Source organism: Alcaligenes faecalis (genome assembly GCF_009497775.1).
Lineage (GTDB): Bacteria > Pseudomonadota > Gammaproteobacteria > Burkholderiales > Burkholderiaceae_B > Alcaligenes > Alcaligenes faecalis_D.
Genome location: NZ_CP031012.1, coordinates 1,943,497 through 2,403,756 on the forward strand (window position 1 = coordinate 1,943,497; position 460,260 = coordinate 2,403,756).

Sequence of the window (460,260 nt, forward strand, 5' to 3'; positions counted from 1 at the left end):
GCCCAGCGCCACACTAAGCTTTCGAGGGGACAGAAAGTGAGGGTCATCCCATTTTTCAATCAATCGAAAGGTTTCTTCCAGCTTGTTCCTCGCTTTTTCCTCGGCGGCTCCAGCGAGCCTATTTTTTGACTGCTTATAGCTAATGTAGGTTGCAAGTATGACACCTGCCGCAGCCAATGTTGCTGCTCCAATTTCGGCCATCTTGACTAGGCGGCTCCCATCAGGCTGGCTTTTCCAAGCCGAAAATTGGCCTAAAGCAATCATGGAAAAAATAGCTAAAATTAATAGCCAGAAGAACCAGTCTTTATTCGAGGATCTTTGATGACTCATCGTGTTTTATAAGAAAATAGACTTATATTCTAAATTTCGACATCTTTACTAGTTTTGACCTGGTAATTTTTTTATATGCCGAAACGGATTTTTATGATCAATTGCATGCTCTAAAGTACTCAGAGGCCATCCTCACCTGTTCTCGAGTCTCGAATGACTGGATGTGATGCGACTACAACGAAAGCCCTGATATTGGGGCGTTTTTTTAAGCAGCGTAAGCTGGTGAATCTATGTGTGATGACAGCGGTCATTTTAGTAATGCAGAATTGTATGGAATTTAAATTAGCCTAATACAATGAATAGGCTGCTTAATCCCACTTACTTTCCTAGTAAACGGATTTGAGTGGTGGCGGCTGCATCAGGTTGCAGCGGGATGGTCCGTATTTGGCGCTTGGTATTTCACGTTGCTCATTTGACGCGTGACTGGGTGCCACTGAAACGCCGTCTCAGGCCGCGCAGTGCTCAGCAGCTCTAGCGCTGTCTCGATGCCGGTTTCCGAGGAGGTCCATTCCCGTGCCGCTCCGGGCGTCAGCACGACCGGCCGCCGGTCACGCATCAGCCGGCGCCAGACGTAAAAAAGCCCGCCACAAGGGCGGGCGATTGTCAGGTAGATAGTCCTCGACTCACCCATGTTGATGGGCCGGCAGACACCCTGCAAAAGCATTCTCATTTTTGGGGGCATAGATGGGGGTATGAGGCCCGTTCTTAAAAGAGGAAGCCTAGACATAACAACAGCCTAGCCAAACACCCCCGTTCCAGTACTGCCTACCAGAATACATACACACAGCTCCAGGCTGTGCCAAGAAAAGCCCCAAAGATCAATGCTTTGGGGCTTTTTTGTTGCTCAGCGTTCCAAGTTGCGCCAAGCCCCGCCAAGGTATTTTGGGGGCATGAATGGGGGCACGGACGAAACGAATGGGGGCATGGCTATTTTGGCGCTTTCCCCAGCTGTTCATCCAAGTAGTCCGACCACCACTGCATCAGATCATGACGCTCTGCCATATATTGAGCATGGTTGTATGCACGGCGTACCTTGTTGCGATCACGGTGTGCCAGCTGACGCTCAATCACCTCTGAGCGAAAGCCGCTTTGCTCGTTCATTATGGTGGAGGCCAGGCCACGAAAGCCATGGCCCGTCTGCAGGCTGCCAAATCCCATAATTTTCAATGCCCGGTTCATCGTCTCGCTGCTGATAGGCGTAGAGCGAGGGTTGTGCACGCCGGGGTTAGCGTCACTTATTTTGATACCCGCGTAACAAGCTGCATATTCGTCTATGTGATTGGCATGGTTAAATACAGATACACGCATTGATTTTAGGACTGCTTTACTTGCTGTTCTTTACGCGAATACCAAGCAAGCATGGTGGCAATACGGTGTATGACTTTACACCGCACCATGATGCACCTCGGGGTGATAAACGTGGGATAACGTTGGGGCAGGCGATGAGGGAGTGGACTTAATGTAATATCTCTGCACTATTTGATAGGGAAGAGGTATGCATAAATTTTGGAAAGCACTGGGCTTGGCTCTTGGGCTCACTGTGGCTATAGGGTCCGTTTCTGCTCAGGAGGACATTACAGCAGCGAGTGAGGCAGATATTGAGGGGGTTCGACTGGCGATGGAGCAAAAGCTAAAAGATGCCAGCAGCGCTCGTTTCGTGGATATGATCTTGATTCCTGGAGAAAGCACTATGAGCACTATCTGTGGAAAAGTAAATTCTAAGAATTCTTATGGTGCTTATGATGGGTATGTGCCTTTTTATGGGATGCGGCTTTTTAGAGATAGTGGTCAGCATCTTTACGTTATTCTGCGCATTGACCCTACCAGTGAGGAAGTTTGTAAAGATAAGATGAAAACGTTCAAAGCTCAGCAATAAAAAATCTTCACTGGATTTAAGTTAGTTTGAGACCTCGTCGATTTGACGGGGTTTTTTATAGGTGATCAGAATGGCATCGTAAAGTCGTAGCGCACTGATTGTCGTTGTATGAGCAGCTTCTGGCGCGATGGCATTGTTGGGGGGGCTGTGGGACTGGTAACCCTCGTCGCTTCTGTATTAGTGTACTGTGTGATTTATGTAGATGATTCAATTGAGTAAACTAGTAAGCTAAGTAGTTTCGTCGATGTTCTTAACCAATTATTCGAAGGGTTTGCAAAGAGCCAAGCCGCAGCATTGCTGAAAATCAATGATGAGTTCGCCAAGGAAAAGCTAAAAGTTGTTGATGCTGGCACCGCTGTATAAAGAGAGTACAGGCTTACAGATTTGGCATAAATGTATCTTTATATGATATTGTTTTATAAAAAATCAGGGGAGTTACTGTATGTTTAGCGCATTTCGAAAAGCGGTTTCTTTGGCCTCAGAGCAAGCAACGGATATTGCTGGGAAAGCCAAATCGACATTGGGTTCGGTTGCGACTGAAGTTTCTGAGAGAGCTGGGGCTGTGTCTTCATACGGGGCCGAGCAGGTATCCGCTGTAAGTGAACGGGCATCCGGCCTAATGGAAGAATATAGACCTACGGTGGAGCGAGTGGTCGTGGATGGCTTGCTGACGATAGCGTTAGATAGCCTTAGGGATGACGCGAAGGTGCGTGGCGTGATGGAGTCTGCTTATGAACTACTGCCTGCTCCGGTTCGGCTGGTGTTGTCGAGGGAGCGGTATCTAAAGTTTGTTTTGGACAACCGGGATGGGCTCGTCTTAAAAGCATCGACATATCAGGTTGAACGAACTGAGGCTTTACGGATCTCCATGATTGCAGATACTTCGGTAGGTGGCGACGTTGCACAGCCTAGTGAGGATCACAAGTAGGAAGAAGAGATCTAATGATTTTCCATATGAACACGTCATGATGCTGGATAAATTGGTAATTCAGATTGATTAAGTGAAGCACCTTAGGGTGCTTTTTTTGTACTCGTACGATTTCTTTGGCCTGGATTTTCTGTTTATTTCATAAACAATGCTGTGTGAGCTCATTTATACAGCAGGCGGCGTAGCGAGACGGTATTCAGGGGGGCGTTGCTGCAATCTGTTAGCATCCAAATTTCGCTTGTTACATGTGGAGAAGGGATGAAAAGGCTATTTGTTCTTGCTGCATCTATTGCTGTACTGTCGGGCTGCGGTGATTCGGCAGAAAGGGATGCGCTTCGAGTCGAACTGGATGAATTAAAAGGGCAGTTGCAGAAAGCCACTACAGAGATTTCTGATCAAAAGCACCAGCTTAGTCTTTTGGAAACTGAGAGAGACGAGCTAAAGCTCAAGGTAGAGGATCTGTCTCAAACTGCCTCGGTGATTTATGCGGAAGTACAAGCTTTGATCAAGGACGCTCGGTTGGCTGATGCAAGCAGTAAGCTTAAGATTTTGCGGGAAAAATTCCCTTTATCTCCAGAATTAGCAAAGGCCCAAAAAGAAGTTGCCGAGCTTGAAAGCAGCATCAAAAAACAGGAAGAAGAGAAAAGGAGATTAGCTACGCTTGGCTTTTTGGGCTTGCCTGCACCGGGAAGCGTAAAGAACGGCGAAATTAATGTCTCTTTAGGGCCAGTGAGTACTCAAAAACAGTTTGTTTTTGACCGTTATGACAATTCATACCATTACTTTGACGCTGATCGGGATAGTAAGTATGTGGTACTGACTATGAGCGTGACCGCCTCAAAAGGTGTGACAGATCCCAAGCTATTGGGGATTGCCGCTTACGTGGCAGATGGGGATGTCCTGGAGAAGCTGGCAAATGTTGACGTTCGGCTGGCTCGGTGGAGTGATTATGCAAGCTACTTGGGGAATTACTCTGACTCTAGAAATGATTTTGCCAAGACTAGCAAGGTTAATTTCAATTTAGGTGTCCAAATAAGTGACGAGGATTTGAAACGTCGACCTATTTTCTTCGTAGCTCAAACGACTGGATGTTTGCAAAGAAATTTCGATAGATTTGGCAATCCGCCTGTAAGTTACAGCGGCTATTGTGAGCACTTGAGGTCAAAACTGAAACTGGAAGATTTTTTGGGTGACTCTCCAAGTGTTGCATTAGTCCGTCGGTTTGGCTGACAGCATTAGGGCTTTAGCAGTCAACAAGTATTTGTTCTGGATTGAGTCTGTGCCTGGCAGCCCATCTACTTGTTGACCCCTTGTTTACAAGGATGCGAGGCCAAGTATTTCCTGCCCCATAAGCAGACAAGAGCCAGGCATCTGCGCATAAATCATACGCATGCGATATTCGCCTTTATAGACATAGCCCATCACCTCAAGCACATCGAAGCGTTGTTTAGCATTGGCGGGATTCTTGAGTGACGGTAAGACTTTTACCTGGCTGTCTATTTCAGAGCGGTCATCATTGTCGGTATGCAGTAGCAGAAGCTGTAATGCATGTTCTTTGGCGTCAGCAGCGCAAGGGTGATCAGCTGCTTGTGCAGCACCGGATACGGCGAGGATTGAAAGGGCCAGGATAGTAGAACGCAAGGACATCGGACTCTCCAATTAGCTAAGGTGGTCGTGGATGAGAATGTCAGATGTTACATGCGAGACGGGCGTTGTGGAGGATCGCAAATTGCACTATTGTCTGCCCATCGCATGGTCAAGCAATAGTGCTTGGCTTTACATAACGACATACCGCGATATAGCCAGAAAATGCGTTGCACTGCCAGCCAGCACAAATAAATGCCAAATACCGTGCCAATGCCGGAAGCGCTCGTCAAACACAAAGAAAACAATCCCGGCGGTATAAATCGCGCCACCTGCCGCCAACCAGGAAAATCCTTGCGAGCCCAGACTGGATTCCAATGGTCCCAGCGCCAGCAACACAATCCAGCCCATAACGGCATAAATCACCAGCGACAATATGCGTGCAGGCGAACGCGGGCGGATATCCTGAAGAATGCCAATCAGCGCCAGGCCCCAGACCACACCGAACAGACTCCATCCCCACGGACCTCGCAGCGTTACCAGGCAGAAGGGCGTATAGCTGCCAGCAATCAACAGGTAGATGGAAAAGTGATCCAGCTTGCGGAATACGTTTTTCGCCCGTCCCTTGAAACAGTGGTACAAGGTGGAAATGAGGTAAAGCAGGATAAGTGTGGCGCCATAGATCGCTGTGCTGGTGATGCGCCAGGGATCTCCGGTAAAGCTTGCCATGACAATCAGCCAGGAAACGCCACCTACCGCCAGAACTGCACCAAGCAGATGTGACCAGGCATTGAATCGTTCACCGTAATACATGAATCTCTCTTTCCTCTGAACATGCGGCATGCAGATTACAAGCCTGTTGCCGTGATCGGGAAAGCTTAGCGTATAAGTCAAGATTCGGTATTGATAGGGATCTATCATTGCAATACGTTAGTCTGCCATCCTGGCTGACAAATGCTGGCCTAATTGCCCAAGAATGGCCCTTGTGAATCGACCTCTACTAGTTGCTCGAGTTCATGCCATCTGTGCATGTGTATAGCACTAGGAACAGTTATGTTCCATTGCAATACACCCACCACCTATGCCATCTGTATACCTGCCACGTAAACCCCAATACCTGCTAACCCGCTCCAGTTTTAGGATACGGTTTGCGCGACGTGCGCTCATACCTAAAGAGGGTCATCATGAAATTTGTGCTTTACAAGGACAAAGGTGGTGAATGGCGGTGGCGATTCAAGGCCGCGAATGGGAACATTATCTGCGTCAGCTCGGAAGGGTACTCAAGCAAGCAGAACGCGCAACATAGCATCGAGTCTGTGAAAAAAGGGATGGCGGATGCTCCGGTGGTCGAGGAGTAAGCAGAGGCTTTCCACAAGCCTTTACGCGTAGCTCTTAGCCCCGTGAGTTAAAAAACTCCCTGGCAAAAGGGAGTTCAAAGACCTCGCCAAGCTCCGAGGTCTTTTTTATCAGCGTGCTCTGCGCGGGAGGAGGCTTAGTAGTTGGCGATCAATCCAGCATCGCCTCAGCCTCAATCTCAATCAACCACTCGGGTTTGGCCAATCCACTAATCAAGATCCAGGAAGAAGGTGGTGGATTGACGGGAAATCGTTTCAGCAGCGCAGCGGCTATTTCGTCCTGCTCTTGCGGCGAGCTTGCATCTTCCCGGATAAAAATCCGCAGCATGATTACTTGGTCTATCTTGCCACCAACCTCGGCCAGGACCAGTTCAATGTTGTCCAAGGCGGTTTCCGTTTGCTCGCGCATACCGCCAGCTACGGTTTGCTCCTGGGCGTTGACACCTACTTGGCCGGACAGCATCACGCGGCGATGGCCGGTGACCACCACACCTTGGCTGAAACCGTATTGCAGGGAATTGAATACGGTAGAGGGATTAATAGCGCTTTTTGTCATTTTGATAAATACATGGAAAGTTGAGGGGTGTGTTTGCACACCATCGTCCTATCTTGGGGTTCTGCGCCGGAAAGCAAGGGCTGGTCTTGCAAGTGATCTTTCCAGGGCTTGATAAGAGGGCGTTAAAAGCTGCCTCTCATTACAAGAGACGGAGAAAATTCTTCAAAATTTGTTAAGTTTTATTTAAAGTGTCCATCGTCTGGCTTCATGGTTTTTTGTTCGGAATACGCTCTATCTCCCTGCTATACTCGCCGCTTATTTTTATTGGTAATAAAGGAAGCGGAAAATGAAGAAGATCGTATTTATAGCAGCCATGTCATTGGGCCTGGCTGGATGTGAAACGATGAACTCCATGACTAAAGGCATTGATGATGCGTTTGCCAGTGTTAATGAAGCGATGGGCGCGGGTCCGATTGCTGATACTCCGGCACAAATTTGTTCAGAGATGCGTTCTAACCATGCGCGTGCTGTGAACAAATACAGTGGGAAAACCGTTGAAGTGACTGGCAAATTGGTGGCCATGGAGCAAAACACACTTGCCGAGGCCATGAGTGGCATGAACTCGAAAGTATGGGGCAGTGCCAAGCAGTTTGATGTTCGAGTCAGTAGCGGGCCCATCGTCTTTTCCTCCTTGATCAACCGTCGCACCGAGCAGCTTAATGTGTTCAATATGGGTGACACGGTGACAATTAAAGGCCGTATTGGAACGATTGGGAAAGGGAAGTCTTGCACCATTAGCCTTGAAGAGAATATGAGCATCAAGCAGAAGTAAATGTAAGAGTCCGTTATGGCGGACGGCATAGATAAGCCCGCTTTATAGCGGGCAATGTTGTTTCTGGGAGTTTGAATTTGTGCCGGGCCTGGCTTGAGTAGAGCCGATATCAAGTTTCCATCATGGGACGATTCAGCCGTTAGAATTGTTTATCCAACTACTTACAGAGGCTTTTATGACGAACGACAAATCCACGATTCGCGGGAACTGCCTGTGCGCTGCGGTCTCGATCAGTTTTCAGCAGCACAAGCCTTCGATCAGCGCTTGCCATTGCGGTATCTGCCGCAATTGGTCCGGTGGCCCATTCTTGTCGCTGGAGTCCCATGAAGCCCCGGTGATCGAAGGTGAGGAACACGTACGTTCCTATGCGTCCTCGGAATGGGCGGAGCGCAGTTTTTGTGGTGTATGCGGTACGCACTTGTTCTACAAGCTCAAGGCAGGTGGCTTCCATGCCATTTCTGCTGGCTTGTTCAAAGACAGCGGGAGCTGGCCGTTCGAGCTGCAGGTCTTTATTGATGACAAGCCTGATAACTATACGTTCGCTAACAAAACGCGAGAGATGACAGGCGAAGAGGTAGTTAAGCTGTTTTCCTGATCCTGGTTCACGTACAAGGAGAGCCCTATGATGAAAAGAATTCTTTTCCTGTCGCTGTCTGCGTTATTAGCCGCTTGCGCCTCTTCCAACGCTGACTTGGCGACTCAGGAAGATGTAGACCTGAACAAATACATGGGCACCTGGTACGAGCAGGCGCGCTTGCCCAATAGCTTCCAGCGTGAATGTGCCGGGGATGTGCAAGCCAATTACGTGATGGAAGCGGACAAGACGATCACCGTCACCAATCGCTGTCAGGGTACGGACGGGGAAGTGAAGGAAGCCATCGGCCAGGGTCGCTTGTCCAGTAGTGTGGGGCCTGCTGATCCGGCGATATTGGAAGTGCGTTTTGCTCCGAAGTGGTTGTCCTGGTTCCCCATGGTGTGGGGCGATTACTGGATCATGAAGCTGGAAGGGGACTACCAGTATTCTTTGGTCGGTACCCCGGACCGGAAGTACCTCTGGGTCCTGTCCCGGGAAAAGCAGGCTGATCCACAAGTCGTCAGCGACTTGCTGGATTACGCTGCGGCACAAGGCTTTTCTGTTCAAAAAGTGGTATCGACCAAGCAGTAGCACGCATTCGGTAATCGCTTGATCAGCACCTGCACAAATCAGAACATCCCCTTAGCGTTTTTAGTAATAAGCATGGGGAAATTAGATCGTTTTGAATAGGTTGCGGCTGTGGTCGAATGGCACGACGGTATGTATCGGACGTGCCATTTTTTATCGGAATGTTTTTATCATGAAGTCGTTTTTAAGCATTGCCGCGACCCTTACCCTGGCGTTGGTGGCTGGAGTGGCCCAGGCTGATCGTCTGGATGACATCAAGAAAACGGGTGTCTTGAAAGTAGCGTCTTTCGACAGCAATCCACCGTTTGGTTTTGTGGATCAGAAGTCCCGCCAGATTACTGGTCTGGATGTGGATTTTGCTCAGGCTCTGGCTGACAAGCTGGGCGTGAAGCTGGAAGTCTTGCCAACCAACCCGGCCAATCGTGTGCCGCTGTTGACGTCCAATAAAGTGGACCTGGTTCTGGCCAACTTCACCATCACGGAAGAGCGCGCCAAGCAGGTTGATTTCAGCATTCCGTACTTTGCATCGGGCCAGCAGTTCCTGGCTAAAAAAGGCGTCTTGTCCTCGCCCGAGCAGTTGAGCTCGCTGCGTATTGGCGTGGATAAAGGTACGGTCAATGAGATCGTCCTGCGTGAGAAATACCCCCAGGCCAAGCTGGTGGCCTATGACGATACGCCCTTCGCCTTTACCGCTTTGCGTAACGGCAATGTGCAGGCCATCACTCAGGATGGCCCCAAGCTGATCGGTCTGCTGGCCAATGTGCCGGACAAGGAAAACTATGAAATCCCGGCCTTCAGCATTTCCGAGGACTTGATCGGTATTGGTATCCCCAAAGGCGAGAAAGCACTGAAGTCCTTTGTGGATGAAACCTTGCTGGAGCTTGAAGCCCAGGGCAAGGCACAAGCCATTTACGACGTGTGGTTTGGCCCTCAGTCCAAGACACCGCTGGAGCGCTTGTACCGCATCGGTCAGCAACAGTAAGTCATCACTTGCTTGCAGGCCAGCCTTGAATGTTCAGGCTGGCCTTTTCCTGTTTGTGTTTTTAACAGCGGGATCGCTTGATCCTGCTTTTTGGTGTTTGCTATGCCGTCTTCTGATTTCTGGCTGGCACCCCACTATGTGGGCTGGTTGCTGCAAGGGTTCTGGGTCACGATCCAGCTCTCTTTAGTCGTCTCCTTCGCTGCAACTGTTTTGGGTTTTCTGGTATGTATTGCCAGGTTGTCGCCCTTTGCCTGGTTGGCTTGGCCGGTGCGTGCTTACCTGAGTCTGTTCCGTAATACGCCCCTATTGGTGCAATTGTTCTTCTGGTATTTCGGGGCCTCGGCCTTGATGCCGCCGGAGCTGGTTCAATGGTTGAATACCCAGCATGTCTTGCAATTGGTCTTGTTCGATGTGCATTGGCCCAGTTTCGAGATGTTGGCCGCTTTTGTGGGTTTGACGATCTACACCACGGCGTTTGTGGCTGAAGAGTTCCGCTCCGGCGTGCGGGCAGTGCGCACAGGTCAATGGGCCGCCGCTGCTTCCTTGGGCATGTCTTCCATGGAGGTCTGGCGCTATGTGGTGATGCCGCAGGCTTTGCGCAATACTTTCCCCTCGCTGATCGGGCAGTACATGAATGTCATCAAGAACACCTCGCTGACCATGGCTATTGGCTTGGCAGAGCTGTCTTATGCCTCGCGTCAGGTGGAAACTGAAACCTTCAAGACCTTCCAGTCCTTCGGGATTGCAACGCTGTTGTATGTCTTGCTGGTCATGCTGGTCGAGGTAGGTGGGCAGTGGTTGCAGCGTCATCGTCTGCAAGTGCGAGGCGGGCTGCAATGAACTTCGACGTAATTCATGACAACCTGCTGTACTTCCTGGTGGGGGCGTATCCGCACGGCCCTTTAGGTGGAGCGGCGCTGACGCTTTTGTTAAGCGTGCTATCGGCTAGCTTGTCGGCCGTTCTGGGGCTGGTTTTTGGGGTGGCTCTGGTTTTGACACGCGGCGTGGCGCATACCGCATTGCTGCTGTTTCTGGGCTTTTTCCGTGCTATCCCCGTGATCATGCTGATTTTCTGGGTGTATTTTCTGCTGCCCATTCTGTTCAAGGTGGATGTGCCGGGCTTGTTTACCGTGGTCTGCGCCTTGTCCTTGATTGGTGGCGCGTATCTGGCGCACTCGGTGTTTGCGGGTATCAGCAGCTTGCCGGCGGGGCAATGGCAAGCGGGCAAGGCCCTGGGCCTGAAAACCGCTCAAATCATGAAGTCCATCATCCTGCCGCAAGCTTTGCCGGTGATGCTGCCTTCTTTTATTAATCAGTGGGTTGCCTTGATCAAGGACACCTCGCTGGCCTATGTCATTGGCGTGGCGGAATTGTCTTTTGTTGCGACTCAGGTCAGCAACCGGGTCATGGTGCACCCCACTGAAATCTTCTTGTTTGTCGGGCTGATGTACTACGTGATTTGCGCAACGCTGGAGCTGATCGCGAACCGGGTGGCCCGACGTTATGACAAACATCTGCGACTGGATGGCAAATGATCCGTATCGATAGTGTTTCCAAGTGGTATGGCACGTTTCAGGTGCTCAAGGACTGCACGGCCCAGGTGGACCGTCAGGAAGTGGTGGTGGTGTGCGGGCCTTCGGGCTCCGGAAAGTCCACCTTGTTGAAAACCGTTAATGGTCTGGAGCCATTCCAGAAAGGCACGATTGTTGTAGATGGTATTTCTGTCGGTGATCCGGCAACGAATCTGCCCGACTTGCGTAGCCGGGTCGGAATGGTTTTTCAGAACTTCGAGCTGTTTCCGCATTTGAATGTCCTGGCCAATCTGACTTTGGCGCAGCGTAAAGTGCTGGGCAGGGATCGTGACGAAGCGAATGAGCGCGCCTTGCTGTACCTGGATAGGGTGGGTCTGAAGGCGCTGGCGGATCGTTATCCGGCCAGTTTGTCGGGCGGGCAGCAACAGCGTGTCGCCATTGCACGAGCCTTGTGTATGGATCCGGTCTGCATGCTGTTTGACGAGCCCACTTCGGCCTTGGATCCTGAAATGGTCAACGAGGTGCTGGACGTGATGGTCAGCTTGGCGGAAGAGGGCATGACCATGATGTGTGTCACCCATGAGATGGGCTTTGCTCGCAAGGTGGCGGATCGGATGGTTTTCATGGACCAAGGCCAGATTCTGGAGGACGTGCCCACCGATGTATTCTTTGGTGATCTGGAAGGCCGGCCACAGCGCGTGCAAACCTTTTTGTCCAAGGAACTGCGTCTGTAGCTTGTGTCGTTGCACAGCAATTGATTTGATGATTGCCAAGCCAAGCCAAGCCAAGCCAAGCCAAGCCAAGCCAAGCTGTGCGTAGCAGACGCTGGAGTCCACATCCATAAAAAAAGCCCGCCTGTTGAAAAATGGGCGGGCTTTTTTATGAGCGAGCAAACCAGGCTTGATGAAACAGGGCCAATGACATGCTGGCCCGGCCTGGAGAGTGTCGCTATGTGCTCAGGATGACTGAGCGGGTGTGTCGAACGATTGCAGCAGAGATTCTGATGCCAGTACGGCACGGCGTGCCTGTTCGTGCTGATCATGCAGGGCCAGGTAGCGTGCTTCGGCCTCATCGCCTCGCGCTACATCCCCTTTGTATGACTGCTCTACGTAGTTTGCGTACCAGATGGACTCGGCTACGGTCATACCTACAAACACTTCATTGTCGTCCTGATCTTGAGACAGGGCACGGATACCAGATAAATACGCCCGTTCACGGGGCTGAAATTCCAACATAAGACTCCTTAGATAAGCCTCCATTGTAGTAGGTGGGGGCAATCAGGCCAGAGCCAGGGTGAAATATCAGGACAAAGCCGCAAAAAACAGGGTGTTGAGGTGAGCAAAGGGCAGGGTATTCGATGCGGCTATTTCGGTGTTTTTGGCAGCCAGGTGGCTGTTTTATTACCGAGTTATTTTTATTTTAATATCACCAAAAAAATAGCGATCAAGATTCTCTTTTGAACTGATATTAAATTGATGACTTCAGCTTAATGACAGCTTGGTGGTCGGAGATTAAAAAAAAATGCCTGATGGTTTTATCAGGCATTTGCAGTGAGAAATAAATCCACTCTCTGGCTGAAAAAAGGCACCAGCGCTTAGGTGCCAGATATTTTCAGAAAACCTGCTGTTTTACAGGCTGTTGATGCCAACCACCTTGGTATGGCTCATGCAGTGAGCACTGATCTTGTAGGTAAACACCAGGTAGCCAATACCCAGGGTGACGATACTGATAAGTACCCACAAAAGGATGTTGCCGATGATGCTGGCCAAGTCAATGGTGCAGATCAGGCGGCCAACCCGTTGTCCTTGCTCGTTGTAGGCATAGGTTTTGCTGATAATAAAGCGCTGCATGTAGTAAGGAAATACAAAAAGCGCCAGACCCAATGTGACGATTGCCAGCAAAACCCAAATGATGACATGGCCAATAACCTCCATGAAACCAAGCTCGGACTTCAACTGATAGTTATTAAACGTAGTGCTCATGTGTATGCTTAAGTAGATGTGAAAAAATGTATTTTATACAAACTTTATGGAAATGGAAGCGGCTTTGTTTTTTTAAGCTGTTTTCATTGTTTTTTTCGAAAAATATAATTTTTTTTAGTAGTTTTTTATTTGATATTTAACTTGATATTTTTTGCAATAGAGCTAAATGTTTCTTGTTATTGAAAAAGAACGTTCGCTTTTTTGATGAAATAGGAGAGGTTGCTGTTCAAGATGTTTAGGCGCTGGCCATTGACAGCTTGCCCAGGGCGGGCGAAGACAGGATTTCGATTTTCGGGGCGTTATGCAGGGGTACCAGGCTAAGGCTGTGGAGGCTTTGGTACAGAGCTAATGCCCGACATTCAGGATATGATTACAAAAAAAATTACCAAGGAGGGAGTATGAAAACGAACTGGATGACGACGCTGCCTACAGCAGCATTGTTGCTGCTTTCCTCGCCAGCAGTAGTGGGGCAAGGTACATCGGCTCGTGAGCAGGCATTGGCTCAGTGTCAGCAGGACTATCCCTATGCGCAAGAGGTCATGCGGGTTTGGCAATTAGGCGCCTCGAAAGAGGATTTGCTTAAATGGGCAAATAATGACGAGGAGCGTGTCTTTATGGTCGAGTCTGCATTTCAGCAGCCACGGTTTACTTCCGGGCAGTCTCAATTGCAGGCGATTAGCGATTTTGGTGACTGGTACCTTAGTCAATGCAAGGTGTTGGCAAACAGCAAGTAAGCCCTTGAGGGGTTTACTTGCTGGCTATTGATTACTAAGCAGGCATTGCTACCTTCTTCAGCCTGTATGCCAAAGCAGGCCGAGTCAGTCCTAACCTCCGGGCTGCTTCTGAAATATTCCCGTTCGTTTTCTTCAGTGTTAATTGAATGATTTGCTCTTCCAAGTCATCCAGATTGAAGGGCGTTTCCAGCAGATGTTCCAGATACTGCGTCTGGTTCGCGGTGAAACAGGGCTCTTTCGCCATAAAGCCTTGCGTATTCAAACTGCTCAGATACTGCAAGGCGCTTTTCTGTTGCGGGAACAGATGGTGGGTTTCGATTTCGTGATTGTGCTCGGTCAGGATGACGCCACGCTCGATCATGTTCTCGAACTCGCGGATATTGCCCGGCCAGTCGTATTGCATCAGCAATTCCCGGCTGCGGTCGCTCACTCCCAGTACGTGCTTTTTGTACATGCTGGAGTATTTGTTCAGAAAGTATTCGGTCAGCAGTGGAATGTCTTCCTTGCGCTCTCGCAGCGGCGGAATGTGGATGGGAAAAACATTCAAGCGGTAGTACAGGTCGGCACGGAAGGTGCCTTTTTGTACGGCCTCGGCCAGATCCTCGTTGGTGGCGGCCACGACGCGCACGTCGATATGGCGGATGTTCTCGTCACCCACGCGCTCCAGCTCCTGTTCCTGCAGGACGCGGAGCAGGGCGGCCTGGGACCGTGGTGACAGCTCCACGATTTCATCCAGGAAGATGGTGCCGCACTGGGCACGCTCAAAACGACCGAGGCGAGATTTATGTGCGCCGGTATAAGCGCCTTTCTCCACGCCAAACAGCTCTGATTCAATCAGCTCCGGGGGAATGGACGCACAGTTCACCGCAATAAAAGGCTGATCTGCCCGGTCGCTGGCGGCGTGCAGACCGCGTGCGAAAGCCTCTTTCCCTACGCCGGTTTCCCCCAGCAGCAGCACGGAGACTTTGCTTTGTGCCGCTTTTTCCAGCAGATGACAGGCGGCCTGGTAGGCGGCGGACTGGCCAATGGAGTTGGGCAAGGTGAAGTTGGCGCTGGAGCGTTTGAACTCCTGTTCGCGCAACTTCACCAGCTCACATCGCAAGGCAAACAGTTCGTCCTGAACCGGATCGGGTAGCATGAAGCGGTCTATCTCGGGGTCATCATCCTCCCATTCCTCGGCAGGCTTGCCCACGATCTTGCAGTGGCTGTGGCCCATGGCGCCGCACTGGGTTTCTTTGTAGATGATGCTTTTGCCCATATAGAAGCTGGTGTAGCCACTGGCATAGCCCAGCAGGCTCCAACAGACGGGCTCGCTGGATTGGCCGTGCTCTTTCTGGTGATTGCTGACTTCGTAGGAATCAAACCAGTCAAATTCGCCGTAATACTGGCCCGCATCACGGTCAAAGGTCAGGGCGGTGGGCACCACTTTGACCATGCCGCGGATGGTGTGCATTTGCGGGCCGGCCAGAAAAGTCTCTTTCAGTGACAGGTCCGGGCGCACTTTTTGTGACACCTCGGCGTCCTTCATGCCCGCGTGGTAGCCAAAGCGCATCAGAAAGTACTTGGCGCGTTCGCTGCCCAAAGAGGCAATCAGTTCCTTGCGCAGCTGGCCAAAACCGCTGGCGTGCAGCAAGAGCATGCGCTGCTCGCCAAACCAGATTTTTCCTTCCCGTGCATCAAAGCGAATAGCGTCGATCAGGTCCTGACTTAATGGCAGTGTGAGTTCAGTAGCCCCCATGGCTGTCTCCATCTGTTGTTTCTTATTGTGGTTTTGGGTGTTTTAAAAATCAGTATGCCGCCTGTCTTTCGGGTGACTCAAGGAAAACAGAATAGTGTCCAGAGGACGGATAAAACGGGTTTTTCTAGGGCTTTACCCTAACTCAGCATTTGATGAAAACAGCGCTAAGCACTTGATCAAATGATCAATTTTCCTTTGGAGCAGCGCGCCAACAGCGCATACCGTCTGGCCTTGGTGCTTCCTATCTCTTTAATCCTAAAGGGTTAAATCCTTCAAATTTAAAGTTGGCACGCCGTTTGCTATGAACAGGCTGTGGACACTCATGCAACAGCTTGATCAGGAGGAGAACCGATGTCAGACACGAGCTTGCCCACTTTGACAAAGTACGTACGTGTACGCAGTCCGGCCAACGCCCGTTTTGTGGAATTTGATTTTGCCATTGGCCAGCCGGACCTGTTCGTGGAACTGGTCATGCCGCCGGCAGCGTTTGAGCAGTTTTGCCTGCACAACAATGTCCAGCCCATGAGCGAAGAGCAAATGCGGGTCAATGACGAGAACGAAGAAAAATGGCGTTTTGGTTATGACACTTTGGTCGGTAACAGTCGCCAGGCTGAAGCCCAGTAGGTTTTATTCAGGAGAACAAGAGGATGACATTAGAAATTAAAACGGCCAGTTTGCAGCCCGTGCGGCAAACCTTCGCCAACGTGGCCCGCCGCTTTGGTGAAAAGCCGGCTACCCGCTACCAGGAAGCAACATACGACGCCCAGGCGACTGCCAACTTCCATTACCGGCCTCTGTGGATGCCGGACAAGACCCTGAACGATCCCACACACACCGCCATTCAGATGAAGGACTGGTATGTGTTTCGTGATCCCCGCCAGTTCTACTACGGCGCTTACGTGCAAAACCGTGCCCGCATGCAGGAATCGGCTGAAACCAATTACGGCTTTTTTGAAAAGCGCGAGCTGGCCCAGTACCTGAGCGAGGACGTCAAAGCCAAGGTCACCCGCTTGCTGCTGCCTTTGCGTCACATCGAGCAAACTGCCAACCTGAATTTCATGTCCGGCTCGGCCTACGGTTATGGCACCACCATTACCCAAGCCTGTCTCTATGCCGGGATGGACTCGCTGGGTATGGCGCAATACGTCTCCCGTATTGGCCTGTTGATTGATGGCAATAGTGCCGATTCCCTGAGCCAAGCCAAAGAGGCCTGGATGCAGGATAAGGCCTGGCAAGGTCTGCGCGCCTTGTGCGAAAAAACGCTGGTCCAGAAAGACTGGTTTGAATTGCTGCTGGTGCAGTCTTTGTTGATCAACACCGTGGTGCATCAAGTGGTGTATCAGGGCCTGGTGGCGGATCTGGCCAAGGAAGGCGGCCGTGATCTGGATATGCTGCTGGAGTTCATGCTGGAGTGCCATAAAGACCTGTCCAACTGGAGCGATAGCGTCTTCAAGATTGCCGTTGCCGAAAGCGAGGAAAACAAGCAGCAACTGCAAAACTGGCTGAATCAGTGGATGCCGCAAGTGCAAGCCGCCTTCATGCCTTACATCCAGGCTGCCTTTGCTGACCAGGCTGATCAGGTCTGGGCACAAGTGCAGGAAACCATTGCTAAACGCGTCACGAAAGCAGGCCTGAGCCTGGGTGGAGAAGCCTGATGACATCCAAGGTTTATATCGGTCTGCAAGATAACGACATGTCGCGCTACATCGTCGAGGCCATTGAGGAAGACAACCCGGACGCTACGGTCATTTACCAACCCGCCATGGTGCGCATCGAATGTGCCGGTCAGTTGGTGGTCAAGCGCGAGACCGTAGAAGAAAAGTATGGGCAGCAGTGGGACATGCAGGAACTGCATCTGAATCTGATCACCTTGGGTGGCAACGTGGATGAAGATGAAGACCGCTTGTTGTTGCACTGGAACAGCTAAATCAGAAAAGGGGGCACTATGGCCACGAAAAAACTAAATATCAAAGACAAATATCGCTATCTGACTCGTGATCTGGACTGGGAATTCAGCTACCAGGATCGCAAGGACGCCTTCCCCTACGAGGAGTTCGAGGGCATCAAGATTACTGATTGGTCCAAATGGGAAGATCCATTCCGTCTGACAATGGACGCGTACTGGAAGTACCAGGCCGAAAAAGAAAAGAAGCTGTACGCCATTTTTGATGCCTTCGCGCAGAACAATGGCCAGATGAATATTTCCGATCCGCGTTACCTGAACGCGATCAAGGTGTTCCTGACTGCGGTGACCCCGCTGGAATACCAGGCTTACCAGGGCTACTCCCATGTGGGACGTCAATTCAGCGGCATCGGCGCACGGATTGCGTGCCAGATGCAGTCGATTGACGAGCTGCGTCACGTCCAGACGCAGGTTCACGCCATGAGCCACTACAACAAGTTTTTCAATGGCTTCCAGGACTGGAGCCATATGCACGACCGTGTCTGGTACCTGTCCGTGCCCAAGTCCTTCTTTGAAGATGCCCGCGCTGCTGGCCCCTTCGAGTTCCTGCTGGCGATCAGCTTCTCCTTCGAGTACGTGCTGACCAACCTGCTGTTCGTGCCCTTCATGTCGGGCGCGGCTTACAATGGCGATATGGCCACGGTGACCTTCGGTTTCAGCTCGCAGTCTGACGAAGCACGCCACATGACGCTGGGCCTGGAAGTGATCAAGTTCCTGCTGGAGCAGCACGAAGACAACGTGCCTATCGTTCAGCAGTGGATCGACAAATGGTTCTGGCGCGGTACCCGTCTGCTGTCCGTGGTGGGCATGATGATGGACTACATGCTGCCCAACAAGGTCATGTCCTGGAAAGAGGCCTGGGAGGTCTATTTCGAGCAGGCCGGTGGCGCTCTGTTCAAGGATCTGGCCCGCTACGGCATTCGCATGCCCAAGTACAGCGAAGTGATCGAGAAAGAGAAAGAGCACATCTCGCACCAGGCCTGGTGGATTTTCTACAACTTCGGTCACGCTGCCGGTTTCCACACCTGGATCCCCAGCGACGAGGAACTGGATTGGCTCAGCGCCAAGTACCCCGACACCTTCGACAAGTACTACCGCCCACGCTGGGAAATGGCCAAGAAGATGGAAGCCGAAGGCAAGCGCTTCTATTCCAGCGGTCTGCCACAGCTGTGCCAGGTATGTCAGGTGCCCATGACCTTTACCGACATGGAAAAACCCGACGAAATTACCTATCGCCAAAGCCAGTACAAGGGCGAGCGCTACCACACTTGCTCGGACGGTTGCCGCGACATTTTCGAGCATGAGCCTGAAAAGTACATCCAGGCCTGGCTGCCGGTGAACCAGATCCTGCAAGGCGGCTGCGGTGGTCCTGATCTGGAGAAGATCCTGAGCGACTACTACCAGCTGAACGTGGGTGTCGACAATATGGACTTCAAGGGTTCGGTGGACGAAGCGCGCTGGAACGAATGGAAAGGAGTGACGGCCTAGTCACACGAGAAAAAGGGTAGCGCTCCCGGTGGGCGCTGCCACTACCTATAAAAATTGGAGATCAATATGGCAGTTACTGCAATTACCCCGGACTACCAAGGCTATGCGCGCGACCAGAAGTCGCACTATGGCGAGAGCATGCTGTTGTACATCGGTTGGGATGAGCACTTGTTGTTCTGCTCGGCCAAAGCCTTTCTGGTTCAGCCCGACATGACTGTGTCGCAACTGATCCAGCAACTGATGCCCGCCGGCTTTGCCCAGCACCCTGACTTCGAGCAGATCGAATGGAGCAAGGTGCAATGGAATCTGAATGGCGAGGCGGTTGAACTGAACCCGGACGACACCTTGGGTGCCAAGGGTTTTGATCACAAATCCTTGTTGCGTTTCAAGACCCCTGGCCTGAATGGCTACAAGGGTACGGGCGTATAAGAGGCGGAGGCAGCAATGACGTATCAGGTAACCGTAGAACCCACAGGTGATGTGGTAGAGGTGGAAGATGGACAAACCTTGTTGGACGCTGCGTTGCGACAAGGGGTTTGGTTGCCTTTTGCCTGTGGACATGGCACGTGTGGCACCTGCAAGGTGCAGGTGCTGGAAGGCTATGCAGACGCAGGCGATGCGTCCAGCTTTGCCCTGATGGATTCGGAGCGGGACGAAGGCAAGCTGCTGGCTTGCTGCTGCCTGCCCGAATCCGATATGGTCATCGAGGCCGATGTGGATGTGGACCCGGATTTCCAGGGCCTGCCCGTCGAGGACTATCAGGGCAAGGTCGTCCTGATTGAAGACTTGTCGCCCACGATCAAGCACATCCGTCTGGAACTGGATCGCCCGATGGCGTTCCAGGCTGGGCAGTACATCAACCTGCATGTGCCGTCCATTGACAGCACCCGCGCTTTCTCCATTGCGAATCCGCCCTCCATGAGCGGCATTATCGATTTGCACGTGCGCAAGGTAGAAGGCGGTGCAGGCACCACCTGGCTTCATGATGAACTGGAAGTGGGGCAGTCTCTGGACGTGTCCGGCCCTTATGGTCAGTTCTTTGTGCGCAAGTCTGACCCCCAGGGCGCGATTTTTATCGCCGGTGGTTCGGGCCTGTCCAGCCCCGAATCCATGATTATGGATTTGCTGGAAGAGGGCGATACCCGTCCTATTTATCTGTTCCAGGGTGCACGCAATAAAGCCGAGTTGTATCACGCGGATCATTTCTATCAACTGGCCGAAAAGCACGACAATTTCCACTACATTCCGGCCTTGAATGCGCCTTTGCCGGATGATGCCTGGGAAGGCTTTGTGGGCTTTGTGCATGAAGCCGTGGGGCAGTTCTTTGAGCAGCGTTGCTCGGGCAATAAGGCCTATTTGTGTGGCCCGCCCCCCATGATTGAAGCGGCGATCTCCACCCTGATGCAAAGCCGCCTCTTCGAGCGCGACATTCACATGGAGCAGTTCCTGACAGCAGCGGATGGCGCCACTGGCAAGGTACGTTCGGCGCTGTTCAAACGTATCTAAGCGGTTTTAACTGACGGCTGGCCAGACCTTTTTGCAATGAAAACGTCTGCTGCTGGTCACTGTGAACGCCGTACCTTTCTGGCCTTGCAAGAAGCGTTAACGACGCTTTGCAGGGCCTTTTTGTATTAGGTGGTGGCGGCTTTAGCGGCTAATCGTGCTAACGCAGATAGTTGCAGAATAAGGTTTCGCTGCAAGCCAGAGCAGGCGGGTTGCTCATAGGCTTGCAGCCATCAACAGGGTGGTGGCCCGTTACTCAGGGCACTGTGCCCCGGAATCAACCAGGGCGGGTTCTCCGCATACATTTCCTCAATAAAGGCATGCATCTGGGCGATGTACCAGGAGTTGTCGTTTTTCCTGTGACTGAAAATAATGGGCGAGGTCACTTTCTCGTCGTCAATCAGCCGGTAGACCAGATCACTGCGTATCTGTGCGGCTGAAGGAATCAGGCACAAGCCCACGCCGCCCGCGACCAGTCCCATAGCCGTCTGCAACTCCAGCACTTCATGCACTTCGGTGGGGAAGATGGCGTTGTCGTGCAGAATATTCAGCACATGATCGGCAAAGCTGGGGCGCGGCGATTTGGGATACACAATAAAGGCGTGATCAGCGATGACTTGCAAGGACACCGGCCCCCGGTCTTTGGCCAAATCAATCTTGGGCGGGATCGCCAGCACCAGGCGTTCTTCACGCAAGACAGTGCGGCATACCGCGCTGTCATGGATGCGCACACGCCCAAAAGCGATATCAATGCGTCCGGCGCGCAAGGCAGCAATTTGCTGGCTGGAGGTCAGTTCCAGAAAGTGAAAGCGGATATCCGGGTAGGCGTGGCGGAACTTCTGAATCAGGATGGGCAGGCCACCGTACAAGGTGGAGGCCACAAAGCCAATCGACAATTGCGGGCGCTGGTGCAGCCCGACTTCGGTGGTCGCCGCTTTCATCACTTCCACACGATTGAGCAATTGCAGTGACTGCTCGTAAAAGATGCGGCCCGCTTCGGTCAGTTGCAGAGGGCGGCTTTCTCGTGACAGCAGCAGGACATTGAGTTCTTGTTCCAGCAACTGGATCTGTCTGCTGAGGGCAGGTTGGGCTATGTGCAACTGCTCGGCAGCGCGAGTGAAATTGCGCTCTTTGGCGACCGCAACAAAGTAGCGGATTTGTTTCAAGTCCATATGCTTTGCCCGTGGTCCAGGTCCAGAAAATCCGGATCAATATATCACCTATCTCGACCATCCAAGCTTCAAGCATATACCCGACAAGCTCTAGGGTTAACGATAGGTTTTGCTTTTATGATGATTCAAGTGACTGATTTTATTATTAAAAAAACAAACTATAGCATTTTGCTATGGAGCGGGACCGATATGGTATTGGAAGTCTGACCCTCCAAAGACTGTAATGAAAGCCATGCAGAACAGCCCCGGATTTTTCGATAAAACGGGCTGGGCAAAATCAGCCCGATGCTGTCCCTGTCGGGCTTGAATCAGGCTCAAGGCCAAGCCAGCAACACGCTGCCACGAGCCAGTCCGGCCTCAATCCGGAGCGATTTTTCTTTTCTATCACACGTACTTGCTATGCCTTCAAGAGCATGGGCAGGGACGGCTGCAACTCTCATAAAGGCCACATCATGTCAGTCCTTATGGATAAAACCAACGATATCAGGCACTTGCTTGATACTGCCCTGGAAGAAAACCAAGAAACAGGCGTGTATCGCTGCCGTCGTGACATCTTCACGAATCCGGATCTGTTTGAACTGGAGATGAAGCATATTTTTGAAGGCAATTGGGTCTATCTGGCGCATGAAAGCCAGCTGCCCAATGTGAATGATTACTTCACTACCTATATTGGCCGCCAGCCCGTTTTTCTGACACGCGGCAAAGACGGCGGCCTGAATGCCTTTATCAATGCCTGTGCTCACCGGGGGGCCATGCTGTGCCGTCGCAAACATGGCAATAAAGGCAGTTTTACTTGTCCTTTTCATGGCTGGACCTTCAATAACGCGGGAAAGCTGCTAAAGGTCAAGGACGAGAAAAATACCCAGTATCCCGAGCAGTTCAATACCGAAGGCTCGCACGACTTGAAGCGTGTTGCGCGCTTTGAGAATTATCGCGGCTTTCTGTTTGGCAGCCTGAACCCGGATGTGGTGTCTCTGGACGAATATCTGGGTGAAACCAAAGTCATCATCGATCAGATCGTGGATCAAGCCCCTGAAGGCCTGGAAGTGCTGCGCGGCAATTCTTCCTATATCTACGACGGCAACTGGAAGCTGCAGATGGAAAACGGGGCCGACGGCTACCACGTCAGCAGCGTGCATTGGAATTACTCCGCCACCATGGGCCGCCGCAAAGAGGGCGGCACGCAAGCGGTGGATGCGAACGGCTGGAGCAAAAGCCTGGGCGGTGTCTATGGCTTTGACTATGGCCATATCTTGCTCTGGACAAAGACCATGAATCCAACCGTGCGGCCGGTCTACGAGCATCGCGAGGAGCTGAAGCAGCGTCTGGGCGAGGAACGTGCCGAGTTCATCGTCAACCAGACCCGCAATCTGTGCCTGTACCCGAACGTGTATTTGATGGACCAGTTCTCTACCCAGATTCGGGTAACGCGTCCTATCAGCGTGGACAAGACAGAAGTCACGATTTACTGCTTTGGCCCCAAGGGTGAAAGCGCCGAGCAGCGCGCCATCCGTATCCGTCAGTACGAAGACTTTTTCAACGTGTCTGGCATGGGAACGGCAGACGATCTGGAAGAGTTCCGTGCTTGTCAGGAAGGCTATGCCGGTATTGCCGCCCCCTGGAATGACTTGAGCCGAGGTGCCCCCCTGTGGGTGCAAGGCCCGGACGAGAATGCCACTGCCATGGGTATGAAGCCCTTGATCAGTGGGGGGCGTAGTGAGGACGAAGGCTTGTTTGTCTGCCAGCACGAGTACTGGGCCAAGACCATGAGCCAGGCGCTGAAAGCAGAAAACGGGGAGGCATAAGCCATGAACGCAACGTATCACTCTATTTGTGCTTTCCTGTATCGCGAAGCCCGTTTGCTGGACGACCGTCAGTGGGATGAATGGCTGGAATGCTATAGCCTCAACGCTCAGTATTGGATGCCTTGCTGGGACGATGATGATCAACTGACCGAGGATCCGCATAGCGAGATTTCCTTGATCTTTTATCCCAACCGCAACGGTCTGGAAGATCGGGTGTTCCGCATCAAGACCGAGCGCTCCGGTGCCTCCACGCCCGAGCCACGTACCGCTCACATGCTCAGCAATATCGAGATTCTGGCCGAGCGCGATGGGCAGGTGGATGTTCGCTATAACTTTCTGACGCTGAACCATCGCTACCGGGTGACGGATCAGTTCTTCGGCACGATTTACCTGACCTTGTCACCTCAGAAGCAGGGCTGGTTGATCGAGCAAAAGAAGGTGGTGCTCAAGAACGACTACATCCGTCAAGTGATTGATGTGTATCACATTTAAAGCGGAGATCCAGTCGTGAACAGCTATCGTATTGCGCTGAATTTTGAGGACGGCGTCACCCGTTTCGTGGATTGTGGGGAACACGAAAAAGTGCTGGATGCCGCGTATCGCCATCAGATCAATCTGCCTATGGATTGCTCGGACGGGGTGTGCGGCACTTGTAAATGTCAGGCCGAAAGTGGTCAGTATGAGCAGGGCGATGACTATATCGAGGATGCCCTGACGCAAGAGGAAGCGGACAAGGGTTTGGTTCTGACCTGCCAGATGATCCCCAAGTCGGACTGCGTGATTGCCGTGCCGATTTCATCGGGTGTGTGCAAGACCGCCGTGGCCAAGTGGCAGGGGCAGGTGTCGGAATGCCGTCAGTATGAGGATGCAGCTTACGAGCTGAAGATTGATGCGGCCGATGAGGCCTTGCCTTTCCTGCCTGGGCAGTACGTGAATATCACGGTGCCCGGCGGGCAGGCGCATCGCTCCTATTCCTTCAGCTCTGCGCCGGGCGAGTCGCGTTTGAGCTTCCTGATCAAGCAGGTTCCGGGTGGCCTGATGAGTTCCTGGCTGGCGGCGCAGCCGCTAGGGCAGCAGGTGGAAATGACCGGGCCTTTGGGTAGTTTTTATCTGCGTCAGGTAACGCGCCCCTTGTTGTTTCTGGCCGGTGGTACGGGCTTGGCGCCGTTCTTGTCCATGCTGGAAGTGCTGGTCAAGCAAGGCTGTACGCAGCCTGTGCATCTGGTTTATGGCGTCACGCGTGATCAGGATCTGGTGATGCTGGCTGAGCTGGATTCCTACACCCAGCGTTTGCCCGGATTCAGCTACACCACCTGCGTGGTGGACCCGGAATCCAGCCATGAACGCAAGGGCTACGTCACCCAGCATCTGGATTTGGCGCATTGGCATGAGGGGCAGGTGGATGTGTATCTGTGCGGGCCGCCGCCCATGGTGGATGCGGTCAGCCTGTTCATTGATGCGCAAGCCCATGCCCCCGCGAATTTCTACTACGAAAAATTCATCACCAGCCAATAAGTGCATTCAAGCAACGCCCCTTTGTGGGGCGTCCTGTGCTGGATGACTCCTACAAGGAAAGATCATGACTGCACCTCTGCGTTTTCATCAAAAAGTGGCTATTGTGACGGGCGCGGCCCAAGGCATTGGCCGTCGTGTTGCCGAGCGCTTGCAGGCCGAAGGGGCCTGGGTGTTGGCGGTAGACCGCTCTGAACTGGTGCGGGAACTGGCCAGTGATACGGTCCTGACGCTGGAAGTGGATCTGGAAACCGTTGAAGGCGCTCAGACTGCAGCCCAGGCGGCGCTGGATAAGTGGGCTCGTATTGATATTTTGATCAATAACGTCGGGGGCACGATCTGGACACGTCCTTACGAGCACTACACGCCGACGCAGATCGAGGCCGAGATACGCCGCTCCCTGTTCCCCACCCTGTGGTCCTGTCATGCCGTGTTGCCCAGCATGCAGGAGCAGGGCAGCGGGGCCATTGTGAATGTGTCCTCGATTGCTACCCGCAGCATCAACCGCGTGCCTTATGCCGCGGCCAAAGGCGGCGTCAATGCCTTGACCGCCTCCTTGGCTTTTGAGAATGCCCAGCGCGGCATTCGGGTCAATGCCGTCTCGCCAGGCGGGACCGAGGCACCGCCACGGCGCATTCCTCGCAATACCCAGAACCAGGAAGATCCTCAGGAAGCGATCTGGTATCAGCAGATTGTGGATCAGACCGTGGCCAGCAGTTTGATGAAGCGTTACGGCAGCCTAGATGAACAGGCCGCCAGCATTTTGTTTTTGGCCTCGGACGAGGCTTCGTATATCACCGGCACTGTCTTGCCAGTAGGAGGCGGCGACCAGGGCTGATCAAGCGATGCGCGCGGCTGGTAGAGCGAAGGGCATCAAGACAAAAAAACTCCATTTGGGGGAGACAAATCATGAAAACACTAGAAGTTAATGAAGTGATTGAGCAGGCGCGCTTCGGGCGCTTTCACTGGATGGTGATGAGCCTGTGTGCCTTGTTGCTGATATTCGATGGCTATGACCTGTTCATTTACGGTGTGGTCTTGCCGGTGCTGATGGACGAGTGGAACTTGACGCCGGTGCAAGCCGGGGCCTTGGGGAGTTACGCCCTGTTTGGCATGATGTTTGGTGCTTTTGTGTTCGGGCCGCTGGCAGACAAGATTGGCCGCAAAAAAGGCGTGACGATCTGTTTTGCCTTGTTCAGCCTGGCCACGTTCCTGAATGGCTTTGCAAGTTCACCGACCGAGTTTGGTGTGTATCGCTTTCTGGCCGGCTTGGGCTGTGGTGGCCTGATGCCCAACGCCGTGGCCTTGATGAATGAGTATTCGCCCAAGCGCTCGCGCAGCACTTTGGTGGCGATCATGTTCAGTGGCTATTCATTGGGCGGTTTGCTGTCGGCGGCGATCGGCATCTACATGCTGCCGCGCTTTGGCTGGCAGTCCATGTTTTTCTGTGCGGCCATTCCGTTGTTGCTGCTGCCTTTTATTGTATGGAAACTGCCCGAGTCGCTGGCGTTTCTGATGCGCCAGGGGCAAGAGGAAAAAGCACGCCGCATTGTGCAGACCTTGGCCCCAGAAATGGGCGTGTCCCACGATACCGTCTTGACCTTGCATGAGCAGAAAAAGACGGGGGTGCCCATGCTGGATCTGGTCAAGGAAGGGCGCTTGCTGGGCACCTTGATGATCTGGGTGGCGTTTTTCTGCTGCCTTTTGATGGTCTATGCCCTGGGTTCCTGGCTGCCTAAACTGATGGCCAATGCGGGCTATAGCCTGGGTTCCAGCTTGTCCTTCCTGGTGGCCTTGAACTTGGGCGGCATGTTCGGTGCGATTCTGGGCGGTTGGCTGGGGGATCGTTTCAGCTTGCCCAAGGTGGTCGCCTGGTTCTTCCTGGTATCAGCCGTGTCCATTACCTTGCTGGGTTTCAAGAGCCCGACTCTGGTGCTGTATGTGTTGATCGTGATTGCCGGTGCCACCACCATTGGTACGCAGATCCTGCTGTATGCCAACACGGCACAGTTTTACCCCTTGTCCATGCGTTCCTCGGGCTTGGGCTGGGCGTCAGGCGTGGGGCGCATCGGTGCCATTGCCGGACCTTTCCTGGGCGGTACTCTGATGGCGGCGAAGTTGCCCTTGCAGATAAATTTCATGGCTTTTGCTGTGCCGGGTGTGATTGCCATGCTCGCATTTCTGGTGTTTTTGGCATCCTCGCGCTCATCTCCCAAAGTAGCGCTTAATGCGGTGGTCGGTTGAGAGCGCTGAAAACGATAGAGCAGGTGGCGCAGTGTTCATGCCACGCTCACGTCAATCTTGAGTCGTTCCTATAGATTCTGGATACTTACACTTGTTCTTCCCGCTAGCTTCTTGATTTTGAAGCTACTCGGAGTAAAGTGCGTATACACCGTTTTCAATCGACGCATGCCAGCCTTTCAGACTGAATGGCTGGCATTGTCTATGGAGCCAAGCAGAATCATGACCGCTAGTAGCCTGTTGTTGTTTTTACCCGCCTGTTTTGCCCTGAATATGGCCTTTGGACCCAATAATCTGCTGTCCATGACGGTAGGGGCCAAGCAAGGGGTATCGACTGCCCTGGTGGCCGCCATGGGGCGTCTGGTCGCTTTTGCCATCATGATTGTGGTGGCGGCTTTGGGGATGGGAACCTTGTTGATGGTCTCGGAAACGGCCTTTACCGTGGTCAAGCTCGCGGGGGCGGCATATCTGATCTGGCTGGGCATCAAGGTGTTGCGTGCCAGTGGCAAAACATCAGCAGAGCAAACTGAGGTGAGCAAAAAAGATATCTGGGGTCTGGTGCGTCAGGAGTTCTTCGTGGCTATCGGTAATCCCAAGGCCATTCTGATTTTCACCGCCTTCTTCCCGCAGTTTGTAGATATGAATAATTATTGGGCCAGCTTCATGACGCAGGGTGTGATTTTCCTGCTGCTGGAAGTGATTGCGATTGCGGCGTACGCCTATGTGGGGACCAGACTGTCAGGCGTGATGCAAAATGCGCGTGGTCTGCGCTGGGTGAACCGCATTAGCGGCAGCATGATGATCGGCTTTGGTGTGATCCTGGCCATGGCGCGACGTTCCTGATGTGAAGTCTGATCTGGCAGTTCAAGCCAGGCAGTAAAAAGCTCTCCTTGCGAGAGCTTTTTTTATGCCTGTCACAGGCCTGGCAAGGGCAAGTCTCATGTTTTTATTGGTGTTTTTAAGTTCAATACAAAGAACTTAGAAAATCCCATGTTGTTGTGTGAAGTACCCGTTTTGTTTGTGTTTCTATTTGTTCAGGGTAAACACTGAATATGCTGTTTAATGCTTGAAGTTTGTAATTTTTTTGTTAGGATAAAAATTCGTTCTAGGCTTTCTTGATTAAATAAACAGCAGGAGGTTTGGATATGAATGACACGCCCATGAACTGGCCCAGTGATTTTCCGAGCAAACACGATTCAATATAAAATTTCCAAGAAAGACGGAGACCATTAACCAGCCTGGCCGCCCTATGGGCGGCTTTTTCATTGCTGCCTTATTGTTCTTGTTTTTATATCAATATGCTTTGAGACTGACTCGCTCGTTTATTTATAAGATTCAAATTCTGAATCTCCCAAGACTGGAAAGTTTCACTGGGCTACCTTAAATTAGGTTTTATTGCATTTTAATGCCTTGGGTGGCTTGGAAAAAGACGGAGCAGAAAAAGAATGAATTGCATCAAGGCCTTGTTTGTTTTGTGTTTTCCCCTGCTGCTTGGCGCTTGCTCCAGTATTGCCGTTACTTATCATAGTGATCCCGAAGGAGCCACTGTCGTTTGCAATGGCAGTGTCTATGGCGAGACGCCACTGACCATTAACTACAAGCTTAGGGATGTGGATAAGCGCCTGGGCATTCTTTATACAGACCCTTGTTATGCCCAGTGGCTCAGTGGATACCGGGTCTCGTATACCAATCGGGTGCATCTGCCCCCGATCCCGGTTTTCGGTTATCAAATGGCCAAACGGCCCCTGGGTGACGGCTATGCGCAGGACGCAGATTACGGCTTGCGTGTGCAGACCCTGCGCCAGATGCGGGAACAGCAGGAAGAAAGCCGCAGATTGATGCAAGCCCAACTGCGAGAGCAACGTAAAACCAATTGCCTGCTGGAGGGGAAGTCAAAATGTTAGTGTCCCCTTGGGCAAGTATTAACTTGTAATATGGCCCCTGACCGAGATTGACCAAGCATCTCGGTCATGACTTCTGATTTTTAAAGGCAGGCAGGTTCCTTAATGAGTAACTCAAGGCAGGTAGATCTGGGCAGCCTTATAGGTGTCGCTTTTTGGATGACGCTTCTGGGCGCTTTGTTTGTAGGCTTTGTCTACCTCTTGTCCTTTCCATGGGCCTGGGTTTTGAAGGCAGCAATTGGCCTGGAAATTGTGCTGTTGCTCATGGCCTTGATGATGGAAGTTTCCGCCAAGGACGTGGATGGAGCGGGAGGCTGGGCAACGTTCGGGTTCATGTTGGGACATGCCTGGATATTTGCTGCCGCGCTGGTCTTGCGCGGCATTGTGCTGGTGGGGCAGTGGATTTTTGGCTGATGTTGGCGGATTCACCGCCTTGTTCCGCGTAAACAAGCCCTCCGGGCTATGCTATTTTCTTCTCTTTCCCTTTTCTGATTGATCCAGCCTTGCCACGTTCTTCTGCTACTCCCTCTCGTCGTATCACCATCCGCGATGTCGCCAAAGCGGCAGGGGTGTCTTTGACTACGGTTTCACACGCCTTGAATGATAGAGGCGTGGTGGACCCTTTGACGCGAGCCAAGGTGAAGCAGGTCGCTGCTGATATGGGCTACCGGCCCAATGTACGAGCGCAGCGTCTGCGCTCCGGTGCGGCCAATAGCATTGCGCTGGTATCGTCCATGCCTTTTGCCGTGTCCGGCGGTGTTTCGCGTCTGGGTTTCATGATGGAAGTGGCGGGTATTGCGGCCGAGGCTGCCATGCGGCGCGGCCTGGCTCTGGTGTTTGTGCCCCCCTTGGAAAATGCCCAGGCCTTTCTGGAAGGTCTGGATATTGATGGGGCAATTCTGCTGGAGCCCATGACGGATGATCCCAACGTGCGCTTGTTGCAGGAGCGCGGCGTGGCTTTGGTGTCGATTGGGCGTCAGGGTGGAGGGGGGGACAGCATCCCTTTTATTGATCTGCAATCCACAGCGACCGCGCATCTGCTATTGAATCACTTGTGGGAGCAAGGTCGGCGACGTATCGCCCTGGTGCAAAGCAGTGCCGCGCGTGACTCTTACGCCAGCCATAAGAAGGTCTACGAGAACTTCGCCGCAGCGCATGCCATGCCGGTGCGCTATATGCAGGTAGAAGAAAGCTTGGGCGAGGCTGGCGGGCATGATGCCTGCACCCGGCTTCTGGCGCAGTATCCCGATACTGATGCCCTATGTGTGCCCGTGGATGCCTTTGCGGTGGGCGCTTTGGCCGCTGTTCAGCAAGCTGGTTTGCGTGTCCCGCAGGATGTGATGATTGCGACCCGCTACGATGGCCTGCGTGCTCGTACTGCAGAACCGGCTCTGACCGCAGTGGATTTGCATCTGGAACAAGTGGCAACCCTGGCCGTCGAGCTGCTGTTCGAACATTTGTCGGGCGATAAAAGCCGTTTGTCGGCGTTGGGCCCAAAGCCGGAGCTTCGGGCCCGTGCCTCTACATTGCTGGACGATTAAGTCAGCATGACGGCAAGACCGGAGACGGTCGCAAATACCAGAACCCCCATACGTAGACGGCGTTGGTCCAGCCTGTGATGAACCAGGCTGCTTAATCCCATGCCCAATAACAAGGCGGGCAGGCACAAAACGGCATAGCTCAGGTGAGACCACTTCAGTGCGCCGGAGATACCCAGCACGACCAGCGAAATTACTTCTCCCACCAGAAAGCACAAGGCGACGGTTGAGCGCAGGGTGGCGACGGGGGCGTGCTGGTACACCAGAGCCAAAGGCGGACCGCCGATACCAGTTGCGGTTTCAGTGATGCCGGTGACCAGACCTGTGGCAATAAACGCCTTTTTACCGGGTGTGAAGCTGGGTGCCAGCACCGATGCCAGCACAGCCAGCAAGGTGCTGATACCGACGAACTGGTTGAGCCAGTAAGTCGATAGCACCAGCAAAATCCCCAGACCGGCAAATGTCCCCGCAAAACGTCCGACAGTGATCCAGCCCGCACCCCTGCGGTCAATCGCCCCGCGTTCACGCCAGGCCACATAGGCGTTTAGTGGCAGCATCAGGAACAGCAGTGCTCCTGGTATGGCCTCGGGATGAACCAAAGCCAGTACCGGAACCACGATCAAGGCAAAACCCATACCGCTGGCACCCTGGATAAAGGCACCAGCCAGCACGGCGGCAAAAGCAATTAGCAAACCAGCGGTCATGCCAAGGCCTTTTCTTGCTCTGCGTGACGAGCCAGGTGCTCGGTAGACGGTGCATGCAGCTTGCGGATATCCGATTGCGCGACGGCATGACGAGCCAGCTCACGCACTTCTTCCAGCAAGGGCAGAGGGTCCCAATCCACGGGTTGGCCTTCCCAGAGACGCAGCTTGCCTTGGACCACCACAGCCCGGATCTGATCGCGGGCGGCAATCCGAACCAGCTCCCAAGGCAGATCCCAGGAAGGAGTCATCTCGGGCACTTGCAGGTCAACGACCAGGAAGTCGGCTTGAGCACCCACCCGGATCTGCCCGGTTTGAGTACCCAGGCCCACGACCTCGGCACCGCCTCGGGTTGCCATGTCCAGCCAGGTCCAACCTGCACCGCAAGAGGAGTCGCCCACCATCATGCCGAAGGCAAAACGTTGTGCGGCCTCACCATAATCCATCATGCGGAAAGCATCGCTGCGAGTGCCGTCGGTGCCCATACCCAGGCGTATGCCTTGAACGCGCATGGCTTCGGCTGGAGCGACCGCATTGCCTTTCCAGGCGCTGGCAACCGGGTTGTAGGAAACGGCGGCATTCAAATCGGCCAGCAGACGGATTTCGCTGGGGGTGACCAGGGTGGCATGGGCCAGCAAGGAGGCCGAGCCCAGGGCACCAATATGGGCCAGATGTTCGATCGGGCGGCGGCCATGGGCATTCAAGGAACGCTCCACCGCCACCAGATGCTCGTTGGCGTGGGTCTGGAACACACGGCCAGCTTCTTCGCTCATGGAATAGATACGATGCAACATTGCATCACTGGCGGCTTCGGGAATAGAGATAGCCAGTGAAGGGCTGATCAAGGCATGGTGCTCCCATTGCTGGAGGTGGGCCTGGGCGCGAGCCACAATAGGCTCGGCGTCCAATAGTACCGCGCTGTGCTTGTCATTGCAGATCAGGCCCAGAACGCAGCGTATGCCTACGTCCGTGGTGGCTTGCACAATCGCGTCCAGATCTTCGGACGATCGGGTGCCCGCGTCGCAAACCGTAGTGAAACCACCCCGCAAGGCTTCCAGCGCTGACAGCTTGCTGGAGGCATACAGATGGCGGGCATTCAAGGTGCTTTCCAGCGGCACCCAGACCCGGCGGAAAATCTCCGAGGGTTCGCCATACACCAGCGATTTCCCATAAGACTGGGTGACGTGATGGTGTGCATCCACAAAGCCGGGCATCAGCAAATGGCCGAGCAAGCTCAGGCGCGGCAGTCCTGGGTGACGGGCGGCAATTTCCTCTACCGTGCCAATATCGCTGAAGCGACCTTCTTCAATCAGTACAGCGTGTCCGCTGACGGGTCCTTGCGGCAGCAAGAGGTGTTCAGGTTCCAGAATGCGGGCCTGAGCCAGGTCGTGGGATTGGAATAAAGAAGCGTGATTCATGGCACAGCTCATTAAGAATGTTGAAGGGGGACGGCTTTGGGGGAGCGCTGGCCGACGTGAATGAACAGGTAGTTCAGGACAGCCGCTGTCAGCGCGCCCATGGCAACGCCGTTGGACAAGAGCAAACGCAGTTGGGAAGGAAGTTGGTCGTAAATGCCGGGCACGACGATGGGCAACAAGCCGACTGCCAGAGCCGTGGCAACGACATACATGGCGGAATGACCGCGCAGGTCTACCTTGCGCAACATGTCTATGCCCATGGTGCCCACGATGGCAAAGACCACCAGGCCAGTAGCGCCAATGACAGAGGCAGGAATGACGCTGATCAAGGCGGACAGGGGCGAAAATACGCCAAACATAATCAGGAACAGTCCACCGACGGCTGTGACATAACGGGACCGCACTTGCGTGGCGCGGATGATGCCAATGTTCTCGCCGCTGGTAATGATCAGCGAGGTTCCGAAAATACCGCCCAGCAAGGAAGCCAGTCCGTCACCACGGATCGTATTGGGGACTTGTGCCTGCTGCTCGGCCTCGTCTTCCTTGCCCAGAACCTCATTCAGGGCAATGGTCTGGCCAGTGGCTTCCACCATGGAAATCAAGGTGAACAGCAGCAGCGGCAAAGCGGCAATCAGATCAAAGTTGGGCGGGCCAAAGGGGAAGGGGGACGGTAGGGCCAGCAGCGGGCCACTGCCCACGCCGCTCAAGCTGATGTCGCCCATCAAGGCAGCGGACAAGGCACCCACAACCAAGCCTAGCAAAATAGCCAACTGACGGCACATGCCCTTGAGCAAACGGGCAAACAGCACGGTAGATGCAATGGTGATCAGGGCCAGCAGCAAATTGTCGGTATTGCCGAAATTGGCCGAGCCGGGTGTGCCGGCAATCAGCTTGCCGGAGATCTGCGCCAGGTTGATGGCAACCAGCAGCAGCATGATGCCGATCACCAGCGAGGGGAAGTAACGCAAGAAGCGTTTGAAGATGGGGACGATCAGAAAGTACAGCAGGGCGGACAGGATCACCGCACCGGAGGCTGTGGGTAGATCGGTTTGTTGCGCGATCAGAATGAACAAGATAATGGGGGCGCCACCGGGCAACATCACAAAAGGCAGCTTGGCGCCTATACCGGCCGGGCCGAAGGATTGGATTAAGGTACCTATGCCACAGACCAGAAAAGTGGCGCTAAGCAACTGAGTGGTCAGGGCAGCGTCAAAACCCAGGGCCTTGCTCATCAAGAACACAGCCGCGATGGGTGAGGCGGCCATGACCAGTACGTGTTGCAGCCCGAAGGCAATCATGCGCTGCGGGGAATACAGCTCATCCACCTGCGCAGTGGGTGTGTCTTTCATCAGTGTCTCCTGTGCTGCGTTGTCAGGTTCGCAAGAGCCTGCCGCAGTCCTTTAGGTTTTTATCGAATTTATGAGTAAAACGATTTGGTTTTGATTTTATGCTCAACCAAAACGTTTTGGTAGTGTATTTATGCTTTGCTCAAAAGTCGATGTGGAAATCAAATAAGGATTATTTCTTTAGGCTGAAATAGCCTGTTGGAGGCAGAGGAGGCAGAGGAGGCAGAGGAGGCAGAGGAGGCAGAGGAGGCAGTCAGGCGACCGCTGGAAAGTATCGACGGCAAGAACAGACGTCGGAAAAGGGCGTGCAGCATTTTTCACCCCTCAGGCAGCCAGTCCCGACCGCCTAAAGGGTGTTTTTACGTAACAGGCTTTAATCCACGATGTAGAGCTTGGCGCCCGTCTGGGTGGAGGAGCGATGCGGCTCGGCATTGTCGGCCACATGGTAGGACTGTCCTGGTTCCAGGGTGAAACGGCGTCCGTCTTCCAGTTCGGTATCCAGCTTGCCTTCCAGGCACAGCAACATATGGCCTTTTACACACCAGTGGTCGGCCAGATAGCCGGGGCTGTATTCCACCATGCGTACGCGAATGGGACCAAAGTGCTGGGTGCGCCACAGGGCCATGCCTGTTTCGCCTTTGTGTTCAGTGGGGGTAATGTTGGACCAGTTGACGGTGCAAAAGGGTAAGTTCTGAATATCCATGCTTGCGGCTCGTGAGAAGGAATGATGCCCATAGTAGGCCTGTTTCCAGGGCCTGGTTTGCCCCCTTACCAATTTTTCCTGATACAGGCGATTTCAATTTAGAAATTTGCTGACGTCACAAACGCAGAGAGATCAGGAATACTCGCGCTCAACAGGGGCTCGTCATGGCACTTGTACTGACAAAAAGGGGAAGCGCATGAGTCTGTCTCAATCATTATTATTCGCACGGCACCGTGGACGGTGGAGCGTGCTGGCCGCAGCCTTGTTGCTGGCAGCTTGCAGCAGTGTGCCTCAACAATTGGCACAGCGTGAGGCGGTCTCGGCGGCTGCCCCGCAAACGGCCTCGACCTTGGGCACGCAATGGGGAGAAGGGCGCGAATCACGGGCCTATTCTGTCCAGGCTCAGCGTGTCGAGCCGCAGCGCGACGAGCTGCAATTGGCCTATTCCGATGAACGCAGTATTCGCCAGGCTTTGGGCCAAAACCTGGATGCCCAGCGCAGCATCTTGCTGGATCAAGGCAAGGTGGAGTTGTCTGTGCATGATGGGCGCGACACGCCTTTGACGATTTTCAGCAGTATCGGGCAGAAAAACTATCAGTTGGCGGGCAAGTCAGGCGAGCGTTATGTCCTGGTCTATACCAATCGCAGCGCGACGCCTTATGAAATCATCACCACGGTAGATGGTCTGGATGTCTTGTCGGGCAAGCCGGGCAGCCGCAGCCATAATGGCTATCTCTTGCAGGCTGGGGCTGTCTTGCGTATTGAAGGCTTTCGTAAAAGTGCCGACGAAGTGGCTGCTTTCCGTTTCTCCGGCAAGGACCGGGCTTACGCTGCAAACAGCCTGGCGGGTGACAAACGCAATATCGGTGTAATCGGGACGGTGCTTTACGAAGTGCGCCCGGTGACGCCGGCTCAACCTGCCGTGCAGTCACCCAATCCTTTTCCTGCTGATAAAGGCAATGGGCAATACGCGCCTCCGCCGCGGTACTAAGGCTTGATCGCTCCCTTCGTCAAAAGAGCAGTCGAATGTTGATGAAGGGACAAAAGACAATAGCCCAAACGCCAGGGCTCTTAGCGGGAAATTACGTGCTTGGAGCCCTGCAATGACTCTGTTAAGGTGTGCCAGGATTAGCCACTTTGCAAGGACAGCCCGTGCCGCCAGAGTTGATCCATCCAGAGCATTTTGTCCACGTACGCATCATCATCGGCATGGTGCTGGGGATCAGCATTTCCAGACTGATCGTAGGCGTCTCTGAATTCATCCAACATCCCAAAGCCAAGCGTATCTATCCCATTCATCTGGGATGGGTGCTGTACCTGTTCCTGACGATTATCCATTTTTGGTGGTACGAGTTCAGTCTGGTGAAAGTGCAGGTCTGGTCCTTTCAGCTGTATTTTTTCCTGATTCTGTATACCTGTGTTTTTGCCATCATGGCGTCCTTGCTGTTTCCGTCCAATATGGAGGAATACCGAGGGTTCGAGGATTATTTTCAGACCCGGCGGCGTTCGCTTTACGGCTTTTTTGTGCTGATTCAGGTCATGGATCTGATCGATACCGCCATTAAGGGAAAAGAGTACTTCTTGAAGCTGGGTGTGGAATACCCCGTGCAGCAAGCCGTATTCATTGTCATGGGCCTGACTGCCATGGTGGTGCCCAGCAAGCGCTATCAGGCGGCCTTGGTGGCGCTGACGATCGTTTATAAAGGGCTGTGGATTTTCCGTTTGTACGACATTTTGAATTGAATCAGCGGCTCCTGTTTCTGGGTTCTATCTGTCTTTAAAGGTGCAACGGTGTTCTCCGGCTGCGCCTCTCTTTATTTAGCTTGTATGTGTTCATCTTTAGCGCCTACCCGGTCGATCGGTGCATGGATAGGCTATAGGGCGGCCAAACATCCGCTTTAGCAGATCTGTCATTGAGGCTGGGCTAGAATCGCTTTTTTAGTTGTGTTCTTGGAGATGGTGACGACATGAGTGGCTCCTTTACTTTTGTGGTGATGTTGGCGTTTTTGGCCGTGGTCGTGGTGATGGCTGGGGTCAAAGTTGTGCCTCAGGGCCAGCAATGGACGGTCGAGCGCTTTGGTCGCTATACCCGCACCCTGACGCCGGGCTTGTCCTTGCTGGTGCCTTTTATGGACCGCGTGGGCCGCAAGCTCAAAATGATGGAATCCGTGCTGGATGTTCCCTCGCAAAATGTGATTTCCCGCGACAACGTGGCCGTGACGGCTGACGGTGTGGTGTTTTATCGCATTGACAATGCTGCCCAGGCGGCCTATGAAATTGATCACCTGGAAATGGCCATTGTGAACCTGACCACCACCAACCTGCGTTCGGTGCTGGGTTCGATGGAACTGGACCACATGCTGTCCAATCGCGAAGTGATTAACGATCGCTTGTTGGCGGCGGTGGATGCAGCAACGACACCCTGGGGTGTGAAAGTTACCCGCGTGGAAATCCGTGATTTGAATATGGCGCCTGAGTTGCAGGAAGCCATGAATCTGCAAATGACGGCAGAGCGTCATCGTCGTGCTGCTGTGACCAAGGCCAGCGGCCAGAAAGAAGCGGAAGTGCTGCAAGCCGAAGGTGAAAAACAGGCGGCCGTGTTGCGTGCCGAGGGTGAAAAACAATCCGCTATCTTGCGTGCCGAAGCGCGTGAGCGTGAAGCCGAGGCCGAAGCCCGTGCAACCCGCGAAGTGTCCGACGCTATCAAGAGCGGTGACATTCAGGCCTTGCAATACTTTGTGGGCCTGAAGTATGTCGAAGCCCTGCGTGATGTGGGTACTGGCCCCAATAGCAAGCTGGTGCTGATGCCTTTGGAAGCCAGCGGCATTACCGGTGCAGTGGCTGGTGTGACCGAGCTGCTCAAGACCACCGGCAGCAAGCTGGGACAAGGCTAAGCGGACGGCTGGAGGTGTTGATCTTGTCATTCATTTTCGATTCCTTTTGGTACTGGCTGGTGTCGGGCGTCGTGCTGATCGCGGCCGAGGTCGTCATCTCCGGCGTCTATCTGCTGTGGCTGGGCCTGGGCGCCTTGACGGTGGGCTTGTTTGCCGCCGCCTGGCCGGACGCTCCCTCCTGGTTGCAATGGCTGATTCTGGCTGTAGCCATGCTGGGCTGGGTGGTTGTCGGTGTGCGTTGGCAACGACGCAGCCGGGCCAATCAGCCTGACATTCTGAATACCGGCTTGAGCGCCTATGTGGGGGCCCGTGCGCAGGTCAGTGAAAGTTTTGTGAATGGCCGTGGACGTATTCGGCTTAACGATAGTTATTACAGTGCCACAGCGACCCAGAATCTGGAGCAGGGCGCTGCGGTTGTGGTCTTGGCGGTGGAAGGCGCCGAAATGCGTGTTCAGGCTGTTGAGTAAGACAAATAGCAGGGTGTAGAACAATGATGAACAATCGCTACGGCAAGCTGGCTTCTTTGGTGTATCACCTGGACAAGCCAGTAGGACGCTCTTTCGGGGATGTGGAGTACTACCTGGAGCGCTTGCAGGGCACAAACGGACCGGTTCTGGAGCCCGCAGTAGGCACAGGGCGCATTCTGATTCCCTTGTTGCAGGCGGGGCTGGATATCAGCGGCTTCGATCTGTCTCAGGAAATGCTGGATTACTGCCAGCGTGAATTGGGGTTGCGGTCTTTGAAGACGAAGCTTCAACTGGCGGGTTTTACGGATTTCACGGCAGATCGTCCTTTGGAGGCGATTGTGGTGCCGGCCGGTTCTTTTCAACTGCTGGATTCGTTTGAGCAAGGCATTGCCGCGCTCAGTCGTTTTCACGCCAGCCTGAAACCAGGTGGGCGGTTGTTGCTGGATCTGGACCCGGTAGCGGCGATTGTGAATGTGCAGCCAGGTATGCGGACCTGGTCGGCTCCTCCGCACGGGCTGATTACCCTTAATGCCACTGCCCTGGGAAAAGATTATTGCGCCCAGGTGACTCGCGAAATGCATCGCTACGAGTTGTGGGAGCACGGTGTCTTGCTGGAAACCCAGCTGGAACAGTTCTCGCTGCGTTGGTGGGGCGTTCAGGAGCTGCGGATGGCACTGGAACAGCTGGGTTTTGGCGAGATCGTCATCTCCGGCGGGTATCGGTATGGCAAGACACCGCAGGACACTGACGGAATTATTTCGTTTGAAGCGCGCAAGCTGTAAGACTCCGGCCAGCACTATTACTGGCACTGGGCTTGGTGCTAGTAATAGTCTTAGTATGGTGGTTTAGGTGGAAACTGTGCGCGATATGAGCAATGGCATAGGTTCGTGCGTGGATACTGGTACGGCAACGGCAACGGCAACGGCAACGGCAACGGCAACGGCAACGGCAACGGCAACGGCAACGGCCACGGCCAGGGCAACAACAGCAACTGCAACAACAGTCACAGCGACAACAACAGCCACAGCCACAGCCACAGCAATAGCAATGACAGCGCTGCAAGCTGGGCTTCGATCCAGGCGTCGAATTATTTCAACCCTGTCCGCTTTGATACTGGCGCTATTGCCTGTATTCATCCCCGTCGCACAAGGGCAAAGCCTGATACAGGATGAACAAGGCTGGGTGTATGTGGATGAAAAGGGCAAAGCGGTTCTGCGCCCTTTCATTTACGACAATGGTCCTGATTATTTTGAAGAAGGTCTGGCCCGTTTCGTTGCCAAGGGGAAGATGGGCTTTCACGACCAATCCCTGAAAATCTGGATTCCAGCCCGTTACGATTTCGCCTTTCCTTTTGTGGATGGCAAAGCCAAGGTCGGCATGGATTGCAAGTTCATTCCGCAGGGTGAACACCGTTCGGTTCATTGTCAGCATTGGGAAAATATTTCCAATCCTTTGACAGCGTCAAAAGATCGGCCCGAAAACTAGTTCGCACACAGTACACTGCAGTACAGAACTTATCCGGAGAACACGATGAAGAAATGGGGAATCCTGGGATTGGTCGGCGTCTTGTCTGCTTGTGCCAATCAGCCCTCGACACAGCCACCCGTGGGTATTGCCAATCCGGCCTCGGCTTATTGCGTGGAGAAGGGCGGGCGTTTGGACATCGTAAATACACCGACAGGGCAGGTGGGCATGTGCACCTTGCCGGATGGCACGGTGATTGAAGAGTGGGAGCTGATGCGTCGTGACCACCCTTCGGCAAAGTCCTGATGCCAGATAATAAAAGCCAGCTATTTGCTGGCTTTTATATTAGCGTTCGATACGGACTTCAAAGTAGGCTTCGGACTCGCCCAGATCACGAAAGCCATCGCTCATGGCGCGCGTGGCGGCGGCAATCCATTTCTTGGCCAGGGCAATGTCCTCCCCGGACAATTCTGTCTCTGCCGTCTCTTCAGCCAGTTGCCACGCTCGATAGGCCTGGACCACGGCCTCCGGGCCTTGCATGACTTTTTCTAAGCTGCGGCGAAAACGCTCCTCAGCCTCGCGGCGGCCGCGTTCGGTGATATCGGAAGGAGCGTCGTGCAAAGTGATGGTATAGGACATGATGCTTCTTTTTGCTGTATGGATGAACAGTAATTTAGCACGTCTTTTTATCTTGAGCCAGATTTTTGTGATGTCTGTTGCGTCAACTATTAGCTGGCTTCTCTTACGTCCCCAAACAGGCTGAAAACTTGCGCGCTGTTGTACGGCTTTGCACGACTCGCCCAGCCCTGATTTTCCACCATAGACTATCTGCTCCAGCCCGTGGGTATACTGCTCCAAGCAGATTCACGCTCTCTTTTTTCATGGCCGAGGTTCAGGGTGCAGCTTGTAGCAATTGGCAGTATTACCGTTGATATTGTGGTCTCAGGCATGCCAGCCGAGCTGGCGCGTGGCGACAAGCAGGAAGTGGGCTCGATCGATTTGTACCCAGGCGGTGGTGCGCTTAATGCGACGGCCAGCTTTATGGAGCAAGGCGAATCGGTTCGGCTTCTGGGGGCGTTGGGTCGAGACGGCCTGGGTGAGCGTTTGCGCGCGCATATCGAGCAACTGGGGATTGATGTCAGCAGCATGCAGATCTGTCCCGATCAACCTACAGGTAAAGCCATCGTCCTGGTTGAGCCGTCCGGAAGTGCTTCGGTATTGGCCCGACGCGGCGCCAATGCCTGCCTGCGTGTTCAGGCTCAAGACCTGCAAGCAGACCTGATTTATGTGGCCCCCTTGGCCTTGCAGCCTATGGAAAGTTTGGCGCAAGCCTTGGCGGAAAGAAGTGATACCTCGGCCTGCCTGGTGGTAAATCCCAGTGTGGCGTGTCTGCAGCATCAAGGTCAGGGATTCAAGCAGGTTTACGCACAAGCCGATGTGCTGGGCTTGAATGCGGTAGAGGCCCAAATGCTGGCAGGTGTTCAGGATGCCGATATTCAGCTGGAATTATCGATTCAGGAAGCGTGCGAGCTGGCTGCGCGTCTGCAGCATCACCCTCAACAAGCCTTGTTGATTACCCTGGGTGTGCAGGGGGCAGTGTTGGCTTTCAATGGTCAGCAGTATGCGGAACCTGCGTGCAAGGTGGCGGTGTGCTCAACGGTGGGGGCAGGGGATGCGTTTCTGTCCAGCTTTGCCCTGGCCTGGAAAAGGGGCCTGGAGCCGTCAGACGCTTTGAAGCTGGCCAGCCAGGCAGCGGCGGCACGATTAGGACAGTGGGCGGCCAATACTTTTCCGCCCATGTTCGGGCAAGATGCGGCTGAAGTCCTGACGTTGTAAATACAAAAAGCGCAGCAAAACAAATCGCAAGGGGGGAGAGGATATGGCAGCCACTATCATTATTGTGGGCTTGTATCTGCTGGTGACGGTTCTGCTGGGAGTCACACTCTGTTATACCCGTCCAAGGACGTGGAAGCGCGATACGGCTTTATTAATGATTACTCCCCTGGCTGTCCCTGTGGTTTACGCCATTTTTACGATGCTCAATGGATAAGGCTCCGGCACAAAACGCATTTTCCAGGTCTTTTATTACGTGTTATGAGCTTTTGCAAAGATTTCTGCCGCAAAAGTAAGCTCATGTAGCCCAATCCTAGTCTTTGTGTCGCCTCTGTGTCGGATCTTGACAATCGTTGACTTCATGTTCTGAATGTGGCCCGTTACCATAGTCTCAAGCTTGTTTTAGTTGGGACTTTGGGATGTACGCCATGATTAATGCCTCGAATCTGATCGATTATGTGCCTATGGTATTAATGCTGGCTGGCTGCGGTATTTTGGGCTTTATTTTGTTGTCTTTCTGGCTGCATCGCTCTTGATCTACGCCTAGCCTTGTTGTGCTTTGCAATAAAGCACCTGTATTTACGCTTGATTTCAGTGCCATCTTTTACCTGACGTGTTGCTTTTGCTGCACGCTTGCCTTCGCACACTTTTCATATCAAACAAGTGTAGTAAGCTATTTCCACGATCTGTTTCGCGACCAGCGCTTGATGGTTTTTTCAACCTTGCGCTAACAGCAGACGCGGCCTGGACAGTCTTCATCTCGAATGATTTGTCAGGCATCAGCAAACATCAGGTCAAGGAGAAGGAAATCATGTTTTTCCGCTTAGTTTCTGCCTGCGCAGGTTCTTTGATGTTGTCGGCCTGCGCCAGCTCCACCCAAACCGCCACCAAACCCGTGGGGCAGGCCAATCTGGCTTCCACGTTTTGTCAGCGCATGGGCGGGCAAACCATTGTTCATGAAAGTGGGCGTGGCGCTTACGGAACCTGCTTGATGAAAGATGGCTCGGAGTCCGAAGAATGGGCCTTTTACCGTAGCTGGTATCCCCGGATGGACTGAATTCTTTGCCAAATGTGGTTTTTGTGGCGATACAACGCCGCGATAGCGGGCGAAGGTGATAAACTTATCCAATCAAATGTGTTATTTGGGAAGCAGAATCTTATGAACTCAACGCGAACTACCCGTCGGCAAATCTAGCCGTGGCCGCGTAGCGTTTCGTTTGCTTTTCAAGAACGTTCAATTCAAAAGCGCGGCTTTTTCAAGGCCGCGTTTTTTATTTCAGGAAGTGTTATGGTCCGAATCACACTGCCCGATGGCTCCCAGCGAGAGTTTCAGGGCCCGGTTTCCGTCAGCGAAGTGGCGAACTCGATTGGTACTGGCCTGGGCCGCGCAGCCCTGGCAGGCCGTGTCGGCACGCCCGGTACCGAGTCGCGTCTGGTGGACACCTCGTATGTGATCGACCAGGACAGCAATTTGGCCATCATTACTGCCAAAGACGCTGACGGTCTGGATTTGATTCGTCACTCCACCGCCCACTTGCTGGCTTATGCGGTCAAGAGCTTGTTCCCGGATGCCCAGGTCACTATTGGCCCGGTTATCGACAACGGCTTTTACTACGACTTTTCCTACAAGCGCGCCTTTACGCCTGAGGATCTGGAAGCCATTGAAAAGAAAATGGCTGAACTGGCCAAGAAAGATGAAGTTGTGACTCGTGAAGAGTGGCTGCGTGACGATGCGGTCAAGTTCTTCAAGAGCATTGGCGAGGACTACAAGGCAGAAATCATTGCCTCCATTCCGTCCAACGAGCCGATCAGTCTGTACCGCGAAGGCGATTTCATCGACTTGTGCCGTGGCCCTCACGTGCCATCCACCGGCAAGCTGAAAGTGTTCAAGCTGATGAAAGTGGCCGGCGCTTACTGGCGTGGCGACAGCAATAACGAAATGCTGCAACGCATTTACGGCACTGCCTGGGCGACCAAGGAAGATCAGCAAGCTTATCTGACCATGCTGGAAGAGGCCGAGCGCCGCGACCACCGCAAGCTGGGTCGTGAGCTGGATCTGTTCCACTTCCAGGAAGAAGCTCCCGGTCTGATTTTCTGGCACCCCAAAGGCTGGGTGATCTGGCAACAGGTCGAGCAATACATTCGCCGTGTCTATCAGGATAACGGCTATCAGGAAGTGAAAGCACCGCAAATTCTGGATTTGTCGCTGTGGAAGAAAACTGGCCACTGGGATAACTACGCTGAAAACATGTTCACGACCGAGTCGGAGAACCGTGTTTACGGCTTGAAGCCCATGAACTGCCCCGGCCACGTGCAAATTTTCAATTCCGGTCTGCATTCCTACCGTGAATTGCCTATTCGTTACGGCGAGTTCGGTCAGTGCCATCGCAATGAACCCTCGGGTGCCTTGCACGGCATGATGCGTGTGCGCGGCTTTACACAAGACGACGGTCACATCTTCTGTACCGAAGACCAGTTGCAAGACGAATGCGCGGCCTTTACGGCTCAGCTGCAAGCCGTGTATGCAGACTTCGGCTTTACAGAGATTCTGTACAAGGTTGCCACTCGCCCTGAAAAGCGTATCGGTGACGACGCCGTTTGGGACAAGGCTGAACAAGCCCTGATCGAAAGCTTGCGCCGTACTGGCTGCGAGTTCGAGATATCCGAAGGCGAGGGCGCTTTCTACGGTCCGAAGATTGAATACACACTGAAAGACGCCATTGGTCGTCATTGGCAGTGTGGCACCATCCAGGTGGACTTCTCCATGCCGGCCCGTTTGGGCGCCGAGTATGTGGATGCCCAGGATCAGCGTCGTGTGCCGGTCATGTTGCACCGTGCTATTTTGGGTTCCTTCGAGCGCTTTATCGGCATGCTGATTGAAAACCACGCCGGTGCCTTGCCTGCCTGGTTGGCTCCGGAGCACGTGGTGGTATGCTGCATTTCCGAAAGTTCAGCCGATTACGCCCAATCCGTGGCGCAAAACCTGAAGAAAATGGGATTCCGTGCCTCCTCTGATTTGCGTGGTGAAAAAATCACTCGTAAAATCCGTGAGCACAGTATGCAAAAAGTGCCCTATATTCTGGTCGTGGGCGAAAAAGAGCGTGAAAACGGCGCAGTTGCCGTACGTGCGCGTGGTGGCGTGGACTTGGGCGTCATGCCAGTAGCCGATTTTTCAGCACGATTGAAGCAAGAGATCGATAGCCGTCAGTAAAACAGGAACGCTATCGTTTTTATCGACATTTTTAGGAGTTTTCGACATCGCAACCGAGAAAAAACATCGCATCAATGGTGAAATTCGTATTCCAGAGGTGCGACTCATTGGAGTCGAGGGTGAGCAGCTAGGTATCGTCAAGGTGCCTGACGCCTTGGCAATGGCAGAACAGCATGATGTGGATCTGGTGGAAATCGCCCCTGCGGCTGTGCCACCGGTGTGCCGTTTGATGGATTACGGCAAATTCCGCTATCAGGAACAGAAACGCCAACAAGAAGCCAAGGCCAAGCAGAAAATCATTCAGATCAAGGAAGTCAAATTCCGTCCCGGTACGGACGAAGGCGACTACCAGGTCAAGCTGCGTAATGTGAAGCGTTTCATCGATGATGGCGACAAGGTCAAAGTGACTTTGCGATTCCGTGGTCGTGAAATGGCTCACCAGGAATTGGGGATGCGCGTGCTGGAACGGATTCGCGACGAAGTCAGCGAAATCTGTCAGGTTGAAGCCATGCCCAAGCTGGAAGGCCGTCAAATGGTCATGGTCTTGGCGCCTCGCAAGAAAGCGTCCTGATACTCTTGCACGATACTGCCTGGATCCGCCCAGGAGCATTATGCGTCGCTCGATTCGCTCCCAAGTAGCGAGTCGGGCACAATCGCCTTTGCAGCCCGTCTGCAAAGGCGTTTTTCTCTAGGTGTCATATGCACGTTTTATTCATCATTGATCCCTTGCCCAGCCTGTCGGCTTACAAGGATTCCTCCGTTGCCATGATGCGTGCATTCCTGGCGCGTGGTCATCGCGTCAGCGTGACCTTGCAGTCTGATTTGTACATTTCCCAAAGCCGGGTTCGTACGCGCAGTCAGGCTGTCAGCATTGCCGCTGATGCCGATTTGCGTGCGCCTTCGTGGTGGACACATCCCGAAGCTGCTACCGAGCAGGAATTGAATGTCTTTGACGCGGTCATCATGCGCAAAGACCCGCCTTTTGATATGGAATATTCCTATTCCACACACTTGCTCAGCTTCGCGCAGGAGCAGGGGGCCAAGGTATTCAATTCGGGCGCGGCCATTCGCAATCACCCCGAAAAACTCGCTATTACCGAATTTCCGGAATTTACTCCCCCCACCTTGGTCACCCGTGACATGGCCCGCTTGCGCGCCTTTCACCAGGAACACAAGGATGTGATCGTCAAGCCGCTGGACGGCATGGGTGGCATGGGTATTTTCCGCCTGCAAGATCCCGAGCCCAATCTGGGCGCGATCCTGGAAACGCTGACGGCCAATGGGACGCAAACCATTATGGCGCAGCGCTACATCCCGGAAATCGTCAAGGGTGACAAGCGCATTCTGATTATTGACGGTGAACCTGTGCCTTATGCCTTGGCTCGTATTCCCCTGGCGGGCGAGACACGCGGCAATCTGGCCGCCGGTGGTCGCGGGGTTGCCCAACCCTTGTCCGAACACGACTGGCACATTGCCCGTACCTTGGGCCCTGTGCTGGCCGCGCGTGGTTTGCTGCTGATTGGTCTGGATGTGATTGGTGACTACGTCACGGAAATCAATGTGACCAGCCCAACCTGTTTCGTTGAAATTACTGACCAGACAGGCTTTGATGTTGCGCAGCGTTTTGCCGAGGCCGTCGAACAAGCGACGGGACGTGCGTGATACGCCTTGCCTTGATCATGCACGAGCCCTTGGCCAGTGCGTTTGCCAGCTGTGCCGAGCACGTCCTGGGCGAAAAGCCCGATCTGTTTGTCTTTGATATTCAGGCCGACGAATGCACGGATACGGCGGTGGACCGCTTGCTGGGGCAGTTGCAAACGCAAGCGCCGGACTCGCCTGCCACACTGATATTGTGTGATCTTTACGGTGCCACTCCCTTTAACGTGGCCCGTCGAGTCCAGCAAGCTTTGCAAGATCAAGGGCAGGGCGCTTATTTATTGACCGGCACCAATATGTGCATGGTGTTGAAAGCCTTGACCGAGCGACGTGACAATCCCGAGCAGTTCGCTCAGGATGTCATGGCAGGCGCATTGCGTGGCATTGTTCACGCCGACTGCCATTGCTAATTTGAATTTTCACTTTCATTTTTCCAGTTGCCCTTATGCCTAGCGTATCCATCACGATCAGTAATAAATTAGGTCTTCATGCACGGGCAGCAGCCAAGCTTACCCAGTTGGCCGGCCGTTATAGCAGTGAGATTTTTATCGCGCGTGGTTCTCAGCGCGTGAATGCAAAAAGTATTATGGGTGTCATGATGCTGGCCGCCGGAATGGGGGTCACCGTGGTTGTTGACGCCCAGGGCGATGATGCCGATCAGGCCCTCAATGATATTCAGGCGTTGTTTGACGCCAAGTTTGGTGAAAACGAATAAGGAAGAAATCTGGTCATGAATAGTGCTGCAGCTCGAACCCCGGCGTCTGATTTGTCCGCGATGTTTACCGCTCAAGGCCAGGCAGTCGGTAAGGGGTATGCCATTGCCAAAGCCGTGGTAATGAGCGCAGCAGCACTGGAAGTTCCTCATTACCGGATTGCCGCCGAAGACGTCGACTCTGAAAGCCAGCGCTTGTTAAGTGCCATGGCCAGTACCCGCGACGAACTTCGTGCCATGGTCGACCAGTTGCCTGTGGATGCACCACGCGAGCTTGCACCTATCTTGACGGTGCACAGCCTGCTTCTGGACGATCCCATGCTGACGCAGCAAACCTGCGCCATCATTGCCGAGCGTCATTACAACGCGGAGTGGGCCCTGACTTCACAAGGTCAGATGCTGGTTGAGCAGTTCTCTCAAATGGAAGACGAATACCTGCGTGAGCGTGGTGCCGATGTGCGCCAGGTTATCGAACGGGTATTGCGAGTTTTGGCAGGCAAGCCTGCTTTGCTGCCCGGTTTTTCGGCTGCTCAGGAAGAGCCGCTGATTGTGGTGGCGCGTGATATTTCTCCGGCAGATATGCTGCGCTTGCGCGGTGGTCATTTCGCTGGTTTTCTGACAGATTTGGGTGGACCTACCTCGCACACGGCCATTGTGGCTCGCAGCTTGAGTGTGCCTGCCGTAGTGGGTTTGGGTAGTTTCCGCAGTCTGATTCGCGATGGCGACTTTCTGATTGTGGATGGCTTCTCGGGTGCGGTGATTGTGAATCCGTCCGAGCAAGTACTGGCTGAATATCGAGAGCGTCAGGAAGCCTACCGCCGCGAACGTGCTGAACTGGAAGAATTGCTGGATGCACCAGCAATGACTCTGGATGGCATCAACGTCAAACTTGAAGCCAATATCGAGCTACCCGAAGAGGCTGAGCTGGCCTTGAAAGCCGGTGCTGATGGCATTGGCCTGTTCCGCAGCGAATTTCTGTTCATGGGACGCACGGACCTGCCTTCCGAGCAGGAACAATACGAGGCCTATTCCCGTGTGGTGAAGGCCATGAAGGGCAAGGTCGTCACGATCCGCACACTGGATATTGGGGCCGATAAAACCCTGGATGGTGATGCCACGGTAGCGACCAACCCCGCTTTGGGCTTGCGTGCCATTCGCTACTGCCTGGACAAGCCCGAGATGTTTGCCACTCAGCTGCGTGCCTTGTTGCGCGCCAGCCTGCATGGGCAAATCCGTATTCTGATCCCCATGATTTCCTCCATGAACGAGGTGCATGCCAGCCGCCAGGCTATTGAGTCGGCTGCTCGGGAGCTGGAGAAGTCCGGTACTCCGTTTGCACGCAACTACTTATTGGGGGCCATGGTGGAAGTGCCCGCCATCGCCATTGCCATTGAACCTTTTGTGCAGGAACTGGACTTCCTGTCCATCGGCACCAATGACTTGATCCAATATGTTCTGGCCGTAGACCGGGGCGATGCCGAAGTGGCCAGCCTGTACGACCCCATGCACCCAGCCGTTTTGCGTTTGATTGCACACACGATCAACGCCGCTGACCGTGCCGGTAAACCCGTGGCGGTCTGTGGGGAAATGGCAGGGGATGCTTCGGTGACTCGTATGTTGCTGGGGTTGGGCCTGAAAGAATTCTCCATGCATCCGCAGCAATTGCTGGATGTGAAAAAAGAAGTGCGCCTATCGCATTCCAACGCCTTGCGCGTGAAAGTTGCCAGTGCCTTGAACCGTGCCGAGCGCATCGATTTGGCCACCTTAGCTGCCTAAGTAGTTGAAAATAGGCCAATTTAATTTGGCAAATATGTAACAAACCCCGGCTGTAGCCCTATGAGCGATTCTGTTTGTAACAGAGGCTCGCAAGCGGGCTGCCCGCTAGGTGCTTGTTGTTAAAGGGTTTGTCACAAACCTTGAGCTATATCGTCAGAATAATTGAAATCAGGATTTACACTAATAGATTGGTCTGTGTGCCCAGCACCGATAGAATGGCTTTTAGGGGAGTTGTAACAGACCCAAGGCCGAGCTGGAAGTCGCACCAGGAATCGGCCCCATTCTATCTAGCGACCTTGGAATAGTAGGAAGGAAATCTTATGAAACTGACTCGTGCTCATTTTGCTGTCATGGCCGCTGCTGCTTCGATGACTCTTTTGGCTGCGTGTTCCAAAGAGGACGACAAAGCCGCTACGAGCGCGCCACCAGCTCCTGTCACCGCTCCACAATCGACAGCTCCTGCCACTCCACCAGCACCAGAGGCCGACAAGACCCTGGAGCAAAAAACGGAAGAACTGAAGCAGGACGCCGCCAAAGTCGCTGACGACGTCAAAAAAGAAGCAGAGGAACAGAAAGAACACGCCAAGGAAAATGCCAACACCTTGAAGGAAGATGCCAAGGCTGCTGGCGATAAAGTCGCTGAAAAAGCCGGTGAAGCCAAGGATGCTGTAGCCGATGCCGCCAGCCGCACGGGCGATGCCATTAAAGACGGCGCTGCCAAGGCTGACAAGGCCATCCAGGACAAGCTGGGTAATGGTGTTGATTCCTCGCCATCTTCCGTTCCCTCGGAACAAGCCAAACCTTAAGGCTTGAATAATTCGGCTGATTGTCTGGCCAAATGCAAAAAGCGGGTGCCTTTGGCACCCGCTTTTTCTATACTGCTGGTAGTGTCAATATTTTCAGGAGAGGACCATGATTAATCGTAGCGAGTGGCTGGAAGATCTGCAAAAAAACGTCTCGGAGCTGATCGCCAAAAGTCCGGCTGCCGATATTGAGCGTAATGTAAAAGCCTTTATGGGTCAGGCCTTCAATCGTATGGATCTGGTAACCCGTGAAGAGTTCGATACCTACAAGCTGATGCTGGAACGCGCACTGGCTCGTGTGGCGGCTCTGGAAACACGTTTGCAAGCTTTGGAAGGACGTCAGACTCCTGTTCCTCAAGATGGTGATACCTCTGCTCAAGAGGGCAGCCAAGGCTGATCACTTCATTTGAATACGGTCACCAGGCCTGGGGGCAAACAATCGGCCAGCCCCTTTTTCATTGCTGTTTTCCTTGTCTTGACCGGGGTGTGCGCTGCACTGCATGTGTGGAAAGTACCCCCGGCTTTGCCTTTCATGCAGCGGGAATTGGGCATGGACCTGGTGCAGTCCGGGTTCTTGCTGGCCAGCGTGCAAATGGCCGGGATGTTGCTGGGGCTATGCATAGGCCTGGTTTCCGAGAAAATCGGCCTGCGTCGCTGTATTTTGACGGGGCTGGGCATTTTGAGCCTGGCGTCGCTGATCGGCTCGCTGTTTGAACATAGCACACTGGTGTTGCTGGGTCGCATGATAGAAGGCTGTGGCTTTCTGATGGTGGTGCTGCCCATTCCGGCCTTGATCAAACGCATTACTGACACGGCCCGGTTGAGCCGAGTCATGGGGTTGTGGGGCTGTTATATGCCCGCCGGGGCGGTCTTGATGCTGTGGGCTGGCGCTGCCTGGTTGGCAGTTGGCTCCTGGCGTACCTTGTGGGTGGTTCTGGGTATCTTGACGGCCATCTTCATGGTCCTGGCCTTTCTTCTGGTGCCGCCGGACTCTCAGACTCAAACCAGGAGTGCAGCTGAACATACCTCCGCTCACCGTTGGTCCAGTCTGTTGCGCACCACCTTAAGTTCCGGCCGGGTTTGGTTGCTGGCTTTGGCCTTTGGTGTATACGCGGCGCAATGGGCGGCGGTCGTAGGCTTTATGCCCACTATTTACAATCAGGCGGAGATAGCAGTCGGTACGGCCGGTTTGCTGACGGCCTTGATTGCGGCCGGGAATGTCGTGGGTAATCTGGGAGCAGGGCGTTGTCTGCATGCGGGTATCCCGCCTCATCGACTGCTGCAAGCAGGCTACCTGGGCATGATTGCGTGTGCGGTTCTTGCCTTCGGACTGACACAAAGTCTGGTGGTTCAGTTTGTCGCCATTCTGCTGTTCTCGATTGTGGGCGGTTTGATTCCTGCTACCTTGTTCTTCCTGTCAGTTACGGCAGCGCCGTCGCCAGAGACCACCTCAACCTCCGTGGGCTGGGTGCAGCAATGTTCTTCACTGGGGCAGTTTGTGGGACCACCCGTTGTGGCTTCGGTCGTGCATGCGTTGGGTGGATGGCAGTGGGCTTGGGTGGCGACGGTTAGTTTTGCCGTTTTGGGTTTGATTATTGCCTGGCGCTTGTCACGATTGGTTCTGCCCAATGGTCGTTAAGCTTTGCTCTGATCCGTGCCGGATCGTCTGAAGCAGATAATGAAGGAGCCAGCTCAGCAATGCTGGCTCTGTTTTTTTGAAGGGAAAGCAGCAGCATGCTAGTCAGTAATGTCCAGATTACAAGAGATGAATTGATTGATCTTTTGGCCGCCTCCCATGAGTCTTTAAGCTTCGAGAACTGCGCCTTTGATGGCGAGGATCTATCGGGTCTGGAACTGGAGGGCTTGCAGTTTTCAGCTTGCAGTTTTCTGGATACCCGCTTTACACGGGCGCATCTGCAAGACACGGTCTGGCAACGTTGCAAGCTGGGGCAAGTGGATTTCAGTCTGGCTGATTTAAGCTCGGCCCGCTTTCGGGTTTGTGATCTGCACTTGAGCAAGTGGGTGCGTGCCCAGATTGCTTCCTTGCAGATCGAGGACTCCAAACTAAGCGGGGCCATCTTCAACGAAACCCGTGGTTTGGATTTGAGTCTGCGTGAATGCAAGCTGGTCGGTGCCACCTTGCGTGCGATTAACTTCCGTAAACAAAATCTGGTGCAACTGGATTTCTCCGATGCCGACCTGGGCGGCTGTAATTTTCAGGATGCCGTATTTGAAGGCGGCAGCTTGAGGGGCGCCAGCTTGCGAGGGGTGAACTTCAAAGGGACGGACCTGCGCAGCGTGGAGCTGGGCAGCATCACCTTGTACGACTTGAATAACTCTTTCCAAGGTGCATGTTTGTCCGTAGAGCAGGCAGTCCAGTTAGTCAGCTCCATGGGCGTGCAGGTTCAGTAAGACCTGCATGCCGTACAAGTACTCAGTGATGTTTTAAGGCAGGTATCTGGAGCTTCTTTTCCCTGACAGGCAGACTGAATGTTTGCCTTGGAAAGGGAGAAGGGCATATGTCCTTGGCCGTTTTAAATAGCTGTACTTTGTCTGGCCTGGATTTTATCGACGTGCGTGTCGAGGCGCATGTCGCTCCAGGATTACCTGCCTTTCATATTGTTGGTTTACCCGATGCCGGTATTCGCGAAAGCCGGGAGCGCATACGGGCCGCCTTACAAGCCAGTGGTTTTGATTTTCCCGCTGCCCGACTGACCATCAATCTGGCTCCTGCTGATTTGCCCAAGGATTCGGGGCGTTTTGATTTGCCCGTGGCTTTGGCAATCTTGCTGGCTAGCGGCCAACTCAGTCGTCCAGACGACAAACAACGTGAGCAGGCCATCACCGGTCTGGATCGTTATGTCATGGCCGGGGAACTGTCTTTGACCGGGGCTGTGGTTCCGGTTCAAAGCGCCTTGACGATAGCCTTGGGTATGGCGCGTCGGCATCCAGAGCTTTGTTTGCTTCTGCCTGCGCAGAGCGCAGAAGTTGCCGCCCATGTCCCTGATCTACAGGTCTGTGGGGTTGCTAGTCTGGCCGAGGCAGCGGGGTATCTGCGAGGGGACAAGGAACTGGAACCTGCGTTGGCCAAGCCCTGGCCAGAGTTGAATGAGGGCCAGCAGCTTTGTCTGTCGGACGTGCTGGGACAGCCTTTGGCTTGCCGTGCTTTAGAGGTGGCGGCTGCAGGTGGCCATAGCCTGTTGTTGAATGGCTCGCCGGGTGTAGGCAAAACCATGCTGGCTCAACGTCTGCCGGGTTTATTGCCAGATCTGGATCGATACGCTCAGCTGGAAGTGGCCGCCTTGTATTCCTTTGTGCAAGAACAGGACTTTTTCAGCAGGCGACCGCCTTTTCGCGCTCCGCATCATAGTATTTCGACTCCTGCCTTGATTGGTGGGGGAAGCCGACCTCGGCCAGGAGAGGTATCCTTGGCTCACCGTGGTGTATTGTTTTTGGATGAGTTGCCAGAGTTTAACCGCCGAGCATTGGAGGCCTTGCGTGAACCCTTGGAGCAGGCTTGTGTACGCATTTCACGTACTCAAAAACAAGCGGTCTTCCCGGCTCAGTTCCAGTTTGTTGCGGCGATGAATCCTTGTCCTTGCGGTTGGGCTGCTAGCCGGCATCGGGTGTGTCGTTGTTCGCCGTCGCAGCGGGAGCTCTATAGACAACGTTTGTCAGGTCCTATGTTGGACAGAATCGACTTATTAGTCACGATGACAGAAGTCGATTCGGAGCGTGCTCAAGCAGCAGAACCGTCGAGCCATATAAAAGAACGCGTTCAGAAAGCAATTGAACGACAGTTGCTGCGTCAGCGTTCAAGAAATGCACATTTGACGGTATCTGGTTTTAAAAAGTATGGCTTGTTATCTGGGGAGGCGGCGCAGTTGTTGACTAATGCTCGGCAACGTTGGCAATGGTCTGAAAGAGGGCAGGGTAGATTGCTGCGTGTTGCGCTTACGATTGCGGACTTGGCAGGAAGCAAGGAAATTACACGTTCCCATCTTGCAGAAGCCTTGCAGTTCCGTGCTGATTTAATGGCTACTGTGTGGTAGATGGCACTGTGGTCATAGAAACTATGACCAAGCTGCCGGGCGGTCAGAGGTCTTTTTCTCGTATAAATGTACGGGCTGCCGAGAGGGTGGGACCGGTGGGAGACTCGCCTTCTTCTGAGACAAGCAGAATATTATTCTGGATGTTCTCTTCTCCTAGTTTTTGAATGATGGCTTGCCTAATATTTGTATATAAGCTTTCTATTATTTCTGCCTCATAGGAGTTTGTTTTGATTTCTCCTATTAAATCTTTTGTTAGAAATCTTTGTTCAAATATTTTCCCACTGCTCTTTTGGTCTGTTTTGAATATTATGTTAAATACATAAATTTTATTATTTTCATCTATGTTTGTTATTTGAAGGTTTATTATCGTTTCTGTTTTTTGGGGTTTTGTTTTTTTTATTTTTGTTTCTTTTATTGTTTCTTTTTTATAAAGCTGTGATGCATTGTTGTCTTTTTCTAAAAGATCAAAATTTTCTATGCTTTCAATAATTGATTTTTTTTGAATTTCTTCTAGGTTTTTTAACAGGAATTCTTCTAGTATTTCCTGTATTGAGAAATCATATTTTCCTTTTTGGAATTTTATTGTTCCATTTGATTGTGCTATAAAGTTCCAAAAAATTATTCCCAGTGATTCTGTGTAGTATTTCATCCATATTTCGGGGTTGTTAAATCTATTTTCGTATTCATTATCAGCCACTAGCTGAATGAAGAGATTGCTATGGATGGCATCTTTGTAGGTGTTTAAGTCTGTGTTTTTCTGGGTTGTTGAAAATAGATTCCCTGATACAACATAGTCATTGTTTGTTGAGATTTCCATTTTTTTGCTCCTTGCTATGTTAAAAGCCCGGGGTGCCCCGGGCTAGTTATGTTATTTCTTTTTAAGTACCAGGCCGTTGATAAAATCATCGGCGTTTTTACCTAATTTCTTCAGAACCGCAGAGCGAACCTGCGCATATACCTGCTCATTAAGCACGCTTTGTTGTGCTGCGCGGAACATGACAGAGTTTTTTGTTGACCATTTCCAAAATAGGAAACAACCATGTTGTTCTGTTGTTGTTGCATCCACTGAGGTCAATAACATGATTGTGTTGCCATCCCTGTCTTGTAGGGTTGGCAAAATCTGAAATGTACCAGTTTGACCAACGGTGCTTGTCATGCTGAATAAATCGACTGCATCCTTGTTTTTAGGATCGTTTTCCATCGAATCGAATGTTCGTTTTGTCAGCAAGTACGCTTCACTTGTTGGGCTAATGATCGCCCCGATTATTTCCAGAATAATCTGACTAATAGTGGCATTGGTGTTCTTTGGGTTGTATTTTTGATAGACATCGCTAAATCGCCCCCAGCCTAAATTGGCAAGCCCGCTTGTATAAAAATTAAACCAATCCTCTCGTTCTGTCCTGGGGTTGAACTGGGCATCAGCAGCAAGCTGCATTAGTAATGTGCTGTTTTGTACATCCTCTCTTGCTTGCTTAGGTAGTCCAGTAACAAAGCATGCGACGCTACCGCCTACGACATCGGCTGAGTCTTCTTTGTCTTCTACATTGAATCTTTGTTGCCTTGCTTTGATTCTAAGAAGGGCTTCTTCAGGGATTTTTAGAGATTCGATCCAGTCGTGGCGTTCTTTTTCATTTGAGATGGTGCTCATTTTTATTCCTTAAAATAAAAATAAATAATTTGAAGGCTGACTTTTTCAATCTAAAATGGAATTTTATTTTTTCCATTTGTTTCATTTCATATTTTTTTCTTCTCTGAGTCCAATATCGTTCAGATATATTGCTCGTCTTTTTCTGTGTTTTTGGTTATTCGTGGCCATTTAGTTAGTTTGTTTTTAGTTGTTTTTCTTTGTTTTTTTCTTTTTTTTCCTTTTTATCTGCCTGTTTATTATTTCCTTGCGGATTGTATTTGAGCTAACTTGACGATTCTTGTGGGGATATATAGTTGTGGATAGTGGGCCGGTAGCTTGGTTCAGCCACTGACGTCAAACAGGTTGTGCCACTCGTGGTAGCTTGAGTGGTGTTGCTAGATAGCATCTGTGTGGGCAGAAGGGGGAGGCGGAAGGGGTTCTATCAAGGACAGCACCAGCGGCTTTGATATCTAGCTATGGGGAATTGATAAAAGGTGATGAAAATCTGGACAATTTTCCAAGAATCACCCTATAATCAAGAGCTTTTCCCCTGTTTGGATCTGTTCTGGCAGCGGGCAAAGAAAAAAATAAGTGCCTGTTTTGGGTCATACAAGTGTCAGCCAGCTTCCTAGGCGACCACCCGCAGACACAAATTAGTCGAGTAATTTCATGCCTAAAATGAAAACCAAAAAAAGCGCCTCCAAGCGCTTTGTGGTTCGTGGTAGCGGTTCCATCAAGCGGGGCCAAGCGTTCAAGCGTCACATTCTGACCAAGAAGACGACCAAGAACAAACGTCAGTTGCGCGGTGCCGTCGAGGTTCATAAAGCCGACGTCGCTTCCGTAAAAGCAATGATGCCTTTCGCTTGATTAGGGAGAATCGAACATGTCACGAGTAAAACGCGGTGTTAACGCACGCGCACGCCACAAGAAAGTAATTGCCCAGGCCAAAGGTTTTCGCGGCCGTCGCGGTAATGTATTCCGTATAGCCAAACAGGCTGTCATGAAGGCAGGTCAGTACGCCTACCGTGACCGCCGTAACAAGAAACGCGTATTCCGCTCGCTGTGGATTACCCGTATCAACGCAGCTTGCCGCGAACTGGACATGAGCTACAGCCAGTTTATCGCCGGCCTGAACAAAGCCTCCATCGCTTTGGACCGTAAGGTTCTGGCTGACTTGGCTGTTAAAGACAAGGCAGGTTTTGCTGCTGTTGTTGCACAGGCTAAGAACGCTCTGGCTGCTTAAGCGGTATCTGACTGTATAGTTCACAAACGGGGCCTTTGGGGCTCCGTTTGTTTTTGGAAAGTAACACGCCATGACTTCCTCCCACGACGATCTGATTGCCCAGGCTCGGGCCTTATTTGAGCAGTCTCAGGACGCCGCCTCGCTGGAAAACGCTAAAGCTCGATTTTTGGGCAAACAAGGTGCCATCACAGCCTTGATGAAAGGCCTTGCCCAGATGGAGCCGGAGCAGAAAAAAGCAGCAGGTGCCAGCATCAACGTGCTCAAGCGCGAAATTGAAGATTTGCTGAACGATCGTCGTGCTGCCCTGGCGGCAGAACAATTGAACCAGCGACTGGCTCAAGAACAAATTGATGTGACCTTGCCCGGTCGTGGTCGTGGCACCGGCGGTATTCACCCGGTGATCCAGACCTGGCAGCGCGTCGAAGCCATTTTCCGCTCGATCGGTTTTGAAGTGGCTGACGGCCCCGAAATCGAAAACGACTGGACCAACTTCACGGCGTTGAACAGCCCTGAAAACCATCCCGCCCGTTCCATGCACGATACGTTCTATGTAGACATGCAGGACGAGACTGGCGAACCCTATTTGCTGCGCACGCACACCAGCCCCATGCAGGTGCGTTACGCCCGCATGAATCAGGCGCCGATCAAAGTGATTGCCCCCGGCCGCACCTATCGTGTCGATAGTGATGCCACCCACTCGCCCATGTTCCACCAGGTGGAAGGGCTGTGGATTGCCGAGGATATTTCCTTTGCCGATCTGAAAGGCGTGTACACGAACTTTCTGCGTGCCTTCTTTGAAAGCGACGATCTGGTCGTACGCTTTCGACCTTCTTTCTTCCCCTTTACCGAGCCATCCGCCGAAATTGACATGATGTTCTCCTCCGGTCCCAACAAGGGCCGTTGGCTGGAAATCTCCGGTTCCGGGCAGGTTCACCCGCAAGTGGTGCGCAATTTCGGTTTGGACCCAGAGCGTTACATCGGTTTCGCCTTTGGTTCCGGACTGGAGCGCCTGACTATGTTGCGCTATGGTGTTAACGATTTGCGCCAGTTCTTTGAAGGCGATCTGCGCTTTCTGAAGCAGTTCAATCGTTGATTCCTACTTCGCGCCGCTGGGCCTCTTAGGCCCGGTCGGTTCCGGTATACGCCGTTTTACGTCTCCATCTTTGCATCATGTTATTTTCCGAATCGTGGCTGCGCCGCTTTGTGAATCCCAAACTGGGAACTGAAGAACTGGGTCATCAACTGACGATGGCTGGTCTGGAGGTTGAAGAAATTCAAGCCGCCGCGCCAGCGTTCGAGAATGTTGTCGTTGGCTTCATCGCTGAAATTGCCCCTCATCCCGACGCTGACCGCCTGCGTGTATGCCAGGTCGATGACGGCTCGGGCAAGCTGCTGCAGATTGTGTGCGGTGCGCCCAATGCGGCTCAAGGCATCAAGATCCCGGTTGCCCGTGTTGGTGCAGAACTGCCCGGTGGCATGAAAATTGGCCCGGTCAAAATGCGTGGCGTGGAATCCGCCGGCATGTTGTGCTCGGGTCGCGAGCTGGGTCTGTCGCAAGATCACGATGGTTTGCTGGTACTGGATGCAGATGCACCAGTGGGCCAGAGCCTGCGTGAACTGCTGGATCTGGACGACCAGATTATTGAATTGAAATTGACGCCTAACCGTGCGGACTGCCTGTCCGTGCTGGGCGTGGCGCGTGAAGTGGCCGCCCTGACTGGCGAACCACTGACACTGCCAGACTTCACTCCGGTTCCTGTCACGATTGAAGATCGCGTTTCCGTTACCGTGAAAGACGCAGATCTGTGCGGCCGTTTTGCCGGTCGTGTGATTCGTGGCGTCAATGCGCGTGCGAAAACCCCGGACTGGATGAAAACTCGTCTGGAGCGTAGTGGTCAGCGTTCGATCTCCGCTTTGGTGGACATCTCCAATTACGTCATGCTGGAACTGGGCCGTCCTACGCACGTGTTCGATTTGCAGCACGTGCAAGCCGGTCTGGAAGTGCGTTGGGCACGTAAAGGCGAGCAACTGGAGCTGCTGAGCGGTTTGAACGTCGAGCTGGATACCGATGTTGGCGTGATCGCGGTTAACGATGTACCGCAAAGCATGGCCGGTATCATGGGCGGCGAACAAAGTGCCGTCACACTGGATACGACGGATGTGTATCTGGAAGGCGCTTTCTGGTGGCCAGAAGCCATCATGGGCCGTGCTCGTCGCTACAAGTTTTCTTCCGATGCCAGCCACCGCTTCGAGCGTGGCGTGGACTTCGACTCCATTACTCCGCATCTGGAACGCACTACAGCGCTGATTCTGGAAATCTGCGGTGGCCAGGCCGGTCCCATGGATGATCAGGTTGTGGCCTTGCCCGAGCGCAAGCCAGTAGCCATGCGTCTGGATCGCTGCCGCCGTGTTCTGGGTATTCCTTTGGATCAAAAGCAGGTTGAGAGCATCTTTACCTTGCTGGGCCTGGAGTTCTCGGTGGCTGACGGTGTCTTTACGGTCAACCCTCCCAGCTTCCGTTTCGATTTGACGATCGAAGAAGACCTGATCGAGGAAGTTGCCCGTATTTACGGTTTTGAAAATATTCCTGATTTGCCTCCGGTCGCTGCTGCACAAATGCGTGTGCCCGTTGAGTCCTTGCGCGGCCCGCACGCCTTGCGCGCTGTGCTGGCTGCCCAGGACTACCAGGAAGTGATCAACTTCTCCTTTGTGCAGGAATCCTGGGAAAAAGATATTAACGGGCAGGCTGATCCTATCCGTTTGCTGAACCCCATTGCCAGCCAGTTGGCGGTGATGCGTACCAGCCTGATTCCTGGTCTGCTGGCCAATATTGAACGCAACGCCAACCGTCGTCAGTCGCGCGTGCGCGTGTTCGAGTTCGGCCGCGTTTTCATGCGCGATGCTTCCCAGGAAAATGGTCCTTTGACCGTGGCCGGTATCCATCAGCCCAACCGCATTGCGGCCGCTGCCTGGGGCCCGGTTGTGACCGAGCAGTGGGGCCAGCCTGATCGCCCGGTTGACTTCTTTGACGTCAAGCGCGATCTGGAAACCTTGCTGGGTCAACGTGCCGCTCAAGTTCGTTTCGAGCCTGAAGCTCACCCCGCCTTGCACCCAGGCCGTAGCGCCAGTGTGAAGCTGGATGGTAAAACCATAGGCTGGATTGGTGAAATCCATCCCCAGTGGTTGAGCGAATTTGGCCTGAACCAGGCGCCTGTGGTCTTTGAAGTGGATGTAGATGCCATTTCTCACGACGAAGTGGTGCATGCTCAGGAAGTATCCAAGCAGCCCGTGGTGCAACGAGATCTGGCGGTTTGGCTCGATAAGGACGTATCCTATCAAGCTGTGCTGGATACACTGAACCAGGTGCGCAGCACGGCAGCACAAGCGGCCATCGTCAAGGATATTCAGTTGTTTGACGTCTGGCGCGACAAGAACGATGCATCGGAAAAGAGTCTGGCGATTCGTTTCTGGCTGCAAGACAGCGCAAGCACGCTGGATGATGAACGCGTCGAGCAATGCCTGGAGGTATTGTTGGCGGCACTGGTATCCGCGCATGGCGCACGGGCAAGGGCATAAGGAGACACAATGAACGTAGAGCGTACTTTGACCAAGGCGGATTTGGCCGAACTCTTGTTTGAACGTGTTGGCTTGAATAAACGCGAAGCCAAAGATATTGTGGATACCTTCTTTGCCGAGATCCGCGATTCCCTGGCTGAAGGTGTAGAGGTCAAGCTGTCCGGTTTCGGCAATTTCCAGGTGCGGGACAAACCCCCGCGTCCTGGCCGTAACCCCAAGACTGGCGAAGTGATCCCTATCTCGGCCCGCCGAGTGGTGACTTTCCATGCCAGTCAGAAGCTCAAAAGTGTAGTCGAAGGGGCGCCAGTGGCGCCTGAGGATGACCAGGACTGAGCCCTGGTACGTTTGCGTACAGTTTTGCCTGACTGAACGTGTAAAATCACTCCTATTGTCGATGAGCATCAGTGGCCATGAGCACAAACGAAAAGACGGCGACCTTGCCACCTATCCCTGCCAAACGTTATTTCACAATCGGTGAAGTCAGCGAGCTTTGCTTGGTCAAGCCCCACGTCCTGCGTTATTGGGAGCAGGAGTTTACGCAGTTAAAGCCCGTCAAGCGACGCGGTAACCGACGTTATTACCAGCACCATGAAGTGCTGCTGATTCGTCGGATTCGCGGTTTGCTGTACGACGAAGGCTTTACGATCAGTGGCGCGCGCAATCGTCTGGGCGATGGCCCGGATATGCCTTTTGATCAGGAAGCCGCTGTGCGCCTGACCGGTCAGGAGATGCAGGCCTTGCGCACCAATCTGGGTCAGATCCAGGCAATGCTGGATCAAGCCTTGGCAATGACGGATCCGGGCTCGGCCCAGTAATCCGGGATTGCCCAGCAGGAATGAAGGTCGGCCTTGGTGCCGGCCTTTTTTCATGGAAGGGATGAGCAGTGAACTTACGTAGTCAGGCTTTAAAGGCTTTGTTAGTGCAAGAGCCGGCTGCCAAGCTGGCAGCGGTACGAGCGATTGCACATGGCTTGCCCGTAGGGGCGGATGAACATTTGGAAGAGCCGCCGGGCGTACCGGGACGGCCCGAGGGTTTGCGTTTTGTGAGTCCTCAGCATGTACCCAAGCGTTCCGTGCGGACTATCCCTGGGCGAGCAGCCTTATTGCATTCCCTGGCGCACATTGAATTCAATGCCATCAATCTGGCCTTGGATGTGCTGTGGCGCTATCCCGGTTTGCCTGACGCATTTTATGCGGGCTGGTTGCAAGTGGCGGTGGAGGAGGCTTTGCATTTTGAGCTGCTGAGCAATCACCTTCAAACGCTGGGTGTCAGCTATGGGGATTTGCCAGTCCATGACGGCTTGTGGGATATGGCAGAGCGAACGCGCTTTGATCTGCTGGCACGTATGGCTTTGGTGCCCCGTACTCTGGAAGCGAGAGGCCTGGATGCGTGCCCTCTGGTGTATCGGAAGTTGCTGGATGCCGGGGATGAAAAAGCCGCTGCGATTATTGCCATCATCTTGCGCGATGAAGTCGGGCACGTGGCTTTGGGAAATTACTGGTATCGCAAAGTCTGCCAGGAACAAGGTTTGCCTGACTTTGATACCTATTGTGAGCTGGCACAGCGCTATCGCGCACCGCGTTTGCGTGGCCCCTTTAATCGCGAAGCCCGCCTGGAGGCGGGCTTCACTGTCGAGGAAATCGACGAGCTGGAACGGCTGGATGCCGCTTTTAAGAGCGGGTTGCCGACGAGCTAGCGTCAGTATTCGGCTTGGGCAGATTATCCAGCTGCCCGAAGCTGACGATGCGGCCAATATACAGAACGGGGCCTTCCGGCGCGCCGCTATTGGAGCCGCCTTCCGTTTCCAGCGTCATCTCAAAAATCTGCTCATCTTCCACGGTGCCGATCAAAGCCGCAGGCACGGTGATGGGGCGGTTGGGATCAATCAAACCCAATGAACGAATTTGTGTACTGCGTGGGGTGTGTGTCCACAACTGTACCGACTGAGTTGCTTTGACTTCGGTGCTGACCTTGGGCACCAGCAGGACATTGCCTTGTGGGTCCACCGTTGCAATCCAGGCCGGAGTAGAGGATTGGCCAGGGGCTTGCAGGATGGCCGCCTGACGTGGCTTCATCTCAATGACGTTGACGGGTGGCTCCGAGTTCATGTTCATGAGCAAGGCAATCACCAGACCCAGAATCACGACCGCTGCCAAGCCACCCAACAAAATAGGCATGGGCATGGCAAAACCACGAGACTGGCGTTCACCTTCCACAGCTTCGGGTTTGCGTTTCTTCTCTACCGCGACAGGCTCAGGCTCGCTTTTAGCGGGCTTTTTCTTGTCGACCACTTTGGGTGGGGCGGTCGGTGCTGGCTCGGGGGTGACAGCAGCCGTTTTGGTGGCTGGGTCAGAATCTGCACGCAACAAGGTGGGGAAGGGCGGCGTATGATCGTCGGCCTTGTCGTTCGAGCTGTTGGCGGACCAGCGAGGTTCCGTGCGGGTGGCCGCTTCCGTTTTAGCGGCGTCGTCTGCAGGAGCGCTGGTCTTGATGCTGGGTTCCTGGCGTTCTGCTTTGCTGACTGGGGTGCTCGTATTGGCGTTGCTGGAGCTCTCTGGTTTGGATGCTTCGGCGGCAGGACTGCTTGTGCTGCCAGCCTGACGACGTGCGGCAGGTGGTGGCAAGCCCAAGGTGTGGTGAATGTGAGCCAGGCTGGTTGGGGCAGGCACTGTTGGGGTCAGGCAGTCCACCAGCTCCAGCCAGGCTTGCTCCCAAGCCAGCGCCAGACGCGCTGCCTGATCATTTTGCTGCATCAGGGTATGGGCTTGGGCCAGTTCATGCTGGCTGAGCAGACCCAGGGTGTACTCGCCAATCATCACCGCATGGCGTGGATCGTTGGCATTGCCTTCATTGATCAGGGGAGTGAGCTGTTGCAAACCATGCTGAACCACCGCGCGCAATTGAGCGGGGGAGCGGTTCAGTTGAGGGCCCAACTGCTCGTAACTATTGCCATGCAGATAGGCATGGATCATGGCGCGTTGACTGGTGCCATCCAGCTTGCCCATGGCAGGGATGAAACGCTGACCGGCTAGTGGTTTGATGGCTGGCAGGGCGTAATTATTGTCGCCGCTTTGCGTGCGTTGACGCAGGCGGGCGAGCAGCCTGAAACGCAGAATGCTGTAAATCCAGGCGCGTCCCTCGCCCAAATCCGGGTCATAGCCGGCGGCATTCTTCCACAGCAGGACAAAGCTATCGCGCAGAACCTCTTCGGCATCAATGCGGCGGCCCAATACGGCCTGGCCCAACGCCAGCATCAAGGGTGCTTCCTGGTCGTACAGCACATCCAGCGCCTGGCTGTCCTGTGCGGCTAACTGGTCCAGGGAAGAAGAATACGAAAAAGAAGAAGACGGCATGGATGGATTTTGCGCAGTAAAGGGATTCATGAGCCAGATGTCCGGTATCAGGCGCTATTTTCACTCTGTCTGCGCCTGTTTCAGACAAGCAGGTATTGTATGCCTTTCGCTGAAGGCTTGAAGGTAACAAAGTGCTGGATTGCCAGCATTTTCTTTGCAGTGACAAGCCGTGAATTTCCCGATTTTCAGCGCTCGAAGCCTGGCGCTCTGGTCCATTGCTTTCGCGACTGTGGTTTGCAGGCCAATAATCAGCCAAACAAGCACGCCGACGACAGGGTCTTGGCAGGGATAGGCAGTGCACAAGGCTATACTTATTAGTTATGTGCTGCCTGGCCGTTTTTGATTATTGCTCAGGCAAAGAGCCTCATTTCTATATTCGCATCAAGGACATAGCAGGGACCTGCCTGCCAGTGGAAAGCATAGTCTGTTTGTCCTGCCTTGATTTCAGCGTTGTGCTGCAACTTATTTTTAAGCTGTCCGCGGTTCTTCGGCTTTGTGCTGTTGGACACGGACCTATTGCGTGTGCCTCCTCGTCCTGAAGTGCTTGATGGTGTCTCCGGTGGTCTGAGCACCCTGAAATCCTTATTTCCTTATGTTTGGCGATTCAAGACTCGCGTGGTCTTGGCTTTGTCCTGTTTGCTGCTGGCGAAAGTCGCCACAGTAATGATGCCGATCTACCTGAAGCAGGTAATCGATGCCCTGAGCCTGCCCGCGACCGCGCTGATGCTGCCGGTGGCGGCCTTGTTGGGCTATGGCGCCGTACGTCTGGCCTCCAGCGCTTTTGGTGAAATACGGGATGCCTTGTTTGCGCGAGTCACGCAAGGTTCAGTGCGCCTGATTGCGAATCACGTCTTTCGCCACTTGCTGGATCTGTCCTTGCGCTTTCATACCGAACGCCAGACGGGTGGTTTGAGTCGGGATATAGAGCGGGGCACCAAAGGGATCAGCTTCCTGCTGAACTTCCTGGTCTTCAATATTCTGCCTACCCTGCTGGAAATTGCTCTGGTCTGTGGCATCTTGCTCTGGCGCTACGACTGGACCTTTGCGGCGGTGACGCTGGGGACGATTGCTGCCTATATTGTGTTCACCTTGCTGGTGACCGAGCGGCGCATGCGTTATCGACGTGCCATGAATGATCTGGACAGCCGCGCCAATTCCCGTGCGATTGATGCCTTGCTCAATTACGAGACGGTCAAATACTTCGGTAACGAGGATTACGAGATCAATCGCTACGACCAGAATATGGGCCAATGGGTCCAGGCAGCCGTGCGTAATCAGGTGTCCTTGAATCTGCTCAATATTGGTCAGGCCTCGATTATCAGTGTTGGAGTGACGGCCTTGCTGTTCATGTCGGCGCAAGGTGTGCTGGCCGGGACCATGACAGTGGGTGATGTGGTGCTGGTGTCCGCCTTCCTGACCCAGCTTTATGCACCTTTGAACTTCCTGGGCTTTGTTTACCGCGAGATCAAGAATTCCCTGGCCGATATGGAGCGCCTGTTCTCCTTGCTGCGTCGCAAGCAAGAGGTGAAAGATGCGCCGAATGCCCAGGTCTTGTCCTGTGAGCAGGCGGGTGTGCGTTTCGAGAACGTCAGCTTTGCTTACGACAGCCGTCGCAAAGTCATTCAGAACCTGAGTTTCGAGATCCCTGCGGGCAAGACAGTTGCCGTGGTGGGCTCTTCGGGCGCGGGTAAATCTACTTTGTCGCGTCTTTTGTTCCGTTTCTACGATGTGACAGAAGGCCGCATCCTGTTCAATGGCCGTGAGTTGCGCGAATGGACGCAGGAAAGCTTGCGTCGTCATATCGGTATCGTTCCCCAGGACACGGTCCTGTTCAACGATACGATTTTGCACAATATTGCCTATGGCCGTCCCGAGGCCAGCAAAGAGCAAATCGTGGCTGCGGCCAGTGCAGCCAGTATTCATGACTTCATCGAAAGCCTGCCCGATGGTTACGAGACCATCGTGGGCGAACGTGGTTTGAAATTGTCCGGGGGCGAAAAGCAGCGCGTGGCCATTGCCCGTACCTTGCTGAAGAACCCGCCGGTGCTGATTCTGGATGAAGCCACCAGTGCGCTGGATACGCGCACGGAACGGGCGATTCAAGCGGAGTTGAACGAGATTGCCCGCGACCGTACTACCTTGATCATTGCTCACCGTCTTTCCACGATTACCGACGCGGATTTGATTCTGGTTCTGGAGCGCGGACAGATCGTGGAGCAGGGCACACACAGCGAGCTTTTAGCCCTGGATGGCGCCTATGCCCGTATGTGGAATATCCAGCAAAGTCTGGAGGGATAATTTGACCATATAGTACCAAAGCGGTACTATATGGCTCTACGACCTGTTCAGAGAGAAGGAATGCTGCGAATCAGTAAAATCATTGATTACGGCACTTTGGTGCTGACACACATGGCTGGCGATCCAGACCGTGTGTTCAGTGCGTCTGACTTGGCTGCCATCCTGGGTTTGGGCCAACCAACTGTCAGCAAGGTGCTTAAACTGCTGGGCCAGCACGAGCTGGTGATCAGTAGCCGAGGCGCACGCGGAGGGTATGTGTTGGGCCGCCCCGCCAAACAGATAAGTGTAGCGCAGATTATTGATGCACTGGAAGATCAACCCTTTGGTTTGACTGAATGTGTAGCGACTCCTGGAGCCTGTTCCGTGGAGTCAGATTGCCATATACGCAGCAATTGGCAGCGTATCAACGATATTGTCCGGCGCACCCTGGAAGAGGTCAGTGTTGCAGACATGATACGCGTGCCCGTTAACGAATTTCCCCTGACACACAAGCCGGGTCCCGAATTGAAAAACAGAAACAAGGCGAACACCTCCAACGTGGAGTTAACCGAATGAGTACCGTCAACGAACATCTGGACACCTTCCTCGATCGTGATTACGAGGCAGGCTTTGTCACCGACATCGAGTCTGAAACCATACCGAAAGGTCTGAACGAAGACGTCATCCGTTTCCTGTCCGCGAAAAAACGCGAACCGGAGTTCATGCTGGAATGGCGCCTGGCTGCTTACCGCCAGTGGCTGACCATGAAATATCCCAAGTGGTCGATTGTGGAATATCCACCCATCGACTTCCAGGACATCAGCTACTACTCCGCGCCCAAGAGCAAGGCCGACGGCCCCAAGAGCCTGGACGAAGTGGATCCCGAATTGCTGCGCACCTATGAAAAACTGGGTGTGCCCTTGCACGAACGCGCTCGTCTGGCCGGTGTGGCCGTTGACGCCGTGTTTGACTCGGTCTCGGTGGCTACCACCTTCCGCAAAGAGCTGGAAGAAGTGGGCGTGATCTTCTGTTCCTTTTCCGAAGCGGTGCGTGAATACCCGGAACTGGTCAAAAAGTACCTGGGTACGGTTGTCCCTCCTAGCGACAACTTCTACGCCGCACTGAACTCGGCCGTGTTCTCCGATGGCTCCTTTGTGTTCATCCCCAAAGGCGTACGCTGCCCGATGGAGCTGTCCACGTACTTCCGTATCAATGCCCGCGACACCGGCCAGTTCGAGCGCACCTTGATCATTGCGGAAGAAGGCGCTTCGGTCAGTTACCTGGAAGGCTGTACGGCGCCGATGCGCGATGAAAACCAATTGCACGCAGCGGTCGTGGAACTGGTCGCGTTGGACGACGCCAAGATCAAGTACTCCACCGTACAAAACTGGTACCCCGGTGACAAGGACGGTGTAGGCGGTATTTACAACTTCGTCACCAAGCGTGGCGAATGCCGTGGTGCACGTTCGCACATCTCCTGGACGCAGGTTGAAACCGGCTCGGCCATCACCTGGAAATACCCCAGCGTGGTGCTGCGCGGCGATGACTCCCAAGGCGAGTTCTACTCGGTCGCCCTGAGCAACCACCGCCAGCAGGCCGATACCGGCACCAAGATGATTCATATGGGTCGCAATACCCGCAGCACGATTATCTCCAAGGGGATTTCGGCGGGCCAGGGTATCAATACCTATCGCGGCCTGGTTCGTATTACCCCCAAGGCAGAAAACGCCCGCAATTACACCCAGTGTGACTCGCTGCTGATTGGCAAGCGCTGCGCTGCACACACATTCCCGACGATGGAAGTGCAGAACCCCAGCGCCAGTGTGGAACACGAAGCAACCGCTTCGCGCATTGGCGAGGACCAGCTCTTTTATGCCATGCAGCGCGGTCTGACTGCCGAAGATGCCGTCTCCATGATCGTGAACGGCTTTTGTAAAGAAGTGATTAAAGAATTGCCCATGGAGTTTGCGGTCGAAGCACAGAATTTGCTCGGCGTCAGCTTGGAAGGCAGTGTAGGTTAAGGAGAATAATGAAATGCTGACGATTAAAGATTTGCGCGCTTCGGTTGAAGATAAACCTATCCTTAAAGGCCTGAACCTGGAAATCAAACCCGGTGAAGTTCACGCCATCATGGGCCCGAACGGCTCGGGCAAGAGCACTTTGTCCCAGGTTCTGGCTGGTCGTGAAGACTACACCGTGGAAGGTGGTTCGGTTGATTGGCTGGGTCAAGACCTGCTGGAAATGAAGATTGAAGACCGCGCCCGTTCCGGTCTGTTCCTGGCATTCCAGTACCCCATCGAAATTCCCGGTGTGTCCAACGCCTACTTCCTGCGTGCTTCCGTGAACGCCGTGCGTCGTCATCAGGGCTTGCCCGAGCTGGACGCCATGGACTTCCTCAAGCGCGTGAAAGAGGAAATGAAGATTGTTGGAATGCGCGAAGAGTTTTTGTACCGCTCTGTGAACGAAGGTTTTTCCGGCGGCGAAAAGAAACGCAACGAAGTTCTGCAAATGAGCCTGTTGGAGCCCAAGCTGGCCATTCTGGACGAAACCGACTCCGGTCTGGATATTGACGCTTTGCGTGTGGTTGCCGACGGCGTGAACCGTCTGCGTTCCCCCGAGCGTTCCTTGCTGGTGATCACTCACTACCAACGTCTGCTGGACTACATCGTGCCTGACTTTGTGCACGTATTGGCCGGTGGCAAGATCATTCGTTCCGGTGGCCGTGAATTGGCTCTGGAACTGGAAGAACGTGGCTACGGCTGGGTGCTGGAACAAGCAGCCGCCGAACAAAAAGCCAAGGGAGCTGCGGTATGAGTCTGCCAGATTGGGTCAACAGCTTTGCCGCTCAGGCTGCACAAGCACCTGGGGCCGGTCTGCCATGGCTAAGCGCTATGCGTCAGCGCGCGCTGGATCGTTTCGCACAAGAAGGCTGGCCAAACACGCGTATTGAAGCCTGGCATCACACCTCTTTGGCTTTGCTGGAACAACAAAGCTTTGCGCCTCAGAAGTCGGCTTCGGCTGCGGAACTGGTGGCATCGGTGCGCCAGCAAGAAGACGGGTACTTCCTGGTCTTTGTGGATGGTCACTACGATGCGGCCTTGTCGCACCTGAATGAATTGCCAGCGGGCGTGCGTTTGGCCTCGCTCAGTGCCTGTCTGGAACAGGATGCAGATTGGTTGCAGCAGGCTTATGGGGACGAGTCCCGGGGCGCTTCGACCGCTGCCCTGAACCTGGCTTTGGCTCAGGATGGCGCTGCCTTGCATATCGCTGCTGGCAAGCACCTGGAACAGCCTGTTCATCTGGTTTTTGTACGCACTCAAGGCGGCAGCGCCAGCTTCACGCGTAACCTGATTTCTCTGGAGTCCGGTGCCAGCGCAACCGTGGTTGAACACTATGTAGGTCAGGAAGGAACGGATGCTTCCTTGAGCAGCGTCGTGACTCGTCTGAACGTGGCGCCTGATGCCAACCTGACGCACATGAAGTTGCAGCAGGAAGCGCTGCAAGACTTCCACCTGGCTGCAATTGATGTGCAGCAAGGTCGTGGCTCGGTATTCAATTCGCACTCCCTGTCTTTCGGTGCCCGTATTGCCCGTAACGACATTGCTACCGTCTTCAATGGCGAGCGCTGCGAAACTTTGTTCAATGGTTTGTACTTTGTAGACGGTCGCCGTCACGTCGACCACAACACCGTCATTGATCACGCTCAGCCCAACTGCCAAAGCCGTGAGTTCTACCGCGGTATTCTGGCCGACACCGCCCGCGGTGTATTCAGCGGTCGTGTATTGGTCGGCAAGGGCGCGGATGGTACGGATTCGGTACAGCGTTCGGACAGCTTGCTCTTGTCCAAGATGGCTCGTGCAGACTCCCGCCCCGAGCTGGAAATCTACGCTGACGACGTCAAGTGTGCACACGGTGCCACGGTGGGTCAGCTGGATGCAGACAGCCTGTTCTACCTGCGCTCGCGCGGTATGACCATGGAAGATGCACGCAATATGCTGATCTACGCATTTGCCGCCCAGTCCCTGGAGCGCATTGCGTCCGAGAGCCTGCGTAGCCGTGCCACAGTCGGTATTAATGCTTTGTTGCCTGGCGGTCTTGCCCTTGGAGATCTTGCATGAATGCGCCTATGCCCGTAACTGCTGCTGGTTTGCTGAATCATCGCGAGGATTTTCCTATCCTGGCTCGCCCCATCCGGGGCCAACGCCTGTCCTATCTGGACAACGGGGCGACGACGCAAAAGCCGCGCTCGGTCATTGAAGCCGAGGCGCGATTCTATGAGCAGTCCAATGCCAACATCCACCGTGGTGTGCATTGGCTGTCTCAGCATGCTACTGAGCTGTACGATCAGGCCAGAAGTACAGTGCGGGCATTTCTGAATGCCGCGCGCGATGAAGAAATTGTATTTACGCGTGGCACCACAGAATCCATCAACCTGGTGGCCTATAGCTGGGGCATGGACAACCTGAAGGCAGGGGATGAAATCCTGCTGACAGGTCTGGAGCATCACTCCAACATCGTACCTTGGCAGCTTGTGGCTCAACGCACGGGCGCGGTCATCCGCGTGGTGCCTGTGCTGGACAATGGCGAGCTGGATCAGGAAGCGTTCAAGCAGCTGCTTAACGAGAAAACTCGTTTGCTGGGCTTGGTCCATGTATCCAATGCCCTGGGCACGATCAACCCCGTTGCTGAAATGATCCGTCAGGCTCATGCCGTCGGCGCCAAGGTGCTGGTAGACGGGGCCCAATCCGTTCCCCACGGTGTGGTGGACGTGCAGGCTCTGGATGCTGACTTCTACACCTTCTCGGCGCACAAGCTGTACGGCCCCACAGGTATGGGTGCCTTGTACGTGCGTTACGAGATTCTGGACAGCATGTCGCCCTGGATGGGCGGCGGGGACATGATCACCACGGTCAGTTTCGAGCAAAGCAATTACGCGCCCGTGCCACAGCGTTTTGAGGCTGGTACGCCCAATATCGCCGGTGCCATTACCATGGCTGCCGCCATCGATTATGTGATGGGCATAGGCATGCAGCGTGTTGCTGATCACGAAGCGTTGCTGCTGGATTACGCCACTGAAGCCTTGCTGGCCATGCCTGGCATTCGCATTATCGGTACGGCCGCACATAAGGCGGGCATTGTGTCCTTCCTGGTCGATGGCATTCACCCGCACGATCTGGGGACCATTCTGGACATGGACGGCGTTGCCGTGCGTGCCGGTCACCACTGTGCCATGCCCTTGATGACGCGCTTTGGCATTCCCGGTACGGCTCGTGCCTCCTTTGCCTTGTACAACGATTATGCTGATATTGACGCTTTGCTGGGCAGCCTGCGCAAAGCTCAAAAACTATTTGGAGTTGGCTAAATGAGCCAGGATTTCAACGGGCTGCGCGAGCTCTACCAAGAGGTCATTTTTGACCACAACCGTAGCCCGCGTAACTTTGAAGTAATAGAAAACGCCAGCCATTTTGCCAATGGCCACAACCCTCTGTGCGGGGATCAACTGGCTGTGTACGCCGTAGTTGAAGACGGTATTGTGCAGAAAGTCAGCTTTGTGGGGCATGGCTGCGCTATTTCCAAAGCGTCGGCATCCTTGATGACCGAAGCCGTGAAGGGCCTGAGTCTGGCCGAGTTTGAGTCTCTCTTTCAAGATATGCACGCCATGCTGACAGAGGCCCATCCCGATCGAGATCTGGGCAAGCTGGAAGTGTTATCTGGTGTGCGTGAATTCCCCGCACGGGTTAAATGTGCCACTCTGGCCTGGCATACCCTGCACAACGCCATCAATCAGGCCAAAGAAACCGCGCAAACCGAATAAAGGCGCAAACAAGCCATGAGCTACTTTGAACGACATGATGTGCTGGTCAGCCGAGATTGTCCGGCTGTCAGTATCCCTTACGGTGCTCCCGTTACGATCGAGGCGGGTTGTACAGCAACGATTACCCAGAAGCTGGGTGGCAGCTATACCGTGATGGTAGAGGGCAACCTGTACCGGATTGAAGGTGTCGATGCCGATGCGCTGGGTTTTGAGTCCCAGGACAAGCCCGAGGTCTTTGTACCCGAGCTGCCCCTGAGCGAAAAAACCATTGAAGACGCTGCCTGGATTGTGCTCTCCAGCGTTTACGACCCGGAAATTCCGGTGGATATCGTTAACCTGGGCCTGGTGTACGCCTGTCACGTGAACCAGACTGGGCCGGAAGCTTTCTCCATCACCATGGAAATGACGCTGACGGCTCCTGGTTGCGGTATGGGCACCATGATTGCCGATGAGGCCCGCTACAAGCTGGAGACGATCCAGGGCGTGGAGAAGGCCGTTGTGGACCTGGTTTGGGATCCGCCATGGAGCCGGGAACGCATGAGTGAATCAGCCCGCTTGCAACTAGGGATGCTGTAATAGAAAAAGCCTGCAGAATATGCGGGCTTTTTTGTATCTGGCGATAGGAAGCGCAACGTGTGCAAGGTGGCTCCAGGACGGTGAGTAATCCGTTTGCGAGGCCGCTTCCCAGCTCGTAGGAAGCCCGTGGTTCAGCTTCTCTATGCCTTGTAGATAGTGGGGAAGGTAAGGCGTCCTGGCAAGCACGAAACGCTCAAAAAAATGACTGGATATCTATTCGATGTCCATAAATAGAAATAATGGCCAAAGCGTTTAAAACCCGGTTTTCATTAAGTCTTGTTTCTTCTTTTTTAATGCGCCAAAACCTGCATTGCAGAGCTTTCTTCCTCCTATATCAAGCCAGGGCTTATAACTTTTCCTAGGGTTTTTGCCTATCTCCGACTAGAGAGATTTGTATGAATTTCGCTTGAACCCTGAACTTCAAGCCTGAATTCTTGATTCATGTCTGAACGCTTCAAACTTATATGAATAAGGGTTTACCTAAAGAGGGAAAGAATAAAATTCGATACAAATAAAACATAAAGATCTTTTTTGAGACAGCACTGTTGCTGGACGAGCAGATTAAACGCTCGCCAGCACAGGGAGACTTAAGGCTTGATCAATCGAACGCGAATAGCAGCAGGCTTATCCGAGTTTATGCTTAGGTGCCTTACTTCATGCGCATAGGTTTACTGAGGGGCAAGGCGTTCAATCAAGCTATCCAGGCTAGCGTCATCCATTTGACGGCCTTGATGCAGATAGAACTCGTACACAAGCCGAATCGCCTGAGCCTCTGCACGAGAACGCAGGCTGAGCTGTTGCTGCACAAACAGTCGCCTGATCTTCAGGATGATCTCTTCCAGAGAATCCATGTCTGCCACGTTGGGCTTTGATGGAGCAGGAGCCTGTTTATCAAGCCTTTCTTCCCCGCAGGCCAACCACTGAATAGGCAGTTTGGACGCCTTGGCCAGCTTGATCAAGGCAAGGCGAGAGGGCTCTGTCTTTCCTGATTGCCACCCTTGCAGAATCAATAGGGACACACCCACTTTTTCCGCCAGTTTCTGTGCCCCTCCGGCCTGCTCGATCGCCAGTTTGATTCGCTCCGGGAAGTTTCGGAAACCTTCCTCCAGGGTATTTTGACCGGCCTGGCTTAATCGCTTTACTGAGTGTTTGAAATACATTGCCACCTCCAGAGATTGCATGTTCTTGTCGTTATTGGTTATTTGGTCAAGATAGTGCTTGATGGTGATATATACTTGCCTTATTATTCAATTTGAACAGAAAACCAAGTTAACTACACAAGAATTTGCACAAAAAATGTAAATGATGTGGTTTTCTTACTTTTGTTTTAAGAACTTGACTGTTTTGGCAAGATTTTGTGTTTATGCTAGAGAGAGGGCATCACGGGAAGGATGCGCATCGGGCCCTGGAAGGACCCAGGAGCAGAAAGACAGAGTGGCCTTGCTAACAGATCGGCTGTAGGCGCGCCAGGTCTTGAGTGAGTAAGAAACACAATAAAGACGATGGTGAGCGCCAGGCAAAGCCGCTTGAACGCGTGCAGGCCTACAAGGCAATGATAGCCACGGTTTTGGGGAGAGGGAGGCTTGGTACTGTTGAGAACAGAGAGAATCGTGCTGTTGTTCGATAACGGCGATCTGATACAAAAGCTGATCGATGATTTGGCCCTGTGGGGAATACCTGTGCAAGTGCTGCAAGCACATAGCGCGGTGTCATTCGCACAAGACGAACAGGCCGAGGCGGGTGAGCTGATCATGATGCATTCCCCGAATGAGGATCTGCTCAGTGATGTGGGGCGCTTGCGGGCGCAGTCAGCGGCAATGGGCCTGGTGGTCTTGCGCTTTGATGGAACGCTCACGCCCGAACATGGCAGTCTCTTGCTGCTGGCTGGCGCAGATATCTGTTTTGACGAACGAACTCATAGCATGGAAGTGCTGGCCAGTATTCAGGCCCTGCGCAGGCGGGAGCTGGCGCTGCGAGCCAAGTATTCGGATGGAAAGGACAAGGCTTTCTCGGCTGCTCACTCGGAGATCCGAGTTAATGGAGACAGTCAGGAGCCCTTGTTTGGTTGGGATTTGCTGGAAGACGGTTGGCGTTTGATGACGCCGCAGCGACATGCCATCACCCTGACGGGGGCGGAGCGACGTGTATTGCGTGTTCTGCTGGCCGAGAGTCCTGAACCCGTTGCCCGCGAAAAGCTGTTTAGCGATAAGGAAGGGGATCAACCGCCCAGTCGCTACATTGATGTGGTGATTAGCCGTTTGAAACGCAAGGTGGCACAGCACGGCGAGCGTTTGCCCATTCGTTCTGTGTGGGGCGTGGGTTATGTGTTTTCAGCCCATTAGCCCTGGTTTGGCTTTTTGATTCGTGAACAAGCCCTGATTCTTTTTAATAGGGCTGGGATTAATAACAGGCTGGGCTATCGCCGGGGAAAAGAGCTGCCTGTGACTTTCGCATTCAAGCGATGCCACATTAGATGCAGCTCTTGTTCCTGATTTGAATATTGCGGACGGCTTTTATCGAAATGAAGCCAGTTCAATCAGATTATTCAAACTGGCTTCATCCATTTGTTGCCCTTGGCGTAAGTAGAACTCATAGACCAGGCGGATGATGCGTGCCTCGGCTTCTGGTTTCAGGTTCACGCTTTGACCTTGGAATAGTTGTTGAGTCTTGGCAATGATTTCTTCCAGGATATCTAGATCAACCAAGGCTGAAGAGGGTTCGGAAGGGGAAGGGTTGCCTTCTCCCGAGGCCAGCCAACTGACAGACAGATTGGTGGCCTGAGCCATTTTGACCAGGCTGGAGCGGGATGGGTCGGAGTTCCCTGAGCGCCAGCTGCGCAGTACAGAAGTGGACATTCCCATTTTGTCCGCCAAGTTCTTGGCTCCGCCTGCACGGGCGATGGCTAGATTTATCCGGTCCGAGAAGTCTTTAAATTCATTTTCCATATGCGTGTGGTCTGGTCTGCCCAAAGGTTGTGGTGGTGAGGGGCCCCAACGGTCTTAATTACAATCCCGCGTCTTTTTCTTCATGTTCTTGTCAATTATTTTCAATTGCGCCAAGTAATCGCTTGATAGCGACAAGATCTTGTCGTAATATTCTTCCTGAACAGAAAACTAACCGGAAATACGCTTTTTTACACAAAAACGCCAATTTCATGCGATAGATTATTCTTTTGTCACAAAAATCGATTCTCTCGATAAGAACGTGTTGTGCTGCGTCTGCTTCTTTGTGTGAGGCGTGTCGGAGGTAGCGCGCAATCCAGGTGAATGACAGTTTTGCATTGCTTGCTTTTTGGATTAAGCAGGTGGCTTTTTTGCGCCCTGCGTCCGGTGATTCTACCTCTTGAGAGTACGTTTGTGTTGAATGTGCGGCTTTTTGTCCCCGCTGTTGAGGATACAAAAAGTCACTTGCTTGGGTGCTTTATGACTAGAACAAAAACAGTGGGGATCGTGTTGGCTCTGGCTGTTCTTGCCACATCGAGCAAGGCACAAACCATGCTTGAGCGGCTTCAGGAAAATGCCGTTCTGGAGCAAGCCGATCATGACGGACCCTTAAGCATTCAGTACGTTGTGGATCGCGTCCTTGCGCGTCACCCTGGGCGAGAAAGTGCCATGGGTTACGAAGCAAGCGCACGGGAGATGATCGATGTTGCCAAGGCGCATTACTACCCGCAAGTCAGCGGAGGTGTTTCAAGTAGCTATGAAAAGTACCGTTCCGGTCGCTATGACGAAAAGGCTCTGCAAAGCCTGGACTTGAACGTGCAGCAACTGCTGTACGACTTCGGCAAAACCGCCAATTCCGTCAAAAAAGCCGAGTTCGGGGATCTGAAAGCCCAGGCCAGAACTGATCTGGTTGTGGAGCAACTGGTTCGCGAAGCGTCCAACTCGGTGCTGGAAGCGGTGCGTTATCAGGGTTTTCTGAATCTGGCCCAAGCACACGTTCAGGAAGTGGAGCAGCTAACCCGTTTGGTCGAGCAGCGCCACGAGAAAGGCGCCAGCAACTTGTCCGACGTTTTGCAAGCGCGTTCCCGCCTGGATTCCGTTCAGGCGCTGGTATTGAACGTTGATGCGGAGTATCGCAAATGGTTGCAGGAAATTGCACTACTTGCACAACTTCCTGACGTTAGCGCCGTGTCCTTGGCGCAGTTCCCACCTGAACTGAATCAAAGCTGCACGATCTCCCGCATCAATTGGGAGCGCATTCCTGAAGTGGTGATGGTTGATATGGCGGCCGAAGAAGCGGTGGCTGATGTTGATCTGGCCAGCTCAGAAGAATGGCCAACCCTCTCTTTGCAAGCTAATGCCTCCCGTGCTCTGAATGCGACCCCGCTTTATGGCAGCCGTGTCGAGACGGGCATACGCCTGAATTTCTCCATGCCCTTTTATCAAGGGGGCGGCCTGTCGGCGCGTAAACGCGCAGCCTCGGGCGCCTTGCGCGCTGCCAGCGCTGAAAAGTCTCAAGTCCGCTTGCAGGTGGAGCAGCGCCTGGCGGACCAGGTCAATCGTTATCAAGGGCTGGAGCGTCGCAAGACGCTGCTGGCCAATCGTGTCGTGAACATTAGCGGCACGAAAGATTTGTACAGAAAACAGTATTTGGATTTAGGAACGCGTTCACTGGTCGACTTATTGAATGCCGAACAGGAATACCACCAGGCCCGTGTCGAGGTGTTGAACAGTGAGTTGGATTTGAAAGCTTCGCAGATTGAGTGCGCTTACTCCCAGGGATTGTTGAGCGCTGGATTCAATGTGCCTGCCTTGAATTAACCGTTGTGAAGAGGGGCCTTGTGGCCATTTTTATTATTAAAAGGTTGGGCTATTCATGAAAATGATCCTAGCAGAACGATCGGGAGCGGGAAAGCCAGTACTGGAGACGCAATTAGCGGATCAAGTGCTGGCCACCCCTCATCTCGTCAAATTGAACGCGAGTCCTGGCGATATTGTCAGTATTACCCGCCAAGGAAATAACCTTGTCCTGGTGATGGCCAATGGTCAACAGGTCACCTTGAAAGGTTTCTTTAACGAAAACCCAGACGGCGAACATAGCGAGCTGGTTCTGGAAGATTCAGCCTGCCAACTGTGGTGGCTCAATAGCAGCGGAGAGCTGGTAGAAATCTCCGCCCAGGATGCCGTATTTGCGAATACGGCACCTGTCGTTTCCGAAACTGTGTGCGCTGCTGCCGCTGGCACCAGCACACCTCCACCGTGGGTCCTCGGCCTGCTGCTGGCTGGCTTGACGGGCGTTGCAATGGCATCTGGCCATTCCTCCGGCGGCTCGGGCGGTAAAGACGATGGCGATGGTGATGCAGACGCCGACGCCGATGCTGATGCTGATGCAGATGCTGACGCTGACGCTGACGCAGATGCCGATGCCGATGCTGACGCAGATGGCGATGCTGACGCAGATGCCGATGCTGACGCAGATGCCGATGCTGACGCAGATGCCGATGCTGATGCTGATGCCGACGCAGATGCCGATGCTGATGCTGATGCCGACGCAGATGCTGACGCCGATGCAGACGCTGATGCCGACGCAGACGCCGACGCTGATGCCGACGCCGATGCTGATGCAGATGCAGACGCTGATGCTGACGCAGACGCAGACGCAGACGCCGATGCTGACGCCGACGCCGATGCTGACGCCGACGCCGATGCTGACGCTGATGCCGACGCTGATGCTGACGCCGACGCCGACGCCGATGCTGATGCTGATGCCGACGCCGATGCTGACGCCGACGCAGATGCAGACGCTGATGCTGACGCCGACGCTGATGCAGATGCTGATGCTGATGCCGACGCCGATGCAGACGCAGATGCAGATGCTGACGCCGACGCCGATGCTGATGCTGATGCTGATGCTGACGCCGACGCAGATGCTGACGCTGATGCCGACGCAGACGCCGACGCTGATGCCGACGCCGATGCTGATGCCGATGCAGATGCAGATGCAGACGCTGATGCTGACGCAGACGCAGACGCCGATGCTGACGCCGATGCTGATGCTGATGCCGACGCCGATGCTGATGCCGATGCAGATGCAGACGCTGATGCTGACGCAGACGCCGATGCTGATGCTGATGCTGACGCCGACGCAGACGCTGATGCCGACGCCGATGCAGACGCAGATGCAGACGCTGACGCTGATGCAGACGCAGATGCAGATGCAGATGCTGATGCTGACGCCGACGCAGATGCAGATGCCGACGCTGATGCCGACGCAGACGCCGATGCAGATGCTGACGCAGACGCAGACGCTGATGCTGACGCAGACGCCGATGCTGACGCAGACGCAGATGCAGATGCAGATGCCGATGCTGACGCAGACGCCGACGCCGATGCTGACGCCGACGCCGATGCTGATGCCGACGCCGATGCAGACGCCGACGCCGACGCAGATGCAGACGCTGATGCAGATGCTGACGCTGATGCAGATGCTGACGCTGACGCTGACGCTGATGCAGATGCTGATGCCGATGCTGATGCCGACGCCGATGCAGACGCCGATGCTGATGCTGACGCCGACGCCGACGCCGATGCAGATGCCGACGCAGACGCCGATGCCGATGCTGACGCAGACGCCGATGCAGATGCTGACGCCGACGCTGATGCAGATGCTGATGCCGACGCAGATGCTGACGCCGACGCCGATGCAGACGCTGATGCCGACGCCGACGCCGACGCAGACGCCGATGCTGATGCCGACGCCGACGCCGATGCTGATGCCGACGCAGATGCCGACGCTGACGCCGATGCTGACGCAGACGCAGACGCAGACGCCGACGCTGATGCCGACGCTGACGCCGATGCAGATGCAGACGCTGATGCTGACGCCGACGCAGACGCTGATGCAGACGCAGACGCAGATGCTGACGCTGACGCTGACGCTGATGCTGATGCTGATGCTGATGCTGATGCTGATGCTGATGCTGATGCTGATGCTGATGCTGATGCTGACGCCGATGCCGACGCTGACGCCGATGCAGACGCTGATGCTGATGCCGACGCCGACGCCGACGCTGATGCAGACGCCGACGCAGACGCCGATGCTGATGCTGATGCTGATGCCGACGCCGATGCTGACGCTGACGCTGACGCAGACGCAGACGCAGACGCCGATGCTGATGCCGACGCCGATGCAGACGCAGATGCAGATGCTGACGCCGACGCCGACGCCGACGCCGACGCCGATGCTGATGCAGATGCCGATGCCGATGCTGACGCAGACGCCGATGCAGATGCTGACGCCGACGCTGATGCAGATGCTGATGCCGACGCAGATGCTGACGCCGACGCCGATGCAGACGCTGATGCCGACGCCGACGCAGACGCCGATGCTGATGCAGACGCAGATGCCGACGCTGACGCCGATGCTGACGCAGACGCAGACGCCGACGCTGATGCCGACGCTGACGCCGATGCAGATGCAGACGCTGATGCTGACGCCGACGCAGACGCTGATGCAGACGCAGACGCTGATGCAGACGCAGACGCAGATGCTGACGCTGACGCTGATGCTGATGCTGATGCTGATGCTGACGCCGATGCCGACGCTGACGCCGATGCAGACGCTGATGCTGATGCCGACGCTGATGCAGACGCCGACGCAGACGCCGACGCAGACGCCGACGCAGACGCCGATGCTGACGCCGATGCTGATGCCGACGCCGATGCTGACGCTGACGCTGACGCTGACGCTGACGCTGACGCAGACGCAGACGCCGATGCTGATGCAGACGCCGACGCCGACGCCGATGCTGACGCAGATGCAGACGCTGACGCTGATGCAGACGCCGATGCCGACGCAGATGCTGACGCCGACGCCGACGCCGACGCCGACGCTGATGCTGACGCCGACGCAGACGCTGATGCCGACGCCGATGCCGACGCAGATGCTGACGCCGATGCCGATGCAGACGCTGATGCAGACGCTGATGCCGATGCAGACGCTGATGCCGACGCTGATGCCGACGCAGACGCCGATGCAGATGCAGACGCCGATGCCGACGCAGATGCTGACGCCGACGCTGATGCTGATGCCGATGCAGACGCAGATGCAGATGCTGACGCCGACGCAGACGCAGATGCAGATGCTGACGCCGACGCAGATGCAGATGCAGACGCTGATGCTGACGCCGATGCAGACGCTGATGCCGACGCTGATGCCGACGCTGATGCCGACGCAGACGCCGATGCAGATGCTGACGCAGACGCAGACGCTGATGCAGACGCAGATGCTGATGCAGATGCTGATGCCGACGCCGACGCCGATGCTGACGCAGACGCTGATGCTGATGCAGACGCTGATGCCGACGCCGATGCTGATGCAGACGCCGACGCCGATGCTGACGCAGATGCAGACGCTGATGCTGATGCTGACGCTGATGCCGATGCCGACGCTGATGCCGACGCAGACGCCGATGCAGATGCTGACGCAGACGCTGATGCAGACGCAGACGCAGATGCTGACGCTGATGCTGATGCTGATGCCGACGCTGACGCCGATGCAGACGCTGATGCAGATGCCGATGCAGACGCTGACGCTGATGCCGACGCTGACGCAGATGCTGATGCTGATGCTGATGCCGATGCCGATGCCGATGCAGACGCTGATGCTGATGCAGACGCTGATGCCGACGCCGACGCCGACGCCGACGCTGACGCCGATTCCGACGTCTCCGACGACTACTTCACGGCCAAGCTGGATATCGAACCCACCGAACTGGAGACTAAAGTTCAGTCCGACAGCCGTCTGTCGATTATCGACATCGGTGGTTTGTGGGATGCCTTCTTTGACGGCGCACCACGCTTCAGCTTCAAGGTAGGCGAGGGCGAAACAGCGACTAGCGAGATCAGCGTGTCTTCGGGCTCTGCGATCAGCTTGCTTGATAACGTCAAGGTTCAGTTGCGCGTCAAGGATGAAAATGGCAACTGGAAGGTGCTTGAGGAATCGGGCTCCGGCGGCTTGATCGACATCATTGGCATCTTCGGTGGCAAGGCCAAGTTCACCATTAATGACTTGCCTCCAGGCGAGTACCAGGTGATCGCGGCTGTGCGTGGCCTGAGCGTGTTGAGCACCACCAAGGTGGAAGGTTCGACCACGTTCTATGACCACACCGAGGCAGGCTCCTACACGGCAACACCGGTAAGCGGCAATGTGCTCGATAACGACGCGGCTGGCGAAGGCGCCAAAGTGACCCATATCAATGGGGAACAAGTGGGTGCCAACGGTACAACGACGTTTGAAGGTGAATACGGCACGCTGACCATTGGTGCAGATGGCGAGTTTACTTACACGCCAAACAACACCGATGGTTCCGGTATTGGCCAGGTAGAAACCTTCGAGTACACGATCAAGGCCGCTGACGGTTCCAGCAGCACTGCCACGATCCATGTTCGTATCGACAGTGACGGCCAAGGCCTGATCTGGCCCGAAGATCCGTCTCAGCCAGCTGAAGTTGACCTGGTTGCCAACAGCAACACGGGTGAAGCTGTTATCGACAGTGACTACCGTGTGACCCAAGGTGGACCTAGCGAGAAAGCTCCTAGCCAGACTATTGGCGGAATCTTTGCTGGAGCGGTCACCAAGACCACATCGGTCAGCTTTACGGTTGATCCAAACAGCAAGGCTAACGTCAAGATCACGGCCTCTTCACCTGACGAGCTTCTCGTTACCGATAGTTTGACGGTGACGGTGACCGGTCCTGGTGGATATTCCAAGACTTACACCGGTTCGGGCGGTCTGCTCAGCAACCTGAGTGTTCAGGAAATGCTGCAAGGGCTTGAGGCTGGAAACTACACCGTTACGGCAACGTATCAGCGTAGTGGTACAGGCACGGGCGGCAAGCTGGAGTTGGGTTACGAGACTCAGTCGGTCACGCACCTGGATGAATATGTCATCAAGAACATTCACGGCGCAAGCGGCAATGTCCTGGCTGACGATCATCTGGCCTCGACCTACACCAAGTTCCTGATCAAGGATGCCCACGGCAACTTTGTGGAAGTCAGCAATGGAACGACGGTGGAAGGTCAGCATGGCACGTTGACGATCAACACCAACGGCAGCTACTCCTACCAGCCTAAACCTGGTCTGGAAGAGACTGGCAATGAGGACGTCTTTGAGTACCGTCTGGAGCATCCAAACGGCACGACGGCAGACGCCACCCTGACGGTAGGCGTTGAGCACGGTGAAGGTCCTTATGTTCCTGAAGCGTTCGCCTTCAGCGCTGACTTTGACGAGATGGGTGCAGATGAATCCGTCTTGTCCCTGGACAGCGTTGAGGACCATACGCCAGAGACAACAGAAGAGACTCCGGTTCTTGAAGAGAGCATTGAGCTTCAGGGTACCGAGGAAACGGACGTTGATCTGGGCGCATTGGAGGATGAACAGGAGCAGTCTGGCCAAGCCGCTGGCGAGCCAACCTCGTTTGAAGGCATCAGCGAAGAAGAACTGCTGGTACCGGAAGTCGAAGTTGACCCCGTCATTGACGAGCTGGATGAGCACAGCCTTGTAGGCTAATTCATCACCGGGAGCACTGGGCTGCAAAGCCCAGTGCTTTTCTGTCTGCGCTGCCTATGCAGCGATTGTCTATTTGCAGACCTTTTGTCACTGCCCTGTACGCAGGTCACTGACAAGACGTTTGATAGTTGTATTTCACAAGGATGAATGCATGCCATTGCAGGAAGCCGTATCTGCTGCCTCAGCCTCCGAGGCCAGGCCCCAGGATTTGTACAAACCCTGGATTGACGCTGTTCTGTCCATTGCCAGGCATTACCGCCTGGATGTCTCGCCCCAGAATCTGGAGCTGACAGCCAACTGGTTGAAGACGCGGGACATTGCCTATGTGCTGCGCCGCCTTGCGAAAGAAGCGGGCCTGTACGTCAAGCCCGTCACCTTAAGTGAAAGCGATCTGAATATCTGGCGTCTGCCCTTGCTGGTGCAACTGAAAAACGGCCAGGTCGGGGTGGTGGAACAGATCAATGAAGGTGGTTTGCTGGGTATCCGTTATAGCGGTGATGAAGGTTTGCTTAGTGAAGTGGCGGTTGCTGATCTGCTGAGCAATGTCCGGGCGGCGTTTGTGATGCGGCCCATTCACGCTGTGGCTGATGCCCGCGTGGATGATTACGTCAAACCTTTTGAAAAGCACTGGCTCAAGCAAATTGTCTTTAGTGACTGGCGTCCGTACTCCCATTTGTTTGTGGCGTCCTTCTTGATCAATGTGTTGGGGCTGTCCGGGATTCTGTTTACCCGACAGGTCTATGACCGGGTGATTCCGGCCGAGTCCTATCCCACCTTGTATGTGCTGTTCAGCGGGGTGATGGTGGCCCTGGTGTTTTCTTTTACCTTCAGAATTGCCCGCAGCAAGGTCATCAATATGCTGGGTAAGCGGGCAGACTTGCGTATTTCCGACCGGGTATATGGTCGTGTGCTGCGTATCCGTAATAGCGATCGGCCACAGTCAACCGGCAGCTTGATTGCCCAGGTGCGCGAACTGGACAGCATCCGTGAAATGCTGACTTCGGCAACGGTAACCTCCCTGGTCGATATCCCGTTCTTTTTGCTGTTTTGCCTGGTGTTCTGGTACTTGGCGGGCAGTCTGGTTTGGGTGCCTTTGGTGGCCGTGGTGCTGATGATTGTGCCTAATTTGCTGGCGCAACCACGCTTGCGCCAATACGCCAGCCAGTCTGCGCGCGAGGCCAGTTTGCGCAATGCAATTCTGGTGGAAGCCGTGCAAGGCTATGAGGACATCAAGACCACGCAGTCCGAGCTGCGTTTCCAGAATCAGTGGAATAACTTCAACGCGGCCAGCGCGGACGTGGCCTTGAAGCTGCGTTCCTTAAATAGCTGGCTGGGCAGTTGGACCAGTGCGGTACAGGGTTCGGTCTTTGCTGTCATTGTGATGTTCGGTGCTTTCAAGGTAATTGATGGTGAGCTGAGTACAGGCTCGGTGATTGCCGCTTCTATTTTGGGGACGCGCATGTTGGGGCCGATGGCCAAGCTGACTGGCGTTCTGTCCCGTTGGCAGCAAACCAAAGTTGCCATTGGTGCGATCGACAAGCTGATGAGCTTGCCTACCGACGATGACACCGCGGAAGAAGGGCGCATTCATGTTGCCAATGTTCGCGGCAACTATGTGTTCAAGGATTGCCAGGTCAGCTACCGCGCCGACAATCCCACTCCGGCCTTGTCCATTAAAGATCTGCAGATTCGTGCGGGTGAAAAAATTGGCATTTTGGGGCGCAACGGCGCGGGGAAATCGACCTTGCTGCAAGTGCTGTCGGGCTTGCTGATTCCGTCTGAAGGCATTGCCACGATAGAGGGCGTCAGTCTGGCGCATATCGATACGGCAGATTTGCGGCGCGATACGGGCCTGCTCAGTCAGAGTGCGTCTTTGTTCTACGGAACCATACGCGACAACATTACCCTGGGTGCACCGCTGGCCAGCGATCAGGACATTCTGAAAGCCTTGACCATGACAGGCGCGATCGAGTTCATTCCACGTCTGCCCACCGGCCTGGATCATGTGTTGACCGAGGGTGGGAAAGGTTTGTCGGGCGGGCAGCGGCAGGCTTTGCTTTTGTCCCGCCTGATTCTGGCCAATCCGGATGTGGTGTTGCTGGACGAGCCCACTTCGGCCATGGATGACGCCAGCGAGCGGCACTTCATTCGCCATCTTCAGCACTGGGCACAAGACAAGACCCTGGTTATGGCCACGCACAAGCTGCGCATGCTGGAATTGGTGGACCGGATTCTGGTGGTCAGCAACGGCAAGATCGTGATGGATGACAAGAAACAAGTCGTGCTGGACAAGCTGGCTCAAGGCACAAAGAAGAAGCAGGAGCCCGCCAATGACAACTAAGAACTCAAACAATTCCAAGAACGCGGATAAGTCGGATCAAAGTCTGGACGCGGTTTTGCTTTTTGATCCCAATCGGGACCAGCACCAATATCAGGATGATGTGAGTGAAGCGCAGATTGTGCGCTCCAACCGCATTATCTGGTTCTTTGGTTTGTTCCTGGTGGTGTTGATTGCCTGGGCATACTTTGCGGAGTTGACGGAGGTTTCCTCTGGAACCGGCAAGATCATTCCCAATTCGCGTGAGCAGGTTATCCAGTCCCTGGAGGGTGGGATTATTTCCCATCTCTATGTGCGCGAGGGCGATATTGTGGAGCCGCAGCAGATTCTGGCGCAGCTGGATCTGACTAAAACAGAAGCGAACGTTGGTGAAAGTGCGGCCAAACACAGGGCGGCAGTGGCCAGCGTGGCACGACTGGAAGCCGAAGTGAACGGCACCAAGTTGAGCTTCCCGGAGTCCTTGAACGAGTTCCCCTTGTTGATCCAGGCCGAAACGCGCTTGTACAACACGCGGCAGGCTGGCTTGAACGAATCCATATCAGGTTTGAGGCAGTCCTTGGGCATTGTCAGCGAAGAGCTGAGCTTGACCCAGTCGCTTGCCAAAGCCGGGGCAGCCAGCCATGTGGACGTGCTCAAGCTGCAACGCCAGGTGTCGGAGATTCGCTTGAAGATTACCGAGCGGCAGGCCGAGTACATGGTGAAAGCACGCGAAGAACTGGCCCGCGCCAAGGCCGAGGCAGACTCGTTGGAGGAAGTCATCCGTGGACGCTCGGACTCTCTGTCCCGCCTGACTTTGCGATCACCCGTGCGCGGTGTAGTCAAAGACATCGAAGTGACCACGCAAGGCGGTGTGATTCCGCCCAATGGTCGCTTGATGGTGATTGTGCCCATGGAAGATCAGTTGCTGGTGGAGGCCCGTATCTCGCCACGCGACATTGCCTTTATCCGTCCTGGTCTGGAAGCCAAGGTCAAAGTCACGGCTTATGACTACTCCATTTATGGTGCCTTGAATGGCGAAGTGGTGACCGTTTCGCCCGACACGATTCAGGACGAAATCAAACCCGAAGTTTTTTATTACCGCGCCTTTATCCGTACCACTGACGATGCCCTGGTGAACGAGAAAAGCGGCATTCGTTACCCCATTGTGCCGGGGATGATTGCTACGGTAGACATCAAGACAGGCGAAAAAACGGTATTTGAATACCTGATCAAGCCTATTAATCGTGCGCAGGAAGCGTTGCGGGAGCGTTGAGATGAGCCTGACTACTTTATTGAATCAATGTAAGCCGCTGCTGGCGCAGAAACTGGCTTCCGAGCCAGTGAGCGACTTGCCCGAAGGCGTGCCTGCTTGCGTATTGTTTTTCAGTGTTTGCAATGGCCAGGAGCGTGCCCATGTGCAGATTGCCCAAGGGCCAGGTTTTGAGCAAGCGTGGGAGCAGGGCAGTCAGGCCTTGAATGCCTGGATGACCGAGCAGGACAAGCCTGCATTATGGCTGCGTGTGGATCTGGTGAATCGGGTGGAGGCGTATAGCTGGGCCGATCAACAAGAACGGATGAGCCTGTCCAAGCGCAATTATTTTCGTTTTGGTCTGTCCTTCAAGGCGGATTTTTCAGTCGCGTTTTTGGAGCAGGAACTGGCCGCCAATGCGATTCTGTATGACGGCAAGCTGGGCGAAGCTACCCCCAATGCCGTGAATCTGGCGCATTACTCCCGCCTGCGTTTTGGTCAGGCGCTGGATTGGCCGCAAAACCCCGAGGAAACAGTCTGGCGCTTCAAGACGATGGCCGTGTTCAGCGATGGCCAGGACTTGCATGAGATAGAAGATCAGGGCCGTCACAGTGGCTACCGCAAGGTGCTGGACTGGGGGCCGGGGCGCGTGCGTCATACCATTGATGCCAGCACCCAGTATCTGGCCGAGCAAGTCAAACAAACGGGTCAGTATCACTACGGCTGGTTCCCATGTTTTGACCGTGCCATTCCCACCTACAACGCCTTGCGCCATGCCAGCTCCACCTATGCCTTGCTGGAAGGTTGGGAGGTCACGGGTTTGGATAATCAGAAGCAGGCGATTGAACGCGCCTTGCAGTATCTGACCCAAAGCCTGATCAAGGTGATGAGCCTGCCCGATGGCTCTACCGCGGCTTTTCTGGTGGATACGGGCGATGAGATCAAGCTGGGCGGAAATGCCGTCTGCCTGCTGGCCCTGGTGAAATACACGGAGCTGACGGGGGATCAACAGTACCTGCCTTTGCTGGAACAATTGGCGCTGGGCATTGTGTTCATGCAAGACCCTGAAGCCGGGTCCTTCGTGCATGTGTTGAACTATCCCGATCTGTCCTTGAAGGACGAGCACCGGATTATTTATTACGACGGTGAAGCCGCCTTTGGCCTGATGCGCCTGTATGGCTTGACCCGCGATGCCCGCTGGTTGTCCACGGTTGAAAAAGCTTTTGATTTCTTCATCAAGGCCGAGCACTGGAACGCGCACGACCATTGGTTGAGCTATTGCGTCAATGAATTGACCTTGTACAAACCGGAGCCACGCTACTACCAGTTTGGCCTGGACAATGTGCACGGTTATCTGGATTTTGTACAAAATCGTATCACCACATTTCCTACCTTGCTGGAATTGATGATGGCGGCCCAGCGCATGATTGTGCGCATGCAGTCTGACGCCAATCCGCAGATCCAGGCCATGCTGGACGGCTTCCCGCTGGAGACCTTTTATCAGGCACTGGAAATACGCGCCCGCAGCTTGCTGGATGGTTTCTTTTGGCCTGAGCTGGCCATGTACTTCAAGAATCCGGCCCGTATCGTGAATGGCTTCTTTATCCGTCACCACAGCTTCCGTGTGCGGATTGACGATATTGAGCACTATTTGTCGGGTTATGTGGCGTATTTGAAGTATTTGCAGATCTCAGCACCGGACACTCCGAGTGGTCAGGAGCCTTCTTCTTCGGAACCCGCTTCCGCGACGCAAACAAGCTCTCCGGCATTGTCGAAACCCTTGCTGAAGCCAGTTTCAGATCAAGCTGTCATCGGCTTGCTGAGCTATCCCAAAAGCCCCCGTCGTTTTATGGAGGTCAAGGCGTTGGCCCAGGCAGCCTGGGCCAAAGGGCTGGCAGTTTTCTACCTGTCTTATCAGGGTTTTGAAGAGCAGGGCGGGCATGTGAAAGGCTATTTGTTTGATGGCCAGCGATGGGAGCAGGGCTATGCGGCCTTGCCACTCGTGATCGACAACGCCCCGGCTAACACGGGAGCACAGCGCCAGATTCTGGAGTCCTTGAAAGACCGTACTCGCTTGCTGTGCCGTCGTTTGGGTGGCAAGGCTGTGACTTTGGACATTTTGCAAAAAGATCGCCAAACAGCCGGGCTGATGATCGAGGCCGCTAATTTGAGCGTGGAGGATCTGCGCCGCATGCTTGATGCTTATGGCAGCGTGGTCCTGAAACCGTATCGCTCCAATCGGGGCAAGCAGGTGTACCGCTTGAGCAAGCTGGACGCGGGCGTGTATCAGTTGGGAAGTGATACGGACAGCCAGGTCTTGTCTTCGGAGGAGCTGGAAGGTTTTTGCCGTGGCAAGTCGGCGCAGGCCTGGATGATTCAACGCTATATCTCCAGTCGCTCCAAGGAGCAAAAGCCTTTTGATGTTCGTGTGCCTGTATTCCGAGTAGCATCCGGACAGTGGGCCGTTGCCCGAAAATATGCTCGTGTGGGTGTAGGCGCTTTGACCTCCAATTTGGCGACGGGGGGTTCGTCCTATGAAGCCGTGGATTTTCTGACGGATATTTATGGTTCAAAGACAGCGAAAAGCCTGGAGAAGAAACTGGCCAAAGCTGCTTTGGATATTGCTCAGGTGCTGCAGAAACACTATGGCTTTGAGATTGATGCCCTGGGCTGTGACTTTGGTATTCAGGACGGCAAGTTGTTTCTGTTCGAGGTGAACTCTTACCCTGGTCTGAAGGGGTGCCTGGATAGCGCTGTGGCCTTGAAAGCTGATTTTTATGCTCATGCCTTGAGTCAGGCCCAGGCAGTCGCCCCAAAAAAGCCCATCCTGATTCAGGCGGCCAGCCCGGAGAATCAGGCTTTGCTACGACGGGTAATGTCGGGCGGCGAAAATGATTATTCTTCATCCCGCTATTTGCGCAAAGGCATTGCCAATCCCGTCTATCACATGATTCGGGATCAGGCCAAAGCTCGTGATTGCAGCGCCAAGGTACGCAAAAATATTTGCCTGGAGATATACGAATCGGCTCGCCTGGTCTCGGTGTTCTCGCCCAACTCCCCGGATCTATCCTTGGCGACACGGCGCATTGCCAACAATAAAGAGCTGAGCAAATTTTTTTTGCAAAAAGCCGGTATTGCGGTTCCTCAAGGACGGGTGTTTCAGTCTTTTGAGGCGGCGCGACGCTACTTCCGGTCGCGCAGCTTGCCGCAGGTAGTCAAGCCCCGCACGGGAACGGGCGGCAAAGGAGTAACGGCCCATATTCAGGACGAACGCCTGTTTCAGCAAGCCTGGGCGAAAGCCGGTGGTGGCGTCAGCAATATCATTGTGGAGGATTTCATCGAAGGGGATGAGGTCCGTGTCTTTGTGTTGAACGGCAAGGTCACCGCAGCGGTATGTCGTGTGCCGGCTTATGTGGTGGGAGATGGCCGCAGCACGATTGCGCAACTGGTGGACAAGAAGAACGAGGATCGCAAGCGCAATCCTTTGCTGAAGGTGTATCCGATCAAGAGTTTTGATTATCTGACGCAAGTGCTGGGCAAGGATTTGCACTATGTGCCACCTGTTCACGAGTATGTGCGCCTGGCTATGGTATCCAATGTGGCCCTGGGCGGAGAAAGTGTTGGTGTGCTGGAGTTCCTGCACCCCTCTATTTGCCAGATGGCCGAGCAAGTCTGGCATGCCATTCCGCACGCCACGCAATTGGGTCTGGATATTATTGCCAGAGACTTTCAGGCACTGGCTAAAGACAATGCCTATGTCATTGAAATCAATGCCGATCCGGCGGTAGCGACTCCAGCATTTTCGGCTTATGGCCAGAGCTTTCAGGACTTGCCGGAGCAATTGATACGCTATGCCCTGGAAAATCGGCATCATGCGTCGCGTTTCCGTGGCAAGCCTGTACTGGCACCTGCGGCACCCTATAGCCCCTCCTGCCAAGGGGATTCTTTTGTTCTGAATAGCGCCGCCATTCAAACCCGCTTGCTGCGTCAGGCGGCATATCGCCGCAATCTGGACGTGGATATGGTGGATAGCTCGCTGACCCTGATTCGGGATTCGGCCCAGCAGATCGCTTTTGTAAATGGCATGTGCGGTTTGACTCGCGCCGCGACGACGCAGGCCACCACCAATAAGCAATGGACCAAAAAGCTGTTAAGTCAGGCGGGTTTGAATACGCCCCGTGGGCGTAGCTTTGCCATTGATGCCATGGATCAGGCCTGGGAGTTTGCCAGCAGCCTGGAAACGCCGATTGTCTTGAAGCCCCTGGCCGGTTCCGGTGGGGCGGGTATCAGTACGGATATACAGAGCCGGGCCCATTTTGAGGCGGCCTGGGCGGTGATTAAAGATATGCGCGGCAAAACGGTGATCTGCGAAGAACAGATCAAGGGCAAGGACTATCGCCTGATTGTGATTGGCCAGCGCTTGTGCGCGGTCACCGAGCGTGTGCCAGCCTTTGTGATTGGCGACGGGAAGCACAGTATTGAGGAGCTGGTGGCGCTTAAAAACCAGCAACGTCAGCAGAACCCGTATCTGCGCTCCAAGCTGATTGCCCTGACACCGACGGTTATTACGTACCTGGAGAAGAGTGGTTTGCGCCGCACATCGATTCCATCGAAAGATCAGCGTGTCCAGCTCCATGAAGTTGCCAATATTGGTTCTGGCGGTGAGGGACATGATCTGACTGCCCAGGTTCACCCGGAGTGGGCCGAGGTTGCGGTGCGTGCTCGTATGGCCTTGTATGACGCTGTTCATGTAGGGGTGGACTTGCTGGCCGAGGACATGCGCAAGCCACCGCGCAAGCAGCAGTGGGCGATTATCGAGATCAATAGCAATCCGGAGTTTGGTCAGCATTTCATTCAGCATGGGCAGGCACGAGATGTGGCAGGCCTGTTGATCGAACAATTGTTCCCGGTGCAAAAGCGGGTGCCGATCAGTACTCAACGGATAGTGCTCAGCGGCAAGGTGCAAGGGGTTGGCTTCCGTAAATGGCTGTGGAGTCTGGCGCACTTGCATGGGGTGCAAGGGACTGTCTGCAATCGGGCGGATGGCACGGTAGAGGCTGTCTTGTCTGGACCTGCTCGTTCCGTGGCTCAGTTGGTCGACAAGTGCCAGATTGGCCCCAAAGCAGCGCGTGTCCAGTCTTGCGAGGTGTTTCAGGAAGAAGCCGTTGATGGTCTTGCCTGCTTTGAAATTCTGAATGAAAGCCTGGCGGAAGCCGTTTGAAGTGATGGGGACACGGACTCAAGGAGGGCTTATGTCAGGGATACTGAAAGCCGTTTGTCTGTTTGCGGCGCTCTTGTTTGGGAGTCTGGCCCATGCACAGGAGACTCAATGCGCTCGCCAGGTTTTCAAGAGTATGGAGCAGTTGTCCCATACCGTGGTGCAGGGTGAATTCAAGCTGTGGTACGCCACGCAGGGTAAACATGCTTTGGCCGATACGCAGGACTTGAATGGTAATGGCGTGCCAGACCGGATTGATGATCTCTTGCTGCAGTTGCAAGCAGCACGAGACTTCTATTCAGATGTTTTGCATTTGACACCGCCGTTACGCCAGCCACGCTACGCCCAGGCACACACCATCAATGTCTATGTACTGGCCATGCGTAAAGGCAACGGTCTGGCGTTCCATGAGCCAGTCCAAAGCCGTCCTTCCCGCAAGGCGGATTCGGAGCCCTGTGGCTTGCGTATCTACGTGAATAATCAGCTGGATCCCAGCCGTAACCTGACACCGGCCCACGAGCTATTCCATCTGTATCAATACGGCTATGCCATGTTCAAACGCCCCTGGTATCTGGAGGGGATGGCTCGTTTGATGGAAACCGCTTTTGCCGGGCCAGAGCGTTTGCAACGCTATCAGCAAGCTTCTTCCGGCCCTGTTTCTTGTCAGGACGTAATCGGGGAGTCCTATTCGGCTGTACGCTTCTGGTGGGAGCAGCAAGACGCACAAGCTATTGAAATTCCTGCCTCTTTGAGCCGTCTACGTTATATCGATGGCACTCCCGTCTTTACGAATCAACGCTTCAAGCATGGCGAGATGGTCAAACGGGTGCTGGAGGAACTGGGGGATTTAAGTCGCAATACGGCGCAAAGTATGGACTTGCCTAGTTATCGTTGGCCAGTCCGTGAGCAAGGCTCCAAAGATTTTGATGCGCCTATGTGTCAGGCCTTGGCTAAGATTTTGCATTGAGTCTGCTGATGCGCAGCGTCAAGCATTTCCTGGCTGTTTACCAGTCTTTAGCCCGCCACACCGCAGGCAGCCTGCTTCTGATCGTCCTTCTGGTCCTGTGCTCTTTAGCTTCCCTGCTGATCAGCCTGGTTTTGCCCTGGCAGTTATTGACCGCCATTGATGGCCGCAGCTCGGTGCGCTGGCATTGGTTGATTGCTGACCAGCCGGTGATGGCGATTGGTCTGATCGTCCTGGTGGCCTTTGTGGTGCACGTTATCTGTGAGTGGGCCATTGGGCTGGTTGGAAAACATGGTGCACAGAAGCTGTTGGATGAGTATGCCAAGATCGGCTTGCCCAGCGGTTATCAGGGCAAGACACGCAAGTACTTCATGATTCTGGCTCGCTTGTTGTCGTCCAGTATTTTGTTGTTGGCGGTATTGCTTTTGCTGCTGTGGGTGTACCCCTCGCTGGCCTTGGGAATGGCTGTGTATTTGCTGGTGTGGCTGCTATTGGCTGTGCTCGCGTGGTATTACCCCTCGTTTCGAGTGCTGGTGCAGGCAGAGAGCCTGTCCAAATACGGTTGGCATTTGGGTTTCATCTTTGTACTGGCCTGGATTGTCTTTACCTATCCCTACGTGCAGGCCCCGGCGGTGGTATGGATTGTGATCTGCGTGATTGCCTGCAGGCAGATGCTGATTCAGCTATTTACCTCCTTGCTGCGTGTGCAACTGCTTTGGAAGAATCAGGAGCAGGTGTTTCTACTGTTCCTGCCTGATCGTGTGCAAAGCGCTAAAGCTATTCAAGAACCCTTGAGTTTGCAGAAGTACATTCAGGATATGTCTGTGCCCTATACCGGTTTGACGGAGTTGACGACGCTTCTGGGTCTGAAAGGTCAGATCAGGCAGGCCTCCTGTTTTCTGGTGGAAAAGGGGCATGCCGCGTATGTGTCCTTGCTTCAGGAACCGGCAGGGGATCACAGCAGTACCAGCCTGCTCAAGCTTTACGATGCCAGCCGGCAGACGGTGGGCGAGCATGAGCGCACCTTGCTGGAACAGGCGTTGCCGCATTGGCCGGTGCCACCTTTGCTGGCCGTGCATCAGGACAAGGATTTACAGGCCTTGATCTGGCCGTGGGAAGCGCAGGCGCAGTGGTTAAGTGAATCGGAAAAACGCAAATGCGGGACATCCTTACGGACACGTTTGCTGGCCTGTTCGATTTCCGAGGACTTGCAGGCGCGCTACGAACGTGCGAATGCCCCTTTGCATGAGCGCTGGTTCAAGGAACTGGATTGGCAAGCATGTCTCCTGATGGCCGAGGACGAAGCGGCAAGAGAGCGCCTGGATAGTTTCCGGGACAAGCAGCTTGTGATTTCAGAGCGCTTGGAAGCCTTGCCAAGGCAACTGGTCTTGCCCAGCCTGTTGGGCAGACGAGTAGCCCGCAGTCCCGCGGGCCAGCATTGGTTGATGAGTTGGAGCCGCTGGCAATGGATGCCTGCGGGGGCGGGGTGGCCGTCAGCAACATCGCCCGCCGTGATGCGACAAGCCTTGCAAGAGGCCTCCGCGTATCGGCGTGAGCTGTTGGCGGTTGATATTGAGGATGCCATGCTGGCTTGCCAGATTTATGCGCTCTGGTCCCGAAGTGTGGCCAGGAATCTGTCCATGGCCGATATTCTGATTACGCGCTGTTTGTCTTTACTGCCAGCCGAATAGGCCCACTGAACAGGTGTTTTGTGGCTTTTGCAGGCAGCTCCTGTACTGAAATTTCTCTTACCAGAGCCCACGATGAAATTTAAATTTCATCGTGGGCTTTGTGCTTTCATCGTCAGGATGCAGAAATTTATTCAAGCAAGGGTTTATCCCTTGTTTTCCTCTGAAGGCCTTATTTAAAGCCGTTTTTGATCAAGGCTGGCCCGTCTGTTTTTTCCTTTTTTTTCATCCCCAAGGGTAAATACGGAGCCAAATCATCACATCCATAATTGAAATTAAAATTTTATTAAGTATTATATGAAAAACAAATTTCAATTTTAGGTTGTGTCATGGTCATCAAAGATTCGATCCTGGATATTCTCGATGTCCTGCCCAGTGCGGAGCGGCGTTTGGCCGATGTGGTCCTGTCTCATATGGGGCAGTTGGCTACTTATTCCGCCCAGGAACTGGCCGAGAAAGCAGGTGTATCGGCGGCTACCGCGGTGCGCTTTTTCCGGCGTTTGGGTTTTAACGGTTTTAACGAGTTCCGGGTCACGGCCCGTGAGCAAATGGGTGACGGCGCTCCCTTCAAGCGTCTGCACTCCATGTCCAGCAGTGGTATTCAGGCTGATATGACGCCGTTTATCAATGCAGATGTGCAGAACATTTCCACCACCTTCCAGAGCATCACTGAACAGCATCTGGATAACTTCACCCAAGCGGCTCTGAAAGCACGACGCATCTGGGTGTTTGGTTTCCGCAATGGCCAGATCCTGGCGTGCTATGCCCACTCTTTATTGCAGCAGTTGCGCCCGGATGTGCATCTGGCGGTGGGCACGGTGGCTCATCTGACCGAGCAACTGGCTGATGTAGAAGCAGGGGATCTGGCTCTGGTGATGGACTTTCGTCGCCGCTCGGTGCTCTTGCCTTCCTTGGTGGAGCATCTGCGGGGCGAGTCGGTACAGATGGCTTTTTTGACGGATGGTCTGGAAAGCTCCTTGCTGCGTTCGCAAGACATCGCGTTCACGGTGGCGACACGCGGGGAGTACTTGTTTGACTCGCATACCGGCACGCTCAGCCTGATCAATTACCTGGTCAGCCGGGTAGCCCTGCAGGCCGAGACGCAGGTTGCGCGCAAGTTACAGAAGATTGAATCCATCCATCGCAGTTTTCAGGACTTGAAGTCCAATAATTAAACCCATAAAAGTGGAGCAGACATGAACAAACATGCCGTTCGGGAGCAAGGCGCGGTGCAACTGTATCTGAACCCTCGTTGCGTTCAGGACAGCCAGGAATACGACGCCTCCTTGCAATCGATTTTGTCGGTAGCCGCCTACGAGCAGGCTCAGGCCAGCATTGTGCAGTGGCCCGGTTACGCGCCTACCCCTTTGCGTCATTTGCCCGGTCTGGCCGCGCAGATGAAGGTGGGCGGGGTGTACTACAAGGATGAGGCCGGTCGTTTTGGTTTGGGCAGCTTCAAGGCCTTGGGCGGTGCTTATGCCGTCAACCGTTTGCTACTGCGCCAGCTGCAAGCCCATACCGGCAATTCCAACTTGACGCTGGATGATCTGAAAAAACCTGCCTACAAGGACTTTATTGCTGGCTTGACCGTGACCTGCGCGACCGATGGCAATCATGGCCGTTCGGTGGCCTGGGGGGCGAAGAATGCCGGTTGCCAGTGCGTGATCTATATCCATGAGCACGTCAGTTCCGGTCGTGAACAGGCGATTGCGTTCTATGGGGCCAAGGTGGTGCGCGTGCCCGGCAATTACGATGACTCGGTGCGCCAGGCCGCTGAAGATGCCAAAGAGCATGGTTATTTTGTGGTGTCCGATACGTCTTACCCCGGCTATATGGATGTGCCCAAGGATGTGATGCAGGGTTACACCGTCATGGTGCAGGAAGCCCTGGACCAGATCGGTTCGGGCAAACCTGTCAGCCACGTCTTTATTCAAGGTGGTGTGGGTGGTTTGGCGGCAGCCGTGTGCGCTCATATGTGGGAGCGCCTGGGTGCCCAGCGTCCTCGTCTGATTGTGGTTGAGCCGAACAAGGCTGATTGCCTGTTCCAAAGTGCTGTGCAAGGTAAGCCCGTCACGGTCACCGGCGATTTGAATACGGTGATGGCCGGTCTGGCTTGCGGCGAAATCTCCTTGCTGGCCTGGGAAATTCTGGACCCCGGTACCTATGCCTATATGACGCTGGAAGATGATGCCGCCTTGCAAACCATGCGCCGTCTGGCCCGTGCTGATAAAGGTGATGCGCCGATTGTGGCGGGTGAGTCTGCTGTGGCCGGTGTGGCCGCTTGCATGGCTGCGTGCGAGCAAGCGGATTGGCGTCAGGCCTTGGGCATTGATGAAAACAGCCAAATTATGTTTTTTGCCAGCGAAGGCGATACCGATGCAGAGCTGTATCAGCGCATTGTCGGTATGAGCGCCAAAGAAGTGCTGGCTCAGGAGCCGGTATGAACAGCCCAGCCAGCACTTGTTTAGCCATTAATGGCGAACGCCTGCTGCAGCGTATTGCGCAGTTGGCGCAGATTGGTGCGATCGACGGGGGCGGTGTGTGCCGCCTGGCCCTGACGGACGAGGACAAGGCGGGCCGCGATCAGGTGGTCAGTTGGATGCGTGATCTTGGTATGAGTGTGGAGATCGATCAGATCGGCAACATTATCGGGACACGTGCTGGCCGTCTGGATGTGGCGCCGGTCATGACGGGTTCGCACATTGATACCGTGCGTACCGGCGGACGCTACGACGGCAATCTGGGTGTGCTGGCTGGACTGGAAGTGGTGGCCAGCTTGAATGATGCCGATGTGCAGCTGGATCGTCCCTTGCAAGTGGTGGCCTTTACCAATGAAGAGGGCGCGCGCTTTGCACCGGACATGATGGGCAGTCTGGTGTTTCAAGGTGGCTTGTCCTTGCAAGAGGCACTGGACACCGTGGGCATTGATGGCAGCACCGTGCGCGAGAACCTGGAGCGTATTGGCTACGCCGGTTCCGTGCCTTGCGGCCAACCCGATGTACATGCCTATATGGAACTGCATATTGAACAGGGCCCGGTTCTGGAGCATGAAAGCATTGATATCGGTGCAGTGACGGGCGTGCAAGGGATTTGCTGGTTGGAATTTGAAGTGCAGGGTGTATCCAACCACGCAGGCACCACTCCCATGCACCTGCGCCATGATGCCGGTGTGGTGGCTCAGCAGATTGGCAGCTTTGTGCGCCAGCTGACTGAACGCTATGGCCCGCCGCAATTGGGCACGGTAGGGCGCTGCGAGCTGTTTCCGAATCTGGTCAATGTGATCCCCAGCAAAGCCGTGTTTACCGTGGATTTGCGCAATGTGGACAAGGCCAGCCTGGACCAGGCCGAGCAGGAAGTGCTGGATTTCGCCCGGCAAGCGGCCGAGCGCGAGGGTGTGCAGATCAAGCATCGCCATCTGGCCCGCTTTGATCCTGTGCAGTTTGATGAACGCTTGATCAGCAAGGTCGAGCAACACGCCAAGGATCTGGGCTGCTCGGTCAAGCGCATGCCCAGCGGTGCCGGACACGATGCGCAGATGCTGGCACGTTCCTGCCCCACAGGTATGATTTTTGTACCGAGTGTGCGTGGCCTGAGCCACAACCCGGCAGAGTTTACCCACGACAAAGACTTGATAGCGGGATGTTCGATTCTGCTATCGACCTTGGTGGAGTTGGCCCGTGAATAAGCAGTAAACCCCTGATGACGGGACCGCCGCCACAAGAGCAAAGGCGGACCGCTTTTAACTACCTGGAGAGACAAAACATGAGCAACCTGCTTAAGGACCGCTTGCGTCCTGCCAAATCGTTAGCCGCCGTCTGGGCTGCCCTTGCCATCACCGCTATTGCCCCCGTGGCTGTCAGTGCTCAAACCACGCTGACCGCCGTGATGGAAGCGCCTTTGCGCTCCCTGGACCCGGTCATTACCACCTCCTACATCGTGCGCAACTACGGCTATATGGTGTACGACACCTTGCTGGCAGAAGATGCGCAGGGACAGGTCAAACCCCAGATGCTGGAAGGCTGGAAAGTGTCCGAGGACGGCCAGACCTACACCATGACTTTGCGTGAGAACCTGCGCTGGCATGATGGCTCGCCCGTCACGGCTGAAGATGCGGTCGAGTCCATCAAGCGCTGGATTCAGCTGGACAAGATGGGCCAGATCATGACGGAGTTCCTGACCAAGATGGAGGTCGTGGATGATCGCTCCTTTGTGATGCAGTTCTCCTTCCCGACCGATATTGCCCTGCGCGCCATGGGCAAGCCCAGCTCCTTGCCTTTGTTCGTCATGCCCAAGGATGTGGCACGCACGCCCGTCAGCCAGGCGATTACTTCTACCGTGGGATCGGGACCATTCCGATTTGTGGAGAAGGAATACCGCCCAGGCGTGCAGGCGGTGTTCGAGAAAAACCCGGACTACGTACCCCGTAATGAGCCAGCCAGCGGTTTGGCCGGTGGCAAGCAGGTCAAGGTAGACCGTGTGCGTTGGGTCGCCATGCCGGATGCCATGACCGGGGTGAACGCGCTGCGCAGTGGCGAGATTGATGTGATCGACCAGGTTCAGCTGGACCTCTTGCCCTTGCTGCAAAACGAGTCGGATATTGTTCTGAATGCGTCCACGGCTCGGGGTGCGCAGACCGAGATGCGCTTTAACTTCCTGCAGCCGCCATTCAACAACAAGCAAGTACGTCAGGCCGCCATGATGGCGCTGAACCAGAAGCCCTTGATGCAGGCGCAGGTCGGCAACCCGGAATACTTTGAAACGTGTGGGGCGGTGTTTGGCTGCCACAGCGTATTCCCGTCACAAGCCGGTTCTGAAGCCTACTTCAAGGGTGATGCCGCCGGTGCGAAAAAACTGCTGGAGCAGGCCGGTTACAAGGGCGAGCCCGTGGTCTTGCTGCATCCCACTGACTTCCTGACCTCGCCCGTGGTGCCGGTGATTGCCCAGCAACTGCGCAATGCCGGTTTCACCGTCAACGTGGAAGCCATGGACTGGCAAACCGTGCAGACACGTCGCACCTCCAAGCGTCCCGTGCAAGAGGGTGGCTGGAGCATCATCACCACCTATTCGGGTCTGGTGGACGTGAGCAATCCGCTGAGCTTCATGGCGGTAGCCTCTAACGGGGACAAGGCCTGGTTTGGCTGGCCGGATGTTCCTGCCATTGAAAAGACACGCATGGAATTTGCCCGCGCCAGCGGCGAGTCCGAGCTGGGTCGTTTGGCCACGGACCTGCAAAAACACATCATGGATGAAGGTGTGATCGTCCCCCTGGGTGAGTTCAAGATGGTTAGTGCCGTGCGCAAGAACCTGAATGGCTTTCTGCAAACCCCGGTTCCGGTCTTCTGGAATGTGGAGAAGCGATGATTGGGCTTATTTTCAAGCGCGTACTGGCCACCATCCCGGTATTGCTGATTGTGGCGCTGGTGATCTTTGTGGTCCTGCGCATGACACATGGCGATGCCGCGGTGCTGGTGGCGGGGGATAACGCGACAGATGCACAGATCGCGGAAATCCGTCACCAGATGGGGCTGGACCAGCCCGTGCCGGTGCAGTTCGTGCAGTGGCTGGGCAGCATGGTGCAAGGGGACTTTGGCACGTCCCTGATCTCCAGCCGTCCGGTCAAGGATCTGGTGCTGGATCGTCTGGGACCTACGGTTTCGCTGACCTTGTTGACGTTGGCCTACACCCTGGCTATTTCGATTCCGCTGGGGGTGTGCTCGGCCTGGTACAGAGGCAAGTCTCTGGATCGCTTTGTGATGGCCGGGTCGGTTGCCGGGTTCTCTGTGCCGGTATTCATCGTGGCTTACTTGTTGATTCTGCTGTTCTCGCTGGAGCTGCGCTGGTTGCCGGTACAGGGCTACAAGCCCCTGAGTGAAGGTCTTTGGGAGCACTTGCGGCATTTGATTCTGCCTGCGGTATCCCTGGGTACGGTGTATATCGCCCTGATTACCCGCATTGTGCGCACCAGTGTGATCGATACCTTGAACGAGGACTACATCCGCACTGCCCGTGCCAAAGGCCTGAACGAGCGTCGTGTCCTGACACGTCACGCCCTGGGCAATGCGGCGGTTCCCATCCTGACGATTATCGGCATCAGCATCACCATGCTGATCGGCGGGGTGGTGGTAACGGAATCGGTCTTCAACATTCCGGGGCTGGGACGGTTGGTGCTGGATGCGGTGCTGTCCCGCGACTTTACGGTGATTCAGAGCCTGATCGTGCTGTTTTCGCTGGTGTATGTAGGGGTGAATCTGCTGATTGATATCTCCTACATGCTGGTCGATCCCCGTATCGATTATTGAGCCCTCGCTTTTTACAGGTAGAACAATATGCAAAAGCTCAACAAATTGAAGAAAGTGGTCGCCAGCAATTCGGCCCGTGCCGCCTTGCTGTTCCTGATCCTGATGGCTGCCATGGCGATTTTTGCTCCCTTTCTGGGAACGCAAGATCCCACTCAACTGGACCCCAGCGTGCGTTTGCAACCGCCTTCCGAGCAGTTCTGGCTGGGGACGGATGCGCTGGGCCGGGATCTGTATTCCCGTGTGGTGTACGGGGCGCAAGTGTCCTTCATGGTGGGTTTCGGTGTCCTGGCCATCAGCGTGTTCTTTGGCGTGATTCTGGGTTCGCTGGCGGGTTATTTCCGTCGTCTGGACGCGGTCATCATGCGAGTGATGGATGGGGTGATGGCTATCCCTGGCATCTTGCTGGCCATTGCGCTGGTGTCGGTGTCCGGTGCCAGCCTGACCACGGTACTGATCGCCATAGCCATCCCGGAGATCCCTCGCATGACGCGGCTGGTACGGGGCGTGATTCTTAGCGTGCGTTCCGAGCCGTATGTGGAAGCGGCCATGACGGTGGGGACCTCGGCCTACGTGATTTTGTCGCGCCATATGTTCCCCAACACCTTCGCACCCTTGATTGTGCAGGGCACTTATGTGTTTGCTTCGGCGGTGCTGCTGGAAGCGATCCTGAGTTTCCTGGGGGCGGGCATCCCTCCCGAGATGGCCTCCTGGGGCAACATCATCGCTGAAGGTCGCCTGTACTTTCAGCTGATTCCCGGCATCGTGCTGTACCCCGGCATTGTGCTGTCCATCACCATTCTCAGTATCAACGTCCTGGGCGACGCCTTGCGCGATGCTCTGGATCCCAAGCTGGTCACACGGCTGTAAGTGACGAGGGCAGGAGACATAACAATGAATACCTCTACGACCAAGCCCCAATGTGTTTTGTCGGTGAAGGACTTGTGTATTGAAACCAAAGCGGCTAATCCCCGCCAATTGGTGAACAAGCTCAGCTTCGACGTGTATGCAGGCGAGACCCTGTGTATTGTGGGCGAATCCGGCTCGGGCAAATCCTTGAGTTCCTTTGCCATCATGGGCTTGCTGCCGCCCGATACCTTGCGTGTCAGCCAGGGCAGTATCGAGTTGATGGGCGAGAACCTGCTGACCATGAACAAGGAGCATTTGCTGTCCTTGCGCGCTTCGGCCATGTCCATGGTGTTTCAGGAGCCCATGACAGCCCTGAATCCAGTGCAGCGGGTGGGTGAACAGATCGACGAAGTGATCCGTATCCACGAGAAGAACAGCTCCCGGCAGGAGCGTCGCCAACGTGTGATCAATATGCTGGAGCGTGTGCGTTTGCCGGAGCCGGAAAAGCTCTTCATGGCCTATCCGCATGAGCTGTCTGGTGGTCAGCGCCAGCGCATCATGATTGCCATGGCCTTGATCTTGCAACCACGTTTGTTGATTGCGGATGAACCCACCACGGCACTGGACGTGACCACGCAGAAGCAGATTTTGAGTCTGATCAAGGAACTGCAAAGCGAATGCGGTACCTCGGTGATCTTCGTGACGCACGACTTTGGAGTGGTGGCGGATATTGCCGACCGGATTCTGGTGATGAAGCGTGGCGATAGTGTGGAGATGGGCACGTGTCAGCAGATTCTGTCCAACCCCAAAGAAGCCTATACCCGCTCCCTGATTGCTTCCGTGCCCAATGTGCATCCGCCTGCAAAAGAGGAAGTGCAAAACGAGGTCGTGCTGAGCGCCCGTGGTTTGGGCAAGGTCTATGGCTCGGACTGCTGGTTCTCCAAGGGGCGCAAGATGCACGCGCTCAGCGACATCAATCTGGATATACGCCGTGATGAAGTGCTGGGTGTCGTGGGGGAGTCCGGCTCGGGCAAGTCCACTTTGGCGCGCTGCATTATTGGCCTGGTTGAGGCCAGCTCGGGGCAAATCACCCTGAATGGTGAAACCTTGCCCGCCGCCTGCAAGGACCGCAGCCTGGCGCAGCGGCGCAAAGTGCAGATCGTGTTTCAGGACCCGTATCGCTCGCTGAATCCTCGCGTGACGATTGGCCAGTCTTTGACAGAAGGCATGCACAACATCGGCGTCGATCCCAAAGTCGCTATTGAACGCGTGACCGAAGTTTTGTCCATTGTGGGCCTGGACGCCGATGTGCTGGAGCGCTATCCGCATCAGTTCTCGGGTGGTCAGCGGCAACGGCTTTGTCTGGCCCGCGCCATTGTGATGGAGCCGGATGTGCTGATTGCGGACGAATCCGTGTCGGCGCTGGATGTGCTGGTGCAAGAGCAGGTGCTCAAGTTGCTGGTCGATATCAAGCGCAAAACCGGCGTGGCCATCCTGTTCATTACCCATGACTTGCGTGTTGCCGCGCAGATTTCTGACCGCATCGTGGTGATGCAAAAGGGTCGGATTGTGGAGGCCGGAGACCCAGGGCGTGTCATTAGCCAGCCTAGCCAGGCTTACACCCGTGAACTGGTGGAATCCGCACCCGGTGTGCATTGGGATTTTCAGAATTTTTGTGCTTATGCCTGATTAACACGGCTGTTGAGGCTGTGTTGATCGTGCAGGGCTAAATCCCGCTTCTGGAAAGAGGCAGGGCGTACCGAATCCCGCCTAGGGCGGATCTTAATTGTTGATGGAGTTCAAATCTCATGTCCAGGTTTGTCAATGTAGCAGCGGCTCAGTTGGGCCCTATCGCACGCAACGAAACTAAAAAACAGGTGGTTGACCGCTTGCTGGCCCATTTGCATCAGGCCAAGAAAATGGATGTTGATGTGGTGGTGTTTCCCGAGCTGGCACTGACCACGTTTTTCCCGCGCTGGTTCAGCGAGGATATTTCCGATTTTGATTGTTTTTATGAAACCCAGATGCCGGGGCCGGACACTCAGCCCTTGTTTGATGCCGCTGCCAAATTGCAGATTGGTTTCTACCTGGGCTATGCCGAGCTGGTCATCGAGAACGGTGTGAAGCGTCGCTTCAACGTGTCCATTCTGGTCGATAAAACCGGCACGATTGTGGGCAAGTATCGCAAGGTGCATTTGCCCGGTCACGGCCAGGATGAGCCCTGGCGTGCATTTCAGCATCTGGAGAAATACTACTTCGAGCCCGGTCACGAGTTCGGTGTGTGGTCGGCTTTCGGGGGCGTGATGGGCATGGCCTTGTGCAACGACCGCCGCTGGTCGGAAACCTACCGTGTCATGGGTTTGAAGGGCGTGGAAATGGTCATGCTGGGCTACAACACGCCGGTTCATAATCCGCCCGCACCGGAGCACGACGATCTGTCCATGTTCCATAACCATCTGGTGATGCAGGCCGGGGCCTATCAGAACGGCACCTGGGTGGTGGGGGTGGCCAAGGCGGGGAGTGAAGAGGGCATCGAGATGATTGGTGGCAGCGCCATCATTGCGCCGTCTGGCGAGATTGTTGCGGCTTGCTCGACCAAGGGTGATGAGCTGGCGGTTGCCCGCTGCGATCTGGATCTGTGCCAGTCCTACAAGAGCACAACCTTCAACTTTGAGCGTCATCGTCGGCCAGAAGCGTATGGCCTGATCAGCTCGCAACGTGGAGCGGTGGTGCCATGGGCGTGAACGAACATAAAAAAATGGACCTGGCCTGGGATGCGGTCAGTCTGACGCAAGCCTTTGTGCGTATCCCTAGCCTGTCCGGGCAAGAGCAGGCCATGGCGGACTTTGTGCAGCAAGTCATGCGGGAGTTGGGCTTTGACCAGATCAGCGTGGACGACAAGGGGTCGGTGTTGGGCTTTGTAGGCCCGGCCCAGGCTCCGCTGGCCCTGTTGTTTGATGCCCATATGGATGTGGTGCCTATCGCCGGAACCTGGACGGTTGAGCCTTTTGGGGCGCAGATCAAGGATGGCCGCATGTATGGGCGCGGCACCAGTGATATGAAGGCAGGCTTGGCCGCCGCCCTGTGTGGCGCGGCGGCAGCGGCTCGTAGTGGTGCCTTGAAGCAGCGTATTGCTGTGTCTGCCAGTGTGATGGAGGAAGTGATTGAAGGCTATGCCTTGTCACACGCTCTGGAGCAATGCACGCCGGCTGCTGTGGTGATTTGTGAGCCATCGCGTTTGCGCATCATGGTGGGCCAGAAAGGGCGGCAAGAGATTCTGTTGCGCTTGCAAGGCCGTCCAGCCCATGCGGCCTTGCCTCATCTGGGGGTGAATCCGATTCAGGCGGCAGCCAAGGCTATTTCTGCTTTGCAAACGCTGGATTTGCCCAAAGATGCACAAGTGGGCCAAGCTTTGCTGGTGCCTACTGACATCATTTCCGACCCGCATCCTTCCATTTCCCTGATACCTTCGTCCGTTACGGTGCGTTTTGATCGTCGCACTTTGGTCGGAGAAAGCAGCGAATCGGTGCTGAAACAAATGGAGCAATGCTTGCAGGATGCCGGTGTGGAGGGCTTTTCGCTGGAACTGGTGGACAGTCAGGTACAAACCTATACAGGTCAGCAGGCCAGCCCGGAGCGGGACTTGCCCGCCTGGCGGCTGGATGAGTCGGCACCTTTGGCTCAAGCCATGGTGCAAGCGGTTCAGCAAGCCGGGCGTGTGGTGGAAATGGATACCTGGTGGTTTTGCACCAATGGTTCCGAATCTGCCGGGCGGCGTGGTATTCCTACTATCGGTCTGGGGCCGGGCGAGGAGGCACAGGCACATACGGCTGATGAATCGGTAGCGATCGACGATGTTCTGGGGGCCGAGGACATTTACGAACAGCTGTGTATCCAACTGGCGGGACAAGCGTAAGAGCAATCGGAGACAAGTGATGCGTATTGCAGTAGCGGGTTTTCAGCACGAGACCAATACCTTTGGCCCGGCCATGGCAACGATGGCGGACTTTGAGCATGGGGGCGGCTGGCCAGGTATGTGCCGGGCCGAGGCCATTGAGCCCGCCTTGCGTGGGGCCAATATTCCGGCAGCCGGGTTTATGGCTGCTGCTGCACAGGCCGGGGTCGAGTGCGTCCCGCTACTGTGGGCCGCTGCCAGTCCTTCTGCGCCCGTCGAGGCCATGACTTACGAGGCAATCGTGGCGGAGATTCTGTACCGCCTGGAGCAAGTGTTGCCGGTCGATGCGGTGTATCTGGACTTGCATGGCGCCATGGTGGCTGAGCACCGCGATGATGGGGAAGGGCATTTGCTGGTTCTGGTGCGCGAGATGGTGGGGCCGGATGTGCCAGTGGTCGCCAGTCTGGACTTGCACGCCAATGTCAGCGACACCATGCTGGCGCAGGCCGACATGCTGGTGGCTTACAAAACCTACCCGCATGTGGATATGGGGCAAACGGGCGAGCGTACTTTTCAGGCGCTGATGCGCTGTCTGCAAAGCGGTCGTCGCCCCAAGCTGGCCTGGCATCGATTGCCTTTCTTGATCCCGGCGATCTGGCAAAGCACCGAGATGGAACCGGCGGCCAGCCTGTACCGCCACTTGTCATCGCTGGAAGAAATAGAAGGCGAGGGGAGCGTGTCGTTCGCCATGGGCTTTCCTGCTGCGGACGTGCCCGAATGCGGAGCGGTCTTGTGGGCCTATGCCCAGACGCAGGAAGAAGCCGATAGCCGTTTGGCAACCTTTCTGGACGAGGTGCTTGATAAAGCCCAAGGCTTCCAAGGCAAGCTGTACGAACCGGACGAAGCCGTGCAATGGGCGCTGAGTCACCCTGGTAAAGGCCCGGTGATCATTGCCGATGCACATGACAATCCCGGCGGGGGTGCCAGCTCCGATACCTGTGGGCTCTTGCGCGCTTTGCTGAAGGCCAAGGTATCTGATGCCGCTTTAGGCTTGATCGTGGACCCGGAAAGCGCCACTCTGGTGCACCAGGCAGGGGCCGGTAAAACCATCGAACTGTCTCTGGGCGGTAAATCCGGTGTCCCCGGTGATATGCCCTTGCATGCACGCTTTTATATCGAGTCCGTATCCGATGGCCAGTTCCGCGCCACCGGCCCGTACTACGCAGGCTGTGCCATGAACCTGGGCCCCAGCGCCTGTTTGCGCATAGAAGGCGTGCGTATCGTGCTGGCCTCCTACAAGTCGCAGATGGCGGATCAAAGCATGTTCCGTTTTGTTGGAATAGAGCCGGAGCAGTTGAAGGTACTGGTCCTGAAAAGCGCCGTGCACTTCAGGGCGGACTTTGGCAGCATCAGCGACCGCATCATTGTCGGAGCAGCACCGGGAGGAGTTTCCATGCGCACAACAGACTTGCCGTGGGAGCGTTTACCGGCAGAGCGCCTGCTGTATCCCGGTGGCCCCAGCCTGTCCCAATGGCGAATCATGCAATCAGAAGGACGGGCCTGTTCACAATAGCTTTGCATTTTTTACCCAAGTAGGTATACTCCTGCCTTCACGGTTTTGATGCAGATTAGCTCGGTAAAACGAGCTTTGAAAATCAGACCGCCTGTTCAGAGAAGTGTGGATTTCGATCGGTGCCGGGATTAACTATCAATAATCTCAAATCGAAAGAAAAAATCTAAAAAACACTTGCAAGAAAGGAAGAACAGGGTTATAGTTTAATTCTTTCGGGGCGTAGCGCAGCCTGGTAGCGCACTTGCATGGGGTGCAAGGGGTCGAAGGTTCAAATCCTTCCGTTCCGACCAAATTTAAAAAGGCCTACAGCATTTTTGCTGTAGGCCTTTTTTCATTGCTGCGGGGAATTCTGTTTCCACGAGCTTCTCCCTCTTCTCGCCTGTGTGCTTGTGAGCGTGTTCTGCCGGCAGTTCTAGTTCTGTTTCTGGTATGAGCAGAGTACTTACTAAAATAAAAAGTGAGTGCACATTTAAAAGCTATTTTCATGGCATATCGGCCTCGCTTACCTTTCGGTTCTTTTCTGCTCTGATACAAGAATGAACGGAATAGCGCTCTTCGTTTATTCCCACAATTTTCCTCAATAGATTCTGCAGCACTTATTTTTGAGCTTTGTCTCTCTTTAATCTGCTAGCATGCGATTTTAATTATTGTTCTGGAGAGCAGTAGTGGACAGCGTGGATGTAGAGTTAATCAAGCGATTGAGACCGTTAGCTCGAAAAAAAGCCGAAGAGTTTTCTGATGCGCTATCCGAGGGATTGGCGCAGGATCGTAATATCCATCAATTGAGCCTGGATTTACAAGATGAGGTCCAAGCCTATCTTTTGTCGCTTCCAGAAGAAGATAGAGCAACCTTTGAGGCGCTTTACATTGAAGAGTTAAATGCACAGACAGCCATGGCTAACCAAAGTGCAACTGAAAAACTTGCCCAGGCAGAGGCTATTGAAGCCGAAGGTGCTAAATCGCAGCAAGTGATGTCTGGCATTATTGTCCTGATCGCGATATTAGTTCTTGTGTTTTTCTTGGCAAGATAGGGCACATGCTGCCTGTGCGACATCCTGTGAAGAATTAAGTGGGAACACTGTCCAAGCCGTGAGGCGGGCGTTCAACTAATTACAAGAAACTGAGGAGCCGTGAGATGCGTGTTGTAAACGTTGGGGCGATTGCGTTGCTAGCATTGCTGGCCGCATGTAAAACGAATATCAGTACTGAAATCAAACTTAGCGAGCTTGAGGGTGGTGCAGGCAAGATGCTGCCCGGTGAACTGACGGTCGAGGTTAGTGCTTGCAATCATTATGAAGATTCTCGCAAGCCCTCTAATTCCCTGCTGGAAGCTCAGCAAGCTATTCCTGGCATATTCAAAGATGCAAAGTATGTGGAATGCTATCAGCAGCGAATGAATTCTTATGCCCGATTTGAGTTGCCTGTTGCCTTGGATGCCGCTGGTAGCGATAAGCTGTTTTCTGAGGAACATATCAATTTTCGCTCCCATGAGAATATGTTGCTCGGCTTGGTTATCCCTACTCAAATTAAAGAGCGTATTAAGTCCGCCACGAAAGGGAAGGTCGCCGCAAGTGCTTTGGTGATGAGTTTTTCGATTAAGGTCACGAATGACCTTAATCAGGATCAGCCTTTGGTAGCTTACTCTGTGTTTGCTGATGGGAAAGCGTTTGTTGCTGATAGGCTGTCGCTTCATAAAGGCAAACATATGACACTCCAGTTGTCTGATGTGTCAGTTCAAGCTGCGGTGCAAGGTAGTTATGCAATTGTGCTCGGTAGGGTTGCGCAATAGAAACGCAGGCGAGGTAAGGCTGTAAAAAAGCCCGCAATGCGGGCTTTTTATTTGACTAGATCCTGAGTGGTTTAATTACCAACCCCAGCAAGTCCCCGCCGCAGGCTTGCCGCAATTGCGGTAGTTCACCGCAAACCACAGCTTGCCAGCACCCCGTGGGCTGCCGTCGGATTTAACGTCATCGCGTGGCAGTTCTTCCAAGGTGTCGCGAGCTGTTTTAGTGACGGAGTCACTGGCAGCGTCAGCTTCCAGGACGATACGGCCTAAGGCTGCCGCATCGCGGTCTTCAAAGACCAGATCCGAGTCTTTCAGCGCCGTCATTTTCAGAGAGGCATCACGCACGGCAGCCGCGTAACTGTCGTCCGAGCCACCGGGTTTCAAGGCCTTGTTCAAAGTGCTGACAGCCAGAATCTGGGCCGGTGTGGCGGGTGGGGCCATCAGGTATTCGTCCAGCTTGGCCAGTTGGCCCTCTGAAGCCTGGCGACGCAGCCAGTCGCCCCACAGAAATTCCGCGTATTCAGGCAGATTGCCGTTGTTATAAGCAACGTCGCGGGTGAAATACGCCAGGGAGCGATAGCGGTCTTCCTGCATGCCACCGGCTTCTTTTTCGCTGGCCAGGCCAACACGGGTGGGCAGTTGTTCGACGGTAATAGCCTGGTTTTCACCATCACGCAGCCAGACCAGTTTTTCTTTGCTCATGCGCTCCCAGAAGGCAGAGGCCTCGCGGATATCGCTGTAGTTGGCGCTGACTTTAACCCAGACGGGCAGTTTGGGGCCGCCGTCAGGGATCTCGCGCAGAGAGGAGAAAGTGTGGTGGCCATCGGTCAGGTACAGATTGCCGTCCCAGCCTACGACCACGGTTTTAAGGTTTTCTGTTTGCGAGCCCAACGGGTCTTTACACAGATAGGTGGTGGGCTGGTCCAGGCGGGCAGCTTGAACCTCAGCAATGGTCAGAAATTTCTGGGCGCGCTCGGTGCCGCCCATATCCTCGCAGTAGTCGTCAAACTTCTTGCCGATGGTGCGATTCAGGTAGTCCAGTTGCTGCTTGGAGTTGTTAGCCCAGGTAGGGCGATCCAGATCGCCTTGCCAGCGGCCGAGCTTGTAGTAGACCTGATCGTAGCCAATGGCAGCCTGGGTGGGATGCAGTTCTTCGATGCGGACTTTGATGACATCGCCTGCTTTGCTGTCCAGATAGGCGGTGTTGCGAGGGGGTTCCGGCTCTTCAGTGACGGGTGGCGTAACGACAGGGGCTTCGGGTGAGTTATTGCCGCCTGTGCTGGAACCGCTGTCGCAGGCTGCCAAGGCCAAGGGCAGCAGGGCGATACCCAGGACACGCAGAAGCTGTTGTCGGGCGGGGACAAGAGAGTGCAAAGAAGCGAGGTTCATGGTCCGTTAGGGGATTTTGTTGGAAGATCCTAGATCATGAAGGATGGGTATTGCCAGAACATTGCATTCAGAAACATTCATCGCTTGTGCCGGATAGATGGCTGCTTGTTATGATCTGGGGCGAAATTGTGACCAGCTTGCTCAGTCCCCTCCAAGGCGGACTGAATCCCGTAAACTAGCCACGCTTGAATTAAATCGATAAGTCACTTCCAGGCTGTGGGAGCTGATTCTAAAAGGTCATTGATGTCGCTCTACAAAAAAGCCTGGCTGTTTACCCTGTTCAATGTTGTGCTCCTGGTCGCCTTGTATTTTGGGCTGCCGATACTGGACCGCGTCTTGGGTACGTTCGGGTTTTTGGTGTTTGGCTTCTACATTCTGGGTCAGGGCCTGGTGGCGATGACGGTTTTTAGTTGCCCGACCTGTGGCTTGTCGCCGTTCATGGGCAGCCAGAGCTTGTTCACCAGCTATTCGCCGTTTCCGCGCAAGAAGTGTGGTCAGTGCGGGCATGACCACACTCGGACTGAGTAGAGCAAGCTGCGGCCCGGCGATCCGGCGATCCGGTAGCCAGGCACAGTGATTCCTTGCTGACTCAGTCTTTGCGCAGCGGGTTTCCCTGTCTGGATTAGTCCGGGTGATGGTTGTGATCCACCACCATATTGTCTCCAAAGGTGGAGAATTTGGCGGTCACCTCGGCGGGCAGTTTGGCTTCTGCTTCGCTGGTGTTCTTGACCAGGCGCTCTGCTGCTTCAGCGCTCATGCCGGCCATGGTCAGGGTCTCTACATCGTTCAAGCCATCGCCGCCGCACATATGAACACTCCATTCCCCATGGCGACTCTTCAATAGCGCACGACCACCACGCGTCAGTTGCGTCCAGCCGGCCAGGGCGTAGTCACCCTCGATCACGATAGGCTCCACCACCAGAGGCGCTTCGGGGCTGTCCCAAATCGCTTTCATGGCGTGGGAGATACGATCGGCCTCTGGAGGCGCTGCACGAGCCACGCCTGTGAGCATGGCGAACAAGACGAGCAAAGCCACGGCGAAGAAAAGGCCATGGAGTGTCACCTTGAAGGTCCGGTGATGTTGTGAAGCTATTTTCATGAAAACTCCTTGTTTCTCAAGCTAATAAAGGACAGGGTGGGGCTTTCGCCCCGAGCAGAGTGCTCATCTGACTGCTTGGCAGCCTGGGGGCCGTGATCCGACATGCAAGGATCAGCAGCTGTGATGTGACGTGCATGGCAAAGCCCTTGAAAAGATAAAAAAGCGGAATCAATACTGGATCTGCACACCGGCAAAGACAGATCGCCCTGTACCTGGCTCGAACAAGGGCGAGGAGGCGGTGGCGTAGTCCGTAATACTGGCACTGGCGATGTATCGACGATCTGTCAGGTTGCGGCCGTCTATATAGAAGGAGTAGGGGCCGCGCTCCCAGCCAGCTCGCACGCCAAGCAAGGCATAGGAACTGGTTTTGGTGGTGTTGGCGTTGTCTACGTAGTAAGCCTGCGGCACCCATTCCACATTGGGACCAATGTGAAAGCCCGAAGGGTGCTTGTAAATAATCTCTGCGCGCAGATAGTGCTTGGGCACACCGGGCATTTGATTGTTGTTCCAGTCCTGATCGTTGTCGAACTTGAAGTTGCTGTAGGTGTAGGCGCCTTTGATGTCCAGACTGTCACTTTGCAGACCTTGCACCAACAAACCACGGGCGGCTGTCCATTGCACACCCAGCTCTATGCCCTGGTGAGTGCTGCGATCCGCGTTAACGGTCTTGTCGCAAATGTTCCAGGGCGCGCTGATGCATTGGAGCTCATTTTTGACGCGCGCATGATACAGCGAGACATCCCAGGCCACGTCCCCGCTTTCTCCTCGGGTGCCAATTTCGAAGGTGGTGGCGCGTTGAGCTTGCAGGCGATCCAGATCATTGCTGGTCGAGAACGTCATGTCGTCAAACGTAGGCGGTTCGGCGCTGCGGGAAATATTGCCGTAGATTTGCCACTGCGGACCTGCATCCCACAATAGCCCTAATTTGGGGTTAAAGAAGTTGTAGCTCTTGTCCCCGGATCGGGTAGTGGGCAGGCCGCCGTTGTACAGATCCTGGCGTTTGCGTTGAGCATGCAAGTATTGCAGGCCGGTGATCAGGGATAAGTCCGAGCCTAGACTCCAGGCGTTTTCGGCATAGGCGCTCAGGTTGTTGGATCTGTCTTTGCTGGCAGACAGTTTCTCCAGCCGTTTGCCCCCCACGTTTACCGAGTTTTTGGCATCAATTTTGCCTGCCGACCAGGTCAGGCCCAACGTGAAGCGATTGTCTCTGCCCGCAAGCGGGCTGGTGCTGACCAACCTGCCGTAAGCGCCGTAGCTGCTCGTGTCCCTATCAACAAACTGATAAATAGGGTGTCGCAACGAGCTTTGTTCAAACCAGCCGCCCAGCTCGTACTGCGTCTCTCCCATGATCAGCACTGTGCGGTTGGCAATGCGGCCACCGTCCAGGTTGAGCTGCCAGTCGTGCTCCTTGTTTTCCTTGGCGGCTTGCCGTGGATTATTCAGAGCCTGATCGCGGCTGACGGAGCCGGGAATATCCTGGTGAATCTGATAACCGCTCAGGTAAAAACGGGTTTCTGCTTGGTCTGACAAACGCCAGCCCAGGTTTGCATTTGCCCGCAGGGAGTGACCTGCACTTTGTTCTCTATAACCATCCTGGGTTTGCCAGGAGCCGGAAATCACGCCATCCAGTTTCTCGCCTGCAAAGCCGCTGCTCAGCTGCACGCGTCGCCAACCAAAACTACCCGCATCCAGGCGCCCCTGAAAGACGTCGGCATCATGGCCGGTAGGGGTCACGAAGTTGATGGCTCCGCCCAAGGTGGCGGCTCCGTATTGCAAGGCATTGGCACCTTTATAGACTTCGGTATAACGGTAGGCCGTAGGGTCGATACGATGAAAATTGCTGCTGCCGTCCGGGTCGTTCAGTGGAATGCCATCTTGGTACAGGCTGATGCCGCGCAGATGGTAATAACGTGACAGGCCCGAGCCACGTATGGACAGGCGCGCATCATCACCCCATTTGGGTTGCGCAAATACCCCCGGTGTGTAGTCGAGCATGTCTTTGACGGTAGCGGCTTTGGTATCACGCCAAGCGCTTTCGGGCACCAGAGCGACACCGCCCGCGGTTTGCTCAATGGTTTTTTGAGCAGTTTGCAGGTCCGGGACAGTCAGGCTTTTGCCACGCTCCGGAGTGACGACGACGGGGGCCAGCGTTGGCGTCTGTGCATGGGCAAGGCTGGCCCAGGAACTGGAAAACAGCAAGGCCAAAGTCAGGACGCTGAGTCGTGCGCGTGCTGATCCTTGGGCCAATGGGACAGAGGGCAGAAAGGGGGCGGCCTGCACGGCGCATGCCTGTGCAGAAACAGAAAAGATGGACATAAAAAAACCTTGAATGACTTCGCTGAAAAGCGACTGCACAGACGGCAGTCGGCTACGAGAGATCAAACAAGGTTGGCAGGGGGAGCGCGTGACCCTAGCGGCGGCCCCAGGGCGGGCAGGGGCGGCAAGCTTTGATTACGGTGTACCAAGAGCAAAGGCTGGTGAACCACCGGAGCATCCAGGCTTGCCATATCGGCGCTGGGCAAGGCTACCTGGGACAGAACCAGTGCGTAAGGGCACTTCTGAATGTCCGCATGCTCATTGGATTGCGGCGGGTCGGCCTGTTCCGTCAGGCTCATCCAGATCGTGCTGGGCGTTCCACCGGGGGCACACAGCGTGACGGAAAAGAAGCCGTCCTGCTTGCCCGAGCTATCCGGCATGTATCCCGCCGGGATCAGCGAACGGCACAGAAATGACAGGATCGCCAGGCAAAAAAGAATTTGCCAGGCTACGCCATTCTTTGCGAGAGAGCAGTGCCGTTGGACAGACATGGCGCGATTGTATTCCAACTGCTTCTCAATTGGATTTGATTTACCTAATGTCCGGACTCAGTAATTAGTGATGGATCACGATTTTGCCAAAGCGATGGCGCTGTTGCAGATAGCGGTAGGCCTCATGGGCGTTTTTAAAATCGAAGACCTGATCGATCACGGGATGAATTCGGTGCTGGCTAATGACTCGATTCATGGCTTCCAGATCGCTGCGGCTACCCACGCCGATGGCTTTGTAGCTGGCCTGGCTAAAGACCAGATCCATCACGTCCAGCGATTCCGCAGATTTTCCTAAGGAGCCGACCAGGGACACCTGCCCACCCGCAGCAACCGCCTTGATGGATTGTGCAATCGTCACCGGACCACCAACATCAACAATACGATTGGCACCTTCGCCATGCGTGTAGTCTCGTACAAGTTCGGACCATTCTGGCGTGTCTTTGTAGTTGAAGACCTTGTCAGCCCCTAGTTGCAGCAGCTTGTCGAACTTGTCGTCGGAAGAGGTGCTGGAAATCACGTGGGCTCCCATTGCCTTGGCCAGTTGAATGGCAAAAGTCGAGACACCACCCCCTCCTTGTGTCAGCACCGTATCACCCGCATTAATGCCTTCCAGTGCTGACCAGGCGGTCAAGGCTGCACAAGGCAGGGTTGCCGCTTCCTCAAAACTCAGGTGGGTGGGCATAAGTGACAAGGCCTCTGCCGAAACGACTTTGTATTGAGTGAGCCAGCCATCATGCTCAATGCCATATTGTTCTCGGCCTGCATGGGCCGGTCCACCGAACCAGTTTGGGAAGAAGCTGTTGATGACAGGGTCCCCCAACTTGAAGCGTTGCACACCGGGGCCAAGGGCATCAATGGCGCCTGCCGCATCTGATAACGGTATCGCCCCTGGTGTGCTGGGATAGCGCAACGTATCTTTCATGACCAGCAGGTCTCTGAAGTTCAAGGATGAGGCCATGATCTGAACCCGCACTTGTCCAGGACCGGGTTCAGGAATCGGTTCCTGGCGTAGTTCCAGATAGTCCAGACTGCCATATTGCGTAAAACGATAGCTGTTCATGTTTGCTCCTGTTGATGCTTGCATGGAGCATGCTAGGCTTGGCGCTTCAGACGATCTATAGTTAAAAGTCTGATTTTCCTGTCCTATCGTCTGATCGTCATGAATCCCTTCGATGAAATTCTGGATGGCATGCGCTTGCGGCATGCTTTGTATGCGTGCTTTCAACTGCGCGCGCCGTGGAGTGTCAGTTTTGACACCGGCGAGTATGCGCGGCTGCTGATTGTCAGCAAAGGGGCGTGCTATTTGCAGGGGGAGCAGCGGGCAGAGCCCGTGCTGCTGGAAGCGGATACCTGCTTGCTTATTCAACCTGGGGTGCAGTTCTCGCTGTACGACGGTGGGGGGAGTCTGTTGATTTCCTGTGACACCTTGGCTCGGTATCCGCATGGCGAGCCCATCACCCATGGTGGCGACGGTGCTTTGACTGAAATCGTGACGGCCCGCTTTGCTTTCAATAAGCTGGCTGCCGAACCCCTGTTCAATGCGCTTGGTCCCTTGGTGCATACTCGCTTGAAGGCGGAAGATGCCTACGCCATAAAAAATATCCTGCATGTACTACAGACCGAAGCGCAACATCGGGATTACGGAACTCAGCTGATTAACGCCCGCTTGATTGATGTGTTGTTTATTCAGGTGCTGCGAGCTTTATCGCGCTGTGCCTTTTTGGGAGCGGGGCTGCTGGCGGGTATTCGAGACCCCAGGATGGCCTCGGTCTTGCAAGCTGTGCATCAGCAGATTGCGTATCCATGGACGGTGGAGGAAATGGGGGCACTGATTGGACTGTCCCGGTCTACCTTTTCTGCTCTGTTCAAGGCAGCGCTGGGGCAAGCACCGTTGGCGTACCTGACCGCTTGGCGTATCTATAAAGCCAAGCTTTTGCTGGCATCCGGTTCGCAGACCATAGGGGACATTGCTGCGCAGGTGGGTTATGACAATGAGTCCAGCCTGAGCCGCGCTTTTAGTCGTTTGGAAGGAGTCTCGCCCGGTGTGTGGCGTCAGAGACAAAGAGCCGAGACTTGATTGATGGATGGATGGCCAGATGGAACAGGCTCCGTTTTGCATAAGAGCCTGTCCTGTCTATTCCCGATTACAGACTACGTCCCTTATCCAGATAGGCTTGAAACTCCACCTCGGGCACCATGCTGCCGCCGGTTCCCCAGACCAGATGGGTAGCGTTCTCCAGCTGAGCCAGTGTAAAGCCCATGCGCTGCAAATACTCTGGCGAGTTCAATACCTTTGCCATACCGGGTACACCAGCCAGGGCGGAGGGCTCCAGTTTGACCTGGTCTTTTTCGTAGGCAATGACCATCAAGCGGTACAGTTCTTCGTCCGTTACGGTGTAATAGCCGTCGATCAGACGCTGCATGGCCTTGCCCACAAACCCTGAAGGGCGCCCTACGGCCAGGCCATCGGCGGCGGTGACATTATCAATGCCGAAATCCTGCACGCTGATCTCATCATGCAAGCCGGTATACACGCCCAGCAGCATGCACGGGGAGTGTGTCGGCTCGGCAAAGAGGCAATGCACGGCATCGCCAAAAATCAGTTTCAGGCCAAAGGCCACGCCACCGGGGCCACCACCTACGCCGCAGGGCAGATAGACGAATAAGGGGTGGTCTGTATTCACCACAATGCCCGCTTGCTTAAATTGCGCGGCCAATCGTTCGGCCGCCACGGCATAGCCCAGGAAAAGATCCGGGGAGTTTTCATCATCGACAAAGTAGCAACGTGGGTCTTGGGAGGCTTGTTCACGGCCTTGCTCCACCGCCACGCTGTAGTCGGACTGGTGTTCGACCACATTCACGCCGTTGGCTCGCAGCTTGTCTTTTTTCCATTGGCGGGCATCGGCCGACATATGGACGCTGACGTTAAAGCCCAGCTTGGCGCTCATGATGCCAATCGACATGCCCAGATTGCCGGTCGAACCGACGGCGATGGAATATTGACTGAAGAAGGCGCGGGCCTGTTCGCTGTCCAGCTGGCTGTAGTCGTCCGTCAGCGTGATCAGACCGGCTTCCAGTGCCAGGTCCTCTGCATGTTTCAGGACTTCATGGATGCCGCCACGGGCTTTGATGGAACCGGAAATGGGAAGTTCGCTATCAGCCTTCAGCCACAAGGCCCCTACATGCGCCAGCGCGTTTTCTTGAATCAGCGTTTGGCGTAGTTGATTCAAAGGTTTGAGAGGGGATTCGATGATGCCGTTGCTGGCTGCTGTATCAGGAAAGACGGCTTTCAGATACGGTGCAAAGCGCTGCAAACGAGCACTGGCCGCCTGCACATCTTGCGCGTTCAGTCCTACATCCGCCAAGGCTTCAGAAGCGGGGGCGATGGCCGGATTGAACCAGGTGCTTTCTTTCAAGGCGATCAGATCGCGGATAAGTGGGTGGCTGGTTTGCCAGGCCTCTAGGGTTTTTCCATGGATCATGTGTGCACCTGATTAATAACTGAGCTTCAAGGGTCGAGAGAGGAAAGATGCTACACGATTGTGCACGAAGAGAGAGGCAGGAACGTCAGTGAAATTCAAGGGAAGGTTTCCGGCCAGTCACAGGAGGTCATCTTGAGCTTATCAAGAAGAGATGCGCAGACCTTGAGCCCCGTCTTTTCCCGAGAAAAAAAAGAAACAGCCCTCATGAAGAGGGCCGTTTCATTCGCTTGGGGGAAGGCCGATCCTGAGATCTAACTGCAATCCTTCAGACTGGCTTTAAACAGGTCTTGATACAAAGACCTTAATAACGGGCGTCCTTGGGCTTTTTACCATTCGGCCAGTCGTTCACCTTGCCGGCAAAGTCAGGTCGTGGCATATGCGTAAAGTACTCGGCAATGTCCACAGCGTCCTGATCGTTCAGCACACCACCCTGGCCCCAGCCTCCGTGGGAGGCCACGCTCATGGGCATGTTGTATTTGATGAACACTGCGGCCTTGAAAGTACGCGCCATGCCCGCGCCGATATTGAAGGACTCGTCACCCCACAATGGCGGGAACACGATATTGCCGCGTTCGTCTTTCAGACCCTGGCCTTCTTCGCCGTGACAGCTGGCACATTGAACTGCATAGAGTGCTTTACCGCGTTCAGGATTGGGGATCAGCTCATGATCCAGCGGGCCATCAATAGGCACTTGGACTTTCTGACCGGGTTGAACCCCTTGCGCCAACCACTTCATATAGGCCAGCATGCCTTGCATTTCGGGCGAATCCACCGGCACGGCCTTGCCGTTCATGGAACGCATGAAACAGCCATTGATGCGGCCCGCCAGGTCCACCATCTTGCCCGAGCGGGGCATGACTTTGGGGTAGCTGACAAAGCTGTTGATGTAGTGCGCGCCACGCGGGGCCTTGCCCTGGTCAATATGACAGCTATTGCAGTTCATGGCAGCGCCCACATTGTCGGGCAGCAGACGGCGCGTTTCGTTCAGGAGGCGTTTGCCGTACAAAATCGCTTCGGCATCCGGGGCTTTCTCGATCAGCAGGTCCGAAGGAATGGTGTACTGGCCCACGACCTCTTTGCTTTCCACATTAATAATGGGATAAGTGGCGGGAGTCGGGCCTGTCAGGGCGGGGCTGGCCGCAAAGGCATACCAGCTTGCCGCTGCGACACCGGCAATGGCCACAGCCAGAACGGACAGGGTTTTGGCTTTACTCATGGCTGGCTCCTTGAGGCTGGATATTGGGCGATTTATTGGCTACAAACTGGCGGATGTGGGCAACGTCGGCCGCCTGCACGGTGGGGGCTTGGTTGGTCCAGCTGGTGCGAATGTAGTTAACAAGATCGGCAATGTCCTGGTCGCCCAAATGGCGGAAGGCAGGCATGGTGAAGGTCATTTTGTCGACGCTGTTTTCAGGCATGCGTCCACCTTCCAAAGTCACTTGAATGACCGATTGCGGGTTGTTGGCAAAAACAGCCGAGTTGCCAGCCAGTGCCGGGAAAATACGGGGTACGCCTTTTCCGTCGGCACGGTGACAGGTCACACAGTGGGTGGCATACAACCAGGCGCCGGGCGAGGTGTATTGGCCATCCAGCTGTTTCTGTGTGGTGGTGTCAGCTTGATGCGGGATCTCGGGATTGCGGCCTTTGACGGGCGGCAAGGATTTCAGATACTGCACCATGGCCTTTTGGTCCTGAGGGCTCATGTACTGGGTGCTGTGTTCGACCACATCGGTCATGGCACCAAAGGCCGCCACTTTATCGGTACGGCCGGTAGCAAAGAAATCCAGCAGTTCTTCTTCAGACCAGCTGGCCAGACCACGACCTTCGCCGCGCAGGCTCTTGGCGCGCCAACCGTCAATCACGGCACCGGACAGGTAGTCGTCGCCGTCTTTCAGGTTCAGCGCCAGCTCCTGATACGCCAAGCCGCGCGGCGTGTGACAGGCGCCACAGTGGCCGGGGCCCTGCACCAGGTAAGCACCCCGGTTTTTCAGATCATCCAGGCCTTCGTCAGCCACAAAAGTCTGATCGGTGGGCGCAAACATCCATTGCCAGAAAGCAATGGTCCAGCGCATCTGGAAGAGCTTGGGCAAGGTGGGGTCGGCATTTTGCTGCTTGACCGCCGGAACGCCGTTCATGAAGTAGGCGTACAAGGCATTCATGTCCTCGTCGCTCATGACCGAGTAGGATGGGTAGGGCATGGCGGGGTAGAGCGCGGCGCCATCCTTGCGTACCCCATGCTGGACGGCGGTTTTGAACTCGTCCAGGGTGTAGTTGCCTATGCCCGTTTCCTTGTCAGGCGTGATGTTGGTGGAGTAGATCGCTCCCAGCGGAGTTTGCATGGCCAGGCCGCCTGCATACTTTTGACCGCCAGGAACGGTATGACAGGCCACACAGTCGCCAGTGCGGGAGACGTAAGCTCCCTGCTTGATCAGGGCGTCATCATCCAGCTTGATGGTGTTTGCCGAGGAGGAGACGATGCTGCGTTGCGACAAAATAAGCTGAGATCCGCCATAGGCAGCCCCCAGCCCCACTAGTGCAAGGATCAGGGTCTTAGATAAGACGTTCATAGACATTACCCATAATTATTAAATAAATGTGTCAAATAACTTCAAGTCACACTCAGTACGCATGGTATAGAGAGCCCAAGGGGCAAGAAACCCTTGTCCGGAGCAAAATTGATCTAACTCAAGGGTTATATATATAAGCTTATAACGGGGTTGCGATTGTAAGCTTAAAGGGCCAGTTATATGGCGGCTGAATAGCAGACTGAGAACTAAAAGGGATGAGGGGCCAGAACAGACGATGGCGGCCAGCTGCCGGGTTTTTCGTATAGGAGGATGTGGGTCTGGTGGAGAACTTTGGAGCAGATGGAAAAGCGACGGATTGCCGCAGATTTATTGATGTTTGAATTGAGTCGGGCGGACAAAATCAGACTGTGAGCGGGGATGGAGGTGCCCCCAAAGAGGACCTTGAAAATGCTGTTTTATATCGGAAATTTTTTACCTCCTGGCCGTAAAAGCAAAAATTATGCCAATTTTCAAGATGGCACACCAACTTTTCTGAAAACCTGTTTTGTTTGTTATTCAAATAAGGCCACGCTGCTCTTTTTGGAGGTTTTCGGAAGTCGTGTTTGAAATCCGCATCGAGTAATGTCCGATTTCTTCCAAATGTACTGCTGAGCACGGGCAGACGCTTTTTTGCCTTCTGACTCGTCTGGGTCAGAAGGTTTTTTTTATCCTTTTTTCGGGGAGGCAACCGCTTATGGATAGGCGAGGTTTAAAAGAGAATCCATGACGTTTGAATAATTTGGTGGCGCGATAGCCGGTTTTTGACCGTTCTTCGTGCAGTCCGATTGCATTGGCTAAAACAGCCTCCAAGCGCTTGTTTTGACATCGAAATGACTTCGGAACTGGCGTTCCATAAGGCCTGCAAGGCAGCCGGAAGTGTCCGCCTAGTAAAAACCCTCTTGGATGTTTTTTCGGGAAAGACCTACTATTAGCCCTCAATTATCGGATATGAGAATTTTATGGTGTATGACTACGTAATTGTTGGAGCCGGGATGGCTGGCGTGTCTTTGGCCTACCGTTTGCCCGAAAGTGCCCAAGTGCTGGTTCTGGAAAGAGAGTCCCATGCTGCGTATCACTCCACGGGACGCTCGGCCGCGATGTTTGTTGAAACTTACGGTACTGAAACGATTCGTGCCTTGACGGTGGCGGGCAACGATTTTTTCAGCCATCCGCCTGCGGGCTTTAGCGATCAGCCGATTTTGCTGCCGCGCGGTGTGCTGTATGTGGGGACCGCCGAGCAACAGGGTTTGCTGGACAGCCAGTATCAGGATTGGCATGGGCAAGGCTTGGATGTCAGCCGCTTGAGTGCTGAAGAAGCCCTGGCCATGGTGCCATGTCTGGACCCGGCGCAATTGGCCGGTGCCTTGTATGACGGCCAGGGTCAGGACATGGATGTGCATGCCTTGCACCAGGGTTTTCTGAAAGGCGCGCAAGCCAAGGGCGTGAAGTTGCGTCTGGACACGGAAGTGCTGTCGGCCAAGTGGGATGGCGAATGCTGGGAAGTGCAACTTACCTCCGAACCCACGACCTTGCGCACTCGCGTTCTGGTCAATGCTGCGGGTGCCTGGGCTGATACTTTGGCCGAGCGCTGTGGCGTGCAGGCGTTGGGCATTCAACCCAAGCGTCGTTCCGCATTCCTGTTTTCGCCGCCTGAAGGTGTGGACCATCGTGAATGGCCCGCCGTCATTGATATTGGCGAAGAGTTCTACTTCAAGCCTGATGCCGGCATGTTGCTGGGTTCGCCAGCTAATGCCGACGACGTGGATGCCCATGATGTAGTGGCCGAAGAGCTGGATGTGGCCACCGGCATTTACCGGATTGAAGAACGCACCCAACTTCGCATTCGCCGTCCTAGCCACACCTGGGCGGGTCTGCGCAGCTTTGCTCCCGATGGTGAGCTGGTGATTGGTCAGGACGCGCAATGTCCGGGCTTTTTCTGGCTGGCTGGCCAAGGTGGCTACGGGATTCAAACCGCAGCCGGTGCGTCCTTGCTGGCGGCCAGCTTGTTGCAAAAGCAGGATCTGCCCGAGTCCTTGAAGGCCTTGAAGATTGATCCGGCTGTGGTGTCACCCGCTCGTTTCAGAACATAAAAACAGCAGCACTTTGATCTCCCGGAGGAGAAAGCATGTCGAATATAAAAAATATCCTGGGCATTGCGATGGCCTTTGTCGGTGTGGTGGTGGGGGCCGGCTTTGCATCAGGACAAGAGATATTGCAGTTTTTCAGCAGCTTTGGGTATTGGGGGCTGCTGGGAGGGGTGGTCAGTGGTCTGTGCTTCACGATACTGGGCATGGCGGTGGGGGAGCTTAGCCAGGTTTCGGTATCGCATTCCTTCAAGGAAGGTTTGTATCTGATTTGTGGGCCACGCATGGGCGTGGTGGTCGACATCATGATTACCTTCTTCATGTACGCCATTGCCGTGGTGATGTTTGCGGGCGGCGGCTCGCTGATGGAGCAGCAATGGGGCATACCAGCTGAATACGGCAGTATTGCGGTCATGCTGGTAACGGTGCTGATTGTGTTCCTGCGCGTGGATCGGGTGATGGCCTTTATTGGCAGTGTTACGCCCATCCTGGTACTGATGGTGATTTTCCTGTGTATTTACAGCTGGAATACGCGGGATCTGCCTTTGGAGGAACTGGATGTGATTGCGCATACCAAACCACAAGGTGCGGGTCATTGGCTGGTCGGCTCTTTGCTGTACGTGTCTTACAACATGGTGGTGGGAGCGCCGTTCCTGATGATTGCGGGTGCGCAAGCCACCTCGCGTCGCAATGCCTTGTTGGGTGGTCTGGTGGGTGGCTTGTTGCTGGGCTTTTTGATCGTGCTGATCAGTGCCGGTGTGTTTGGCCGTATCGACACCATTGGCTCGGCCGCCTTGCCCATGCTGATGCTGGCTACCGAACAGTCCAAACTGCTGGGAACCATCATGTCCGTGGTGATTTTTGCCATGATTCTGACCACCTCGGTGGGCGTGCTGTATTCCTTCTCGGCCCGGATTTTCCCGCCCAATACCCGTAAATTCAATATTGGCACGGCGGTTGCCGGGGTGTTGGGACTGGTCGGCGCCAAGATCGGTTTCATCAATTTGGTGGGCACGGTATATCCGTTTTTCGGCTACCTGGGCTTTGTTTTGATGGCCTGGATTCTGATTGCCTGGTTCCGTTTGCGCCGCTTACAATCCAGGGATGCTACGTAATGAACTGCTCAGCAAGGAACAGGTAGGAACCCGCCTGCGCCAAGCCCGACATAATCAAAAACAGACACTCAAGCAGTTGTCTGAAAAAACCGGCTTGGCGCTTTCTACCATTTCCAAAGCAGAACTGGGGCAGGTCACCTTGAGCTATGAAAAGTTTGTGGTCCTGGCCCGTGCCCTGAATATAGAAGTTGGCTCGCTGTTTGCCGTTCCCGATCAGGAAACCGAGCAGCCTTTGCCCACCACTGAAGTGGGCATTTCCAGCCACAAATCCACCGCCACCCCTGGCTACGCCACCCGTAATTACGAATACGGCCTCTTGTTTGGCGAGCTGAGCGGCAAGCACATGAACCCGATTCTGGCCGTGATTGACTCACGCGATGCCAGCGAGTTTGACGACTATATCCGTCACGCCGGACAGGAGTTTGTGATTGTGCTGTCCGGCTCTATTGCCATCCAGTTTGAAACCGGCGAAACCCTGTTTCTGGACGCCCACGAGTCGGCGTATTTTGACAGCGGCATCGGACATATTTATCTGTCCACCAGCGAAGACGACGCCAAGGTCGTCGCCGTCTGTACCAGTGGATTGCCGCCGGGGATTGTTTGAACCTGGCCGTGTCAGAAAGTGTCAGGCTGCTGATGCCTGTTGGGTAGAAACGCTTGAAAGATGCTTGTATCCGCCTGCAATGGTGAGCAAAGCGGCGACACCACCCCCAACGGCAACCCAGAAACCGCTGGATGGGCCATAGGCATCCACAACCCAACCCGTTGCCGTAGAACCAAAGGCAAAGCCAAGCAGCAGCCCGGTCTGCGCATAGGTGATGCCTTCGGTTAGCTGGCTTGAAGGAACCGTGTGTTCGATCAGACCAAAGCCGGAGATGAAGGTGGGCGACAAGGATGCGCCGGAGAGAAAGTAGAGGAAGGCCAGCAAACCGAGCGAGTTGGTAAACGGTAGTGGCAAGGTCATCAAGGTGGCGATGAGCGCTGCGTACAAGAGGCGTTGCGTCAGCGAGGATTTGAAGCTCATCGTGCCAAAAACAATACCGACCAGGAACGAGCCCACGGCATTGGCGGACAGGATGTAGGTTGCCGCTCCTTTTTGGGCCTGCGCTTCTGTCAGCGCGACAACAGCGACTTCTGCCGTACCAACGATACAGCCCATGCCTGCAAACATGAGGGCAACAATCCACACGGCTGGATAGTTCAAGACGGAACTGGTGATAAGGCCGCTCTGGTTTTTGGTGGGCGGCTCCGTGGCTTTTTGCGATGACAGCCAAAAAGAGCCGATTGCCAGGAAGAACGCCGAACTTAATACGCCTGCTTCGGGAAACAGGCTGACGCTAAGCCCAATGCCAAAGACGGGTCCGCAAATATAGGCAATCTCATCCACAATCGATTCAAAGGAAAAGGCAGTATGCAATTGAGGCTTGCCGCGAAACATCTCGGCCCAACGGGCACGAGATAAGGCCGCCATGCTGGGCATCACACCCGCCAGAAGTGCGCATACAAAGAAAGTCCAGATCGGCCAGTCCTGGTGGGCCGCTGCGGCCAGTCCCAACAGAGCAAGAAGGGTGACCAGTGTGGCGGGTCGCAGGACGGCTGCCTGTCCTTTCGCATCCACCCATTTCGAGATCCTGGGGGCAATGAAGGCATTGGCAATGGCGAACAAGGCAGAGACCGCACCTGCCAACCAGTACTGTCCATGTGTTTGCGACAGCATGGCAACAATGCCAATCGTTGTCATGGGGAGCGCCAGTCTAGCCAGGGTAGAAGCGGCCATGAAGCTTTTCGCCCCAGGTGGATGAAAGATTTCTGCATACGCGTTTGACATGGGTAGTCCTTGTTGGGTGGGGGTGAAGCTTGTAGCATTCAAATACGCTACGTATGCAGTAACATACGTAGCGTATGCGAAATAATATACGCCTCGTATGTTGATACTTGTGAATGACATACGCGGCGTATGGATTTTGGGTCAGGACTGGGAGATAGGCGCATTCATGGTGAGAAAACGCGATGAGATGATCAAGGAAACACGACAACGCTTATTGGAGGCAGGCAGGCTTGCCTTCGCCACAAAGGGTTATGCGGATTCCTCGATGGATGACTTTACGGCGAATGTCGGGCTGACACGCGGGGCGCTTTATCACCACTTTGGCGATAAAAAGGGCTTGCTGGAGGCGGTGATTGCGCAGATAGATCAGGAAATGTCGGCGCGCTTGCGGGTGGTTGTCAGTCAGGCTGAATCGACCTGGCAAGGCTTTATCAACGAAAGCATCGCCTATATGGAGATGGCCTTGGAGCCCGAGATTCAACGGATCGTGCTGCTGGATGGCCCGGCTGTGCTCGGTAATCCCGCGCAGTGGTCAAACCAGAATGCGTGTATTCAAAGTACAAAAAAATGTTTGGAACAACTGCAAGGTGAGGGCGTGATCAAGGCGATCGAAGCGGAGGCGATGTCCAGACTGTTAAGTGGAGCCACGCTGAATGCCGCTTTGTGGATTGCTGCAGCCGAGCAGCCTGCCGTTGAATTGGAAAAGGCCAAACAAGCATTTGTTGAACTGGCCACGGGTTTGCTGAAGAACGGATAGCTCAGGGCTTGTCCGTCACATCATCAAAAGCCGGCGGCAGGATGGTGTTTTGTGTGGCCGATACAGGTGGCGTGCCGTTGCTTTTCAAGGGGGCCACACAACGCGCGGTGGCGTTTTGAAAATACACGGTGCCTACCGGGCGGCCTTTCAGGCGGGCCAGTTCGGGTTTGGCTTCAATGGCTGCTTCCGACAATGGAAAGACTATGCCGCGTGTGGGGATGGTGTTGCGTGTGTTGGCACCCTCATTGCTGCCGCCTTTGAAAATCCGTACGTGGGCTGGATCACGGGTGGGGTCGGAGATGACCCATTCATGCAATCCGTTGGCCATATCCTGGATGCCCAGCGGATTGGGCGGAAAGGCGCCAGTCTTGTCTGCTTCGCTGCCTTGCTCGGGCAGATTGCGGCCTGCCTGCCATTGACCATTATCGGTGGCCCAGGGAAAGGGCTGGCCACGGCTGCGGGCGGCGTATTCCCATTCGGCTTCGGTAGGCAGGCGCATGTCCAGGCCATTGCCTTGTCCTAACCAGGCGCAAAAGGCTTCGGCTTCGTCGTAAGGCATATTGGCGGCTTGTTCGCCATCGCCTTTTACCGGCTGCCAGCGGGCAGGGCGTTTAGTTTGCTTCAGAAAGCGGTCATACAGGGCGTTACTCGCCTCTTTTTTCATGATGGAAAAGGCGTTGACCTCGACCGGATACGGGTCCAGAGCACCCTGATCCGGTTGCGCTACCCATTGCACGGATAACTCGCCGTCGGGGGCGCGCATGGGCACCTGGAAATTGCCGGCCATAAAAGAGCCGCCTTCTACCTGGATCAGTTCAGGGCCGGGTTCGGGGCCCGAGGGCAGTGACCTCAGCACCAGCAAGAGCAAGACGCTGGCAACGATGAGGGTGGCGCTGATCCGGACGGGGGTATGACGCAATCTTGTTTCCTTGCTCTCGACAACAGGCGAAGTGAGAGCTTTGTCGATTAATTTCGCTTATATGGCCCCGTATTATTCCATGCCTGTTTATAAGACGGGTTTGTCTGTGCGCAGAGTTTAATGATTTATTGGAATGGAGGGGGCGTCAATTATGCTTATTCAGCGTTTTTGAGTGATTTTTCCGGAACAACTGACAAGGGAATGCGGATAGCCTGGCCTTCCTGAATCACAAAACCCCAGCGACTGGCATCAAACAAGACTGGGCTGATTTCAAATACAGCGACATCCGAAACGCTTACCAAGGGGTTGATCTTGTCCGGGCCAACGGTATCCAGATCATGGGCGTAGCGATAATCCTGTGTCGCTCGTTGATTGGGCGCTACTTTCTGGCCCGAAGGATCCATCAGAAACAGGCGTGGCCGGTGGATTTGCGGGTTCAAGGGACGTGGGCTGGTGTTGGTATAGCGGTAATGCAAGACGATAAACAGATTGTCCTGGCGCGCCGGAGTGGCCAGTTCCCCGGAGTCCAGCTGGGTCTGGCTGTGCCATTCATCCAGATAGATATGCAGGCGAACACCCTGATAGTCGGGCGTGAACAGGACTGTCCCGTAGTTCAGAACGGGAGCTGCAGGCGGGATAGGGGGGATGCTGGGAAGGGTGCCAGGCTGCTTTTGCGTAGACAGAACCCGATCGTTTTGACTGTAGGCAGTGGCAGAACACAAGGCTAAAGCGGCGCACAGCCAAAAACGGGGCAGGGTGACAATCATGGGTGTGAACAGGGCCGCTTCAAAAGGGGTGGGAAGGTGTTGGTGGGATGCTTTAATCGCAGGCAAAAAATAAACGGCTCATGAGCCGTTTTTCTTAACTACTTTTTTCAGATCGTCCAACTCTTTGCGCAGGGCGACAACCTCGTCACTGAGCAAACCAATAACGGCCATTTGACTTTGATACATCTCGACCAGAGGGTGGTAGCTGATACCACGGCTGGTCAGTTCTCGACAAAGCGCGCTAAGACCGGTGCCAGCGCGCTTGGTTAAAGTAGCCATCTTCCTGTGATCCATAAGCCTGCGTCCTGATCAGTAGTTGTTCGATGTTTACATCCGTTAACCATACCAAAAATCGATGACAATAGTCGTTTTTCTTAAAACTTCTTGTATATCTGTGGTTTAGCGACAGGCTTAGCCCACCTGGAAGTTGCCTTCCGGATAGCGGATGCGGCTGCGTTTACGCGTGGCCAGCGAGTAAATCAGGGTCAGCGGCCCAAGTCGGCCTGCAAACATCAGCACCATGATCAGAACCTGGCTGGGCGTGGATAGCTTGTGGGTAATGCCGTGGCTCATGCCGGTGGTGCTCAAGGCCGAAGCGGCTTCAAACAGCAGGCTGGTGATGGGCATGTCCTCAAACAAGGTCAGCAGCAGGACGCTGATGAAGTACAGCGCGCCGGTAATCAGAAACAGGGCCAGGGCTTTTTGGACGGTTTCCGGAGTCACGCTGCGCTCCATCAGGACCACTTCTTCGCGTTGGCGGATGTAGGAACGTACCGCCGCCAGCAACACAATCAGGGTGCCGATTTTGATACCGCTGGCGGTACTGAGCGAGCCGCCACCAATCAGCATCAGCACAATCATGGTCAGTTGGGTGCTATCGCGCAGGCTGGCGATGTCCATGGTGGTGAAACCGGCTGTTCGCGTCGCGGCGTTTTGCATCCAGGCGGCTAGTGCCTGATCTCCCAGGCCCAGCATGCCCAGCGTGTTTGGATTCGTGAATTCCAGTGCCCAGAGGCTGAAAAAGCCAATCAGATTCAGGACAAGCGTGCCGATCAGGATTAGCTTTGTGTATGGCAAGAGTGTTTGCCAGCGTTTTTTCTGGCCTACGTCGGCCAGTACTGTAAAGCCTATCCCTCCCAGAATAATCAGGCCGGACAAGGTCATGACCGACACAAAATCTCCGGAAATGGGGATCAAAGAGTCATGAAATAGCGAGAAGCCTGCATTATTGAAAGCCGTGACCGCATGGAACAGCGCACGATACAGGGCTGTGGTCCACGGTAAATCAATAGTCCAGCGTAGAAACAGGATGGCAGCGGCGACCAGCTCAATCAGGGCCGCAATCTTGAACACCTGAAATGCCGTACTGCGGATGCGCGATACGCTGGTTTGGTTAAAGGCTTCCAGCGCCAGCGCTTGCTGGCTGACACTGATGCGCTTGTGCATGGTGATGGCGGCAATGACGGCAAAGGTCACAAAGCCCATACCGCCAATTTGTACCAGCAGCGCCAGAACAATTTGCCCAAAGTGCGTCAAGTCAGTTGCCGGATCAATGACTGCCAGACCCGTAACGGTGACGGCCGAGGTGGCCATGAACAGCGCCTGGAAAATCCCCAGCCGGTGCTGGGCCGCTTGCGGCAGGCTCAGCAAAATGGCGCCCAGAATAATCAGGGCCATAAAGCCCAGAGCCAGCACCAGCGGTGGGCTGGCGCTCAAGGTGCGGGTATGAGGATTGACCTCAAGACGGCGAGTCAGACTATTGGGCAGCCAGTTGCGCATACATCAAACCAGTTTGGGGGCGGCGGTACGAAGTGCTTGCAGTTGTCCAAGCAGGATCAGCAGATCCTTGGCATGCAGGGCAAAATCAGCATCGGGCTGGATGGTGGTTTGGCCACGACGTTTGACCAGCAGGACCTGCACATCGGCCATTTGCTCGCGCAGCACGTCCTTGATGGTCTGGCCATTCATATTGTCGCTGGCGGTCACTTCTACAATGTAATCGCCATTCCCCAGGGAAATGTAATCGTTGACCATGGGGTAGCTGAGCATTTGAGCGACCCGTATACCCATCTCTTCTTCGGGGTGAATAATTCGGTTCACGCCGATCTTGGCCAGAATCAAATGCTGGGTGTGGGAAATGGCTTTGGCCCAGATTGTCGGAACGCCAAAACTTTTCAGGTGAACCACGCAAACCAGACAGGATTCAATATCTGCCCCAATCGCAACCAGAACTACGTCATAATTGTCCAGCCCCAGCTCTTCCAGAGCCTGGCGGTCAGTGACATCGGCAATGACGGCACGGTTTAATTGGTCCGCATATTTGTTGACCAGTTTCGGATTGGTATCCACTCCCAGTACGGAGTGTCCCATTTTCATGAGTTCCAGGGCGCAGGCCGAACCGAAGCGGCCTAATCCTATGACGGCGAACTGTGCCATAGCTTATTTGATCCGTTTGATGCTTGAAACAATTTCAAGCCAAATTAAGCGTTGATGGTATAAAGACATATCTGGTAAAAACCCTTATCGGGTATTCCCTTGGGCGCGTGTCGTTCAGGCCCTGGCGGAAACATCAATAGTGGACAGTGTAAAACAATGGTTAGTTTGTTTGATCCAATCAAACTGGGTGATATTGAGCTCATGAACCGCATCATCATGGCGCCCATGACACGCGCGCGCGCCTCGGAGGGCCGTATGCCCAATGATTTGATGCGTATGTACTATTGTCAGCGGGCCAGTGCGGGGCTGATTGTAGCCGAAGCCACTTCGGTATCGCCGCAAGGCGTGGGCTATGCCCACACGCCGGGCATCTGGAGTAGTGCACAGGTGGACGCATGGCGCACGATTACCGAGGCGGTACATGCCAAGGGTGGCCGTATTGTGTTGCAGTTGTGGCATGTGGGGCGTGTGTCTGACCCGGAGTTTCTGAATGGCCAAATGCCGGTTGCGCCCAGTGCGATTGCCTGTGAGGGCACGGTCAGCCATTTGAGCCCGGAGCGTCCCTTTGTCGTGCCACGTGCCCTGCGTAGCGAAGAAATTGCCGATATTGTGGATGACTTTGCGGTTGCCGCTCAAAACGCGCTGAGCGCCGGTTTTGACGGGGTGGAGATACACGGTGCCAATGGCTACCTGATCGACCAGTTCCTGCATGACGGCTCCAATACTCGCACCGATGCGTATGGTGGTTCGATTGAAAACCGGGCCCGCTTCCTGTTGGAAATTGTGGACGCCTGTGTCGCCATTTGGGGTGCTGGCCGAGTCGGCGTGCATTTGTCCCCGCGCGGTGGTTTGCACGGTATGAAGGATTCCGATCCGGCCCGTTTGTTCTCTTATGTGGCTTGCGAACTGGATCGACGTGATATTGCCTTCTTGTTCCTGCGTGAAAGCCCGGCTTCGGACAGCTTGTTGCCCATGATCAAATGCCAGTTTGGCGGCGCGATTATCGCCAACGAACATTTTGATTTGCCCACGGCACAGACCACTTTATCCAAAGGCATGGCAGATGCCGTGTCGTTCGGTAAGGCTTTTTTGTCCAACCCGGACTTGCCCCTGCGTTTGCAGTTGCGTGCGCCCTTGAATGGCTGGGATTGCAGCTCTTTCTATACACAAGGGCCCAAAGGCTATACGGACTATCCGTTTTTGAAGTCCAGCCCGGAATGGGATCAGCCTGTAGGTGAGGATTTGCAGGCGCATTAGTCGTGTCTGTGATGAAGTAGCCAGAAATAAAAAAGCCCGTATCAAACGGGCTTTTTTAATGCGCTTTGTTTTAGACCGTAGCAGCTTGGAACAGCGTGTCGTCTTTTCTTGGGATCGCTTGGTTTGCTGATGGCTGATTAGCCTGCATCAATGATGTTCTGACAGTCCAGTCTTGCCAAAGCACATTGGATCATCGCGTTTAGCTACCTCGTACGACCCGAAAAGTGGCGGCAGCTTTAACCAGCAAGCGTTCCTTTTCGTCATACCCGCCACCTTCGCAGTAAGCGGTATCGCCTTCCAGATACAGGCATTGAGCCTTGAACCAGACATCGCCACGCGCGGGCAGCAGGAACTGGGAATTCATGTCTATGGTGGCCATGCCCGAGCCAGGGCGTTGTGCCCGTGCGGCGGCGCTAAGGGTGAAGTCCAGAATCGCCATCAAGGTGCCCCCGTGCACATCGGCACGGGAGTTGGCATTACAGGCTTGCCAGGGCAGGAAGGTGACGACTTCCTGCTCGGTGCTGCTAACAGTTTGCAGGCCCAGGTGCTGCATCAGGGGGATATGAGTGCCGAAAAAATCCTGTTTGGGCTGCGCCAGTTCGGCCTGCAAATGCTTCATGGATTCAGCTTTTGCTTCACTTGAGCGGAAACCTGGGACATATCAGCACGGCCTGCCAGTTTGGCTTTGACCAAGCCCATGACCTTGCCCATCAGTGCGGGGCCTTGAGCGCCTTCAGCCTGAGCCTGGGTAATCGCGTCGGCAATGGCAGCATCAATTTCAGCGCTGTCGGCTTGCTGAGGCAGGTATTCCTGCAGAATCAGCAATTCGGATTTTTCTTTCTCGGCGCTTTCGGTGCGGCCAGCAGACTCAAAAGCCTGAATGGATTCGCGGCGTTGCTTGACTTGTTTTTCAATGATGCTGGTTACTTCAGCATCGCCCAGCTCGGTACGTTCGTCCACTTCGCGTTGTTTGATCGCGGCTTGCAGAAAACGCAAGGTCTCCAGGCGTCCGCTATCGCGAGCGCGCATCGCCGTTTTGATATCTTCAGCTAAACGGGTTTTGAGTGTTTGACTCATGGTGGTTCCTGGTTGAACGGGCAAAGCCATAGTTTAACGCAGGGCGGGGTGGGGAAAAATCCGATTATTGAAAATCTCGGCTGCGTGCGACCAGATCACCAATCAGATGATTCATGGATACCAGACGGCGGGCAATCAAATGACAAACACTGCCATCGCGTTGCCAGACACCATACACACCCAGCAGGCGAGATTGAAGCAAGGCCTGGGATTGCTCCTGTGCCAGCTCTTCACGCACGATCACATTCACACTGCCGGTTTCATCTTCCAGTGTCACAAATACAGTGCCTTTTGCAGTGCCGGGGCGTTGGCGAGTGGTCACCAGACCGCAGGCCCGTGCCAGTCGCCTATCCGGGCAGGCCTGGTTGAGCTGTTCTGCGGTTGAGAATCGCAAGGGGGTCAACTGTGTGCGTAGCAAGGACAAGGGGTGACGGTTCAGGCTCAAACCCACGGCCTGATAATCACTTAATACCTCCAGCCCCACACTGGCACGCGGCAGATCCGGCGTGTGTTCCGGTGTTTCAGCATGGCTAAGCAGTCCTGCCTGACTGGGGCGTCGGGCATCCCACACACTATGACGGCGTTGGCTATAAGCACTGCGCAAGGCATGTGCTTGGGCCAGCGCTTGTTGATCGTGGGCTGACAGAGCCAGCTCCTGACGCAGGCAGGCCAGATTAAGCGTACGTTCCGGGTGGTTTTGCCGGTAATTCACGATGGCATGTGCCCCTTGCTCGCTCAAACCCTTGACCATGTGCAAGCCCAGACGTACCTGACGCGGGCTGCCCGGCTCGGAGCATACATGGCTGTCAAACAGGCTGTATTGCACATCAACAGGCAGTATCTGTACGCCATGACGACGCGCATCCTGGACCAACTGGCTGGGACCGTAAAAGCCCATGGGTTGGGAGTTCAGCAAGGCGGCCAGAAAATGATCCGGGTAACGGGCTTTCAGATAAGCGCTGAACCAGGCCAGTTTGGCGAAGCTGGCGGAATGACTTTCAGGAAAACCGTACTCCCCAAAACCACTGATCTGGTCGAACAGGCGCTGGGCAAATTCCGGGGCATAGCCTTTGGCAGCCATGCCATCCAGCAGCTCCTGTTCAAATGGCCCCAAACCACCACGACGACGCCAGGCGGCCATGGCTCGCCGCAAGGCATCTGCTTTGTCGGCTGAAAACCCCGCTGCTTCCATGGCCAGCTCCATGGCTTGTTCCTGAAAAATAGGTACGCCCAGGGTGCGTTCCAGCACATGGCGGATTTCGGGGGCGGGGTAGTCGACTTTGCTGTGGTCGCGACGACGTTCCAGATAAGGATGCACCATACCCCCTTGAATAGGGCCGGGCCGCACAATGGCCACTTGCACCACCAGGTCGTAAAAACACTTGGGCCGTAGGCGCGGCAACATGCTCATCTGAGCGCGGGACTCGATCTGGAATACGCCTGTGGTGTCAGCGCGCCGTATCATGCGAAAGGTTTTGGCGCTTTGCAAAGGGATGTCCTGCAAGCGGAATGGTTTTCCTTTTTGCTGACTGATACTGTCCAGACAACGACGCAAGGCGCTCAACATGCCCAAGGCCAGAATGTCGACTTTCAGAAGGCCCAACACATCCAGATCATCCTTGTCCCATTGCACAACACTGCGTCCCGGCATGGCGGCGTTTTGAATGGGCACCAGCCTGTGCAAGGGTGTTTGTGAAATCACAAAACCGCCTGGGTGTTGTGACAGATGACGTGGGAAACCCATTAGCTGGCGGGTCAAGGACAGCCATTGATGCGCTTGCTCGGGCGGGCACTCAGGAAAACGCGCCAAGACTTCATCCTGAATGTGGGTGTCTTTAAGCCAGGCACGATCGCATTGGATCAAGGCCTCGATCAAGGCTTGAGGAATGCTCAGCGCCTTGCCGGTATCCCGCAAGGCGCTACGGCGTCTATAAGTGGTGATCACCGCGGTTAAGGCCGCTCGTTGACGGCCATATTTGCGGTAAATGTATTGAATGACCTCTTCGCGGCGCTGGTGCTCGAAGTCCACATCAATATCGGGTGGCTCCGCTCGTGCTCGGCTGATGAAGCGCGCAAACAAGGTATGGCTGCTGGCAGGGTCAACCTCGGTAATGCCCAGGCAATAGCATACGGCCGAGTTGGCGGCGGAGCCTCGACCCTGACACAAAATCCCCTGACTGCGTGCGTAGCTGACGATGTCATGCAAGGTCAAAAAGTAGGACTCGTATTGAAGATCTGCAATCAGGCTGAGTTCATCTTCCAGGCGAGTCCGCAAGCTGTCGCTGATCCCTTTCGGGTAGCGCCTTTGCGCACCACGTTCGGTTTCCTGCCGCAGATATTCAATGCCACTAAGTCCGGGTGGAACAATCTCGACCGGGTATTCGTACTTGATTTCGCTTAAGCAAAACTGGCACAACTCCTGAATGTGATCGCTAGTCTCACGCAGTTCCGCCGGGTAGAGGTTGGCCAGTTGGAAGCGACTGCGTAAGTGATGTTCTGCATTGCTGGCCAGGGACCAGCCGCATTCTTGTACAGGTGTTTTCAGGCGTATGGCGGCCAAAGTATCGTGCAAAGGCTGGCGAGAGCGCACATGCATATGGACGCCGCCCAAAGCGGCACAGCGCAAGCCACAGGCTTGTGCTGCCAGCCGGACGGCGCGTAAATGCTGCATGTCCTGATCGTGTCTATGCAGACTGATGCCTAAAAACAGGCGGCCTGCAAACAGCTCCAGCAGACGCTGCGTTTGATGATGAATGTGTTCGCTATCCAGGCCATATGCTGGCTTGTAGATGACCAGACAGTCCGGCAAAACCTCTTGTTGGGAACCTTGGCGGGCTTGCTGCAAAAAAGACCAGTCAATCGAAGCCTCCTGCTTCAAGTCCAGCGACTGATGTACGTGTGAGATGAACTGGCAGAGATTGCCGTAGCCTTCCTTGTTACGCGGCAGAATCAGCAGTTCATGGGCCTGTGCAGCCTCGCTGGCCCTTGTTTTATGGGTGGTTATTTCTGGGTTCGGACTGTTCCAAGCGCCCGTAAAGCGAAATCGGCTCCCGACCAGCAGCCGGATCTCCGGATGCAGCCTGGCCTGCGCATAAGCACGCACCACACCGGCCATGGAGGCGTAATCGCACAAGGCCAGCGCCTTGTAGCCCAATTCGGCGGCGCGGCTGATCAGCTCCTCGGGGTGAGACGCACCATTCAAGAAGCTGTAATTGGACAGGCAGTCCAGCTCGGAATACAGCAGGTCTATAGGGGGTTTCATCCAAAGACTCCGTGCAGATACCAGGCATGTTCCTGGCTCAAGTCCCGATAAACCCAATACAAGCGTCCTTGCGGACACAAACCAATAAAGTAGTCGCGTTGCTGATGCCCGGAGCCGCTCCACCAACCTGTCTGTACCCGTTCCGGGCCTTGAACCAGGCGTAGGCGCTGATTATCCAGAAGCGGGGATTGCTGATCGTGTTGTAAAGGCTGAGCCGGGTCCAGCATCCAGCAGGGGCGTTGCAAAGCCGGACGGGTGGTATCGACAGGCTGATTGCTGGATAGGGGCAGCCATTGATTGGCTTGTTCCGGCAAATAGCTGGCCTGGGCGGCAGGCGTCAAAATCTGTTCAGCCCCCAGCCTGGCCTGTAAGCGCTCCAACAGTTGTTGATCTTGCTCTTGCCAATGACGCGCATCGGGAAACAGGCTGCTGGCATGGGTTTGACGCGGGTGTAGTTGCTGGGCTTGCAGCACCATGCTCTGTACGGCGGCATGCAATTGCAGCTGCTGGAACTGTTCTTGCCACACAGGCAGAAAGTCCTGGCTGCGCCAGCAGGACCGGGCCATCTGCAACTCCAGACGGGTGGCGGTGGGGTAGTCCTTGTATCTTTCCGTGCGCAGGACCAGCTCCAGGCGTCCACAGGCCAACTGGTACTGATTCAGCCAGGTCTCCAGCTTGATCAGCAGGCGATTTAACGCCCGCAAGACCGTGGGCTTGTTATTGGACGGGGTGTCCATCTCCAGCTTGTGCGTAAATTGCGGGGCGGCATGCACCCATTCCAGCGTCCAGCTTTGTGTGCCGTAGGCTTGGTCCAATTGCAGCAGCAGGGCGCGCAGCCCGCGTTGGGACAGGCCATCGCGGGGGAGCTGATGCAACTGGCCCAGGGTATGGCAGCCCAGGCTATGCAACCACTGCAACTGGTCGGCAGGTGGTGCCAATAAGTGGATGGGTAGCGGGTTCAGGCAGGCCTGCAAACGCCGTGCGCAACGGCGCTGCTTGCGCTGGGATAAAGCCAGCAAGCAGGCCGCACGGGCGGTGGGCGCCAGGGCCAGACAGGGCTGGGGAATCAGGGTTTGCAAGTCAGCCCGAAGCTGTTGGTACAGACGACGCAAACCACCAAACAGCCGAATGCTGGCGCTGATATTCAGTACCCATAAATCCGCTTGAACCTTTGCCAGTTGGGGGCTGTAGCGCAGCAAAACAGCCTGAATCCCATCCTGCTGCTCGGGGCTGGCCTCAGGCGTAAGCAGGCTCTGGGGCAGTCGCAGGCACAGGTACATGGGACGGAATGGCCGCTGGCGGCATCAAGGTGTGGTGAGGGGCCAAGGCAATGCTGTTCTTGCAAGGAGGCCCCCGTCGTTTGCGGATATGAACATCCAGCCAAGGCTGCCCCTGCTGGTCTTGCCGAGTCTGAAGCTCCAGACGTAAAAGGGCCGGGCTGTTGGCCTGACTGTGCGCCGGACGCAAACAAAAAAACAGGCTGTCGCTATGGCTGGCCAATAGCTGCAACTGACGCAAGGCCGCTAATGGCACGTGGGCAGGCAACCAGCTCAGTACGGCAGCGCAGTGGCCGTGACGCAAGGCCTGGGCGCTGGCCCACAAAGTGTCATTCAGGTGCTGGCTGCGTATCCAGATCATGCGGGCGGGCAACGCGTTCTCTGATGAGGTGCCTTGCCGAGTTGCAGCAGGGGTGCCGCGCCACCGTTCTTGCATGGGTTGATAGGGCGGGGCGACTAAAACACGCAAGCGTTCTGCTTGCAGAGCGTTCAAGGCAGGCAATAACAAGGACAAGGCGCTGCTGTCTTGTGGTGCAAGCAGCTCGATCAGACTGCCCACAGGCCAGCCGCCTCCCGGCAATTCAGCATCCAGGGCATCAAACCCGCTGGGCAGGCAAGCGCCTGCGGCATGCGCATAATGCTTGCCCGTCCACAGGGAAGGATGAAGATCTAAAAGGGAACGAAGTGCGCTTACCATAGGTGTACTCCTGATTGCTGTATAAATATACAGTAAATCTGTTTGTCAGCAAACCAGGCATCTGTTTCAAAGCAGAACTTTTATATACTGTGGCCTTCTGTTTGGCGCTCTCGCATGAATTCTTCCCCTTCCTCCCGTCCAGGCCGCTGTGCACAGTGCCAGCGGCCTTTGGCTCGTTGCTTGTGTCCCTTGATTCCTTCGATAGAAGCGGCGTGTCCTGTTCTGATTTTGCAGCATCATTCCGAAGCCCGGCATGCGCTCAATACCGCACGTCTGGCGTATTTGGGATTGAAGGGGACGGAGCTATGGGTGGGGGAGCAATTTGATGAGCTGGAGGCCCGCTTGGCACAGGCGCATCGCCCTGTCTTGCTGTTTCCGGGGCCGCAGGCCAAGGTGGCGGGTTCAACAGGCCTGGAAGAGAAACCGGATTTGATCGTGGTGCCGGATGGCACCTGGCGCAAGGCACGCCTGATTTTGCACAGCAATCCGGTTTTGCAAACTCTGCCGTATTGGGTGCTTCCAGAGGGAGGGGAGTCGCGCTACAGACTGCGCAAAGCGCCCGACCCTCAAGCGGTGTCTACCTTGGAAGCCATTGTCCGGCTGATGCAGATTATGGAGCCGGAGCGGGATTTCAGCCCTTTGCTACGGCCTTTCGAGCATTTGATCGAAGAACAGATCCAGGCCATGGGCCTGGATACGTATCAGCGCAACTATCCTACTTCCAGGTGAAGTTCAGTTCGCGGGACTGGCCTTCAACAATGCTGGCCTGACGCTCCTGGGTTTGACCCTGATAAGTGGCAAAGACCTTGTAATTGCCGGGGCCAAGACGGATCAGGCAGTAAGGGCCGTCGATCAGGCTGTTCAGCACGGTTTGGTCGCCACTGTTGCGGATGACCAGTTGCACATCGGAGATATAGCCGACGCGCTCGCCCTGGTTGGCTGAAAAGTTCACGGACAAGGGAAAGGTGTTGCGCACCATGCGAAACAGTTGGGCTTCATCGCTGCCTATGCCGCCGCTGATGTATTCGGTTGAACCGTAGTACTGGCTGGCAGGCAGTTCCTGGGCGTGCACAATGGGGCTGCTCAATAAGGCCAGCGACATGGCAATGCCGATCAAAGAAAGACGAGGACTCATGAGGTTTCCTTGCTTGAAGTAGGGTGGCTAAGCGGGCCATCAATGGCCCTGTTGCTGTTATGAAAGCTGGGCCACAAAAGGGGCCAGTCATGCTGACGGGTCGGTTCTGCTTGCGGATTGAAACTGCGCTCACGCAGCATGCCGTGCCCGTGCTGATTAATGGTGATGACGGTGGTGCAACGGGTGCCGTAATCGGGGCTGACAATAAACGGGCTGCTTAACAGGCGTTCGTGTTCAAGACTTAAGCCGGTCTGGGGCAAGTCGGCATCGGCAGCGACTTCCTGATTGCGCAAACTCTGAAACAAGCCTTCTACCGCTTGCGGCGAGCCATCAAAATGCTGTGCCTGCAGGGTTTCTTTCAGGAACAGGCTTTTGGGCCAAGGCGTATTGAGCCAGGCATTACTCAGGACATGCACACCCGGTTCCAGCATGTGCGGGCTGCCATTGGGGTGACGATTGCTGTAATAGCCCAGGCGCAAAGGCTGTTGCTTGTCAGGCCATTCCAGCACAAAAAGATTGAAGCCGGCGTAATCGGCCCCTTCCTGGGCCAACTGTTCCAGATAGTCGGCGGGACTGCGCTCATCCTTTAGAAACTGTGGAATCAACTCGCCGCGTGAGCGCTGCTTGCTGTTTTTGCTGCTGGGGGCTTCGCGGTAATTGGTCAACAGGGCCAGCCGACCACGGCCTTGCGTCAGGCCCAACCAGGTGCCTCCGGCTTGCAGGTCCCGACCCGCCAGAATCTTGGGCTCGTCCCGCCAGGGCTGAGCGGCCTGACTGGGGCGAGCATGATATTCGTCGCGATTGGCGGCAATAATCAGCGGCCAATCTGCATTAACTCCGACGGCGATATAAGCGATGCACATGTGCCGATTGTAGGATGGCTATGCAGGCTTTGGTAGCCAAAGTACCGCCAAGTTCCGCTTTTTTTCTCAGTATTGAGAATGCCGTTTCAGGTTTGGGGTTCAGGGCGTGAATCCCAGGCTCACGGTCTATGGAAGGGTGTCGTAGTCTTGTGCCAGGCGCACGACGGTGACACCGGGCCGTAGCTGGCGCAGGGAAGGCATCACCAGGGTGCAGTTATCGTAAGGCGTCAGCAAGGGCTGGCCATCGGCTTGCCCGATTGTCGTACCTGCATCGGCCAAGGTTTCCAGACCTTGCCAGTTCTGGCTGAAACTGACTTGCATGGAAGGCGCTACCAATGCATGGGTGACTTGCAGAATGCGCTGCGTATCGGGCGAGGCTCGCCGCCAGTCCGGGGGCAAATCCTCTTCCTCCACAATCTCGGAGGCGATCAGAAAGCGGGCAATCAGATCCAGTGCGATCGCCGGCGTATCAGGATCGCCATGAAAACCGCATTCCAATAACAAGGAGCGCGCCTCATTGGCATCTGGATCAGAGAATCGGCCGTAATCGCGCATGCGCACGCCGTCCTTATGGCCGCTATCCACAATCACATGCTCGGGGGCGCCCAGGGTTCGGGCCAGCTCGATATTGCGCGCCAGGGTGCCGGTCAATAACAAGGGGGCGCTGGGTTCATGCATGGAGTGCAGGTCCAGCAACCAGTCGGCTTGTTCCAGCCAAGGCAAGATGGCGCGTGCGCGACGCTGTTCTTGTGTCTGTGTTTGAGACAGCTTCTGCTCGCTCCAGACACGGTTCATGTCTTCGTCCACATAGCGGCTGGCATCGTGCTGTTCAGGGTCAAAGCGATCAAAGGCGTCCAGATTGCAAAAGGCCAGAATCAGTTTGCCGCGACGGGGCTGCAAGCCGCTGGCCAGCACGGCTTTCAAGGCCCAGGCCCCGCACAGTTCGTTGCCATGAATCAGGGCGCTGATCATGACGGTACGGCCTGCTTTACCCGAGTCCAGACACCAGAGGCCAGGAACGCCGGTATTGCCCTGACGCTCTTCGTGAATGTCAGGGAAGGAAAGAGAAAATTGCATGGAAGGACTCCAGCGCCCCAGCAGCCAGCCAGGGCGCATGTGTTTTATTCGGCTTGCAGCTTGGCCAGTTCGACCAGACGGGCGTATTTGTCGACCTCTTTGGCCTGGAACTCTGCCGCGTTCATGCCAGGGGCGTAGAGCGTAGCCCCATTGGATTGCATCTTTTCTTGCAGGGTGGCGGATTGCAGACTGTTGTCCAAAGCCTGACGCAAGGCGTTGGTGACGGACTCAGGCAGATCCTTGGGGCCATACAAGCCAAACCAGACGTTGATATCGACCTTTTCAAAGCCGGGGGTATCGGCCAGTGGCGGGATTTCCGGGGCAGCCGGAGAGGCATGGGTTTCAGTAATGCCCAAAGGCACAATCGCCCCTGCGCGGGCTTGTGACAGACCCGAGGACAGCACAAGGTAAGCCGTATCCAGCTGACCGCTCATTAGGTCCGAAACCAGAGGGGGAACACCGCGGTAGGGCACGTGCATGGCAGTGGTGCCGGTCGAGGCGTTCACCATTTCACCGGCCAGGTGCAAGGTGGTGCCTACACCCGAGGAACCAAAGCTGAAGGCTTCCGGTTTGGCAGCACGCAGCTTTTGCGCATAGTCTGCGGCAGAGCGAATGCCGGACTCTTTGGAGGCCGCCAGCAACAAGGGCTGGGAGGCAATCATGCCAATAGGCGTGAAGTCTTTTTGCCCGTCATAGCGTACGGCCTTGTTGATCATGCCGGCGATGATCATTTCGTTGGTCGAACCCAGCAGCAAGGTATAGCCGTCGGCTGCCGCACGCTGCACGCGTTGAGCACCAATGGTGCCCCCTGCTCCGCCTGCATTTTCGACAACGACGCTTTGGCCCAAACGGCTGCTGAGTTCTTCAGCCAGCAGGCGGGCCGTCAAATCCACGCTGCCTCCAGCGGGGTAACCCACGACCAGAGTCAGGCTGCGTGAAGGGTAGGTATCGGCGTGGCTGATCGAGGCTTGCAAGAGGCTACAGGCGCCCAGAATGCCAAGGACCAAGCTGCGCTTGGAGAAAGAAAAAGACATGATGTGCTCCCCGTTCGATGGATAGGTTTCCAGGCAGCGGCCAGTGCGCGCGCTGTGGACCTGTTTATCCTTAGTTATGAAAGGGTATTGTGTCCGCTACGGCTATTTGCGTTGTGCCGTTACAGCACATGGTCGTGCTTTTTCAGTTGGGTCTGATGTTAGCGGCCTTGCTGGGTGAAGGCCCAGACAGACTCCGCCAGGTCCGAGAGTGGGGCTCGGGAGCGATACAGACGAACTTCAAAGGCAATTTCATCGCCTTTGCCGCCCAATTGCACCAGCGTGCCGCGACGGCATTCATTGGCAATCATGGACAGGGGCAACCAGGCTACACCCATGCCTTTCAAGACTGAGCCCATGGCCGTATCCAGTGAATCGCAACGCACGGTGCTGACCAGGGGATAGGGGAAATGATGCAGCTTGTCGCCCAGGATGCGGGCCATGGCCAAGCCGCCCGAATATGAAATCAAAGGAATGCTGCGCCCGCTATCGGCATTGAGTTCATACAAGGGTGTGCCATTCTTGCGGCGCTGACAGGTGGGCACCAGCTTGTCCGTGGCAATGGTCATGTATGTCACTTGCTCGGCCAGCAGTTCAATCGACAAGGCCGGGTGTTCATAACAGCATAGAAAGTCGGTTTTGCCCTGGGCCAGCAACTTGGCCATATCGGCCATCATGCCGGTGTTGATGTCGATAGGTACATGGGCCGACAAAGGGGCATGGCTACCTTTTTGCAGACGGCTAACCCAGTCCGTGACCAGAGTGCGTGCCAGGCTGCGGCCAGTGGCAATGCGCAAGTTGCCTTGCCCGGCCTGATCCGAGGCCTGTAATTGCCGACGAACACGGTTCAATTGCTCCAGCACTTGATTGGCCGTGTTGTAGAACACCTGTCCCTCTGGCGTCAGCGTGATGGGCAAACTGCTGCGTTCTACCAAGGGCGTTCCTACCCAGGCTTCCAAGGCCCGAATGCGACGTCCAAATGCCGGATGTGTGACGTGGCGTTGCTCTGCTGCCCGAACAAAACTGCCTGCACGAGCCAGGGTCACAAAGTCTTCAAGCAGTTTGAGCTGGGACACAGAGGGGGCGCTCCTTACAAAAGGGAAGGCAGGTCAGAAACCGAAGCAGGGCGTCAAAGCATGAACAATAACAAAGCACCATAAAAACGCCCCAAAACTGGCTGGGAAGCCAAGGTTTGGGGCGTTAGGTACTGCCAGGACTGATGCGATGTTCAGGCTCGATGGACGCCTTAAAGCATGGCCAGGCCGTTGGATTTTTCAACCAGATCGCGAATGCGCACGGCGTCACCAATACGCGAGTAACGACCCGAGGAATTGAGCAGCACAATCGCCACTTCACGATCCTCGATCTTGGTCAGCATGACCAGGCATTCTCCCGCTTCGTTGATGAAGCCGGTTTTGGAAACCTGAATATCCCAGTTGGCGTTCTTCACCAAACGATTGGTGTTGTTGAACACGAGTTGGCGACCGCGTACAGGCTGCACGGAATACTGATCGTTGGTGGTGTATTGCTGGATACGGGCATGCTGGCTGGTGGCGGTCAGCAGCTTGACCAGATCACGCGGGCTGGCCACGTTGTCGCTGGACAAGCCGGTAGGCTCCACAAAACGCGTATTGCGCATACCCAAGGCACGAGCCTTGTCATTCATGGCGCGCACAAAGGCAGGCAGGCCACCGGGATAGCTGCGACCCAAGGCATGGGCAGCCCGGTTTTCCGAAGACATCAGCGCCAGGTGCATCATGTCGGCACGGCTCAGTTTGGAGCCAACGCTAAGACGCGAACTGGAGTATTTGACGCGGTCCACATCTTCGTCGATGATCTCCAGCATTTCATCCATGGGCAGGCCGGATTCAGCCACGACAAGGGCGGTCATCAGCTTGGAGATGGAGGCAATGGGGCGAACCGCGTCGCTGTTTTTCTGGTACAGCACGGTGGACGATTCCAGATCCTGCACAAAGGCAATTTCCGAACGCAGGGCCGCGTGCTGGATCAGGGCGTCGTGTTTCAGGGCATTAAGTGCGCGACGGCTATCGTTTTCGCTATAGCTGATAGGCTGCAGGTTTTTTTCGAAAACCAGATGCGGCACGTTGTAGCTGATGGCGGCTGTGGCTTCATCCAGTGTGGATGGCTCGGCCAGCGCCAGTGTCTGCGCAAAGGACGAAATCGAAAAAGGCGCTAAAAATAAAACACATAGCGCACGTCGAATGAATTTATTTGTTCTGGTCTGAGGCATTTTTCAGTTCCCGGTAGGCGAGAAACAGAAGGGCGAATAGAATTTATGCGCTTATGCTACCAGAAAAAATCCTCTTTATATTAGTATCTTACGGCCCAAAGTTAAAAAAAATTTAAGATGTCTGCGCGGTATCATTAAGAAACTTATTTTTATCTGTATAAAAACACAGCTTATGTTTTTTTCGAAATTCCAAAATAATAAAAAACCTGTTTTTATAAACAGTTTTTTGAATCGATTTCTTGTTCCCTTTGCCCTGGTTTTGACACCGCTGGCAAGTCACGGGGCTTCCTTGGCCTGGGATGGGGAACAGCTAAGCAATGCCATCACCACCAGCTCGCCCAGCACCCAGCAAAGCTTCCTGCCTGCCGAGGCTGTGCGTGCGCAGGCGGCAAGCATAGGCAAGGTGGAAGTCAGCTATCACCACAATGGGCGCGCCGTTCTGAAAAGCCGCTTGTGCTTGCAAGGCGGCTCCTGCGTGGACATGAATGGTTCGGTATTAAGTACCAGAGCCTTTGTCGGTCAGGATGCGCGTCTTGGCTTTGTGTTGGTGCATGAGGTGTGGAGCTGGGCGGGCAGTACCGAACCTGTGCGTGTGCAGGCCTCGATCCGGGTGAATTACCAGCGTTAGTCTGTGATTGATGAGGCAGCTTTCCAATAGACGATTTAATTCGTTTTGTACTTGATCCACCTCAAGGTCTAAGCCTAAAGAAACCCGCCGCACTGCCGATATGTAGTCCTGATGCCCATCGGGCCCATTACCAGGACTTGTGCATGAACCCCTCTACTCTGATCGGCATCGTAGCCAGTGTGCTGCTGTTTGCCGTGATCTTGTTTTTTACGGCAGAAAACCCCGCCTTGTTTGTGGACCTGCCCAGTCTGGCTGTGGTGCTGGTGGGTACCTTGGCAGCGACGTTTATCAGTTATCCCCTAAGCGAAGTTGTCCGTATTTTTGGCCTGATCGGCACCGTGCTGCGCAACGAACGTCTGTACACCCAACAGGATATGGATGAGCTGATCAATATCTCTCGTCTGTGGATGATGGGGGATATTCGTGCAGTGGAAGAGGCTTTGGAAAAAGTGGCCAACCCGTTTCTGAAAACCGGCGTTCAGCTGGTGATTGACCGGGCACCGCAGGAAGATATTGAAGACCTTTTGCAATGGCGTATCAGCCGTTTGCGTGCTCGTGAACATGCAGAGGCACAACTGTTCCGTTTGATGGCCAGCTTCGCGCCCGCCTTCGGTATGGTCGGTACGCTGATCGGTCTGGTCAATCTGATGTTCTTGCTGGGTGATGGCGACATTACGTCTATCGGTCAGCAAATGGCTCTGGCCCTGATGACGACTTTCTACGGCGTGTTGCTGTCCAATCTGGTCTTCAAACCTGTGGCGGTGAAGCTGGAGCGTCGTACCGAACAGCGTGTGGTCTTGATGAACATGATCATGCAAGGGGTGTCCATGATGAGCCAGCGCCGTGGTCCGGCCCTGATGCGTGAGACGCTGAACTCCTTCATGGCCCAGTACCAGGACGAGATCAATGACCGAGGCGGCCGCGACGATGATGCGGACCCGGCTCCGGAACGAGGTTGATCCCATGGCAAACACGGAGCAGGACCTGACCTTGGGCGAGCTGGCCGATCGCCAGAAAGCCTTGCAAAAGGAACTGGAGCAAGCCCGAGGAGCCAAGATCGAGCAACAACTGGCCAGCAACCTGGGCAGTCGCCGTCGCAGCCGTCCCTGGAATGATCCGGGGCTGGCGGTGCCCGAGGAAGAAGAAGCCTGGCTGACCACGTATCTGGACATGATGACCTTGCTGCTGGTTCTGATGATTGTGATGCTGTCCTTTGCGGGCAAGCGGGCACAAACAGCGGCGCAGGGGCAAGGACAGGGAGGGGCTACGGTCGTTGCGCAAGCGGGCAAAGACGGAGCTGGTTTGCTACCTGCCGGAGCAGGCCTTTTCCCGGATTCCGGCCAGGGTGAAGGGCAAGGCCAAGGCAATCACGGTCTGAATCTGGACGGCTTGGGCGACAACATTGATGTGGTCATGAACGATCAATCCGTAAGCTTCCGCATCAATAGCGAGATTCTGTTCAATTCGGGCGGTGCGGATCTGGGGCTGGAAGGTTTGGCGGTACTACGTCAATTGGCCGCGGTACTGCAAAAATCCACCCACCCGATTGTGATTGAAGGCCATACGGACTCGGTGCCGATTCGTAGCTATCGCTATCCCTCCAACTGGGAGCTATCCGGTGCGCGTGCAGGCAGTGTGGTGCGTTATATGGAAGCCAACGGGATTGGCAGCCAGCGCCTGAGTGCTGTCGGTTACGCCGATACGCGGCCTTTGGGGGATAACGGCACCTCGCAAGGTCGCGCAACGAATCGACGGGTTGAAATCATTGTGCAGACTCCCCAAGCACAGCCTGAAAGCCCCGTGGAATAAGCCCTTAAAACAAAACCCCGGTTTGCGACATACAAATCGGGGTTTTTGTTGTGAGCCTGAATCCAGCGCGTTCGGGTTTAGTCCAGCAGGCGTGTGGAGGAAGCCAAAGTCCCCAAATCGAACTTGGGCAGATGACGGCGTAAAGGCATGATCAGAACGCTGATGACGACCGGCACAATCGCGGCCAGCAGGAAGGATTCCAGCAGGTAATCCATAGGGCCATTGGGGCGTGGGAATACGGCCAGACCGGCCACCAAACCACCGATCGTGCTGATCGTCGCCGTAAAGCCATCATAGCGGCGGCTGTACAGACCAAAGAACACTGGGAAGGCCGCAGCGGAGCACAGCAAGTCTGCCAGCAGGAACAGATACAACACGCTAAAGCCTTGCGAGGATGCATACAGCACCGGGATGGAGCAGAACCAGATCAGGGAACGCGCCAAACTCATCATTTGAGCGGTGTTGCGATGAGGCATGATGCGGCTCAAATCCACGGCAATCAGACTGGAGACCGCGCTGATCGCAGTATCGGCGCTGCTCATGACCAGGGACAGGCCCAAGGGAATCAGCAGCACCAGGAACCAGACCGGCACGTGCGGCAAAATCACATTGAACAAGGCCACGGAGCTGTCACCGGGCGAGCCCAGGCCGACAAAGGCCAGGCCAAACAAGCCCATCAGGAAGATGAAGGGCGCCACAAACAAGCCGCCTAGCAGGAAGCCACGACGCATGGATTTGATGTCTTTGGCGGCATAGATACGCTGCCAGTTGCCCTGGTGAAACAGGCCGGTCAGCAAGATGGCGACAAAGAACGTCAGGCCGGCTTTCACGCCCACGGGATCGCTCAGTTCGATCAGTCGTGGGGCTTCCAGCTTCACGCTGTCAAACAACTGCACCGGGCCGCCTACGGCTTGCCAGCCAAACATTACGATCAGGAACAGCATGGGCAGGATGACAAACATCTGCACCTTGTCGGTAAAGATGGAGGCGCGCAGCCCGCCGTAGGAGGTGTAGATCAGCGTGGCCAGCAACACAATGCTGGCGGTGACCCACAGAGGAATAGGGGCAATCAGGGTGATCATCTTGGACATGGCGGTGATTTCAGCCGTCATGGAGATGAACATGTAAAACAGCATGATGACCAGGGTCAGCGCATACATGGGGCGACCGTAGCGGGCAATCACAAACTCGCTCAGGCTGTGGCCGCGTGGCAGCAATTCGCGCATGCGTTTGCCCAGCGGAATCATGGCCAGACGGGGCGACATGGAGCCAATGGCATAGCCGATCACGGCGCTCAAACCGCCCCAACTGGCCGCTTGTGCCGGCGAGAACAGAATCCAGGCGCCCAGCGAGGAGGCCAGTAAAGTCAGAATGGTAGCGACCGAGCTTTGGCTGTTGCGAGCCACCACAAAGTCCTCCAAGGAGCTGTTGTAGTGGCGGGCGTACAGTACCCCGGCCAAGGCAAAAGCGGCAGAAAAAACGATCAGCCACAAGAGGGTGGCGGTTTGGTCCAGCATGAGATCTCCCCAAAAGCCTGTTTGAACAGGCACAAACCGGCCAAGCTGGCAGGGTGCCAGAACAGGGCGCAGAAAAATGGAGGGATTGAAATGGGGCGTGTGAGCTTGTGAATGCGCCGCACAGACAAGAGCGCGCAGGCTGCCAGGCCGCGTTTCCTTTCCCTTCGCCGGCATGATCCGGATCAGGTTCTAAGGGTTACCGCATGAATGCGGAGTCTCAGCCCGTTAAGGACTCCCCCAGGAACAGGCTAGAAGAGTAGGAGAGCTTCTTTCAAATGTCAATAATACGGTTCACTGCAATTTATGCTATGGTCTGGCTGCGGCACGGGGTGTCCTTCTTGGAAAGGGCTGAGATAAAACCCGTCGAACCTGATCCAGCTCATACTGGCGAAGGGATGTCCGAATCCATAGCCCTGCGTCCGAACTGGGCCGACATCCTCGCCGAATTTTTGCAAGGAATGTCATGTCTGTGGAACACGTCTCGGAACTCTCCCAACAACTTGTCCTGGTCACCGGCGGCGCACGCGGCCTGGGGGCTTGCCTGGTACGCGCTTTTGCACGTCAAGGCGCCAAAGTTGTCATCAATTACCTGAAAAGCGAAGCAGCCGCCCAGGCGCTGGCGGGCGAGTTTCCGCAGCAATGTCTGGCCGTACAAGCGGACGTGACGGATGCAGCGGCTGTCCAGGCCCTGTTTGCCAAGGCGCAGGCGCACTTTGGCCAGCCCATCACCACGGTCGTCAATAACGCCTTGCCCGCGTTTTCCTTCAATGGCGATGCCCGCCCCCATGCTGATACCTTGACGTGGGCGCAGCTGAATCAGCAGTTGGAAGGCATTGTGGGCGGTGCCCTGAACACTACACAGGCTGCCTTGCCTGGAATGAAGCAGGCCGGTTTTGGCCGCATCATCAATATCGGCACAAACCTGTTCCAGAACCCCGTTGTGCCTTACCACGACTACACCGCTGCCAAGGCCGCCTTGTTGTCCATGACACGCACCTTGTCGCACGATCTGGGACCGGATCAGATCACCGTGAATATGATTTCTGGCGGTTTGCTGCGCACAACCGATGCGTCCGCGGCCACGCCTGAAGCGGTGTTTGATTTGATTGCGGCCAGCACACCGTTGCGTCGTGTGACTACGCCGGAAGAATTTGCGGATGCGGCTTTGTTTTTTGCAGGCCCGTGGGCACGTGCAGTGACAGGTCAGAACTTGGTGGTTGACGGTGGATTGGTGAAAAACGGATGAGGCAGTTGCATTTCAATTTGTTCATTATGGGCTGCGGACATCACAAAGCAGCCTGGCGTCATCCCGATTCTCAGGTCGAACGTTTAGGCGATGTCCGATTTTACGAAGAGCTGACCCAGATTGCCGAGCGCGGCAAGCTGGACGCTATTTTCTTTGCCGATGGTCAGTCCAGCGACAACGTGTCCGATGGCCCGCGCTGGTTTCTTGAACCCTTGACCATGATGGCTGCGCTGGCGCGAGCCACCGAGCGTATCGGTCTGATCAGCACCGTTTCCAGCACTTTTTACACGCCCTTTGTGGCAGCGCGCATGTTGTGCTCTCTGGATCATGTGTCCAAAGGGCGAATGGGCTGGAACGTGGTCACATCCATGTTTGATTCGGAAGCACGTAATCACGGCTACGAAGCCATGCCCGACCATGCCTGGCGCTATGCGCGGGCTGAAGAGTTTGTTGATACCGCATTGCAGCTGTTCGACTCCTGGAGCGACAGTGCCTTGGTCATGGACCGACAGGGTGATTACGCCAAAGTGGATCAGGTCCGCCAGATCCTGCATAAAGGTGATCACTTTCTGGTAGATGGTCCCTTGACCCTGCCGCGCTCGCCACAAGGGCAGCCCGTGCTGTTCCAGGCCGGTGCGTCTGAACAAGGCCGGGATTTGGCCGCGCGCAAAGCCGAAGCCATTTATGCCGTGGCTTATGACTTGCCCTCGGCTCAGTCCTATTACCGCGACATCAAACGACGCGTGCGTGAAGCGGGCCGTGGCGTGGACGTGCCCGTTATGCCGGGCTTGGTGACCTATGTGGGTTCCACCATGGAAGAGGCGCGCCGCAAGCAGCAAGAGCTGGACGAATTGCTGCCCGCCGAGACTTCCTTGCGTCAGCTGGGCATGTTTGTCGGCCAGGATTGCATGAATTGGGAGCTGGATGCACCAGTGCCCCCACTGCTGCCATTGGAAAGCTTCAAGGGCCCCAAAGGGCGCTACGCTACCATGCTGCGCATTGTGGAAATGGAAAAACCGACGGTACGCCAACTGCTGGGTCGCATTGCGGCTGGCGGCGGTCATTGCACCATGGTCGGGACGCCAGAATCCATTGCCGATCAGATTGAGCAATGGTGGCGCAACGAAGGCGCGGATGGTTTCAACCTGATGCCGCCTTCCTTGCCTAATGGCATTCGCGACTTTGTTGAGCAGGTGATTCCAGTTCTGCAAAAACGCGGTCTGTTCCGCCAGGAATACGAGCACACCACCTTGCGCGGCCATCTGGGCCTGGAGCGTCCTGCGGCCTGATGCCAGGAGCAGAAAAAGGCGGACATTTCCGTAGACGGATTTGTCCGCTTTTTCCCTAGGGTGAAGGGGCTACGAAGTTCCTGAAGTTTGCTATCCTTAATGCTTTAATTGTCGCCTGCTTAACGAGCAGCGAGCTGTATAGGGATCGCACTATGAAAACCGCCGTTGTCACCGGGGCCTCCTCAGGGTTTGGGGCTGCGCTTGCCCGTAAATTGGTATCTGAAGGACACACCGTGCTGGGTCTGGCGCGTCGTCAGGACAAGCTGGATGCGCTGGCCGCCGAGCTGGGCGAGCGCTTTGTGCCGGTCAGCGTGGATTTGACCGATCGTGCGCGTGCCGAAGCGGTGCTGGCCGATCTGACGGCTCGTTTTCCCAATATTGATGTGCTGATCAATAACGCCGGTTTGGCGCTGGGCGTGGACAAGGCGCAAGACGCCAAGATGGATCAGTGGGACACCATGGTGGCTACCAATATCAGCGCGCTGCTGCACATTACGCACGCTTTGTTGCCTGGCATGGTCAAGCAAAACAAGGGGCACATCATCAATCTGGGTTCGACTGCGGGTGAATATGCCTACGCAGGCGGCAATGTGTACGGCGCCACCAAGGCTTTTGTGCATCAACTGGGTCTGAACCTGCGTGCCGACCTGTCGGGTACGGCAGTTCGTGTGTCTACCGTGGCTCCTGGCCTCTGTTCCGGTACGGACTTCTCTACCGTTCGTCTGGGCGATAAGGATAAAGCCGCTGCGCTTTACCAGAACGTGGATGCGCTGACGCCCGACGACATCGCCAACACCATTGCCTGGATCATGAACGCGCCTGCCCATATGAACGTCAACTACATCGAGTTGATGCCTGTGGCGCAAAGCTTTGCTGGTTTGAGCGTGCATCGCAAGGCTTAAGCTTGGCGACCGGCCCTGGTCTGGCTTGATTAGACTTGGGCTCCGGTCTTACACTGCAAACGTCTTCAGGGCGGGGTGAAATTCCCCACCGGCGGTAAGGGAGTCACTCCCCAGCCCGCGAGCGCTTTCCCCTTGGGAAAGGTCAGCAGATCAGGTGAAAAGCCTGAGCCGACGGTAAGAGTCCGGATGAAAGAAGATGAAGCATCGCTGCCTTGTGATCAAGGCAGCGGCGTGTTTTATTGCTGCCCGGAGGACGCATTGTTGAATCAAGGATGCGTTCAAATGAAAAATCTGAAAATCTCCCCTGCATTAGCCGTTGGTCTTTTGCATGAATTCTGCGAAGGAGCGTGCTGATGTATACCGGAATTGTTAAAGCGGTTCGTCCTCTTACTGCGGTCAAGGCCGAGCTGGGCCGCACCGAGTTTGAAATCGACTTCACCGACGAGTTGCTGGTGGATCTGCAACTGGGTGCCAGTGTCAGCGTGGAAGGTACATGCCTGAGCGTCACCAGTATCTCCGGCCCCAAAGTCACCTTTGATGCGATTCCCGTCACGCTGGAGCGTACGAACCTTGGCACGCTCAAGACCGGCGATCTGGTCAATATTGAGAGATCGGCCAAGTTGAACGAAGAAATTGGCGGCCATGTGATGGCTGGCCATATCGCAACGACGGCTGAAGTGCTGGAACTGAGCGTTACCGAGGCTGGCAACCGACTGCGTTTTCGTGTGCCAGAGGATTGGGCGAAATACGTGTTCCCGCGCGGTTTTCTGGGCGTTAATGGTTGCAGTTTGACCGTGGCGGATGTGGAAGACGGCGTTGTGACCATCAACCTGATTCCTGAAACCTTGCGCCAGACGACATTCTCCCGCTACAAGGCAGGCGATAGGCTCAATATCGAAGTGGATCAGCAGACGGTTGTTCTGGTTGATGTGCTGGAGCGCACGGTTGCAGGCACGTTGGCGCGCGTGATGCCTGGTCTGAAAGGCTGATTTACGCCTTAATGAAGTAAAAAGAGCTGTCAGTTTTAAGACTGGCGGCTTTTTTTTATGAGGGCTTTGACTGTGTCTTTTGCTGTACGGGATGCTTTGGGGGTTTGTGTACAAAGCCTGGAGTGAAACGCAGCCCGAAAGCGGATTATGGAACAGTGTGAGCCTGACCCTTTTCTTGACCTGGCATCTTGTATAGCAAAGCTGTAATCACACTTGACCTAGCGCCTTCAAGACAAAATCCGCACGCTTTTCTACGGTTGTTTTGGGCAGCGAGCTCACTTGGTATCCCAGCAGGGGATAAACACGCTCAAGGCGCTCATATTCACGCAAAGCAGCGTCCATATCGTGGCGACGTTCTGGATCAGCCTCGTATATTTCAGGCCAGGGCGGGGTTAAAAACACCTGTGAATGATAAGGACAGGACTTGTTGAGTTCATCCAGCAGTGGCGTACCCTTTAATTCCTGCAAAGCCGCGGCCGCATCAATCAAGCCTCGATCAAAAAACACCCAGCCGCCATTTTTCGAAGCGCTGAAATAGTCATCCTGTGCGGTCTTTATCGCTTCTTTCAGAAAAGCCTCCATATCCAGCCAGGGAAGGGCAGAGCCACCACTGGCTAGTTGCTCCTGAACAATACGTCGCCCAGGTTCCTGGATAACCGTATAGCCACGATTCTGCAGCTCGGATAACAAAGTAGATTTGCCGCCACCAGAGCAGCCGGAGATAAGAACAAAAGGATTCATAAGCGTAGATCAGTAGAACGAGAAGACTTGCACAGGCGTATTCAAGCCCCCGAAACTGAAGCCGGATGTAGGGATGTAGGGATGTAGGGATGTAGGGTGGGGAAGTCTGGAACAGATACCCGCGAAGATCGTGTAAGTTTAACGCATTTCTGCATTTTCTATACTCGTACACCTAGCCCAGCTGGCAAGCAGACCAACTTGAAAATAATAAAATGCAATTAACGGAAAAGAACTTTCTTCATTGAAAAGATAGTCTTCAACAAAAAGAGGGCGAATTTACTTACCATCGGCTTGCTTATTGATGTGACACCAGAGAGAAGTACAGCGATGGGGAACATTTCTGTTCTCATGCTCTTGTACCCACGCATTCACATCAAGGGCTTTCTTCAAAAACAAGTTGGAGCTTTGAACAAACAAGCCTCCAGACGCTCATAAGCAAGCCAAAGAAAAACGCCGATCATCCAAAGGACAATCGGCGTTCTTATCTTTCAAGAACCTCTTGAAAGAGGGGGCGCGTTTAAGCCGACAACTTTTCTACCTTGGCGGGCAGGCCTTGACGCACGGCAGCGCCCGAAACCCAGTCAATCCAGACGTTGTCCTGGCCATCACCACGGGTTGGGTCGGCAAAACCCAGCTCGTTCAGGTTCACGCCAGCAGCCAGATCGCTCAAGTGGGGCATGGCCTCGCCATCAATCTGGTGCGAACGTGCACCCAGCTCGGTATGTCCAAAACCGTGCTCGATAGCGATGGCCCCGCGCATGATACCGCCGCGCACCAAAGCCACACCTTCGACAGCGCCGCCCGGTGTGCTGACGCGAATGCGATCACCGTTGCGGATGCCCATATTCTTTGCATCATCCAGATTCAAGGAAATCGGGTTGTGCGGGTGCACCTGACGCAAACGGGACATACCGATGGACATGGAGCTCATCAAATTGGATTTGTAGGAACTCATCAGCAACGGCCACTCTTGTTCAGAGAAATGTTCACGCATTGGGCTGCCGTCGGCCAGACGGGTAGGGTACCAGGTAGGGCAACCACTCAAGCGTTCGCCCGTCATGGTGTGACGCATCTTGGCCAGATCTTCGTTCCAGACCTGCAAAGCGTTGTCGTAGCGGTTTTTCAGCTGATTCCCTTTCCAGGCGTTTTCGATTCGGTCGAATCGGCCACCACGTGTCAGCAACATTGCTACTTTGCGCTGTTCTTCAGGGTGCAGGCGCGATTGCAGATCCGGGAAGAGGCGATCTACACCCGTCATGCGCATATCGTCGTCGGATGCGTCGCCAACCGGGCGGCCAGCACCAAAAGCAATATTGGCCATGCCACGCAGATAGAAATCCTCGGCGCGCAGCAAATCATGAGCATTGCCTGCCTTGTCTTTCAGAACGCCTTTACCAAAACCAGGCAATTCCAGACGCAAGGCAACCGCAAACAGGAAACTTTCCAGGTTGATAGGCTGGCCATCGGCCGTACGATCTACTCGTGGCTGCACCACAGGCCAACGCAAGGTGGAGGACTTGGCGATCACGTCAGCCCAAGGCGCCGAAACACCCCAGCTTTCGTAAGTCACCGTGTCGGGCACGATGTAATCCGCGTAGGCATTGGTTTCGTTGATGAACGGGTTCACCGAAATCGACAAAGGCAGAACAGCGGGGTCTTTCAGCTTGTGCAGCAAGGCATTTTTGAAGCCTGCAATCGCGTAGACCGGGTTGCTCATGTGGTTGATCCACACTTTGCTGGTGTAAGGGTAGCCGTTCAGGCCCGAAGCGATCATTTCGCTGCTCAAGGCACCCACAGCGGGATACCAAGGAGCGGGAGCGGGGTACAAAGCCTCACCATTTGCTTGGCGACGCTTGAATTCGCTGGATTTCTCGTAAGCGAAGCGATGGCGCGACAAGGACACGCCTTTGGCCGTCACTTTTCCGGGAAATTGAGCGAAGTTGTAGCGGGGGCCGGGGCCGAATGGACCAAATGGGCCGGCATCCAGCACCAAACCACCTTTCAGGTTCAGGTTACCCACCAGGGTATTCAACATGGCAATGGCGTAAGCCGTGTAGAAGCCGGAACCGTTCATGGTGCCGCCGTGTGCGTCGGCTACGGCCTGGCGACCGTAGCTGGTGAATTCACGGGCCAACTCGATCAGGGTTTCTTCTTCCATGCCGCAGCCCTTGGCGTATTCGGCAATGGATTTTTCCTGACTGCGCTCGCGCAGCATATTCAAGGCGGTACAGACGCGTACGTCCTGGCCTTCCAGTGCCACTGTGCGGTCGACAAACAGCGTGGCGCGATCCAGATCAGTATGGGCGCGCAGCTCACCTTGTTCATCCTGAACGATAAAGGGCGACTCAGTGCCTTCGGCCACTTCCCAACCCAGGTCTGTACCGCGCAAATAGCGGCCAAAGCCAGGATGTTTGGGGTCAGCAATCAGCAAATGGCTGGCGTTGGTCCAGGAAGCCGTGTTTTCGTCCTGTTCGGCAGGAGCGTGAGGCAGAGACAAATGTTCTGCATCAAAACGCTCTTGTTCCAGAATCCAGCGCAGCATGCCCATGACCAAAGACAAGTCAGTGCCAGGCAAAACAGCTTGCCAGCGGTTGCCACTGCCCGAGGCCAGGCTGGACGAGGTTGGCAAAATTGGGGAAACAACTACGTACTTGAAGGTATTTTCAGGACGCGAGCGGGCTTCTGCCAATTCACGGCCCTGACGCTGGAAGGGGTTACCGGACTGAGCCGGTGCGGCACCAATAAACAGACCAAAACGCGCGTTTTTCCAGTCAGGCTTGCCGTGTGGCATACCCTTGATGTCACCCATGGCCGCACCCGTACCAACACGGAAGCTTTGGCCACAGTAAGAACCGTGGTTGCTGACGTTGATCGTGCCAAAAGCTTGCTCGGCAAAGCGTTTGACCAGCGGTGTACGGCCTTCGTTAGCGGCATCCGTGAACAGCAACTGGTTGGCCAGCGGGCCAAACTCGGGGTTTTGCGGGTCAATCAGAGTTTCGTGATCCCAAATAGCACGCAAACCGTCTATATGACCTTCTTTGAACAGATCGCCGCCTTCGCAGACTTCTTCAATCAACTGTTCAAAGCTGATGCGCTCCCATTGACCCGAACCACGAGGACCAACACGCTTCAAAGGCGACAGAACACGATAAGGACTGCTGTGCTGCTCCAGCATGGAAGCACCACGGGCACAGGCGCTGGCACGGCCTTCCAGGCCGTTTTCACCGCCCAGCATGGCGTAAACCTCGCGTACAGGCTGGTCCATGGGAGCGGACTGCGTGGTTGCCAAAGGATGGTAGGGGTTACCGGCGATACGCAGAATCTTGTTGTTCTCCGTATCAATCCGTACGCGCACACCACACTGTGTCCAGCAACCCAGACAGCTGGAAGGGCTCACAATCTGGCCGGGCTGCGTATCAAGCAGACCGGTGATCGGATCAATGCGGAACTCGGCCTGCAAGGAGTTGCCACGGGTAGCGTGTGCGGTAGGCACACCGGCGGTACCTTGGCCCAGACCTTGCACCGCCTTGACCACGGTGTCGCTATAACCTGCCGCAAAAGCAGCCAGACCACCCACAGCGGCACCGCCGCGGGTCAATACCTGTCGACGCGACAGGTTAGGGGTTTCTTTTTTCTTGCTCATGACGATAAGTACCTGAAAGCTAGTGAGTCTGTGAGACCTAGGCCGTCAAAGACGAACGGCGGGCCGGGAACAGAGAGAGCAGGGTAGTGCTGGCGGCGAGCAAGGCAACACACAAGCCCAGCACACCCAGCATCCCCAGCAGACCATCGCTGCCTAAGGGCATGGTGTAGAGGTACAAACCGGCGCCGTATTTAGGCACACCCTGTACCGCCATGAAAATAATCCAGCGAAACACCCAGGCAGAACCGAGCATGAAAGCTGCACAGAACAAGCTATAAAGATTGCCTTGCAGGGTTTGGATAGGACGGCTGAGCATGTACAAAAGCAGCAGACCGAATGCAGAGGAACCCAGGAAGCCCAAACGCCATACGGGGTAGCTCTGGAACAGTTCCCAGGCCGAACCGAAGGAATGGCTGTAACCCATCAAACCGGAGCCAACCCAGAACAGGGCGACGACGATCAAGGTCAGAACCACACCCAAAGACCAGCGGCGTACGTATTCCAGCGGCAAATTGGCCACGCCACCGGGCAGGAAGCGAGCCACCAACAGGATGGCACCCAAACTGGCCAGAGCAGCCGTCAAGGCGAAGTTGATAGGCAGGAATGCGGTATTCCACAAGGGACGTGAACGCAGCACCATCACTTCAAAACCGCTGTACACCAGAATCGACAAGGCCGAAACCAGCAGGGCCAGGCTCAACCAGCGCCACAGGGCGCGTTTGTTCAACCACCAGGCCAGCACGTTGGCCATGGATAGGCCGACGAACAGAGGCAGCAGCACAGCACCCAGCGACATCCACGACCAGGGAGTGAAATGGGCGTAGAAATGCCAGAAGCGGCCAGGTTGGTGCAAGTCAGCCAGCAAGGACACCGGAGCGGCAATGCTGCTGCACAGCAGCACAATCATCAGAGCGGGCTCCAGACGACGCAAGGCGCTATCGCCGGACCAGGCGCAACGCCACACCCATACGGTGCTGGTGGCGGCCATACCGACCAGGAAAAAGTATTGAACCGCCCAAGGTAACCAGGCAACTTCGTAGGCGGGGGTCAGAATTTCGATAATAGACATAGCGGCCCCTTAGAACTGATTGGTCAGACGCACACTGGCCTGGCCATCCACACCATCAACGAACTCATCTGGCAGACCGATGTAGAACACATGCGGGTTGGTATTCATGCCAGGTTTGAGTACGCGGATTTCCTCTTTGTGCTGTTTGAGCAGCTGGGAAATCGTGCTGGTTTCATCGTTCATATCGCCAATAACGCGTGCGCCACCGACGCAGCTTTCCACACAGGCGGGCAACAAGCCCACTTCCAGGCGGTGCTCACAGAAGGTGCACTTGTCGGCGGTTTGTGTTTCATGGTTAATGAAACGGGCATCGTAAGGACAGGCTTGAACACAGTAGGCACAGCCAACACATCGCTCGTTGTCGACCAGCACCACACCATCTTCGCGCTGGAATGTGGCCTGTACAGGACAGACCGGCACACAGGGCGGGTTGTCGCAGTGGTTACAGAGGCGTGGCAGGCTCAGCATGGCCGCCTGCTGCTGTTCATCGAGTACCTCGTATTGCAGAACCGTAGTACGGAACTGCCCGATAGGTGGTGCATTTTCGATAGAACAGCTGACCGTACAGGCCTGGCAACCGATACATTTTCTTAGATCAACCACCATGCCGTAGCGGGCCCCATCTTTCCCACCGCTACGTCGTGGAGGTTGGCTGTTCATTGCGGCTTGAACAGGCTGGATAGGAATGATCGTGGCCCCGGCACTCAGGCCCAGCAATTCCTTAAGAAAACGTCGCTTGCCCTTTTTGGGCTCGGCGCTTGGAATCATGTGTTTTCCTTTTTTATGCTTGGGTTGAACCCATTTACATTATTTGTAGTTATAAGCATATGAAGAATACAAAGTTCCGGTCTTGATGAAGGTCAAAAAGAACATTTAAAGGTTGAAATGTTGACGCGCGGCTGTATTTTTCAGGCATAAAAAAACGCCCCTCCAAAAAATGGAGGGGCGCTATATACCTTGATTGTAGACGAAAACTGCTTAGAACGTCCCGCTCAATCCCAGGAAGAAAGTGCGACCAGGTTGGTTGAAAGTCTGGGCTCCGGCGCCGTAAATATAGTTGGCGTTTGTCAGGTTCACACCGATGGCATTGCCGCGACGGAACAGGCGTTTGTCAAAGAGGTTATCAACCCCCGCATTGATCCGGAAATGCTTGTTGATCTTGTACTGCGTGCTAAGACCAAACAAGGCGTAAGGGGAGACCTTGTCGGTTGCAGAACCTGTCAAAGGCTGACCGTAGAAGTCATATTTAGGCGGTTTTTGCTCACCATAGAAGGTTGCCTTGGCACGCAGAGACCAATCGGCGTTCACGTTCCAGTCCAGCGTGGTGTTAATGGTGTACTTGGGAATCGTCGACAGCGCTTCACCTGTGGTCTTGTTTTTGGACTCGATCATGTAGGTAAAGTTGGTTGACCACAGCCAGTTCTCGGCTAATGGCAATGTCAGGTTACCTTCCAGACCGGATACCACGGCTTTGGGAATGTTCTCCCATTGCAGGACCAATTGGTCTCTGTTCATGTCCCAGAAACTGGATTGTGCAAAACGACCCGCTTCCACTTTGTTGCGGTAATCGTTGTGGAAGTAAGTCAGGCTAGCTCCCAAACCATCATCGCCCACGTACTCAACACCAAGCTCTTTATTAAGGCTGGTTTCTGCTTTCAGATTCGAATTACCCTGAAGAAAACACCCAGCCTCTACAACATTAGCTGCACCTGTATTTCCCCAACAACCATTGCCCGCACTGTACAAGGTGTAGCCATCGTTACTTTGATATAAGTTGGGGGCTTTGTAAGCACGTGCGATACCTGCCTTGAGCAGCCAGTTATCGGTCACTGCATGTGACAAGTTCAAGGAAGGACTCCAATTACTACCATGTATATCGTGGTAGTCAAAACGCAGCCCTGGGGTCACGGTTGTCTTGTCTGTGGCATAAATATTGTCCTCGACAAAGACCGAATAAATATTCGCACGTGCCTTGGGCTTATAACTTCTAGGGCTGTTTGGAACCTTTTCTGGATTGCGTGCGGCCAACTCAGAAGATTTGTCGTTCAATTCCTGCCCGACCCACTCCAGACCAAATGTGGCGTACTGCTCAATACTTCCTGTTTTGAACCGATGACTCAATTCGGTATGCGCCGTCATCGTGGTCAGATCAATAGTCCCAAAACCACCGTCTTTCACACGCAGAGGATCATTGAAAGCGCCTTCTGTACCACCGGCCAGACCTTCCAAAATCCGATAATTACGCGTCTTTTCGTATTGGAAATAGCTCAGTGTATTCGTCTTGTCATTCCAGTCACCACGATGCGTCAGCGAGTAGCTCTGGCGATACATCTTGTTCGTCTCATCGCCCAGCTGACGTTTGACCTCGTCGTTGGTATTCGTATTCTGGGTATCACCCGTGTAGATATTGCCCTGACGGCTGTAGGAAGCCTCCAGATCCACGGTTTGGCGGCTATCAGGACGCCAGGACAGCAAACCATTGATGTCCTTGTTACGCACACCCTCACGGCCGGCTGGCAAACTGTTCGCGTTGGCACCGCCACGCTCGGTCTGGTGTCCTTTATTGATCTCCGGATCGTCCGAGTCTGTCTTGTTCAGGTTCCCGTACAGACGGAAAGACAGGGATTCGCTGATCGGGCCGCTCAAGCCAAAGCTCATGCGACGCGTTGCGCCTTCATCGCTGTGCTCAGGCAGGTTGCCATACAGGGAGTAGGTGCCCTGGAAAGTGTCTGTTGTCGGTTTGGTGATGATGTTGACCACACCACCCGCAGCACCATTACCGTAACGAGCCGCTGCCGGGCCGCGCAGCACCTCCACACGTTCGATCTGCTCCGCTGGCACCCAGTTGGTGTCACCCCGCGAATCGCGCTCGCCACGCCAGCCGAAACGCACGGCAGAGCGGGAGCTGACGGGTTTGCCGTCAATCAGGATCATGGTGTTTTCCGGGCCCATGCCACGGATATCGATCTGGCGATTATTACCGCGCTGGCCGCTGGCCGAGTTACCGGTCAGGTTCACGCCCGGCATGGTGCGCAGCACTTCGGAAATATCGTTGGCGGGAGGGGACTTCTGGATGTCTTCGGCGGTGATGACGGAAGAACCCAGGGTTTGCTTGAGCTCATCCTCGGCCTTGACCACGATACGGTCCAGTTCCTCGACCTGCTGCGCTTGCGTCTGATAGGGGAAGGCCAAAAACAAAGCCACTGCCAGACTGCTTAAAGGCATAAAAGATACGCCGCTAGGCACCTGGCGCTTAGCGGCGAGAGACGAGGACACCGACATAATGAACACCCAGCAGTAATGAGATTGATTCGTGATTATAAACAGGGTGAATCATGTTACAGGGCGTGAATCTCGTAAAACCAACACATTGGGCCGGACAAATTCAGCCAGGGCTACGCCCCGTCACTGTTACAGCAAGGGCCTGTCAGGGCTGACAGCTTGCGGAGCAAGGGGGCTGATTGTATTTAGGCGCAGACGCTGCAGCCGGGGCCCATACAGGTGTGGATGACAGAATTTCGGGTGCTGGAACGGGTACCGGGCCCGGTCACATTATTGCCTGCCAGGGCTTGTTGGGGCGTCAGGCCGCGTGTGGGGCTGGCTTTGCTGAACAAGCGTCGTGGTGCGCTCAATTGCAGCAAGAGGCTGCCTTTTTCACAAGCAGGGCAGGTCTGGGGATCATTGCGGGTGGCAATGCTGCGCAAATGGCTGCTGCGTTCCAGGCAATGATTACAAAGGTAGTCGTACAAAGGCATGGCGAATCCGAGTAAAGCAAGCCCTGGCCTCGAAAAGAAGCCAGGGCCAGAGACCGATCAGGTCAGGTTACAGCGTGTGCCTGGACGGCCAAAACGGGCCGCATCATTCAAGGCACCTTTAGGCAGGATATCGGTATCAAAAATACCGGTAGGCAGTGCCAGAGAAGCGGAGCTGTTAGGCAGATCCACCACGCCGCCGTAACGGCCTTCAACCGGAGCCGCTGTCAGCAGCATGTACGCCTGCGCACGCGACAGGTCTGTCGTGCGGCTGATGTAGTCAATAGCGGCCAAACAGGCTTGACGGTAGGCAACCGTGGAATCCAGGTAGTAGTTGACGCCTTCTTCGACACTGATGCCGGTGAAGTGCATCCACTGATCGTACTTGGGATCGTGACGGCCAGGAACGTAGATAGGCGCGGTCAGATTGTATTTGGCCATACCGCCTTTGATCAGATCAAAGCCAAGGTGGGCCGCACCGTCCATTTCAATGGCGCCACAGAAGGAGATTTCGCCGTCGCCCTGGGAGAAGTGCAAGTCACCCATGGACAGGCCTGCTCCTTTCACATAGACGGGGAAGTAAATCCGCGAGCCAATGGTCAGGTTCTTGATGTCCAGGTTGCCGCCGTGCTCACGTGGAGGCACGGTACGAGCAGCTTCTGCCGCCATGCGGTCAAATTCAGCGCCTTTCACACCGCGCAATACGGCGGTTTTGGCATCTGGCGGGTTGGCGTGGCCCTTGGGCACCAACAAGGCTTCACGGCGATTCCACTCGCGCAGCAATTCATGCGAGGGCAGGGTGCCAATCAGGCCGGGGTGCATCATGGCCGCAATGCGTACGCCAGGGATGTGACGCGAAGTGGCGTAAACACCATGCAGGTCCCAGATGGCCTTGTCGGCTTCGGGGAAATGCTCGGCCAAAAAGCCACCGCCATTTTCCTTGGCAAAAATGCCCGAGAAACCTACAGGAGTAATGGCGCGAATATCCAGCAGATCCACCACCAGAATGTCGCCGGGCTCAGCGCCCTCTACATGGATAGGGCCGGTCAGAGGATGAGCGCGGGTCAGATCAACGTCGCGTACGTCGTTGGCGCTGTCCGTGTTTTTGATCTGGGCGTCCAGAAAGTCCATGCATTCTAGAATCATTTCTTCGCCAGGCTTCACGCTGGTCAGGTCTGGAATGTCCGGGTGCCATCGGTTGTGCCCGATTTCAGCTTGCTCGGCCAGGGGTGCGCCGGGTTTGATTTTTATATGCTGCATGTGTTCTCCGAATAATGTGTGCGAGGTCCGCACAACAGCGCTTTTAATGCGCTTGGCGACATCATTAACATGACTGAACAGGCACGGTCAAAATGTGTGGATATGCGGGTTTATATGTTTTTTTATGCCAATAAATAAATTCTTAAGCGAGTCAATGATTTAGGCTTTAAGCGATTAAAGGACAATAATCCCGACTTTTTGTCCAGAGGATAAATCCTGATTTTGAACAACTTTTTTATGTCCCGGCATGCCGTAAAAAAACGGCAGCTCTCTATATAAGAATCCTTATAGAAGACATAAGAGTTCCTGGATGGCCTAGCAAGACTCAAGGCTTGGAGCGGAAAAGAGCACGGCTATGGTTCGGCCCCAAATAACCCTTATCACAGCGGGTATATAAGTCGGCAAGTCGAACTGACAACAATAAAAAGCAAATAAAAACGCAGGAGACACAATAATGACTAGCCGTTCCCCGATCCTGTGGATTCGCGATCCACTGGCCTGTTCAGATGCACAAGCTGCCGGTGGCGTACTGGTACAAGACAGCCGCATCATCGAAAAAGTGGCCGCCGGTCAGCAGCCCAAGCAGGCTTACGATCAAAGCTGGGATGCTTCCCGGCACGTTTTGCTGCCCGGTTTGGTGAATACTCATCATCACTTTTACCAAACCCTGACACGGGCCTATACCCCGGCACTGAATAAACCCTTGTTCCCTTGGCTGACTACCTTGTATGACGTCTGGGCCGGTCTGGACGACGAGCAAATGCAGGTGGCCAGCGAACTGGCCATGGTGGAACTGCTGCAATCGGGCTGTACGACGGTGGCCGATCACCACTATGTGTTTTCGGGTGCCTTGCAACATGCCATTGATTGTCAGGCTGAGACGGCTCAACGCCTGGGCGTACGTGCCGCATTGACTCGTGGCTCCATGAGCGTAGGCCGTGATCAGGGTGGTTTGCCCCCGCAAAACGTCGTACAGGACGAGCAAACCATTCTGGACGACAGCCAGCGCCTGATTCGCCAATATCACCAGCGCGAAGATGGGGCGATGATTACGCTGGCCCTGGCTCCATGCTCGCCTTTCTCTGTCAGCCGCGAGCTGATGAGCGAAAGCGCCAAGCTGGCCGAACGTGAGGACGTACGCCTGCACACCCATCTGGCGGAAACCGACGACGAAACCGCCTACTGCGAACGCCTCTTTGGCATGCGTCCACTGGATTATCTGGATCAGCAAGGCTGGCTAAGCAATCGCACCTGGCTGGCGCACGGCATTCACTTCAACGACGAAGAAATCCAGCGCCTGGGCCGCGCAGGCACGGGTATTGCCCATTGCCCCTCGTCCAATATGGTGCTGGGCAGCGGTCTGTGCCGCACCATCGAGCTGGAAGCCGCCGGTGCTCCCGTCGGTCTGGCCGTGGACGGCTCGGCTTCCAATGATCACTCCAATCTGGCTCAAGAGATGCGACAGGCACTCTTGCTGGGCCGCCTGCGCTACGAGCCGGGTCAGGTCACCCATCAAGCCGTTATCCGTTGGGCTACTCAAGGCTCGGCCCGCTGTTTGGGGCGCGAGGACATTGGCGGCCTGAACGTGGGGCAGCAGGCCGACCTGGCCTTGTTCACCCTGGATGAATTGCGCTTTTCCGGCGCAGAAAACCCCTTGGCTGCCTTGCTGCTCTGCGGCGCAGACCGGGCCGACCGTGTGATGGTCGCCGGTCAGTGGCGCGTGGTTGACGGCCAACCCTGCGGCATTGATTTGCAAGACCTGATGCAACGCCATCAAGCCGCTGCTCGTCGTTTGCGCGACAAGGTACTGGATACCGCAGCGACAGCTTGAGTTCAGTAGTGACAGGGCCTCTAGAGCCCTGCCTATTTATTTTCGGAGACATCCAATGACAACACCTACAACGGCTACGGGTGCAGCGACTGCGCAGCGCCCCGAAGACGAGAATCTGGGCCTGGGCGCGAATCTGGCCTATGGCTTTCAACACGTATTGACCATGTACGGCGGCATCATTGCCGTGCCGCTGATTATTGGCGAAGCCGCGGGCCTGCCTGCCAATGAAACAGGCTTGCTGATTACCGCCTGCCTGTTCATGGGCGGCCTGGCCACCTTGCTGCAAACCCTGGGCGTGCCATTTTTTGGTTGCCGCCTGCCGCTGGTTCAAGGGGTGTCGTTTTCCGGTGTCGCCACCATGATTGCCATTCTGGGCACGGGTGGCGGTTTACCAGCGGTCTTTGGTGCCGTCATTGTGGCCTCAATAATAGGGCTGCTGATTACACCGATCTTTTCACGAGTCATCCGCTTTTTCCCACCCTTGGTAACAGGCTGCGTCATCACGACGATTGGGCTTACCTTGATGCCCGTCGCGGCATTCTGGGCTATGGGCGGCAACCCCTCATCGCCTGATTTTGGCAGCGTTGGCAATATTTCTCTGGCCGCCATGACCTTGCTGATTGTGCTCCTGCTCAGCAAGCTGGGCAGCGCCACCATCTCGCGCCTGTCCATCTTGCTGGCCATCATCATCGGTACTGTCATCGCCGTAGCCATGGGCCATGCGGATTTCTCCGCCGTCAGCGAAGGTGAGGTCTTTGCCTTGCCCAGCCTGTTCCACTTTGGCATGCCCACTTTCCAGACTGCCGCGATCATCTCCATGTTCATTGTGATCATCGTGACGTTGGTGGAAACCTCGGCTGACATTCTGGCTGTGGGTGACATTATTGAAACCAAAGTCGACGCACGTCGTCTGGGCGATGGCCTGCGTGCCGATATGCTCTCCAGCCTGATCGCGCCTGTCTTTGGCTCCTTCACACAAAGCGCCTTTGCCCAGAACGTAGGTCTGGTGGCGGTAACCGGCGTAAAAAGCCGCTACGTCGTGGCCTTTGGTGGCTTGATTCTGATCGCGCTGGGCCTGCTGCCCATCATGGGCCGTCTGGTTGCTGCTGTTCCCCCAGCCGTACTGGGTGGTGCGGGCATGGTTCTGTTTGGCACCGTCGCTGCCAGCGGTATCCGTACCTTGGCCAAGGTGAACTATGAAAACAATATGAATCTGATCATCGTGGCCACGGCTATCGGTGCCGGCATGATTCCTATTGTGGCTCCCAAGTTCTATGAGCACTTCCCGGTCTGGTTTGCGACGATTTTCCACTCCGGCATCAGCTCGGCTGCGCTGGTGGCAATTGTGCTGAACCTCTTGTTCAACCACTTCACCTTGGGCAATCCCGATCAGCCTTCTGTATTTGCTGCCGGTGGGGGCCGCTATCTGCGGGTTTCGGACGTGGCAAACCTGAACGAGGGTGACTACGTTGAGAACGGCAAGATCATGGACAAGGATGGCAAGGAAATCCCGGTTATTGCGGATGAACACCCTGCACCCGAACAGCCTCCTGTGCTACACACAAAACCGGGTTTAAGCGCCACCTGAGCCCATAAAAACGCTGCTAAAAGAATATAAGGTCGTACCTTTAGCCGCCTTGTCTCTCTAGAGAGCAAGGCGGTTTTTTTATCTAAGCACTTGAAATATCAGGGACTAACCTCATCTCCTCTTACGTAGGCGACCGAGCCCACGCCTTCCATTGCAGCAGGGCTCAGCAAAGGAAAAATGGAGATCAAGCATGGCAAGTCATTTGACACGTTTTAATCCCTTTGGAGATCTGGCAGGTCTGGACACGTGGCGGGATATTGAAGACATCTTCCGACGCGTCCCGGTAGTCGGTTCTCTGGCCGGAAACACACCGCCCAGCATCCGTCTGGATGTCAGCGAGAACGAAGAGGCCTATCAAGTCAGCGCAGAAGTGCCTGGCATCAACAAAGAAGACGTCCACGTCAGTGTTGAAGGCAATGTTGTTTCTATCCGCGTGGAAAGCCGTCGCACTCAGGAAGAAAAGGATGGCGATACGGTTTTGCGCAGCGAGCGCTATTACGGGGTACAAACCCGTCGCTTCAGCCTGGCGCAGGATATTGACGAGGCCCAGGCGACAGCCAAATGCGAAAACGGTGTGCTGGAGCTGATTCTGCCCAAGAAAAAGAGTGGGGCAGGGGCCAAGAAGCTGGAAATTCGCTAAACAAGCCTGTTAAATTGAAAACCGCGCCATTTACGGCGCGGTTTTTTTTGTTCTCCATCTGAAACCATCAAGATGGCTACGGTTTTTTGTGATCCATCATATAAGTCAAAGAGCTGGCTACCAAAGCACGAGTACCGATGCGCAAAGCCTTTTCATCAATCATGAATTCAGGCGAATGATTAGGTGCCCCCATCTTGTCGGAATACGGCGAGGCGTTCAGACGCCAGAAAACTACGGGTACGTCCTTGCCAAAAGCACCGAAGTCCTCGGAGCCCATGCCAGGGGCTACTTCCTTGGCACCAATCCCGTCAGTAGCCAGATCCAGAGCTGGAATCACGGTTTGGGTGGCTTTAGGATCGCTGACCAGAACTTCATAGCCCGTGTCGATACGCACAGTAGCCTTCAAATCGTGGTTCGCAGCAATGTTTTGCGCATAACGCTGAATCAGCTCATGTGCCGTTGCCTGGTTCTGCTTGGACAAGGAACGCACGGTGCCACTGATGTCGGCACTTTCCGGCAACACATTGGGGCGGTTACCACTTTGCAGCGAACCTACCGTCACCACAGTTGTACCGTCCTGGGGATTGGTGCGCTGGGCAATGATGTTGTTCAAGGCCACAACGGTTTCAGCCGCAGCGACAACGGGCGAGGCCGCATTCCAGGGAGAGGAGCCATGGCCGCCTTTACCTGCCAAAGAGATGGAGAACACATCACCACTGGCCATCAGACTGCCTTGGCGATAGCCGATACTACCTGCGGGGTAGGAAGGCCCAATATGCTGGCCCATCACCACATCCACTTTAGGCTGGTCCAGCACGCCTTCGGCCATCATGGCGTTGGCACCGCTCAGAGGTTTGCCAGGGCCTTGTTCTTCAGCAGGCTGGAACAGCAGCACAATCGTGCCGGGCAGTTCATCGCGCATATCCGAAAACACCTTGGCCGCGCCTAGCAGCATGGCTACATGGGTGTCATGACCGCAAGCGTGCGATACCGACACTTCCTTACCTTGCCAGGTGCCTTTGGCAACGGACTTGAAGGGCAGGTCATTACGTTCCTGCACGGGCAAGGCATCCATATCGGCTCGCAGGGCCACGACAGGACCAGGCTTTCCACCTTTCAATACCGCCTTGACGCCGGTTTGTGCAATGCCGGTCTGGATCTGATAACCGGGCATGGTTTCTAGAGCGGCTTTGATATAAGCCGCTGTGTTGTGCTCTTGATAAGACAGCTCAGGATTCTGGTGAATATGACGACGCCACTCAATAACCTGCTGTTCCAAGGCATCGGCCTTGCTCATCGCAGTATCCATCATGGGATTGCTGGCTTGCGCCAACGCCGTACCGGCCATTAAACACGTCGCTGCCAACAAGCTCAGGCGGAATGAATGCTTCATACAGTCTCCTCTCTTTTTAGTAGTAATACCGACTGATCATAGCACTGGTATATACAGTAAACGGAGTAATTAATTGACACCTATACTAGTTAGAATCCCCTAGTGCATTCGCCCATTGCTGCCTAATCAAAATAACGTTTCTGACGGCTGTAATGGCCGGGAGTCAGGCCAGTCTGCTCCTTGAAAAAGGCAATGAACGCACTGTCACTGGCAAAGCCCAGGTCTGAGGCCAATTGGGTTACACGGTCTCCGCTAGACAACTGCTCGATCGCCTTGAGCAAACGCCATTGTTGTCGCCACTGCTGGTAATTCAAGCCGGTATCCCGCTTGAAAAGGCGGCTGATGGTTTTTTCGCTGGCACCCAAATAGCCGGCCAATTCGTTCAGCGCGGGAGGCAGGGTATCCAAGGGGATTTGCCGCAAGCGGCTATCTTGCGGTAAGGGCAGAAACAGGGCCTGATCGGGTGCCCGTTGCAGTTCATCCAGCAAGACCAGCATTACATGCAGACCCGGTGGCTGGTCCCAGTCTTCATCCAGATCCGCTTGGGCGATGCGGTCCAGCGCGGCCGTCAGCAAGTCGTTCGCGGCCAGCAGTTGGACTTGCGAAGGCAAATCCGGGTAATGAGTCGGGTCCAGATACACCGATCGGTAATCCACTTGTTCGCTCATTTGCGCCTGATGGGGCAGCAGGGCGGGAATCCAGATCAAGCGCCCTGGCGGCAGCAAGCACAATTGCTGATCCAGGGTGACGGTAATGCAACCGCTGTGCGTATACAGAATCTGGCCCCAGGGATGCTGATGCAGGCCGGAATCATGTTGCGCCAAACGGGCGGCAATACCCAGCGCATGGCGTCCTGTCAGGTCGGGGAATGGGTCACTGGCATCCAGGTAGGGCATGTTTGTCCGATTTCATGGGTTTTTAATCAGAATACGTGTAATAGAAAAAACTGACCAGAGCTACGCTGATTCTTTTCAAATTGATGTGTGAATTGGCATGCCTCGTTTTCTTCTTTTAATGATCGCCCTGATCATGTTTCCGCAGGTGGTGGAGACCGCCTATAGCCCCGCCTTGCCCCTTATTGCCCACCGTTACGCGGTCTCGGCCAGTGAGGCGGGCCAAACCCTGTCCGTCTACTTTATTGCCTTTGCGGTCGGGGTGCTGTTCTGGGGTTGGCTGTGCGACCGGGCAGGGCGCAGGCCAACTGTTCTGGCAGGTTTAACGGTGTATGGCCTGGGTTGTCTGCTTGCCTTGTTCAGCCCAAATTTCACGGTGCTCTTGCTGGCCCGCATGATTAGCGCATTTGGTGCGGCGGTCGGCTCCATTGGCGTGCAAACCATGCTGCGGGACCGTTATCAGGCCGAAGAATTGGCCAAGATTTTCGGCACTATCGGGGCAGCTCTGGCGCTGAGTCCTTTGCTGGGTTTGGCCATGGGGGTGGCCTTGTCCTCGGGTGCTGAAGTGATGCCGGTTTTTATCGGCTTGCTGGTGCTGGCCTTGGTTCTGCTGGGCATCAGCCTATTGCAGCTTCCTGAAACCCGCCCCGTACAAAGTCAGCGCAGCAGCTTGTGGCAGGTTCTGATTCGCTTGTTGAAAGATCCCGCAATCTGGCAATCAGCCTTGCTGGTGGCGCTGTTCAACACCACGATTTTCGCGTTTTATCAGTGGGCTCCCTTTTTGCTGCAAGGCCTGGGCTCGGAAAACTGGCCCATGATGATTGCCGGTGTTCTGCTGGCTGCGGGCACGCTCATGGGAGCATTTTTGAACCGCCGTTGGCTGGCAGCGGGGCAGTCGTCCCACAGGCTGATTTGGCGGGGCATCGCGCTATTGGCGGCAGCGGCTATTGGCCTGGAGTTCGCGGGCAAACAGCTGATTTTTCTGCTGCCTGCCATGTTGCTTGCGCTGGCCTACGCGGTTGCGATTCCTAACCTTTTGTCCGGTGCCTTGCAGCACTATCGCTCGGTAGCCGGTATGGCAGGTGCTGTCTTTGGTCTGATGTACAGCTTGTTGCTGGGTCTGGGCTTGGCCTTGTCAGCCTGGTGGGAGGATCTGGCTGATGTGACTCTTATTTGTGCTGTTCTGGCCGCTATTTGCCTGGCTTTACCTCTGAAAAAGGCTTGAGAAAAACCCTGTTATGTCATTCGTAAGGCACCTCACTATAGGGTATATACTAATACATATGTATTGACATAGATTAAGCCGAATCACCATAATCCTTCATGTTTAAAGCAATTGAAGAGTGTGCCTGACAAACACTCAGCTTGAACATTTATCCAAAAGGAGAGGATGACATGGTGGAACAGGGGGTTATGTGCAAGGCGCTCGACAAGGCCAAGCCACGCGGCACAGTGGCCTTGCTCATGCTGTTGATGGCCGTGATGGGCGAGATGTGCCTGGCGGCCGACTTTTATGGCTTTGCAGCCGTTATCAAAATTGTGTCGGCAGACCTGTCACTAAGCCCCGCGCAAGCCGGCTTGGTGCAGGGTGCTTTCGGTGTTTCGTTCGCACTGGGCATGTTGTTCTGGGCGCCACGCGGTCGCTCCATGAGTTCGGCCCGTCTGTACCTGATTGGCTTGGGTGGTAGCGGCTTGCTGATGCTGTTGCAGACTCAGGCGCAGGATTTCACGCAGCTATTTCTGCTGCGTCTGGTTGTGGGCTTTTTTGATTCCGCCGTCTGGGTTGGGTCCATGAAAATCGTCATGCAATGGTTTGCTCCACGCCGCCAGGGTCTGGTCCTGGGCATCATTCTGGCCGCCTATTCGCTAGCCATTACCCTGGATTTTGCCTTGGGTCTGCCTTATGCCATGGCGCATGGCTGGCGTGCTTTCTTCCTGGTTCTGGGCGGGCTGACTTTAAGCGCCTGTTTGATCACGCAACTGGTAGTGCGCGCCGGTCCTTATCAGGATCCTCACGACAAGATCAAGACCGATGCCGGTGTGTTGCGCTCCATTGCCGCACGTCCCTGGATCTGGGTGGGCATTCTGGCGATTTTTGGTGCCTTGTTCTCCGTTGCGGCAACCGCTACCTGGTTGATTCCTGCCCTGATTGATGTGCAGAAAATGGCCCCCGAACAGGCTCCCTTGTTCGGCACCATCATGGGCTTGTCCCAAGTCTTTTTCCTGATTCTGGGCGGTTACGTCAGCGATCGCTTCACCCGTGTTGGCGTGATGCGTGTGGGCATGTGGTTAACCATTCTGGCGGCCAGCGCCTGTGTTCTGGTTGCCTGGCAGGCCTTGCCCTACAGCGGCTTGCTGATCGTGGCCATTCTTTGCGGCGTAGGGGTGTTTCATGGCGGCGCTATTTTCAGCTACGTGGGTGAACGCTATGGCGTGAACCTGGGCCCCTGTGCCGCGGGCTATGCCGAGATGGGCGGTGTGTTCGCCACCTTCGTTGCGCCGTCCTTGCTGGGCCTGTTGCTGAGCCTGACCGGCTCCTACGTCTGGGCCTTTGGCAGCTTCCTGGCTGTGGAAGTGCTGGTTTTCATTGGTTTCCTCATGTTGAACCGCTTGCCGTCGGCACAGGCGGAATAAAGAAATGAACAAACTTGTTTTCGATCCGGCAGACCTGGAGCAATACCGGCTCCAGGCCTCGGTGGCTGATTTTGACGCTGAAATGGCCGCCTACAAGCAGGCCAGCGAACGGGCCCGTGCTGCCTTGGGCACCTGTTTCAGCACCCATGCTTACGGCGATGACCCGGCAGAAAAACTGGATGTTTATGCGGCCAGCCAGGCCGGTGCCCCGGTTTATCTGTTCATTCATGGTGGTTACTGGCGCATGTTGTCCAAGGACGACTCGGCCATGATGGCGCAAAGCCTGCATGCCGCCGGTGCCACGGTGATTTGCCTGGACTACGGCCTGGCTCCGGCTTACCGCTTGCCGCAGATCGTGGCGCAATGCGAACGCGCCTTGCAGTGGGTTCACGCTCACGCAGCGCAATTTAATGGCGACCCGCAGCGTATTCATATTAGTGGCAGCTCGGCAGGGGGCCATTTAAGCGGCATGTTGCTGGCGGCCGATGCCCAACGTGAACAGCGTCTGATCCACAGCGCCAGCATTCTTAGCGGCGTGATGGATTTGCATCCCATCTTGCAGACCGTCGTGAATGACTGGCTGCAGCTGGACGAAGAACAGGCCCAACGTTACAGCCCGGCCTTGCATCCACCCGCGCAGGGAGTTCCCGTGCTGGTGGCCTGGGGCGCACTGGAACCGGCCGTCATGCAAGAACAAAGCCGTCACTACGCCCGGCAATGCGAGTTGGCGGGCTGCCTGGTGCAGAGCATGGCCGTGCCAAACCGTAATCATTTCAACGTCTTGATGGATCTGGAACAGAGCGACAGCGCATTGACACTGGCCGTGTTGCAGACCATGAATCGTCATACCCAGGAGGAGAGACTATGACACAAGCAACTTCCCACTCCACCCAAACCGCGTGCTTTGAGCCCCGCCGTCTGGGCCACGTCAACCTGTGGGTTGATGAACTACAACGCGGTGAAGATTTTTACAGCCAGGTCTGCGGCCTGAAAGTGGAATTTACCGAACCTGATCTGGTGGCCACTTTTTTGGGTACCGGCCACACGCCTCATGACCTGGGCATGATGGAAACGACCAAAGGCGTGAATCGCTATGGCCGCGATGGTCTGCTGCAACTGCCCGGAACAATCGGCCTGAAACCCGGCCTGAATCACCTGGCCTGGGAGCTGGAGAGCGAGGCTGAACTGGTTTCGGGCTGGAAACGCGCCAAAGAACAGGGGCGCGACATTGATATGACGGTAGACCACCAGGTCGCCCATAGCGTCTATATGTTTGACCCCGATGGCAACTACAACGAGTTCTACTGCGACACCATTAAAGACTGGCGCAGCGTGCTGGGTGGCCCCATGGAATTGCTGACCAGCCGCTGGGACCCTGAAGGTCAGGAACCCTTTACCGAAGGCCGCTACGATTCCGCCCCGACTCTGGAAACCGTGGCCGACGCCCCGGTGCAACCCCGCCGCGTCACCCACGCCGTATTGCGTACCGCCCAACTGGACGCCATGCGCCGCTTCTACACCGACGTCGGTGGTCTGGAAGTGGTTTATGAAAACGAACACGTTGTCTACTTGCGTGCCGGTCTGGCCAATTATGATTACAGCCTGATCCTGGTCCGTGACGAAGAAGCCTCCTTCTCGCATGGCAGTTTCGAGCTGGCCAGCGTCCAGGATCTGGAACAAACACTGGAGCGCCTGAAAGCCCAAAACATCACTCCCGTTCACGATGTAAATCTGCCCTGGAAGCGCGCTTTCTTCTTGCGTGATCCCGACGGTTTGCTCAGCGAGTGGTACGTAACTCTGGCTGGCAACCGGGTTCTGGATAGCAATCACTCTTTGCCTTTGTGGGCGCAAGTTTAAGGAAACGAGCATGTCAGATAAAAAACTAAGTGCCTTGATCGCAGGCGGTGGCCTGGGTGGTCTGGCAACCGCCGCCGCTTTGGCGCAACGCGGTTGGGATGTCACCGTGCTGGAGCGCCAGTCTGAATTGCGCGCCAATGGCTCCGGTATCTATATCTGGGAAAACGGCCTGCGCGTTCTGAAAGCCCTGGGAGCTTACGAGCAAGCGATTGAAGGCGCTTTCTACGGTAGCCACTTTGAGCAGCGCGATCTGAATAATGAAGTCATCGATTGCGGTCCCACGCCACCCGATCGTCGTCTGATTACCGTGATGCGCTCGCAACTGCTGAAATCGCTGGAGCAAGCCGGCAAGCGCGCAGGCGTGAAAGTTCGCACCAATGTCGAAGTCATTGCCGCCAGCGCACGCGGGGAAGTTCAACTGGCCTCGGGCGAGCGTCTGCGTGCTGATCTGGTCGTGGGTGCCGATGGCATCTGGTCGCGCATCCGCCAATCTCTGGGTCTGGAACTGGTGCACGAACAAACCCGTGAAGGAGCCTTGCGCACCATGATCGAGCGCAAGCCGGGCGACACCGATGAACAAGATGCTCAAAAATACATCGAAAACTGGAACGGTCTGCATCGCTTGCTGATTACACCCGTCAGCGAAACCCAAACCTATCTGGCCCTGACTTGCCCGCATGACGACATACGCGCCAGCAATACCCAGATCGACAAGGAATACTGGTCCGCCTTGTTCCCGCATTGGGCGCACCTGATTGAACGTGCAGATGGCCCGGTCAGCTGGGGCCGTTACAGTGTGACGCGTTGCAAAACCTGGTCCAGTGGACGCACGGCGATTCTGGGCGACGCCGCCCACGCTCAACCGCCAAACCTGGGGCAGGGTGGGGGCATGGCCATGCAAAATGGTCTGGCTCTGGCCACCTTCCTGGAACAGGTGCAGGATGCGCGCGATATCCCCGAAGCCCTGGAAGCCTGGGAAAACAATGAACGCGAGATTGTGGAGCACTGCCAGAAGTGGTCCTGTCTGTATGGCGAGATCAGTGCCTTGCCCGATGCCGTGCGTACGCAGGTCGTGCGTTCTGCCATGGCCAATCCCTGGAGCTACGCGCAGATTTTCCGCGCCGCCAGTCACACGCCTACGGGAACCGTCCAAGCAGAGCTCTGCTAGTATACTGACGGTCCGCTTGTCGCTCCGGTTTCATGGGGCGACAAGCGCAGGACTGACTCTCCCAAGGCATTATGAGCAAAACTCCCGTCTCCATCCCTGACAGCAGTGTAGAAACCAATCTGGCCTTCCAAATGGCCAACATTATCTACAAGCTGGACCAAACCCTGAGATCGACCACCCTGCGTGAGCACAATATGACCTATGTGCACTTCCGGGTCTTGCAGTACCTGTGGGATAAAGACGGGCGCAGCATCGGGGAAATTGCCAAGGCCATTGTGGTGCATCAGCCGGTCTTGAGCCGGGTGATTGACCAGATGGAAGAGCGTGAATTGGTGCAGCGCCGCACGGATGAAAACGACAGCCGCTATATGCGCGTGTACCTGAGCGAAACGGGCCGTGAGCGCTATGCGCAAGTCTGGCCCGCCGCCAAGGAAATGATTGATGATGCGCTGTCCGTGCTCAATCCGAATGAGCGCGAGGACCTGGGCCGCATGCTGCGCAATGTCGCCACCCATCTGGCAACCTGAATCACGCTTTAGTTCTTGGCCTGCCCCGGTAGATTGGCCCGAATCAGACGACCCGCAATGGAATCGGTATGGGGCAGATCGGGCAGGGCATCACCAGGGCCAAACCAGCGCGCATCATTGATCTCGTCAGCCTGAATGCGCAAATCGCCACCGGCATACTCGGCGGTATAAGCCACCATCAACGAATGCGGGAAAGGCCAGGACTGGCTGCCGAAATACTGGATATTGTCCACGCGCAGCCCCACTTCCTCCATGACCTCGCGGTGAATGGCTTCTTCCAGGTTTTCTCCAGCTTCTACAAAACCGGCCAGGGCGGTGTAGCGCGCCGTTGCATAAGTGGAGTGGCTGGCCAGCAAGATACGATCCTTGTCGCGGATCAGCACCATCATGGCCGGGGAGATTCGGGGATAGGCCGAGAAGCCACAGGAAGTGCAGCGAAAACACAGCTCATGCTTCACTCGCTCCATGGCCGAGCCACACACACCACAGTAACGATGGCTGCGCGCCCATTCCGAAACTTGAAACGCCCGGTTCACAATACTGGCTTGATCGCCCAGCTGCGACAGTACTCCGCGCAAGTGGCGGAAGATAAAGCCATCCGGAGCCGGAGTCTCTGCCGCTACGTGGCAGGCAAAATCCTGACAATCGTCGCCCGGGAAAAGGGCATGCCATTGCGCCGGCGCTAAATCCAGCGCGGGTTTGGCGGGAATCAAGGCTTGTCCTTCTTGGCTGCTGACCAATATTTCATTTCCACGAAAAATGAAATTCATGTGTTTCCTGTCCTTTAATAAGCCGCCTAAGAGCAGCACAGCGCTGGCTATTGTACGGGAAGGGCGAAGGCGAAAAAAAGCAGAAAAAAACACAAGGAGCCGAGGAGAGCATCCAGACCAGGCGCAGAAAAAGCCGCCGTTTTAAAACCAGAAACACAAGTGTCAAAAAGATGACGGTTTACATGGCCTTGTCGAGAAAATCCCAGGACAAAACTGGCAAGCCGCCTAATTAGCAGACAGATAATTAAGTATGAATTTATTTAAAACCAGCGATTCGTTTTTAAACTTTTAAAAGCAGATTCATTATTTATAAAAACCATTTCTTATTTTTGTTTTATTTTTTTGTTTTAAAAATCGCTATTTTATTTTTATATATTAAGGCAGCTTATAAAGTGTCTGTATTTATTCCTGGCTTTACTAGACCACTTTCAAAAAAAACAGTAGCAGGGAGTTTGGAGCTGTTCAGAAAAAGCCCACAAAAAAACCGCCTGGCCTGAGCAAGACGGTTTTCTTGAAAAAACCGCATAAAACCTGGGGTTTAAGACGGTTTAAGCAGACAGCAACTGAAGAAAAAACAGCTAGCAGGCAAAAAAATACGCTGCTGGCTGGTTTTACTCGATGTTTTGGGTCTGTTCGCGCAGCTGCTCAATACACAGCTTCAAGTCGATAGAGGCACGCGTCATGTCCATGCTGCCTGCCTTGGAGCCCAAGGTATTAGCCTCACGGTTCATCTCCTGGAACAGGAAGTCCAGACGCTTGCCGGTACTGCCTTGGCGTGTGCTTTTCTTGTTGGACGCCACACTGGTATCGCCGTTCAAAATCAGCTCCAGCTCGGTCAAATGCGAACGCAGACGGGCGAGTTCCTCGGCCACATCAATACGCAGGGAGAAAACGGCCGCTTCCTGAGCGACGCGGGCAGACAGCTCTTCGCCCGAAATCAGGGCAAAACCGTCCGGGCTGGCTTGCAGCAAGGCGTCATGCAGACGAGTAGCAATCTTGTTCTTTTGCTCCGTCAGGATCGAGGGCAGGTGCTGCTCGACTTCATCCACAATGGCGCTCATGTCCTGGCGAATATCCAGCATGGCTTGGGCCAGACGCTGGCCTTCACGCTCTCGGGTCGCCTGAAAATCCTGCAAGGCCGCCTCGAAAGCCTGGCTGATCATGGGCAGCCAGACTTCGGGGTCCATGCCCGAATTATTGCCGCTTTGATTGCTCAACAAGGTATGCAGCTCGGGCGCAGGCAGGTCAGGGATGGCAACACGTGCGACTTGCAGCATCTGTGCCGTGCGCTCCACCGCTTCCATATCCAGGCTGCGTTGCTGATCCGTGCCGCTGCGGGCAAAGTTGACCCGCAATTCCAGCTTGCCGCGCTGCACGCCCTGGGCGGCCAGCTCGCGCAGCAGATTCTCCGCAAAGCGCAGTTCCTCGGGCAAACGCAGATTCAGGTCCAGAAAGCGGTTGTTGACGCTGCGCATCTCGATATTGATGGTGCCTGCTTCGGACTCGGCCTTGGCGCTGCCAAACGCGGTCATGCTACGGATCATGGGTGGGTCACTTTAAGAATGGAATAAAGCCGCCAATTGTACTCTCAGGTCCCGGCTTTGGCCGCGCCTCTTGCCGCGACAAAGCTCTATACTTTAGGCATTCAAGGCCTCCAAGGGCCGATTTTTTTATCATCACTAAGGGCAGTCATGCTACGAATCCTGCATACAGCCGATTGGCAAATAGGTCGCCAGTACTCGCGTTTCGAGCTGGAGGACGCGGCCGCCCTGGCTGAGGCGCGTTTCAAGGCGATCGAAAAGCTGGCCGCGCTGGCTACAGAACATCGTGCCGATCTGATTGTGGTGGCAGGCGACGTCTTTGATTCGCAGACCCTGAGCGATCGCAATCTGCGCCGCAGTTTCAATGCCATGGCGGGTTTCACCGGCCCCTGGCTGCTCCTGCCCGGCAACCATGACGCGGCCTTGAGCGAAAGCGTCTGGACACGCGCCCGCCGCTTGAACTGCATTCCCGATTACGTGCATGTGCTTGATACACCGGCGCTTTTTCTGCTGGATAGCCTGAAACTTGCGGTCCTGCCCGCGCCTTTGACGCAACGTCAGACCTATCAGGACTTGAGCGACTGGTTCGATCAGGCCGAAAGCCCGGCAGGCTACTGGCGTCTGGGTTTGGCACACGGCAGCGTCAGCGGGGTGCTGGAGCATCTGGATAGCCATAATCTGATTGATCAGAACCGCGTACAGCGCGCCAAACTGGACTATCTGGCGCTGGGCGACTGGCACGGCACCGTCAAAATCAACGAACGCTGTTACTACAGCGGCACACCCGAGCCGGACCGCTTTCGGGATAACGATTCCGGCCAGGCCTTGCTGGTGGAAATCAGCGAGCCGGGCGCAACGCCTGTGGTTCAAGCCTTGCCGGTTGCACAGCACCCTTGGCGCAGCATCCAGCAGCATTTGAATGACGACACGGATCTGGACCTGCTGGAGCGGGATTTGAATGCCTTGACCGATCAAAGCGTGGTGGAGCTGGAGCTGTCTGGCCAACTGAGCCTGAGCGGTTTTGAGCGTCTGGAGAGCATTCTGGGACAGGCCCAAGCCCGTTGCCGCGCCTGGGATTGCCAGCGCGAGGCCTTGCGTCTGGCGCCTTCTGAAGAAGATCTGGACGCCTTGCAAGCCGATGGTTATCTGCAGGCTGCACTGAAACAATTGCAGGAGCTGCGTCACGGCAGCCAGCAGCAAGCCGCTGAAGATGCCTTGCTAATTCTGGCCGGTTTGCTGCGCGATAAGGAAGGTGGTCATGCACCTTAAGTCCCTGCGCGTAGAGCAATTCAAGCGCTTTCGCCAGCCCGTCTCACTGGACAAGCTGGAACCGGGCCTGAACATCATCAGCGCCCCGAACGAGGCCGGTAAAAGTACCTTGGCCGAAGCCCTGCGCACGGTGTTTTTCGAGCGCTATGGCACGGGCAGCCTGACAAAAATCCTGCCTTGGGGCGATTCCTCGGCCGCACCGGAAATCGAGCTGAATTTCAGCCTGAACGGCCAGGACATGCGCCTGAGCAAGCGTTTCCTGAAGCGCAAGCGCTGCGATTTATACATCGGCAATCAGCACCTGGACAATGACGAGGCCGAGCAATACCTGGCCCAGCAAATGGGCTTTGAGTACGCCGCCAAAGGCAGCAGTCAGGCCCGTAACTGGGGCGTGCCTGGCCTTTTGTGGATCGAGCAAGGGCAGGGCCAGGACCTGCGCAGCTCGGTTGAACACGCCAGCGGCACCTTGCAGCAGGCTTTGGGTAGCGAAATTGCCGATCTGACCAGTGCAGACGGAGATTATCTGATCGAACAGGCCCAGCAACAGCTGGACCAATATGTGACTCAGGCTCAAGGACAGCCTCGCGGCGTCTGGCTGGCAGCGCAGAAAGAAGCCAAGGAGCTGGAAGAACAGTTACAGAGCCAGCAATCCGCCTTGCAGCAGTACCAGCAATGGGTGGACGAACTGGCGCAGGCCCGCAAGCAAATTGCCAATGCGGAGGCTAACCGCCCTTGGGAACAGTTGCGTGAGCAGGCCAAGCAAGTACAGGTTCAGTTGCTTCAAGCCCGTCAATTACAGGAACGTGCCAAGGAGCTGCAACAAGCGCTGACCATGCTGGCAGAGCGTGAAAAGCTCTATCAGCAAGCTGGGGAACGCGACCAGGAATGGGCCAGCCAACGCAGCCAGCGTGCCGAGCAGGTGAAATCCTTGGTCGCCAAGCTGGAGCAAGAGCAGGGCACACTCAACAACCTGAACCAGCGCCTGGAGCTGGCCCGCAGCCATAAAGACGCCAGCCAGCAGGAACAGGAACGCGCCCGCACCTGGCAACAATGGTTTCAGGATCAAGCCAGCTTTGAAGGCACGCAGCAACAATTGCAACAGGTGCAAGGGCAGTTGGAAGAGCTGGGCAAGCTGGAAACCCAGCTGGCACAATGCGGTGCCGCCTTGGTGCAGCTGAAAATAAACGACGAGGCACTGGATCAGCTACGCCAACAGCACCAGCTTATTCAACGCTTGCAGCACCAGCTGGAGACGATTTCCACCGAATTGCAGATCGAACTGCAAGACGGAGCCAGCCTGCTGCTGGATGGCGAATCCATTCAAGGCCAGCACCGGGCTCACCTTAGTGCCAGCACCCTGATTGAGCTACCCGGAATGGGCCAGCTACGCATCATTCCCGGTGGTCGCGACCTGGGTAAAGTGCAGCAGCAATTGGCGCAAACCCAGCAAGAATACGCACAAGCGCTTGGCCAACTGGGCGGGAAAAGCCTGGAAGAGCTGGAGCGCCGCCGCGAGCAATATCGGGAACAAGAGCAGCAAGACCGACTGTTACGCAGCTCCATGAAAGCGCTGGCCCCGCAAGGCAAAGCGCATTTGCAAGGTCTGGCTCAGGCCGCTCAACAACGCATCGCACCGCAACGTCCACAAGGCGAAGCCATCGAGGCCTCGGAGCTGGGCCGTATCGCCCAAGCCGCCACCATGGCCGAGCAACAGTACCGTGCGCTGGAAAGCGACTGGCATGATGCCCGCGAAGCCGTCGCCCGCACCCAGACCCGTCTGGAACAGGCCCAGGCTGAAGCCAATAGCCTGGAACAGCAATGGGCTGACCCGCAACGCCAGCAAGCGCAGCAGGAGCGCGAACAGCAGTGGGGGCAATTACGCCTGCAACGCGAGCAGCAACTGGCTGATCAAAAGGCGTTGGAAGCCGAACTGGCCGCCTTGCCCGTCTCGGTTCTGGAGCAGGACCTGCAACGTTTGGAGCGCAGCGCCCAGCAGCAGGAGCAAAGCTATAACGAGGCCCGTCTGGCCGCCCAACTGGTGCAAACCAAGCTGGAAACCCACGGAGCGCAAGGTCTGGAAGAACAAATCGACCAGACCTCACTACGTCTGCACGATTGCCAACGCCGTTGTGCCACTTACGAGCGCCGTGTCGCGGCCCTGCGCCTCTTGCTGACCGTTCTGCGAGAGCAACGCAACGCCTTGACCCAGCAATTGCACGAGCCTCTACAAAAGCACATCAACCACTATCTGCGCCTGCTTCTGGGCAAGGCACGGGTGGAGCTGGACGAGTATCTGGCCCCTCGCTGGCTGCAACGCGATAGCGGGCAGGGGTTAGCTGACGATATTGATGGCCTGAGCTTTGGCGCACGCGAGCAAATCGGCCTGATTGCCCGTCTGGCCTATGCGGATTTGCTGCAACAGGCAGGCCGTCCTACCTTGCTGATTCTGGATGACGTGCTGGTCCACAGTGACAACGATCGCCTGGGGGCCATGAAGCGCATTATTCACGACGCCGCCCAGCGCCATCAGATCCTGCTTTTCACCTGCCAGGCCGATAAGTGGATGGACATGGGTGTTGCGCTACGGCCCGTCCCGCAAGGCGTACAATAGGCGTTTTGAATTTTGTCCGGAGTCCAGCCTTGTCTGAAAACGCTACGATTGCACGCCCCTCGGGTCGATCCGCTGCACAATGCCGTCCTATCGAACTGGTGACCGGTTTTACCCGTCACGCCGAAGGCTCGGTACTGATCCGCTTGGGTGAAACCCATGTTCTGTGCAATGCCAGCGTGCTCGACAAAGTTCCTCCCTTTCTGAAAGGCAAGGAACAGGGCTGGGTCACGGCGGAATACGGCATGTTGCCTCGTTCCACGCACACTCGCTCGGACCGTGAAGCCGCCCGTGGCAAACAAAATGGCCGCACTCAGGAAATCCAGCGTCTGATCGGCCGCAGCCTGCGCGCCGTCTTCGATCTGAAAGCTCTGGGCGAGCGCACCATTCACATTGACTGCGACGTGCTGCAAGCCGACGGCGGCACCCGCTGCGCCAGCATCACGGGCGCCTGGGTTGCAGCCAGCCTGGCCGTACGTAGCCTGCAAGAGCAGGGCAAGCTGCAAGCCTCGCCCATTCTGGATCAACTGGCGGCCGTCTCGGTTGGTGTGTTTGAATCCAACCCTGTGCTGGATCTGGACTATCTGGAAGACTCCGCCTGCGGCGTGGACATGAATATCGTCATGACAGGCAGCGGCAATCTGGTGGAAGTGCAGGGCACGGCCGAAGGCCAGACCTTTGCGCGTCCCACCTTGAACCGCTTGCTGGATCTGGCCGAGCAGGGCATTGCCGAGCTGATGCAAGCCCAGAAACAAGCCTTGCAGGGCTGATCACGATGAAACGGGTCTGTCCTGCTCCCTGCGCGATACCGCCAGGCAGCGGGACAAACCTCTATTGGGACGCCGTCCCATGCAGCACACACTGCCTGGCACGGCGCCTTGCCATTTTTACTGAACAGGGCGCTTTGCCGCCTGCAGCGACTTATGAACACTGAATCCAAGCGTGTAGTCCTGGCCTCCAACAATGCCGGCAAGCTCAAGGAGTTTTCCGCCATCCTGGCCCAGGCCGGTATCAGCATGGTTCCGCAAGGCCAATTGAACATTCCCGAGGCCGAGGAACCCTTTGCCACTTTTATCGAGAATGCGCTGGCCAAGGCTCGTCATGCCAGCCAGCTAAGCGGCTTGCCCGCCTTGGCCGATGACTCCGGCCTCTGTGTGCGCGCCCTGGACGAAGCCCCCGGCGTGTACTCCGCGCGCTTTGCCGCCCGCGAACTGGGCGGAGAAAAGTCCGACTCTGCCAATAACGCCTTGCTGGTCCAGCGTCTGCAAGGACAAAGCGACCGCCGCGCCTGTTATGTGGCCGTTCTGGTGTATGTGCGCCATGCCCAGGACCCACGGCCCATCGTGATTGAAGGCGTCTGGGAAGGGGAGATTCAGGATCAGCCCGCTGGCGAGCACGGCTTTGGCTACGACCCCCACTTTTATCTGCCCGAGCTCCAGCAAACCGCGGCACAGCTCTCGCCGGAAGTGAAGAACAGGTACAGCCACCGGGCGCAAGCCATGCAAGCCTTGTTGACCCGTCTGGCCGCCGAGTAAAAACATGACTGTTTTCTCTCCCGAGGTGCGCATCCGGCCTGGTTCCGGGCCTGCCACTCTGCTGCCCAGCCTGCCGCCCCTGTCCGTCTACGTGCACGTGCCCTGGTGTGTGCGCAAATGCCCGTACTGTGACTTCAACTCACACGAAGCACCGGCTGAACTGCCCGAAAACGAGTATCTGGACGCCTTGCAGGCCGATCTGGAACAAACCCTGCCGCTGGTCTGGGGCAGACAGGTAATCTCCGTGTTTATCGGTGGTGGCACGCCCAGCCTGCTGTCGGCCCAGGCGCTGGACCGCATGCTGGCCTTGCTGCGTTCCCATCTGAACCTGTTACCCGACGCAGAAATCACGCTCGAAGCCAATCCCGGTGCCTCGGAAGCCTCGCGCTTCATGGATTTTGCGCAAAGTGGCGTGAACCGAATTTCCTTGGGTATCCAGAGCTTTAACGATGAAGCCCTGCAAGCACTGGGCCGCATTCACGATAGCCTGCAAGCACGGCAAGCCATTGAAGCGGCCATGAAGGCCGTGGACCGTGTGAACCTGGATGTCATGTACGCCTTGCCGGGCCAGACGCCTGCGCAATCCGAGCAGGACATTTTGCAGGCCATGTCTTATGAGACAGAGCACTTGTCGCTCTACCATTTGACGCTGGAACCCAATACTGTCTTCGCCAAATACCCACCCGCCTTGCCCGATGACGACGATAGCGCCGCCATGCAGGACCGCCTGATCGAGCTGACCGCCAGCCGTGGCTGGAACCAGTACGAGATCTCGGCCTACAGCAAGCGCGGTGGTCATAGCCGCCACAACCTGAATTACTGGGAGTTTGGCGACTATATCGGCATAGGCCCAGGGGCCCACGGCAAGCTGTCCTTTCATGACCGCATTATCCGTACCGCCACCACCCGCAGCCCGGCGCAATGGATGCAGAACGCCATCAAGCGCGACGGCAGCCACTATGCGCACAATGCCCGCGTCACGCCCAAGGACTTGCCCTTTGAGTTCATGCTGAACGTGCTGCGCCTGAAAGAGGGTGTCCCCTCGCAGTACTTCCAGGAGCGCACCGGTGTGCCGCTGGTGCAGATCCTGCCCGTGATCAAGCGCAATATCGAGAAAGGTTTGCTGGCTTCCGATCCGGTTCGTATTCGAACCACGGATTTAGGCTGGCGATTCTTAAATGATTTACAGGAAGCATTCCTTCCTGATGAAGGTTCCTGACATTTAATTGTTTATTTAAGACATTTTTTATTGTGCATCTGCACAATTGCTCTACAATTAATTTCTGGTAAGTCCTATGCCATAACTACTTTATCGGTATTGCGCTGTTTGGATCAGATTCAGTTGCAATCCCGATAAACGTAATTAAGACCTGCCGTAGTGGGTTACACAATGATCCGCGCCACTCCTCCTCACTTTTTGTTAACGTCATTGACGCTGGAGTAACCATGTCCTCCCCCGAAGATGTTCTGAAGATCATCGCCGAACGCGAAATCACGTTTGTCGATTTCCGCTTTACCGATACCCTGGGCCGTGAGCACCACTTGACCACCCCCGCACACGCGGTGGACGAGGATCGCTTTGAGTCTGGTGTCGCCTTTGACGGCTCTTCCTTGCCTGGCTGGAAAGGAATTGAAGCCTCGGACATGTTGCTCATCCCGGACGCCAAAACCGCCCGTATGGACCCGTTCCGTGAAGAGCCCACCCTGATTCTGACCTGCGATGTGGTCGAGCCTTCCGATCTGAAAGGTTACGACCGCGACCCACGTTCGCTGGCCAAGCGTGCTGAAGCCTACCTGCGCTCCAGCGGTTTGGGCGATACCGCGTACTTTGGTCCCGAGCCAGAATTCTTCGTGTTCGACGGTATTACCTGGAACGACGATATGTCGGGCAGCTTCGTGAAGATTCGCTCCGACGAAGCTCCCTGGTCGCGTGGTCTGGAACTCAATGGCAACAACCTGGGTCACCGTCCTGGCGTCAAAGGCGGTTACGTTCCTGTTTCGCCTACCGACTCCTTTGCAGACCTGCGCTCCGAAATGTGTTTGCTGCTGGAACAGCAGGGCGTTCCTGTTGAAATCCACCACCACGAAGTGGCAGCCCCCGGCCAGCTGGAAATCGGTACTCGCTTCTCGACCCTGGTCGAGCGCGCAGACTGGAACCAGATCATGAAGTACACCATCCATAACGTGGCTCACGTGTATGGCAAAACGGCTACTTTCATGCCCAAGCCTGTGGTCGGTGACAACGGTTCCGGCATGCACGTGCACCAGTCCATCTGGAAAGACGGCCAGAACTTGTTTGCCGGTAACGAATACGCCGGTCTGTCCGAGTTCGCGCTGTTCTACATTGGCGGCATCATCAAGCACGCCCGTGCCCTGAACGCCATCACCAACCCCACGACCAACTCCTACAAGCGTCTGGTTCCGCATTTTGAAGCTCCGGTCAAACTGGCGTACTCCGCCCGTAACCGTTCGGCTTCGATCCGCATTCCTTACGTCAGCAACCCCAAGGCACGTCGTGTGGAAGCCCGCTTCCCCGATCCAATGGCCAACCCATACCTGGCTTTCTCGGCCTTGATGATGGCTGGTCTGGACGGTGTGCAGAACAAGATTCACCCCGGCGATGCAGCCGACAAGAACTTGTACGATCTGCCACCCGAAGAAGATGCAAAAATCCCAACCGTTTGTGTGTCGCTGGAACAAGCGATCGAGTCCCTGGACAAAGATCGCGAATTCCTGACCCGTGGCGGTGTGTTCAGCAATGAAATGCTGGACGCCTTCATCGAGCTGAAACAAGCCGAAATCACTCGTCTGCGTATGGTTCCGCATCCGGTCGAATTCGACATGTACTACAGCCTGTAAGATCGAAGGCGCTGGCTTTGGCCAGTACGATCCAAAAGAGCGGCTTTCGAGCCGCTCTTTTTATTCTGCCCTCGGACGATTACCATACGCAGTCACCCACCCCTTATCGTCATGGAAGTAAAGATGGACCTGGTTTTTCAATGGAAAAGGCTGGACGATCTGTCCACGCGGGAAATGTACACAATCATCCAGGCGCGCGAAGCGGTGTTTGTGGTGGAGCAGGAGTGTGCTTACCAGGATGTGGACGGCCTGGATCTGGATTCCTGGCATTTGTCCATACTCAAGGACGGCGAACTGGCTGCGTATGCCCGTGTTGTTGAACCTGGCTTCAAGTATGAAGAGCCTTCCATTGGCCGTGTCCTGACCCTGGCCAAGTTCCGCAGCCTGAAAATCGGCTATGCGCTGGTGGCTGAGGCGATCCGTTTTACGGAAGCCCGCTATCCTGGCGCAGGCATACGCATTGGCGCACAAGCGCATTTGCAGAAGTTCTACGGTTCTTTAGGGTTTGAACCTGTGGGCGAAATCTACGACGAGGACGGCATTCCTCATATTGATATGGTCAAAGCGGCCGTCATTGCTTGATAAAGCCTACTGCTCACTCGACCCAGGCAAGGTAAAAATATCAGTTTGCGCCTTCAGATACTCGATCAAGGCACGTGCCGAGTTCGACAAATGCCGTCTATGCGTATACGCCAGTACCAGACGCAAAGGGGCGGGAGGCAAGGGCAGGGGAACCGAGACCAGACGCCCTTGGGCAATCTCTTTTTCACATCCTTGCTGCACCAGAATCGCAAAACCCAGCCCTTTAACCGCAGCGGCTCCTGCCAGCAAGCCGCTATTCACACAAAAACGGCTGGGGACATTCAGAATTTGAAAGCGACCATCGGGTAAGACAAACTGCCAGGCCTGGCCATCCAAAGCCGTGTCAGTCGTAATGCAGGGCAAATGCTCCAACTCTTCCAGACTGCTGGGCATGCCGTATTGCTCGATCAAAGCAGGCGCGGCCACAACCTGACAATCAAAAGAGCACAACTCCTGCACCACCAGGCTGCTGTCCGGCAACGCACCCCGGCACATCAGTAAAGCCAGATCAAAATCCTGCGTCAGCACACCTGGGCCTTCCAGATTGGTCTGACAATGCAGCTCCAGATCCGGATGTTGCGCCGCAAAATCCGCCAGAACACCCCCCAATAAAAACGGCCCCACCTCGGAGGGGATGCAAATCCGCAAGCGTCCCGACAAACGGGTACGCTGATCCAGTAAATCCTGTTCGGCCTGCTTTAACGCTCCCCACCAGGGCTGCACGGTATCGAACAAGCCTTGGCCCACGCTGGTCAGGCGCAATTGCCGGGAACTGCGTTCCAGCAAACGCTGGCCAATCTGCCGCTCCAGTTGCGCCACATAGCGGCTGACATTTGAGGTGGGCAAATCCAGCACCTGGGCGGCGGCCGTAAAACTACCGCTTTCAGCGACCTGGACAAAAACCCGCAAGGCATTCAGATTCAGCTGGGAAGTCATGGAATTATCCCGGTTTTGATAATTTAATATTCAAATTATAGAGACTACATATCAAAACCGCGAAAAATTAGGCTAGAGGCTTCTTTCTTTATACGTATCGCCATGTCTGACTCTGAAGTGTTACGCCCCCGACTGCGTGCCCGTGCCGTGTCTTTTATCCAGTTTGTTCATGCTCTGGAATTCATGGCCTTGACGCCTTTATTTGTCTGGATGGCAGTGGACTTTGATGTTCCTGCTACCTACGCCGGATATGCCGCCTCTGCCTATATGGGAGCCGCCGCTTTATCGGGCGTACTGGCTGCTCGCTGGATGCACCGGGCAGCGTTAAAGCCATTACTGTTGCTGGCTCTGGTTCTTCTGGCTGTGCTCACGGCTTTGGGCGCTGTCAGCTCTGAATTTGGGCTGTTTATCCTGTTGCGTCTGGGGGCCGGTTTGCTGGGTGGTTTTTTGATGAGCGCCGCCCTGACTTTGCTGCTGAACGGCATGAGTGCCGAACAACGGACCGACGCAATTGCGATTGTGGTCAGCGCATTTGCCCTGGTCAGCATCGCCGGAATGCCTGCGACCTTGTTCATCGCCGTCGAAATGGGCTGGCGTATCGCCTTGCTGGTTCTGGCTGGGCTCAGCCTCCTGGCCTGCCTGATCGCGTACTTTTACTTGCCGAATCAAGCCTCAAGCAATGTCAAACCCGAGTTCACCGCCTTGGGCAAAGCTGCCTGGTCCTGGCTAGGCCTGCCTGCCATTGCACAAGCTGGTTCTTTATTGCTGATTCCCGTCTTGATCCCCGTGCTGGCTCTGCGCTACGGCACGCAACTGTCTGAAATGCCGCTGGTTTTCATCCTGGGCGGAGTTGCCGCCTTGCTGGCCTCACGCCTATCCGCCTTGGGGATCAAGAAATGGGGGGAAGCCTTCACGGCTGATATTGGGACTTTCCTGCTACTGGCCGCCTTGCTCGTACTGGCGACAGGCTGGGGTTCCGCCCTGGGCTTCATGATTCTGTTCATGGCAGGCAGCTATACCCGGCTGGTTTGTGCCAGCGCCGCCAGCGCCAGCTATCCCACGCCAGCCCAGCGTGGCCGCTTCATGGCTTTGCAAACCACGGGCAACCACATCGCCAGTTTCATCGCTTTGGCAACCCCGTCCCTGATTCTAGGGAATCAGGAAATCTCCAACACCGCTCTGAACGCCTTGCTGATACTGACCGCCTGCGTGGCTCTGGCTTTGCCTTTAATGATGCGCTTTGTCGCTATAAGGCCTGCGTCAGCAATGAACAAACCAGCAGGCTGAACGCCACAATCAGGAAACTCCTGCGGCGGGCTCACCACGCAAAAAGGCCTGAGCCCGCTGTGCCATGATGGCTTCGCGACGAATGAAGTCCGCCACAAAATCATTCACTGGACGATGGTGCAAGCTGTAGGGCGTATCCCACTGGATGATCTTGCCAGCCTGCATCACGCCAATACGATCAGCAATCGCAAACGCTTCGGCCTGGTTATGGGTCACCAGAATCGCGGTAATGCCTGCGCTTTTCAGGATATCGCGCACCTCAAACGCCAAGCGCTCGCGGGTATCCACGTCCAGATTGGAAAAAGGTTCATCCAGCAACAGCAGGGAAGGTTTGGGAGCCAAGGCCCGTGCCAAGGCCACGCGTTGTTGCTGACCACCCGACAATTCATGCGGATAGCGCTGCGCCAAACGAGCCAGGTCCACCAGTTCCAGCATTTCCAGCACTCGTGCCTGACGCTGGGTTTTATCCCATTTACGCAGACCGAACGCCACGTTCTTTTCTACCGTCAGGTGAGGAAAGAGGGCGTAATCCTGGAACATCATGCCCACATGACGATCTTCCGGCGGCACTTGCTGAGACACAGCTGACAAGACACGGCCATTCAATAGAATATGCCCGGCCCGCAAAGGCTCGAAACCGGCAATCGCCCGCAAAACCGTCGTCTTGCCACAGCCCGATGCGCCTAGCAGACAGCCAATTTCCCCTTGGGGCAAATGCAGGCTGAGCTGGTCAACAACTGGCCGAAAGCCTTCGGACGTTTCGTAAGACAGGGTAATTGCCTGCAAATCCAGAAAATCGTTCATGATGCGCGTGGGCCAGAGGCCATCAATTGAGTACGTGCCAATAAAATAACGGGGATCAAACCGGCCAGAACAATGGCCAGGGCAGCAACCGCGCCTTCCTCATACGTCCCGCGAGCCGCTTCCGCATACAGCCAGGTTGCCAAGGTCTCGAAATTCATCGGACGCAGCAACAAGGTTGCGGGCAGCTCCTTCATGGCATCAACAAAAATAAGCAGGGCAGCCGCGCCCATGGCGGGACGCAGCAAGGGCAAGTGCACACGTTTCAGCGTGCCCGCCGGGGTTTCACCCAATAAACGGGAAGCCTGCTCCAAGGAGGCGGGGATACGCGCCAGCCCGGCTTCAATACCGCCAATTGAGATCGCCAGAAAACGCAGGGTATAGGCCAACACCAGAGCCAGCGTTGAACCCATCAGGAACAAACCTGTTGCCGAGACCCCCAACCAGGACATGACTTGATTGTAGAAAGAGTCAAACATGACCAAAGGCGTCAACAGGCCAATTGCCAGCACGGTGCCCGGAATGGCATAACCCAGACTACTGACACCGGCCAGAAAGCGGGTCAGACGCGGTTTGCGTCCCGAACGTACTGCACGAGCCGCCCAGGCGACGACCAGACCACAAGAAAGCGTCGCAATGGTTGCCAGAGCAGCTATATACAAGGTGTTCCAGGCGCTGCTCAGTAATTGCGCCGACACACCGCCAGCCAGGCTCACATGCTTGATCGTCTCGTTCAACAAGTACAGAGACGGAGCCACAAAACCCACCAGCACAGGCGCCACACCCAAAGCAATGGCAATACAGGCAGCCGAGCCTTTCAGCCGGGTAGGTCGAATGGGTTCGGAGCGTTGATTACTGGAATAGGCTTGGCGACGGCGACCATAACGCTCGATGCTGATCAGCGCCGCCACCAGACAGAGCATGGATACGGCAATTTGTGCTGCGCCTGCCAGGTCCGAGCGCGTCACCCAGGTGGTGTAGATGGACACCGTCAGGGTCTGCACACCCAGAAACTCGGAAGCACCAATATCATTCAGCGTTTCCAGCAAGGCCAAGCTGACACCCACTGCAATCGCAGGGCGGGCCATCGGCAACACGACACGGAAAAACACGCTGCGACCCGATTCACCCATAATGCGGGCGGCCTCCAGCAAACTGGCCGATTGCGTGGCAAACATGGCGCGCGTGCTCAGATACACATACGGGTAGAGCACCGACCCCAGCAGGAAGATCGCACCACCCAAGGAGCGCAGATCCGGCAAACGGAATTCACGTGGGCTGCTATAGCCTAAGACATAGCGAATGGCAGACTGAATCGGGCCGATCGGATGCAGCAAATCCAGATACGCAAAGGCCACGATATAGGTCGGCACTGCCAAGGGCAGCAACAAAGCCCATTGCAGGACCCGTCGTCCGGGAAACTCGTAGGCCGTAATCAGCCAGGCTGATCCCACTCCCAGACAGCTCACCACCACACCTACCCCCAAGAGCAACAGCAAGGTATTGCTCATGGCTTGGGGCAGAACGAACTGGAACAGATGCGACCAGTGCTCGGTCGAGCCGCCTAAGGCGTAGGTCAGCAAGGTAATCACAGGCGCTGCCACGATCAGGGCAATCACAGCAGCAGCCAGGGACCAAAAGGGCAGACGACGAAAAAAGGGCATTATGAAAGGCTAGGTATTACAGGCGCTTAAATGCGCGACGACCGCCACTCTGATTTCTCAAAGCTGGCGGTCGTAGAAAAAGAGTAGGGCGATTTTAGTTGTCGAAGCCAACTTTATCTACCAACTCGCTGGCTTGCTTGCGATGTTTGGCGATTTCAGTCAGTGGCAAGGGATCAATCGTCATGGGGCCGAAGCTGGCAACCACAGGGTCCAGCTCAACACCGGCACGTACGGGGTATTCGTAGTTGGCCTTGGCGTACAGGCTCTGGGCTTTCTCGGAAACCAGATACTCCAGCAGTTTGACGGCGTTGTCTTTATTAGGGGAGTGCTTGGCTACAGCGGCACCGGAGATATTCACGTGTGTGCCACCGCCCTTGGTGTCGGCAAAGGTAGGACGCACTACATTGATGGCTTCACCCCATTTGTAGGCATCGCTACCGGGTTCGGAGTTCTTCATGCGGCCCACGTAGTAGGCGTTGGCGATACCTACATCACAAATACCGCCCAGAATGTCGCGGGCTACATCGCGATCACCGCCGGCTGCCTTGCGGCCCAGATTGTCTTTCACGCCACGCAACCATTGTTCGGTCGCTTCTGCGCCGTTATGGGCAATCATGGCGGCGACCAAAGCCGTGTTGTAAGGGTGCTGGCCGGAACGGATACACACCTTGCCTTTCCATTTGGGATCAGCGAAATCTTCGTAGTGAATGCTTTTCACATCCACGTCCTTGGCAATATAGGCCACACGATCACGCAGGGACAGGGAATACCACTGCTTGTCTGCACCACGCAGATTGGCAGGAATGGCACCGTCCAGGGTCGCGGACTCAACGGGCTGGGTAATACCGGCTTCAACCAGATCCAGCAAATTGCCAATGTCCACTGTCATCAGAATGTCGGCAGGGGACTTGTCGCCTTCGGTCTTCACGCGCTCGATCAGGCCGTCTTTCACAAACACGGTATTGACCTTCACGCCCGTGTCCTTGCTGAAGGTTTCCAGCAGAGGAGTGATCAGACCAGGTTCGCGAGTGGTGTAGAGGTTGACCTCGCCAGAGGCAAAAGCCGCCACCGACATAGTGCCCATTGCGGACAGAAGCAAAGCTTGGGTCAGGGCACGGCTACGAAGAGTAAAGCGCATTATCAACACTCCAAAACAGGCAGAAATAGCGTAAAAACCGACTGGAAGCCAGCAAATGTGAATGATTATCAAACGTATGCAGAAACTAGGCAAGCGCTAATTAGCGGCCAGGCGCTTCAATCCTCATCTTTCACGGTGAAATCCCTTTCAAAACAGGAAAATCGCGGCTTCCAAAACTTAATGGTTAGTCCTGATTGCGATCAAATCGTATTGATGAATGAGCATGGATTTACCTTGGGAACTCGGTACAATGGGCAAATATTTGCTTACTGATCCGGGCAATGTTGCCCCTTTAGACGACAACTACCATGGCAGCTTTCAATACCGAACAAGTGCTCAGCGTCCACCACTGGAATGACACTCTGTTCTCATTTACCACCACCCGCGACGCCGCCCTGCGTTTTCATAATGGGCACTTTGTAATGATCGGTCTGGAAGTCGATGGCAAGCCGCTGATGCGCGCTTACAGTATCGCCAGCGCCAACTACGAAGAAAACCTGGAATTTCTCAGCATCAAGGTACAGGACGGTCCATTGACCTCGCGCCTGCAACACCTGAAAGAGGGCGACACCATTCTGGTCAGCCGCAAACCCGTTGGCACGCTGGTCATTGACGATCTGCGCGCAGGCCGCAATCTGTTCCTGTTTGGCACCGGCACCGGCCTGGCTCCTTTCATGAGCATCATCAAGGACCCCGACACCTACGAGCGTTTTGAAAAGGTGGTACTGGTTCACGGCGTGCGTTTCGTCAGCGAACTGGCGTACTCGGATTTCATCCAGAACGAACTGCCAGCCAACGAATACTTTGGTGAAGTGGTACGCGAAAAACTGCTGTATTACCCCACCGTCACCCGCGAAGAGTTCCGCAATACCGGCCGCATTACCGACCTGATCGAGACTGGCAAGTTGTGCGAAGACCTGGGCATTCCTCAACTGGACCCGGCTCAGGATCGCGCCATGCTTTGCGGCAGCCCCGCCATGCTGGCCGATATCAGCGCCATGCTCGATAAGCGCGGTTTTGAAGTGTCGCCCGGTGTAGGTCAGCCCGGTGACTACGTGATTGAACGCGCCTTCGTGGAAAAATAATCACGCCAAGATCTGTTAATTTTAGCTATAGGCGCTTAAACTCTGATAGTACAACACTCATCAGAGGTTTCTTATGACTAAGCAAGTTGTCTTCACCGATGCCGCTCCGGCAGCTGTAGGCCCATACTCTCAGGCCATTATCGCTTCGGGCGGCAAGACAGTATTTCTGTCTGGCCAAATCGGTCTGGAGCCTGCCACTGGCGAACTGGTATCTGAAAATTTTGAAGGTCAGGTACGTCAGGCATTTGCCAATCTGGAAGCTGTGGTCAAAGAAGCTGGCGCCAATCTCAGCGACATCGTCAAACTGACTTTGTTTTTGACAGATCTGTCCCGCTTTGCCAGCGCCAATGCCATCATGGCCGAACTGATTCCCCAGCCTTTCCCCGCACGCTCCACCATCGGTGTGGCCAGCTTGCCCAAAGGCGCTCAGTTCGAGGTCGAGGCCATCCTCAATTTCTAAAGACGTATTGCCATGACCGCAGGTCGGCCTGCGCCTCAGGCCAAACGGGCTGCGCCACGCAAAGCGCTCAGTCTGGACCAGAAGTTTGAAAAGCTCGGCCTACGAGAGCCTGCCGACTTCGTGGTCCATCTTCCTTTGCGCTACGAGGACGAGACTCAGGTCGAGCCCATCGCCCATCTTTACCCCGGCAAGATGGCGCAAATTGAAGGACAAATCCTCAGTACGGATGTCCAGGCTCGTCCCCGTGCGCAGTTGCATGCACGTATTGCCGATGAAAGTGGCGAGCTGGCCTTGCGCTGGCTGCACTTTTACCCCAGCCAGCTCAAGCAGTTGCAGGGGGATTTGCCGCTGCGAGTGCGCGGCGAAGTGCGCCAGGGCTTTCATGGCCTGGAAATGGTGCATCCCAAAGTCACCAAAGCCGGCCAGCCCCTGGCCCGCGCCTTGACCCCTGTTTATCCCACTACCGATGGCTTGAGCCAGGTACAACTGCGCAAAGCCATTGCGGATGCGCTCAACAATGCGGACCTGCGCGACACCCTACCTGAAGAAGTGCGTACCGAATATGGTCTGATGCCTTTTAACGAGGCTATCCGGCTCTTGCATTACCCGCCGCCTGAGCTCAGCTACGACGATTTGTTTGAACACGGCCATCCGGCCTGGAGCCGCATCAAGTTTGATGAATTGCTGGCTCAACAATTGTCCTTGGCCCAAGCTCGCGCCGCCCGTCAGGCTCAACGCGCCAAGCCCATGCGTGAGGGCAATAGTGATCTGGCCAAAGCCTTGCTGGCCTCTTTACCCTTCAAGTTAACGGCAGCTCAGAAACGCTGCGTCAAGGAAATCAGCGCGGACATGAAGCGCTCGTATCCCATGCACCGGCTGTTGCAGGGAGATGTGGGCAGCGGCAAAACCATTGTGTCGGCCATTGCCGCCGTGCAAGCAATTGCCAGCGGTTTTCAAGTGGCCCTGATGGCACCTACTGAAATTCTGGCCGAGCAGCACTATCTGAAAATGCGCGCCTGGCTGGAGCCTTTGGGCGTAGAGCTGGCCTGGCTAAGCGGCAGTTTGGGCGTCAAAGCTAAACGTCTGGCTTATGAAGCCATCAGCTCCGGCCAAGCCAGACTGGCCATCGGCACTCAGGCCCTGATTCAGGACAATGTGCAGTTCCAGCAATTGGGTTTGGTGATTCTGGATGAACAACACCGCTTTGGTGTTGGTCAACGTCTGGAACTGAACCGCAAAGGGGATGCGCAGGACAAGAAAGGTCAGGCCTACTTGCCGCATCAGCTCAATATGAGTGCCACGCCCATCCCGCGCACTTTGGCCATGGCTTTCTTTGCGGATCTGGATGTCTCCGCTATTGACGAACTGCCGCCGGGCCGCAGTCCCATCATTACCAAACTGGCTGCTGACAATCGCCGGGATGAAATCATGGCGCGCGTTCGAGCCGAAGTCGCTCAAGGTCGTCAGGCCTACTGGGTCTGCCCCTTGGTCGAAGAAAGCGAAGCGCTGCAACTACAAACCGCCGTGGATACCCATGCCGCTCTGGAACAAGCCTTGGCCCCTTTGCGGGTAGGCCTGATTCACGGCCGTCTGTCCTCCACGGAAAAAGCGGAGGTCATGGAGGCTTTTCGCAGCGGTAATCTAGACGTGCTGGTTGCGACCACCGTGATTGAAGTTGGTGTAGACGTGCCCAACGCTTCTTTAATGATTATTGAACATGCCGAGCGCTTTGGTCTGGCCCAGCTTCACCAGTTGCGTGGCCGGGTAGGGCGAGGACAGATTCAGTCTGTCTGTGTGCTGCTTTATCAGGCACCGCTGTCAGCCATCGCCCGGCTACGTTTGCGCGCCATGTATGAAACCACCGATGGTTTTGAAATTGCCCGCCGCGATCTGGAACAACGCGGGCCGGGTGAATTCATGGGCATGCGCCAATCCGGACAGGCAGGCTTGCGTTTTGCCAGCCTGGAGTCCGATGAGGATTTGATCGAGCAGGCCCAAACATTGGCCAGCACCTTTCGCCGTGATTATCCAGACCACGCTCACCACCATTTACAGCGCTGGATGAAGGGCCGGGAAGAATTACTCCGTAGTTAACCCAAGGTCTTAATGCTGTTTTGCACAAGGAATTGTCATGACATTGACCGAGCTGAAGTACATCGTTGCCGTAGCACGCGAGCGTCATTTTGGCCGTGCTGCCGAAGCCTGCTTTGTTAGCCAACCGACCCTGTCGGTGGCCATCAAGAAGTTGGAAGACGAATTGGGCGTGGTCATCTTCGAGCGTGGCGGGCCCGAAGTGGCTATTACCCCCATTGGGCTGCGCATTGTCACCCAGGCACAGAAAGTGCTGGAAGAGGGTGCCAACCTGCGCGAGATTGCCCGCCAGGGTCACGATCCTTTGGCAGGCCCCTTGCGTGTCGGCATTATTTACACGGTGGCACCGTACCTGCTGCCCAAGCTCGTTCCCAAACAGATCGAGCTGACCCCGCAAATGCCACTTTTATTGCAAGAAAACTTTACCGTGCGTCTGCTGGAACTGCTGCGCCAGGGTGAGATTGATTGCGCCATTGTGGCCCTGCCTTTGCCCGAAACCGGCCTGGTCATCCGCGAGCTGTACGACGAGCCTTTTGTGGTGGCTATGCCCCATGAACATGCCTGGGCCAAGCGCAAGGAAATCGATCCTGAACAGTTGAAAGATCAGACCATGCTGCTGCTTGGCGCCGGTCATTGTTTCCGCGATCAGGTGCTGGATGTATGCCCGGAACTGTCGCGCTTTTCCGCGTCCAGCGAAGGCATACAGCGCACCTTTGAAGGCTCTTCGCTGGAAACCATCCGTCATATGGTGGCCACCGGCATCGGTCTGACTGTCCTGCCAGCCAGCTCCCTGACAGCCCCCGGTCAGGCCAATGAACTGCTGGCCTATGTCCCCTTCAAGAAACCCATTCCAGATCGTCGCATTGCCTTGGTCTGGCGCAAAAGTTTTCCACGTATCTCGGCCATTGATGCCTTGACCCGTGGGATCATGGAAAGTGGGTTAGCTGGGGTCAACTACTTAAAAGTCGAATACAACAGCAATTTCCCGTATCCTGAACTAGCGTAAGTCGCACACCTACTGCGTGTTATTCTGCTTCAGTACCTATTTAGCCCTCTGTTCAACAGGAGTCCACTATGGCAAAAGCCGTGAAAGCAGTGAGTAAAACCGCCAAGGTCAGCAAGGCCGAAGAAGCCCCAAACACTGATACCAAGGTCGCAGTTGCAGCCGATGTAAAGGCTGAACCTAAACCGGCAGCCGCCAAGGCCCCCGCCAAAAAAGTGACCGCTAAAAAGGCCGTCGCCAAAAAGCCTGCCACCGCAGCCAAAGCGCCCGCCAAGGCAGCCGCTAAACCCGCTGCGAAGCCTGCTGCCAAACCAGCCGCTGCTCGCAAGCCTGCCGCGACCAAGCCCATTGCACCTGCCAGCGCCGCCAGCAGCGCACTGAAGATTGATATCGGTATTTCGACGGCAGACCGTGCTGCTGTGGTGAAAGAGCTGTCCAAGGTACTGGCCGACTCCTACACCGTGTACCTGATGACGCACAACTTCCACTGGAACGTCACCGGCCCCATGTTCAAGACACTGCATGAGCTGTTCATGACGCAGTACACCGAACTGTGGCAAGCCCTGGATGACATCGCTGAGCGTATCCGCGCCCTGGGTCACTACGCCCCTGGCACCTACGCCGAATTCCAGAAGCTGTCCTCCATCACCCAGCCTGCTTCCGTGCCTAACGCCACCACCATGATCGAACTGCTGGTCAAGGGTAACGAAGCCCTGGCTCGTACCGCACGCGCCGCTTTTGATCGTGCCGACTCGGCCGACGACCAGCCTACCGCTGACTTGTTGACCCAGCGTCTGGACGTGCACGAGAAAAATGCATGGATGCTGCGCAGCCTGCTGCAGTAATTTCCGTCTTATCGCCATCAAATAGCGATAAAAAAAGGCCACCAAGCGGTGGCCTTTCCTATTCCTCCTATAGAAAACCCTGAATTCAGGCGCAAGGCAGGCATAAAGCCCTGTTATCGGTGTATGCTTTCCTGCATATTCACGGAGGTGTTTTCTATGAAAATTCGTTTCACTCCTGTTGCAGCGGCCATGAGCCTGGCAACGGGTCTGCTCTTGTCCGGTGCTGCTCACGCTGACAACATCCGTATCGCGCTGGCGGGTCCTTTCACAGGCTCGGTCACCCAATATGGCGATATGGTCAAGCAAGGCGTCGATACAGCTATCGAACAGATCAACGCTGCCGGTGGCGTTCTGGGCAAACAGCTCGAACTGGTCACTGTTGACGATGCCTGCGAACCCAAGCAAGGTCCCGTCGCAGCCAACCGTATCGTGAATGACAAGATCCACTATGTTGTCGGTCACGTTTGTTCGGGCGCTACCATCGCGGCCACTGATATCTACAACAACGAAGGCGTGTTGATGGTAACTCCATCGGCAACAGCACCTGCTGTTACCGACGGCAAAGGCTACGAAATGATCCTGCGCACCATTGGTCGCGACGATCAGCAAGGCCCAGCCGCTGCAAAATTCATTCTGGAACAGATCAAGCCTACGAAAGTTGCCGTCCTGCACGACAAACAGTCCTATGGCCAAGGTATTGCCGCTTCGGTTCGCTCCGAACTGCAAAAAGCCGGTACCGAAGTTGCCCTGTTTGAAGGCATTAACGCGGGCGACAGCGATTATTCCGCCGTCATCACCAAGCTGAAATCCACCGGCGTGGACTTCGTGTACTTTGGTGGCTACCACCCTGAAATGGGCCTGCTGCTGCGTCAAGCCGCTGAGCAAGGCGTGAAAGTCCACTTCATGGGTCCAGAAGGCGTGGGTAACCCTGACATTAACGCGATTGCCGGCAAAGCCGTTGAAGGCATGCTGCTGACCTTGCCTGCGGACTTCTCGCAAGATCCGGACAACCAGGCCATCGTCCAGGCGTTCAAAGACAAGAAGCGCGATCCTAGCGGTGCGTTCCAACTGTCCGCTTACGCCGCTACCATCGCGATTGCCGAAGGCATCAAGGGCGCTGGCGCTGACGATCCAGTCAAAGTGGCCGACTACCTGCACGCCAACAGCGTGAAAACGCCAATCGGTCAAATCAGCTGGAACAAGCAGGGCGACCTGAACGACTTCAAATTTGACGTCTTCAGCTGGCACGCTGACGGTTCCAAGACCGTCTACGGCAAGTAATCCCTGATTCTTGCTAAAAAAAACCGGCCTTCGGGCCGGTTTTTTATTGCACATCGTTTTGGACCTCTTTGCTGTAGGCCCATTAATCAGGCCTATCAATCAGGCCCGTTGCTCAGGCCTCGATACGCAAGCCCGTATCGCGGTCAAACCAATGCAAAGGGTGGGGCGGCATGTAACCGATCTGGATGGCCTCACCAATTTGAATTGGGTATTCGCGGGTCTGCTCAATCGGGCAGCGCACGATAATGCGGTAATCGCCACAACCCAGATGCAGCAACTGCTCAGAGCCCAGAATCTCCACCATCTCCACTTGCGTGGTCACACCGGGCACATGCAGCTTGATGTGCTCTGGTCGTATGCCCAGGAACACCTTACGACCACGCACCGCCGCAGGCACCATCTCCGGGCCAAACTGCACAGGTTGACCATTGTCCTGCTTGATCTGGCCTTGCTCATCCACCTGCACTGGCAGCAGGTTCATGGGCGGTGATCCGATGAACGTGGCCACAAAAACAGAGGCAGGCTTCTCGAACACCTCGGCCGGTGTACCAATCTGCTCGGGCATGCCCTGATTCATCACAATCATGCGCTCGGCCAAGGTCATGGCTTCGATCTGATCGTGGGTTACGTACAAGCTGGTCGTCTTCAGGCGGCGATGCAGCTTCTGAATTTCCAGACGCATCTGCACCCGCAGCTTGGCATCCAGATTGGACAGGGGCTCGTCAAACAAGAACACCTTGGGTTCACGCACAATGGCACGACCCATGGCCACACGCTGACGCTGACCACCCGACAGTTGCCCTGGACGGCGCTCCAGCAAGGAGCCCAGTTCCAGAATCGCCGCAGCGGCATTAACGCGCTGTTTGATTTCATCCTTGGAGAGCTTACGGATCTTCAAGCCATACGCCATATTGTCAAAGACCGACATATGGGGGTAGAGCGCATAGTTCTGGAACACCATGGCAATATCGCGTTCCGCCGGTTCCAGATCATTGACGACTTTGCCGTCAATCAGCACCTGACCCGCCGTGACGGACTCCAGACCCGCCACCATACGCATCAAGGTCGATTTACCGCATCCAGAGGGGCCCACAATCACCACGAACTCGCCGTCCTTCACGTCCACATCAATGCCGTGAATAACGACCGTCCCGTTCGGGTAGGTTTTCTTGACGCCTTCAAATCGTAAGCTAGCCATTCAATAAAGCCTGTAGAGAATTACTTTTCAGAGTCGATGAGACCTTTGACGAACCACTTTTGCATCAGCATCACCACCAGGGCAGGCGGGATCATGGCCAAAAGAGCCGTTGCCATCACCACGTTCCACTCGGTCACGCTGTCACCACCGGAAATCATGCGTCGGATACCGACCACAATCGGGTACATATCCTCTTTGGTGGTAATGATCAGCGGCCACAAATACTGGTTCCAGCCGTAGATAAACTGAATCACAAACAGAGCGGCAATGCTGGTCTTGGACAAGGGCAGCAAAACGTCCTTAAAAAATCGCATAGGGCCAGCACCATCAATACGGGCAGCCTCGATCAATTCATCGGGCACCGTCAGAAAGAACTGGCGAAACAGAAAGGTAGCGGTTGCAGAGGCGATCAAGGGCAGGATCAGGCCCCCATAGCTATCGAGCAACTGCAGGTCTGCCACGACCTTGTACGTGGGCATGATGCGCACTTCCACCGGCAGCATCAGGGTGATGAAAATCATCCAGAAAAACAGCATGCGGAAAGGGAAGCGGAAATACACCACGGCAAAGGCCGAGAGCATGGAAATAATGATCTTGCCAACTGCGATACCCAGCGCCATCACCATGCTGACCAGCAACATGCGTCCCACGGGCGGGGAGTTGGTAGCCGTACCCTGCAAGGCAGTAATGTAGTTCTCCACCATATGCGAACCCGGCCACAGCGACATGGGCGCACGGGCCACTTCTGCACTGGTCTGGGTGGAAGCCACAAAAGTGATGTACAGGGGCAGGGCGATCACGATCACACCCAGAATCAGGGTCAGATGCGTGAAAAAATCAAGAATAGGGCGTCGTTCAACCATGACTTTGTTCCTTGCTGCGCATCAGCTGTACGTCACTTTGCGATCAATATAGCGGAACTGAATCACGGTCAGCGCCACAACCACTGCCATCAGCACCACAGACTGGGCGGCTGAAGAACCAATATCCAGGCCACGGAAACCCGTGTTGTAGACACGGTAAACCAGAATCGAGGTGGCTTCGCCCGGCCCGCCCTGACTGACCACGTCAATAATGGCGAAGGTGTCAAAGAAGGCATAGATAATGTTCACGACCAGCAGGAAGAAGGTCGTCGGGGCCAGCAAAGGAAACACAATGCCCCAGAAACGGCGCATGGGACCGGCTCCATCCATGGCCGCGGCTTCAATCAAGGAGCGCGGAATGGCTTGCAGGCCGGCCAGGAAAAACAGGAAATTGTAGGAGATCTGCTTCCAGACCGAAGCGATCACCACCAGCAACATGGCGTCATTGCCATTCAAGCGTGGATTCCACTGAATGCCATGCTCCAGCAGGAACACGGCCACAATCCCCACGGAAGGGGAAAACAGGAACAACCACAGCACCCCGGCTACCGCCGTTGCAACGGCATATGGCCAGATCAGCAAGCTGCGGTACAGCAGGGCACCCCGTATCACCCGGTTCGCCATCACGGCCAGGACCAGCGCCACCACCAGGCCCAGTACCGATACGGCAAGCGAAAATACTGCCGTCGTCTTGAACGAGGCCATATATTCCGAGCTGCTGAACAGCTCGGCAAAATTGTCCAGGCCTACAAACTGCGAAGACAGGCCAAAGGGATCTTCCAAATGAAAAGCCTGCCACAGCGCTTGACCGGCAGGCAGGAAAAAAAAGATCAGGGTAATGGCTAGCTGCGGAGCAAGTAGCAAATAGGGCAGTGTCTTATGACGAAAGACGACACGTTTTTCCATAGGTTTGCGCGCAATGGGAAGGGAGCGCCACCATCAGGGTGGACAGACTTCTAGTGAAACGAAAAGCGTATGAGCGGCTTGGACGACAGGGTGACAGCTTGCTGGCCTGGAGTCAGGACAGGACGTCATCAGCGCGCTCATACGCTAGATTGTAAACCACCCGCACAAGGCGGGTCGGGCTTACTTCACGCTCTTTTCAAAGCGCTCCAACAGTTCGTTGCCACGGCTTTGCATGGCTTTCAAACCTTCTTCAGGGGTGACTTTGCCCGCAAAAATCTGCTCCATCACACCGTCTTCGATGTCACGAATCTGCGGCAAGGAACCCAGACGAATACCGCGCGAGTTCTCGGTAGTGCTGGCGTCCAGCTGTTTGACGGCAACGTCTGCGCCCACGTTCTTAGCGTAAAAATCGGAGTCCTTGGTCTTTTCAAAGCCCGCTTTGGTCACAGGCACATAACCCGTGTCCTGGTGCCAGGCCGCCGCTTGCTCAGGGCTGGAGATGAAGTGGAAGAATTCAGTCACGCCTTTGTAGACATCATCCGACTTCTTGGCAAAGACCCACAGGGAAGCGCCACCAATAATGGAGTTCTGCGGCGCGCCTTGTACATCGCTGTAGTAGGGCAGACTGCTGGTGCCAAATTCAAATTCGCCGGTTTTGATGATGTTGGCGCGGTTACCGCTGGAGCCGGTAAACATGCCGCACTTGCCGCTGGTAAACAGGGCATTGGCCGTATCACCACGACCACCGTAGGAGAAGGAGCCGTCCTTGGACATATCCGCCAGGAAGGCCATGTGCTTCAGGAACAGCGGGTTATCCAGTTGCAGGCGGGCGCTGGGGCCGCCAAAGCCGTTGTTCTCGCTGGCAAAGGGGATGTTGTGCCAGGCCGCAAAGTTCTCCAGCAGAATCCAGGAGGGCCAGGACGATGTGTAGCCACACTCTTGGCCGGACTCACGCAGTTTCTTGGCCGCTTCATGCAGTTCCTGCCAGGTCTTGGGTGGCTTCTCGGCATCCAGACCGGCTTTCTTGAAGGCGTCCTTGTTGTAGTACAGCACCGGGGTGGAGCTGTTAAAAGGCATGGAAATCAGCTTGCCTTCGTTGGAAGAGTAGTAACCGGCCACAGCCCCCAGGAAGTCGTTCGGGTTGATGGGCTTGCCCACTTTTTCCGACATTTCCTGCACAGGCTGAATAGCGCCCTTGGCGGCCATCATGGTGGCGGTACCCACCTCAAACACTTGCAGAATATCGGGGGCATTACCGGCACGGAAAGCGGCAACACCAGCGTTCATGGACTCGCCATAGTTGCCTTTATACGAGGCTTTAACCTGGTAGTCCGACTGAGATGCGTTAAAGTCTTTGACTAATGCATTAACCCGTTCGCCCAAGGCTCCTTCCATTGAGTGCCAGAACTGAATTTCTGTGGCCGCTTGCGCAGTGCCGATAGAAGCAATCAGACCGGCTAGAGACAGAGCAAATAGTTTTGTTCGCATCAGGCTTTCTCCTGTATAAAAGGTGCCGCTAAGGTGTAGCAGGTTTTAAAACTCAAGCTTATGACTTGTTTATGACACTCTCGTGAATGTATCCATGACAGCGTTATATAAGCAATGACTAATTACCCTCAAACGCTAACGAAACGTGTCAGAGGACAGATTTTTAATGGGAGCGATGATGAATCCACACGATACCTCTTTTAAGCTGGCGTTTATTGGCGCGGGCAATATGGCCAGTGCCTTGGCCGCTGGTTTGATCGGGAAGCGCTGCGGCGGCTCGGATGTTTTAGCCATTGATATTTACCCGCCAGCTTTGGAATCCTGGGCCCAGCAGGGTGTACAAACCACCCATGAACCCGGCCCGGCCCTGGCCAAGCAACGTATCTGGGTTTTTGCCGTCAAGCCCCAGGTCATGAAAGAAACCGTGCTGGCCTGCAAACCCTATCTGCAAGAAGACACCCTGGTGATCAGCGTGGCCGCCGGTATTCCGGCAACGGCTCTGGCCCAATGGCTGGGTGAACCCGGCCAACCGTACCAGCGCGTGATTCGCTGCATGCCCAATACCCCGGCCTTTATTGGCTGTGGCATTACCGGCCTGATGGCCCTGGAGCAGGTGGATGAAAGCGATAAGGCCATTGCGCAGCAATTGTTGAAGTCCGTTGGGGAAGTAGTCTGGGTTGAAGACGATGCCGCCATTGATGCCGTCACGGCAGTATCGGGCAGTGGTCCAGCTTACGTGTTTTTGTTCATCGAAGCTTTGATCAAAGCCGGTATCGAGCAAGGTTTGTCCCCTGAACAGGCCCGCCAGCTGTCCCTGGCTACCTTGCACGGCGCCACCCAACTGGCCACCTTGTCGCCAGAAGAGCCCTCGGTCTTGCGCGAACGCGTCACCTCCAAAGGTGGCACCACGGCAGCCGCCCTGAACGTCTTTAACGAAGGCGGCTTTACCCCTCTGGTTCAAAAAGCGGTCAATGCCGCCAAAGTGCGTGCCGGAGAGCTGGCCAAAGAGTTTTCCTGATCCCCGGATTACTCCCTATAGCATCGTGAAAAATTGATATAACGCAATAAAAAAGCAGTAAATAAACAGAGTAGGGGGGGCTCCCTTGGGAGTTCCCCTTTTCTTTTATAAATAAGGCTTTTAGTATGCGGGCGGGTTTTGGAAACACCCTGTTAACAATGCCTTATTATTTTCAAAATAAATAAGCAGGGCGCTAGGGCTTATACGAAGTGACAAGTTTTAGGCGGCTCCCCCAAAATGGGTTCCCCTGGAGCATAACAATGCCTATCCAGACCCCAGAATAAGCACTTTCTAAAAAGCAATGCCGGGAACCCCCGGCCTCGGGAGACAGCTGCTATGACCTTTACTCGACGCTTTACCCCCGCTCTGACCGCCTTGGCCACCGTACTGGCCATGGGCACTGCCTATGCGGCGGACACCATCAAAATTGGTATCCCTCAACCCATGACTGGTCCCTCCACCCAATACGGTGACCAAATCCAGGCCGGTGCATTGACCGCAATTGACGCGATTAACGCAGCAGGGGGTGTCAAAGGCAAAAAGCTGGAAGCCGTCCTGATTGACGATGCGTGCGAACCGAAACAGGCCGTGCCTGCCGCCAACCGTGTGGTCAACTCCGGCGCAAAATTCGCCGTAGCCCACGCGTGCTCGGGTACCACGGTGCCTGCCGTGAACATTTACGAGCAGGAAGGCATTGTGGCGATTACTCCCGGTGCAACCTCGCCCCTGGTCACCGACACCATCAAGCCTCATTACTTTTTCCGCACCATTGGTCGTGACGACCAGCAAGGCCCATTCGCGGCCGACTACATTGCTGATGTTCTGAAACCCAAGAGCATTGCCGTCCTGCACGACAAGCAGACTTACGGCTCCGGTGTCGCCACGCAAGTGCGTGATGCGCTCAAGAAAAAGAACATGAACATTGTCATGTACGAGGGTATCAACGTCGGTGACAGCGATTACTCCGCCGTGATCACCAAACTGAAGGGCGTGAACCCCGATCTGATCTATTTCGGTGGTTACCATGCCGAGCTGGGCCTGCTGCTGCGTCAGGCTCGCGAGCAAGGCATGACCAACACCTTCATGGGTCCGGAAGGCGTGGCCAACCGCGATCTGGTAGCCATTGCCGGCCCAGCTGTGGAAGGCTTGCTGGTGACTTTGCCAACCGACTTCACCAAGATGCCGGCCAACAAAGAGGTGATGGAAAACTTCAGCAAATACAAGCGCAATCCTAACGGTGCCTTTACCTTCCCGGCCTACGCGGCGGTGCAGATTATTGCCGATACGATCAACGCTGTAGGGGAAGATTCGGCCAAGGGAGCCGACTACATGCACGCAAATGCGTTCAATACCGCCATTGGCAAGGTAGAATACGACGCCAAGGGTGATTTGAAGCATTTCGAATTTGCCGTTTTCAAGTGGGATAAAGAAGGTAACTTTGATCTAGTTGAGAAATAAGACTGGATTATGTGCCCCCGCTCTTTACGAAGAACGGGGGCATTGCTTTTGGATGCCCACAAAGCCTCAGAACAAAACGACGGACTCAACGGAAAAAAACAAGCATGTCTGATTTACTCCCTCAGATCGTGCAGCAGCTGTTCAATGGATTATCCTTGGGCGCTATTTATGCACTGATCGCCATCGGCTACACAATGGTCTATGGCATTATCGGAATGATTAACTTTGCCCACGGCGAGATCTACATGATCGGCGCCTATGTCGGGCTGGTAACCCTGACTGCGATTGGCGTAGGTTCGGGTCTGCCCATCTGGCTGATCATTCTTATCATGTTGCTGGTTGCCATCCTGGTAACCGCGGTATACGGCTATGCGATTGAAAAAGTCGCCTATGCGCCGCTGCGTGGCAGCCCTAGGCTGGTCCCGCTGATCTCGGCCATTGGTATGTCCATTTTCTTGCAGAACTGGGTTGCCCTGGGCCAAGGTGCACGCGATATGGCCGTGCCCACACTGCTGTCGGGTTCTTTCCAGTTCAGCCTGGGCTCAGACGGCTTTACCGTCACTGCGCCTTACTCACGCGTCATGATCATTGTCGTGACCGTGGTGCTGATGATCATGCTCAGCCTCTACATCAAATACTCGCGTCTGGGTCGCGCCTCGCGTGCATGTTCACAAGACTTGCGCATGGCCAACCTGCTGGGTATCGACACCAATAAAATCATCTCCTTCACCTTTGTCATCGGCGCCATGCTGGCGGCTGTGGGTGGTGTGTTGATTGCCACCGCCATTGGCAAACTGAATCCCTTCATTGGCTTTATCGCCGGTATCAAGGCCTTTACAGCCGCCGTGCTGGGCGGTATTGGCAGTATCCCGGGCGCCATGCTGGGCGGTGTCCTGCTGGGTCTGGCAGAAACCTTTGCTGCTGCCTTTATTTCGTCGCAGTACAAGGACATCGTGGCCTTTTTACTGTTGGTCTTTATCCTGCTGTTCCGCCCAACGGGCCTGCTGGGTAAACCCGAGGTGGAGAAAGTCTAATGATGAACCGCTTTAGCAATGCATTTATCGCCGCTGTCCTGGCAGGCATTATTGTGGCCCCCGTCTTTGGCCTGCAAATTGTGCGCGCCGGGATGAACACCCATCTGGAAAGCGATTGGCAGATCATCTTGATCGGTATGGCACTGGTCTTTGTGGTTCAGCTGATCCGTCCTAACGTCAATCGCACCAAGGTGCGCGAAAGCCGCTGGACCTTGCCCAAACTGAGCATGCAGCACAAGAAGATCCTGCTGTACATCGTGATCGCTTGTGCCGTGGTCTGGCCCTTTTTTGGTGGTCGTGCCCAGGTGGACATCGCCACTCTGGTGCTGATCTACATCATGCTGGGTCTGGGGCTGAACATTGTGGTGGGCTTTGCCGGCCTGCTGGACCTGGGTTTTGTGGGCTTTTACGCCGTGGGTGCCTACACCTACGCCTTGCTCTATCACTACGCAGGCTGGGGCTTCTGGGAAGCGCTGCCGCTGGCCGGTGGTATGGCAGCCCTGTTTGGCTTCCTGCTGGGTTTCCCTGTGCTGCGCTTGCGCGGCGACTATCTGGCCATCGTCACCCTGGGTTTTGGTGAAATCATTCGCCTCTTGCTCATCAATATGTATGACCTGACCGGCGGCCCGGACGGTATTTCCGGCATTCCCAAGCCAACCGTATTCGGTTTCCCCATGGCACGCCGTGCAGCAGAAGGGGAGACTACCTTCCACGACCTGATGGGCTGGACCTTCAGCAACCAGGACGTGGTGGTGTACCTGTACTTGATGGCCCTGGCCTTGGCGCTGATCACCTTGCTGGTCTCCAGCCGCGTGGTGCGCATGCCCATTGGGCGTGCCTGGGAAGCCCTGCGCGAGGACGAGATTGCCTGCCGTTCGCTGGGCCTGAACCCCACCACCATCAAGCTGTCCGCCTTTACCATGGGCGCCATGTTTGCCGGTTTTGGTGGTGCTTTCTTTGCCGCCCGTCAGGGTCTGGTTAACCCAGAGTCCTTCACCTTTATTGAATCCGCCTTGATCCTGGCCATCGTGGTGCTGGGTGGTATGGGTTCACAAATCGGCGTCATTCTGGCGGCCATTGTGCTGACAGTAGTCCCTGAATTGGCCCGAGAGTTCGCGGAGTATCGGATGTTGATTTTTGGTCTGGTCATGGTGGCCATGATGGTTTGGCGTCCACAGGGCTTGCTGCCTGTGCAACGTCCTCATGTGGAGTTGCGTACATGAGCCCATTACTCCGAGTATCCGATCTGTCGATGCGTTTTGGTGGTTTGCTGGCGGTGGATTCCGTCAGCTTCGATGTGGCTAAAGATGAAGTCTTTGCCATCATTGGCCCCAATGGCGCCGGTAAAACCACGGTATTTAACTGTGTAGGCGGTTTTTACAAGCCCACGTCCGGTTCCGTCACCCTGGAAGACCAGCCCATTCACGGCCTGTCCAGCCACAAAGTGGCTCAAAAAGGCCTGGTGCGTACCTTCCAGAACGTGCGCCTGTTCAAGAAACTGACCGTGCTGGAAAATCTGTTGGTCGCCCAGCACAGCCAGCTCAAGGCCGGCTTTCTGTCCGGCCTGCTGAACCTGTCGCGCTACAAGCAATCTGAAAAAGAGGCCAAAGAACGCGCAGTCACTTGGCTGGACTTCATGGGTCTGACCGATATGGCCAACCGTGAAGCGGGCAACCTGGCCTACGGCCACCAGCGCCGCCTGGAAATTGCACGTTGCATGATCACCCAGCCTCGCTTGCTGATGCTGGACGAGCCTGCAGCGGGCCTGAATCCCCAAGAGAAACGCGACCTTCAAGCGCTGATCGACCAACTGCGCCGCGAATTTGGCGTCGCCGTCCTGCTGATCGAGCACGATATGAGCCTGGTTATGGGCGTATCAGACCGGATCCTGGTAATGGAATATGGCAAACCCATTGCCACCGGCCTGCCTGAAGAAGTGCGCAATGATCCGCGCGTCATCAAAGCCTATCTGGGGGAAGAATAAGTGCTGAAGCTGGACTCCGTATCTACCCATTACGGCGCTATTCAGGCGCTGGATCAAGTTAGCGTGGACGTGAATCAGGGCGAAATCGTCACCCTGATTGGCGCGAACGGCGCTGGCAAAACTACCTTGCTCATGACCGTATGCGGCTCGCCCCGAGCCAGCTCGGGCAGCATCAGCTTCATGGGCGAGGACATCACCAACGCCGACACGCACCGCATCATGCGCAAAGGCATCGCCATCTCTCCCGAAGGCCGTCGCGTCTTTCCAGACCTGACCGTGTCGGAAAACCTGAAGATGGGCGGTTTCTTTCTGAATCGCAGCGAGATCGAAGAAGGGGAGGAGCACGTCTACAAACTGTTCCCCCGCCTGAAAGAACGCGCTGCGCAACGTGCAGGAACCATGTCGGGTGGAGAGCAGCAAATGCTGGCCATCGGCCGTGCGCTGATGAGCAAACCTTCCTTGCTGCTGCTGGACGAACCTACGCTGGGATTGGCTCCGCTGATCATTGCGCAGATTTTCGACATCATCCGCACCATTCGCGATGAAGGCGTAACGGTGTTCCTGGTCGAGCAGAACGCCAACAAGGCCCTGCAAGTTGCAGACCGTGGTTATGTGCTGGAAACCGGGAAAGTAGTGATGCAGGATACCGGCGCCAATCTGCTGGCGAATCCGGATATTCGGAAGGCCTATTTGGGGGCTTAGCAAGCAACCACAAAGCAATAGGTAGTCAATAAGCCTGGTTCCTTCACTCGAAGGCCAGGCTTTTTTATATGCATTTTAGTTTTAGGCATATTTTAAAACTGAAATTAAAAATCCAGCGTCAATCATTAAAAAAGTTAATTTCAGCTTTTAGACCAAGTGGCAAGAACCCCACTATTTTGAAGATTTTTTGCCCTATCAGTATTAGAAATCACATGAGACATACATCTATAAGCGTCCTCAGAGCGTCTGGTATCAGCCATATAAAGAACCGGAGCCTCAGCCAAAGAAAAAAATGCGTTCCGCAAGTCTTTCTCTAGATAAAAATCACACATTCCAATACTAAAAAATGGATTACCTTTAAAAATACAGGGGAGAACAAAACCATATTTCTCTCGCCAAAATGAAGGTACTACCCTTAAAAAATAACCAGAAAGAGACCCCTCACCCAATAAAAAAGATCTCATCTTATCCATAAGTCCTTCATCATACTCAATCGTAGAATAGCCCTTCCAACCAGATATACCACCTCGCCAGAAAATACTAATGGCGAAATAGAATATTGCCTTTGAATTAACAGGAACCAGTACTCCGCTTAATCCAAGGGATGTCAGACCGTAATGAGGGGAGTATGAAAACATGTTATTCCAGTTTGGAATTAAACAAATCTTCAAAATATTTAGAAATTCTGGAATTGGATTTTGCTTAGATGGCAACATATTTTTAGCAAAATAATCCTCTCCATTTTTGCTAAACAATCCCTCACAGTCATCACACAGCAAATACTGACTAATTTCTTTTCCAAGATTAAAAATGCGACTATCCTGAATCATCCTCAAAGCAGTCCCAGGAGCCAATAAACCACGATAACTCCTATATACGCTTTGAGGCATGAAATGGCTATTTCTTAAAATAGCGGCAGATCCACATAGAGCACATGATTGCAATTTCAAAATATCCAATAATAAAAAATAAAGCCGCCTCCTATAAAAACCACCTTATAGGAGTAATTTGAATTAACTCTTCAACAAACCCTCACTGAGCAGCGCCGCCTTCACACCTTCGTTCTGCTCCATACGAGCAAAGAAAGCGTTCAGGTTCTTCATACCCGACAGGTCCAGCTTCATCAGGCCAGCCCAGCGCAGGACTACGTACAGGTAAGCATCAGCCACAGACAAGGAGCCCGATAGGGTTTCTTTGCCTTCCAGGTGCTTGTCGATCACACCCAGTTGCTTGGTCAGCAGGGCAGCGGTCTTGGCTTTGACTTCGGCCTGGGTCGCTTCCTGATCAGCGTAGCGATGCACACCGAACACCACGCCCACGTTGCGGTGGATTTCGGCGTTCAGGAAGGCCAGCCAGCGGCGGGCTTCAAAGCGTTGTTCGATGGTGCTGCCCAGCAAATTCGCCTGGGGATTCTTCTCGTTCAGGTATTCCAGAATGGCAATGCTTTGGGTCAGGACCAGATCACCGTCCACCAGAACCGGCACAGCGCCGTTGGGGTTCAGTTTCAGGAATTCTTCTTGTTGCAGCTCATCGCGGCTGACGCGCTGGGATTCAAACGGCTTGCCTATCCACTCCAATGCAATGCGGGTCACCAAAGGACAAGCACCGGTCATGTAATACAGTTTCATAAGTTCTCTTTCCAAAAGTGCGATAAACAAAATGGCGCGAGCTTGTCGCGCCACTCCAAAACAATTAAGGCTGCAAATGTCGCGCCAGGAAGCGTTCCATGCGCTCGTAAAACTCGAACTTGTTCTCGTCGTTGTGGAAACCGTGGCCTTCGTTATCCTTGACCATGTATTCCACATCCACGCCACGCGCCTTCAAGGCATCGACCATTTGATCACTTTCTGCCTTGTTTACACGTGGGTCATGTGCGCCCTGGGCAATAAATAACGGCGTGCGGATCTTGTCGGCGTGCAGAACCGGGGAATTGGCTTCCAGCAGCTCTTTATCCTTCTCCGGGTCACCCACCATGGCGTGCATTTTCACCAGCAAAGGCTTCCAGTACGGCGGGATGGTGTTCATGAAGGTCAGCAAGTTGGACACACCTACATAGTCCACCGCAGCAGCGTACAGATCAGGGGTTTTGACGATACCGGCCAGGGTCGCGTAACCACCGTAGCTGGCACCGTAAATGGCAATGCGCTTGGGATCAGCAATCTTTTGATCGATCAGCCACTGAACGCCATCGGTGATGTCGTCCTGCATGCTCAGGCCCCATTGCTTGAAGCCCGCTTCCCAGAACTTGCGGCCATAGCCGGTGGAGCTGCGGAAGTTGATCTGCAAGACAGCGTAGCCACGGTTGGCCAGGAACTGCACTTCGGGGTTGAATCCCCAATAGTCACGCGCCCAAGGGCCACCGTGCGGGTTGATCACCACAGGCAGATTACGGCTGGGCACACCCAAAGGCAGGCTCAGGTAACCGTGGATTTTCATGCCATCGCGTGCCGTAAATTCAATGGGGTGCATGACCGCCATATCGCTTTCAGGCAAGGCGCTATTGATAACAGCCAGCTTGTGCAAGCTGTTGCTGTCTACGTCGTAGAGGTAGCGCGAGCCTGGATTGCGGTCGCTGTAGCTGGCCACAATCATTTTCTTTTCATCGCGCGTCATGGACTGAACGCTGATCTCGTAGCCCGGCAGTTGGCGCGCAATTGCCGCGTGGATCTTCTCGCTGCGCTCGTCAAAGAAATGCTGACCGGGTTTGTCGGTGTAGTAATCCACCGAAGTCAGCACCTGACGCAGGCGGGAATAGCCAGCGCCCATCAGATCGTGATTGGGTAACTCGTAGATTTTTTCTTCATCGTCCGGCTTGGCGGGGTCAATCAGGACCAAGGCCAAAGTGTCACGACCACGATTGCTCAAGGCATAGAAGCGCTGATTATCGGCGTGGAAGAAGAGGGGGCTGACTTCGGTACGGAAGTCTGTTTGCAGAATGCTGCGGAACGGTTCGGAGTCGCTATCGCGGTAACGCAGTTCGGAATCCACACCCGAGATGGAAATGGCCATACGCACACGACCCTGATGGTCCGTGCTCCAGCCCAGCACATCACCGGGGTTCTCAGCCGCCAGGGTGCTTTCCCCAGTCAGGACGTTAACCTTGTAGACATCGAACACTTCCGGGTTACGGCCGTTGTGCGACACCAGAATGTGCTCCGGGTCGTCGGCTAGATCGTCCTGCACACCGGCACGTACACCTTCCAGCGGTGTCAGATCAGTCACCTTGCCAGTCAGCACGTTCACCGCCAGCACGTGATAGTTCTCGTCGCCGTTCACGTCTTTAGCGTAAATAACCGTCTCATCGCCTTTCCAGAAGTACTCGGCAATATCACGCTGGTGTTCGGCGGTGACGCGGCGAGCCTCGCCCACGGGCTCACTGCCTTTCAACTCTTGCACAAAAATATTCTGGCGGGCGGGGTGGCCTTCAATTTTGACGGGCTCCATAAAGCCAATCATGCGTCCCTGATCTGAAATGCGGAAACCGCTGCGCTTGGGATTCTGGAAAAAATCCCGAATGTCGTACAGTGGGGGAGTGGCGCTAGCGACGTTATCCGGTATCAGGGCGTGGGCACCCAAAGAGAGCAAGAGGGACAAGAGCATAAGCAATAACCTATAAAACAGGGTTATGAGGGTGAGACCAGGGACAAGCCTGCATCAATCCCATTACTATATCGGATGATGGTCCCAAGCAAAGGCAAGAACCCTCTGAAAATAGGGCCGGAATGCCAGGGGCAGCTCAGGACAAGGACAGGCATGACTTCTTTGACTCGTATCGTTTTTCTGGATAGGGAAACACTGTCAGACAGCGTAGAGCTGCCACAGGTTCCCTTTAAGCATGAACTGCAAGTTTACGGACGTACGGCGCCCGATCAAGTAGCCGAACGTATTGCCGATGCCGACATTGTCATCAGCAATAAAGTGGCGCTGCGACGCGAGCATTTGCAGGCCGCGCCCAACTTGAAAATGATCGCCTTGGCCGCCACCGGTAGCGACAATATTGACCTGGATGCCGCCCGCGAGCGCCAGATTGTGGTCAGCAATATCCGCGACTATGCCGTACGTAGTGTTCCGGAGCACGTTTTTGCGCTGATCTTTGCCTTGCGTCGCAATATCTGCGCCTACCGCCAGTCCGTCAAGGAAGGTCGCTGGCAAGAGGCCCAGCAATTCTGTTATTTCGACTATCCCATCCGCGACCTGGCGGGCTCCACCCTGGGGCTGATTGGTTCGGGCTCTCTGGGACAAGCCGTTGCCACCATGGGCCGCGCCTTGGGCATGAAAGTCATCTTTGCCCAGCGCCGTGGCCAGACCATTGTCAGCAATGCGGACGACCGCTTGCCCTTTGACCAAGTGCTGGAACAAGCCGACATCCTCTCCCTGCATTGCCCCCTGACTGCTGAAACGCAGAACATGCTGGGCATGGCCGAATTCGAGCGCATGGCTGCACGCCGTCCCTTGTTGATCAATACCGCCCGTGGCGGGCTGATCGACAATCAGGCACTGGAGCACGCCTTGCGGCAAGGCTGGCTGGGTGGTGCCGGCATTGATGTGTGTACACCCGAGCCGCCACCCGCTGACCATATCCTGATGCGCTTGTTAGACTTACCCAATTACATTTTGACGCCGCACATAGGCTGGGCCAGTCAGGAAGCCATGCAGACTTTGGCAAACCAGCTGATCGACAATATTGTGGCTTTCCACCGTGGCGAAGCACGCCATACGCTGTAGACAATGACTGATTTAAGCTCCTATCAAGCCAATTTCTCCCTGGCCGGTCGCTGCGCTCTGGTTACTGGCTCGTCCGCCGGTCTGGGCCTGGAAATCGCCCGTGCCTACGCCGCCCATGGCGCTCATGTGATTCTGCATGGCCGCAACGCCAGCAAACTCCTGCCGCTTGCCCAGGAACTGAAAGCCGTCGGTGCCCAGGTCGATACCTGGGAGCACGATCTGGCCGATCTGGTCTCCTTGCCCGATTCCTACCAGGCCCTGTGCCAGCGCGTCGGCACTCCCGACATTCTGGTGAACAATGTGGGCGTACGCCTACGCAGCCGCTTGCAGGACGCCGATTGGGACGATATTGAGCACCTGCTGCATGTAGACCTGCTGGCCACGCTGAAGCTGTCCAAATACGCGGCCCAGGCCATGCTGCAAGCTCAAACCCGCCAAGGCCGTATTGTGACCCTGACCTCGATTGCAGGCCCGCTGGCTCGTCCGGGCGACGCCATTTACCCCATCGCCAAGCAGGGACTGGCCGGTATGGTACGTGCGCTGGCAGTAGAATTTGGCGGGCAGGGCATTACCAGCAACGGTATCGCCCCCGGCACCTTTGCCACGGAAAGCAATGCGGCGCTGGCCCAGGACCCGGTCAAAGGTCCCCTGGTGGTAGGCCGCAATCCCTTGGGACGCTGGGCCAATCCGGATGAAATCCGCGCTGCTGCTGTATTTCTGGCCTCTCCGGCTGCTTCCTATGTCAATGGCCATATCGTGGTTGTAGACGGCGGATTCTCCATTACTTTCTGATTTTTCCTGATCATGCCGCTACCTCGTCCCATCCGCATCGCGATCAATGGCTATGGCCGCATTGGCCGTTGCCTGCTGCGCGCCATTTACGAATCCCCACGGCGCCAGGAATTTGATGTCGTGGTTATTAATGAGCCCGCCACGATCGCCACCATGGCGTACCTGACGCGCTTTGATTCGACCCATGGCGTGTTCCCGGCCCAGGTAGAGCACAACGAGCACGAGCTGATTGTGGGTGGCAAAGCCATCCGGGTGCTGCATGAAACCGACCCCAAAGCCGTAGACTGGGCGGCGCTGAATCTGGACATGCTGATCGAGTGCAGTGGTGCCTTTGGCAGCCGTGCAGAATTGCAGCAGTTTCTGGACGCCGGTTGCCCGCGTGTGCTGGTCTCAAACCCCGGCAATAGTGCTCAAGACGTAGATTTCACCGCCGTATTGGGCATTAACCATGAACAACTGCAGGGTGACGAGCGGATTGTCTCCAACGCCTCCTGCACCACCAATGCCATCATCCCGGTTCTGGCCGAGCTGGATAAAACCTTTGGCATACGCCACGCCTTTTTAAGCACGCTGCACTCGGTAATGAACGATCAGCCCATGATCGACGGCTACCACAGCAGCGATCTGGCCCGCACCCGTTCCGCCTTGCAATCCATGATTCCAGTTTCTACCGGACTGGCGACCGGGGTAGAGCGCCTGTTACCGCAGCTAAAAGGCAAAGTTCAGGCCAAGTCTATCCGCGTGCCTATCTTGAACGTGTCGGCCATTGATCTGATGGTCAATCTGGAGCGCGACACCAGCCGGGACGAAATCAACCAACTGTTCCAGAAAGCGGCCCGGCAATGGCCTGGTATTCTGGACTATTCCGATCAGGCCCATGCCTCGATCGACTTCAATCACAATCCACACTCTGCAGTAGTGGACGGCTCGCAAACCCGAACCAATGGGGATGGGCTGGTCAATATGCTGGTCTGGTTTGACAACGAATGGGGGTTTTCCAACCGCATGCTTGATATTGCCTGTGTGTGGGCTGCGCGCTTCTTGCGCCAGCCGTGAACACCCCATTTTCAAACTGAACTGTCTTCCGAATTCTTACAGGAGCCATGATGAGTACGACACGTATTGAACAGGATTCCATGGGAACCATTGAGGTTCCCGCCGACCACTATTGGGGCGCGCAGACACAGCGCTCGATCCAGAACTTCCCGATTGGCCGCGACCGCTTCCAGTGGGGCCGCAGCATGATCGAGTCGCTGGGTATCCTGAAAAAATCCACGGCCCTGGCCAACCAGGAACTGGGCGAGTTGCCCGACGAGCTGGCCCAGCTGATTGTCAAAGCGGCTGATGAAGTGATTGCAGGCCAGTGGGATACCGAATTCCCGCTGGTGGTGTTCCAGACCGGCTCTGGCACCCAAAGCAATATGAACGTGAACGAGGTAATCTCCAACCGCGCCATTGAACTGGCCGGTGGCGAGAAGGGCAGCAAAAAGCCCGTCCACCCGAATGACCACGTGAACCGCGGCCAATCCTCCAACGATACCTTCCCCACCGCCATGTACATTGCCGTGGGTCTGGAATGTCAGCGCCGCCTGCGCAAAGACGTAGGTCAGCTGCGCGACACCCTGGCCGCCAAAGCAAAGCAATTCAACAGCATTGTGAAAACCGGCCGCACCCACTTGCAAGATGCCACGCCCATCACACTGGGCCAGGAAATTGGAGCCTGGGTTGCGCAGATCGATTTCGGCCTGCAAACCGTGGACAAGGCGCTGGACGGCATCTACCAACTGGCTATCGGCGGCACTGCCGTGGGTACGGGTCTGAACGCCCATCCCCAGTTTGGCGAGCGCACAGCCGCCCATATAGCCAAGATCACAGGCCTGCCATTCCAGGCTGCTGAAAACAAGTTCTTCGCACTGTCGGCCCACGACGCACTGGTGAACCTGTCCGCTTCCTTGCGTACCCTGGCCGGTGCCTTGATGAAGATGGCCAACGACGTGCGTTGGCTGGCCAGCGGTCCTCGTTGCGGGATTGGCGAGCTGCAAATCCCCGAGAACGAGCCCGGTTCCTCCATCATGCCCGGCAAGGTCAACCCCACTCAGTGCGAAGCGCTGACCATGGTGGCCGTGCAGGTATACGGTAACGATGCAGCTGTGGGCTTTGCTGGCAGCCAAGGCAACTTCCAGTTGAACGTCTACAAACCTGTGATGGTGCACAATGTGCTGGAAAGCATTGCCCTGATCAGTGACGCTTGCCTGGCTTTTGACGAGCATTGCGCCCAGGGTCTGGAGCCCGTCATGGAGAAAATCCAGCACAATCTGGACCAGAACCTGATGCTGGTGACCGCCTTGAACCGCCACATCGGCTACGACAAGGCTGCCTACATTGCCAAGACTGCCCACAAGGAAGGCCTGACCCTGCGTGAGTCCGCCCTGAAATCCGGCTATCTGAGCAACGAGCAGTACGATCAGTGGATTGTGCCGCTGGATATGACCCACCCAGGCTAAGTTTCAGCCTCGGCTATGCTAGACCGTATTCGCCCCTTTACTGGGGCGAATACGTAAACAGCGTAGCCATTGACCCTATGAAAGAGTAGGGGAGTGTTTCATGCCACCTATCTGCCTTTCACTGCCTTATGCATATAAAGAAAACCTTCAGCTTGTCCTCTGCATTTGCAGCCACCGTGCTGGGCCTGGCTGCGGCCATTTCTCCGGTAGCGATCCAGGCACAATCTGAACCTGTTCCTGCTATCAGCGGGCCGGCTGTCTCGGTCGAAACCCTGGCCAGCGGGCTGGAACACCCTTGGGCCATGGCTTTTTTGCCCAATAATGCCGGCATTCTGATTACCGAACGCCCAGGCCGCCTGCGCGTTTGGACCAAAGAAAATGGCTTGTCCGAGCCGATTGCTGGTGTGCCTAAAGTCCACGCGCAATCCCAGGGCGGCTTGCTGGATGTGGCGCTAGCCCCGGATTTTTTCCGTAGCCGCCGCATTTATCTGGCTTATGCCGAGCGCCGCGACAAACAGAACTCCGCCACAACCGTGGGCTACGGCGTGCTGTCCTCGGACCTGAAACGTATCGACGCCTTCCGCCCGATTTTCCGTCAGGAGCCAGCCTTGTCTACGGGACAGCACTATGGTGTGCGCATGGCCTTTGATCCGGGTGGACGAGACCTGTACATCGCCCTGGGCGAGAACAATCAGCCTGCCACCGCGCAGGAGCTGGACCACCTTCAAGGCAAGGTCGTGCGCATTCGTCCGGATGGCATTGTGCCGCGCGACAATCCTTTCCGCAGCCAACGGGGTGCCAGAGCAGAAATCTGGAGCTACGGCCACCGCAACCCGCAAGGCATGGCCTGGAATCCCTGGACGAACGAATTGTGGGTCGCTGAGCATGGCCCGCAAGGTGGTGATGAACTGAACCGGATTCAAGCCGGTGCCAACTATGGCTGGCCTTTGCGTACCGAAGGGCAAGGCTATGACGGCAAACCCATTCCCAACGCCAGCTCAACCCCTATTGAGGGGCTGACCGAACCTTTCCATTACTGGTCAGTCTCGCCCGCCATCAGCGGCATGGCTTTCTATAACGACGAACGCGTCCCGGACTGGCAGCACAGCCTGTTTGTGGGGGCCTTGAAAGAACAAGCCTTGATTCGTCTGCAGTTTGACGAAGAGGACGGCCATATCGTCGGTGAGGAACGCCTGCTCCAAGACCTGAAGCAACGTATTCGGGATGTTCGTGTCGGACCGGATGGTGATGTCTATGTGCTGACCGACGAAAACGACGGCCAGCTTCTGCGCATCCAGCCCAAGTCGTGAACTCTTAAGCCGGTTTGCGACTGCGCGTCGCAATAAAGCTGGGCAGGTATTTCTCGATCTCAAAGCGCGGGGCGGGGTGCATTTCTTCGATGTAATCGACCAGATGCAAACCCGCTTCCAGCTGCCCGCCAATCTGCTGCGCCAAGGAATGCCCAAAAACCAAAGGCTCCATACGAGCCTGCTTGGCTTGCAGTACCTCGGCATCCAGACTGCTCAAGTCCGAGTAAGGGACCGTAAATTTGGGGCGAATCAAGCCCTGCTGAGCATAGCTGGGGTCCCGGTCTGCAATAAACACCGCCGGATTGAAGAAGCTGGACATCAAACACCCACCCGGACACAGAACGCGGGCGCATTCTTTCCAGACCAGGCTGATATCGGGCACATACTGGTTAGAAATCGGGTGCAAGATCAGATCAAAACTCTCGGAAGCAAAGCGCGACAAATCGCACATATCGCCTTGTTCGATCTGCAAGGACAAGCCATCACGCTCGGCCACCATACGGTCTTTGTCCAACTGCCCGGCAGACAGATCAAACACCGTTACCTTGGCCCCGGCAGCCGCCAGAATAGGCGCTTGCTGCCCACCGGCACTGGCCAGACATAAAACGGACTTACCTTGAATATCGCCCAGCCAATCCGCAGAAACTGGCGAGGGCAGCAAATGCACTTGCCATTGCCCGCGACGGGCCTGTTCAACCTGCTCGCTACTGACAGGCAAGGACCAGGGGCTTTCGGTTTGCGCTTGTTTATCCCAGGCGCGGGCATTGTGATCAAGTAAAGAGGAATCTGACATAAGTGGTTCTTTTGTAGTCACTATCGCTGTATTGAAACACAGCCCTATCGTGCCCGGCGGCCGAGTGAAGATTTTTTTATGCCCTCAGGCTCTAACAAGAGCAGCAAACCGAGCTTCAAAAGCATAAAAAAAGGCCGTCTCAAGGACGGCCTGCACAGACTGAAAAGTCAGCTCAATTACTTGATCAGGGTCACGGGCACGTTCACCAGGCTCAGCACCTTGGTGGTAACCGAACCCAGCACCAGACCGGGCAGGGCGCTCAGGCCACGCGTACCCATCACAATGTGATCAATCTGGTTCTTTTCCACATAGTCCTTGATGGTCTGGGCAGCGTTACCAGCAATAATGCTTTCCTTGATCTTCAGGGGCGAACCGGCCAGCACGGCACGAGCAGGCAAAAGCGCATTGCTGCCTTCGTCCTGGTAGTAAGCCTGCAGCACATCTTCCGAGAAAAAGCGTTTGACGTTGCCCGACACAATCGGTGTAGGAACAGCCAGCACGTGCAAAGTGGCTTCTGGTTTGCCCGTTAGGATATCCACGGCTGTTTGCAAAGCGCGAGTGGAAGCATCAGACCCATCGACAGGAACGAGAACATTAAGCATGAAGACCTCTTGTAGTGTGTGAACTGTTTAAGTATGAAGCAATAACTTCTACTAGGACATTACAGAATAAGCGCGCAGACCAACTTGATCAGTATCAAGACCCACCGCTATTTGCTAAAGGCTGTTCTATCATAACCGTATGATCTCGATGTGGATGCCACATCGCCCCGTTTATATGCGGAAAAATACAAGCGTAACATCCCAGGCAGAACCCCATTTCTTGCGCCCGTTTTACTTAGGAGGTACCCCTCATGAGCTTGAAGCAGCTACTGGTCTGTACGGCCTTGTTCAGTGCCGGTTTCACCGCCCAGGCGGCCGAGGCCAGCTTTGACTCGGTCAAGGATGTGCTGACCAGAAATGCTTGTCTGTCCTGTCATACCGTAGACAGAAAAGTGGTCGGTCCGGCGTACAAGGACATCGCCACCAGGCGCAAGGACGATCCGGCCAACGCTGACGTGATTGCCCAGCATATCCGTCAAGGCAGCAAGGGTGTGTATGGACCGCTGCCCATGCCTGCGAATGCGGCCATTTCTGATGCCGATATCAAGGCGGTGGTGGATTGGATCATGGCGGGTGCGCCAAAAGAATAAGCAGGGTGTCTACACACAGGGAAACGGTCATCGGAGGGTGGCCGTTTTTCTTGCCTGTTCCTCTGCTCATAACTGCGGTTTTATATGGATTGCGGTTTTCCATGCAATCCTGCGGCCATCATCTTGAGGTGAAAAGACAAACACAGCATCTTCGACCAAAGGCGAGTCCACAAAACCCCAAGGCAATAAAAAAGCCTGGTTGCATCAACAGCCAGGCTTTTTTCTACAACATCAGATCGACTTAAAGGCTGTCGTCCCGCTTCATCTTTTTAGCGTACTGCGATGGCTGGAAGCTCCAGGCCATGATCGCGACCAGAACCGCCATGGCCGCATGCAGCATCCAGCCCGCCTGAAAGCCATTGCTCATCTCACGCAGCTGCACGCTGATCATGGGAAAGAGGGCCGCAATCGGAAAGCCACCACCTTGCATCAAGGCGCTCAAGGTCCCGGCACGTGCCGCATCCGGGAAGTGATCCAGAGCCACCAGAAGCAGCAAGGAAAAGCAGCCGCCCAAGCCAATGCCGATAATAATCGCCCACAGATAGGGGGCCATATCAGGAATATAGGCAAAAGCCAGGAAACCGACGAACTGACACGCCAGCGCCAACCACACCCACATGCGACGATCTTTATTCTTGGCTGCCAAGGTAGGCAGGCCAAAGGCGGCAATCGCTTGTGCCACCGACAAGACCGCCACCAGACTACCGCTGGCTTCTGCCGTCCAGCCCCGGTCCTGATAGAACGTTGCCAGCCAAGTCACCAAGGAGGCATAGCCGCCATTGATCAGGCCAAAACACACAATCAAGGTCCAGGTACGAGGACGAGCCAGCAGGGACAAGGAGGGAGGCGACAAATTCGCACCCGGCACCTCACGCGGCACCACTTTCCAGGCAATCCACAAGGCCACGCTGATCGGCAAGGCCCAGAACGCCAGAGCAATACGCCAGCTATCCGTCAAGGAACTGACCCAGGGCGTAATCTGCGCACCCAAGGCACCGCCGCCCATCAAGGTGGCGGAATACACGCCGGTAACCTGAGCGATATGGCGCGGAAACTGCTCCTTGATCAAACCGGGCATCCCGGCTTGCAGCAAGGACACGCCCAAACCACAGATCAATGCCGTTGCAATCAGGCTGGCTCCGTTGGGCACAAACCAGCGCAGCACACAGCCCAGACACAGCAGGAGCAGGGACGTAATCAGCACATGACGCAGCGCCAGAACGCGCCGCAAGGAGGGCATACAGAAAGCACCCAGACCCATCACCATCATGGGCAGCAAGGTCAACCAGGCCAGGCTGCTCAAGGGCATGTCCAAACCCTGGGCAACCTGTCGTGCCAAGGTACCGCTGGATGTCAGAAAAGGGCGCAGGTTCAGCCCGACCAGAATGACGAAAGCCAGCCATAAACCTGGGCTGGCCTGAACGCTCGTCGACGACGGAGCAGTCTGAGTAGAAGACATAAAATCGTTGTTGTTGTGATTAGAAGAAAAATGCTGCAACCACGCGGCTTGTGCTTATGGATTCGCTCCGGCCTGTTCCAGAATCTCGGCCATCTCGGTCTGACTGCGCTGTCGGGCCAGGCTCAAGGGCAGAACACCCTGACGATCCGGCAGATTCACATCTGCCCCGGCCTTGATCAGCAAGCGCAGCACTTCCTGATGCTCCGGGCCCCCGTCGGACAGCACAATGGCTTCATGCAAGGCAGTCCAGCCCAGATAATTCACGTGATTGGGGTCTACGCCCGCCGCCAGTAAAAGACGCACGACATCGACATAACCATGCTCAGCGGCCGGAATCAGCGCCGTACCGCCATAGCGGTTCACGCTACGCAGATCGGCGCCGTTGTCCAGAGTCATGCGCAGGATTTCCAGACGACCTTGTGCGCCCGCAACCAGATACGGGCTGTCGTGAATGGAATCGGCCTGGTTTACATCTGCACCGGCACGTATCAACTGCCGGGCAATATCAATATGGTTCAACCACGTTGCACGCAACAAGGGGCTTTGCCCTTGCTCGTCGCTGACACTGACGCTGGCGCGAGCTCGTTTTTCCGAGAGAATTTCGCGCACCTTGGCGCTATCGCCTTGCTCTACCGCTTCCAGCAATACTGTTTGCGACCACACACTGCCACTCCCCAAGGCCAAGCTCATCGCCATTCCAGCCAGCAAGCTTTGCAGTGATACTTTCATGCGCTTCCCCCGTCATGGCATTGGCCCCGCAGGACCAAACGTCTATAAATAGCATAGTTAGGCCTTGGGCAACACAGATTCATAAGCATACTGCTTATTTTCTTAAGGGTAAGCTTGACCCGCTGCGGCCACATCCAGTTCAGGCTGGGACATCAATCGATCCAGCTCGCTGCGCAGATAATTCAGGAATACGCGGGTTTTCTGCGGCATCAGACGCGAGGGCAGCAAAGCCAGAATAGGGAAGGGTGCAAACTCCCAATCAGGCAAGACGCGCTCCAGGTGCACACAATCCGGATCCAGTTTTCGTTCCAGCAAGGAAGAGGCCGTAATGCCCAGATCATGCACGGCCAGCTTGCGCATCATGATGGCGTTATTGACGGTGATGGAACCTTCCACAATCGCGTCATAGCGCTCCTGATTCGGGCCTCGCAAGGACCAGATCCGGTCCGGGCTGGCGGGGCGGGCGCAAATACAGGTATGTCCTGCCAATTCGGAAGGATGCTTGGGACGCCCCTTGCGGTCCAGATAATTACGGGTGGCATACAGCCCCAGGCGAATCTGCCCCAACATGGTGGCCACAGCGCTGGAGTCCGGCTGAGCTCCCACGCGGATCACGCAATCGTAGTTGTCTGCCTGCAAATCAATAGGCCGTATGGTCAGGTCAAACTCCAGCTCAATATCCGGGTACTGTTGATTGAAACCACGAATAATGGCGGGCATCAGCACGATGCTGAAACTGGCCGGCATGGAAACCCGCAAACGTCCTTTGGGGGTCTGGGCTACATCCAGCAATTGCTCATGAGCCAGACGAGCCTGCTCGACCACGGCCAGACAGCGCTCGAAATACACTTGCCCGGCGTCGGTCACATCCACATTGCGCGTGCTGCGCTTGAGCAGGGCCACGCCCACTTCTTTTTCCAGTTCCCGGATGCGGCGTGACACAGTAGAAACCGGCATACCCAGGGCTTGAGCGGCACGGCTAAAGTGGCGGGCGCGGGCCACTTCCACGAAAATCGCGATGTCGTTGAGCAGGGGCCCGGCGATAATGGTACTCATTTGAATTGTTCCATGAATGGAAATACGTTTGCAATATTAAGGGTTTTTACTAGGTCTGGAAAGGCTCATACTCCATCTAACGATTCGCTAAACACAACAGCGAACCACCGAAAAACACACCGTAGATTTGGAGTAAATAATGAAAAACATCGCACGCGCAACTATCGCCAGCCTGATTCTTGGTGCCACCGCTTTGAGCGGCACTGCCATGGCAGCCACCAACAATGTCGCCACTGGCGAAAACCTGAACTACCCAACGATTCAATCGACCGACGCTCCTTTGAGCCGTCAGCAAGTGGTTCAGGAACTGGCTGCTGCACAAGAGCAAGGCTACATTAGCACGGGTTCCATGGGCGACTACCCACGTATCGATACCCGTTCCGAGCTGAGCCGCGATCAGGTTGCTGCCCAAGCCAAAGACTGGAACAACAACAACGGTTCTTTCGTCGCCTACTAAGCTGATTGATCCCTAGTTAGTCCTGACTTCCCCCTTGAAACGCCTCTTCGGAGGCGTTTTTTTTTATCAGCTGTTGACCTTCCCATCGGGTCAAGCCCTAAAGTGGCTGCATTGACGATCCATTGAAGGGTGATTTCGATGACAACAAGCGCTTCAAACAAGGGCTCACGCCTGACTTTAGATGTGGAAGGCATGACATGCGCTTCCTGCGTCAGTCGGGTTGAAAAGATTATTGGCAAAGTCCCCGGTGTGCAATCGGCCCAGGTGAATCTGGCGACCAACAAGGCGACCGTGGAATTTGAGGGTGCCGCCCCGGTCGATGCCATTATGCAGGCAGTGGAAAAGGGTGGTTACAAAATTTCCCAGCAAGACATTGTGCTGGATGTGCAGGACATGACCTGCGCCTCCTGCGTGGGCCGGGTTGAAAAAGCCTTGCTGAAAGTGCCGGGCGTGCAAAAGGCCTCAGTCAATCTGGCAACCGCCAAAGCGCATGTGCAAGTGGCACAAGGCGTAAAGGCTCCTGACCTGATTCAGGCGGTCAGCAAAGCCGGTTATCCCGCCAGCCTGGCCGAAGCTACTGTCACGAATGACCAGTTCGAACGCGCCGAGCAAAGCTACGAAACCCTGCGCAAACGTTTCTGGCTGGCAACGGTTCTGGCCTTGCCCGTTTTCATTCTGGAAATGGGCGGCCATATGGTGCCCGCTTTCCATCATTGGGTAGCCAGCACCATAGGAACTCAAAACAGCTGGCTGATCCAGTTTGTGCTGACCACGCTGGTCTTGCTGTTCCCAGGCCGCGAGTTCTACACCAAAGGGATTCCCGTCCTCTTGCGTGGTGGCCCGGACATGAACTCGCTGGTCGCTGTGGGTACCCTGGCGGCCTACACCTTCTCGCTGGTGGCCACCTTTGCGCCGCAATGGCTGCCTTCCGAGTCCGTCTACGTGTACTTTGAAGCGGCTGCTGTCATCGTCGCCCTGATTTTGCTGGGCCGTGTCATGGAAGCGCGCGCCAAAGGCCGTACGTCTGAGGCCATTCAGCGCTTGCTCAGCCTGCAACCGCCTACCGCTCGTGTACGTCGCGACGGTCAGGAAATCGAGCTGCCCTTGGCCGATCTGCATACCGGCGACGTCGTATTAGTTCGCCCCGGCGAGCGTATCCCGGTTGATGGTGATGTCCTGGCCGGTCAAAGCTATGTGGATGAATCCATGGTGACGGGCGAATCCATTGCAGTGTCCAAATCCCAGGGCGACAAAGTCATTGGCGGTACGGTGAACCAGAAAGGTTCGCTGGAATTTGAAGCCACCGCCGTGGGGCAGGACACGGTGCTAGCCAATATTGTCTCCATGGTTGAGCAGGCCCAAGGCTCCAAACTGCCGATTCAAGCTGTCGTCGACAAGATCACGCTGTGGTTTGTACCCGCCGTCATGACACTGGCCGTCCTGACCGCGATTGTCTGGCTGATCTTTGGTCCATCGCCCGCATTGAGCTTTGCACTGGTCAATGCCGTGGCCGTGCTGATTATTGCTTGCCCTTGCGCCATGGGTCTGGCCACGCCAACCTCCATCATGGTGGGAACAGGCCGTGCCGCGCAGGCAGGAGTGCTGTTCCGTAAAGGGGACTCCCTGCAAGCCCTGCGCGATGTAAAAGTCGTGGCCGTGGATAAAACCGGCACCCTGACCAAAGGCGCACCCGAACTGACCGACTTTGTCTGCGCTCCCGGGGAAAACCAGGATCAGGCTTTGGCTGCCATTGCCGCTCTGGAAAACTACTCCGAGCACCCGATTGCACAAGCCATCGTCAGCGCCGCCAAGGACAAGCAAATCACGCTGCCTAAAGCCGAGCAATTTGAATCCCTGACAGGCTTGGGCGTCACCGCCCAGATTGGTGCCGACCAATGGCATGTGGGCGCAGACCGCTTGATGACACAGCTAGGCGCAGACCTGTCTGCCTTTACCGAGCAAGCCCAGACCCTGGCCCAGGACGGCAAAACCCCCATGTACGCCGCCCGTAACAAGCAAGTGATTGCCTTGCTGGCCGTAGCTGACCCCATCAAAGAAACCACCCCGCAGGCCATCGAGCAACTGCACGCCCGTGGCATCAAGGTCGTCATGATTACTGGTGATAACCGCCACACGGCCAATGCCATTGCCCGCCGTCTGAACATTGATGAAGTGGTGGCAGAAGTCATGCCTGAAGGCAAGGTACAAGCGGTCCAGGCCTTGCGCGACACCCATCAGCATCTGGCCTATGTCGGGGATGGTATTAACGACGCACCCGCTCTGGCCGTCGCTGACGTGGGGATTGCGATTGGCACCGGAACAGACATTGCCATCGAAGCCGCGGATGTGGTCCTGATGTCGGGCGATATGCAAGGCGTGGTCACCGCGATTGCCTTGTCCCACGCCACCATGCGCAATATCCGTCAAAACCTGTTCTGGGCCTTTGCCTACAACGTGGCACTGATTCCAGTAGCGGCAGGCGTGCTGTATCCCTTTAACGGCACCTTGCTCTCGCCCATGTTTGCCGCAGGCGCCATGGCCTTGTCCAGTGTCTTTGTGGTCAGCAATGCCTTGCGTTTGCGTCGGGTGAAGCTGAGCTAAAATCAGGGCCGTGCTTATCATAAGCACGGCCTTATTTTTCTCCAGTCCTCTCCTTCATGCGCCAAGCTCGCTGAACTATGCAAGAAACTCGCCCCATCGACATGCAAGCGCTGCGGATCTTTCTGACCACGGCTCAGGACTGCAATATGTCCAAGGCCGCAGAACGACTGGGTATTACCCAATCTGCTGTCTCCCAGTCCATACGCTTGCTGGAGGAGAACTTTGGGACGCCCTTGCTTAACCGTTCGGCTCGGCCTTTGACCTTGACCGCCGCCGGTCTGACCTTGGTGAATAGAGGGACAACGCTCTTGAATCAGGCCATGAACCTGCGCGGCTCCGTGATTGAAGCCAGCCAGGGGATCAAGCCTAATTTACGGGTCGGACTGGTGGACTCCTTTGCCGCCAGCTGCGGCACGCCCTTGGTTCAGGAGCTACTACGTGGCACCGCACAGTTGTCGGTACGCACGGGTTTGACGCCTAATCTGGCCGAAGCGCTGGTACGGCGGGAACTGGATCTGGTGATCTCAACCCGCACACTGGATATAGAGGGAATAGGGAATCACTTTCTGATGTCGGAGCGATTCCTGGTCATTGCCCCCAAGGGGCTGGCTTTTCCATGTACCAGCATGGCGGACCTGGTCACGCTGTCCAAGCAACTGCCATTGATCCGTTTTAACGCCCAATCTCACTTGGGTACGCAAGTCGAGCGCTCCCTGCGTCAAGCTGGCATCAGCTCAGCCCGTCGTCTGGAAGTGGAAACCGCGGACACACTGACGTCCATGGTGGCGGGGGGAATTGGCTGGGCGGTCACGACACCCTTGTGCCTGCTTCAAGGTGCGCGATCTGCAGGGGCCTTGCATTTGGGCTTTGTGCCCGAGCTGAATGCCGAGCGCCGGCTGTATCTCCACGTTCGCACAGGCGAATATGGTCAGTTGGGCAAGGAAACCTTTGAGCTGGCCGCCACTGTTTTGGGGACGCATGCTCGCAATGAACTGCAAGCCATCAATCCCATTTTGCCGCAGCTGATTCAGCTGCATCCCTGGGTAGATGCTCCCTAAGCACACTTAGGGAGCGCACACCATTAAAAAGCGGGTACTGAAGCCTTCTGGATGGCCTGCAAAGCTTCTTCTTTAGACAGAATCCCGGACTCTTCCAGAATGTCCAGCAAGGGGCGCTGCTCTGCTACCGATTGACGGGCCAGCTTGCTGACGTTGGCATAGCCCAATGTGGGCACCAAAGCCGTGGCAACTGCCATGGAACGCAAGACATGGTTTTCATTGCGGGTACGGTCCGCACTAATGCCTGCCACACACAAGGCATTAAAACGCTGAATCCCTTGGGTCAGCATATGGATGCTGTCAAAAACCCGTGAAGCCACGACCGGCTCGAAATGGTTGATTTCCAGCTCGCCATATTGCACTGCCTGTGCCACAGCCACATCATTCCCCACGACTGCAAAGCTGAGCTGAATCATGGCCATGGGCAGAACCGGATTCACCTTGCCCGGCATGATGGACGAACCGGCCTGGGCTTCTGGTAAACGCAACTCACCCAAACCACCTGTCGGCCCGGAGGACAGCAAGGTCAGATCTGCGGCGACCTTGGCCAAGGCCGTTGCGCAAGTACGCAGCTCGGCCGAGACTCGGGAGAAGGTATCCATGTTCTGCATGGCATCGAACGAATTATCCGGAGCCTGGTAGCGAACACCTGTCAGCGTCGCCAAATGGGCATACACCGCCGCACGATACCCTTCAGGAGCCCCAAAGCCCGTGCCAATCGCGGTACCGCCTAGTGGCAAGGTGCAGAGCTTTTCACGTACTGCTACCAGCTCCGCTTGCAAGCGGAGCGCCAGAGCGGCATAGCCTTCAAACACATGGCCCAGTCGCATGGGTTGAGCGTCCTGTAAACAGGTGCGACCCAGGTGCAAAATGTCAGCAAACTCCGCCGCTTTCTGACTAAAGGTCTGGCCCAGTTCACCCACAGCCTCAATCAAGCCCGCCAGCATGTCATACGTCGCCATTTTCTGGGCAGACGGATAGGCATCATTGGTGGATTGAGAGCGATTGACGTGGTCATTCGGGTGCACCACTTCGTAAGAGCCAACAGGCTTGCCCAGAATCTCCTGGGCTCGATTGGCGATCACCTCATTGAAGTTCATATTGGTGGATGTCCCACCCGAGCCTTCCATCAGATCCACAATCAGGGAGTCGGCCAGTTTCCCGTCCAGCAACTCCTGGCAGGCCTGCGCAATCGCATTGGCAATCTCGGGACTGATTACACCGCAGTCCCGGTTAGCCAGGGCAGCGGCCCACTTCACCTGTGCAAAAGCCTGAATAAAAGCAGGGTAGTGGCCCACGGTCTGAGTCGAGATGGACAAATTGTCCTTGCCCCGTACGCTATTGACGCCGTAGTACTTGCTGCAAGGAATGGAGACCTGGCCCACGTAATCGTTTTCAGTACGTACTGGCTCAAAGTCAGAAGACACTTCCATATTTACTCCTACGATGCTGACAAGTGCTCCGCCCACAACGGGCAGAGCACCCTGAACATCCATGTCCTGTTTTTTGAAAAAATCCCGGCTATGTGCTGGCAGGGTGGGGACGAGAGGGGATCGCGACCGTTTCCATCCGGTGGCCCGTCAGAGCCAGAAAACGGTTGAAATCCTCTTGGCTGATAGAAACCGTGGCGGTATTGCGCAGCGGATGAAACAGAAACTGGGTTTCACCCGACAAACTCGCATCCCACAACAAACGGACTTTCTGCGCCTGGGCATCTCCAACAAGAGCAAACGGACTCAAGGCTCCCGATGCCACCTGCAAGAGCTCATGCATCTGTTCAGCAGGGCACAGAGACAATCTGCCTGCCCCCATTAATTGCCCCAAGGCAGCCAAATCAATACTGGTCTCGGGCGCCAGCACCACCAGAAAGAAAACCCGGCTCTTCTTGTCTCGCACCAGCAGATTCTTGCAACGGCGTCCGGACAAGGCGATGTTCAGTTCGGCGGAGTCCGCCATCGTAAACACGGCCGGGTGGCTGACCCGCTCAAACCCGATACCTGCCTGCTCCAGATAGACCAGCAAGGTCTCCTGCGTCCACTCTTCAAAGCCTTGGACGCTTTGCCATTCATGCGGGGCGAGAAAATGGGTGTTAGACATCAGCCAATCTCATGCGCGATGTTTCAGGGGCCCACAGATACGAGACCAAAGCACCGAAGAGCAAGACGACGACACACGCTCCCAGAGCAATGGAAACCCCGTGGCTTTGAACAATGCTGGGCAGCAGGAAGGTACTGATGGCTGCACCAAAACGGCTGGTTGCGGTGGCAAAACCCACACCCGTACCGCGCAGATGCGTCGGAAACAGTTCAGGTGGGTAAATAAATTCCAGATTGGCCGAGGCCGACAGAATCAAGGCAAACAGGGCAAACGCGATAATCACACCCGTCGAATCCAGCACACCGGCCGCCATCACGGACAAGACTGCGGCACCAGCAATGAACGTAGCAATCAGGAAGGAGCGGCGCGCAATTCGGTCTACCACCATGGTTCCGATGACCGCACCCAGCAGCAGGAAAGCGTTATAGGTCAGACCACCTACATATTTGTCTGTCACATTGAGCGACTCAAGAATCTTGGGCAAGAAGGTGCCCAGAGCAAAGTAGGGGATCACCTGGCACGCGTAGAAGATGCCGCCCACTGCCGTGTTCTTGCGCCATTTCCTGGAAAACAGCTCTTTCCATTCCCCGCCTGTTTTTTGCTGTACGGGGCCAGTTGCCGGCAACAAGATGCCATCGCCCAGCTTTTTGCGCACAATCTCCTGCGCTTCCTGTACTCGGCCCTTACGGATCAGCCACAGTGGCGACTCCGGAACACCCAATCGGAACACAAAGATCAACAAGGCTGGCACGGCGCTGACCATCAACATATAGCGCCAGGCATCGGGGCCCAGATCACGCAGCAAAAATCCGGCCGCATAGGAGCAGGCATAACCAGCCACCCAGGCAATGGCCATGATGCTCAACAAACGGCCCCGAAAACGCACGGGCGAGAGCTCGGTCAACAGTGCTTTACTGACCACATAATCAAAGCCCAGCACCACCCCCAGCGCAAAGCGCAACAAGAGCATTTGCCAGGCTTCGGTGACAAAAAACTGGGCAATCGAGAGCACGGCGGCAAACAGCATGTCCCATGCAAAAATCTTGCGTCGACCCACTCGGTCCACAATCACGCCCGACACCAGGCTCCCCAGGAACAGGCCAGCCAAGGCCGCTGCTCCCAACAAACCCATCCAGACGGCATTCAGGTTCAGCGGTACAGCCGCCAGGGCAATGGCCAAACCAATAATCCCCAGCTCAAAACCATCTGCAAACTGTCCTCCGCAGGCTGTCGACCCCACACGAAGGTGAAAGCGCCGAAACGGCACATTCTCAAATTGGGTCATCTGACCCGACATGGCCCCACTCATATTTTGTCTCCTCTATTTGCGACTGAGCTGTGTTAGGAGCGCATTGTAGGCAGCATAAGAAGTGAAAAAAATGGTGAACGGCATAGTATTAATTTATTTTATAGTTTGCCCGAAGCGGAGCTTATTAAGGATAGCCACGGCTATGCCAATTCTAAAAATCAGACCATTTCGAGCATATGGGTATCGTGCATTTCCCGGCTCAAGCCTTGATAGCAAGGAATCCATCTTGCTTGGCTCACCCCAGGGAAGAAATCTCTTCATCCGCTAGCGTCAGACTCAGCCCCGCCCCCTGGATCACCGCCACTGACGCCCTTTAAAACCTGTTGTTTTAAAAGCAAGCCTTTTTATTCTTGTTTCCAACCATAGGTAAAAACCCTTAGTTGCATTTATTTAAATTTAAAACAATTAGATATTTTATCAAAAGTTTCAATGTTAACTTTATTGTTCTAAAAAATATCTCGATCAAGCCTTACATATTTCAGTTCCAGCAAGAAAGACCTGTCAACAAAAAAGGGAGAGATTATGCGCAAACCACGGTTTCAGCACAAATTGACCTATTCAATACTGATACAAGCGCTATCCATGGGGCTATTAGCCAGTTCCATTTCAACCACCGTTAATGCTGCAATGTTGCACCTTTCTGGAGATCTAACGGGAAGCAATCCTTACGATATTTACAACTCCGGCATAATAAAAATAGAACTGGATAAAGAAACAAGAGGAGCTCAAATTTATGTCTCCAAAGCCTATACCTTGAAAACCACCGCTGGCGACACCGCCCCTCTGGTATTCGTGCGTAGCGGCTCTGAAATCAAGCTCAATACCAGCGACATTACGGACGCCAACGGCGTACCGCAAAAAAACGATAAGTCTGTCTTGAAAATTACCGGTTCCGGCTCGGAAACAGCTGCAATCTGGATTGGTCGAGAATTGCCGCCGTCTCAACAAGCCGTCATTACAGATAAAGACACGGTCTTTAAAGGTCAGTATTTAGACATCATCCAAACAAATGGTGTGGGAATAGACGGCGAGGGTAGTCAGAATAGCCAGGGCGGTTCCGCACAAACCACACTTTCGCTGAAAGACAGCAAAATTACGGCGCAAGAAGGAATACGCTGGGGTGATTATGCTAGTAAAAGTCTGATCGAATTAAGCGATGTCACGATTACCGCTGACAATACCGGCATGTCGATCAGCTCCTCACAGGGATCGGAGACCAAGCTGGTCACTGACAAGCTGAAAATTACCAGCAAGGGCGTCAAGGTGGGCGTGGATCCGGGTACTGGTCTGTTCCTGGGCGGCGCTGGCATGGATGCCTCCTTGAATGACACCACCATCATCAGCAAAACCTCGGGCGTTCGGGTCTCGAACCTGTCCAAAGTGCATTTCACCGGCTCCACGGTGATTGAAGCAGCCGACTCCAAGTCCACCGGCCAGAACGGCATCATGGCGGGGCGGGATGCCGAAGTCACAGTCGATCATCTGGAAATGTTCTTCCAGTCCGAACAAAACAGTGACTATAGCGGGGCGATATCAGCGTCCAGTGACGCGTCCATCACAATTGGCCAGACCGGACAGTCCCAGCGCAGCAAAATTGAAGTTTTCAACCTGAAGAATGCGTCTCGCAGCAATGATGTTCAAGGTGCGAATGCCTTTTTAGGCGGAAAAATCACCCTGAACAGCGTGGACATGGTGAACTTCCGCAAGAAAACGCTGGGCGAGGAGATCAGCGACAAGGTTCTGGGGCTGGATGCCCGCTACAACAGCCACATCACCTTGAACGACAGTACGGTTACGCTGAAAGACCTGAAAGATGAGCCTTTTATACGCATAGGCGCCAGTATTCAGGAAAACTCCACGCTGACCCTGAATCAAGGCTCTCGCATTGAGGCAGGCCAGTTTGCAGTGCGGATGACTGCCAAGTCCTCGCTGGAGATGAATGACTCCAGCCTTCAGGCGGGGCGCTCGGCCATTTATGCCCAGTCCACCACTGGCGACAAGGCCAGCAGCTTGCTGACCGCGACCTTGAATAACAGCCAGGTCACGGCACTACAGCAAAAAGCCAAAGATCCTTTGGGCACGGCTCTGCAAGTAGGGATGGAAATCTATGGCAAGCAAGCCTATTTGCAGCTTGATGCTTCCAATGGTTCCGTCATCGAGGGCGATTATCTGTATCAGGTCAACCAAGGGGAGCTGGAGCTGACTGCCAAGCAGTCACTGCTCTCGGGTGCAGCCAGAATTGCAGCGCCCACCAACTCTGGCGATCCACGCAATATCGCCAATCTGCAGCTTAGTCAGGGCAGTATCTGGCAACTGAAGAAAGATCCCAATCCGGCCACCGTTCCCACTGCAGCTGACTATGTTCAGGTCAACACCTTGAGCCTGGACGATAGTGAAGTGCATTTTGCCAAACCGGCGGATATGCAGGGTTTCCAGACCCTGAGCGTAGATACCTTGAATGGTAATAACGGCCTGATTGAACTGTGGACAGAGCTGCAGGACGATAGCTCGGCCACGGATCAGCTGATTGTGCGCAATCAAGCCACTGGCACCACCCGTCTGCGAATCAAGCGCTTTGATGACGAGATGGACGACGGCGCACAAACCAAGGTTGGGATCAAGGTCGTGTCGGCAGACAGCGGCACCGCCACCAATACCGCAACAACCTCCGCCACTGCGTTCAGCCTGGATAGTGGCTCTACCGGCTATCGCGCCAGTTCCACCCCCAGTCTGGTCGCGGGTCTGTATGACTACTATCTGGTCAAAGGCGGCAAGGGCGGGGAAGCGGAAAGCTGGTATCTGAATTCGATTGCCGGTGACCCGGTCATTCCGGACCCAGATCCTGATCCCGACCCAGACCCGGATCCAGATCCAGGGCCTGATCCGGGCCCCGGTCCTGGACCAGGCCCGGAACCGGATGAACCAACCGCGTATCGTCCTGAAATTGACGCCTACTTCTCCAACCGTCAAATGGCCCTGTCTACCCAGCGGCATCGCTGGCAAGAGCGCCAGGAAGCCCGTGGTCCCGGCCATACCGCCTGGGCGCGTCTGGTTCACAAGCAGGAACGCTTTGATAACCAGTTCGGCAATCAGCGCAAAATGGACAATACCCTGATCCATTTTGGTTCGGATGTCTGGCAAAACACCTATGCCAATCAAAGTCAGCTCAGCCTTGGGGTGATGGCCTTGTACTCGGATGGCAAGAGCAAGACTCATAACGAGCGCTTGAAGGCTGAAGGCAAAGTCCAGGGCTACAACCTGGGTCTGTACGCCACCTGGCAACAAAAGCCCACCGAGCCGGAAACCGGGGCCTATGTAGACAGCTGGGTAATGCAAGGCTGGTTCAGAAACAAGGTCAAGGGCGATGGACTGGCCGAGGAGAAGTACAACTCGCGCAGCCTGTCGGCCTCTTTGGAAGGCGGCTATGGTTTCTTGCTGTCTGATTCCGGCCAAACCCGCTATTACCTGCAACCTCAGGCGCAAGTGATCTGGTCCAACTTCAATGCCAGCGATGTGTATGAACAAACCCAAACGCAGATTCACAAGCAAAACATGAACTCGGCGGCTTATCGGGTGGGTCTGCGCTTCAAAGCAGATATTGAAGGCAGCCAGGGCATGCAGCTGGCTCCTTTTGCGGAGCTGAACTACTGGCGCATGCCGCGCATCTCCCATATGTCCTTTAACGACAAATCCGTGGGGGACCCCATGCCCAAGCATGTCATGGCGACTACCTTGGGCCTGAACGCCCAACTATCCAAGAGCACCAGTGCCTTTGGGCGGGTTTCCTACATGATGGGTAGCGAGAAGTACCGGGAAAGCAATTTCCAGCTGGGCATCAGATACGCCTGGTAAGACAGTCTGGCATCCGGATTTGAGCGGATGCCAGCCCGTCACATAGCGATTGCCTGATCCACAAAACATTGCCCCCGAAGCCTGGATTCCATGCAGGCTTCGGGGGCAATCTGTTTAGTCCGCAGCAAGCGGTAGTCAGGCTTTCAGCGTGTAGCGCAAAATATCGACAATCTGCTCGGGCGTGGTCGCCCAGGCTTGTGCGCTGGCATCCACTTCTTTTAAAGGATGGATGATGTCTTCGGCATGCAAAGTCACATACGGTTTGCCCAAGGCGGCACAGAAGCCAGCATCAAAGGCCGCATTCCACTGCTTGTACTTGTCCCCGAAACGCACCACGACCAGATCCGCTTGCTCAATCAGGGTTCTGGTACGGATGGCATTGATTTTGGAGGATTTGTGATCACGCCAGAAACCTTCGCTGGTCGGCCCCAGGTGATCGCCTGCGGCATCGCTGGCATCGTGATCGGTCACAGGACTGGTAAAGGTGATATCCAATCCAGCGGCCTTTGCACCTTGAGCAATCTGCTCGCGCCAATCCGTGTGAATTTCGCCGGACAGATAGACGGTGTAAGTCATTACGCACTCCATAAAGAAAAGCCGGACGCCTCTTCAACAGGCGCCCGGCGCATTCAAACCCACCCAACAGTAGCATATTGAGCGCTACCTAACAGCAGGCAGACTCGATAGCCCTTATTCGTAAATACAGCAGGTGGCCACAGGAGAGGGTTCTTGACGGAGCCTGACTTAGCGGATCGGGATGGCAACCGGGCGCAGCGGAGCCGCATCCCCACCACGGATCTTGAGCGGGCCACCAATAAAGGCGAACTCATAGACCTTGTCCTTGGACAATTCATCCAGAGCAATCAGCTCAATAATCGGGGCACCTTGTTGTGCCAGCAGGTAGGTATGCAAGGGCACGTAGTCGTCGGGGACTTCGGAAGGGAAGGTTTCAAAGCTCAAGTTGTCCGCGCCCACAATCATGGCGCCGCCTTCTTCCACCAGGTAGCGAGCAGCATCCAGACCCATGCCAGGAGGTGCATTCATATAGGCTTTGGGATCATTAAAGAGCTTCATGCGTCCGGTACGGATCAGGACGATATCGCCTTCTTTCAGTACCGTTTTCTGACGGGCCAGGGCATCCTTCAAGTCCTGGCGTGTAATGCGGTATTGGTCAGGCAGCATGTCTACGCCTTTGGCGGCGGCCACATCAATCAGGACACCGCGGGCGATCAAGGGCGGGAATTTTTCGATGCCGGTACGTTTCCAGCCACGGTCGCCCAGATGTTCATCGGCCTTGAAGCCATTCCAGATCTTTCCATGAATCCCGAAGTGATTCAGAGCGTCGATATGAGTGCCCGTGTGGCTGTACATGGAAAAAGCCGTGCCTGTGTAGCTGCGAACCGTGTTCATGTCATCACCGACTCCCATCGGGTCATCCACCGCGGTGCCGCGAGGGGTATGGGTCATCCAGAATTGATAGTGCGGGTCGCCCGCGTCCTGCCAGCTGGGCATGCCCAGGTAGTAGTCCGTCGCCAGGTCATAGACTTTGCTGCCGTCCAGTCGGGACAGGATGGCGGCTCGGGAAGCAGGGGTGATCAGGTTCAGGCGGCCAATTTCATCATCCGGCCCCCAGGGGCTGATGCCCACTTCCTGGGCGCCAAGAGACGGGGTGTTACTTGTTGGGTGAGCAGAATGCGCCAGAGAGACGCTCATGCTGCTTGCGCCAACCAGCAGTAAACCGAAAAGACGGTGAGAGAAACGAATCGACATGGGATGTCCTTTTGTGGAACGTAGATAAAAAAGAGGGGGCAGCGTTTACAGCAGGGCCTGCAAACGACTTTTGAGCATTTCGACGGACTGGGTCTGCAAACGGGCCAGCACCTGGCCTGTCTCGCGCGAGGAAACTAATAAAGTGGGGATGGACTGAATACCTAACCGTGCTGCCTCGGCGCGATCGGCTTGAACTCGCTGATGCGCAATATCGCTATCCATAGCGTTCAGAAAAGCTTCGCCGTCAAAGCCTTGCGCAACCGCAATTGCCAGCAGGGTGTCCATATCACCGATATTGCGGCTGTCTGCCAGATGCGCACGCTGCACGGCATCGAAGTAATCCCAATGGCCTGCCTCGCCAGACAGCAGTTGCGCTGCCTGACAAGCCAGGGCAGACAACATGCCGTGGGGATACTCGAAGCTCTGTGCCCGCATGCCCTCGATATTGATGGACTGCGTATCGTCGTGTTGGGCGCAAGCGGCCCAATGTCCCAGAATTACGGTTTTGGCCCGCTCCATGGAGCCAAAGGCGTGCAGCATCTGCTCACGGCTGTCTTGCAGCACAAAGCTGTGGTGACGAACCTGAATGCCCAGATCGGCGGCAACTTGCCGCAGGCGTGGCGACATGACATAACACCATCCACATACGGCGTCATGGAAGAAATCAATAATTAAAGGGGAGGCGAGCGGGGGATTGCTCGTGCCGGGCTGTGTCTGAAAGTGCATTGTGATGTCCTTGTAATAAGGTCATCACAATAGCAATCTCCACGGCCGAGAATAAGCACGTGGCGGTGCAGACAGTTTTTACTCCAGGTTCAGAAAAGCCTGTTTATCGAACCTTGGACATGGCGTTTGGGAGATGTTCCGCCAGGTAATCCACGAAGGCTTTGACCTTGGGCTGCAAATGCCGATTGGTCGGGTACACGGCATAGATATGACGTGGCTCATTCACGTATTCGGGCAAGACGCGCTGTAGTTGTCCGCTGGCAATCGCCGGATCTGCCAGAAAGGACGGCAGGGCTCCAATCCCCAAACCTGCAATCAGAAAATCGCGCAGCATCAGGCTGTTATTGACTTGACTGTGTTCACCAGAAAATAGCAAAGCCGTAGCGCTGGGGGTGGGCTGTTGAGGACTGCTGTCGAAATCACTGTCAAAAACAAGGCCTTGGGTATGCGCCAGGCTGTAGCTGATCATTTTATGATTGCGCAGAGCCTGCAAGGTCTGAGGCTGGCCATGCTGCTTCAAATAGGCGGGGGCGGCGCATAGCTTTTGCTCTATGGTGGCCAGACGACGAGCAATCAGGGTGGAGTCATCCAGACTGGTGCGCAAACGCACCGACACATCAAAGCCATGGGCTACGGCATCCACAATCCGGTCTTCCATCACCAGTTCCAGCTTCAGGTCTGGATACTTGCATAGAAAATCCGTAATCAATGGGGACAGGACACTCAGTGCAAACGACAAGGGAGCATTCACGCGCAGGGTGCCCGTCACACGTTGGGACTGCTGTTTTACAGAACGCTCCAGAGCGTCCAGCTCATCCAGTATCCGACAACATTCGGCGTAGTAGCTGCGGCCGGTTTCGGTCAGGCTCATGCTGCGCGTGGTGCGTTGAATCAGCACGGTATCCAGATGCGCTTCCAGAGTACGCAGTTGCTTACTCAGTCCCGCCGCTGATATCCCCAGGTCCTCGGCGGCTTTGGCAAGCCCGCCCAGCTCCACAATGCGCCGGAACGTGCGCATGACATTAAAGGTGTCCATAAGGGATAGGTACTCCAACAATCAGCTATAGCAGGGCTTGGGCGGGGAGCATGCCCGGAAACAGGAACGCCGCCACTTCAGGAATCGTATCCTACCGCATTGCTGCCGGCAGTCGGCAGTCGGCAGTCGGCAGTCGGCAGTCGGCAGTCGGCAGTCGGCAGTCGGCAGTCGGCAGTCGGCAGTCGATTTTCCCACATAAAATCGGACAAAGACTGATAGCTTATTTCCAACCCAAGCTATGGGATTGCTCCAGGGCTTGATGACGCTGATCATCATCCGCATGCAGATAGATATTGGTCGTGGCGATGGACTCATGGCCCAAGGTGTCGCGGATGATACGTAAATCCACCCCTTGATCAGCCAAGTGCGAGCCTGCCGAGTGCCTCAGCCAGTGTGCCGAGGCCTGTTCCAGAATACGAGCCTGCGACTCCTGGTCAGGATGCAGACTCCGTAAACGATCTGCACTGCCTTGAAAAACCTGTTTGACCAGAACATGCGCCATGGCTCCGGTCAGGTGTCTGTCACTGGCGCCGGCCGACATCAATAAAGGATAGGGCTCCAAAGCCTGGGGCGGTCCTTCCAGGCCATGCGCCTGTCGATAACGCATCAACTCGCCATACAGTTCCTGCGTCAAAGGCACACGACGCCATTTATCCCCTTTGCCGTGGATATGCAGCCACCACTGGGCTGTCGTTCCCGCATCGGCACGCTCCTGAACATCGGCCATACGGGCCTGAACCAGCTCGGAAATACGCAGAGCACCGCCATAAAGAATGGAAAATAGCCAACGCACACGGGCTTTATAGCGCAGTTCGCTCTGCGTATCTTCAGGCAGAGCCTGGATGTAATCCTGCACCCAGCGCCATTGCAGTCGGCTCAAATACCGTTGCTGGGGGGCGCTAGTTTTCTTTTGACGACGCCCTTGATGAGACAAGGCCAAAGGATTGCCCGCCAAATATCCCGCCTGCACCAGCCAGCTAAATAAAGAGTTCAGGATCAATAAAGCCTGATTCCGGCTGCTTTCCGACAAAGGCCCGGCAAATGGTCGCCATGCGGCATGGTGACGGGCAGGGCGAGAACGCCCTTGAACCACCCAGCGATGCGCAGGTTGGGGATCAGCCAGAAACAAGCGATAGGCCAGGATGTCTTCCAGGCTAAGCGAAGACAAATCCTTGCGACGCTCCAAGACCGCCCATAACAAGAGACGCTCCGCCTCCTTGCGGTAGTTCGCGTAGGTGCGCGGACTATCTATATAGCGCGCCAACCACGCTCGCAATGCCTCTATATCTGTTTGCGCCTCAATCTGCGCACGCCCGCCGACAGAACGGTTTGCCCCTTGCCGTCCGTCAAAACGAGCCAGCAATTGAGCAATATCGTCCGATCCCAAATCTGTTGAGGGCGAAGTTTTGGCTATTTCCATGGATAAACAGAAAAACGGAGGCGTTAAGAGAGCAGGGAAGGGCTTTCAAACCCGTACCTGTGCAATTCGGGCTATTAAAGGTTAGATATTTGACATTATAGAGATAATGTCAAATTATAGAATCTAATTTGTTGATAATTTTATATATTACGTTGTATTATTAATTAAATTATCAAGGAAGGTGGAAAAATGGAGCAAAACCAGCCAAACGAGGGGCAAATCCTGGCCGATGTTGCTGAATTACGTGATCGCTTCAGCCATACGCAGACTCTGTACAAAGAAGTGGCTGCACTCCTGTTTTTTCGCTATGGCGTCACACCTACGGCCAACAAGCTGTACCAATTGGTGCGCAAGGGCAGCATGAGCGCTCCTGCTCAGGCGCTACAGACGTTCTGGGAAGATTTGCGGGATAAAAGCCGGGTTCGGCTGGATGTGGCAGACATGCCCGAAGAGCTGCAAACCCTGACAGGGGATCTGCTGGGCCGTATCTGGCAAGAGGCCATGGAGCAGTCAAAACAGCAGATGCTGCATTACCAGACTCAGGCTGATGAACGCGTCGCACAGGCTCAAGCCCAAAGCCACGAAGCTCAGCAGGCGCTGGAAGTAGAGCAGGGCGCTTTGAAAAACGCTCAAGCCAGCATAGAAAAGCTGAAAGAAGAGCTACAGGAAGCCGGTCAGGAACAAGCGGTTCTGAAACAAGACTTGCTGCACGCCAAGCAACGCCAGAACGAGCTGGAGACCGAAAAGCAATTGGTCCAGCGGGAACTACGACGCCAAGGTGAGCAATTCACCCAGGATCTGGAGCGACTGCAAAAAGCCATTGAATTGACCGAAGAACGCGCCCAGGCCAACGAGCGCCGTGCTTTGCTGGAGATCGACAAGGAGCGCTCCATTCAAACGCGACTGCGTCAGCAAATAGAAGAAGCCGAACAAGCGAACAAGGCCCAGCGTCAGGCTCACGAACAGGAGCTGAACAAGCAGCAGGATCACATGCAGAAGCTGCGCCAGGAGTTGGGACAAGAGCAGGGCGAGCGCCGAGCCATGCAGGCGGCGATGGATATAAGCCATAGTTTGGCCAAAGAGATGCAAGGGCAATTGCAAATGCTGCGTACTCGCGCTGCTTTGCTGGAGCGGGAGAATGAAGAGGCGCGCAAGAAAGCCCAGCTACTTAGTCAGGAACTGGAGCAAGCCCAAGCGCAGCCCGTACGACCTGTGCGCTTGAAACGACGTTTGATCAAGAGCGATCCTGAACAATAAGGCTCATTCAGCAGCCTAGACCAGCATGCAGTACGGCAAGCTTGTTTCGCTTATGGACCACTGCATGTAACGGTCTGTTTTTGCTCAAACGACGCAGGCAAGCCTCATGCTAAGCTTTTGCCCATGCTGCGCGCACCCATTTCATCTCGCAAAACGATAGGCTGGCTTTTATTAGTCGGCCTGCTTGTTTTGTTTGGCAGCATGGGGCTAGGCACCAGCTTTGCCGCGCACGCCACGGCTCAAGATACAGATCACAGCACCGTTCAGGGGCAACACGCCTCGTCGGGACAGTCTCACCATAGCGCTCCCAACCACTGCAGCACTCCGCTGAAAAGCGGCTGCTGCGCTTGTCTGGCAACACAGGCTCCACCGTCGGAAACGGTCGCATTACAGCCCGCTTTCCCTCCGGTTCCCCTGCATCAAAACTACATCTCCCGGCTGATTGGTCCCGCCCAGCCACCTCCGCGCTCGTCCTGATCATCTCGTTTTAATTGCCGCCCCAAGCCCAAAAAGCCTGTGCTAATCAGGCATGGGCGGCGCATATGTATTGATGATTAATAGGGATAAACCCATGAAACGACGCGATTTTTTCAAACTGACTTTAGGTGCCAGCCTGTTGAGCAGCCTGCCTATGCGAAGCTGGGCGCAAGGCATGATGGGGCACCACGGCTCCATGTCCGGCGATATGCCCGGCCACGGCATGAGCACCCGCCAAGGACTGATGCCCATAGACAAAATGCCGGCTGGCCAGGCTCTGCAAGTGTTGCCTGTGCTTAAAAACAGTAGTCAAAAAAAGGGGCTTTTCCAGGCCAAAATTACTGCAGCTGCCCATCAACGCGTTCTGGCGGATGACAAAAGCACCGAGCTCTGGCTATACAATGGCCAAGCTCCCGGCCCGCTGATCGAGCTGTATGAGGGTGATCAGGTAGAAATCGAATTTGAAAACCAGCTGGCCCAAGCCACTACCATTCACTGGCACGGTTTGCCGGTTCCCTCGGATCAGGACGGCAACCCGCAAGACGCCGTCATGCCAGGACAAAGCCGCTACTACCGCTTTACCTTGCCCGAAGGCTGCGCCGGTACCTACTGGTATCACCCGCATCCTCATGGCAAAAGCGGGGAGCAGGTCGCCCATGGGCTAGGCGGGACAATTATTGTTCGCTCTCCCAAAGACCCGTTAAAGGACTACACAGAGCAGCACTGGGCCATTAGCGATTTGCGGCTGGACATCAATGGCCACATCCCGGCCAACACAGGTCCCGACTGGATGAATGGCAGGGAAGGGCAGTTCGTCCTGCTGAATGGTCAACGCCAACCGCTTATCCAGGCAAGCACTGCTGAACGCATCCGTATCTGGAACTCGTGTTCTGCCCGATATTTAAAGCTACATATCCCCGGCGCCCGCCTGGTTCAAGTCGGTACGGATGGCGGACTGTTGGAACAGCCCTTGGCAGCCACCGATTCGATTTTGATGGCCCCGGCCGAGCGGGTGGAGTTCTTTATCCAGGCGGACAAAGACCTGGATAGCCGCCTGCAAGCGCTGTACTACGACCGGCAAAAAATGATGGTGCAGGAAGATCCCGAAACCTTGACACTGGCGACACTAAAAATCCGCCATCAGGAAATCCAACTGCCCGAGCAATTGCGCGCAATTCCTGCGATTCCAGCAGCCTCCAGCACCGCAAAAGTCGTATTCAGCGAAGTCATGCCCATGAACCATGACATGCAATCCGGGCAAGGCTCTGGCATGGCAAGTTCGTCCGGGATGAATCATCAGGGCATGGCAGGAATGGATAGCGACGCCATGATGCCCGGCATGGCTGCCATGCGCTCCATGTTTCGCATCAACAATCAGGTCTACGACATGGACCGCATCGACCTGCGTTGCCCGACAGGGGAGTGGCAATACTGGGACGTGATCAACGACTCCCATATGGACCATCCTTTCCATCTGCACGGAACCCAGTTTCAGGTATTGGCGCGTCAAACCGGGATGCTGTCCGTACCGGAGGCTTTCCGGGCCTGGCGCGATACGGTGAATCTGCGCCCCAACGAGACAGTCCGGCTGGCATTTCGCCAGGAATTACCGGGTCTGCGTATGTTCCACTGCCACATCCTGGAGCACGAGGACCTGGGCATGATGGCGCAGCTCATGGTGGAGTAGCCTGATCCCTGACGTAGCGCCTTGAAAACATCCGCCCTGCAAGCCTGTGTGCCAGCAGGGCGGACAAAGCAGTCCTGCTTGAAAAAAACCCGACGTCGCCTGCATTACAATACCGCTTTTGAATTCCTCATTTTCAGCGGAGCACGCGCCATGAGCCTGTTGGGCACCCCTTTATCGTCGTCGTCGGACAAAATCATGCTCTTGGGCTCGGGAGAGCTGGGCAAAGAAGTGCTGATTGCGCTGCAGCGCCTGGGGGTTGAAACCATAGCGGTAGACCGCTACGAGAACGCACCTGGCCAACAAGTCGCCCATCACTCGCGCACCATCACCATGAGTGACGCCGAGCAACTGCGCGCCCTGATCGAAAAAGAAAAGCCCACCCTGGTCGTGCCCGAGATTGAAGCCATTGCCACCGGCGTGCTGGAAGAGCTGGAAGCCCAGGGCAAAGTGCGCGTTATTCCAACCGCCCGTGCCGCTCGTCTGACCATGGACCGTGAAGGCATCCGCCGCCTGGCCGCTGAAACCCTGGGCGTTCCCACCAGCCCCTACCAGTTCTGCGAATCGCTGGAAGAACTGCAAGCCGCTATCGATGGCAAGATTGGCTATCCCTGCGTGGTCAAACCCTTGATGAGCAGCTCAGGCAAAGGCCAAAGCAAGATCAGCGGCCCAGATGATGTTGCCAAAGCCTGGGACTACGCCATGGCGGGTGGCCGCGTCAGCCAATGCCGCGTCATTGTTGAAGGCTTTATCGACTTCGACTACGAAATCACCTTGTTGACCGTCCGTGCCGTAGGCGCAGACGGCCAGATAGAAACCCAATTCTGCGATCCTATCGGCCACAAACAAGTGGATGGCGACTACGTGGAAAGCTGGCAGCCACAGCCCATGAGCCCTAAAGCTCTGCAAAGCGCGCGCGAGATTGCCCAAGCCGTTACCCAGAACCTGGGCGGTCAGGGCTTGTTTGGCGTAGAGCTGTTCGTGAAGGGCGATCAGGTCTGGTTCAGTGAAGTCAGCCCCCGTCCTCACGACACCGGCATGGTTACCATGGCCACCCAATGGCAGTCCGAATTTGAGCTGCATGCACGCGCCATTCTGGGCCTGCCTGTGAATACCGCCTTGCGTATGCCCGGCGCCAGCGCCGTGATCTACGGCGGTGTAGACGCAAAAGACGTGGATTTCCTGAATGTGGCCGAAGCCTTGCGCATCCCGCAAACCGATATCCGTCTGTTCGGCAAACCCGAGAGCTTTGAAAAGCGCCGCATGGGTGTCGCCCTGGCAGCAGACGCTGACCTGGAAACAGCCCGCGCCAACGCCCGCCAAGCGGCTGCCACCGTCAAAGTCCAAGCCCGCTAAAACAAGGAGTTTTCCACCATGCCCATCATCGTCGTCCTGCTGTTCATAGGGATTATTGCGGCGCTTGTGTATGGTGGAATGCAGCTCTTTAGTCTGGTCAGCGCCAGTGCCGGGGTCATCGCCGCTATCTTGAGCCTGCTGATCGCGGCGGCCATTCTGGTGACCCCCTTTATCGTATGGCGGCGCCGTTATCTGGCCATCCACGGCAAAAAACAGCAAGGCCAGCGCATTCTGGAACTGGCTTTACCTGATGGCTCGATACGCCTGGATGCTCTGCAAAAACGCGGCCAGATTCAAACCGGGCAGGGCGCGCGCGGGTTTATTTTTGCGGATATAGAAGCAATCGAGCTGCAGGGCAGGGGATTGAAGCTGACTTTGCGTAACCCGGCACAAAGCTGGGACATTCAACCCGCCCATGCCGCAGAAGCCAAGCGTTGGCACAAGATACTAAGTCTGGCAGCGCGGCAGGATTTATAAGGCTCGTTGTCTCTACAAGCAGACAGCACATCCTGCAGAAGTAAAACCGTCACTCCCTAATACAGTACGCAGCAAAGCCTTGCCGGAAAAAAACACTTGCAGCCTTATACCTGCTCACTGACCTGATCAGACAAGGCCGGCTCATTCAAGCTGATCATGTGTTCATCCAGGGACTCCAGCGTTTCGACTACCGTGCGCAGCACCTGAATACGAGCGGCTTTCTTGTCCTTGCTGGGCACAATATGCCAAGGTGCCATGTGAGTATCGGTCTGGGCGAACATCTCCTGGGCGGCGCGTTGATAGGCCGTCCATTTTTCCCGATTACGCCAATCGTCTTCCGTAATCTTGTAATTCTTGAAGGGCGTTTCCTCGCGGGCCTTGAAGCGCTTGAGCTGCTCGTCCTTATCAATATCCAGCCAGAACTTGATCACAGCTGTGCCGTTGGCTAGCAACTGCGCCTCAAATTCGTTGATTTCCTCGTAAGAACGATGCCAGGCGGCGCGAGAAATCAATTTTTCCACTCGCTCGACCAGTACACGGCCATACCAGGATCGATCAAAAATCGAGATTTCACCCAGACGCGGCAGTTTGCGCCAGAAACGCCATAGATACGGGCGCGCCAACTCCACAGTGTTAGGGGCAGAAATAGGGTGGATATCGTAAGTGCGTACATCCAGGGCTTCAGTCAAACGTCGAATAGTGCCACCTTTACCCGCCGCATCACGCCCCTCGAACACCAGCACTAAAGAGTGCTTGCGGAAGGCTTTGCTACGTACCGCGCAGGACAAACGACCTTGCCAATGCAGGAGCTCAGCATCGTAATCCTGTACAGGTTCTTCAGGAGGAGGGGACTGCAGCGAGACAGTCGGGACGTTCAAGCGGAACGGGAAAGCATGCGGCTCTTTCACCTGACGCGGGACGATAGGCTTATCCATCGCCTCCAGAACCACCTTGGCCAAAGACACATCACGCAGGTTCTTATCCGCGCTGGGGATCACCACCCAGGGCGCGTAATTTCGATGAGTCAGATTGATGGTTTGCGTAGCGGCATTGCGCAAACGATTGAATTGCTTGTGAACTTTCAGGTCAGCCTTGCTGACGCGCCAGGCTGTATTGGGATCAGACATCAGGGTTGCGCATCGATCCAGCTGAGCCTGGGCGGAAAGATGGAACCACAGCTTCAGAACCTGCACGCCTTGATATGCCAACTGCGCCTCAAAACGATTGATCAGATGGGTATACAGCGCAATCTTCGCCGGATCCGGTTCTTTACGGCCCAATTCTTTCATCAAAGGGGCGTACCAGGAACCAAACACCAAACCTGTCTGACCACGAGCCGGCAGACTATTCCAATAACGCCACATCAAAGGGCGCATGGCTTCTTCTTCACTTAACTTGCCGAACGCCAGAGTGTGCACATGGCGAGGGTCCAACCACGTGTTCAAGGTATTGATCGCAGAGCCTTTACCCACACCATCCATACCCGCCACCACAATCAGCAGAGTTTGATCTGCTTTATCCAGGCGTTCGTACTGCTTGGACAGCAAGGCTTCGCGCAGAACCTCAATCTGCTCCTTGGCCAAGTCATCACTCAAGCTGGGATCGCGTTCGGCAAACTGTAGTACATGGCCCATGGTGCTTTGCTCCGGTTTACATAGCTGCTCACTATAACCATGCAAGAACAAGAAAAACTACCGTTTACGCAAAAATAAGTGGCTCGATGAACAGGGAAGGGAGCAGGACCACACATGGACGAGACCTATCAGTCCACACGTCACCATTCAGGCATCTAAACAACAGAACCCTAATATTTTTATTATTCTTGAATTTTCTTTTTTTAAAAATATTTTTATTTTTAGACCTGCTTATTCTTAAAAATAACCAAAATCTGTTTTTTCTTGTCATTATTCATCTTCATTAGCCAACCAATTCATTAAAACAAAAAATTCAGCTATCTTATTTTTTAAAAACCATCCTAAATATCAATAAGTTAGTTTGGTTAATATTTCATCTAACTTAAGCTATCCATAATCAAGAAATTTTTTGATTTTTGTTTTTCTTTTAATGTCGCAGTATCTTTTCATTCCTCACAATCTGGAGAACACAATGTCAAGTACAGCTGAAATCACCTACGACCAAAAAGAAATAGCGAAATTCTTTTCCGAAAAAATCGTTGAAATCTATAGAGAAATTGACCCAGCCCGCTCGATAGATAATGATATTTCCGATATTTTGGCTGATGGTTTGCTGCAAGAGTACAAAACATCACGGTCTGAAAAATCCTTTTCTGGTGAAGCCCCAGGGAGTTTTGAGAACACACGAAGAATTTCCACCTTCAGCGCTACCAGATCCAGCACCATACTGGACAAGACCTTAGATATCATTCCAGTTTTAAAAATAAATATAAAAGTTGTAGAAACTGGTGGAGGAGGTCATGTTGTGAAGATCACACCTATTGCGTTCGGAAAGAATCTGGACGGAATGGATTTGTATTACGAAAATGGTAAAGCCTCAGTGACGCATAAATACCTATCACCATTGGTTGATATTTGGTACACCATCAAACTCAATGTCCATAACGGCTTTCATGGCGAGTTCGATGCCGATATCAAAGTTGTCGGGATTAAAAAGTTCCATGTCGGTCCACTGAATCTGGACATCTAAACTCTCGTTTAGGCAGTCCCAAGATCCAACAAGAGTTCCAGACAGCGCCTTAGGGCGCTTTTTTGTTAAATACCTGAACGTAGCATCTTTAGGATTGAGACCAGGACCAGGATCAAGCTCGTCATCACTGACAGAATCGGAAGCAGCGCCCAAGCCACTTCAAAGCCAAGGCTCGAGACACACGGCGAAAAGTGGGTGAGCAAACATAGGCTTCTATGTCTGGCAGGAACAAGACAAAGTGAAAGGAGTATTTAAGTCCAACAGGAGAAACAGGGCATTACCGAGATCAGTTGAGCTGCCTTTATAAACATGACTTTACATAATATACATTATGCGGTTATTCATAATACTCAGACTACCATCCACCAAGGGCCTGAAATCCTGCATGCTGTCGATACAAGCCCTTGATATATACTCCCCAGTCTTTCGATCTTCAGGCTGCACCGCTAAATAGCAAACCGCGAGTCTTGCGCTACATAACAGAGCCAACCAACATGATGAAATTCGTTTTAGTAAGCTCCTGCCTGCTTGGCAAACCTGTCCGCTACAACGGCACCCACAAGCTTGCAGAGAATGAAGTGTTGGCGCGCTGGCTGAACGAAGGTCGTGTCGTCTCCGTGTGCCCTGAGCTTGCAGGTGGCATGCCGGTCCCTCGTCCTCCTGCTGAAATTATCGGAGGCGGTGGCATGCGGGTGTTTTCAGGGCTGGCGCGTGTTGTGGATGCTCAGGGAAATGACGTGTCGCGCGCTTTCGTCGCTGGCTCCGTGCAAACTTTAGAGCAAGCAAAGCTCAAAGGTATTCGGGTCGCCGTTCTTAAAGAAGACAGCCCATCCTGTGGTTCCAGCTCTATTTACGACGGCACCTTCACAGGTAACCGTATTCAGGAACAAGGCGTCACCGCCGCTTTACTGGAATCCGAAGGCATTCGGGTCTTTAGCGAGACGCAGTTTGCACAGGCTGAGGCCTATCTCCGTAGCTTGGACGCTGAGGCTACGGAGTAAGAGAATCCCCTTGTTGTCCCCTGCCCGGCTGGATCCAACTATTTGCCCATCCAAAGAAATCTCCCGGCCTTGCGCGAAGGTATAGCCCAGACGCCACTGCGATGCTTGGCTCATACACAGCAAGAGCAACCGCCTAAGCAAGCAGCTTCTCCCAAGGAGCACCACTGGAAAAGGCCTTTTCCACCCATGCTTTGAATGCTGCTGTTTTCGATGGCGTGAACTTGACGGAGGGACGGATAAAGTAGATGGCTGACTGTCTGTCGAATGTCCAGCCAGGCAGAACAGGCACTAAAGTCCCTGCCGCAATATCTCGCGCAACCAGCCAGTTGCTGGACCCAAGTATGCCTATCCCTTGGCGCGCGGCGTCCAGCAAGGCTTCGCCATCATTGCTGACAAAGTTTCCCCTTGCCGTGACCGCAAGCGCTTCCTCACCTTGATATAAAACCCACTCAGGATAGGTACGCAAGCCTGTATGACCAAGACAATTGTGATTGGCCAAGTCTTTGGGATGAGCAGGACGAGTATGTGTTTCAAGGTACTGGGGAGAAGCACACAAAATTCTGCTGTGACTACAAAGCCGATTCGCAATCAGGCGGCTATCCTCTAAAGCGCCGACTCGAATGCAAGCGTCATATCCCTCGGCAATCACATCCACGTACTTGTCCGAGTAGTCCGTGTGCACCGTCAAGCGGGGCTGGGCCTGGGCGAATCGCGCAATAATCGGACTAAGCCACATCCTGCCTAACGCACCAGGCAGGCTAATCCTTAGACTGCCCACTATCTCTTTAGACAGGTGCCCAGCTTCCTGCTCTGCCTCGTCAAGTATTTGAGCAGCCTCACTCAGCCTTTCATAAAAGCGCTCACCGGCATCTGTCAGCTTGATACGCCGTGTGGAGCGTTCAATCAAGCGCACGCCCAAACGCTCTTCAAGCGAGGCAATCCGTTTGGAAATAATTGATGGATGACGTTGCAGTTTCAGGGCCGCCGCAGAAAATGATCCGGCACGGACAATTGCAATGAATGCAGCAAACTCATCTGATTGCTGGCTGGCAAATGAGGAAGCGCCCACTTAGCACCTCTCCGAAGACTGACTGTACATAGCACACTCCTGATCAAGCATAGCCCGCACACAGACTATTTCCTTACATATCAGTTGTGCATCATACGCACTAATCACGCTTATGTTTTTTGATAAGGTAAAAAACACGCCCATTTCAGGGCAAGACACTTATCCAAGCAGGTGCTTATATGCAGGTTAAATTCAAGCAAGTTGATGTTTTTGCCAACACCTCATTCAAAGGCAATCCGGTCGCCGTCGTGCTTGATGCCACGGGCCTGACCGAGTCCCAGATGCAAGGGATTGCCAACTGGACAAACGTCTCAGAAACGACTTTTGTGTCTTCCACTACAGATCCTGCCGCAGACTACAAGATCAAAATCTTTACTCCAAGCTCGGAACTGCCCTTTGCGGGACACCCAACGATTGGAACGGCACATGCGCTGATTGAAGCCGGTATCGTCCAGCCCAGAAATGGCTGGATTACCCAGCAATGTGAAGTCGGCTTGATTCCAATCCGGGTAGAGCGCGAAAGCAATGGGTCTGCCCGGATTTTCTTTGAGCTGCCCAAATCAGAATTTACAGAGCTGAACACCGAAGAAATCCAGCGCGTTCAAGACATTCTTGGAGCCCCTGCCCTGTCTGCCATCACACCCAGGTTTGTGAATGTCGGACCCATTCATACCGTGGTGCAACTGCCTACTGCGCAGGACGTATTAGCGCTGACACCCAAGCTGGATGATCTGCATAGATTCAGCAAAGAGCACGGTACAGCAGGCATCGTCGTATTCGGTGCCCAGAAAAGTGGCGCGGAAAGCGCCATCGAAGCCCGGTCCTTCTTCCCCATACTCGGCATCAACGAGGACCCGGTGTGCGGAAGCGGCAATGGCGCAATCGCCGCATTTATTGCCGAGACTCAGCAAACCAGCGTATTCGGCAATCACTTTTCAAGCTCTCAGGGCCGGGTACTCGGGCGCGAAGGAAAGATAGCACTCAGAATTTCTCCAGACTCCCGTATTCAGGTGGGCGGAGAAAGTGTCACGACTATTGATGGACTCATTTCAATCTAAGCGGCTTGCACATGCACAAATCTATTATTTCGACTGAACATGCTCCCAGCACTTTGGGGGCGTACTCTCAAGGTGTCCGAACAGGGGATTTTCTCTACACCTCCGGGCAAATTGGCATTGATCCCGTCTCAATGCAGCTTGTAGACGGCGTTGAGAATCAAATTCGACAGACCTTTCAAAATATCCAGGCTATCTGCGCAGCAGAAGGTGCAGATCTCTCGAACATCATCAAATTAACCGTGCTTCTTGTTGATCAAGATTCGTGGGTCTTGGTCAACAAGGTGATGCAGGAGATGTTCAGCAGCCCATACCCCTCTCGCACGGCCTTTGGTGTGGCATGGCTTCCCCTTGGGGCCGCGATCGAGGTCGAGGCTGTGATACGCCTGGGTTCTTCTGAATAGAAATCACGCCAATTGCACTTTTCCCGTCCAAATTCGGCGTACCCAGCAAAGCTGGAATGCCTGGCCCCAGTCAGACTCAACAGGATCTATGCTGAACTGCTGCGTGCTGGGACGCCGATGTAGATCGGCTTGTCTTCCAGGGCCCCTGAAGCTCAGATCAATTTCGACCTGTCTGTCTTAAGGGGCCAGGGGCAAAGCCGGCTTCGTCTTCATCGGTGTATCCGGGTTCGTGATTCCCAGCGCCGAGTTCAGCACAGGACTGCCCACCTGTAAGTGGCCTTTGAATTTAAAGGACTGCAAGTTGGCCAAAGAAATAGCTAGTTTGGCATTGATAAAGTTGAAGGGAACGATGATTTCCAGCTCCGTTGCTGTGTGAGGGCCTCTGTAGATATACCCTTGCAGCCCAAGTGTCTCGATCAGTGGTTTGCTCTCGGGAATTTGGATTCCTATATCACTTAAGGCTTTTCTGACCAGTCTGGCTTTTTCTTTTTGCGGGACACCAGGGTCCGCTATTTCACTGCCTGTAATGTCTACAAACTGGGTTTTCTTGCCCTTACCATCAAAATTATTGACGGTGGATGCCTCAATGTAGATCAAGTTTATGTAGGCATCGCCGGTTCCATTTTCAGGTAAGGAATCCGGTAAGTACCCCTCTGCCGTCGCACGGTCCTCGGCCACATAGAACCCAGCCCAATCGTCTTTTTTTCCTTCGGGATACGACTTTATAAGCTCTCGATAGCTCTTGTTCTTGGCGGTAATGCCTGAAGACTTGTAGCCAAGAAAGACGCATGAAGGTCCTGGCTGTATGGCAATAGTCGTTACTTTCGCTTTAACGGTCATCTCAGTATCTCCCTGTTCAGAATATTCACCACAAGCTCAATAGAACCCTCGGTATCTATAATTCTCTTTTTAATTATTAATAAAAATAATAGAAAAAAATACCACAGGCAAAGATATAGCGAGAAAGCAATTACCGTCAATCAATCCAGGCGGCTAACTAAAATTATTTATTCCATATAATCAGCAAGTTAAGAAGACATGCTTAATCTATCAGCAGGCATACCAAATTAGCTCTTGGGGATTTTAGAAAGACATGTAAAACCCATTACGCCCCATCCAATATGAAATAAATAAATTTCAATACAGCAAAAAAGAGCTGAAACTAAATGAATGGAATTATGCTGCGCTCCCCATAATCCAGCCGTACGCAATGACCGAGAAGTGTCTCCTGAGCACTGAGCACTGAGCACTGCATTCAGCCTATGCGGTTTTTATAGTTATTGTTCGCACCGCGCTTAATGACTGATTTTCAGAGAAAAACCGTCTTACAGGGTGAGCTTGAAACCCTTGTGGCTAGCCGTAAAGCCCAGTTGCTCATAAAACCGATGTGCATCGGTTCGCGCCATATCCGAGGTCAACTGCACAAGTCGGCATTGACGCTGACGGCATTGTTCTACCGCCCACTGAATCATCAAACGCCCCAATCCCGAGCCACGGGCAGAGCTGGCGATGCGCACGGACTCGATTTCCCCACGCCAGGCACCTTGGTGCGACAGGCCGGGCATATAGGTGATCTGCAAGGTTCCGACAACGGCGCCATTCAGTTCTACAACAGCCAGATACTGATTTGGATCCGCTTCTATCGCTGCAAATGCGTCCAGATAGGACTGAGCCAAAGGCAGGCTGGTGTTCTCACGCTTCTGACCCAGAATATCGTCCGCCAACATGGCCACGATCGCTTCCAGATCTGCTGCTACAGCACGACGAAAAACAGGTGTCGACGTCACTTCAAACTCCTCATCAATGAATAGACGAAATGAACCTGAAATTATGCCTTCAGTAGCTGACTAATCTGTGACTAGCCCCTTCATTCCGAATGCGTATTCTCTGTAATGGCGGGATTGTCAGGTGTTTTCTGTGCATCCAGCCACGCCAGCCAGGATGCTTGCAAACGCCAGGCGCTGGCGGCACCGGGGGCGTAGCCCATAATTTCTTCGATTTCGGGTAGAGAAAAACCACGTTCGATCAAGCCTGCACCAAAGGTATTGCGCAGCCTTTGGGGCGTCATTAACAGATCCATCTGCTTGATCCCCCATTTGCTGACGATACGGGCGAGCGTAGCGGGATTCATCTGCGCTTGGGGCCGGGCAGCACTGATCTGACGGCTCCCAGGAAAGACACGGCTATCTTTTACCCAGGCTGAAGCGTCTTCGGCTCCACTAAAGATCAACCAGCTACGCAAAATGCCTTCGCACCAGACGGGTACAACAACTTCACGTTTTGCCGCGCCAGCAAGCTTGAGCAGGATAGTGCCATCACGCCAGTGGGCTGATTCTTCGTCATCTGCTTCATCTGTTTCTATGGGTTCCACTGAGCGTTTGGCTACGCCTATTGCGGAAGGGTGCAACTGCCCCAACTCCACCGGGCGCAAGCCTGTGCCGAGCATCACAGCCACAATCGTCATATCTCGATATTCACGCCAGCGGGCAGCGATGGTCATATCACTGGCCAGTTCCAGGACTTGCAGCCGGGAGCGCAGGGCCTTGATCGTGGCAAGGCATTGATCTACGGAAAGAAATTGGGTGGCCTGGTTGTCAGGGGCCTGGCGCCAGGTTTCCTTGAAGGGGTCATTAATAGCGGGGGCTAGTGCGGGGTTTTCCGAGCGGCCATCCTGGCGGCAGAGCTCTTCGTAAGCACGGGCGATGACTTGTTGATAACGCTCGCGCTGCGGCCGGCGCACTTCGTCCAGATTGCTCAAGAAGTCCCGAATATCAACGGGTTTGATCTGGGTGTACTGCTTTTTGTGGTCTTGCAGCGCCTGCAAGAAGCGTCGCCATAAAGTGCGATAAACCCGCTGCGTGCTCGGTGCCATGGGCGGGCGTTGATGCTGCAGCCACGTATCAAACAAGGCCTCTGCCGAAATATCTGCAGCCTGCGAGCCCAAAATGGGCAGGTCAAACTGCCCTTCTTCTTTTGTAGACCGTTTTTTCATTTTGCATCCATCTTTTCCGTTAATTGCATTTTATTGTCAGGCTAGACAGTATGGCAAGGGGCCTTGCAGCGATAAGACAAGGCAAATAAAGGGAAAACAGGAAAATGTCTTGGTGTGCATGGCAGACTTATGAGAATGCGTACAATGCTGCAGCCTGACAACCTTTACGAGCCACGCCACGATGAAGTACTTGGTCACCACCCCACATCGCTCTGAATATCCCAACCCCTTGGTCCTGAAAAAAGGCGACTTTCTTAAGATCGGAGAGCTGTGTCAAGGTCCGGAAAATTGGGATAACTGGATTTATTGCTCTACCAATGAACACTCCGGCGGATGGGTGCCTGAGCAAATTATTGAACGCCTGCCCGAAGCGGGTACAGGGCAGGCGCTGCAAGATTACAGCGCCCAGGAAATGGATGTGGATGAAGGTGATCTGGTTCAAGGGGAGAAAATTCTGAATGGCTGGTGCTGGTGTCAGCGCCCCCGGGATGGTGCCCGGGGGTGGGTGCCTATCAGCCACCTCTCCGCCCTGCTTTCTGAAACCTGATTCCTTGCGGCACGGCTGGCAACAGGAACAGCAGCAGCAACAACAACGACACCAAGGCAGACATTTGCATCAATAAACGTGGCAACGACCGCCTAATTGCGGCACTTGCCACGCGCAGCTCATTTGCAACCCAGCCCTTCGACGATGCCAAGCATCCGTATTGAATCGGACTATCTATAAAGATTCTGATGAACCCAGCCCTTATTGGTCAGAATCATCCTGGCCTGCCCCTCTACTTCCTGCGCTGTCAAAGCACGTAGATCCTCGTAGGTATCCTGAACCGCACTATCCTTGATCCAACCCGCCGCGTCGGCCAGATGGTAGACATAGTTCACCTGACTGACCGTAAACCCGCCAGTGCTGGCCGGCTCGGTGAAGTAGCTGATTCGGTCTAGAACCAGACGGCCTGTGCAGAAAGCGTCATGTTCGCCTTGGGACTGCTCGGAGCTGGAGCGGCGTAAATAGGTATCCGCATTCGCAGCCAGCTCGTAACGCGGCGCATCGTCCTGACCCACCTGACGCAGCAAACCCACCTTGGCCAGGGCTGCCAGACGAGCCCGGTCCTCCACAATCAAGGGGGAATCATGCTCGGCCTGATAGGGATACACCCGTCCAGGCACACCGACACACAAGCCATCTCGCGTATCCAGATAGCTCTGAATTGCCGTGCTGAAATTTTCCTCATTGGCCTTTTTCGAGTCCTGGCACCCTGCCAACAAACCGGCTACCACGACGACCAACGCTGTTTTCCACATAAAAACTTCCTTGCTTGCGAGCTGAAAGAGGGAGTTTAGCCCGCCCCCACCCTGCACTAAAAGCCTTGTCACAAGCTGCAAGAAAATAGCCGTCTTGCAGGAGTGCAAGAGCAATACCCCTCAATATTGCATTACTGCGTTGCAAAATCTGGTCTTTTACGATGCTTACAAACAGGTTAAAGTTTCTTGGCTTCGTAAATGAAAGGCATTATCAATGAGCATCACCCCTGTTCCAGTGAACCGCCAACGCTACACCCGGGTAGCACGCATCCTGCATTGGCTGATGGCACTGGCCCTGACCGCCTTGGTGACCGTGGGCTACACCATGAAAACCTTGCCCCTGTCCCCGCTGAAACTGCAAGTCTATTCCTGGCACAAGTGGGCCGGCATTTCCCTGCTGGTACTGGTAGTCCTGCGCCTGCTCTGGCGTTTGTTGAACCGCCCCCCTGCTCTGCCCGCCGGCATGTCCTCCTTCAGCCGGGTTCTGGCCCACTGTGGTCATGCCGCTTTGTACCTGTTGATGATTGGCATCCCCCTGACGGGTTGGCTGATGAGTTCCGCCAAAGGTTTCCAGACAGTGTGGTTTGGTGTGATCCCCCTGCCCGATCTGGTTTCCAAAGATAAACCTTTGGGCGAGCTGCTGGTCCAAGTCCACATCTTTTTGAATTACGCCCTGATTGCCATGGTCAGCCTGCACATTCTGGCGGCCTTGAAGCATCAGTTCATAGACCGTGACGGCTTGCTTGGCCGCATCACCTTTACTTTAGGCAAAGCCAAATCATGAAAAAATCTGTCTTCGTGTCCCTGCTGATCGGCTCTCTGGGCCTGAGCGCCAGCCTGTCAGCCAACGCCAGGAATTACCAGGCTCTGGACACCCAAAATAGCGAAATCGGCTTTCAGTATTCCCAAATGGGCGTGAAGCTGGATGGCCAGTTCCGCAAATTTGAAGGCGAGCTGAACTTCAACCCCGAAGCCCTGGATCAATCCAAGGTGGTGTTGAAAGTGGCACTGGATAGCGTTGATACCGGCTCCGAAGAAGCCGACGATGAGCTGCAGGACGTGCGCTGGTTCGATATCGACGCGCATCCCCAGGCCGTTTTCAGCTCCAAGAGTTTCCGCGCTGTCAGCGCCCAACAATATGAAGTGCAAGGCACGCTGCAAATCAAGGGCCGTGAACAGCCTGTCACCGTCATGGCGACCATGGCTCCCGAAGGCGACAAAGCCACTTTTAGCGGTGCCTTTGAAATCAAGCGTGGCGATTTTTCGATCGGTGAAGGCTCCTGGTCCACCTACGACATCGTGGCCAACGAGATCACCGTCAACTTCAAGATTGATGCGAAGTAAGCAGACGCATCAGCGCCCCCTCCCCCTACCCGCATAACAAGGATTACACTCTCATGATCAAGCCAGTGATTGCCCTGTCCGCCAGTTTTCTGTTTGCTTTTGCCGCTCAGGCAGCGCCGGTGACCTATCAGGTTGAACCCAGCCACACCTTCGTGCACTTCAGCTACAAGCACTTGGGCCTGAGCACGCAAAGCCAGCGCTTTGACAAGGCCCAGGGCACCGTAACCCTGGACCAGGAAGCCAAGACCGGCAGCATCGACATGAAAGTTGACACCCGTTCGGTCAGCACCGGCTTTCCGCTGTTCAACGAACACATCCAGGGCAAGGATCACTTCAACACCGAGCAATTCCCCGAAGCGACTTTTGTGTCCAAGGACATTCAGTTCGACGGTGACAAGCCTGTGTCCGCCAAGGGTGATCTGACCATCAAGGGCATTACCAAGCCCGTGACCATGACCATCGAGTCTTTCCTGACCATGCCCAAGCACCCCATGATGAACAAACCCGCTCTGGGCGCGGACGGCAAGATCGAGATCAAGCGCAGCGAGTTTGGCATGGCTGCCAACGTGCCTTACGTGGGTGACGAAGTCACTATCCGTATCGCACTGGAAGCCATTGCCCAGTAATAGCGAGCCACTCGCGACTCAGGAAGTCTGATCAGAGGATTTCCTGAACCACTTCCAGGGGACGCGCCAGACGCGTCCCTTTTTCTGTCACCACGATAGGACGGTTCAACAAAATGGGATTGGCCTCGATGGCAGCCAGCAAGTCCTCGTCGCTCAGATCAGGATTGCCCAGATTCAGCTCGCTGTAGACAGCCTCTTTGCTGCGCATGGCCTCGCGTACCGTCAAGCCCGTTGCCGCAATCAGCGCTTTGAGTTCGCTACGCGACAAAGGCGTTTTCAGGTATTCGATGATCTCGGGTTCCAGACCTTTTTCACGCATCATGGCCAGGGCATTACGCGAAGTGCTGCAGCGAGGATTATGATAGATTTTGCTCATGACAGTCTTTGACTTCCTATAAACCGTATTCAGGCGAACAATAGTAGCCCAGCGCCGCCGAATACGTCATCTGGGTAGCTTGCTGCAGACAGGCCAGCGTCTTCACTTAGCCAGGAGAACACATGATCGACCTGTATTACTGGACCACTCCCAACGGACATAAAGTCACGATGTTTCTGGAAGAGTCCGGTCTGCCTTACACGATCCACCCCATCAATATTGGCCAGGGCGATCAATTCAAACCTGAATTCCTGCGTATCGCCCCCAATAACCGCATTCCCGCCATTGTTGACCAGGCCCCGCAAGACGGTGGCGAGCCCATCTCCCTGTTCGAGTCTGGAGCCATCCTGCAATATCTGGCAGAAAAAACCGGCCAGTTCCTGTCTAGCGATTTGCGCGTGCGTACTGAAACCTTGCAGTGGCTGTACTGGCAAATGGGTGGCCTGGGCCCCATGGCCGGTCAAAACCACCACTTCAACGTCTATGCACCTGTCAAAATCGAGTACGCTATCGACCGCTATGTGCGTGAGACAGGCCGCCTCTACGGTGTGCTGAACAAGCATCTGGAGCAGCGCGACTTTATTGCCGGGGACTACTCCATTGCCGATATGGCCAGTTACCCCTGGATCGTCTCCCACCAGCGCCAAAGCCAGAATCTGGACGACTTCCCGCATTTGAAGCGCTGGTTTCAGCGTATTGGCGAGCGTCCAGCGACTCAGCGCGCCTATGCCCTGGTCGAACAGATCAACCCTGGCTCGCCCGTGCATGACGACAAGGCCCGTCAAATCCTCTTTGGCCAAGATTCCAAAACTATCCGATAGGACTACGATCCCATGACCTTACAGCGCCCCTATCAGCTGCTGCTTATTGGCCTGACAGCCATGGCTCTGTCTGCGTGTTCCAGCACGCCCAGCAATATCTCCCTGATTCCGACGCAAACCCAGGATCAGACTGAAAAAGATGGTGTCTTTACCCAGTCCCTGAACTACAAGCACGTCAAACCCGGCTGCACGGGTGAATGTCCACGTCTGGAAGTGAAGTCCCTGATTTTCCCTGGCAACTCCGAGCTGACCAAGCTGGTCGATGAAAGCCTGGCCCATATGACCGTCATTTCGGATCGTCACCCCGGCTATCGTGGCCTGAAGGAGTTTGAGGACTACTACTGGGTCACGGCCAATAATCGCGACGAAGTGCATTTGTCCGCCCGTACCCGCTACCGCAACCGGGATCTGACTGTCGTAGAACTCAGCTCGGGGATTTACATGACGGGTGCGGCTCATGGCATTACCGCAACCCAGTTCATCAACTGGGACAATCGCCTGAAAGTCGCTTTGCCCGTGGACCGCATTATTGCCCCCGGCAAGCTCAAGCCTTTCCAGGAGCTGGTTCGTCAGGCACACAACACCTGGGTTTCCAGTCTGAGCGAAGCACGTGAGGATCGCGCAGGTTGGGACAGAATGTGGCCCTTCCAGCCCGCCCAGAACATCGCACTGACTGATCAGGGCCTGCTGGTGAAATACAACCCCTACGAAGTCGCCCCCTATTCCTTTGGTCAGCCAGAGCTGCTGCTGCCCTACTCGCAACTGCGCGGTATTCTGCGTCCTGACTACCTGCCCGCCAATTAAGCGTTCGGCTCATATAAAGCACACAGGCAGCGCGTCTCGCGCTGCCTGTTAATAAACACAGTATTTTTTGTACGCTATGCCAAACCCGGAATCTTGAGCCCTGGCAAGCCGGAACCGAGCATGTCCTTAGCGTCCGATTCCCCCCCTCTTTCAAGCTCCCATACCATCATGTCTGATAACTTGTTCCGCTTTCACGACCTGTTTGCTCAACTGGGTCTGCCCAACACCCCCGAGGCGATTGCCAGCTTTCTGGAAAAACACCGCCCTTTGCCCAATGACGTGCTGCTGGCCGACGCCCCTTTCTGGGACGAATCCCAAGCCGAGTTCATTCGGGAAAAACGCCTGCAGGACTCGCCCGAGTGGATTCAGGTCATTGATCAACTCAGCGAAGCTCTGCGTCAAACGACCGGCGTGGTGAATCTGTCCGGCCCTTGCCGTGTGCTGGCCCTGTCCGGCAGCCTGCGTCACAGCTCCTTCAACACGGCCCTGGCCCATGCAGCCCAAGCCCTGGCTCCCCAGGGTATGGCGATTGAAGTGGCCACCTTGCACGGCATCCCTCTGTATGACGGCGATATCGAGAGCAAGGACGGTATTCCAGAAGCCGTGCTGGCCTTGAAGGAAAAAATCCTGAACGCTGATGCCCTGCTGCTGGTTACCCCCGAATACAACAATGGCGTACCCGGTGTGTTCAAGAACGGGATTGACTGGCTGTCCCGCACGGACATGAAGGCCATCTTCTCCGGCCGCATTACCGGAATGATCGGCGCTTCCATGGGTGGCTTTGGCACGATTTCCTCCCAGGCCGCCTGGTTGCCCACCCTGAAAATGCTGGGCGTGTCCCTGTACAGCGGCGGCTCTTTGCTGGTGTCTCGTGCGCAGAATTCCTTTGATGCGGAAGGCAAACTGCAAGATGAGAATATCCAGAAAATGCTGAGCAGCTACCTCCAGGGCTTCCAGACCTTTGTGCATGCTTCCCATATGGCCAAGGCGCAAGAAAAGGCCAATTAAGCGGCAATAGATCAAAGGGGTTATGGTTCTCTGCCCATAGAGATACTGAATGATCCGGCAGCTTGGAATGCGCTGCAAGACGTCAGTATCACTACAGGCACTCCCAAAATCGCTGCAACAAAAAAGGAGCCTTCAAGGCTCCTTTTTTCATCCTGTCAGTCAATTACGGCTGTACAGGCTTGTCAAAACGGTCCAGGTCGAAATAACGACTGGTACTACTGGACGAAGCAGGCTTGGAGCTTGAGCTGTCCGCAGCAGGAGCGGGCTCAGGTTCTACCGTCACCGTTTGCACCCGGTTCAGATCAGGCTGCTCTACCCGCTCTGGCACACCGTAGGTCTCTACCGCGCCACCCGAATAAGTCCCCGCTGCGGCAGGCGCAGACGCCGCTTTGCGTGCGACGGCCTGATCCAGATAACTGGCCAATTGTTCATGGTTGGCCGAACGCGCCCAGTCTGCCGGGCTCAAGCCTTGAGCATTTTGCATGCTCGGGTCTGCGCCAGCGGCCAATAGCACATCCACCACGGCCCTTTTGCCGGACAAAGCCGCCATCATCAAAGGGCTGGTTCCGTCGGGTGCAGGTGCGTTCACAATCGCTTTCTGAGACAGCAGATAGCGCACCGTCTCTTCATGCCCTTTGGAGGCGGCGTAATGTAGAGGCGACCAGCCCACCCGATTCACCTGCCCACCCCGTGCTTGCAGATCTCGCAAACGAGCGGTTTCCCCCATCAGGGCCAGATACATCATGGGAGTTTCGCGGGCCTCGTTCTCGATATTCACATTGGTTTGGCGATTGGCCAACAAGGTGTCCACCACTTTCCAGGACTTGTTGCGGATCGCCAGCATCAAGGAAGGATTGCCCTTGGAGTCCACGGCATTGGGATTCGCCCCCTTGATGAACTCCTGCTCGATGATGTTCGGGCGATCATTTTCCAGCGCCAAATACCAGTTTCGGCTTTCCAGCTGCGGTTCCTGCGCCGACACAGGGGCTGAGAGCAGAAAGGCCAAGGGAAGCACCATGGAAAGGATGGTTTTATTGGGTATTTTTCTTTTAAAAATCATGCTATTAAATCCTTTTCATAAAGTGCTTTATCAGGTTATGAAAGTACAGACAGGTGCTGCTCCAAGCGCTGTTCTTCCCTGTTCAGGATAGGCAGCATTTAACTATAAACAGCTTCAAGAATCACCAATAAGCTATTGATTATTAATAAAAGTTAACCTTTTAAAGCAGATTCGCACCGAGTCAAAAAGGCAGTGAAAATTATGGAAATTCCTATTTTTGTCTTTAATATCAATGAATTAAACGATCATCTTGATAAAGTAAATTAACTGTTGATCTCTTCTGAGCAAGATCCTGAACCTTGGCTAAAACAGCTACTACAGCCCTGGAAAAATCTCTAAACAAGATTAAATTAGAGCTGTACCTTACTGAATAATTTGAAGAAATTTTCTGCGCTAGCCTCTTCCACTTCCTTCACCGAGATCCCGCGCAGCTCCGCAATCTTCTCGGCCACATGAATCACCAGTGAAGGATTGTTGGTTTTGCCGCGATACGGCACAGGAGCCAGAAACGGCGAATCCGTTTCGATCAGCAGACGATCCAATGGCACTCGTTGCGCCACATCTTGCAGCTGGGTAGCGTTCTTGAAGGTCACAATCCCGGAAAAGGAAATGTAGAAATTCAGATCCAAAGCCGCTTGCGCCACTTCCCAGGTTTCCGTGAAACAGTGCATCACGCCCCCGGCAATCTGCGCCTGTTCTTCGCGCATGATGGCAATCGTGTCTTCACTGGCCGAGCGGGTATGGATGATCAAGGGCAAGCCCGACTCACGGCTGGCACGGATATGGGTACGGAAACGCTCACGCTGCCAATCCAGAGGTTCTTGCAAGCGGTAATAGTCCAGACCCGTCTCACCAATCGCCACTACCTTGGGATCCTGGGCAAGCTTGATCAGTTCCTCGGCAGTAGGCTCGGTGACTTTCTCGTAATCCGGGTGTACCCCGACAGAAGCAAACAGATGGCCGTGAGGACGCACCAGGTCCATCAAACCGGGCCAGTCGTCCATATCCACGCTGACCACCAGCGCACAGCCCACCTGGTTCTGGCGCATCCTGTCCAGGATATCGTCCAGATTTTCAGCAAGTTCAGGAAAATTAAGATGGCAATGCGAATCAACAAACATGATTAGACGGTACTTTTTTAAACACGACGACATGCCTGGTGCAATCGGTCCAGGGCATGATGAATAAACAATTTAGCATTGAGCGGATGATTCCCCAGCCTCTTTTGCTGCACCAGCCACTTCAGGGCTTCTGTCACCGCTGTGGTGTTGGACTGGGCGGCCAAGGCATCAATGCGCTTTTGCAGGGAAGGATAGTAACGCGCAGCCTGGGCAAAACCAGCCAGCTGGATATCGACAAACAGACGTTGCCAATGGTCAATCCACTCTTGGGCGGGCAGTTTTTCCAGCGTATCGGCCAAGGACAGATCCGCCTCTCGACCCGCTTTCAGCACCCCATCCATCCAGGCGCTGAGCCAATCCGGGCATGGCGCATTCATATCCTGGCTGGCACTGAGTGCTTTTAGCGGTGCTCCGCCCCAGGCGGCCAACCAGTCCGAGGCCTGATCCACCCCTTGTTGCTCCAACCATTGCACCGATTGCTGGGCACCCGGCGCCGGTAAAGGCAAACGGCGGCAACGCGACACCAAGGTCGGCAAGAGCCGGTCGGGTGCATCGGCAACCAGCAGAAAGACAGTACGATCTGCGGGCTCTTCCAGAACCTTCAGCAAGGCATTGGCAGAGACCAGGTTCAAGGCTTGAGCCGGATACAGCACCGCAACGCGCCAGCCCCCTCTATGGGTGGCAGTATTGAACCAGTGCTGCAACTGACGCAATTGCTCCACCCGAATTTCCCGAGAAGGATTTTTACGGGCGGCTGTATCCTTGGACAAGTCCCCTTCCTGGGTATCCGGCCCCTGCTCTTCAAGAGCAACAGCATCCGGGCGCAGCAGGCGCAAATCAGGATGGTTACCCCCCCGCACCCACTGACAGGCCTGACATTGGCCACAAGCCAGACCCTGCACCGGCTGGTCGCACAATAAACTGGCCGCGGCCGCACGGGCGAATTGCGTCTTGCCGATGCCCGGCAGACCATGGATCAGCCAGGCATGGGCAAAACGATCCCGATTGCCCAACCAGCTTTGGGCGGTCTCGATTTGCCAGGGTAGAAAAGTCAAACTATCAGACACCGTATTGCCTCAAGGTTGCACATCAAAAGGCCTGATTCACGCAGGAAACACAAGGCAATCGCCCCCGCTTGAACAGCTCAGCGCACATTGTAATATGAACCGGTAAAATGCCTGCTCCACTACCAAGGATGATGAAGTGAGCTTATTGATCGGGCTGGCCGCCAAAGCGCGTTCAGGCAAAGATACCGTCGCCAATCTGCTACTGGCACAAAACCCTTTATTGGCAGCCTATGCCTTGGCCGACCCCGTGAAAATGGGCTGCGAAGTGCTGTTTGGCTTAAGCCCGGCCCAGGCCTGGACTGACGACAGCCTGAAAGAAGTGCCTATTGCCCTGTGGCAGCGCTCCCCCCGTCAGTGTTTTCAGCTACTGGGGACGGACTGGATGCGGCAGCGCGATCCTGATCACTGGCTACGCCGTGCCCAACATGTGCTGGAGTTTGGGCCAGGCGCCCCCCTTGTCAAAAATATTCAGGACTATTCGGTGTGGGCGCTGGCCCTGGCCGCGATTTACGGCATGTCGCCCGAGCACCTGAACGACGAGCGGGCTGATCAAGTGGATACTTTCTGGGGGTTGAGCCCGTGTCAGGCGGCCGAACACCTGCGCAATCAGGTTCTGGCCGAATACCCGGATTACGAGCACCGCCGCCAAAGCCTGCCCCTGTTCCTGCCCTACCACCAGTTGCCTGATATGAGTCAGGCCCGCTGTCTGCTGATCAAGGACATTCGTTACGAAAACGAGGCCAATTTCATCCGTGAGCATGGCGGGGAAATCTGGCATATCGAACGTCCCGGCAATCCGGTGATCAGCCAGCACTCTTCCGAGTGGGGTGTAGAGCGCGCCCCCCAGGACTATCTGATTCGCAATGACGCGGGCCTGGATGAACTGTCCAGCAAGGTCCATGATTTGTGGACAGGGTTCACACAACGGCACGGCTTGAAACTTTGACGCCGTGACGCCTGAGTAGCGTTTAGCCATACAGGCACTGGCGCATAGTCCCAAAAAGCATTCAGGCCCCTGATGGGGCCTGAGTGGTTTAGCGCTTCAGAATATATTTGGCGACTGCCCGATTATGCGCGGCCAGATTTGCCGAAAACTCGCTGGTTCCGTCCCCACGCGACACAAAATAGTAGAAATTGTGCTTTTCCGGGTGCAAGGTCGCCATCAAGGAAGCCTTGCCAGGACTAGCAATCGGTGTAGGTGGCAAACCCGTGCGGGTGTACGTATTCCAGGGCGTATCCGTCGTCAAATCCCGCTTGCGGATACGGCCGTCATAGGCCGAGCCCATGCCGTAGATAACGGTTGGGTCCGTCTGCAAAGGCATCCCTACCCGCAAACGGTTCATGAATACCCCGGCCACACGTGCCCGGTCCTGACTATGGCCCGTCTCACGCTCCACGATAGAAGCCATGATCAGTGCTTCGTAAGGGGTCTTCAAAGGCAAATCCGCATCCCGGTCTGCCCACATTTGTTCCAGCAACTCCTGCTGGGCCTGAAAACCGCGACGCATGATATCCACATCCGCCGTACCCGGTACAAAGACATAGGTATCGGGATAGAACAGCCCTTCGGGGTGCACGGCCTCCACGCCAAAGCGCTGCAACAAGTCCGCATCGCTGACATCACTCAAGGTCTGGCGAACCTGCGGATTGCTGGCCAGCGTGTCGCGAATGCGTTGATAAGTCCAGCCTTCAGGAATGGTCAGGCGGGTTTGCAGCATATTGCCGCTGGACATGCGCTCCATCACCATCCAGGGCGTATCACCGCGCACGGCCTCGTAGGCACCGGCTTGCAAGGAGGTATCCAGACCGGAGAGTCGCGCCATCAAGACAAACGCATCCTCCTGAATATCGATCCCGGCCTGCTGCATGCTGCGTGCAATCGCGCGAGGGCCGGAACCCGCAGGCACCACATAGTCGATGCGTTCAGCACTCATGGTCACGGGCTGTTTCTTGGCCCAATACCAGGCGCCACCCGCTATCACACAGGCGGCAACCACCAAAAGGCCCAACAGGGCAGAGAAGATCTTGACAGTTTTTTTCATGCGAGCGCTATTGTAAACAGAATGAGGCGGCATATTCCTGAATATGTGTCACAGCTAAACACAGAAACCGGGACCGACCCGCCAGGCAGGATCCTTCTATCCAGCCCATGCCCTGATCCCAGCGGGGATATGCCCCTGAAACCGGCCTGACACACGGTATCATTGATGTTTAAATTTATTTTTTCGCTCAGCCATGACCGGAATGCCTGCCCCCTCCTCCTTCGCCCTGCCTGATTTGTGCGTCCTCCAGTTTCAGGGAGCCGATGCCGTTTCCTTTCTTCATGCTCAAGTCAGCAATGATCTGGAGCACCTGGCTGCCGACCGCGCCTGCATCGCCGCCTATTGCACCGCCAAAGGCCGCAGCCTGGCGACCATGGTCTTGTGGCGCGAGCAGGACGAGACCGTCTTTGCCCTGGTACGCCGTGATCTCAGCGAGGCCCTGATCAAGCGCCTGCGCATGTTCGTGCTGCGCAGCAAGGTCACGATCAGTCTGGCCGAGTTGCAGGTTTATGGTGTGGCCGATCAATCCGCCGCCCAAGCCGTCTGGAATTTGCAGCGCGAAGGCGACGACACTCTGATTCAAGCCCCCGGCGATCTGGATGGCTTGAATCGCCACTGGCGGATTTCTCCTCAGCAAGATACGAACGCTCAGGCTTCTGAAGGTCGTTGGGAAACCGCGGATATTCTGGCGGGCCTGCCCTGGATCAGCGCCGACACGCAGGATTTGTTCATTCCGCAAACCCTGAACCTGGATCTGATCGACGGCATCAACTTCAAGAAAGGCTGCTATCCGGGCCAGGAAGTGGTGGCACGCAGCCACTATCGGGGTACGATCAAGCGCCGCATGATGGCCGCCCGTACCGCCGTTCTGGACACGGCTGTACAGGTACAGGAAGCAGCCGATGTGGTTTTGGTCTCGCAGAACGCGGAGCCCGTTGCCGCTGCGCGCATTATCAACCGAGCCTGGCAAGCCGAGCAGCAGCGTCTGTACGTCTTGATGGAAGTGGTACTGGCAGACCTGGAGCAAGGCCAGTTTCAGCTGGAGCAAGGACAGGCGCTGGAATTGCAGCCCCTGCCCTACGCGCTACCAGAACTTAGCTCTTCTGACGGTACAAATTAAGAATGCTGGAGAAATCCAGCCCTGCATTCTGACCCTGTGCGGCGTGCAAGGCGAACAGGTTACGTGCCAGTTCGCCTAAAGGCGTCGCACTGTTTTGACTCACCGCCGCATCGGCCGCCAGGCCCAGGTCTTTCAGCATCAGACCTGTCGCAAAACCCCCCTGATAATCACGCGAAGCCGGTACATCCGGCATCACGCCGGGCCATGGGTTGTACAGCTCGGTCGCCCAGTTACGGCCGGAGCTGCGCGCCATGATCGACGAGAGCACCGCAGGGTCCAGACCGTGAGCAACTCCCAAGGCCAAAGCCTCGGCAGTCCCCGCCATCAAAATCCCCAAGAGCATATTGTTGCAAATCTTGGCCACCTGACCCGCACCGGCTTTACCGGCGTGGAAGATGTTCTTGCCCATGGCATCCAGATAAGGACGCGCCTTTTCCAGCGCCTGATCCTCGCCCCCGACCATAAAGGTCAAGGTGCCGGCAATGGCGCCACCGGTACCACCGGAAACAGGCGCATCCAGCATGATCAGTCCCAGCTTGGCCGCTTTGGCCGCCAGGTCCTGGCTGGTTTGAGCATCAATCGTGCTGCAATCGACCAGCACCGTGCCGGGGGCCACGGCCTGCAACAAGCCGTTCTCGCCCTCGTAAACCTGACGAACGTGGCGACCTGCGGGCAGCATGGTAAAGACCATCTGCGCATCCTTGGCGATTTGCACCGCCGATTCCCCTACCTGCGCCCCCGCTGCCTGCAGTTCCTTCATGGCATCCGCATTCAGGTCAAAAACCTTCAGGCTATGGCCAGCTTTGAGCAGATTCAGCGCCATGGGTTTGCCCATATGGCCCAGCCCGATAAATGCAATCGTGTTACTCATTTTGTCTCCTCGTAATTATGAAAACGGCGCCGTCAGGCGCCGCAGCGGTCTGCCTGGATCACAGGTCAGCCAAGGGATGAGTCGTTTCTGCAGGCCAGGCAGGAACAAAAAAGCGTTCCACCCAGCGGGCATCAGCCTGTTCCAGCGACGCCGGATTCCAGCGTGGCTGTTTGTCTTTATCAATCAGCAGTGCGCGTATGCCTTCCTGGAAGTCGCCCTGTACGCCACACTGCAGCGACACAATGTATTCCAGACGGAAAACATCGGCCAAGGACAGGTGGTGTACCCGCTCCAGCAGCTCAAAGGACAAGCGAGCCGAACCAGGAGCACCTTTAGCGAAGGTTTGCGCGGCGCGAGACAGCCAGGGGTCAGTACTGTCCTGCCACTGCTGCAGAGCCTGTGTAATGCGTTCAAATTCACGGCTGGCGCAGACATCACGCAGCATGGCGTAATTTTGCTCCAGCGGGCCGCTATCAGGGCGAGCCCCATCTGCCAGACTGCGCAGGGCCTGATGCAGGCTGCTGTCACGAGCCGCGCGTTCATCAGACCAGTTCGTGGCTTGCAGGGCCTTGAGCAAGGCGTCGAAATGCACTCGTGGCAGGTAGGCGTCCGCCAGGCCCAGGAACAAGCAGTCCGAGGCGTTGATTTGCGCGCCGCTCAGCGCCAGGAAATGGCCGATCCCCGCAGGCAGATGCGACAGCATCCAGGTGCCGCCCACATCAGGGAACAAGCCAATGGAGATCTCGGGCATGGCAAAACGCGTGGTATCTGTCACCACACGATGGCTGGCGCCGTTGAACAGGCCCACGCCGCCGCCCATCACAATACCGTCACCCCAGCACAAAATCGGCTTGGGGAAGGTATGAATCAGATAGTCCAGGCGGTATTCCACATCGAAAAATTCGCGGGCGTACTCGTTATTCCAGGCCGAACCACCCTGGTTCTTTTGCATGGAGGCGTACAGCGAATGCAGATCGCCCCCTGCACACAGCGCCTTTTCTCCGGCGCCGTGCAAGACGATCATGGCAATACTGGAATCCTGCGCCCATTCCTGAAACTGCTTGAACAGCAGCTGGCACATTTCCAGATTAAGTCCATTCAGGGCTTGCGGGCGGTTCAGCGTAGCAACACCAATCGCCTTCCCGTTCTGGCCGGGCAGGCGATCAAACAAAACAGAATCCGTCATCGAATATCAGCTCCAAGATCAATGATTTGTCGTGCAATGATGACACGCATGATCTCGTTTGTGCCTTCCAGAATCTGGTGCACCCGAGTATCGCGCACCAGTCGCTCAACAGGATAATCCTTCAGGTAACCATAACCGCCAAAGAGCTGTTGTGCATCCACGCAGGCTTGAAAACCCAGATCCGTGGCCATGCGTTTGGCCATGGCGCAATAAGTGCTGGCCTGGCTGCTACCGGCGTCCAGGTGGGAGGCGGCCAGACGCACCATTTGGCGGGCGGCGACCACGCTGGTCAGAATATCGGACAATTTGAATTGCAGAGCCTGGAACTGGTCCAGATGTTTCCCGAACTGGCGGCGCTCCTGCATGTATTGGCGGGCGGCATCATACGCGCCCTGGGCGGCTCCTACCGAGCAGCAGGCAATATTGATACGCCCACCGTCCAGGCCCTTCATGGCCAGCTTGAAGCCCTCGCCTTCCTGGCCCAGCATGGCCGAGGCAGGAACGCGCACGCGCTCAAAGGTAATGCCACGTGTGGACTGGCTGTTCCAGCCCATCTTCAATTCTTTACGACCGTAGGTGATGCCGGCCGCATCAGCAGGAACGGCAAAGGCGGAAATCCCCTTGGGGCCATCGCCACCGGTTCGAGCCATGACCACCAGCAAGTCCGTATCCCCGGCACCGGAGATAAAGGCTTTGCTGCCGCTGATCAGATAGTCGTCGCCATCACGCTCGGCGCGGGTGCGCAGCGAAGCGGCGTCCGAGCCTGCGCCCGGTTCGGTCAAACAGTAAGAACCCAGTTTCTGGCCGCTGCTCAACAGCTCGCCCCATTGGGATTTGACTTCGTCCGTACCCCAGGTGCCGACCATCCAGGTGACCATATTGTGGATAGTCAGAAATGCGGTAGTCGAGGGATCAACCGCCGCCATTTCTTCAAACACCAGGCTGGACTCCAGACGTCCCAGGCCCAAACCGCCGATGGATTCCGGGGCGTACAAGCCGCAAAAACCCAATTCACCGGCTTTACGGAACGCCTCGATCGGGAAAATCTGTTCCTCGTCCCAACGCGCCGCATGCGGTGCCAGTTCCCCTTGTGCGAACTCGCGAGCCGCTTGCGCAAAAGCGTTCTGATCGTCTGTCAGTATCATGTCTGTCTCCTTATTTTTACCCACCATAATGCGAGCCGCCCCCTTTAGTTGTCGTGCTGATGACAATCAGCCGTTTCATAGGAGGCAGTGCAAGGCAGGAGGCGACAGTCTAGCTGAAAGTAGCGACCTGATGATCAGGCGCAGAAGAACTAGGCGCGGGCAGGTTTGCGGCGGGGTCTGGCGGCAGCGCGGGCGGCCAGCTTGTGTGCGTAGCGACGACGGCGGGAGTCCATGGGGTCAAAGACCAGCTCACGGTAGACTTCCACCCGGTCCTGATCCTGCAAGAGCTGGTCCAGCTGGCAGCGTTGGCCGTAGACACCGACGTGCAACGCGTCCAGGCCCTGTTCATCGTCCAGCGGCGGCAAGCCGCACTCACGCAGCCCTTCGGCAATCCCTGCTTTTAACAGGGCATCACGGACACAACTGCCCGCAGGCAAACGCAGGGCGGCTTTCCAGACCTGGGCCTGGGTCGCCACAATCACGCTGACGGATAATTCAGTCACCGTAGACCTCTTGGGCACGGCGGGTGAAGGAATCGATAAAGCTGTTGGCAACGCGGTTGAAGATGGGGCCGACCACCATTTCCAGCGCCCGGCTGGAGAACTCGTACTCCATGGTGAACACGATCTTGCAACCGTCTTCGCCCAAAGGAGTAAACTGCCAATCCCCCGTCAAGGCCGAGAATGGCCCTTTGACCAGGCGCAAGACAATACGATTGGGATAATCGTGTTCGTTGCGTGTGGTAAAGGTTTGACGAATACCCGCAATGCTGATGGTAACCGAGGCTTCCATCCCCTTTTCGTCGCGCTGGTTGACGGTCGCGCCACCACACCAGGGCATGAACTCAGGGTATTTTTCCACCTCTGCAACCAGGTCAAACATCTGTTCGCAGCTATAAGGAAGGAGGACGGAGCGTTTTACTGTATGCATCAGGTCTGGTTAATAGATAGAATGTTCTGATTTTACAATCTATGGTTGGCAATTAATTCATGAGTATTGTTGATAATCGCAAGGCTACCCACGAATATTTTATCGAAGAGCGCTTTGAGGCTGGTCTGGTCTTGGAGGGTTGGGAGGTCAAGGCGATCCGAGCTGGTCATGTACAGCTCAAAGAAAGCTTTGTCATCGTACGCGAAGGCGAGCTGTTTATTATCGGGATGCACGTCAGCGCTTTGCCGACAGCGTCCACCCATATCCGGCCCGATGCCACTCGTACACGTAAACTGCTGCTCAAAGCCGAAGAAATCAGCAAGCTGATCGGCAAGGTTGAGCAACGTGGTTACGCCTTGGTTCCCCTGAACCTCCACTACAAGAAAGGTCGTATCAAGCTGGACTTCGGTCTGGGCCGCGGTAAAAAACTGCACGATAAACGTGATGTTTCCCGCGACAAAGACTGGAAGCGCGAACAAGAACGCTTGATGAAACACGACACCCGCCGTAAGACGAATGAATAAAACGGGCTAAAAAGCCCGTTTTGTTCCAAATCTCAATGTAATTTAACACGAGGGGCGGCCCGTTTGCTGAGCAAGCGGCCCAAAGCCAAGGTTGCCGTTCGCGCAACCCCCAAAATCGCCATGTGGTGCATCAGGTGCAGGCTCATGTACATGATGCGAGCCAGCAAACCTTCCACAAACCAGCTCTTGCCGGACAAGACCCCCATCAGGCTCCCTACCCCACGGCTATGGCCCACGGAAACCAGCGAGCCGTAGTCCTTGTAGACAAAGGGTGCTTCATCCACCGGCTTGCCCTGAATGCGCGCAGCCAGACGTTTGCGCAAGTAACTGGCTTGCTGGTGCGCGACCTGAGCGCGTGCGGGCAGGAACTGGCCTTCCTTGTCCCAAGGCACTTGTGCGCAGTCGCCCAGGGCCCAGATATAGGGGTCGGGCGTGGACAGACAGGAATCCAGCACCAGCTGATTGATACGGTTGACGGGCAAGCCCAGCTGACCCAAAAAGGCTGGGGCTTCAATCCCGGCCGCCCAGACGCACAAATCGTTGGGATACTGGCCACCGTTTACATCCTCGATGTGATCCGCTGCCAGACGGCTGACCCGTACCGAGGTCCGTACCGCCACGCCACGCTGTTCCAGCAGGCTTTGAGCCGTGGCGGACAGCTTGGGCGGCAAGGCGGACAGAATGCGATCTGCGCCTTCCAGCAAGGTAATACGCACTTCCCGGTCCGAGCTGCTGCCCGGAATGCTGTAAATACTTAAATCGGCACGGGCCTCCAGCAGCTCGGCCGCCAGTTCCACCCCGGTTGCCCCGCCCCCGACAATATTGATGTACAGCGGTGCACCCGGCTCCCGTTGCGCGCGGCGTGTGACACTGATCAGCTCATTGAGCAATTTCAAACGGAAACGCTCGGCCTGATGGGTCGAGTCCAAGGCCAGTGCGTGTTCGTGGGTGCCAGGCGTATTGAAGAAATTGGATTTGCTGCCCACGGCCATCACCAGCGTGCCGTAAGACAGGCTGCGTTCCGGAAAGACTTCTTCGTGATCGGGCCCCAGAACAGGAGCCAGCGTAATAACGCGCTGTTCACGGTCTATGCCGGTCATTTCGCCCTGAATAAAGGTAAAGCCGCAGTCACGCGCCAGCATGAAGTACGACAGCCCTTCACGGTGAATATCCAGGGTGCCGGCGGCAACCTCGTGCAAAGACGGTTTCCAGATATGGTCACTGTCCTTGTCAACCAGAAAGACATGCTGACGCCCGAACTGACGTCCTAATTTGGCAGCCAGCTCCAGGCCACCTGCCCCGCCCCCAACGATCACCACTTGATACGACTGCGTAGTAGACATCCAAAACTCCTTGGGCCTTGTCTTAAGCAAAGAGAGTATCAGAACCGCCGCCTTATACTTTAAATTAAAACAGATAAGGACTATAGCGATCTGTAGACGCCGCCAGGCGCCTCCAGAAGCGCTGGCCTGTGCTACCACCCGAATGTGTGGCACTTTTGCGCTTTAATAGGCCTTAGATCAAAGACTGAAGCAAACAAATAGGTCCAGCAGCAGTGCATGTCGTAAAATTAAGGGGTTTGGTCTTGCTTCCCCTTAACGATCGAAATAGAGCAGCAGCACAGCAGCCATTGATACGGTATGATGCTGACTTTGTCCTATTCACTTAATTTTTGCCTGCCATTATGCACGACGATGTTCCCCGAAAATCCCAACGCGCGACTCGAAAGGGGCGCGAACGCCGCGACAAAATCCTGGAAGTTGCTTCCGAGGTTTTTCGCGAGAATGGTTTTGAGGCCACATCCATGTCCCAAATCGCTGCATTGGCAGGCGGCTCCAAGGGCACACTCTACAACTACTTCCCGTCCAAAGAAGACCTCTTGCTGGCTGTCCTGCTGACAGGCGCCCAGGAATTTACCGAGCAGGTCCTGACCAAGCTGGACTGCGAAGGCGAGATACGCGAAGAACTGAAGCGCTTTTTGCTGCCCATGCTGCGCAATCTCTACTCCAAGCAAACCGCCCAGCTCTTGCGTATCGTTGTCTCGGTAGGCGGCCATAGCGATATCGGCAAACGCTTCATGGAGATGCTGGATGATCAGATCTGGGACGGCGTACAGTGCTTTTTTGCCCGACATATCGAGCGCGGCACCTTGCGCAAGCTGGACCCGGCCTTGATGGTGGAACACTTCCGCTGCCTGAGCGAAGGCGAAATCGTGCTCCTGCTGATGGGTGCCATGGAGCCCTGGAGCGAAGAGCACATCCAAAGCGAAACCGAACATATTCTGGATATGTTCTTGCACGTCTACCAAAACGACACAGCCAACTAAGGTTTCATCACGCCGCTGCGCCGCTGGCTATCAGCACCCTACCCACCGTAGCAACAAGCAAACACCCCATACAAAAACACCCCGGCATGGAAGCTCCATGCCGGGGTGTTTTGTTTTGACTGGCTTGACCAGCGTACTGCCAGAGAAACTTCTCTGGCAGTAACTTAGGTCTTAGGCCTTGGCCAGACGCTGCCAGGTGTCCACAACCGTGTCAGGGTTCAGCGACAGCGAAATAATGCCTTCTTCGCTCAGCCACTTGGCCAGGTCGGGGTGGTCGCTGGGGCCTTGGCCACAAATACCAACGTATTTGTTTTGTGCCAGACATGCCTTGATGGCACGGCTCAACATGAACTTCACCGCTTCATCGCGCTCGTCGAAGTCGGCAGCCAGCAGTTCCATACCGGAGTCACGATCCAGACCCAGAGTCAACTGAGTCATGTCGTTGGAACCGATGGAGAAACCGTCAAAGTGCTGCAGGAACTTCTCGGCCAGAATGGCGTTGGAAGGCACTTCGCACATCATGATCAGGCGCAGGCCGTTTTCGCCACGAGCCAGACCGTGGGAAGCCAGCAGCTCAACCACACGCTCTGCCTGACCCAGGGTACGCACGAATGGCACCATGATTTCGACGTTGGTCAGACCCATTTCGTCGCGCACTTTCTTCAGGGCTTCGCATTCCATCTTGAAGCATTCTGCGAAATCTTCGGACAGGTAGCGAGCCACACCGCGGAAGCCCAGCATTGGGTTCTCTTCCTCGGGCTCGTAGCGCGAACCACCCACCAGCTTGCGGTATTCGTTGGACTTGAAGTCCGACAGACGCACGATGACGGGCTTGGGGTAGAAGGAAGCGGCCAGAGTCGCAATACCTTCAGCCAGTTTTTCCACGAAGAATGCACGTGGGCTGGCGTAGCCACGAGCAGCCGATTCCACCGCCTTTTTCAGGTCGCTATCCACATTGGGGTAGTCCAGAACAGCTTTGGGGTGAATCGCAATGTTGTTGTTGATGATGAATTCCAGACGAGCCAGACCCACACCATCGTTAGGGATTTGCGAGAAGTCGAAAGCCAGTTGTGGGTTACCCACGTTCATCATGACTTTCAGGCCGATCTCGGGCATTTGGCCCCAGCTGACTTCTTCGATCTCGGTTTCCAGCAGACCGTCGTAAATACGACCTTCGTCGCCTTCAGCACAAGACACCGTCACTTCCTGGCCTTCTTTCAGCACGTCTGTGGCGTTGTTGCAACCGACCACGGCGGGAATGCCCAGTTCGCGAGCAATAATCGCCGCGTGGCAAGTACGGCCGCCACGATTGGTGACGATAGCCGAAGCCAGCTTCATGATGGGTTCCCAGTTAGGGTCCGTCATGTCGGTCACCAGCACGTCGCCGGGTTTGACCAGATCCATCTCGGAAGCGTCAGCCACGATACGGACTTTGCCCGAACCGATCTTCTGACCAATCGCACGACCAGTCACCAACACTTCGCCGGTGGCTTTCAGGCGGTAACGCTCTTGCACATCGTTGCTGCCTTGCTGGGACTTGACCGTCTCAGGACGGGCTTGCAGGATGTAGATCTTGCCGTCGATACCATCACGACCCCACTCAATGTCCATAGGACGCTGGTAGTGTTTTTCGATGATGGTGGCGTAGCGGGCTAGTTCGATCACTTCTTCGTCGCTCAGGGAGTAACGGTTGCGCTCGGACACAGGCACGTCCACGGTACGCACAGCGTGATCGGTGGTACGACCTTCGTCAAATTCCATCTTGATCAGCTTGGAGCCAATACGGCGGCTGATGATGGGGTAGTGACCGGAAGCCAGTGTTGGCTTGTACACGTAGAACTCGTCGGGATTGACCGAACCTTGAACCACGGTTTCGCCCAGGCCGTAGGAGGAAGTCAAAAAGACCACGTCCTTGAAGCCCGATTCGGTGTCCAGGGTGAACATCACACCGGCGCTGCCCTTGTCGGAGCGCACCATGCGCTGAATACCAGCGGACAGAGCCACTTCAGCGTGGGCGTAGCCCTTGTGCACGCGGTAGGAAATAGCGCGGTCGTTGTACAGGGAAGCAAACACGTGGTGAATCTTGCTCAGCACCTCGTCAATGCCCACCACGTTCAGGTAGGTTTCTTGCTGACCGGCAAAGGAAGCGTCAGGCAAGTCTTCAGCGGTTGCGGACGAACGCACGGCAAAGGAACCCTTGCCATCGGCGTCCAGCTCAGCAAACGCGTCACGTACGGCTTTTTCAAAGTCGGCAGGGAATGGCGTGTCGATGATCCACTGACGGATTTCGGCACCGGCAGCAGCCAGTTCACGAACGTCGTCGGCGTCCAGCGTATCCAGACGCTGCTGAATGCGCTTGTCCAGATCGTTGTTTTTCAGGAAAACGCGGAATGCTTCGGCTGTTGTGGCAAAACCACCTGGCACGCGCACACCGGCGTCAGCCAGCTGGCTGATCATTTCACCCAGCGAAGCGTTTTTACCGCCCACTGTGTCGACGTCCGTCATGCGGAGCTTGTCGAAACCAATTACGTAAGACATAAGTCACCTTGAATAGAAAAAAAAGCGTGTTTGCTTAGGGCAGTGATCCCAGCGTTGCCGTCTGTGTGATCTGTCCTAAGCAAACCTGCCTTTCCATACCCCGATTCGAGCGGTAAATGGTAATCTTGCAAATTGTACCGTTTCCCGAGCATTGTGCACGACTTATTCCATGTCTTCTTCTCCTATTGAGCGTACCGTCTTTGTCGTTTCCGACAGCACGGGCATTACCGCCGAAACTTTCAGCAACTCCGTCCTGTCGCAATTCGCTCAATTCGAATTTCAGGCCATCCGGATTCCCTTCATCGATACCATCGAGAAAGCCCAGTCTGTCGCTGACCGCATCAATCAATGCGCCCAGGAACAGGGCCAGCAGCCTTTGGTATTCAGCACCCTGGTTGACCCCAAGATGGCGCACATCATTGGCGCGGCCAATTGCACCTTCCTGGACTTGTTTGGTGCCTTTGTACGACACATTGAACGCGCCCTGGGAGTGAAATCCAGCCGTTCTGTGGGCCGTTCGCACTCCGGTGGCATGTCCAAGCGCTACAACAACCGCATTGAGGCCATCAACTTCAGCCTGGCGCACGACGATGGTCAGTACGTGAATGGTCTGGAACAAGCCGACGTGATTCTGGTGGGTGTGTCCCGCTGCGGAAAAACGCCTACTAGCTTGTACTTGGCGATGCAGTACGCCGTCAAGGCCGCCAACTACCCCATCATTCCCGAAGATTTCCAGCGCGGCACCCTGCCCGCCACGCTGGCCCCCTACCGGAAAAAGATTTTTGGCCTGTCCATTCATCCGGACCGTCTGTCTGAAGTGCGTAATGAGCGCCGTCCGGGTAGCAAATACGCCACCATCGAGCAGTGCCGTATGGAAGTGGCCGAAGCCGAGCGCCTGATGCGCATGGAAGGCATCCCCTGGTTGTCTACCACCACCAAATCCATCGAAGAGATCTCCACCAAGATTCTGGACGATGTCGGTTTGGACCGCCGCTCTTACTAAGGATTGAACGGCTAGTCCACGTGATACGCCCCCTGCGGGTGTATTCGGACAGCCTCAACATCAAGGCCTGATCTCGGTATCACACCGAACTCAGGCCTTTTTGTTTGCTGTGGGTACGGTATCAGGTCTGCTTCGCCCCCGTTTGCGTCTCTGCGGGTGTCCATCTGCCTGGACCTGCTTGTCTCCACTGGGCTTGCCCCCCTCTTAGTCCAACTTGCCCACCCAGACCTGCGGATGCTGATCGGCCCAAGGCAAGGCTTGCTCCAGTTGCCCGGCCAGCCCAAACAAGAGGCATTCCTGACCATAGCCGGCGGTAAACATCATCCCTATGGGTAAAGAAGTGGCCACATCCTGCCCAGCAGGCACGGACATGGAGGGGGAACCGCTGATATTGGCCAAAGCCGCAAAAGGCGCTTGCCGGAAAACATGGGCAATCCAGCCCAGGCCATCTACCTGATCCTGTACCTTGTTGTACTCCCCCACCTTCATGGGCAACGTGGGCACGGTCGGCGTCATCAAGACATCGTATTTCTGGAAATACGCCCCCAGATTCCGGGAGACCGTATTACGCACGGCAATCGCCCCCAGAATATCAATCCCGCTTATCTTCTTGCCGTAGGCATAGGCCGCCAGCGTGGCCTGCTCCAGATACTCCTCATTTACCGGCCGTCCTGTGGCCACGGCAATGCTGTCTATCCACGCCGCCGTGTTCACGTTCCAGAACTGGGCATTGGCGTGCACAAAAGCTTCCCAGCTGACGCCGAAATCAAACACCAGGGGCTCCACCTGATGACCCAGGGACTCCAGCACCGAGGCCATATCAATCGCTTTGGCCGCAATGGCAGACTGGGTTTTATCGCCACTGGGTGGGTCCATCATCAGCCCGATACGCAAGGAGCCTGGGTTTTTCTTCACAGCCGACAGAAAGGTTTGAGGTGGCGCTGCCGTGTAATACGGCTCTCCAATACCAGGGCGGCTAATCGCATCCAGCAAGGCTGCACTGTCCCGCACACTGCGGCTGACACCCAGGTGGGCCAGCAAACCGCTCCACACCTCATCTTGCAGAGGGCCGCTGGAGACACGCCCCCGAGTCGGTTTCAAACCAAACAGGCCGTTCACCGCCGCAGGGACACGAATGGAGCCACCGCCGTCGGTTGCATGAGCCACCGGCACCATCCCTGCTGCTACCGCAGCGGCCGAGCCTCCTGTGGAGCCGCCTGCATTGAACGCAGGGTTCCAGGGGTTCAGCGTAGGGCCTACGCAGCGTGCTTCCGTCGTTGTACTGATGGCAAACTCCGAGGTGGTCGTCCGCCCCAGGGTGACCAGTCCTGCCTCCTTGTAGAGGCTCATCAAGGTACTATCCGCATCCATCACCATGTCTTGCGCCAGCTTGCTACCCAACTCGTAGCGTTTGCCCTTCATGGTGATGGCCAAATCCTTAATCAAAAACGGGACGCCGTACAGTACGGAGTCCCGGTCGGCATGGGGGTCAATCTCCCCGTCCCAGCTCTCTACAACCGCATTGATTTTGCTGTTCAAGCTGTCGACGGCTTTTTTGCCCACCTGGCTTAATTCTTGAACACTGATTTGTTTCTTGGCGACCAGCTCAGCCAGCGCCAGGGCATCATAGGTCGCGTATTCGCTAAGTTTCATTGTTGACCTCATCTGAAAAGGATTGGGAATCCAGCCGGATACAACGATGGAGCGATACAAAGGGAAAAGGCGGCTCTGCGGGAGCCTCTAGCAGACAGGCGTCTACTACGCTATGCACTCAGTGCTAGCGTACCGATAAGTAGGCGCCTTACTAGATGATTTACTTGATTTTACAAGTAGAGACAAGTGCTATATCAAGACAGAATTAGCGCATACAGGCTAACTCTGCTTAACACCGCGCAATAAAGCCGCTGGGACTAGCGGCTATGTTGACGACGTTGCTCGTACAGGCAAAGTGCGGTGGCTATGGCCACGTTCAAGGACTCCACGCCAGGAGCCTGAGGGATGAACAAGCGTTGAGTCGCTTTGGCCAGCAAGGCCGGGCTGACACCCTGCCCTTCATTACCAAAAACCCAAATCCCTTGGTTGGGCAGGCTGGACTCATACAGGTCCTGGGTATCCAGGCCCAGAGAAGTCACCAGCACCGGCAAGGCGGCTTTTTCAAGCAATGCCACGCCATCGACCTGCTCATGGATTTGAATGGAGAAATGAGCGCCCTGCGCACTACGCAGCACTTTCTGCGACCAGACGCTGGCACAGCCGGGGGTCAGATACACCGCTTCCAATCCCACCGCTACCGCCGTCCGCAGCACCGTACCCACATTGCCCGGGTCTTGAACCTGATCCAGCAAGATGGCGCATTTCGTGGGAGTTGTCCAAGCCTGTCCACGAGGCACACGGACAATAAAACCTATGCCCTGCCCCTGGCCAACCTGGGACACCGCGTTCATCAAGGTGGCATTGAAGGTGACGCTGCTATGACCGGGCAGGAAGCGCGCCAGCTCCAGCAGTTCATCCGAGTGACGATCCATCTCGAAAACGGCCAGTTCCGGCAAGCCCCTCCGTTCCAGCCACATTTGGCACAGATGGATGCCTTCCAACCAAATCAGCTGATCGCCCCCGTCCAGCTCGCGTTTATCGTGAGCCAGGCGCTGTACTCGTTTGAACAGCGCATTATCTTTGGATTCAATCAGCCTCATTTTCTTCAACTTACCTAACTAAAGATGCGCGTACAGGCGCGAAACTTCGACGATGCTCGGGACAAGGCCCGTGCTGGGACAAACGATCCAAATGCAAGGCCGTCCCGTAGCCTTTGTGCTGGTCAAAACCGTATTCGGGATAGTCTCGGTGTAATTCCAGACAGACCGCATCCCGCGCGGTTTTGGCCAAAATCGATGCGGCCGCAATGGCAGCATGGCTGGCATCACCTTTGATGATGGCTTCTGCCGGGCAACACAGGCCGGTTGGAATGCGATTGCCATCCACCAAGGCTTGTTCCGGTTTGACGCTCAGCCCATTACAGGCTCGCTGCATCGCCAACATGGCAGCGTGCAGGATATTGATGTCATCAATTTCCGCCACGGTAGCGCTGGCAATTTCCCAGGCCAACGCCCTTTCCTTGATCAGCACTGCCAAGGCTTCACGCCGTTTGGCGCTCAGCTTCTTGGAGTCGTTCAGGCCTTCAATGGGATTGTTGGGGTCCAGAATCACGGCAGCGGCAAAGACGGGACCTGCCAAAGGGCCACGCCCCGCTTCATCCAGCCCCGCAACCAAACCTGCCGAGACATCACTGACTAATAAATCCAGCTGCTTCATGCACGCGCCATATTCAGAATGACCTCGGCCGCCAGGGCCGGTGTGTCCCGACGCAAGGTCAAATGCATCTCGGTAAAGACCTGCTCGATATGCGCCACGTAGCTCTGATCGCTCAAGGCCTTCCAGCACTCCTGCGCCAACTTCTTGGGCTCGGCATCCTCTTGCAGCAGCTCCGGCACGACAAAATCCCGAGCCAGCACATTGGGCAAACCCACCCAGGGCACATAAGGCCGGTCCTGACCGGACTTCCACCGTATGATGCGCTCCATCATGGGGCTGAGCACATACGAAATAACCATAGGACGCTTGTACAAGGCCGTTTCCAGGCTGGCAGTACCACTGGCTACCAGAACCGCGTCACTGGCCTCCATCACCGTCCAGGCGGGTGGACGGACCACACCTTCCGAATCCGGCTGACGAATACCGGCCGTATTGGCATCGATAATGTGCAAATTGCGAACGGGGTGTTGGGCCAGTGCTTCCTCAAACTCCTGACGGCGCTTGGGATTGACCATAGGTACCAGAATCGTCAGATCCGGATCCTGGTCCTGCAAGATCCGTACGGCCTGCAAAAAGCGCGGCGACAGCATCTTGACCTCGGAGGAGCGGCTGCCGGGCAATACGCCCAGAATACGGCCTGTCTCGGGCAAGCCCAGGCGACGGCGCGCATCAGCCTTGTCCGGCTGCACAGGAATATTCGCTGCCAAGGGGTGGCCCACATAGGTCACTGGAATGCCTTCCTTTTCGTAGATCTCGGTCTCGAAAGGAAACAGCACCAGCATATGGGAAACCGCTTCGCGGATCTTGTGGATACGCTCATAGCGCCAGGCCCAGATCGAGGGCCCCACAAAGTGCACCGTAGGCACACCAGCCTGACGCAAACGATGCTCCAGGCGCAAATTGAAGTCCGGGGCGTCAATACCCACAAACACATCGGGACGCTGGCGCAACCATTGATTGCGCATGCCCAAATAGGTGGAGACCAGACCCGGAATACGTTTGAGCGCCTCGACGTAACCAAATACTGTCAAGGCGTCCATGGGATAGTATTGGTGAAATTGCTGGGCGGCCATCTCGGGGCCGCCTATGCCTTCTACCTGCAAGCCAGGATTGCCCTGGCGCAGCCCTTGAATGATGCGAGCGGCCAGCAAATCGCCAGACGGCTCCCCTGCCACCATTCCTATACGCAGATCCCGCTTGGCCCCTGTTTGCCCCGACCCGTCTGAACGCGCCGCTAATGGGCTGGAGGCGCTGCTCATGGTCGGCAAATACCCCGGCTGGAGTCGTTCAGAAAGTCGATCATGACCTGAACGGCCGCACGGCATTCAGGCTGCGTTTCCTGCAAGGCTTGCATCTGCTCTACCGCCTGCTCCACCGTCAGCTTGCGACGATACAACAGCTTGTAGCTTTCCTTCACGGCTGAAATCGCTTCAGCCGAAAAGTTGCGACGGCCCAGGCCTTCGCTATTCACACCAACAGGGCGGAAAGGATCGCCTGCACCGATGACGTAAGGAGGAATATCCTGACGCACCGAGCTGGTGCCACCAATCATGCTGTGCGCGCCGATACGACCGAACTGATGCACAGCAGTCAAGCCGCCCAGAATGGCCCAGTCGCCGATATGCACGTGACCGCCCAGCTGGACGCTATTGGCAATAATCGTGTGATTGCCGATCTGGCAATCGTGAGCAATGTGGGTGTAGGCCATGATCCAGTTGTCATTGCCAACACGGGTCACGCCCACATCCTGCACCGTGCCGGTGTTGATGGTGACGTATTCACGAACCATATTGCCATCGCCAATTTCCAGGCGAGTCGGTTCACCAGCGTACTTCTTGTCCTGCGGCATGCCCCCGATGGAGCAGAAACGGTAGAAATGGTTGTTGCGACCAATCGTGGTCACCCCATCTATCACGCAGTGAGGGCCCACTTTGGTGCCCGCCCCTATCGTGACATTGGGCCCAATGATGCTGTAAGGCCCGACCTCAACATCATCTGCAAGCTGAGCGCCTGCTTCGATGATGGCCGTTTCATGAATACGCATAAACTATTCTTCCAATTGACGGATAGCACACATAATTTTGGCTTCGGCAACCACTTGGCCATCGACCAGGGCGCGGCCTGTGTACTTGCACAAAGCGCGGCTGATACGGTCAGCCGTCACTTCCAGACGCAACTGATCGCCTGGCATCACGGGTTTGCGGAAACGTGCGCCATCCACACCGACCAGGTAATAGGCCAGCTTGTTGTCCACTTTGGCGTACGGATCCTCGGGATCGGTAAAAGAGAACAGTGCGGCTGCCTGAGCCATGGCTTCAATGATCAAGACCCCAGGCATAACCGGCATGTGCGGAAAGTGGCCCGTAAAAAAGGGTTCATTCATCGACACGTTTTTAATGGCGACGATGCTCTTGCCGGGCACCAGTTCCAAGACGCGATCAACCAGCAGCATCGGGTAACGATGAGGGAGGCGATCCATAATTTGTCGAATGTCGAGTTCCATGTCCTGTCCTGCTTATTTTTGTTTATTGATATGTTCAGATGATTCATTTGCCCCATCCGCCTGCTGACGTTCCAAAGAACGCAGGCGACGGCGCAAACCGCTCAATTGTCCCAACACGGCAGCATTTTTCTGCCAGTCCTGGTGTCCTGCAAAGGGATAAACCCCGGTATAACGTCCGGGCTGGCTGATGTTGGAGGTAACAGCCGTACCGCCAGAGACGTGTACATCGTCCCCCAGAACCAGATGCCCCGAGAGCATGGCGGCCCCCGCAATCGTACAACGCGCCCCGATCTGGGTAGAGCCGGCCACCCCCACACACGCCGCCATAGCGGTATGTTCGCCGACCTGCACGTTGTGCCCGATCATGATCTGGTTATCCAGCTTGACGCCGTTGGCCAGCACCGTGTCATCCAGTGCGCCACGATCCACCGTGGTATTGGCACCGATTTCAACATCGTCACCAATACGTACGTGACCGATCTGCGCAATCTTGGCCCACGCCCCCTTCCCTTTCACAGGATCCGGCGCGAAACCAAAACCGTCAGCACCCAGCACCACGCCCGAATGCAGAATGGCGCGCGCGCCAATGTGCACCTGGTGGTACAGGGTGACACGTGCGTGCAGCAAACAGTCCTGCCCAAGAGTCGAACCCGCAGCAATCACGCAATGCGCACCCAAACGGGTGCCGCGTCCGATCTTGACGCCAGCCTCGACCACACAGAATGGCCCAACCGACACACCCTCACCCAACTGCGCACTGGGATCAATCACCGCAGTGGGATGAATGCCCTTGGGCAAATCCGCCATGCGTACCTGATCAAAACGCTGCGCCAGCAGCGCATACATCAGATAAGGTTGCGAGCACAAAACCGGGATAAAGGATGGTGTAAAGCCCAGACCTTCATAGACTTGTGGCGTCAGTATCACCACCGCGGCAGAAGTCTGCTCCAGCAGATCCTGCATCTTGGGATTGGACAGAAAGCTGATTTCCTCCGGGCCCGCAGAAAGCAAAGAGCCTAGGCCCCGAATCCGGGGCATAGGCTCTTTAATGCCTTCTGGCAGCTTGCAATCCAGTCCGGTCTTGTTGATGGCGTCTATGAGTTCAGACAGTTGTACAGCCTGATCAACGTTCAGCAATACCGGCATAGTGCATCAACCGCCCAGTGCTTTCAGAACTTCCTCGGTGATGTCCACGCGTGGGCTGACAGTGACGGCGTCCTGAATGATCAGGTCGTAGCCTTGGGAGTCAGCAATACGTTTGATGGCGGCATCAGCCTGCTCAACAATGGCCGAGAACTCTTCGTTACGGCGACGGTTGAAGTCTTCCTGGAATTCGCGGCGCTTGCGCTGCAAATCGGAATCCAGATCAGCCAGCTGACGCTGACGCTTCACACGGTCGGACTCGGACAGCACAGGAGCGTCCTTGTCGAACTTCTGAGCTTGCGAACGCAGGTTGTTGGCCATGCGCTCCAGCTCTTCGTCACGGCGCTTGAATTCTGCTTCGATTTTGGTCTGGGCAGCTTTGGCTGGTTTGGAGTCACGCAGAATGCGTTCCGTGCTGACAAAACCAATTTTGGTCTGGGCCTGAACAACAGGAGCAGCGGTCATGGCGCCGACACCCAGCGCGGCAGCCAGAACGAGCGCTTTATTGCCACGCGACAAGCTGCGGGCGATGTTTGTAAGTTTTAATGCGATGTTTGACTTCATGAAAAATCTACCTTGCTAATTAGGCTGCAGAATAGTGCAATTGTGCCACTAAACACGAACATCAGAAAGCGGTACCAATCTGGAACTGGAAGGCCTGTTTGTCGTCACCTTCCTTGGCGCGCAAGGCACGACCGTAGGACAACTGCAGAGGACCAAGTGGGGATTCCCACGACAAGCCCAGACCCGCAGCGTATTTCCAACCGCATGGGTCTTCCGACAGACGATCAGGGCGACCCATTGCACAACCACCGCTAGTGTTGTCGACCTTACCGGCATCGGCAAAGACGAACCAACGCAACGTGCGGTCACGTGATGCACCAGGGAATGGCAGGTACAGTTGGGCGTTGGCGATCATGCGGCGCGAACCACCCAGGTAGTCACCGGTCAAGGTGTCGCGAGCGCCCAAAGAGGCACCCTCGTAACCACGTACCGAACCAATACCACCGGCATATACGTTCTTGATGACCGGGAAGGTCTTGTTACCTACGCTACGGCCGTAATCAATTGCACCGTTCAGAGCCAAAGTGTATGAACGGCCCAGCGGGATGTAATGCTGGTGACTGGCGCGCAGCATGTAGTAGCTCAAATCCATCGTGCCCAGATCGGCCGATAGACTGGTCAAGCTACCTTTCTTGGGAGCAATCGCGCTGTCACGGGTATCTTTGGACCAGCCCAGATTGAAGATAAACGTATTGGTACGCTCGCCGTACTCTTCCACGTAATCCTGATAAGCACGTGGCGTATTCTGTGGGCTCAAACGCGAGAGTTTGTTCTGCTCAAAGTTCACGCCCATGAAGATACGATCGTATTCCGAGATCGGAACACCAAAGTTCATGCCAGCACCGATCGCTGTATTCTGGTAATCACCCCAACCGTCGTTCGAACGATAAGGAGTGGTACGGCGGTAGTACAGCGATGTCGTCTTGCTGATACCGTCACCTGTCCAATAGGGATTGGTGTGGCTGATCACCGCGGTACGATTCACCTTACTGGTGTTGACCTGCAAGGACAGGCTGTTACCACTACCGAAAATGTTGTCCTGGCTGATACCCGCCGACAACATCAGCTTGTCGGTAGAGCCGTAACCAATACCCAGGTTAACCAGACCGGTCGGTTTTTCCTGAACCACGACGTTCACATCCACCTGGTCAGGCGAACCGGGAACGGGTTTGGTGTTCACGTCCACTTCATTGAAGTAGCCCAGACGGTCCACACGGTCACGCGAGAACTTGATCGCGTCCGAGTCGTACCAGGCTGCTTCCTGCTGGCGTATTTCGCGGCGAACTACTTCGTCACGGGTGCGGACGTTGCCACCGATTTCAATACGACGCACGTAGACACGGCGACCGGGGTCAACGTAGAAAGTCAGGTCAGCCGTGTGATTTTCACGATCCAGAACAGGGTTCGGGTTGGCATTGGCAAACGCGTAACCCAAGCCACCCAGGTATTCCGTAATTGCTTTCACGGTGCCGGTGGTTTTACCCGAGGAGAACACCTCGCCTTCTTTCTGTTGCACCAGTGGCTGAATCTTGTCTTCCAGACCCAGCAAATCACCGGACAGCTTCACGCTGCTCAGCGTGTAAGGCATGCCTTCGTGTACGGTCAAGGTGATGTAAATGTCTTTGCGATCGGGCGAGATCGATACCTGAGGCGCTTCGGCCGAGTACTCCAGGAAACCACGATTCAGGTAGTAGGAGCGGATACGCTCCATATCGCCTTCCAGTTTCTCGCGGGAGTACTTATCGGTACCGGTGTACCAGGTCATCATGCCCGAAGTGGTCAATTCCATCTGATCAAGCAAATCGCTTTGCGAGAAAGCCTCGCTACCGACAATGCGGATTTCCTTGATCTTGGCCAGGCCACCTTCAAAGATGTCAAAGCTGACACCCACACGGTTGCGTGGCAAAGGCGTGATGATAGGCGTGATTTCCACACCGTACTTGCCCTTGGACAAGTATTGCTGTTTCAGCTCGAATTCAGCTCGTTCCAGCATGGAACGGTCAAAAACCCGGCCTTCTCCAAAGCCTACCTGGGCCAGGGAGTTGGTAATATTCTTGGCATCGAACTCGCGCATGCCGTTAAAGGACACGGAGGCGATAGTTGGGCGCTCTTTGACGTTGACGATCAGCACATTGGTGCCGGTGTCAATTTGCACGTCACTGAAAAAGCCCGTGGCGTACAGGCGCTGAATCGCGTCCGCTGCCTGCTCTTCCGAGAAGGACTCACCGACCTTGACGGGCAAGGACGAGAACACGGCGCCGGGATCGACCCGCTGGATGCCGTTGACTTGAATATCGCGCACGACAAACGGTGCAAATGCATTCGCCAAGGCGGGAGCAAGCAGACTTGCCACCAATACGGGCAGAACACGCAACGCAAAAGTAGGTTTCCGGCTAAACGACATCCTGGACAATCCTTGGTCGGTCAAATGGTTGGAAATTGTATGCCACCCGCTCTCAACTGAAAAGGCGGGTGATGTCATTAAAAAAAGCAATACTCATCAGCACGGCCAACAACGCCAGGCCCAGGCGCTGACCGACAAGCATCATACGCTCCGAAGCGGGCTTGCCGCGCACAGCTTCGATGGCATAGTACAGTAGATGCCCCCCGTCCAGCATAGGTACGGGCAATAAATTCAGTAAACCAATGCTAATACTGATCAAGGCCAGGAAATTCAGGTAGGCAATCAAGCCAATACGTGCGGTCTGGCCCGCATAATCCGCAATAGTAACCGGCCCGCTGACATTACGTACAGAGACTTCCCCGGTAATCATGCGCCCGATCATCTTTAAAGAGAACCAAAAGGTCTGCCCGGTACGGGTAAATCCGCGTTCCACGCTCTCGATCGGGCCATAACGCACCAGCGTCATCGGCATGTCCATGGCCACTTGCGCACCAATTCGGCCTTGCTCGCTGGGATCGCCCTGGGGAGTCACCAGCAGGCGTTGAATTTCACCTTCGCGCAGTACATCCAGCTCCAGCGTCTTGCCCGCAGATTGTTGCACCTTTTGGACAAAGGGCGTGATAGCAGGCTCGATCAAATTATCCAGGCGGACAATAACATCGCCCTCTTTCAAGCCAGCCTGCTCGGCAGCACTGTCTTTAAACACTTCCTGGACGATGGAGCGCGCCGGGCGCAGTACCAGACCGGCCTGGGCCATCAGGTCCTGCCCATCCGGCAAAATCTCACCCGCCGGTAATCTCAGGTAACGATTTTGTTCCTGTCCAAGCGGGTCTTTGACACCCACTTCCAGCTCGCCGCCCGTGGACAAAGCGTCCATAAAGGCCCAGCGTGCCTGCAACCAGGAATCTACCGGCTTGCCATCGACTGAAACCAGGCGATCTCCGGCCTGGAAACCGGCTTGTGCAGCGGGTGTCCCTTCTGGAACGGGGCCAATTTGCGCAATGGGTTCCTGCGTGCCCAGCAAGCCCACGAAGGCATAGATCACCACCGCCAGAATCAGGTTGGCCATAGGGCCAGCCAGCACAATGGCGGCGCGTTGTCGCAGGGGTTTGTGATTGAAGGATTCGTCGATCTGCGCCTGCGTTGCATGAGCAGGCGGATCATTTTGCATGGCGACGTAGCCGCCCAGAGGCAAGGCCGAAACGGCCCACTCGGTGCCGTTCTTGTCGAAACGACGGTACAGCACCTTGCCAAAACCAATCGAAAAACGCTCTACCCGCACCCCGCAACGACGGGCCACCCAGTAGTGGCCCAGCTCGTGAAAGGTCACCAGCACGCCCAAGGCTACCAAGAACGCCAGAATGGTGAAGAGCATGTTAATTCCTGTTAAATACGCGCAGAGATTCGGCAGTAATCCAGCGCCAGCGAACGGGTTTCGCTATCCAGCTCCAGGACCCCGTCCAGGGCGTCCAAAGCCTGACTGGCACGGCCATTGAGCTTGTCCAGACAATGCTCGATCACAGCCGGGATCTGAGTATAGCCAATCTGCCGTTCCAGGAAACGGTCTACGGCGATTTCATTGGCCGCATTCAAGGTCACGCAAGCGGCCTGGCTGCTGCGCAAGGCATCATAGGCCAGTCGCAGACAGGGAAAACGCAGAAAATCGGGTTGCTCAAAATCCAGGCGACCCATTGTGGCCAGATCCAGCAAGCCTACGCCGCTATACAGGCGCTCCGGAAAGCCCAGACCGTAGGCAATCGCCGTACGCATGTCGGGCTGCCCCAACTGCGCCATTACGGAACCGTCGATGTACTCGACCATGGAGTGAATCACGCTTTGCGGATGCACCACCACATCAATCTGATCAACAGGCACGGAGAACAGCCAATGCGCCTCGATGACTTCCAGACCTTTATTCAGCATGGTGGCCGAGTCCACCGAAATCTTGCGGCCCATGCTCCAGTTGGGATGCGCGCAGGCTTGCTCGGGGGTCACTCCATCCAGTTCGGACAAGCTGCGCGAGCGGAAAGGCCCACCGGAAGCCGTGACCAAAAGACGGCGCAGAGCAGCCACGGGCTGACCGGGTTCTGGGGGCAGTTCACCCGCCAGACATTGGTAGATGGCGCTGTGTTCAGAGTCGATAGGCATCAACTGCGCCCCGCCCTCTTGCACGGCCTGCATGAAGATACGGCCCGCAGCAACCAGCGCTTCTTTATTAGCCAGCAATACGCGTTTGCCGGCACGCGCTGCGGCCAAGGCCGAGGGCAAACCGGCCGCGCCAATAATGGCCGCCATAACGGTAGTCACTTGCGGATCTGCAGCCGTATCGGCCAGCGCCTGGGCGCCCACCCGAATCTCCGGCAAGGTGCCGCCCTGCCAGGCCGCCAGAAAGCGGCTACGTGCGGCTTCATCTGGCACTAGCACCACACGGGCTGCACTGTCACGAGCTTGCTCGGCCAGCAGCTCCATACGAGTGTGGCCGCTCACGGCATAAACCGCCATCCGGTCAGGATGGCGAGCAATCACATCCAGTGTGCTGATACCAATAGAGCCGGTGGCTCCTAACACACATACATGCTGGAAACTCATGAGTTCTTCCTTGACGCAAACACTTTGAATCCACGCAGGACTAAAAGAGCCACGCCCCACTTAGCAGCAAGGCCACGGGAGCAACCGGCAGCAAGGCGTCGATACGGTCGTACACCCCACCATGGCCGGGCAATAATTGACTGGAATCTTTAACAGCGGCACGGCGCTTGAGCAGGGACTCGAACAAGTCACCCACAATAGAGAGAGCCGCCAGGGCAACACCCAAAGCAGCGGTGGCAAGCCAGCCCCAGCGGTGCACCACATCGGCACCGAAACTACCGGCCCAATTCGCGCTGATCAGCATCCATGCAGCAGCGGCAACCATACCACCTACCGCCCCGGCCCAGGTCTTGCCGGGACTGACACGCGGGGCCAGTTTGGTTTTACCAAAGGCACGTCCTGCGAAGTAAGCAGCAATGTCGGCCACCCAGATCAGGACCAGCAAGGAGAGCACGTAAACAATGCCCTGTGCATGCAGGAATAGATACAGACTGGCCCAGGCGACCAAAGGAGCGAGCACACCCATCACGCTCAGCAAGACGCCTTGCGCGCGCTGTGTGGCCTGACCTTGCAGCACCAGCCCAGTGGCACCCACGACCCACAAGGCCGCCATCAAGGGCACCAGACCGCGGTACACCAGATCAGCAGCCTGCCCTTGTGGGCCTGTCTGATACCAGAACACGCTTAACCACAGCATCAAGGCACCGTTCAGCAAGGCCAGGGGCCAGGCCCAACGCTGCTGCTCCTGGGACAAGCTCAGGCGCTCCCATTCCCAGCAGGCCAGCGTACTCATCAGGACAAAAATAGCCAGCAATGGCCAGCGCACGGGGGCAAGCATGGCCGCGCCCAGAATGACCAGCAAGATCAGGGCGGTGATGACTCGTTGTTTCAACATAGATAAGGCTCCGTCAAGGCGCGGGGGTACCTTGCACCTGGGCACTGGTGCGCCCAAAGCGCCGCTCGCGCCCACGATACCACTCGAAGGCCTGCTCCAGCTGCGCCCGGTCAAAATCCGGCCAGTACGCGTCTGTAAAGTACAGTTCGGTATAGGCCATCTGCCAGATCAAAAAATTGGAAATGCGACGCTCTCCGCCCGTGCGGATGAACAAATCCGGCTCGGGGGCGTAAGACATCGCCAAATAGGGACTGAACATGGCCTCATCCAGCTGTTCGGGATGATCGACCAAATGGGGATGGGCTGCCAGCGCCTTTTGGGTCGCCTGCAAAATATCCCAACGACCGCCGTAATTGGCGGCAATCGTCAAATGCAAGGTGTCGTTATCGCGCGTTTGTTCTTCTGCGTCGGCAATCAGCCCGCGCAGTTCTTCGCTAAATGCGGATAGCTCACCAATGATATGGAGTCGGACGCCGTTTTTTTTCAGTGTTGCCACTTCTTTTTGCAGCATCTTGACGAACAGCCCCATCAACAGGGACACCTCTTCGGGAGGACGTCGCCAGTTCTCGGAGCTGAAGGCAAACAGGGTCAAATAGCGCACGCCGAGCTCGCCACAGGCCTCGACAATGCGTCGGACGGTTTGCACACCACGCAAGTGCCCTGCCGTGCGTGGCAAAAGACGACGGGTTGCCCATCGTCCATTGCCGTCCATGACAATCGCCAGGTGGCCAGGAACCTGACCGTGTTCCGGAATAGTTTGGGTAGAACTGAAAGAAATCACCTAGCCACCTGTGCAAAAGCCGTTAGACCGTCATGATCTCAGCTTCTTTCTGGGCGATCAGCTTGTCGACTTCGGCCACATACTTGTCGGTCAGCTTCTGGACTTCTTCCTGGGCGCGACGCTCGTCGTCCTCGGAGATTTCCTTGTCCTTGACCTGCTTTTTGAGCGTGTCATTGGCATCACGACGCAGGTTGCGGATGGCGACCTTGGCATCTTCGCCTTCGCCACGCACCACTTTGGCCAGGTCACGACGACGCTCTTCGGTCAGAGCGGGCATGGGCACACGAATGCTCTCGCCCATGGAGATGGGGTTCAGACCCAGCTCGTTGTCGCGAATGGCTTTTTCAATCGGGCCAGCCATATGCTTTTCCCACACTTGCACGTTCAGCGTGCGAGCATCCACCACCGTGATGTTGCCCACCTGGCTGACAGGCACCATGGAACCGTAGTACTCAACCTGAATGTGATCGAGCAAGCCTGCAGTAGCACGGCCAGTGCGAATTTTGGCCAGGCCTGTCTTGAGAGACTCGAGGGACTTACCCATCCGGCTGTCGGTCGATGCTTTAATCTCGGAAAGACTCATGGACTAAATTCCTATAACTTTAAACGTGAACCAGGGTGCCTTCGTCTTCACCGGAGACCGCGCGCGTCAAGGCGCCGGGCTTGTTGATGGAGAACACTTTGATAGGCAGTTTCTGATCGCGACACAGCGCAAAGGCGGTCGCATCCATCACTTCCAGACGACGCACGATGGCCTCATCAAAGCTGATACGCGCGTAACGGGTCGCACCTGGATCTTTATTGGGATCGGCACTGTAGATGCCGTCGACTTTGGTCGCTTTCAGTACGATTTCCGCACCCACTTCGGCGCCGCGCAAGGCCGCTGCCGTATCGGTGGTGAAAAACGGGTTACCCGTACCGGCTGCAAAAATAACAACTTTGTTTTCTTCCAGGTAACGCAGTGCCTTGGGACGAATGTAAGGCTCCACGACCTGCTCAATATTCAGGGCAGATTGCACACGGGCATCCAGGCCACGGTGCTTCAAGGCATCTTGCAAGGCCAGCGCGTTCATGACGGTAGCCATCATGCCCATGTAGTCGGCTGTCGCACGATCCATGCCCTGGGCACCTGGAGCGATGCCGCGAAAGATATTGCCCCCGCCAATCACGATAGCCAGCTGTACCCCCAACTGGGCAACCTGGGCGATCTCCTCCGTCATGCGAATGATTGTGCTGCGATTAATACCGAACGAGTCCTCGCCCATCAGCGCTTCGCCGGAGAGCTTCAACAGAACACGTTTGTAATGAGGGGTAGTCATGGGTGGGATTCCAAGTGACGAAGACAGAAGAGAGTGTAAAGCAGCAGGGCAGGCACCGCCACTACGGTGCCTGCCCTGAAAAAACAAGCTAGATTAGGCTTGGCCGGCAGCGGCAGCTACCTCAGCGGCGAAATCTTCAACACGCTTCTCAATGCCTTCACCCACAACGTACAGGGTAAAGCCAGCGATCGATGCTTTTTTCTCGTCCAGCATTTGCTGCACGCTTTGCTTGTCGTTCTTGACGAAAGGCTGGCTCAGCAGAGTCACTTCTTTCAGGAACTTGGCAACAGCGCCGTCAACCATTTTGGTGACGATGTCAGCAGGCTTGCCGGATTCAGCGGCTTTCTGAGCAGCCACGGAGCGCTCGGCTTCGATTTCAGCAGCGTCAACACCCGAAGCGTCCATTGCTTTAGGACGAGTCGCAGCGATGTGCATGGCCAGATCTTTACCCACTTCTTCGTCGCCACCGGCGAAATCAACCAATACGCCGATCTTGCCACCGTGAACGTAGCTGGCCAGTTGGCCGGCTGTTTCGTAGCGCTGGAAGCGACGGATCGAGATGTTTTCACCAATCTTGCCAACCAGAGCAGCGCGCACGGTCTCGACATTGCTGTCGGCCAGTGGCAGTTCAGCCAAAGCGGCCAGATCTGCTGGGTTGTTCTTGGCGACCAGTTGGGCGACGTCGTTGATAAAGCCGATGAAGTCATCGTTCTTGGCAACAAAGTCGGTTTCGCAGTTAACTTCAACTACGGAGCCGGTCTTGGCATCGTCAGCGATGTAAACAGAAACCAGGCCTTCAGCGGTAACGCGGGTAGCTGCTTTGCTAGCCTTGCTGCCCAGCTTCACGCGCAAGATTTCTTCAGCACGTGCCATATCGCCGTCGGCTTCGGTCAGTGCTTTTTTGCATTCCATCATGGGCGCGTCGGTTTTCTCGCGCAATTCTTTAACCATCGATGCGGTGATTTGAGCCACGGTTTTCTCCAATTCTGTAGAACATGCCCCGGCAAGCCGGGGCGATACGAAGGGTCACTGTAGCTGTCTGCCATGACAACTGATGGTGTCTGGCAGACAGCGTGAACCTGTTACTCCTGGGTGTCAGCCTGAACTTCGACGAATTCTTCGTCAGCGGCGATTTCTTCAACCAGACCGTTCAGGTTCTGTTCGCGGCCGGCCAGCACGGCGTCAGCCATGCCACGTGCGTACAGAGCGATAGCCTTGGCCGAGTCATCGTTACCAGGAATCACGAAATCCAGACCTTCTGGCGAGTGGTTGGTATCAACCACGGCCACAACAGGGATACCCAGAGTGCGGGCTTCAGCCACAGCAATCTTGTGGTAGCCGACGTCGATCACGAACAATGCGTCAGGCAGGTTGTTCATATCCTTGATACCGCCGATGGCCTTGTTCAGCTTTTCCAGTTCACGTTCGAACATCAAAGCTTCTTTCTTGCTCATGGTTTCCAGACGGCCTTCAGCCATCTGACCTTCCATTTCTTTCAGACGCTTGATGGAAGTCTTGACCGTTTTGAAGTTGGTCATCATGCCACCCAGCCAGCGGCTGTCGACGTAAGGCATGCCGCAACGTTCGGCTTGCTCAGCCACCAGTTCGCGAGCAGCACGCTTGGTGCCTACGAACAGCACGTTGCCGCCACGAGCAGCCAGTTGACGCACGAATTTGGTTGCTTCTTCGTACTGAACAACCGTTTTTTCCAGGTTGATGATGTGGATGTTGTTACGCTGACCGAAGATGAACGGAGCCATCTTGGGGTTCCAGTAACGGGTTTGGTGGCCAAAGTGCACACCAGCTTCCAGCATTTCACGCATTAAAGACATAAAGTTCTCCAAGGGTTTGGTCTTGTAACTGCCCGGTATCCGGTAAGGGCCGCAGCCTGTGCTGCATTCCAGACACCCCGAGACGGACAGTCACGCGATTTACAACTAAAAACATAAAAACGTTGCCCGACATGAGCGAACGTCTGCACTGCAACGGACTCGTGCCTGTAGGCAGACTGGATATCTGCCGTCCGGGCCCGGGCCTGAAACTTTTCTGGCTACTGCCTGCATACAGCGCACTGTTCGCAGGTGTATCCTAGAGGATTGCTTGGTCGGCATCGTCTGAACAAGAACCGGGCTGCTGCCCTTGTTGCTTTTGCAACGCTTGTTATCGTGCTGACCCTGTATGTGTTGTGAATTTTGCTTGTTTTTGCTGGCTCGCAACGGCCTGAGGCGTTTTTTCCCAATCCCGGGACAAGATTTCCTGATGCCTGACTTTGCTCATCCAACCTGACAATTCAGGTGGCCCGAGAAAAGCCGGTCAAACCGGGAAAGCCCAGATTTGGCGCGGTGTTCCGCGTCATTCGTGGGATTGCCTGCCAAGCCATCGACAGGCCGCTTGATCGCCCCAAACGGGACGGTGCGTCACTGCAAAATTCACAAAAGCCTATAATTCTACTATTTTTCAATAGACCTGTTCAAGTTGCTATGAGTATTCTCGTCACAGACCCCACTGATCTCGAAAAAATGCGCGCTGCTTGCCAGACCGCGGCATCCATCCTTGATTACCTGACTCCCTTTGTCAAAGCAGGTGTCACGACCGGCGAACTGGATCGCCTGTGCATGGAGCGCATCAATGAACTGGGGGTCAAATCTGCCACCGTGGGCTATGCGCCCCCTGGCTACCCACCCTTTCCAGGCTCTATTTGCACCTCCGTCAACCACGTTATCTGTCACGGCATTCCCGGCGATAAAGTGTTGAAAAATGGCGACATTCTGAATATGGACGTCACCATTATTCAAGACGGCTGGTTCGGTGATACCAGCCGCATGTACTACGTAGGTGAGCCCAGCATCCTGGCCCGCCGCCTGACCGAAACCACCTACGAATGCATGTGGTTGGGTATTGACCAGGTCAAACCCGGCGCCACTTTGGGTGATGTCGGCCACGCCATTCAGCAACACGCTGAAAAACAAGGCTTTTCCGTTGTACGCGAGTACTGCGGACACGGTGTGGGCCAGAAATTCCACCAGGATCCGCAGGTGCTGCACTACGGCAAGCCCGGTACCGGCGTAAAACTGGAAGCCGGCATGATCTTCACCATCGAGCCCATGATCAACGCTGGCCGTCGCGAACTGCGCACCCTGGCTGACCAATGGACCGTCGTGACCCGCGATCACAGCCTGTCGGCCCAATGGGAACACGCCGTGCTGGTAACCGATACCGGCTACGAAGTGCTGACCGTCTCGCCCGGCATGCCTGCCCCTCCAGCCATTATCAACAAGGCCTGAACCATGTCTTTCCTGGCCCAGCTTCGCGACAGAATTGCTTGCCGCCGGGCTCGGGCCTACGAACGCTTCAGGCAAGACCTGCATTGCGATCGTCTGCTGAAAAGCCTGTGCCAGATTTGCGACCAAGGCCTGCGCGAACTTCTGGACCGTTACCCCCTGCCCCGCCAAGCCAGCTTGGCGGCTTTGGGTGGGTATGGTCGCGGGGAACTGTATCCGCACTCGGATGTGGATTTGCTGATCCTGTTGCAGCGCGAACCGAATGCAGAGGACATAGACCGGATTCAGGCACTGGTCGCCGCCTTGTGGGATATAGGTCTGGCCCCCAGCCACAATGTGGCCACGCCCGCCCAATGCCTGGAACAGGCCAGCCAGGACATCACTACAGAAACTGCCTTGCTGGAAAGCCGCTGGCTGGCGGGCTCCCGCCTGCTGCTGCGCCATGCCCAACAGCAGTTGCAAAGCCAGATGGACCCGCAGGCTTTCTTTTTGGCCAAGCAGGCTGAACAGCAGCAGCGTCATGCGCATCTGCAAGACACCCCCTACTCCCTGGAACCCAATTGCAAAGAGTCTCCCGGCGCCTTGCGCGACTTGCAAGTGCTGCTCTGGATGGCACGGGCAGCCGGTTTGGGACGTACCTGGGTGGATGTCGCGCAGTCCGAGCTGCTCACCGAATCGGAACTGAAAGCCCTGCAACGCGTGGAAGAAGCCTTCAAGCGCCTGCGCATCGAGCTTCATCTACTGACCGGTCGCGCCGAAGACAGACTGCTGTTTGACCTGCAACCGCGTCTGGCGGAAATTTACGGCTTTCAACCTACAGCCACCCGCCGCGCCAGCGAACTGCTGATGCAGCGCTACTACTGGGCCGCCAAAATTGTCAGCCAGCTGAATCTGATCCTGATGCGCAGCATCGAGGAGCACCTGTTTCCGCAAACCGATCAGGAACCGCTGATTCTGGACAACCACTTCCAGATTCATCATGGACAGCTGGAACTGCGTCAACCGGACGGCTTCGAGCAAGATTCTTCGCTTATTTTTGTGGCCATGCTGCATTTACAGCAGCAGCCCAATCTGCGAGGCCTGAAAGCCGATACCTTGCGCGCCCTCTGGCACGCCCGCCGCCTGATTGATGCCAAGTTCCGGGCCGAACCGCGGAATCGACGTCTGTTTCTGGAAATCCTGCAGCAGAATAAAGGCATCGTGCATACCTTACGGCTGATGAATCTACTGAACCTGCTGCCACGCTACTTGCCGGTATTTCGACGCGTAGTCGGGCAGATGCAGCACGACCTGTTCCACGCCTACACCGTGGACGAGCACACGCTGAAAGTCATACGCAATCTACGCCGCTTCACCATGGCCGAGCACAGTGAAGAGCTGTCCATGGCCAATCAGCTGATGAGCGGTTTTGATCGCCACTGGCTGCTCTATATTGCCGCCCTCTTTCACGACATTGCCAAAGGACGCGGCGGCAATCACTCCGAGCTGGGTGCGCAAGACGCCTTGGCGTTTTGTCAGGATCACGGCCTGATGCCCGTGGACGCAGAACTGGTGGTCTTCCTGGTAAGGGAACACCTGACCATGTCGCAAGTCGCCCAGAAACGCGATTTGAGCGACCCCAATGTCATCTTCCAGTTCCTGCAAACCGTAGGCACGGAGCGCCGCCTGACGGCCCTGTATCTGCTGACTGTCGCAGACATTCGCGCGACCAGCCCGACCGTCTGGAACTCCTGGAAAGGCAAGCTGCTGGAAGACCTGTACAACCTGACGCTGGCGGCTTTGGGACGTCAGGCCAAGGACGGTGTCTCCGTACTGGATCAGCGCAAACGCGACGCTGCTGGCGAAATACGCTTGGCCGGCCTGCTGGACGAAGCCCGCGAGGACTTCTGGCAATGGCTGGATAAGCCCTATTTCCTGCGCCACGACGCCAGCGAAATCGCCTGGCATACCATCCAGCTTTACCACCAGTCCCACAGCCTGACACCCATCGTGCGCATACGCCCTGCCGGGCAAACCGATGCCTTGCAGGTACTGGTCTACACCAAGGACGCCAGTGGCCTGTTTTTACGCATCTGCCGCTACTTTGACAGCCAGGCCGTCAGCATTCAGGACGCCCGCATTTACACCACTCGCCACGGCTGGGCACTGGACAGTTTTATCGTCATGCTGCCCGCCTACGACCACGCACTGCGGCGCGACCCCTTGCTGATCGAAACCGAACTGTGCCAGGCCTTGAAGCAGGACCCGCTCCCTAACGAGCACCCTCACGACCACTACCGCGACATCCGCTCCCGCCGAGCCCGCGTCTTCCCGATTCAGCCCACCGTGGATCTGCGTCAGGAGGAACAGGGTCAAGACTGGATTTTGACGCTAAGTGCTACAGACCGGCGCGGTTTGTTGTACAGTCTCGCCCAAGTATTCGAGCACCACGACGTGCGACTGCGCTCGGCCAAGGTCATGACCCTGGGCGATCGCGTGGAAGACGTCTTTATCCTGAGTGGTGCCGCACTGGAACAAAACCGTAATCAATTGCGCCTGGAGCGCGATGTACGTTTAGCCCTCTCTCAACAAGCCACCCCGCCTTAATGGAACTCTCCTCCGTATTTGCTGATGTCAGCCGCAGCTTTCTGTTTGCATTGGCGACGCTATTGCCCATGCTGAACCCGCCTGCGGCCGCCCCCATCTTTCTGACCCTGACCGAAGGGGCCAGCGTGCCCGATCGCGCTCGCCTGGCCAAGAAAGTTGCCATCAATATTTTCATCATGCTGGCCATTGCCATGGTGGCGGGCAATATCGTGCTGAATTTCTTTGGCATTTCCCTGCCCATCATTCGTATTGGCGGGGGTCTGCTGGTGATTGCCACGGCCTGGCGCCTGATCAACGCCTCGGACTTTGACGCGGCCCATGCCCAGAACATGGCCGAGTCCTATTCCTGGGAACAGATTCGCTCCAAAGCCTTCTATCCCCTGACCTTCCCCATGCTGTGCGGCCCCGGCTCCCTGTCCGCCGCGCTGACGGTAGGTGCGACTTTGCATGACAACTCGGTCACCGGCACCATGAGCAAGCTGGCAGGTGCACTGCCCGCTATTGCCGCCGCCAGTTTTATCGTGTTTCTGGCCTTACGTTTTGCATCGCAATTCCTGTACAAACTGGGTAAAAATGGCACGGCCGTCGTGATGCGCCTGTCCGCCTTCATCCTCTTGTGCCTGGGCGTGCAGATTACCTGGGCCGGTTTCCATGAACTTTTCCTGGGTTTGCTGCACGAAGCATCTACCTTTCATTCTTTAAGTTCTTCTTGATACCATGGCCGCATCCTCCCGCCAGTCCGCTGCACCCTACTATCTGATCGCCCTACTCGCCTTTTCCGGCGTAGGCATTGCGCTGCTTTCCCAGCACGTCTTCAGCATCCCACCTTGCGCCTGGTGCGTACTGCAACGCCTGATTTTCATTGTGCTGGGCGTGTTCAGCCTGGTCGCTGGCGTACTGCGTCAACTAGGCCATCAGCGCAGCTCCACCGTCGCCAGCCTGCTGGGCCTGGCCACAGCTGTTGGCGGCATTCTGGCTGCCTGGTATCAAGTATCGGTAGCGCAGCACTTGTTCAGCTGCGACCAGACCTTTGCCGATCGCTTCATCACCCAGTCCGGCCTGGAAAGCGGCCTGCCTTGGTTGTTTGGCATCTACGCCTCCTGCATGGACGCCCGCCAACCGCTGCTGGGGATTGAGTACGCTTACTGGAGCCTGGCGCTGTTTGTAATTCTGGGCCTGGGTTTGTTGGTGACCTTGTTCAAGCGTCGTGGTGCCTAAGCACTTCAATCAACACGCAAACCCCGCCTGATTGCATAAGCACCCCACAAACCGGACACAAATCCGATTTGTGGGGTGTTTTTTATGCCCAAGAGCAACAGACAGCCTTATCCAGGCATCAGTCCCAGGTCGGTATAAACTGCATCCCGTACTTGATCCGGGAAGGCACCAAACAAGCCTTCCGGAGCCGTGTTGGTCATGCTGACAATAATCACGTCCTGGTACGGGTCGAACATCCATTTCTGCCCGAAGGCGCCTACCCATTGCACACTACCCGCCGACATGGGCATGGTTGAATCAGGCTCCAATCGAGAAATCGCCGCACCGTAGGTGTAGCCCCAGTTCCGCCACATGCACTTGGCTGAATGCGGCACATGGTCGCTAAGGAAGGCCTGATAGGATGATCTGGACAGCAAGCGACCATTACGCAAACCCAGCAAGATACGCATCAAATCCGGGCCGGAGCCTAGCATGGAAGCACCGGCATAGACCGGCGTAGAAGGCCGGGACATCAGGCTCTCATCGAAGCGCAGCACGCCTATCCCCAAGTCCAAAGCACCTTCAGCACGGGATAAGCCTGCGGCATAATTTTGATAATGCGCCGCTATCTGGTAGTAATCGCGCTCGTAGAACGAGCAATGCTTCAAACCCAAAGGCGCACTGATTGTCTCTTCCAGCAGTTGCGCCAGCCCTTTCCCGGATGCGACCTCCAAGGCTTTGCCCACCACATCAATACCTAATGAATAGCGCCAACCAGTCCCCGGCACAAAACGTAGCGGCACGGAACACACACGACGGAAGTTCTCTTGCCAACTCAGATCAACACGATCAATGCCATCACTGATCTGTGCATGTGCATACAGGCTGTCCTCTCCATCAATAAAGCGATAGCTAAGGCCGGAGGTATGGGTCAGTAATTGATGAATCGAAATCGGCGGGCATTCCGACTCAAAGTGAGGACCAAAATTGGGGAGGTAACGTGTGATTCTGTCTTTCAAGGAAACCAGCCCTTGCTCGCTCAAGCACAAGGCCAACCAGGAGCTCACCGATTTGCTCAAGGAGCCCAATCTGAACACCGTATCCTCTTGCATGGGTCGAGCATTTTCCTTGTCAGCCCAACCACCCACATAACTCAATATCACCTGGCCTTTGTGAGCGACCAGAACCACCGCTCCCATCACTTGATTTTGGCTTAGAGCCTGCTCCAGGAATTGATGCAAGGCAGGAAAGTTTGTCCGTGAATGACTATTGACCAGGTTCGCCCCGGTCGAATCAGTGACCGCCAATGTTTGGCCTGACTCTATATCGCAGCTTAGGTCTTTCATCTTTGTATCCCGATAGAATGAGCGCTAGCGCTCATGGTTTATCAAAAGAAACAAAGCAGAAATATAAGTTAATTAATGAAAAATCGAAAACAAAACGAAAGAAATTATTATTATCAACAAGTTAAGAAAAATAAATTTATTTTATAAAATCGACTTATAATTAAAACTTAAATAAAATCGATTCAGACATAAAAACAAAAATCACAGAATGAAGAAATAAAAAACCCGCTATAAAAGCGGGTTTTTTATTCAATGAAAGAACCAGACGATCAATCCGTCACATCCGGCACGTCACGACCGCCTTTGCGGCCTTCTGCCAACAGATTCAAATACGCCTCGTCCACATCACCGGTCACGTACTCGCCACTAAAGCAGGAGGACTCAAAACCGGCAAAGCGTGGGTTCAAATCACGCAGGGACTGCTCCAGATCGTGCAGGTCCTGGTAGACCAGGCCATCCACACCAATTTCCTTGGCAACCTGATCCACGTCGCGACCTGTAGCGATCAGTTCGGACACGGTAGGCATGTCAATGCCGTACACGTTCGGGAAACGCACGGGTGGCGCTGCCGAGGCAAAGAACACCTTGTTTGCACCAGCGGCACGAGCCATATCCACGATCTGACGGCTGGTTGTGCCACGCACGATGGAGTCATCCACCAGCAGTACGTTCTTGCCCTGGAACTCCATGGGAATGGCGCTCAGCTTCTGACGCACGGACTTCTTGCGCACTTCCTGGCCGGGCATGATGAAGGTACGGCCCACGTAGCGGTTCTTGATGAAGCCTTCACGATAGTTCAGGTTCAGATGAGCCGCCAACTGCATGGCCGATGGACGGGCCGAGTCAGGAATAGGCATCACCACATCAATATCGGCCAGACGCAGGTTCTTGGCGACGTTCTCGGCCAGATACTCACCCATCAACAAGCGGGCGTCGTACACCGACACGCCGTCAACCGTGGAGTCAGGACGGGCAAAGTACACGTATTCAAAGACACAGGGGTTCAGGCGCGGGTTCTCGGCGCACTGGCGGCTGCTGAGATTGCCGTCCAGATCAATGATGATGGCCTCACCAGGCTCCACATCACGAACCAGCTCGAAGCCGCAACCGGTCAAGGCTACGGACTCGGAGGCAACCATCCATTCCTCACCCTTGGGGGTCACGTTGCGACCCAGGCACAAAGGACGAATCCCGTTCGGGTCACGGAAGGCAACCAGACCAAAGTTCGCAATTTGCGAGACCACAGCATAGGCGCCACGGGCACGACGGTGCACGGCAGCCACGGCTTCAAACACCTCGTCCTCGGACAGCTCGGGGCCGGTGGCAGCACGTTGCAGTTCGTGCGCGTACACATTCAGCAGAACCTCGGAGTCCGAGTTGGTGTTGATGTGGCGACGATCAATGGTGAACAGTTCTTCACGCAGCTCACGCCAATTGGTCAGATTGCCGTTGTGCACAAAGCTCAGACCAAAGGGGGCATTGACGTAAAACGGCTGCGCCTCCTCCACGCTCTGGCTGGAGCCTGCGGTGGGGTAACGCACGTGGCCAATGCCGCTATTGCCCGGCAAGGAGCGCATGTTGCGGGTACGGAATACGTCCCGCACCAGGCCAAATGCCTTGTGCATGCTGAAGAACTGGTCGTGCCAGGTCGCCAGGCCCGCTGCGTCCTGCCCGCGATGCTGCAGCAAGAGCAAACTGTCATAGATCAACTGATTTACAGGGCTGCGCGCAACAACCCCTACAACTCCACACATGATTGGTTCCCGTTAGTGTGTTCTCAATAAGGCAGCCATTCTGCCAAAGACGGCGGCAGCATGGCCTTAATCGACTGCACCGCGCGGATCGCAGGCTCAGCCAGCTTGGCCTGCTCCCACCACGGTTCTTTAGGTAAATCGGTATGCCCGGCCAGAATGACCAGTATCAGCACCAGCAACACCCCGCGAGCCAGACCAAACAGGCCGCCCAGTCCGTGATCGGCGGGCGTCAAACCTGTTTGCTCGATCAGACTGGCCAGCAGCATGTTCAACAGGCCCACCAGCAACAAGACCATAAAAAAAACGGCTCCGTAGGCCAAAGCCGTACGTAATAAGCCGTTTTCTACCCAGACTTGTATCCAGCCTGATGTGCGTGGCCCCCACCAGATTGCGGCCATGAAAGCCAGCAAATAGGCGCTGAGCGAAAGAACTTCCTTGATCAATCCGCGTATCAGGCCCAGAAGGCCTGACACACCCACAATTCCAAGGACGATATAGTCGAAGCTGCTCACTTAGCCGAGATAAAACTGTTCTCGTAACCGAGCGAGCGCAAGCGGGCCTGAGCTGCCTGTGCCGCTTCACGGGTGGGGAATGGACCCACACGCAAACGATAGGTTGGCTTGCCACCGCTTTGTGCCGTCTCTACATAGGCATTGGTCACACCGGCCGATACCAGCTGATCACGACGCGACTGGGCATCGTTCTGGTTGGAATAGGCGACAATCTGCAAAATGAAGTTGCCTTGTTGCGCGGCCGGTTTAGGGGCTGCAGCGGGGGCAGGTTTGTTCGGTACACGGCCTTCCAGCAGGGCCAGCGCGTAGGAGCCGTCATCCGTACGGCCATTTTGTGCAGGCGCTGGGGCTGGCTTGGGTTTTTCGACAGGCTTGGGTTTTTCAACCGGCTTAGGCGGCTCTGGACGGGTGGTCACAGGCGGCGGCTCAGTTGGAGTGCTTGGCGTAGCCACATGCGCAGGATCGGTTTCCAGACCGGGATTGACCACAGCCAGGCCACCATCAGTACTGGTGGAAGGATCAGCGACCAGCGGCTCGTCAGGTTGCTCGATAACAGGAGCGGGCGTGCCCTCTTGCACCACCAGCTCGCCAGGGCGAGTTTGCACCGTGCCCTGCCCCGTTGTCTGGCCAATCGGCCCCAAAGCCAGAGACTGCTCGGGCTCGGGCGGGGTTTTGTCGGCAGTCAGCATGGGCACCAGCACGACCACGGCCAGAACCAGAGCCAGCGCGCCAATCAGACGGCGGCGAGCCCGTCCACGCAGTTCCGATAATTGTGAATCGCTGGAAGCACTAGCGCGGCGACCCGACGATGAGGAAGTATCGTTACGTGAAAATAAACCCATGAGCCCTAGACCTATGAAATAAGCAGTCTTACCGATATTCAGGAAGATGAACGGTCGTTTGCGGCTTCAAGTATTGGTCCTACTGTCGCAAACGAGCCAAACACGACAATTCTATCATTGTCACTGGCCTCTTTTAATGCCGCCTCGTAAGCGAGCTGAGGACTGTTGTAACTGGATACGACCGCTGACGCTTTACTGACCGAAGCACGGGCAACCGGTCGAACACCTGGGCGATGCGAACTGGATTCGGCTTCGGGTGCCAGCACATCATCAGGCGTCTCACCACTGGCCAGAACGGTACGCACATGATTGGCCAACTCCTCGCCCGACAGGCTGCGCGGGCCTTCCAGGCTGGCACACATCCAGTGGTCGATACGGGTAGCCATGCGGGCGATTACGCCATCCACATCCTTGTCCTTGTACATGCCCACGACGGCAATCGTCTTGGGGTACGGGGGCATATTGTCCAGGTTCTGTGCCAAGGCAGCTGCGGCATGGGGATTGTGGGCCACGTCAAAAATCACGCAAGGCTGGCCGGGTTGAATCTGGAAGCGGCCTGGCATGTGGGCACGCAGCAAACCTGCACGCACAGCCTGTGCAGGCACCGCCAAACGGGGATGCAGCGACTCCAGCGCAGCCAATGCCGCAGAGGCATTCAGGAGCTGGTTCGCTCCACGCAAGGCTGGGTAAGCCAATGCAGCGCGGCGCTGGTTACGGCCACCGTAAGCCCATTGCTGGCGGTCGCCGGAATAGTTGAAATCTTTGCCAAACAGCCACAATTGGGCACCAATCTCCTGGGCGTAATCCAACATGGTTTGTGGTGGCACGGGATCGGCACAGATCGCAGGACGATCAGCGCGGAAAATATGGGCTTTTTCCCAGGCGACCTGCTCACGGGTATTGCCCAGGTATTCAGCGTGGTCGATATCAATGCTGGTAATGATGGAACAGTCCGCATCGATGATATTGACGGCATCCAGTCGACCACCCAGGCCCACTTCCAGTACAGCAACGTCAACCCGCTGCTCCTGGAACAGCAACAAGGCGGCCAGCGTGGAAAACTCAAAATAAGTCAGCGTCAGATCGCCACGGGCCTCATTGATACGGGCAAACTGCGCCGTAATCTGGGCATCCTCGGCCATCTCGCCATTCAAGCGAATGCGCTCGTTGTAGCGCACCAGATGCGGGGAGGCATACACACCCACCTTGTAAGCCGCGGCCAGCAAAATCGCTTCCAGCATGGCGCAGGTGGAGCCTTTGCCGTTGGTGCCACCCACCGTAATGACGACGGAATCCAGTTTGATGTTCAGACGTTGGGTAACCTCGCGAATCCGACCCAGGCCCAGATCAATGGCCGAGGGATGCAAAGTTTCCAGATAGGACAGCCAGTCACTCAGCGAGGAGTCGGCTTTCAGAACAGGATTAGTCATGGACAACACCAATTACAAAATAAAAACGGCAGGCGCTGATGATAGCACCTGCCGTGATCCAATACGCCTTAACTATCAGGCGAATACTGGTATTACTTGCGACGTGTGGGAGGCAAGTCCGTGCACGTCCCTTCTGCGACGGCAGCAGCCTTGCTGACGGACTCGCACAAGGTCGGGTGTGGGTGGATGGATTTGGCCAGATCGACCGGGTCCACACCCATTTCGATAGCCAGCACCAGCTCGCCAATCAGCTCGCCCGCATTGGTACCGACGATACCGCCGCCCACGATACGGTGAGTTTCAGCATCGAACAGAACCTTGGTAAAGCCTTCGTCGCGGTTGTTGGCAATGGCACGACCCGAGGCAGCCCATGGGAATACGCCCTTCTCGACCTTGATACCGTCTTTCTTGGCCTGATCTTCTGTCAGACCCACCCAGGCGATTTCTGGATCGGTGTACGCCACCGAAGGAATCACGCGAGCGTCAAAGAAGGATTTTTCACCAGCGATGACTTCAGCAGCCACGTGCGCTTCGTGCTCGGCTTTATGTGCCAGCATGGGCTGACCCACAATATCGCCAATCGCGTAGATGTGCGGCACGTTGGTGCGCTGTTGATTATCAACCTGGATGAAGCCACGGTCGCTAACCTGCACACCAGCTTTCTCGGCACCGATCTTCTTGCCATTGGGCGAGCGGCCCACGGCTTGCAGAACCAGGTCGTAACGCTGCGGCTCGGCCGGCGCGTTCTTGCCTTCAAAGGTTACCCAGATGCCATCTTCGCGGGCTTCGGCAGCTACGGTGCTGGTTTCCAGCATCATGTGGTCGAAGCGGTGCTTGTTCATCTTTTCCCACACCTTGACCACGTCGCGGTCTGCGCCCGGCATCAGGCCGGTTTGCATTTCCACCACGTCCAGGCGTGCACCCAGAGCCGAGTACACCGTACCCATTTCCAGACCGATGATGCCACCACCCACGATCAGCATACGCTTGGGCACAGACTTCAGTTCCAGCGCGCCGGTCGAATCCACTACGCGTGGATCGTCAGGCAGGAACGGCAGTTTTACCGACTGGCTACCGGCAGCAATAATGGCCGAGCCGAACTTGATCACTTTCTTGGTGCCGTCATTGGCGGTCACTTCGATGTGATTGGGGTCCAGGAACTGGCCGTTACCAACCACAACCTGTACCTTGCGGCCCTTGGCCATACCGGCCAGACCACCGGTCAGCTTGCCGATCACCTTGTTCTTGTAGTCGCGCAGCGCGTCGATGTCGATTTGCGCTTCACCGAACTTGATGCCATGTGTTGCCAGGGACTTGGCTTCCTCGTAGACCGCTACGGTATGCAGCAAGGCCTTGGAAGGAATACAACCCACGTTCAGACACACACCACCCAAGGTGCTGTAGCGCTCGACCAGAGCCACTTTCAGGCCCAGGTCAGCGGCACGGAAGGCTGCGTTGTAACCGCCAGGGCCAGCGCCCAGAACGACCACATCCACGGAATCATCCGCGCCACCCTGATGGCTGGCAGCCTGCGGAGCAGGTGCCGCGGCCGGAGCGGCAGCGGCAGGAGCCGCAGCAGCTGCTTTAGGTGCTTCTTGTTTGGCGGGTGCAGCAGCGGGAGCCGCCTGGCCCTCCGCTACTTCGATCTTGGCAATGGCCGAACCCTGGGAGACCTTGTCACCCACTTTGACCAGCAATTCCTTGATCACCCCTGCCTGAGCGGCAGGGATTTCCATGGAGGCCTTGTCGGACTCCACGGTGATCAGGCTTTGCTCGACTTCGACCGTATCACCGACCTGCACCAGCACTTCGATAACATCCACCTCGCCGGAGTCACCGATATCCGGGACCGTCAGATCAATCAGACTCATGACAACTCCTTACAGTGCGATGCGACGGAAGTCGGCCAGCATCGTTGCCAGGAAGGCATTGAAACGGGCGGCCGAAGCACCATCGATAACGCGGTGGTCGTAGGACAGGGACAGAGGCAGCATCAGGCGTGGCTCGAACTCCTTGCCATTCCAGACTGGCTGCATGGAGGAACGCGACAGACCCAGAATGGCCACTTCTGGCGCATTGATGATGGGTGTGAAGTCCGTACCACCAATACCGCCCAGCGAGGAAATAGTGAAGCAACCACCTTGCATCTGAGCGGCGCTCAGCTTGCCGTCACGGGCAGCCGCAGCCAGTTCACCCGTTTCACGAGCGATATCCAGAATGCCTTTCTTGTCAGCATCGCGGATAACCGGCACAACCAGACCGTTAGGCGTATCAGCGGCAAAACCGACGTGGTAGTACTGCTTGAGCACCAGATTGTCGCCGTCCAGCGAGGCGTTGAACTCGGGGAATTTCTTCAGGGCAGCCACAGCAGCCTTGATGACGAAAGCCAGCATGGTGACGCGAGCGCCGGACTTCTTGTATTCCTCGTTCAGCTCCTTACGCAGGGCTTCCAGAGAGGTGATGTCAGCCACATCGTTATTGGTGACATGAGGAATCATGACCCAGTTGCGATGCAGGTTGGCACCCGAAATTTTCTTGATGCGCGACAAAGCCTGGGTTTCGACGGGACCAAACTTGGTGAAGTCGACCTTGGGCCAGGCCAGCACGTCCAGACCGCCAACCTGAGCAGCAGTACCAGCAGCAGTCACGGGGGCGGCGCCACCAGCAACAGCCTGCTTCACAAAGCCGCGCACGTCGTCAGCCGTAATACGGCCCTTATTGCCCGAACCGTGAACCTTGGCCAAGTCCACACCCAGTTCGCGAGCGAACTTACGGACGCTAGGCGAAGCATGGGGCAGATTGCGCAAGGAGCCTTCGGCTTCCGCAAAAGCGGCGGTAGGCGAAACACGCTCTGGAGCCGGGGCACCAGCACCGACCACCACCGAAGAGCTGGCGGCAGGAGCGGCGGCGGGAGCAGCTTCCGCTTTAGGAGCGGGAGCCGCTTCGGCCTTGGCAGGCGCAGGAGCGGCGGCAGCGCCTTGCACCGTCACTTCCAGAATGTCGCTACCCTGGCTGACCTTGTCACCCAGCTTCACTTTGATGGCTGTAACCACACCGGCGTGGGAGGACGGCACTTCCATGGAAGCCTTGTCCGATTCCACGGTGATCAGGCTTTGGTCCACTTCAATGGTGTCACCCACTTGCACCATGATTTCGATAACGTCCACATCGCGGGCGTCGCCAATATCAGGGACTTGAACGGTAACTTGCTGTTCACCACCAGCCGGAGCTGCCGCAGCGGCGGCAGGAGCCGCTGCGGGCGCAGCTTCCGCTTTAGGAGCGGGAGCAGCCTCGGCCTTGGCAGGCTCAGCGGCAGGCGCGGCCTGCGCGCCTTCGGCGGCTTCCAGTTCCAGAACCAGGCTGCCTTCCTTGACCTTGTCGCCCAGCTTGACCTTGATCGACTTGACCACGCCAGCGTCGGACGATGGGATTTCCATGGAGGCCTTGTCGGACTCCACGGTAATCAGGCTTTGCTCGACCTCAATGGTCTCGCCTTCCTTGACCAGGATTTCGATCACTTCGACAGCGTCGTCAGCACCGATATCCGGGATTTTGACTTGAATGATATTGCTCATGGTTCAGTCCCTTATGCGTGGTGCGGGTTGGCCTTGGAAGGATTGATGCCGTATTTGGCAATCGCCTCGGACGCTTTGCTGAACGGAATCTTGCCGTCTTCAGCCAGAGCGCGCAGAGCAGCCAGCACCACGAAGTGACGATCAACCTCAAAGTGCTCGCGCAGCTTGAAGCGGTAGTCGGAGCGGCCGAAACCATCGGTGCCCAGCACTTTGAACGTGCGATCCTTGGGTACGAACGGACGAATCTGGTCGCCAAAGGCCTTGATGTAGTCGGTGGAGACCACGATAGGACCGTCGGTTTTGGCCAGCTGAGTCGTCACGTAAGGTACGGGCAGATCCTTGCCTTCAGGATTCAGCAGCGCAGCGCGCTCGCAATCCAGACCATCACGACGCAATTCGGTAAAGCTGGTCACGCTCCAGACGTCAGAGCCAATGCCCCAGTCTTTTTCCAGCAGTTCTTGTGCAGCGATCACTTCGCGCAGAATCGTGCCCGAACCCATCAGCTGAACGCGCAGCTTGCTGTCCTTGGCAACCGACTTGAACTTGTACATGCCGCGCAGGATGCCGTCTTCGTCGCCTTCGACCAGACCAGGCTGAGCGTAGTTCTCGTTCATCAGGGTGACGTAGTAGTACACGTCTTCCTGATCCTGAACCATGCGCTTCAGACCGTGCTGCATGATGACAGCCACTTCGTGAGCGAAGGTGGGGTCGTAGGATACGCAGTTAGGAATCAGCGAGGACTGAATATGGCTGTGACCATCTTCGTGCTGCAAACCTTCACCGTTCAGGGTGGTGCGACCGGCCGTGCCGCCCAGCACGAAACCGCGTGCCTTCATGTCACCCGCTGCCCAGGCCAGATCACCAAAGCGCTGGAAGCCGAACATGGAGTAGTAAATGAAGAACGGGATCATGATGCGGTTGCTGTTGGAGTACGACGTGGCCGCCGCAATCCAGGAGCTGAATGCACCCTGCTCGTTAATACCTTCCTGCAACAACTGACCATTAGCCGTTTCGCGGTAGTACATGACCTGGTCTTTATCGACCGGCGTGTACTTCTGGCCTTCCGGTGCGTAAATACCGATCTGACGGAACAGACCTTCCATACCAAAGGTACGGGATTCGTCAGCCAGGATAGGTACGGCACGAGGACCGACCTGCTTGTCGCGCAGCAAGGTGTTGAAGAAGCGTACAAATGCTTGAGTCGTGGAAATTTCACGGCCTTCGGCAGTGGCTTCCAGCATGGGCTTGAACGCGTCCAGTGCAGGCACGGTCAGCTGTTCATCGGCCTTGTTGCGACGCTTGGGCAGGTAGCCACCCAATGCCTGACGGCGGGCGTGCAGGTATTGCATTTCTGGAGAATCGTCAGCTGGCTTGAAGTAAGGCAGCTCTTCCAGTTTGTCATCAGGAACCGGGATGTTGAAACGGTCGCGGAATTCGCGCACGGCGTCCAGATCCAGGCTCTTTTGTTGGTGCGAGGGGTTCTTGGCCTGGCCAACGTGACCCATGCCGTAGCCCTTGATGGTCTTGGCCAGAATAACGGTAGGCTGACCTTCGTGCTTGGTGGCGGCGTCAAACGCAGCGTACACCTTGTGAGGATCGTGACCGCCACGGTTCAGACGCCAGATGTCCTCGTCGCTCATGCGGCTGACCATTTCCAGCAGCTTGGGGTGCTTGCCAAAGAAGTGCTCACGAACGTAGGCACCGTCGTTGGCTTTGTAGGCCTGGTATTCGCCGTCCACGGTTTCTTCCATGACCTTGCGCAGAATGCCTTCCTTGTCGCGGGCCAGCAATGGATCCCAGTAACCGCCCCAGATCAGTTTCAGCACGTTCCAGCCAGCACCACGGAAGGTACCTTCCAGTTCCTGGATGATCTTGCCGTTACCGCGTACAGGACCGTCCAGACGCTGCAAGTTACAGTTCACGATGAAAATCAGGTTGTCCAGTTTTTCACGTGCAGCCAGACCGATGGCGCCCAGGGATTCGGGTTCGTCCATCTCGCCGTCGCCCAGGAACACCCAGACTTTACGGCCGCTGGTATCGGCAATGCCACGGGCATGCAGGTACTTCAGGAAACGGGCCTGGTAAATCGCCATCAATGGGCCCAGGCCCATGGAGACGGTGGGGAACTGCCAGAATTCGGGCATCAACTTGGGATGCGGGTAGGATGGCAAGCCTTTGCCATCGACTTCCTGACGGAAGTTGTTCAACTGGTCTTCGGAGATACGGCCTTCCATGAAGGCGCGGGCGTAAATACCGGGCGAGGAGTGGCCCTGGAAAAACACCATGTCGCCGCCGCGATCTTCGGTTTCAGCGTGCCAGAAGTGGTTCTGACCGCAGCCAATCATGGTGGCCAGCGAAGCAAACGAGGCAATGTGACCGCCCAGACCGCCGCCATCAGGAGGGGTTTCGCGGTTAGCGCGCACCACCATGGCCATGGCGTTCCAGCGAATGTAGGAACGGATACGCTCTTCGAGCACCAGGTTGCCGGGGTGGGCAGGTTCCAGACCGGGAGGAATCGTGTTCTCGTAAGCTGTGTTGGGCGAGAACGGGATGTGAGCGCCGGAGCGACGGGCCAGATCGATCAGCTTTTCGATCAGATCATGAGCACGGGCCGGGCCTTCACGGTCCACCACCGCTTCCAGGGCGTCAAGCCACTCTTTTGTTTCTAGGGCTTGGTCTTGACTGACCTGAGCCGAACTATTGTCTTGGGTTGAGGACATATAGTGTCTCCATATATGTGGTAGTAGTCCGGTCTTGCTCGACGCTGAGCCGCCCATCTAATAAGAAGTAAAGCGATCCTGACCGAAGCGGGTTTTGCGGACTGTGAGCGTTCAAGGCGGGGTACGCCTGCACCAAACCATTCTAGGAAAGAACGCTGAAACGCTCAAGCAAAATTTCATTTTATGGTATGTGTTTTCATAATACGAAATATCACTAAAAAAAATAGCCCTACATTACAATCCAGCCATACTTCTTTTCTTGCTGTTATGGCCACTCATCCCAAAAAGTCTCTGATCCCTTCAACCTTCTATGATCAGGCTAAGCAGAATCGGCGTGGATTCTATTGGCTGACACCGGTTGTCGTGCTGTTTCTCTACCTCTGTGTCATGGGGGTATTCCTGTGGCTGCAACGCCTGCAAAACGACAGTGTCATGTTTGTGACCATCGATCAGGAAACGCGCCAGCAACGCCTGATGATGGTGATTCTGGCCCTGTCCCTGGTGATTGTGGTCAGCTTGCTGGCCCTGTGGCGCTATACCCGCTTCCGTACCCACGCCGAAGCCGCCCAGACCGCCGAAACCGGTTTCCGGCGCGCCATGGAAAACTCCATGTCCACGGGGATGCGCGTGTTTGACATGCAGGGCCGCATTGCCTATGTGAACCCGGCTTTTTGCAGGATGATTGGCTGGAACGAGGCCGATCTGGTCGGTCGTACCGCCCCCTTCCCTTACTGGTTACCCGGTCGTCATCAACAACACCAGGAAACCCTGGACCTTTTGCTGTCCGGCCGCACGCCCAGCAGTGGTCTGGAAGTGGAGGCTCAGCGCCGTGATGGCTCGCGCTTTACTGCCCGTATGTATGTCTCGCCCCTGCGTGCTCCTAATGGAGAGCAGATTGGCTGGATGACCTCCATGACGGACATTACCGAGCCCAAGCGCATTCGCGAGGCCCTGACCGCCGCGCATGAACGCTTCATGACGGTGCTGGAAGGTCTGGATGATGCGATTTCCGTGGTGGCCGATACGTCAGATGGCCTGGAGCTGCTGTTTGCCAACCGCACCTATCGCCGCTTCTTTGGTGCCCAATCCAATGGCCACGCTGAATTGCTGGGTGGCCGCCTGGGCCGCTTCACGGATGAAACCGTAGAGATTTACTCCGAATCCGCCGCCCGCTGGTTTGAAGTCCATCACCGCATGCTGGCCTGGACGGATGGCCGTCGTGTGCGTCTGCAAGTGGCGCGCGATATTACCGACCGCCGCAAGCACGAAGAAGCCTCGCGTATTCAGCAGGAAAAAGTACAGCTGACCAGCCGCCTGACTACCATGGGTGAAATGGCCTCCTCGCTGGCGCACGAATTGAACCAGCCGCTGACGGCCATCAACAACTACAGCATGGGTGCCGTCGCCATGCTGAAATCCGGTCGCTACCAGCCTGAAACCCTGCTGGCCGCGCTGGAAAAAGCCGCTCAGCAAGCCGAACGGGCAGGCAAGATCATCAGCCGCATTCGAGAATTTGTGAAGCGTAGCGAACCGCGCCGCGTCCGCGTCAAAGTCATGCGTATTGTGGAAAATGCCGTCGGCTTTGCCGAAATCGACGCCCGCAAGCGCCAGATCGAGATTGAATTAAGCATTCCGGACCCCGTTCCTGACGTCATTGCCGACCCCATTCTCATAGAACAGGTATTATTGAATCTGCTCAAAAATGGGATCGAAGCCATGGAACACAGCGATCATCATGTGCTTCAATTGGTGATTACCCAACAAGAATCGCTTTTGGAGATGGCCGTCATCGATCGCGGTCATGGCTTGAAAGACCCCGAGCGCCTCTTTGAACCGTTTTACAGTACCAAGTCCGAAGGCCTTGGGATGGGCCTGAATATCTGTCGCACAATTATTGAATCGCATCACGGCCGCCTGTGGGCAGTCGGCAATCCAGAGGGTGGAACGATTTTCCGTTTCAGTCTACCTTGTGCGGCACCGGATGTAGCGGACACCCTTGATAACAAACTGGAGATACCCGAATGACCAGCCCGCAAATGCCATGCACCATTTACGTAGTCGATGACGACGAAGCCGTACGGGACTCCTTGCGCTGGCTCCTGGAAGCCAATGGCTACCGGGTCCGCTGCTTTGCTTCGGGCGAAGAGTTTCTGGGCGCCTACGACCCGGCCCAGGTAGCCGTCCTGATTGTGGACGTGCGCATGCCCGGCATGAGCGGCCTGGAGCTTCAGGAAGCCCTGATCGCTCGCAAATCGAATATCCCGATTGTGTTCATTACCGGTCACGGTGACGTGCCCATGGCCGTGAGCACCATGAAGAAAGGCGCTATCGACTTTCTGGAAAAACCCTTTAACGAAGCCGATCTGCGCACCATTGTCAGCCGCATGATCGAACAGGCTACGGCTCGCGCCTCGCAAGCGCAGGCGCAAAAAGATCAACAAGAAGTCCTGGGCCGCCTGACAGCGCGCGAGCAGCAAGTGCTGGAACGCATTGTTGCCGGTCGCCTGAACAAGCAGATTGCTGGGGACTTGAATATCAGCATTAAAACTGTCGAAGCGCATCGCGCCAATATCATGGAAAAACTGGAAGTCACTACGGTTGCCGACCTCATGAAAATCGCCCTCACCAAGTCCGAGGATGCGTAAATGAGTGCTCGCATTATTGATGGAAAAAAGCTATCCACCGCCATCAAGGCGGAAGTTGCAGAACGCGTTGCCAAGCTGAAGCAAACTCACGGCATTCAGGCCGGTTTGACCGTGGTGCTGGTCGGTGAAGATCCGGCCTCCCAGGTCTATGTACGCAACAAGGGTCTGGCATGTGAAGCCGCCGGCCTGAAATCCGAAATCATCCGCCTGCCGGCCGACACCACCGAAACCAAGCTGCTGGCCCTGATCACCCGCTTGAATCAGGACAGCTCGGTGCACGGCATTCTGGTTCAACTGCCCCTGCCCGGCCACTTGGACGAGCACAAGGTGATTGAAACCATTGCTCCGCACAAGGACGTGGACGGTTTCCACGTCAGCAATGCGGGCATGCTCATGACGGGCAAGCCGCTGTTTGCCCCTTGCACGCCCTACGGCGTCATGAAGATGCTGGAATCGGAAAACGTGGCGCTGCGCGGTGCAGAAGCCGTGGTGGTCGGCGCCAGCAATATCGTGGGCAAACCCATGGCCATGCTCTTGCTGGCTGCGGGCGCTACCGTCACCCTCTGTAATTCCAAAACGCGTGATCTGGCCGCCCAGACCCGCCGCGCCGATGTGCTGGTCGCTGCCGTAGGCCGCCCTGGCATCATTACCGGCGATATGGTCAAGCCCGGTGCTGTCGTGATTGACGTCGGTATCAACCGCGGTGCCGACGGCAAGCTGTGCGGTGACGTGGACTTTGCCAGCGCCAGCGAAGTGGCCTCGGCCATTACGCCCGTACCCGGCGGCGTCGGCCCCATGACCATTGCCATGCTGCTGGTCAACACCTTGGAAGCGGCCGAACGCTCGGCCAACATCAGTCTTTAATTTAATCAACGGTTTATGACGACAAATCCCTTACTGGTTCCTATCGACAGCCTTATTGACTATCCCGCCATCCAGCCCGAGCACATCGAGCAGGCGGTGGACCAACTGCTGGCCTTGGCCCGCCAAGCCGTAGACACAGTCTCCAACGACGATAGCGAACCCAGTTGGGACAACATCGTCGAGCCCATCACCGACGCCACCGAAACCCTGTATCGCGCCTGGTCGGTGGCCGGTCACCTGAACTCGGTCATCAATACGCCCGAGCTGCGCACGGTGTACAACCAGTGCCTGCCCCGCATGAGCGAGTTCTCGACCTGGGTGGGCTTGAACCGTCCTTTGTTCCTGCGTTATCAGGCTCTGGCCGACAGCCCGGCCTTTGCCGCCCTGACGCCCCAGCGCCAACGCATCATTACCCTGGCCCTGCGCGATTTCCGCCTGAGCGGCGTGCAACTGGAAGGTCAGGCGCGTGAAGACTACGCCCGTATTTCCGAAGAGCTGGCACAGACTTCGCAGCAATTCTCTGAGCATGTGCTCGATGCCATTGATCAGTGGCACTACCTGTGTACCGATCTGGCCGAACTGGACGGCATCCCGGACGACGTGCTGGCCGCTGCCCAACGCGCTGCCCAGGAAAACGATCAGCAAGGCTGGCGTCTGACGCTGAAAATGCCTTGCTACCTGCCCGTCATGCAATACGCACGCAACCAGACCTTGCGTGAGTTGATGTACCGGGCCTACACCACCATTGCCTCTGATCAAGGCAATACCCAATTTGATAACTCCCAGGCGATTGAAACGCTGCTGGACCTGCGCGCCCAGGAAGCGAGCCTGCTGGGATTTGCCAGCTACGCCCATATGCGTCTGGAAACCCGCATGGCCGACACCCCTGAACAGGTGATGAGCTTCTTGCGCGATCTGGCGACCAAGGCTCGCCCCTACGCCCGCCAGGATCTGGACGAGCTGCAAGCCTTCGCCCAGAAAGAACTGGGTCTGGAAACCCTGCAAGCCTGGGATGTACCCTTCAGTGCCGAGCGTCTGCGCGAACAGCGCTACGCCTACTCGGAAGACGAGGTCAAACAGTACTTCACGGAACCTGCCGTTCTGAACGGCCTGTTCAAAGTCATCCAGCGTTTGTTTGACGTGACGCTGCGTGCCGCCGACGTCCCCGCCTGGCATCCTGCCGTGCGTCCTTTTGAAGTCATGGCTTCGGATGGCAAGGTTCTGGGCTATCTGTACATGGACCTGCACGCCCGCCAAGGCAAGCAAGGTGGCGCCTGGGTTGATAGCGAACGCAGCCGTCGCCGTCTGGGTGAAGATCTGTGCCTGCCTATCGCCTATCTGGTGTGCAACTTTGCCGAACCCCAGCCCGGTCGCCCCGCCCTGCTCACGCATGACGATGTGATCACGCTGTTCCACGAATCCGGCCACGCCCTGCATACCCTGCTCTCGCGTGTGGACGATCCGGCCGCCTCGGCCTTCTCCGCCGTGGAATGGGACGCCATCGAACTGCCTTCGCAGTTCATGGAAAATTTCTGCTGGGAATGGCCTGTAGTGCAAATGCTGACTGCCCATGTGGAAACCGGCGAGCATCTGCCCCGTGCGCTCTACAACAAGCTGAATCTGGCCCGCAACTTCCAAAGCGGCATGCAAATGGTGCGCCAGCTGGAATTCTCCCTGTTCGACATGCTGATCCACTCGCGTGACAGCGGTATGAGCATTGATGCAGTCATGGAGATTCTGGACCAGGTACGTCAGGAAGTGGCCGTGCTGTTCCCGCCCGAGTGGCACCGCTTCCCGCATCAGTTCTCGCACTTGTTTGCGGGTGGATATGGCGCGGGTTACTACAGCTACAAATGGGCTGAAGTGCTGTCCGCCGATGCCTACTCGGCCTTTGAGGAAAAAGCCTATACCCACTCGGATGGGGCGCGTGATACCCTCGACAGCAATACAGGGCATCGCTTCTGGCGCGAGATTCTATCCGTAGGGGGCGAGCGCCCGGCTGCCGACTCCTTCCGTGCTTTCCGTGGTCGCGATCCTTCAATTACCGCCCTGCTCCGTCACAGCGGGCTCACTCCAGAGCCAGCCTGAACCCAGAGGACGTCCATGACACCCAGCCCAGCAAAGTCCATTCCTGTCTTGTTTAAACAGTTTGGCCTGACACTGGCGCTGGGCTTGTTCCTGCTAGGCAGCGCAGCCGCTGCCAATCTGCATCCCGTACGTGGCTTTCTGCCCGATCTGCGTTTTTCCCTGCAAGCCGCTGGCCCCAAAACCGTCACCCAGGATGACTTCAAGGATAAAGTCGTCATGATGTTTTTTGGCTATGCCAGTTGCCCGGATATTTGCCCCACCACTTTGGCCCAGCTGGGTCTGGTCATGGAAGAACTGGGGAACGATGCCGATCAGGTGCGCATCATCTTTGTCAGTGTGGACCCCCATCGCGATACGCCCGACTCCCTGGCCCGTTATGTAGCCGCCTTTGATGGCAAGCACACCATGGGGCTGACAGGCTCAGAAAAGCAGATTGCCGATCTGGCCCGTCGTTACCGAGTGGCCTTCCAGATTGAAAAACCCGATCCCAAAGCGCCCGAGAACTACGAAGTCTCGCACAGCCGTGGTGTGTATATCTTCGATCAGCAAGGCAGAGCCCGGTATTTGGCACCGGACACCGAATCAGTACAGGTTCTGGCGGATGGGGTACGCAGTCTGCTGAACTAAACGGGCTTGGCCCTGAATCAAACCTCAGATCAGACTGGCCAACAGCGCCCTCAGCACAACAACCGAAGCATCAGGGCGGGTGTTCCCGTGCCTGGTTAGACACAGGAGCACCCACCCCCTTTGCCATCAGCCTCCGTGCCGTGTGCTCTGACGTTCAGCCACCAGATCCTGCACCATGGACTTGGGCACTTCCGCGTAGCGCTTGAACTCCATGGTGTACGTTGCACGGCCCTGAGACATGGAACGCAGCGTGGTGGCATAGCCAAACATCTCGGACAAAGGCACTTCCGCCTTGATCAGCTTGCCCGCCCCCACCATGTCATCCATACCTTGCACCATGCCACGGCGGCTGGACAGATCTCCCATCACATTGCCGGCATAGTCTTCAGGCGTTTCCACTTCCACCGCCATCATGGGCTCCAGGATCACGGGTGATGCCTGCTTGGCCGCTTCCTTGAAACCAAAGATCGCCGCCATTTTGAAGGCCTGCTCGGACGAGTCCACATCGTGGTAAGAACCGAAGGTCAAGGTGACTTTCACATCCACCACGGGATAGCCCGCCAGCACACCACTGTTCAGGGCCTCCAGCACGCCTTTTTCCACCGCCGGAATGTACTCACGCGGAACCACCCCGCCCTTGATGGCATCGACAAACTCAAAGCCCTTGCCCGCCTCTTGCGGCTCCAGAGTAAAGACCACATGGCCGTACTGTCCTTTACCACCGGACTGACGGACAAACTTGCCTTCGACATCGCGCACGGTCTTGCTGATGGTTTCGCGGTAGGCCACTTGCGGTTTGCCCACATTCGCTTCCACACCAAACTCGCGCTTCATGCGATCCACAATGATCTCCAGATGCAGCTCGCCCATACCGCCAATAATCGTCTGCCCCGATTCCTCGTCCGTGCTGACACGGAAGGACGGATCTTCAGAAGCCAGACGCGAGAGTGCAATCCCCATCTTTTCCTGATCAGACTTGGTCTTGGGCTCCACAGCCTGACGAATCACCGGCTCGGGAAACTCCATGCGCTCCAGGGTGATGATGGCCGAAGGATCACACAAGGTTTCCCCTGTGCTGACCTCTTTCAGGCCAACGCAGGCGGCAATATCACCCGCATGCAGTTCATCCACCTCATGCCTGTCATTGGCATGCATCTGCACAATCCGGCCAATACGCTCTTTCTTGCCACGGCCCGGAATATAGACGCTATCACCCTTGGCCAGCACGCCGGAATACACACGCACAAAGGTTAGCTGGCCGACATACGGGTCCGTCATCAGCTTGAATGCCAATGCCGAGAACTTCTCATTGTCGTCGGATTGGCGAGTGACGATTTCGCCAGCCTCGTTCAAGCCCTGTACAGCGGGCACATCCACGGGAGAAGGCAGCAGTTCCACCACCGCATCCAGCATGCGTTGTACACCCTTGTTCTTGAAGGCCGAGCCACACAGCATGGGCTGAATCTCTCCGGCAATGGTGCGCAAGCGCAGGCCCAGCGTAATCTGGGCCACGCTCAAATCACCCGTTTCCAGGTACTGATTCATCAACTCTTCATTAGCCTCTGCTGCCACTTCCAGCATGCGCTCACGCCACTGCTTGGCCGCAGCCAGCAGATCATCAGGGATCTCCTCAAAACTGAATTTCATGCCCTGAGAGGCCTCGTCCCACACAATCGCTTTCATCAAACGCAGGTCGATCACGCCCTTGAAGCCATCTTCAGCACCCATAGGGATCACCACAGGCACAGGATTGGCCTTGAGGCGGTCCACCATCATCTGGCGTACGCGGAAGAAATCGGCCCCCACGCGGTCCATCTTGTTGACGAAGGCCAGGCGCGGCACCTTGTACTTGTTGGCCTGACGCCAAACCGTTTCAGATTGCGGCTGTACCCCGCCGACGGCGTCATACACCATGACCGCGCCGTCCAGCACGCGCATGGAGCGTTCAACCTCGATGGTGAAATCCACGTGGCCGGGGGTATCGATGATATTGATGCGGTGCTCGGGCAGCGAGCCATCCATGCCTCGCCAAAAGCAGGTGGTGGCCGCCGAGGTAATGGTGATGCCACGCTCCTGCTCCTGGCTCATCCAGTCCATGGTGGCCGCCCCGTCATGCACTTCCCCCAGCTTGTGACTGACGCCGGTGTAGAAAAGAATGCGCTCGGTAGTGGTGGTTTTGCCAGCGTCAATATGCGCCGAGATACCAATGTTCCGATAGCGAGTGATGGGTGTATGGCGAGCCATGATGATTGTCCTTGGAGTCGTCCTGCCTTGCGGTGCAAGGCACCTGGGCTCCTGTTGTTCCAGTGGTTGATAACAATCAGATAGTACGCCTACAATCGTACTATAAACAAGATTTTTTCCACGCACTCGTGCATTCAAACCACAGCACAAGGCGAAAACGGTACGTGGACACAGGTACAATCACCGCGACGAATAATGACAGGACTCTACATGCTTCCCAATCATCCCGAACGCGCGCAGATTCGCTTGGAAAATGTACTGACTGCCCTGGGCAATCCCTTGCGCCTGGCCGTTGTGCGCGCTCTGGCCTCTGAGGGCGAACGCGCGTGTGGCTCGCTGCTGCAAGGCCAAACCAAATCCACCATGACGCATCACTGGCGTGTCTTGCGCGATAGCGGCGTGATCTGGCAGCGGCCTTCTGGACGAGAAAACCTGCTGTCGCTGCGCAAGGATGATCTGGAGGACCGCTTTCCCGGCCTGCTGCATTCCTTGCTGGGCGCGCTGGAAAATGACCCGGTAACCGAAGCAACCACTGCACAGCATCTGCAAAACGCCGCTAAATAATAAAAATGCCCTGAAAATCAAACTGCCCGCCAAAGGCCGGATTAATATCCAACTTTTGGCGGGCAGTTCACAGACAGGGTCGAGATTGCCGGGGCAAGAACCCGAGCACGAAATCAGACCTGTTCAGACGGGCTTATTTGCCTCGCAAGGCAGATTGCGCACCGCGCAGAGCCGTGCGCAAGCCCTCTTCCAATACGGGATGGTAGAACGGCATGGCCAGCATCTGATCCAGGGTCAGCCCCATCTGCAAGGACCAGGCCAACAAGTGGGCGATATGTTCGGCTTGAGGCCCGACCATCTCGGCCCCCAGGAACTTGCCCTCCTTGTCCGCATAAACATGCAGCAAGCCACGGTTGACCAGCATCACGCGGGCACGGCCCTGATTGCCGAAGTTCACGCTCCCTGTCACCGCGCCTTCTGGCAGTGATTTAAAGGGCGTACCAACGACAGCCACCTGCGGATCACTAAACACCACCGCCATGCGCGCACGACGCGCCATGGGCTCGTCCTGGCCATTGCTGATGGCCTGCAACGCGGCCAGACGACCATCATCCGCTGCCTCGTGCAAGATAGGCGCACGCTGGTTCACATCACCCGCCAGATAAATGGAAGTGCCTTTCAGTTGCAGGCTGTCCATGTCAAAGACCACACGCCCTTTGCTATCCCACTGCACAGGCGTATTTTCCAGGCCCAGATTGTCCAGCTGCGGACTGCGCCCGGCGGCTCCCAGCACGTAGTCGTAATCCTCGACCACTTCCTTGCCGTCCACCTGCAAACGCACGCGTGCCTTGCCATTGACGACTTCGCTCCCCAATACGGCTACGTCAGCGCGAATGTTCAGCTCCTGGCTGAAAATCGCCCGTCCAGCTTCACGCACCTCGGGATCAGAAAGACCGGCCAGACTCTGGCTGCGGTTAATAATGGACACCTTCACGCCCACACGCGCCAGCGCCTGGCCCAGCTCCAGACCAATCACGCCCGTACCGACAACCAGCACGCTTTCCGGCAAATCCGTCCAGTCAAAAACATCCTCATTATTGATCAGCAAGGCGCCCAGCGGCTCCAGCTCCTTGGGGCGCACGGGCGTGGAGCCGGTAGCAATAATCACGTGCTTTGCGGTGATACGGGTATGGTCATCCACTTCCAGCACATGCTCGGACACAAAGCGGGCATGGCCACGTACTTTGTCTTCGGCATCAAAGCCTTCCACATCGTCCACCACAAACTGCACAAAACGATCTCGCTCGCGACGCACGCGGTCCATAACCTCTTTGCCTTCAATGCGGACACTGCCGTCAACGTGAACACCAAAGGGAGCGGTATGGCGGGCATGATGAGCGGCATCCGCCGCTGCAATCAGCAATTTGGATGGCATGCAGCCAACACGCGCGCACATGGTGCCATAGGGGCCTGATTCAATCATCAGCGTTCGTTTACCGGCGCGTTTGGCCGTGCGATACGCTGTCATGCCTGCTGTCCCCGCTCCAATCACGGCAACATCACACTGAATTTCTTTCATAACCGCTCCTTGAGTCCATACTAAGGCAATCAGGGGCCTGATGACCTGCCCGACCACCCGTTCTACAATGTGCAGAATTGACTCTTTCAATCATAACGCAGTCCCCTTGCACTGCCCGAGGAAAGCCCATGCTGATTAGTGAAGCGGCCCGCGTAACCGGCCTGACACCCAAGATGATTCGGCACTATGAAGATCTGGGACTCTTGAATAGTGACCGTGCCCCCAATGGCTACCGCGTCTACCAGGATCAGGACCTGGATACCTTGCACTTTATTGTTCGTGCCAAGGACCTGGGTTTCAATCTGGCGGACATTCAGCAACTGACCAGCCTGTGGCGCGACCAGCAGCGTCCCAGCAGCGAGGTCAAGCAACTGGCTCAGTCTCATATTCAGGATCTGGAAAGCCGCGCTGCCCTGCTGCTGGACATGGCCGCCAAGCTGCGTGTGCTGGCGGAGCAATGCCAGGGAGATCAACACCCCGACTGCCCGATTCTGGATGGCCTGGAGGGCGCGTGCTGCCATACAGACGCTTCATTGAAAACAAGAATATAAAAAAGGCCTGAGTTCATCATCGAACTCAGGCCTTTTCATCAAGACTGCGAGCTTGGCTTACGCAAGCTAGCGCACCAGCTTAGGCGGGCTGCCACTCCGTCACGAACTTCTGTGGCTCGGGACGCTGTGCAGGACCCAGATTGTGAATAGGCGTACCTACCGACACAAAGCCCAGGAACTGGTAATCCAGGGAATCAAAACCCAAGGCTTCAGGGACTTCTTCACCATAGGTGCCCAGGCCTGTGCTCCAGAAAGCACCAAAGCCCAACTGGTGAGCCGCATGCAGCATATTGCTGACGGCTGCGCCCGTCGCCAGAACACGTTCCAGTTCAGGGATTTTTTCTTCGCCATGATCGATGTGGCTGGCCACAGCAATCAGCATGGGCACTTTGGCCAGCCAGGCGCGAACGCTGGCGGCTTTCTGCTCGGTCAAGGGATTACCGGCACGCTCGTTGGCGGCAATGGCCAGTTCACCCAAAGCCTGTACGTTTTCACCACGAATCAGGCAAAAGCGCCATGGCTGCAAACGGCCATGGTCGGGGGCGCACACGGCAGCGCGCAAAATCAGGTCCAGTTCCTGCTCGTTCGGGCCGGGGCCTTGCACCAGCTTGATGGAGCGGCGGGACAACAGGGAATCAATGGTACTCATAGTGCTTCCAGAATCAGTTAAGAGTGCCCTGCCTTGATGGCAGGGCTCAGTCAGGCTTGAGCAGGAGCGCCCGCTTGCACCAGCAAGGCTTTCATGTCGCGCACGGCTTTTTCCCAACCGTCAAAGACAGCCTGGGCAACAATGGCGTGACCAATATTGAGCTCCGTCAGCCCCGGCAAGGCAGCAATCGCTTGTACGTTGCCGTAGTGCAGGCCGTGACCGGCATTCACACGCAGACCTTGCGATACACCTTGAGCAATACCGGCACGGATACGTTCCAGTTCGCTGGCGGCCTGCTCGGGCGTTTGAGCATCCGCATACGTGCCTGTGTGCAATTCAATCACGGTAGCGCCCACTTCACTGGCAGCACGGATTTGCGCCGGGTCGGCATCAATGAACAGCGAGACACGAATGCCGGCAGCCTGTAATTGCTGCACGGCTGCCTTGACCTGGTCCAGACGGCCGACCACATCCAGACCACCTTCGGTGGTCAGTTCAGCACGGTGTTCGGGAACCAGGCAGACATCGTCCGGCTTGATACGGCAGGCAATGTCCAGCATTTCGGTGGTGATGGCGCATTCCAGATTCATCCGGGTACGCAGCACGGGGCGCAGGGCCTCGACGTCGGCATCCTGAATATGACGCCGGTCTTCACGCAGATGTAAGGTGATCAGGTCCGCTCCGGCTTCTTCTGCTCGCAAAGCGGCCTGAATTGGATCAGGGTATGTGGTCAGACGCTGCTGGCGCAGCGTCGCCACATGATCGATATTGACGCCCAGTTCTAACATTCCCCAAGGACCTCCGTAGTTTCAGGGATGAATGACCAGACGTATTATCGCCTGTTTATTCCGGTGCTGTCCCGGCGGCCTGGGTCTTTGTTTCAGGCTTGACGGTTTCAGCTGTCCAGCCGCCACCCAAAGCCTTGTACAACTCGACCCGGTTCATCAGGGATGCCAAGCCAGTCTGAATGTAGGCTTGACGCGTACCGTACAGGCTGACTTCCGCCGTTTGCACCTGCAGGAAGCTGTCTATACCCACTTCGTAACGCAGCTTGGCCAAACGCAAGCTTTCGCTGGCAGCCTGATCAACCTCTTGCAAGGCGTCGATCTGCTGACCGTAGGTGGCTTCACCCGCCAGAGCATCAGCCACTTCGCGGAAGGCTTCCTGAATGGTTTTTTCATACTGGCTGATCGCAATGTCACGACGAGCCTCGGCCAGATCCAGATTGGCCCAGGTGCTGCCCGAGAGCAGCGGCATGGTAATTTGCGGCTGGAACTGCCAGTAACGGTTACCCGAACTGAACAGACCGCCCAGCTCGGGGCTCATGAAGCCCAGCAGGCCGGTCAGGCTCAGACGCGGGAAGAAAGCAGCGCGTGCTGCACCGATGCTGTAGTTAGAGCCGCGCAAGACGTGCTCGGCCGCCACAATATCAGGACGACGTTCCAGCAGTTCTGCCGACAGCCCCACGGGCAAGCTAGGCATCAGCTGCGCACGGGTAAACGGCAAGCCTGCAGGCAGATCTGTGGGGATTTCACGTCCCAGCAAGACCTGCAAGGCATTTAGTGCACGCTGGCGGTCACGCTCGACAGCCTGCATATCGGAACGCACAGTGTTGTATTGCACCTTGGCCTGGTTCAGGTCCAGCGCAGACACGGTACCGGCATCGTAAGAGGACTGCACCAGACGCAGTGTTTCCTGACGGCTACGCAAGGTATTGCTCATCAGGGCATGCAGCTCTTCTGCAGTACGCACCTTGAAGTAGGCTTCCGCCGTGCCCGCCACCAGGGCGATATGGGCAGTACGCTGGGCCTGCTCGGTGGCAAAGTACTGTTCTTGAGCGGCACGGGCCAGATCACGCACGCGGCCAAAGAAGTCCAGTTCAAAGGCTGTGATACCGACGCCAGCCTGGAAGCTGCGGGTCACCGGAGCCGAGGTCGGGCCGCCGGGACGCAGATCAGCCGGTGTGTGGGTGGCCTGCTCGGCCGCCTGCACACCAATGCTGGGCAACTGGTCACTGCGTGCCACGCCATACTGCGCACGAGCTTCCTCGATACGCTGGGTGGCAATACGCAAGTCGCGGTTGTTTTCCAGAGCCTGCCCGATCAGGGCATGCAGACGCGGATCGGTAAAAAATTCGCGCCAGCCCAGGTCAGCCACCTGTGCCGCATCCGCCTGGCCCTGCTGGGCCAGAGGGAATTGTGCAGGCACGGGGGAATCAGGACGCTCGTACTTCGGTGCCAAGGAGCAAGCCGACAAGGCAAACGCCACGGCCAGCACCAAGGGGCTACGTAAAAACATGCTAGACATCAGTGCTGTCCTCCTTGCGAACCGGCCGGCTGTGCAGCCTGCTTGGCCTGTTCTTCCTCGTGCAATTTGGCGGCTTCGCCAAACAGACGAGGTTTGGTTTTAAAGAGCTTGAGGATCACGACAAAGAAGGTCGGCACCATCAAGACCGCCAAAGGCGTTGCGGCCAACATACCACCCAGCACGCCCAGACCCACGGCGTTCTGGCTGGCAGCACCCGCACCGGTGGAGGTAGCCAGAGGCACCACACCCAGCACAAAGGCGAAGGAGGTCATCAAGATAGGACGGAAACGCAGGCGAGCGGCTTCCAGAGTGGCGTCGATCAAGGTAGCACCACGTGCGTAGGCATCCTTGGCAAACTCCACAATCAGAATCGCGTTCTTGGCCGACAGACCGATCACCGTCACGATACCCACCTGGAAGTACACGTCGTTAGGCATGCCCAGACCGGAGACCAACAAGACCGAACCCAGCATACCCAGTGGTACGGCCAGCATCACGGACAGCGGGATCGCCCAGCTTTCGTACAAGGCAGCCAGCAACATGAACACCACCAGGACAGCCAAGCCCATCAGAATTGCCGACTGACCTGCAGCCTGGCGCTCCTGATAAGACAGACCTGTCCAGTCCACACCAAAGCCGCTAGGCAACTGCTTCATCAGGTTTTCCATCTCGATCATGGCTTCACCCGAGGTATAGCCTGGAGCGGGGCCACCACCGATACGGACGGATTCATAGCTGTTGTAACGCACGATCTGTACTGGACCTTGTTCGGTCGTCTGGCTCACAAAGGCCGACAGCGGAACCATCTTGCCCTCGCTGTTGCGAGCGTTGAGCTTAAGCACATCGTCGATGGTCATGCGGTACGGCGCATCGGCTTGCACCCAGACACTTTGCACTCGACCCTGGTTGGTAAATTTACCCACGAAGGACGAGCCCAGAGCGCCGCCAATCAAGGCAGAGGCTTCGCTGAAGTTCACACCCAAGGCCGCAGCCTTGTCACGGTCAATTTCCAGACGGATCTGTTTGCCAGGTCCCAAGCCGGTAATACGCACGCTCTGTGGATCAAACACAGGACTTGCCTTGGCCAAAGCCAGCAACTGATCAGCTGCTGCCATCAGGGCATCGTGACCCATGCCGCCACGGTCTTCCAAACGCATATCAATACCCGAGGAGTTACCCAGAGCAGAAATAGCGGGTGGCACAATCGCGATCACCATGGAGTCGGGCAAACCGAACAGCAGTTGGCCCATGGCCTTGCCAGAAATGGCTTGAGCCGAGTTTTCCTTGCCTTTACGTTCGTTGAAGTCCTTCAAGGGCACAAAGGCAATAGCCGAGTTCAAACCACTACCGTTAAAGCTGAAGCCCTGCACGGCAATGATGTTTTCAACCTGAGGCTGCTCTTTGAAGTAGTTCTCGACCGCGGAGATGGTTTCAATCGTACGGTTGGCTGTCGAACCGGCGGGCAGCTCGATGTTGGCAATCACGTAGCCCTGATCTTCCTCGGGCAAGAATGCGGTTGGCATGCGCATGTACAGGAAACCCAGCACCAGCACCATGATCAGATAGATGAACATCATCCGACCGCCACGACGCAGGGTCTTGCCAATGAAGCTTTCGTAGCCTTTGGTCGTGCTCGTAAACGCACGGTTGAACCAGCCAAAGAAGCCACGCTTGGTTTCGTGATGGCCCTTAGGGATCGGTTTCAACAAGGTCGCGCACAAGGCAGGCGTAAAGGTCAGTGCCAGGAAGCCGGAGAAGGCAATCGACACGGCCATGGCCACCGAGAACTGACGGTAAATCACACCCACCGAACCGGCCATGAATGCCAGGGGCAGGAACACGGCCGACAGCACCAGCGTAATACCCACAATAGCGCCACTAATTTGCGGCATGGCTTTCTTGGTGGCTTCTTTAGGCGAGAGCCCGTCTTCCACCATGATACGTTCGACGTTCTCCACCACCACGATCGCGTCGTCCACCAAAATACCAATGGCCAGCACCATCGCGAACATGGTCAGCACGTTCACGGACATGCCCAGCACCTGCATCACCGCAAACGCTCCCAGAATAGCCACCGGCACCACCAGTGCAGGGATCAGGGTGTAGCGCACGTTTTGCAGAAACACGTACATCACGATGAACACCAGCACCATGGCTTCCAGCAAGGTGTAAACCACCTGGGTGATGGACTTGTCCACGTAGGGCGAGGTGTCGTAAGGAATGTCGTAGCGGATGTTTTCCGGGAAGAACTCGGCCAACTTCTCCATTTCGACTTTAATTGCCGCGGCGGTATCCAGCGCGTTCGCTTCAGGCAGCAAGGAGATAGCAAAAGCCGCTGTCGGCTTGCTGTTCAGACGAGCACCAAACTGGTAGTTGTCCGCCCCCACTTCCACACGAGCCACGTCCTTGATACGCACGGTCGAGCCATCAGCCTGCGAGCGCAGAATGATGTTTTCAAACTCTTCCACGGTTGCCAGCTGACCATTAACCGTAATCGGCGCAGCCACACGTTGGCTGTCCTGGTTAGGCGGGCCACCCAGAATACCGGCAGACACCAGCATGTTTTGCTGACGAATGGCGTTGGTCACATCCGCTGGGCTCATCTGGTAACCGACCAGCTTGGCAGGGTCCAGCCACACACGCATGGCGCGACCGGCTGCAAACAGCTGGAAGCGAGCCACACCAGGAACACGGGAAATCGTGTTCTTGATATTGCGTTCGATGTAGTCGGCCAGAGCTGTCTGATCCAGGCTGCCGTCCGTGGAGGACAAGGTCACCACTTGCAGAAAGCCTGTACTGGACTGCTCCACGTGCAGGCCCTGCTCCATCACCGCTGTCGGCAAGGACGCGGTAATGTTGCTGACCCGGTTCTGGACGTCCACCTGAGCCATGTCAGGATTGGTACCAGGACGGAAAGTGGCGGTGATTTCGGTCGAGCCGTAGGAGTCACTGACGGACTCGTAGTACAGCAGGCCCTTGGCACCGTTCAGCTGATCTTCGATCACACTGGCTACCGTGCTGGCAACGTCTTCCGCCGTTGCACCCGGGTAGGTCGCCCGGATGGAGACTGAAGGAGGTGCCACATCGGGATACTGCGCTACTGGCATATTGGGCAAAGCCAATAAGCCAAATAGCGTGATCGCCAAGGCAACGACCCACGCAAAAATGGGCCTTTCAATAAAAAACTGAGGCATGTCGCTTACTCGCTAGACTTGGCTTCGTTTGGCTCAGCAGCGGCGGCCGGTTCCTGTGCGGGAGCCGCATCAGGGGCAGGCGCAGCGGCTGACTTGTTGCCCTTCCAGGGAATTGTCTGGACAGGAGCACCGGGACGAATTTTCTGGAAGCCTTCGACAATGATCTGGTCGCCGGCTTGCAGGCCTTTGTTGACCACATACTGACCATCGCTCTCAGGTCCCAACACGACAGGTACGGACTGGGCTTTCTCTTCACGAACCACGTAAATATTAGAGGCACCATCCGAGGTGTACTGAACAGCCTGCGCGGGCACCAGCAAGGCATCCGGAATCACGCCTTGTTCCAGACGGACGCGTACGTACATGCCGGGCAAGAGGATTTCATCAGGGTTCGGGAACACGGCACGCAAGGTGACCTGCGAGGTAGATGGATCCACGCTGACACCGCTAAACAGCAAAGCGCCGTCCTGATCGTACAGGGAGCCATCCTCCAGCACGGCCTTGGCTTTGGCCTGACCTTCACCGGCCGACTTCAATGTACCGGCGGCCATGGCGCGACGCAGTTGCGTCAGTTCAGCAGTGGAACGCGTCACGTCAATATAGACACGGTCCAGTTGCTGCACGGTAGCCATATGTGTGGCGTTGGCGGCCGAGACCAGAGCACCTTCGGTAATCAGGGACTTGCCAATACGACCCGACACGGGCGACACAATCTTGGTGTAGCCCAGATCAATATTGGCGCTGTCCAGAGTTGCCTGTGCAGCGGCAATGGCAGCATCAGCCTGCATGGCGCGGGCCTTGGCGTTGTCGTAATCCTGACGGGAAACCGCATTTTCCTTGATCAGGCGCTCGTAACGCTGGGCCAATTGCTTGGCGCTTTGTGCGTCGGCCTGAGCATTTTTCAGCTGAGCGGCAGCCTGGTTGCGAACTGCGCGGTACGGAGCCGGGTCAATGGTAAACAAGAGCTGGTCTTGTTTGACATCAGCGCCCTGCTCAAAGTTGATCTCTTCCACAATCCCGGAAACACGGGCGCGGATTTGTGCATCTTTAATTGCTTCGACTCGTCCAGGCAGCTCGGAGAACAACTCGGTAGAGGTCGGTTGGACGGTAATCACACTGACCGGGACCTTCATCCCGCCGGCCGGAGCTTGAGGCTCTTTGTTGCCGCAAGCGGCGAGCAGAACCAAGGAAGAGAAGGCAGCAATGCGAAAAGTCTGCCGACCCAACAAGCTTTGAAATGACATGAAGAACTCCTGAGCTAAGCGTTGCATGGGAGTTTAACGCTTAAACTGACTGGATTGTATGGTTTGGACAAGCAGCAAGTATATGTCGAAAAAGCCCAAATCAAACAGGAAAATTTGCGATGAGACTCATTCCTATCTTGCAATCGTTTGGCGACTACGATTAGCCAGTTACCCCCTTGCACTTGCCCCGTCGTCTGCCCACGTCAAAAGAACACGTATTATCATATACCTAGGGTTTTTTGAATATAAAAAAACCGCGTTTACCCCCTAGAGTTCACGCGGTTTTCCAGATCCGGAATAGTGCTTTCTAACCTAGCAATAAACTATCATCGGCTAGTGTTTCACCCCGCACCCGCTCGAACATCTCCAGCAGATCCCGCACATCCAGACCCTGGCGCTGCTCGCCGCTGACATCCAGCACCACCTTGCCCTGGTGCAGCATCACGGTGCGGTCACCCACATCCAGAGCCTGACGCATGCTGTGCGTAACCATCATGGTGGTCAGGCCACCTTCACGCACAATACGATTGGTCAGCTGCAAAACAAAGTCCGCTGTACGCGGGTCCAGTGCGGCCGTATGTTCGTCCAGCAGCAAGATCTTGGAAGGACGCAAGGCTGCCATCAACAAGCTGACCGCCTGACGTTGGCCACCCGACAATAAACCGATGCGGTCTGTCAGACGGTTTTCCAAACCCAGACCCAGCGTTTCCAGACGCTCTGCAAATTCAGCGCGCATGGAGTGACGGACGGCACGGCTCAGACCACGGCGACTGCCACGGCAGGTGGCCAACGCCATATTCTCTTCAATGGTCAGATCTTCACAGGTCCCGGCCATCGGATCCTGAAATACACGCGCAACCCAGTTGGCACGTTCCCACACCGGGCGGCGAGTCACGTCCACGTTATCGATCATGATTTGGCCATCATCGACAGACTGGTCGCCCGAGATCGCATTCAGAAAGGTGGACTTGCCCGCGCCGTTCGAACCGATCACAGTCACAAACTGCCCTTCGGGAATGGTCAGGGACAGCCCGCGCAAGGCACGGGTTTCAATAGGCGTACCTGGGTTAAAGGTCAGGGACAGGTTTTTTGCTTCTAACATTACTGGGCCCCCTTCTGTTTACGAGCACGCTTTTTCTTGAGCAATGGAATCACCAGCGCCACGGTAACCAGCAAGGCGGTAACCAGGTTCAAGTCCTGAGCTTTCAGGCCGATCACATCGGCATTCAGGGCCAAAGCAATAAAGAAGCGGTACAGAATGGCACCCAGCACCACGGCCAAGGTGGCGTAGAACAGTTTGCGTGCGGGCAAGATACTTTCACCCACAATCACGGCGGCCAGACCAATCACGATGGTTCCGATACCCATGGAGATATCCGCCCCACCCTGCGACTGAGCAAACAAGGCACCGGCCAAGGCGACCAGCGCATTGGAAATCGCCATGCCCAGCAAGAGCATATTGCCGGTGGCCACGCCTTGCGCACGCGCCATACGCGCATTGGCACCGGTAGCACGCATGGCCAGACCCGTTTGCGTACCAAAGAACCAGTCCAGCGCCAGCTTGGCAATGATCACCAAACCGATCAGCAGCAAAGGACGGGCAATATAGTCAGCGATGGATTCAGGCTGCAGAATCGTGAAGACCGTCGGTTCCATGATCAGGGGCACATTGGGGCGACCCATGATGCGCAAGTTGATGGAATACAAGGCAATCATCATCAGGATACTGGCCAGCAGATCCATGATTTTCAGGCGTACGTTCAACCAGCCGGTAATCGTGCCAGCAATGGCACCGGCGAAGGTGGCCACTACAGTCGCCAGAAAAGGATCATTACCCTGGCTGATCAGGATGGCGGCAACGGCCCCACCCAAAGGAAAACTGCCATCGACCGTCAGGTCAGGAAATCGCAAGATGCGAAAAGAAATCAGAACACCCAGAGCAACCAGTCCGAAAATCAGACCAATCTCCAGGGCCCCCCACATTGAATAAATAGACATATTGTTGGACGTCTAGGATACAAAAGAAACAGGCGGGCAGCTTGTGGCAACCCACCTGCAAGAAGCAGTCAGCTCAGGCTTATTCGACGATTTTTGTAGCGGACTTCACGAAGTCCTCGTTGAGCGAAACGCCTTGGCGCTTGGCAGCGCCCGGATTGACATACAGTTCCAGATTGCTGCTGGTCTCGGAGGCCATATCGCCGGGTTTTTCACCCTTCAGAATACGGACAACCTGCTGACCGGTTTGCAGACCCAGGTTGTAGTAGTTCACGCCCAAGGCCGCGATCGCACCACGGGCCACACTGTCGGTGTCCGAAGCAATCAAAGGTACTTTGGCATCCACGCCCACTTTCACCAGGGACTCGTAAGCCGACACCACGTTGTTGTCGGTATTGGTGTAGATCACATCGACCTTGCCCACCAGGCTACGGGCAGCCGCACCCACGTCCACGGTACGAGGCGCGGTGGCTTCCACCAGCGTCATGCCGTGCTTGGGCAGCAGTTCTTTCATTTCCTTGACGACCACGGCGGAGTTGGCTTCACCGGGGTTGTAAACCATACCCACGCGCTTGGCATCGGGGACGACTTTCTTGATCAGATCAACCTGAGCTTCCAGTGCCAGGGCATCGGACACACCCGTCACGTTGGTGCCCGAAGGCTCCATGCTGGGCACCAGGTGCGCCACCACGGGATCGGTCACAGCCGAGTACACCACCGGAATGGTCTTGGTTGCCGACACGACGGCCTGAGCCGAAGGAGTGGAAATAGCCACAATAACGTCAGCCTTGTCGCCAACGAACTTGCGCGCGATCTGGGCTGCAATCGCAGGGTTGCCCTGCGCGGTCTGAAACTGCCATTTGAAGCCCGAAGCTTCGTTGTAACCGGCATCGGTCAGTGCTTTGTGTACCCCATCCTTAATGGCGTCCAAGGCCGGATGTTCCACAATCGACGATACCGATACAGATTGCGCATGAACTGCAGCGCCCGACATCAATCCCACACAAGCCAAAGCGGCCGCCACCTGATGCACCGATCTGATCAGTTTCATCCAATACTCCTTAGATGCAAAAAAACGAAAATTTTAGGTGTTTAGTCTAACGCGAACGGCAGGACTTTGACCCTTGAGGTAATCCCTGCCCCGCTACTTTACTGGTCCTGCATCTGGCGACGGAACGAGAGCAGTTCCCTGGCCCAACGTGTAGCCGGCAAACCATAATCGGCCTGCACCTGCTCGGCCCGACTGAGCAGCTCTCCGGCCGTCATCTCCAGCGTGCTGCCCTTGAAGGCCAGAACCACCTGATTGCCCTCGTCCATCTCGGGCAAGAGCAATACTTTGCCATTAAAGGCTTCACGAATGTTGTCAATATTATGTTTGAAGCTGGGATGTGCGCCAAAAAGATTGACGGTCATGATGCCTTCGTCGTCCAGAACCGCACGGCAATCCTGGTAGAACTCCAGGCTGTCACGCACCGGGCCTTCGGCGTGGGCGTCGTACAAGTCCACCATCAAGGCGCGATACTGGCTGTGCTGCTCGCTATCTTGCACCCAGACCCCGGCGTCGGCCTGATCAATCAGGGAGCGCGGGCTGCGCGGCAAGCGAAAGAAGGCATTGCACATGCCAATCACCGATGGGTTCCACTCCACCGTCTGCACCTGGCTGCTGGTCTGCTTCAAACAGAAACGCAGCAAGGAACCCGCCCCCAGGCCCAGAATGGCCAGTTTGTGTTCGGGTTTGGGGTCTTCCATAAATAGCAGCCAGGCCATCATCTGTTGTGTGTAGGCCAAGACCAATTCAGCGGGCTTGCGAATACGCATGGCACCTTGAATCCACTCCGTTCCAAAGTGCAGATAACGGATCCCTTCGCTTTCCGACAACGTAGGACTATCGTCCCCCTGCTCACCAGCCATGAAACTCTTCCTTGCAAATCAGTCAGACCACCCCGCTCAAACAAGTGCCACGCGGCACCCGACACAATCCTGAACCTGGATATAAGCTGACGACAGAGAAAACAGCGCCGGAAGGCGGCATTGCGCCACTTCCGGCGTTTTTTAGCAAGGCGCCATCATAACAGCGATCACCTGATGGGGAACGGCTCACTGACGTTCGATAATCATGGCCACTCCCTCACTACCGCCATGACACATGGTGACCAGAGCATATCGCCCCTGGATACGCTGCAACTCGTGCAAAGCCTTCACCACCAGTGCCGCTCCTGTCGCCCCCAAAGGGTGCCCCATACTGATACTGCCGCCATTCGGGTTGACGCGCTCCGGATCAAAATCCAGTTCTTTGGCAACGGCGCAAACCTGTGCTGCAAAAGCCTCATTGGACTCGATCACATCAATATCGCTTACCGACAGTCCCGCTCGCTTGAGCGCCAGGCGAGTCGCGGGCACCGGCCCCATTCCCGCAAATTGTGGATCCACGCCCGCATGTGCCCAGGAGCGCAGCTTGCCCATGGGCTTCAAACCTTTACGGCGCGCCTGCCCCTCTTCCATCATCAGCACCACCGCCGCCGCATCGGCCAAGCCCAGGATATTACCGGCCGTCACCGTTCCCCCGTCGCTCTGGAAAATAGGCTTCAAGGCGGCAAGCTGCTCCAGACTGCCATCATGCCGAACACGCTCATCCTGCTCGAAGGCAATCCCATCGGGGGCCACCACAGGGACGATCTGCTCTTCAAAGTAACCATTTTCAATGGCACGAAGTGCTCTACGGTGCGACTCCAGGGCTAACTGATCCTGTTCGCAACGAGACACACCATACTTTCTGGCGACATTCTCTCCCGTCACCCCCACATGCTCCCGAGTTAAGGGGCTGATGAAAATTTCCGACAATACATCGACCAAGGCCACATTACCCATGCGGCTCCCCCAGCGCTGGCTTGTCGCCATATACGGCATTCGACTGGTGCTTTCCACGCCGCCCGCCAAGGCCACGCTGGCCTCACCCAATACAATCGCTTGCGCTGCCGAAATAATGGCTTGCAAACCGGAGGCACACAAACGGTTCACGCTCATGGCAACCGCCTCATGAGCGACTCCTGCTTTCATGGAGGCGGCCCGCGGCAAATAGATATCCTGGGGCTCGGTCAGCACCACCTGCCCCATCACCACCTGCTCCACCTCCGAGGCCGATGCTCCGCTTCTGCCCAACACTGCCTGCATGACCGCAGCCCCCATCTCAACGGGTGGGACACTCCGTAAGGCGCCGCCGAAATTACCGAAAGCGGTTCGACACCCCTGAACCAGGACGACTTCTTGCATACGAATCTCCTTTTATTCTGACGAGAGAAAACAAGGGCTTCATGCTCAGCCACACAAGCCACGCATTACTTTTAAAACAATTCGATGCAATTGGCCGGATGCTTAGGGCCCGCTACAAAAACAAATAATCAAGTCGGCGTTTTTATAAGATTTACTTGTATATGCCGCAAAAAAAGCCGGAAAGTGGTTTGAAACCACTTCCGGCTTTCTGGCTCTCCAAACCAAACTTGGAGAGGGACTATCCGCAAGGCTTAGGGGCGCTCGAAAATCGCTGCAATGCCCTGCCCGCCACCAATACACATGGTGACCAGCGCGTAACGACCTTGAACGCGCTGCAATTCATGCAAAGCCTTGACGGTAATGGCCGCGCCGGTCGCCCCAATGGGGTGACCCAGGCTGATACCGCTACCGTTGGGGTTCACACGAGCCGGGTCCAGACCCAATTCACGCACGACCGCGCAAGCTTGGGCGGCGAAGGCTTCGTTGGACTCGATCACATCCAGATCCGACACGCTCAAACCGGCACGCTCCAGCGCCAGACGGGTTGCGGGCACAGGACCAATCCCCATAATGCTGGGATCCACACCAGCATGGCCCCAGGAGACCAGCTTGGCCAATGGCTTCAGCCCACGTTGACGCGCTTCTTCCGCGCACATCAGCAAGACAGCGGCCGCACCGTCATTCAAGCCCGAGGCATTCCCCGCCGTCACACTGCCGCCTTCGGGCAGGAACACGGGTTTCAGACCGGTAAAGTTCTCCATCGTGGCATCAAGACGTACGTGCTCGTCCTGATCAAACACGATCTCACCCTTACGGCTTTTCTGGATGATGGGCACGATCTGCTCTTTAAAGTAGCCTTGCTCGATCGCGCGACGTGCACGCTGGTGCGATTCCAGCGCCAGCTCGTCCTGGTCGGCACGGGTCACGCCGTATTGGCGCGCCACGTTTTCAGCCGTAATACCCATATGAACGCGATCAAAAGGATCGGTCAGCGCGCCGGTCATCATGTCCATCATGACCGAGTCACCCATGCGGGCGCCCCAGCGATGAGCGCTGGACATATAAGGGGCGCGGCTCATGCTTTCTGCACCGCCTGCCAGGGCTACCTTGGCATCACCCACCAGAATGCCCTGCGCGGCCGACACAATGGCCTGCAGACCAGAGCCACACAAACGGTTGACGTTCATGGCTGGTGTTCCGTGTCCCACGCCCGCCTGCACCGAGGCCACACGCGACAAATACATATCGCGCGGCTCGGTCTGAATGACCTGCCCCATCACCACATGTTGAACGTCTGCCGCCGATACGCCACTTCTGTCCAGTACCGCGCGCAACACCGTAGCCCCCATCTCGATTGGCGACACATTCTTCAGCCCACCACCAAAATCACCAATCGCCGTACGGCATGCCTGGACTACAACCACTTCTTTCATATGAATCTCCCTCAATCCCATTGGGATATGATGACCAGCATAAAAAAGCCAAGCTGACAAAAACGTCCACTCGAATATACACGGCTGCCATGGAAAACCATAAAGCAGACACAAAGACCGTAATTCGCAGTATGGTTTGATACCTTACCCACAAGACACGTTCTTGATAACCCTTTTTATAGGATTCCCCCTCATGTACGAGCGTATCCTGGTATGCACTGACGGCTCAGAACTGTCCGCCCACGCTGTCACCCATGCCCTGAACCTGGCCAAAACCAGCGGCGCCAAATTGCTGGCCCTGCGCGTCATTCCGCGCTATCGCCAAAGCTACCTGGAGGGCGGCCCCATTATTGATCAGAAGCTCGATAGCCGTATCGAAGCCTCCTGGGTAGAGCACGCGCAATCCGAGCTGGCCGCCGTCAAGCAAGCCGGTAAAGACATTGGTGTGTCGGTCAAGGGTCTGGTGGTGAAATCGGAACTGGTGGCCGATGCCATTATTTCTACCGCCGAAAAACAAAATGCCGACCTGATCGTCATGTCCTCGCATGGCCGCAAAGGCTACAAACGCCTGCTTTTGGGCAGCGAAACACAGCACGTTCTGACCTACTCGGAAATCCCCGTACTGGTTATCCGCAAGAAAGCCAAGAAAAAATAAAACGTGGCCAGGCATCAAAACGCAAACTTCGGTTTGCGTTTTTTATTCTCAGGAGCCCCGCATGAACATCAGCACACAGGAAAAACGCCGCCGTTTTCGAGCCTTGCATGAAAGCGGCTTACTGATTTTGCCCAACCCTTGGGACATAGGTGGTGCCAAGCGGCTGGAACGGCTAGGCGCAAAGGCGATTGCCAGCAGCAGCGCTGCTTTTGCCTGGTCAAACGGATTGGAAGATTTTGAGGTGGGTCGGGATGCCCTGTTGGCGCATCTGCGAGAACTGGCCGCCAGCACGGATTTGCCACTGAACGCCGACTTTGAAAACGGCTTTGCCGATGAGCCGGAACAAGTCGCGGACAATGTCCGCCTGGCCATTGAAACCGGCATTGCAGGTTTGTCCATTGAAGATCGTCATGGAGACGAGCTGTACGAGCTGGATCTGGCTGTCGCCCGCATACAGGCTGCCAAGCAAGCCATCCTTAACAGTGGCGAGGACGTGCTGTTAATAGGCCGCAGCGAAGGCATGCTGATTGGCGCACTGGATCTGGAGCAAACCATAGCCCGGCTGCAAGCCTTTGCCCAGGCCGGTGCCGATGTGGTCTACGCCCCCGGTTTACGCGAGCTGGACGATATTGCCCAGGTGGTCCAGGCACTGGCACCTACGCCCGTGAATGTGCTGCTGATTCATCCGGGACTGAACGTGCCTGATTTGGCCGCCATTGGCGTACGCCGGGTCAGCACAGGCTCACAACTGGCTCTGGCCACCTGGAACCGCTTTGAAGAGGCCAGCCTGCAGCTGCTGGAACAAGGGCATCTGCCGCCCACCCAAGCCCATCGCCGCTGGTCCTGATGCACAACAAGCAGGCATAAAAAAAGCGCAAGCTGCGAGGCTTGCGCTTTTTAACCCTTCAGTCAGAACTTAGCTGTCCTGAGCCTGGTCGCTGGACGCGTCCACTTTGGCTTCCTGATCGGTTTCTACAACTGCTTTCTTGGGAGCCACCCAATTCAGGGGCTCGACCTCAAAGGCTTGTTTACGACGTACTGGTTTCGATTTGCTCACGAATAACTCCTGCTCAATATCGACAGGGGGCGCTGCCCTTAGCGCCCCGATTTCTTTATTATATCAATGATTAGACCACAAATCAATTTTGACTATTACATGAGCACATTATGGATGCAAATTAGGCGACGTTAGAACAAGATAAAGACAATTTGAAACAGGTCTTTTTCATAGACAATTCAGGCCAAAACAACTGCCCTGAATACGTCGCGACTCACACAGACCCAAGGCACCCTTAAAAACTCACTTTTCACAAATTTGAGCACAACAATAAAGAGACAATGGCATGCACGATTTACGCCCCACCGATAATCTGGATCGCTCCTTGCGCTGCTTTTTACGCATTGCCCAATTAGGCTCGGTCAGCAAAGCGGCTGATGATTTGGGACAAAGCCAATCCAGCCTGAGTAAACAATTAAGCTCGCTGGAACAAAGCCTGGGCCAGACCCTGTTTACCCGCACCGGACGCGGAGTCAGCCTGAATGATGCGGGCGAACTGCTGCGCCAAGCGATCGAGCCCGCCTATAGCCGCATTGACAGTGCCATCCATGCTGTACGCCGGGATCACGGGGTCAATTCAGGCACCGTGCGGCTGGCCACCGTGCATACCTTGAGCTACTACTTCATGTCCGACGTGGCTGCCGCTTTCATGAGCTCGCACCCTGGCGTGAATCTGTCCTTGTTGGGACGCAGCTCGCCCGAGGTGGTGGCTTTGGTGGAAAGCGGCAAGGCCGATGTGGGTTTTGTGTACGACTCGGCGGTGGACTGTGGTGGGCTGATCTCGCACACCTTGTTTGACGATCAAATGTGCTGCATCTCCGCCCGGCAGGAGCCCTTTCCCAATGCAGATTTAAGCCACCAGGCCTTGCGCCTGATCGGCTTTCCGCCCCACTACGCCCTGCGCCGCATGATTCATAGCAGCGGTCTGCATCCCGAATTTGTGGCGGAAGTTGAAACCATAGATGCCATGTTGCGGCTGGTGGCTTCAGGATTGGGGGACTGTATCTTGCCCAGCCGCATTCCCGACAGCCTGTTGCACGAACACAATCTGTACAAGTACCCAATTGAGCAACCCACTCTGCAACGCCGGGTTGTGGCGATCTTGCGGGCAGACCGGGATCCCCAAGCCCTGACCTCGCGGCTATTGGAATGTGCTTTACGCACAGCTCAAAGCCTGTAGCAAGAATCTGCAACAAGAACCCACCACAATGGTTCGTCTCAGATAAACAGCCATAAAAAACGGGCCTGATGAAAGACACTTCAAGTCTGGATATTTTCCAGAATCCTGAAGCGCCATCACCAGGCCCGTTTGCTTTCCTGCTCTACCTCAAGGCCGACTCCCTGCCCCGGCCTTGGATAGCAAGCTGCTTTACTGTGCCACGCAATCCACGTAGTAACGCTTCTGACCGGAGGCATCCACCTCTTCCACAAAACCGTGGATATCCGTACCAAAGCCAGGGCACTGGCGATGCAGTTCACGCGAGAACTTCAGGAAATCCACAATCGTCTTGTTGAAGGCTTCGCCAGGAATCAAGAGCGGAATACCGGGTGGGTAAGGCGTGATCAGGTTGGTCGTCACGCGACCTTCCAACTGATCAATCTCGACCCGCTCAGTGCGACGCTGCGCGATGCAGGCAAAAGCATCAGCCGGACGCATGACAGGCACCACATCCGACAGGTACATATCGGTCATCAGGCGGGCAATGTCGTGCTTGGCGTACAACTGGTGCACGTGCTGGCACAAATCGCGCAAGCCCATTTCCTCGTAGCAAGGATACTGGCGCGCAAACTGCGGCAGAACACGCCAGACAGGCAGGTTGCGGTCGTAATCATCCTTGAACTGCTGCAGCGCGGTCACCAGAGAATTCCAGCGGCCTTTGGTAATGCCGATGGTGAACATGATGAAGAAGCTGTACAGGCCAATCTTCTCCACGATCACGCCACGTTGCGCCAGGAACTTGGTCACAATGGAAGCCGGGATACCGGTTTCACCAAAGGTGCCCGTCAGATCCAGACCGGGGGTAACAATGGTTGCCTTGATCGGGTCCAGCATATTGAAGCCATCAGCCAGTGGGCCAAAGCCGTGCCATTCGCTGTGCTCCACATCATCCGTGATGATCCAGTCCTCAGGCTTGCCCACACCGTCTTCTGCCAGTGTTGGCGGGCCCCAGACCTTGAACCACCAGTCGTCCTCATCAAACTGAGACTCGACCTTGCGCATGGCACGGCGGAAGTCCAGGGCTTCAATAATGCTTTCCTCAACCAGCACACGACCACCGGGTGGCTCCATCATGGCAGCAGCCACGTCGCAGGACGCAATAATCGCGTACTGCGGGCTGGTGCTGGTGTGCATCAGATAGGCTTCATTGAACAAATGACGATCCAGGCTACGGGTGACCGAGTCCTGCGCCAGCACGTGGCTGGCCTGGCTCAAACCGGCCAGCAGCTTGTGCGTGGACTGGGTGGAGAACACCAATGTCTCTTGAGGACGTGGGCGGTTCTTGCCCATGGCATGGAACTGGCCGTAGAACGGGTGGAAAGCGGCGTGCGGAATCCAGGCCTCGTCAAAGTGCAGCACTTCCACGTAACCGTCCACGGCATTCTTGATCACCTGGGTGTCGTAAATAATGCCGTCGTAGGTGGACTGGGTCAGCGTCAACACGCGAGGTTTGACCGTATCGGCATCCAGATGCGAGAGCAAGGGATGCTTGCGGATCTTCTCGCGAATGGTCTCGATATCAAATTCGCTGCGTGCAATTGGACCAATAATCCCGAAGTGGTTGCGCGTAGGACGCAGAAACACGGGGATGGCGCCTGTCATCACAATGCTGTGCAGGATGGACTTGTGGCAGTTGCGATCCACCACCACCACATCGCCCGGAGCTACCGCATGGTGCCAGACAATCTTGTTGCTGGTACTGGTGCCGTTGGTCACGAAAAAGCAGTGGTCGGCGTTGAAAATACGCGCGGCATTGCGTTCGCTGGCGCCAATGGCCCCGTTATGATCCAGCAGCTGGCCCAGTTCTTCCACGGCATTACACACGTCGGCGCGCAGCATGTTCTCACCAAAGAACTGGTGGAAAATCTGCCCGACCGGGCTTTTCAGAAAGGCTACGCCACCGGAGTGACCGGGGCAATGCCAGGAATACGAACCGTCCTCGGCGTAATCGAGCAAGGCTTTCAGAAACGGCGGCTTGACGCCTTCCACATAGCTGCGCGCTTCACGCACGATGTGACGCGCCACGAACTCGGGCGTGTCCTCGAACATGTGAATAACGCCTTGCAGCTCGCGCAAGATATCGTTTGGCATATGACGAGCTGTTTTGGTCTCGCCATACACATAAATAGGTACATCGGTATTGCGACGACGCACAGCCCGAATAAAGGCACGCAGATTCACCAGCGCCGGGGCGCTGTCTCCATCTTGCGTGAACTCCTCATCATCGATGGACAAAATAAACGCGCTGGCACGACTTTGCTGCTGGGCAAATTGACTCAGATCGCCATAACTGGTGGTTCCCAACACCTCGAAGCCTTCGGCCTCGATCGCATCTGCTAATACACGAATGCTCAGACCAGACGCATTTTCAGAACGAAAATCCTCATCGATGATCACAATGGGGAATTGATATTGCATGCCATGTCCTTAATACAAGGGAGTGCCGCAGCGGCGGCAAAAAAAGGAGGGACGTCAGTCGCTTTTGTGCAGCAGATCGTACCGGGTTTCACGTCCCATCATGTGACACTTGCTTTTCCCTACGTCCTTGGGCATAATTCTACATGTCCCAGGACAAAACAAAAGGCGTGGTGACAGATTGGCTATGTGACGGACTGCAAATCCGTTCAGGTTGGTTCGATTCCAGCACACGCCTCCATCTTGCTTGCATTCAAGACAGACAAAATTGGCCTTCTTTCCGGTTTTGATCACACAGAAAAAGTCGCCATTACGGCGATTTTTTTATTCCCTTTTCCTGTACAGCAAATCCTTGCACTACGCGCTGCGGCCAAGCCCTTTCATCGGTTTTGGCCCACCGTTCCAACTTGGCCTGCAATTTAACACAAGCAGGCGCGTGATCTGCGCAAAAAACCCTCTTTTTAGTGCCCTAAAAACATCAATCCGCCCACAACGCCCTTCAGGTCTTGAACCCTGACTTTGTAGCTGTTACATGCAGATGGTTTGAGGGCAAATTTATTGTCTGAAAATGTCGGTTTTTCACTACGACCTAGAACAAAGTTGAGTCCATCACGCATCACGGCAGCCTCGTTCTTTTGGAGCAAAATGCAACGGCTGTGGTCCTAGTAAAAGTACGTTTGAATGTTTCGCCATCATTTTCTCCACTCTCTTCTTGTCCCTGCTGAGTGGATCGAACGCCAATGACTCGTTCCCGCTTGCCGTGATGGTGACCACCGCCGCTGTCATCTGGAACTTTCTGTTCGACAAGGTATTTACACTTCCACGGCATCAGGCCGCGTAAAGCCACACACAACAAGAAAAACCGCCACGCTTTCGACTCTTCAAAGCGGGGCGGTTTTTATTTTCAAATACGGAAATGGACCTGAGAGAAGAGCCGATTGCAGACACATTCCACTGGCCCAAGCCCAGGGGTCAAATGCTGCTAAAAACCTGTGCGCTGATATGATAGTGGCATCCGCGCAACATGGGCGCCGCTGGCACAGCAAGGACTGGGTAGGCCGTGAACTGAACAGGCCAATCAAACGATGCCAGCGCCCCCATGCAACACCCTGAATTCAAAAGAATATCTCTACACCATGAAACTAACCACCTGGAACGTGAACTCCCTGAACGTCCGTCTTCCTCAAGTTCTTGACTGGCTGGCCGCCAACCCCGTAGACGTGCTGTGTCTTCAAGAGCTGAAACTGCCCGACGAGCGTTTTCCTTTGGAGGCTTTTCAGGAAATGGGGTATCACGCCCACTGGGCCGGTCAGAAAACCTATAACGGCGTGGCCCTGATTTCCCGTGAACCGGGCATCGACGTGCAGCGCAATCTGCCCAATTACGACGACCCGCAACAGCGCCTGCTGGCCGCCACGTACCCATCACCTGACGGTCCGGTGCGTGTGATCTGTGCCTATTGTCCCAACGGGCAATCGCTGGAGAGCGAGAAGTACACCTACAAGCTGGAATGGTTTGCCGCCTTGCACGACTGGCTGGAAAAAGAATTGCAGCAGTATCCCCGTCTGGCCATTCTGGGCGACTATAATATTGCCCCAGCCGACCAGGACGTGTACGACCCGGCCAAATGGGTAGACGATGTTCTGGTTTCCCCGCCCGAGCGCGCCGCGTTCGAGCGTTTGCTGGCTCTGGGCTTGCACGACGCTTACCGCCTGTTTGAACAAAGCGGCAGCCCCTTTACCTGGTGGGACTATCGTCGTTTTGCCTTCCGCCGCGATGCCGGGCTGCGTATTGACCACGCCCTGCTGTCCGACGAGCTCAAGGCCCGTTGCTCGGCCTGCGATATTGACCGCGAGCCGCGTGCCAATGAACAGCCTTCGGATCACGCACCCGTTACCGCTACCTTGTCTTTTAGCTGACACACTCATTTCATTATGCAAATTCAAAGCCAAATCATCGAGCAGACTGACTCGGCCTATGTGCTTGAGATCACCTTGGAAGAGGAACACAAGGTCTGGGCCTATCTGGCCATCAGCGAGCCTGATCTGGATGCGGTCGCCAATATTGTCCCGCCCGAGCAATTCGAGGCCGGTGGCGATGTGCACGTAATGGCCATTGCCCAGCCCGAAGATGCCCCGCAGGAAGTGGAGGAAGTTCTGTTCTCCATGAACCCCAACGACACGGTGGTCTTTCTGTGCGCGGACCAGGCCAGCGTCATGGCTGTCTTGAATGAGTTTGGGCAAAGCGACCCAAGCAGCAATTAATTCTTTTATAAAAATCTACTTCTAGAGTCTGCTCTCCATGTCCACGAGCTATCCTGGCACTGTTTTTATGGTTGTCGCCCCCAGCGGGGCTGGCAAATCCAGTCTGGTCAACGCCCTGCTGGCCAATGATTCCAACATCATGCTGTCCATCTCGGCCACCACACGCGCCCCCCGCCCCGGCGAGAGCGACGGCGAGCACTACTTCTTTGTGGACAAGGCCCGCTTTGAAAACATGGTCGCAGAAAACGCCATGCTGGAATGGGCCAAGGTCCATGACAACTACTACGGCACGCCCCGCGAACCCATTCAGAAAGCCCTGAATGCAGGCCGTGATGTGTTGCTGGAAATTGACTGGCAAGGTGCCCGTCTGGCTCGTGAACATTTCCCCGAAGCGGTGGGTATTTTCATTCTGCCGCCCTCCCTGCCCACCTTGCAGGCGCGTTTGCGCAAACGCGGGCAGGATAGCGAAGAGATCATCGCCCGACGCGTCGAGGCTGCCGAGCACGAAATCGCCCATGTTCGTGACTGTCAATATGCTATTATCAATGAGGATTTTGATACGGCATTACAGCAGCTATTGAGTATTGTGCAGGCCAGTCGTTTGCGCACTGCCACTCAGTCAGTACGGCATCGCCAACTCTTTCAACAATTAGGCGCAGATGCCCTGCTGAATCAGGGCTGATCTCCTTCTTATTACTTTTTGATAACAGGTCTACTATGGCTCGCATCACTATCGAGGACTGCCTGGAGCAAGTCCCCAATCGCTTTAAGCTCACCTTGGCAGCCGCCTACCGTGCGCGCGAACTGGCTCAAGGCCACGAACCACGCCTGGAAAGCAAGAACAAGCCTACGGTTACCGCCCTGCGAGAAATCGCCTCCGGCGCGACCGGTCTGGAAATGCTGCGCAAAGTTCCTACCTGATAGGCACAGGCGGAGCACGGTATGGCATTTTCTGGTTTACGGGGCGCATCGTCTGGGCTGTTGGCCGTCCTTAAAAAAGGTTCACGGCTAGGTCGTCGCAAGCCTAAAGACAAGGACACCCCGGCACTGGCACAAACTGCCCAGGAAAGTGCCAATCCCCCTATTGCCTCGCTGGCTCCGCTTAACAAGATCATCTCGCAGTACCTGGACCCGAAAGATGTAGAGCGGGTACGGGAGGCCTATCGTTTCTCCGATCAGGCCCATCTGGGGCAATTCCGCGCCAGTGGCGAACCCTATATCTCGCACCCCATTGCCGTCACGGAAATCTGTGCGGGCTGGAAGCTGGATACCGATGCCTTGATGTCGGCCCTGCTGCATGACGTGATCGAAGATCAGGACGTCACCAAGCAGGAATTGGCTGAAAAGTTCGGTACCGATGTGGCCGAGATTGTGGACGGCTTGTCCAAGCTGGAACGCCTGGAATTTGCCACCAAGACGCAGCAACAAGCCGACAGCTTCCGCAAGATGCTGCTGGCCATGTCGCGTGACGTGCGCGTCATTCTGATCAAGCTGGCCGACCGCCTGCACAATATGCGCACGCTGGATGCGGTCAAGCCGGAAAAACGCCGCCGCGTGGCCCAGGAAACCCTGGATATTTACGCTCCGATTGCACATCGCCTGGGCCTGAATGCCCTGTTCCGCGAGTTGCAGGACCGCTGCTTCAAGGCCATCTACCCCAATCGCTACAAGGTGCTGCACAAGGCCTTGTTGGCCGCTCGTGGCAACCGCCGTGAAGTGCTGGGCAAGATCACCGAAGCCGTCAAGATCGCCCTGCCTGCTGCCGGGATTGATGCCGAAATTTCCGGTCGTGAAAAGTCGCTCTACAGCATTTTCTGCAAGATGGTCGAGCAGAAAAAGTCCTTCTCGGACGTGCTGGACATTTACGGCTTTCGCATCATTGTGCACACCCTGCCCGAGTGCTACTTGTCCCTGGGCACGCTGCACCAGCTGTATCGCCCCGTACCGGGCAAATTCAAGGACTACATTGCCATCCCTAAAGTGAATGGCTACCAGTCCCTGCACACCACCTTGATTGGCCCCTACGGCACCCCCGTCGAGTTCCAGTTCCGCACCCGCGAAATGGATCACGTGGCCGAAGAAGGCGTGGCCTCTCATTGGCTGTACAAAGAAGACGACGTCACCCTGAACGATCTGCAAAAGCGTACACACCGCTGGTTGCAATCCCTGCTGGATATTCAAAGCCAGACAGGTGACTCCACAGAATTCCTGGAGCACGTCAAAGTTGACCTGTTCCCCGATGCGGTTTACGTCCACACGCCCAAAGGCAAGATTATTTCCCTGCCACGTGGTGCAACTCCCGTGGACTTTGCCTACAGCATCCATACCGACATCGGTAATCACGCTGTGGCCTCCAAGATCAATGGCGAGTTTGCCCCGCTACGCACCGAGCTGAAAAGCGGTGACTCGGTGGAGATCATTACCTCCCCTGCCGCCCGCCCAAGCGCTCAGTGGCTGAACTATGTTCGTTCGGGCCGTGCCCGTTCGGAAATCCGCCATTACCTGCGTACCGTTAAGTACGAAGAGTCCGTGGCCTTTGGTCGCCGCCTGCTGGATCAAGCCTTTGATCAGCTGGGCCTGCCCCACGCAACGGACAACGATCCAAACTGGGACAAGCTGGCCAAGGGTTCGGGCGCGGCTTCCCGCGAAGAAATTCTGGCTGATATCGGCTTGGGCAAACGTCTGGCTGCGGTTGTAGCCCGCCGCTTTGCTCCAGAAAACCCTTTGCTGGAAACCACCGCGGCCGAGTTTGACGAAATCAATGCCAACACCTCGGCACCGATTCTGATTCACGGCAACGAAGGTCAGGCTGTGCAGTTGGCCCCCTGCTGTGGTCCTCTGCCTGGTGACGCCATTATTGGTGGCATCCGGCTGGGTCATGGTCTGGTCGTTCACATGGCTGAATGCGCGGTGGCACAACGCGCCCAGGCCAAAGAGCCCGAGCGTTGGGTGCCGGTGATGTGGGACAGCAATACCGCCCGCCACCTGTCCACCCGTCTGGATGTGACTGCAATCAACGAGCGTGGTGTTCTGGGCCGTCTGGCGGCTGAAATCACCGATGCCGACTCCAACATTCTGCATATCTCCATGCCGGATGAATCGGCTGCAACCTCGGTGTTGCACCTGACCGTTCAGGTTGATAGCCGTACCCACCTGGCACGCGTGATTCGCTCTATCCGTCACGTGCCGCAGGTTCAGAAGATTGTGCGTGTGAAGGGTTAAACCTGTCTCAAATTACGCTTCAGCGAAAAAGCGCCTGCTAATAAGCAGGCGTTTTTTATGGTTTAAAAACAATCAAAACCGAACCCTAGGCCAAGGTCTCACGCACATGTTGCTCCAAGGCCTGAATAAAAATCTCCACTGGCTCGTGCGCGTAATCGTCCTGCGGCAAGAACAAGGAAACAGAAGGCAATGCAATCCCGTCAAAAGGCAAAGGGACGACTCGCACGACGCCCTGTTCGCTGAACTGTCGGGCCGAAATAGAACCCAGCAAGACCAACGCCTGGTTCTCGCGCAGCACGGCCAGGTTCGCCAGGGTCAGGGTTGACTCCAGCAGACAGCGGGGCTCCTGAAAGCCCTGACGGGCCAACCAGAACGCCAGGGTACGACGCAAAGGAGCACCTTGAGGGGGCAGGACCCATTCATAACTCAAGGCCTCCTCCCAATCCACAGTGGGTTTGGAAAAAATAGGGTGCTGCGTGTCGGCCACCATCACGATGGATTCGTTATACAAATGCAGGGTGTCAAAGTCTTCCAGATCCTGACTGTCCAGCACCCGCCCCAACACACAGTCCAGACGTCCGTCGCGCAAACGCTCCAACAAGCTGGCGCTGCTCCCCTCCTCGATACGCAAGACCACATCCTGATCGGCGGCCCTCATGGCGGCCAAGGCTCCAGGAATCACTGCACCACAAGCGGGCGACACCCCCACACGAACCCGCCCCTTCGCACCTTGATGCGCCACCTGGACCTCTTCGCCCAAGCCATCGACCATGCCCAGGAAGCGCTGGGCTCGCAACACCAAGGCCGCACCGGCGGCGGTCGGAAGTACCCCGCGATTGCTGCGCTCGTACAAGGTGGCACCGATCAAGGACTCGGCCTCCAGCAAAAGCTTGCTGGCCGCCGGCTGGCTCATGCCCATCATTTCTGCTGCGTGTTTCAAGCTGCCATGCTCACCCAAGGCCGCCAGCAGCTCCAGATGTCGCAAACGAATACGGCGCGACAAGGGAGGAAGTGGGGGGGAAATGCTTGTATCCGTCATATCACTGCTCTCCGAAACCGTCTTCTCGGCAACCCAGGAAGTGGGCAAACTGAACCAAGGCTTGGTGCAGCTCCGGCTCACTCTGAACATGAGAGCCCAGCAGCAAGAACGCTGGGGCATCCATGCCTGGGTCATCCAAAAGCTCCAACGGCCTCACCACCCCCGCCTGCTGCATAAACAAGGCCTGAGCTGCAGGCAAGCAGGCTACGGCATCTGATTGAGCCACCACGGTACTCAATCCTTGCCCGGCAGGAATCTTCCAAATACGGGCAAGTGTTTCTATACCGACCTTTAGCATCCAGTCCCGGAATGCCCGGTGAAAAGAATCCGCTGCCGTAGGCAAAACCCAATCCAAGGTCTGCACATCCTTGGGACTCAAAGGCCTGCCTGCCTTGAACAAGGAATGATGTGTTCTTAAAACAGGCACCATGCGACTGCTGATCCGCCACTGCCGGGGCCAGTCACGCAAAGGCTCGTCCAGCAAAACCACATCCAGCTCCGCCCGACGTAAAAGCGGCAACACTTGTTCAGACCCCAATTCCAGCAGACGCAGCTTCAAGGTTTGCGAGCGACGCCACTGCACAAAGGCATTTCCAAGCGCCAAACCATGCCAATCCGAGACATAGCCGATCTTGAGAACGGGGGCTTCTTTGTCGTGATGCCCAGGGCCACGATCGAGCACATCCAGCAAATGCTCCACCCGTCGTAAAACCAGCTGCCCCAGTGTGGTGGCCTCAATTCCCTGACGGCTACGTGTAAACAAGGCCGCCCCCATCTGCACCTCGATCTCGGCCAAGGCCTTGCTGACTGCGGACTGGGTCAAGGACAAGTCTCGCGCAGCACTATGGATACTGGAATTACGCCCCAAAGCGGCCAAAACCAAGAGCTGACGCGGTTCCAGGCGCTTCATCAGAGCACTGAAAACACAAAGAAAAATCCGTTTCTGGTATTCATCATAGTTATAACAAGACGTGAATTTTTCATTAACTGGGAATAGATGGCCGAGCATACCATGAACTTCATGTTCAACAGTTACCCGGATTTATCTATGTTTTCCCTTAAAACTCTGCTGATCCACCAGGCCCCTGTAGCTTGCCTATCGATAGACGGAAAGGACTATTCCATTGCCGCCTTATGCCAGCGTTTGAACGCTCCCGCCCTGCCTGACAGCGTGTTTGATCTGCTGGCTCAGTGGGAGACAAATCTGCCCAAACTAAAGAGCTTGGCTGAGCAAGCGACAGCTCATACAGACCTGGTTCTGAGCGAAACAGCGGCCACACTGCCGCCCGTGCTGTATCCCGGCAAGATTCTGTGCGCCGGCGCCAACTACTACGACCACCTGCAAGAAATGGGGGTTCCAGCAGAGAAAAAAGACCAGCGCCTGTTCTTCTTTTTCAAACCCGCACGCCAGGCCGCCATTGGTGACGGCCAGCACGCACCCATCCCCAAGAACTGCCAGAAATACGATTGGGAAATTGAACTGGCCATGGTGATTGGTAAAACTGCCAAAGACCTGACATTGGAAAACGCGATGGAGCACGTGGCCGGTTACACCATCGCCATTGACCTCTCGGCCCGCGACTTTGCCCGCGCCCCCGAGCAGTTCTACAAATTTGACTGGGTCGCCGCCAAAGCCAATGACGCCAGTTGCCCCATCGGCCCTGCCCTGATACCTGCCTGCTTCGTCAAGGATCCGCAAAACCTGGATCTGAAACTGGAGCTGAACGGCCAGCTCAAACAAGACGCCAACACCTCCGGCATGATTTTTGATCTGCGCGAGCAACTCGTGCGTCTGACAGAAATCATGACACTGGAACCCGGTGACATCGTCCTGACGGGCACCCCAGCTGGTGTCGGCGCAGCCCGAGGCGAGTTTCTGACCCCCGGCGACCAGCTATACGCTCACATCAGCGGCCTGGGCACGCTGAGCACCACGATTGCCTAAGCCCTTTCTTTTCATCATCAGGAGATCATCATGAGCATCGAACGCTTTCACCAAAACAAGAACATGAGCAAATACGTCATTCACGACAAAATTGTGTATATGTCGGGGCAAGTCGCCATGGACCCGTCCGGCTCGTTTGAAGAACAGCTGCACCAGATTCTGAATCAGATTGACGAGCAATTTCAGGAAATCGGCATAGACCGCAGCCACATTCTGCGTGCCATGATCTGGATCGACGACTACAAGAAATGGCCATCATTGAACGAGATCTGGAATGCCTGGATTCCCGCTGACAAAAAACCAGCCCGCTCCTGCGTGGAATCCAAGTTGGCCTTTCCACAATACCAAGTCGAAGTTGAAATAACCGCCGCGCTCTGATCTCCAGACAGAGCGCGACACCGGGAGACAACATTATGAAAAAAATCAAAATAAACGTGGGCGCAGCAATCATCACTTCCTTTCTTTGCGCCGGGGGCGTAGGGACGGCTCAGGCGGACTCGGCCCCCACAGCAAGGATTCTGGTTGGCTTTCCAGCTGGAGGAAATGTGGATCTGGTTGCACGACTGATTGCCCCTGATCTGTCCAAAGCATTGGGGCGACCGGTGATCGTGGATAACCGACCGGGAGCCTCCGGGCGGCTGGCGATCAATTTGGCGACCACCTCAGCACCCGATGGCTCAACTTTTATTTTGACTCCCGGTGTGGCGCTCAGCCTGTATCCACATACTTTCACCGAACTGCGCTACGAGCCCTTCAAGGACCTGGCCCCTATCAGCAACGCAGTGAACTGGAATCTGGGGCTGGCCGTGCCCAGCAGCTCGGGCATCAAGACCTTTGCGGACTATGTGCAAAGTATCAAAGCCGACCCGAATCAAACCTTTTTTGCCAGTTCCTCGACCGGCAGCGGCCAGCATCTGGCCGGACTGTACTTGGGACAGACCCTGGGCGTACCACTGGAACACGTGGGCTACAAAGGAGCCAGCGAAGCCATCGTGGCGCTGGTCGGCGCGCAAATCCCAGCTGCGGTGCTGAATATTGGAGAGCTGATTCAGCAATCCGAGGCTGGCAAGATCAATGTGCTGGCCTTGTTTGACAGCAAGCGGGATCCTTTACTGCCCGACACCCCTTCCATTGCCGAGTTAGGTTATCCTCAACTGACGGTAAATGGCTGGCTGGCCTTTTACGCTCCCGCAGGCACCCAGCCTGAGCTGATACAGGCGGCACAAACGTCTATTGCCACGACCTTGAACAATGAGGCGGTCAAAGAAAAACTGCGTCTAGCAGGCATGCAAAGTGCCAGCAGTACACCTGAGGAACTGGACGCCAAAGGCAAGAAAGAGTTTGAGCATTGGCAGACAGTGATTCAAAGTCTGCCAAACTTCAGCAAGTTTTAAGGGGGCCTCAAACCAACCTTAAAGGGCCCCAAACAAGAAGCCGGAAGCTTAGCTATATGCTTGCGGCTTCCTCTTAGCCATCAGTCTGCATCAAGAGCAACACGAGGCTGAGCTACACACCCACATAAGCCACGCACAGGCCGTAAGCCAGCACGCCGGTCAGTGTCGAGCCCGCAATGCCACCCGGCCAGCGGCGACCCAGCAGAACCCCTGCCAGACCTGCCAGCAAAGGTGGCAGGTCCAGGGACATATGCTCGGGGCGCAGCAAGGAGATCAGGGACACGACCAGCAAAGACACCACGCCTGCCGGGCCGATTGCGCCAAACAGACGTGGCCAAATCGACACGCGGCTGGGGTCTGCCTTGCCTTGACGCCCACCCAGGCGCAAAGGCAGGTAACGAATCAAAAATGTGCCTATGCCTGCCAGCACAATCATGAGCAGAAAACTCCAATCCATCTCTACTCCTTAAGCACGGCGCAAGGCCATCAAACCACCGGCCAGCATGCCGACAATAATGGCCAGATACGATGGCAGGAAAGCCATGGCCAGCACAGCTCCCACGGCGGCAGCCACCAGCACCGGCAAAGGTGCAGAACGGCGGATTTCCAGCAACAAGGCAAAGAACAAGGCAGGCAGGACAAAACCCAGCGTCTTTTCCAGCACGGGGGATTGACCGAGCAAATCGCTGGCGAAGAAAGCCCCTACGGCGGTCCCCAGCACCCAGGACAAATATGAGCCCAGTTGCAAGCCGCAGTACCAGGACTCCTGTTCCTGAGCCGGTTGGCGGGCCACGCCGGCGGCGGAAGCGGCAAAGACCTCATCGGTCAGGCCAGGAGCCATGAACAGGCTGGACACGGTTCTGGGGCCAGTGAAAAAGCCCATCAAGGTTGGGCCGTAGAACACATGGCGCAGGTTCATGAGCAGCACAATGCCCAAAATACTGGGATAGGCGGCACCAGCCACCAGCAAGCTGATCAAAATGAACTGGCTGGCCCCCGCGTACACAATCAGGGACACCATCACTGCCAACCAGGGCGACAAGCCGGCGTGCACCGCCGTCAAGCCAAAGGAAATCGCTACGGGGACATAGCCCAAGGCGATAGAGGCGCTGTCCCGCAAGCCCCGTCGATATGCCGAACCGATGATCATGAAAAACCTTGCAGCGCCTGCCTAGGCCTGGAATGCACCAATAAAGATAGCCGGGTCCACCCGTGCGTTATTCAGACTGACGTTCCAGTGCAGATGAGGGCCGGTTGCACGGCCTGTCGCACCGGAGCGCGCCACCACATCGCCCTTGCTGACACGATCACCCACGCGCACGTCAAAGGCCGACAAGTGACAGAACATGGTGATCAGGCCCTGACCGTGATCCACAAATACGGTTTTACCGTTAAAGAAGTAGTCCGCCACGATGGTGACAATTCCGTCGGCGGGCACTTTGACCGCCGTGCCGGTAGGTGCAGCAAAGTCCAGGCCCGAATGTGGGTTGCGCTCTTCGCCATTAAAGAAACGGCGCAGACCAAACGGACTGGTCAGGCGACCCGGAACCGGCTTTTCAAAGACCACATTGCTGGGGCCTTCTGTGCGGAAGCTGGCATAGGCCTGCATCTGCTCTTCGTATTCGCGCTCAAACCGGGCCTGCTGCTGCGGGTCCGGGTTCACATGCGATTTGTTTTTCAGGGTAATGCGCTGCTCGCGGTAGCGCTTGCTACCCACCTGAAACGCCACGCCCGACTGTCCTTGCACGGAGATGCTGTGCTGGCCCGGCTGGGTTTTCAGGTCCAGCCCAACAATTGCTTTCCAGCGCTGATCAGCATCCTGAATCACCAGCACACGGTTGCCATTAAAGTGCACCACCGGGGCCGAGCTAGCTGTACCCAGGTCCAGCACAGCCACGCCACCCGGCACAGGGCGATGCAATGTACGTTCGATAAACGTGCCCTGCCCAGGCGCAGCATAAGCCAAGTACGGTGCCGTCAGGCCCCAAACAGTTGCGGCGCCTAAAAGGCGCCGCCGTACCAGGGAAATATCAGTGTAATTCATCAGAATGCTCTTTGAAAAACACCCTGGAGCCAGCAGGCTCCAGGGTTACAGGCTCTGATTCAAGCCGCTTTATTCATTCTCACCGCTGGAGGTCAACTCTTTTTCCGCTTCTGGCAGAAGCTGCACTTTCTCTTCCACACGCATGGCTTGCAGAACAGCCTGGGTCTCGGTACGGGCCATGGCTTGCGTCAGCTGTGCAGTCAGCATGTCCAGACCAGGATTGCCGGACTTGCCGGGCTCGTGGCTCAAAATCTGCACCACGGTGTAGCCCTGAGGCTGACGATCACCCACATAGGCAGGCAGCTTGTCCACGGGGTTGGCCAGCACCTTGTTCAACAAGGCTTCGTCCATTTCCGGGAACTCAGCACGGCTCACAGCAAACTGGGCCGAGAAGTTTTCAGGTTCGGTACCGGCTTGCAGCTGTTTCAGGTAGTCCTCACCGGCTTGCACGGCCAGGGCAGCTGCCTTTTCACGGCGCAGGTTTTCCTCGGCAATACCGCGTACTTTATCCAGTGCAGGCACATGAGCGGCAGTCACGTCGGTGACGCGCAGGGCAATCAAAGTGTCAGGCGACACTTCTACAACGCCTGCATTCTTGCGCGAAGCCAGGGTCTCGGCATTGAACAAGGCTTGGCGAACACGGCTGTCATCCAGCACGGCTGCATCGGGGCTCTTGGCGGCAGCCAGATCACCTTCAACTTGCGAAGCTGGAATCAGACCTTGACGGCTGATGCCTTCAGCCTGCTTCAGGGTCAGGCCCAAAGCGTTGGCGGCGGCTTCCAGATTGTCTTCGTTGTCGTAAACCAGATTGGTCAGCTTGCTGGCCATATCGGCAAAGCGCTCGGAAGCCAGTTGCTTGCGCACTTCGTCCTGCACCTTGCTACGGGCTTGCTCAAAGGACTCGCCTTGCTCGGGCTGAACTTCGTTGCTCTTGAAGATGTGGAAACCGTTGGGGCCTTCGATCACGCCGGACACGTCGCCTTTACGCAGGGCAAACACGGCGCTTTCCAGCACGCTGGGCCAGGAGCCCTTGCTGATCCAGCCCAATTCGCCGCCTTCACGGGCGCTACCTTCGTCCTGGGAGTTGGCACGGGCCAGGTCGGCAAAGCCTTCTTTATTGGCCTGAGCTTTTTCAGCCAGTTCGCGGGCTTTGCTCTGAGCCGCTTCACGCTCGGCATCGGAGGCACCGGCAGGCAGTGTCACCAGAATATGGCTGATGTTCACACGACCAGCTTGCACGTAACGAGCCTTGTTTTGCTCGTAGTATTGCTTGAGCTGATCCTCGGTAGGTGTTGCCAGATCTTTGGAAGCCGCCGCTTCATTCAGCAGCAGGTATTCCACTTTGACTTGCTGAGGCAATTCCAGCGATTGCTTGTTGGCGTCGTACCAGGCTTGCAGATCGGCATCGCTGATCTGAACCTTGGACTCGAAATCGCGGGTCAGGAAGCTGCGTGTGCGCACACCGCGCTCTTCGGTCAGGGCGATTTCCAGCTTGTTCATCACGCTGGGCAGCATGGAGGAGCTGGCAGCCACGGGGCCGAGCACGCGTTGCAGAGCCATCTGGCCGCGCTGGCTTTGCTCGAAGTCACGGGTATTAATCCCTGCCGAAGCCAGAACCTGGCTGTAAAGGGCGGGCGAGAAAGAACCGTTTTCCTGAAATTCCGGCATAGTGGCGATGTAGTCGCGCAGGGCAATGTCGGAGACGTTAAAGCGAGCGGCCGTGGCCACTTCGATTTGTACACGCTGATCAATCAAGGATTCCAGCAATGCACGACGGCTATCCAGGCTGTCGGCCTGGGCCAGATCAAAACCGGAAGGATTGTTGCGCTGCATATCGTCCAGTTGCATGCGGCGCGCACGATCAAATTCCTGGGATGTAATGGCGCTATCGCCAACTTTGACAATATCGCTATCGCCAGAAACGTAGCTGGAGTAGCCGCTGACGCCAATCAGTACAAAAGACGGCAAAATCAGCACTAACAGGACCAGCTGCATGACGCGTTGGTTCTTACGGATAATCTCGAACATTAATCATCACCTACTTTCGCTTGCAGCAGGGCGCTGCGGGTGGCGCATCAGGCCGCAAAGCCCGGCTCGGCCTGAAAATATACCGTATATGAAAACCGTACAGTGTACAGCCCCGGTTAAAATAGTACATTGGCTTTTTATCACGCCTCTTGCGAGTCCGCCATGCCTTCAATGAATCATCACTGGCCCTACCCCGCTTTGATCGCCCACCGTGGCGCCGGCAAGATTGCCCCGGAGAACACCCTGGCCGCCATTCGGGTCGGTGCCCAGAACGGTTTTCGCATGATGGAGTACGACGTCAAACTGAGCCGTGATGCGGTTCCCGTGCTGCTGCACGATGACGAGCTGGACCGCACGTCCAATGGTCAAGGGATTGCCTCCAGGCTGACCTTGGCCGAGCTGTCCGCTCTGGACTTCGGGGCCTGGCATTCCTCCGCCTACGCTGGGGAGCCCATGCCCACATTAAGTTCGATAGCCGCCTTTACCCTGGCCAATCAGGTTCACAGCAATATCGAAATCAAGCCGACTACCGGCGACGAAGCCGAAACAGGCCGACAGGTCGCCCTGGCCGCCCAGGCCCTGTGGGCACAGGCCAGCTTGCCGCCACTGCTGTCTTCCTTTTCTGAAGAGGCTCTGGAAGCGGCGCAGCAAGCCGCCCCCACCCTGCCCCGCGCCCTGCTGATTGAAGAAGAAGTTCCGGCAGACTGGGCCGAGCGTCTGGAGCGTCTGGGCTGCATGGGTCTGAATTTGAACGACCGCTTCGTCAACCAGGCTTTGGTTCAGGCGATTCGGCAAAAAGGCTATACGGTGGCTGTATGGACCGTGAATGATGCCGAGCGGGTACGCGAACTGCTGGATTGGGGGTGCAATGGCATCTTCACTGATAAAGTCACCACCATTCGCCCCGACACTCTTTAATTAAACCGCAACACCAGGATTTCTCTTGTTCAGTTACCGTCACGCCTTTCATGCTGGCAATCACGCGGACGTGCTCAAGCACGCCACCTTGCTGCATATCTTTAATTACTACGCTCAGAAAGACAGCGCCTTCAGCATTATTGATACCCACTGTGGTGCCGGTATTTATGATCTGGAGCACGACTGGGCGCAAACCAAGGGCGAGTTCTACGACGGCCTGGACCGGGTCTTGCAGCAAGACGACTACCCGGAGCTGGTGGAACACTATATTGATGCCATTGCCGACCTGAACCCGGACGGAACCGCGCGCTACTACCCCGGTTCCCCCTGGTTGGCGCTGGAGCGCTTGCGCACGCAAGACAGCTTTCACGGCTTTGAACTGCATCCATCCGAATTTGAAGTGCTAAGCGACAACGTGGCGCAACTGTTCCCCCAGGGCAACCGTCGGGTGCGTCTGTATCCGGAAAATGGTTTTGAACAGTTGGGACGCCTGCTACCGCCGCCGTCACGACGCGCCATCGTGGTGATGGACCCCTCTTACGAGGCTAAATCCGACTACCAGCAGGTCTTGAACAGCGTGAAAAACGCCCTCAAGCGCTTTGCTCAGGCCTGTATCGTCGTGTGGTATCCCATTGTGCAGCGGCCCGAAGTGCAGGCCTTGCAACGCAAGCTGGAGCAACTGGATACGCCCTGGCTGCATGTCAGCCTGTCGGTTCGTGCTCCGGCCAAAAATGGGTTGGGATTGCATGGCAGTGGCCTGTTCATCAGCAATCCTCCCTGGACGCTGCTCAAGGCTCTGGAACAAAGCATGCCGTGGTTAACAAAAACGCTGGCCCAGGATGACAAGGCCAGCTTTCAACTTCGTCACTCGGGGCTGTAAGCCGCCCCTTTGCCTTTAGGCCAGGCTCTCGGATTCTTTCATGTAGCGCCACTGGCCCATAGGCAGGTCGCCCAGCACCAGATCGCCAATACGCACGCGCTTCAGACCCACAACCTTCAGACCGACCAGTTCACACATGCGGCGAATCTGGCGTTTCTTGCCTTCGCGCAGGATAAAACGCAGCTGGTCATCGTTCTGCCAGGACACTTGGGCTGGCAGCAAGGGCTTACCGTCCAGGCTCAAACCAAAGTTCAGCAGTTCCAGACCGCGCTCGCTCAGCTTGCCGGTTACACGCACCAGATATTCCTTGTCGATGACCGAGTCTTCGCCAATAATCTGCCGCGCAATACGACCATCCTGAGTCAGGATCAGAAGGCCGGTGGAATCAATATCCAGACGACCAGCCGGAGCCAGACCGCGCAAATGCGCCGGGTCAAAGCGTTGACCACCGCGGCCACCCTTGTACTGTGTGGCAGCACCGATCAGGGAAACCGCATTGCGATAACCGGCTTCGGCTTGCCCCGACACATAGCCTACGGGCTTGTGCAGCAAAATAGTGGCACGTTGGGTCTGACGCTGACGCGCTTGTTTTTCCAGTGTGATTTTCTGATTGGGGTAGGCTTTGCTCCCCAATTCAGAGACGATTTGACCGTCCACACGCACCCAGCCGCGCTCGATGAAAGCATCCGCCTCACGGCGTGAACACATGCCGCGCTGGGCCATTAATTTTGAGATACGTTCTTTTTCCATGAGCGCTATTTTATGGCTTTGGCGATAATACAGGACATGAAATTTCCCTCCAGCACAAAAAAACCCTGGCATGAGCAGGTTCACCCCTCTGCCACCCCTGCTCAAAAGTACTGGCTACACCGTCCCGGCGCCCTGACCGGCGGTCTGCGCCGCTTGGGCAAAGTCCATCTGGAAGTCGTCAGCGAATACGCCTGCCGCCTGAACCCGCAAGAAGCCGCTTTGATTCGAAAGCCGCCAGGCACGCTGGCCTGGATACGGGAAGTGTCCATGGCCGTGGACGGAATTCGCTGCGTGATTGCCCGCAGTTTCACCCCCCTGCCCGCTTCGCACAGCGTCTGGCAAGGCATACGGCGGCTGCGCAGCCGTCCGCTGGCCGACATGCTGTATAACGATGCCCAGATACAACGTTCCGCCTTTTTAAGCTGCCGTTTGAATCGCGGCATGAGCTTTTTCCGCACGATCGAGCGCGCCCTGAACCCCAGTGGCGAACCGGTTCCGCAGGCTCAGCAGATTCTGTCGCGCTGCTCCGTCTTCTGGCGGCACGGTCAACCCCTTCTGGTGGCCGAATCCTTTATGCCAGCCTTCTGGGCACGCGGTGCTACACTGGTTTAGCTGAAATTCAGCATTAACTAATAAAACAAAGTTATATACCGAGCCAAACCATGTCCACGCAAGCCGATCCAAGCCGTCGCAACGCCTTTATTCTTTCTGGAATGCAAGCACTGGGCGGGGCCAATCCGGCATTGGTGGTAGCGCTTAGCAGTCTGGTTGGCCAGAAAATGGCCAGCAGCCCGGACCTGGCAACCTTGCCGGTGGGTATTTTCAACCTGGGTCTGGCTGTAGGCATTTTGCCCGCGGCCTATCTGATGCGCCGCCTGGGACGCCAGGGTGGCTACATCATCGGTGCCTTGCTGGGCATAGGAGCGGGTCTACTGGCCGCCGCCGGGATTTACAGCCTGTCCTTTGTCATGTTCTGTGTGGGCACCCTGCTGGCCGGGCTGTATGCCTCTTATGTCCAAAGCTATCGCTTTGCCGCCGCCGATGATGCCAGTGACACCTTCCGGCCCAAGGCCATTTCCTGGGTCATGGCCGGGGGGCTGCTGGGAGCGATTATCGCCACGCAGACGATTATCCATACGCAGGATATCTGGCCGGAGCACCCTTTTGCCGCCGCCTTCCTGGCACAAGCAGCCCTGGCGGCCCTGGTACTGCCCTTCGCCTTTGGCCTGCGCCTGGCACCAGGCACACGGAATCAGCAAGAGAAAATCCCCTACACCGGACGTCCCCTGCGAGAGATTGCCTCCAATAGCTACTTCATTATTGCGGTCGTAGCCGGGGTCGCTTCTTATGTGCTGATGAACTTTCTGATGACGGCCTCGCCCTTGGCCATGGTCATGCACGGCCATAGCCTGAAAGAATCCACCCTGGGGATTCAGTGGCATATTCTGGCCATGTTCGGCCCAAGCTTTTTTACCGGCAACCTGATCAAGCGCTTTGGCAAAATCCCTGTCACCTTTGCAGGCGTGCTTTTGCTGGGACTGGCCAGCATTGTGGCGTTGCTGGGCATGACGGTGCCTCACTTCTGGGTCAGCCTGATCTTGCTGGGTCTGGGCTGGAACTTTGGTTTTATCGGTGCCACCAATATGGTGGTGGACTGCTACCGCCCCGAAGAGCGTGGCCGTGTACAGGCTTTGAATGACTTCATCATCTTTACCTGTGTGGCCTTGTCCTCCTTCACCTCGGGCCGCGTGCTGGCCGTGTATGGCTGGTACGGCGTCAATACCTGGACGCTACCGATCTCGGCAGTGGTGATGCTGGCGTTGGCCTGGCTGTATTTCAAGAACAAGCGTCAGCCCTACTTCGCCACTTAAGCAAAACGACAGCCGCAAAGCGACGGCTCATGGAAAACGGCCCCAAAGCCTGGATTAATCCAAAGCTTTGGGGCCGTTCTTCTTGCATTCAAATCATTGGCAAATAAGCGGGCTTGGGTCCACGTGGAAACTGAGCATCCAGTGCCTGGATATGCTCAGGCAGCAATATCAGATCCCCAGCGGCCGCGTTTTGCTGGGCATGAGCCGCACGCGATGCCTTGGGAATCACAAACACATTGGGGTCACGCAGCAAAAAGGCCAAAGCCACTTGGCGTGCGGTGGCCTGATAGTGGCTGGCAATCTCGGCCAACAAGGCCCCGCCTTCAGAGTCCGGCTCAGGGAAATCATCGTGACCGAAGGGGCTGTACGCCACCACATTGACTTTGTGCTCCTGACACCAGGGCATGACCGCATGTTCAATTGCACGCTCGTTCAGGTGATACAAAACCTGATTGCAGGGAATCTCGCCCGGACCCACGATGCCGTACAGCTCTTCCAGATCCGGCACATCAAAATTACTGACGCCCCATTGCTTGATCTTGCCTTGCTGTACCAGCTGATCAAAGGCCGCGCAGGTTTCTTCCAAAGGAACCTGGCCGGGCCAATGCAATAAATACAGATCCAGATAATCCGTACCCAAGCGCTTCAAGCTGGCCTCGCAAGCGCGGATCACACCCTGACGGCTGGCATTGAAGGGCAAAACTTTAGACACCAGAAAAGCCTCGTGGCGGCGGCCTTGCAGCGCCTGACCGATCAAGGTTTCAGCCTGCCCGTCGCCATACATCTCGGCGGTGTCGATATGGTTCATGCCCGCATCCAGCCCGGCCTGAAACGCAGCCATGCTTTGCGACCAATCGGCCTGCTCTACATACCAACTGCCCTGGCCCACCCGCGAAACACGCGGTGCCGACCCTAGTTTTTCATATCGCATCAGCTTGTCCTTCCATAACTACTGTCCAAACCCGCCCAGCTATAAGCACCTTACAGTGCGTCGCGGCCGCTTTCCGAAGTGCGGATACGAATAGCCTGCTCGACCGGCGTCACAAAAATCTTGCCGTCACCAATCTTGCCCGTATGGGCCGCTTTGATAATGGCTTCGATAATGGCATCACAACGATCAGCCGCCACCACGATATCCACACGAATCTTGGGCAGAAAATCCACCACATACTCGGCACCGCGATACAGCTCGGTATGGCCTTTTTGACGACCAAAGCCTTTCACTTCAGTCACGGTCAGGCCGTTAACGTCCAGCTCTGCCAGGGCTTCGCGAACTTCATCCAGCTTGAAGGGTTTGATGATGGCCGTAATTTGTTTCATGGTTACTCGCACGTCAAATTTAAAGAGGGTCTTTGGCACCGCCCGGCAAGGACGGGCGATGACTTTCTGCCGCCAGACTCAAGCCCAGGCTCAAGTCGCGACCGGTAGGCGACTGGAACAGACGCAAGCCGATTTCAGGCAGCACAGCCAGAATATGGTCAAAAATATCGCCTTGGATGCGCTCATGGTCCACCCAGGCGGTTTTATTGGTAAAGCAATACACCTCGATAGGGATACCGTCTGCCGTGGGCTCCATCATGCGCACCATCTGAATCATGTCCTGATGGATTTCAGGGTGGCGCTTGATATAGGCCATGCAGTAGGCACGGAAGGTACCCAGATTGGTCAGGCGGCGGTAATTGACCGCATCCATGCCCGCACGGCTCAACTCCTGGTTGGAGCGCTCCAGATCTTCTTTCTTCTCGTTCAGATAATCGCGCAGCAAGGCAAAGCGCGACAGGCTGTCCACTTCAGACGGAGTCAGAAAACGAACGCTGGAAGCATCAATGCTCAGGGTGCGCTTGATACGACGGCCACCCGACTCAAACATCTGACGCCAGTTGCGATAGCTCTCGGAGAACAGCTTGTAAGTGGGAATAGTGGTGACGGTCTTGTCCCAGTTCTGGACCTTGACCGTATGCAGCGCCATATCAATGACAAAACCGTCCGCCCCGGCCTGCTTCATCTCGATCCAGTCACCGATGCGCAACATATCGTTGGTACTCATCTGCGTGCTGGCCACCAGCGACAGCAAAGTGTCTTTAAAAACCAGCAAGAGCACCGCCGACAAGGCACCCAGACCGGAGAGCAGCAGAACGGGGGATTGATCCAGAATGATGGAGATCATGACAATAATGCCAATCGCCCACACCGCTATCTTGGCCACTTCCACATAGCCCTTGATGGACTTGGTGCGCCCCTTGCTGGAATTGGCGTAGACCTCTTGCCACGCCCCAAGCAGGCTGACAATCGCCATGATGAGAAAGACCAGAAAGCCCAGCAAGGCCACCCGTTCTATGATTTCCAGCAACGTCTTGGCCAGGGGCAGCAAGGTCAGATTGGAGCTGACCACCAGCAAGGGCACGGCATAGCCCACATTGCGCACAAAGCGCTTCTTGACCAGGGCACGCGCCCAATCGTCCTTGCCCGCCACTTTCAGCAAGCGCCGCACCAGGCGCGACAGTACGGAACTGGTCAACCAGCTGACAATCCAGACCAGCACCGTCAGCATGGCCAAACCGGCCAAAATCTGTACCCAGCGATCCTGCGGTAAATACGCTTCGATCCATTGCCATCCCAACAAATCGGCAAAGGTGCGTTCTTGCTCCATGTATTCTTCCTTGTCCAGCCAGCCCCAAAAAGGGCCCGCATGGTTTCCTAGAGTCTGAAAACTATCTAATATACTGCACAGCGTCTGTTTCCTGCGGGACTGGATGACCTGCGTCAGCCCGTCCGATCCACTATAATTGCCCTCTATGTCATCAAACACCCCCTCCTCTTCCCAAGACCAGTTCGCCAATAAGGCCATGGCCTGGTCGGCTCGCTTTTCCGAGCCCGTCTCTGACCTCGTCAAACGCTACACAGCGTCGGTGGACTTTGACAAGCGCATGGCCCGCTTTGATATTCAGGGTTCCCTGGCCCACGCCAGCATGCTGGCCGCCGTCGGTGTGATCACCGAGCAGGACAAGGCCGACATCGAGCGCGGCATGAGCCAGATTCTGGACGAAATCGCCCAAGGCCAGTTCCAGTGGTTGCTGGACCTGGAAGACGTGCACCTGAACATTGAAAAACGTCTGGTTGAACTGATTGGCGATGCCGGCAAGCGCTTGCACACGGGCCGTTCACGCAATGACCAGGTCGCAACCGATATCCGCCTGTGGCTGCGCAATGAAATCGACATTGCTCTGGACCTGCTGGCCCAGATGCAGCGCAAGCTGGCTGAATTGGCCCTGGCTCAGGCAGACACCATTTTGCCCGGTTTCACCCACCTGCAAGTGGCACAGCCCGTTACTTTTGGCCACCATTTGCTGGCCTACGCCGAAATGTTCCAGCGCGATGCCGAGCGTCTGCAAGACTGCCGCAAACGCGTGAACCGCCTGCCTTTGGGCGCTGCCGCTCTGGCCGGCACCAGCTACCCCATCGACCGTGAAATGGTCGCCAAGCTGCTGAACTTTGACGATGTATGCCGCAACTCGCTGGACGCGGTGTCGGACCGCGACTTCGCCATCGAGTTCTGCGCCGCAGCCGCCCTGATCATGACGCACATCTCCCGCTTCTCCGAGGAGCTGGTGCTGTGGATGAGCCCCCGCGTTGGCTTTATTGATCTGGCGGATCGCTTTTGCACCGGCAGCTCCATCATGCCGCAAAAGAAAAACCCCGACGTTCCCGAGCTGGCCCGTGGCAAGACCGGTCGCGTCAATGGTCACCTGATTGCCCTGCTGACTTTGATGAAAGGCCAACCGCTGGCCTACAACAAGGACAATCAGGAAGACAAGGAAGGTCTGTTCGACTCGGCTGATACCATTCGCGACACCCTGACCATTTTTGTCGACCTGATCTCCGGCATTAAGGTAAAGCCAGAAGCCATGCGTGCTGCTGCGCTGCAAGGCTTTGCGACCGCTACCGATCTGGCTGATTACCTGGTCAAGAAAGGCCTGCCTTTCCGTGACGCCCACGAAACCGTGGCTTTGGCCGTGCGTGAGTGCGAGCAACTGGGTTGCGATCTGGCTGATCTGAACCTGGAACAACTGCAAAAATTCGACAGTCGTATTGAATCGGATATCTTTGGCGTGCTGACCCTGGAAGGCTCTGTTGCTTCGCGCAAACACATTGGTGGCACCGCCCCCGAGCGTGTTCGTATCGAGGCACAGCGTATTCTGGATCGTATTCCAGGCTGATAAGAGCTTCGGCTGGAAGCAGAAAAAAGCCGCTCCTGTTCTAGGAGCGGCTTTTTCTATAGGTATCGAATCAGATTTGATCTGACGTGCTTTGTCAGTTGCGTCAGGGTTGGGACTGGAACTGCTGCTTTCGGCCAGAAGCAGGCGTTTAGTTCGGAAAAAGAAACCCATCCCATTTTTTAGTGAGAGATTCCGCCACCCTCCATGTCGGTGGCGGATGGCGGCAATGCCAGCACTTGATGGGATCAGCCGCCCACTAGATCTTCAAAGTGCTCTTCGCAGTAGAAAGTTGAGCCTAAGGCGTGCGCTGCAGGCTCTGCGCAGCAATCACAGGAATGGCCGTCTAAGTCAGCCCTGAACTGGCAGTTCGGACAGTGGCACTTGGTTTCGTCAAATTCTGTGTCAACGAACTCGAAGTCATACAGCGAAAACACACAACCACACTGGCTGCAGATGAAGCCCTCCTCTGCCATTTCTACACCCTCAAAGTCGTTATCTAGAAAGGGTGTCATAGCTGGGCCTCCAACTGGGTACGCACATCACGGGCCGTTGGGTGCCCTTGGGCCTCCGCCTGTTTAAGTAGCTTATAGGCCAGATCAATGTCCTGTTCAACCCCTTGACCAGTTGCCAAACACCGCGCTTGGTTAGTCAGCCCGACTGCTGAGCCCATTTGGGCTGCCTCCGAGAAAAGAATCCAGGCCAAGTGATGATTTGGTGCACCGCACTGACCGTTGAATTCGATCGCGCCCAACACATTGAGCGCATCGCCATTCCCATACTTTGCAGACATTTTGAGCCAATAACGTGCTTCACGCGAGTCAACCGGGATACCTTCGCCGTTTAGGTACATCAGCCCGAGGTTTAATGCAGCGTCAGCATCGCCCGCGTTGGCAGCTATACGAAACAGTCGTCGCGCTTTCACGACATTTTTACCAACTCCGTTGCCATGTAGGAAGCACAGCCCCAGGTTCAAGATAGGCATGACGTGATTGAGTTTACGGGCCGAGCGAGCAGCCGCCCGGTAAAGGGCAAAGGACTCAGGTGTGGATACTCCACCATTCTGATGGTCGAGGATGGTCGCCACCGTATTAAGGCTGTGATCGTCGCCCAGCCGAGCGGCATGTATCAGCAGATTGATGGCACGATTTCGGTCTTTGTGCACCCCATTGCCATTGAGGTAGATCATTCCCAGGCAGCCGATCGAAGCGGCGATACCGCCCTCAGCAGCTAGCTCAAAATGCTGGATAGCGTCGGGGATGCTTTTGGGAAAGTTTTCAGCCCCCTCCAAGTACATCCCACCCAGGTTATGGTGGGCAGTAAGTAGACCAAGTTCGGCTGCACGCTCGTACAGCTCGGCCGCTTTGATGAAATTACGACCATGGCCTAACCCTTCGCTGTACATCCAGCCAAGGTTAAAGGCGGCCATTGGATGTCCTTTCTCCTGCGCTTCCTGAAAGCGCTGCTGGGCCGTGTTGTAGTCTTTCTTCCAAAGAGCTGATAGTCCAGCGTGGTACAAGCGATCCTTCAGCTCGCGCCCTGTGGGATCATCGGCGATAGAATTATCAGCGTTTCGAAGAGTAACCCATTCCGGAGTAAACACATCCCGGCAAAGCCAAAATGGAACCGGTGAACGGCTGCATACCGCCCACTTGCCATCACCCATAGGCTTTATGTACGGCTCAGCGTCGACAAAGTTGTCACGCCATACGCCGTCGATTTCCGTTTTGCTCAGGGTGTGATTCAGAGCTGCTTGCCAGATCTCAATGCGCTCCGCTGGGCTAAGCTTAAAGGCCACGGGAAGCGGCCAGCGCCAGATTTCTGCTGGCATCGAGATTCCATACGCCTGCTTTAATGCACGACTCAAGCGCTCAAATATTGCAGCGCCGAACGGGATGGGGGAGTGTTTGAGCTGACCATTCAGGAGCTCATTGCTGGACCTGTTTGTAAGCGCGTGAGACACAAGCTCGCGAACAGCACTTAGGCTGCCGTCGAAGTCAGGATGGTGTTGCTTGAGATGCTGCTGAAGGGCTTTAACGAATGGGCTGAACTGATCTTTATCGATCATGGCTAACTCCGATATCCAATCCCTCCCCCAATATCGAGTTAGAACCATAGCAATTGTGAACTGCATTGAGTTCAGATGCTGGCGTTACAGAAGGCGATTCGGTAGGGGAGGGATGCCCTGGCTCACCTTAGGCTCTTCGAGCCGCTTAGCCAGCGGTCATACTTTAGAGGATATCTGCTAGAGAATCAAGGGACAAGATGAGTAGTCAGCTTCGCTGCTGATACTGGCGAGTCCCTTACTAATTACATCTCCAGGCCTGCTAAACCCCTCCAGCAACGATCGAAGAAGCGGCACCGCCCCAAAGTGCAGGTGCCGCACTCAACGTTAAGGCTGAGGCTGAATCAACAGCATCGTGCTGGTTTGCGCATTACGGCGAATGTCCGAGTGCGTCACATCCATCGTCTTGCACTCGAAGTTCTCGTACAGCTTTAACTGATCCTCGTAATGCGGGCTGCGTACGCCATTACGATCCGTGAATCCGCTTTGGCCGGGCGGCATGGCATCGCAGAACTCCACGCCCTGGGTATCAAACACCACACGGTTGTTTTCCGTGCCACGGTTCTGATAGCCGGTAAAGGCAAAGGTATTGCCAGAAGTCGTCTGCGGGGTGCCTGTGAAATTCTTGTCACTGAAGCGATGCACCGAGGTCGGCATGGTCCAGCGCTCCATCTGAGTGCCCTGCTCCTGGCTCAAACGAGCCTGCGCATTTTGCAAAGCAGTGTGCATGATTTCCTGAGAAGAACGCTCACCAAAGACATTCACACGCTTGGGATCAGGATGTGCTTCCAACGCCAAAGCACGCAACAGAACCTTGGTGCCCATGCTCAAGTTGATCGAACCGGGGTTGGGGCCTTGCTGGGTAGCAAAACCAGTCTGGCTGTACATGGCGCGGTGGGACTCGGGCACGACAGGCATCAGGACCTGCTTGTACATTTCTTCCAGCCAGGTTTTGAACAGCACCCGTGCCGGTCCGGTATTTTGCCCAGCTTGATCGTGTTCCATACCATCCCATGCCAGCAAGGTCGTCAACGCAGCCTTGCTACCATCATTGGCAGGCAGACTTTGCGCCAGCTTTTCCAGATGCGGACGGAAATAGCGCCAGTTCACATCGCTATAGGACGCCTTCTTGTTGAACGCCCAGATCTCCTGCACGCTGAACACGTCTTTCTGCTGATACTGGCTGGCCAGCTCGTTCATACGGTCGCCATAGGTCCAGTAGTAAGTATCCGTATTGGTTTTGTCCGGCGCAGGCTTGTTGTTCCAGTTAACCAGATAGCCTTGGGGTGGGTTGTAGGCTTTGGGAATCGCGTCGAAGCTCTTGGTGCCCTGCCACTCCATGCTGCCATCCCCTTTAGCTGGCACGCGGATATCCTGATCGGCAGGACGCTGGGGCAAGAAAGCAGGCGAGACATAGCCGATATTGCCGTGCTTGTCGGCGTAGTACCAGTTAATGGAAATAGCCATCTTGCTGGCCTGATCCAGAAACTCCGTCCAGTTGCGTGCCTTGGCAACGTTCAACCACGCCAGCAAGGACTGCACCTCATAACCATCCCAGCTGCGTTTCTTGCTGTAAGCCGCACCCTGATCGTAATCAAACTGCATCACAGGACCGTGTACGGTGCGCCAGATCGTCATTTCACGATCAGCCTGACCACGCACCTGGATGCGCTCCTTGCGTTGCTCCATCGTGCGCCAGGCATTGTTGAACCAGTACTGATCAGCACGCGCCGGATTCAGTTTCTCCTGGTACATATCCACCACGTCCTGAGGACCAGCTGTCGCCCCCCAGGCAATCTCGCTATTGGTGCCAAACAGAACAATCGGATAAGCAAAAGGCGTGTTGCCCACTACATCAAAGCCCGCACCGTGCAGACCGATACCGTAGGTGTAGGCCGGGTTGTACCAGCCAAACTGCGGGCCGTTGATCAGGACCGTAGATCCATCCTGAACACGTTCGGGGCGAGTACTCCACAGATTGCTGGCCTTGGGTGCAAAGTCTGGGCCACGGCCACCCCAGTGCTTGTCCTGACGCTCCAATTCGGCTTCCAGAACTTCCGAAGAAACATGGGCCAGATTCTGCGTCCCTGCTTGCGCCTGTGGTTTACGTTCGGCAGCGGGTGCCGGAACGGTGGTGGGAGCGGTCGTGTCATTGACCCACAGCAATTCATCAAACAAGGCACGGCCACGTTCCGGGCCGTGCTGTTTTTCCAGAGACTGACGCATGGCCAAGGCGGTCACTTCCAGATTCGTGTCCGAGAAGCGATTGGCCATGGAGCCCACCCAGATCATGACCACATCAAAGTCCGTCAGCGGCTCGGGCTGGAAATCAAAATCCACGTATTCTTTGGGCAGCAGCTCTGGACGACGGCGCACCTGCTCCAGATAGGCGTTATAGCCATCGGCATAGCCACGGAAAATGTCGCACTCGTCCTTGGACAAGGCTGCGATCTGTCGCTGTATGGAAGCGGGTGTGAAGTTCTGCCGTACCTGCATGTCGTACTTGACGTAGACATCCTGATCGCCAGGGCCCAGGACGGCGGCGGTTGTGCCTACAAAGGAGCGACGCGCCATATCCATCTGGAACAGCCGGTCTTGGGCGACCGCATAACCATAGCCGTAATACAAACCATAGTGGCTGTCGGCAAAGACGTGCGGCACGCCATAGCTGTCACGCATCACCTCTACCGACTGCACCTGCGCGTGGGCCGGTGCCCACGCCAAACCCAAGATCAAACCAGCGGCCGCAACCCCTGTACGAACAAGCCCTTTCTGCATATCTGTCCCTTGTTTTTATGATACTGAAAATTCTTATGAACCTAAAATATTGAAGCCAATACAAATAGGAAATCACAATGTAAAGCAATCAGGATCGAAAACAAGTAAGGGCTTGCCCTAGTCAGCGCTGCTGAACAGGGACTTGAAAACGGACTTAGAAAGACACCAGACGACCGGGATTTACCGCGCTCATCATGCCTATCGCGGCCTTGACCACAGGGATAGCCAGACCCGATAACTGGTGGCCCAGAGGAATGCTGCGGTGGGTGATGTCCGTCAGCATGGCAAAGTCCTCGTTACGACCCATCACGTCGTCACTAATGGCTTTACCAATACGCACGGTTTGCGCCACGCCGTGGCCACTCCAGCCATGCACCATGTAGACGGGCACCGCGTCCTCGGTTTTGCGCGAGTCGGTCGCCCCGTTCAGGGTGAAGTCACTGATCCCGCTCCAGGAAAAGTCCAGCTGCACCTGCTCCAGCTGCGGGAAAACCGTCTGGATACGATCCAGCAAGTAGTCATTGATACGGTCAGGGGACCAACTGGTACCTGTACCCTGCCCGCCAAACAACAAGCGGTTTTGACGCACGGCACGGTAATAGTCGATCTGGAATTGCGTGTCATACACCGCGCGGTCTGTTGGCAGAAGCTCACTGACCGGACACTCCAGCGGCTCGGTCACACCCACATAGGTATAGAACGGGACGGTGGTATTGGACTGCGTAGGCAAGAACTGCGAGGTCGTGTCATGCACGGCCAGCACCAAAGCCTGACGCGCCAGAATCGTGCCACCGGGGGTGATGGCCAAAGCACCTTTTTCTGTCTGCTCGATCTCCTCGACCGGGCTGCCTTCATACACTCGACCGCCATGCTGAACCAGGCCGTAAACCAGACCACGCAGCAGCGCCAAGGGATGCAGTTGACCACCCAAGGTATCCACCACGGCACCGTGATACAGCGGCGAGCGGATTTCCTGCTCCAGCTCGTAGCTACCCACAATTTCCACACTGGTATCACCCAGGTAGCGGCGGGCATCCGCCCCCTCCACCAAAGCACCCATATGGCCTGCATGAACGGCAGCCGTCAAATGGCCACGACGACGATCAAAGTCCAGCTCGTAATCCTGAGCAATCTGATCGAGCAGATCCATGGCTTCATGCGAGGCAAAGCGCCACAAGCGACGAGCCTCATCCAAAGGCAGATGGGCAATCATGTCTGCGGCCTCCCAACGGGCCAGGCCTGGTGTTAACTGGCCGCCGTTACGGCCTGATGCCGCGGAGCCAATACTGTCTTTTTCCACCAGCACCACATCCAGACCGGAGCGGGCCAGGTGCAAGGCGGTAGAGGCACCCAGCAAACCACCACCCACGACCAGCACATCACATTGCGTGTCGGCTTGCAGAGGGTCAAAGCGGTTCCAGGGAGCAAGTGATGCTTCGTAATACGTCGCGGGCGCGACGGTTTCGTTCAGATGATCTTTTCGCCAGTTCCACAATCGGGGGTTACTGACCAGCAAGCTCTCTGCACTGGAAACATCGTTTAAAAGAGTGGGTTTAGAAATAAGCATAAATGTCCTGTGTCTGTCACGGCCTTTTGGCCGCCTGGATCACAGAGCGGAATGCTCCGGTGACGCCCCGTCAACGCGGCGTTCCGTTCTGTCTCGTTATCAACACCGCGTCGTAAAAACGGGGTGGAACGATCTTCTTCTACACTGTAGAATTAATTTATTCTACTCTGTAGAGTTAAACTTGGCAAATCTGCCCTCTCCACTATCTGGTTCGACAAAGGAACTCTATTGGCCCAAGCACCCGCCACGCGCACGCGAAAACTAAATAAGGACGAGCTGGTCATGGCCGCCGTCACCTTGATGGAGGAAGCCGGGGACAGCGGCTTTTCTTTACGCAAACTGGGGGAGCGAGTCGGCTGCGATCCAATGGCCGTGCTCTATCACTTCAAGTCCAAAGAAGGCTTGTTACGTGCAATGGCGGATTATTTAACGGGTCGCATTCAAGCGGTAGACACCGACTTGTCGTGGACAGAGCGACTTTATGAACTGGCCCGGCAGTACCGCGAACTGGCCTTGAACCATCCGCAGACCTTCAGGCAGATGCAGCGGTTTCTGAATACCGGCAAGGCTGACTATCTGGTTCTTGAGCAGGTTTATCGCGCTTTGCGTGATGGCGGCTTGAGCGACGCCGAAATCCCCGCCGCCTGTGTAGGCTGGTACGCCGCCCTCTACGGCTTGATTCAAGGAGAGCTGGGCGGGCTGATACGGCCAGTGACCGAGGAAGAGCTGAAGGAACTGGAACAATGGCCTGCCGAGGACGTGCCCATGTTGCGCCAGATTCTGCCCCGCTTTGTGCACCTGCAATCCGAGCAGGTATTCAAAATGATGATGGAACTGATACACGATGGTTTGATTGCCCATGCGGGGAAAGCGGCGACGCCTGCCACAGAGCAATAAGCCAGAGGCTGGTTTAGCAAAGGCCTCCTTGGGAAAACAAGAACGCCCCACAAACTGGAACTTTGTCCAATTTGCGGGGCGTTTTATATTCAGCCCGCCTGGGCGTTCTTAGCGCGTAAAGACCGCAATCGATTCCACGTGTGCCGTGTGCGGGAACATGTTCACCACACCGGCCGATTCCAGCGTATAGCCACCTTGGTGAACCAATACACCGGCATCACGAGCCAGGGTACCTGGGCTACAGGACACATAAACCAGACGCTCAGGACGTTCGTGCTTTTCCAGCTGAGCCAAAGCGGTAGCCACAGCAAAGGCACCATCACGAGGCGGGTCAATCAACATGCGATCAAAATGACCCAGATCACGCAGCCATTGCACGTCCACTTCAAACAGGTTCAGCGTTGTGAACTTTGCCTTGTCCTGCAAGTCATGAGCCAAGGCCGCTTCACCGGCACGCTCGGTCAAGGTGCTGCTGCCTTCAATCCCGACCACTTCGGCGGCACGACGTGCCAGCGGCAGGCTGAAGTTACCCAGGCCACAGAACAGGTCCGCAACACGATGCTCGGGCTTGACGTCCAGCAAGGTCAAGGCGCGCGAGATCAGGCTGCGGTTAATGTCGTGGTTCACTTGCGTAAAGTCCGTAGGACGATACGGCATGCGCAAATCAAATTCAGGCAGTGCGTAAGCCAGCTTGTCCGCATCTTCTCGCAGCAAGGGATGCGCCGTCTCCGGGCCCTTGGGCTGCAGCCACCAGCTAATGTCATGCTCTTGGCCGAAGCTCTGCAAACGCTGGATATCCTCGCTGGTCAACGGCTCCATATGACGCAAGGTCAAGGTCGTGATCTTGTCGCCCATGGCCAGCTCAATCTGCGGCAGGCGATCCGGGCGGGACAAGCCAGCCAGACAGGAGCGCAAGGGTTCCAGCAAGGCAGAAACCTTGGCGGGCAGCACTCGACATTCAGTCATGTCCACCACATAGCGGCCATTCTTTTCACGGAAACCGACCAGCACCCCACCCTTTTTAGGCACGTAGCGCATGGAGAAACGGGCGCGATAACGGTAGCCCCAGTAAGGGCCGTGCAAGGGCGCCAGCACGCGGCCTGGCTGAACCTTGCCGATATGGCCCAGAGAATCTTCCAGCACACGCTGCTTGACCGCAACCTGAGCCGAGGGCTCCAGATGCTGCATGGCACAGCCGCCACAGACACCAAAGTTGGGACAGGGAGGCTCGGCACGCTGCGACGAGGCTTTCAACAAAGCCGTCATGCGGGCTTTATCGTAGGAATCCTTGGAGCGCACCGTCTCGGCCAGCACTTCCTCGCCGGGCAAGGCGCCTTCCACAAACACCACTTTGCCGTCTTTATGAGCGACGCCGCGCCCTTCCAGATCCAGCGATTCAATTAACAATACGTCAGACATTCGATAAAAACCTAAATAAGCGTCCTGCCAAGCAGAATGGCGCAGTTGCATTGCTGCAAACGATGGCGAATCGCTGATTTTACAATGAGCATTCGGCACAACGGGTAAAAACAAGCAGAACGCGACAATGGCGGTTCAACAACACGATGGAATCCCTTATATCCGAGCCGAACAGGAGACATAGCCATCAAGTCCGGGGGATTTCCTTTCACCCCGTCATTCCGTACCAAACCGCCAAACGCGATCCACAAAAAAAGCGGCCAGAAGCCGCTTTTTTCAGTCCAGATACCGAGCTTAACGCGTAGGCAGATACGAGATCGGGTTGACCGGCGTACCGGAACGACGAATCTCGAAGTGCAGTCGTGGCGAGGTGGTGTCAGACTGACCCAGATCGGCAATACGCTGACCCTTGGTCACTTGCTGGCCAGTTTTGACGTGCAAGGTGCTGTTGTGAGCATAGGCCGTAATAAAGCCATTGCTGTGACCGACCAGAACCATGGAGCCCAGACCGCGCACACCGTTACCGGCGTACATGATCTTGCCATCAGCAGCGGCAACCACGGGATCGCCTACTTTGCCTTCAATATCAATACCCTTGGTCGAGGCATTGAAACCCTGGATGATCTTGCCGCTGGCAGGCCAGCCCCAGGCGATCAGGGCCGCATCACTGGCGCGAGGTGCAGACACGGGCGTCTCAGTCTTGACCGGAGTGGCCGGGCTGACTGGCGAGGTCTGTGTGCTACCGCTACCGGCTGGGCGAGTTGCCACCGCCGCCATCGAGGTGTTGCCATCCAGACGCAAGGTTTGACCCACGCGCAGCATGGAAGGATCCGTAATCTGGTTCAACTGGATCAGCGAGTTCACGTCCATGCCGTGCGCTTGTGCAATCTTGTAGAGCGTATCGCCAGGGCGCACCACATAGGTACCCGAGGCACTGCTGACGCTGCCTGCCGCCGAAGAGGAACTCAGGTCAGTGACTGGGGCACGCTCATTACGGCTTGCACAACCAGCCAGCAGGGTACTGGTGACCACAGCCGCCACCAGGCACTGACGAGGCGTCAAGAACCACTGTGTACCGGTGGAAGCAGCGGTTAACGGTAACCTGACTGCATGCTGCATATAAATCTCCTGAGAATATCTGACTAAATCTGGGTTCCGGCTCGCATCGGTACGAAGCGAACCGCATCAAGTTCTTCACGACGCCAAGTAGCCTGTCCGGTGCGTTCCACCAAAACCAGACGCTGTTGTGTCGTACCTTCAGGGGCGATCAGTCTCCCCCCCAATGTTAATTGTTCCAATAAGGTTCTGGGAATGACCGGACCGGCTGCCGCCACAACAATAGCATCATATGGTGCAGCCGCAGGGTAACCTTGCATTCCGTCACCAAACATTATTCGAGCCCGTTGCGACAGCCCTAATTGGCGCATGTGATCGCGGGCCATATCGCACAAACCTTTGATACGTTCTACGGCATACACTTCTTTGACCAATTGTGCCAAAACAGCAGCCTGATAACCACATCCAGCTCCCACTTCCAGCACCTTGGCCGGTATTTTCTGGTCACACACCAGGCTGATCATATGGGCCACCACCCAAGGCTGAGAGATGGTCTGCGCAAAGCCAATGGGCAAGGCATCATCTTCATAGGCCCGGCTGGCCAAACCCTGATCAACAAACTGATGGCGCGGTACTGCTTGCATGGCCGCCAGCACTCGTTCGTCGGTAATTCCCTGACGGCGCAAGCGCTCGATCATCATGCCACGCGAGCGTTCCGAGTTCAAACCCAGGTTGACACTTGTTGACACTTGCGGTGACAAACCGGCCGATGGTGTCGGTTGTAACTGACCCCGTTGCACAATACGTGTATTGCTGTTGCTGGCAGACAGACCACTACCCAGGCTGGACTTGCCAAACCGGTTCCGAGTGCCGTCTGCAAAAGGATAGCGCTTGCCTGGTTTACTTGTCATTGCATCCAGTCCCGCAATCCGGCCAGTTGCTCATGGTGGGTCAGGTCCGCGCGCAAGGGGGTAATGGATACCGCTCCTTGTTCAACTGCACCGAAATCCGTGCCCTGCTCGCTATCGGACACGCCACCGACACGGCCAATCCAATACACGGGCTCGCCATAAGGCGTCTGGCTTTTGACAACCGGCTCTGAAGGATGACGCTTGCCCAAGCGGGTGACTTGCGTACCCTTCAAGGCTTCGTAGGGCAAACAAGGAATGTTCACGTTCAGCAAGGTATTGGCCGCCAGCGGCTGCTTCTGACAACGCTGTACCAGATCCCGTGCCACGCGCGCCGCGCTATCCAGGTTCTTCCAGCCGCGCTCGATCAAGGAAAACGCAATCGCGGGAATACCAAACAAATGGCCTTCCATGGCGGCCGCTACCGTGCCCGAATACAGGGTGTCGTCGCCCATATTGGCGCCGTTATTAATGCCGGACACAATCAGATCGGGGCGAAAATCCAGCAGGCCTGTCAGGGCCACGTGCACGCAATCGGACGGTGTACCATTAACAAAATAAAAACCATTGCTGGCCTGGCGCAGCGACAGGGGACGATTCAAGGTCAGGGAATTGCTGGCACCGCTGCAATTGGTCTCGGGTGCAATGACAGTCAGCTCGCCCAGTCCTTGCAAGGCTTCATACAAAGCCTCGATACCGGCTGCTGTATAGCCATCATCGTTGGAGACCAGAATACGCATGCTTTACTTTTTCCGTTAAAAATCTAACAGGGGCAGCAAATTGTACCTGCTGCCTTTGGTATTTTGCTGCAAGGCCGGTAGAATCCGCGCAACAATAATTGTGGAGCTCAATCCTCATGAACGCCGTTTCTTTTGCTGTGGCCGCCCCGCTTGTCGCCCTCTTGTCCTATTTGCTGGGATCCCTGCCGTTTGCCGTAATCGTCAGCAAGATCATGGGCTTGCAAGATCCTCGCACCTTTGGTTCGAAAAATCCGGGAGCCACTAATGTACTACGTAGCGGCAATAAAAAAGCAGCCATTCTGACCTTGCTGGGCGATGCGTTCAAAGGCTGGCTGGCTGTCTTTCTGACCCAACAAGCAATCAGCCTCTGGGGATGGCCCGCCAGCCTGCTGGGCATCAGCGCCTTCTTTGCCTTTTTCGGCCATCTCTACCCTGTCTTTCTGGGCTTCAAGGGTGGCAAGGGCGTCGCGACTGCCATCGGCGTCATCCTGGCTCTCCTGCCCTGGCTGGCGTTGGCAACCATCGCTACCTGGCTGATTATTGCCTATGTCAGCCGCTACTCGTCCCTGGCGGCCATCATCAGTGCCATCTTCGTGCCCTTGTTTTACCTGCTGGGTGCCAAGGTCGCCTGGCCCATGAATGCGTCAATTGCCACGGCTTTTGTTCTGATCAGCGCCTTCTTGCTGTGGCGTCACCAGGAAAACATTCGTCGTCTGATGACGGGCAAAGAAAGCAAGATCGGTTCCAAGAAAAAATAAGCGCTAGCGCTCTTGCTGGGAGACAGGCTGATTCACACAGGCCAGATCCCAGCGAGGCCGGATGGCAAAGCCATGCTGGCTGTCATCCAGCGTCACCAAACCGTGCTTGACCCGCATGGCCGCCGCAAACGCAATCATGGCACCGTTATCGGTACAGAATTCCAGCGGCGGAAAAAACACCTCGCCCTTCAAACGCGCCACGGCTTTTTGTAAATAAGCCCGCAAGTGACGGTTAGCACCCACACCACCGGCCACCACCAGACGTTTCAAGCCCGTTTGCTTCAGGGCCTTGATGGCTTTGGCAGCCAGCACGTCCACAATCGCGGCCTCGGTCGCGGCCGCCAGATCAGCGCGCTGCTGTTCGCTAATCCCACCCTCTTCCGCTTCCAGCTTGCGCAGGCGCGTCAGCACGGCGGTTTTCAAACCACTGAAGCTGAAATCTAGATCCTTGCTGTGCATCATGGGGCGCGGCAGTTCGTAGACGCTGGGGTCACCGTGTTCAGCCAGACGCGACAAGGCCGGGCCACCGGGATAGCCCAGGCCCATCAGCTTCGCGCTTTTATCAAAAGCTTCACCGGCCGCATCATCCAGCGTTTCACCCAGCAATTCATATTGACCCACGCCATCTACACGCATCAGCTGAGTATGGCCACCCGAGACCAGCAAGGCCACAAAGGGAAACTCGGGACGCGGCTCGGCTAATAAGGGCGAGAGCAAATGGCCTTCCAGGTGATGGATGGCAATGGTCGGCTTTTTCAGCGACCAGGCAATCGACTGCGCCACACTGGCTCCCACCAGCAAGGCCCCGGCCAGACCGGGACCAGCGGTATAGGCAATGGCATCGACCTGATCGAGCTGCATATTGCAAGAAGCCAACACCTGACGTGTCAAAGGCAGGACACGACGGATATGATCGCGAGAGGCCAGTTCAGGCACCACCCCACCGTATTCACGGTGCATGGCGATCTGGCTGTGCAAGGCATGGGCCAGCAGGCCCTGTTCCGTGCTGACCAGCGCCACGCCAGTTTCATCGCAGGAACTTTCAAATCCAAGAATATTCATGGCGCTTATTTTAGCCTGCTGTATTGGGGAAAATAGGAATTTATCCCCTCAAGACAATAAGCGGATAGTGTGTGGGTTGTGCCGATACATCGCGACAAAGGGGGGCGACGCAGTGGCACACTCGTGGTTAAAATCCCGCATCGATAATTTCACGCTCCGATCGCCTAATAATCACAAGGAGGCTGCCCATGTTTGAACGTCTCTTCAAACTCACTGAGCATGGCACCAACGTCCGTACCGAGGTCCTGGCAGGTATTACTACCTTCCTGACCATGTCCTACATCATTTTTGTGAATCCAGACATCCTGTCGTCCACGGGGATGGATCGCAATGCCATTTTTGTAGCCACCTGCTTGGCCGCTGCTCTGGGCACCTTCATCATGGCCTTTGTGGCGAACTGGCCTATCGGCATGGCGCCGGGCATGGGTCTGAACGCCTTTTTTGCCTTCACCGTAGTCGCCACCCTGGGCTATACCTGGCAGCAAGCCTTGGGCGCGGTCTTTATTTCTGGCGTGATCTTCCTGATTCTGACGGTGACCGGCATCCGGTCCTGGCTGATTCGGGGCATTCCCAAATCCCTGCAAAGCGCAATTGCCGCCGGTATCGGCATGTTCCTGGGCCTGATCGCCCTGATGAACTCGGGTATTGTGGTGGCCCACCCCGCCACCAAGATTGGTCTGGGTGATCTGACCCAACCTGCTGCCCTGTACGCAATTCTGGGCTTTTTCATTATTGCCGCCCTGGACGCGCTGAAAGTACGCGGTGCAATCCTGATCGGGATTCTGGCCGTGACCATTCTGTCCATGCTGACGGGCCATAGCGAATTTGCCGGTGTGGTCTCCACCCCACCCTCGCTGATGCCCACCTTCATGCAGCTGGACATCATGGGTGCCCTGCACACCGGCTTTGTTCACGTGATTCTGGTTCTGGTGCTGGTAGAAGTGTTTGACGCCACCGGCACCATGATCGGGGTTGCCAAGCGCGCCCGCCTGATCGAAGAGGGCAAACCCAACCGCTTGGGCCGCGCCCTTCTGGCTGACAGTACCGCCATTGTGGCCGGTTCCATGCTGGGCACCAGCAGCACCACTGCCTACGTGGAAAGCGCCTCCGGTGTGCAAGCCGGTGGCCGTACCGGTCTGACGGCACTGACCATTGGCGTGCTGTTCCTGCTGGCCCTGTTCTTCTCGCCTCTGGCCGCAACCGTTCCTGGTTACGCCACTGCCCCCGCCTTGCTGTACGTGGCGTGCTTGATGATGCGCGAAATCACTGAAGTGAAATGGGACGACATGACCGAGGCTGTGCCTGCTGCTCTGGCTGCCTTCACCATGCCCTTCACCTACTCGATCGCCAACGGTCTGGCCTTTGGTTTTATCAGCTACGTGATCCTGAAACTGACAACCGGCCGCTGGCGCAGTATCCACCTGGCCACACTGATTGTCGCCATCTTGTTTGTGATCAAGTACGCAATCGCTACGGAATGAAAAACCCTACAGCAAACTCGTTTGGCGCTTTAGGGCTGTCTGGAAAACGAGTACACTGATTGCATGTTTAACGAAGCGGCTGAACACCATCAGCCGCTTTTTTATTGCGGAGGCTCCCCCATGAGCATCGTCGAACTGAACGAAGAAACATTCCAGGCTGCGGTAGAAGACGGCAAACCCCTGATCATCGACTTCTGGGCTCCCTGGTGCGGTCCATGCCGCCAATTCGCCCCCGTCTTTGACGCGGCAGCGGCCAAGCACCCCGGCGTGACCTTTGGCAAGGTGAACACGGAAGAAGAGCAGGAACTGGCCGCTGGCCTGCGTATTCGCTCCATTCCTACCCTGATGGTTTTCCGTGAAAACGTCTTGCTGTTCTCGCAAGCCGGCGCCCTGTCCGCTGCCCAGCTGGACGACCTGATCGAGCAAGTCCAGGCCGTGGACATGGAAAAGGTCCACGCTGAAATTGCTGCCCAGCAAAACCAGCAGCCTGACCAGGCTTAATTAGTCCGACTTGGCGGCTAGAGCATTACGCTGCAAGTTACCAAAAAACGGCTAAAAACAGGTTTGAAGCAAGACCTGTACGCAACAGCACAACGCTCTGAAAACACAGGCAGATCGTTGTGCTGTTTGCCTTCTGGCTACGCCAGACTCTCTAAGTCGCGGCAGCCATCACCTTGGCTTGTCCTGCACGAGCCCCCAGCGACCGATCACGTGAGGCCGTAATGGCTTTCACGATCTGCTTTGCATCGTCGCCCACTCCCATCACCAGAGCGGAAGCGCGGTTACGTTGCCAGGGTCGTCCCAGAAAATAAAGCCCTGAAACAGGCGACACCCCTTCTTCCTGCAAGAAACGGCCTTGATCGTCCAAGGCATGGCGGACCTGCAACCAATCAGTCTGGTCCCGGTAGCCTACGGCCCAAACGACAGCTGCAATCTTGTGGCTTTGGCCCCCATCAAAAATGGCCTCCCCACCCTTGGCTTCAAGCAGGCGAGGCATCAAGACAATTCCCCGCGCCGCCAGGCTTTCCAGGCTGCGATCCCGGTCCGGGAATGGATCCTTGCGCTGCATCAGACGACCAATACGGGATGAACCCGAGACATTCAGCAATCCCAGACGACGTAGCCACCACCAGATTGATTTCCCGAAAATACGTTCGGGCAGCATCTTTCTGGGTTTACCCCTTGCCAGTATGACTTCATGCCCGTTCCGGGCAAGCACAGCCAGATCACGTCCGCTAGCACCATCGCCTACCACCAGTACGGTTCCTGCTGGCACGCTGGAGCCGTCTCCGAAGTTTTCAGGTGTCAGCTGCAGCACCTCTGGGCCGAAACCTTTGGCCAAAGCGGGTATCACAGGATTTTGAAAACCGCCGGTGGCAATAATGACCTGACTGGCGCTGACGGACTCTCCGCTGGAGAGCAAGGCCGTGAATAGCCCGGCCGAGTCTCGTGTCAGTTTCTCCACCGACACGCCCAGACGTACAGGCAAACCGAAATGCTGAGCATAGCGCTCCAGATAGTCCGCGAACTCGTCACGAGCGGCGTAGCCATCTGGATCGCCCTCCAAGGACAAGCCCGGCAAAGCGCTGAACTCCCGCGTTGTGAACAGGCTTAGGGAGGCATAGCGCCGCCGCCAGCTATTACCGATCCGGGTTTCGGCTTCGAGGATCTCAAAAGAGAGGTTTTCCTGTTTCAGCCAATAGCCGGCTGCCAGCCCAGCCTGGCCAGCGCCAATGACCAGAACATGCTCCAACTTGCGCGTAGAACTTTGCGTAATCATGTCACCCTGCTTAGGTATATTTCCAACACCCAAGAGGCTAAAGATTGCAGTTACTTTAAGGTCAAGCATGATCTTCAGTCACCCACCGAAGGCAATATCGGCCTGATGCAGGTCTGTTTCTTTGCTATTGAAAGTCGATTTCAAGCGAGGGATAAAAACAAAAACGCCCCTTCTGTTGATAGAAGGGGCGTTATGGCTTCAAGCCTTCATGACACTAAAGCCATGTAGCCGCTCAAAGCAAAGCCGACACAAAGATTACTCGCAGTTTTCCAGCTCGATGATCGCGAAACCACTGCGTTTGATTTCATTCTCTACCGGCGCAGACGCCATTTCCGTATGGCAAAAGCGGCACTCGCGCGAGGTGAAATTTTCCACATTCACCCCTTTGGCCGCCAGATAACGCTGGCCATAGCTCAAGACTTTGTCCATATCCTTGGCATCGTCGCTGACCAAAATATCAAAGTGCATACGACGCCCGTCGGGACGCACAACATAGGTATCAAACACCGCAATCTTCATGACAAACCCTTTTCAGCAAAAAACCTAATAGGTACAGGTAGGCCCAGAGGAGGAAGAACCTTCCTTGTCGGTAATCCCCTCTTTCTTGTCCGCTTGCGCGGGGTGGCGAGCAATCAGCTGGCCGACAAACGCGCCCAGCCGCAGATCGTCCAGATGGCCCAATTCCTTCAGGGCCAGATTGCCGTCACGATCAAAAATGATGGTGGATGGCGTCCCGCCCAGACCCCACTCCTTCATGGTGCGCGGCAAAGGGCCGCTGTCTGAGGGCTGATCAATGGCGATGGGGAAATTCAGCCGGTACTCATGGACAAAAGCCTGCAAAGCCGCAGGGCCCATTACCTCGTGATGCTCGAACACGCTATGCAGACCAATGATGCGCAGATCATCGCGCGAGAACAGCGTATCCAGCTTCTTGGCTTGCGGCAGGCTGTTAATGACACAACCAGGACAAAGCATCTGAAAGGCCGTGACCACCACCACTCGGCCCCGCAAGGACGCCAGGCTTAATGGCGCGGTCGTATTGAGCCACTGACTGGCATGGATCTCGTAGGACATGGCATACACCCACAATGCTGACTAAACCCGATCATACCCGCAGGCTGGATGCAGACTTAGAAGGAATCAGAGGTATTTAGTATGGCCACAGCCTGGACGGTGCAGAGGGACAATCGTCTGGAAAAGATACCTTTGCGTCCAGAAGGCCACATCAAGGCAGATGGCGGCAAGAGGTCCATTGCGGACCTTGGGCTGAACAGAAAATGACTTACGCTTGCTCCAGGGGCTCACATTCACCCTGACCGCGCGTCATATTGATAAAGGACTGCTGAAAATCCGCTTTATGCTCGACCGGCAGATTCAAGAGCCACTGCACGCCTTCCGCATCGAATTGCTCGTCCTGAACCTGAACACCAAAGCTGTCGAAACGGGATTGAACCAGTGCCAGATCCGCAAAGGAGCAGCGGCAGCGCAAGGCTGCCATGGGAATCAGCTCCTGCTTGTCGGCAAGACGCAGACATTGAGCGGCCACGCCCCCATAGGCACGCACCAGACCGCCCGTACCCAGCTTGACGCCCCCAAACCAGCGTATCACCAGCACCGCGACACGGTCGCAGTCCTGGCCTTCTATGGCTTGCAAAATGGGACGCCCGGCTGTACCACCGGGTTCGCCATCATCATTAAAGCGGTATTCAGACCCGATCTTGTAGGCCCAGCAATTATGCGTGGCATCGGGCACACCCTTGGCCTGGAAGAAGGCCAAAGCCTGGCTGGCACTGTCTACAGGCGCAGCCAGTGCCAGAAAACGGCTTTTTTTGATGTCCTGCTCAAAGCTGGTGGGCTCACGCAGGGTAAAGACGGCCACCCCTAGCCTCAGTCCTGCTCGCGGCTGGCCAGGTAGTCTTCGTAGCCACCGCGGTAATCCACCAGACGGCCTTCAGGCATCACTTCGATAATGCGGGTTGCCACGCCAGAGACGAACTCGCGGTCATGGGACACGAAAATCAGGGTGCCTTCAAACTTCTCCATGGCCATCTGCAAGGACTCGATCGATTCCATGTCCAGGTGGTTGGTTGGTTCGTCCAGGAGCATGACGTTGTGACGGCCCAGCATCAGGCGCGAGAAGGTCATGCGGTTTTTCTCGCCACCGGACAACACTTTCACGGGTTTGATGATGTCATCGGCCGAGAACAGCATGCGACCCAGCACGGAGCGCAAGGACTGATCGTCGTCGCCCGCTTGACGGTAGTGGCTGATCCAGTCAAACACATTGTCTTCGGTGTCGAACTCGTCCGACACGTCCTGAGCCATATAGCCAATATCGGCGTTCTCGGACCAGACGACCGAGCCGCTGTCCGGGGTCAGATCGCCAGCCAGCAAGCGCAGCAAGGTGGTCTTACCCACACCGTTTGCACCCACAATCGCGATTTTCTCGCCCGCATCAATCATGGCCGAGAAGTTCTTGATGATGGGGTGATCGTAGGACTTGCTCAGCCCCTCGATGGTGACAGCCAGACGGTGCAGAACTTTTTTCTGTTCAAAACGGATAAATGGGTTCTGACGCGAAGAAGGCTTCACCTCGATGGTGTCTGCCTTCAGACGACCAATCTGTTTCAGGCGAGAGGTAGCCTGACGGGACTTGGACTTGTTGGCGGCAAAACGACGCACAAAGTCCTGCAGCTCGCCAATACGCTCTTTGGCCTTGGAGTTGGCCGCCAGCACGCGTTCGCGCGATTGCACCGAAGCCAGCATGTAATCGTCGTAGTTGCCGGGGTAGACACGCAGCTCGCCGTAATCCAGGTCGGCCATATGGGTGCAGACCTGATTCAGGAAGTGACGATCGTGACTGATGATGATCATCGTGCTCTGGTAGCTGTTGAGCACATCTTCCAGCCAACGAATGGTGTTGATATCCAGGTTGTTGGTCGGCTCGTCCAGCAGCAGAACATCGGGGTTGGAGAACAGGGCCTGTGCCAGCAGCACACGCAGTTTCCAGCCCGGAGCAACTTCGCTCATGGGCAACTGGTGCTGTTCGACCGGAATTTCCAGGCCCATCAGCAACTCACCGGCGCGGCTCTCGGCGGTGTAGCCGTCGTACTCGGCAAAACGGGCCTCCAGCTCGGCGGCCTTCATGTAGTCTTCTTCGGTGGCTTCCGGGTTGTCGTAGATAGCATCACGCTCTTGCATGGTGCTCCACATTTCGGTGTGGCCCATCAGCACCACATCCAGCACACGTTTGTCTTCGTAAGCAAACTGGTCCTGACGCAGCTTGCCCAGGCGCACGCCTGGATCCAGCGATACATTACCCCCGCTTGGCTCCAGGTCGCCGCCAATGATTTTCATGAAGGTAGACTTGCCCGACCCGTTGGCACCAATCAGGCCATAGCGGTTGCCTCCGCCCAGTTTGACACTGACGTTTTCAAATAAAGGCTTGGCACCAAACTGGATCGTTAAATTAGCGGTGGAGATCACGTAAACGTACTTTGAAAAAGGTTGAGTTCAACCCAGTAGTGTATCAAGCAGGCGCGAAATCCGTTAGTGCTCGTGTTCATCCAGGACCAGATAAGCCATGCCGTCCTCGGTGGCCAGGCCCACTTCCTTGCCAACAGGCAGACTGACCTTGACGTCCACATGGCCATAAGGCAAGCCCGTTACGACCGGAACCTTGACGGTCTCACGCAACCAGCGCACCACCGAGTCCATATCAAAGCCGTTATCCGAAGCCCCGGTCTTGTAAGCCGTGAAACGGCCCAGCACCACTGCCATCTGGCGATTCAGCACGCCAGCATGCCAAAGTTGCGTCAACATACGCTCGACCCGGTACGGAGCTTCGCCCACGTCTTCCAGGAACAAGATGCCACCATCAATCTGGGGGAAGTACGGCGTGCCCAGCAAGGAGCAAACCAGGGCCAGATTGCCCCCCCACAGAACACCGTGGCCATCGACCGCATCCGAATCCTCGGACTCAAAGCTGAACAGCTCCAGCTCGCCACGCATCAACTCCCCAAACAGCTCGGTCGTCAGCTCGTCAGTTTCATCGCCACCGAAGTCGGCAATCGCGGTCGGGCCGGTATAGCTGATGGCCCCGGTCTGCGCCAACAAGGCCAGATTGAAGGCCGTGAAATCCGACATGCCCACAAAACGTTTGCCGCTATCGGCCACTGCACGCCAATCGATCTGGCCCAGAATGCGGCTTAAGCCGTAGCCGCCGCGTGTCGCCATCACAATAGGCTGGGGCTGCTGCAAGGCGCGCTGTACAGCGGCCAGACGCTGGGCGTCCGTACCGGCAAAGCGTTCGTGCACTGCCAGAGCGTCCGGGTCTATGTCCACGGCAAAGCCCAGCTGGTTCAGACGCTGGCTGGCCAGCTCCAGGCGTTTGGGTTCAAGGATCTGGCCAGAGGGCGAAAACAGATAAATGCCCGAACTGTCCTGCTGCCCACAATGGTATTCGCCATGTTCGTGGTGATGGTGATGATGGTCGTGCTCGGGGCTGCTCATGATTAACCTTGAAAATAAAGTGCTGCTATTTTAGCGAGACTACTGGGCGTCATCCAGCGGCGATTGGACAGTTTGAGCCTGCTTTTGCAACTTCTTTTGTTCGCGTCGTTGGCGGAAAAAATCCCGCAGGGCCTGGGCCGCATCCTCGGACATCAAACCACCCGAAACCCGCGTGTGGTGATTCAGGGTGGGATGCAGATGCAAGGACTCCACACTGCCACACACCCCGGTCTTCGGATCGGCTGCGGCCCACACCACACGCGACAGGCGCGCATGCAACAAAGCGCCCAGACACATCATGCAAGGTTCCAGCGTCACAAACAGGCTGGCGCCGGGCAAGCGGTAATTGCCGACTTTACGCGTCGCGGCGCGCAAGGCCACGATCTCGGCATGCTGGGTGGGATCATGGTCACAAACCGTGCGATTGGAGCCTACAGAAAGCAGCCTGCCGTCCGCATCCAATAGTACGGCACCTACGGGCACCTCTCCGATGCTGGCCGCCAGTTGAGCCTGTTCCAGAGCTAAAACCATAGCCTGAGCATCACTCAAAACGTCACTCTCTGTTTGCGGTGGTAAGCTAGTTGGCATCGTTAAATCCATTGCGTTATTCAAACCCTGTCGGCACAGCAAAAGGGTCATTTTACTGTCTATGCAGAACACTCCTGATTCTCACGCTATTTTGCGTGTTCGAGGCCTGAGCAAACAATACGCAAACGGGCATCAAGCCCTGCACGCTTTGGACCTGGACATCTGGCGGGGCGAGATTTTCGCCCTGCTCGGCTCCAACGGCGCAGGCAAAACCACCCTGATCAGCATTATCTGCGGGCTGGTCAATCGCAGCAGCGGCACTGTGCTGGTAGATGGTGCAGACAATGTCATCGACTACAAGCGCGCCCGCCAGAAAATTGGGCTGGTGCCACAAGAGCTGAGTGCCGACTCCTTCGAGACGGTCTGGAATACCGTCAGCTTCAGTCGTGGTCTGTTTGGCAAAGCGCCCAATCCGGCGCTGATCGAACAGATTCTGAAGGACCTGTCACTGTGGGACAAAAAAGACAGCCCCTTGATTACGCTCTCGGGCGGCATGAAACGCCGCGTGCTGATTGCCAAGGCGCTTTCCCACGAACCGGAAATCCTGTTTCTGGATGAACCCACCGCAGGGGTGGACGTGGCCTTGCGTCAAGGCATGTGGGCCTTGGTGAAGCGGCTGCGCAGCCAGGGCGTCACCATTATTCTGACCACCCACTACATCGAAGAAGCCCAGGAGATGGCCGACCGCATTGGCTTCATCAATAAAGGTTCCTTGCAACTGGTGGAAACCAAAGACAATCTGATGCGCCGCCTGGGCGGTAAAACCCTGAATCTGAATCTGGCCGAGCCCATCAGCACCCTGCCCGCCTCTCTGGATGCGCTGGGACTGCAAACTGCGGCGGACGGAATGAGCCTTCTCTACCCCTTGGCCAACCGCGCACAGGACCATGACTTGAGCAGCTTGCTGGCAGCGGTTGGACAGGCGGGCTTGACGATTACCGACATCCATACCCGCGAGCGCAGTCTGGAAGATATTTACGTTGAGTTTGTAGGGGCACAATCATGAACTGGTACGCCATTCTGGCCATTTACCGCTACGAAATGTCGCGCACCCGACGCACCCTGCTGCAAAGCATTGTGGCACCCGTGATTTCTACAGCCTTGTATTTTGTGGTGTTTGGCGCTGCCATTGGTCATCGCATCAATGAAATTGGCGGTGTGCCCTACGGCGCCTTTATCGTGCCTGGTCTGACCATGCTGTCAGTGCTGACCCATAGCGTCTCCAACGCCGCTTTCGGGATTTACTTTCCGCGCTTTACTCGCAATATCTACGAGATTCTGTCTGCGCCCATTTCACACTTCGAGGTGACCCTGGCCTTTGTGGGCGCAGCAGCCACCAAGTCGCTGTTTCTGGCCGCCATCATCCTGATCACGGCGCGGCTGTTTGTGCCTTACGAGATTGCCCACCCCATCTGGATGCTGTGCTTTCTGGCACTGACCGCCCTGACCTTCAGCCTGCTAGGTTTCATTATCGGTATCTGGGCCGACAACTTTGAAAAGCTGCAATTCGTGCCCATGCTGATTCTGACCCCGCTCACCTTTTTGGGCGGCACCTTCTACTCCATCGACATGCTGCCCGAGTTCTGGCAAAAACTGACCTTGCTGAACCCGGTGCTGTACCTGATCAGCGGCTTTCGCTGGAGCTTCTTTGATCTTGGCGATGTGAATGTGTGGCTGAGCCTGGGCATGACACTGCTGTTTTTAAGCGTGTTTCTTGCCGTGGCGGGCTGGATCTTCAAAACGGGCTATAGATTGCGCCCGTAAATAAAAAAGCCGGGAATATCCCGGCTTTTTTTTGGCAAGTCGAACAGAACACGCATTCGCAAAATACTGAACGCGCAGTCAGGCCAGATCAATCAGGACGCACCGCGCAATCCATGAAACTGGCTTGCTCACCATACTGGCGCAGCTTTGCTTCCAGCACGGGTGCAGGTACACCTTCAATCGGCTTGTAGCCCAGACGCTGCCAATAGCCCACGGCAGGTCCCAAGGACACCAGACTGCAACGACGCAAGCCACGCTGCCAGGCATAGCGGCGACCGGCTTGCAACAAGGCTCCGGCTACCCCACGACCTTGCGCACGACGCATCACAGCGCAGTCGTGAATAAACCATTGGTCTGCAGGTGAAGGCAGGCTGTTCAGCGCATCGCCCAGAGACGGTGGCAACAGGCCCGCCCACGGATAGGACACCAAATAGCCTTGCAATTGATTGTCGGCATCGCGTGCCACCCAGCAGCTGTCAGGCGCCAGATCCAGACGGTTCTGATAAAAGCTGCGGTCTTCCAGAATATCCGCGTCGTACACATCCGCCTGGACTTCCAGCACCTGGCCCAGATCGTGCAAACGCATTAATTCAATTCGTAAATTCATGGCTGATACACGGCAGCGTCACGCCACCACCGTGCCGTTTCACTCGGTTTAGTCGCGGAAATTATCGTACTGCAAAGGCAATTCCACTTCGGTCTGTTTCAACAGAGCGATGGCAGCCTGCAAGTCGTCCCGTTTCTTGCCGGTTACGCGCAGTTTTTCACCTTGAATCTGCGTGTCCACTTTCAGCTTGGCGTTCTTGATGGCGGCAATCAGTTTCTTGGACGTAGGCTGGTCCAGACCCTGGCGCACTTTCACTTTCTGACGGGCACCAGCCACGTTTTCCAGAACCTTCTCGGTGTCCAGGCAACGCACATCAATACCGCGGGCAGCAATACGGCCACGCAGAATCTGCATCATTTGCTCCAGCTGAAACACGCTGGGTGCCGATTGCAAGATGGTGTTCTCGTCTTCAAGTTCAAATTTGGCATCCGTACCTTTGAAGTCAAAACGGGTGGCCAGTTCGCGGCTGGCTTGTTCAACTGCATTACGCAGTTCGTGGGTGTTGACCTCGGATACAACGTCAAAAGATGGCATTCCTAACCGTCCTGTTCCTTAAGTGCAGACAGGCCGCCTAAAGCGACCTGTGTGCTTTTTAGAAAACGCTGGTCTTAGTCCGAAGCGGCTTGCTTGGCCTGCTGACGCAGCGCGAATTTCTGTATTTTACCTGTTGCCGTTTTTGGCAACTCAATAAAACTGAAATGTCGCGGTATTTTAAAGCCAGCCAAGTACTGGCGGCAATGCGCGCGCAGTTCTTCCACGGTCACCTCCGCACCTGGGCGCAGCTCCACATAGACGTGCGGTGCTTCACCCCAACGCTCGTCAGGCTGAGCCACAACGGCCGCCGCCTGCACGGCAGGATGGCGATACATGACGTCTTCAATCTCGATGGAGGAAATGTTCTCGCCCCCGGAAATGATGATGTCCTTGCTGCGATCCTTGATGCGTACATAGCCGTCCGGCTCGCACACGGCCAGGTCGCCGGTATGAAACCAGCCGCCGCCCAGAGATTCTTCCGTGGCCTTGGCGTTTTTCAGGTAGCCCTTCATGGTGATATTGCCGCGGAACATGATCTCGCCCATGGTCTCGCCATCGGCAGGGACGGGTTCCATGGTTTGCGGGTCCAGAACCTGTACGCCCCCTTGCAGGTGGTAGCGCACCCCTTGACGAGCATTGCGCTTGGCGCGTTCCTGAATATCCAGCTCCCCCCAGGGAGCATGCTGCGCACAGACCGACGCGGGACCATAGGTTTCGGTCAGGCCGTAAACGTGGGTCAGTGCAAAGCCCATGCGCTCCATGCCTTCGATCATGGTGGCAGGAGGCGCAGCACCCGCCACCATGGCTGACACGCCCTTGGGCAGGCGGGACTTCAAGGCTTCGTCGGAATTGACCAGCAGGGAGTGCACAATCGGCGCGCCACAGTAGTGGGTAACACCGTAATCGACCATATTGTCGACCATGGCCTGGGCTTCCACCTTGCGCAAACAGACGTTCACGCCAGCGCGAGCCGCCACCACCCAGGGGAAAGTCCAACCATTGCAATGGAACATGGGCAGGGTCCACAGATAGACCGCATGCTTGGGCATATCCCATTCCAAGACGTTGGACAAGGCACCCAGATACGCGCCACGGTGGTGATAGACCACACCTTTGGGCTTGCCGGTGGTACCGCTGGTGTAGTTCAGGGCAATCGCGTCCCACTCGTTGGCGGGTAGTTTCCAGTCGTAATCCGGGTCGCCACCGTCCACGAACTCCTCGTAGCTTTGCGAGCCGATACGCTCGGCACCCGTGTCAAAGTAGTTGTCCACGACGTCAATGACCAGAATGGGCTCTTTGCTTTCGCGCAGGCTCAAGGCTTCTTTCATGACGGCGGCAAACTCGCTGTCCACCAGCACCGCACGCGCTTCGCCGTGATCCAGCATATAGGCGATGGTGCTGGCATCCAGACGGGTATTCAAAGTGTTCAGTACAGCGCCGCACATGGGCACGCCAAAGTGTGCCTGAACCATGGGCGGAGTATTGGGCAGCATCACGGCCACAGTGTCGCCTTTGCCAACCCCGGCCTTGGACAGCGCACTGCCCAGCTGACGGGTGCGGGCGTACAGCTGCGACCAGCTCATCTTGATGCCGTTTTGGGCGGGCCCGTAAACCAGAGCCGGGTAGTCAGGGTAGACAAAAGCACTGCGCTCGATGAAATCCAGCGGGGACAAAACACGGTAGTTGGCGTCTGTCTGGGGCAAATCCTGATCGTAAATACTCACCACAAAGTCTCCAAAAAAGGGCGGGCTAACCGAAATTCACGGCGGTCCGTCTGATAATTGCGCTCTTACATTAGCTGGCTACGGGCCTTTGGGCAAGGTCGCCTTTTCAGCCATAGAAGCGCATAATGACACGCTATCTTAGGTATATATCGCGACCGGCTGACTGCTCGCTGACAGTTTGCCCCCTACCTGAAGGCCTTTCATGCCCGTAGCCATGCTGTATATCGCCGCCGGTGGTGCCCTGGGCGCATTGGCGCGTTGGTTCTTGAGTCAGGCTTTGAATGCCCTGTTCCCTACACTGCCCCCTGGTACTTTGCTGGCTAACTTGATTGGCGGCTATCTGATGGGTATCGCGATGGCCTATTTCAGCGGCCTGGGCCTGGGTCACGAAGGCTGGCGCATGTTTGTCATGACGGGTTTTCTGGGCGGCCTGACCACTTTTTCTACCTTCTCTGCCGAGATCATGACCTTGATGATGCAACAGCGTTATCTATGGGCCATGGGCGGCATTGCCATCCACGTTGTCGGTTCCCTGCTGATGCTGGGCCTGGGCATGGCCACGTGGAGTCTGTTTCGGGGGCAAGCATGATAGATGTACATTTTTTTCAAGCCGGTTCCCCTCCTCCCGATGTCGAGCAGCGCTTTGGCAATCAGAATGCCTGGTTCAAGCGCGCCTTGCAGCCTCTGGATGTGAATATCCACACCTGGCGAGTCCATCAGGACGAGGCCCTGCCTGCACCGGATTGCCCGGACCCTGTGGTGATCAGCGGCTCCTGGAGCATGGTCACCGACAAGCTGGACTGGAGTGAAAACCTGGCTGCCTGGATTCGGGAGCGTTATCAGGCACAAATGCCCTTGCTGGGTATTTGCTATGGCCATCAATTAATGGCTCACGCCTTGGGCGGGCACGTGGATTACCACCCCAAAGGGGCCGAAGTCGGTTATCTGCCCATTCACTTGTCCGAACAGGCCCACGAACATGAGCTGCTGGCCAATCTGCCCATGCAGTTCCCTGCTCTGCTCACGCACCAGCAAAGCGTGCTGAGCTTGCCGGCCCATGTAGAAATACTGGGCAGCTCTGCGCACGATCCGCATCAAATTCTGCGTTACGGACCCGCGCAATGGTCGATCCAGTTTCACCCTGAGTTTTTTGCTGGACTGCTACGTTACTGCGTGCTGCGCAAGGCCGAATCCTGGCGTGCCCAGGGCATAGACCCGCAAACTCTGGCAGATCCCATTCAGGACACGCCCGACGCCCATCGCCTGCTGTGCAATTTTGTGCAGACTTATTCGTCCAGCGGCCCCAATGGGCGGCGAAAAAACTCACCGGGCGTTTGACCCATCAAGTCCCGAAAAGCGGCCACAAAGGCCGACATGCTTTCATAGCCACAGGCCAAAGCAACGTCGGTCACACGCTCCTGTCGCTCCAGCAAGGGCAAGGCACTCATGACACGCAAGCGCTGACGCCAAACACGAAACGTCAGCCCAGTTTGCTGACGAAACAGACGGCTCAAGGTTTTTTCGGACAAGCCCTGTTGCTCGGCCAAATCCTGCAAACTCCAATCGCCTGATGGCTGGGCCTGCAATTGCTCGCATACCTGCAAGAGGCGCGGGTCTGAAGGCCAGGGCAGAATCAGGCCACTTTCAGGCGCGGCCAACAAACGATCCAGCAAGACCTGTACCAGACGTCCCTGCGCCCCCTCGCGTTCGTACAGCACGGGCAAAAGGCTGAACTCGCGGATCAGCTCGCGCAATAAACGGTCTACGACCACCACCCGACACACCGTAGGCGCCTCTGGCAAGGCGCTGACATCAATATACAGACTGCGAATCTGGGCATCGGGCGAGCTGCGCACCCCATGCTCCACGCCCGCTGGCACCCACACCGCCTGTTGAGGCGGCGCCATGAAGCGCCCGCTGGCCGTACGCACTTCAATCACCCCCGTCAACGCATAGGAAAACTGCACCCAGGGATGCCGATGTGGGCGAGCAATGGCCTGATTGGGCAAGGTGCGCTCCTGACCGTATAAAGGTCTGGGCAGATAACGCAGCTGCTGCAAACTCTCTGGAATCCGCTCAGCAGGCATCAGAATGTCCGTTTGTCGATAATCCATATCCGTTTAGCGATAAACCCCCAAAAAGGTCTACGGTAAAGTGATGCCTTTCATTACGCAAGCCTTTCAAGCCTCTAACAAACCCATGCTCTCTCAACTGCGACTGCTTTTTGACAACTTCACCCTGATCCTGATCAGCGTTGTGGCACTGGCAAGCTTCTTTCCCGCCTACGGCCAGGGCGCAGTGATCTTTGACGTGATCACTGGTCTGGCGATTGCCCTGCTGTTCTTCATGCACGGGGCCAAGCTGTCCCGCGAAGCCATCATTGCCGGGGCCACCCACTGGCGTTTGCACCTGCTGGTCTTTGGCTGCACCTTCGTGATGTTTCCGCTGCTGGGCCTGCTGTCCAAGCCCCTTTTGCTGCCCTTGCTGGGCATGCCCCTGTTTGTGGGCATTCTGTACATGTGCGCCCTGCCCGGCACCGTGCAATCGGCCATTGCCTTTACCTCGATTGCTCGCGGTAATGTGCCCGCCGCGATTTGCAGCGCCTCGGCCTCCAGCCTGATCGGTATTGTGCTTACACCCGTTTTGCTCAAGCTCCTGCTGGATGCAGACGGTGGCTCGGCTACCTCGACCCTGGATGCCATCAAGAAGATCAGTCTGCAATTGTTGCTGCCCTTTGTGGTCGGCCACCTGATGCGCCCCCTGATTGGCAAATGGATGGACCGCAACCGTAAATGGCTGCGTAGTGTGGACCAGTCCTCCATCTTGCTGGTTGTCTACACCGCTTTCAGTGCTTCGGTGATTGGTGGCCTGTGGCAAGCCGTACCGCCCAAGTCCCTGGCCATCCTGGCCGTGGTCTGCCTGGTCTTGCTGGCTATCATCCTGTTCCTGACCACCTGGCTGGCTCGTAAGCTGGGCTTCAATAAAGAAGACGAAATCACGATTGTCTTCGGTGGCTCCAAGAAAAGTCTGGCAACTGGCGTGCCCATGGCCCAGGTGCTGTTTACCGGCGCTGCCATTGGCCCGGCCCTGCTGCCCATCATGATCTTCCACCAGATTCAGTTGATGGCTTGCGCATTCATTGCGAATCGTTATGCGCAGCGCCCGGAAACGCCGGAAGAAAAAATCAGCCTGCAAAAGGCCTGATCACAAGGCAAATAAAAAAGGCCTGGTTTCCTGGAAACCAGGCTTTTTACTGAGTAGATCTCAAAGCAAAACCGGCACTTTGAATTGCTCCTGCAGGCGGCTGGATAGCCAATCTTCAGGCGCTTTTTCAATGGCCGGTTTCAGCCTATTTACAGATCCGAGATGTACACAAAAATATTGGTCCCGTCGTACTTGAACGAGCCATCCGGATTCTTTTGATTCAGCACCTTGCGCAAATCAACAGGATGCAGCCACCCCGCCCCCAGCAGACCACCATTGATTGCCCGGATCTCGGTCCCGCCCACCGCAATGGCTGCATGGAAGAACTGCATGCCAGTAACTCGGCAAAACCCAATGGCTTTCCCACCGGGTAAAGAGCTTTGTCCATCCCACTTCCTGCCTTTGGGGAAATTAAATAAAGGCAACCAGTTCTGGGCAGATATGGATGTTAATTGTTCATAGCTGATTTTGGCGTTATATAAATAACGCATATAAGCCGCGGCATCATAACAAACACCTTTCATATAGGCCGTAATATCATCCGGCCCATGAATAAGATGGTTGTCTGCATAAATAACTCTATCGGGTGCTGAAAGCTTGGCAGTCTTCGTGCCTTTATCTGTCAAATTCATGGATAAATCCTTATAAACAGATGAAAAACCTCGGCACATAGTAGCAGTGGATATAGTCTTAAAACTCAAAAAAAACACTATTCCCTGATTGAATTAAATAATCAAAAAACAGCATCGCACCTAATCAATGGATTAAGACAAAAATAAAAATATTTAAATTAAACATTATTAAATATTAAAAACCCAATAGAGGACTTATCAAACAGCAAACAGCAAACAGCAAACAGCAAACAGCAAACAGCAAACAGCAAACAATTTATTCTTGGCTGATATCTGCGCAAGACCCCAATTTCAAGTTCAAGCCAAAAAAAAGCGCTGAAGCAGCCCTCTGCTCCAACGCCCTGCTTAACACGCAGCAAACAATGCCACCCACGTGCCAGACCCGAACATCGAACCTTGGCCGCGGCAACGGCAACGGCAACGGCAACGGCAACGGCAACGGTAAAATTCTGGCTTAAATCGTCCTGTCCCCGTTCAGGCCAAACCCATTTTGTTTACTGCAACTTGTTGATCTTGTCGTTCAAGGTTGCGGCGGACAACTCTCCTGCCCGCACGTCCACCAAGCGCCCCTGTTCATCCAGGAACAAGGTGGTTGGCAAGCCTCGGCTACGCACAGCCTGACCCAGCTTCATTTGCGGGTCGCGCCACATATTGCCCAGCTCCAGGTTTTCCTCGTTCAGATACTGCTGGATCTCTTTCAGTTCCTCGCCTTGATTGGCGAACACGATATTCACATCAGACCGGGTCGATTGCACTTGCTTGAAGGCGGGCATCTCGCGGCGGCATGGGGGGCACCAACTGGCCCACAGGTTCACAACCGTGACCTTGCCTTTATACCGATCCAGATTTTCCGGAGCACTGACATCCAGCTGCATGGGGATCAGGTCTATCTCGGGTAATGGCATGGCTGTTTCTACCCCACCTCTACCTGTCGCCACCATGATCAGTGAAAAAACCGCGACACCAACGGCCAGTCCACCCGACACCGCAGGCAAAACGGCCTTGTCACGCAGCACACGCCAGAGCACATAGAACCAGCCTGCGGTGACCGCCGCCGGGATCATGAGACCGCCATCGCGCAAATCCAGCCAGCTCAGGGGTTCGCTTTGATAAAACTGCCACTGCTGGATCAGAAAGCCCAAACGGCCGACCAGAACGCCCAGAATAATTGCGCGCCACAACACCGATTCCGCTCGGGTCTGCTTGCGTCTATCCAGCCAGGCGGCCAGAAACAGCCCCAGCAATGCCGCGACCATAAAAGCAAATAAAGACGTGGCAAAGGTAAAGGGACCGAGCTGTATGCTTTGCATAAACATAAATCCTGACAAGACCAAATAAAACCCGACCCGCCATAAGCGGGTCGGGGCAATAAGAACAGACAGCGTCGCGGCTAAAAGATTCCCTAAGTCAGGAAGCGCTGCTCAATATCTGCATGAATTGGCCCATTTTCGTGCGGCATTTGATACCGGGTTCCAGCTCGACTCCACTGCTGACGTCAATGGCATAGGGACGATGCAAGGCGACGCGTTCAGCCACATTGTCGATACGCATGCCGCCGGCCAGCACCAGCGGTGGCAGGCCGTCCTGGCCTTGCAGACGTGCTTGCAGCCCCTGGATCAGCTCCGGATCAAAAGCCGTACCTGTACCGCCATAGGCATCGTGATAACCGTCCATCAGCCAGGCACGAGCATCCTGATACTTCAAGCATTGTTCCAGCAGGCCGTCCACCGTATCCAGACCGGGCGCGCCCACTCGAAAAGCCTTGATATACGGATGTGCGTAGCGACGGCATTCTTCCGGGCTTTCTTCACCGTGAAATTGCAGCAGATCCGGCTGCACTTGCTCCAGAATTTCGCGCACAAAACTCTCGGAAGCATTCACGAACAGGCTGACCGCCTGCACAAACGCCGGGACGCGGGCACGCAGGGCAACCGCCTGCTCCGTACTCAACATACGGGCACTTTTCGGGTAGAAAACAAATCCCACCGCATCCGCGCCCAATTGCACGGCAGCATCAATATCCTGCGCTCGGGTAAAGCCACAAATCTTGACTCGGGTACGGCTGAACATCACACATCCTTGAATAAAAAAAACGGGGGCCAAGTGCCCCCGTGTGAATCATGAAATAAGCTTATTGGAAACCGCTGGCTGCGTCATTCGTCCCAAACCCATAGCTGTCAGAACCGTAAGTCGATTCCGTGCCGAACTGGATCTGCGAATCTTCCAGCAGTACCTCACCATGCTTGTAGTGCGTGACCAGCCCAGGGAAGACCAGCACGGCAGCTACCATCAACAACTGAATGATAATAAACGGTACCGAGCCCCAGTAAATATCCGTGGTGGCCACACGCTTGATACGCTCGCCCGTGACCTTGTCGGTGTAGTCCTCTTTCGGGGCCACCGAACGCAGGAAGAACAGCGCAAAACCAAAGGGCGGGTGCATGAAGGAGGTCTGCATATTGACCGCCAGCAAGACACCGAACCAGATCAGGTCAATGCCCATCTTGTCGGCAATCGGCCCAAGCAGCGGCACAATAATAAAGGCCAGCTCAAAGAAGTCCAGGAAGAAAGCCAGCAGGAAGGTCAGGAGACTGACGATGATCAGGAAACCCCATTCCCCGCCGGGCATGTCGATCAGCAGGTGCTCCACCCACAGGTCGCCATTGATGCCACGGAAGCTCAGGCTAAAGACGGTCGAGCCCACCAGAATGAAGACCACAAAGCAGGACAGACGAGTGGTGGATTCCATGGCCTGACGCAGCAGCTTCCAGGACAGGCGACCACGGGATACGGCCATGATGATGGCACCCACAGCCCCCATCGCCCCACCCTCGGTTGGAGTTGCCACGCCAATAAAGATCGTGCCCAGCACCAGGAAGATCAGGAACAAAGGTGGCACCATCACAAAGACCACGCGCTCGGCGATCTTGGACAGCATTTTCAGTTTGAGCAGCTTGTTGATCAGTGCGATCACCCAGGCCGTCACGCCCCACAGCAGCAGCACCACAACCACGTGCTCGTCCATCGGGATATTAGGGTGCGTGACAAAGTAGTGCTGCGAACCGAAATACGCCACCGCAGTTGCGACCAGCGTCAGAACAATCAGGGATGTCAGGCCGCGGCTACCGTTAGCTTCAACATAGATACGCGCTTCGGGCGGCAAAGCCGGGGCCGATTTGGGCTTGATGTAGGACATCACCACGATGTAGAGGATGTAGACCGCCGTCAACAGCAAACCGGGGAGCATGGCGCCACGGTACATATCACCAATGGAGCGACCCAACTGGTCAGCCAGAATGATCAGTACGATGGAGGGCGGAATGATCTGCGACAAGGTCCCGGAAGCGGCAATCACCCCCGTTGCCAGCCTGCGGTCATAACCGTAGCGCAACATGATGGGCAAGGAGATCAGACCCATGGAAATCACGGAAGCTGACACCACACCAGTTGTGGCGGCCAGCATGGCGCCAACCAGCACGACGGCAATGGCCAGGCCACCACGTAGCGGGCCGAACAACTGACCAATAGTGTCCAGCAAGTCCTCCGCCATCCCTGATCGCTCAAGAATCAGCCCCATCAGGGTAAAGAACGGAACAGCCAGCAAGGTATCGTTTTCAACAATGCCAAATACCCGTTGCGGCAAGGCCTGGAACAAGGCCGGCTGCATCATGCCCAATTCGATGGCGACCAGACCGTACAGGACACCGATCGCAGACAGCGTGAAGGTAACCGGGAAGCCCAACAGCAAAAACACGATCAAGTTGATGAACATGATCGGGGCCAGATTATCAGTCAAGAATTCCATTGTTACTGGCCCTTGGAAACAGAGAGTGTTGCTTCATTTGCCTGGGCAATCTCGCGGATTTCCTGGGCAAGCTCTTCCTCGGCACTCAGCCCCCCATTTCTTAACAAGGGATTAGGACAAGCACCACGCAAAAAGCCTATGCATTTGATCAGATGCGACACACCGGCCAGGGCTAACAAAAAGAAGCCAACGGGAATCAATAACTTGACCGGCCAACGTATCATCCCCCCGGTATTGGAGGAAAGCTCGTTAAGCACATAGGATTGCTCGAAAAAGGGAATCGAGAGCCAGAAAATAAGCAGTGTGGCGGGTAGAAGGAAAAAGATCACGCCGATAACATCGATCCAGACCTGAACCCGGGGCGGGAATCGTTCCGCCAGGGCATCCACCCGTACATGCTCATTGACAAAGAAGGTGTAACCCGCTGCCAGCAAGAAAATTGCACCGAACAAATACCATTGCAATTCAAGCCAGTAGTTCGAGCTGACGCCGAACACTTTACGCACGATGGCGTTAATCGCACTGACCAACACCACGATCAGGGTCAGCCAAGTCACGGACTTACCAACGACCGTATTCAGACGGTCGATCAAACTAGACAATCGTAAGAAGAATTTCATGGCCTTGCTCAGGATATGGTCGCCTTCTGGATTCGCTTGTGGCTAATGCCCGAAGGTGGTCGGCCTTATACAGATAAGAATGTAAGAGAAGAAAATGGCTTCACATTTTATACGATTGAAGCATGTGAAACCGATTCGAATACCGGGGATAAACCCTTTAGAAACGGGCTAAATCATGATTTTTTTCAGGCCGTTTCACCAAAGCGCAATCCACTTAACTCGTAGAGCAAATCGTAGGGATTGCTGGTGGGAATGCCGAACTGCTCGGGATAATCTACCCCGGCCAGATACAGGCCGCTGGCATCGAAAGTCGGAGCCGATAAACGACGGTCCCGTTGAGCCAGCAAATGCAGCACCCAGGATGGGGGCTGGCGTCCTTGTCCGATATAAATCAGCATACCCATCAGATTGCGAATCATGTGATGCAAAAAGGCATTGGCGCTGAAACGGAACAGGAAAAAATCGCCCTGCTGCTCAATCCGTATCTGCGACATGGTGCGCACCGGACTGGCCGCCTGGCATTGCGAGGAACGAAATGCGCTGAAGTCGTGCTCGCCCACCAGATGCTGGGCAGCCTCTTGCATCAGGGCCAAGTCCAAAGGACGAAACACCCAGGCCACTCGGCCATGCAACAAGGGGGAACGCACCCGGTGCTGACGCAGCAGGTACACGTAGTGACGACCTTGGGCCGAGAAGCGGGCATGAAAATCATCCGGCACTTCGCGCGCCCACTGCACGGAAACAGAGTCCGGCAGCAAGGCATTCAAACCGCGCACCCACGACTCCAGGCTGCGCTCGGCAGCCGTATCCAGATGAACTACTTGATTGAGGGCATGAACGCCGGTGTCGGTACGACCAGCACAGATCGTAGAAACAGGCTGGGCCGTAAAACGGCCCAGTGCCTGCTCCAAAACATCTTGAACGGTGTTGCCACCGGCCTGACTTTGCCAACCCAGCCAGGGCGTCCCTTCATAGCAGACACCCAATGCGATACGTCTCATGGTGGCTTGGCCTTACTGACGAACGGGAGGCTCGTCCGAAGGCGGCTGGTCCAGATCCAGATTGATTTTTTCCAGCTTTTCCCGAACCATCGCTTCGCTGACAGGCGCAGGAGAATCATCGCCATTGCGATTTTCGGTATTGGCACGGCGCAAGACCCAGGTCACCAAGACCACAATCAACGCCAGTACCACGGCCATCACGGCCAACATATGTTCTTGAATCCAGGACACGGTCTTTTTTGCCTTGTTAACTGCACCGGCCATCTTGCCCTGCTCGGACTCGGATGGCGCGGCAATCGCTCCTGCCACGGCGGCAGAAGCAGCGGCGCCTGAAGCGCCAGAATGAGTATTACCCGTCGCAGCATCGCTGCCGGAGTCACCCAGACCCAGCTCTTGCGCTGAATCCAGGACTAGATCTTTAGCGGCCTCGCCCTGGGACTGCAAGGCACGGCCCAGAGTGGAGACATTCTCTTCCAGTTGCGAGACACGATCGCCGGTTTCGCGCAGCTCGTGCTGCAACTGCTGTTTGGCGTCACGGGCTTCTGCCCCTGCCGACAAGAGCAAACGATCCTGGCCTTGTGCCTGAGCACCTGGCTCGCTGGAACCAGTTTGTGCCACACCTTGGGACGCATCCGCCTGATCCTGCCCGGTTTGCATCGCGGAACGCAAGGCCTGAGCCTGATCAACGTAGAAACGGCGAGCCTGGGCATCGTCGATGGACAACATGGCCGCCGCATCAGGAATCTGTAGTGTTTGGCCCGCTTTCAGGCGGTGCATGTTCTGGTCGATGAAGGCATTCGGGTTCTGTTTTTGAACCGCCATCATCCACTGATAAGAACTGACACCGTCCACCGCATGGCGACGCGCCAGAGCATGCAAGGTATCACCCGATTTCACGCGTACCGCGCTTTGGGTCTGCACATTGGAGGCAGAAGCCGCCGCAGAGGCTTGCACGGACACGAGAGCCTGATAGCCTGCTTGTGGCTGAGCCACTGCCTTCACGGCCACCGGGGCCGGAGCCAGCACGCTGACCTGATGCAGGAACTGCCCACTATCACTTTGAATCTGCAAAAGCACATCGGCCACGGAACCCGAGAACATCTGCTCGGAGGACAGCCGAATGCGTCGTACTTGCCCCTGCCCGTCCCGGTCGATGACGGCCTTCAGGGAGTCCAAATCAACCGGAGGGGTCAAGCCAGCCTGTTGCCAGGCCGACAAGGGAGCGGGTGTCACCTTCAGGGACAAGCTTTCTTCAGGGCTGATCTGTCGAATGCCCACATCCAGCTTGAAAACCTGATTGGGAGCCGACACCAGACGACTATGGCCGATTTCCAAAGCGGAAACCGGCGCAGCCGCCAGCATCCCGGCCAATAGCAGGGCCGAACCCAGCGTACGTACAGGATGCAGACGGCCAGCCATGATTAAAGCTCGCCCAAAGCGATGCGCAACATGCGGCGCAGCGGTTCAGCCGCACCCCACAGCAACTGATCGCCTACCGTGAAGGCGCTCAGGTACTCGGGGCCCATGTTCAGCTTGCGCAGACGGCCAACGGGGATGTCCAGCGTGCCGGTCACGGCAACAGGAGTCAAAGCCTGAACCGTCGCCTGACGCTCGTTAGGAATGACTTTGGCCCACTTGGAACCTTCAGCCAGGATGTCGGTGATCTCGTCCAGCGGAACGTCACGCGTCATCTTGATGGTCAAGGCCTGGCTGTGGCAGCGCATGGCACCAATACGTACGCACAAACCGTCGATAGGAATGTGCTTGTCCTGTGCGCCACGGCCCAGGATCTTGTTGGTTTCCACGCCTGCTTTCCACTCTTCGCGCGTCATGCCATTGCCCAGGTCGGAGTCGATCCAGGGGATCAGGCTGCCGCCCAGTGGTACGCCGAAGTTTTTCTGAGGCAGGTTGGGATCGCGTTGTGTCTGCAAGACACCGCGGTCGATATCCAGAATGGCCGATGCAGGATCGTCCAGCAGGCTGGAGACCGACTGGTTGATCAGACCGAACTGTGTCAGCAGTTCACGCATGTGTTGTGCGCCACCGCCGGAAGCGGCCTGGTACGTCATGCTGGTCATCCACTCAACCAGGTTCTGGTTGAACAGACCACCCAGACCCATCAGCATGCAGCTAACGGTACAGTTTCCACCGATGAACTGCTTGCCACCTTTGGCCAGTGCAGCATCAATAACAGGACGGTTGACCGGGTCCAGCACGATCACGGAGTTTTCATCCATGCGCAGCGTGCTGGCCGCGTCAATCCACAAACCGTTCCACCCAGCGGCACGCAGTTTGGGGTAGATCTGGCTTGTGTAATCTCCACCTTGGGCGGTCACAATAATTGGCAACTTCTTCAAAGCGTCAATATCGTGAGCGTCCTGCAATGGGCCAGCGCCGTCAGCCCACGTGGGAGCTGCGCCGCCAGCATTGCTAGTCGAGAAAAACACCGGCTGAAAAAGGGAAAAATCGCCTTCGTCGCGCATGCGCTGCATGAGCACGGAGCCCACCATCCCACGCCAGCCGACCAAACCTACCGCTTGAGTCATGGTAATACCACCTGGATATATAAAAAAAATAAAACGATAAAAGATACTATCGCAAAGCCTTGAGCACTGCATCCCCCATAGCACTGGTGCTCAGCAATTGGCAACCGTCTTCGTAGATGTCGCCGGTACGCAGACCTTGTTCGAGCACGCTGGCAACCGCCGCTTCGATACGCTTGGCCTGGTCTTCTGCATTGAGCGAGTAGCGCAGCAACATGGCAGCAGACAAAATGGTGGCCAAAGGATTGGCCTTGTCCTGACCGGCGATATCGGGTGCCGAGCCGTGGCTGGGTTCGTACAAACCTTGCTGGGATGCGTTCAGGGACGCCGAGGGCAACATGCCAATGGAGCCTGTCAACATGGCTGCTTCATCCGATAGGATATCGCCAAACAGGTTGCCTGTGACGATCACGTCGAATTCTTTTGGTGCACGCACCAATTGCATGGCGGCATTGTCCACGTACATATGGCTCAATTCCACGTCCGGATACTCACGGGCCACATCAATCATGATGTCGCGCCAGAACTGCGATGTTTCCAGCACGTTGGACTTGTCCACGCTGCACAAGCGCTTTTGACGCTTTTGGGCAGCCTGGAAACCCACATGGGCAATACGGCGCACTTCGCTTTCGGCGTAGTGCATGGTGTCAAAACCCTGACGCTCGCCCGCGAAATTACCCTCTTCCACGGTACGCACGCCACGGGGCTGACCGAAGTAGATATCGCCCGTCAGTTCACGCACGATCAGGATATCCAGACCGGACACGACTTCTGGTTTCAGGGTGGAGGCGTTAGCCAGTTGTGGGTACAGAATGGCGGGACGCAGATTGGCGAACAGACCCATGGCACGACGCAGGCCCAAAATGGCTTGCTCGGGACGCAGGTGGCGCTCCAGCGAGTCGTATTTCCAGTCACCCACGGCGCCGAACAACACGGCGTCGGAGCTTTGAGCCAGGCTCAGTGTTTCGGGTGGCAGGGGGTGGCCGTGCAGATCGTAAGCGGCACCGCCCACAGGAGCCACGGTCATTTCCAGATCCATGCCCAGAGCGCCCAGCACGCGCTGAGCCTGTTCGGTAATCTCGGGACCGATGCCGTCACCGGGCAACACTGCAATTTTATGAGTCATGATGAATAGGACGTAAAAATTAGGGAGTAAGAGTGAAGAACTCCGGCCTGAAGGCCGGAGCATCTTGGCCGCCTAGAAAGGCAGCAACAGCGAGACTGCTACAAAACCTGCTCCTGGGCTCAAGGTTGCCCAACCAGCCAGGGGTGGCGGGCCAGACGCTCGGCTTCGTACTGACGGATCATGTCCGCTTTCTGCAAGGTCAGGCCAATTTCATCCAGACCATTCAAGAGGCTGTGCTTGCGCGAAGCATCAATGGTGAACGGCAGCTCACGACCTTCAGGCGTGATCACGCGCTGCTCGGCCAGATCAATACGCAACTTGTAGCCGGGGAAGGCTTTGACTTCGTCGAACAGGCGGGCAATATCCAGCTCGTTCAGGACGATGGGCAGCAAGCCGTTCTTGAAACTGTTGTTGAAGAAAATATCGGCAAAGGACGGCGCAATAATGGCGCGAAAGCCGTATTGCATCAAAGCCCAGGGAGCGTGCTCGCGGCTGGAGCCACAGCCAAAGTTCTTGCGCGCCAGCAGCACGGAAGCGCCCTGGTAGCGGTCCTGGTTCAGCACAAAGTCCGGGTTCAGCGGGCGGCGGGAATTGTCCATGCCGGGCTCGCCGTGATCCAGATAGCGCAATTCATCAAACAAGTTGGGGCCAAAGCCGGTGCGCTTGATGGATTTGAGGAACTGCTTGGGGATGATCAAGTCCGTATCCACGTTCTCCCGATCCAAGGGAGCGACCAGACCTTCATGAGTAGTAAATGTTTGCATGGTGTGGATTTCCTCAGTTGAACGAACGCACGTCGACAAAATGGCCGGCAATAGCGGCGGCCGCTGCCATGGCTGGGCTGACCAGGTGGGTACGACCACCCTGCCCCTGACGTCCTTCAAAGTTACGGTTGGAGGTCGAAGCGCAACGCTCGCCAGGTTCCAGACGGTCGGCGTTCATAGCCAGACACATGGAGCAACCAGGCTCACGCCATTCAAAACCAGCGTTCAGGAAAATCTTGTCCAGACCTTCTTGCTCGGCCTGACGTTTCACCAGACCGGAGCCCGGAACAATCATGGCCTGCTTGACGTTGGACGCCACTTTGCGACCCTTGGCCACGCTGGCGGCCGCACGCAAGTCTTCAATACGGGCATTGGTACAGGAGCCGATGAATACGCGGTCAATGCGGATGTCAGTCAAGGGCATATTGGGCGTCAGACCCATGTACTCCAGAGCGCGCTCCATGCCGTTGCGGGCAACTTCGTCTTTTTCTTTCTCTGGATCGGGTACGCGGCTGTCGATAGGCAGCACCATTTCTGGCGAGGTGCCCCAGGTCAGCTGAGGAGTGATCTGGCTGGCATCGATACGGATCACGCGGTCAAACTGCGCGCCTTCGTCGGTGTGCAAGGTGTTCCAGTAAGCCACAGCCTGATCCCACAACACGCCTTTGGGGGAGTAAGGACGGCCACGCAAGTACTGAATGGTTTGCTCGTCCACAGCCACCATGCCCGAACGTGCCCCGGCTTCAATCGCCATATTGCACACGGTCATGCGGCCTTCCATGGTCAGGGCGCGAATGGCTGAACCACCGAATTCAATGGCGTAGCCCGTACCACCGGCAGTACCAATCTGACCAATCACGTACAGGATCAAGTCCTTGGCGGTACAGCCAAAAGGCAGCTTGCCGTCCACCTGGATCAGCATGCTTTTGCTTTTCTTCATCAGCAAGGTCTGGGTGGCCAGCGTGTGCTCAACCTCGGACGTACCGATACCGAAGGCCAAAGCGCCCACGGCACCGTGCGTGCTGGTGTGGGAGTCACCACACACCACAGTCATGCCAGGCAAGGTTGCGCCCTGCTCGGGGCCGACAATGTGCACAATGCCCTGACGCACGTCATTCATGCGGAATTCGGTAATGCCGAACTCTTCACAGTTGGCGTCCAGAGTATCGACCTGCAGGCGCGAGATCGGGTCTTCAATACCGTTCTGGCGGGAGGTGGTGGGGACGTTGTGGTCCGCCACAGCCAGGTTGGCACTGATGCGCCAGGGCTTGCGGTCGGCCAGTGTCAGACCTTCAAAGGCCTGGGGGCTGGTCACTTCATGCAGCAAGTGGCGATCAATGTAGATCAAACAGGTGCCATCCGTGTCCTGATGCACGACGTGTTCGTCGAACAACTTATCGTATAAGGTTTTTGCCATTGCGCTCTCGCGATTCAGTTGAGATTACAGCCCGCACAGAGTGGGCTGCACATAAATTTTTTCTTATTATGACAGGCGCAGTAACTGGGACAAGACCAGTCACTATCCTAGTATTGGAACTACTAGGATAGAACACAAGGCAAGGGGCTAGACCTAATTCCAGCCAGACAGCACCAACTTGCCAATACTACGGCCACTTTCCAGCAGTGCGTGAGCCTTGCGCAAGTTTTCTGCCGTAATCGCCCCCAGGGATTGCGTGCGAGTGGTGATGATTTTCCCGGCTTCAGCCAGTTGCGCCACCTTTTGCAAAATGGCTTGCTGTTCGGCCATATCGGCGGTTTGCATCAAGGAGCGGGTGAACATCAGCTCCCAATGCAAAGACAGGCTTTTACGCTTTAGAGGCATGATATCCAGAGACTTGGGATCGTCAATCAAGGCAATCCGGCCTTGCGGCGCAATCAGCTCCACGATGCTCGGCAGGTACTGGTCCGTATGTGTGGTAGAGAACACAAAGGCCGGTTCGCCTATGCCCAGCGCCTGCACTTGCGCGGCCAGTGGCTGGCTGTGATCAATGACATGATGGACGCCCAGCTTCTTGACCCATTCCACCGTCTCAGGGCGGGAGGCGGTGGCAATCACCGTCAAGTCCGTCAAGGCACGTAGTAGTTGGATGGTCATGGAGCCTACGCCCCCTGCCCCGCCCACAATCAGAATGGCATTGGCGGCACCTGCCACAGGTTGATCAATCTTCAGGCGATCAAACAAGGTCTCCCAGGCTGTCAATGCGGTTAAGGGCAAGGCGGCGGCATCTTCAATACTCAAATTGGCAGGAACATGGGCTACCAGACGCGCATCCACCGCTTGCAATTGGGCATTGCTGCCCGGCCTGTCTATGGCACCGGCGTAAAACACCTGATCGCCCACTTTGAAACCCGTCACACCTGCACCCAGCGCGCGCACACGCCCCACGGCATCCCAGCCCAGAATGCGCCAGCTGCCTGGCTCCGGCTGTGCCGAACGTCGCACTTTGGTGTCGACCGGATTGACGGCAATCGCTTGCACCTCGACCAGCAAATCCTGTTCGCCGTATTGGGGGTCCGGCAAATCCAGATCCTGCAAGGATTGAGGATCAGAAACAGGCAGGGCTTGATTGAAACCAATGGCTTTCATGCTGTACTCCAATTAATGAATCATGAAGGCTATTCTGGCTTCTATTGCCGCTTTAGGTAAGAACGCACATAATTTGCAGATAGTGTCTAAAAATATACTGTAAGGCATCATCATGGCCCGCATCACTCACAAGTCCTTTGATTGCACCGTCGGCTGTACCGTGGAAGCCACGCTGAACCTGATTGGCGGCAAATGGAAAGGCGTCATTCTGTATCGCCTGCTGGTGGGCGATGTGCTGCGTTTTAACGAGCTGCGCAAGCTGCTGCCCAATATCACCCAGCGCATGCTGACCAATCAGCTCAGGGAACTGGAAAGCGATGGACTGGTGGCGCGCAAGATCTACCCCGAAGTCCCACCCAAAGTGGAGTACCGCCTGACCGAATACGGGCAGACGCTGGCTCCCATTATTCATGCGCTCAAGGAATGGGGCGACACGCATATCAAAATGCAGGCGGTGCAGGCCCAACAAGCGCAAACCGGGGGCGGATAATCTCGACTACCGCCCCTTTTCCCCACAAGACACGCCTATGCAAATCAATAAAAACAGGGAGTTCACCGGACTAGGCGCTCTCCTCTTCTTTGCCCTAGACGCTGCACACCGGATTGTCAGAAATACTGTTGGTATTCAGGGTTACGGTCCATGAATCATGGATGCGTGGCCGTCTACTGGAAAGACCCAGTCATCGCCACACCCAAGCGCTGCACCCAATCATTTGCCATATTCTGATCGCTGATACTGGCAAAGCCCATCAACAGCCCCTTATGCGCGGCAGGTGGTATTTGCCAATCGCTCAAGGCCTGAACTGCCAAGCCTTTTTCCTGGGCAAGCTTGGCCAAAGGCCGGTCCTCTTCCGGCTGCCTCAGATTGGCAAGCACATGAATCCCGCCTGCCTGGCTTTGCACCTGCAAGCGCTCTCCCAATGTCTGTTCCAGCGCCTGTACCAGATAGGCCCGCCGTTGCGCATACAAAACCCGCATCTTGCGCAGGTGCCGCGCAAAATAGCCCTGCTCCATGAAATCCGCTACGGTTGCCTGCGTCAGAATGGACCCCGGCCCGCCTGAATAATGAGCCGCCTGTCGGAAGCGCTCCACCTGAGACAAGGGAGCAACCAGGTACGCAAGACGCAAGCCGGGATTCAGAACCTTGCTGAAGGTGCCGGTATAGATCACCCTGTCGTCCCTATCCAGGCTTTTCAGAGCGGGCAAAGGACGACCGTGGTAGCGAAACTCACTGTCGTAATCGTCCTCCACAATCCAGGCCTGCTGCTGTCTGGCCCAATCCAGCAACTGCAGACGTCTGGGCAGAGACATCGCCATGCCCATGGGACTTTGATGGGCCGGTGTCACGATGGCAAAGCGAGCCTGTGGGCAGTGCTGCTGCCCGGCGATAACGTCCAGACCTTCCTCATCCAGCGGCACCGCATGCACCTGCATACCCGCCTGTTTCAGAAATTGGCGGGCGAAGATATAACCGGGGTTTTCGTACCAGCCCGCATCTCCCGGATTCAGAACGCTACGACACACCAGTTCCAGCGCCCCCCAATAGCCCGCCGTCACAAACACCTGCTCGGGCAGACACGCTATGCCACGTGATACGCCCAAATACGCCGCAATGGCCCGCCGCAACGGTACATAGCCCACCGGATCGGGATAACGCATTGCCAAGGCCCCCAGGGCGCGCTGATTCTGATTGGCCAGCCGTGCCCAGGTCTTGCGCGGAAAAGCGTCCAATGCAGGCAAGCCCATTTGAAATGGCAAAGGTGGCGAGTCCTCGGCAGGTACATATGGCGAAGACCGTAGGGAAGCAACAGGCACACTGGCATATCGTTTCGCATCCAAGCTGGTCAACTGCGGTGACACCACCGTTCCTGCTGGCCCTCGGGCGAGGAAGTAGCCCTCACCCAGCAGGATTTGATAGGCTTGCTCGACCGTGCCCTTGGCTACGTTCAGCTCACTGGCCAGACTGCGCACGGAGGGCACCCGGTCGCCGGGGCGCAACTGGCCTGCGGCAATCGCATCCCGAAAGCGCTCGTACAGTTGCTGATAAATAGGAGTGCCCGGTTCCCGGCTGGGTTTCCAGTGGTGCAGATCCATACCTATGTCCTAGTGATTTATTAATTTCTTGTCACTGATCACTAGGACATTACTCATGGATAATCAACAAGTAAAGCAGGCCGCCCAACTTTATGATCAGACGGCGACAAACCCTGAATCACACACAGCCACAGCAGAAAGGTTGCCCTGCTCCCCTGTCTTACTTTCGATTGGATACACCATGAGTACACTTCGCCTTCCCTACGACACCCTGTCTCCCAAAGCCTATCAAGGCCTGCTGCAAACGAAACTGGCATTGGACAAAAGCAGCCTGGGTAAAGAGTTGATTGAGCTGGTGAATTTGCGCATTTCGCAAATCAACGGCTGCTCCTACTGCCTGGAAATGCACGCTGCATCCTTGCGCAGTTCAGGCGTTGCGAATGCCAAGATAGACAGCCTGGCAGGCTGGCGTGTCAGTACACACTTTGACGAACGCGAGCGTGCGGCCCTGGAGTGGACGGAATCCGTGGTGGATGTCGCTCACACCCATGCAGCCGACGAGCACTTCGAACCTTTAAAAGCCCATTTCAGTGATGCAGAAATTTCGGACCTGACTTTTGCAATTGCCTTGATGAGCGCCTTCAATCGTCTGGCTATCAGTATGCGTAAGTGAGCGTGAGTGATGATTCTGCAGCGGCAAGAAACAAAAACCCCGCGCCAGAAGTCAATCTTCAGACGGAATAAGTCCGTTCAGCGGCAACACTGAACGGTCGGCTTATTTGCCAACAATCCCGCCTTTACCGCAGGCCGTACCGCCATCACATGAATCGACCACTGAATTAGCCATGTAATAACCCCGAAGCTTGGAATAATGTCCAAGTTCCGGGGGCTCAGTTCAGGGGCGGCTCCCCAATCTGCAGGAAGGCGTTTACTTCAGATCGGCCTTCAGGGTTTCCAGGGCCCCTACGGCGCACGCCTCGTCCAGGTGGCCACCAGGCGCGCCGCCCACGCCGATGGCGCCTATCGTGTCATTACCAACCTTGACCGGCACACCACCGCCCAGCAGCAGAAAACCCTGGATATCACCCATATTGGCGGCGCCAGCATTTTTCTGGGACCCCTCCAGCATGGCACTGGTCAGGCTGCGGGCCGAAGCGGACGTATAGGCCTTGTCGATACTGGCATTGACCGTATGCGGTCCGGCCTGGTCAGCGCGTTGGAACGCACGCAGCACGCCAGCACGGTCAACCACAGCCGCCGACACGTTGTAGCCTTTGGCCGAACATTGCTTGACGGTTTCGACAGCCAGACGATTAGCCAGATCCAGGGAGATGTTTTTTTCGGTCAGCACACCCTGGGCCTGGGCGGCGCCAGCGGCGAACAACAAAGCCGTCAGAAGGGAAGAGCGCAACATAGCGGTAATCTCCATTTATCAGTTCCGACACTATTGTCGGCATGGAAAAACTATACTTGCGCCGCCCGAACGGGACCATTCGGACGCTTACCCTCGCTTCTACGTAGTTTTACGGAGAGGCACTCACCAAGCTGGCGTAATGCCGAATCAGGTGGGCCAGGTTATCGACCTGCAGTTTGGCAAACAAGTTGGCACGATGCGTTTCCACCGTGCGGGGCGACAGCACCAACGCCCGACCTATCTCCTTATTGGTCAGGCCCTCGACAATCAAGGCCAGCACCTCGCGCTCGCGCTCGGACAAACTGGTGTAACGCTCGCGCACCCATTGATCGGCTGCAAGACGCTCGCGGCGACGCACATGCTGGCGCACGGCCTGCTGAACCGTATCCAGCAGCACATCGTCACTGACCGGCTTTTCCAGGAACTCGATAGCACCCGCCTTGAAGGCGCGCCGACACATGTCCACCGTGCCGTGCCCGGTCAACAAAATGATGGGCTGATCCACGCCTTGCTCGACCAGGGTATCGAGCAAGGTCAATCCACTGATGCCGGGCATGCGCACATCCAGAATCAAGGCCCCGATAGACTGCCGATCGAAAGACTCCAGAAACTGTTGCGGATCCGCCCAAGTCTGCACGCGTAACCCTACCGTGCTGATCAGCAAGGATAAGCTTTGACGCACGGCGGCATCATCGTCCAGCAGATGGATCAAGGGCGACAGGCCAGAGCTATTTTCGGTCGGGTTCATGATGATTCTTCATCCACTCGCTGCAGTTCCAACGCAAATACGGCCCCGCCTCGGGGTTCGTTGAACGCCCTCAAGCCGCCCCCCATGGCCTGAGCCAGCGACTCGCTCAAGCTCAGGCCCAGACCTAGGCCGTCGGAACGCGTCGTGAAAAAGGGCTCGAACACGCGATCCAGATGCTGGGGGTCTATTCCAGGGCCATTGTCACGCACGATCAAGTCCACGCGCCCTGGTCGCAGCAGCACCTCAAGCCAGATACGCGGATTGCTGGTCTGGGCAGCGCCCAAAGCGGATACGGCATTATTGAGCAGATTATGGATGATTTGTCCAAGCGCCACAGGCTCGCCGACAACATCCACATCATGTGGAGGAAGGCGTTTTTCCAGAGTAATACCATGCCGCTCCAACTCCGGCATCAGCAAGTGCACAGACTCGCCCAGCACCTGCGTCAAGGACACCGGGCGGCACTGCTCAGCCAGACCGCTTTCACGCAAACTGTGCCGCAGACGCGTCAGTACGCTGGCCGCGCGTTTGATCTGTTCTACCGAATGCGTCATGGCCTCGCGCGCCGGTTCCAGGTCGGGGGGATCTTCCTGCAAGAGCCGCAGGCTGGCTTGTGTATTGGCCAGCACGGAGGTTAAAGGTTGGTTCAATTCATGCGCCAGACCCGCAGCCATTTCACCGAGCGCATTCAATCGGGCCACCTGACCGATACGCAGCAGCCCCTGAGCGCGCAAGGTCTGTTCACGTTGTTTGCGCACATAGATGACCAGCGCCACCAGCAGGGCACTGACCAGGGCAACCAATGCCGCCTGTCCCCAAGGCAGGTCGGCATAGCTCACAACGCGGCGCGTGTGGAACTGAAAGGGCTGGCTGGTGGAAGCCAGCACTTTGCCCGACTGGAATACCACAGGCCCGGCATGCTCCAATCCAGGACTGATCACCCATTGTTGATCCTGCCACTCCAGCACCACGCGCACTGGACTGCCATTACGCTGAAAAGGCCATTCGTCCCAAGCGATGGCGGCATTCAAATCCAGCTGCACGGCAAAGTTGGCCGGGTGCGCCGCCACCAGCAGAACATAGCGCCCTTGCGCCAGTTGCACATCCGTCAGCACGGCACGCTCGGCCTTTAGAGACTGCAACTGCGCCTGCTGCCATTGAGGATTGGCCCACGCGGCGTCACTCTCTTGGCGATAAATCGCCAAAACCTGGGGAAACATGGCTTCCAACGTTCCCAGACGCTCAATGCGCTGCACGGGCGGTTGCAACAGGGCGAGCATCTGCAAAATGGCGTCCTGCTGGGCCAGACGCTGGCCCAGCAGCCGGTAGGCTATATTGCTTTGTACCGTGAATGCCTCCTGCTGCCGCGCCAGTTCAGCACGCGTCAACATGATGGCGCCGGTCAAAGACAGGCCGAGCCAAATCAAAAAACCATACAGAAAGGTACGATGGCGCGATTTCATGGATGCAGTTTGAGGATGGGAGGCAACCAGATAACTAGGCCGACTGGTCAAGAAAACCAGGCTTTCCTATATTAAACAATGTCCCTGTCCCGCGCCGTTGCGACCGGCAAGGTCTGGATCTTCAAGATTCGATATCAAAAAATCAGCCTTTCACGGCTTGGCCGCCTGCTGATACAACGGCATGACCCGTTCCGAAATCGCCTGCAAATCCGCAATACGGGTCGAAGAAGCCGGGTGGGTAGACAGGAATTCCGGCTGGCTTCTGCCCTGCTCCAAGGCACCCATCTTCTGCCACAAGGTCACCGCGGCACGCGGGTCGTAGCCTGCACGCGCAGCCAGCTCAACACCAATCAAATCCGCCTCGGACTCATGGGTGCGGCTATTGGGCAGCTCAAACATCACTTCGCTCAGCGTACCGCCCAGATCATTCACAGCTTGCACGCCGGTCAGGGCGGACAAAACAGTCAAGCCGAAAGACGTCGCCATTTTCTGGGAAACCTGCTCACGCGAGTGCTCGCGCAAGGCGTGGGCCATTTCATGGCCAATCACGGCAGCCAGTTCTGCATCAGTCGGCTGAATCCGTTTGATCAAGCCACTGTAAACCGCCATCTTGCCACCTGGCATGCACCAGGCATTGACTTCGTCCTGATTGATGACGTGAACTTCCCAGTTCCAGGAGCGGGCGTCGGCCCGGAAAACACCCACTTGCTCAATCAAGCGTTGTGCAATGGTTTTAACCCGACGAGTCTGGGCCGCATCCGTATCCAGCGCTTTTTGCTGACGCGCCTGAGACAGCACCTGAGCATAGTTCTGAGCGGCCGCCTGATTCAGCTCGGCCTCGGACACCAGATTGGAAATGAATTGTTTGCGCTCAACCCCCACCGACCCGCTTTCTGTCGTCTGTACCGTGGCACAGCCCGTCATGGCCAGGATTGAAACCACCGCCAAAAAGCGTTTTCCTTTCGCAATACCTTTCATGCTCAGCTCCAAGAAACAAACCTGACAAGAAAATGAAGTGCTAGGGTCGTCCTGCGCAAACCCTCACATTCAGACACCGCACTGCGAGCGATGACGCAGACAATGATCCATCAGCACAATCGCCAGCAAGGCTTCGGCAATCGGCGTGGCACGAATGCCCACACAAGGATCGTGACGGCCCAGGGTCTGGACTTCAACCGCTTCACCGGCACGATTCACGGAAGGACGCATGGTACGGATACTGGCGGTAGGCTTGATCGCCAGGGAAACCGTCACGGCCTGCCCGGAGGAAATGCCACCCAGCACGCCACCAGCCTGATTGGTCTTGAAACCATCCGGGTACAGCGCATCACCGTGCTCCGAGCCTTTTTGCGTAATGCAGTCAAAGCCAGCGCCAATCGACACACCCTTAACGGCATTCAACCCCATCATGGCGTGGGCGATATCGGCATCCAGACGATCGTAAATAGGCTCGCCCCAACCGGCAGGCACGCCTTCGGCCACGACTTCAATGCGGGCACCAATAGATTCACCTTCTTTACGCAGCTCATCCATATAGGCTTCCAGCTGTGGCACTACGTCCAGATCCGGCGCGTAAAAGGGGTTTTGCTCGACCACATCCCAGCTTTTGAAAGGAATGGCGATGGGGCCCAGCTGGCTCATATAGCCGCGAATCTTCACGCCGAAGTGTTCGGCCAGCCATTTCTTGGCAATCGCACCGGCCGCCACGGTAGGCGCGGTCAGGCGAGCCGAAGAACGGCCACCGCCACGCGGGTCGCGGTTCTCGAATTTCTTCCAGTAGGTGTAGTCGGCATGACCAGGGCGGAAGGTGTCCAGCAGATTGCCGTAATCCTTGCTGCGCGCATCGGAGTTGCGAATCAGCAGGCTAATGGGCGTGCCGGTTGTACGGCCTTCATAAATGCCGGACAGGATTTCCACCTGATCGGGCTCACGGCGCTGAGTCACGTGGCGCGACGTGCCAGGACGGCGGCGATCCAGTTCAAACTGAATATCCTGTTCAGACAGCTCCAGGCCCGGAGGGCAGCCGTCGATCACTGCGCCAATCGCTGGACCATGAGATTCGCCGTAATTCGTGACGCGGAAGCTTTTACCTAGAGTATTGCCGGACATAGAGAGAGTGAACGCAAAGAAATGAGGAAAAATAAAAGACAGGCACGATTATGGCATTGTTCCCGAATCCGGACATGCCCTGGACCGTGCCTGGTCTTTTAGGAAGAGCAACTGACTGCCAGCTCCGCACTGCCTTCAGGCGGCGGCATGGCATAGGCCTCAAAACCGGCCCGCTCGGTGTAAGGGTCGCGCAGCAACATCAGCAAAGTGTCGATTTCGCTGTCGTCGTCCTTGGCAGCGGCCTGAATGGCCTGCTCGGCCAAGTGGTTACGCAAGACGTACAAGGGATTGACGCGATTCATGGCCTCGCGCTGCTCTGGCGTGTCGGAACCGTCCAGTGTCAGACGCTGGCTATAGGCTTGCCACCAGGCCTGGGCCTGATCTTCGGAGCCTTCAAACAGACTCAAGAAAGCCTCGGGCGCCTTGCTGGCCTGGGCCAGAGCACGGAAGGACAAGGTGAAATCCGCCCCGCTGTTGTGCAGTAAACGCCACCAGTCATCGACCAGTTGTGCATCATCCGCCTGCCAGGTACGCAGGCCGAACTTGGCCTGCAAATTGGCGTGATAGCGGTTCAGGAAACTGGCTTCAAAAGTTTGCAAACGTTCTTTTACCGCATCCACATCCGGATCAAGCACCATCAAGGCGCTGGCAAGGCGGTACAAGTTCCAATGCACTATCGCAGGCTGTGCATTCCAGGCGTAACGACCTTGATTGTCGCTGTGATTACAGACGTGATTCACTCGGAATCGGTCCATGAAGCCGTAAGGGCCGTAATCAATGGTCAGGCCCAGAATGGACATATTGTCGGTATTCATGACGCCGTGGCAAAAACCTACGGTTTGCCAGTCGGCCACCATTTCGGCACTGCGGTGGGTGACTTCCTGCAAGAAGCGGCAGACGCGCTCCTGCTCCGAATCGCCTTCAACCAACAGTTCCGAGTAGAACTCACGCAGCACATAATCGAGCAGTTCACGCACACGCGTGGGGTCGTTGGCCCAATGCTCAAAGGACCCAAAACGTACAAAGCTGGGGGCCACACGTGTCACAATCGCGCCCGTTTCCACCGTTTCCCGGTACACAGGCGTATCTGAAGTCACCAACGCCAAAGCCCGGCTGGTGGCAATGCCCAAACCGGCCATGGCTTCACTGGCCAGATATTCACGCACACTGGAGCGCAGCACGGCGCGGCCATCACCCATACGGGAATACGGCGTTTTACCAGCGCCCTTCAACTGCAATTCCTGCGGACCCGTGGGGGTGTCGATTTGCCCCAGCAAATGCGCACGGCCATCGCCCAACTGTCCTGCCCAGACACCGAACTGGTGACCGCTATAGACAGCCGACACTGTCAGGCCACCCGGCAAGGGGGCTTGGCCGCTGACCACATCCAGAAATTCCTGCTCACCCAAACGGGAGACATCCAGGCCCAGTTGCGCCGCCAACTCCTTATTGACGTGCAGCAGGCGGGAATTGGCCAGGGGTTGTGGCGGAACCGCCGTATGGAAAGCCGACGGCAGATCCGCAAAATGATGACTGATGGCCAGGCCATCGAACAAGCTGGACATACAGACCCCCTTAGGCCGATTTGGCGGCTTTTGCAGCCTCGGCTTTTTCGGCCTTGATGCGCTGCTTGGCTGCTTTCTTGGCAGGCCAGAGATAGAAAATGGCGCAGAAATAATAAATCAGGGACAGGACAATTTCTGCAATCGCCCAGGGCATGACTTCTGCCACCGGGTCCGACCAGGCACGCATGACCCCTTCTGCGAAATACAGCAGAATCATCATGGACGTCCATTGCAGGGTATATAAATTGCCCTTGAGCACGCTGCGCAGCGGCAGCACCAAAGGAATCACTTTCAGCACCAGCCAGGAGCCGCCGGGTTTCAAGGGCGCAAAATGAAGCTCCCAGGCCAGGCACAAAGCAATCAAGGCGACCAAAGCCAGGGCCGCCACTCGATGAAGTATGGGGTTTAAAGGTTCATGCATGCTGTTATTATCACCTGAACCCTGTCGAAAAGCAGCGTCCGCCGCATCAAACCGCTATGAAAAACGACGAGAACTTCCCTATGCCCTCTGAGCAAGCTGAACAAACAGACTTGAACCCAGACAACACCGATCCTGTCTCCCCGCAGGAGCCCTCGCCTGCCCCCACTGCCAAGCATCACTTTTTAAGTGTGGCGCGCTTTGCCATCAAGCGGGTGGCTGAAAAAGATCTGATGAAGGTGGCCTCCAGCCTGACCTACACCACGATCCTGGCCATTGTGCCCATGCTGACAGTGGTGCTGGCGCTGTTCACCGCTTTCCCGCTGTTTCAGGAATTTGAACACGCTCTGGAAGGTTTTTTGACCCGTAATCTGATGCCCGAAGTGGTGTCGGAAAACATCATGCTGTACCTGAACCAGTTTGCCTCCAAGGCCTCCGGCCTGACAGCAGTGGGCAGCTTGTTCCTGATTGTCACGTCCATCATGCTGATCATGACCATTGACGAGACCTTCAACAATATTTTCCAGGTACACGTGCAACGCCCCTTGGGGCAACGCCTGCTGGTGTACTGGGCCATTATTTCGCTGGGCCCGATTCTGACCGGTGCCAGCTTGTGGGCCACCACCATTCTGGCACGGGAGTCCATGGGCTATATCGGTGACTTGTCCGGCATTGTGTCCTTCGCCCTGGCCTATGTACCGTTTGTCTTTACCGCCCTGGGGCTGACGGCGCTGTTCATGTATGTGCCCAACCGCCGCGTCTGGTGGCGCGATGCCCTGATTGGTGGTGTTGTCACAGCCGCCTTGCTGGAGCTGATGAAAGCCGGTTTCGCCTTCTACCTGACGCGCTTTCCCACCTACACGATTATCTACGGTGCCTTTGCCATCCTGCCGATCTTCCTGCTGTGGATTTACATCTCCTGGCTGATCGTCCTGCTGGGCGCCTCCATGGTGGCGATTCTGCCCGACTGGCGTGGCCGCAACTGGGTCAAGACCAATGTGCCCGGCATCGCCTTTACCGATGCCGTGAACCTGCTCTATCAGCTGTGGCTGAACCGTCAGAACCAGCAGGGACTTAGCGTGCGTGAACTCAGCCACAAGCTGGAACGCGACCCGGACGAGCTGTACGGCATTTTATGCAAGCTCAAGTCCATGGGGCTGATTGCTGATACCCAGCAAGACAATGACGAACAATGGGTGCTCAGTTGTGATTTGCGTCAGGTCAGCCTGAAACAACTTACCCAGGCATTTCTGCTGGACCGCGCCCATACCCACGAGGGTCCGCTAGAATATGTACTCAATTATCTTTCTCAGTTTTTCGATCAGCGACTATCCAATCTGGAAGAACTGTTTGAGTCGCCACAAGGCATTCTGACAGGACAACCAGCCATACTAAACGCCGATCCCGGTCAGGAGACCCAGTATGCTAAAAGTCAGTGAAATCCTGCGTGTCAAGGGAGACACGCTTTATACAGGCACCCCCGAAATGACCGTTGAAAAAGCGGTACAGAGCATGAGCGAGCTGGATATTGGTTCGCTGGTGATCATGGAGCATGGTCAGTTGGTGGGTATGTTGACCTTTCGCGAGATCATTCGCCACTGGCACGCCCAGGGTAATAAAGCCCAGGGCTTTACCGTGCGCAGCATCATGGATGACGCCCCAGTCAGCGTCACTCCCAACACCAGCGCCGACGAAGTACAACGCCTGATGCTGAACAACCACGCACGCTACATGCCCGTGATGGACGGTCCGGTGCTGATGGGGGTTATTTCCTTCTTTGACATGGCGCGCGCCATTGTTCACGCCCAGCAGTTCGAGAACAATATGCTCAAAGCCTATATCCGCGACTGGCCTACCGATTCCGAGCAAGCCAGCGCTTCCTAAGACGCTGTTTCAGCCAGCCTTTACTGGCGGCTTTGCAATTCTTCCCAGGCCTGCGCAAGCAGGCCTGGATCGTTTTTGGCCAGCCAATTGTGATCCGACAAGGTACGACGCCACTGACGTGCGCCCTTCTTGCCGTGCGGCCAGCCCAACATGCTCTTGATCACAATACGCAGCGGCACACCGGCCTGCACATGAGGGCGGGCGTAGGCAATCATCTGTTCGACGACCGCGTCTTCATCCAGCAACACATCCTCGGGCCACAGGCGGCGGTGAATATCGCTCAAGACCGCCGGGGTATGCCAGGCGGCACGACCGAGCATTACGCCATCAAACTGCTCTTCCAGCTCGACAGCCTGATCGGTCTCGTGAATGCCGCCATTCAAAATGAACAGTGCTTCGGGGAAATCCTTTTTCAACTGCATGGCCATGTCATAGCGCAAAGGCGGGATCTCCCGGTTGTCCTTGGGCGACAAGCCTTTCAAGACTGCATTGCGAGCATGAACGGTAAAAACACGGCACCCGGACTCGAACAGAAGTCCCACAAAATCCCGCACAAAATCATAGGACTCGTTGTAATCCAGCCCCAGCCTGTGCTTGACAGTAACAGGTACAGAAACCGCATCCTGCATGGCCTTGACGCAGTCGGCCACCAATTGCGGCTCATTCATCAAACAGGCACCGAAAGCACCTTTTTGTACCCGCTCCGAGGGGCAGCCACAGTTCAGATTAATTTCGTCGTAGCCCCACTTTTCACCGGCCAGAGCGCTGGTGACCAAGGCATCCCGGTCACTGCCACCCAGTTGCAAGGCCACCGGATGCTCTGCCTGATCAAAATCCAGATGACGTGCCTGATCACCGTGCGTCAATGCGCCCGTGGTGATCATTTCAGTAAACAGCAAGGCGCGCGGCGCCAACAGACGATGAAAAAAGCGGCTGTGGCGGTCAGTCACGTCAATCATGGGCGCCACACTCAAACGCCACATCTGGCTGTCCGGCATCACAAAAGTAGTCATAAACAGGGAGCAAATCGCCTGATCGCAGGCTTGGTGAGAAAGGGAAAACACCCATTTTAATGGTTTCAGCCGACCACAGGATGAAGATAAAGCGCGGTAAATCCCCACAAGGCTCCAAAAAGCGGGCGCACTGGTCTAAAATCGGCCGTTTGACATACTTGCGCGCCTGATAGTGCGCCAACAACCGGATCCTCACTGAAAGCATGGCTGTTTTTACTTCTGTCAGCGAACTTGACGCCCGCGAACTGCTGGAACAATACACAATTGGCGAATTTGTTTCCTTACGTGGCATTACCGCCGGCATTGAAAACACCAATTACTTTCTGAGCACCACCCAGGGCGAGTACGTTCTGACTTTGTTTGAAGTCCTGACGCTGGAGCAACTGCCCTTCTACATCGAGCTGATGCACCACTTGGCCGCCAAAGGCGTGCCGGTGCCCGAGCCCATGACCCGTCGCGATGGCAAGCGCATCTGTGTCATGCACGGCAAGCCTTGCTCGATCGTGACGCGCCTGCGTGGTGGTTACGAGCCCGAGCCTACGGTTGAACACTGTCGCCAGATCGCCCGCACGCAAGCCCAGGCCCACTTGGCTGCCCAGGATTTCCCCCTGGAGCAACCCAATCTGCGTGGCCTGAGCTGGTGGCAAGCTACGGTTCCCCAGGTTCTGCCTTTCCTGGACGAAAGCCAGTCCGAGCTGATCCAGACCGTTCTGCAAGAACAAAGCAGCTTTGCCGACAGCGACACCTATCGCTCCTTGCCTCAAGGCCCAGCCCACTGCGACCTGTTCCGCGACAACGTGCTGTTTGCCGGCACCTCCGAAGCGCCCCAGATGGGCGGCATCATCGACTTTTACTTTGCCGGTTGCGACACCTGGCTGTTTGACGTGGCCGTGGCCGTGAACGACTGGTGCATTGACCGTCTGAGCGGTGCCCTGAACCTGGAAAAAGCCCAGGCCTGGCTGGAATCCTACGCCCAGGTGCGCCCATTTACCGAAGCCGAACACAGCGCCTGGCCTATACTGATCCAGGCCGCCGCGCTGCGCTTCTGGATCTCGCGCCTGTACGATTTTTATCTGCCCCGCCCCGCTCAAACCCTCAAGCCGCACGACCCACGGCACTTTGAGCGTGTGCTGCGCCAGCGTCGCGACCATGCTGTACCGGCGCTCCCTCGATAAATACGGATACTGATATGCAAGCTGCCAAGCTCCCCTTTCTTTACGGGTGGTACTGGATTCAGGAAGGATTGCGCTTGTTCAAGCTGCAACCGGCTGCTCTGTTCTTCTGGAGCCTGATCACCTCCATCCTGATCAACCTGAGCAATATTTTCCCCATCGTGGGCCAGATGGTGCTGATCGTGCTGGTCCCGACCATGACCTTCATCATCCAGAATGCCTGTCGTCGCATCCATGAGGGCGAAGTCATTCGCCTGGGCATGTGGACCGAGCCCTTGAAGCCCGCCCCGGTGCGCAACCGCCTGATCAAGCTAGGCTTTGTTTACCTGCTGGCCTGCCTGGTCGTGGGCTTTCTGGCGACCTTCCCGTTTGTGAATGAACTGTCGCAATTGATGGACAACAGCAATGCCACCCCACAAGCCATCATGGCGGCATTTCGCAAACCCATTATTTTGTTCTTCGTGCTGTACCTGGGCCTGTCCGCCCTGTTCTGGCACGCCCCCGCCCTGGTAGGCTGGCACGCCATCCCGGTAAAGCAAGCCCTGTTCTTTTCCATGATTGCTTGCTGGCGCAACAAGGCCGCCTTCCTGCTTTACGGCCTGTGCTGGGCGGCTGCCTTCTTCGCCATCCAGACCCTGGGCGAATTGCTGCTGGGTGCAGGTTTAAGCCCAGGCACGGCCACCATGGTGCTGACGCCCATCAATCTGGCGATGGCCGCTATCCTGTACGCCAGCTTCTACCCGGCTTACCGCAGCGTGTTTGGTGATCCGATGCGCGATCCACAAGCCGTCTGACACGCCTGCTCATCGGCGTACCAGGCTCCTCCCAAGGCACGATACAGGCCCACCGCTGCCAACAAGCGGTCGGCCTGGCGCTGTACAACAGCATCCTGTGCGGCGTAAAGCGAACGCTGCGTATCCAGCAGAACCAGCACCGTATCTACCCCCTCGCGGTAACGCGTTTGAGCCAGAGAAAAAGCGCGCTGGGCCTGGAACAGAACCTCTTGCTGTGCCTCCCATTGCTGCTGCGTCCCAGCAACCGCATCCAGCGACATTTGCACATCGGCAAAGCCGTGAAGAATGGCCTGACGATAATGGGCAAGCAGTGCCCGACGCTGCGCTTGCGCAGCCTCATGCCCTGCAGCCAGACGCCCTGCGTTAAAAATTGGTGCCAGCAGACCGCCCGCCACTGAATAGACCGGATTATCAAGCACCTGCGAGAGTCGCCCGTCCGCGCCCCCTACTGTGGCTGAAAGCCTCAAGCTGGGAAACATGGCCGCGCGAGCAGCCGCCACATCGCCATCAGCCGCGCTGAGTCTGGCTTCCGCCGCCTGTATATCAGGACGTTGCACCAGCAAATCAGAAGGCAGCCCCGTATCCAGTGCCGGTATCTTCAAGCTCGCCAAATCCATGGTGACAAAATCCGGCTGCGTAGTTTGCCCCAACCACAGCGCAAGCAAGGCTTCCGCCTGCGCGGCCTGCTGACGCAGCAAGGCAATGCGTGCAGCTTGCCTGGCGAGCAGGGTTTTCTGTTGCGCCAAAGCCAGTAGCGACTCTGAGCCGGCTTGCACACGGGTACCTACCAATGCCGCCAAGCGCTGTGCGCTGTCCAGATCGGACTCGGCAATTGTCAGCCGTTGGCGCAGGTCGTACAGGCGTATCCACGCCGCCGCCGTCTCGGCGCTAACTGTCAGTGCGACGGTATGTGCATCCCACTCACTGGCCACGGCATTGAATACGGCTGACTCGCGCTCTGCGCTCAAGCGCCCCCAAAGATCAAGCTCATAACTGGCCGTCAGACCCAGTGCAAACCTGGACCCAGCCGTATCCGCATGCCCAGCCAGGCGCTCTTGCCGGGATACGTTCAAGTCGGCAGAAACTTCCGGCCCACGCGAGGCTCCGACCATGCGAGCCATCGCCCAGGCTTGCTCCAACCGGGCAACGGAAGCAGCCACATCCTGGTTATTCACCAGGGCCCGATTCACCACCGCTGTCAGCTCCTGACTCCCAAACTGCGCCCACCAGTCCCTGGAAAGTGCCTCGCCTGCTTTATCCTGCTGCAAGGGCAGACGATGCCACTGCTCAGGCAAGGCAGTTTGAACATCGTCAGGAGTCTGCTGAACCGCACAACCCGCCAACAGAGCAGCCACGAGCAGCGGATACAAAGAAAAACGACGCATCTTACTCCCCCGCCAACGCCACGACCGGATCAAGCTTTGCCGCCTGACGCGCGGGCATGATGCCAAACACCACGCCCGTCCCCAGCGCACACAAGAAGGCCACCAACATGGCCCGTACCGAGAAGATCACTGGCACGCCCCACAACATCAGCAAAGCACCGATAGCCAGTCCAATCACCACCCCGGCCACACCACCCGTGAAAGACACAACCACCGCCTCGCTCAGAAACTGTCGGCGGATGTCGCGCTGACGCGCGCCGGTGGCCATGCGAATACCGATTTCCCGAGTACGTTCCTTGACGGACATCAGCATGATATTCATTACGCCCAGCCCGCCGACCACCAGAGAGATACCGGCGATCAGCGCCAGCAGCAGCGTTTGCTGGCGCAGGACTTCTTTCCTGCCCTGCACCACGGCAGCACTGTTGCTCACCCTGAAATCACTCGCCCGCCGGGTTTCACGTAGTACCTGTTCGATGTCCGTCACCGTCTGATCCAATGCGTCCAGGTCATGGACCACGACCGAGACAAAGCTCAATTGAGGTTTGCCAAAAATACGTTGGCTGGAGGTTGAGTAAGGAATCAGCACCAGCTCATCATCATGACTGCTGCCACTGATCAAGCCCTTCTCCTCCAGCTCCCCAACGACCCGCAACGGTGTGTTGTTAAGCAGCAAATATTGGCCAATCACTTCCTGGGCAGGCGTATCAGGGAACAATCGTTCCCTAGCCTCTTTTCCCAGAACAATCACGGGCGCCAAGGCTTCGTCATCCTCGGGTGTAAAGAACATCCCATGACGCACATTCCAGTTCAGGACCGCAGGTGCATCCGATGTCACGCTCCAGACTTCGGTGGCAAAGGTCTGTGAACCTGCCCGCAACAAGGCAGACTCGGCCAGATACGGCATCGCAATACGTACATTGGGAACCTGCGCCAACACCTTGGCATCCCGTTCGTAAAACTCCCCCCGCATTCCGGTCGCAGCATCCACATCCGGGCGAACATACATGCGATGCGTCCCCCACAAAGCGATCTGTTGCAGCAACTTTTCGTTATTCCCCTGACCGACTGCGACCAACACAATCACCGAGGTCACGCCAATCACAAAGCTCAGCAAAGTCAGGAAAGTACGAAAGCGGCTGACCCAAAGAGCACGCCAGGCGCTGGACAAGAGCGTGCCAATATCTTGCAGCCAGGACGCGGATGAGGCTTGCGAGTCTGTGCCGACACGATCCAACAAGGTATGGGACGGAAAACCGGCCTTGTCGACCGGCATGGGACTATCTTTGCTGCCTTCACTTGCCACAGCCAGACTGTCCTGCCCGCCCGGCTGGACTCTATCCTCGACAATTTCCCCATCACTAATACGCACGATGCGTCGCGCCTGCGCTGCCACCTTGTCATCGTGGGTAATCAGAATCACGGTGTGGCCTGCGTCGGATAGCTCATTGAGCAAAGCCATTACCTGCGCGCCACTGCGGCTATCAAGCGCCCCCGTAGGTTCATCGGCCAGGATGACCTGACCGCCATTCATCAAGGCGCGCACAATCGACAAGCGCTGCTGCTGACCACCCGAAAGCTGTTGAGGGCGGTACGTCGTCTTGTCGGCCAAGCCCAGGCGTGCCAGCAGGCCGGTTGCCCGCTCTTCACGCCTTTGCACTGGCATGCCTGCATAGACCGCAGGCATTTGCACGTTATGCAAGACATTCAGGGTAGGAATCAGGTGATAGCCCTGGAACACAAAACCAAAAGCCTCGCGACGCAATCCAGCCAGCTCATCACCGGACATCTGCGCCACGTCGCGGCCCAGGAAACGGTAGCTGCCTGATGTAGGCCTATCCAGGCACCCCAGGATATGCATCAGGGTGGACTTGCCCGACCCCGACGCACCCACAATCGCCACGAACTCTCCGGCCTGTATGTTCAGCGAAAGCCCATGCAGAACTTCCACCGCAGGAGCCCCATCCCGGCCACCGTATTGCTTGCGGATATCAGTCAGTTCAATCAGCGCAGGTCGCGGCTGAATCTCGTTCACCATCGCAACCTCTTGGCACCGCTTTCTTCGCTTAAACGCATGACCAGCGCCTCGCCTTCCTCCAGGCCGGACACAACTTCAACGTGCAAACGGTCCTTCATGCCGATTTTGATTGAACGAGTCTCCAGACTCTCATTACCGGTCCAGACGCGGGCAGTAAAGACATCCTGATCCGGCGTGGCCTGCATCCCGGCCAAAGGTGCCAGCAAGACATTCTGGGCACTGGCCTCCACAAAGAAAACGCGGGCGCTCATCTGCGGCATCAGGCTACCGTCCGTATTTTCCACATCGAACAAAGCGGTGTAGCTGACAGCCTTGCTGCCAGAGGAAGAATCCACACCACCCTCGCCGCTTTTAACAGGCGGTGCAGGCAGCACCTGCCGCAAGCGACTTTCCCACCGGCGCGACTCCCCCTTGCCATCCAGCAAGCCCAAGGTCGTGAAATACACCGGCATACCCGGCTTCACCCGCCCCACATCCGCCTCGGACACTTCTGTCCAGACCGTCATGCTTGTCAGATCAGCCAGACGCAGCAAATTTGGTGTCTGGTAAGTGGCGTTCAGCGTCTGGCCTTCACGCGCTTCCAGCGTAATGATGGTGCCGTCCATCGGGGCATAAATGCGGGTATAGCCCAGCAAGGCCTCGTTACCCTCCAGCGTGGACTGCGCGCCCGCAATTTGCGCCGTCAGGCTGCTGACCCGCGCCTGCGTAATCCGCACATGCGCCTGCGCATCTTGCAGCAATTCAATACTGGTCGCTTCATTCCGGTGCAAACGCTGCTGGCGGGTCGCCTTGAGTTTGGCCAGTTCCAGCTGGGCCTGCTGCTCGGCCAATTGGGCGCGCAGGCTGTCCAAGGTAGCGCGGTTCGCATTGACCATAGCCAACTGCACCGCAGGATCGATCTCCACCAGCAGATCCCCTTTGACCACGGTATCGCCCACGTCCACGGCAATATGCTTGATCTGACCGGACACCTGCGCACCCACATCCACATATCGATGCGGTTGCAGGGTTCCCAAAGCCGAAACAGACAGCTCCAGACTGCCACGGCGCACTGGCTCGGTCTCAATAGCCAGATCGGTGCGCCACAAGGCTCGCCAAAACAACAGCACCAGCAAAGCCAGGGCAAGGACCGCCAGCAGGCGGCGCACCATGCGCCGGGAAGTTACAGCCATTTAACTCATGCTCCATCCAGGTTTCACACCAGGAAGCCAGCCAACGGTGGCGCTGTAGGCACCCGTCCAAAAAGGAAGATTGGCTGGCTTCTTGTCATTTCACAGTGCTTGCAAGTCGATACGAACCACTTGGTCCAGCACGGCCGGTTGCCCTTCCTCGGCAAATAGCTGCTTCACACTGACATACAAGCGCTGGCCATCCGGCGTTACCGCTACCGTATTAGGATGAGCTGGCAAAGCAATACTGTGTTTGATGGCGTAGCTGGTGGCGTCGATCACGCTGAGCGTGCCGCTATCGCGGCTGGCGACATACACTTCATTGCGGATCGGGTTGTAGCGTATCCCCACCGGAGTTTCTCCCGTCGGAATCGTGTGCAGAATCGAACCCGTCTTCATGTCAAACACCAAAGTGCCTTCGCCGTTATTCAGCTGATTGGCAAACAGTCGCTCGCTCTTGCTATCCAGCGCGGTATTCACCAGAAAGCGCCGTCTGGCATCGGAGGAATCTCGCTTCTCGGGAATGCGGTTTTCACTGATCTGTTCCCAGCTACGGGTATCAAACACGGCATAGGCCGCGGTGCCGCTGACCAGCAATTGATGATTTGCGGCATCCAGGGTCAGACCTGCGGTTGGCGCGTCAATGTCGCGAAGAATGCGCTCGGTGGCGAACTTCTTGCTGTCGATTACCCAGATAAAACCGCCGTCCGTCACACCGCTGACGATGACCTGGCCAGCATCTTCATCGACAACAATCTGACGCGTATGCACGGCCTTGCCTTTGGCATTGTTCACGCCATGATGCAGGGTGCCCTTGACCGTCCCGGTAGAGGCATCAATCGCTGAGACAGCGCCATCCAGCGTATGCCCTGCGTAAAGCGTATTGCTGCGTGTGTCCAGCGCCAGGGCAAATGGCTTGAGTGGTAAAGCTATGGTTTTCTGAACAGCCAGTGTCTTTGGGTCCAGTTGATAAATCGCACCGCCCCCTTTGCCGGAAAATTCCGCACTACTGGCGACGAACACAGCGTTGGAACCGGGGCTATAAACCAGCTCGTAAATTCCCTGCGCAATATCCTGACGCAAGACAGCGCCTGATACCGGAGCGGAGACAACAGAAGCGGCACCCGCCTGCTTTTCTGATGCTTGCGACGTGCAGCCCAGCAAAAACAAGGGGAGCAACGCAACCGATACGCAGCGCAGGCCATGCGCTACAAAAGTAGATTTCTTGGACATATAAATCCTTAAGAGGCAGCCCTGGCGTAAAACGCCAGGAAAACGAGGAAGACAAGGCTGACGTGCCGCTCATTCAAGGCGGCACAGAACAAGGTTCACTAATGATGAATATGGAATCTGCGGCGATTAATACTTCCAGCGCAGATTCAGCATGACGTTGCGCGGCGCACCGTAAAAGGTGCTGAACCCGGCGGAGCCGACCTGACGCAGATAGGTACGGTCGAACAGGTTGTCGACCAGCAGATCAACATTCCAGTGCGGATCAATCTGATAGCCAATTTTGGCGGCCACGGTGGCGTAGCCCCCTTGGGTATAGATGCCGTTATAGGTGTCACTTTGCACATTCAGCCCTGCCCCCACCGTCCAGCCTTGCAAGGCACCATCCAGCACCTTGTTGTTGAAACGATATTGGGTCCACAGCTTGAACATATGCACGGGCACGGCAGCATTGACCGGGGCACCCAAATTGGCCCGGTTAGTGTCTTTAACGATCTTCGAGCGATTCCAGGTGTAGCTGGCGCTGATATCCCACTCCGGCGTAGGGTTGCCGGTCACCTCCAGTTCTACACCCTTGCTTTCCACTTTGCCGGCGCTCTGATAGCAGGTGCCTGCCGCCGTGCCACCGCAACCAATATGCTCGTTATCGACCATGGAGCGGTTCTTGTCCTCCAGATAGAACAAGGCCAGGGTGGTTTTCAAGCGACCATCCATAAACTCGCCCTTCAGCCCTGTTTCGGCCTGCCAGCCCACACGTGGCTTGAGGATATTGCCCGAGTAATCAAAATTGGTTTGTGGCACGAAGGTATCCGCATAGCTGGCATACCAGGTCATATCAGGATGAAAATCCCATACCAGGCCACCGTAAGGGGTGAACTCATTGCTGGCTTTCGCATTGCTGCTGTTCCAACGGGTTTGCGAAGGCCATGTCGTGCGGCTCTTGCTGGAGTAATCCGTCCAGCGACCACCCAGAATCAGCCTGAAATCGTCCGTAAGACTAAACCGGGCGGCGGTATATACGCCCGACTGCTTGGTGACGGTCTGGCTACGGCTGGTGGGGGTGCCAAACTGATAACTGCCATGATCATCCAGCACGTAATGGGGTGCCGTCGCGGTATAAGCCTGAGCGGAGCGGTAATCACGTTCCGTGATGTTGTAGCCCAGGGTTAACTCATGCGTTTGCCCAAACAGATCAAAGGGACCCGTGGCACTGATGTCGCCGCCCTGATAGATACGGGACTCGTCCAGATAACCGGCATCGCCGCCCTTGGACAAGCCCGTCTTCTCATCAATCCGCGTATTGAAAAATGAGTAAGCCTCGGTATCCACTTTGCCGTAGTTGTAGGTCAACTTGGTTTCCCAGCCATTATCAAAACGGTGGGTCAGATCGGCAGACAGCTCCGGGCTCTTGCGGGTCGAAGGCTGATCCGAGCCTACATAAGCATCACGGCCAGGCAGCTCATCATTCATGTATCGCGGCAAGCCCCAATTCACGATGTTTTTCTGATAGCCATAGGTTCCCGTCAGGCCAAACGTCGTGCTGGGGGTCAGATCATATTCAATGGCCCCGTAAATCAGGGTGTAGCGGTTGAACCAGGTTTCGTAGAAGGTTTTCTTGTCGTCATGAGACAAGACCCCACGCGCACGCAGTCGCCCGTCTTCAGTCAAAGGAGCGCTGACATCCAGATCCACTCCCCCATGTTGCCAGGACCCGGCACGCAGTGCGCCCGACAGGCCAAACTCTTTAAGCGGCCGTTTACGAACATAATTGACCGTACCTCCGGGCTCGCCGGTGCCCGACAGCAAGGCAGAAGGTCCACGCAGCACTTCGATGCGATCATATTGCGCGATCGTGTTATTGCCCGTGCCACCTGTATAGCTGCTTTGTATAGGTACGCCATCCGCCTGGATGTTGGCGGAAAAACCGCGAATGCTGGGAGATTCCTGGCCTTCATAGCCTGACAGCGTCACCCCTGTCACTTGCCGCAGTGCATCAGCCGAGGTTGTCCAGCCCCTGTCTTCAATCTGCTGACGAGTCATCACCGACACAGACTGGGGAATTTCTCTCAAGGAGGTCACACCTCTGAACAGAGTGACGGAGTCAGCGGCATAAGAGCCACTGCCTTCTGTCGTCGCCCCCGAGTTGCCGACCACGGTCACAGGCGCTAATTCCGTGACCTCGGACAAGCGGGACAACATGACATTTTTGCCCTCCCGACGATATTGCACCGAGGTCCCTTGCAGCAGGCGCTGCAGCGCTTGCTCCGGTGCCATCGTGCCCTGTACCGCAGGGGCCTGAATACCAGCCACCACTTGCGGGGTATAGAAAAACTGCAAATCGGTCTGCCGTCCCAACTGAATCAGCGAGTCGTCCAGCGACTGCGCAGGCAGCTTGATTTGTACAGCCACCTCCTGTGCCTGCACATTCACGGGCATGCTCAAGGAAAGCGCTCCCAGCACGGCCATCGCCGTCAGGTTGATGCACAAGGCAGAGCGTGAAGCCAGCCGTCTGCTGGTGGAGCGGAATGGACGGTTGCCCATGATTCGGTTCATCCTTCAAGAAAAAAGACTGCTGGGGCGTGTCGAAGCCTGTTGCCAAAGCTAGATTGCATGAATACGGAGAGTGCCCGTCCGAGACGCGGCACCTTCATGAGTAAAGCGCTTTGCCACCCCCTCCTCCTGAATGGAAACCTGAATCTAAATTGAAACTATTTGCAACTACAAAAAATGCCGCCATTTCACGCACACAGCTACAGATGCGTGTGCACTGGCGTACACCACACAGATCAACAAAAAGAGAAAGGAAATGCGGCCCGTACCCTATGACCTCAACAACCCATAGGGGCAGAACGAACTAGCGGGCCAGAATATCCACCGCCGTCCCATCCGGGCGTGGCTGCACCTGCACCGGCACGATATGTGGCAAGGCGGCCAGGAAAGAAGCCGGGTCGTCGATATTGAATACGCCAGAGACACGCAAGCCAGCAATCTGGGGATCTGGCACCACCAGACGTTGGGCGCTGTAGCGATTCAGCTCCTGAACTGCATCAGCTAGTGACGCCCCTCGGAACACCACCTTGCCCTCGCGCCAGGCCACGGAATTTTCGACATCCGTGCCTTTGCCTGAACTGAGATGATCAGGCTTGGTAACACGCGCCACATCGCCGGGCCGCAGCATGGCAACCTGCCGACGCCACCAGGGACCCGCGCTCACTTCCACCGAGCCCTGCAAGACATCAACTGAAAAAGCCTGATCGATACGGCGCACATTAAATTGCGTACCCGTCACTCGGACAGCACCGCTCTCCATCTCGACCACAAAGGGCGTGCCTTGTGTGCCATCCACCTGGAAAAACACTTCACCCTGCTCCAGGCGAACCGTGCGCTGATGTCCATAAAGTGCGACCGTCAGGCTTGTATCGGTATTGAGCAACAGAGTGGAATCGTCTGGCAGAACAATCTCGCGGCGCTCGCCATGAGCCGTGGCAAATTGCGCCTGATACTCGGGGACAGCACGCCAGTGCATGGGGTCAATAGCGGCAACCGTCAGTGCAGCCACACAGGCAACTCCCAGGCTATAGCTCCAGAATGCGCGGCGTGATGGCTTACGATCCACAGCCGGCCCTTGCGCCCTGCCAAGTTTTTGCACTTCGCTTTTGGGCAGCGAAGCCGCCATGCTCCAGATGTACTGGACCTGCTGGTAGTGCTGTTGATTGTCCGGGTCCGCCTGCTGCCACTGCTCAAAGGCGACCCGTTCTGCCGCCGTAACATCGTCCGACTGCATGCGCTCGTACCAGTACGCCGCCTGATCGCGCGGGTCGGTCAAGGTAGCGGGATCTATCCTGTCAGTCATGATCGTCTGCCCTCCAGGAGCAGGGCAAAACATGCCCTCTTATAAGACAAGACGCTTGATGGCACCGAAGTCCTGAGCGACTAGTGAGCATTTTTATATAACTGATCTTGTAAATGGCGCAAGGTACGCATCATATAGCGCTCGACCATATTACGAGAAACCCCCATCTTCTCGGCTATTTCAGCATTGGACAAGCCGTCGGCCTGACGCAACTGAAAGGCAATCTGGCAGGCCTGGGGGAGCTCATTCAACGCGGCCAACATCCTGCGTGCCATTTCATCGGCCTCATACCAATCATGCGTACTTGAGGCAGTCGGGTGGTTTTCTTCCGGCAAAGCATCCAGCGATTGGGTCTGACGTACCTGTTCCGCACGATAAATGCTGATGGCCCGGTTCGAGACAGCGCGTTGAAAATAGTAATGCTCATGATCACGCAATACCGCCGTGTCCTGCTCCAGCATTTTCAAGGCCACATCCTGAAGCGCGTCTTCGGCATCCTGCCGATTGCCTGACTTGCGCGCCCATGAACTCACCAGCTTGCTGTAATGAGCGAGCCAGCCTTTCTTGGGCGTGGGTGGGCGAGACATGACAAATGCGAGGGGATTGGATCGTGGAACTCGCCATATTAACAATAATTCTCATTTCGATATACAAATATGTAACCCTGTCGTACTACCCCCTTTGTTTTTCGTAGTTCCTGCAGAGCGACGGCCCAAGGCGCAAACTGCTCCGGTCCGCACAGATAGCCAAGCGGCGCTTCCAGGACCGATCTGGCTTTTCTATGCCAACGTACCGCCCCTGGCGCTACTGCCGGACAAAACCTCAAGGGCTGATCGCTTTCATCCAGAAAGCAGATATCCAGAGCCTGGCGCATTCCCCATAGATGAACCGCTCTGCAAGGCCGCAGCCACACAGCAGTTGCGAAACCCTTGTTTTGTGGCAGTGCCTTCCAGCCACGCCAACGGGTCCAAAAAGTATGGGCATCGAATAAATACAGGGGCTGGAGTTGCGCCTGTCGCAGCGGCTGTTTGATCAGTACTGATATGGACATCACCCTAACCTCCCCCTGCCAGCCAAGGGCCTAACAGGCTCATCGCAATCACCAAGAACGTGCAGGGAAAAATGCACACGACCAAAGGGGCCAGTAGATAAACGGGCAGCTTGAGGGCTCTTTGCTCGGCTTCCAGGTGTAAATGACTACGCAGTTTTTCTGCTTGAGAACGCAGCAACAAGGCCAAGGACAAGCCCGTGTCCTGCGCCAGCTCCAAAGACAAAGCCAACTCCTCCAATTCTGCCTGCCTGAAGCTTAAAGCGACATTGCGCATCGCCTGCGGCAAACGCCGTCCTGCCCGAACTTCGCCCTGCACCTTGTTCAAGCTGATCAGCAGGCTTCCTTGCGGTACAGCCTCCATTGCACGCGCCCAGGCCTGCTGCAAACCCAACCCGGATTCGACAGCCAGCACCAGCAGGTCCAGAAAGAATGGCAGGTCCCGGCGGCAACGGGAATGATGCTGACGCTGCAGTTTTCTTCCCCGTGAGATAGCTTGCAATACGCTAAGGAAGAGACCTGTCACAGCCAGCCCTGCAAGCTCCATCAATGAAGCCCCTTGAGTCAACAAGAAAGCACTGACAAGGCCTGTGAGCAATCCAGTCAAGGCCACACGTTTGCTTAAACCCCCCCGTACCTCTTGCGCATACGAACCCCACAATCGCTCCGGCCACTCATGCACAAAAGGCAGGGACAGGCAGAGATTAAGGACTCTGGAAAACGGGGCTTCCCAAGCCTGCCAGGCCGCCTGCTTCAAACTGCTGCCTCCTTGCAGCAAAAGCAGATAACGGCCACGCCAAGCCCACAGAAAGGCGACCAGGAACAAGGCTGCACTCAAGGCAGAGAGCAGCCAGATCAGTGTGAGCATGATCACCCCTCCCCTCGCAGAATCACTTGCATCCACCACAGCCCCATCACCAACATGGCCACCAGCGTTCCCGCCACCCAAACGCCCAATGTGTTGAACCAGGCTTGCTCAAATGCCGTGGTATCCAGAAGGTACAAAGCCCCCGCCACAAAACCCGGTAGACAGAACATGATTCGTGCCTGCAAACGAGCCTGGGCAGTCAAGGCAACTATCTTGTCCTCGATAGTCAGCCGCGCTCGAATGGTTTGCGCCAGTATCTTCAAACGCTCCCCCAGCCCCGCCCCCGTACTCTGGCCCATCTGCAAGGCACTGATCAGCATGGCCAGTTCTGCCACCGGCACTCGATCCAGAAGGTCTTGATATGAATCCTTGGCATTCAGCCCCAAGCGCTGCTGACGCAAGAGCAAACGCAGCTCTTGCCCCAAGGGTGCTGGCAAGGATTGAGACAACTGCTGCAAAGCCGCTTGCAAGGCCAAACCTGCTTGCAGGCTCAAGGCCAACGACAGCACAAAGTCCGGCAGTTGTCGTCGTAGCGTTTCCAGACGTCGGCGTGCCATCCAGCGCAGAAGTACTAAAGGCGTTACCGCCGCCAGCAAGGCCACAATCGCAGCCAGCCAGAAGGACTGCATCAGCCACCATGCCGTCAGAAAGATCAGAGGCAATAAAGCCCAGGCTCCAAAAGCCAGATACTGGCTGCTCACAAATACAAAATGCGACTGCAAGCTTTGCTCGGACTGCTTAAGCAATTGCTGCCCATAGCGCGTGGCAAGATGCTGTCCTGAACGCAGCAACACATACGCCAACGCAGTGGTGCTCAAGACGATCAGCAAGATACTTAGAAGTCTCATGCTTGCCCCTCTGCGGGGGAAACATGCTCGGACCGCAAGCCACTGGCAGCAAAGCCAAACTCCGGGCGATAGCTGTACAAGGTTTGCAATTGAATACGTTGCGCCTCGATGCCGGTCACCTCCACAATCTCGTGCACCAAGCGCTTGCCATCGGGCAGACGGCTGAGCTGCACAATAATGTGCAAAGCCCGCGCAATATGCTCTCGCACAACCAGCAAAGGTAAATCCAGGCCTGCCATCAGCACCATCCCTTCCAGACGGGACAAGGCATCACGAGGTGTATTTGCATGCAAGGTCCCCATCGACCCTTCGTGGCCGGTGTTCATGGCCGACAACATATCGAAGGCCTCTGCGCCCCGACACTCTCCCACTACGATACGGTCTGGCCGCATGCGCAAGGCTTGTCGCAACAGGCTCCGTATATCCACCTGCCCCTGACCTTCTGCATTCGCAGGCCGGGACTCCAACGCTACCCAATTGCTGTGCTGTAGCTGCAACTCGGCCGCGTCTTCCAGGGTCACGATTCGTTCGCCAGAATCAATGCAGGTGCTAAGCACATTCAGCAGGGTGGTTTTCCCCGTACCGGTTCCGCCCGAGACCAGAATATTGCAGCGCCGCCGCACCGCCTGTTGCAGGAAAGCGGCCATCTCCGGTGACAAGCTGCCCGTCTGCAAAAGATCCTCCAGCCCCAGGCGTCGTTTGGGGAATTTGCGTATGGTGACGCAGGTTCCCTTGACCGCAATGGGCGACAGTACGGCATGGAAACGCGAGCCATCCGCCAAGCGCCCATCCACTGCGGGCGAGCTGATATCCAGCCGCCTACCCAAGGGAGCCAGGATACGGTCAATAATCGCCCGCAAGGCCGACTCACTGCTGAACACCAGGGGATGCGCCTGTAGCCGCCCCGCCTGCTCAACAAATACCCGGTCGTAATGGTTGACCATAATTTCCGAGACCGAGGTATCGGCCAACAAGGGCTCCAGAGGTCCCAAACCCACTGCCTCGGCGCAGACGCTGGCTTGCAGCCTGGCCTGCTCATGCTTAGGGACAGCGCATTGGGCCTGGATCAAACGGCCCAAGCAATCAAAGGCTTCCTGCTCCAACTGTTTGTCTGTCACGCGGGACAAATCCCGGCGCTCCAGTTCCAAAGCGCTCAACAAAGCTTGATGCAGTCGTTGCTGTTCTTGCCTGAACAGTTCATTGTCGGATACGGGTAGATCTGCTTGTCCAGGAGTGAAAAAGCCTTGCCCGCCTTGTGCTGGCTGTCGAGATTCCTCCATCGCAAAGGACTGTGGTGTTGAGGTTTCCGGTGGATTTCCCAAGTCCGAAACGGCCGTATCACTTAGGAGCTGAACCTTCTGCCCAAAACCGGCAATCCGCAGCTTGAACCCACCCAGTGCCAGCACGTCACCCAAGCGCAAGGGCCCATCGTCATAGACCCGTTTGCCGTTAAGCTGCACGCCCGTCAACGAGCCATGATCCTGGATGTACACGGCCCCCGCTCGCTCCAGCAAACTGGCATGCTGACGCGCGATACGCCACGATGGCAGAACAACATCACAGGCAGGATCACGCCCTATCAAGGCCGGCAGACTGACAGTGCAGGGGCGCGTCGTCCCCAGCTCCGACTCAAGCTCAAGGTTCAACACGAAACACCTCACTATCGGGTTCTACCCATTGCGACCAAGCTCCTCGCCCTGCCCCCTTGGGGACAGCACGCACGGGGGTGTTCAAGCGTGGAGCATCGGGAAAAGTCTGGTCCAGCCACTGGGCAGCATTCGCCTGCCGAGCCAGCAAATCAGGATGTTCTGCCGCTACCAAAGTCGGAGTCACAAATACCGCCAATTCCGTTTCCTGCCGGGCAAAACGCTCGGAACGAAACAAGGCGCCCAACACAGGCAAACTGGCCAGCCCCGGCAAGCGGTCCACATGCCGGGACTCTTCCCGCGAGATAAACCCTGCCAGCACCAGCGTCTGCCCTGAGCGCACATTGAACTCGGTCGAGGCTCGTCGGGTTTTCAAGGACGGCCCGGCAGGTTGGGACAAGCTGGCATCAACGGAGCTGACCTCCACCTCAATCTGCGAACGCACCAGCCCACCACGCTCAACTCGCGGCACAATGCGCAGCGACACACCGTAGGGTTTGAAACTGGTCTTGCTGTTTCCCTTGTCGTCCGTGGTGGTGTAAGGCAGCTCGCCCCCGGCCAGAAACTCGGCTTGGGAGCCACTACGTGCCAATAACTGCGGCTGCGCCAGCACCACCGCATGCCCTTCCTGTGCCATGGCCTGAACACGAGCAGACATCAAGGCACCAACGCCAAAGAACGCCGCCCCCTGCTTGGCAGGGAATGCCAAAGGCAAGACCGCTTCGCCCGGCCTGTCCAGAAACTGATGAGTGGCCGCATCCCAGGCCCCGCCCATACTCAAACCGCCCTGGGAGCTGCCGTCCCAACGCACACCCAGCTCCCGCAGGCTGTTGCGCGGCACCTCGACGACCTGCACATCCAGCAAGACCATAGGCTCCCAACCATCTTGCTGCGTGAAATCCAGCAGTTGAGGATGCTCCTGGCTTAAGGCCTGAATGCGTTGCTTGTCCTGATCGCTTAAGCCTTCTCCTTCCAGCACCAGCTTGCCGCCCAGCTCGCTGATACGTAGTTCGGGAATGCGCTCCAGCAAGCTACGTAGCTCCGCCAAAGTTTGCCTATGGTTTTCTGGTGACACCTCAACTTGGTAGGACTGGCTTTGCCCCGAATGGGACCAGACTTGCACCACGGTGCTACCCGTCTTGCGTGCAAACAGAATAAGCTCACCCGATTCCGTGGTGACGGCATGCACAATATCACCATCCCCTACTGCCACCCGCTCTACCTGCGTGTCAGGCAGAACCATCAACTCACCCACTTGCAGCCCCAGGCCCTGAGCCTGACTTTGCAGGCTTGCGCCAAACAAGGCACCAGACAACAAGCTCACTGCGGCCCGCCTGGGCCAATAGCGATTTCTACTCATGGCTGCTGCCCCATAGAAAAGCTGTCCGGCATATCCAGCCAACCCAGGCGCTCCACTTCTGCCTGTCCAAGTTGCCCAGCCGGTCTGTTGCCGTACAAAACCTGTACAGGCTGTTTGGGGCCTGCACCCGGCCCCAGCCCCAGAATGTCGGCCAGCTCGCCCCGCACGGCAGCCTGATGGGGCGTATGGTCATCCGGATTGCGTAGCAAGGCGCTGATGCGTCCATGCTGTCTGGCCGCCAGCAACTTCAAGGCATCGTCCGGCCCTACGTCCAGCGTCAAGGTGGTGTAGGCATCCTTATCTAACCGGGCCGAGGCTGAACCTTCACCTGACTTTTGCCCCGTTGCCAAGACAAGCACAGACTGCAACAAGGGAGCCGTTACCCGCCGCTGCCTGTCGTCAAAGCTGACATAGATATCAATCAAATCCCCAGGCCGAATCAGACCCGATACCGAACTGATTGCATCCACTGGCACAGTCAGCGCACGCCTGCCGGATAACAACTGCTGTGAAAACGGGCTGCTGACTGCCTGCACATGCGCCTTGCTGATCAAGTCTCCCGCCCGCAAAGGCTGGCTTAATACCTGCCCTAATAGATTCTCAAACTGCGCCACATCCCAGCTGTCACTAGGCACCAGTTCAGCAGGAAAAGCACGAGCAGCCAGATGCTCTGCTTGCAGCACCGTTCCTGCTGCCAGACTGGACGCGGCCACCACCCTATCCAACTGCACACGATGCGCAGCCTGCCGCAGAGCTTCTTCCTGCCGATCCAGATAACGACTGCTGGTCCCGGCTGCCATCAAACCAGCCAACAAGGCCAGAAGGCCAAACCCTGCGCTGGGATGACGACATAGCCACAAGAGTTTTACCCGAATCATGAGGCCTCCTTTTCACAGGCACGGCAGATCAGGAGCAAGTAACGCTGCTGCTCATGCTCCAGTTCCATCACATCCAGCTCGGCTGGGCCTTTGCGCCAATAACGCTCGCCCGCCTCCGCCCCCCAATCCTTGCGACGCAGATCGGCTTGCCATCCAGGTTCGGCCATCAGCAGCCAGCTTTGCACTTGCCCTGGCTGTTCGTGCTGCCACAAGACAGCACCGGCGATGGGAGCTGTTGACCAAAGAGATGAGGGGTGAGCAGCCTGACTTTGCTCGGAAACGCTTAACAAACCCGACAAGGTAGGAGCCTGTATATCCTCCAGCCACAAGACGCAGTTCCTGCCATCTCTGGCACGCAGAAATACCCATTGCCCGTCCACTCTGATGGCTCCGTAATGTGCACCACAGAAGACTTCCAAACGAGAAGCCAAAGTCTGCGCGTCCAGGTCTGTACTCAGACCCCAGCTATACACAGGTCCAACATCAGTCTGTGCCGTTTGCACTTGATCCCACTGAACTTGGGAATCCTGCAAAGGTAGGAGCAAGGGCTGCGTTTTGGCCGGCACAGGGCTGAGCATCAGCAAAAACAGCAAGAGCAAAGCTAGTAGCTGTCTCATGGCCGCCCCTTGGGTCTATGATCCGGCACGTAGTCCTGCCACCGGCTCAGCCAATCCAAATCGGCTGGTGTCCGGCCCCAGGCCGCGTCCATAGGCCCTGCATACCGTATCGTTTCTCTGGCAGCAGGCCGACTTGATGCCACTGCCTCACCCCAAGCCGTCGTACTGCTCTCCAAGCGCTGACGAGTCTGCTGGGTACTGGCAGCCTGCCCTGCCGCCGCCCACAGCCAGGATTGGCGTTGCAATTGCGTCTTGGTAGACAGAGCCGCCAGCCAGCGCGGCCATGGAATAGAAACACGCGACTGTGCCGCCCAGAATCCACTACGCAGACTCAAGAGCTCCCATTGCAAGGACTGGGCTGCCGCTATCGGGGACTCCAAAAAACGGGCTGGTGCTACTTCTTGAACTGAACTACTCACTGCTGAAACCGGCTTGCCATGAGCATCGTGTATGAACAGACTTAAATGCGTGCTTTGCTGCATTTGCTGCAAGCGATACTGCTGCAGCATCAGCCAGCGACCCGCCATCACCATCAAGCCCAACACCACGCCCAGCAAGCAGGCCTCGACCAATGCCATCCCTTTTTGTTGCTTGCTCATGATCGACGGCCCCCTGCATCCATCAACCGTGCCTGCCAGAAAGGCAGAAACAGGCTGGGCTCCGTATCCTCCCTAGAATCTGCGCTATCCGGTGGCAAGGAGAAAAAAGATTGAGCCGCCGCGCGTGTATGAACGGTCTGCCCCAAATGGCCTTGGGCCTGCAAACTCAGCACCAGATCGGGGCCAGCGCTCTGCTCGGGAGCTGACAAGGCATATCCGTCTACCCACGGCCTTTGACTCCAGGGTCTGGCGTCTCGCCGCGCCCAGGATTGCGCCACTGTATTGCCTTGAGCCGACAGCAAGGAGCCATTGCCTTGCTCCAGCGCCCACTTCCAGAAACTCTGCCCGGAAAAGTCATCCGGCGCATCAATCCCCGACGCATGCGCAGGCGTTTGCAAGGCCCACGCCATGGCATATTCACGGAAATAACAGCCTATCCAACGGTTGGAGCGCACCATATGCATGGACTGCGTATCGTTGGAATGCCAGCGTCCCGAGCTATCAAATTCAGTACGACCAGCGCGACGCAAACGATGTTGCCACAAGGGGCAACGTCGATCGACACCGGGATAAGAACGAGCCTCGTAATCCCGTGGGGCCAGAAACCCGTACAAGGAAACCAGATGCCTCAACCCCGACTGCCATTGCGCTTGTCCGGATTGCAAGGCCAGGAACAACGGCCAATCGTCCTGCTCCAGCTGCCAGCGAATGGCTTGTGCAGGCCAATCCGGCAAACTGCCGTCCAAGGTCGCTTGAATAATGGCTTGCCGTCGTTGTGGTAAGCCCTCTACCAATTGCTGCTGTGCCTGCGCCAGCACGTCATGAATCAAACGCTGATGGGCTTGAAAAGCCTGCTCCAAAGCCTGTTGATTGTCTCCAGCAGAGCGCGCCTGGGTATAGGCCAATCCATGTGCAGGGCCAAACATCATGGCGACCAAATGCGCAGGCGGATTCGCCCGACGCGCTTGCCCGGACTGGGTTTGCGCGGCCCTGTCCCAGCTTGCCAAGGTCAATAAATGCCCCAAGGCCAATTGATGCCCCAACTGCGCCCGGTTGATATAGGCCAGCAGATTCAAAGTGCGCGCCTGCTCGGTGGCGGCACCATAGGCAGCAGCATCCAGCACCAGGGACAAGCGCCCTTGCTGCTCGGCAATCTGGTTTACGTGAAAGTAGCCGCCCCAGGCGACAGACAGGAGCGCCAGCGCAATCAGCCCCCAGGCCAGCGCTGCCCCCTCTTGTGGATGCTCGGGCGACCTCATTGCGCGTTGCCCGTAAAGGATTTCAGGCTCTTGCCACTGCCTTGAGCCGCCGCAGCAGAAGCGGCCGATTGCGCTTGTTGAGTCTGCTCGGAACCATCCTCGCCCGCCAGTTCCTTGGCCATGGCCGCGGTCTGGTTGCGAATCACCTGACCGAAGGACTGGTAAACGGCAATGGCCGCCACCGCAACCAAAGCCACAATAATCAAATACTCGACCATGCCCTGGCCGCGCTGCCGCCTGATGAACTGTCTCATTGGAATCTCCCAAAAGTCAGTTCACAGTCTGCCCCTTGGCAGCGGGCCAGAATATTCGCAAAAACCGAGCCGGATGGGCTTGTCCGGCTGTTGGTAACAATCAAGCGGCCGTCGGAATACTCAGCTCATATTGAGAACCTAAGAGATTCAAGCGCACCCTGTTCGCATTCACTCCAATATCTCGTGCGTAGCCACCTTATCCACCACTTCCCGACGCTGCCACCCCAACACTTCCGTGGCCTGCACCACAACCTTAAACACCATTTCTTTAGAATCATCTAGAGGCCTGGAGTACTCAATCAACACTTGCTTGCCAAAACGGGAGCGCAATGTAACGGGCTCAATGACATACACCGACCTATCAATTGCGGGTACGCACAAGAAACCTTCACTAAAAACACTCAACACTTGGCAACCCTCCTCAGTAACCACAACACTTATGTCTTGTAAAGCCCCAATCCCTAAAGCCTTAGCCATCCTATCCACGACAAAACTCGGATTATTCGACAAAATGAGCAGAATAATAAATCCAACCGCACCCAGCCCACCTGACACCTTGAGCCGCATTGCAAGGGTATTGCATGAGGCCACCACTCCCATGCAGACTGATTGAGCGAGCAACCATACTCCAAATCCTGTCCACTGAGCCACATCATCAATGCCCGGCTGTACCTTATAAAGCTGCAAAAAAAGTATCGCGTTATAAGCTGTAAGAACTGCGCCGATGAAAGACGCACCAGCTGCCATCCCCAAATCTGCTCCGACCCCTTGGCGTGGCCACGTTGACCTGAGGACTCTGAGCCTCCTGACTCCGAATACTCCGCAAAATACTACTAAAACGATTAACACACTAACGGCAACGACCTGAATCAGTCGCGGTGCTTCCCCCGGGATGGTCATCGCCGCGTAGACACCACTAGCAGAACACATGGCAAATAACGTTGCTATCTGGCCTCGTAGCTTTGCATCAGCTCCCCAGAACCAGCTGCACATAACCCAACCACCAACGGTAGTCACCATAAAGATCGAAAGAATAAGAAACAGACTGACAAGTGACACGCTGGCTAACAGCGACACCGCTCCCAACAAATCCAGCTCGGGCAAGAAACCATTACTCAGGACAAAAGCTAGCAGTACGAGTCCACCCAGAACCAAAACGAAATTCCAAAGCAACGCCAATCCATTCACAGACTTCAGCGTTTTCCATACCGAAAATTCCGGCTCTATCTTTTCCATAGATCAATGCCCTCACCAAAGCGTGAATCAAAATCAAAATTAAAAGATCGGCAATCATGATGCCCGCCACAAAATATCTTGTCCCCGCGAAGTAACACCCAAATACACAGACACATCACAGAAAAAAGACCAGCAACCCAAGCATTCATAATTAAAACAAGAAAGGCGTTACGATCGACTAATACACAAGCCGTGCCCTATTTATCCGTCAAGCCGCAGCCGAACAAGTAACCTCTGCTTTCTGAATACAGCACCATACCGTAATCATCGGCATCTACTCGACAATCTATGCGACACCTAACATCGCCGCCGCTATTACTTAGCTTGCAACGTGGCCAACCCTAAAATCAGAAATGGTGGAAGGCTCGCAAGAGATGCCTTCATTTACCCAGTCTTGATAGCAAGTCTGTATGCCGTTGACCTGTATCAAAGGCCCATACAAAAACCCGTCTGGAGACTGCTCTCCAGACGGGTTCATGACCAGCTATTCAGACCTGGATCAGACCAGACGCACGTCTATGCTGCCCAGGCCGTCGATCGCCCCATGCATCACATCGCCACGTTCCACCGAGCCGACACCGGCCGGGGTTCCCGTGAAGATGATGTCGCCGGGGACCAGCTCGAACAGACCCGACAGATAAGCGATGGATTCAGCTACATTCCAGATCAGCTGATTCAAATCGCCAGTCTGACGACGTTCACCGTTGACGTCCAGGGTGATGGCACCTTGGGACAGCTCGCCAATACGGCTGCGTGGCACCAGAGGGCCAGTCGGTGCGGAGTGGTCAAAGGCTTTGCCCACTTCCCAGGGACGACCGGCTTTTTTGGCTTGCGTCTGCAAATCCCGACGGGTCATGTCCAGACCCACTGCGTATCCCCACACACATTCAGCCGCCTGCTCCACCGTCAGATCACGCCCGCCCTTGGACAAAGCCACGACGAGTTCGATCTCGTGATGCAGATCCTGGGTGCGGGAAGGATAAGGCATGTCGCAGACTTGGCCGGGCAGCACATTCAAGATGGAGTCTGCCGGTTTGCAGAAGAAGAAAGGATCTTCGCGGCCGGTAAAACCCATTTCCTGTGCATGCTCGACGTAATTGCGGCCGACGCAATAAATGCGGCGTACAGGAAAAACCTGCTCACTGTCCTGTACGTTCAGTGCCGCAATCGCTGGCGTGGGGATGACGGTACTCATTTTGCCTGGCCGTCAGCAAAGCGCTTGGCACCGTCTACCAGTTCTTTCTTGGCAGCTTCGATACCGTCCCAGCCCTTGACCTTGACCCACTTGCCTTTTTCGATGTCTTTGTAGTGCTCGAAAAAGTGCTTGATGCGCTCCAGCTCTTCAGGCTGCAGATCTTCAGGCGACTTCACGTTGCGGTACAGGGGGTACAGCTTGTCGGTAGGCACGGCCAGCAGTTTGGCATCGCCGCCGCCTTCGTCGTCCATATGCAGCACGCCGATAGGACGGCAAGGAATCACGGCACCGATCTGGATTGGGAAAGGAGCAATCACCAGCACGTCAACCGGGTCGCCATCGTCCGAAATGGTTTGCGGAACGTAGCCGTAGTTGCAGGGGTAGTGCATGGCGGTCAGCATGAAGCGGTCCACAAAAACCACGCCGTTTTCGTCAACTTCGTATTTGACGGGATCCGAGTTCATGGGGATTTCGATGACTACGTTGATCTCGTCGGGCAGTTTTTTGCCAGCAGGTACTTGGGCGAGGCTCATTCGTGCAAACCTTTAAAAATAAAAGAAATTAATCGTTGGAGCGTCGAGGACGATCCGAAGTTTGAGAGAGATCGACCCCAGGGATGGGAGCCGTATCAAAGTAATCATCCATATCCGAAGAGGAGCTCAGGCTGTCTTGCTCAGGCGTGGCAGCAGGAGGCACAGGCTCGGCCACAACAGGCAATGGACGGCCATGATCGGGCAGGTCCTCGGCCACGACGCTGGCGGCATAGGTGTAATGCGGCAGATCGTCGTCATCCTGGGATGGCAGGCTGTCTGCGTCCGTATGGCTGGGATCGTGACGGGTATCAGCCGCTGGCAAGGCCGTGCTGACGGCCAGAATCGGCAAAGTACCGGCCATAGAGGCCGCCTTGCGCCAGTAAGAGATGGCTTCGTCGTGCCGACCCAGGCTGTCGTACAAATTACCCAGCAAAGCGTGATTGCGCAGATCGCCCTGGATTTTCAGGCTACGCAGCAGGTAATGCTCGCCCTGCCCCCACAATTGGCTGGTCAGGCACAGATGGCCCAGGGTGGACAGCAAGACTGGATTGTTGGGCTGGCTACGCAGCCACTCTTCGGCCTTGGCCAAACGACGACCCACATATTCAGGCGGGCACTGGGCGTAGGCTTCCAGCAAGCGGCTGTCGAAGCTGGCGGCAATCGCAGGTTCCAGGATACGACCGGCTTCTTCAAAATTGCCTTCGTGTTCTTGAATCAGGGCTGCTTCCAGCGCTACGCCAGGCAAGACCTTTTCTTCAGATTTCAGATCCGACCACAAGGCCTTGAACTGTTCAGCCCCCCCCACACGCAAACGAGCAGCAGCGGCAAATTCAATGTGGTTAAGCGCCTCTTGACGTTCGATCCCACTACGACGCACCAGCAAACGGGTCAATTCGTAAACACGCTCGGCATTACCTTGCTGGCGATAGGCGCGCAGCAACAAACGCGTAGCGTGCAGATGACGTGAACTGGCGTCCTGCAAATCCTGCAGCAGCTCGATGGCTTCTTCGGTACGGTTCTGATCCAGGTACAGCTCGGCCGAGGCCACGGCACTGGCTTCTTTCAAACGTGCATCATCGCCTGCGGCGGCACGAGCGGCAGCCAAGGCTTCATCACGTTGAGCGATCTGACCTTGATAATGCGCAGCACGAGCTGCGGCCAAACCTGCCACGACTTTGCTGGACTGCGAGCGGGTTTTGCTCATCAGCTTCATCATGTCTTTTTCGGCTTGCTCGTAACGGCCTTCCAGAATGCTGATCCAGCCAGTTTCCAGCAAAGCCTGATCGCGGCGTTGAGCACGACGACCACGCCACAGGCGGAAACGCTCCGGGCCATCGCTGAACCAGGCCAGCAGACGCAGCAGCACGTACAGGACGATGAACAAGCCCAGCGTGCACAGAACCACATAGGTCAGCGAGGCACGTGCCAGATAATGCGGCGTGACCAAATAGACGTTACCGGCGTGCTCGCGCAAGACCAGCGCCAGGGCAACCGCGGCAATAAATAAGATGAGAGTCCAAAACCAAGTACGCATACCTTACCCCTGCGCCTGAGCGGGCTGCTCCGTCCCGGTTTGAGCGGGAGTAGCAGACTCAGTCTGTTCGGCAGCAGGAGCAGCGGGCTCCTCCTGGCTGGCAGGTTCTGTGGATTGAGGCGGGTCGGACAGGATGTGGTCCGTGTCGCCCTGCTCGGTGGTGGTGTCGTCGGCATTGTCCTGGCTACGACCGGCCTGAGCCTGACGCAGGCTTTCAATAGCCGCCAAGGTGTTATTCACGGTAGGCAAACGAGCACCGATGCGGGTGTCTTGCAATTGACGCGTCAGGCGCAAGGCCTGTTGAACCTGATTCGACTGCGTATCAAAACGTTTTTCCAGAGCCGTCGCCACCGCATTCAGCTCGGTCTGCCAGACGGCGGACTGGTTCATCATCATGGCCAGTTGGGCGGCCATAATGCGCAGACGCAGGTTTTCACGCAAACGTGCAGCCTGATCAGGCGACATCAGCAAGGCGGCGGCATCGTCTACACGACGGATGGAGACAAACTGCCCCAGATCGTGGCTGACAGAGCGCCAGGCGCTGCTACCCCACTGCTCCACCGTATTCCAGCTGCGCTCCCACCAAGGGGCATCAGCGGCCAGTTCCGTAGGTTCCTGAACGTCGGACTGCAAGTCCAGTGCTTCAGTATTCGCACCACCGGCAACGTCATCCGGCACCAGCAAAGGGGCTTCCGAGACATAACGCGACAAGGTGTCCAGCTGACGCGACAACGAAGCCACATCCACCGTGGCAGCGGCGCGCAGACGCTCCAGATCGCCATTCAGTGTTTGTTGCAGGGAGGCCAGACCCACACGATTGGCACGTGCCAATTGCGCCTGGGCTGCTTCCAGAGAAACGATGGCATTGGCCACATTGCCACCCAGCATCAGTTGCTGCTGAGCAATCGTGGCCAGGTGATCAATATCGTTCAGCAAAACCAGTTCCGAACCGCTGTCCGTCATGGTCTGGAAAGCCTGGCTCAGATCATGGAACTGTTCGGTGGAATCGTTAAAGGATTTTTCCAGCTGGGCGAGCTTGTCGGACTGACGCTGCGCCAGGGCCAGGGCCTGCTGCGCGGTTTGGCGCGCCTGCTCCGTGGTATTGATATTGGTTGCCAGCTGGGCTTGCAGCTCGGCCTTGTGCTTTTCCAGCAATGAATTCTGGTACCAAAGACCGGCAGCGGCCAGCACTACAACAACAGCCGTCAAAGCATAAGCCGGACCCGCGCCACTTTTACGCTTTTGGGGCGTGGTGGTGCTGTCTTTGGGTTCGGAATACGGACGAGGAGCCGCTGTACTGGCTGGGCTGGAAATGGGAGTCTCCGGTTCGCTTGCGGATGCGTTCTCTGTTTTATCGTTCATGGCAAGATTGTAATCCGTGTGAGGCTAATCGCGCGAGAGCACCGCCATCAAGGCAGCGACAATGTCATCATCGTCTGGCGTACACCTTTTTACCATTGGTGGCGCTGCGATTCCAGCCTGCAACAATAAGGACTGTAAATGTTCTTCAATACGCGGATGTATGACCACATAGGCACATTGCGCCCAAACATCCTGTAAACCCAGGCTTTGTACATTGGCAAAAACCGCATCGGCGCTTTGAGAGCTGCTGAGCAATACGGCCAGACGGCCTGTCTGCAAACTGTCACGAATTTGACGGCCCTGCTCCGCACTCCACTGGGAGGGGCTGCGCTGGTAAATCGCCAGACGCTGGACCTCAATACCGTGATTCTCCAGCTGCTGCCCCAACCATTCACGACCGCTATGGCCGCGCACAATCAGAACCCGCTCAAGTTGCGCAAGTCGGGGCTCCAGCACCGTCCACAGGGCCTCTGAATCCTGCAAGGAATCCGCACTTTCAGGATGAAGTACGGTTTCCGGGGAGACGCCCGGCTGGGCGCGCAGACAGGCAGCGGTGGCAAAACCCACGGCAGCCAGCAATACCTTGTCAGGCCAGCTTTGGTCACGCGCCTGCAAGGCCGCAAAGTAGAAATTGACCGCACTGCTGCTGACAAAAAGCACCAGGTCAAAATCCTTGGGGTCTTGCCATTGCGCTTCGGACAGGTTTTGCGCTTTCAGGCTCAAGGCAGGCAAAACCAAGGAAGAAAAACCCTGCGCGGCCAGGGCAGCCGACAGGGTTTCGTTCCGTCCCGCGGGGCGGGTCAGTAATACACAGGGCAGGTTCATGCCGCTTTACTCGCCTTCTGCGGGCTGTTCCGTAAGCAAGCGATCCAGAATGGCTTGGGCACCTTGCTGCTTCAGGTCTTCCGCCAGGGACAGGCCCAAGGCTTCTGCATTGTTAGCCGCACCATTGATCTGGGCGCGATACACCGTTGAGCCATCCGGTTCGGCAACCAGGCCGCTCAGGCTCAGTTGTTCGCCGTCCAGCGTGGCATAAGCAGCCAATGGAACCTGACAGGACCCACCCAGAGCGCGCGATACGGCTCGTTCGGCCAGCGCACATACATGGCTGGTGGAATGCGCCAAAGGCGCCAGCCATTGAGCCACATCGGTACGGGTTTTCAGAATCTCGATGCCCAAGGCCCCCTGCCCGGCGGCAGGCAAGCTGTCTTCAATCGAGATGTAATCGCGGATACGCTCGGCCAATTCCAGACGGCGCAAACCGGCCGAAGCCAGAATGATGGCGTCGTAATCGCCACGATCCAGCTTGGACAAACGCGTCTGCACATTGCCACGCAGCGGACGGATGTCCAGGTGCGGGTAGCGTTCACGAATCTGGGACTCACGGCGCAAGCTGGAAGTGCCTACGATGGCACCAGCAGGTAAAGCCGCAAGATTGGGATAAGTATTGGAAACAAAAGCATCGCGTGGGTCGTCCCGTTCCATGATGATGGGCAGATCAAAGGACTCGGGCAACACCACCGGCACATCTTTCAACGAGTGCACCGCCAGATGGGCGCGGCCATCCAGCAAGGCGGTTTCCAGTTCTTTGACAAACAGGCCCTTGCCACCCACTTTGGACAGCGTGCGATCCAGAATCTGGTCACCACGGGTTGTCATTTCCAGCAAGGACACCTTGCACTGCGGGTACAGCTGCTGCAAACGGTCGCGTACATGCTTGGCTTGCCACAAGGCCAGCTGACTGGCGCGAGTGGCAATAACCAATTCCTGAGGAGTAGAAGCCACAGCGGTCATGCAGCAAAGTAGCGCACGATGGCGGCAGCAACAATACCGATAATGGCCAGGATCCCTAAGCCTTGCAGCAGGGACAAACCGCTTTCCTGACCTTTGGCGTCGGAGGATTTAAAAATTGCCATAGAACTAAGCTTCCTTGGTAGAACCTTTACGGTGCGCCAGCCATTTGCCCAGCGCCACCACTAATAAGGCACAAACAATCTCGACCCCGAGTTTAACAGGCTGGGGCTGCACGCCAAATTGATTTTCCACAATACGGTCGGTGATGAGCATGCCGCCTGCAATCCAGCCCAGCAAGGCACCACCCAGGGTCACGACAATAGGGAAACGGTCAATCAGTTTCAGAACCAGGGTACTGCCCCAGACAATAATGGGGACACTTAGCAATAAACCAAAGATCACGTAGCCCAATTGGTGATCCAGGTGCGCATTTTGCGCCGCACCGGCAATGGCAATCACGTTATCCAGGCTCATCACGAAGTCCGCGATGATGATGGTTTTGACAGCGGCCCAGATAGTGCCGCCCCCTTGAATATTGCCGTGCTCATCGTCCTCGGGCATCAGCAGCTTGACGCCGATCCACAAGAGCAAGAGACCGCCCACCACTTTCAAAAATGGCAGATCCAGCAAGGTCAAGGCAAAGAAAATCAGAATGACGCGCAGAATAATCGCGCCAACGGTACCCCACATAATGCCCTGCATACGCTGCTGCTTGGGCAGGTTACGGCAGGCAAGCGCGATCACGACCGCATTGTCGCCACCGAGCAGAATATCAATCAGTACAATTTGAAACAGTGAACCCCAATGCAGGGTTTGGAGAAATTCAATCATTTCGTTCCCGTGTCGCTAAACGTGAGTTCTCTTCCCGGCCGCTGGACAATTATTGTTTTTGTCGCAGGCCGTCCCAAGACAACAATGCCCCTTAAAGCAGCAAACTAATCCTAGCCTGTGCAACATCGGGGCTTCTTTTTCTTACTTGATTCGTTTCAGCATGATCAGGCTGGCCAGATTCGGGAAGGAATGCGCCGGGTTGTGGTGTTTTTCTTGACGAAACCGGCTGGCCAATCTTGCCCGGCTGCCCAGGGCAGCCAGACAAAGAGCCCGCCAAAGCGGGCCCTGGTACCACTATTTACAGCACTTCTTTGAGCAGCTTGCCCATTTCGGATGGGTTGCGAGTGGTACGAATACCGCAAGCTTCCATCACTTCCAGCTTGGCGTCGGCCGTGTCGGCACCGCCGGAGATCAGGGCACCAGCGTGACCCATGCGTTTTCCGGGAGGCGCTGTCACACCAGCGATAAAGCCAACAACAGGCTTGGTCATATTGTCTTTAGCCCACAAAGCCGCGTTGACTTCGTCTGGACCGCCGATCTCGCCAATCATGATAACGGCATCGGTATCAGGATCGTCGTTGAACATCTTCAGTACGTCGATGTGCTTCAGACCGTTGATTGGGTCGCCACCGATACCCACAGCCGAGGATTGACCCAGGCCCAGTTCGGTTACTTGAGCAACGGCTTCGTATGTCAGCGTGCCGGAGCGGCTGACCACACCGATGCGGCCCTTGCGGTGAATGTGGCCGGGCATGATACCGATCTTCAGCTCGTCAGGAGTGATCAGACCGGGGCAGTTCGGGCCCAACAGCAGGGTTTTGCGGTTTTCAGCGCGCATGCGGTTGCGAACTTCCAGCATGTCACGAACAGGGATACCTTCGGTAATGCAGATAACCAGGTCCAGGTCAGCTTCAACAGCTTCCCAGATGGCAGCGGCAGCGCCTGCGGGTGGAACGTAAATAACCGACACAGTCGCGCCAGTTTCAGCCTTGGCGTCGGACACGGAGGCGTAGATAGGTACACCTTCGAAATCCTCACCGGCACGCTTGGGGTTCACGCCAGCCACAAAGGCTTCCATGCCGTTACCGTATTCACGGCACATGCGGGTGTGGAACTGGCCGGTCTTGCCGGTGATCCCTTGCGTGATGACTTTGGTGTCTTTATTGATCAGAATCGACATTTGCTAATCCTCAACCTTTTCTTACTTGGCGGCAGCGACAACAGCAGTCGCCGCTTCGGCCATGGTGTCAGCACTGATGATGGGCAGACCGGAATCGGCCAGCATTTTCTTGCCCAGCTCTTCGTTGGTACCCTTCATGCGTACCACCAGAGGCACGTTCAGGTTGACGGCCTTGCACGCAGCGATCACGCCTTCAGCGATCACGTCGCAGCGCATGATGCCGCCGAAAATGTTAACCAGAATGGCTTTGACGCCCTTGTTGGCCAACATGATCTTGAAGGCTTCAGTAACTTTTTCGGCCGTAGCGCCACCGCCCACGTCCAGGAAGTTGGCAGGCTCGCCGCCAAACAGCTTGATAGTGTCCATGGTAGCCATGGCCAGACCGGCACCGTTCACCAGGCAGCCAATGTTGCCGTCCAGCTGGATGTAGGCCAGATCGTATTTGCTGGCTTCAACTTCAGCAGGATCTTCTTCGGCCAGGTCACGGAAAGCCACGATATCGGGGTGACGGAACAAAGCGTTGCCATCAAAGTTGAACTTGGCGTCCAAAGCAATGATGTCGCCCGAGCCGGTCAGGATCAGAGGGTTGATCTCGGCCAGTTCAGCGTCAGTTTCGGTGTAGCACTTGTACAGCTTCTGGAATTCAGCAACGGCTTTTTCGATAGAAGCGTCAGGAACGCCAATACCGCGAGCCAGCTTGGTGGCTTGCTCGTTGGTCAGGCCAACGGCTGGGTCCACGAACTCTTTCAGAATGGCGTCGGGGTCACGCTCGGCCACTTCTTCAATTTCCATGCCGCCTTCGCTGGAAGCCATCACGGCCACGCGCTGGGTAGCACGGTCGGTAACGATACCGACGTAGTATTCCTTCTTGATGTCCGCGCCTTCCTCGATCAGCAGGCGACCCACTTTCTGGCCTTCAGGGCCAGTTTGGTGAGTGATCAGCTGCATGCCCAGGATTTCCGAGGCCAGTTGACGCACTTCGTCCATCGAGCGAGCCAGCTTGACGCCACCGCCCTTGCCACGGCCACCGGCGTGAATCTGGGCTTTGACAACCCACACAGAGCCACCCAGCTCCTGCGCAGCTGCAACCGCTTCATCGACGGAGAAGGCAGGAATTCCGCGTGGCACGGCAACGCCAAACTGCTTAAGCAGTGCTTTGCCCTGATATTCGTGAATTTTCATGTGATACCTGTCAGTCTAAAAACACAATAAAAAAAGAAGGCAGGAACTCCAGGCCTGAGCCCGAGACCTGACTAAAACAAAAAACTAATCCACCCCGTCTGTGACTTTGGGTCGATACCAGACGGGATAAAATTCCTCAACCACGGGACCGCTCAAACGCAAGGCATGGCAGCCATCCAGATGGAAGGGCTGCTTATCGGTGCGATAAATCTCTGATTCCCCGCTGCTGCGACGTCGCCCGGCCATGGTCTGTACGGCGGCGGTTGGCAACACTTGTGCCAGCTCGCTCATGTGCGTACAGCCAGCCGAACGCCCAAAGCGCTCTTTGACACCCTGCCGAAATTGCTTGAGCAAATTCAGGCCCACCAATTTCTGGTAGGCGTCCGAAATGGACGAACAGTTGTCCTGGTAAGGGGCTGCATCGTAGACCGCCACGGCATCCACAATGGCAAAGCTGCTATCAATAGTGATACGCAGATGCATCAGGTGGACAGGATCACCTGCCTTATGGGTTTGGCCGTTGCGTATGGGAAAGTCGTAGGACTTCACATCCAGTAGCGAGGCCTCCAGGTCCCAGAGGCCATCTTCCCGTGCAAACGACTGTACCGTGATGGTACGCGTATGCAATGGTTCACGGGCGACGGACGGCGGGGGCAAAGGCATTGATATGAACGGGGCGGCAAGATTGAAACTGATCAAGTATAACGCACCTCGTATGTTCCGTATCAGCCACTTACATAATCTGTAAGTGCATCCAAAGCGGGCCAAACACAGGATCTACGCGGCGTCGATCCTACGGTATACCAAATTTGCATGAAAAAAACGACCACCTGACGGGCGGTCGTTTTCATCCAGGCGGGGAAATCGGGCAGCAGGACGGAAAACGCCCTGCCCCGACATTCCATTCAGGCGGCTTATTTTAAGCCTGCACTAAATCAGGCAGCCGCTCGCAATGCCCTGGCCGCATCCACCATGGCCAGCAAGGAAGCTTCAGTTTCAGCCCAGCCCCGTGTCTTCAAACCGCAATCCGGATTCACCCACAAACGGTCGGCGGGCAGGCGCTTGGCCGCCTCCCCCATCAAACGCACCATCCAGTCCTTATCGGGCACATTGGGCGAGTGAATATCGTAAACACCAGGGCCAATGTGGTTGGGATACTCAAAGTTCTCGAAGGCATCCAGCAAGAGCATATTGGAGCGCGACGTTTCAATCGTGATCACATCCGCGTCCATATCGGCAATGGACTGCATGATGTCGTTGAACTCCGAATAACACATATGGGTATGAATCTGGGTTTCGTCGGACACCGCGCTGGTGGACAGACGGAAGCAATCCACCGCCCAATCCAGATAGGCTTCCCAATCGCCCTGGCGTAGCGGCAAGCCCTCGCGAAAGGCGGGCTCATCCAGCTGAATGACACGAATGCCGGCCTGTTCCAGATCGGAGACCTCATCCCGCAAGGCCAAAGCCAATTGACGACACGTATCGGCACGCGGCTGATCGTCACGAACAAAAGACCACTGCAACATCGTCACCGGGCCGGTCAACATGCCTTTGACGGGACGCTCGGTTAATGACTGGGCGTAGGAGGACCAGGCCACGCTCATCGGTGCCACGCGCAGCACATCACCAAAGATAATCGGCGGCTTCACGCAGCGCGAACCGTAGCTTTGCACCCAACCATTTTGCGTAAAGGCAAAACCACCCAGCAGTTCACCGAAGTACTCCACCATATCGTTGCGCTCGGCCTCGCCATGCACCAGGACGTCCAGACCGATCCGCTCCTGAAAACGAATGACCTGCTCGATTTCAGCCTGCATGGCTTTTTCATAAGCCGCATCACTTAGAGCACCACCGCGCCAGTCGCGACGGGCGGTACGAATTTCCGTGGTCTGGGGGAAAGAACCAATTGTGGTGGTGGGATAATCGGGCAAATTCAGCTTGTTGCGCTGGGCCTTGATACGCTGAGCAAACGGAGCACGTTGACGCTTGAGCTGGTCAATTTTCTCCATCTGGGCTTGTACTGCAGGATTGTGCGTACGCTTGGACTCACGACGCGTTTTCAAGGCCGCTTGCTGCGCTTGAACCGCTTGCTGCCCCGCTTCATCCAAAGTGCCATCCAGCAATCCTTGCAAGAGCTTCAGCTCATCCAGTTTCTGCACCGCAAAGGACAGCCAGCTCTTTAATTCAGCATCCAGGCCGGTTTCACTTTGCACATCCACCGGCACATGCAGAAGCGAGCAGGATGGTGCAATCCATAGGCGCGCACCCAAGGCGGCTTGCAAAGGCTTCAAGGTCTGAACCGTTTTTTCCAGGTCTGTGCGCCAAATATCGCGCCCCGAAATCACACCGGCAGACAGCACCTGAGCTTGGCCCAATACGGCTTGCATGGCCTGTAAAGCAGCCGGAGCGCGCACAGCATCGACATGCACACCCGCCACGGGCAGGTCTTTCAATACCGCGACGTTTTCATGCAGATCATCAAAATAGGTCGCCAGCAGCAGCTTCAAGCCGGACTGATTCAGGCCTTGATAGACGCGGCGGAAAGCGTCCTGCCACGCCTGGGGCAAATCCAGAACCAGAACAGGCTCATCAATCTGCACCCATTCCACACCCTGTGCTTTGAAGCGGGCCAGCACTTGCTCATAAACAGGTAGCAAGGTATCCAGCAGATCCAGCTTGCCCGTATCCGCCAAGCCCTCATAAGCATCGCCCTTGCCCAGCCACAACCAGGTCAAGGGACCAGGAATCACGGGCTTGACCTTGTGTCCTAAAGCCTTGGCTTCTTCAATCTGTTCAAACAAGGACTCACGCGCAATACGGAAGCTTTGACCCGGTGTGAACTCGGGGACGATGTAGTGGTAATTCGTATCGAACCACTTGGTCATTTCACAAGCAGCGGCAGGCGTGCCGCTGGGCGCACGACCTCGTGCCATGCGAAACAAGGTATCCAAAGACAGGGGCGCATTGTCAGCCTGGCCGAAACGGGCAGGAACCGCCCCCAGCAAGGTGCTCCACTCCAAAATCTGGTCATACCAGGCAAAGTCACCCACCGGCACGGTGTCCAGACCCGCCTTGCTTTGCACATCCCAATGCTGAGCGCGCAAGGCTTTGCCCGTCTCCAACAGCTCTTGCTGGCTTACCTGACCGGCCCAATAGGCTTCCAAAGAGCGCTTCAATTCGCGCTGCGCACCCATGCGAGGAAAACCCAAATTATGAATAATAGTCATAGTAAGCCCATAAATTAGAAATAAGAGGCCCGTATCAGGCGCTTGAAATCTATTGTGCCTGTATAATTACTTGAAAAAAAATCAAATACACCATGCTAATTATGAGTTTTCCTCAACATGCTTGAAATTCGCCATCTAGAGACCCTGACCGCCATCCGCGATAGCGGCAGCTTGCAGGAAGCCGCCGAGCGCCTGCATGTCACGCAGTCCGCCCTCTCGCACCAGCTACGCGATCTGGAAGTACGACTTCAAGTGCAATTGCTGAACCGCCGCACCCGCCCTGCCCGCCTGACCACGGCTGCCTTGCGCATCCTGATGCTGGCGGATGACATCCTGCCGCGCGTCCGTGCCACCGAACGCGACCTGCAAAGGCTGGCCGCCGGACGCACGGGACGTTTGCATGTGGCGATTGATTGCCACTCCTGCTTTCAATGGTTAATGCCCGCACTGGACGCATTCAGGCAGCAATGGCCTGACGTCACACTGGACTTGAGCGCGGCCTTCTCTTTTGCACCCCTGCCCGCCTTGATGCGCGGGGATCTGGATGTAGTGATTACGTCGGACCCACAGGACAATCCGGCTGTTCATTACGAGCCCCTGTTTCGCTATGAGCTGGTCCTGGCTGTCTCCAACCAGCACCCCTTGTCGCAGTACCGCTACGTAGAGCCTTTCCAATTGACCGATCAGGTGTTGATCACCTATCCGGTGGAACGTAATCGCCTGGATATTTTTACTCAGTTCCTGACGCCAGCCGATGTGGAGCCCGCTGCTATTCGGCAGGCCGAGCTGACACCCATGATCGTGCAACTGGTTGCCAGCCAACGCGGTGTGACGGCTTTGCCGAACTGGGCCTTGACGGAGTTCTTGAACCCGGCCTCGATCCGCACTTGCCGTTTGGGAGAGCACGGCATCTGGCGCACGCTCTATGCCACGGTGCGCAGCGAGGATTTACAAGCGGATTATGTGCAGGCCTTTTTGGCACAGGCACGTGAGACCTGCTTCAAAAGTCTGCAAGGGATTGTGGCGGCGCAGCCTTGAACTATTTATCCAAGGCATGGCAAAACGCTTGAGCCACTCTATAGATAGAGGGAACGTACAGGCGGGTGTGATTCAATTCAAACGCACCCGTTTTTTTTCAGGGCGTCAGTATTACAAGCCAGGGGCACGACATAAGGCAGCACTGCAGATGAAAAAAGAAACTCAAGCTGGATCGTCTTCCCAATCACCCAGAATCTGCTGCAAGATACGGCCCGAAAAACCTCGGCTGGCCATGAAGCGATATTGTTTGGCGTAACTGCGGGGATCATCCGGCGGTGCACTGAACTTCTTGCCCCACACTTGCTTGGCCCGTTCCAGCTCGGTAGCCATCAATTCTTCTTTGATGATTTCGGTCTGTTCTACATCCACGCCATGCTGGCGCAGCTCTTGCAGAATAACGCGGGTGCCCACACGGGAAGCACGGCGATTGACGACACTATGTGCAAAGCGCTCGTTGGACAGCCATTTCTGTTCGACCAAAGCGTCGAGCAAAGCCTCCACTTCTTCGGCACTTTCTGCATGAGGGGCCAGTCGGCGGCCCAATTCCAGGCGCGAATATTCGCGTCGGGATAAAAAATTCAAGGCTCTGGCTTTAAGAGACAGCCCCGGCCGTTTGGACGGGGCTTTCTTTTCCGCAGCCGGAGCGTCATCACCCGAGCTTTCTTCTACGTTTCTGCCTGCCCGTGTGGGCCGGGCAGAAAGCGCAGCAACGCGTTCCCGTTGAGCTTGTTTACGTTCCCGGATTTCCTCCGGGTCTGTCTCAAAGGGTTCGTCATCAAACTCTGGGGGAAAAATCAGGCTTCTCCCTCGGCCGGATCAGCGACAGGAGCCGTCGCTGGGCGGCTGACAGCAGCGCTCATCAGGGCAACGCCCAGTTTTTCACGCACTTTGTTTTCGATTTCGCGGGCCAGTTCAGGGCGCTCTTTCAGGAATTCGCGCACATTGTCCTTACCCTGGCCAATACGGTTGCCGTCGTAGCTGTACCAGGCACCGGCCTTGTCGACCACGCCGGTTTGTACGCCCAGATCGATAATCTCGCCTTCGCGGGAAATACCGCTGCCGTACATGATGTCGAATTCGGTTTGCTTGAAGGGAGGCGCAACCTTGTTCTTGACCACTTTGACGCGGGTTTCGTTACCCACCATTTCGTCGCCACGCTTGATGGAGCCGATACGGCGGATATCCAGACGCACGGAGGAGTAAAACTTCAGTGCGTTACCACCCGTGGTGGTTTCAGGGTTGCCGAACATGACGCCAATCTTCATACGGATCTGGTTAATGAAGATAACCATGCAATTGGCGCGCTTGATGGTAGCCGTCAATTTACGCAGGGCCTGGCTCATCAAACGGGCTTGCAAACCGGGCAAGGAATCGCCCATATCGCCTTCGATTTCAGCCTTGGGAGTCAGGGCAGCTACCGAGTCGATAACGATCAGGTCTACCGAGCCCGAACGCACCAGAGCTTCGGTAATTTCCAGAGCCTGTTCGCCGGTATCGGGCTGGGAGATCAGCAGATCGCCCAGGTTCACGCCCAGCTTTTGCGCGTATTGCACGTCAAGCGCGTGCTCGGCATCAATAAAGGCGCAGGTGCCTTTGAGCTTTTGCATCTCTGCAATGACTTGCAGGGTCAGCGTGGTTTTACCCGAGGACTCCGGGCCGTAAATTTCAATAACGCGACCACGTGGCAGACCACCGACGCCCAACGCAATGTCCAGACCCAGCGAACCCGTGGAGACCACCTGGATGTCATGCTCGACGTTGTCGTCGCCATAACGCATGATCGAGCCCTTGCCGAACTGCTTTTCGATTTGCGACAGAGCGGCGGCCAGCGCTTTGGAACGTTCCGAGGCCACTGCTTTGCTGTTTTTATCGTCCATGAAAAATCCTTGACTGTGGAATGGCGCCCCAACGGACGGGCACGGCAATTAAAAATCAAACCTAATTATTGCATCAAATTATACTGTATATATACACAGATATTCAAATAAATTAAGCAGGCAGCCTCGTTATCCCCTACTGACCAGCCTTACAGCCTTATGCAACAATGCCAAACAGCCATTCAATCATCTGTTTGTGTAGGGTCATGCGCATACTCATAGCTGAAGACGACAGTATTCTCGCGGATGGACTTTCTCGCTCCTTACGCTACGAAGGCTATGCGGTCGATGTCGTGCACGATGGCGATAGCGCCGACTCGGCCTTGCAACTGCAAAGCTTTGACCTTCTGATCCTGGATCTGGACCTGCCCAAAAAGCCCGGCCTGTCGGTGCTGCAGTCGATCCGCCAGCGCCAGGATACCCTCCCCGTTCTGATTCTGACGGCCAGCGACACGGTAGAACAGCGCGTGCGCGGTCTGGATCTGGGCGCGGACGACTATATGTCCAAACCCTTTGCCCTGACCGAGCTGGAAGCCCGCGTGCGCGCCCTGACGCGTCGCAGTACCGGCACCAGCAGCGCCTTGCTGCATCACAAACGGCTCAGCTTCGACCTGAAAGGTCGCATGGCTTATATAGACAATCAGCCCCTGGAACTATCGGCACGCGAAACTAGCTTGCTGGAGATTTTCCTGTCACGTAGCGGTCGCATGATCAGCAAGAACCAGTTTGTGGACCTGCTCTGTGAGTGGGGTGAGGAAGTCACCCCTAACGCCATCGAGGTCTACATCCACCGCCTGCGCAAAAAGCTGGAGCCCAGCGGCGTACGCATCCTGACTGTACGTGGTCTGGGATACTGTCTGGAACCGGAAAAACTGCGAGAAGACGCTCCAGCCTAAGGGATCGTCCATGCAGCACGCTACACCCCCGCCCAAGAATACCGCCGCGCCGGCCAAAGGCAAGCGCGTGGCACCGCGCCCGCTCATCCACAAGATCATGATCTGGATTTTCGGGCCTTTGTTTTTGCTGTGGACGGTGGGCATTGTCATTACCTATTTCATCGCCCAGCACATTGCGAACTCCCCCTACGACCGCACCTTGCGCGATCACCTGGACTTGTTGCGGGTGGAAATCAGCCATCAGGATTTGAGCCAGCCCATCTATTTATCGCACGGGGCGCAGACGATTTTGCGGCAGGACAGCCCGACGCCTACGCTGTGGCAAA

Annotated in this window: 424 protein-coding genes, 2 tRNA genes, 2 pseudogenes and 3 riboswitches (2 of these 431 cut by a window edge); of the genes and pseudogenes, 209 read left to right on the forward strand and 219 right to left on the reverse strand. The window is 55.8% G+C overall.

From position 1 onward, the window contains the following. Both DUD43_RS09090 and DUD43_RS09095 read right to left on the reverse strand, forming a co-directional pair. Window positions 1-330 carry the 5' portion of a hypothetical protein gene (locus tag DUD43_RS09090; RefSeq protein ID WP_153230034.1) on the reverse strand. 267 nt of this gene lie to the left of the window's left edge, so only the first 330 of its 597 coding nucleotides appear in the window; it begins with the start codon at window positions 328-330; its stop codon lies off the left edge, out of view. 927 nt (window positions 331-1,257) lie between these two features. Continuing rightward, window positions 1,258-1,638 carry a tyrosine-type recombinase/integrase gene (locus tag DUD43_RS09095; protein WP_153230035.1) on the reverse strand — a complete coding sequence of 127 codons (381 nt, stop codon included), beginning with the start codon at window positions 1,636-1,638 and terminating at the stop codon, window positions 1,258-1,260. Window positions 1,639-1,825: 187 nt separating this feature from the next. Between DUD43_RS09095 and DUD43_RS09100 the strand changes: the two genes are divergently transcribed. The 3 genes from DUD43_RS09100 to DUD43_RS09110 all read left to right on the forward strand — a co-directional run bounded on the left by DUD43_RS09100 (window position 1,826) and on the right by DUD43_RS09110 (window position 4,364). Then, window positions 1,826-2,206 carry a hypothetical protein gene (locus DUD43_RS09100; RefSeq protein WP_153230036.1) on the forward strand — a complete coding sequence of 127 codons (381 nt, stop codon included), beginning with the start codon at window positions 1,826-1,828 and terminating at the stop codon, window positions 2,204-2,206. A 442-nt stretch (window positions 2,207-2,648) separates the two neighbouring features. After that, window positions 2,649-3,134 (forward strand): hypothetical protein, encoded by a 486-nt coding sequence (locus DUD43_RS09105; RefSeq protein WP_153230037.1) that lies wholly within the window; start codon window positions 2,649-2,651, stop codon window positions 3,132-3,134. 258 nt (window positions 3,135-3,392) lie between these two features. Then, the gene (locus DUD43_RS09110) at window positions 3,393-4,364 is read left to right on the forward strand and encodes a hypothetical protein (RefSeq protein WP_153230038.1); all 972 of its coding nucleotides are present in this window, start codon (window positions 3,393-3,395) and stop codon (window positions 4,362-4,364) included. Window positions 4,365-4,448: 84 nt separating this feature from the next. Here the strand turns inward: DUD43_RS09110 and DUD43_RS09115 are convergent, their stop codons facing one another. Both DUD43_RS09115 and trhA read right to left on the reverse strand, forming a co-directional pair. After that, entirely contained in the window at window positions 4,449-4,781 is a 333-nt protein-coding gene (locus tag DUD43_RS09115; RefSeq protein ID WP_153230039.1) for a hypothetical protein, read from the reverse strand. Window positions 4,782-4,910: 129 nt separating this feature from the next. Beyond that, the gene (gene trhA, locus DUD43_RS09120) at window positions 4,911-5,531 is read right to left on the reverse strand and encodes a PAQR family membrane homeostasis protein TrhA (protein ID WP_153230040.1); all 621 of its coding nucleotides are present in this window, start codon (window positions 5,529-5,531) and stop codon (window positions 4,911-4,913) included. Window positions 5,532-5,902: 371 nt separating this feature from the next. Between trhA and DUD43_RS09125 the strand changes: the two genes are divergently transcribed. Then, window positions 5,903-6,076 carry a YegP family protein gene (locus DUD43_RS09125; protein WP_153230041.1) on the forward strand — a complete coding sequence of 58 codons (174 nt, stop codon included), beginning with the start codon at window positions 5,903-5,905 and terminating at the stop codon, window positions 6,074-6,076. Window positions 6,077-6,224: 148 nt separating this feature from the next. On the opposite strand, the gene DUD43_RS09130 is transcribed toward DUD43_RS09125, so the two are convergent. After that, on the reverse strand, window positions 6,225-6,629 hold the full coding sequence (locus DUD43_RS09130) for a RidA family protein (RefSeq protein WP_153230042.1): 405 nt from the start codon (window positions 6,627-6,629) through the stop codon (window positions 6,225-6,227). A gap of 286 nt (window positions 6,630-6,915) precedes the next feature. Here DUD43_RS09130 and DUD43_RS09135 point away from each other — a divergent pair, with 286 nt between their 5' ends. The 7 genes from DUD43_RS09135 (at window position 6,916) to DUD43_RS09165 (ending at window position 11,811) form a co-directional block, all read left to right on the forward strand. Beyond that, entirely contained in the window at window positions 6,916-7,401 is a 486-nt protein-coding gene (locus DUD43_RS09135) for a hypothetical protein (protein WP_153230043.1), read from the forward strand. 175 nt (window positions 7,402-7,576) lie between these two features. Continuing rightward, complete coding sequence (locus DUD43_RS09140; protein ID WP_153230044.1) at window positions 7,577-7,996, forward strand: GFA family protein; 420 nt, start codon at window positions 7,577-7,579, stop codon at window positions 7,994-7,996. 27 nt (window positions 7,997-8,023) lie between these two features. Continuing rightward, window positions 8,024-8,566 carry a lipocalin family protein gene (locus DUD43_RS09145; RefSeq protein ID WP_228125947.1) on the forward strand — a complete coding sequence of 181 codons (543 nt, stop codon included), beginning with the start codon at window positions 8,024-8,026 and terminating at the stop codon, window positions 8,564-8,566. 169 nt (window positions 8,567-8,735) lie between these two features. Further along, window positions 8,736-9,545 (forward strand): ABC transporter substrate-binding protein, encoded by an 810-nt coding sequence (locus tag DUD43_RS09150; protein WP_153230045.1) that lies wholly within the window; start codon window positions 8,736-8,738, stop codon window positions 9,543-9,545. Between the two features lie 102 nt (window positions 9,546-9,647). Then, window positions 9,648-10,385, forward strand: coding sequence for an amino acid ABC transporter permease (locus DUD43_RS09155; protein ID WP_153230046.1), 738 nt, complete (start codon window positions 9,648-9,650; stop codon window positions 10,383-10,385). After that, window positions 10,382-11,080, forward strand: coding sequence for an amino acid ABC transporter permease (locus DUD43_RS09160; protein WP_109089717.1), 699 nt, complete (start codon window positions 10,382-10,384; stop codon window positions 11,078-11,080). Before DUD43_RS09155 ends, DUD43_RS09160 begins: the two co-directional genes overlap by 4 nt. Next, entirely contained in the window at window positions 11,077-11,811 is a 735-nt protein-coding gene (locus DUD43_RS09165) for an amino acid ABC transporter ATP-binding protein (protein ID WP_153230047.1), read from the forward strand. The genes DUD43_RS09160 and DUD43_RS09165 overlap by 4 nt, the downstream gene beginning before the upstream one ends. A 222-nt stretch (window positions 11,812-12,033) precedes the next feature. On the opposite strand, the gene DUD43_RS09170 is transcribed toward DUD43_RS09165, so the two are convergent. Both DUD43_RS09170 and DUD43_RS09175 read right to left on the reverse strand, forming a co-directional pair. Then, a complete protein-coding gene (locus DUD43_RS09170) occupies window positions 12,034-12,312 on the reverse strand; it encodes a hypothetical protein (protein WP_109089719.1) in 279 nt (92 codons plus the stop codon). Between the two features lie 393 nt (window positions 12,313-12,705). Further along, complete coding sequence (locus tag DUD43_RS09175) at window positions 12,706-13,059, reverse strand: DUF6693 family protein (RefSeq protein ID WP_086060576.1); 354 nt, start codon at window positions 13,057-13,059, stop codon at window positions 12,706-12,708. 398 nt (window positions 13,060-13,457) lie between these two features. Between DUD43_RS09175 and DUD43_RS09180 the strand changes: the two genes are divergently transcribed. Then, the gene (locus DUD43_RS09180) at window positions 13,458-13,793 is read left to right on the forward strand and encodes a hypothetical protein (protein ID WP_153230048.1); all 336 of its coding nucleotides are present in this window, start codon (window positions 13,458-13,460) and stop codon (window positions 13,791-13,793) included. Window positions 13,794-13,827: 34 nt separating this feature from the next. On the opposite strand, the gene DUD43_RS09185 is transcribed toward DUD43_RS09180, so the two are convergent. After that, on the reverse strand, window positions 13,828-15,531 hold the full coding sequence (locus DUD43_RS09185) for a sigma-54-dependent Fis family transcriptional regulator (RefSeq protein WP_153230049.1): 1,704 nt from the start codon (window positions 15,529-15,531) through the stop codon (window positions 13,828-13,830). A gap of 351 nt (window positions 15,532-15,882) precedes the next feature. On the opposite strand from DUD43_RS09185, the gene DUD43_RS09190 reads away from it, so the two are divergent. The 6 genes from DUD43_RS09190 to DUD43_RS09215 all read left to right on the forward strand — a co-directional run bounded on the left by DUD43_RS09190 (window position 15,883) and on the right by DUD43_RS09215 (window position 20,488). Then, window positions 15,883-16,155, forward strand: a complete 273-nt coding sequence (locus tag DUD43_RS09190) for a phenol hydroxylase subunit (protein ID WP_153230050.1) — start codon at window positions 15,883-15,885, stop codon at window positions 16,153-16,155. Between the two features lie 23 nt (window positions 16,156-16,178). After that, window positions 16,179-17,186 (forward strand): aromatic/alkene monooxygenase hydroxylase subunit beta, encoded by a 1,008-nt coding sequence (locus tag DUD43_RS09195; RefSeq protein ID WP_153230051.1) that lies wholly within the window; start codon window positions 16,179-16,181, stop codon window positions 17,184-17,186. After that, on the forward strand, window positions 17,186-17,458 hold the full coding sequence (locus tag DUD43_RS09200) for an MmoB/DmpM family protein (RefSeq protein ID WP_153230052.1): 273 nt from the start codon (window positions 17,186-17,188) through the stop codon (window positions 17,456-17,458). The genes DUD43_RS09195 and DUD43_RS09200 overlap by 1 nt, the downstream gene beginning before the upstream one ends. 18 nt (window positions 17,459-17,476) lie before the next feature. Further along, entirely contained in the window at window positions 17,477-18,982 is a 1,506-nt protein-coding gene (locus tag DUD43_RS09205) for an aromatic/alkene/methane monooxygenase hydroxylase/oxygenase subunit alpha (RefSeq protein ID WP_153230053.1), read from the forward strand. Between the two features lie 66 nt (window positions 18,983-19,048). Beyond that, the gene (locus DUD43_RS09210) at window positions 19,049-19,411 is read left to right on the forward strand and encodes a phenol hydroxylase subunit P4 (RefSeq protein ID WP_153230054.1); all 363 of its coding nucleotides are present in this window, start codon (window positions 19,049-19,051) and stop codon (window positions 19,409-19,411) included. Between the two features lie 15 nt (window positions 19,412-19,426). Beyond that, window positions 19,427-20,488 (forward strand): NADH:ubiquinone reductase (Na(+)-transporting) subunit F, encoded by a 1,062-nt coding sequence (locus DUD43_RS09215; protein WP_153230055.1) that lies wholly within the window; start codon window positions 19,427-19,429, stop codon window positions 20,486-20,488. A gap of 230 nt (window positions 20,489-20,718) precedes the next feature. On the opposite strand, the gene DUD43_RS09220 is transcribed toward DUD43_RS09215, so the two are convergent. After that, window positions 20,719-21,657: a LysR family transcriptional regulator gene (locus DUD43_RS09220; RefSeq protein ID WP_153230056.1), complete on the reverse strand. Its 939-nt coding sequence runs from the start codon at window positions 21,655-21,657 to the stop codon at window positions 20,719-20,721. 452 nt (window positions 21,658-22,109) lie between these two features. Between DUD43_RS09220 and DUD43_RS09225 the strand changes: the two genes are divergently transcribed. From DUD43_RS09225 to DUD43_RS09265, 9 genes are all read left to right on the forward strand, one after another. Further along, window positions 22,110-23,462 carry a Rieske 2Fe-2S domain-containing protein gene (locus DUD43_RS09225; RefSeq protein WP_153230057.1) on the forward strand — a complete coding sequence of 451 codons (1,353 nt, stop codon included), beginning with the start codon at window positions 22,110-22,112 and terminating at the stop codon, window positions 23,460-23,462. A 3-nt stretch (window positions 23,463-23,465) separates the two neighbouring features. Beyond that, complete coding sequence (gene benB, locus DUD43_RS09230) at window positions 23,466-23,954, forward strand: benzoate 1,2-dioxygenase small subunit (RefSeq protein WP_153230058.1); 489 nt, start codon at window positions 23,466-23,468, stop codon at window positions 23,952-23,954. Window positions 23,955-23,969: 15 nt separating this feature from the next. Further along, entirely contained in the window at window positions 23,970-24,977 is a 1,008-nt protein-coding gene (gene benC / locus DUD43_RS09235; RefSeq protein WP_153230059.1) for a benzoate 1,2-dioxygenase electron transfer component BenC, read from the forward strand. 64 nt (window positions 24,978-25,041) lie between these two features. Further along, window positions 25,042-25,812: a 1,6-dihydroxycyclohexa-2,4-diene-1-carboxylate dehydrogenase gene (locus tag DUD43_RS09240; RefSeq protein WP_153230060.1), complete on the forward strand. Its 771-nt coding sequence runs from the start codon at window positions 25,042-25,044 to the stop codon at window positions 25,810-25,812. A gap of 71 nt (window positions 25,813-25,883) precedes the next feature. After that, window positions 25,884-27,218, forward strand: a complete 1,335-nt coding sequence (locus DUD43_RS09245; RefSeq protein WP_153230061.1) for an MFS transporter — start codon at window positions 25,884-25,886, stop codon at window positions 27,216-27,218. Window positions 27,219-27,437: 219 nt separating this feature from the next. Then, window positions 27,438-28,058, forward strand: coding sequence for a LysE family translocator (locus DUD43_RS09250; RefSeq protein ID WP_042482092.1), 621 nt, complete (start codon window positions 27,438-27,440; stop codon window positions 28,056-28,058). A gap of 602 nt (window positions 28,059-28,660) precedes the next feature. After that, window positions 28,661-29,119 (forward strand): PEGA domain-containing protein, encoded by a 459-nt coding sequence (locus tag DUD43_RS09255; RefSeq protein WP_153230062.1) that lies wholly within the window; start codon window positions 28,661-28,663, stop codon window positions 29,117-29,119. A gap of 156 nt (window positions 29,120-29,275) precedes the next feature. Next, entirely contained in the window at window positions 29,276-29,530 is a 255-nt protein-coding gene (locus tag DUD43_RS09260; protein WP_153230063.1) for a hypothetical protein, read from the forward strand. 89 nt (window positions 29,531-29,619) lie between these two features. Then, complete coding sequence (locus DUD43_RS09265; RefSeq protein WP_153230064.1) at window positions 29,620-30,657, forward strand: LacI family DNA-binding transcriptional regulator; 1,038 nt, start codon at window positions 29,620-29,622, stop codon at window positions 30,655-30,657. Here DUD43_RS09265 and DUD43_RS09270 read toward each other — a convergent pair. From DUD43_RS09270 to DUD43_RS09285, 4 genes are all read right to left on the reverse strand, one after another. Beyond that, window positions 30,654-31,358, reverse strand: a complete 705-nt coding sequence (locus DUD43_RS09270; RefSeq protein ID WP_153230065.1) for a sulfite exporter TauE/SafE family protein — start codon at window positions 31,356-31,358, stop codon at window positions 30,654-30,656. The genes DUD43_RS09265 and DUD43_RS09270 overlap by 4 nt on opposite strands. Beyond that, window positions 31,355-32,773 (reverse strand): amidohydrolase family protein, encoded by a 1,419-nt coding sequence (locus DUD43_RS09275; protein ID WP_153230066.1) that lies wholly within the window; start codon window positions 32,771-32,773, stop codon window positions 31,355-31,357. The genes DUD43_RS09270 and DUD43_RS09275 overlap by 4 nt, the downstream gene beginning before the upstream one ends. A gap of 11 nt (window positions 32,774-32,784) precedes the next feature. Continuing rightward, the gene (locus tag DUD43_RS09280; RefSeq protein ID WP_153230067.1) at window positions 32,785-34,122 is read right to left on the reverse strand and encodes a uracil-xanthine permease family protein; all 1,338 of its coding nucleotides are present in this window, start codon (window positions 34,120-34,122) and stop codon (window positions 32,785-32,787) included. A gap of 370 nt (window positions 34,123-34,492) precedes the next feature. After that, window positions 34,493-34,822, reverse strand: a complete 330-nt coding sequence (locus DUD43_RS09285; protein WP_153230068.1) for a DHCW motif cupin fold protein — start codon at window positions 34,820-34,822, stop codon at window positions 34,493-34,495. 196 nt (window positions 34,823-35,018) lie between these two features. Between DUD43_RS09285 and DUD43_RS09290 the strand changes: the two genes are divergently transcribed. The 8 genes from DUD43_RS09290 (at window position 35,019) to DUD43_RS09325 (ending at window position 39,953) form a co-directional block, all read left to right on the forward strand. Then, window positions 35,019-35,813, forward strand: a complete 795-nt coding sequence (locus DUD43_RS09290; RefSeq protein WP_194273474.1) for a hypothetical protein — start codon at window positions 35,019-35,021, stop codon at window positions 35,811-35,813. Window positions 35,814-35,959: 146 nt separating this feature from the next. After that, window positions 35,960-36,565 carry a hypothetical protein gene (locus DUD43_RS09295; protein ID WP_153230069.1) on the forward strand — a complete coding sequence of 202 codons (606 nt, stop codon included), beginning with the start codon at window positions 35,960-35,962 and terminating at the stop codon, window positions 36,563-36,565. 224 nt (window positions 36,566-36,789) lie between these two features. After that, on the forward strand, window positions 36,790-37,716 hold the full coding sequence (locus DUD43_RS09300) for an SPFH domain-containing protein (RefSeq protein WP_153230070.1): 927 nt from the start codon (window positions 36,790-36,792) through the stop codon (window positions 37,714-37,716). Between the two features lie 14 nt (window positions 37,717-37,730). Continuing rightward, a complete protein-coding gene (locus tag DUD43_RS09305) occupies window positions 37,731-38,183 on the forward strand; it encodes an NfeD family protein (protein ID WP_026482689.1) in 453 nt (150 codons plus the stop codon). Window positions 38,184-38,206: 23 nt separating this feature from the next. Further along, complete coding sequence (locus DUD43_RS09310; RefSeq protein WP_153230071.1) at window positions 38,207-38,965, forward strand: class I SAM-dependent methyltransferase; 759 nt, start codon at window positions 38,207-38,209, stop codon at window positions 38,963-38,965. Window positions 38,966-39,070: 105 nt separating this feature from the next. Beyond that, on the forward strand, window positions 39,071-39,355 hold the full coding sequence (locus DUD43_RS19115; protein ID WP_194273475.1) for a hypothetical protein: 285 nt from the start codon (window positions 39,071-39,073) through the stop codon (window positions 39,353-39,355). Further along, complete coding sequence (locus DUD43_RS09320) at window positions 39,306-39,668, forward strand: WG repeat-containing protein (RefSeq protein WP_228125948.1); 363 nt, start codon at window positions 39,306-39,308, stop codon at window positions 39,666-39,668. Before DUD43_RS19115 ends, DUD43_RS09320 begins: the two co-directional genes overlap by 50 nt. Window positions 39,669-39,713: 45 nt before the next feature. Beyond that, window positions 39,714-39,953 (forward strand): DUF333 domain-containing protein, encoded by a 240-nt coding sequence (locus tag DUD43_RS09325; protein ID WP_042480323.1) that lies wholly within the window; start codon window positions 39,714-39,716, stop codon window positions 39,951-39,953. Window positions 39,954-39,992: 39 nt separating this feature from the next. Here DUD43_RS09325 and DUD43_RS09330 read toward each other — a convergent pair whose 3' ends face one another. Further along, window positions 39,993-40,286 carry a hypothetical protein gene (locus DUD43_RS09330; RefSeq protein WP_003800394.1) on the reverse strand — a complete coding sequence of 98 codons (294 nt, stop codon included), beginning with the start codon at window positions 40,284-40,286 and terminating at the stop codon, window positions 39,993-39,995. 258 nt (window positions 40,287-40,544) lie between these two features. Here DUD43_RS09330 and DUD43_RS09335 point away from each other — a divergent pair, with 258 nt between their 5' ends. The 14 genes from DUD43_RS09335 (at window position 40,545) to DUD43_RS09400 (ending at window position 53,690) form a co-directional block, all read left to right on the forward strand. After that, window positions 40,545-41,483 (forward strand): carbohydrate kinase family protein, encoded by a 939-nt coding sequence (locus DUD43_RS09335; protein ID WP_153230072.1) that lies wholly within the window; start codon window positions 40,545-40,547, stop codon window positions 41,481-41,483. Between the two features lie 43 nt (window positions 41,484-41,526). Beyond that, the gene (locus tag DUD43_RS09340; RefSeq protein ID WP_153230073.1) at window positions 41,527-41,697 is read left to right on the forward strand and encodes a hypothetical protein; all 171 of its coding nucleotides are present in this window, start codon (window positions 41,527-41,529) and stop codon (window positions 41,695-41,697) included. Window positions 41,698-42,291: 594 nt separating this feature from the next. Next, on the forward strand, window positions 42,292-42,537 hold the full coding sequence (locus DUD43_RS09345; protein WP_026482683.1) for a DUF333 domain-containing protein: 246 nt from the start codon (window positions 42,292-42,294) through the stop codon (window positions 42,535-42,537). A 231-nt stretch (window positions 42,538-42,768) separates the two neighbouring features. Further along, window positions 42,769-44,691 (forward strand): threonine--tRNA ligase, encoded by a 1,923-nt coding sequence (gene thrS / locus DUD43_RS09350; RefSeq protein WP_153230074.1) that lies wholly within the window; start codon window positions 42,769-42,771, stop codon window positions 44,689-44,691. Between the two features lie 46 nt (window positions 44,692-44,737). Beyond that, window positions 44,738-45,262, forward strand: a complete 525-nt coding sequence (gene infC, locus DUD43_RS09355) for a translation initiation factor IF-3 (protein ID WP_080584954.1) — start codon at window positions 44,738-44,740, stop codon at window positions 45,260-45,262. A 128-nt stretch (window positions 45,263-45,390) separates the two neighbouring features. Further along, window positions 45,391-46,353, forward strand: coding sequence for a glutathione synthase (gene gshB / locus DUD43_RS09360; protein WP_153230075.1), 963 nt, complete (start codon window positions 45,391-45,393; stop codon window positions 46,351-46,353). Then, window positions 46,350-46,757, forward strand: a complete 408-nt coding sequence (locus tag DUD43_RS09365; RefSeq protein ID WP_009454402.1) for a PTS sugar transporter subunit IIA — start codon at window positions 46,350-46,352, stop codon at window positions 46,755-46,757. Before gshB ends, DUD43_RS09365 begins: the two co-directional genes overlap by 4 nt. A 35-nt stretch (window positions 46,758-46,792) precedes the next feature. Next, window positions 46,793-47,062, forward strand: a complete 270-nt coding sequence (locus DUD43_RS09370) for an HPr family phosphocarrier protein (protein WP_003800381.1) — start codon at window positions 46,793-46,795, stop codon at window positions 47,060-47,062. Window positions 47,063-47,122: 60 nt separating this feature from the next. Continuing rightward, complete coding sequence (gene ptsP / locus DUD43_RS09375) at window positions 47,123-48,835, forward strand: phosphoenolpyruvate--protein phosphotransferase (RefSeq protein WP_194273510.1); 1,713 nt, start codon at window positions 47,123-47,125, stop codon at window positions 48,833-48,835. Window positions 48,836-49,155: 320 nt separating this feature from the next. Then, window positions 49,156-49,641, forward strand: a complete 486-nt coding sequence (locus tag DUD43_RS09380) for a hypothetical protein (protein ID WP_153230077.1) — start codon at window positions 49,156-49,158, stop codon at window positions 49,639-49,641. 106 nt (window positions 49,642-49,747) lie between these two features. After that, complete coding sequence (locus tag DUD43_RS09385; protein ID WP_009454398.1) at window positions 49,748-50,035, forward strand: accessory factor UbiK family protein; 288 nt, start codon at window positions 49,748-49,750, stop codon at window positions 50,033-50,035. Window positions 50,036-50,122: 87 nt separating this feature from the next. Continuing rightward, a complete protein-coding gene (locus tag DUD43_RS09390) occupies window positions 50,123-51,277 on the forward strand; it encodes a CynX/NimT family MFS transporter (protein WP_228125949.1) in 1,155 nt (384 codons plus the stop codon). Between the two features lie 95 nt (window positions 51,278-51,372). After that, window positions 51,373-52,050, forward strand: a complete 678-nt coding sequence (locus DUD43_RS09395) for a pentapeptide repeat-containing protein (protein ID WP_153230079.1) — start codon at window positions 51,373-51,375, stop codon at window positions 52,048-52,050. A 107-nt stretch (window positions 52,051-52,157) separates the two neighbouring features. Further along, the gene (locus DUD43_RS09400) at window positions 52,158-53,690 is read left to right on the forward strand and encodes a YifB family Mg chelatase-like AAA ATPase (RefSeq protein WP_153230080.1); all 1,533 of its coding nucleotides are present in this window, start codon (window positions 52,158-52,160) and stop codon (window positions 53,688-53,690) included. Between the two features lie 43 nt (window positions 53,691-53,733). On the opposite strand, the gene DUD43_RS09405 is transcribed toward DUD43_RS09400, so the two are convergent. Beyond that, complete coding sequence (locus DUD43_RS09405; protein ID WP_153230081.1) at window positions 53,734-54,507, reverse strand: hypothetical protein; 774 nt, start codon at window positions 54,505-54,507, stop codon at window positions 53,734-53,736. Window positions 54,508-54,558: 51 nt separating this feature from the next. Next, the gene (locus DUD43_RS09410; protein WP_153230082.1) at window positions 54,559-55,338 is read right to left on the reverse strand and encodes a hypothetical protein; all 780 of its coding nucleotides are present in this window, start codon (window positions 55,336-55,338) and stop codon (window positions 54,559-54,561) included. Between the two features lie 648 nt (window positions 55,339-55,986). Between DUD43_RS09410 and rpmI the strand changes: the two genes are divergently transcribed. From rpmI to DUD43_RS09445, 7 genes are all read left to right on the forward strand, one after another. Further along, window positions 55,987-56,184 carry a 50S ribosomal protein L35 gene (rpmI, locus tag DUD43_RS09415; RefSeq protein ID WP_003800367.1) on the forward strand — a complete coding sequence of 66 codons (198 nt, stop codon included), beginning with the start codon at window positions 55,987-55,989 and terminating at the stop codon, window positions 56,182-56,184. Window positions 56,185-56,200: 16 nt separating this feature from the next. Then, complete coding sequence (gene rplT / locus DUD43_RS09420) at window positions 56,201-56,560, forward strand: 50S ribosomal protein L20 (RefSeq protein WP_009454390.1); 360 nt, start codon at window positions 56,201-56,203, stop codon at window positions 56,558-56,560. A 70-nt stretch (window positions 56,561-56,630) separates the two neighbouring features. Further along, window positions 56,631-57,653: a phenylalanine--tRNA ligase subunit alpha gene (pheS, locus tag DUD43_RS09425; protein ID WP_153230083.1), complete on the forward strand. Its 1,023-nt coding sequence runs from the start codon at window positions 56,631-56,633 to the stop codon at window positions 57,651-57,653. 77 nt (window positions 57,654-57,730) lie between these two features. Then, complete coding sequence (gene pheT / locus DUD43_RS09430; RefSeq protein WP_153230084.1) at window positions 57,731-60,136, forward strand: phenylalanine--tRNA ligase subunit beta; 2,406 nt, start codon at window positions 57,731-57,733, stop codon at window positions 60,134-60,136. A 9-nt stretch (window positions 60,137-60,145) separates the two neighbouring features. After that, a complete protein-coding gene (locus tag DUD43_RS09435; protein WP_153230085.1) occupies window positions 60,146-60,469 on the forward strand; it encodes an integration host factor subunit alpha in 324 nt (107 codons plus the stop codon). A gap of 77 nt (window positions 60,470-60,546) precedes the next feature. Continuing rightward, window positions 60,547-60,951 (forward strand): MerR family transcriptional regulator, encoded by a 405-nt coding sequence (locus DUD43_RS09440; protein ID WP_003800357.1) that lies wholly within the window; start codon window positions 60,547-60,549, stop codon window positions 60,949-60,951. Window positions 60,952-61,019: 68 nt separating this feature from the next. Then, entirely contained in the window at window positions 61,020-61,832 is an 813-nt protein-coding gene (locus tag DUD43_RS09445) for a ferritin-like domain-containing protein (RefSeq protein ID WP_153230086.1), read from the forward strand. On the opposite strand, the gene DUD43_RS09450 is transcribed toward DUD43_RS09445, so the two are convergent. Further along, window positions 61,807-63,519, reverse strand: coding sequence for an anti-sigma factor domain-containing protein (locus DUD43_RS09450; RefSeq protein ID WP_153230087.1), 1,713 nt, complete (start codon window positions 63,517-63,519; stop codon window positions 61,807-61,809). The two genes, DUD43_RS09445 and DUD43_RS09450, sit on opposite strands and share 26 nt — an antisense overlap. 486 nt (window positions 63,520-64,005) lie before the next feature. Here DUD43_RS09450 and DUD43_RS09455 point away from each other — a divergent pair, with 486 nt between their 5' ends. The 8 genes from DUD43_RS09455 to sufT are packed head-to-tail and all read left to right on the forward strand — an operon-like array spanning window position 64,006 to window position 72,157. After that, on the forward strand, window positions 64,006-65,787 hold the full coding sequence (locus DUD43_RS09455) for an ABCB family ABC transporter ATP-binding protein/permease (RefSeq protein WP_153231590.1): 1,782 nt from the start codon (window positions 64,006-64,008) through the stop codon (window positions 65,785-65,787). A 60-nt stretch (window positions 65,788-65,847) separates the two neighbouring features. Next, window positions 65,848-66,342, forward strand: a complete 495-nt coding sequence (locus DUD43_RS09460; RefSeq protein ID WP_003800349.1) for an SUF system Fe-S cluster assembly regulator — start codon at window positions 65,848-65,850, stop codon at window positions 66,340-66,342. Then, window positions 66,339-67,787 (forward strand): Fe-S cluster assembly protein SufB, encoded by a 1,449-nt coding sequence (sufB, locus tag DUD43_RS09465; protein ID WP_009454374.1) that lies wholly within the window; start codon window positions 66,339-66,341, stop codon window positions 67,785-67,787. Before DUD43_RS09460 ends, sufB begins: the two co-directional genes overlap by 4 nt. Window positions 67,788-67,800: 13 nt before the next feature. Then, window positions 67,801-68,580: a Fe-S cluster assembly ATPase SufC gene (gene sufC, locus DUD43_RS09470; protein WP_123049231.1), complete on the forward strand. Its 780-nt coding sequence runs from the start codon at window positions 67,801-67,803 to the stop codon at window positions 68,578-68,580. Continuing rightward, entirely contained in the window at window positions 68,577-69,884 is a 1,308-nt protein-coding gene (sufD, locus tag DUD43_RS09475) for a Fe-S cluster assembly protein SufD (protein ID WP_153230088.1), read from the forward strand. The genes sufC and sufD overlap by 4 nt, the downstream gene beginning before the upstream one ends. After that, window positions 69,881-71,128: a cysteine desulfurase gene (locus DUD43_RS09480; protein ID WP_153230089.1), complete on the forward strand. Its 1,248-nt coding sequence runs from the start codon at window positions 69,881-69,883 to the stop codon at window positions 71,126-71,128. Before sufD ends, DUD43_RS09480 begins: the two co-directional genes overlap by 4 nt. Then, entirely contained in the window at window positions 71,129-71,581 is a 453-nt protein-coding gene (gene sufU / locus DUD43_RS09485; protein ID WP_009454366.1) for a Fe-S cluster assembly sulfur transfer protein SufU, read from the forward strand. Between the two features lie 15 nt (window positions 71,582-71,596). Next, entirely contained in the window at window positions 71,597-72,157 is a 561-nt protein-coding gene (sufT, locus tag DUD43_RS09490; RefSeq protein WP_153230090.1) for a putative Fe-S cluster assembly protein SufT, read from the forward strand. A gap of 668 nt (window positions 72,158-72,825) precedes the next feature. On the opposite strand, the gene DUD43_RS09495 is transcribed toward sufT, so the two are convergent. Continuing rightward, window positions 72,826-73,317 carry a hypothetical protein gene (locus DUD43_RS09495; protein ID WP_153230091.1) on the reverse strand — a complete coding sequence of 164 codons (492 nt, stop codon included), beginning with the start codon at window positions 73,315-73,317 and terminating at the stop codon, window positions 72,826-72,828. A 450-nt stretch (window positions 73,318-73,767) separates the two neighbouring features. Between DUD43_RS09495 and DUD43_RS09500 the strand changes: the two genes are divergently transcribed. Then, window positions 73,768-74,499: a winged helix-turn-helix domain-containing protein gene (locus DUD43_RS09500; RefSeq protein WP_026482662.1), complete on the forward strand. Its 732-nt coding sequence runs from the start codon at window positions 73,768-73,770 to the stop codon at window positions 74,497-74,499. Between the two features lie 171 nt (window positions 74,500-74,670). On the opposite strand, the gene DUD43_RS09505 is transcribed toward DUD43_RS09500, so the two are convergent. Continuing rightward, entirely contained in the window at window positions 74,671-75,102 is a 432-nt protein-coding gene (locus tag DUD43_RS09505; protein WP_051316195.1) for a helix-turn-helix domain-containing protein, read from the reverse strand. Window positions 75,103-75,651: 549 nt separating this feature from the next. Between DUD43_RS09505 and DUD43_RS09510 the strand changes: the two genes are divergently transcribed. From DUD43_RS09510 to DUD43_RS09610, 22 genes and pseudogenes are all read left to right on the forward strand, one after another. Then, a complete protein-coding gene (locus tag DUD43_RS09510; RefSeq protein WP_194273477.1) occupies window positions 75,652-76,920 on the forward strand; it encodes a TolC family protein in 1,269 nt (422 codons plus the stop codon). Between the two features lie 61 nt (window positions 76,921-76,981). Further along, window positions 76,982-77,200, forward strand: a pseudogene (locus tag DUD43_RS19425) (BapA prefix-like domain-containing protein); the annotation flags it as partial. Window positions 77,201-77,396: 196 nt separating this feature from the next. Further along, window positions 77,397-80,975 (forward strand): hypothetical protein, encoded by a 3,579-nt coding sequence (locus tag DUD43_RS19230; protein ID WP_228125951.1) that lies wholly within the window; start codon window positions 77,397-77,399, stop codon window positions 80,973-80,975. Further along, window positions 80,927-82,669: a BapA/Bap/LapF family large adhesin gene (locus tag DUD43_RS19235; RefSeq protein ID WP_228125952.1), complete on the forward strand. Its 1,743-nt coding sequence runs from the start codon at window positions 80,927-80,929 to the stop codon at window positions 82,667-82,669. The genes DUD43_RS19230 and DUD43_RS19235 overlap by 49 nt, the downstream gene beginning before the upstream one ends. Window positions 82,670-82,820: 151 nt before the next feature. Next, the gene (locus DUD43_RS09525) at window positions 82,821-85,010 is read left to right on the forward strand and encodes a type I secretion system permease/ATPase (RefSeq protein ID WP_153230093.1); all 2,190 of its coding nucleotides are present in this window, start codon (window positions 82,821-82,823) and stop codon (window positions 85,008-85,010) included. Further along, window positions 85,000-86,259: an HlyD family type I secretion periplasmic adaptor subunit gene (locus tag DUD43_RS09530; RefSeq protein WP_153230094.1), complete on the forward strand. Its 1,260-nt coding sequence runs from the start codon at window positions 85,000-85,002 to the stop codon at window positions 86,257-86,259. Before DUD43_RS09525 ends, DUD43_RS09530 begins: the two co-directional genes overlap by 11 nt. Window position 86,260: 1 nt before the next feature. After that, on the forward strand, window positions 86,261-91,456 hold the full coding sequence (locus DUD43_RS09535; RefSeq protein WP_153230095.1) for a YheC/YheD family protein: 5,196 nt from the start codon (window positions 86,261-86,263) through the stop codon (window positions 91,454-91,456). Between the two features lie 31 nt (window positions 91,457-91,487). Further along, entirely contained in the window at window positions 91,488-92,420 is a 933-nt protein-coding gene (locus tag DUD43_RS09540) for a peptidase (RefSeq protein ID WP_153230096.1), read from the forward strand. After that, window positions 92,417-94,108, forward strand: coding sequence for a hypothetical protein (locus DUD43_RS09545; RefSeq protein ID WP_153230097.1), 1,692 nt, complete (start codon window positions 92,417-92,419; stop codon window positions 94,106-94,108). Before DUD43_RS09540 ends, DUD43_RS09545 begins: the two co-directional genes overlap by 4 nt. A 326-nt stretch (window positions 94,109-94,434) precedes the next feature. After that, window positions 94,435-95,280: a MurR/RpiR family transcriptional regulator gene (locus DUD43_RS09550; protein WP_153230098.1), complete on the forward strand. Its 846-nt coding sequence runs from the start codon at window positions 94,435-94,437 to the stop codon at window positions 95,278-95,280. A gap of 21 nt (window positions 95,281-95,301) precedes the next feature. Next, window positions 95,302-96,549: a diaminopropionate ammonia-lyase gene (locus tag DUD43_RS09555; protein ID WP_153230099.1), complete on the forward strand. Its 1,248-nt coding sequence runs from the start codon at window positions 95,302-95,304 to the stop codon at window positions 96,547-96,549. Further along, window positions 96,546-97,790 (forward strand): Zn-dependent hydrolase, encoded by a 1,245-nt coding sequence (locus DUD43_RS09560; protein WP_086069504.1) that lies wholly within the window; start codon window positions 96,546-96,548, stop codon window positions 97,788-97,790. Before DUD43_RS09555 ends, DUD43_RS09560 begins: the two co-directional genes overlap by 4 nt. A gap of 77 nt (window positions 97,791-97,867) precedes the next feature. Next, window positions 97,868-99,466 carry an ABC transporter substrate-binding protein gene (locus DUD43_RS09565; protein WP_153230100.1) on the forward strand — a complete coding sequence of 533 codons (1,599 nt, stop codon included), beginning with the start codon at window positions 97,868-97,870 and terminating at the stop codon, window positions 99,464-99,466. After that, window positions 99,463-100,404, forward strand: a complete 942-nt coding sequence (locus tag DUD43_RS09570) for an ABC transporter permease (protein ID WP_009454334.1) — start codon at window positions 99,463-99,465, stop codon at window positions 100,402-100,404. Before DUD43_RS09565 ends, DUD43_RS09570 begins: the two co-directional genes overlap by 4 nt. A gap of 27 nt (window positions 100,405-100,431) precedes the next feature. Next, window positions 100,432-101,271, forward strand: a complete 840-nt coding sequence (locus tag DUD43_RS09575; protein WP_009454332.1) for an ABC transporter permease — start codon at window positions 100,432-100,434, stop codon at window positions 101,269-101,271. A 24-nt stretch (window positions 101,272-101,295) separates the two neighbouring features. After that, window positions 101,296-102,939 (forward strand): dipeptide ABC transporter ATP-binding protein, encoded by a 1,644-nt coding sequence (locus tag DUD43_RS09580; protein WP_153230101.1) that lies wholly within the window; start codon window positions 101,296-101,298, stop codon window positions 102,937-102,939. A gap of 119 nt (window positions 102,940-103,058) precedes the next feature. After that, a complete protein-coding gene (locus DUD43_RS09585) occupies window positions 103,059-103,994 on the forward strand; it encodes an N-carbamoyl-D-amino-acid hydrolase (protein ID WP_153230102.1) in 936 nt (311 codons plus the stop codon). Beyond that, the gene (locus DUD43_RS09590) at window positions 103,985-105,166 is read left to right on the forward strand and encodes a YgeY family selenium metabolism-linked hydrolase (protein WP_153230103.1); all 1,182 of its coding nucleotides are present in this window, start codon (window positions 103,985-103,987) and stop codon (window positions 105,164-105,166) included. Before DUD43_RS09585 ends, DUD43_RS09590 begins: the two co-directional genes overlap by 10 nt. Window positions 105,167-105,185: 19 nt before the next feature. Then, window positions 105,186-106,718 carry a M81 family metallopeptidase gene (locus DUD43_RS09595; protein WP_153230104.1) on the forward strand — a complete coding sequence of 511 codons (1,533 nt, stop codon included), beginning with the start codon at window positions 105,186-105,188 and terminating at the stop codon, window positions 106,716-106,718. Window positions 106,719-106,931: 213 nt separating this feature from the next. After that, window positions 106,932-107,008: transfer RNA gene (locus DUD43_RS09600), tRNA-Pro, on the forward strand. A 375-nt stretch (window positions 107,009-107,383) separates the two neighbouring features. Then, a complete protein-coding gene (locus DUD43_RS09605) occupies window positions 107,384-107,749 on the forward strand; it encodes a hypothetical protein (RefSeq protein ID WP_153230105.1) in 366 nt (121 codons plus the stop codon). A gap of 104 nt (window positions 107,750-107,853) precedes the next feature. Further along, complete coding sequence (locus tag DUD43_RS09610; protein WP_153230106.1) at window positions 107,854-108,507, forward strand: hypothetical protein; 654 nt, start codon at window positions 107,854-107,856, stop codon at window positions 108,505-108,507. A 75-nt stretch (window positions 108,508-108,582) separates the two neighbouring features. On the opposite strand, the gene DUD43_RS09615 is transcribed toward DUD43_RS09610, so the two are convergent. Beyond that, window positions 108,583-109,893 carry a ParB/Srx family N-terminal domain-containing protein gene (locus tag DUD43_RS09615; RefSeq protein WP_153230107.1) on the reverse strand — a complete coding sequence of 437 codons (1,311 nt, stop codon included), beginning with the start codon at window positions 109,891-109,893 and terminating at the stop codon, window positions 108,583-108,585. Between the two features lie 243 nt (window positions 109,894-110,136). On the opposite strand from DUD43_RS09615, the gene DUD43_RS09620 reads away from it, so the two are divergent. Next, window positions 110,137-110,421, forward strand: coding sequence for a hypothetical protein (locus DUD43_RS09620; protein ID WP_026482645.1), 285 nt, complete (start codon window positions 110,137-110,139; stop codon window positions 110,419-110,421). Window positions 110,422-110,515: 94 nt separating this feature from the next. Here DUD43_RS09620 and DUD43_RS09625 read toward each other — a convergent pair whose 3' ends face one another. The 4 genes from DUD43_RS09625 to DUD43_RS09640 all read right to left on the reverse strand — a co-directional run bounded on the left by DUD43_RS09625 (window position 110,516) and on the right by DUD43_RS09640 (window position 114,859). Beyond that, on the reverse strand, window positions 110,516-110,992 hold the full coding sequence (locus DUD43_RS09625) for a copper uptake system-associated protein (protein WP_153230108.1): 477 nt from the start codon (window positions 110,990-110,992) through the stop codon (window positions 110,516-110,518). A gap of 168 nt (window positions 110,993-111,160) precedes the next feature. After that, complete coding sequence (locus DUD43_RS09630; RefSeq protein WP_153230109.1) at window positions 111,161-113,308, reverse strand: TonB-dependent receptor family protein; 2,148 nt, start codon at window positions 113,306-113,308, stop codon at window positions 111,161-111,163. A 62-nt stretch (window positions 113,309-113,370) separates the two neighbouring features. Continuing rightward, window positions 113,371-113,799, reverse strand: coding sequence for a DUF2946 family protein (locus DUD43_RS09635; protein ID WP_153230110.1), 429 nt, complete (start codon window positions 113,797-113,799; stop codon window positions 113,371-113,373). Between the two features lie 64 nt (window positions 113,800-113,863). Beyond that, complete coding sequence (locus DUD43_RS09640) at window positions 113,864-114,859, reverse strand: zinc-dependent alcohol dehydrogenase family protein (RefSeq protein WP_153230111.1); 996 nt, start codon at window positions 114,857-114,859, stop codon at window positions 113,864-113,866. Window positions 114,860-114,958: 99 nt separating this feature from the next. On the opposite strand from DUD43_RS09640, the gene DUD43_RS09645 reads away from it, so the two are divergent. Continuing rightward, the gene (locus DUD43_RS09645) at window positions 114,959-115,876 is read left to right on the forward strand and encodes an AraC family transcriptional regulator (protein WP_153230112.1); all 918 of its coding nucleotides are present in this window, start codon (window positions 114,959-114,961) and stop codon (window positions 115,874-115,876) included. Window positions 115,877-115,943: 67 nt separating this feature from the next. Here the strand turns inward: DUD43_RS09645 and DUD43_RS09650 are convergent, their stop codons facing one another. The 3 genes from DUD43_RS09650 to DUD43_RS09660 form a co-directional block, all read right to left on the reverse strand. After that, the gene (locus DUD43_RS09650; protein WP_153230113.1) at window positions 115,944-117,281 is read right to left on the reverse strand and encodes a D-serine ammonia-lyase; all 1,338 of its coding nucleotides are present in this window, start codon (window positions 117,279-117,281) and stop codon (window positions 115,944-115,946) included. Between the two features lie 301 nt (window positions 117,282-117,582). Beyond that, window positions 117,583-118,497, reverse strand: coding sequence for a c-type cytochrome (locus tag DUD43_RS09655; RefSeq protein ID WP_153230114.1), 915 nt, complete (start codon window positions 118,495-118,497; stop codon window positions 117,583-117,585). After that, complete coding sequence (locus DUD43_RS09660) at window positions 118,490-119,848, reverse strand: cytochrome c (protein ID WP_153230115.1); 1,359 nt, start codon at window positions 119,846-119,848, stop codon at window positions 118,490-118,492. Before DUD43_RS09660 ends, DUD43_RS09655 begins: the two co-directional genes overlap by 8 nt. Window positions 119,849-120,807: 959 nt before the next feature. On the opposite strand from DUD43_RS09660, the gene DUD43_RS09665 reads away from it, so the two are divergent. The 3 genes from DUD43_RS09665 to DUD43_RS09675 are packed head-to-tail and all read left to right on the forward strand — an operon-like array spanning window position 120,808 to window position 123,651. After that, window positions 120,808-121,938: an NAD(P)/FAD-dependent oxidoreductase gene (locus tag DUD43_RS09665; protein WP_153230116.1), complete on the forward strand. Its 1,131-nt coding sequence runs from the start codon at window positions 120,808-120,810 to the stop codon at window positions 121,936-121,938. A gap of 35 nt (window positions 121,939-121,973) precedes the next feature. Further along, a complete protein-coding gene (locus tag DUD43_RS09670) occupies window positions 121,974-123,047 on the forward strand; it encodes a hypothetical protein (protein WP_153230117.1) in 1,074 nt (357 codons plus the stop codon). Further along, window positions 123,037-123,651 carry a helix-turn-helix domain-containing protein gene (locus DUD43_RS09675; RefSeq protein WP_153230118.1) on the forward strand — a complete coding sequence of 205 codons (615 nt, stop codon included), beginning with the start codon at window positions 123,037-123,039 and terminating at the stop codon, window positions 123,649-123,651. Before DUD43_RS09670 ends, DUD43_RS09675 begins: the two co-directional genes overlap by 11 nt. A gap of 21 nt (window positions 123,652-123,672) precedes the next feature. Here DUD43_RS09675 and DUD43_RS09680 read toward each other — a convergent pair whose 3' ends face one another. Beyond that, the gene (locus tag DUD43_RS09680; protein ID WP_228125953.1) at window positions 123,673-124,824 is read right to left on the reverse strand and encodes an MFS transporter; all 1,152 of its coding nucleotides are present in this window, start codon (window positions 124,822-124,824) and stop codon (window positions 123,673-123,675) included. A 160-nt stretch (window positions 124,825-124,984) separates the two neighbouring features. Here DUD43_RS09680 and DUD43_RS09685 point away from each other — a divergent pair, with 160 nt between their 5' ends. Further along, complete coding sequence (locus DUD43_RS09685) at window positions 124,985-125,632, forward strand: TetR/AcrR family transcriptional regulator (protein ID WP_228125954.1); 648 nt, start codon at window positions 124,985-124,987, stop codon at window positions 125,630-125,632. A 1-nt stretch (window position 125,633) separates the two neighbouring features. On the opposite strand, the gene DUD43_RS09690 is transcribed toward DUD43_RS09685, so the two are convergent. From DUD43_RS09690 to DUD43_RS09710, 5 genes are all read right to left on the reverse strand, one after another. After that, window positions 125,634-126,551 carry a formylglycine-generating enzyme family protein gene (locus DUD43_RS09690; RefSeq protein ID WP_153230120.1) on the reverse strand — a complete coding sequence of 306 codons (918 nt, stop codon included), beginning with the start codon at window positions 126,549-126,551 and terminating at the stop codon, window positions 125,634-125,636. A 155-nt stretch (window positions 126,552-126,706) separates the two neighbouring features. Then, window positions 126,707-127,318: a hypothetical protein gene (locus tag DUD43_RS09695; protein ID WP_228125955.1), complete on the reverse strand. Its 612-nt coding sequence runs from the start codon at window positions 127,316-127,318 to the stop codon at window positions 126,707-126,709. A 78-nt stretch (window positions 127,319-127,396) separates the two neighbouring features. Next, on the reverse strand, window positions 127,397-127,597 hold the full coding sequence (locus tag DUD43_RS09700) for a hypothetical protein (RefSeq protein WP_223254031.1): 201 nt from the start codon (window positions 127,595-127,597) through the stop codon (window positions 127,397-127,399). 132 nt (window positions 127,598-127,729) lie between these two features. Continuing rightward, on the reverse strand, window positions 127,730-129,097 hold the full coding sequence (locus DUD43_RS09705; protein ID WP_153230122.1) for a TrkH family potassium uptake protein: 1,368 nt from the start codon (window positions 129,095-129,097) through the stop codon (window positions 127,730-127,732). 3 nt (window positions 129,098-129,100) lie between these two features. After that, on the reverse strand, window positions 129,101-129,754 hold the full coding sequence (locus tag DUD43_RS09710) for a potassium channel family protein (RefSeq protein ID WP_153230123.1): 654 nt from the start codon (window positions 129,752-129,754) through the stop codon (window positions 129,101-129,103). Between the two features lie 156 nt (window positions 129,755-129,910). On the opposite strand from DUD43_RS09710, the gene DUD43_RS09715 reads away from it, so the two are divergent. Beyond that, window positions 129,911-131,011 carry an alkene reductase gene (locus DUD43_RS09715; RefSeq protein ID WP_153230124.1) on the forward strand — a complete coding sequence of 367 codons (1,101 nt, stop codon included), beginning with the start codon at window positions 129,911-129,913 and terminating at the stop codon, window positions 131,009-131,011. A 199-nt stretch (window positions 131,012-131,210) separates the two neighbouring features. Here the strand turns inward: DUD43_RS09715 and DUD43_RS09720 are convergent, their stop codons facing one another. The 5 genes from DUD43_RS09720 to imuA form a co-directional block, all read right to left on the reverse strand. After that, window positions 131,211-131,630, reverse strand: coding sequence for a PaaI family thioesterase (locus DUD43_RS09720; RefSeq protein ID WP_153230125.1), 420 nt, complete (start codon window positions 131,628-131,630; stop codon window positions 131,211-131,213). After that, a complete protein-coding gene (locus DUD43_RS09725; protein ID WP_125304500.1) occupies window positions 131,627-132,088 on the reverse strand; it encodes a GatB/YqeY domain-containing protein in 462 nt (153 codons plus the stop codon). The genes DUD43_RS09720 and DUD43_RS09725 overlap by 4 nt, the downstream gene beginning before the upstream one ends. Window positions 132,089-132,152: 64 nt before the next feature. Beyond that, a complete protein-coding gene (locus DUD43_RS09730) occupies window positions 132,153-135,350 on the reverse strand; it encodes an error-prone DNA polymerase (RefSeq protein ID WP_153230126.1) in 3,198 nt (1,065 codons plus the stop codon). Continuing rightward, complete coding sequence (locus DUD43_RS09735; protein ID WP_153230127.1) at window positions 135,347-136,630, reverse strand: Y-family DNA polymerase; 1,284 nt, start codon at window positions 136,628-136,630, stop codon at window positions 135,347-135,349. The genes DUD43_RS09730 and DUD43_RS09735 overlap by 4 nt, the downstream gene beginning before the upstream one ends. Continuing rightward, complete coding sequence (gene imuA / locus DUD43_RS09740; protein ID WP_153230128.1) at window positions 136,587-137,324, reverse strand: translesion DNA synthesis-associated protein ImuA; 738 nt, start codon at window positions 137,322-137,324, stop codon at window positions 136,587-136,589. Before imuA ends, DUD43_RS09735 begins: the two co-directional genes overlap by 44 nt. Window positions 137,325-137,438: 114 nt before the next feature. Here imuA and DUD43_RS09745 point away from each other — a divergent pair, with 114 nt between their 5' ends. Next, complete coding sequence (locus DUD43_RS09745) at window positions 137,439-138,053, forward strand: tRNA-uridine aminocarboxypropyltransferase (protein ID WP_153230129.1); 615 nt, start codon at window positions 137,439-137,441, stop codon at window positions 138,051-138,053. On the opposite strand, the gene DUD43_RS09750 is transcribed toward DUD43_RS09745, so the two are convergent. The 6 genes from DUD43_RS09750 to pbpG form a co-directional block, all read right to left on the reverse strand. Further along, window positions 138,040-138,459 carry a carboxypeptidase-like regulatory domain-containing protein gene (locus DUD43_RS09750; protein WP_153230130.1) on the reverse strand — a complete coding sequence of 140 codons (420 nt, stop codon included), beginning with the start codon at window positions 138,457-138,459 and terminating at the stop codon, window positions 138,040-138,042. The genes DUD43_RS09745 and DUD43_RS09750 overlap by 14 nt on opposite strands. After that, on the reverse strand, window positions 138,456-139,322 hold the full coding sequence (locus DUD43_RS09755; RefSeq protein ID WP_153230131.1) for an NRDE family protein: 867 nt from the start codon (window positions 139,320-139,322) through the stop codon (window positions 138,456-138,458). The genes DUD43_RS09750 and DUD43_RS09755 overlap by 4 nt, the downstream gene beginning before the upstream one ends. A 126-nt stretch (window positions 139,323-139,448) precedes the next feature. Beyond that, a complete protein-coding gene (locus tag DUD43_RS09760; RefSeq protein WP_153230132.1) occupies window positions 139,449-140,399 on the reverse strand; it encodes a succinylglutamate desuccinylase/aspartoacylase domain-containing protein in 951 nt (316 codons plus the stop codon). A 44-nt stretch (window positions 140,400-140,443) separates the two neighbouring features. After that, on the reverse strand, window positions 140,444-141,433 hold the full coding sequence (locus DUD43_RS09765; RefSeq protein ID WP_153230133.1) for a Bug family tripartite tricarboxylate transporter substrate binding protein: 990 nt from the start codon (window positions 141,431-141,433) through the stop codon (window positions 140,444-140,446). A 158-nt stretch (window positions 141,434-141,591) separates the two neighbouring features. After that, window positions 141,592-142,506, reverse strand: a complete 915-nt coding sequence (locus DUD43_RS09770) for a LysR family transcriptional regulator (RefSeq protein WP_153230134.1) — start codon at window positions 142,504-142,506, stop codon at window positions 141,592-141,594. A 170-nt stretch (window positions 142,507-142,676) separates the two neighbouring features. Then, entirely contained in the window at window positions 142,677-143,681 is a 1,005-nt protein-coding gene (gene pbpG / locus DUD43_RS09775; RefSeq protein ID WP_153230135.1) for a D-alanyl-D-alanine endopeptidase, read from the reverse strand. Between the two features lie 226 nt (window positions 143,682-143,907). Between pbpG and DUD43_RS09780 the strand changes: the two genes are divergently transcribed. The 3 genes from DUD43_RS09780 to DUD43_RS09790 all read left to right on the forward strand — a co-directional run bounded on the left by DUD43_RS09780 (window position 143,908) and on the right by DUD43_RS09790 (window position 146,118). Continuing rightward, window positions 143,908-144,309 (forward strand): flagellar protein FlhE, encoded by a 402-nt coding sequence (locus tag DUD43_RS09780; RefSeq protein ID WP_228125759.1) that lies wholly within the window; start codon window positions 143,908-143,910, stop codon window positions 144,307-144,309. A gap of 143 nt (window positions 144,310-144,452) precedes the next feature. Further along, window positions 144,453-145,268: a motility protein A gene (locus DUD43_RS09785; RefSeq protein ID WP_009454185.1), complete on the forward strand. Its 816-nt coding sequence runs from the start codon at window positions 144,453-144,455 to the stop codon at window positions 145,266-145,268. Window positions 145,269-145,272: 4 nt separating this feature from the next. Then, the gene (locus DUD43_RS09790; RefSeq protein ID WP_153230136.1) at window positions 145,273-146,118 is read left to right on the forward strand and encodes an OmpA/MotB family protein; all 846 of its coding nucleotides are present in this window, start codon (window positions 145,273-145,275) and stop codon (window positions 146,116-146,118) included. A 77-nt stretch (window positions 146,119-146,195) separates the two neighbouring features. On the opposite strand, the gene DUD43_RS09795 is transcribed toward DUD43_RS09790, so the two are convergent. Then, window positions 146,196-147,635, reverse strand: coding sequence for a sodium:solute symporter family protein (locus tag DUD43_RS09795; protein WP_153230137.1), 1,440 nt, complete (start codon window positions 147,633-147,635; stop codon window positions 146,196-146,198). Window positions 147,636-147,776: 141 nt separating this feature from the next. After that, window positions 147,777-147,884, reverse strand: a riboswitch (TPP riboswitch). 66 nt (window positions 147,885-147,950) lie between these two features. Beyond that, a riboswitch (TPP riboswitch) is annotated at window positions 147,951-148,048 on the forward strand. 50 nt (window positions 148,049-148,098) lie between these two features. Between DUD43_RS09795 and DUD43_RS09800 the strand changes: the two genes are divergently transcribed. The 5 genes from DUD43_RS09800 (at window position 148,099) to DUD43_RS09820 (ending at window position 152,061) form a co-directional block, all read left to right on the forward strand. Beyond that, entirely contained in the window at window positions 148,099-148,881 is a 783-nt protein-coding gene (locus DUD43_RS09800) for a 3-oxoacyl-ACP reductase (protein WP_153230138.1), read from the forward strand. Next, the gene (locus DUD43_RS09805; RefSeq protein WP_153230139.1) at window positions 148,878-150,170 is read left to right on the forward strand and encodes an LLM class flavin-dependent oxidoreductase; all 1,293 of its coding nucleotides are present in this window, start codon (window positions 148,878-148,880) and stop codon (window positions 150,168-150,170) included. The genes DUD43_RS09800 and DUD43_RS09805 overlap by 4 nt, the downstream gene beginning before the upstream one ends. Window positions 150,171-150,322: 152 nt before the next feature. After that, window positions 150,323-151,072, forward strand: coding sequence for an SDR family NAD(P)-dependent oxidoreductase (locus DUD43_RS09810; RefSeq protein WP_153230140.1), 750 nt, complete (start codon window positions 150,323-150,325; stop codon window positions 151,070-151,072). Window positions 151,073-151,129: 57 nt separating this feature from the next. Continuing rightward, window positions 151,130-151,274: riboswitch (FMN riboswitch) on the forward strand. Next, complete coding sequence (locus tag DUD43_RS09815; protein ID WP_153230141.1) at window positions 151,259-151,426, forward strand: hypothetical protein; 168 nt, start codon at window positions 151,259-151,261, stop codon at window positions 151,424-151,426. (Overlaps the previous riboswitch by 16 nt.) After that, entirely contained in the window at window positions 151,426-152,061 is a 636-nt protein-coding gene (locus tag DUD43_RS09820; protein ID WP_153230142.1) for a riboflavin synthase subunit alpha, read from the forward strand. The genes DUD43_RS09815 and DUD43_RS09820 overlap by 1 nt, the downstream gene beginning before the upstream one ends. Before the next feature lie 207 nt (window positions 152,062-152,268). On the opposite strand, the gene DUD43_RS09825 is transcribed toward DUD43_RS09820, so the two are convergent. The 7 genes from DUD43_RS09825 to fmdA form a co-directional block, all read right to left on the reverse strand. Next, the gene (locus tag DUD43_RS09825) at window positions 152,269-152,802 is read right to left on the reverse strand and encodes an AAA family ATPase (protein ID WP_153230143.1); all 534 of its coding nucleotides are present in this window, start codon (window positions 152,800-152,802) and stop codon (window positions 152,269-152,271) included. Window positions 152,803-153,319: 517 nt separating this feature from the next. After that, a complete protein-coding gene (locus DUD43_RS09830) occupies window positions 153,320-156,445 on the reverse strand; it encodes a tetrathionate reductase subunit A (protein ID WP_153230144.1) in 3,126 nt (1,041 codons plus the stop codon). A gap of 37 nt (window positions 156,446-156,482) precedes the next feature. Continuing rightward, on the reverse strand, window positions 156,483-157,514 hold the full coding sequence (gene nrfD, locus DUD43_RS09835; protein ID WP_153230145.1) for an NrfD/PsrC family molybdoenzyme membrane anchor subunit: 1,032 nt from the start codon (window positions 157,512-157,514) through the stop codon (window positions 156,483-156,485). Window positions 157,515-157,523: 9 nt separating this feature from the next. Further along, window positions 157,524-158,282 (reverse strand): sulfate reduction electron transfer complex DsrMKJOP subunit DsrO, encoded by a 759-nt coding sequence (dsrO, locus tag DUD43_RS09840; RefSeq protein WP_153230146.1) that lies wholly within the window; start codon window positions 158,280-158,282, stop codon window positions 157,524-157,526. Window positions 158,283-158,492: 210 nt separating this feature from the next. Further along, on the reverse strand, window positions 158,493-160,739 hold the full coding sequence (locus tag DUD43_RS09845) for a TonB-dependent siderophore receptor (protein WP_153230147.1): 2,247 nt from the start codon (window positions 160,737-160,739) through the stop codon (window positions 158,493-158,495). Between the two features lie 242 nt (window positions 160,740-160,981). Beyond that, window positions 160,982-161,269 carry an FmdB family zinc ribbon protein gene (locus DUD43_RS09850; protein ID WP_153230148.1) on the reverse strand — a complete coding sequence of 96 codons (288 nt, stop codon included), beginning with the start codon at window positions 161,267-161,269 and terminating at the stop codon, window positions 160,982-160,984. 57 nt (window positions 161,270-161,326) lie between these two features. Further along, a complete protein-coding gene (fmdA, locus tag DUD43_RS09855; protein WP_021446607.1) occupies window positions 161,327-162,526 on the reverse strand; it encodes a formamidase in 1,200 nt (399 codons plus the stop codon). Window positions 162,527-162,980: 454 nt separating this feature from the next. Between fmdA and DUD43_RS09860 the strand changes: the two genes are divergently transcribed. The 3 genes from DUD43_RS09860 to DUD43_RS09870 all read left to right on the forward strand — a co-directional run bounded on the left by DUD43_RS09860 (window position 162,981) and on the right by DUD43_RS09870 (window position 166,585). Next, on the forward strand, window positions 162,981-164,357 hold the full coding sequence (locus DUD43_RS09860; protein WP_153230149.1) for an 8-oxoguanine deaminase: 1,377 nt from the start codon (window positions 162,981-162,983) through the stop codon (window positions 164,355-164,357). 55 nt (window positions 164,358-164,412) lie between these two features. Next, window positions 164,413-165,945 (forward strand): nucleobase:cation symporter-2 family protein, encoded by a 1,533-nt coding sequence (locus DUD43_RS09865; RefSeq protein ID WP_153230150.1) that lies wholly within the window; start codon window positions 164,413-164,415, stop codon window positions 165,943-165,945. A 190-nt stretch (window positions 165,946-166,135) separates the two neighbouring features. After that, window positions 166,136-166,585, forward strand: a complete 450-nt coding sequence (locus tag DUD43_RS09870) for an Hsp20/alpha crystallin family protein (protein WP_153230151.1) — start codon at window positions 166,136-166,138, stop codon at window positions 166,583-166,585. A gap of 76 nt (window positions 166,586-166,661) precedes the next feature. Here the strand turns inward: DUD43_RS09870 and DUD43_RS09875 are convergent, their stop codons facing one another. Together DUD43_RS09875 and DUD43_RS09880 are read right to left on the reverse strand one after the other, a co-directional pair. Beyond that, window positions 166,662-167,978, reverse strand: a complete 1,317-nt coding sequence (locus DUD43_RS09875) for a M20 metallopeptidase family protein (protein ID WP_153230152.1) — start codon at window positions 167,976-167,978, stop codon at window positions 166,662-166,664. 122 nt (window positions 167,979-168,100) lie between these two features. Then, on the reverse strand, window positions 168,101-168,874 hold the full coding sequence (locus DUD43_RS09880; protein ID WP_153230153.1) for an AraC family transcriptional regulator: 774 nt from the start codon (window positions 168,872-168,874) through the stop codon (window positions 168,101-168,103). Between the two features lie 97 nt (window positions 168,875-168,971). On the opposite strand from DUD43_RS09880, the gene DUD43_RS09885 reads away from it, so the two are divergent. From DUD43_RS09885 to DUD43_RS09910, 6 genes are all read left to right on the forward strand, one after another. Beyond that, on the forward strand, window positions 168,972-170,096 hold the full coding sequence (locus tag DUD43_RS09885) for an MFS transporter (protein WP_228125760.1): 1,125 nt from the start codon (window positions 168,972-168,974) through the stop codon (window positions 170,094-170,096). A gap of 170 nt (window positions 170,097-170,266) precedes the next feature. Further along, window positions 170,267-171,505, forward strand: a complete 1,239-nt coding sequence (locus DUD43_RS09890; protein ID WP_153230154.1) for an MFS transporter — start codon at window positions 170,267-170,269, stop codon at window positions 171,503-171,505. Window positions 171,506-171,509: 4 nt separating this feature from the next. Then, complete coding sequence (locus DUD43_RS09895; protein ID WP_153230155.1) at window positions 171,510-172,373, forward strand: alpha/beta hydrolase; 864 nt, start codon at window positions 171,510-171,512, stop codon at window positions 172,371-172,373. Continuing rightward, window positions 172,370-173,362, forward strand: coding sequence for a VOC family protein (locus tag DUD43_RS09900; protein ID WP_153230156.1), 993 nt, complete (start codon window positions 172,370-172,372; stop codon window positions 173,360-173,362). The genes DUD43_RS09895 and DUD43_RS09900 overlap by 4 nt, the downstream gene beginning before the upstream one ends. A 10-nt stretch (window positions 173,363-173,372) precedes the next feature. After that, window positions 173,373-174,530, forward strand: coding sequence for an FAD-dependent monooxygenase (locus DUD43_RS09905; RefSeq protein ID WP_153230157.1), 1,158 nt, complete (start codon window positions 173,373-173,375; stop codon window positions 174,528-174,530). 71 nt (window positions 174,531-174,601) lie between these two features. Beyond that, window positions 174,602-175,057 carry a MarR family winged helix-turn-helix transcriptional regulator gene (locus DUD43_RS09910; protein WP_153230158.1) on the forward strand — a complete coding sequence of 152 codons (456 nt, stop codon included), beginning with the start codon at window positions 174,602-174,604 and terminating at the stop codon, window positions 175,055-175,057. Between the two features lie 8 nt (window positions 175,058-175,065). Here the strand turns inward: DUD43_RS09910 and nudC are convergent, their stop codons facing one another. Together nudC and DUD43_RS09920 are read right to left on the reverse strand one after the other, a co-directional pair. Next, on the reverse strand, window positions 175,066-175,827 hold the full coding sequence (gene nudC, locus DUD43_RS09915) for an NAD(+) diphosphatase (protein WP_153230159.1): 762 nt from the start codon (window positions 175,825-175,827) through the stop codon (window positions 175,066-175,068). A 611-nt stretch (window positions 175,828-176,438) separates the two neighbouring features. After that, entirely contained in the window at window positions 176,439-177,371 is a 933-nt protein-coding gene (locus DUD43_RS09920) for a YicC/YloC family endoribonuclease (RefSeq protein ID WP_063690191.1), read from the reverse strand. Between the two features lie 147 nt (window positions 177,372-177,518). On the opposite strand from DUD43_RS09920, the gene DUD43_RS09925 reads away from it, so the two are divergent. The 7 genes from DUD43_RS09925 (at window position 177,519) to DUD43_RS09955 (ending at window position 186,221) form a co-directional block, all read left to right on the forward strand. Beyond that, window positions 177,519-178,637 (forward strand): metallophosphoesterase family protein, encoded by a 1,119-nt coding sequence (locus DUD43_RS09925; protein WP_153230160.1) that lies wholly within the window; start codon window positions 177,519-177,521, stop codon window positions 178,635-178,637. Further along, window positions 178,627-181,248 (forward strand): AAA family ATPase, encoded by a 2,622-nt coding sequence (locus DUD43_RS09930; RefSeq protein WP_153230161.1) that lies wholly within the window; start codon window positions 178,627-178,629, stop codon window positions 181,246-181,248. The genes DUD43_RS09925 and DUD43_RS09930 overlap by 11 nt, the downstream gene beginning before the upstream one ends. Window positions 181,249-181,277: 29 nt before the next feature. After that, window positions 181,278-182,015 carry a ribonuclease PH gene (gene rph / locus DUD43_RS09935; RefSeq protein WP_026482596.1) on the forward strand — a complete coding sequence of 246 codons (738 nt, stop codon included), beginning with the start codon at window positions 181,278-181,280 and terminating at the stop codon, window positions 182,013-182,015. 153 nt (window positions 182,016-182,168) lie between these two features. Then, a complete protein-coding gene (rdgB, locus tag DUD43_RS09940; protein WP_153230162.1) occupies window positions 182,169-182,780 on the forward strand; it encodes an RdgB/HAM1 family non-canonical purine NTP pyrophosphatase in 612 nt (203 codons plus the stop codon). Between the two features lie 4 nt (window positions 182,781-182,784). Then, complete coding sequence (gene hemW / locus DUD43_RS09945) at window positions 182,785-183,999, forward strand: radical SAM family heme chaperone HemW (protein WP_194273374.1); 1,215 nt, start codon at window positions 182,785-182,787, stop codon at window positions 183,997-183,999. 227 nt (window positions 184,000-184,226) lie between these two features. Beyond that, window positions 184,227-185,639, forward strand: a complete 1,413-nt coding sequence (gene glnA, locus DUD43_RS09950) for a type I glutamate--ammonia ligase (protein WP_153230163.1) — start codon at window positions 184,227-184,229, stop codon at window positions 185,637-185,639. A 123-nt stretch (window positions 185,640-185,762) separates the two neighbouring features. Continuing rightward, on the forward strand, window positions 185,763-186,221 hold the full coding sequence (locus DUD43_RS09955; RefSeq protein WP_153230164.1) for a GNAT family N-acetyltransferase: 459 nt from the start codon (window positions 185,763-185,765) through the stop codon (window positions 186,219-186,221). Window positions 186,222-186,227: 6 nt separating this feature from the next. Here DUD43_RS09955 and DUD43_RS09960 read toward each other — a convergent pair whose 3' ends face one another. Further along, window positions 186,228-187,157, reverse strand: coding sequence for a LysR family transcriptional regulator (locus DUD43_RS09960; protein WP_153230165.1), 930 nt, complete (start codon window positions 187,155-187,157; stop codon window positions 186,228-186,230). A 102-nt stretch (window positions 187,158-187,259) separates the two neighbouring features. Between DUD43_RS09960 and DUD43_RS09965 the strand changes: the two genes are divergently transcribed. Beyond that, entirely contained in the window at window positions 187,260-188,444 is a 1,185-nt protein-coding gene (locus tag DUD43_RS09965) for an MFS transporter (RefSeq protein ID WP_153230166.1), read from the forward strand. A 9-nt stretch (window positions 188,445-188,453) separates the two neighbouring features. Here DUD43_RS09965 and DUD43_RS09970 read toward each other — a convergent pair whose 3' ends face one another. The 3 genes from DUD43_RS09970 to DUD43_RS09980 all read right to left on the reverse strand — a co-directional run bounded on the left by DUD43_RS09970 (window position 188,454) and on the right by DUD43_RS09980 (window position 192,047). Next, window positions 188,454-189,248 carry an ABC transporter ATP-binding protein gene (locus DUD43_RS09970; RefSeq protein WP_153230167.1) on the reverse strand — a complete coding sequence of 265 codons (795 nt, stop codon included), beginning with the start codon at window positions 189,246-189,248 and terminating at the stop codon, window positions 188,454-188,456. Beyond that, window positions 189,245-190,909, reverse strand: a complete 1,665-nt coding sequence (locus DUD43_RS09975; RefSeq protein WP_153230168.1) for an ABC transporter permease — start codon at window positions 190,907-190,909, stop codon at window positions 189,245-189,247. The genes DUD43_RS09970 and DUD43_RS09975 overlap by 4 nt, the downstream gene beginning before the upstream one ends. 94 nt (window positions 190,910-191,003) lie before the next feature. Beyond that, on the reverse strand, window positions 191,004-192,047 hold the full coding sequence (locus DUD43_RS09980; RefSeq protein ID WP_153230169.1) for a Fe(3+) ABC transporter substrate-binding protein: 1,044 nt from the start codon (window positions 192,045-192,047) through the stop codon (window positions 191,004-191,006). 308 nt (window positions 192,048-192,355) lie between these two features. On the opposite strand from DUD43_RS09980, the gene DUD43_RS09985 reads away from it, so the two are divergent. The 6 genes from DUD43_RS09985 (at window position 192,356) to DUD43_RS10010 (ending at window position 198,812) form a co-directional block, all read left to right on the forward strand. Continuing rightward, window positions 192,356-193,132, forward strand: a complete 777-nt coding sequence (locus tag DUD43_RS09985; RefSeq protein ID WP_153230170.1) for a ferredoxin--NADP reductase — start codon at window positions 192,356-192,358, stop codon at window positions 193,130-193,132. A 73-nt stretch (window positions 193,133-193,205) separates the two neighbouring features. After that, window positions 193,206-193,592 carry a Rid family detoxifying hydrolase gene (locus tag DUD43_RS09990; protein WP_026482586.1) on the forward strand — a complete coding sequence of 129 codons (387 nt, stop codon included), beginning with the start codon at window positions 193,206-193,208 and terminating at the stop codon, window positions 193,590-193,592. A 12-nt stretch (window positions 193,593-193,604) separates the two neighbouring features. Continuing rightward, window positions 193,605-195,686: an ATP-dependent DNA helicase RecG gene (gene recG, locus DUD43_RS09995; RefSeq protein WP_153230171.1), complete on the forward strand. Its 2,082-nt coding sequence runs from the start codon at window positions 193,605-193,607 to the stop codon at window positions 195,684-195,686. Between the two features lie 37 nt (window positions 195,687-195,723). Continuing rightward, on the forward strand, window positions 195,724-196,689 hold the full coding sequence (locus tag DUD43_RS10000; protein WP_042480603.1) for a LysR substrate-binding domain-containing protein: 966 nt from the start codon (window positions 195,724-195,726) through the stop codon (window positions 196,687-196,689). A 344-nt stretch (window positions 196,690-197,033) separates the two neighbouring features. Then, complete coding sequence (locus DUD43_RS10005) at window positions 197,034-197,531, forward strand: Dps family protein (RefSeq protein ID WP_153231594.1); 498 nt, start codon at window positions 197,034-197,036, stop codon at window positions 197,529-197,531. A gap of 156 nt (window positions 197,532-197,687) precedes the next feature. Then, window positions 197,688-198,812 (forward strand): branched-chain amino acid ABC transporter substrate-binding protein, encoded by a 1,125-nt coding sequence (locus DUD43_RS10010; RefSeq protein WP_153230172.1) that lies wholly within the window; start codon window positions 197,688-197,690, stop codon window positions 198,810-198,812. Window positions 198,813-198,924: 112 nt separating this feature from the next. On the opposite strand, the gene DUD43_RS10015 is transcribed toward DUD43_RS10010, so the two are convergent. The 4 genes from DUD43_RS10015 to ugpB all read right to left on the reverse strand — a co-directional run bounded on the left by DUD43_RS10015 (window position 198,925) and on the right by ugpB (window position 203,267). Continuing rightward, entirely contained in the window at window positions 198,925-200,010 is a 1,086-nt protein-coding gene (locus DUD43_RS10015; protein WP_153230173.1) for a sn-glycerol-3-phosphate import ATP-binding protein UgpC, read from the reverse strand. A 20-nt stretch (window positions 200,011-200,030) separates the two neighbouring features. Continuing rightward, the gene (gene ugpE / locus DUD43_RS10020; RefSeq protein ID WP_042480607.1) at window positions 200,031-200,873 is read right to left on the reverse strand and encodes a sn-glycerol-3-phosphate ABC transporter permease UgpE; all 843 of its coding nucleotides are present in this window, start codon (window positions 200,871-200,873) and stop codon (window positions 200,031-200,033) included. Between the two features lie 21 nt (window positions 200,874-200,894). Continuing rightward, complete coding sequence (gene ugpA, locus DUD43_RS10025; protein ID WP_042480610.1) at window positions 200,895-201,779, reverse strand: sn-glycerol-3-phosphate ABC transporter permease UgpA; 885 nt, start codon at window positions 201,777-201,779, stop codon at window positions 200,895-200,897. A 180-nt stretch (window positions 201,780-201,959) separates the two neighbouring features. After that, complete coding sequence (gene ugpB / locus DUD43_RS10030; protein ID WP_153230174.1) at window positions 201,960-203,267, reverse strand: sn-glycerol-3-phosphate ABC transporter substrate-binding protein UgpB; 1,308 nt, start codon at window positions 203,265-203,267, stop codon at window positions 201,960-201,962. 166 nt (window positions 203,268-203,433) lie between these two features. Here ugpB and proC point away from each other — a divergent pair, with 166 nt between their 5' ends. The 6 genes from proC (at window position 203,434) to DUD43_RS10060 (ending at window position 209,463) form a co-directional block, all read left to right on the forward strand. After that, window positions 203,434-204,285, forward strand: coding sequence for a pyrroline-5-carboxylate reductase (proC, locus tag DUD43_RS10035; protein ID WP_153230175.1), 852 nt, complete (start codon window positions 203,434-203,436; stop codon window positions 204,283-204,285). A 336-nt stretch (window positions 204,286-204,621) separates the two neighbouring features. Continuing rightward, the gene (locus DUD43_RS10040; protein WP_153230176.1) at window positions 204,622-205,743 is read left to right on the forward strand and encodes a high-affinity branched-chain amino acid ABC transporter substrate-binding protein; all 1,122 of its coding nucleotides are present in this window, start codon (window positions 204,622-204,624) and stop codon (window positions 205,741-205,743) included. A 104-nt stretch (window positions 205,744-205,847) separates the two neighbouring features. Next, window positions 205,848-206,777, forward strand: coding sequence for a high-affinity branched-chain amino acid ABC transporter permease LivH (gene livH, locus DUD43_RS10045; protein ID WP_026482578.1), 930 nt, complete (start codon window positions 205,848-205,850; stop codon window positions 206,775-206,777). Next, window positions 206,777-208,000, forward strand: coding sequence for a high-affinity branched-chain amino acid ABC transporter permease LivM (livM, locus tag DUD43_RS10050; protein ID WP_153230177.1), 1,224 nt, complete (start codon window positions 206,777-206,779; stop codon window positions 207,998-208,000). Before livH ends, livM begins: the two co-directional genes overlap by 1 nt. Then, window positions 207,997-208,761, forward strand: coding sequence for a high-affinity branched-chain amino acid ABC transporter ATP-binding protein LivG (gene livG / locus DUD43_RS10055; protein ID WP_035271558.1), 765 nt, complete (start codon window positions 207,997-207,999; stop codon window positions 208,759-208,761). The genes livM and livG overlap by 4 nt, the downstream gene beginning before the upstream one ends. After that, on the forward strand, window positions 208,762-209,463 hold the full coding sequence (locus DUD43_RS10060; protein WP_153230178.1) for an ABC transporter ATP-binding protein: 702 nt from the start codon (window positions 208,762-208,764) through the stop codon (window positions 209,461-209,463). Window positions 209,464-209,603: 140 nt separating this feature from the next. On the opposite strand, the gene DUD43_RS10065 is transcribed toward DUD43_RS10060, so the two are convergent. From DUD43_RS10065 to DUD43_RS10075, 3 genes are all read right to left on the reverse strand, one after another. Further along, window positions 209,604-210,353: a hypothetical protein gene (locus DUD43_RS10065; RefSeq protein WP_153230179.1), complete on the reverse strand. Its 750-nt coding sequence runs from the start codon at window positions 210,351-210,353 to the stop codon at window positions 209,604-209,606. Window positions 210,354-210,476: 123 nt separating this feature from the next. Beyond that, window positions 210,477-211,091 (reverse strand): glutathione S-transferase family protein, encoded by a 615-nt coding sequence (locus DUD43_RS10070; protein ID WP_153230180.1) that lies wholly within the window; start codon window positions 211,089-211,091, stop codon window positions 210,477-210,479. A gap of 64 nt (window positions 211,092-211,155) precedes the next feature. Continuing rightward, window positions 211,156-213,063 carry a S9 family peptidase gene (locus DUD43_RS10075; RefSeq protein ID WP_153230181.1) on the reverse strand — a complete coding sequence of 636 codons (1,908 nt, stop codon included), beginning with the start codon at window positions 213,061-213,063 and terminating at the stop codon, window positions 211,156-211,158. Window positions 213,064-213,216: 153 nt separating this feature from the next. On the opposite strand from DUD43_RS10075, the gene DUD43_RS10080 reads away from it, so the two are divergent. The 5 genes from DUD43_RS10080 (at window position 213,217) to DUD43_RS10100 (ending at window position 218,794) form a co-directional block, all read left to right on the forward strand. Beyond that, window positions 213,217-214,188, forward strand: a complete 972-nt coding sequence (locus DUD43_RS10080) for a D-2-hydroxyacid dehydrogenase (protein ID WP_153230182.1) — start codon at window positions 213,217-213,219, stop codon at window positions 214,186-214,188. A gap of 3 nt (window positions 214,189-214,191) precedes the next feature. Then, window positions 214,192-214,980 (forward strand): SDR family oxidoreductase, encoded by a 789-nt coding sequence (locus tag DUD43_RS10085; RefSeq protein ID WP_153230183.1) that lies wholly within the window; start codon window positions 214,192-214,194, stop codon window positions 214,978-214,980. A gap of 12 nt (window positions 214,981-214,992) precedes the next feature. Then, complete coding sequence (locus DUD43_RS10090) at window positions 214,993-216,036, forward strand: type I glyceraldehyde-3-phosphate dehydrogenase (protein WP_153230184.1); 1,044 nt, start codon at window positions 214,993-214,995, stop codon at window positions 216,034-216,036. Window positions 216,037-216,086: 50 nt separating this feature from the next. Beyond that, entirely contained in the window at window positions 216,087-217,484 is a 1,398-nt protein-coding gene (gene fumC, locus DUD43_RS10095; protein ID WP_153230185.1) for a class II fumarate hydratase, read from the forward strand. Between the two features lie 128 nt (window positions 217,485-217,612). Beyond that, a complete protein-coding gene (locus tag DUD43_RS10100) occupies window positions 217,613-218,794 on the forward strand; it encodes a PQQ-dependent sugar dehydrogenase (RefSeq protein WP_153230186.1) in 1,182 nt (393 codons plus the stop codon). A gap of 4 nt (window positions 218,795-218,798) precedes the next feature. Here DUD43_RS10100 and DUD43_RS10105 read toward each other — a convergent pair whose 3' ends face one another. Both DUD43_RS10105 and DUD43_RS10110 read right to left on the reverse strand, forming a co-directional pair. Continuing rightward, window positions 218,799-219,587 (reverse strand): class I SAM-dependent methyltransferase, encoded by a 789-nt coding sequence (locus DUD43_RS10105; RefSeq protein ID WP_153230187.1) that lies wholly within the window; start codon window positions 219,585-219,587, stop codon window positions 218,799-218,801. Between the two features lie 176 nt (window positions 219,588-219,763). Beyond that, complete coding sequence (locus tag DUD43_RS10110) at window positions 219,764-220,189, reverse strand: universal stress protein (RefSeq protein WP_153230188.1); 426 nt, start codon at window positions 220,187-220,189, stop codon at window positions 219,764-219,766. 251 nt (window positions 220,190-220,440) lie between these two features. Between DUD43_RS10110 and DUD43_RS10115 the strand changes: the two genes are divergently transcribed. Continuing rightward, window positions 220,441-220,779, forward strand: a complete 339-nt coding sequence (locus DUD43_RS10115) for a c-type cytochrome (protein ID WP_153230189.1) — start codon at window positions 220,441-220,443, stop codon at window positions 220,777-220,779. A 241-nt stretch (window positions 220,780-221,020) separates the two neighbouring features. Here DUD43_RS10115 and DUD43_RS10120 read toward each other — a convergent pair whose 3' ends face one another. The 3 genes from DUD43_RS10120 to DUD43_RS10130 form a co-directional block, all read right to left on the reverse strand. Then, window positions 221,021-222,238 carry a cyanate transporter gene (locus tag DUD43_RS10120; protein ID WP_153230190.1) on the reverse strand — a complete coding sequence of 406 codons (1,218 nt, stop codon included), beginning with the start codon at window positions 222,236-222,238 and terminating at the stop codon, window positions 221,021-221,023. Between the two features lie 54 nt (window positions 222,239-222,292). After that, the gene (locus DUD43_RS10125) at window positions 222,293-222,967 is read right to left on the reverse strand and encodes an ankyrin repeat domain-containing protein (RefSeq protein ID WP_153230191.1); all 675 of its coding nucleotides are present in this window, start codon (window positions 222,965-222,967) and stop codon (window positions 222,293-222,295) included. A gap of 102 nt (window positions 222,968-223,069) precedes the next feature. Continuing rightward, a complete protein-coding gene (locus DUD43_RS10130; RefSeq protein WP_153230192.1) occupies window positions 223,070-224,023 on the reverse strand; it encodes a LysR family transcriptional regulator in 954 nt (317 codons plus the stop codon). 139 nt (window positions 224,024-224,162) lie between these two features. On the opposite strand from DUD43_RS10130, the gene DUD43_RS10135 reads away from it, so the two are divergent. From DUD43_RS10135 to DUD43_RS10145, 3 genes are all read left to right on the forward strand, one after another. Further along, entirely contained in the window at window positions 224,163-224,480 is a 318-nt protein-coding gene (locus DUD43_RS10135; protein ID WP_153230193.1) for a DUF4148 domain-containing protein, read from the forward strand. A gap of 138 nt (window positions 224,481-224,618) precedes the next feature. Beyond that, window positions 224,619-227,081, forward strand: coding sequence for a heavy metal translocating P-type ATPase (locus DUD43_RS10140; RefSeq protein WP_153230194.1), 2,463 nt, complete (start codon window positions 224,619-224,621; stop codon window positions 227,079-227,081). Between the two features lie 77 nt (window positions 227,082-227,158). Next, window positions 227,159-228,139, forward strand: a complete 981-nt coding sequence (locus DUD43_RS10145; protein WP_153230195.1) for a LysR family transcriptional regulator — start codon at window positions 227,159-227,161, stop codon at window positions 228,137-228,139. 23 nt (window positions 228,140-228,162) lie between these two features. Here the strand turns inward: DUD43_RS10145 and DUD43_RS10150 are convergent, their stop codons facing one another. From DUD43_RS10150 to DUD43_RS10160, 3 genes are all read right to left on the reverse strand, one after another. Next, complete coding sequence (locus DUD43_RS10150; RefSeq protein WP_153230196.1) at window positions 228,163-229,572, reverse strand: aspartate ammonia-lyase; 1,410 nt, start codon at window positions 229,570-229,572, stop codon at window positions 228,163-228,165. An 88-nt stretch (window positions 229,573-229,660) separates the two neighbouring features. Further along, a complete protein-coding gene (locus tag DUD43_RS10155; RefSeq protein ID WP_153230197.1) occupies window positions 229,661-230,236 on the reverse strand; it encodes a prolyl-tRNA synthetase associated domain-containing protein in 576 nt (191 codons plus the stop codon). After that, window positions 230,229-231,545, reverse strand: a complete 1,317-nt coding sequence (locus DUD43_RS10160) for an MFS transporter (protein ID WP_228125761.1) — start codon at window positions 231,543-231,545, stop codon at window positions 230,229-230,231. Before DUD43_RS10160 ends, DUD43_RS10155 begins: the two co-directional genes overlap by 8 nt. 753 nt (window positions 231,546-232,298) lie before the next feature. Here DUD43_RS10160 and DUD43_RS10165 point away from each other — a divergent pair. Beyond that, window positions 232,299-235,397 carry an autotransporter outer membrane beta-barrel domain-containing protein gene (locus DUD43_RS10165; RefSeq protein ID WP_194273375.1) on the forward strand — a complete coding sequence of 1,033 codons (3,099 nt, stop codon included), beginning with the start codon at window positions 232,299-232,301 and terminating at the stop codon, window positions 235,395-235,397. 135 nt (window positions 235,398-235,532) lie between these two features. On the opposite strand, the gene DUD43_RS10170 is transcribed toward DUD43_RS10165, so the two are convergent. From DUD43_RS10170 to DUD43_RS10195, 5 genes are all read right to left on the reverse strand, one after another. Further along, complete coding sequence (locus tag DUD43_RS10170; RefSeq protein ID WP_153230199.1) at window positions 235,533-235,973, reverse strand: YtoQ family protein; 441 nt, start codon at window positions 235,971-235,973, stop codon at window positions 235,533-235,535. A gap of 168 nt (window positions 235,974-236,141) precedes the next feature. Next, a complete protein-coding gene (locus tag DUD43_RS10175; RefSeq protein WP_153230200.1) occupies window positions 236,142-237,167 on the reverse strand; it encodes a cyclase family protein in 1,026 nt (341 codons plus the stop codon). Window positions 237,168-237,212: 45 nt separating this feature from the next. Further along, window positions 237,213-237,893: a DsbA family oxidoreductase gene (locus DUD43_RS10180; protein ID WP_153230201.1), complete on the reverse strand. Its 681-nt coding sequence runs from the start codon at window positions 237,891-237,893 to the stop codon at window positions 237,213-237,215. Window positions 237,894-237,996: 103 nt separating this feature from the next. Next, window positions 237,997-238,929, reverse strand: a complete 933-nt coding sequence (locus DUD43_RS10185) for a LysR family transcriptional regulator (protein ID WP_153230202.1) — start codon at window positions 238,927-238,929, stop codon at window positions 237,997-237,999. A 220-nt stretch (window positions 238,930-239,149) separates the two neighbouring features. After that, the gene (locus DUD43_RS10195) at window positions 239,150-240,349 is read right to left on the reverse strand and encodes a tyrosine-type recombinase/integrase (RefSeq protein ID WP_153230203.1); all 1,200 of its coding nucleotides are present in this window, start codon (window positions 240,347-240,349) and stop codon (window positions 239,150-239,152) included. A gap of 189 nt (window positions 240,350-240,538) precedes the next feature. On the opposite strand from DUD43_RS10195, the gene DUD43_RS10200 reads away from it, so the two are divergent. The 4 genes from DUD43_RS10200 (at window position 240,539) to DUD43_RS10215 (ending at window position 245,600) form a co-directional block, all read left to right on the forward strand. Next, on the forward strand, window positions 240,539-241,606 hold the full coding sequence (locus tag DUD43_RS10200) for a DNA-binding protein (protein ID WP_153230204.1): 1,068 nt from the start codon (window positions 240,539-240,541) through the stop codon (window positions 241,604-241,606). Between the two features lie 571 nt (window positions 241,607-242,177). Next, window positions 242,178-243,770 (forward strand): multicopper oxidase family protein, encoded by a 1,593-nt coding sequence (locus DUD43_RS10205; protein ID WP_153230205.1) that lies wholly within the window; start codon window positions 242,178-242,180, stop codon window positions 243,768-243,770. 150 nt (window positions 243,771-243,920) lie between these two features. Next, window positions 243,921-245,123 (forward strand): formate-dependent phosphoribosylglycinamide formyltransferase, encoded by a 1,203-nt coding sequence (gene purT, locus DUD43_RS10210; protein WP_153231596.1) that lies wholly within the window; start codon window positions 243,921-243,923, stop codon window positions 245,121-245,123. Between the two features lie 18 nt (window positions 245,124-245,141). Continuing rightward, window positions 245,142-245,600, forward strand: coding sequence for a hypothetical protein (locus tag DUD43_RS10215; RefSeq protein ID WP_153230206.1), 459 nt, complete (start codon window positions 245,142-245,144; stop codon window positions 245,598-245,600). Between the two features lie 104 nt (window positions 245,601-245,704). Here the strand turns inward: DUD43_RS10215 and pap are convergent, their stop codons facing one another. After that, complete coding sequence (pap, locus tag DUD43_RS10220) at window positions 245,705-247,234, reverse strand: polyphosphate:AMP phosphotransferase (protein ID WP_153230207.1); 1,530 nt, start codon at window positions 247,232-247,234, stop codon at window positions 245,705-245,707. 472 nt (window positions 247,235-247,706) lie between these two features. Here pap and DUD43_RS10225 point away from each other — a divergent pair, with 472 nt between their 5' ends. Together DUD43_RS10225 and DUD43_RS10230 are read left to right on the forward strand one after the other, a co-directional pair. Beyond that, on the forward strand, window positions 247,707-248,264 hold the full coding sequence (locus DUD43_RS10225; protein ID WP_153230208.1) for a hypothetical protein: 558 nt from the start codon (window positions 247,707-247,709) through the stop codon (window positions 248,262-248,264). Between the two features lie 497 nt (window positions 248,265-248,761). Further along, entirely contained in the window at window positions 248,762-249,265 is a 504-nt protein-coding gene (locus DUD43_RS10230) for a DUF523 domain-containing protein (protein WP_153231597.1), read from the forward strand. 133 nt (window positions 249,266-249,398) lie between these two features. Here the strand turns inward: DUD43_RS10230 and DUD43_RS10235 are convergent, their stop codons facing one another. Next, window positions 249,399-250,334 (reverse strand): LysR family transcriptional regulator, encoded by a 936-nt coding sequence (locus DUD43_RS10235; protein WP_153230209.1) that lies wholly within the window; start codon window positions 250,332-250,334, stop codon window positions 249,399-249,401. A 179-nt stretch (window positions 250,335-250,513) separates the two neighbouring features. Here DUD43_RS10235 and DUD43_RS10240 point away from each other — a divergent pair, with 179 nt between their 5' ends. Beyond that, entirely contained in the window at window positions 250,514-251,392 is an 879-nt protein-coding gene (locus tag DUD43_RS10240) for a PhzF family phenazine biosynthesis protein (RefSeq protein WP_153230210.1), read from the forward strand. 11 nt (window positions 251,393-251,403) lie between these two features. Beyond that, window positions 251,404-251,793, forward strand: a complete 390-nt coding sequence (locus DUD43_RS10245) for a RidA family protein (protein WP_153230211.1) — start codon at window positions 251,404-251,406, stop codon at window positions 251,791-251,793. A gap of 177 nt (window positions 251,794-251,970) precedes the next feature. On the opposite strand, the gene DUD43_RS10250 is transcribed toward DUD43_RS10245, so the two are convergent. The 3 genes from DUD43_RS10250 to DUD43_RS10260 all read right to left on the reverse strand — a co-directional run bounded on the left by DUD43_RS10250 (window position 251,971) and on the right by DUD43_RS10260 (window position 254,785). Then, window positions 251,971-252,633, reverse strand: coding sequence for a hypothetical protein (locus tag DUD43_RS10250; RefSeq protein ID WP_153230212.1), 663 nt, complete (start codon window positions 252,631-252,633; stop codon window positions 251,971-251,973). Window positions 252,634-253,118: 485 nt separating this feature from the next. Then, a complete protein-coding gene (locus tag DUD43_RS10255; protein ID WP_194273376.1) occupies window positions 253,119-253,580 on the reverse strand; it encodes a GNAT family N-acetyltransferase in 462 nt (153 codons plus the stop codon). 80 nt (window positions 253,581-253,660) lie between these two features. Then, complete coding sequence (locus DUD43_RS10260; RefSeq protein WP_153230213.1) at window positions 253,661-254,785, reverse strand: site-specific integrase; 1,125 nt, start codon at window positions 254,783-254,785, stop codon at window positions 253,661-253,663. 181 nt (window positions 254,786-254,966) lie between these two features. Between DUD43_RS10260 and DUD43_RS10265 the strand changes: the two genes are divergently transcribed. Continuing rightward, complete coding sequence (locus tag DUD43_RS10265) at window positions 254,967-255,332, forward strand: SH3 domain-containing protein (protein ID WP_153230214.1); 366 nt, start codon at window positions 254,967-254,969, stop codon at window positions 255,330-255,332. 170 nt (window positions 255,333-255,502) lie between these two features. On the opposite strand, the gene DUD43_RS10270 is transcribed toward DUD43_RS10265, so the two are convergent. Beyond that, window positions 255,503-256,087, reverse strand: coding sequence for a hypothetical protein (locus tag DUD43_RS10270; protein ID WP_153230215.1), 585 nt, complete (start codon window positions 256,085-256,087; stop codon window positions 255,503-255,505). A gap of 214 nt (window positions 256,088-256,301) precedes the next feature. Between DUD43_RS10270 and DUD43_RS10275 the strand changes: the two genes are divergently transcribed. Genes DUD43_RS10275 through DUD43_RS10285 form a run of 3 tightly spaced genes read left to right on the forward strand, consistent with a single transcriptional unit; the run spans window position 256,302 to window position 258,057 of the window. Continuing rightward, window positions 256,302-256,871, forward strand: coding sequence for a cytochrome b (locus DUD43_RS10275; protein WP_153230216.1), 570 nt, complete (start codon window positions 256,302-256,304; stop codon window positions 256,869-256,871). Continuing rightward, complete coding sequence (locus tag DUD43_RS10280) at window positions 256,868-257,431, forward strand: YceI family protein (RefSeq protein WP_153230217.1); 564 nt, start codon at window positions 256,868-256,870, stop codon at window positions 257,429-257,431. The genes DUD43_RS10275 and DUD43_RS10280 overlap by 4 nt, the downstream gene beginning before the upstream one ends. 53 nt (window positions 257,432-257,484) lie before the next feature. Beyond that, on the forward strand, window positions 257,485-258,057 hold the full coding sequence (locus tag DUD43_RS10285; RefSeq protein ID WP_153230218.1) for a YceI family protein: 573 nt from the start codon (window positions 257,485-257,487) through the stop codon (window positions 258,055-258,057). Between the two features lie 31 nt (window positions 258,058-258,088). Here DUD43_RS10285 and arsC read toward each other — a convergent pair whose 3' ends face one another. Then, window positions 258,089-258,433, reverse strand: a complete 345-nt coding sequence (gene arsC / locus DUD43_RS10290) for an arsenate reductase (glutaredoxin) (RefSeq protein WP_153230219.1) — start codon at window positions 258,431-258,433, stop codon at window positions 258,089-258,091. Window positions 258,434-258,555: 122 nt separating this feature from the next. Here arsC and DUD43_RS10295 point away from each other — a divergent pair, with 122 nt between their 5' ends. From DUD43_RS10295 to DUD43_RS10305, 3 genes are all read left to right on the forward strand, one after another. Then, entirely contained in the window at window positions 258,556-259,254 is a 699-nt protein-coding gene (locus tag DUD43_RS10295) for a glutathione S-transferase N-terminal domain-containing protein (RefSeq protein ID WP_153230220.1), read from the forward strand. A 12-nt stretch (window positions 259,255-259,266) separates the two neighbouring features. Next, entirely contained in the window at window positions 259,267-260,058 is a 792-nt protein-coding gene (locus tag DUD43_RS10300) for an RsiV family protein (protein ID WP_153230221.1), read from the forward strand. Window positions 260,059-260,226: 168 nt separating this feature from the next. After that, complete coding sequence (locus DUD43_RS10305; RefSeq protein ID WP_153230222.1) at window positions 260,227-261,066, forward strand: DUF2789 family protein; 840 nt, start codon at window positions 260,227-260,229, stop codon at window positions 261,064-261,066. 163 nt (window positions 261,067-261,229) lie between these two features. Here the strand turns inward: DUD43_RS10305 and DUD43_RS10310 are convergent, their stop codons facing one another. From DUD43_RS10310 to holB, 3 genes are all read right to left on the reverse strand, one after another. Continuing rightward, window positions 261,230-262,126 (reverse strand): ankyrin repeat domain-containing protein, encoded by an 897-nt coding sequence (locus DUD43_RS10310; protein WP_153230223.1) that lies wholly within the window; start codon window positions 262,124-262,126, stop codon window positions 261,230-261,232. 350 nt (window positions 262,127-262,476) lie between these two features. Beyond that, on the reverse strand, window positions 262,477-263,247 hold the full coding sequence (locus DUD43_RS10315) for a TatD family hydrolase (protein ID WP_153230224.1): 771 nt from the start codon (window positions 263,245-263,247) through the stop codon (window positions 262,477-262,479). 17 nt (window positions 263,248-263,264) lie between these two features. After that, a complete protein-coding gene (holB, locus tag DUD43_RS10320) occupies window positions 263,265-264,314 on the reverse strand; it encodes a DNA polymerase III subunit delta' (protein ID WP_194273377.1) in 1,050 nt (349 codons plus the stop codon). A gap of 136 nt (window positions 264,315-264,450) precedes the next feature. Between holB and DUD43_RS10325 the strand changes: the two genes are divergently transcribed. Beyond that, window positions 264,451-265,260 (forward strand): deoxynucleotide monophosphate kinase, encoded by an 810-nt coding sequence (locus DUD43_RS10325; protein WP_153230225.1) that lies wholly within the window; start codon window positions 264,451-264,453, stop codon window positions 265,258-265,260. Between the two features lie 88 nt (window positions 265,261-265,348). Here the strand turns inward: DUD43_RS10325 and mltG are convergent, their stop codons facing one another. Next, window positions 265,349-266,356 (reverse strand): endolytic transglycosylase MltG, encoded by a 1,008-nt coding sequence (gene mltG / locus DUD43_RS10330; protein WP_153230226.1) that lies wholly within the window; start codon window positions 266,354-266,356, stop codon window positions 265,349-265,351. Between the two features lie 202 nt (window positions 266,357-266,558). Between mltG and DUD43_RS10335 the strand changes: the two genes are divergently transcribed. Then, complete coding sequence (locus tag DUD43_RS10335) at window positions 266,559-267,476, forward strand: YgfZ/GcvT domain-containing protein (protein WP_228125762.1); 918 nt, start codon at window positions 266,559-266,561, stop codon at window positions 267,474-267,476. On the opposite strand, the gene mmsB is transcribed toward DUD43_RS10335, so the two are convergent. From mmsB to DUD43_RS10360, 5 genes are all read right to left on the reverse strand, one after another. Further along, window positions 267,451-268,347, reverse strand: a complete 897-nt coding sequence (gene mmsB / locus DUD43_RS10340; protein WP_153230228.1) for a 3-hydroxyisobutyrate dehydrogenase — start codon at window positions 268,345-268,347, stop codon at window positions 267,451-267,453. The two genes, DUD43_RS10335 and mmsB, sit on opposite strands and share 26 nt — an antisense overlap. A 58-nt stretch (window positions 268,348-268,405) precedes the next feature. Next, complete coding sequence (locus DUD43_RS10345; protein WP_153230229.1) at window positions 268,406-269,533, reverse strand: enoyl-CoA hydratase/isomerase family protein; 1,128 nt, start codon at window positions 269,531-269,533, stop codon at window positions 268,406-268,408. Further along, window positions 269,530-270,678 (reverse strand): acyl-CoA dehydrogenase family protein, encoded by a 1,149-nt coding sequence (locus DUD43_RS10350; RefSeq protein ID WP_045929894.1) that lies wholly within the window; start codon window positions 270,676-270,678, stop codon window positions 269,530-269,532. The genes DUD43_RS10345 and DUD43_RS10350 overlap by 4 nt, the downstream gene beginning before the upstream one ends. 149 nt (window positions 270,679-270,827) lie before the next feature. After that, entirely contained in the window at window positions 270,828-271,181 is a 354-nt protein-coding gene (locus tag DUD43_RS10355) for an RnfH family protein (RefSeq protein WP_088450071.1), read from the reverse strand. After that, window positions 271,174-271,608 (reverse strand): type II toxin-antitoxin system RatA family toxin, encoded by a 435-nt coding sequence (locus tag DUD43_RS10360; protein ID WP_042480744.1) that lies wholly within the window; start codon window positions 271,606-271,608, stop codon window positions 271,174-271,176. Before DUD43_RS10360 ends, DUD43_RS10355 begins: the two co-directional genes overlap by 8 nt. 59 nt (window positions 271,609-271,667) lie before the next feature. Here DUD43_RS10360 and smpB point away from each other — a divergent pair, with 59 nt between their 5' ends. Next, window positions 271,668-272,132 carry an SsrA-binding protein SmpB gene (smpB, locus tag DUD43_RS10365; RefSeq protein ID WP_042480746.1) on the forward strand — a complete coding sequence of 155 codons (465 nt, stop codon included), beginning with the start codon at window positions 271,668-271,670 and terminating at the stop codon, window positions 272,130-272,132. 32 nt (window positions 272,133-272,164) lie between these two features. Here the strand turns inward: smpB and DUD43_RS10370 are convergent, their stop codons facing one another. Further along, the gene (locus DUD43_RS10370; RefSeq protein ID WP_153230230.1) at window positions 272,165-273,475 is read right to left on the reverse strand and encodes an NAD(P)/FAD-dependent oxidoreductase; all 1,311 of its coding nucleotides are present in this window, start codon (window positions 273,473-273,475) and stop codon (window positions 272,165-272,167) included. Window positions 273,476-273,816: 341 nt separating this feature from the next. Between DUD43_RS10370 and DUD43_RS10375 the strand changes: the two genes are divergently transcribed. Further along, window positions 273,817-274,458, forward strand: a complete 642-nt coding sequence (locus DUD43_RS10375; protein ID WP_228125763.1) for a TetR/AcrR family transcriptional regulator — start codon at window positions 273,817-273,819, stop codon at window positions 274,456-274,458. Window positions 274,459-274,629: 171 nt separating this feature from the next. On the opposite strand, the gene ppsA is transcribed toward DUD43_RS10375, so the two are convergent. Beyond that, the gene (ppsA, locus tag DUD43_RS10380) at window positions 274,630-276,996 is read right to left on the reverse strand and encodes a phosphoenolpyruvate synthase (RefSeq protein ID WP_153230231.1); all 2,367 of its coding nucleotides are present in this window, start codon (window positions 276,994-276,996) and stop codon (window positions 274,630-274,632) included. Between the two features lie 169 nt (window positions 276,997-277,165). On the opposite strand from ppsA, the gene DUD43_RS10385 reads away from it, so the two are divergent. Then, window positions 277,166-277,999 carry a pyruvate, water dikinase regulatory protein gene (locus tag DUD43_RS10385; RefSeq protein WP_009454124.1) on the forward strand — a complete coding sequence of 278 codons (834 nt, stop codon included), beginning with the start codon at window positions 277,166-277,168 and terminating at the stop codon, window positions 277,997-277,999. Between the two features lie 204 nt (window positions 278,000-278,203). Here DUD43_RS10385 and DUD43_RS10390 read toward each other — a convergent pair whose 3' ends face one another. The 17 genes from DUD43_RS10390 to rpsB all read right to left on the reverse strand — a co-directional run bounded on the left by DUD43_RS10390 (window position 278,204) and on the right by rpsB (window position 295,338). Beyond that, window positions 278,204-279,652: an amidase gene (locus DUD43_RS10390; protein WP_153230232.1), complete on the reverse strand. Its 1,449-nt coding sequence runs from the start codon at window positions 279,650-279,652 to the stop codon at window positions 278,204-278,206. A gap of 257 nt (window positions 279,653-279,909) precedes the next feature. Next, window positions 279,910-280,692, reverse strand: a complete 783-nt coding sequence (locus DUD43_RS10395; RefSeq protein ID WP_153230233.1) for a TrmH family RNA methyltransferase — start codon at window positions 280,690-280,692, stop codon at window positions 279,910-279,912. 10 nt (window positions 280,693-280,702) lie between these two features. Then, entirely contained in the window at window positions 280,703-281,308 is a 606-nt protein-coding gene (gene rnhB / locus DUD43_RS10400; RefSeq protein ID WP_153230234.1) for a ribonuclease HII, read from the reverse strand. Continuing rightward, the gene (gene lpxB, locus DUD43_RS10405; protein WP_228125964.1) at window positions 281,305-282,486 is read right to left on the reverse strand and encodes a lipid-A-disaccharide synthase; all 1,182 of its coding nucleotides are present in this window, start codon (window positions 282,484-282,486) and stop codon (window positions 281,305-281,307) included. The genes rnhB and lpxB overlap by 4 nt, the downstream gene beginning before the upstream one ends. A gap of 77 nt (window positions 282,487-282,563) precedes the next feature. Continuing rightward, window positions 282,564-283,352 carry an acyl-ACP--UDP-N-acetylglucosamine O-acyltransferase gene (gene lpxA, locus DUD43_RS10410; protein WP_042480769.1) on the reverse strand — a complete coding sequence of 263 codons (789 nt, stop codon included), beginning with the start codon at window positions 283,350-283,352 and terminating at the stop codon, window positions 282,564-282,566. Between the two features lie 3 nt (window positions 283,353-283,355). Then, window positions 283,356-283,811 (reverse strand): 3-hydroxyacyl-ACP dehydratase FabZ, encoded by a 456-nt coding sequence (gene fabZ, locus DUD43_RS10415; protein WP_003799758.1) that lies wholly within the window; start codon window positions 283,809-283,811, stop codon window positions 283,356-283,358. Between the two features lie 12 nt (window positions 283,812-283,823). Then, window positions 283,824-284,957: a UDP-3-O-(3-hydroxymyristoyl)glucosamine N-acyltransferase gene (gene lpxD / locus DUD43_RS10420; protein WP_153230236.1), complete on the reverse strand. Its 1,134-nt coding sequence runs from the start codon at window positions 284,955-284,957 to the stop codon at window positions 283,824-283,826. Window positions 284,958-284,963: 6 nt separating this feature from the next. Further along, window positions 284,964-285,518: an OmpH family outer membrane protein gene (locus DUD43_RS10425; RefSeq protein ID WP_003799754.1), complete on the reverse strand. Its 555-nt coding sequence runs from the start codon at window positions 285,516-285,518 to the stop codon at window positions 284,964-284,966. 61 nt (window positions 285,519-285,579) lie between these two features. Beyond that, window positions 285,580-287,922: an outer membrane protein assembly factor BamA gene (gene bamA, locus DUD43_RS10430; RefSeq protein ID WP_153230237.1), complete on the reverse strand. Its 2,343-nt coding sequence runs from the start codon at window positions 287,920-287,922 to the stop codon at window positions 285,580-285,582. A gap of 52 nt (window positions 287,923-287,974) precedes the next feature. Continuing rightward, complete coding sequence (gene rseP / locus DUD43_RS10435) at window positions 287,975-289,297, reverse strand: RIP metalloprotease RseP (RefSeq protein ID WP_153230238.1); 1,323 nt, start codon at window positions 289,295-289,297, stop codon at window positions 287,975-287,977. Window positions 289,298-289,308: 11 nt separating this feature from the next. Beyond that, the gene (locus DUD43_RS10440) at window positions 289,309-290,511 is read right to left on the reverse strand and encodes a 1-deoxy-D-xylulose-5-phosphate reductoisomerase (protein ID WP_153230239.1); all 1,203 of its coding nucleotides are present in this window, start codon (window positions 290,509-290,511) and stop codon (window positions 289,309-289,311) included. Between the two features lie 40 nt (window positions 290,512-290,551). After that, window positions 290,552-291,406 carry a phosphatidate cytidylyltransferase gene (locus DUD43_RS10445; protein ID WP_153230240.1) on the reverse strand — a complete coding sequence of 285 codons (855 nt, stop codon included), beginning with the start codon at window positions 291,404-291,406 and terminating at the stop codon, window positions 290,552-290,554. Between the two features lie 13 nt (window positions 291,407-291,419). Next, window positions 291,420-292,184 (reverse strand): polyprenyl diphosphate synthase, encoded by a 765-nt coding sequence (gene uppS / locus DUD43_RS10450; RefSeq protein WP_153231600.1) that lies wholly within the window; start codon window positions 292,182-292,184, stop codon window positions 291,420-291,422. Window positions 292,185-292,209: 25 nt separating this feature from the next. Continuing rightward, window positions 292,210-292,770 (reverse strand): ribosome recycling factor, encoded by a 561-nt coding sequence (frr, locus tag DUD43_RS10455; protein WP_153230241.1) that lies wholly within the window; start codon window positions 292,768-292,770, stop codon window positions 292,210-292,212. A gap of 19 nt (window positions 292,771-292,789) precedes the next feature. Beyond that, a complete protein-coding gene (gene pyrH, locus DUD43_RS10460; RefSeq protein ID WP_153230242.1) occupies window positions 292,790-293,506 on the reverse strand; it encodes a UMP kinase in 717 nt (238 codons plus the stop codon). Between the two features lie 93 nt (window positions 293,507-293,599). Then, on the reverse strand, window positions 293,600-294,478 hold the full coding sequence (gene tsf / locus DUD43_RS10465; RefSeq protein WP_009457016.1) for a translation elongation factor Ts: 879 nt from the start codon (window positions 294,476-294,478) through the stop codon (window positions 293,600-293,602). A 110-nt stretch (window positions 294,479-294,588) separates the two neighbouring features. After that, complete coding sequence (rpsB, locus tag DUD43_RS10470; RefSeq protein WP_153230243.1) at window positions 294,589-295,338, reverse strand: 30S ribosomal protein S2; 750 nt, start codon at window positions 295,336-295,338, stop codon at window positions 294,589-294,591. A gap of 648 nt (window positions 295,339-295,986) precedes the next feature. On the opposite strand from rpsB, the gene map reads away from it, so the two are divergent. From map to DUD43_RS10490, 4 genes are read left to right on the forward strand one after another with little or no spacing between them, the layout of a single operon-like run. Beyond that, window positions 295,987-296,790: a type I methionyl aminopeptidase gene (map, locus tag DUD43_RS10475; RefSeq protein WP_153230244.1), complete on the forward strand. Its 804-nt coding sequence runs from the start codon at window positions 295,987-295,989 to the stop codon at window positions 296,788-296,790. A gap of 3 nt (window positions 296,791-296,793) precedes the next feature. Then, window positions 296,794-299,373 (forward strand): [protein-PII] uridylyltransferase, encoded by a 2,580-nt coding sequence (locus DUD43_RS10480; protein ID WP_153230245.1) that lies wholly within the window; start codon window positions 296,794-296,796, stop codon window positions 299,371-299,373. Continuing rightward, complete coding sequence (locus DUD43_RS10485) at window positions 299,373-300,086, forward strand: MarC family protein (RefSeq protein WP_035271732.1); 714 nt, start codon at window positions 299,373-299,375, stop codon at window positions 300,084-300,086. Before DUD43_RS10480 ends, DUD43_RS10485 begins: the two co-directional genes overlap by 1 nt. A gap of 4 nt (window positions 300,087-300,090) precedes the next feature. Further along, on the forward strand, window positions 300,091-300,591 hold the full coding sequence (locus tag DUD43_RS10490; protein ID WP_153230246.1) for a disulfide bond formation protein B: 501 nt from the start codon (window positions 300,091-300,093) through the stop codon (window positions 300,589-300,591). 107 nt (window positions 300,592-300,698) lie between these two features. On the opposite strand, the gene DUD43_RS10495 is transcribed toward DUD43_RS10490, so the two are convergent. From DUD43_RS10495 to aceE, 8 genes are all read right to left on the reverse strand, one after another. Next, window positions 300,699-301,916 carry a serine hydrolase domain-containing protein gene (locus DUD43_RS10495; RefSeq protein WP_153230247.1) on the reverse strand — a complete coding sequence of 406 codons (1,218 nt, stop codon included), beginning with the start codon at window positions 301,914-301,916 and terminating at the stop codon, window positions 300,699-300,701. A gap of 269 nt (window positions 301,917-302,185) precedes the next feature. After that, window positions 302,186-303,670 (reverse strand): amidophosphoribosyltransferase, encoded by a 1,485-nt coding sequence (gene purF / locus DUD43_RS10500; RefSeq protein WP_153230248.1) that lies wholly within the window; start codon window positions 303,668-303,670, stop codon window positions 302,186-302,188. 23 nt (window positions 303,671-303,693) lie between these two features. Next, window positions 303,694-304,182 carry a CvpA family protein gene (locus DUD43_RS10505; RefSeq protein WP_009457028.1) on the reverse strand — a complete coding sequence of 163 codons (489 nt, stop codon included), beginning with the start codon at window positions 304,180-304,182 and terminating at the stop codon, window positions 303,694-303,696. Beyond that, complete coding sequence (locus tag DUD43_RS10510; RefSeq protein ID WP_153230249.1) at window positions 304,179-305,024, reverse strand: SPOR domain-containing protein; 846 nt, start codon at window positions 305,022-305,024, stop codon at window positions 304,179-304,181. The genes DUD43_RS10505 and DUD43_RS10510 overlap by 4 nt, the downstream gene beginning before the upstream one ends. A gap of 38 nt (window positions 305,025-305,062) precedes the next feature. Continuing rightward, window positions 305,063-306,460 (reverse strand): bifunctional tetrahydrofolate synthase/dihydrofolate synthase, encoded by a 1,398-nt coding sequence (folC, locus tag DUD43_RS10515; protein ID WP_416202924.1) that lies wholly within the window; start codon window positions 306,458-306,460, stop codon window positions 305,063-305,065. Window positions 306,461-306,546: 86 nt separating this feature from the next. After that, window positions 306,547-308,325, reverse strand: coding sequence for a dihydrolipoyl dehydrogenase (gene lpdA / locus DUD43_RS10520; protein WP_153230251.1), 1,779 nt, complete (start codon window positions 308,323-308,325; stop codon window positions 306,547-306,549). 9 nt (window positions 308,326-308,334) lie between these two features. Beyond that, window positions 308,335-310,029 (reverse strand): dihydrolipoyllysine-residue acetyltransferase, encoded by a 1,695-nt coding sequence (aceF, locus tag DUD43_RS10525; protein ID WP_153230252.1) that lies wholly within the window; start codon window positions 310,027-310,029, stop codon window positions 308,335-308,337. A gap of 11 nt (window positions 310,030-310,040) precedes the next feature. Next, entirely contained in the window at window positions 310,041-312,749 is a 2,709-nt protein-coding gene (aceE, locus tag DUD43_RS10530) for a pyruvate dehydrogenase (acetyl-transferring), homodimeric type (protein WP_153230253.1), read from the reverse strand. Between the two features lie 267 nt (window positions 312,750-313,016). On the opposite strand from aceE, the gene DUD43_RS10535 reads away from it, so the two are divergent. From DUD43_RS10535 to DUD43_RS10555, 5 genes are read left to right on the forward strand one after another with little or no spacing between them, the layout of a single operon-like run. Further along, window positions 313,017-314,774, forward strand: a complete 1,758-nt coding sequence (locus DUD43_RS10535) for a PAS domain-containing sensor histidine kinase (RefSeq protein ID WP_153230254.1) — start codon at window positions 313,017-313,019, stop codon at window positions 314,772-314,774. Next, window positions 314,771-315,394 (forward strand): response regulator transcription factor, encoded by a 624-nt coding sequence (locus DUD43_RS10540; protein WP_042480818.1) that lies wholly within the window; start codon window positions 314,771-314,773, stop codon window positions 315,392-315,394. Before DUD43_RS10535 ends, DUD43_RS10540 begins: the two co-directional genes overlap by 4 nt. Next, window positions 315,395-316,258: a bifunctional methylenetetrahydrofolate dehydrogenase/methenyltetrahydrofolate cyclohydrolase FolD gene (folD, locus tag DUD43_RS10545; RefSeq protein ID WP_153230255.1), complete on the forward strand. Its 864-nt coding sequence runs from the start codon at window positions 315,395-315,397 to the stop codon at window positions 316,256-316,258. A 15-nt stretch (window positions 316,259-316,273) separates the two neighbouring features. Continuing rightward, window positions 316,274-318,346 carry a M3 family metallopeptidase gene (locus DUD43_RS10550; protein ID WP_153230256.1) on the forward strand — a complete coding sequence of 691 codons (2,073 nt, stop codon included), beginning with the start codon at window positions 316,274-316,276 and terminating at the stop codon, window positions 318,344-318,346. Window positions 318,347-318,361: 15 nt separating this feature from the next. Then, window positions 318,362-318,973 (forward strand): SCO family protein, encoded by a 612-nt coding sequence (locus DUD43_RS10555; RefSeq protein ID WP_153230257.1) that lies wholly within the window; start codon window positions 318,362-318,364, stop codon window positions 318,971-318,973. 126 nt (window positions 318,974-319,099) lie between these two features. Here the strand turns inward: DUD43_RS10555 and fusA are convergent, their stop codons facing one another. Beyond that, window positions 319,100-321,217, reverse strand: a complete 2,118-nt coding sequence (fusA, locus tag DUD43_RS10560) for an elongation factor G (RefSeq protein ID WP_153230258.1) — start codon at window positions 321,215-321,217, stop codon at window positions 319,100-319,102. Window positions 321,218-321,427: 210 nt separating this feature from the next. Between fusA and DUD43_RS10565 the strand changes: the two genes are divergently transcribed. Continuing rightward, on the forward strand, window positions 321,428-321,781 hold the full coding sequence (locus DUD43_RS10565) for an ArsR/SmtB family transcription factor (protein WP_035271750.1): 354 nt from the start codon (window positions 321,428-321,430) through the stop codon (window positions 321,779-321,781). 133 nt (window positions 321,782-321,914) lie between these two features. Here the strand turns inward: DUD43_RS10565 and DUD43_RS10570 are convergent, their stop codons facing one another. Beyond that, entirely contained in the window at window positions 321,915-323,300 is a 1,386-nt protein-coding gene (locus DUD43_RS10570; protein WP_153230259.1) for a dihydrolipoyl dehydrogenase, read from the reverse strand. A 128-nt stretch (window positions 323,301-323,428) separates the two neighbouring features. On the opposite strand from DUD43_RS10570, the gene DUD43_RS10575 reads away from it, so the two are divergent. Beyond that, window positions 323,429-323,851: a MerR family transcriptional regulator gene (locus DUD43_RS10575; protein WP_153230260.1), complete on the forward strand. Its 423-nt coding sequence runs from the start codon at window positions 323,429-323,431 to the stop codon at window positions 323,849-323,851. A 79-nt stretch (window positions 323,852-323,930) separates the two neighbouring features. On the opposite strand, the gene DUD43_RS10580 is transcribed toward DUD43_RS10575, so the two are convergent. The 11 genes from DUD43_RS10580 to DUD43_RS10630 form a co-directional block, all read right to left on the reverse strand. Then, window positions 323,931-324,500 (reverse strand): nitroreductase, encoded by a 570-nt coding sequence (locus DUD43_RS10580; protein WP_153230261.1) that lies wholly within the window; start codon window positions 324,498-324,500, stop codon window positions 323,931-323,933. A gap of 50 nt (window positions 324,501-324,550) precedes the next feature. Next, window positions 324,551-325,288, reverse strand: a complete 738-nt coding sequence (gene pdxJ, locus DUD43_RS10585) for a pyridoxine 5'-phosphate synthase (protein ID WP_153230262.1) — start codon at window positions 325,286-325,288, stop codon at window positions 324,551-324,553. 55 nt (window positions 325,289-325,343) lie between these two features. Then, window positions 325,344-326,807 carry an efflux transporter outer membrane subunit gene (locus DUD43_RS10590; protein ID WP_153230263.1) on the reverse strand — a complete coding sequence of 488 codons (1,464 nt, stop codon included), beginning with the start codon at window positions 326,805-326,807 and terminating at the stop codon, window positions 325,344-325,346. Beyond that, a complete protein-coding gene (locus tag DUD43_RS10595; protein WP_153230264.1) occupies window positions 326,807-330,001 on the reverse strand; it encodes an efflux RND transporter permease subunit in 3,195 nt (1,064 codons plus the stop codon). Before DUD43_RS10595 ends, DUD43_RS10590 begins: the two co-directional genes overlap by 1 nt. Before the next feature lie 5 nt (window positions 330,002-330,006). Further along, window positions 330,007-331,245: an efflux RND transporter periplasmic adaptor subunit gene (locus DUD43_RS10600; protein WP_153230265.1), complete on the reverse strand. Its 1,239-nt coding sequence runs from the start codon at window positions 331,243-331,245 to the stop codon at window positions 330,007-330,009. 307 nt (window positions 331,246-331,552) lie between these two features. Then, a complete protein-coding gene (locus tag DUD43_RS10605) occupies window positions 331,553-332,347 on the reverse strand; it encodes an ABC transporter ATP-binding protein (RefSeq protein ID WP_153230266.1) in 795 nt (264 codons plus the stop codon). Continuing rightward, window positions 332,347-333,243 carry an ABC transporter permease gene (locus DUD43_RS10610; RefSeq protein ID WP_026483313.1) on the reverse strand — a complete coding sequence of 299 codons (897 nt, stop codon included), beginning with the start codon at window positions 333,241-333,243 and terminating at the stop codon, window positions 332,347-332,349. The genes DUD43_RS10605 and DUD43_RS10610 overlap by 1 nt, the downstream gene beginning before the upstream one ends. Window positions 333,244-333,322: 79 nt before the next feature. Next, window positions 333,323-334,291, reverse strand: a complete 969-nt coding sequence (locus DUD43_RS10615; RefSeq protein ID WP_153230267.1) for an ABC transporter substrate-binding protein — start codon at window positions 334,289-334,291, stop codon at window positions 333,323-333,325. Between the two features lie 98 nt (window positions 334,292-334,389). Continuing rightward, window positions 334,390-335,151 carry a spermidine synthase gene (locus DUD43_RS10620; protein WP_153230268.1) on the reverse strand — a complete coding sequence of 254 codons (762 nt, stop codon included), beginning with the start codon at window positions 335,149-335,151 and terminating at the stop codon, window positions 334,390-334,392. A gap of 186 nt (window positions 335,152-335,337) precedes the next feature. Next, window positions 335,338-336,510 carry an acetyl-CoA C-acyltransferase gene (locus DUD43_RS10625; protein ID WP_153230269.1) on the reverse strand — a complete coding sequence of 391 codons (1,173 nt, stop codon included), beginning with the start codon at window positions 336,508-336,510 and terminating at the stop codon, window positions 335,338-335,340. Window positions 336,511-336,761: 251 nt separating this feature from the next. Further along, window positions 336,762-337,943, reverse strand: coding sequence for an acetyl-CoA C-acyltransferase family protein (locus DUD43_RS10630; RefSeq protein WP_153230270.1), 1,182 nt, complete (start codon window positions 337,941-337,943; stop codon window positions 336,762-336,764). 193 nt (window positions 337,944-338,136) lie between these two features. Between DUD43_RS10630 and DUD43_RS10635 the strand changes: the two genes are divergently transcribed. Then, window positions 338,137-338,598, forward strand: a complete 462-nt coding sequence (locus DUD43_RS10635) for a universal stress protein (RefSeq protein ID WP_153230271.1) — start codon at window positions 338,137-338,139, stop codon at window positions 338,596-338,598. A 61-nt stretch (window positions 338,599-338,659) separates the two neighbouring features. Next, complete coding sequence (locus tag DUD43_RS10640; RefSeq protein WP_153230272.1) at window positions 338,660-339,445, forward strand: isocitrate lyase/PEP mutase family protein; 786 nt, start codon at window positions 338,660-338,662, stop codon at window positions 339,443-339,445. A 69-nt stretch (window positions 339,446-339,514) separates the two neighbouring features. Here DUD43_RS10640 and DUD43_RS10645 read toward each other — a convergent pair whose 3' ends face one another. Beyond that, on the reverse strand, window positions 339,515-339,655 hold the full coding sequence (locus DUD43_RS10645; protein WP_021446543.1) for a hypothetical protein: 141 nt from the start codon (window positions 339,653-339,655) through the stop codon (window positions 339,515-339,517). A 286-nt stretch (window positions 339,656-339,941) separates the two neighbouring features. On the opposite strand from DUD43_RS10645, the gene DUD43_RS10650 reads away from it, so the two are divergent. Then, window positions 339,942-340,835: a LysR family transcriptional regulator gene (locus DUD43_RS10650; protein ID WP_153230273.1), complete on the forward strand. Its 894-nt coding sequence runs from the start codon at window positions 339,942-339,944 to the stop codon at window positions 340,833-340,835. Between the two features lie 189 nt (window positions 340,836-341,024). On the opposite strand, the gene DUD43_RS10655 is transcribed toward DUD43_RS10650, so the two are convergent. After that, window positions 341,025-343,292, reverse strand: coding sequence for an arginine/lysine/ornithine decarboxylase (locus tag DUD43_RS10655; RefSeq protein ID WP_153230274.1), 2,268 nt, complete (start codon window positions 343,290-343,292; stop codon window positions 341,025-341,027). 164 nt (window positions 343,293-343,456) lie between these two features. Here DUD43_RS10655 and DUD43_RS10660 point away from each other — a divergent pair. From DUD43_RS10660 to DUD43_RS10690, 7 genes and pseudogenes are all read left to right on the forward strand, one after another. Further along, window positions 343,457-343,530 (forward strand) — tRNA-Cys (locus tag DUD43_RS10660). Window positions 343,531-343,974: 444 nt separating this feature from the next. Further along, window positions 343,975-344,130: pseudogene (locus DUD43_RS19430) on the forward strand (chlorhexidine efflux transporter); the annotation flags it as partial. A gap of 295 nt (window positions 344,131-344,425) precedes the next feature. Further along, window positions 344,426-345,208 carry an exodeoxyribonuclease III gene (gene xth, locus DUD43_RS10670; RefSeq protein ID WP_153230275.1) on the forward strand — a complete coding sequence of 261 codons (783 nt, stop codon included), beginning with the start codon at window positions 344,426-344,428 and terminating at the stop codon, window positions 345,206-345,208. A 15-nt stretch (window positions 345,209-345,223) separates the two neighbouring features. Continuing rightward, window positions 345,224-345,553, forward strand: a complete 330-nt coding sequence (locus DUD43_RS10675; protein ID WP_153230276.1) for a hypothetical protein — start codon at window positions 345,224-345,226, stop codon at window positions 345,551-345,553. 37 nt (window positions 345,554-345,590) lie between these two features. Beyond that, the gene (gene gmk, locus DUD43_RS10680) at window positions 345,591-346,235 is read left to right on the forward strand and encodes a guanylate kinase (protein ID WP_153230277.1); all 645 of its coding nucleotides are present in this window, start codon (window positions 345,591-345,593) and stop codon (window positions 346,233-346,235) included. A 35-nt stretch (window positions 346,236-346,270) separates the two neighbouring features. After that, complete coding sequence (gene rpoZ, locus DUD43_RS10685; RefSeq protein ID WP_003799665.1) at window positions 346,271-346,474, forward strand: DNA-directed RNA polymerase subunit omega; 204 nt, start codon at window positions 346,271-346,273, stop codon at window positions 346,472-346,474. A 21-nt stretch (window positions 346,475-346,495) separates the two neighbouring features. After that, on the forward strand, window positions 346,496-348,775 hold the full coding sequence (locus DUD43_RS10690) for a RelA/SpoT family protein (protein WP_153230278.1): 2,280 nt from the start codon (window positions 346,496-346,498) through the stop codon (window positions 348,773-348,775). Between the two features lie 85 nt (window positions 348,776-348,860). Here the strand turns inward: DUD43_RS10690 and DUD43_RS10695 are convergent, their stop codons facing one another. Both DUD43_RS10695 and DUD43_RS10700 read right to left on the reverse strand, forming a co-directional pair. Next, the gene (locus DUD43_RS10695) at window positions 348,861-349,814 is read right to left on the reverse strand and encodes a LysR substrate-binding domain-containing protein (RefSeq protein WP_194273378.1); all 954 of its coding nucleotides are present in this window, start codon (window positions 349,812-349,814) and stop codon (window positions 348,861-348,863) included. Between the two features lies 1 nt (window position 349,815). Next, window positions 349,816-350,724 carry a LysR family transcriptional regulator gene (locus tag DUD43_RS10700; protein ID WP_194273379.1) on the reverse strand — a complete coding sequence of 303 codons (909 nt, stop codon included), beginning with the start codon at window positions 350,722-350,724 and terminating at the stop codon, window positions 349,816-349,818. Between the two features lie 138 nt (window positions 350,725-350,862). Between DUD43_RS10700 and DUD43_RS10705 the strand changes: the two genes are divergently transcribed. From DUD43_RS10705 to DUD43_RS10715, 3 genes are read left to right on the forward strand one after another with little or no spacing between them, the layout of a single operon-like run. Continuing rightward, window positions 350,863-351,759, forward strand: a complete 897-nt coding sequence (locus DUD43_RS10705; RefSeq protein ID WP_153230281.1) for a fumarylacetoacetate hydrolase family protein — start codon at window positions 350,863-350,865, stop codon at window positions 351,757-351,759. A 30-nt stretch (window positions 351,760-351,789) separates the two neighbouring features. After that, window positions 351,790-352,137 (forward strand): RidA family protein, encoded by a 348-nt coding sequence (locus DUD43_RS10710; RefSeq protein ID WP_153230282.1) that lies wholly within the window; start codon window positions 351,790-351,792, stop codon window positions 352,135-352,137. A 35-nt stretch (window positions 352,138-352,172) separates the two neighbouring features. After that, window positions 352,173-353,153, forward strand: a complete 981-nt coding sequence (locus tag DUD43_RS10715) for a tripartite tricarboxylate transporter substrate-binding protein (RefSeq protein ID WP_153230283.1) — start codon at window positions 352,173-352,175, stop codon at window positions 353,151-353,153. Between the two features lie 112 nt (window positions 353,154-353,265). Here the strand turns inward: DUD43_RS10715 and DUD43_RS10720 are convergent, their stop codons facing one another. The 4 genes from DUD43_RS10720 to DUD43_RS10735 all read right to left on the reverse strand — a co-directional run bounded on the left by DUD43_RS10720 (window position 353,266) and on the right by DUD43_RS10735 (window position 357,225). Continuing rightward, entirely contained in the window at window positions 353,266-353,610 is a 345-nt protein-coding gene (locus tag DUD43_RS10720; RefSeq protein ID WP_153230284.1) for an AzlD domain-containing protein, read from the reverse strand. A gap of 9 nt (window positions 353,611-353,619) precedes the next feature. Continuing rightward, window positions 353,620-354,303, reverse strand: coding sequence for an AzlC family ABC transporter permease (locus DUD43_RS10725; protein ID WP_009457111.1), 684 nt, complete (start codon window positions 354,301-354,303; stop codon window positions 353,620-353,622). A 21-nt stretch (window positions 354,304-354,324) separates the two neighbouring features. Then, window positions 354,325-355,197: a M23 family metallopeptidase gene (locus DUD43_RS10730; RefSeq protein ID WP_153230285.1), complete on the reverse strand. Its 873-nt coding sequence runs from the start codon at window positions 355,195-355,197 to the stop codon at window positions 354,325-354,327. Between the two features lie 69 nt (window positions 355,198-355,266). Beyond that, window positions 355,267-357,225 (reverse strand): SurA N-terminal domain-containing protein, encoded by a 1,959-nt coding sequence (locus DUD43_RS10735; protein ID WP_153230286.1) that lies wholly within the window; start codon window positions 357,223-357,225, stop codon window positions 355,267-355,269. Between the two features lie 171 nt (window positions 357,226-357,396). On the opposite strand from DUD43_RS10735, the gene ugpQ reads away from it, so the two are divergent. Further along, on the forward strand, window positions 357,397-358,143 hold the full coding sequence (gene ugpQ / locus DUD43_RS10740) for a glycerophosphodiester phosphodiesterase (RefSeq protein ID WP_153231602.1): 747 nt from the start codon (window positions 357,397-357,399) through the stop codon (window positions 358,141-358,143). 25 nt (window positions 358,144-358,168) lie between these two features. Further along, window positions 358,169-359,023: a 23S rRNA (adenine(2030)-N(6))-methyltransferase RlmJ gene (locus DUD43_RS10745; RefSeq protein ID WP_009457117.1), complete on the forward strand. Its 855-nt coding sequence runs from the start codon at window positions 358,169-358,171 to the stop codon at window positions 359,021-359,023. Window positions 359,024-359,038: 15 nt separating this feature from the next. On the opposite strand, the gene DUD43_RS10750 is transcribed toward DUD43_RS10745, so the two are convergent. Further along, a complete protein-coding gene (locus tag DUD43_RS10750; protein ID WP_042480926.1) occupies window positions 359,039-359,773 on the reverse strand; it encodes a pseudouridine synthase in 735 nt (244 codons plus the stop codon). 36 nt (window positions 359,774-359,809) lie between these two features. Here DUD43_RS10750 and DUD43_RS10755 point away from each other — a divergent pair, with 36 nt between their 5' ends. Next, a complete protein-coding gene (locus DUD43_RS10755) occupies window positions 359,810-360,385 on the forward strand; it encodes a chorismate--pyruvate lyase family protein (protein ID WP_153230287.1) in 576 nt (191 codons plus the stop codon). 50 nt (window positions 360,386-360,435) lie between these two features. Beyond that, window positions 360,436-361,644, forward strand: coding sequence for an MFS transporter (locus DUD43_RS10760; RefSeq protein WP_153230288.1), 1,209 nt, complete (start codon window positions 360,436-360,438; stop codon window positions 361,642-361,644). 88 nt (window positions 361,645-361,732) lie between these two features. Here the strand turns inward: DUD43_RS10760 and DUD43_RS10765 are convergent, their stop codons facing one another. Genes DUD43_RS10765 through DUD43_RS10775 form a run of 3 tightly spaced genes read right to left on the reverse strand, consistent with a single transcriptional unit; the run spans window position 361,733 to window position 364,294 of the window. Then, window positions 361,733-362,575, reverse strand: coding sequence for an aldo/keto reductase (locus DUD43_RS10765; protein WP_153230289.1), 843 nt, complete (start codon window positions 362,573-362,575; stop codon window positions 361,733-361,735). Window positions 362,576-362,625: 50 nt separating this feature from the next. After that, window positions 362,626-362,964 (reverse strand): P-II family nitrogen regulator, encoded by a 339-nt coding sequence (locus DUD43_RS10770; protein ID WP_003799650.1) that lies wholly within the window; start codon window positions 362,962-362,964, stop codon window positions 362,626-362,628. 19 nt (window positions 362,965-362,983) lie between these two features. Continuing rightward, window positions 362,984-364,294, reverse strand: a complete 1,311-nt coding sequence (locus DUD43_RS10775; RefSeq protein WP_153230290.1) for a mechanosensitive ion channel family protein — start codon at window positions 364,292-364,294, stop codon at window positions 362,984-362,986. Between the two features lie 145 nt (window positions 364,295-364,439). Between DUD43_RS10775 and argH the strand changes: the two genes are divergently transcribed. Further along, on the forward strand, window positions 364,440-365,861 hold the full coding sequence (argH, locus tag DUD43_RS10780; RefSeq protein ID WP_137430302.1) for an argininosuccinate lyase: 1,422 nt from the start codon (window positions 364,440-364,442) through the stop codon (window positions 365,859-365,861). Window positions 365,862-366,369: 508 nt separating this feature from the next. Here argH and DUD43_RS10785 read toward each other — a convergent pair. From DUD43_RS10785 to DUD43_RS10795, 3 genes are all read right to left on the reverse strand, one after another. Then, entirely contained in the window at window positions 366,370-367,926 is a 1,557-nt protein-coding gene (locus DUD43_RS10785; protein WP_194273380.1) for an SEL1-like repeat protein, read from the reverse strand. A gap of 324 nt (window positions 367,927-368,250) precedes the next feature. Next, the gene (locus DUD43_RS10790; protein ID WP_153230292.1) at window positions 368,251-370,701 is read right to left on the reverse strand and encodes a penicillin G acylase; all 2,451 of its coding nucleotides are present in this window, start codon (window positions 370,699-370,701) and stop codon (window positions 368,251-368,253) included. A gap of 154 nt (window positions 370,702-370,855) precedes the next feature. Beyond that, on the reverse strand, window positions 370,856-372,268 hold the full coding sequence (locus DUD43_RS10795; RefSeq protein WP_228125764.1) for an NAD(P)/FAD-dependent oxidoreductase: 1,413 nt from the start codon (window positions 372,266-372,268) through the stop codon (window positions 370,856-370,858). Window positions 372,269-372,496: 228 nt separating this feature from the next. On the opposite strand from DUD43_RS10795, the gene DUD43_RS10800 reads away from it, so the two are divergent. Then, window positions 372,497-373,165 carry a TetR/AcrR family transcriptional regulator gene (locus tag DUD43_RS10800; RefSeq protein WP_153230293.1) on the forward strand — a complete coding sequence of 223 codons (669 nt, stop codon included), beginning with the start codon at window positions 372,497-372,499 and terminating at the stop codon, window positions 373,163-373,165. Window positions 373,166-373,273: 108 nt separating this feature from the next. Here the strand turns inward: DUD43_RS10800 and rlmD are convergent, their stop codons facing one another. The 4 genes from rlmD to surE form a co-directional block, all read right to left on the reverse strand. Next, a complete protein-coding gene (gene rlmD, locus DUD43_RS10805; RefSeq protein ID WP_228125765.1) occupies window positions 373,274-374,584 on the reverse strand; it encodes a 23S rRNA (uracil(1939)-C(5))-methyltransferase RlmD in 1,311 nt (436 codons plus the stop codon). 294 nt (window positions 374,585-374,878) lie between these two features. Then, the gene (locus tag DUD43_RS10810; RefSeq protein WP_153230295.1) at window positions 374,879-375,703 is read right to left on the reverse strand and encodes a peptidoglycan DD-metalloendopeptidase family protein; all 825 of its coding nucleotides are present in this window, start codon (window positions 375,701-375,703) and stop codon (window positions 374,879-374,881) included. Between the two features lie 23 nt (window positions 375,704-375,726). After that, window positions 375,727-376,551, reverse strand: a complete 825-nt coding sequence (locus tag DUD43_RS10815) for a protein-L-isoaspartate(D-aspartate) O-methyltransferase (RefSeq protein WP_153230296.1) — start codon at window positions 376,549-376,551, stop codon at window positions 375,727-375,729. Further along, window positions 376,548-377,288, reverse strand: a complete 741-nt coding sequence (gene surE / locus DUD43_RS10820) for a 5'/3'-nucleotidase SurE (protein ID WP_153230297.1) — start codon at window positions 377,286-377,288, stop codon at window positions 376,548-376,550. The genes DUD43_RS10815 and surE overlap by 4 nt, the downstream gene beginning before the upstream one ends. A gap of 116 nt (window positions 377,289-377,404) precedes the next feature. Here surE and plsY point away from each other — a divergent pair, with 116 nt between their 5' ends. Then, window positions 377,405-378,046 (forward strand): glycerol-3-phosphate 1-O-acyltransferase PlsY, encoded by a 642-nt coding sequence (gene plsY / locus DUD43_RS10825; RefSeq protein ID WP_153230298.1) that lies wholly within the window; start codon window positions 377,405-377,407, stop codon window positions 378,044-378,046. Window positions 378,047-378,049: 3 nt separating this feature from the next. Here plsY and tsaD read toward each other — a convergent pair whose 3' ends face one another. Further along, window positions 378,050-379,108: a tRNA (adenosine(37)-N6)-threonylcarbamoyltransferase complex transferase subunit TsaD gene (gene tsaD, locus DUD43_RS10830; protein ID WP_153230299.1), complete on the reverse strand. Its 1,059-nt coding sequence runs from the start codon at window positions 379,106-379,108 to the stop codon at window positions 378,050-378,052. Between the two features lie 188 nt (window positions 379,109-379,296). Here tsaD and DUD43_RS10835 point away from each other — a divergent pair, with 188 nt between their 5' ends. Next, window positions 379,297-380,589, forward strand: a complete 1,293-nt coding sequence (locus tag DUD43_RS10835) for an NCS2 family permease (RefSeq protein ID WP_153230300.1) — start codon at window positions 379,297-379,299, stop codon at window positions 380,587-380,589. 120 nt (window positions 380,590-380,709) lie between these two features. Then, entirely contained in the window at window positions 380,710-381,090 is a 381-nt protein-coding gene (trxA, locus tag DUD43_RS10840) for a thioredoxin (protein WP_009462103.1), read from the forward strand. A 151-nt stretch (window positions 381,091-381,241) separates the two neighbouring features. Here trxA and DUD43_RS10845 read toward each other — a convergent pair whose 3' ends face one another. From DUD43_RS10845 to tadA, 7 genes are all read right to left on the reverse strand, one after another. Continuing rightward, the gene (locus DUD43_RS10845; RefSeq protein ID WP_153230301.1) at window positions 381,242-382,369 is read right to left on the reverse strand and encodes a flavin-containing monooxygenase; all 1,128 of its coding nucleotides are present in this window, start codon (window positions 382,367-382,369) and stop codon (window positions 381,242-381,244) included. A gap of 255 nt (window positions 382,370-382,624) precedes the next feature. Further along, the gene (locus DUD43_RS10850; RefSeq protein WP_153230302.1) at window positions 382,625-382,888 is read right to left on the reverse strand and encodes a DUF2024 family protein; all 264 of its coding nucleotides are present in this window, start codon (window positions 382,886-382,888) and stop codon (window positions 382,625-382,627) included. A 24-nt stretch (window positions 382,889-382,912) separates the two neighbouring features. Then, entirely contained in the window at window positions 382,913-383,443 is a 531-nt protein-coding gene (locus DUD43_RS10855; RefSeq protein WP_153230303.1) for a redoxin family protein, read from the reverse strand. Between the two features lie 208 nt (window positions 383,444-383,651). Then, window positions 383,652-384,248: an IMPACT family protein gene (locus DUD43_RS10860; RefSeq protein ID WP_153230304.1), complete on the reverse strand. Its 597-nt coding sequence runs from the start codon at window positions 384,246-384,248 to the stop codon at window positions 383,652-383,654. 8 nt (window positions 384,249-384,256) lie between these two features. Continuing rightward, complete coding sequence (locus DUD43_RS10865) at window positions 384,257-385,855, reverse strand: ABC-F family ATPase (protein ID WP_153230305.1); 1,599 nt, start codon at window positions 385,853-385,855, stop codon at window positions 384,257-384,259. A gap of 63 nt (window positions 385,856-385,918) precedes the next feature. Continuing rightward, the gene (locus DUD43_RS10870; protein ID WP_153230306.1) at window positions 385,919-386,881 is read right to left on the reverse strand and encodes an LD-carboxypeptidase; all 963 of its coding nucleotides are present in this window, start codon (window positions 386,879-386,881) and stop codon (window positions 385,919-385,921) included. Between the two features lie 39 nt (window positions 386,882-386,920). After that, a complete protein-coding gene (gene tadA / locus DUD43_RS10875; protein ID WP_228125766.1) occupies window positions 386,921-387,469 on the reverse strand; it encodes a tRNA adenosine(34) deaminase TadA in 549 nt (182 codons plus the stop codon). Window positions 387,470-387,530: 61 nt separating this feature from the next. Here tadA and DUD43_RS10880 point away from each other — a divergent pair, with 61 nt between their 5' ends. Both DUD43_RS10880 and DUD43_RS10885 read left to right on the forward strand, forming a co-directional pair. After that, window positions 387,531-388,475 (forward strand): ABC transporter ATP-binding protein, encoded by a 945-nt coding sequence (locus DUD43_RS10880; RefSeq protein WP_153230307.1) that lies wholly within the window; start codon window positions 387,531-387,533, stop codon window positions 388,473-388,475. Continuing rightward, the gene (locus DUD43_RS10885) at window positions 388,472-389,233 is read left to right on the forward strand and encodes an ABC transporter permease (RefSeq protein WP_153230308.1); all 762 of its coding nucleotides are present in this window, start codon (window positions 388,472-388,474) and stop codon (window positions 389,231-389,233) included. The genes DUD43_RS10880 and DUD43_RS10885 overlap by 4 nt, the downstream gene beginning before the upstream one ends. Window positions 389,234-389,321: 88 nt before the next feature. Here DUD43_RS10885 and DUD43_RS10890 read toward each other — a convergent pair whose 3' ends face one another. The 3 genes from DUD43_RS10890 to DUD43_RS10900 form a co-directional block, all read right to left on the reverse strand. Continuing rightward, window positions 389,322-389,840, reverse strand: coding sequence for a GNAT family N-acetyltransferase (locus DUD43_RS10890; protein WP_376912118.1), 519 nt, complete (start codon window positions 389,838-389,840; stop codon window positions 389,322-389,324). Between the two features lie 48 nt (window positions 389,841-389,888). Continuing rightward, window positions 389,889-390,374 (reverse strand): YajQ family cyclic di-GMP-binding protein, encoded by a 486-nt coding sequence (locus DUD43_RS10895; RefSeq protein WP_108727566.1) that lies wholly within the window; start codon window positions 390,372-390,374, stop codon window positions 389,889-389,891. 74 nt (window positions 390,375-390,448) lie between these two features. Then, a complete protein-coding gene (locus DUD43_RS10900; protein WP_153230309.1) occupies window positions 390,449-392,101 on the reverse strand; it encodes an acyl-CoA synthetase in 1,653 nt (550 codons plus the stop codon). 199 nt (window positions 392,102-392,300) lie between these two features. Here DUD43_RS10900 and crcB point away from each other — a divergent pair, with 199 nt between their 5' ends. Further along, the gene (crcB, locus tag DUD43_RS10905; RefSeq protein WP_153230310.1) at window positions 392,301-392,687 is read left to right on the forward strand and encodes a fluoride efflux transporter CrcB; all 387 of its coding nucleotides are present in this window, start codon (window positions 392,301-392,303) and stop codon (window positions 392,685-392,687) included. Further along, window positions 392,684-393,436, forward strand: coding sequence for a glutamine amidotransferase (locus tag DUD43_RS10910; RefSeq protein ID WP_153230311.1), 753 nt, complete (start codon window positions 392,684-392,686; stop codon window positions 393,434-393,436). The genes crcB and DUD43_RS10910 overlap by 4 nt, the downstream gene beginning before the upstream one ends. Here the strand turns inward: DUD43_RS10910 and DUD43_RS10915 are convergent. Then, window positions 393,385-394,212 (reverse strand): AraC family transcriptional regulator, encoded by an 828-nt coding sequence (locus DUD43_RS10915; RefSeq protein WP_035271826.1) that lies wholly within the window; start codon window positions 394,210-394,212, stop codon window positions 393,385-393,387. The genes DUD43_RS10910 and DUD43_RS10915 overlap by 52 nt on opposite strands. A gap of 85 nt (window positions 394,213-394,297) precedes the next feature. On the opposite strand from DUD43_RS10915, the gene DUD43_RS10920 reads away from it, so the two are divergent. Beyond that, the gene (locus DUD43_RS10920; RefSeq protein WP_153231606.1) at window positions 394,298-395,302 is read left to right on the forward strand and encodes a bile acid:sodium symporter family protein; all 1,005 of its coding nucleotides are present in this window, start codon (window positions 394,298-394,300) and stop codon (window positions 395,300-395,302) included. Window positions 395,303-395,451: 149 nt separating this feature from the next. On the opposite strand, the gene DUD43_RS10925 is transcribed toward DUD43_RS10920, so the two are convergent. The 12 genes from DUD43_RS10925 to DUD43_RS10980 form a co-directional block, all read right to left on the reverse strand. Continuing rightward, window positions 395,452-395,934, reverse strand: a complete 483-nt coding sequence (locus tag DUD43_RS10925) for an urea amidohydrolase (protein ID WP_228125767.1) — start codon at window positions 395,932-395,934, stop codon at window positions 395,452-395,454. Between the two features lie 494 nt (window positions 395,935-396,428). Next, window positions 396,429-397,244 carry a TlpA disulfide reductase family protein gene (locus DUD43_RS10930; RefSeq protein WP_153230312.1) on the reverse strand — a complete coding sequence of 272 codons (816 nt, stop codon included), beginning with the start codon at window positions 397,242-397,244 and terminating at the stop codon, window positions 396,429-396,431. Between the two features lie 97 nt (window positions 397,245-397,341). After that, entirely contained in the window at window positions 397,342-398,004 is a 663-nt protein-coding gene (locus tag DUD43_RS10935; RefSeq protein WP_153230313.1) for a phosphoribosylanthranilate isomerase, read from the reverse strand. A 61-nt stretch (window positions 398,005-398,065) separates the two neighbouring features. Next, complete coding sequence (locus DUD43_RS10940; RefSeq protein ID WP_153230314.1) at window positions 398,066-399,739, reverse strand: TRAP transporter large permease; 1,674 nt, start codon at window positions 399,737-399,739, stop codon at window positions 398,066-398,068. A gap of 2 nt (window positions 399,740-399,741) precedes the next feature. Next, on the reverse strand, window positions 399,742-400,359 hold the full coding sequence (locus DUD43_RS10945; RefSeq protein WP_153230315.1) for a TRAP transporter small permease subunit: 618 nt from the start codon (window positions 400,357-400,359) through the stop codon (window positions 399,742-399,744). Between the two features lie 185 nt (window positions 400,360-400,544). Next, a complete protein-coding gene (truA, locus tag DUD43_RS10950) occupies window positions 400,545-401,360 on the reverse strand; it encodes a tRNA pseudouridine(38-40) synthase TruA (protein ID WP_153230316.1) in 816 nt (271 codons plus the stop codon). A gap of 12 nt (window positions 401,361-401,372) precedes the next feature. Next, complete coding sequence (locus DUD43_RS10955) at window positions 401,373-402,779, reverse strand: FimV family protein (protein WP_153230317.1); 1,407 nt, start codon at window positions 402,777-402,779, stop codon at window positions 401,373-401,375. 2 nt (window positions 402,780-402,781) lie between these two features. Continuing rightward, complete coding sequence (gene asd / locus DUD43_RS10960) at window positions 402,782-403,906, reverse strand: aspartate-semialdehyde dehydrogenase (RefSeq protein WP_153230318.1); 1,125 nt, start codon at window positions 403,904-403,906, stop codon at window positions 402,782-402,784. A 46-nt stretch (window positions 403,907-403,952) separates the two neighbouring features. Continuing rightward, a complete protein-coding gene (leuB, locus tag DUD43_RS10965) occupies window positions 403,953-405,029 on the reverse strand; it encodes a 3-isopropylmalate dehydrogenase (RefSeq protein WP_086059920.1) in 1,077 nt (358 codons plus the stop codon). 119 nt (window positions 405,030-405,148) lie between these two features. After that, the gene (leuD, locus tag DUD43_RS10970) at window positions 405,149-405,793 is read right to left on the reverse strand and encodes a 3-isopropylmalate dehydratase small subunit (protein WP_153230319.1); all 645 of its coding nucleotides are present in this window, start codon (window positions 405,791-405,793) and stop codon (window positions 405,149-405,151) included. Window positions 405,794-405,806: 13 nt separating this feature from the next. Further along, a complete protein-coding gene (gene leuC / locus DUD43_RS10975) occupies window positions 405,807-407,210 on the reverse strand; it encodes a 3-isopropylmalate dehydratase large subunit (protein ID WP_153230320.1) in 1,404 nt (467 codons plus the stop codon). 153 nt (window positions 407,211-407,363) lie between these two features. After that, window positions 407,364-408,380: a zinc-binding alcohol dehydrogenase family protein gene (locus DUD43_RS10980; protein ID WP_153230321.1), complete on the reverse strand. Its 1,017-nt coding sequence runs from the start codon at window positions 408,378-408,380 to the stop codon at window positions 407,364-407,366. A 112-nt stretch (window positions 408,381-408,492) separates the two neighbouring features. Here DUD43_RS10980 and DUD43_RS10985 point away from each other — a divergent pair, with 112 nt between their 5' ends. Then, complete coding sequence (locus tag DUD43_RS10985; protein ID WP_153230322.1) at window positions 408,493-408,870, forward strand: winged helix-turn-helix transcriptional regulator; 378 nt, start codon at window positions 408,493-408,495, stop codon at window positions 408,868-408,870. A gap of 173 nt (window positions 408,871-409,043) precedes the next feature. On the opposite strand, the gene DUD43_RS10990 is transcribed toward DUD43_RS10985, so the two are convergent. After that, complete coding sequence (locus DUD43_RS10990) at window positions 409,044-410,474, reverse strand: PLP-dependent aminotransferase family protein (RefSeq protein ID WP_153230323.1); 1,431 nt, start codon at window positions 410,472-410,474, stop codon at window positions 409,044-409,046. Window positions 410,475-410,655: 181 nt separating this feature from the next. Between DUD43_RS10990 and DUD43_RS10995 the strand changes: the two genes are divergently transcribed. Further along, window positions 410,656-411,087: a carboxymuconolactone decarboxylase family protein gene (locus DUD43_RS10995; RefSeq protein ID WP_153230324.1), complete on the forward strand. Its 432-nt coding sequence runs from the start codon at window positions 410,656-410,658 to the stop codon at window positions 411,085-411,087. A 255-nt stretch (window positions 411,088-411,342) separates the two neighbouring features. Here DUD43_RS10995 and DUD43_RS11000 read toward each other — a convergent pair whose 3' ends face one another. From DUD43_RS11000 to DUD43_RS11030, 7 genes are all read right to left on the reverse strand, one after another. Beyond that, complete coding sequence (locus tag DUD43_RS11000; RefSeq protein ID WP_228125768.1) at window positions 411,343-411,843, reverse strand: GlcG/HbpS family heme-binding protein; 501 nt, start codon at window positions 411,841-411,843, stop codon at window positions 411,343-411,345. Window positions 411,844-411,937: 94 nt separating this feature from the next. Then, window positions 411,938-412,576: a response regulator transcription factor gene (locus DUD43_RS11005; protein ID WP_153230325.1), complete on the reverse strand. Its 639-nt coding sequence runs from the start codon at window positions 412,574-412,576 to the stop codon at window positions 411,938-411,940. After that, window positions 412,573-414,039 (reverse strand): sensor histidine kinase, encoded by a 1,467-nt coding sequence (locus tag DUD43_RS11010; protein ID WP_153230326.1) that lies wholly within the window; start codon window positions 414,037-414,039, stop codon window positions 412,573-412,575. Before DUD43_RS11010 ends, DUD43_RS11005 begins: the two co-directional genes overlap by 4 nt. 150 nt (window positions 414,040-414,189) lie before the next feature. Further along, window positions 414,190-415,017, reverse strand: a complete 828-nt coding sequence (locus tag DUD43_RS11015; RefSeq protein WP_109088441.1) for a M48 family metallopeptidase — start codon at window positions 415,015-415,017, stop codon at window positions 414,190-414,192. A 69-nt stretch (window positions 415,018-415,086) separates the two neighbouring features. Next, window positions 415,087-416,148: a chorismate synthase gene (gene aroC / locus DUD43_RS11020; RefSeq protein WP_045929988.1), complete on the reverse strand. Its 1,062-nt coding sequence runs from the start codon at window positions 416,146-416,148 to the stop codon at window positions 415,087-415,089. Window positions 416,149-416,246: 98 nt separating this feature from the next. Further along, window positions 416,247-417,713: a protein adenylyltransferase SelO gene (locus tag DUD43_RS11025; RefSeq protein WP_153230327.1), complete on the reverse strand. Its 1,467-nt coding sequence runs from the start codon at window positions 417,711-417,713 to the stop codon at window positions 416,247-416,249. Window positions 417,714-417,723: 10 nt separating this feature from the next. Next, window positions 417,724-418,134: a DUF2069 domain-containing protein gene (locus DUD43_RS11030; RefSeq protein ID WP_153230328.1), complete on the reverse strand. Its 411-nt coding sequence runs from the start codon at window positions 418,132-418,134 to the stop codon at window positions 417,724-417,726. Window positions 418,135-418,214: 80 nt separating this feature from the next. On the opposite strand from DUD43_RS11030, the gene DUD43_RS11035 reads away from it, so the two are divergent. Then, window positions 418,215-419,570 carry a YihY family inner membrane protein gene (locus tag DUD43_RS11035; RefSeq protein WP_228125769.1) on the forward strand — a complete coding sequence of 452 codons (1,356 nt, stop codon included), beginning with the start codon at window positions 418,215-418,217 and terminating at the stop codon, window positions 419,568-419,570. Further along, on the forward strand, window positions 419,554-420,015 hold the full coding sequence (locus tag DUD43_RS11040) for a CBS domain-containing protein (protein ID WP_153230330.1): 462 nt from the start codon (window positions 419,554-419,556) through the stop codon (window positions 420,013-420,015). Before DUD43_RS11035 ends, DUD43_RS11040 begins: the two co-directional genes overlap by 17 nt. A 20-nt stretch (window positions 420,016-420,035) precedes the next feature. Here DUD43_RS11040 and dusA read toward each other — a convergent pair whose 3' ends face one another. Then, window positions 420,036-421,028: a tRNA dihydrouridine(20/20a) synthase DusA gene (gene dusA, locus DUD43_RS11045; RefSeq protein WP_228125770.1), complete on the reverse strand. Its 993-nt coding sequence runs from the start codon at window positions 421,026-421,028 to the stop codon at window positions 420,036-420,038. Window positions 421,029-421,231: 203 nt separating this feature from the next. Here dusA and DUD43_RS11050 point away from each other — a divergent pair, with 203 nt between their 5' ends. Together DUD43_RS11050 and DUD43_RS11055 are read left to right on the forward strand one after the other, a co-directional pair. After that, window positions 421,232-422,203 (forward strand): homoserine kinase, encoded by a 972-nt coding sequence (locus DUD43_RS11050; protein WP_153230331.1) that lies wholly within the window; start codon window positions 421,232-421,234, stop codon window positions 422,201-422,203. A gap of 14 nt (window positions 422,204-422,217) precedes the next feature. Then, window positions 422,218-422,994 (forward strand): BPSS1780 family membrane protein, encoded by a 777-nt coding sequence (locus tag DUD43_RS11055; protein WP_153230332.1) that lies wholly within the window; start codon window positions 422,218-422,220, stop codon window positions 422,992-422,994. Here DUD43_RS11055 and DUD43_RS11060 read toward each other — a convergent pair. The 29 genes from DUD43_RS11060 to metE all read right to left on the reverse strand — a co-directional run bounded on the left by DUD43_RS11060 (window position 422,946) and on the right by metE (window position 456,123). Next, a complete protein-coding gene (locus tag DUD43_RS11060; RefSeq protein WP_153230333.1) occupies window positions 422,946-424,379 on the reverse strand; it encodes an efflux transporter outer membrane subunit in 1,434 nt (477 codons plus the stop codon). The two genes, DUD43_RS11055 and DUD43_RS11060, sit on opposite strands and share 49 nt — an antisense overlap. Before the next feature lies 1 nt (window position 424,380). Further along, window positions 424,381-426,417 carry an ABC transporter permease gene (locus tag DUD43_RS11065; RefSeq protein ID WP_153230334.1) on the reverse strand — a complete coding sequence of 679 codons (2,037 nt, stop codon included), beginning with the start codon at window positions 426,415-426,417 and terminating at the stop codon, window positions 424,381-424,383. After that, complete coding sequence (locus DUD43_RS11070; RefSeq protein ID WP_228125771.1) at window positions 426,411-427,589, reverse strand: efflux RND transporter periplasmic adaptor subunit; 1,179 nt, start codon at window positions 427,587-427,589, stop codon at window positions 426,411-426,413. Before DUD43_RS11070 ends, DUD43_RS11065 begins: the two co-directional genes overlap by 7 nt. 99 nt (window positions 427,590-427,688) lie before the next feature. Next, window positions 427,689-428,819, reverse strand: a complete 1,131-nt coding sequence (locus DUD43_RS11075; protein WP_153230335.1) for a YncE family protein — start codon at window positions 428,817-428,819, stop codon at window positions 427,689-427,691. 126 nt (window positions 428,820-428,945) lie between these two features. Further along, window positions 428,946-431,357, reverse strand: coding sequence for a TonB-dependent siderophore receptor (locus tag DUD43_RS11080; RefSeq protein ID WP_194273381.1), 2,412 nt, complete (start codon window positions 431,355-431,357; stop codon window positions 428,946-428,948). Window positions 431,358-431,670: 313 nt separating this feature from the next. Next, window positions 431,671-432,669 (reverse strand): FecR family protein, encoded by a 999-nt coding sequence (locus DUD43_RS11085; protein WP_194273382.1) that lies wholly within the window; start codon window positions 432,667-432,669, stop codon window positions 431,671-431,673. A gap of 80 nt (window positions 432,670-432,749) precedes the next feature. Continuing rightward, entirely contained in the window at window positions 432,750-433,256 is a 507-nt protein-coding gene (locus DUD43_RS11090; RefSeq protein ID WP_153230338.1) for an RNA polymerase sigma factor, read from the reverse strand. Window positions 433,257-433,724: 468 nt separating this feature from the next. Then, complete coding sequence (locus tag DUD43_RS11095; RefSeq protein WP_228125772.1) at window positions 433,725-434,585, reverse strand: type II secretion system F family protein; 861 nt, start codon at window positions 434,583-434,585, stop codon at window positions 433,725-433,727. A 2-nt stretch (window positions 434,586-434,587) separates the two neighbouring features. Then, window positions 434,588-435,433 carry a type II secretion system F family protein gene (locus DUD43_RS11100; protein WP_153230340.1) on the reverse strand — a complete coding sequence of 282 codons (846 nt, stop codon included), beginning with the start codon at window positions 435,431-435,433 and terminating at the stop codon, window positions 434,588-434,590. Beyond that, entirely contained in the window at window positions 435,430-437,079 is a 1,650-nt protein-coding gene (locus DUD43_RS11105) for an ATPase, T2SS/T4P/T4SS family (RefSeq protein WP_153230341.1), read from the reverse strand. Before DUD43_RS11105 ends, DUD43_RS11100 begins: the two co-directional genes overlap by 4 nt. Beyond that, window positions 437,069-438,439, reverse strand: coding sequence for a type II and III secretion system protein family protein (locus tag DUD43_RS11110; protein WP_409049734.1), 1,371 nt, complete (start codon window positions 438,437-438,439; stop codon window positions 437,069-437,071). The genes DUD43_RS11105 and DUD43_RS11110 overlap by 11 nt, the downstream gene beginning before the upstream one ends. Continuing rightward, window positions 438,436-439,317 carry a Flp pilus assembly protein CpaB gene (cpaB, locus tag DUD43_RS11115; RefSeq protein WP_153230342.1) on the reverse strand — a complete coding sequence of 294 codons (882 nt, stop codon included), beginning with the start codon at window positions 439,315-439,317 and terminating at the stop codon, window positions 438,436-438,438. Before cpaB ends, DUD43_RS11110 begins: the two co-directional genes overlap by 4 nt. Then, window positions 439,314-439,934, reverse strand: coding sequence for a hypothetical protein (locus tag DUD43_RS11120; RefSeq protein ID WP_153230343.1), 621 nt, complete (start codon window positions 439,932-439,934; stop codon window positions 439,314-439,316). Before DUD43_RS11120 ends, cpaB begins: the two co-directional genes overlap by 4 nt. After that, window positions 439,931-440,533 (reverse strand): pilus assembly protein TadE, encoded by a 603-nt coding sequence (locus DUD43_RS11125; protein WP_153230344.1) that lies wholly within the window; start codon window positions 440,531-440,533, stop codon window positions 439,931-439,933. The genes DUD43_RS11120 and DUD43_RS11125 overlap by 4 nt, the downstream gene beginning before the upstream one ends. Then, on the reverse strand, window positions 440,530-441,792 hold the full coding sequence (locus DUD43_RS11130) for a hypothetical protein (protein ID WP_153230345.1): 1,263 nt from the start codon (window positions 441,790-441,792) through the stop codon (window positions 440,530-440,532). Before DUD43_RS11130 ends, DUD43_RS11125 begins: the two co-directional genes overlap by 4 nt. Then, window positions 441,789-442,046: a hypothetical protein gene (locus tag DUD43_RS11135; RefSeq protein ID WP_153230346.1), complete on the reverse strand. Its 258-nt coding sequence runs from the start codon at window positions 442,044-442,046 to the stop codon at window positions 441,789-441,791. Before DUD43_RS11135 ends, DUD43_RS11130 begins: the two co-directional genes overlap by 4 nt. 168 nt (window positions 442,047-442,214) lie before the next feature. Further along, a complete protein-coding gene (locus DUD43_RS11140) occupies window positions 442,215-443,282 on the reverse strand; it encodes a hypothetical protein (protein ID WP_153230347.1) in 1,068 nt (355 codons plus the stop codon). Between the two features lie 499 nt (window positions 443,283-443,781). Next, window positions 443,782-444,477, reverse strand: coding sequence for a fumarylacetoacetate hydrolase family protein (locus DUD43_RS11145; RefSeq protein ID WP_153230348.1), 696 nt, complete (start codon window positions 444,475-444,477; stop codon window positions 443,782-443,784). Beyond that, window positions 444,474-445,010, reverse strand: a complete 537-nt coding sequence (gene ppa, locus DUD43_RS11150; protein WP_009462201.1) for an inorganic diphosphatase — start codon at window positions 445,008-445,010, stop codon at window positions 444,474-444,476. The genes DUD43_RS11145 and ppa overlap by 4 nt, the downstream gene beginning before the upstream one ends. A 28-nt stretch (window positions 445,011-445,038) precedes the next feature. After that, window positions 445,039-446,544 carry a heme biosynthesis HemY N-terminal domain-containing protein gene (locus DUD43_RS11155; protein ID WP_153230349.1) on the reverse strand — a complete coding sequence of 502 codons (1,506 nt, stop codon included), beginning with the start codon at window positions 446,542-446,544 and terminating at the stop codon, window positions 445,039-445,041. 3 nt (window positions 446,545-446,547) lie between these two features. Beyond that, on the reverse strand, window positions 446,548-447,906 hold the full coding sequence (locus DUD43_RS11160) for a uroporphyrinogen-III C-methyltransferase (protein ID WP_153230350.1): 1,359 nt from the start codon (window positions 447,904-447,906) through the stop codon (window positions 446,548-446,550). A gap of 24 nt (window positions 447,907-447,930) precedes the next feature. Continuing rightward, complete coding sequence (locus DUD43_RS11165; protein WP_153230351.1) at window positions 447,931-448,731, reverse strand: uroporphyrinogen-III synthase; 801 nt, start codon at window positions 448,729-448,731, stop codon at window positions 447,931-447,933. A 6-nt stretch (window positions 448,732-448,737) separates the two neighbouring features. Further along, entirely contained in the window at window positions 448,738-449,700 is a 963-nt protein-coding gene (hemC, locus tag DUD43_RS11170) for a hydroxymethylbilane synthase (protein ID WP_153230352.1), read from the reverse strand. Further along, window positions 449,697-449,822 carry a hypothetical protein gene (locus tag DUD43_RS19345; protein WP_003799533.1) on the reverse strand — a complete coding sequence of 42 codons (126 nt, stop codon included), beginning with the start codon at window positions 449,820-449,822 and terminating at the stop codon, window positions 449,697-449,699. Before DUD43_RS19345 ends, hemC begins: the two co-directional genes overlap by 4 nt. A 4-nt stretch (window positions 449,823-449,826) precedes the next feature. After that, window positions 449,827-450,531 carry a TerC family protein gene (locus DUD43_RS11175; RefSeq protein ID WP_153230353.1) on the reverse strand — a complete coding sequence of 235 codons (705 nt, stop codon included), beginning with the start codon at window positions 450,529-450,531 and terminating at the stop codon, window positions 449,827-449,829. A 298-nt stretch (window positions 450,532-450,829) separates the two neighbouring features. Further along, the gene (gene sucD, locus DUD43_RS11180) at window positions 450,830-451,711 is read right to left on the reverse strand and encodes a succinate--CoA ligase subunit alpha (RefSeq protein WP_009461784.1); all 882 of its coding nucleotides are present in this window, start codon (window positions 451,709-451,711) and stop codon (window positions 450,830-450,832) included. Window positions 451,712-451,732: 21 nt separating this feature from the next. After that, on the reverse strand, window positions 451,733-452,893 hold the full coding sequence (gene sucC, locus DUD43_RS11185; RefSeq protein ID WP_009461782.1) for an ADP-forming succinate--CoA ligase subunit beta: 1,161 nt from the start codon (window positions 452,891-452,893) through the stop codon (window positions 451,733-451,735). Window positions 452,894-452,977: 84 nt separating this feature from the next. Further along, window positions 452,978-453,556, reverse strand: a complete 579-nt coding sequence (locus DUD43_RS11190; protein ID WP_228125775.1) for a DUF2889 domain-containing protein — start codon at window positions 453,554-453,556, stop codon at window positions 452,978-452,980. Window positions 453,557-453,828: 272 nt separating this feature from the next. After that, window positions 453,829-456,123, reverse strand: coding sequence for a 5-methyltetrahydropteroyltriglutamate--homocysteine S-methyltransferase (metE, locus tag DUD43_RS11195; protein ID WP_153230355.1), 2,295 nt, complete (start codon window positions 456,121-456,123; stop codon window positions 453,829-453,831). Between the two features lie 117 nt (window positions 456,124-456,240). Between metE and DUD43_RS11200 the strand changes: the two genes are divergently transcribed. Then, window positions 456,241-457,161, forward strand: coding sequence for a LysR family transcriptional regulator (locus DUD43_RS11200; RefSeq protein ID WP_153230356.1), 921 nt, complete (start codon window positions 456,241-456,243; stop codon window positions 457,159-457,161). A 162-nt stretch (window positions 457,162-457,323) separates the two neighbouring features. Here the strand turns inward: DUD43_RS11200 and recX are convergent, their stop codons facing one another. Beyond that, a complete protein-coding gene (gene recX, locus DUD43_RS11205; protein ID WP_259672520.1) occupies window positions 457,324-457,959 on the reverse strand; it encodes a recombination regulator RecX in 636 nt (211 codons plus the stop codon). Next, on the reverse strand, window positions 457,956-459,038 hold the full coding sequence (gene recA / locus DUD43_RS11210) for a recombinase RecA (protein ID WP_153230357.1): 1,083 nt from the start codon (window positions 459,036-459,038) through the stop codon (window positions 457,956-457,958). The genes recX and recA overlap by 4 nt, the downstream gene beginning before the upstream one ends. A 206-nt stretch (window positions 459,039-459,244) precedes the next feature. Between recA and DUD43_RS11215 the strand changes: the two genes are divergently transcribed. Further along, complete coding sequence (locus DUD43_RS11215; RefSeq protein WP_003799515.1) at window positions 459,245-459,934, forward strand: response regulator transcription factor; 690 nt, start codon at window positions 459,245-459,247, stop codon at window positions 459,932-459,934. A gap of 10 nt (window positions 459,935-459,944) precedes the next feature. Then, window positions 459,945-460,260, forward strand: partial view of a sensor histidine kinase gene (locus DUD43_RS11220; protein WP_153230358.1) — the 5' portion only. The gene runs 1,142 nt beyond the window's last position; only the first 316 of its 1,458 coding nucleotides appear in the window; the start codon lies at window positions 459,945-459,947; its stop codon lies beyond the right edge, outside the window.

What these genes read in the sequence shown, in the direction of transcription:
- DUD43_RS09900 (WP_153230156.1), top strand. Translation starts at nt 172,370, where the DNA reads ATGACACAAGCAACTTCCCACTCCACCCAAACCGCGTGCTTTGAGCCC.
- DUD43_RS10100 (WP_153230186.1), top strand. Translation starts at nt 217,613, where the DNA reads ATGCATATAAAGAAAACCTTCAGCTTGTCCTCTGCATTTGCAGCCACC.
- DUD43_RS09720 (WP_153230125.1), bottom strand. Translation starts at nt 131,630, where the DNA reads ATGAAGCATTTGCAGGCCGAACTGGCGCAGCCCAAACAGGATTTTTTC.
- rseP (WP_153230238.1), bottom strand. Translation starts at nt 289,297, where the DNA reads ATGCTCTTCACCATTCTGGCGTTCTTGGTAGCCTTGGGCGTGCTGGTG.
- DUD43_RS10065 (WP_153230179.1), bottom strand. Translation starts at nt 210,353, where the DNA reads ATGCCTCAAAGCGTATATAGGAGTTATCGTGGTTTATTGGCTCCTGGG.
- DUD43_RS10590 (WP_153230263.1), bottom strand. Translation starts at nt 326,807, where the DNA reads ATGTCTAGCATGTTTTTACGTAGCCCCTTGGTGCTGGCCGTGGCGTTT.
- dsrO (WP_153230146.1), bottom strand. Translation starts at nt 158,282, where the DNA reads ATGATTCCAAGCGCCGAGCCCAAAAAGGGCAAGCGACGTTTTCTTAAG.
- DUD43_RS09610 (WP_153230106.1), top strand. Translation starts at nt 107,854, where the DNA reads ATGCGTGTTGTAAACGTTGGGGCGATTGCGTTGCTAGCATTGCTGGCC.
- rlmD (WP_228125765.1), bottom strand. Translation starts at nt 374,584, where the DNA reads ATGTCTGACGTATTGTTAATTGAATCGCTGGATCTGGAAGGGCGCGGC.
- DUD43_RS11130 (WP_153230345.1), bottom strand. Translation starts at nt 441,792, where the DNA reads ATGAGGTCGCCCGAGCATCCACAAGAGGGGGCAGCGCTGGCCTGGGGG.
- DUD43_RS09885 (WP_228125760.1), top strand. Translation starts at nt 168,972, where the DNA reads ATGCCTCGTTTTCTTCTTTTAATGATCGCCCTGATCATGTTTCCGCAG.
- DUD43_RS09735 (WP_153230127.1), bottom strand. Translation starts at nt 136,630, where the DNA reads ATGTACCTGTGCCTGCGACTGCCCCAGAGCCTGCTTACGCCTGAGGCC.
- DUD43_RS10230 (WP_153231597.1), top strand. Translation starts at nt 248,762, where the DNA reads ATGAAATTCGTTTTAGTAAGCTCCTGCCTGCTTGGCAAACCTGTCCGC.
- sufU (WP_009454366.1), top strand. Translation starts at nt 71,129, where the DNA reads ATGAGCCAGGATTTCAACGGGCTGCGCGAGCTCTACCAAGAGGTCATT.
- DUD43_RS11035 (WP_228125769.1), top strand. Translation starts at nt 418,215, where the DNA reads ATGCCCTCTGAGCAAGCTGAACAAACAGACTTGAACCCAGACAACACC.
- DUD43_RS09340 (WP_153230073.1), top strand. Translation starts at nt 41,527, where the DNA reads ATGGCAGCCACTATCATTATTGTGGGCTTGTATCTGCTGGTGACGGTT.
- DUD43_RS10600 (WP_153230265.1), bottom strand. Translation starts at nt 331,245, where the DNA reads ATGTCATTTCAAAGCTTGTTGGGTCGGCAGACTTTTCGCATTGCTGCC.
- DUD43_RS10085 (WP_153230183.1), top strand. Translation starts at nt 214,192, where the DNA reads ATGACTGATTTAAGCTCCTATCAAGCCAATTTCTCCCTGGCCGGTCGC.
- DUD43_RS09655 (WP_153230114.1), bottom strand. Translation starts at nt 118,497, where the DNA reads ATGAGTAAAGCCAAAACCCTGTCCGTTCTGGCTGTGGCCATTGCCGGT.
- DUD43_RS10855 (WP_153230303.1), bottom strand. Translation starts at nt 383,443, where the DNA reads ATGTCCTACGAGATCCATGCCAGTCAGTGGCTCAATACGACCGCGCCA.
- DUD43_RS10040 (WP_153230176.1), top strand. Translation starts at nt 204,622, where the DNA reads ATGACCTTTACTCGACGCTTTACCCCCGCTCTGACCGCCTTGGCCACC.
- DUD43_RS10845 (WP_153230301.1), bottom strand. Translation starts at nt 382,369, where the DNA reads ATGATTACGCAAAGTTCTACGCGCAAGTTGGAGCATGTTCTGGTCATT.
- DUD43_RS09280 (WP_153230067.1), bottom strand. Translation starts at nt 34,122, where the DNA reads ATGAAAGACACACCCACTGCGCAGGTGGATGAGCTGTATTCCCCGCAG.
- DUD43_RS10155 (WP_153230197.1), bottom strand. Translation starts at nt 230,236, where the DNA reads ATGTCTAACACCCATTTTCTCGCCCCGCATGAATGGCAAAGCGTCCAA.
- DUD43_RS11080 (WP_194273381.1), bottom strand. Translation starts at nt 431,357, where the DNA reads ATGGGCAACCGTCCATTCCGCTCCACCAGCAGACGGCTGGCTTCACGC.
- DUD43_RS09645 (WP_153230112.1), top strand. Translation starts at nt 114,959, where the DNA reads ATGAATCCCTTCGATGAAATTCTGGATGGCATGCGCTTGCGGCATGCT.
- DUD43_RS09345 (WP_026482683.1), top strand. Translation starts at nt 42,292, where the DNA reads ATGTTTTTCCGCTTAGTTTCTGCCTGCGCAGGTTCTTTGATGTTGTCG.
- DUD43_RS10200 (WP_153230204.1), top strand. Translation starts at nt 240,539, where the DNA reads ATGGAGCAAAACCAGCCAAACGAGGGGCAAATCCTGGCCGATGTTGCT.
- lpdA (WP_153230251.1), bottom strand. Translation starts at nt 308,325, where the DNA reads ATGAGTCTGATTGATCTGACGGTCCCGGATATCGGTGACTCCGGCGAG.
- DUD43_RS09715 (WP_153230124.1), top strand. Translation starts at nt 129,911, where the DNA reads ATGGTTAGTTTGTTTGATCCAATCAAACTGGGTGATATTGAGCTCATG.
- DUD43_RS10480 (WP_153230245.1), top strand. Translation starts at nt 296,794, where the DNA reads ATGTCTTTCCTGGCCCAGCTTCGCGACAGAATTGCTTGCCGCCGGGCT.
- DUD43_RS10015 (WP_153230173.1), bottom strand. Translation starts at nt 200,010, where the DNA reads ATGGCTAGCTTACGATTTGAAGGCGTCAAGAAAACCTACCCGAACGGG.
- DUD43_RS10765 (WP_153230289.1), bottom strand. Translation starts at nt 362,575, where the DNA reads ATGCGATATGAAAAACTAGGGTCGGCACCGCGTGTTTCGCGGGTGGGC.
- DUD43_RS09975 (WP_153230168.1), bottom strand. Translation starts at nt 190,909, where the DNA reads ATGCCCTTTTTTCGTCGTCTGCCCTTTTGGTCCCTGGCTGCTGCTGTG.
- DUD43_RS09575 (WP_009454332.1), top strand. Translation starts at nt 100,432, where the DNA reads ATGCAAAAGCTCAACAAATTGAAGAAAGTGGTCGCCAGCAATTCGGCC.
- smpB (WP_042480746.1), top strand. Translation starts at nt 271,668, where the DNA reads ATGAGTATTGTTGATAATCGCAAGGCTACCCACGAATATTTTATCGAA.
- DUD43_RS09380 (WP_153230077.1), top strand. Translation starts at nt 49,156, where the DNA reads ATGAAACTGACTCGTGCTCATTTTGCTGTCATGGCCGCTGCTGCTTCG.
- rdgB (WP_153230162.1), top strand. Translation starts at nt 182,169, where the DNA reads ATGAACACTGAATCCAAGCGTGTAGTCCTGGCCTCCAACAATGCCGGC.
- DUD43_RS09815 (WP_153230141.1), top strand. Translation starts at nt 151,259, where the DNA reads ATGAAAGAAGATGAAGCATCGCTGCCTTGTGATCAAGGCAGCGGCGTG.
- DUD43_RS11010 (WP_153230326.1), bottom strand. Translation starts at nt 414,039, where the DNA reads ATGAAATCGCGCCATCGTACCTTTCTGTATGGTTTTTTGATTTGGCTC.
- DUD43_RS09540 (WP_153230096.1), top strand. Translation starts at nt 91,488, where the DNA reads ATGTCAGGGATACTGAAAGCCGTTTGTCTGTTTGCGGCGCTCTTGTTT.
- DUD43_RS10115 (WP_153230189.1), top strand. Translation starts at nt 220,441, where the DNA reads ATGAGCTTGAAGCAGCTACTGGTCTGTACGGCCTTGTTCAGTGCCGGT.
- argH (WP_137430302.1), top strand. Translation starts at nt 364,440, where the DNA reads ATGTCATCAAACACCCCCTCCTCTTCCCAAGACCAGTTCGCCAATAAG.
- DUD43_RS10995 (WP_153230324.1), top strand. Translation starts at nt 410,656, where the DNA reads ATGAGTACACTTCGCCTTCCCTACGACACCCTGTCTCCCAAAGCCTAT.
- pdxJ (WP_153230262.1), bottom strand. Translation starts at nt 325,288, where the DNA reads ATGTTAGAACTGGGCGTCAATATCGATCATGTGGCGACGCTGCGCCAG.
- DUD43_RS10890 (WP_376912118.1), bottom strand. Translation starts at nt 389,840, where the DNA reads ATGAATTTACGAATTGAATTAATGCGTTTGCACGATCTGGGCCAGGTG.
- DUD43_RS11065 (WP_153230334.1), bottom strand. Translation starts at nt 426,417, where the DNA reads ATGGTGAACGAGATTCAGCCGCGACCTGCGCTGATTGAACTGACTGAT.
- livH (WP_026482578.1), top strand. Translation starts at nt 205,848, where the DNA reads ATGTCTGATTTACTCCCTCAGATCGTGCAGCAGCTGTTCAATGGATTA.
- DUD43_RS10725 (WP_009457111.1), bottom strand. Translation starts at nt 354,303, where the DNA reads ATGATCATCGGTTCGGCATATCGACGGGGCTTGCGGGACAGCGCCTCT.
- DUD43_RS10650 (WP_153230273.1), top strand. Translation starts at nt 339,942, where the DNA reads ATGCACGATTTACGCCCCACCGATAATCTGGATCGCTCCTTGCGCTGC.
- DUD43_RS09930 (WP_153230161.1), top strand. Translation starts at nt 178,627, where the DNA reads ATGCACCTTAAGTCCCTGCGCGTAGAGCAATTCAAGCGCTTTCGCCAG.
- recG (WP_153230171.1), top strand. Translation starts at nt 193,605, where the DNA reads ATGACCGCAGGTCGGCCTGCGCCTCAGGCCAAACGGGCTGCGCCACGC.
- DUD43_RS09285 (WP_153230068.1), bottom strand. Translation starts at nt 34,822, where the DNA reads ATGGATATTCAGAACTTACCCTTTTGCACCGTCAACTGGTCCAACATT.
- DUD43_RS09400 (WP_153230080.1), top strand. Translation starts at nt 52,158, where the DNA reads ATGTCCTTGGCCGTTTTAAATAGCTGTACTTTGTCTGGCCTGGATTTT.
- DUD43_RS09750 (WP_153230130.1), bottom strand. Translation starts at nt 138,459, where the DNA reads ATGAGTCCTCGTCTTTCTTTGATCGGCATTGCCATGTCGCTGGCCTTA.
- DUD43_RS10135 (WP_153230193.1), top strand. Translation starts at nt 224,163, where the DNA reads ATGAAAAACATCGCACGCGCAACTATCGCCAGCCTGATTCTTGGTGCC.
- DUD43_RS10795 (WP_228125764.1), bottom strand. Translation starts at nt 372,268, where the DNA reads ATGCTTATTTCTAAACCCACTCTTTTAAACGATGTTTCCAGTGCAGAG.
- ugpQ (WP_153231602.1), top strand. Translation starts at nt 357,397, where the DNA reads ATGAATCATCACTGGCCCTACCCCGCTTTGATCGCCCACCGTGGCGCC.
- DUD43_RS09870 (WP_153230151.1), top strand. Translation starts at nt 166,136, where the DNA reads ATGGCAAGTCATTTGACACGTTTTAATCCCTTTGGAGATCTGGCAGGT.
- DUD43_RS09510 (WP_194273477.1), top strand. Translation starts at nt 75,652, where the DNA reads ATGCTTGAGCGGCTTCAGGAAAATGCCGTTCTGGAGCAAGCCGATCAT.
- gshB (WP_153230075.1), top strand. Translation starts at nt 45,391, where the DNA reads ATGCACGTTTTATTCATCATTGATCCCTTGCCCAGCCTGTCGGCTTAC.
- asd (WP_153230318.1), bottom strand. Translation starts at nt 403,906, where the DNA reads ATGACTCAAGCGGTAGGTTTGGTCGGCTGGCGTGGGATGGTGGGCTCC.
- crcB (WP_153230310.1), top strand. Translation starts at nt 392,301, where the DNA reads ATGCCCGTAGCCATGCTGTATATCGCCGCCGGTGGTGCCCTGGGCGCA.
- ptsP (WP_194273510.1), top strand. Translation starts at nt 47,123, where the DNA reads ATGTTTACCGCTCAAGGCCAGGCAGTCGGTAAGGGGTATGCCATTGCC.
- DUD43_RS09535 (WP_153230095.1), top strand. Translation starts at nt 86,261, where the DNA reads ATGAGCCTGACTACTTTATTGAATCAATGTAAGCCGCTGCTGGCGCAG.
- rpmI (WP_003800367.1), top strand. Translation starts at nt 55,987, where the DNA reads ATGCCTAAAATGAAAACCAAAAAAAGCGCCTCCAAGCGCTTTGTGGTT.
- DUD43_RS09260 (WP_153230063.1), top strand. Translation starts at nt 29,276, where the DNA reads ATGACGCTTCTGGGCGCTTTGTTTGTAGGCTTTGTCTACCTCTTGTCC.
- DUD43_RS10345 (WP_153230229.1), bottom strand. Translation starts at nt 269,533, where the DNA reads ATGACGGATTCTGTTTTGTTTGATCGCCTGCCCGGCCAGAACGGGAAG.
- DUD43_RS09765 (WP_153230133.1), bottom strand. Translation starts at nt 141,433, where the DNA reads ATGTCTTTTTCTTTCTCCAAGCGCAGCTTGGTCCTTGGCATTCTGGGC.
- DUD43_RS10175 (WP_153230200.1), bottom strand. Translation starts at nt 237,167, where the DNA reads ATGTCGATTCGTTTCTCTCACCGTCTTTTCGGTTTACTGCTGGTTGGC.
- DUD43_RS10375 (WP_228125763.1), top strand. Translation starts at nt 273,817, where the DNA reads ATGCACGACGATGTTCCCCGAAAATCCCAACGCGCGACTCGAAAGGGG.
- plsY (WP_153230298.1), top strand. Translation starts at nt 377,405, where the DNA reads ATGAACGCCGTTTCTTTTGCTGTGGCCGCCCCGCTTGTCGCCCTCTTG.
- DUD43_RS09970 (WP_153230167.1), bottom strand. Translation starts at nt 189,248, where the DNA reads ATGAACGATTTTCTGGATTTGCAGGCAATTACCCTGTCTTACGAAACG.
- DUD43_RS10075 (WP_153230181.1), bottom strand. Translation starts at nt 213,063, where the DNA reads ATGCTCTTGTCCCTCTTGCTCTCTTTGGGTGCCCACGCCCTGATACCG.
- sufB (WP_009454374.1), top strand. Translation starts at nt 66,339, where the DNA reads ATGAGTACCGTCAACGAACATCTGGACACCTTCCTCGATCGTGATTAC.
- DUD43_RS10955 (WP_153230317.1), bottom strand. Translation starts at nt 402,779, where the DNA reads ATGGCTGGCCGTCTGCATCCTGTACGTACGCTGGGTTCGGCCCTGCTA.
- bamA (WP_153230237.1), bottom strand. Translation starts at nt 287,922, where the DNA reads ATGTCGTTTAGCCGGAAACCTACTTTTGCGTTGCGTGTTCTGCCCGTA.
- DUD43_RS10125 (WP_153230191.1), bottom strand. Translation starts at nt 222,967, where the DNA reads ATGAAAGTATCACTGCAAAGCTTGCTGGCTGGAATGGCGATGAGCTTG.
- DUD43_RS09435 (WP_153230085.1), top strand. Translation starts at nt 60,146, where the DNA reads ATGAACGTAGAGCGTACTTTGACCAAGGCGGATTTGGCCGAACTCTTG.
- fmdA (WP_021446607.1), bottom strand. Translation starts at nt 162,526, where the DNA reads ATGCAGCATATAAAAATCAAACCCGGCGCACCCCTGGCCGAGCAAGCT.
- DUD43_RS09480 (WP_153230089.1), top strand. Translation starts at nt 69,881, where the DNA reads ATGAATGCGCCTATGCCCGTAACTGCTGCTGGTTTGCTGAATCATCGC.
- DUD43_RS10310 (WP_153230223.1), bottom strand. Translation starts at nt 262,126, where the DNA reads ATGATTTTTAAAAGAAAAATACCCAATAAAACCATCCTTTCCATGGTG.
- DUD43_RS10785 (WP_194273380.1), bottom strand. Translation starts at nt 367,926, where the DNA reads ATGATCGATAAAGATCAGTTCAGCCCATTCGTTAAAGCCCTTCAGCAG.
- DUD43_RS09555 (WP_153230099.1), top strand. Translation starts at nt 95,302, where the DNA reads ATGAACAAACATGCCGTTCGGGAGCAAGGCGCGGTGCAACTGTATCTG.
- DUD43_RS09790 (WP_153230136.1), top strand. Translation starts at nt 145,273, where the DNA reads ATGGCAAACACGGAGCAGGACCTGACCTTGGGCGAGCTGGCCGATCGC.
- DUD43_RS09980 (WP_153230169.1), bottom strand. Translation starts at nt 192,047, where the DNA reads ATGCGCTTTACTCTTCGTAGCCGTGCCCTGACCCAAGCTTTGCTTCTG.
- mmsB (WP_153230228.1), bottom strand. Translation starts at nt 268,347, where the DNA reads ATGAGTAACACGATTGCATTTATCGGGCTGGGCCATATGGGCAAACCC.
- pheT (WP_153230084.1), top strand. Translation starts at nt 57,731, where the DNA reads ATGTTATTTTCCGAATCGTGGCTGCGCCGCTTTGTGAATCCCAAACTG.
- DUD43_RS10110 (WP_153230188.1), bottom strand. Translation starts at nt 220,189, where the DNA reads ATGCTTAATGTTCTCGTTCCTGTCGATGGGTCTGATGCTTCCACTCGC.
- DUD43_RS10390 (WP_153230232.1), bottom strand. Translation starts at nt 279,652, where the DNA reads ATGAAACTTAGCGAATACGCGACCTATGATGCCCTGGCGCTGGCTGAG.
- DUD43_RS09210 (WP_153230054.1), top strand. Translation starts at nt 19,049, where the DNA reads ATGGCAGTTACTGCAATTACCCCGGACTACCAAGGCTATGCGCGCGAC.
- DUD43_RS09700 (WP_223254031.1), bottom strand. Translation starts at nt 127,597, where the DNA reads ATGGCTACTTTAACCAAGCGCGCTGGCACCGGTCTTAGCGCGCTTTGT.
- DUD43_RS09820 (WP_153230142.1), top strand. Translation starts at nt 151,426, where the DNA reads ATGTATACCGGAATTGTTAAAGCGGTTCGTCCTCTTACTGCGGTCAAG.
- DUD43_RS09665 (WP_153230116.1), top strand. Translation starts at nt 120,808, where the DNA reads ATGGTGTATGACTACGTAATTGTTGGAGCCGGGATGGCTGGCGTGTCT.
- DUD43_RS10635 (WP_153230271.1), top strand. Translation starts at nt 338,137, where the DNA reads ATGTACGAGCGTATCCTGGTATGCACTGACGGCTCAGAACTGTCCGCC.
- DUD43_RS09175 (WP_086060576.1), bottom strand. Translation starts at nt 13,059, where the DNA reads ATGAGCACTACGTTTAATAACTATCAGTTGAAGTCCGAGCTTGGTTTC.
- DUD43_RS09100 (WP_153230036.1), top strand. Translation starts at nt 1,826, where the DNA reads ATGCATAAATTTTGGAAAGCACTGGGCTTGGCTCTTGGGCTCACTGTG.
- dusA (WP_228125770.1), bottom strand. Translation starts at nt 421,028, where the DNA reads ATGACTACTTTTGTGATGCCGGACAGCCAGATGTGGCGTTTGAGTGTG.
- truA (WP_153230316.1), bottom strand. Translation starts at nt 401,360, where the DNA reads ATGAGACGTATCGCATTGGGTGTCTGCTATGAAGGGACGCCCTGGCTG.
- DUD43_RS10195 (WP_153230203.1), bottom strand. Translation starts at nt 240,349, where the DNA reads ATGGAAATAGCCAAAACTTCGCCCTCAACAGATTTGGGATCGGACGAT.
- DUD43_RS11015 (WP_109088441.1), bottom strand. Translation starts at nt 415,017, where the DNA reads ATGAAAGGTATTGCGAAAGGAAAACGCTTTTTGGCGGTGGTTTCAATC.
- DUD43_RS11000 (WP_228125768.1), bottom strand. Translation starts at nt 411,843, where the DNA reads ATGGAGATTACCGCTATGTTGCGCTCTTCCCTTCTGACGGCTTTGTTG.
- DUD43_RS09675 (WP_153230118.1), top strand. Translation starts at nt 123,037, where the DNA reads ATGCTACGTAATGAACTGCTCAGCAAGGAACAGGTAGGAACCCGCCTG.
- DUD43_RS10305 (WP_153230222.1), top strand. Translation starts at nt 260,227, where the DNA reads ATGTCTGATAACTTGTTCCGCTTTCACGACCTGTTTGCTCAACTGGGT.
- DUD43_RS09225 (WP_153230057.1), top strand. Translation starts at nt 22,110, where the DNA reads ATGTCAGTCCTTATGGATAAAACCAACGATATCAGGCACTTGCTTGAT.
- DUD43_RS09890 (WP_153230154.1), top strand. Translation starts at nt 170,267, where the DNA reads ATGGTGGAACAGGGGGTTATGTGCAAGGCGCTCGACAAGGCCAAGCCA.
- DUD43_RS09310 (WP_153230071.1), top strand. Translation starts at nt 38,207, where the DNA reads ATGATGAACAATCGCTACGGCAAGCTGGCTTCTTTGGTGTATCACCTG.
- DUD43_RS09395 (WP_153230079.1), top strand. Translation starts at nt 51,373, where the DNA reads ATGCTAGTCAGTAATGTCCAGATTACAAGAGATGAATTGATTGATCTT.
- lpxA (WP_042480769.1), bottom strand. Translation starts at nt 283,352, where the DNA reads ATGCGTATTCATGAAACGGCCATCATCGAAGCAGGCGCTCAGCTTGCA.
- lpxB (WP_228125964.1), bottom strand. Translation starts at nt 282,486, where the DNA reads ATGGTGGCAGGGGAGCCGTCTGGCGATTTGCTGGCCGCTCGCATCATT.
- DUD43_RS10850 (WP_153230302.1), bottom strand. Translation starts at nt 382,888, where the DNA reads ATGAAGATTGCGGTGTTTGATACCTATGTTGTGCGTCCCGACGGGCGT.
- DUD43_RS09195 (WP_153230051.1), top strand. Translation starts at nt 16,179, where the DNA reads ATGACATTAGAAATTAAAACGGCCAGTTTGCAGCCCGTGCGGCAAACC.
- DUD43_RS10710 (WP_153230282.1), top strand. Translation starts at nt 351,790, where the DNA reads ATGAGCATCGAACGCTTTCACCAAAACAAGAACATGAGCAAATACGTC.
- DUD43_RS09745 (WP_153230129.1), top strand. Translation starts at nt 137,439, where the DNA reads ATGAATTCTTCCCCTTCCTCCCGTCCAGGCCGCTGTGCACAGTGCCAG.
- DUD43_RS10885 (WP_153230308.1), top strand. Translation starts at nt 388,472, where the DNA reads ATGAACTGGTACGCCATTCTGGCCATTTACCGCTACGAAATGTCGCGC.
- DUD43_RS10240 (WP_153230210.1), top strand. Translation starts at nt 250,514, where the DNA reads ATGCAGGTTAAATTCAAGCAAGTTGATGTTTTTGCCAACACCTCATTC.
- DUD43_RS09140 (WP_153230044.1), top strand. Translation starts at nt 7,577, where the DNA reads ATGACGAACGACAAATCCACGATTCGCGGGAACTGCCTGTGCGCTGCG.
- DUD43_RS10945 (WP_153230315.1), bottom strand. Translation starts at nt 400,359, where the DNA reads ATGAAATTCTTCTTACGATTGTCTAGTTTGATCGACCGTCTGAATACG.
- DUD43_RS10335 (WP_228125762.1), top strand. Translation starts at nt 266,559, where the DNA reads ATGCCTGCCCCCTCCTCCTTCGCCCTGCCTGATTTGTGCGTCCTCCAG.
- DUD43_RS10895 (WP_108727566.1), bottom strand. Translation starts at nt 390,374, where the DNA reads ATGCCATCTTTTGACGTTGTATCCGAGGTCAACACCCACGAACTGCGT.
- DUD43_RS10350 (WP_045929894.1), bottom strand. Translation starts at nt 270,678, where the DNA reads ATGATACTGACAGACGATCAGAACGCTTTTGCGCAAGCGGCTCGCGAG.
- DUD43_RS11160 (WP_153230350.1), bottom strand. Translation starts at nt 447,906, where the DNA reads ATGAACGATAAAACAGAGAACGCATCCGCAAGCGAACCGGAGACTCCC.
- DUD43_RS09110 (WP_153230038.1), top strand. Translation starts at nt 3,393, where the DNA reads ATGAAAAGGCTATTTGTTCTTGCTGCATCTATTGCTGTACTGTCGGGC.
- DUD43_RS09145 (WP_228125947.1), top strand. Translation starts at nt 8,024, where the DNA reads ATGATGAAAAGAATTCTTTTCCTGTCGCTGTCTGCGTTATTAGCCGCT.
- DUD43_RS11070 (WP_228125771.1), bottom strand. Translation starts at nt 427,589, where the DNA reads ATGGCTGTAACTTCCCGGCGCATGGTGCGCCGCCTGCTGGCGGTCCTT.
- DUD43_RS09905 (WP_153230157.1), top strand. Translation starts at nt 173,373, where the DNA reads ATGTCAGATAAAAAACTAAGTGCCTTGATCGCAGGCGGTGGCCTGGGT.
- DUD43_RS10555 (WP_153230257.1), top strand. Translation starts at nt 318,362, where the DNA reads ATGACACCCAGCCCAGCAAAGTCCATTCCTGTCTTGTTTAAACAGTTT.
- DUD43_RS10775 (WP_153230290.1), bottom strand. Translation starts at nt 364,294, where the DNA reads ATGGAGCAAGAACGCACCTTTGCCGATTTGTTGGGATGGCAATGGATC.
- DUD43_RS10610 (WP_026483313.1), bottom strand. Translation starts at nt 333,243, where the DNA reads ATGTCTATTTATTCAATGTGGGGGGCCCTGGAGATTGGTCTGATTTTC.
- DUD43_RS11110 (WP_409049734.1), bottom strand. Translation starts at nt 438,439, where the DNA reads ATGAGTAGAAATCGCTATTGGCCCAGGCGGGCCGCAGTGAGCTTGTTG.
- imuA (WP_153230128.1), bottom strand. Translation starts at nt 137,324, where the DNA reads ATGGTAAGCGCACTTCGTTCCCTTTTAGATCTTCATCCTTCCCTGTGG.
- DUD43_RS09290 (WP_194273474.1), top strand. Translation starts at nt 35,019, where the DNA reads ATGAGTCTGTCTCAATCATTATTATTCGCACGGCACCGTGGACGGTGG.
- DUD43_RS10360 (WP_042480744.1), bottom strand. Translation starts at nt 271,608, where the DNA reads ATGCATACAGTAAAACGCTCCGTCCTCCTTCCTTATAGCTGCGAACAG.
- sufC (WP_123049231.1), top strand. Translation starts at nt 67,801, where the DNA reads ATGCTGACGATTAAAGATTTGCGCGCTTCGGTTGAAGATAAACCTATC.
- leuC (WP_153230320.1), bottom strand. Translation starts at nt 407,210, where the DNA reads ATGGCAAAAACCTTATACGATAAGTTGTTCGACGAACACGTCGTGCAT.
- DUD43_RS10535 (WP_153230254.1), top strand. Translation starts at nt 313,017, where the DNA reads ATGGCCACTCATCCCAAAAAGTCTCTGATCCCTTCAACCTTCTATGAT.
- rnhB (WP_153230234.1), bottom strand. Translation starts at nt 281,308, where the DNA reads ATGAAGCAGCTGGATTTATTAGTCAGTGATGTCTCGGCAGGTTTGGTT.
- DUD43_RS09910 (WP_153230158.1), top strand. Translation starts at nt 174,602, where the DNA reads ATGAGCAAAACTCCCGTCTCCATCCCTGACAGCAGTGTAGAAACCAAT.
- DUD43_RS09200 (WP_153230052.1), top strand. Translation starts at nt 17,186, where the DNA reads ATGACATCCAAGGTTTATATCGGTCTGCAAGATAACGACATGTCGCGC.
- DUD43_RS09125 (WP_153230041.1), top strand. Translation starts at nt 5,903, where the DNA reads ATGAAATTTGTGCTTTACAAGGACAAAGGTGGTGAATGGCGGTGGCGA.
- DUD43_RS09680 (WP_228125953.1), bottom strand. Translation starts at nt 124,824, where the DNA reads ATGGCCGCTTCTACCCTGGCTAGACTGGCGCTCCCCATGACAACGATT.
- DUD43_RS10570 (WP_153230259.1), bottom strand. Translation starts at nt 323,300, where the DNA reads ATGAAAGAAATTCAGTGTGATGTTGCCGTGATTGGAGCGGGGACAGCA.
- pap (WP_153230207.1), bottom strand. Translation starts at nt 247,234, where the DNA reads ATGGGCCATGTACTACAGTTTGCCGAACGCGATCCCAGCTTGAGTGAT.
- DUD43_RS09730 (WP_153230126.1), bottom strand. Translation starts at nt 135,350, where the DNA reads ATGAAACCCCCTATAGACCTGCTGTATTCCGAGCTGGACTGCCTGTCC.
- DUD43_RS10690 (WP_153230278.1), top strand. Translation starts at nt 346,496, where the DNA reads ATGGCATTTTCTGGTTTACGGGGCGCATCGTCTGGGCTGTTGGCCGTC.
- DUD43_RS10720 (WP_153230284.1), bottom strand. Translation starts at nt 353,610, where the DNA reads ATGGATTGGAGTTTTCTGCTCATGATTGTGCTGGCAGGCATAGGCACA.
- surE (WP_153230297.1), bottom strand. Translation starts at nt 377,288, where the DNA reads ATGCGTATTCTGGTCTCCAACGATGATGGCTATACAGCAGCCGGTATC.
- DUD43_RS10835 (WP_153230300.1), top strand. Translation starts at nt 379,297, where the DNA reads ATGTTTGAACGTCTCTTCAAACTCACTGAGCATGGCACCAACGTCCGT.
- ugpB (WP_153230174.1), bottom strand. Translation starts at nt 203,267, where the DNA reads ATGCGAACAAAACTATTTGCTCTGTCTCTAGCCGGTCTGATTGCTTCT.
- DUD43_RS11055 (WP_153230332.1), top strand. Translation starts at nt 422,218, where the DNA reads ATGCAAGCTGCCAAGCTCCCCTTTCTTTACGGGTGGTACTGGATTCAG.
- DUD43_RS11050 (WP_153230331.1), top strand. Translation starts at nt 421,232, where the DNA reads ATGGCTGTTTTTACTTCTGTCAGCGAACTTGACGCCCGCGAACTGCTG.
- DUD43_RS09440 (WP_003800357.1), top strand. Translation starts at nt 60,547, where the DNA reads ATGAGCACAAACGAAAAGACGGCGACCTTGCCACCTATCCCTGCCAAA.
- DUD43_RS10510 (WP_153230249.1), bottom strand. Translation starts at nt 305,024, where the DNA reads ATGGGTTTATTTTCACGTAACGATACTTCCTCATCGTCGGGTCGCCGC.
- DUD43_RS09560 (WP_086069504.1), top strand. Translation starts at nt 96,546, where the DNA reads ATGAACAGCCCAGCCAGCACTTGTTTAGCCATTAATGGCGAACGCCTG.
- livM (WP_153230177.1), top strand. Translation starts at nt 206,777, where the DNA reads ATGATGAACCGCTTTAGCAATGCATTTATCGCCGCTGTCCTGGCAGGC.
- DUD43_RS10770 (WP_003799650.1), bottom strand. Translation starts at nt 362,964, where the DNA reads ATGAAACAAATTACGGCCATCATCAAACCCTTCAAGCTGGATGAAGTT.
- DUD43_RS09810 (WP_153230140.1), top strand. Translation starts at nt 150,323, where the DNA reads ATGAAAACCGCCGTTGTCACCGGGGCCTCCTCAGGGTTTGGGGCTGCG.
- DUD43_RS10180 (WP_153230201.1), bottom strand. Translation starts at nt 237,893, where the DNA reads ATGCACTTTCAGACACAGCCCGGCACGAGCAATCCCCCGCTCGCCTCC.
- DUD43_RS09960 (WP_153230165.1), bottom strand. Translation starts at nt 187,157, where the DNA reads ATGACTTCCCAGCTGAATCTGAATGCCTTGCGGGTTTTTGTCCAGGTC.
- DUD43_RS10245 (WP_153230211.1), top strand. Translation starts at nt 251,404, where the DNA reads ATGCACAAATCTATTATTTCGACTGAACATGCTCCCAGCACTTTGGGG.
- recA (WP_153230357.1), bottom strand. Translation starts at nt 459,038, where the DNA reads ATGGACGATAAAAACAGCAAAGCAGTGGCCTCGGAACGTTCCAAAGCG.
- DUD43_RS19345 (WP_003799533.1), bottom strand. Translation starts at nt 449,822, where the DNA reads ATGGCAATTTTTAAATCCTCCGACGCCAAAGGTCAGGAAAGCGGTTTG.
- DUD43_RS10105 (WP_153230187.1), bottom strand. Translation starts at nt 219,587, where the DNA reads ATGTCAGATTCCTCTTTACTTGATCACAATGCCCGCGCCTGGGATAAA.
- DUD43_RS10130 (WP_153230192.1), bottom strand. Translation starts at nt 224,023, where the DNA reads ATGAGTACCATTATCGCCGGGCCCCTGCTCAACGACATCGCGATTTTC.
- DUD43_RS11005 (WP_153230325.1), bottom strand. Translation starts at nt 412,576, where the DNA reads ATGAACCCGACCGAAAATAGCTCTGGCCTGTCGCCCTTGATCCATCTG.
- DUD43_RS09725 (WP_125304500.1), bottom strand. Translation starts at nt 132,088, where the DNA reads ATGAGTCAAACACTCAAAACCCGTTTAGCTGAAGATATCAAAACGGCG.
- DUD43_RS09660 (WP_153230115.1), bottom strand. Translation starts at nt 119,848, where the DNA reads ATGAACGTCTTATCTAAGACCCTGATCCTTGCACTAGTGGGGCTGGGG.
- DUD43_RS10140 (WP_153230194.1), top strand. Translation starts at nt 224,619, where the DNA reads ATGACAACAAGCGCTTCAAACAAGGGCTCACGCCTGACTTTAGATGTG.
- DUD43_RS09170 (WP_109089719.1), bottom strand. Translation starts at nt 12,312, where the DNA reads ATGTTGGAATTTCAGCCCCGTGAACGGGCGTATTTATCTGGTATCCGT.
- DUD43_RS11135 (WP_153230346.1), bottom strand. Translation starts at nt 442,046, where the DNA reads ATGAGACAGTTCATCAGGCGGCAGCGCGGCCAGGGCATGGTCGAGTAT.
- DUD43_RS10870 (WP_153230306.1), bottom strand. Translation starts at nt 386,881, where the DNA reads ATGAGCAGCCCCGAGCACGACCATCATCACCATCACCACGAACATGGC.
- DUD43_RS10815 (WP_153230296.1), bottom strand. Translation starts at nt 376,551, where the DNA reads ATGACAAGTAAACCAGGCAAGCGCTATCCTTTTGCAGACGGCACTCGG.
- nrfD (WP_153230145.1), bottom strand. Translation starts at nt 157,514, where the DNA reads ATGTCTATTATCGAAATTCTGACCCCCGCCTACGAAGTTGCCTGGTTA.
- DUD43_RS09590 (WP_153230103.1), top strand. Translation starts at nt 103,985, where the DNA reads ATGGGCGTGAACGAACATAAAAAAATGGACCTGGCCTGGGATGCGGTC.
- DUD43_RS09640 (WP_153230111.1), bottom strand. Translation starts at nt 114,859, where the DNA reads ATGAACAGCTATCGTTTTACGCAATATGGCAGTCTGGACTATCTGGAA.
- DUD43_RS09405 (WP_153230081.1), bottom strand. Translation starts at nt 54,507, where the DNA reads ATGGAAATCTCAACAAACAATGACTATGTTGTATCAGGGAATCTATTT.
- DUD43_RS09985 (WP_153230170.1), top strand. Translation starts at nt 192,356, where the DNA reads ATGGCAGCTTTCAATACCGAACAAGTGCTCAGCGTCCACCACTGGAAT.
- cpaB (WP_153230342.1), bottom strand. Translation starts at nt 439,317, where the DNA reads ATGATTCGGGTAAAACTCTTGTGGCTATGTCGTCATCCCAGCGCAGGG.
- DUD43_RS10275 (WP_153230216.1), top strand. Translation starts at nt 256,302, where the DNA reads ATGAGCATCACCCCTGTTCCAGTGAACCGCCAACGCTACACCCGGGTA.
- DUD43_RS09710 (WP_153230123.1), bottom strand. Translation starts at nt 129,754, where the DNA reads ATGGCACAGTTCGCCGTCATAGGATTAGGCCGCTTCGGTTCGGCCTGC.
- trhA (WP_153230040.1), bottom strand. Translation starts at nt 5,531, where the DNA reads ATGTATTACGGTGAACGATTCAATGCCTGGTCACATCTGCTTGGTGCA.
- DUD43_RS09990 (WP_026482586.1), top strand. Translation starts at nt 193,206, where the DNA reads ATGACTAAGCAAGTTGTCTTCACCGATGCCGCTCCGGCAGCTGTAGGC.
- DUD43_RS09785 (WP_009454185.1), top strand. Translation starts at nt 144,453, where the DNA reads ATGAACCCCTCTACTCTGATCGGCATCGTAGCCAGTGTGCTGCTGTTT.
- DUD43_RS09695 (WP_228125955.1), bottom strand. Translation starts at nt 127,318, where the DNA reads ATGATTGTCACCCTGCCCCGTTTTTGGCTGTGCGCCGCTTTAGCCTTG.
- DUD43_RS11175 (WP_153230353.1), bottom strand. Translation starts at nt 450,531, where the DNA reads ATGATTGAATTTCTCCAAACCCTGCATTGGGGTTCACTGTTTCAAATT.
- livG (WP_035271558.1), top strand. Translation starts at nt 207,997, where the DNA reads ATGAGCCCATTACTCCGAGTATCCGATCTGTCGATGCGTTTTGGTGGT.
- DUD43_RS10215 (WP_153230206.1), top strand. Translation starts at nt 245,142, where the DNA reads ATGCCCATCATCGTCGTCCTGCTGTTCATAGGGATTATTGCGGCGCTT.
- DUD43_RS10990 (WP_153230323.1), bottom strand. Translation starts at nt 410,474, where the DNA reads ATGGATCTGCACCACTGGAAACCCAGCCGGGAACCGGGCACTCCTATT.
- DUD43_RS09565 (WP_153230100.1), top strand. Translation starts at nt 97,868, where the DNA reads ATGAGCAACCTGCTTAAGGACCGCTTGCGTCCTGCCAAATCGTTAGCC.
- DUD43_RS10070 (WP_153230180.1), bottom strand. Translation starts at nt 211,091, where the DNA reads ATGAAACTGTATTACATGACCGGTGCTTGTCCTTTGGTGACCCGCATT.
- rpsB (WP_153230243.1), bottom strand. Translation starts at nt 295,338, where the DNA reads ATGTCTTTAATGCGTGAAATGCTGGAAGCTGGTGTGCACTTTGGCCAC.
- DUD43_RS09635 (WP_153230110.1), bottom strand. Translation starts at nt 113,799, where the DNA reads ATGTCTGTCCAACGGCACTGCTCTCTCGCAAAGAATGGCGTAGCCTGG.
- pbpG (WP_153230135.1), bottom strand. Translation starts at nt 143,681, where the DNA reads ATGCCTCAGACCAGAACAAATAAATTCATTCGACGTGCGCTATGTGTT.
- DUD43_RS11145 (WP_153230348.1), bottom strand. Translation starts at nt 444,477, where the DNA reads ATGAGTACCGTCATCCCCACGCCAGCGATTGCGGCACTGAACGTACAG.
- DUD43_RS09300 (WP_153230070.1), top strand. Translation starts at nt 36,790, where the DNA reads ATGAGTGGCTCCTTTACTTTTGTGGTGATGTTGGCGTTTTTGGCCGTG.
- DUD43_RS10595 (WP_153230264.1), bottom strand. Translation starts at nt 330,001, where the DNA reads ATGCCTCAGTTTTTTATTGAAAGGCCCATTTTTGCGTGGGTCGTTGCC.
- DUD43_RS10915 (WP_035271826.1), bottom strand. Translation starts at nt 394,212, where the DNA reads ATGGATTATCGACAAACGGACATTCTGATGCCTGCTGAGCGGATTCCA.
- DUD43_RS10295 (WP_153230220.1), top strand. Translation starts at nt 258,556, where the DNA reads ATGATCGACCTGTATTACTGGACCACTCCCAACGGACATAAAGTCACG.
- DUD43_RS10550 (WP_153230256.1), top strand. Translation starts at nt 316,274, where the DNA reads ATGACGACAAATCCCTTACTGGTTCCTATCGACAGCCTTATTGACTAT.
- DUD43_RS09795 (WP_153230137.1), bottom strand. Translation starts at nt 147,635, where the DNA reads ATGCTGGACCAAACCGCCACCCTCTTGTGGCTGATCGTTTTTTCTGCC.
- DUD43_RS10620 (WP_153230268.1), bottom strand. Translation starts at nt 335,151, where the DNA reads ATGGCTGGTGAGCAGGGGGACGATAGTCCTACGTTGTCGGAAAGCGAA.
- DUD43_RS10205 (WP_153230205.1), top strand. Translation starts at nt 242,178, where the DNA reads ATGAAACGACGCGATTTTTTCAAACTGACTTTAGGTGCCAGCCTGTTG.
- DUD43_RS11100 (WP_153230340.1), bottom strand. Translation starts at nt 435,433, where the DNA reads ATGAGACTTCTAAGTATCTTGCTGATCGTCTTGAGCACCACTGCGTTG.
- DUD43_RS09880 (WP_153230153.1), bottom strand. Translation starts at nt 168,874, where the DNA reads ATGCCCTACCTGGATGCCAGTGACCCATTCCCCGACCTGACAGGACGC.
- arsC (WP_153230219.1), bottom strand. Translation starts at nt 258,433, where the DNA reads ATGAGCAAAATCTATCATAATCCTCGCTGCAGCACTTCGCGTAATGCC.
- DUD43_RS10445 (WP_153230240.1), bottom strand. Translation starts at nt 291,406, where the DNA reads ATGTTGAAACAACGAGTCATCACCGCCCTGATCTTGCTGGTCATTCTG.
- aceE (WP_153230253.1), bottom strand. Translation starts at nt 312,749, where the DNA reads ATGTCCTCAACCCAAGACAATAGTTCGGCTCAGGTCAGTCAAGACCAA.
- DUD43_RS09630 (WP_153230109.1), bottom strand. Translation starts at nt 113,308, where the DNA reads ATGTCCATCTTTTCTGTTTCTGCACAGGCATGCGCCGTGCAGGCCGCC.
- DUD43_RS09860 (WP_153230149.1), top strand. Translation starts at nt 162,981, where the DNA reads ATGACTAGCCGTTCCCCGATCCTGTGGATTCGCGATCCACTGGCCTGT.
- DUD43_RS10285 (WP_153230218.1), top strand. Translation starts at nt 257,485, where the DNA reads ATGATCAAGCCAGTGATTGCCCTGTCCGCCAGTTTTCTGTTTGCTTTT.
- hemW (WP_194273374.1), top strand. Translation starts at nt 182,785, where the DNA reads ATGACTGTTTTCTCTCCCGAGGTGCGCATCCGGCCTGGTTCCGGGCCT.
- DUD43_RS10120 (WP_153230190.1), bottom strand. Translation starts at nt 222,238, where the DNA reads ATGTCTTCTACTCAGACTGCTCCGTCGTCGACGAGCGTTCAGGCCAGC.
- DUD43_RS10385 (WP_009454124.1), top strand. Translation starts at nt 277,166, where the DNA reads ATGTCTTCTTCTCCTATTGAGCGTACCGTCTTTGTCGTTTCCGACAGC.
- DUD43_RS10750 (WP_042480926.1), bottom strand. Translation starts at nt 359,773, where the DNA reads ATGGAAAAAGAACGTATCTCAAAATTAATGGCCCAGCGCGGCATGTGT.
- DUD43_RS09895 (WP_153230155.1), top strand. Translation starts at nt 171,510, where the DNA reads ATGAACAAACTTGTTTTCGATCCGGCAGACCTGGAGCAATACCGGCTC.
- DUD43_RS10625 (WP_153230269.1), bottom strand. Translation starts at nt 336,510, where the DNA reads ATGCAAGAAGTCGTCCTGGTTCAGGGGTGTCGAACCGCTTTCGGTAAT.
- DUD43_RS10930 (WP_153230312.1), bottom strand. Translation starts at nt 397,244, where the DNA reads ATGCAAAGCATACAGCTCGGTCCCTTTACCTTTGCCACGTCTTTATTT.
- DUD43_RS10080 (WP_153230182.1), top strand. Translation starts at nt 213,217, where the DNA reads ATGACTTCTTTGACTCGTATCGTTTTTCTGGATAGGGAAACACTGTCA.
- DUD43_RS10755 (WP_153230287.1), top strand. Translation starts at nt 359,810, where the DNA reads ATGAAATTTCCCTCCAGCACAAAAAAACCCTGGCATGAGCAGGTTCAC.
- nudC (WP_153230159.1), bottom strand. Translation starts at nt 175,827, where the DNA reads ATGAATTTCATTTTTCGTGGAAATGAAATATTGGTCAGCAGCCAAGAA.
- DUD43_RS09965 (WP_153230166.1), top strand. Translation starts at nt 187,260, where the DNA reads ATGTCTGACTCTGAAGTGTTACGCCCCCGACTGCGTGCCCGTGCCGTG.
- DUD43_RS11075 (WP_153230335.1), bottom strand. Translation starts at nt 428,819, where the DNA reads ATGTCCAAGAAATCTACTTTTGTAGCGCATGGCCTGCGCTGCGTATCG.
- map (WP_153230244.1), top strand. Translation starts at nt 295,987, where the DNA reads ATGAGTATTCTCGTCACAGACCCCACTGATCTCGAAAAAATGCGCGCT.
- DUD43_RS09805 (WP_153230139.1), top strand. Translation starts at nt 148,878, where the DNA reads ATGAGGCAGTTGCATTTCAATTTGTTCATTATGGGCTGCGGACATCAC.
- DUD43_RS10730 (WP_153230285.1), bottom strand. Translation starts at nt 355,197, where the DNA reads ATGAATTACACTGATATTTCCCTGGTACGGCGGCGCCTTTTAGGCGCC.
- DUD43_RS10580 (WP_153230261.1), bottom strand. Translation starts at nt 324,500, where the DNA reads ATGAGTACCATTGATTCCCTGTTGTCCCGCCGCTCCATCAAGCTGGTG.
- DUD43_RS11125 (WP_153230344.1), bottom strand. Translation starts at nt 440,533, where the DNA reads ATGAGCAAGCAACAAAAAGGGATGGCATTGGTCGAGGCCTGCTTGCTG.
- DUD43_RS10225 (WP_153230208.1), top strand. Translation starts at nt 247,707, where the DNA reads ATGTCAAGTACAGCTGAAATCACCTACGACCAAAAAGAAATAGCGAAA.
- DUD43_RS10395 (WP_153230233.1), bottom strand. Translation starts at nt 280,692, where the DNA reads ATGAGGCTGATTGAATCCAAAGATAATGCGCTGTTCAAACGAGTACAG.
- DUD43_RS10440 (WP_153230239.1), bottom strand. Translation starts at nt 290,511, where the DNA reads ATGAGTTTCCAGCATGTATGTGTGTTAGGAGCCACCGGCTCTATTGGT.
- proC (WP_153230175.1), top strand. Translation starts at nt 203,434, where the DNA reads ATGGGAGCGATGATGAATCCACACGATACCTCTTTTAAGCTGGCGTTT.
- DUD43_RS11030 (WP_153230328.1), bottom strand. Translation starts at nt 418,134, where the DNA reads ATGCATGAACCTTTAAACCCCATACTTCATCGAGTGGCGGCCCTGGCT.
- DUD43_RS10675 (WP_153230276.1), top strand. Translation starts at nt 345,224, where the DNA reads ATGCAAATTCAAAGCCAAATCATCGAGCAGACTGACTCGGCCTATGTG.
- DUD43_RS10935 (WP_153230313.1), bottom strand. Translation starts at nt 398,004, where the DNA reads ATGTTCAGCCGTACCCGAGTCAAGATTTGTGGCTTTACCCGAGCGCAG.
- DUD43_RS11190 (WP_228125775.1), bottom strand. Translation starts at nt 453,556, where the DNA reads ATGCCTTTGCCCCCGCCGTCCGTCGCCCGTGAACCATTGCATACGCGT.
- DUD43_RS09495 (WP_153230091.1), bottom strand. Translation starts at nt 73,317, where the DNA reads ATGTATTTCAAACACTCAGTAAAGCGATTAAGCCAGGCCGGTCAAAAT.
- DUD43_RS09615 (WP_153230107.1), bottom strand. Translation starts at nt 109,893, where the DNA reads ATGAACCTCGCTTCTTTGCACTCTCTTGTCCCCGCCCGACAACAGCTT.
- DUD43_RS09370 (WP_003800381.1), top strand. Translation starts at nt 46,793, where the DNA reads ATGCCTAGCGTATCCATCACGATCAGTAATAAATTAGGTCTTCATGCA.
- DUD43_RS09625 (WP_153230108.1), bottom strand. Translation starts at nt 110,992, where the DNA reads ATGAAAATAGCTTCACAACATCACCGGACCTTCAAGGTGACACTCCAT.
- DUD43_RS09705 (WP_153230122.1), bottom strand. Translation starts at nt 129,097, where the DNA reads ATGCGCAACTGGCTGCCCAATAGTCTGACTCGCCGTCTTGAGGTCAAT.
- DUD43_RS10250 (WP_153230212.1), bottom strand. Translation starts at nt 252,633, where the DNA reads ATGACCGTTAAAGCGAAAGTAACGACTATTGCCATACAGCCAGGACCT.
- sufT (WP_153230090.1), top strand. Translation starts at nt 71,597, where the DNA reads ATGAGCTACTTTGAACGACATGATGTGCTGGTCAGCCGAGATTGTCCG.
- lpxD (WP_153230236.1), bottom strand. Translation starts at nt 284,957, where the DNA reads ATGCCGGTATTGCTGAACGTTGATCAGGCTGTACAACTGTCTGAACTC.
- DUD43_RS10715 (WP_153230283.1), top strand. Translation starts at nt 352,173, where the DNA reads ATGAAAAAAATCAAAATAAACGTGGGCGCAGCAATCATCACTTCCTTT.
- DUD43_RS09155 (WP_153230046.1), top strand. Translation starts at nt 9,648, where the DNA reads ATGCCGTCTTCTGATTTCTGGCTGGCACCCCACTATGTGGGCTGGTTG.
- DUD43_RS09570 (WP_009454334.1), top strand. Translation starts at nt 99,463, where the DNA reads ATGATTGGGCTTATTTTCAAGCGCGTACTGGCCACCATCCCGGTATTG.
- mltG (WP_153230226.1), bottom strand. Translation starts at nt 266,356, where the DNA reads ATGAAAAAAACTGTCAAGATCTTCTCTGCCCTGTTGGGCCTTTTGGTG.
- purT (WP_153231596.1), top strand. Translation starts at nt 243,921, where the DNA reads ATGAGCCTGTTGGGCACCCCTTTATCGTCGTCGTCGGACAAAATCATG.
- tsaD (WP_153230299.1), bottom strand. Translation starts at nt 379,108, where the DNA reads ATGAATATTCTTGGATTTGAAAGTTCCTGCGATGAAACTGGCGTGGCG.
- DUD43_RS09255 (WP_153230062.1), top strand. Translation starts at nt 28,661, where the DNA reads ATGAATTGCATCAAGGCCTTGTTTGTTTTGTGTTTTCCCCTGCTGCTT.
- aceF (WP_153230252.1), bottom strand. Translation starts at nt 310,029, where the DNA reads ATGAGCAATATCATTCAAGTCAAAATCCCGGATATCGGTGCTGACGAC.
- DUD43_RS10700 (WP_194273379.1), bottom strand. Translation starts at nt 350,724, where the DNA reads ATGAAGCGCCTGGAACCGCGTCAGCTCTTGGTTTTGGCCGCTTTGGGG.
- DUD43_RS10695 (WP_194273378.1), bottom strand. Translation starts at nt 349,814, where the DNA reads ATGACGGATACAAGCATTTCCCCCCCACTTCCTCCCTTGTCGCGCCGT.
- DUD43_RS10370 (WP_153230230.1), bottom strand. Translation starts at nt 273,475, where the DNA reads ATGTCTACTACGCAGTCGTATCAAGTGGTGATCGTTGGGGGCGGGGCA.
- DUD43_RS09275 (WP_153230066.1), bottom strand. Translation starts at nt 32,773, where the DNA reads ATGAATCACGCTTCTTTATTCCAATCCCACGACCTGGCTCAGGCCCGC.
- DUD43_RS09865 (WP_153230150.1), top strand. Translation starts at nt 164,413, where the DNA reads ATGACAACACCTACAACGGCTACGGGTGCAGCGACTGCGCAGCGCCCC.
- rplT (WP_009454390.1), top strand. Translation starts at nt 56,201, where the DNA reads ATGTCACGAGTAAAACGCGGTGTTAACGCACGCGCACGCCACAAGAAA.
- DUD43_RS10260 (WP_153230213.1), bottom strand. Translation starts at nt 254,785, where the DNA reads ATGAAAAAACGGTCTACAAAAGAAGAAGGGCAGTTTGACCTGCCCATT.
- DUD43_RS10810 (WP_153230295.1), bottom strand. Translation starts at nt 375,703, where the DNA reads ATGCAGCATGCAGTCAGGTTACCGTTAACCGCTGCTTCCACCGGTACA.
- DUD43_RS09825 (WP_153230143.1), bottom strand. Translation starts at nt 152,802, where the DNA reads ATGAATCCTTTTGTTCTTATCTCCGGCTGCTCTGGTGGCGGCAAATCT.
- DUD43_RS09240 (WP_153230060.1), top strand. Translation starts at nt 25,042, where the DNA reads ATGACTGCACCTCTGCGTTTTCATCAAAAAGTGGCTATTGTGACGGGC.
- sufD (WP_153230088.1), top strand. Translation starts at nt 68,577, where the DNA reads ATGAGTCTGCCAGATTGGGTCAACAGCTTTGCCGCTCAGGCTGCACAA.
- DUD43_RS09245 (WP_153230061.1), top strand. Translation starts at nt 25,884, where the DNA reads ATGAAAACACTAGAAGTTAATGAAGTGATTGAGCAGGCGCGCTTCGGG.
- DUD43_RS10630 (WP_153230270.1), bottom strand. Translation starts at nt 337,943, where the DNA reads ATGAAAGAAGTGGTTGTAGTCCAGGCATGCCGTACGGCGATTGGTGAT.
- DUD43_RS09670 (WP_153230117.1), top strand. Translation starts at nt 121,974, where the DNA reads ATGTCGAATATAAAAAATATCCTGGGCATTGCGATGGCCTTTGTCGGT.
- DUD43_RS09525 (WP_153230093.1), top strand. Translation starts at nt 82,821, where the DNA reads ATGCCATTGCAGGAAGCCGTATCTGCTGCCTCAGCCTCCGAGGCCAGG.
- DUD43_RS09875 (WP_153230152.1), bottom strand. Translation starts at nt 167,978, where the DNA reads ATGAAGCATTCATTCCGCCTGAGCTTGTTGGCAGCGACGTGTTTAATG.
- DUD43_RS10315 (WP_153230224.1), bottom strand. Translation starts at nt 263,247, where the DNA reads ATGTTTGTTGATTCGCATTGCCATCTTAATTTTCCTGAACTTGCTGAA.
- folD (WP_153230255.1), top strand. Translation starts at nt 315,395, where the DNA reads ATGAGTGCTCGCATTATTGATGGAAAAAAGCTATCCACCGCCATCAAG.
- fusA (WP_153230258.1), bottom strand. Translation starts at nt 321,217, where the DNA reads ATGGCTCGCCATACACCCATCACTCGCTATCGGAACATTGGTATCTCG.
- xth (WP_153230275.1), top strand. Translation starts at nt 344,426, where the DNA reads ATGAAACTAACCACCTGGAACGTGAACTCCCTGAACGTCCGTCTTCCT.
- pheS (WP_153230083.1), top strand. Translation starts at nt 56,631, where the DNA reads ATGACTTCCTCCCACGACGATCTGATTGCCCAGGCTCGGGCCTTATTT.
- rpoZ (WP_003799665.1), top strand. Translation starts at nt 346,271, where the DNA reads ATGGCTCGCATCACTATCGAGGACTGCCTGGAGCAAGTCCCCAATCGC.
- DUD43_RS10485 (WP_035271732.1), top strand. Translation starts at nt 299,373, where the DNA reads ATGGAACTCTCCTCCGTATTTGCTGATGTCAGCCGCAGCTTTCTGTTT.
- DUD43_RS09105 (WP_153230037.1), top strand. Translation starts at nt 2,649, where the DNA reads ATGTTTAGCGCATTTCGAAAAGCGGTTTCTTTGGCCTCAGAGCAAGCA.
- DUD43_RS11140 (WP_153230347.1), bottom strand. Translation starts at nt 443,282, where the DNA reads ATGGAAAAGATAGAGCCGGAATTTTCGGTATGGAAAACGCTGAAGTCT.
- DUD43_RS10145 (WP_153230195.1), top strand. Translation starts at nt 227,159, where the DNA reads ATGCAAGAAACTCGCCCCATCGACATGCAAGCGCTGCGGATCTTTCTG.
- DUD43_RS09585 (WP_153230102.1), top strand. Translation starts at nt 103,059, where the DNA reads ATGTCCAGGTTTGTCAATGTAGCAGCGGCTCAGTTGGGCCCTATCGCA.
- sucC (WP_009461782.1), bottom strand. Translation starts at nt 452,893, where the DNA reads ATGAAAATTCACGAATATCAGGGCAAAGCACTGCTTAAGCAGTTTGGC.
- DUD43_RS10605 (WP_153230266.1), bottom strand. Translation starts at nt 332,347, where the DNA reads ATGTTAGAAGCAAAAAACCTGTCCCTGACCTTTAACCCAGGTACGCCT.
- DUD43_RS10540 (WP_042480818.1), top strand. Translation starts at nt 314,771, where the DNA reads ATGACCAGCCCGCAAATGCCATGCACCATTTACGTAGTCGATGACGAC.
- DUD43_RS11155 (WP_153230349.1), bottom strand. Translation starts at nt 446,544, where the DNA reads ATGCGTACTTGGTTTTGGACTCTCATCTTATTTATTGCCGCGGTTGCC.
- DUD43_RS10940 (WP_153230314.1), bottom strand. Translation starts at nt 399,739, where the DNA reads ATGGAATTCTTGACTGATAATCTGGCCCCGATCATGTTCATCAACTTG.
- DUD43_RS09580 (WP_153230101.1), top strand. Translation starts at nt 101,296, where the DNA reads ATGAATACCTCTACGACCAAGCCCCAATGTGTTTTGTCGGTGAAGGAC.
- DUD43_RS10185 (WP_153230202.1), bottom strand. Translation starts at nt 238,929, where the DNA reads ATGGACACCTTTAATGTCATGCGCACGTTCCGGCGCATTGTGGAGCTG.
- leuB (WP_086059920.1), bottom strand. Translation starts at nt 405,029, where the DNA reads ATGACTCATAAAATTGCAGTGTTGCCCGGTGACGGCATCGGTCCCGAG.
- DUD43_RS11040 (WP_153230330.1), top strand. Translation starts at nt 419,554, where the DNA reads ATGCTAAAAGTCAGTGAAATCCTGCGTGTCAAGGGAGACACGCTTTAT.
- DUD43_RS10705 (WP_153230281.1), top strand. Translation starts at nt 350,863, where the DNA reads ATGTTTTCCCTTAAAACTCTGCTGATCCACCAGGCCCCTGTAGCTTGC.
- DUD43_RS09845 (WP_153230147.1), bottom strand. Translation starts at nt 160,739, where the DNA reads ATGCCTTTAAGCAGTCTGGCAGTGGCTTTGTTTTTGGCCTTCCCCTAT.
- ugpA (WP_042480610.1), bottom strand. Translation starts at nt 201,779, where the DNA reads ATGGAAAAACGTGTCGTCTTTCGTCATAAGACACTGCCCTATTTGCTA.
- DUD43_RS09215 (WP_153230055.1), top strand. Translation starts at nt 19,427, where the DNA reads ATGACGTATCAGGTAACCGTAGAACCCACAGGTGATGTGGTAGAGGTG.
- DUD43_RS09650 (WP_153230113.1), bottom strand. Translation starts at nt 117,281, where the DNA reads ATGATCCATGGAAAAACCCTAGAGGCCTGGCAAACCAGCCACCCACTT.
- DUD43_RS10880 (WP_153230307.1), top strand. Translation starts at nt 387,531, where the DNA reads ATGCAGAACACTCCTGATTCTCACGCTATTTTGCGTGTTCGAGGCCTG.
- DUD43_RS09505 (WP_051316195.1), bottom strand. Translation starts at nt 75,102, where the DNA reads ATGGAAAATGAATTTAAAGACTTCTCGGACCGGATAAATCTAGCCATC.
- DUD43_RS09270 (WP_153230065.1), bottom strand. Translation starts at nt 31,358, where the DNA reads ATGACCGCTGGTTTGCTAATTGCTTTTGCCGCCGTGCTGGCTGGTGCC.
- sucD (WP_009461784.1), bottom strand. Translation starts at nt 451,711, where the DNA reads ATGTCGATTCTGATCAATAAAGACACCAAAGTCATCACGCAAGGGATC.
- DUD43_RS10010 (WP_153230172.1), top strand. Translation starts at nt 197,688, where the DNA reads ATGAAAATTCGTTTCACTCCTGTTGCAGCGGCCATGAGCCTGGCAACG.
- DUD43_RS09850 (WP_153230148.1), bottom strand. Translation starts at nt 161,269, where the DNA reads ATGCCTTTGTACGACTACCTTTGTAATCATTGCCTGGAACGCAGCAGC.
- ppa (WP_009462201.1), bottom strand. Translation starts at nt 445,010, where the DNA reads ATGAGCCTCGCCCAAGTACCTGCTGGCAAAAAACTGCCCGACGAGATC.
- DUD43_RS09165 (WP_153230047.1), top strand. Translation starts at nt 11,077, where the DNA reads ATGATCCGTATCGATAGTGTTTCCAAGTGGTATGGCACGTTTCAGGTG.
- DUD43_RS10425 (WP_003799754.1), bottom strand. Translation starts at nt 285,518, where the DNA reads ATGAAGTCAAACATCGCATTAAAACTTACAAACATCGCCCGCAGCTTG.
- tadA (WP_228125766.1), bottom strand. Translation starts at nt 387,469, where the DNA reads ATGCCAACTAGCTTACCACCGCAAACAGAGAGTGACGTTTTGAGTGAT.
- DUD43_RS10495 (WP_153230247.1), bottom strand. Translation starts at nt 301,916, where the DNA reads ATGAAAGACCTAAGCTGCGATATAGAGTCAGGCCAAACATTGGCGGTC.
- DUD43_RS10640 (WP_153230272.1), top strand. Translation starts at nt 338,660, where the DNA reads ATGAACATCAGCACACAGGAAAAACGCCGCCGTTTTCGAGCCTTGCAT.
- hemC (WP_153230352.1), bottom strand. Translation starts at nt 449,700, where the DNA reads ATGACCGCTGTGGCTTCTACTCCTCAGGAATTGGTTATTGCCACTCGC.
- DUD43_RS10910 (WP_153230311.1), top strand. Translation starts at nt 392,684, where the DNA reads ATGATAGATGTACATTTTTTTCAAGCCGGTTCCCCTCCTCCCGATGTC.
- DUD43_RS11165 (WP_153230351.1), bottom strand. Translation starts at nt 448,731, where the DNA reads ATGAACCTGCCCTGTGTATTACTGACCCGCCCCGCGGGACGGAACGAA.
- DUD43_RS09550 (WP_153230098.1), top strand. Translation starts at nt 94,435, where the DNA reads ATGGTCATCAAAGATTCGATCCTGGATATTCTCGATGTCCTGCCCAGT.
- ppsA (WP_153230231.1), bottom strand. Translation starts at nt 276,996, where the DNA reads ATGTCTTACGTAATTGGTTTCGACAAGCTCCGCATGACGGACGTCGAC.
- DUD43_RS09460 (WP_003800349.1), top strand. Translation starts at nt 65,848, where the DNA reads ATGCTGCGAATCAGTAAAATCATTGATTACGGCACTTTGGTGCTGACA.
- DUD43_RS09595 (WP_153230104.1), top strand. Translation starts at nt 105,186, where the DNA reads ATGCGTATTGCAGTAGCGGGTTTTCAGCACGAGACCAATACCTTTGGC.
- DUD43_RS11025 (WP_153230327.1), bottom strand. Translation starts at nt 417,713, where the DNA reads ATGTCCAGCTTGTTCGATGGCCTGGCCATCAGTCATCATTTTGCGGAT.
- DUD43_RS10300 (WP_153230221.1), top strand. Translation starts at nt 259,267, where the DNA reads ATGACCTTACAGCGCCCCTATCAGCTGCTGCTTATTGGCCTGACAGCC.
- DUD43_RS10090 (WP_153230184.1), top strand. Translation starts at nt 214,993, where the DNA reads ATGCCGCTACCTCGTCCCATCCGCATCGCGATCAATGGCTATGGCCGC.
- aroC (WP_045929988.1), bottom strand. Translation starts at nt 416,148, where the DNA reads ATGTCCGGCAATACTCTAGGTAAAAGCTTCCGCGTCACGAATTACGGC.
- DUD43_RS10985 (WP_153230322.1), top strand. Translation starts at nt 408,493, where the DNA reads ATGGCCCGCATCACTCACAAGTCCTTTGATTGCACCGTCGGCTGTACC.
- DUD43_RS10265 (WP_153230214.1), top strand. Translation starts at nt 254,967, where the DNA reads ATGAAGTACTTGGTCACCACCCCACATCGCTCTGAATATCCCAACCCC.
- DUD43_RS09180 (WP_153230048.1), top strand. Translation starts at nt 13,458, where the DNA reads ATGAAAACGAACTGGATGACGACGCTGCCTACAGCAGCATTGTTGCTG.
- benB (WP_153230058.1), top strand. Translation starts at nt 23,466, where the DNA reads ATGAACGCAACGTATCACTCTATTTGTGCTTTCCTGTATCGCGAAGCC.
- gmk (WP_153230277.1), top strand. Translation starts at nt 345,591, where the DNA reads ATGTCCACGAGCTATCCTGGCACTGTTTTTATGGTTGTCGCCCCCAGC.
- DUD43_RS11060 (WP_153230333.1), bottom strand. Translation starts at nt 424,379, where the DNA reads ATGCGTCGTTTTTCTTTGTATCCGCTGCTCGTGGCTGCTCTGTTGGCG.
- glnA (WP_153230163.1), top strand. Translation starts at nt 184,227, where the DNA reads ATGTCCTCCCCCGAAGATGTTCTGAAGATCATCGCCGAACGCGAAATC.
- DUD43_RS10565 (WP_035271750.1), top strand. Translation starts at nt 321,428, where the DNA reads ATGCTTCCCAATCATCCCGAACGCGCGCAGATTCGCTTGGAAAATGTA.
- DUD43_RS09250 (WP_042482092.1), top strand. Translation starts at nt 27,438, where the DNA reads ATGACCGCTAGTAGCCTGTTGTTGTTTTTACCCGCCTGTTTTGCCCTG.
- DUD43_RS09755 (WP_153230131.1), bottom strand. Translation starts at nt 139,322, where the DNA reads ATGTGCATCGCTTATATCGCCGTCGGAGTTAATGCAGATTGGCCGCTG.
- DUD43_RS10170 (WP_153230199.1), bottom strand. Translation starts at nt 235,973, where the DNA reads ATGACTTACACCGTCTATCTGTCCGGCGAAATTCACACGGATTGGCGC.
- frr (WP_153230241.1), bottom strand. Translation starts at nt 292,770, where the DNA reads ATGAGTCTTTCCGAGATTAAAGCATCGACCGACAGCCGGATGGGTAAG.
- DUD43_RS09385 (WP_009454398.1), top strand. Translation starts at nt 49,748, where the DNA reads ATGATTAATCGTAGCGAGTGGCTGGAAGATCTGCAAAAAAACGTCTCG.
- DUD43_RS09450 (WP_153230087.1), bottom strand. Translation starts at nt 63,519, where the DNA reads ATGAATCCCTTTACTGCGCAAAATCCATCCATGCCGTCTTCTTCTTTT.
- DUD43_RS09620 (WP_026482645.1), top strand. Translation starts at nt 110,137, where the DNA reads ATGTCGCTCTACAAAAAAGCCTGGCTGTTTACCCTGTTCAATGTTGTG.
- DUD43_RS09410 (WP_153230082.1), bottom strand. Translation starts at nt 55,338, where the DNA reads ATGAGCACCATCTCAAATGAAAAAGAACGCCACGACTGGATCGAATCT.
- DUD43_RS09160 (WP_109089717.1), top strand. Translation starts at nt 10,382, where the DNA reads ATGAACTTCGACGTAATTCATGACAACCTGCTGTACTTCCTGGTGGGG.
- DUD43_RS11120 (WP_153230343.1), bottom strand. Translation starts at nt 439,934, where the DNA reads ATGAGACAGCTACTAGCTTTGCTCTTGCTGTTTTTGCTGATGCTCAGC.
- thrS (WP_153230074.1), top strand. Translation starts at nt 42,769, where the DNA reads ATGGTCCGAATCACACTGCCCGATGGCTCCCAGCGAGAGTTTCAGGGC.
- DUD43_RS09205 (WP_153230053.1), top strand. Translation starts at nt 17,477, where the DNA reads ATGGCCACGAAAAAACTAAATATCAAAGACAAATATCGCTATCTGACT.
- ugpE (WP_042480607.1), bottom strand. Translation starts at nt 200,873, where the DNA reads ATGGTTGAACGACGCCCTATTCTTGATTTTTTCACGCATCTGACCCTG.
- pyrH (WP_153230242.1), bottom strand. Translation starts at nt 293,506, where the DNA reads ATGACTACCCCTCATTACAAACGTGTTCTGTTGAAGCTCTCCGGCGAA.
- DUD43_RS10760 (WP_153230288.1), top strand. Translation starts at nt 360,436, where the DNA reads ATGTCCACGCAAGCCGATCCAAGCCGTCGCAACGCCTTTATTCTTTCT.
- DUD43_RS11215 (WP_003799515.1), top strand. Translation starts at nt 459,245, where the DNA reads ATGCGCATACTCATAGCTGAAGACGACAGTATTCTCGCGGATGGACTT.
- fabZ (WP_003799758.1), bottom strand. Translation starts at nt 283,811, where the DNA reads ATGGAACTCGACATTCGACAAATTATGGATCGCCTCCCTCATCGTTAC.
- DUD43_RS10490 (WP_153230246.1), top strand. Translation starts at nt 300,091, where the DNA reads ATGGCCGCATCCTCCCGCCAGTCCGCTGCACCCTACTATCTGATCGCC.
- purF (WP_153230248.1), bottom strand. Translation starts at nt 303,670, where the DNA reads ATGTGTGGAGTTGTAGGGGTTGTTGCGCGCAGCCCTGTAAATCAGTTG.
- DUD43_RS09190 (WP_153230050.1), top strand. Translation starts at nt 15,883, where the DNA reads ATGTCAGACACGAGCTTGCCCACTTTGACAAAGTACGTACGTGTACGC.
- DUD43_RS09130 (WP_153230042.1), bottom strand. Translation starts at nt 6,629, where the DNA reads ATGACAAAAAGCGCTATTAATCCCTCTACCGTATTCAATTCCCTGCAA.
- metE (WP_153230355.1), bottom strand. Translation starts at nt 456,123, where the DNA reads ATGACTATTATTCATAATTTGGGTTTTCCTCGCATGGGTGCGCAGCGC.
- DUD43_RS10790 (WP_153230292.1), bottom strand. Translation starts at nt 370,701, where the DNA reads ATGCAGAAAGGGCTTGTTCGTACAGGGGTTGCGGCCGCTGGTTTGATC.
- DUD43_RS09150 (WP_153230045.1), top strand. Translation starts at nt 8,736, where the DNA reads ATGAAGTCGTTTTTAAGCATTGCCGCGACCCTTACCCTGGCGTTGGTG.
- DUD43_RS09530 (WP_153230094.1), top strand. Translation starts at nt 85,000, where the DNA reads ATGACAACTAAGAACTCAAACAATTCCAAGAACGCGGATAAGTCGGAT.
- DUD43_RS09925 (WP_153230160.1), top strand. Translation starts at nt 177,519, where the DNA reads ATGCTACGAATCCTGCATACAGCCGATTGGCAAATAGGTCGCCAGTAC.
- DUD43_RS09920 (WP_063690191.1), bottom strand. Translation starts at nt 177,371, where the DNA reads ATGATCCGTAGCATGACCGCGTTTGGCAGCGCCAAGGCCGAGTCCGAA.
- DUD43_RS10655 (WP_153230274.1), bottom strand. Translation starts at nt 343,292, where the DNA reads ATGCAATATCAATTCCCCATTGTGATCATCGATGAGGATTTTCGTTCT.
- trxA (WP_009462103.1), top strand. Translation starts at nt 380,710, where the DNA reads ATGAGCATCGTCGAACTGAACGAAGAAACATTCCAGGCTGCGGTAGAA.
- DUD43_RS10000 (WP_042480603.1), top strand. Translation starts at nt 195,724, where the DNA reads ATGACATTGACCGAGCTGAAGTACATCGTTGCCGTAGCACGCGAGCGT.
- DUD43_RS10575 (WP_153230260.1), top strand. Translation starts at nt 323,429, where the DNA reads ATGCTGATTAGTGAAGCGGCCCGCGTAACCGGCCTGACACCCAAGATG.
- leuD (WP_153230319.1), bottom strand. Translation starts at nt 405,793, where the DNA reads ATGCAAACATTTACTACTCATGAAGGTCTGGTCGCTCCCTTGGATCGG.
- fumC (WP_153230185.1), top strand. Translation starts at nt 216,087, where the DNA reads ATGAGTACGACACGTATTGAACAGGATTCCATGGGAACCATTGAGGTT.
- DUD43_RS09760 (WP_153230132.1), bottom strand. Translation starts at nt 140,399, where the DNA reads ATGCAATTTTCTCTTTCCTTCCCTGACATTCACGAAGAGCGTCAGGGC.
- DUD43_RS09185 (WP_153230049.1), bottom strand. Translation starts at nt 15,531, where the DNA reads ATGGGGGCTACTGAACTCACACTGCCATTAAGTCAGGACCTGATCGAC.
- DUD43_RS09135 (WP_153230043.1), top strand. Translation starts at nt 6,916, where the DNA reads ATGAAGAAGATCGTATTTATAGCAGCCATGTCATTGGGCCTGGCTGGA.
- DUD43_RS10925 (WP_228125767.1), bottom strand. Translation starts at nt 395,934, where the DNA reads ATGAATTTGACAGATAAAGGCACGAAGACTGCCAAGCTTTCAGCACCC.
- DUD43_RS09325 (WP_042480323.1), top strand. Translation starts at nt 39,714, where the DNA reads ATGAAGAAATGGGGAATCCTGGGATTGGTCGGCGTCTTGTCTGCTTGT.
- DUD43_RS10160 (WP_228125761.1), bottom strand. Translation starts at nt 231,545, where the DNA reads ATGAGTGGGGCCATGTCGGGTCAGATGACCCAATTTGAGAATGTGCCG.
- DUD43_RS09095 (WP_153230035.1), bottom strand. Translation starts at nt 1,638, where the DNA reads ATGCGTGTATCTGTATTTAACCATGCCAATCACATAGACGAATATGCA.
- DUD43_RS09830 (WP_153230144.1), bottom strand. Translation starts at nt 156,445, where the DNA reads ATGAGCAAGAAAAAAGAAACCCCTAACCTGTCGCGTCGACAGGTATTG.
- DUD43_RS09800 (WP_153230138.1), top strand. Translation starts at nt 148,099, where the DNA reads ATGTCTGTGGAACACGTCTCGGAACTCTCCCAACAACTTGTCCTGGTC.
- DUD43_RS11090 (WP_153230338.1), bottom strand. Translation starts at nt 433,256, where the DNA reads ATGTCTCGCCCACCCACGCCCAAGAAAGGCTGGCTCGCTCATTACAGC.
- DUD43_RS11200 (WP_153230356.1), top strand. Translation starts at nt 456,241, where the DNA reads ATGCTTGAAATTCGCCATCTAGAGACCCTGACCGCCATCCGCGATAGC.
- DUD43_RS09330 (WP_003800394.1), bottom strand. Translation starts at nt 40,286, where the DNA reads ATGTCCTATACCATCACTTTGCACGACGCTCCTTCCGATATCACCGAA.
- DUD43_RS10980 (WP_153230321.1), bottom strand. Translation starts at nt 408,380, where the DNA reads ATGAAAGCCATTGGTTTCAATCAAGCCCTGCCTGTTTCTGATCCTCAA.
- DUD43_RS09115 (WP_153230039.1), bottom strand. Translation starts at nt 4,781, where the DNA reads ATGTCCTTGCGTTCTACTATCCTGGCCCTTTCAATCCTCGCCGTATCC.
- DUD43_RS10615 (WP_153230267.1), bottom strand. Translation starts at nt 334,291, where the DNA reads ATGAAACTGATCAGATCGGTGCATCAGGTGGCGGCCGCTTTGGCTTGT.
- DUD43_RS10270 (WP_153230215.1), bottom strand. Translation starts at nt 256,087, where the DNA reads ATGTGGAAAACAGCGTTGGTCGTCGTGGTAGCCGGTTTGTTGGCAGGG.
- DUD43_RS09955 (WP_153230164.1), top strand. Translation starts at nt 185,763, where the DNA reads ATGGACCTGGTTTTTCAATGGAAAAGGCTGGACGATCTGTCCACGCGG.
- DUD43_RS10280 (WP_153230217.1), top strand. Translation starts at nt 256,868, where the DNA reads ATGAAAAAATCTGTCTTCGTGTCCCTGCTGATCGGCTCTCTGGGCCTG.
- DUD43_RS10735 (WP_153230286.1), bottom strand. Translation starts at nt 357,225, where the DNA reads ATGTTCGAGATTATCCGTAAGAACCAACGCGTCATGCAGCTGGTCCTG.
- DUD43_RS10920 (WP_153231606.1), top strand. Translation starts at nt 394,298, where the DNA reads ATGCTCTCTCAACTGCGACTGCTTTTTGACAACTTCACCCTGATCCTG.
- DUD43_RS11085 (WP_194273382.1), bottom strand. Translation starts at nt 432,669, where the DNA reads ATGACTGACAGGATAGATCCCGCTACCTTGACCGACCCGCGCGATCAG.
- DUD43_RS11095 (WP_228125772.1), bottom strand. Translation starts at nt 434,585, where the DNA reads ATGCTCACACTGATCTGGCTGCTCTCTGCCTTGAGTGCAGCCTTGTTC.
- DUD43_RS09220 (WP_153230056.1), bottom strand. Translation starts at nt 21,657, where the DNA reads ATGGACTTGAAACAAATCCGCTACTTTGTTGCGGTCGCCAAAGAGCGC.
- DUD43_RS10150 (WP_153230196.1), bottom strand. Translation starts at nt 229,572, where the DNA reads ATGGAAGTGTCTTCTGACTTTGAGCCAGTACGTACTGAAAACGATTAC.